The 453,559-nt window shown below is 71.3% G+C and carries 435 protein-coding genes, 5 tRNA genes, 1 other RNA gene and 3 pseudogenes (2 of these 444 only partly in view); 169 read left to right on the forward strand and 275 right to left on the reverse strand.

Features of this window, described 5'->3' with window-relative positions; all coding sequences use genetic code 11:
- A protein-coding gene (locus EI169_RS12380; RefSeq protein ID WP_125132609.1) for an RDD family protein crosses the window boundary here: on the forward strand, positions 1–234 show its 3' portion. Its footprint begins 579 nt before the window's first position; 234 of the gene's 813 nt are visible here — the last part of the coding sequence; its start codon lies off the left edge, out of view; the stop codon is at positions 232–234.
- A 30-nt stretch (positions 235–264) separates the two neighbouring features.
- Here the strand turns inward: EI169_RS12380 and EI169_RS12385 are convergent, their stop codons facing one another.
- Positions 265–471: a DUF3499 family protein gene (locus tag EI169_RS12385; protein WP_125132610.1), complete on the reverse strand. Its 207-nt coding sequence runs from the start codon at positions 469–471 to the stop codon at positions 265–267.
- Positions 472–582: 111 nt separating this feature from the next.
- On the opposite strand from EI169_RS12385, the gene EI169_RS12390 reads away from it, so the two are divergent.
- The gene (locus EI169_RS12390; RefSeq protein WP_240640739.1) at positions 583–1,017 is read left to right on the forward strand and encodes a hypothetical protein; all 435 of its coding nucleotides are present in this window, start codon (positions 583–585) and stop codon (positions 1,015–1,017) included.
- A gap of 9 nt (positions 1,018–1,026) precedes the next feature.
- Here EI169_RS12390 and EI169_RS12395 read toward each other — a convergent pair whose 3' ends face one another.
- The 4 genes from EI169_RS12395 to manA all read right to left on the reverse strand — a co-directional run bounded on the left by EI169_RS12395 (position 1,027) and on the right by manA (position 6,980).
- A complete protein-coding gene (locus EI169_RS12395) occupies positions 1,027–2,409 on the reverse strand; it encodes a DUF5719 family protein (RefSeq protein WP_125132611.1) in 1,383 nt (460 codons plus the stop codon).
- Entirely contained in the window at positions 2,406–5,270 is a 2,865-nt protein-coding gene (locus EI169_RS12400; RefSeq protein ID WP_125132612.1) for a glycosyltransferase, read from the reverse strand. Before EI169_RS12400 ends, EI169_RS12395 begins: the two co-directional genes overlap by 4 nt.
- Before the next feature lie 68 nt (positions 5,271–5,338).
- The gene (locus EI169_RS12405) at positions 5,339–5,665 is read right to left on the reverse strand and encodes a WhiB family transcriptional regulator (protein WP_125132613.1); all 327 of its coding nucleotides are present in this window, start codon (positions 5,663–5,665) and stop codon (positions 5,339–5,341) included.
- 142 nt (positions 5,666–5,807) lie between these two features.
- Complete coding sequence (manA, locus tag EI169_RS12410; RefSeq protein ID WP_125132614.1) at positions 5,808–6,980, reverse strand: mannose-6-phosphate isomerase, class I; 1,173 nt, start codon at positions 6,978–6,980, stop codon at positions 5,808–5,810.
- A gap of 40 nt (positions 6,981–7,020) precedes the next feature.
- Between manA and EI169_RS12415 the strand changes: the two genes are divergently transcribed.
- The 3 genes from EI169_RS12415 to EI169_RS12425 are packed head-to-tail and all read left to right on the forward strand — an operon-like array spanning position 7,021 to position 10,787.
- Complete coding sequence (locus tag EI169_RS12415) at positions 7,021–8,427, forward strand: O-antigen ligase family protein (protein WP_125132615.1); 1,407 nt, start codon at positions 7,021–7,023, stop codon at positions 8,425–8,427.
- Positions 8,424–9,776 carry an O-antigen ligase family protein gene (locus EI169_RS12420; RefSeq protein ID WP_125132616.1) on the forward strand — a complete coding sequence of 451 codons (1,353 nt, stop codon included), beginning with the start codon at positions 8,424–8,426 and terminating at the stop codon, positions 9,774–9,776. The genes EI169_RS12415 and EI169_RS12420 overlap by 4 nt, the downstream gene beginning before the upstream one ends.
- Positions 9,777–9,788: 12 nt before the next feature.
- On the forward strand, positions 9,789–10,787 hold the full coding sequence (locus EI169_RS12425; protein WP_125132617.1) for a glycosyltransferase family 2 protein: 999 nt from the start codon (positions 9,789–9,791) through the stop codon (positions 10,785–10,787).
- On the opposite strand, the gene EI169_RS12430 is transcribed toward EI169_RS12425, so the two are convergent.
- Positions 10,772–11,518 carry an ABC transporter ATP-binding protein gene (locus EI169_RS12430; protein WP_125132618.1) on the reverse strand — a complete coding sequence of 249 codons (747 nt, stop codon included), beginning with the start codon at positions 11,516–11,518 and terminating at the stop codon, positions 10,772–10,774. The genes EI169_RS12425 and EI169_RS12430 overlap by 16 nt on opposite strands.
- Complete coding sequence (locus EI169_RS12435; protein ID WP_125132619.1) at positions 11,518–12,309, reverse strand: ABC transporter permease; 792 nt, start codon at positions 12,307–12,309, stop codon at positions 11,518–11,520. The genes EI169_RS12430 and EI169_RS12435 overlap by 1 nt, the downstream gene beginning before the upstream one ends.
- Before the next feature lie 12 nt (positions 12,310–12,321).
- Here EI169_RS12435 and EI169_RS12440 point away from each other — a divergent pair, with 12 nt between their 5' ends.
- Together EI169_RS12440 and EI169_RS12445 are read left to right on the forward strand one after the other, a co-directional pair.
- The gene (locus EI169_RS12440; protein ID WP_125132620.1) at positions 12,322–13,476 is read left to right on the forward strand and encodes a glycosyltransferase family A protein; all 1,155 of its coding nucleotides are present in this window, start codon (positions 12,322–12,324) and stop codon (positions 13,474–13,476) included.
- A gap of 44 nt (positions 13,477–13,520) precedes the next feature.
- Positions 13,521–14,939, forward strand: coding sequence for a glycosyltransferase (locus EI169_RS12445; protein ID WP_240640436.1), 1,419 nt, complete (start codon positions 13,521–13,523; stop codon positions 14,937–14,939).
- Between the two features lie 13 nt (positions 14,940–14,952).
- Here EI169_RS12445 and EI169_RS12450 read toward each other — a convergent pair whose 3' ends face one another.
- The 8 genes from EI169_RS12450 to rfbA all read right to left on the reverse strand — a co-directional run bounded on the left by EI169_RS12450 (position 14,953) and on the right by rfbA (position 26,981).
- Positions 14,953–16,977 (reverse strand): DUF6541 family protein, encoded by a 2,025-nt coding sequence (locus tag EI169_RS12450; protein WP_125132621.1) that lies wholly within the window; start codon positions 16,975–16,977, stop codon positions 14,953–14,955.
- Positions 16,974–18,773, reverse strand: coding sequence for a glycosyltransferase (locus EI169_RS12455; RefSeq protein WP_164515496.1), 1,800 nt, complete (start codon positions 18,771–18,773; stop codon positions 16,974–16,976). The genes EI169_RS12450 and EI169_RS12455 overlap by 4 nt, the downstream gene beginning before the upstream one ends.
- 20 nt (positions 18,774–18,793) lie before the next feature.
- Positions 18,794–19,930, reverse strand: a complete 1,137-nt coding sequence (gene glf, locus EI169_RS12460) for a UDP-galactopyranose mutase (protein ID WP_125133464.1) — start codon at positions 19,928–19,930, stop codon at positions 18,794–18,796.
- Positions 19,931–19,980: 50 nt separating this feature from the next.
- A complete protein-coding gene (locus EI169_RS12465) occupies positions 19,981–21,186 on the reverse strand; it encodes an ABC transporter ATP-binding protein (protein WP_164515497.1) in 1,206 nt (401 codons plus the stop codon).
- Positions 21,186–21,965, reverse strand: a complete 780-nt coding sequence (locus tag EI169_RS12470) for an ABC transporter permease (RefSeq protein ID WP_240640437.1) — start codon at positions 21,963–21,965, stop codon at positions 21,186–21,188. Before EI169_RS12470 ends, EI169_RS12465 begins: the two co-directional genes overlap by 1 nt.
- Before the next feature lie 153 nt (positions 21,966–22,118).
- Complete coding sequence (locus tag EI169_RS12475; protein ID WP_125132625.1) at positions 22,119–24,089, reverse strand: rhamnan synthesis F family protein; 1,971 nt, start codon at positions 24,087–24,089, stop codon at positions 22,119–22,121.
- Positions 24,086–25,999 carry a rhamnan synthesis F family protein gene (locus tag EI169_RS12480; protein WP_125132626.1) on the reverse strand — a complete coding sequence of 638 codons (1,914 nt, stop codon included), beginning with the start codon at positions 25,997–25,999 and terminating at the stop codon, positions 24,086–24,088. Before EI169_RS12480 ends, EI169_RS12475 begins: the two co-directional genes overlap by 4 nt.
- Positions 26,000–26,111: 112 nt before the next feature.
- A complete protein-coding gene (gene rfbA, locus EI169_RS12485; RefSeq protein WP_125132627.1) occupies positions 26,112–26,981 on the reverse strand; it encodes a glucose-1-phosphate thymidylyltransferase RfbA in 870 nt (289 codons plus the stop codon).
- An 80-nt stretch (positions 26,982–27,061) separates the two neighbouring features.
- Here rfbA and rfbB point away from each other — a divergent pair, with 80 nt between their 5' ends.
- From rfbB to EI169_RS12500, 3 genes are read left to right on the forward strand one after another with little or no spacing between them, the layout of a single operon-like run.
- Positions 27,062–28,060 (forward strand): dTDP-glucose 4,6-dehydratase, encoded by a 999-nt coding sequence (gene rfbB / locus EI169_RS12490; RefSeq protein ID WP_125132628.1) that lies wholly within the window; start codon positions 27,062–27,064, stop codon positions 28,058–28,060.
- A 2-nt stretch (positions 28,061–28,062) separates the two neighbouring features.
- Positions 28,063–29,487 (forward strand): bifunctional dTDP-4-dehydrorhamnose 3,5-epimerase family protein/NAD(P)-dependent oxidoreductase, encoded by a 1,425-nt coding sequence (locus tag EI169_RS12495; RefSeq protein WP_164515498.1) that lies wholly within the window; start codon positions 28,063–28,065, stop codon positions 29,485–29,487.
- Between the two features lie 46 nt (positions 29,488–29,533).
- Entirely contained in the window at positions 29,534–29,932 is a 399-nt protein-coding gene (locus tag EI169_RS12500; protein WP_164515499.1) for a GtrA family protein, read from the forward strand.
- On the opposite strand, the gene EI169_RS12505 is transcribed toward EI169_RS12500, so the two are convergent.
- From EI169_RS12505 to EI169_RS12555, 11 genes are all read right to left on the reverse strand, one after another.
- Positions 29,905–30,324, reverse strand: a complete 420-nt coding sequence (locus EI169_RS12505) for a DUF2304 domain-containing protein (RefSeq protein ID WP_125132631.1) — start codon at positions 30,322–30,324, stop codon at positions 29,905–29,907. The genes EI169_RS12500 and EI169_RS12505 overlap by 28 nt on opposite strands.
- On the reverse strand, positions 30,321–31,058 hold the full coding sequence (locus EI169_RS12510) for a glycosyltransferase family 2 protein (RefSeq protein ID WP_125133465.1): 738 nt from the start codon (positions 31,056–31,058) through the stop codon (positions 30,321–30,323). The genes EI169_RS12505 and EI169_RS12510 overlap by 4 nt, the downstream gene beginning before the upstream one ends.
- 24 nt (positions 31,059–31,082) lie before the next feature.
- On the reverse strand, positions 31,083–33,086 hold the full coding sequence (locus EI169_RS12515; RefSeq protein ID WP_125132632.1) for a hypothetical protein: 2,004 nt from the start codon (positions 33,084–33,086) through the stop codon (positions 31,083–31,085).
- Between the two features lie 164 nt (positions 33,087–33,250).
- A complete protein-coding gene (locus tag EI169_RS12520) occupies positions 33,251–35,623 on the reverse strand; it encodes a hypothetical protein (RefSeq protein WP_125132633.1) in 2,373 nt (790 codons plus the stop codon).
- Positions 35,620–35,952: a hypothetical protein gene (locus EI169_RS12525; protein WP_125132634.1), complete on the reverse strand. Its 333-nt coding sequence runs from the start codon at positions 35,950–35,952 to the stop codon at positions 35,620–35,622. Before EI169_RS12525 ends, EI169_RS12520 begins: the two co-directional genes overlap by 4 nt.
- 292 nt (positions 35,953–36,244) lie before the next feature.
- The gene (locus EI169_RS12530) at positions 36,245–37,309 is read right to left on the reverse strand and encodes a glycosyltransferase (RefSeq protein WP_125132635.1); all 1,065 of its coding nucleotides are present in this window, start codon (positions 37,307–37,309) and stop codon (positions 36,245–36,247) included.
- Entirely contained in the window at positions 37,306–38,769 is a 1,464-nt protein-coding gene (locus EI169_RS12535; RefSeq protein ID WP_240640438.1) for an LCP family protein, read from the reverse strand. Before EI169_RS12535 ends, EI169_RS12530 begins: the two co-directional genes overlap by 4 nt.
- A complete protein-coding gene (gene purE / locus EI169_RS12540; RefSeq protein ID WP_125133467.1) occupies positions 38,766–39,233 on the reverse strand; it encodes a 5-(carboxyamino)imidazole ribonucleotide mutase in 468 nt (155 codons plus the stop codon). Before purE ends, EI169_RS12535 begins: the two co-directional genes overlap by 4 nt.
- Positions 39,234–39,329: 96 nt before the next feature.
- On the reverse strand, positions 39,330–40,466 hold the full coding sequence (locus EI169_RS12545) for a 5-(carboxyamino)imidazole ribonucleotide synthase (RefSeq protein ID WP_125132636.1): 1,137 nt from the start codon (positions 40,464–40,466) through the stop codon (positions 39,330–39,332).
- Positions 40,467–40,529: 63 nt separating this feature from the next.
- Entirely contained in the window at positions 40,530–41,084 is a 555-nt protein-coding gene (locus tag EI169_RS12550; protein WP_125132637.1) for a PH domain-containing protein, read from the reverse strand.
- 75 nt (positions 41,085–41,159) lie between these two features.
- Positions 41,160–41,951 carry a biotin--[acetyl-CoA-carboxylase] ligase gene (locus tag EI169_RS12555; protein WP_125132638.1) on the reverse strand — a complete coding sequence of 264 codons (792 nt, stop codon included), beginning with the start codon at positions 41,949–41,951 and terminating at the stop codon, positions 41,160–41,162.
- Positions 41,952–42,192: 241 nt separating this feature from the next.
- Between EI169_RS12555 and EI169_RS12560 the strand changes: the two genes are divergently transcribed.
- The 3 genes from EI169_RS12560 to EI169_RS12570 all read left to right on the forward strand — a co-directional run bounded on the left by EI169_RS12560 (position 42,193) and on the right by EI169_RS12570 (position 45,102).
- Positions 42,193–43,038: a DUF559 domain-containing protein gene (locus tag EI169_RS12560; protein WP_125132639.1), complete on the forward strand. Its 846-nt coding sequence runs from the start codon at positions 42,193–42,195 to the stop codon at positions 43,036–43,038.
- A gap of 202 nt (positions 43,039–43,240) precedes the next feature.
- Complete coding sequence (locus EI169_RS12565; protein WP_205783798.1) at positions 43,241–44,854, forward strand: acyl-CoA carboxylase subunit beta; 1,614 nt, start codon at positions 43,241–43,243, stop codon at positions 44,852–44,854.
- Positions 44,851–45,102, forward strand: coding sequence for an acyl-CoA carboxylase epsilon subunit (locus tag EI169_RS12570; RefSeq protein ID WP_240640440.1), 252 nt, complete (start codon positions 44,851–44,853; stop codon positions 45,100–45,102). Before EI169_RS12565 ends, EI169_RS12570 begins: the two co-directional genes overlap by 4 nt.
- A 285-nt stretch (positions 45,103–45,387) precedes the next feature.
- Here the strand turns inward: EI169_RS12570 and EI169_RS12575 are convergent, their stop codons facing one another.
- The 4 genes from EI169_RS12575 to EI169_RS12590 are packed head-to-tail and all read right to left on the reverse strand — an operon-like array spanning position 45,388 to position 49,630.
- Complete coding sequence (locus EI169_RS12575; RefSeq protein WP_240640442.1) at positions 45,388–46,440, reverse strand: hypothetical protein; 1,053 nt, start codon at positions 46,438–46,440, stop codon at positions 45,388–45,390.
- Positions 46,437–47,690 (reverse strand): ATP-binding protein, encoded by a 1,254-nt coding sequence (locus EI169_RS12580; RefSeq protein WP_205783801.1) that lies wholly within the window; start codon positions 47,688–47,690, stop codon positions 46,437–46,439. Before EI169_RS12580 ends, EI169_RS12575 begins: the two co-directional genes overlap by 4 nt.
- The gene (locus EI169_RS12585; protein WP_125132641.1) at positions 47,683–48,345 is read right to left on the reverse strand and encodes a response regulator transcription factor; all 663 of its coding nucleotides are present in this window, start codon (positions 48,343–48,345) and stop codon (positions 47,683–47,685) included. Before EI169_RS12585 ends, EI169_RS12580 begins: the two co-directional genes overlap by 8 nt.
- 19 nt (positions 48,346–48,364) lie before the next feature.
- Positions 48,365–49,630, reverse strand: coding sequence for a TRAM domain-containing protein (locus EI169_RS12590; protein ID WP_125132642.1), 1,266 nt, complete (start codon positions 49,628–49,630; stop codon positions 48,365–48,367).
- Between the two features lie 31 nt (positions 49,631–49,661).
- Here EI169_RS12590 and EI169_RS12595 point away from each other — a divergent pair, with 31 nt between their 5' ends.
- Both EI169_RS12595 and EI169_RS12600 read left to right on the forward strand, forming a co-directional pair.
- Positions 49,662–50,309 (forward strand): Maf family protein, encoded by a 648-nt coding sequence (locus EI169_RS12595; RefSeq protein ID WP_125132643.1) that lies wholly within the window; start codon positions 49,662–49,664, stop codon positions 50,307–50,309.
- A gap of 78 nt (positions 50,310–50,387) precedes the next feature.
- Positions 50,388–52,154: a biotin carboxylase N-terminal domain-containing protein gene (locus EI169_RS12600; RefSeq protein WP_125132644.1), complete on the forward strand. Its 1,767-nt coding sequence runs from the start codon at positions 50,388–50,390 to the stop codon at positions 52,152–52,154.
- Positions 52,155–52,285: 131 nt separating this feature from the next.
- On the opposite strand, the gene EI169_RS12605 is transcribed toward EI169_RS12600, so the two are convergent.
- Entirely contained in the window at positions 52,286–53,725 is a 1,440-nt protein-coding gene (locus tag EI169_RS12605; RefSeq protein ID WP_125132645.1) for an NAD(P)H-quinone dehydrogenase, read from the reverse strand.
- A gap of 74 nt (positions 53,726–53,799) precedes the next feature.
- Between EI169_RS12605 and EI169_RS12610 the strand changes: the two genes are divergently transcribed.
- From EI169_RS12610 to EI169_RS12625, 4 genes are all read left to right on the forward strand, one after another.
- Positions 53,800–54,633 (forward strand): purine-nucleoside phosphorylase, encoded by an 834-nt coding sequence (locus tag EI169_RS12610; RefSeq protein ID WP_125132646.1) that lies wholly within the window; start codon positions 53,800–53,802, stop codon positions 54,631–54,633.
- A complete protein-coding gene (locus EI169_RS12615) occupies positions 54,630–56,327 on the forward strand; it encodes a phospho-sugar mutase (protein WP_125132647.1) in 1,698 nt (565 codons plus the stop codon). The genes EI169_RS12610 and EI169_RS12615 overlap by 4 nt, the downstream gene beginning before the upstream one ends.
- Before the next feature lie 843 nt (positions 56,328–57,170).
- Positions 57,171–57,497 carry a hypothetical protein gene (locus tag EI169_RS12620; protein ID WP_125132648.1) on the forward strand — a complete coding sequence of 109 codons (327 nt, stop codon included), beginning with the start codon at positions 57,171–57,173 and terminating at the stop codon, positions 57,495–57,497.
- A gap of 122 nt (positions 57,498–57,619) precedes the next feature.
- On the forward strand, positions 57,620–58,213 hold the full coding sequence (locus EI169_RS12625; RefSeq protein ID WP_125132649.1) for a GNAT family protein: 594 nt from the start codon (positions 57,620–57,622) through the stop codon (positions 58,211–58,213).
- 17 nt (positions 58,214–58,230) lie between these two features.
- Here EI169_RS12625 and EI169_RS12630 read toward each other — a convergent pair whose 3' ends face one another.
- Positions 58,231–60,159 (reverse strand): PTS sugar transporter subunit IIA, encoded by a 1,929-nt coding sequence (locus EI169_RS12630; protein ID WP_125132650.1) that lies wholly within the window; start codon positions 60,157–60,159, stop codon positions 58,231–58,233.
- A 188-nt stretch (positions 60,160–60,347) separates the two neighbouring features.
- On the opposite strand from EI169_RS12630, the gene EI169_RS12635 reads away from it, so the two are divergent.
- The 7 genes from EI169_RS12635 to EI169_RS12665 all read left to right on the forward strand — a co-directional run bounded on the left by EI169_RS12635 (position 60,348) and on the right by EI169_RS12665 (position 66,702).
- Positions 60,348–60,671, forward strand: a complete 324-nt coding sequence (locus EI169_RS12635) for a PTS sugar transporter (protein WP_125132651.1) — start codon at positions 60,348–60,350, stop codon at positions 60,669–60,671.
- 17 nt (positions 60,672–60,688) lie between these two features.
- Positions 60,689–60,964, forward strand: coding sequence for an HPr family phosphocarrier protein (locus EI169_RS12640; protein WP_125132652.1), 276 nt, complete (start codon positions 60,689–60,691; stop codon positions 60,962–60,964).
- A 14-nt stretch (positions 60,965–60,978) separates the two neighbouring features.
- Positions 60,979–62,673, forward strand: a complete 1,695-nt coding sequence (gene ptsP, locus EI169_RS12645) for a phosphoenolpyruvate--protein phosphotransferase (protein ID WP_125132653.1) — start codon at positions 60,979–60,981, stop codon at positions 62,671–62,673.
- Positions 62,670–64,256: a PTS mannitol transporter subunit IICB gene (locus EI169_RS12650; protein WP_125132654.1), complete on the forward strand. Its 1,587-nt coding sequence runs from the start codon at positions 62,670–62,672 to the stop codon at positions 64,254–64,256. Before ptsP ends, EI169_RS12650 begins: the two co-directional genes overlap by 4 nt.
- Positions 64,257–64,365: 109 nt before the next feature.
- The gene (locus tag EI169_RS12655; protein WP_125132655.1) at positions 64,366–64,803 is read left to right on the forward strand and encodes a PTS sugar transporter subunit IIA; all 438 of its coding nucleotides are present in this window, start codon (positions 64,366–64,368) and stop codon (positions 64,801–64,803) included.
- A complete protein-coding gene (locus tag EI169_RS12660; protein WP_125132656.1) occupies positions 64,800–65,957 on the forward strand; it encodes a mannitol-1-phosphate 5-dehydrogenase in 1,158 nt (385 codons plus the stop codon). The genes EI169_RS12655 and EI169_RS12660 overlap by 4 nt, the downstream gene beginning before the upstream one ends.
- 40 nt (positions 65,958–65,997) lie before the next feature.
- Positions 65,998–66,702, forward strand: coding sequence for an alpha/beta hydrolase (locus EI169_RS12665; protein WP_125132657.1), 705 nt, complete (start codon positions 65,998–66,000; stop codon positions 66,700–66,702).
- Between the two features lie 105 nt (positions 66,703–66,807).
- On the opposite strand, the gene EI169_RS12670 is transcribed toward EI169_RS12665, so the two are convergent.
- From EI169_RS12670 to EI169_RS12705, 8 genes are all read right to left on the reverse strand, one after another.
- Positions 66,808–67,929, reverse strand: a complete 1,122-nt coding sequence (locus EI169_RS12670; RefSeq protein WP_125132658.1) for an adenosine deaminase — start codon at positions 67,927–67,929, stop codon at positions 66,808–66,810.
- Positions 67,930–67,957: 28 nt separating this feature from the next.
- A complete protein-coding gene (locus EI169_RS12675) occupies positions 67,958–69,274 on the reverse strand; it encodes a thymidine phosphorylase (RefSeq protein ID WP_125132659.1) in 1,317 nt (438 codons plus the stop codon).
- On the reverse strand, positions 69,271–69,672 hold the full coding sequence (locus EI169_RS12680; RefSeq protein ID WP_125132660.1) for a cytidine deaminase: 402 nt from the start codon (positions 69,670–69,672) through the stop codon (positions 69,271–69,273). The genes EI169_RS12675 and EI169_RS12680 overlap by 4 nt, the downstream gene beginning before the upstream one ends.
- 27 nt (positions 69,673–69,699) lie before the next feature.
- A complete protein-coding gene (locus tag EI169_RS12685) occupies positions 69,700–71,004 on the reverse strand; it encodes an ABC transporter permease (protein ID WP_125132661.1) in 1,305 nt (434 codons plus the stop codon).
- A complete protein-coding gene (locus EI169_RS12690; RefSeq protein WP_125132662.1) occupies positions 71,001–72,371 on the reverse strand; it encodes an ABC transporter permease in 1,371 nt (456 codons plus the stop codon). The genes EI169_RS12685 and EI169_RS12690 overlap by 4 nt, the downstream gene beginning before the upstream one ends.
- Entirely contained in the window at positions 72,368–73,888 is a 1,521-nt protein-coding gene (locus EI169_RS12695) for an ABC transporter ATP-binding protein (protein ID WP_125132663.1), read from the reverse strand. Before EI169_RS12695 ends, EI169_RS12690 begins: the two co-directional genes overlap by 4 nt.
- Before the next feature lie 99 nt (positions 73,889–73,987).
- The gene (locus EI169_RS12700; protein ID WP_240640443.1) at positions 73,988–75,088 is read right to left on the reverse strand and encodes a BMP family ABC transporter substrate-binding protein; all 1,101 of its coding nucleotides are present in this window, start codon (positions 75,086–75,088) and stop codon (positions 73,988–73,990) included.
- Between the two features lie 168 nt (positions 75,089–75,256).
- The gene (locus EI169_RS12705) at positions 75,257–76,372 is read right to left on the reverse strand and encodes a mannose-1-phosphate guanylyltransferase (RefSeq protein ID WP_125132664.1); all 1,116 of its coding nucleotides are present in this window, start codon (positions 76,370–76,372) and stop codon (positions 75,257–75,259) included.
- A 250-nt stretch (positions 76,373–76,622) separates the two neighbouring features.
- Here EI169_RS12705 and sdhC point away from each other — a divergent pair, with 250 nt between their 5' ends.
- The 8 genes from sdhC to trpS all read left to right on the forward strand — a co-directional run bounded on the left by sdhC (position 76,623) and on the right by trpS (position 84,617).
- Complete coding sequence (sdhC, locus tag EI169_RS12710; protein ID WP_125132665.1) at positions 76,623–77,057, forward strand: succinate dehydrogenase, cytochrome b556 subunit; 435 nt, start codon at positions 76,623–76,625, stop codon at positions 77,055–77,057.
- Positions 77,057–77,509, forward strand: a complete 453-nt coding sequence (locus tag EI169_RS12715) for a succinate dehydrogenase hydrophobic membrane anchor subunit (RefSeq protein ID WP_125132666.1) — start codon at positions 77,057–77,059, stop codon at positions 77,507–77,509. The genes sdhC and EI169_RS12715 overlap by 1 nt, the downstream gene beginning before the upstream one ends.
- A gap of 38 nt (positions 77,510–77,547) precedes the next feature.
- A complete protein-coding gene (gene sdhA / locus EI169_RS12720) occupies positions 77,548–79,377 on the forward strand; it encodes a succinate dehydrogenase flavoprotein subunit (protein WP_125132667.1) in 1,830 nt (609 codons plus the stop codon).
- Positions 79,377–80,159, forward strand: a complete 783-nt coding sequence (locus tag EI169_RS12725; protein WP_205783802.1) for a succinate dehydrogenase iron-sulfur subunit — start codon at positions 79,377–79,379, stop codon at positions 80,157–80,159. The genes sdhA and EI169_RS12725 overlap by 1 nt, the downstream gene beginning before the upstream one ends.
- A 61-nt stretch (positions 80,160–80,220) precedes the next feature.
- Positions 80,221–81,426 carry an MFS transporter gene (locus tag EI169_RS12730; RefSeq protein WP_240640445.1) on the forward strand — a complete coding sequence of 402 codons (1,206 nt, stop codon included), beginning with the start codon at positions 80,221–80,223 and terminating at the stop codon, positions 81,424–81,426.
- Between the two features lie 9 nt (positions 81,427–81,435).
- Complete coding sequence (locus tag EI169_RS12735; protein WP_125132668.1) at positions 81,436–82,623, forward strand: YihY/virulence factor BrkB family protein; 1,188 nt, start codon at positions 81,436–81,438, stop codon at positions 82,621–82,623.
- Positions 82,624–82,690: 67 nt separating this feature from the next.
- On the forward strand, positions 82,691–83,539 hold the full coding sequence (locus EI169_RS12740; RefSeq protein ID WP_125132669.1) for an exodeoxyribonuclease III: 849 nt from the start codon (positions 82,691–82,693) through the stop codon (positions 83,537–83,539).
- A 73-nt stretch (positions 83,540–83,612) separates the two neighbouring features.
- Positions 83,613–84,617 carry a tryptophan--tRNA ligase gene (trpS, locus tag EI169_RS12745; RefSeq protein ID WP_125132670.1) on the forward strand — a complete coding sequence of 335 codons (1,005 nt, stop codon included), beginning with the start codon at positions 83,613–83,615 and terminating at the stop codon, positions 84,615–84,617.
- Between the two features lie 308 nt (positions 84,618–84,925).
- On the opposite strand, the gene EI169_RS12750 is transcribed toward trpS, so the two are convergent.
- Positions 84,926–85,774: a hypothetical protein gene (locus EI169_RS12750; RefSeq protein ID WP_240640447.1), complete on the reverse strand. Its 849-nt coding sequence runs from the start codon at positions 85,772–85,774 to the stop codon at positions 84,926–84,928.
- A 254-nt stretch (positions 85,775–86,028) separates the two neighbouring features.
- Here EI169_RS12750 and EI169_RS12755 point away from each other — a divergent pair, with 254 nt between their 5' ends.
- The 6 genes from EI169_RS12755 to ribH all read left to right on the forward strand — a co-directional run bounded on the left by EI169_RS12755 (position 86,029) and on the right by ribH (position 91,165).
- Positions 86,029–86,592 carry a GNAT family N-acetyltransferase gene (locus tag EI169_RS12755; protein WP_125132671.1) on the forward strand — a complete coding sequence of 188 codons (564 nt, stop codon included), beginning with the start codon at positions 86,029–86,031 and terminating at the stop codon, positions 86,590–86,592.
- Positions 86,593–86,619: 27 nt separating this feature from the next.
- A complete protein-coding gene (locus tag EI169_RS12760; RefSeq protein WP_125132672.1) occupies positions 86,620–87,483 on the forward strand; it encodes a DNA-formamidopyrimidine glycosylase family protein in 864 nt (287 codons plus the stop codon).
- A 265-nt stretch (positions 87,484–87,748) separates the two neighbouring features.
- Positions 87,749–88,771 carry a bifunctional diaminohydroxyphosphoribosylaminopyrimidine deaminase/5-amino-6-(5-phosphoribosylamino)uracil reductase RibD gene (gene ribD / locus EI169_RS12765; RefSeq protein ID WP_125132673.1) on the forward strand — a complete coding sequence of 341 codons (1,023 nt, stop codon included), beginning with the start codon at positions 87,749–87,751 and terminating at the stop codon, positions 88,769–88,771.
- On the forward strand, positions 88,771–89,415 hold the full coding sequence (locus EI169_RS12770; RefSeq protein ID WP_125132674.1) for a riboflavin synthase: 645 nt from the start codon (positions 88,771–88,773) through the stop codon (positions 89,413–89,415). The genes ribD and EI169_RS12770 overlap by 1 nt, the downstream gene beginning before the upstream one ends.
- The gene (ribA, locus tag EI169_RS12775) at positions 89,412–90,692 is read left to right on the forward strand and encodes a GTP cyclohydrolase II (protein ID WP_125132675.1); all 1,281 of its coding nucleotides are present in this window, start codon (positions 89,412–89,414) and stop codon (positions 90,690–90,692) included. Before EI169_RS12770 ends, ribA begins: the two co-directional genes overlap by 4 nt.
- On the forward strand, positions 90,689–91,165 hold the full coding sequence (ribH, locus tag EI169_RS12780) for a 6,7-dimethyl-8-ribityllumazine synthase (RefSeq protein ID WP_125132676.1): 477 nt from the start codon (positions 90,689–90,691) through the stop codon (positions 91,163–91,165). Before ribA ends, ribH begins: the two co-directional genes overlap by 4 nt.
- 10 nt (positions 91,166–91,175) lie before the next feature.
- Here ribH and EI169_RS12785 read toward each other — a convergent pair whose 3' ends face one another.
- From EI169_RS12785 to EI169_RS12800, 4 genes are read right to left on the reverse strand one after another with little or no spacing between them, the layout of a single operon-like run.
- Entirely contained in the window at positions 91,176–91,847 is a 672-nt protein-coding gene (locus EI169_RS12785) for an ATP-binding cassette domain-containing protein (protein WP_125132677.1), read from the reverse strand.
- Positions 91,844–92,728, reverse strand: coding sequence for an ATP-binding cassette domain-containing protein (locus EI169_RS12790; protein WP_125132678.1), 885 nt, complete (start codon positions 92,726–92,728; stop codon positions 91,844–91,846). Before EI169_RS12790 ends, EI169_RS12785 begins: the two co-directional genes overlap by 4 nt.
- Positions 92,725–95,280: an FtsX-like permease family protein gene (locus tag EI169_RS12795; protein WP_125132679.1), complete on the reverse strand. Its 2,556-nt coding sequence runs from the start codon at positions 95,278–95,280 to the stop codon at positions 92,725–92,727. Before EI169_RS12795 ends, EI169_RS12790 begins: the two co-directional genes overlap by 4 nt.
- Positions 95,277–98,180 (reverse strand): FtsX-like permease family protein, encoded by a 2,904-nt coding sequence (locus EI169_RS12800; RefSeq protein ID WP_125132680.1) that lies wholly within the window; start codon positions 98,178–98,180, stop codon positions 95,277–95,279. Before EI169_RS12800 ends, EI169_RS12795 begins: the two co-directional genes overlap by 4 nt.
- Positions 98,181–98,299: 119 nt before the next feature.
- Between EI169_RS12800 and EI169_RS12805 the strand changes: the two genes are divergently transcribed.
- The 3 genes from EI169_RS12805 (at position 98,300) to EI169_RS12815 (ending at position 101,405) form a co-directional block, all read left to right on the forward strand.
- Positions 98,300–98,650, forward strand: coding sequence for a Fe-S protein (locus EI169_RS12805; protein WP_125132681.1), 351 nt, complete (start codon positions 98,300–98,302; stop codon positions 98,648–98,650).
- 155 nt (positions 98,651–98,805) lie between these two features.
- A complete protein-coding gene (locus EI169_RS12810) occupies positions 98,806–100,263 on the forward strand; it encodes an MFS transporter (protein WP_125132682.1) in 1,458 nt (485 codons plus the stop codon).
- 155 nt (positions 100,264–100,418) lie between these two features.
- The gene (locus EI169_RS12815) at positions 100,419–101,405 is read left to right on the forward strand and encodes an NADP-dependent oxidoreductase (protein ID WP_125132683.1); all 987 of its coding nucleotides are present in this window, start codon (positions 100,419–100,421) and stop codon (positions 101,403–101,405) included.
- A gap of 21 nt (positions 101,406–101,426) precedes the next feature.
- On the opposite strand, the gene EI169_RS12820 is transcribed toward EI169_RS12815, so the two are convergent.
- Genes EI169_RS12820 through EI169_RS12830 form a run of 3 tightly spaced genes read right to left on the reverse strand, consistent with a single transcriptional unit; the run spans position 101,427 to position 104,070 of the window.
- Positions 101,427–102,257, reverse strand: coding sequence for an ABC transporter permease (locus tag EI169_RS12820; RefSeq protein ID WP_125132684.1), 831 nt, complete (start codon positions 102,255–102,257; stop codon positions 101,427–101,429).
- Positions 102,254–103,132 (reverse strand): ABC transporter permease, encoded by an 879-nt coding sequence (locus tag EI169_RS12825; RefSeq protein ID WP_125132685.1) that lies wholly within the window; start codon positions 103,130–103,132, stop codon positions 102,254–102,256. Before EI169_RS12825 ends, EI169_RS12820 begins: the two co-directional genes overlap by 4 nt.
- Entirely contained in the window at positions 103,129–104,070 is a 942-nt protein-coding gene (locus EI169_RS12830) for an ABC transporter ATP-binding protein (RefSeq protein ID WP_125132686.1), read from the reverse strand. Before EI169_RS12830 ends, EI169_RS12825 begins: the two co-directional genes overlap by 4 nt.
- Before the next feature lie 439 nt (positions 104,071–104,509).
- Between EI169_RS12830 and EI169_RS12835 the strand changes: the two genes are divergently transcribed.
- Positions 104,510–105,847 carry an HNH endonuclease signature motif containing protein gene (locus EI169_RS12835; protein WP_125132687.1) on the forward strand — a complete coding sequence of 446 codons (1,338 nt, stop codon included), beginning with the start codon at positions 104,510–104,512 and terminating at the stop codon, positions 105,845–105,847.
- Positions 105,848–105,857: 10 nt separating this feature from the next.
- Complete coding sequence (locus EI169_RS12840) at positions 105,858–106,652, forward strand: family 16 glycosylhydrolase (protein WP_125132688.1); 795 nt, start codon at positions 105,858–105,860, stop codon at positions 106,650–106,652.
- Here the strand turns inward: EI169_RS12840 and EI169_RS12845 are convergent.
- A complete protein-coding gene (locus EI169_RS12845) occupies positions 106,634–107,890 on the reverse strand; it encodes an acetate kinase (RefSeq protein ID WP_125132689.1) in 1,257 nt (418 codons plus the stop codon). The two genes, EI169_RS12840 and EI169_RS12845, sit on opposite strands and share 19 nt — an antisense overlap.
- The gene (gene pta / locus EI169_RS12850) at positions 107,887–110,055 is read right to left on the reverse strand and encodes a phosphate acetyltransferase (protein WP_125132690.1); all 2,169 of its coding nucleotides are present in this window, start codon (positions 110,053–110,055) and stop codon (positions 107,887–107,889) included. Before pta ends, EI169_RS12845 begins: the two co-directional genes overlap by 4 nt.
- A 150-nt stretch (positions 110,056–110,205) precedes the next feature.
- Here pta and EI169_RS12855 point away from each other — a divergent pair, with 150 nt between their 5' ends.
- Both EI169_RS12855 and EI169_RS12860 read left to right on the forward strand, forming a co-directional pair.
- Positions 110,206–111,198, forward strand: coding sequence for a DUF1266 domain-containing protein (locus EI169_RS12855; protein ID WP_240640448.1), 993 nt, complete (start codon positions 110,206–110,208; stop codon positions 111,196–111,198).
- Entirely contained in the window at positions 111,195–111,872 is a 678-nt protein-coding gene (locus EI169_RS12860; RefSeq protein ID WP_125132692.1) for an NUDIX domain-containing protein, read from the forward strand. The genes EI169_RS12855 and EI169_RS12860 overlap by 4 nt, the downstream gene beginning before the upstream one ends.
- A 38-nt stretch (positions 111,873–111,910) precedes the next feature.
- Here the strand turns inward: EI169_RS12860 and ffs are convergent.
- An RNA gene (gene ffs, locus EI169_RS12865) (signal recognition particle sRNA small type) lies at positions 111,911–112,007 on the reverse strand.
- Between the two features lie 180 nt (positions 112,008–112,187).
- Between ffs and EI169_RS12870 the strand changes: the two genes are divergently transcribed.
- Genes EI169_RS12870 through EI169_RS12880 form a run of 3 tightly spaced genes read left to right on the forward strand, consistent with a single transcriptional unit; the run spans position 112,188 to position 116,704 of the window.
- Positions 112,188–113,150 carry an AAA family ATPase gene (locus EI169_RS12870; protein WP_125133475.1) on the forward strand — a complete coding sequence of 321 codons (963 nt, stop codon included), beginning with the start codon at positions 112,188–112,190 and terminating at the stop codon, positions 113,148–113,150.
- A gap of 7 nt (positions 113,151–113,157) precedes the next feature.
- Positions 113,158–114,399 carry a DUF58 domain-containing protein gene (locus EI169_RS12875; RefSeq protein ID WP_125132693.1) on the forward strand — a complete coding sequence of 414 codons (1,242 nt, stop codon included), beginning with the start codon at positions 113,158–113,160 and terminating at the stop codon, positions 114,397–114,399.
- Positions 114,389–116,704: a DUF3488 and transglutaminase-like domain-containing protein gene (locus tag EI169_RS12880; RefSeq protein WP_125132694.1), complete on the forward strand. Its 2,316-nt coding sequence runs from the start codon at positions 114,389–114,391 to the stop codon at positions 116,702–116,704. The genes EI169_RS12875 and EI169_RS12880 overlap by 11 nt, the downstream gene beginning before the upstream one ends.
- A gap of 48 nt (positions 116,705–116,752) precedes the next feature.
- Here the strand turns inward: EI169_RS12880 and EI169_RS12885 are convergent.
- A tRNA-Ser gene (locus tag EI169_RS12885) sits at positions 116,753–116,841 on the reverse strand.
- 78 nt (positions 116,842–116,919) lie between these two features.
- Here EI169_RS12885 and EI169_RS12890 point away from each other — a divergent pair.
- From EI169_RS12890 to EI169_RS12900, 3 genes are read left to right on the forward strand one after another with little or no spacing between them, the layout of a single operon-like run.
- Complete coding sequence (locus tag EI169_RS12890) at positions 116,920–117,636, forward strand: phosphatase PAP2 family protein (RefSeq protein WP_240640450.1); 717 nt, start codon at positions 116,920–116,922, stop codon at positions 117,634–117,636.
- A 10-nt stretch (positions 117,637–117,646) separates the two neighbouring features.
- On the forward strand, positions 117,647–118,447 hold the full coding sequence (locus EI169_RS12895) for a DUF1206 domain-containing protein (RefSeq protein ID WP_205783804.1): 801 nt from the start codon (positions 117,647–117,649) through the stop codon (positions 118,445–118,447).
- Positions 118,448–118,472: 25 nt separating this feature from the next.
- Complete coding sequence (locus EI169_RS12900; protein ID WP_125132697.1) at positions 118,473–119,180, forward strand: VIT family protein; 708 nt, start codon at positions 118,473–118,475, stop codon at positions 119,178–119,180.
- Positions 119,181–119,182: 2 nt separating this feature from the next.
- On the opposite strand, the gene EI169_RS12905 is transcribed toward EI169_RS12900, so the two are convergent.
- Complete coding sequence (locus tag EI169_RS12905; protein WP_125132698.1) at positions 119,183–119,527, reverse strand: hypothetical protein; 345 nt, start codon at positions 119,525–119,527, stop codon at positions 119,183–119,185.
- A 10-nt stretch (positions 119,528–119,537) separates the two neighbouring features.
- Positions 119,538–121,022 (reverse strand): serine/threonine-protein kinase, encoded by a 1,485-nt coding sequence (locus tag EI169_RS12910; RefSeq protein WP_125132699.1) that lies wholly within the window; start codon positions 121,020–121,022, stop codon positions 119,538–119,540.
- Positions 121,023–121,180: 158 nt separating this feature from the next.
- On the opposite strand from EI169_RS12910, the gene chrA reads away from it, so the two are divergent.
- Together chrA and EI169_RS12920 are read left to right on the forward strand one after the other, a co-directional pair.
- Positions 121,181–122,410 carry a chromate efflux transporter gene (gene chrA, locus EI169_RS12915; RefSeq protein WP_125132700.1) on the forward strand — a complete coding sequence of 410 codons (1,230 nt, stop codon included), beginning with the start codon at positions 121,181–121,183 and terminating at the stop codon, positions 122,408–122,410.
- A gap of 67 nt (positions 122,411–122,477) precedes the next feature.
- The gene (locus EI169_RS12920; RefSeq protein WP_125132701.1) at positions 122,478–122,807 is read left to right on the forward strand and encodes a hypothetical protein; all 330 of its coding nucleotides are present in this window, start codon (positions 122,478–122,480) and stop codon (positions 122,805–122,807) included.
- Between the two features lie 8 nt (positions 122,808–122,815).
- Here the strand turns inward: EI169_RS12920 and EI169_RS12925 are convergent, their stop codons facing one another.
- Positions 122,816–123,568 carry an MBL fold metallo-hydrolase gene (locus EI169_RS12925; RefSeq protein WP_125132702.1) on the reverse strand — a complete coding sequence of 251 codons (753 nt, stop codon included), beginning with the start codon at positions 123,566–123,568 and terminating at the stop codon, positions 122,816–122,818.
- Between the two features lie 98 nt (positions 123,569–123,666).
- Between EI169_RS12925 and EI169_RS12930 the strand changes: the two genes are divergently transcribed.
- Complete coding sequence (locus tag EI169_RS12930; RefSeq protein WP_125132703.1) at positions 123,667–124,539, forward strand: SDR family NAD(P)-dependent oxidoreductase; 873 nt, start codon at positions 123,667–123,669, stop codon at positions 124,537–124,539.
- A gap of 3 nt (positions 124,540–124,542) precedes the next feature.
- Here the strand turns inward: EI169_RS12930 and EI169_RS12935 are convergent, their stop codons facing one another.
- Together EI169_RS12935 and EI169_RS12940 are read right to left on the reverse strand one after the other, a co-directional pair.
- Positions 124,543–125,067: a DUF2231 domain-containing protein gene (locus tag EI169_RS12935; RefSeq protein ID WP_125132704.1), complete on the reverse strand. Its 525-nt coding sequence runs from the start codon at positions 125,065–125,067 to the stop codon at positions 124,543–124,545.
- Complete coding sequence (locus tag EI169_RS12940) at positions 125,064–125,945, reverse strand: manganese catalase family protein (protein ID WP_125132705.1); 882 nt, start codon at positions 125,943–125,945, stop codon at positions 125,064–125,066. The genes EI169_RS12935 and EI169_RS12940 overlap by 4 nt, the downstream gene beginning before the upstream one ends.
- A gap of 237 nt (positions 125,946–126,182) precedes the next feature.
- On the opposite strand from EI169_RS12940, the gene EI169_RS12945 reads away from it, so the two are divergent.
- The 3 genes from EI169_RS12945 to EI169_RS12955 are packed head-to-tail and all read left to right on the forward strand — an operon-like array spanning position 126,183 to position 128,445.
- On the forward strand, positions 126,183–127,229 hold the full coding sequence (locus EI169_RS12945; RefSeq protein ID WP_240640452.1) for an iron-containing redox enzyme family protein: 1,047 nt from the start codon (positions 126,183–126,185) through the stop codon (positions 127,227–127,229).
- The gene (locus EI169_RS12950; RefSeq protein WP_240640453.1) at positions 127,226–127,429 is read left to right on the forward strand and encodes a CDGSH iron-sulfur domain-containing protein; all 204 of its coding nucleotides are present in this window, start codon (positions 127,226–127,228) and stop codon (positions 127,427–127,429) included. The genes EI169_RS12945 and EI169_RS12950 overlap by 4 nt, the downstream gene beginning before the upstream one ends.
- Complete coding sequence (locus EI169_RS12955) at positions 127,426–128,445, forward strand: glycosyltransferase family 2 protein (protein WP_125132707.1); 1,020 nt, start codon at positions 127,426–127,428, stop codon at positions 128,443–128,445. The genes EI169_RS12950 and EI169_RS12955 overlap by 4 nt, the downstream gene beginning before the upstream one ends.
- Here the strand turns inward: EI169_RS12955 and EI169_RS12960 are convergent.
- From EI169_RS12960 to EI169_RS12970, 3 genes and pseudogenes are all read right to left on the reverse strand, one after another.
- Positions 128,376–128,528: pseudogene (locus EI169_RS12960) on the reverse strand (DUF6766 family protein); the annotation flags it as partial. The gene EI169_RS12955 and the pseudogene EI169_RS12960 overlap by 70 nt on opposite strands.
- A gap of 310 nt (positions 128,529–128,838) precedes the next feature.
- Positions 128,839–129,162, reverse strand: coding sequence for an ATP-dependent DNA ligase (locus EI169_RS12965; RefSeq protein WP_125132709.1), 324 nt, complete (start codon positions 129,160–129,162; stop codon positions 128,839–128,841).
- A 259-nt stretch (positions 129,163–129,421) separates the two neighbouring features.
- Positions 129,422–130,354 (reverse strand): AraC family transcriptional regulator, encoded by a 933-nt coding sequence (locus tag EI169_RS12970; protein WP_125133477.1) that lies wholly within the window; start codon positions 130,352–130,354, stop codon positions 129,422–129,424.
- 132 nt (positions 130,355–130,486) lie between these two features.
- Between EI169_RS12970 and EI169_RS12975 the strand changes: the two genes are divergently transcribed.
- From EI169_RS12975 to EI169_RS12985, 3 genes are all read left to right on the forward strand, one after another.
- The gene (locus EI169_RS12975) at positions 130,487–130,672 is read left to right on the forward strand and encodes a hypothetical protein (protein WP_125132710.1); all 186 of its coding nucleotides are present in this window, start codon (positions 130,487–130,489) and stop codon (positions 130,670–130,672) included.
- 66 nt (positions 130,673–130,738) lie between these two features.
- On the forward strand, positions 130,739–131,776 hold the full coding sequence (locus tag EI169_RS12980) for an LLM class flavin-dependent oxidoreductase (protein WP_125133478.1): 1,038 nt from the start codon (positions 130,739–130,741) through the stop codon (positions 131,774–131,776).
- A 386-nt stretch (positions 131,777–132,162) separates the two neighbouring features.
- Positions 132,163–133,377, forward strand: coding sequence for an HNH endonuclease signature motif containing protein (locus EI169_RS12985; protein WP_164515500.1), 1,215 nt, complete (start codon positions 132,163–132,165; stop codon positions 133,375–133,377).
- A 9-nt stretch (positions 133,378–133,386) separates the two neighbouring features.
- Here EI169_RS12985 and EI169_RS12990 read toward each other — a convergent pair whose 3' ends face one another.
- The 4 genes from EI169_RS12990 to EI169_RS13005 all read right to left on the reverse strand — a co-directional run bounded on the left by EI169_RS12990 (position 133,387) and on the right by EI169_RS13005 (position 136,085).
- The gene (locus EI169_RS12990) at positions 133,387–134,106 is read right to left on the reverse strand and encodes an SDR family NAD(P)-dependent oxidoreductase (protein WP_125132712.1); all 720 of its coding nucleotides are present in this window, start codon (positions 134,104–134,106) and stop codon (positions 133,387–133,389) included.
- A complete protein-coding gene (locus tag EI169_RS12995) occupies positions 134,103–134,618 on the reverse strand; it encodes a bifunctional nuclease family protein (RefSeq protein ID WP_125132713.1) in 516 nt (171 codons plus the stop codon). The genes EI169_RS12990 and EI169_RS12995 overlap by 4 nt, the downstream gene beginning before the upstream one ends.
- Before the next feature lie 87 nt (positions 134,619–134,705).
- Positions 134,706–135,776 carry a phosphogluconate dehydrogenase (NAD(+)-dependent, decarboxylating) gene (gnd, locus tag EI169_RS13000; RefSeq protein WP_125132714.1) on the reverse strand — a complete coding sequence of 357 codons (1,071 nt, stop codon included), beginning with the start codon at positions 135,774–135,776 and terminating at the stop codon, positions 134,706–134,708.
- A 93-nt stretch (positions 135,777–135,869) separates the two neighbouring features.
- Positions 135,870–136,085, reverse strand: coding sequence for a hypothetical protein (locus tag EI169_RS13005; protein WP_125132715.1), 216 nt, complete (start codon positions 136,083–136,085; stop codon positions 135,870–135,872).
- A 53-nt stretch (positions 136,086–136,138) separates the two neighbouring features.
- Here EI169_RS13005 and EI169_RS13010 point away from each other — a divergent pair, with 53 nt between their 5' ends.
- Together EI169_RS13010 and yidC are read left to right on the forward strand one after the other, a co-directional pair.
- On the forward strand, positions 136,139–136,417 hold the full coding sequence (locus EI169_RS13010) for a DUF6412 domain-containing protein (RefSeq protein ID WP_125132716.1): 279 nt from the start codon (positions 136,139–136,141) through the stop codon (positions 136,415–136,417).
- 93 nt (positions 136,418–136,510) lie between these two features.
- On the forward strand, positions 136,511–137,272 hold the full coding sequence (gene yidC / locus EI169_RS13015) for a membrane protein insertase YidC (protein ID WP_125132717.1): 762 nt from the start codon (positions 136,511–136,513) through the stop codon (positions 137,270–137,272).
- Here the strand turns inward: yidC and EI169_RS13020 are convergent.
- The 4 genes from EI169_RS13020 to EI169_RS13040 form a co-directional block, all read right to left on the reverse strand.
- A complete protein-coding gene (locus EI169_RS13020) occupies positions 137,250–139,754 on the reverse strand; it encodes a DEAD/DEAH box helicase (RefSeq protein WP_125132718.1) in 2,505 nt (834 codons plus the stop codon). The two genes, yidC and EI169_RS13020, sit on opposite strands and share 23 nt — an antisense overlap.
- A gap of 18 nt (positions 139,755–139,772) precedes the next feature.
- Positions 139,773–140,558 (reverse strand): hypothetical protein, encoded by a 786-nt coding sequence (locus EI169_RS13025; protein ID WP_164515501.1) that lies wholly within the window; start codon positions 140,556–140,558, stop codon positions 139,773–139,775.
- A 35-nt stretch (positions 140,559–140,593) separates the two neighbouring features.
- Positions 140,594–140,842, reverse strand: a complete 249-nt coding sequence (locus tag EI169_RS13035; protein WP_240640454.1) for a hypothetical protein — start codon at positions 140,840–140,842, stop codon at positions 140,594–140,596.
- A gap of 101 nt (positions 140,843–140,943) precedes the next feature.
- Positions 140,944–141,441 carry a MarR family transcriptional regulator gene (locus EI169_RS13040; protein WP_125132721.1) on the reverse strand — a complete coding sequence of 166 codons (498 nt, stop codon included), beginning with the start codon at positions 141,439–141,441 and terminating at the stop codon, positions 140,944–140,946.
- Positions 141,442–141,521: 80 nt separating this feature from the next.
- Between EI169_RS13040 and EI169_RS13045 the strand changes: the two genes are divergently transcribed.
- Entirely contained in the window at positions 141,522–141,803 is a 282-nt protein-coding gene (locus EI169_RS13045; protein ID WP_125132722.1) for a metal-sensitive transcriptional regulator, read from the forward strand.
- Between the two features lie 11 nt (positions 141,804–141,814).
- Positions 141,815–142,141: a heavy-metal-associated domain-containing protein gene (locus EI169_RS13050; protein WP_125132723.1), complete on the forward strand. Its 327-nt coding sequence runs from the start codon at positions 141,815–141,817 to the stop codon at positions 142,139–142,141.
- Here EI169_RS13050 and EI169_RS13055 read toward each other — a convergent pair.
- The 3 genes from EI169_RS13055 to moaA form a co-directional block, all read right to left on the reverse strand.
- Positions 142,117–142,362, reverse strand: a complete 246-nt coding sequence (locus EI169_RS13055; protein WP_125132724.1) for a hypothetical protein — start codon at positions 142,360–142,362, stop codon at positions 142,117–142,119. The genes EI169_RS13050 and EI169_RS13055 overlap by 25 nt on opposite strands.
- Positions 142,363–142,447: 85 nt before the next feature.
- The gene (locus EI169_RS13060; RefSeq protein ID WP_125132725.1) at positions 142,448–142,993 is read right to left on the reverse strand and encodes a helix-turn-helix transcriptional regulator; all 546 of its coding nucleotides are present in this window, start codon (positions 142,991–142,993) and stop codon (positions 142,448–142,450) included.
- A 47-nt stretch (positions 142,994–143,040) separates the two neighbouring features.
- The gene (gene moaA / locus EI169_RS13065) at positions 143,041–144,108 is read right to left on the reverse strand and encodes a GTP 3',8-cyclase MoaA (protein ID WP_125132726.1); all 1,068 of its coding nucleotides are present in this window, start codon (positions 144,106–144,108) and stop codon (positions 143,041–143,043) included.
- Between the two features lie 159 nt (positions 144,109–144,267).
- On the opposite strand from moaA, the gene EI169_RS13070 reads away from it, so the two are divergent.
- The 4 genes from EI169_RS13070 to cydC are packed head-to-tail and all read left to right on the forward strand — an operon-like array spanning position 144,268 to position 150,040.
- On the forward strand, positions 144,268–145,689 hold the full coding sequence (locus tag EI169_RS13070) for a cytochrome ubiquinol oxidase subunit I (RefSeq protein ID WP_125132727.1): 1,422 nt from the start codon (positions 144,268–144,270) through the stop codon (positions 145,687–145,689).
- A 9-nt stretch (positions 145,690–145,698) separates the two neighbouring features.
- A complete protein-coding gene (gene cydB, locus EI169_RS13075) occupies positions 145,699–146,712 on the forward strand; it encodes a cytochrome d ubiquinol oxidase subunit II (RefSeq protein WP_125132728.1) in 1,014 nt (337 codons plus the stop codon).
- Positions 146,712–148,349: a thiol reductant ABC exporter subunit CydD gene (cydD, locus tag EI169_RS13080; RefSeq protein ID WP_125132729.1), complete on the forward strand. Its 1,638-nt coding sequence runs from the start codon at positions 146,712–146,714 to the stop codon at positions 148,347–148,349. The genes cydB and cydD overlap by 1 nt, the downstream gene beginning before the upstream one ends.
- Positions 148,346–150,040 carry a thiol reductant ABC exporter subunit CydC gene (cydC, locus tag EI169_RS13085; protein WP_125132730.1) on the forward strand — a complete coding sequence of 565 codons (1,695 nt, stop codon included), beginning with the start codon at positions 148,346–148,348 and terminating at the stop codon, positions 150,038–150,040. The genes cydD and cydC overlap by 4 nt, the downstream gene beginning before the upstream one ends.
- Here the strand turns inward: cydC and EI169_RS13090 are convergent.
- The 5 genes from EI169_RS13090 to EI169_RS13110 are packed head-to-tail and all read right to left on the reverse strand — an operon-like array spanning position 150,021 to position 153,627.
- The gene (locus EI169_RS13090; RefSeq protein WP_205783806.1) at positions 150,021–150,629 is read right to left on the reverse strand and encodes a GNAT family N-acetyltransferase; all 609 of its coding nucleotides are present in this window, start codon (positions 150,627–150,629) and stop codon (positions 150,021–150,023) included. The genes cydC and EI169_RS13090 overlap by 20 nt on opposite strands.
- On the reverse strand, positions 150,626–151,690 hold the full coding sequence (locus EI169_RS13095; RefSeq protein ID WP_240640455.1) for an ABC transporter ATP-binding protein: 1,065 nt from the start codon (positions 151,688–151,690) through the stop codon (positions 150,626–150,628). The genes EI169_RS13090 and EI169_RS13095 overlap by 4 nt, the downstream gene beginning before the upstream one ends.
- The gene (gene modB, locus EI169_RS13100; protein ID WP_125132733.1) at positions 151,687–152,478 is read right to left on the reverse strand and encodes a molybdate ABC transporter permease subunit; all 792 of its coding nucleotides are present in this window, start codon (positions 152,476–152,478) and stop codon (positions 151,687–151,689) included. Before modB ends, EI169_RS13095 begins: the two co-directional genes overlap by 4 nt.
- A complete protein-coding gene (modA, locus tag EI169_RS13105; protein ID WP_125132734.1) occupies positions 152,475–153,230 on the reverse strand; it encodes a molybdate ABC transporter substrate-binding protein in 756 nt (251 codons plus the stop codon). Before modA ends, modB begins: the two co-directional genes overlap by 4 nt.
- Before the next feature lies 1 nt (position 153,231).
- Positions 153,232–153,627, reverse strand: a complete 396-nt coding sequence (locus EI169_RS13110; RefSeq protein ID WP_125132735.1) for a TOBE domain-containing protein — start codon at positions 153,625–153,627, stop codon at positions 153,232–153,234.
- An 84-nt stretch (positions 153,628–153,711) separates the two neighbouring features.
- Between EI169_RS13110 and EI169_RS13115 the strand changes: the two genes are divergently transcribed.
- From EI169_RS13115 to EI169_RS13130, 4 genes are read left to right on the forward strand one after another with little or no spacing between them, the layout of a single operon-like run.
- Positions 153,712–154,485, forward strand: coding sequence for a HesA/MoeB/ThiF family protein (locus EI169_RS13115; protein ID WP_125132736.1), 774 nt, complete (start codon positions 153,712–153,714; stop codon positions 154,483–154,485).
- The gene (gene glp, locus EI169_RS13120; RefSeq protein WP_125132737.1) at positions 154,482–155,711 is read left to right on the forward strand and encodes a gephyrin-like molybdotransferase Glp; all 1,230 of its coding nucleotides are present in this window, start codon (positions 154,482–154,484) and stop codon (positions 155,709–155,711) included. The genes EI169_RS13115 and glp overlap by 4 nt, the downstream gene beginning before the upstream one ends.
- Positions 155,708–156,190 carry a cyclic pyranopterin monophosphate synthase MoaC gene (gene moaC, locus EI169_RS13125; RefSeq protein ID WP_125132738.1) on the forward strand — a complete coding sequence of 161 codons (483 nt, stop codon included), beginning with the start codon at positions 155,708–155,710 and terminating at the stop codon, positions 156,188–156,190. The genes glp and moaC overlap by 4 nt, the downstream gene beginning before the upstream one ends.
- Positions 156,187–156,420, forward strand: coding sequence for a MoaD/ThiS family protein (locus EI169_RS13130; protein ID WP_125132739.1), 234 nt, complete (start codon positions 156,187–156,189; stop codon positions 156,418–156,420). Before moaC ends, EI169_RS13130 begins: the two co-directional genes overlap by 4 nt.
- Positions 156,421–156,448: 28 nt before the next feature.
- On the opposite strand, the gene EI169_RS13135 is transcribed toward EI169_RS13130, so the two are convergent.
- The 6 genes from EI169_RS13135 to EI169_RS13160 all read right to left on the reverse strand — a co-directional run bounded on the left by EI169_RS13135 (position 156,449) and on the right by EI169_RS13160 (position 162,777).
- Positions 156,449–156,877, reverse strand: coding sequence for a molybdenum cofactor biosynthesis protein MoaE (locus EI169_RS13135; RefSeq protein WP_125132740.1), 429 nt, complete (start codon positions 156,875–156,877; stop codon positions 156,449–156,451).
- A complete protein-coding gene (locus EI169_RS13140; protein WP_125132741.1) occupies positions 156,874–157,359 on the reverse strand; it encodes a MogA/MoaB family molybdenum cofactor biosynthesis protein in 486 nt (161 codons plus the stop codon). Before EI169_RS13140 ends, EI169_RS13135 begins: the two co-directional genes overlap by 4 nt.
- A 9-nt stretch (positions 157,360–157,368) precedes the next feature.
- The gene (locus EI169_RS13145) at positions 157,369–158,955 is read right to left on the reverse strand and encodes an SDR family oxidoreductase (RefSeq protein WP_125132742.1); all 1,587 of its coding nucleotides are present in this window, start codon (positions 158,953–158,955) and stop codon (positions 157,369–157,371) included.
- A 65-nt stretch (positions 158,956–159,020) separates the two neighbouring features.
- Positions 159,021–160,793, reverse strand: coding sequence for a helicase HerA-like domain-containing protein (locus EI169_RS13150; protein ID WP_125132743.1), 1,773 nt, complete (start codon positions 160,791–160,793; stop codon positions 159,021–159,023).
- Between the two features lie 10 nt (positions 160,794–160,803).
- On the reverse strand, positions 160,804–161,481 hold the full coding sequence (locus EI169_RS13155) for a phosphatase PAP2 family protein (protein ID WP_125132744.1): 678 nt from the start codon (positions 161,479–161,481) through the stop codon (positions 160,804–160,806).
- A 66-nt stretch (positions 161,482–161,547) separates the two neighbouring features.
- Positions 161,548–162,777, reverse strand: coding sequence for a multidrug effflux MFS transporter (locus tag EI169_RS13160; protein ID WP_125133480.1), 1,230 nt, complete (start codon positions 162,775–162,777; stop codon positions 161,548–161,550).
- A 356-nt stretch (positions 162,778–163,133) separates the two neighbouring features.
- Here EI169_RS13160 and EI169_RS13165 point away from each other — a divergent pair, with 356 nt between their 5' ends.
- Positions 163,134–163,841, forward strand: coding sequence for a DUF3105 domain-containing protein (locus EI169_RS13165; protein WP_125132745.1), 708 nt, complete (start codon positions 163,134–163,136; stop codon positions 163,839–163,841).
- A complete protein-coding gene (locus EI169_RS13170) occupies positions 163,838–164,491 on the forward strand; it encodes a DUF305 domain-containing protein (protein ID WP_125132746.1) in 654 nt (217 codons plus the stop codon). Before EI169_RS13165 ends, EI169_RS13170 begins: the two co-directional genes overlap by 4 nt.
- Before the next feature lie 39 nt (positions 164,492–164,530).
- Here EI169_RS13170 and EI169_RS13175 read toward each other — a convergent pair whose 3' ends face one another.
- From EI169_RS13175 to EI169_RS13185, 3 genes are all read right to left on the reverse strand, one after another.
- Positions 164,531–165,508, reverse strand: a complete 978-nt coding sequence (locus EI169_RS13175; RefSeq protein WP_125132747.1) for a carbohydrate ABC transporter permease — start codon at positions 165,506–165,508, stop codon at positions 164,531–164,533.
- Positions 165,505–166,701: a sugar ABC transporter permease gene (locus EI169_RS13180; RefSeq protein ID WP_125133481.1), complete on the reverse strand. Its 1,197-nt coding sequence runs from the start codon at positions 166,699–166,701 to the stop codon at positions 165,505–165,507. Before EI169_RS13180 ends, EI169_RS13175 begins: the two co-directional genes overlap by 4 nt.
- 295 nt (positions 166,702–166,996) lie before the next feature.
- Positions 166,997–168,328, reverse strand: a complete 1,332-nt coding sequence (locus EI169_RS13185; RefSeq protein ID WP_125132748.1) for an extracellular solute-binding protein — start codon at positions 168,326–168,328, stop codon at positions 166,997–166,999.
- Between the two features lie 258 nt (positions 168,329–168,586).
- Here EI169_RS13185 and EI169_RS13190 point away from each other — a divergent pair, with 258 nt between their 5' ends.
- Positions 168,587–169,633, forward strand: coding sequence for a LacI family DNA-binding transcriptional regulator (locus tag EI169_RS13190; RefSeq protein ID WP_125132749.1), 1,047 nt, complete (start codon positions 168,587–168,589; stop codon positions 169,631–169,633).
- A gap of 74 nt (positions 169,634–169,707) precedes the next feature.
- Here the strand turns inward: EI169_RS13190 and rplL are convergent, their stop codons facing one another.
- Both rplL and rplJ read right to left on the reverse strand, forming a co-directional pair.
- A complete protein-coding gene (gene rplL, locus EI169_RS13195) occupies positions 169,708–170,097 on the reverse strand; it encodes a 50S ribosomal protein L7/L12 (protein WP_125132750.1) in 390 nt (129 codons plus the stop codon).
- Between the two features lie 39 nt (positions 170,098–170,136).
- Complete coding sequence (gene rplJ, locus EI169_RS13200) at positions 170,137–170,652, reverse strand: 50S ribosomal protein L10 (RefSeq protein WP_125132751.1); 516 nt, start codon at positions 170,650–170,652, stop codon at positions 170,137–170,139.
- A 419-nt stretch (positions 170,653–171,071) separates the two neighbouring features.
- Here rplJ and EI169_RS13205 point away from each other — a divergent pair, with 419 nt between their 5' ends.
- Positions 171,072–172,340, forward strand: a complete 1,269-nt coding sequence (locus EI169_RS13205; RefSeq protein WP_125129915.1) for an IS256 family transposase — start codon at positions 171,072–171,074, stop codon at positions 172,338–172,340.
- A 101-nt stretch (positions 172,341–172,441) separates the two neighbouring features.
- Here the strand turns inward: EI169_RS13205 and EI169_RS13210 are convergent, their stop codons facing one another.
- On the reverse strand, positions 172,442–173,425 hold the full coding sequence (locus EI169_RS13210; protein WP_125132752.1) for a hypothetical protein: 984 nt from the start codon (positions 173,423–173,425) through the stop codon (positions 172,442–172,444).
- Positions 173,426–173,744: 319 nt separating this feature from the next.
- Here EI169_RS13210 and EI169_RS13215 point away from each other — a divergent pair, with 319 nt between their 5' ends.
- The 4 genes from EI169_RS13215 to EI169_RS13230 all read left to right on the forward strand — a co-directional run bounded on the left by EI169_RS13215 (position 173,745) and on the right by EI169_RS13230 (position 177,919).
- Positions 173,745–174,440: a YqaJ viral recombinase family protein gene (locus EI169_RS13215; protein ID WP_125133482.1), complete on the forward strand. Its 696-nt coding sequence runs from the start codon at positions 173,745–173,747 to the stop codon at positions 174,438–174,440.
- A gap of 97 nt (positions 174,441–174,537) precedes the next feature.
- Entirely contained in the window at positions 174,538–176,232 is a 1,695-nt protein-coding gene (locus EI169_RS13220; protein WP_125132753.1) for an MDR family MFS transporter, read from the forward strand.
- A gap of 1 nt (position 176,233) precedes the next feature.
- On the forward strand, positions 176,234–176,743 hold the full coding sequence (locus EI169_RS13225; protein ID WP_125132754.1) for a MarR family transcriptional regulator: 510 nt from the start codon (positions 176,234–176,236) through the stop codon (positions 176,741–176,743).
- Between the two features lie 141 nt (positions 176,744–176,884).
- Complete coding sequence (locus EI169_RS13230) at positions 176,885–177,919, forward strand: NADP-dependent oxidoreductase (protein ID WP_125132755.1); 1,035 nt, start codon at positions 176,885–176,887, stop codon at positions 177,917–177,919.
- Here EI169_RS13230 and EI169_RS13235 read toward each other — a convergent pair.
- Complete coding sequence (locus EI169_RS13235) at positions 177,906–178,796, reverse strand: LysR family transcriptional regulator ArgP (protein ID WP_125132756.1); 891 nt, start codon at positions 178,794–178,796, stop codon at positions 177,906–177,908. The genes EI169_RS13230 and EI169_RS13235 overlap by 14 nt on opposite strands.
- 70 nt (positions 178,797–178,866) lie before the next feature.
- Between EI169_RS13235 and EI169_RS13240 the strand changes: the two genes are divergently transcribed.
- On the forward strand, positions 178,867–179,511 hold the full coding sequence (locus EI169_RS13240) for a LysE/ArgO family amino acid transporter (RefSeq protein WP_125132757.1): 645 nt from the start codon (positions 178,867–178,869) through the stop codon (positions 179,509–179,511).
- Between the two features lie 28 nt (positions 179,512–179,539).
- On the forward strand, positions 179,540–179,815 hold the full coding sequence (locus tag EI169_RS13245) for an acylphosphatase (protein WP_205783808.1): 276 nt from the start codon (positions 179,540–179,542) through the stop codon (positions 179,813–179,815).
- 9 nt (positions 179,816–179,824) lie between these two features.
- On the opposite strand, the gene EI169_RS13250 is transcribed toward EI169_RS13245, so the two are convergent.
- The 15 genes from EI169_RS13250 to gabT all read right to left on the reverse strand — a co-directional run bounded on the left by EI169_RS13250 (position 179,825) and on the right by gabT (position 193,282).
- The gene (locus EI169_RS13250) at positions 179,825–180,595 is read right to left on the reverse strand and encodes an amino acid ABC transporter ATP-binding protein (protein ID WP_125132759.1); all 771 of its coding nucleotides are present in this window, start codon (positions 180,593–180,595) and stop codon (positions 179,825–179,827) included.
- The gene (locus tag EI169_RS13255; RefSeq protein WP_125132760.1) at positions 180,582–181,247 is read right to left on the reverse strand and encodes an amino acid ABC transporter permease; all 666 of its coding nucleotides are present in this window, start codon (positions 181,245–181,247) and stop codon (positions 180,582–180,584) included. Before EI169_RS13255 ends, EI169_RS13250 begins: the two co-directional genes overlap by 14 nt.
- A gap of 40 nt (positions 181,248–181,287) precedes the next feature.
- On the reverse strand, positions 181,288–182,094 hold the full coding sequence (locus EI169_RS13260; RefSeq protein ID WP_125132761.1) for an amino acid ABC transporter substrate-binding protein: 807 nt from the start codon (positions 182,092–182,094) through the stop codon (positions 181,288–181,290).
- Positions 182,095–182,255: 161 nt separating this feature from the next.
- Positions 182,256–182,948: a 50S ribosomal protein L1 gene (gene rplA, locus EI169_RS13265; protein ID WP_125132762.1), complete on the reverse strand. Its 693-nt coding sequence runs from the start codon at positions 182,946–182,948 to the stop codon at positions 182,256–182,258.
- Positions 182,949–182,962: 14 nt separating this feature from the next.
- Positions 182,963–183,394: a 50S ribosomal protein L11 gene (rplK, locus tag EI169_RS13270; protein ID WP_058595375.1), complete on the reverse strand. Its 432-nt coding sequence runs from the start codon at positions 183,392–183,394 to the stop codon at positions 182,963–182,965.
- Positions 183,395–183,555: 161 nt separating this feature from the next.
- Positions 183,556–184,758, reverse strand: coding sequence for a transcription termination/antitermination protein NusG (nusG, locus tag EI169_RS13275; RefSeq protein WP_125132763.1), 1,203 nt, complete (start codon positions 184,756–184,758; stop codon positions 183,556–183,558).
- A 62-nt stretch (positions 184,759–184,820) separates the two neighbouring features.
- Entirely contained in the window at positions 184,821–185,096 is a 276-nt protein-coding gene (gene secE, locus EI169_RS13280) for a preprotein translocase subunit SecE (RefSeq protein ID WP_125133483.1), read from the reverse strand.
- 45 nt (positions 185,097–185,141) lie between these two features.
- A tRNA-Trp gene (locus EI169_RS13285) sits at positions 185,142–185,214 on the reverse strand.
- A gap of 147 nt (positions 185,215–185,361) precedes the next feature.
- Entirely contained in the window at positions 185,362–185,808 is a 447-nt protein-coding gene (locus EI169_RS13290) for a hypothetical protein (protein ID WP_125132764.1), read from the reverse strand.
- Positions 185,805–186,698, reverse strand: coding sequence for a hypothetical protein (locus EI169_RS13295; protein ID WP_125132765.1), 894 nt, complete (start codon positions 186,696–186,698; stop codon positions 185,805–185,807). Before EI169_RS13295 ends, EI169_RS13290 begins: the two co-directional genes overlap by 4 nt.
- On the reverse strand, positions 186,698–188,059 hold the full coding sequence (locus tag EI169_RS13300; protein ID WP_125132766.1) for an NAD-dependent succinate-semialdehyde dehydrogenase: 1,362 nt from the start codon (positions 188,057–188,059) through the stop codon (positions 186,698–186,700). Before EI169_RS13300 ends, EI169_RS13295 begins: the two co-directional genes overlap by 1 nt.
- A gap of 14 nt (positions 188,060–188,073) precedes the next feature.
- Positions 188,074–189,660, reverse strand: a complete 1,587-nt coding sequence (locus EI169_RS13305; RefSeq protein ID WP_125132767.1) for an APC family permease — start codon at positions 189,658–189,660, stop codon at positions 188,074–188,076.
- Entirely contained in the window at positions 189,657–190,547 is an 891-nt protein-coding gene (locus tag EI169_RS13310; protein WP_125132768.1) for a universal stress protein, read from the reverse strand. Before EI169_RS13310 ends, EI169_RS13305 begins: the two co-directional genes overlap by 4 nt.
- Positions 190,544–191,902 (reverse strand): NAD(P)/FAD-dependent oxidoreductase, encoded by a 1,359-nt coding sequence (locus EI169_RS13315; RefSeq protein WP_125132769.1) that lies wholly within the window; start codon positions 191,900–191,902, stop codon positions 190,544–190,546. Before EI169_RS13315 ends, EI169_RS13310 begins: the two co-directional genes overlap by 4 nt.
- 27 nt (positions 191,903–191,929) lie before the next feature.
- Positions 191,930–193,282, reverse strand: coding sequence for a 4-aminobutyrate--2-oxoglutarate transaminase (gabT, locus tag EI169_RS13320; RefSeq protein WP_125132770.1), 1,353 nt, complete (start codon positions 193,280–193,282; stop codon positions 191,930–191,932).
- Positions 193,283–193,383: 101 nt separating this feature from the next.
- On the opposite strand from gabT, the gene EI169_RS13325 reads away from it, so the two are divergent.
- Both EI169_RS13325 and EI169_RS13330 read left to right on the forward strand, forming a co-directional pair.
- Positions 193,384–194,916, forward strand: coding sequence for a PucR family transcriptional regulator (locus tag EI169_RS13325; protein ID WP_125132771.1), 1,533 nt, complete (start codon positions 193,384–193,386; stop codon positions 194,914–194,916).
- A 19-nt stretch (positions 194,917–194,935) separates the two neighbouring features.
- Positions 194,936–195,268, forward strand: coding sequence for a DUF2834 domain-containing protein (locus EI169_RS13330; protein ID WP_125132772.1), 333 nt, complete (start codon positions 194,936–194,938; stop codon positions 195,266–195,268).
- Here the strand turns inward: EI169_RS13330 and EI169_RS13335 are convergent.
- The 3 genes from EI169_RS13335 to EI169_RS13345 form a co-directional block, all read right to left on the reverse strand.
- Complete coding sequence (locus EI169_RS13335) at positions 195,253–196,530, reverse strand: M18 family aminopeptidase (RefSeq protein ID WP_125132773.1); 1,278 nt, start codon at positions 196,528–196,530, stop codon at positions 195,253–195,255. The two genes, EI169_RS13330 and EI169_RS13335, sit on opposite strands and share 16 nt — an antisense overlap.
- Before the next feature lie 96 nt (positions 196,531–196,626).
- The gene (locus tag EI169_RS13340) at positions 196,627–196,878 is read right to left on the reverse strand and encodes a substrate-binding domain-containing protein (RefSeq protein WP_125132774.1); all 252 of its coding nucleotides are present in this window, start codon (positions 196,876–196,878) and stop codon (positions 196,627–196,629) included.
- Positions 196,879–196,959: 81 nt separating this feature from the next.
- Positions 196,960–198,438, reverse strand: coding sequence for a helix-turn-helix transcriptional regulator (locus tag EI169_RS13345; RefSeq protein WP_125132775.1), 1,479 nt, complete (start codon positions 198,436–198,438; stop codon positions 196,960–196,962).
- A 137-nt stretch (positions 198,439–198,575) separates the two neighbouring features.
- Between EI169_RS13345 and aceA the strand changes: the two genes are divergently transcribed.
- The 3 genes from aceA (at position 198,576) to EI169_RS13360 (ending at position 202,921) form a co-directional block, all read left to right on the forward strand.
- Positions 198,576–199,892 (forward strand): isocitrate lyase, encoded by a 1,317-nt coding sequence (aceA, locus tag EI169_RS13350; RefSeq protein WP_125132776.1) that lies wholly within the window; start codon positions 198,576–198,578, stop codon positions 199,890–199,892.
- Positions 199,893–199,926: 34 nt separating this feature from the next.
- Positions 199,927–201,573, forward strand: a complete 1,647-nt coding sequence (aceB, locus tag EI169_RS13355) for a malate synthase A (protein ID WP_125133484.1) — start codon at positions 199,927–199,929, stop codon at positions 201,571–201,573.
- 142 nt (positions 201,574–201,715) lie between these two features.
- A complete protein-coding gene (locus EI169_RS13360; protein ID WP_205783810.1) occupies positions 201,716–202,921 on the forward strand; it encodes a pyridoxal phosphate-dependent aminotransferase in 1,206 nt (401 codons plus the stop codon).
- Positions 202,922–202,992: 71 nt separating this feature from the next.
- Here EI169_RS13360 and EI169_RS13365 read toward each other — a convergent pair whose 3' ends face one another.
- Positions 202,993–204,378: a flotillin family protein gene (locus EI169_RS13365; protein WP_125132778.1), complete on the reverse strand. Its 1,386-nt coding sequence runs from the start codon at positions 204,376–204,378 to the stop codon at positions 202,993–202,995.
- A gap of 110 nt (positions 204,379–204,488) precedes the next feature.
- On the opposite strand from EI169_RS13365, the gene EI169_RS13370 reads away from it, so the two are divergent.
- Positions 204,489–205,001 carry a VOC family protein gene (locus EI169_RS13370; RefSeq protein WP_125132779.1) on the forward strand — a complete coding sequence of 171 codons (513 nt, stop codon included), beginning with the start codon at positions 204,489–204,491 and terminating at the stop codon, positions 204,999–205,001.
- 5 nt (positions 205,002–205,006) lie between these two features.
- On the opposite strand, the gene EI169_RS13375 is transcribed toward EI169_RS13370, so the two are convergent.
- From EI169_RS13375 to EI169_RS13395, 5 genes are read right to left on the reverse strand one after another with little or no spacing between them, the layout of a single operon-like run.
- Complete coding sequence (locus EI169_RS13375) at positions 205,007–206,143, reverse strand: UDP-N-acetylmuramate dehydrogenase (RefSeq protein WP_125132780.1); 1,137 nt, start codon at positions 206,141–206,143, stop codon at positions 205,007–205,009.
- A 1-nt stretch (position 206,144) separates the two neighbouring features.
- Positions 206,145–206,540, reverse strand: coding sequence for a MaoC/PaaZ C-terminal domain-containing protein (locus EI169_RS13380; protein ID WP_125132781.1), 396 nt, complete (start codon positions 206,538–206,540; stop codon positions 206,145–206,147).
- Positions 206,537–206,986 carry a MaoC family dehydratase N-terminal domain-containing protein gene (locus EI169_RS13385; RefSeq protein WP_125132782.1) on the reverse strand — a complete coding sequence of 150 codons (450 nt, stop codon included), beginning with the start codon at positions 206,984–206,986 and terminating at the stop codon, positions 206,537–206,539. Before EI169_RS13385 ends, EI169_RS13380 begins: the two co-directional genes overlap by 4 nt.
- A gap of 34 nt (positions 206,987–207,020) precedes the next feature.
- On the reverse strand, positions 207,021–207,818 hold the full coding sequence (locus EI169_RS13390) for a sulfite exporter TauE/SafE family protein (protein ID WP_125133485.1): 798 nt from the start codon (positions 207,816–207,818) through the stop codon (positions 207,021–207,023).
- Positions 207,815–208,627 (reverse strand): DUF2510 domain-containing protein, encoded by an 813-nt coding sequence (locus tag EI169_RS13395; RefSeq protein WP_125132783.1) that lies wholly within the window; start codon positions 208,625–208,627, stop codon positions 207,815–207,817. Before EI169_RS13395 ends, EI169_RS13390 begins: the two co-directional genes overlap by 4 nt.
- 104 nt (positions 208,628–208,731) lie before the next feature.
- On the opposite strand from EI169_RS13395, the gene EI169_RS13400 reads away from it, so the two are divergent.
- The 5 genes from EI169_RS13400 to EI169_RS13420 all read left to right on the forward strand — a co-directional run bounded on the left by EI169_RS13400 (position 208,732) and on the right by EI169_RS13420 (position 214,024).
- Entirely contained in the window at positions 208,732–209,367 is a 636-nt protein-coding gene (locus EI169_RS13400; protein ID WP_125132784.1) for an NADPH-dependent F420 reductase, read from the forward strand.
- Positions 209,368–209,611: 244 nt separating this feature from the next.
- Positions 209,612–210,898 carry a SufS family cysteine desulfurase gene (locus EI169_RS13405; protein ID WP_125132785.1) on the forward strand — a complete coding sequence of 429 codons (1,287 nt, stop codon included), beginning with the start codon at positions 209,612–209,614 and terminating at the stop codon, positions 210,896–210,898.
- On the forward strand, positions 210,895–211,329 hold the full coding sequence (gene sufU / locus EI169_RS13410) for a Fe-S cluster assembly sulfur transfer protein SufU (protein WP_125132786.1): 435 nt from the start codon (positions 210,895–210,897) through the stop codon (positions 211,327–211,329). The genes EI169_RS13405 and sufU overlap by 4 nt, the downstream gene beginning before the upstream one ends.
- A gap of 164 nt (positions 211,330–211,493) precedes the next feature.
- Positions 211,494–212,867 carry a cystathionine beta-synthase gene (locus tag EI169_RS13415; protein ID WP_125132787.1) on the forward strand — a complete coding sequence of 458 codons (1,374 nt, stop codon included), beginning with the start codon at positions 211,494–211,496 and terminating at the stop codon, positions 212,865–212,867.
- Positions 212,864–214,024, forward strand: a complete 1,161-nt coding sequence (locus EI169_RS13420; RefSeq protein WP_125132788.1) for a cystathionine gamma-synthase — start codon at positions 212,864–212,866, stop codon at positions 214,022–214,024. Before EI169_RS13415 ends, EI169_RS13420 begins: the two co-directional genes overlap by 4 nt.
- Before the next feature lie 141 nt (positions 214,025–214,165).
- Here EI169_RS13420 and EI169_RS13425 read toward each other — a convergent pair whose 3' ends face one another.
- The 4 genes from EI169_RS13425 to EI169_RS13440 form a co-directional block, all read right to left on the reverse strand.
- Positions 214,166–215,488 carry an LLM class flavin-dependent oxidoreductase gene (locus EI169_RS13425; RefSeq protein ID WP_125132789.1) on the reverse strand — a complete coding sequence of 441 codons (1,323 nt, stop codon included), beginning with the start codon at positions 215,486–215,488 and terminating at the stop codon, positions 214,166–214,168.
- Positions 215,485–216,861 carry an O-acetylhomoserine aminocarboxypropyltransferase/cysteine synthase family protein gene (locus EI169_RS13430; protein WP_125132790.1) on the reverse strand — a complete coding sequence of 459 codons (1,377 nt, stop codon included), beginning with the start codon at positions 216,859–216,861 and terminating at the stop codon, positions 215,485–215,487. The genes EI169_RS13425 and EI169_RS13430 overlap by 4 nt, the downstream gene beginning before the upstream one ends.
- A 237-nt stretch (positions 216,862–217,098) precedes the next feature.
- On the reverse strand, positions 217,099–217,989 hold the full coding sequence (locus EI169_RS13435) for an SDR family oxidoreductase (RefSeq protein ID WP_125132791.1): 891 nt from the start codon (positions 217,987–217,989) through the stop codon (positions 217,099–217,101).
- Positions 217,990–218,053: 64 nt separating this feature from the next.
- Positions 218,054–218,611 carry a DNA starvation/stationary phase protection protein gene (locus tag EI169_RS13440; protein ID WP_125132792.1) on the reverse strand — a complete coding sequence of 186 codons (558 nt, stop codon included), beginning with the start codon at positions 218,609–218,611 and terminating at the stop codon, positions 218,054–218,056.
- A gap of 156 nt (positions 218,612–218,767) precedes the next feature.
- Here EI169_RS13440 and EI169_RS13445 point away from each other — a divergent pair, with 156 nt between their 5' ends.
- The gene (locus tag EI169_RS13445) at positions 218,768–220,591 is read left to right on the forward strand and encodes a glycoside hydrolase family 15 protein (RefSeq protein ID WP_125132793.1); all 1,824 of its coding nucleotides are present in this window, start codon (positions 218,768–218,770) and stop codon (positions 220,589–220,591) included.
- A gap of 4 nt (positions 220,592–220,595) precedes the next feature.
- Complete coding sequence (locus EI169_RS13450; RefSeq protein WP_125132794.1) at positions 220,596–221,477, forward strand: SMP-30/gluconolactonase/LRE family protein; 882 nt, start codon at positions 220,596–220,598, stop codon at positions 221,475–221,477.
- A gap of 91 nt (positions 221,478–221,568) precedes the next feature.
- Here the strand turns inward: EI169_RS13450 and EI169_RS13455 are convergent, their stop codons facing one another.
- Both EI169_RS13455 and EI169_RS13460 read right to left on the reverse strand, forming a co-directional pair.
- Positions 221,569–222,069, reverse strand: a complete 501-nt coding sequence (locus EI169_RS13455; RefSeq protein WP_240640456.1) for a GNAT family N-acetyltransferase — start codon at positions 222,067–222,069, stop codon at positions 221,569–221,571.
- A gap of 183 nt (positions 222,070–222,252) precedes the next feature.
- Positions 222,253–222,711 (reverse strand): SRPBCC family protein, encoded by a 459-nt coding sequence (locus tag EI169_RS13460; protein WP_125132795.1) that lies wholly within the window; start codon positions 222,709–222,711, stop codon positions 222,253–222,255.
- A gap of 142 nt (positions 222,712–222,853) precedes the next feature.
- Here EI169_RS13460 and EI169_RS13465 point away from each other — a divergent pair, with 142 nt between their 5' ends.
- Positions 222,854–223,573, forward strand: a complete 720-nt coding sequence (locus tag EI169_RS13465) for a hypothetical protein (RefSeq protein WP_125132796.1) — start codon at positions 222,854–222,856, stop codon at positions 223,571–223,573.
- Positions 223,574–223,585: 12 nt separating this feature from the next.
- Here the strand turns inward: EI169_RS13465 and EI169_RS13470 are convergent, their stop codons facing one another.
- From EI169_RS13470 to EI169_RS13495, 7 genes are all read right to left on the reverse strand, one after another.
- Complete coding sequence (locus EI169_RS13470) at positions 223,586–225,379, reverse strand: gamma-glutamyltransferase (RefSeq protein ID WP_125132797.1); 1,794 nt, start codon at positions 225,377–225,379, stop codon at positions 223,586–223,588.
- A gap of 22 nt (positions 225,380–225,401) precedes the next feature.
- Positions 225,402–227,006 (reverse strand): molybdopterin-dependent oxidoreductase, encoded by a 1,605-nt coding sequence (locus EI169_RS13475; RefSeq protein WP_125132798.1) that lies wholly within the window; start codon positions 227,004–227,006, stop codon positions 225,402–225,404.
- Positions 227,007–227,089: 83 nt separating this feature from the next.
- Positions 227,090–227,758 carry a fasciclin domain-containing protein gene (locus tag EI169_RS13480; protein WP_125132799.1) on the reverse strand — a complete coding sequence of 223 codons (669 nt, stop codon included), beginning with the start codon at positions 227,756–227,758 and terminating at the stop codon, positions 227,090–227,092.
- Between the two features lie 129 nt (positions 227,759–227,887).
- Positions 227,888–228,031: a hypothetical protein gene (locus EI169_RS16635; protein ID WP_164515502.1), complete on the reverse strand. Its 144-nt coding sequence runs from the start codon at positions 228,029–228,031 to the stop codon at positions 227,888–227,890.
- Positions 228,032–228,097: 66 nt separating this feature from the next.
- On the reverse strand, positions 228,098–229,066 hold the full coding sequence (locus EI169_RS13485) for a cation diffusion facilitator family transporter (RefSeq protein WP_125132800.1): 969 nt from the start codon (positions 229,064–229,066) through the stop codon (positions 228,098–228,100).
- On the reverse strand, positions 229,063–229,533 hold the full coding sequence (locus EI169_RS13490; protein ID WP_125132801.1) for a transporter substrate-binding domain-containing protein: 471 nt from the start codon (positions 229,531–229,533) through the stop codon (positions 229,063–229,065). The genes EI169_RS13485 and EI169_RS13490 overlap by 4 nt, the downstream gene beginning before the upstream one ends.
- Positions 229,534–229,537: 4 nt before the next feature.
- Positions 229,538–229,909, reverse strand: coding sequence for a nuclear transport factor 2 family protein (locus tag EI169_RS13495; RefSeq protein ID WP_125132802.1), 372 nt, complete (start codon positions 229,907–229,909; stop codon positions 229,538–229,540).
- Between the two features lie 62 nt (positions 229,910–229,971).
- On the opposite strand from EI169_RS13495, the gene EI169_RS13500 reads away from it, so the two are divergent.
- The 5 genes from EI169_RS13500 (at position 229,972) to EI169_RS13520 (ending at position 234,124) form a co-directional block, all read left to right on the forward strand.
- Positions 229,972–230,859: an aminoglycoside phosphotransferase family protein gene (locus EI169_RS13500; protein WP_125132803.1), complete on the forward strand. Its 888-nt coding sequence runs from the start codon at positions 229,972–229,974 to the stop codon at positions 230,857–230,859.
- A 97-nt stretch (positions 230,860–230,956) separates the two neighbouring features.
- Positions 230,957–231,640, forward strand: coding sequence for a hypothetical protein (locus EI169_RS13505; protein WP_125132804.1), 684 nt, complete (start codon positions 230,957–230,959; stop codon positions 231,638–231,640).
- Positions 231,641–231,712: 72 nt separating this feature from the next.
- Positions 231,713–233,074, forward strand: a complete 1,362-nt coding sequence (locus tag EI169_RS13510) for a D-alanyl-D-alanine carboxypeptidase (protein WP_125132805.1) — start codon at positions 231,713–231,715, stop codon at positions 233,072–233,074.
- Positions 233,075–233,079: 5 nt separating this feature from the next.
- On the forward strand, positions 233,080–233,700 hold the full coding sequence (locus EI169_RS13515; protein WP_240640458.1) for a GyrI-like domain-containing protein: 621 nt from the start codon (positions 233,080–233,082) through the stop codon (positions 233,698–233,700).
- Positions 233,701–233,737: 37 nt separating this feature from the next.
- Entirely contained in the window at positions 233,738–234,124 is a 387-nt protein-coding gene (locus EI169_RS13520) for an ester cyclase (protein WP_125132807.1), read from the forward strand.
- Here EI169_RS13520 and EI169_RS13525 read toward each other — a convergent pair.
- Positions 234,121–235,068 (reverse strand): FAD-dependent monooxygenase, encoded by a 948-nt coding sequence (locus EI169_RS13525; protein ID WP_276312877.1) that lies wholly within the window; start codon positions 235,066–235,068, stop codon positions 234,121–234,123. The genes EI169_RS13520 and EI169_RS13525 overlap by 4 nt on opposite strands.
- Positions 235,069–235,210: 142 nt before the next feature.
- A pseudogene (locus EI169_RS16965) lies at positions 235,211–235,486 on the reverse strand (FAD-dependent monooxygenase); the annotation flags it as partial.
- A gap of 114 nt (positions 235,487–235,600) precedes the next feature.
- On the opposite strand from EI169_RS16965, the gene EI169_RS13530 reads away from it, so the two are divergent.
- Both EI169_RS13530 and EI169_RS13535 read left to right on the forward strand, forming a co-directional pair.
- The gene (locus tag EI169_RS13530; RefSeq protein WP_125132808.1) at positions 235,601–235,807 is read left to right on the forward strand and encodes a hypothetical protein; all 207 of its coding nucleotides are present in this window, start codon (positions 235,601–235,603) and stop codon (positions 235,805–235,807) included.
- The gene (locus EI169_RS13535) at positions 235,804–237,072 is read left to right on the forward strand and encodes an HNH endonuclease signature motif containing protein (RefSeq protein WP_125132809.1); all 1,269 of its coding nucleotides are present in this window, start codon (positions 235,804–235,806) and stop codon (positions 237,070–237,072) included. The genes EI169_RS13530 and EI169_RS13535 overlap by 4 nt, the downstream gene beginning before the upstream one ends.
- 41 nt (positions 237,073–237,113) lie before the next feature.
- Here the strand turns inward: EI169_RS13535 and EI169_RS13540 are convergent, their stop codons facing one another.
- The 7 genes from EI169_RS13540 to EI169_RS13570 are packed head-to-tail and all read right to left on the reverse strand — an operon-like array spanning position 237,114 to position 245,244.
- The gene (locus EI169_RS13540) at positions 237,114–238,751 is read right to left on the reverse strand and encodes a fucose isomerase (protein ID WP_125132810.1); all 1,638 of its coding nucleotides are present in this window, start codon (positions 238,749–238,751) and stop codon (positions 237,114–237,116) included.
- A complete protein-coding gene (locus EI169_RS13545) occupies positions 238,748–240,622 on the reverse strand; it encodes a beta-L-arabinofuranosidase domain-containing protein (protein ID WP_164515503.1) in 1,875 nt (624 codons plus the stop codon). Before EI169_RS13545 ends, EI169_RS13540 begins: the two co-directional genes overlap by 4 nt.
- 5 nt (positions 240,623–240,627) lie before the next feature.
- Positions 240,628–241,524, reverse strand: coding sequence for a carbohydrate ABC transporter permease (locus tag EI169_RS13550; protein ID WP_125132812.1), 897 nt, complete (start codon positions 241,522–241,524; stop codon positions 240,628–240,630).
- Positions 241,525–241,528: 4 nt separating this feature from the next.
- Positions 241,529–242,452 carry a sugar ABC transporter permease gene (locus EI169_RS13555; RefSeq protein WP_125132813.1) on the reverse strand — a complete coding sequence of 308 codons (924 nt, stop codon included), beginning with the start codon at positions 242,450–242,452 and terminating at the stop codon, positions 241,529–241,531.
- Positions 242,453–242,457: 5 nt separating this feature from the next.
- A complete protein-coding gene (locus EI169_RS13560; protein ID WP_125132814.1) occupies positions 242,458–243,729 on the reverse strand; it encodes a sugar ABC transporter substrate-binding protein in 1,272 nt (423 codons plus the stop codon).
- 45 nt (positions 243,730–243,774) lie between these two features.
- Positions 243,775–244,602: a dihydrodipicolinate synthase family protein gene (locus EI169_RS13565; RefSeq protein ID WP_125132815.1), complete on the reverse strand. Its 828-nt coding sequence runs from the start codon at positions 244,600–244,602 to the stop codon at positions 243,775–243,777.
- Between the two features lie 24 nt (positions 244,603–244,626).
- Positions 244,627–245,244 carry a GntR family transcriptional regulator gene (locus EI169_RS13570; protein WP_205783812.1) on the reverse strand — a complete coding sequence of 206 codons (618 nt, stop codon included), beginning with the start codon at positions 245,242–245,244 and terminating at the stop codon, positions 244,627–244,629.
- A 90-nt stretch (positions 245,245–245,334) separates the two neighbouring features.
- Here EI169_RS13570 and EI169_RS13575 point away from each other — a divergent pair, with 90 nt between their 5' ends.
- Positions 245,335–246,360: an exo-alpha-sialidase gene (locus EI169_RS13575; RefSeq protein WP_125132817.1), complete on the forward strand. Its 1,026-nt coding sequence runs from the start codon at positions 245,335–245,337 to the stop codon at positions 246,358–246,360.
- Between the two features lie 14 nt (positions 246,361–246,374).
- Here the strand turns inward: EI169_RS13575 and EI169_RS13580 are convergent.
- From EI169_RS13580 to EI169_RS13595, 4 genes are all read right to left on the reverse strand, one after another.
- A tRNA-Met gene (locus EI169_RS13580) sits at positions 246,375–246,448 on the reverse strand.
- A gap of 35 nt (positions 246,449–246,483) precedes the next feature.
- Positions 246,484–246,555 (reverse strand) — tRNA-Thr (locus EI169_RS13585).
- A gap of 66 nt (positions 246,556–246,621) precedes the next feature.
- Positions 246,622–247,842, reverse strand: coding sequence for a M23 family metallopeptidase (locus tag EI169_RS13590; protein WP_125132818.1), 1,221 nt, complete (start codon positions 247,840–247,842; stop codon positions 246,622–246,624).
- A 145-nt stretch (positions 247,843–247,987) separates the two neighbouring features.
- Positions 247,988–248,782, reverse strand: a complete 795-nt coding sequence (locus EI169_RS13595) for an inositol monophosphatase family protein (protein WP_125132819.1) — start codon at positions 248,780–248,782, stop codon at positions 247,988–247,990.
- Positions 248,783–248,821: 39 nt separating this feature from the next.
- Between EI169_RS13595 and EI169_RS13600 the strand changes: the two genes are divergently transcribed.
- The gene (locus EI169_RS13600; protein ID WP_125132820.1) at positions 248,822–250,408 is read left to right on the forward strand and encodes an NAD(P)/FAD-dependent oxidoreductase; all 1,587 of its coding nucleotides are present in this window, start codon (positions 248,822–248,824) and stop codon (positions 250,406–250,408) included.
- Between the two features lie 19 nt (positions 250,409–250,427).
- Here the strand turns inward: EI169_RS13600 and EI169_RS13605 are convergent, their stop codons facing one another.
- Both EI169_RS13605 and EI169_RS13610 read right to left on the reverse strand, forming a co-directional pair.
- The gene (locus EI169_RS13605; protein ID WP_125132821.1) at positions 250,428–251,384 is read right to left on the reverse strand and encodes a hypothetical protein; all 957 of its coding nucleotides are present in this window, start codon (positions 251,382–251,384) and stop codon (positions 250,428–250,430) included.
- 111 nt (positions 251,385–251,495) lie between these two features.
- Complete coding sequence (locus tag EI169_RS13610) at positions 251,496–254,948, reverse strand: bifunctional proline dehydrogenase/L-glutamate gamma-semialdehyde dehydrogenase (RefSeq protein WP_125132822.1); 3,453 nt, start codon at positions 254,946–254,948, stop codon at positions 251,496–251,498.
- 99 nt (positions 254,949–255,047) lie between these two features.
- Between EI169_RS13610 and EI169_RS13615 the strand changes: the two genes are divergently transcribed.
- Positions 255,048–255,941 (forward strand): LysR family transcriptional regulator, encoded by an 894-nt coding sequence (locus tag EI169_RS13615; RefSeq protein ID WP_125132823.1) that lies wholly within the window; start codon positions 255,048–255,050, stop codon positions 255,939–255,941.
- 22 nt (positions 255,942–255,963) lie between these two features.
- Entirely contained in the window at positions 255,964–256,602 is a 639-nt protein-coding gene (locus EI169_RS13620) for a TMEM175 family protein (protein WP_240640459.1), read from the forward strand.
- 85 nt (positions 256,603–256,687) lie between these two features.
- On the opposite strand, the gene EI169_RS13625 is transcribed toward EI169_RS13620, so the two are convergent.
- Positions 256,688–256,769 (reverse strand) — tRNA-Tyr (locus EI169_RS13625).
- Positions 256,770–256,876: 107 nt separating this feature from the next.
- Positions 256,877–257,365 (reverse strand): FBP domain-containing protein, encoded by a 489-nt coding sequence (locus EI169_RS13630; protein WP_125132824.1) that lies wholly within the window; start codon positions 257,363–257,365, stop codon positions 256,877–256,879.
- A gap of 65 nt (positions 257,366–257,430) precedes the next feature.
- Here EI169_RS13630 and EI169_RS13635 point away from each other — a divergent pair, with 65 nt between their 5' ends.
- A complete protein-coding gene (locus EI169_RS13635; protein ID WP_125132825.1) occupies positions 257,431–257,919 on the forward strand; it encodes a YajQ family cyclic di-GMP-binding protein in 489 nt (162 codons plus the stop codon).
- 235 nt (positions 257,920–258,154) lie between these two features.
- Here the strand turns inward: EI169_RS13635 and EI169_RS13640 are convergent, their stop codons facing one another.
- Positions 258,155–259,129, reverse strand: coding sequence for an alpha/beta hydrolase (locus tag EI169_RS13640; protein WP_125132826.1), 975 nt, complete (start codon positions 259,127–259,129; stop codon positions 258,155–258,157).
- A 429-nt stretch (positions 259,130–259,558) separates the two neighbouring features.
- Between EI169_RS13640 and EI169_RS13645 the strand changes: the two genes are divergently transcribed.
- Positions 259,559–260,383, forward strand: a complete 825-nt coding sequence (locus EI169_RS13645) for a DUF559 domain-containing protein (RefSeq protein ID WP_125132827.1) — start codon at positions 259,559–259,561, stop codon at positions 260,381–260,383.
- A 118-nt stretch (positions 260,384–260,501) separates the two neighbouring features.
- Here EI169_RS13645 and EI169_RS13650 read toward each other — a convergent pair whose 3' ends face one another.
- The 4 genes from EI169_RS13650 to EI169_RS13665 form a co-directional block, all read right to left on the reverse strand.
- Positions 260,502–261,875, reverse strand: a complete 1,374-nt coding sequence (locus EI169_RS13650; RefSeq protein WP_125132828.1) for an FAD-dependent oxidoreductase — start codon at positions 261,873–261,875, stop codon at positions 260,502–260,504.
- A gap of 46 nt (positions 261,876–261,921) precedes the next feature.
- Positions 261,922–262,950, reverse strand: coding sequence for a polyprenyl synthetase family protein (locus EI169_RS13655; protein WP_125133488.1), 1,029 nt, complete (start codon positions 262,948–262,950; stop codon positions 261,922–261,924).
- 66 nt (positions 262,951–263,016) lie between these two features.
- Positions 263,017–263,733 carry a class I SAM-dependent methyltransferase gene (locus tag EI169_RS13660; RefSeq protein ID WP_276312878.1) on the reverse strand — a complete coding sequence of 239 codons (717 nt, stop codon included), beginning with the start codon at positions 263,731–263,733 and terminating at the stop codon, positions 263,017–263,019.
- A 9-nt stretch (positions 263,734–263,742) separates the two neighbouring features.
- Positions 263,743–264,270 (reverse strand): hypothetical protein, encoded by a 528-nt coding sequence (locus EI169_RS13665; protein WP_125132829.1) that lies wholly within the window; start codon positions 264,268–264,270, stop codon positions 263,743–263,745.
- Between the two features lie 41 nt (positions 264,271–264,311).
- Between EI169_RS13665 and EI169_RS13670 the strand changes: the two genes are divergently transcribed.
- Entirely contained in the window at positions 264,312–265,583 is a 1,272-nt protein-coding gene (locus EI169_RS13670; protein WP_240640460.1) for an isochorismate synthase, read from the forward strand.
- Here the strand turns inward: EI169_RS13670 and EI169_RS13675 are convergent.
- From EI169_RS13675 to EI169_RS13690, 4 genes are read right to left on the reverse strand one after another with little or no spacing between them, the layout of a single operon-like run.
- Positions 265,564–267,234, reverse strand: coding sequence for a DUF885 domain-containing protein (locus EI169_RS13675; protein ID WP_125132830.1), 1,671 nt, complete (start codon positions 267,232–267,234; stop codon positions 265,564–265,566). The genes EI169_RS13670 and EI169_RS13675 overlap by 20 nt on opposite strands.
- Complete coding sequence (locus EI169_RS13680; RefSeq protein ID WP_205783814.1) at positions 267,231–268,088, reverse strand: polyphosphate kinase 2 family protein; 858 nt, start codon at positions 268,086–268,088, stop codon at positions 267,231–267,233. Before EI169_RS13680 ends, EI169_RS13675 begins: the two co-directional genes overlap by 4 nt.
- Before the next feature lie 31 nt (positions 268,089–268,119).
- The gene (menD, locus tag EI169_RS13685; protein WP_125132831.1) at positions 268,120–269,919 is read right to left on the reverse strand and encodes a 2-succinyl-5-enolpyruvyl-6-hydroxy-3-cyclohexene-1-carboxylic-acid synthase; all 1,800 of its coding nucleotides are present in this window, start codon (positions 269,917–269,919) and stop codon (positions 268,120–268,122) included.
- A 2-nt stretch (positions 269,920–269,921) separates the two neighbouring features.
- Positions 269,922–270,341 carry a PLD nuclease N-terminal domain-containing protein gene (locus EI169_RS13690; protein WP_125132832.1) on the reverse strand — a complete coding sequence of 140 codons (420 nt, stop codon included), beginning with the start codon at positions 270,339–270,341 and terminating at the stop codon, positions 269,922–269,924.
- 72 nt (positions 270,342–270,413) lie between these two features.
- On the opposite strand from EI169_RS13690, the gene EI169_RS13695 reads away from it, so the two are divergent.
- Positions 270,414–270,710: a DUF4229 domain-containing protein gene (locus EI169_RS13695; protein ID WP_125132833.1), complete on the forward strand. Its 297-nt coding sequence runs from the start codon at positions 270,414–270,416 to the stop codon at positions 270,708–270,710.
- Positions 270,711–270,728: 18 nt separating this feature from the next.
- Here EI169_RS13695 and EI169_RS13700 read toward each other — a convergent pair whose 3' ends face one another.
- Positions 270,729–271,688, reverse strand: a complete 960-nt coding sequence (locus EI169_RS13700; RefSeq protein ID WP_125132834.1) for a 1,4-dihydroxy-2-naphthoate polyprenyltransferase — start codon at positions 271,686–271,688, stop codon at positions 270,729–270,731.
- Positions 271,689–271,769: 81 nt separating this feature from the next.
- On the opposite strand from EI169_RS13700, the gene EI169_RS13705 reads away from it, so the two are divergent.
- The gene (locus EI169_RS13705; protein ID WP_125132835.1) at positions 271,770–272,153 is read left to right on the forward strand and encodes a VOC family protein; all 384 of its coding nucleotides are present in this window, start codon (positions 271,770–271,772) and stop codon (positions 272,151–272,153) included.
- A 10-nt stretch (positions 272,154–272,163) separates the two neighbouring features.
- Here the strand turns inward: EI169_RS13705 and EI169_RS13710 are convergent, their stop codons facing one another.
- The 3 genes from EI169_RS13710 to EI169_RS13720 all read right to left on the reverse strand — a co-directional run bounded on the left by EI169_RS13710 (position 272,164) and on the right by EI169_RS13720 (position 275,106).
- Positions 272,164–273,333: an AMP-binding protein gene (locus EI169_RS13710; RefSeq protein WP_125132836.1), complete on the reverse strand. Its 1,170-nt coding sequence runs from the start codon at positions 273,331–273,333 to the stop codon at positions 272,164–272,166.
- A 76-nt stretch (positions 273,334–273,409) separates the two neighbouring features.
- Positions 273,410–274,321, reverse strand: a complete 912-nt coding sequence (locus tag EI169_RS13715; protein ID WP_125132837.1) for a 1,4-dihydroxy-2-naphthoyl-CoA synthase — start codon at positions 274,319–274,321, stop codon at positions 273,410–273,412.
- Positions 274,321–275,106, reverse strand: coding sequence for an LLM class F420-dependent oxidoreductase (locus EI169_RS13720; protein WP_125132838.1), 786 nt, complete (start codon positions 275,104–275,106; stop codon positions 274,321–274,323). The genes EI169_RS13715 and EI169_RS13720 overlap by 1 nt, the downstream gene beginning before the upstream one ends.
- A gap of 59 nt (positions 275,107–275,165) precedes the next feature.
- Here EI169_RS13720 and EI169_RS13725 point away from each other — a divergent pair, with 59 nt between their 5' ends.
- Positions 275,166–276,164: an o-succinylbenzoate synthase gene (locus tag EI169_RS13725; protein ID WP_125132839.1), complete on the forward strand. Its 999-nt coding sequence runs from the start codon at positions 275,166–275,168 to the stop codon at positions 276,162–276,164.
- Here the strand turns inward: EI169_RS13725 and EI169_RS13730 are convergent.
- A complete protein-coding gene (locus EI169_RS13730) occupies positions 276,161–276,790 on the reverse strand; it encodes a TetR/AcrR family transcriptional regulator (RefSeq protein WP_125132840.1) in 630 nt (209 codons plus the stop codon). The genes EI169_RS13725 and EI169_RS13730 overlap by 4 nt on opposite strands.
- 116 nt (positions 276,791–276,906) lie before the next feature.
- Here EI169_RS13730 and EI169_RS13735 point away from each other — a divergent pair, with 116 nt between their 5' ends.
- Both EI169_RS13735 and EI169_RS13740 read left to right on the forward strand, forming a co-directional pair.
- Complete coding sequence (locus EI169_RS13735; RefSeq protein ID WP_125132841.1) at positions 276,907–279,741, forward strand: efflux RND transporter permease subunit; 2,835 nt, start codon at positions 276,907–276,909, stop codon at positions 279,739–279,741.
- Complete coding sequence (locus EI169_RS13740) at positions 279,738–281,828, forward strand: YhgE/Pip domain-containing protein (RefSeq protein ID WP_125132842.1); 2,091 nt, start codon at positions 279,738–279,740, stop codon at positions 281,826–281,828. The genes EI169_RS13735 and EI169_RS13740 overlap by 4 nt, the downstream gene beginning before the upstream one ends.
- Before the next feature lie 124 nt (positions 281,829–281,952).
- Here the strand turns inward: EI169_RS13740 and ccsB (EI169_RS13745) are convergent, their stop codons facing one another.
- From ccsB (EI169_RS13745) to EI169_RS13775, 7 genes are all read right to left on the reverse strand, one after another.
- Positions 281,953–283,023 carry a c-type cytochrome biogenesis protein CcsB gene (gene ccsB / locus EI169_RS13745; protein ID WP_125132843.1) on the reverse strand — a complete coding sequence of 357 codons (1,071 nt, stop codon included), beginning with the start codon at positions 283,021–283,023 and terminating at the stop codon, positions 281,953–281,955.
- 5 nt (positions 283,024–283,028) lie between these two features.
- Complete coding sequence (locus EI169_RS13750; RefSeq protein WP_125132844.1) at positions 283,029–284,741, reverse strand: cytochrome c biogenesis protein ResB; 1,713 nt, start codon at positions 284,739–284,741, stop codon at positions 283,029–283,031.
- Entirely contained in the window at positions 284,722–285,474 is a 753-nt protein-coding gene (locus EI169_RS13755) for a cytochrome c biogenesis protein CcdA (RefSeq protein ID WP_125132845.1), read from the reverse strand. Before EI169_RS13755 ends, EI169_RS13750 begins: the two co-directional genes overlap by 20 nt.
- On the reverse strand, positions 285,471–286,091 hold the full coding sequence (locus EI169_RS13760; protein ID WP_125132846.1) for a TlpA disulfide reductase family protein: 621 nt from the start codon (positions 286,089–286,091) through the stop codon (positions 285,471–285,473). The genes EI169_RS13755 and EI169_RS13760 overlap by 4 nt, the downstream gene beginning before the upstream one ends.
- Complete coding sequence (locus EI169_RS13765) at positions 286,091–286,720, reverse strand: histidine phosphatase family protein (RefSeq protein ID WP_125132847.1); 630 nt, start codon at positions 286,718–286,720, stop codon at positions 286,091–286,093. Before EI169_RS13765 ends, EI169_RS13760 begins: the two co-directional genes overlap by 1 nt.
- 59 nt (positions 286,721–286,779) lie before the next feature.
- Entirely contained in the window at positions 286,780–287,475 is a 696-nt protein-coding gene (locus tag EI169_RS13770) for a DedA family protein (RefSeq protein ID WP_125132848.1), read from the reverse strand.
- Positions 287,476–287,667: 192 nt separating this feature from the next.
- Positions 287,668–288,054, reverse strand: coding sequence for a DUF6264 family protein (locus EI169_RS13775; RefSeq protein WP_125132849.1), 387 nt, complete (start codon positions 288,052–288,054; stop codon positions 287,668–287,670).
- Between the two features lie 45 nt (positions 288,055–288,099).
- On the opposite strand from EI169_RS13775, the gene aspS reads away from it, so the two are divergent.
- The 6 genes from aspS to EI169_RS13805 all read left to right on the forward strand — a co-directional run bounded on the left by aspS (position 288,100) and on the right by EI169_RS13805 (position 294,787).
- Positions 288,100–289,440 carry an aspartate--tRNA(Asn) ligase gene (gene aspS, locus EI169_RS13780; protein WP_125132850.1) on the forward strand — a complete coding sequence of 447 codons (1,341 nt, stop codon included), beginning with the start codon at positions 288,100–288,102 and terminating at the stop codon, positions 289,438–289,440.
- Between the two features lie 109 nt (positions 289,441–289,549).
- Complete coding sequence (locus EI169_RS13785) at positions 289,550–290,683, forward strand: ABC transporter substrate-binding protein (protein ID WP_125132851.1); 1,134 nt, start codon at positions 289,550–289,552, stop codon at positions 290,681–290,683.
- A gap of 53 nt (positions 290,684–290,736) precedes the next feature.
- Positions 290,737–291,621: an ABC transporter permease subunit gene (locus tag EI169_RS13790; protein WP_205783970.1), complete on the forward strand. Its 885-nt coding sequence runs from the start codon at positions 290,737–290,739 to the stop codon at positions 291,619–291,621.
- Positions 291,618–292,469 carry an ABC transporter permease subunit gene (locus tag EI169_RS13795; protein ID WP_125133492.1) on the forward strand — a complete coding sequence of 284 codons (852 nt, stop codon included), beginning with the start codon at positions 291,618–291,620 and terminating at the stop codon, positions 292,467–292,469. The genes EI169_RS13790 and EI169_RS13795 overlap by 4 nt, the downstream gene beginning before the upstream one ends.
- Positions 292,466–293,575 carry an ABC transporter ATP-binding protein gene (locus EI169_RS13800; protein ID WP_125132853.1) on the forward strand — a complete coding sequence of 370 codons (1,110 nt, stop codon included), beginning with the start codon at positions 292,466–292,468 and terminating at the stop codon, positions 293,573–293,575. Before EI169_RS13795 ends, EI169_RS13800 begins: the two co-directional genes overlap by 4 nt.
- A gap of 39 nt (positions 293,576–293,614) precedes the next feature.
- On the forward strand, positions 293,615–294,787 hold the full coding sequence (locus EI169_RS13805; RefSeq protein WP_125132854.1) for a mechanosensitive ion channel family protein: 1,173 nt from the start codon (positions 293,615–293,617) through the stop codon (positions 294,785–294,787).
- A 2-nt stretch (positions 294,788–294,789) separates the two neighbouring features.
- Here the strand turns inward: EI169_RS13805 and EI169_RS13810 are convergent, their stop codons facing one another.
- From EI169_RS13810 to EI169_RS13835, 6 genes are all read right to left on the reverse strand, one after another.
- Positions 294,790–295,092, reverse strand: coding sequence for a Dabb family protein (locus tag EI169_RS13810; RefSeq protein WP_125132855.1), 303 nt, complete (start codon positions 295,090–295,092; stop codon positions 294,790–294,792).
- A complete protein-coding gene (locus tag EI169_RS13815; protein ID WP_125132856.1) occupies positions 295,089–295,397 on the reverse strand; it encodes a glutaredoxin family protein in 309 nt (102 codons plus the stop codon). The genes EI169_RS13810 and EI169_RS13815 overlap by 4 nt, the downstream gene beginning before the upstream one ends.
- Positions 295,398–295,434: 37 nt before the next feature.
- Positions 295,435–295,728, reverse strand: coding sequence for a rhodanese-like domain-containing protein (locus EI169_RS13820; protein WP_125132857.1), 294 nt, complete (start codon positions 295,726–295,728; stop codon positions 295,435–295,437).
- Between the two features lie 74 nt (positions 295,729–295,802).
- A complete protein-coding gene (locus EI169_RS13825; RefSeq protein ID WP_003792170.1) occupies positions 295,803–295,901 on the reverse strand; it encodes an AURKAIP1/COX24 domain-containing protein in 99 nt (32 codons plus the stop codon).
- A gap of 84 nt (positions 295,902–295,985) precedes the next feature.
- Positions 295,986–296,177, reverse strand: a complete 192-nt coding sequence (locus EI169_RS13830; protein WP_125132858.1) for a helix-turn-helix domain-containing protein — start codon at positions 296,175–296,177, stop codon at positions 295,986–295,988.
- A gap of 93 nt (positions 296,178–296,270) precedes the next feature.
- Positions 296,271–296,666, reverse strand: a complete 396-nt coding sequence (locus EI169_RS13835) for a metalloregulator ArsR/SmtB family transcription factor (RefSeq protein WP_125132859.1) — start codon at positions 296,664–296,666, stop codon at positions 296,271–296,273.
- Positions 296,667–296,764: 98 nt separating this feature from the next.
- On the opposite strand from EI169_RS13835, the gene EI169_RS13840 reads away from it, so the two are divergent.
- Complete coding sequence (locus EI169_RS13840) at positions 296,765–298,207, forward strand: potassium transporter TrkG (RefSeq protein ID WP_125132860.1); 1,443 nt, start codon at positions 296,765–296,767, stop codon at positions 298,205–298,207.
- Positions 298,200–298,871, forward strand: a complete 672-nt coding sequence (locus EI169_RS13845) for a TrkA family potassium uptake protein (RefSeq protein ID WP_125132861.1) — start codon at positions 298,200–298,202, stop codon at positions 298,869–298,871. The genes EI169_RS13840 and EI169_RS13845 overlap by 8 nt, the downstream gene beginning before the upstream one ends.
- A gap of 360 nt (positions 298,872–299,231) precedes the next feature.
- Here the strand turns inward: EI169_RS13845 and proC are convergent, their stop codons facing one another.
- Complete coding sequence (gene proC, locus EI169_RS13850) at positions 299,232–300,071, reverse strand: pyrroline-5-carboxylate reductase (RefSeq protein WP_125132862.1); 840 nt, start codon at positions 300,069–300,071, stop codon at positions 299,232–299,234.
- An 86-nt stretch (positions 300,072–300,157) separates the two neighbouring features.
- Between proC and EI169_RS13855 the strand changes: the two genes are divergently transcribed.
- Together EI169_RS13855 and EI169_RS13860 are read left to right on the forward strand one after the other, a co-directional pair.
- A complete protein-coding gene (locus EI169_RS13855; protein WP_125132863.1) occupies positions 300,158–301,270 on the forward strand; it encodes an alpha/beta fold hydrolase in 1,113 nt (370 codons plus the stop codon).
- 2 nt (positions 301,271–301,272) lie between these two features.
- A complete protein-coding gene (locus tag EI169_RS13860) occupies positions 301,273–302,199 on the forward strand; it encodes an LLM class F420-dependent oxidoreductase (protein ID WP_125132864.1) in 927 nt (308 codons plus the stop codon).
- Between the two features lie 127 nt (positions 302,200–302,326).
- Here the strand turns inward: EI169_RS13860 and tadA are convergent, their stop codons facing one another.
- Positions 302,327–302,758 (reverse strand): tRNA adenosine(34) deaminase TadA, encoded by a 432-nt coding sequence (tadA, locus tag EI169_RS13865; RefSeq protein WP_125133493.1) that lies wholly within the window; start codon positions 302,756–302,758, stop codon positions 302,327–302,329.
- Positions 302,759–302,826: 68 nt separating this feature from the next.
- Between tadA and upp the strand changes: the two genes are divergently transcribed.
- From upp to EI169_RS13880, 3 genes are all read left to right on the forward strand, one after another.
- On the forward strand, positions 302,827–303,459 hold the full coding sequence (upp, locus tag EI169_RS13870; RefSeq protein ID WP_125132865.1) for a uracil phosphoribosyltransferase: 633 nt from the start codon (positions 302,827–302,829) through the stop codon (positions 303,457–303,459).
- A 138-nt stretch (positions 303,460–303,597) separates the two neighbouring features.
- Positions 303,598–304,632 carry a glycoside hydrolase family 76 protein gene (locus tag EI169_RS13875; protein ID WP_164515504.1) on the forward strand — a complete coding sequence of 345 codons (1,035 nt, stop codon included), beginning with the start codon at positions 303,598–303,600 and terminating at the stop codon, positions 304,630–304,632.
- A 22-nt stretch (positions 304,633–304,654) separates the two neighbouring features.
- Positions 304,655–305,311: a histidine phosphatase family protein gene (locus EI169_RS13880; protein ID WP_240640462.1), complete on the forward strand. Its 657-nt coding sequence runs from the start codon at positions 304,655–304,657 to the stop codon at positions 305,309–305,311.
- A 123-nt stretch (positions 305,312–305,434) separates the two neighbouring features.
- Here EI169_RS13880 and EI169_RS13885 read toward each other — a convergent pair whose 3' ends face one another.
- The 4 genes from EI169_RS13885 to EI169_RS13900 all read right to left on the reverse strand — a co-directional run bounded on the left by EI169_RS13885 (position 305,435) and on the right by EI169_RS13900 (position 312,483).
- Positions 305,435–308,980, reverse strand: a complete 3,546-nt coding sequence (locus EI169_RS13885; RefSeq protein WP_125132867.1) for a TM0106 family RecB-like putative nuclease — start codon at positions 308,978–308,980, stop codon at positions 305,435–305,437.
- Positions 308,981–309,092: 112 nt separating this feature from the next.
- Positions 309,093–310,460, reverse strand: a complete 1,368-nt coding sequence (locus EI169_RS13890) for an extracellular solute-binding protein (RefSeq protein ID WP_125132868.1) — start codon at positions 310,458–310,460, stop codon at positions 309,093–309,095.
- A 143-nt stretch (positions 310,461–310,603) separates the two neighbouring features.
- Entirely contained in the window at positions 310,604–311,554 is a 951-nt protein-coding gene (locus EI169_RS13895) for a carbohydrate ABC transporter permease (RefSeq protein WP_125132869.1), read from the reverse strand.
- Complete coding sequence (locus EI169_RS13900) at positions 311,554–312,483, reverse strand: sugar ABC transporter permease (protein WP_125132870.1); 930 nt, start codon at positions 312,481–312,483, stop codon at positions 311,554–311,556. The genes EI169_RS13895 and EI169_RS13900 overlap by 1 nt, the downstream gene beginning before the upstream one ends.
- Positions 312,484–312,629: 146 nt before the next feature.
- Here EI169_RS13900 and EI169_RS13905 point away from each other — a divergent pair, with 146 nt between their 5' ends.
- Positions 312,630–314,681: an NAD(+) synthase gene (locus tag EI169_RS13905; protein WP_240640463.1), complete on the forward strand. Its 2,052-nt coding sequence runs from the start codon at positions 312,630–312,632 to the stop codon at positions 314,679–314,681.
- A gap of 160 nt (positions 314,682–314,841) precedes the next feature.
- Here the strand turns inward: EI169_RS13905 and EI169_RS13910 are convergent, their stop codons facing one another.
- Positions 314,842–315,390: a hypothetical protein gene (locus tag EI169_RS13910; RefSeq protein ID WP_125132872.1), complete on the reverse strand. Its 549-nt coding sequence runs from the start codon at positions 315,388–315,390 to the stop codon at positions 314,842–314,844.
- Between the two features lie 91 nt (positions 315,391–315,481).
- Here EI169_RS13910 and EI169_RS13915 point away from each other — a divergent pair, with 91 nt between their 5' ends.
- From EI169_RS13915 to EI169_RS13920, 3 genes are read left to right on the forward strand one after another with little or no spacing between them, the layout of a single operon-like run.
- Positions 315,482–315,667 (forward strand): hypothetical protein, encoded by a 186-nt coding sequence (locus tag EI169_RS13915; RefSeq protein ID WP_125132873.1) that lies wholly within the window; start codon positions 315,482–315,484, stop codon positions 315,665–315,667.
- Positions 315,668–315,674: 7 nt separating this feature from the next.
- Positions 315,675–315,800 (forward strand): hypothetical protein, encoded by a 126-nt coding sequence (locus EI169_RS16940; RefSeq protein WP_276312881.1) that lies wholly within the window; start codon positions 315,675–315,677, stop codon positions 315,798–315,800.
- A 50-nt stretch (positions 315,801–315,850) separates the two neighbouring features.
- Positions 315,851–316,408 carry a nucleosidase gene (locus EI169_RS13920; RefSeq protein ID WP_125132874.1) on the forward strand — a complete coding sequence of 186 codons (558 nt, stop codon included), beginning with the start codon at positions 315,851–315,853 and terminating at the stop codon, positions 316,406–316,408.
- Here EI169_RS13920 and EI169_RS13925 read toward each other — a convergent pair.
- From EI169_RS13925 to EI169_RS13935, 3 genes are read right to left on the reverse strand one after another with little or no spacing between them, the layout of a single operon-like run.
- A complete protein-coding gene (locus EI169_RS13925; protein ID WP_125132875.1) occupies positions 316,396–317,922 on the reverse strand; it encodes an MFS transporter in 1,527 nt (508 codons plus the stop codon). The two genes, EI169_RS13920 and EI169_RS13925, sit on opposite strands and share 13 nt — an antisense overlap.
- Before the next feature lie 11 nt (positions 317,923–317,933).
- Positions 317,934–320,966 (reverse strand): SMC family ATPase, encoded by a 3,033-nt coding sequence (locus tag EI169_RS13930; protein WP_125132876.1) that lies wholly within the window; start codon positions 320,964–320,966, stop codon positions 317,934–317,936.
- Positions 320,967–320,979: 13 nt separating this feature from the next.
- Positions 320,980–322,134: an exonuclease SbcCD subunit D gene (locus EI169_RS13935; protein ID WP_125132877.1), complete on the reverse strand. Its 1,155-nt coding sequence runs from the start codon at positions 322,132–322,134 to the stop codon at positions 320,980–320,982.
- A gap of 140 nt (positions 322,135–322,274) precedes the next feature.
- Between EI169_RS13935 and EI169_RS13940 the strand changes: the two genes are divergently transcribed.
- Positions 322,275–322,763 (forward strand): 8-oxo-dGTP diphosphatase, encoded by a 489-nt coding sequence (locus EI169_RS13940; RefSeq protein ID WP_125132878.1) that lies wholly within the window; start codon positions 322,275–322,277, stop codon positions 322,761–322,763.
- Here EI169_RS13940 and EI169_RS13945 read toward each other — a convergent pair.
- Positions 322,753–323,049 (reverse strand): DUF2277 domain-containing protein, encoded by a 297-nt coding sequence (locus EI169_RS13945; RefSeq protein WP_125132879.1) that lies wholly within the window; start codon positions 323,047–323,049, stop codon positions 322,753–322,755. The two genes, EI169_RS13940 and EI169_RS13945, sit on opposite strands and share 11 nt — an antisense overlap.
- A gap of 55 nt (positions 323,050–323,104) precedes the next feature.
- Here EI169_RS13945 and EI169_RS13950 point away from each other — a divergent pair, with 55 nt between their 5' ends.
- The gene (locus tag EI169_RS13950; protein WP_240640465.1) at positions 323,105–323,857 is read left to right on the forward strand and encodes an alpha/beta hydrolase; all 753 of its coding nucleotides are present in this window, start codon (positions 323,105–323,107) and stop codon (positions 323,855–323,857) included.
- A gap of 126 nt (positions 323,858–323,983) precedes the next feature.
- On the opposite strand, the gene EI169_RS13955 is transcribed toward EI169_RS13950, so the two are convergent.
- From EI169_RS13955 to EI169_RS14000, 10 genes are all read right to left on the reverse strand, one after another.
- The gene (locus EI169_RS13955) at positions 323,984–324,301 is read right to left on the reverse strand and encodes a hypothetical protein (RefSeq protein ID WP_125132880.1); all 318 of its coding nucleotides are present in this window, start codon (positions 324,299–324,301) and stop codon (positions 323,984–323,986) included.
- Position 324,302: 1 nt separating this feature from the next.
- Positions 324,303–324,542, reverse strand: coding sequence for a hypothetical protein (locus tag EI169_RS13960; protein ID WP_125132881.1), 240 nt, complete (start codon positions 324,540–324,542; stop codon positions 324,303–324,305).
- 78 nt (positions 324,543–324,620) lie between these two features.
- A complete protein-coding gene (locus EI169_RS13965; protein ID WP_205783971.1) occupies positions 324,621–325,022 on the reverse strand; it encodes a DUF1622 domain-containing protein in 402 nt (133 codons plus the stop codon).
- An 82-nt stretch (positions 325,023–325,104) separates the two neighbouring features.
- The gene (locus EI169_RS13970; RefSeq protein ID WP_125133496.1) at positions 325,105–325,422 is read right to left on the reverse strand and encodes a GNAT family N-acetyltransferase; all 318 of its coding nucleotides are present in this window, start codon (positions 325,420–325,422) and stop codon (positions 325,105–325,107) included.
- Between the two features lie 150 nt (positions 325,423–325,572).
- Positions 325,573–327,024, reverse strand: a complete 1,452-nt coding sequence (locus EI169_RS13975) for a family 1 glycosylhydrolase (protein ID WP_125132883.1) — start codon at positions 327,022–327,024, stop codon at positions 325,573–325,575.
- Positions 327,021–329,252: an alpha-xylosidase gene (gene yicI / locus EI169_RS13980; RefSeq protein ID WP_125132884.1), complete on the reverse strand. Its 2,232-nt coding sequence runs from the start codon at positions 329,250–329,252 to the stop codon at positions 327,021–327,023. Before yicI ends, EI169_RS13975 begins: the two co-directional genes overlap by 4 nt.
- Complete coding sequence (locus tag EI169_RS13985) at positions 329,252–330,160, reverse strand: carbohydrate ABC transporter permease (RefSeq protein ID WP_125132885.1); 909 nt, start codon at positions 330,158–330,160, stop codon at positions 329,252–329,254. Before EI169_RS13985 ends, yicI begins: the two co-directional genes overlap by 1 nt.
- Positions 330,160–331,137, reverse strand: a complete 978-nt coding sequence (locus tag EI169_RS13990) for a sugar ABC transporter permease (protein ID WP_125132886.1) — start codon at positions 331,135–331,137, stop codon at positions 330,160–330,162. The genes EI169_RS13985 and EI169_RS13990 overlap by 1 nt, the downstream gene beginning before the upstream one ends.
- Positions 331,138–331,211: 74 nt before the next feature.
- Positions 331,212–332,525, reverse strand: coding sequence for an extracellular solute-binding protein (locus EI169_RS13995; RefSeq protein WP_125132887.1), 1,314 nt, complete (start codon positions 332,523–332,525; stop codon positions 331,212–331,214).
- Positions 332,526–332,658: 133 nt separating this feature from the next.
- Positions 332,659–333,675 carry a LacI family DNA-binding transcriptional regulator gene (locus EI169_RS14000; protein ID WP_125132888.1) on the reverse strand — a complete coding sequence of 339 codons (1,017 nt, stop codon included), beginning with the start codon at positions 333,673–333,675 and terminating at the stop codon, positions 332,659–332,661.
- A 525-nt stretch (positions 333,676–334,200) separates the two neighbouring features.
- On the opposite strand from EI169_RS14000, the gene EI169_RS14005 reads away from it, so the two are divergent.
- The 3 genes from EI169_RS14005 to EI169_RS14015 all read left to right on the forward strand — a co-directional run bounded on the left by EI169_RS14005 (position 334,201) and on the right by EI169_RS14015 (position 336,222).
- Entirely contained in the window at positions 334,201–334,929 is a 729-nt protein-coding gene (locus EI169_RS14005) for a winged helix-turn-helix domain-containing protein (RefSeq protein WP_125132889.1), read from the forward strand.
- A gap of 89 nt (positions 334,930–335,018) precedes the next feature.
- The gene (locus tag EI169_RS14010) at positions 335,019–335,957 is read left to right on the forward strand and encodes a DNA-3-methyladenine glycosylase 2 family protein (RefSeq protein ID WP_125132890.1); all 939 of its coding nucleotides are present in this window, start codon (positions 335,019–335,021) and stop codon (positions 335,955–335,957) included.
- Positions 335,958–336,000: 43 nt separating this feature from the next.
- A complete protein-coding gene (locus EI169_RS14015) occupies positions 336,001–336,222 on the forward strand; it encodes a hypothetical protein (RefSeq protein WP_125132891.1) in 222 nt (73 codons plus the stop codon).
- A gap of 30 nt (positions 336,223–336,252) precedes the next feature.
- Here EI169_RS14015 and EI169_RS14020 read toward each other — a convergent pair whose 3' ends face one another.
- The 3 genes from EI169_RS14020 to EI169_RS14030 form a co-directional block, all read right to left on the reverse strand.
- Positions 336,253–337,086: an aldo/keto reductase gene (locus tag EI169_RS14020; RefSeq protein ID WP_125132892.1), complete on the reverse strand. Its 834-nt coding sequence runs from the start codon at positions 337,084–337,086 to the stop codon at positions 336,253–336,255.
- Positions 337,087–337,145: 59 nt separating this feature from the next.
- Positions 337,146–339,125: a S16 family serine protease gene (locus tag EI169_RS14025; protein ID WP_125132893.1), complete on the reverse strand. Its 1,980-nt coding sequence runs from the start codon at positions 339,123–339,125 to the stop codon at positions 337,146–337,148.
- A 149-nt stretch (positions 339,126–339,274) separates the two neighbouring features.
- Positions 339,275–340,456, reverse strand: a complete 1,182-nt coding sequence (locus tag EI169_RS14030) for a polysaccharide pyruvyl transferase family protein (protein ID WP_125132894.1) — start codon at positions 340,454–340,456, stop codon at positions 339,275–339,277.
- Positions 340,457–340,575: 119 nt separating this feature from the next.
- On the opposite strand from EI169_RS14030, the gene EI169_RS14035 reads away from it, so the two are divergent.
- Together EI169_RS14035 and EI169_RS14040 are read left to right on the forward strand one after the other, a co-directional pair.
- Positions 340,576–342,720 (forward strand): glycosyltransferase, encoded by a 2,145-nt coding sequence (locus EI169_RS14035; RefSeq protein WP_125132895.1) that lies wholly within the window; start codon positions 340,576–340,578, stop codon positions 342,718–342,720.
- Positions 342,717–344,012, forward strand: coding sequence for a glycosyltransferase (locus EI169_RS14040; RefSeq protein ID WP_125132896.1), 1,296 nt, complete (start codon positions 342,717–342,719; stop codon positions 344,010–344,012). The genes EI169_RS14035 and EI169_RS14040 overlap by 4 nt, the downstream gene beginning before the upstream one ends.
- Positions 344,013–344,127: 115 nt before the next feature.
- Here the strand turns inward: EI169_RS14040 and EI169_RS14045 are convergent, their stop codons facing one another.
- Entirely contained in the window at positions 344,128–344,817 is a 690-nt protein-coding gene (locus EI169_RS14045) for a hypothetical protein (RefSeq protein WP_125132897.1), read from the reverse strand.
- Positions 344,814–345,284, reverse strand: a complete 471-nt coding sequence (locus EI169_RS14050) for a GNAT family N-acetyltransferase (protein WP_125132898.1) — start codon at positions 345,282–345,284, stop codon at positions 344,814–344,816. The genes EI169_RS14045 and EI169_RS14050 overlap by 4 nt, the downstream gene beginning before the upstream one ends.
- Positions 345,285–345,343: 59 nt before the next feature.
- On the opposite strand from EI169_RS14050, the gene EI169_RS14055 reads away from it, so the two are divergent.
- Together EI169_RS14055 and EI169_RS14060 are read left to right on the forward strand one after the other, a co-directional pair.
- Positions 345,344–346,315, forward strand: a complete 972-nt coding sequence (locus EI169_RS14055; protein WP_125132899.1) for an alpha/beta hydrolase fold domain-containing protein — start codon at positions 345,344–345,346, stop codon at positions 346,313–346,315.
- A 247-nt stretch (positions 346,316–346,562) separates the two neighbouring features.
- Positions 346,563–346,985, forward strand: a complete 423-nt coding sequence (locus EI169_RS14060) for an SRPBCC family protein (RefSeq protein WP_240640741.1) — start codon at positions 346,563–346,565, stop codon at positions 346,983–346,985.
- Between the two features lie 7 nt (positions 346,986–346,992).
- On the opposite strand, the gene EI169_RS14065 is transcribed toward EI169_RS14060, so the two are convergent.
- Both EI169_RS14065 and EI169_RS14070 read right to left on the reverse strand, forming a co-directional pair.
- The gene (locus tag EI169_RS14065; RefSeq protein ID WP_125132901.1) at positions 346,993–347,598 is read right to left on the reverse strand and encodes a nucleoside deaminase; all 606 of its coding nucleotides are present in this window, start codon (positions 347,596–347,598) and stop codon (positions 346,993–346,995) included.
- 130 nt (positions 347,599–347,728) lie between these two features.
- Positions 347,729–349,438 (reverse strand): long-chain-fatty-acid--CoA ligase, encoded by a 1,710-nt coding sequence (locus tag EI169_RS14070; RefSeq protein WP_240640466.1) that lies wholly within the window; start codon positions 349,436–349,438, stop codon positions 347,729–347,731.
- Positions 349,439–349,538: 100 nt separating this feature from the next.
- Here EI169_RS14070 and EI169_RS14075 point away from each other — a divergent pair, with 100 nt between their 5' ends.
- The 5 genes from EI169_RS14075 (at position 349,539) to EI169_RS14095 (ending at position 358,042) form a co-directional block, all read left to right on the forward strand.
- Positions 349,539–350,291 carry a GNAT family N-acetyltransferase gene (locus EI169_RS14075; RefSeq protein WP_125132903.1) on the forward strand — a complete coding sequence of 251 codons (753 nt, stop codon included), beginning with the start codon at positions 349,539–349,541 and terminating at the stop codon, positions 350,289–350,291.
- Positions 350,292–350,496: 205 nt separating this feature from the next.
- The gene (locus EI169_RS14080; protein WP_125132904.1) at positions 350,497–354,792 is read left to right on the forward strand and encodes a hypothetical protein; all 4,296 of its coding nucleotides are present in this window, start codon (positions 350,497–350,499) and stop codon (positions 354,790–354,792) included.
- A gap of 118 nt (positions 354,793–354,910) precedes the next feature.
- Entirely contained in the window at positions 354,911–356,455 is a 1,545-nt protein-coding gene (locus tag EI169_RS14085; protein ID WP_125132905.1) for a SpaH/EbpB family LPXTG-anchored major pilin, read from the forward strand.
- Between the two features lie 14 nt (positions 356,456–356,469).
- Positions 356,470–357,396, forward strand: a complete 927-nt coding sequence (locus EI169_RS14090) for a class C sortase (protein ID WP_240640468.1) — start codon at positions 356,470–356,472, stop codon at positions 357,394–357,396.
- Positions 357,397–357,484: 88 nt separating this feature from the next.
- The gene (locus tag EI169_RS14095; protein WP_125132906.1) at positions 357,485–358,042 is read left to right on the forward strand and encodes a dihydrofolate reductase family protein; all 558 of its coding nucleotides are present in this window, start codon (positions 357,485–357,487) and stop codon (positions 358,040–358,042) included.
- A 567-nt stretch (positions 358,043–358,609) separates the two neighbouring features.
- Here EI169_RS14095 and EI169_RS14100 read toward each other — a convergent pair.
- From EI169_RS14100 to EI169_RS14155, 12 genes are all read right to left on the reverse strand, one after another.
- Positions 358,610–359,008: a tautomerase family protein gene (locus EI169_RS14100; RefSeq protein WP_125132907.1), complete on the reverse strand. Its 399-nt coding sequence runs from the start codon at positions 359,006–359,008 to the stop codon at positions 358,610–358,612.
- Positions 359,009–359,070: 62 nt separating this feature from the next.
- Entirely contained in the window at positions 359,071–359,580 is a 510-nt protein-coding gene (locus EI169_RS14105) for a heme-degrading domain-containing protein (RefSeq protein WP_125132908.1), read from the reverse strand.
- Complete coding sequence (locus tag EI169_RS14110) at positions 359,577–360,455, reverse strand: sugar phosphate isomerase/epimerase family protein (protein ID WP_125132909.1); 879 nt, start codon at positions 360,453–360,455, stop codon at positions 359,577–359,579. Before EI169_RS14110 ends, EI169_RS14105 begins: the two co-directional genes overlap by 4 nt.
- Before the next feature lie 43 nt (positions 360,456–360,498).
- Entirely contained in the window at positions 360,499–362,412 is a 1,914-nt protein-coding gene (gene iolD, locus EI169_RS14115) for a 3D-(3,5/4)-trihydroxycyclohexane-1,2-dione acylhydrolase (decyclizing) (protein ID WP_125132910.1), read from the reverse strand.
- Entirely contained in the window at positions 362,412–363,323 is a 912-nt protein-coding gene (iolB, locus tag EI169_RS14120; RefSeq protein ID WP_125132911.1) for a 5-deoxy-glucuronate isomerase, read from the reverse strand. The genes iolD and iolB overlap by 1 nt, the downstream gene beginning before the upstream one ends.
- A 109-nt stretch (positions 363,324–363,432) precedes the next feature.
- Entirely contained in the window at positions 363,433–364,989 is a 1,557-nt protein-coding gene (locus EI169_RS14125; RefSeq protein WP_125132912.1) for a CoA-acylating methylmalonate-semialdehyde dehydrogenase, read from the reverse strand.
- Between the two features lie 34 nt (positions 364,990–365,023).
- Positions 365,024–365,947: a deoxyribose-phosphate aldolase gene (locus EI169_RS14130; protein WP_205783816.1), complete on the reverse strand. Its 924-nt coding sequence runs from the start codon at positions 365,945–365,947 to the stop codon at positions 365,024–365,026.
- A complete protein-coding gene (gene iolC / locus EI169_RS14135) occupies positions 365,934–366,896 on the reverse strand; it encodes a 5-dehydro-2-deoxygluconokinase (protein ID WP_125132913.1) in 963 nt (320 codons plus the stop codon). The genes EI169_RS14130 and iolC overlap by 14 nt, the downstream gene beginning before the upstream one ends.
- Positions 366,897–366,963: 67 nt before the next feature.
- A complete protein-coding gene (locus tag EI169_RS14140) occupies positions 366,964–367,980 on the reverse strand; it encodes a Gfo/Idh/MocA family oxidoreductase (protein WP_125133499.1) in 1,017 nt (338 codons plus the stop codon).
- 7 nt (positions 367,981–367,987) lie between these two features.
- Positions 367,988–368,791, reverse strand: a complete 804-nt coding sequence (locus EI169_RS14145; RefSeq protein ID WP_125132914.1) for an ATP-binding cassette domain-containing protein — start codon at positions 368,789–368,791, stop codon at positions 367,988–367,990.
- On the reverse strand, positions 368,788–369,879 hold the full coding sequence (locus EI169_RS14150) for an ABC transporter permease (RefSeq protein WP_125132915.1): 1,092 nt from the start codon (positions 369,877–369,879) through the stop codon (positions 368,788–368,790). The genes EI169_RS14145 and EI169_RS14150 overlap by 4 nt, the downstream gene beginning before the upstream one ends.
- A gap of 76 nt (positions 369,880–369,955) precedes the next feature.
- Positions 369,956–371,023 carry a substrate-binding domain-containing protein gene (locus tag EI169_RS14155; protein WP_125132916.1) on the reverse strand — a complete coding sequence of 356 codons (1,068 nt, stop codon included), beginning with the start codon at positions 371,021–371,023 and terminating at the stop codon, positions 369,956–369,958.
- Between the two features lie 142 nt (positions 371,024–371,165).
- Between EI169_RS14155 and EI169_RS14160 the strand changes: the two genes are divergently transcribed.
- Positions 371,166–372,194 (forward strand): Gfo/Idh/MocA family oxidoreductase, encoded by a 1,029-nt coding sequence (locus EI169_RS14160; protein WP_125132917.1) that lies wholly within the window; start codon positions 371,166–371,168, stop codon positions 372,192–372,194.
- A 13-nt stretch (positions 372,195–372,207) separates the two neighbouring features.
- On the opposite strand, the gene EI169_RS14165 is transcribed toward EI169_RS14160, so the two are convergent.
- The gene (locus tag EI169_RS14165; RefSeq protein ID WP_125132918.1) at positions 372,208–373,194 is read right to left on the reverse strand and encodes a LacI family DNA-binding transcriptional regulator; all 987 of its coding nucleotides are present in this window, start codon (positions 373,192–373,194) and stop codon (positions 372,208–372,210) included.
- A gap of 144 nt (positions 373,195–373,338) precedes the next feature.
- Here EI169_RS14165 and EI169_RS14170 point away from each other — a divergent pair, with 144 nt between their 5' ends.
- From EI169_RS14170 to EI169_RS14180, 3 genes are read left to right on the forward strand one after another with little or no spacing between them, the layout of a single operon-like run.
- Positions 373,339–374,547 carry a Gfo/Idh/MocA family oxidoreductase gene (locus tag EI169_RS14170; RefSeq protein ID WP_276312884.1) on the forward strand — a complete coding sequence of 403 codons (1,209 nt, stop codon included), beginning with the start codon at positions 373,339–373,341 and terminating at the stop codon, positions 374,545–374,547.
- An 8-nt stretch (positions 374,548–374,555) separates the two neighbouring features.
- Complete coding sequence (locus EI169_RS14175; protein WP_125132919.1) at positions 374,556–375,566, forward strand: sugar phosphate isomerase/epimerase; 1,011 nt, start codon at positions 374,556–374,558, stop codon at positions 375,564–375,566.
- Positions 375,563–376,345, forward strand: a complete 783-nt coding sequence (locus EI169_RS14180; protein ID WP_125132920.1) for an SDR family oxidoreductase — start codon at positions 375,563–375,565, stop codon at positions 376,343–376,345. The genes EI169_RS14175 and EI169_RS14180 overlap by 4 nt, the downstream gene beginning before the upstream one ends.
- A gap of 75 nt (positions 376,346–376,420) precedes the next feature.
- Here the strand turns inward: EI169_RS14180 and EI169_RS14185 are convergent, their stop codons facing one another.
- Positions 376,421–376,828, reverse strand: a complete 408-nt coding sequence (locus tag EI169_RS14185) for a hotdog domain-containing protein (RefSeq protein ID WP_240640470.1) — start codon at positions 376,826–376,828, stop codon at positions 376,421–376,423.
- Positions 376,829–376,830: 2 nt separating this feature from the next.
- Positions 376,831–377,925, reverse strand: a complete 1,095-nt coding sequence (locus EI169_RS14190) for a transaldolase family protein (RefSeq protein ID WP_346427089.1) — start codon at positions 377,923–377,925, stop codon at positions 376,831–376,833.
- Between the two features lie 118 nt (positions 377,926–378,043).
- Between EI169_RS14190 and EI169_RS14195 the strand changes: the two genes are divergently transcribed.
- Positions 378,044–378,805, forward strand: a complete 762-nt coding sequence (locus EI169_RS14195; RefSeq protein WP_125133502.1) for a GntR family transcriptional regulator — start codon at positions 378,044–378,046, stop codon at positions 378,803–378,805.
- 101 nt (positions 378,806–378,906) lie between these two features.
- Positions 378,907–380,364 carry a sugar porter family MFS transporter gene (locus EI169_RS14200; RefSeq protein WP_125132922.1) on the forward strand — a complete coding sequence of 486 codons (1,458 nt, stop codon included), beginning with the start codon at positions 378,907–378,909 and terminating at the stop codon, positions 380,362–380,364.
- Here EI169_RS14200 and EI169_RS14205 read toward each other — a convergent pair.
- The 4 genes from EI169_RS14205 to EI169_RS14220 all read right to left on the reverse strand — a co-directional run bounded on the left by EI169_RS14205 (position 380,265) and on the right by EI169_RS14220 (position 382,051).
- A complete protein-coding gene (locus EI169_RS14205; RefSeq protein ID WP_125132923.1) occupies positions 380,265–380,645 on the reverse strand; it encodes a hypothetical protein in 381 nt (126 codons plus the stop codon). The genes EI169_RS14200 and EI169_RS14205 overlap by 100 nt on opposite strands.
- Before the next feature lie 273 nt (positions 380,646–380,918).
- On the reverse strand, positions 380,919–381,146 hold the full coding sequence (locus tag EI169_RS14210; RefSeq protein WP_164515505.1) for a hypothetical protein: 228 nt from the start codon (positions 381,144–381,146) through the stop codon (positions 380,919–380,921).
- 26 nt (positions 381,147–381,172) lie between these two features.
- The gene (locus tag EI169_RS14215) at positions 381,173–381,622 is read right to left on the reverse strand and encodes a UTRA domain-containing protein (protein WP_346427098.1); all 450 of its coding nucleotides are present in this window, start codon (positions 381,620–381,622) and stop codon (positions 381,173–381,175) included.
- A gap of 21 nt (positions 381,623–381,643) precedes the next feature.
- A complete protein-coding gene (locus tag EI169_RS14220; RefSeq protein ID WP_125132925.1) occupies positions 381,644–382,051 on the reverse strand; it encodes a gamma carbonic anhydrase family protein in 408 nt (135 codons plus the stop codon).
- Between the two features lie 256 nt (positions 382,052–382,307).
- Between EI169_RS14220 and EI169_RS14225 the strand changes: the two genes are divergently transcribed.
- Positions 382,308–382,451: a hypothetical protein gene (locus EI169_RS14225; protein ID WP_205783820.1), complete on the forward strand. Its 144-nt coding sequence runs from the start codon at positions 382,308–382,310 to the stop codon at positions 382,449–382,451.
- Between the two features lie 24 nt (positions 382,452–382,475).
- On the opposite strand, the gene EI169_RS14230 is transcribed toward EI169_RS14225, so the two are convergent.
- From EI169_RS14230 to EI169_RS14260, 7 genes are all read right to left on the reverse strand, one after another.
- Positions 382,476–383,315: an IclR family transcriptional regulator gene (locus EI169_RS14230; protein WP_125132926.1), complete on the reverse strand. Its 840-nt coding sequence runs from the start codon at positions 383,313–383,315 to the stop codon at positions 382,476–382,478.
- A gap of 53 nt (positions 383,316–383,368) precedes the next feature.
- Positions 383,369–384,655, reverse strand: coding sequence for a TRAP transporter large permease (locus EI169_RS14235; protein WP_125132927.1), 1,287 nt, complete (start codon positions 384,653–384,655; stop codon positions 383,369–383,371).
- A complete protein-coding gene (locus EI169_RS14240) occupies positions 384,655–385,200 on the reverse strand; it encodes a TRAP transporter small permease (protein WP_125132928.1) in 546 nt (181 codons plus the stop codon). Before EI169_RS14240 ends, EI169_RS14235 begins: the two co-directional genes overlap by 1 nt.
- A gap of 69 nt (positions 385,201–385,269) precedes the next feature.
- On the reverse strand, positions 385,270–386,295 hold the full coding sequence (locus EI169_RS14245; RefSeq protein ID WP_125132929.1) for a TRAP transporter substrate-binding protein: 1,026 nt from the start codon (positions 386,293–386,295) through the stop codon (positions 385,270–385,272).
- Positions 386,296–386,451: 156 nt separating this feature from the next.
- Positions 386,452–387,246 carry a sugar phosphate isomerase/epimerase gene (locus EI169_RS14250; RefSeq protein ID WP_164515506.1) on the reverse strand — a complete coding sequence of 265 codons (795 nt, stop codon included), beginning with the start codon at positions 387,244–387,246 and terminating at the stop codon, positions 386,452–386,454.
- Positions 387,243–387,686 (reverse strand): heme-binding protein, encoded by a 444-nt coding sequence (locus tag EI169_RS14255; protein WP_125132931.1) that lies wholly within the window; start codon positions 387,684–387,686, stop codon positions 387,243–387,245. The genes EI169_RS14250 and EI169_RS14255 overlap by 4 nt, the downstream gene beginning before the upstream one ends.
- A gap of 5 nt (positions 387,687–387,691) precedes the next feature.
- The gene (locus EI169_RS14260; protein WP_125132932.1) at positions 387,692–388,606 is read right to left on the reverse strand and encodes an NAD(P)-dependent oxidoreductase; all 915 of its coding nucleotides are present in this window, start codon (positions 388,604–388,606) and stop codon (positions 387,692–387,694) included.
- A 129-nt stretch (positions 388,607–388,735) separates the two neighbouring features.
- On the opposite strand from EI169_RS14260, the gene EI169_RS14265 reads away from it, so the two are divergent.
- The 4 genes from EI169_RS14265 to EI169_RS14280 are packed head-to-tail and all read left to right on the forward strand — an operon-like array spanning position 388,736 to position 395,420.
- Positions 388,736–390,655 carry a thiamine pyrophosphate-dependent enzyme gene (locus EI169_RS14265; RefSeq protein ID WP_205783822.1) on the forward strand — a complete coding sequence of 640 codons (1,920 nt, stop codon included), beginning with the start codon at positions 388,736–388,738 and terminating at the stop codon, positions 390,653–390,655.
- Between the two features lie 2 nt (positions 390,656–390,657).
- Positions 390,658–392,130, forward strand: a complete 1,473-nt coding sequence (locus EI169_RS14270) for an NAD-dependent succinate-semialdehyde dehydrogenase (protein WP_205783824.1) — start codon at positions 390,658–390,660, stop codon at positions 392,128–392,130.
- Complete coding sequence (locus EI169_RS14275) at positions 392,127–393,947, forward strand: dihydroxy-acid dehydratase (RefSeq protein WP_125132933.1); 1,821 nt, start codon at positions 392,127–392,129, stop codon at positions 393,945–393,947. The genes EI169_RS14270 and EI169_RS14275 overlap by 4 nt, the downstream gene beginning before the upstream one ends.
- Before the next feature lie 57 nt (positions 393,948–394,004).
- Entirely contained in the window at positions 394,005–395,420 is a 1,416-nt protein-coding gene (locus EI169_RS14280; protein ID WP_125132934.1) for an MFS transporter, read from the forward strand.
- A 199-nt stretch (positions 395,421–395,619) separates the two neighbouring features.
- On the opposite strand, the gene EI169_RS14285 is transcribed toward EI169_RS14280, so the two are convergent.
- Positions 395,620–396,024, reverse strand: coding sequence for a hypothetical protein (locus EI169_RS14285; RefSeq protein ID WP_125132935.1), 405 nt, complete (start codon positions 396,022–396,024; stop codon positions 395,620–395,622).
- A gap of 182 nt (positions 396,025–396,206) precedes the next feature.
- On the opposite strand from EI169_RS14285, the gene EI169_RS14290 reads away from it, so the two are divergent.
- On the forward strand, positions 396,207–397,475 hold the full coding sequence (locus EI169_RS14290) for an IS256 family transposase (RefSeq protein ID WP_125129915.1): 1,269 nt from the start codon (positions 396,207–396,209) through the stop codon (positions 397,473–397,475).
- Here the strand turns inward: EI169_RS14290 and EI169_RS14295 are convergent.
- The 5 genes from EI169_RS14295 to EI169_RS14315 form a co-directional block, all read right to left on the reverse strand.
- Positions 397,465–397,938 carry a hypothetical protein gene (locus EI169_RS14295; RefSeq protein WP_125132936.1) on the reverse strand — a complete coding sequence of 158 codons (474 nt, stop codon included), beginning with the start codon at positions 397,936–397,938 and terminating at the stop codon, positions 397,465–397,467. The two genes, EI169_RS14290 and EI169_RS14295, sit on opposite strands and share 11 nt — an antisense overlap.
- 178 nt (positions 397,939–398,116) lie before the next feature.
- The gene (locus EI169_RS14300) at positions 398,117–399,772 is read right to left on the reverse strand and encodes a hypothetical protein (RefSeq protein WP_164515507.1); all 1,656 of its coding nucleotides are present in this window, start codon (positions 399,770–399,772) and stop codon (positions 398,117–398,119) included.
- On the reverse strand, positions 399,769–400,785 hold the full coding sequence (locus EI169_RS14305; protein ID WP_164515508.1) for an ATP-binding protein: 1,017 nt from the start codon (positions 400,783–400,785) through the stop codon (positions 399,769–399,771). Before EI169_RS14305 ends, EI169_RS14300 begins: the two co-directional genes overlap by 4 nt.
- Positions 400,782–402,860 carry a DDE-type integrase/transposase/recombinase gene (locus EI169_RS14310; RefSeq protein ID WP_164515509.1) on the reverse strand — a complete coding sequence of 693 codons (2,079 nt, stop codon included), beginning with the start codon at positions 402,858–402,860 and terminating at the stop codon, positions 400,782–400,784. Before EI169_RS14310 ends, EI169_RS14305 begins: the two co-directional genes overlap by 4 nt.
- Positions 402,860–403,615, reverse strand: a complete 756-nt coding sequence (locus EI169_RS14315) for a TnsA-like heteromeric transposase endonuclease subunit (RefSeq protein WP_125132940.1) — start codon at positions 403,613–403,615, stop codon at positions 402,860–402,862. The genes EI169_RS14310 and EI169_RS14315 overlap by 1 nt, the downstream gene beginning before the upstream one ends.
- A gap of 397 nt (positions 403,616–404,012) precedes the next feature.
- Here EI169_RS14315 and EI169_RS14320 point away from each other — a divergent pair, with 397 nt between their 5' ends.
- Both EI169_RS14320 and EI169_RS14325 read left to right on the forward strand, forming a co-directional pair.
- Complete coding sequence (locus EI169_RS14320; RefSeq protein ID WP_125132941.1) at positions 404,013–405,347, forward strand: HNH endonuclease signature motif containing protein; 1,335 nt, start codon at positions 404,013–404,015, stop codon at positions 405,345–405,347.
- Positions 405,348–405,865: 518 nt separating this feature from the next.
- A complete protein-coding gene (locus EI169_RS14325; RefSeq protein WP_125132942.1) occupies positions 405,866–406,354 on the forward strand; it encodes an FCD domain-containing protein in 489 nt (162 codons plus the stop codon).
- A 609-nt stretch (positions 406,355–406,963) separates the two neighbouring features.
- Here the strand turns inward: EI169_RS14325 and EI169_RS14330 are convergent.
- The 8 genes from EI169_RS14330 to trxA all read right to left on the reverse strand — a co-directional run bounded on the left by EI169_RS14330 (position 406,964) and on the right by trxA (position 413,611).
- The gene (locus EI169_RS14330; protein ID WP_016463902.1) at positions 406,964–407,773 is read right to left on the reverse strand and encodes an AAA family ATPase; all 810 of its coding nucleotides are present in this window, start codon (positions 407,771–407,773) and stop codon (positions 406,964–406,966) included.
- A complete protein-coding gene (locus EI169_RS14335) occupies positions 407,773–409,155 on the reverse strand; it encodes a Mu transposase C-terminal domain-containing protein (protein ID WP_164515510.1) in 1,383 nt (460 codons plus the stop codon). Before EI169_RS14335 ends, EI169_RS14330 begins: the two co-directional genes overlap by 1 nt.
- A gap of 6 nt (positions 409,156–409,161) precedes the next feature.
- On the reverse strand, positions 409,162–409,758 hold the full coding sequence (locus tag EI169_RS16640; protein ID WP_036282733.1) for a recombinase family protein: 597 nt from the start codon (positions 409,756–409,758) through the stop codon (positions 409,162–409,164).
- 198 nt (positions 409,759–409,956) lie between these two features.
- Positions 409,957–410,328 (reverse strand): rhodanese-like domain-containing protein, encoded by a 372-nt coding sequence (locus EI169_RS14340; RefSeq protein ID WP_016463905.1) that lies wholly within the window; start codon positions 410,326–410,328, stop codon positions 409,957–409,959.
- A 23-nt stretch (positions 410,329–410,351) separates the two neighbouring features.
- A complete protein-coding gene (locus tag EI169_RS14345) occupies positions 410,352–410,873 on the reverse strand; it encodes a DUF4395 family protein (RefSeq protein WP_036282995.1) in 522 nt (173 codons plus the stop codon).
- A 17-nt stretch (positions 410,874–410,890) separates the two neighbouring features.
- Positions 410,891–411,643 carry a sulfite exporter TauE/SafE family protein gene (locus tag EI169_RS14350; protein WP_036282997.1) on the reverse strand — a complete coding sequence of 251 codons (753 nt, stop codon included), beginning with the start codon at positions 411,641–411,643 and terminating at the stop codon, positions 410,891–410,893.
- A gap of 41 nt (positions 411,644–411,684) precedes the next feature.
- Complete coding sequence (locus EI169_RS14355) at positions 411,685–413,100, reverse strand: MBL fold metallo-hydrolase (protein WP_016463908.1); 1,416 nt, start codon at positions 413,098–413,100, stop codon at positions 411,685–411,687.
- A 142-nt stretch (positions 413,101–413,242) separates the two neighbouring features.
- The gene (gene trxA, locus EI169_RS14360; protein WP_016463909.1) at positions 413,243–413,611 is read right to left on the reverse strand and encodes a thioredoxin; all 369 of its coding nucleotides are present in this window, start codon (positions 413,609–413,611) and stop codon (positions 413,243–413,245) included.
- A 296-nt stretch (positions 413,612–413,907) separates the two neighbouring features.
- Between trxA and EI169_RS14370 the strand changes: the two genes are divergently transcribed.
- The 5 genes from EI169_RS14370 (at position 413,908) to EI169_RS14390 (ending at position 416,387) form a co-directional block, all read left to right on the forward strand.
- Positions 413,908–414,201 carry a metal-sensitive transcriptional regulator gene (locus tag EI169_RS14370; RefSeq protein WP_016463910.1) on the forward strand — a complete coding sequence of 98 codons (294 nt, stop codon included), beginning with the start codon at positions 413,908–413,910 and terminating at the stop codon, positions 414,199–414,201.
- Positions 414,201–414,551: a hypothetical protein gene (locus tag EI169_RS14375; protein ID WP_016463911.1), complete on the forward strand. Its 351-nt coding sequence runs from the start codon at positions 414,201–414,203 to the stop codon at positions 414,549–414,551. The genes EI169_RS14370 and EI169_RS14375 overlap by 1 nt, the downstream gene beginning before the upstream one ends.
- A 329-nt stretch (positions 414,552–414,880) precedes the next feature.
- A complete protein-coding gene (locus EI169_RS14380) occupies positions 414,881–415,207 on the forward strand; it encodes a metalloregulator ArsR/SmtB family transcription factor (protein WP_125133506.1) in 327 nt (108 codons plus the stop codon).
- Positions 415,204–415,812: a cadmium resistance transporter gene (locus EI169_RS14385; RefSeq protein WP_125132944.1), complete on the forward strand. Its 609-nt coding sequence runs from the start codon at positions 415,204–415,206 to the stop codon at positions 415,810–415,812. The genes EI169_RS14380 and EI169_RS14385 overlap by 4 nt, the downstream gene beginning before the upstream one ends.
- On the forward strand, positions 415,809–416,387 hold the full coding sequence (locus EI169_RS14390) for a signal peptidase II (RefSeq protein WP_125132945.1): 579 nt from the start codon (positions 415,809–415,811) through the stop codon (positions 416,385–416,387). The genes EI169_RS14385 and EI169_RS14390 overlap by 4 nt, the downstream gene beginning before the upstream one ends.
- A 130-nt stretch (positions 416,388–416,517) precedes the next feature.
- On the opposite strand, the gene EI169_RS14400 is transcribed toward EI169_RS14390, so the two are convergent.
- The 8 genes from EI169_RS14400 to EI169_RS14435 all read right to left on the reverse strand — a co-directional run bounded on the left by EI169_RS14400 (position 416,518) and on the right by EI169_RS14435 (position 424,155).
- Positions 416,518–416,922: a four-helix bundle copper-binding protein gene (locus EI169_RS14400; RefSeq protein ID WP_125132946.1), complete on the reverse strand. Its 405-nt coding sequence runs from the start codon at positions 416,920–416,922 to the stop codon at positions 416,518–416,520.
- 38 nt (positions 416,923–416,960) lie between these two features.
- Complete coding sequence (locus tag EI169_RS16715; RefSeq protein WP_205783825.1) at positions 416,961–417,857, reverse strand: F510_1955 family glycosylhydrolase; 897 nt, start codon at positions 417,855–417,857, stop codon at positions 416,961–416,963.
- 62 nt (positions 417,858–417,919) lie between these two features.
- Positions 417,920–418,534, reverse strand: a complete 615-nt coding sequence (locus EI169_RS14410) for a DUF305 domain-containing protein (RefSeq protein ID WP_125132947.1) — start codon at positions 418,532–418,534, stop codon at positions 417,920–417,922.
- A gap of 96 nt (positions 418,535–418,630) precedes the next feature.
- On the reverse strand, positions 418,631–419,059 hold the full coding sequence (locus tag EI169_RS14415; protein ID WP_125132948.1) for a DUF6153 family protein: 429 nt from the start codon (positions 419,057–419,059) through the stop codon (positions 418,631–418,633).
- A gap of 35 nt (positions 419,060–419,094) precedes the next feature.
- Entirely contained in the window at positions 419,095–421,152 is a 2,058-nt protein-coding gene (locus EI169_RS14420; RefSeq protein ID WP_240640743.1) for a heavy metal translocating P-type ATPase, read from the reverse strand.
- A gap of 106 nt (positions 421,153–421,258) precedes the next feature.
- Positions 421,259–423,523 carry a heavy metal translocating P-type ATPase gene (locus EI169_RS14425; protein ID WP_125132949.1) on the reverse strand — a complete coding sequence of 755 codons (2,265 nt, stop codon included), beginning with the start codon at positions 423,521–423,523 and terminating at the stop codon, positions 421,259–421,261.
- Entirely contained in the window at positions 423,520–423,843 is a 324-nt protein-coding gene (locus EI169_RS14430) for a cation transporter (protein WP_125132950.1), read from the reverse strand. Before EI169_RS14430 ends, EI169_RS14425 begins: the two co-directional genes overlap by 4 nt.
- A 30-nt stretch (positions 423,844–423,873) precedes the next feature.
- Positions 423,874–424,155, reverse strand: a complete 282-nt coding sequence (locus tag EI169_RS14435) for a metal-sensitive transcriptional regulator (RefSeq protein WP_125132951.1) — start codon at positions 424,153–424,155, stop codon at positions 423,874–423,876.
- Between the two features lie 108 nt (positions 424,156–424,263).
- Between EI169_RS14435 and EI169_RS14440 the strand changes: the two genes are divergently transcribed.
- Together EI169_RS14440 and EI169_RS14445 are read left to right on the forward strand one after the other, a co-directional pair.
- Entirely contained in the window at positions 424,264–424,608 is a 345-nt protein-coding gene (locus EI169_RS14440) for a metalloregulator ArsR/SmtB family transcription factor (protein ID WP_125132952.1), read from the forward strand.
- Positions 424,605–425,294: a cation transporter gene (locus tag EI169_RS14445; protein ID WP_125132953.1), complete on the forward strand. Its 690-nt coding sequence runs from the start codon at positions 424,605–424,607 to the stop codon at positions 425,292–425,294. The genes EI169_RS14440 and EI169_RS14445 overlap by 4 nt, the downstream gene beginning before the upstream one ends.
- Before the next feature lie 253 nt (positions 425,295–425,547).
- Here the strand turns inward: EI169_RS14445 and EI169_RS14450 are convergent, their stop codons facing one another.
- From EI169_RS14450 to EI169_RS14590, 29 genes and pseudogenes are all read right to left on the reverse strand, one after another.
- Entirely contained in the window at positions 425,548–426,489 is a 942-nt protein-coding gene (locus EI169_RS14450; RefSeq protein ID WP_125132954.1) for a cation diffusion facilitator family transporter, read from the reverse strand.
- A complete protein-coding gene (locus tag EI169_RS14455) occupies positions 426,489–426,878 on the reverse strand; it encodes a metalloregulator ArsR/SmtB family transcription factor (RefSeq protein ID WP_125132955.1) in 390 nt (129 codons plus the stop codon). Before EI169_RS14455 ends, EI169_RS14450 begins: the two co-directional genes overlap by 1 nt.
- 61 nt (positions 426,879–426,939) lie before the next feature.
- Entirely contained in the window at positions 426,940–428,973 is a 2,034-nt protein-coding gene (locus EI169_RS14460) for a bifunctional copper resistance protein CopD/cytochrome c oxidase assembly protein (RefSeq protein WP_125132956.1), read from the reverse strand.
- Positions 428,974–429,004: 31 nt separating this feature from the next.
- On the reverse strand, positions 429,005–430,015 hold the full coding sequence (gene ccsB, locus EI169_RS14465) for a c-type cytochrome biogenesis protein CcsB (protein ID WP_125132957.1): 1,011 nt from the start codon (positions 430,013–430,015) through the stop codon (positions 429,005–429,007).
- Between the two features lie 80 nt (positions 430,016–430,095).
- Entirely contained in the window at positions 430,096–430,974 is an 879-nt protein-coding gene (locus tag EI169_RS14470; protein WP_240640382.1) for a M23 family metallopeptidase, read from the reverse strand.
- A 21-nt stretch (positions 430,975–430,995) separates the two neighbouring features.
- Complete coding sequence (locus EI169_RS14475) at positions 430,996–432,387, reverse strand: M23 family metallopeptidase (protein WP_125132028.1); 1,392 nt, start codon at positions 432,385–432,387, stop codon at positions 430,996–430,998.
- A complete protein-coding gene (gene lnt / locus EI169_RS14480) occupies positions 432,384–434,003 on the reverse strand; it encodes an apolipoprotein N-acyltransferase (RefSeq protein ID WP_125132027.1) in 1,620 nt (539 codons plus the stop codon). The genes EI169_RS14475 and lnt overlap by 4 nt, the downstream gene beginning before the upstream one ends.
- Positions 434,004–434,006: 3 nt before the next feature.
- A complete protein-coding gene (locus EI169_RS14485) occupies positions 434,007–434,948 on the reverse strand; it encodes a cytochrome c oxidase assembly protein (protein WP_125132026.1) in 942 nt (313 codons plus the stop codon).
- Entirely contained in the window at positions 434,945–436,633 is a 1,689-nt protein-coding gene (locus tag EI169_RS14490; RefSeq protein WP_125132025.1) for a cytochrome c biogenesis protein ResB, read from the reverse strand. Before EI169_RS14490 ends, EI169_RS14485 begins: the two co-directional genes overlap by 4 nt.
- On the reverse strand, positions 436,614–437,381 hold the full coding sequence (locus EI169_RS14495; RefSeq protein WP_125132024.1) for a cytochrome c biogenesis CcdA family protein: 768 nt from the start codon (positions 437,379–437,381) through the stop codon (positions 436,614–436,616). The genes EI169_RS14490 and EI169_RS14495 overlap by 20 nt, the downstream gene beginning before the upstream one ends.
- Positions 437,378–437,977: a TlpA disulfide reductase family protein gene (locus tag EI169_RS14500; RefSeq protein WP_125132023.1), complete on the reverse strand. Its 600-nt coding sequence runs from the start codon at positions 437,975–437,977 to the stop codon at positions 437,378–437,380. Before EI169_RS14500 ends, EI169_RS14495 begins: the two co-directional genes overlap by 4 nt.
- Entirely contained in the window at positions 437,974–438,309 is a 336-nt protein-coding gene (locus EI169_RS14505; protein ID WP_125132958.1) for a DUF6804 family protein, read from the reverse strand. Before EI169_RS14505 ends, EI169_RS14500 begins: the two co-directional genes overlap by 4 nt.
- Positions 438,306–438,857, reverse strand: a complete 552-nt coding sequence (locus tag EI169_RS14510; protein ID WP_125132959.1) for a signal peptidase II — start codon at positions 438,855–438,857, stop codon at positions 438,306–438,308. Before EI169_RS14510 ends, EI169_RS14505 begins: the two co-directional genes overlap by 4 nt.
- On the reverse strand, positions 438,847–439,482 hold the full coding sequence (locus tag EI169_RS14515; protein WP_164515512.1) for a copper resistance CopC family protein: 636 nt from the start codon (positions 439,480–439,482) through the stop codon (positions 438,847–438,849). The genes EI169_RS14510 and EI169_RS14515 overlap by 11 nt, the downstream gene beginning before the upstream one ends.
- 109 nt (positions 439,483–439,591) lie before the next feature.
- The gene (locus EI169_RS14520) at positions 439,592–440,584 is read right to left on the reverse strand and encodes an NAD(P)/FAD-dependent oxidoreductase (RefSeq protein WP_240640473.1); all 993 of its coding nucleotides are present in this window, start codon (positions 440,582–440,584) and stop codon (positions 439,592–439,594) included.
- A gap of 26 nt (positions 440,585–440,610) precedes the next feature.
- On the reverse strand, positions 440,611–441,273 hold the full coding sequence (locus EI169_RS14525; RefSeq protein ID WP_125132961.1) for a thioredoxin domain-containing protein: 663 nt from the start codon (positions 441,271–441,273) through the stop codon (positions 440,611–440,613).
- A gap of 89 nt (positions 441,274–441,362) precedes the next feature.
- The gene (locus tag EI169_RS14530; RefSeq protein ID WP_125132962.1) at positions 441,363–441,815 is read right to left on the reverse strand and encodes a hypothetical protein; all 453 of its coding nucleotides are present in this window, start codon (positions 441,813–441,815) and stop codon (positions 441,363–441,365) included.
- A 132-nt stretch (positions 441,816–441,947) separates the two neighbouring features.
- Positions 441,948–442,214, reverse strand: coding sequence for a hypothetical protein (locus EI169_RS14535; RefSeq protein ID WP_125132963.1), 267 nt, complete (start codon positions 442,212–442,214; stop codon positions 441,948–441,950).
- A gap of 97 nt (positions 442,215–442,311) precedes the next feature.
- Positions 442,312–442,614 (reverse strand): hypothetical protein, encoded by a 303-nt coding sequence (locus EI169_RS14540; RefSeq protein WP_125132964.1) that lies wholly within the window; start codon positions 442,612–442,614, stop codon positions 442,312–442,314.
- A gap of 240 nt (positions 442,615–442,854) precedes the next feature.
- Positions 442,855–443,229: a single-stranded DNA-binding protein gene (locus EI169_RS14545; protein WP_125132965.1), complete on the reverse strand. Its 375-nt coding sequence runs from the start codon at positions 443,227–443,229 to the stop codon at positions 442,855–442,857.
- Positions 443,230–443,252: 23 nt separating this feature from the next.
- Positions 443,253–443,486, reverse strand: a pseudogene (locus EI169_RS14550) (glutaredoxin domain-containing protein); the annotation flags it as partial.
- A 255-nt stretch (positions 443,487–443,741) separates the two neighbouring features.
- The gene (locus EI169_RS14555) at positions 443,742–444,878 is read right to left on the reverse strand and encodes a M23 family metallopeptidase (protein ID WP_125132966.1); all 1,137 of its coding nucleotides are present in this window, start codon (positions 444,876–444,878) and stop codon (positions 443,742–443,744) included.
- Positions 444,879–445,323: 445 nt separating this feature from the next.
- On the reverse strand, positions 445,324–445,908 hold the full coding sequence (locus EI169_RS14560) for a PIN domain-containing protein (protein WP_125132967.1): 585 nt from the start codon (positions 445,906–445,908) through the stop codon (positions 445,324–445,326).
- 25 nt (positions 445,909–445,933) lie between these two features.
- Complete coding sequence (locus EI169_RS16645) at positions 445,934–446,458, reverse strand: helix-turn-helix domain-containing protein (protein ID WP_053547126.1); 525 nt, start codon at positions 446,456–446,458, stop codon at positions 445,934–445,936.
- A gap of 113 nt (positions 446,459–446,571) precedes the next feature.
- Positions 446,572–447,693 (reverse strand): DUF3322 domain-containing protein, encoded by a 1,122-nt coding sequence (locus EI169_RS14570; RefSeq protein ID WP_125132968.1) that lies wholly within the window; start codon positions 447,691–447,693, stop codon positions 446,572–446,574.
- Entirely contained in the window at positions 447,690–451,043 is a 3,354-nt protein-coding gene (locus EI169_RS14575) for an SbcC/MukB-like Walker B domain-containing protein (protein ID WP_125132969.1), read from the reverse strand. Before EI169_RS14575 ends, EI169_RS14570 begins: the two co-directional genes overlap by 4 nt.
- The gene (locus EI169_RS14580; protein ID WP_053547123.1) at positions 451,040–451,699 is read right to left on the reverse strand and encodes a DUF4194 domain-containing protein; all 660 of its coding nucleotides are present in this window, start codon (positions 451,697–451,699) and stop codon (positions 451,040–451,042) included. Before EI169_RS14580 ends, EI169_RS14575 begins: the two co-directional genes overlap by 4 nt.
- Complete coding sequence (locus EI169_RS14585) at positions 451,696–453,147, reverse strand: DUF3375 domain-containing protein (RefSeq protein WP_053547122.1); 1,452 nt, start codon at positions 453,145–453,147, stop codon at positions 451,696–451,698. Before EI169_RS14585 ends, EI169_RS14580 begins: the two co-directional genes overlap by 4 nt.
- A gap of 65 nt (positions 453,148–453,212) precedes the next feature.
- Positions 453,213–453,559, reverse strand: the 3' portion of a protein-coding gene (locus tag EI169_RS14590; protein WP_053547121.1) for a DUF1877 family protein. Its footprint extends 175 nt past the window's final position; the window shows 347 of its 522 coding nt (coding positions 176–522); the start codon falls outside the window, past its right edge; it ends in the stop codon at positions 453,213–453,215.

A 453,559-nucleotide genomic window follows, 5' to 3' on the forward strand; every position in this document is an offset into this window, starting at 1 on the left:
CGCGTCGCCGCGCGGGTCGCGCAGTTCGTTCGCTCGGCGGGCGGGCTGGACCCGGCCGCACGGCAGCGGATCGCCACGACCCTCGCCGCCGAGGTGCGCCCTTTCGTCTCCCCCGTGCCCGCCGTCGACCCCGACACGCTCCTGCACGGCGTCGCCGCCGTGCGCCGCGACCGTGAGTACCGCGCTCTGCTGGAGGAGGACGCGCGGGCCGCTGCGCTCACGCCGCCGCTCTGACGCGCCGCATCCGCCGCCCCCTCGGAGGGGTCAGGCGCGGAGGGTCTCGTGGCGCACGACGACCCATCCGCGGGGGACGGACAGGCGGTCGGTGTGCGACGCGCACAGGTCGTGCGCGTGCGGGTCGCCGAACCGGCCGAGCGGTCCGATCGCGGCCATCTGGTCGCCGTAGTCGTACGTCAGCGTGGCCACGGCCTCGCGGGAGCAGCCGACCTTCGAACACAGTCTGTCGCGCACCGCGTCAGCCTAAGCTCCGCGACCGACATCGGCGCGGCGCCACCCCGGCCGTGGCCGCGTTCTCCCTTGCCCCGCACCGGCATCGAGCCCCGCACCTAGGATGAGAGCATGATGCGTCGTCGCCCTCGGGAGGCCCCTGCGCCGGCGCGACCCACCCGCCACGGACGGCACGGGCGCCAAGGCCGCAGCGCCGTCGTGCGCCCGCCGCTGCCGCCGCTGGACACGCGCGCCGAGAGGTTCGATCTCGCCGTCGGCACGGCCGCGGAGTTCCTGCGCTCGGCGTGGAGCGACCTGCGCGACGTGTCGTTCGAGATCGGCATCCTCCCTCCCCGCGCCGATGACGACGGCATCCCGCGCTGGCGCGTGCTGCGCGAGGAGAAGCGCATCATCCTCTATCGCGTGCCGATCGAGCGGCTCGGGCATCCCCACCGCGACGACGAGCTGCACCGGCGCATGATGATCGAGGGCGCGGTGTTCCGCGCCGCGGCGGAGTACCTCGACCGCGACCCGTGGGACCTCGGTCCGGAGCGGTTCCGCTACTTCTGAGCCGGATGCTCAGGGGTAGACGACCAGCGGCGGCGCCGCCGCATCCGCGCCCCACACCGGATAGGACGCGAGCGCGCCGTCGGCCGCGTACGCGACGGCCGCTGCGATCGCACCCTGCGGGGCGACCTCGTACACGCCCGGTTCGCCGACGGGCACCGCGGCCGCGCCGCCCGCAGGGACGGACAGCTCCTGGACGACGCCGGACGGTGCCGTGATCGAGACCGTCGCGTCGGTGTCGAACCCCGTCACGACCAGCTGCGCGCCCGCGCCGGGGGCCACGGCGACGCGCGTCGGGACGTCGATCGCCGGCGCCGCCGCGTACCACGCGAAGTCGGACCCGGCCGTTCCCGTCGTCGTGCTCCACGCACCCGCCACGACCGGCGCGTCGGCCTCCACCGTCACGGTGTAGACCCCGGTGGGCAGGCCCGTCAGCTCCAGCTCCGCGGGGCGACCGGCCGACAGCGGCAGGCTCGCCGGCGCCTGCACATCCTGGCCGTCCGCGCCGCGCACGGAGATCCGGACGACGGTGTCGACGTCGGCGCTGAGCGCGCGCACGATCGTCGTGGCGCCCTGGCTGGCATCGGCGGACGCGACGGTCACCCCCGGGATGACGAGACGTGTCGCGGGCGCGGCGAGCGGGCTGACCCGATCGACGCCGACCGCGGTGAGGACGCGCACGAGACTGGACTGCAGCGACGCGGTCACCGGCGCCCCCGTGCTCGTCACGCGCACGACCGGGCTCTGCTCGGTCGGGAGCAGGCCCGCCAGCGGCACGATCACCTGACGCCCCGCGGGCACGACGCGGTCGCTCGCGCCGGGCGCCACCTGGGCACCGGACGCGCCGTACGTCGTCAGCTGCACGGTCGCCGCCACGGTGCCGGGGTTCGAGAGCACGAGGAGGTCGTTGGTCCCCGTCACGGTGGATCCGCCCACGAGCCACGACTCCAGCAGCGGCTGGCGGCACGCGGATGCGGCGGCGCCACGGAGGTCCGCACTCTCGACGGCGCTCGATCCGGCGGCGGCGAAGGCCGCGGGCGACGATCCGCTCGGCGCCGCCGAGAACGTCGCGGGAGCGACATCGGTCGGACCGGCAAGGGTGCCCGCCGTCGCACCGACGTCGGCGGGGCCGGATACGACGCTCTGGTCGGCCGCGACCGACAGGGCTCCCGCCTGCTCGACGTCGCGGCCGAGCGCGAGGAGCGGGCCGTCGCACGCGAGCAGCGTGTCGGCCGGCGGCGGGGTGGCGGTGACGGCGACCGGACGCACGGTCGCGCTCGGCCACGCGAACGCGACGCCGACGCCGACCGCGACCACCGTGGCCGCGGCGACCGCTCCCCCCACGAGCAGGCGCGTGCTCGTCGTCGCCCAGCGCACGATCGGGTGCGGACTCATGACGCCTCCTCCCGCACCGGCTGCGGACGTCGAACGACGCGCGGACGCCGGAGGCCGACCACCCGCGGAAGACGCCGGGCGGTGCGACGGCTCGCCGCCGTCGGCGCGGCCAGCAGCAGGCAGATGCCGAGCAGAGCCAGTTGGACGAGGGCGATCAGGGCCGCGTATCGCTGCACGGCGGGCGCCGCATCCGCGCGCTCCTGCACGTCGGCGGTGACGCGCCACAGCGTGCCGCGGCCGGTGTCGCCGACGGGGTCGAGGTCGCTGCGCTGGTCGAGGGCGATCGCCGCACCGAGTCCACGGGCGGCGGCGGCCGAGGCGTCGCCGTCCGGCGAACTGGCGAGCAGGATGAAGGCGATCCCGCGCGCGCCGAGCTCGCCCACCGCATCGGGGTCGGTCGTGGCCACGAGGTCGGCGGTCAGGGCGGCCAGGTCGCGATCGCCGGAGTCCGGCACGGTGCGGGTGGCGCGCTCGGTGCTCTGCCCGTCGAGCGTCTCGCTCGCCCCCCAGACGACCCGGGCGAGGACGCCGTCGCCCTGCGGCGTGAGGACGAGTGTTCCGAGCCGGGCATCGCCGCGCCCCTCGGCCGCGACGTAGGCGGGGAGGGTGGACGTCGGTCCGTCGGTGAGGGCGGCGACGTCACGGGCCTGCGCCGTCAGCGCCGGCACGGCGGCGACGGCGAGCGGCAGCGCGAGCACCGCCGCGAGCGCGGGGCGCAGTGCTCGCGTGCGCTCGGGGATGCCCGCATCGAGGGTGGTGACGGCGCCGGCGAGCGCCGCGGCCCACACGAGGCTCAGGGCGGGCCCCGCCCACACCGGCGCCGCCTCGAGGTCGCGGATCGACACCGCGATCGAGACGGCGGCGAAGGCGGTCGCGAGACCCGTGAGGGCGAGGATCAGTGCCGCGACGCCGGCCGTCCACCGCGGCGTCAGCAGCGACAGCAGCGCGAGCGCCGCGAGCGGCGCGGCCACGAGCGGCACCCACCACGTCGGGATGCCGGGAGGCCAGGACGCCCAGCCGCCCAGGTCGGGCGCCGGGAAGCCGGCCGCGAGCAGGAGCCGGCCCGCCGCATCCGCCGTCACTCCTCCGCCCTGCACGAGCCCCGGGTCGGCGACGAGGCTCAGGAGCCGTCCGTCCCGCACGCGCTCCCACACGAGCGGGGCGAACAGGACGAGGCTGGGGACGACGAGCCACACCGTCTTGGGCACGTCGCGCCCGTGCCGCAGGAGCGCGGTCGCGAGGATCATGAACGTCCAGATCACGAGCGCCGCGGGAGCGAGCGACGGGGCGCACGCGAGGAGCACGGCCAGCAGCAGCGATGCAGTGCCCGCGGCCGCCCACGAGCGGTGAGCCGTCGCCCCCGCGTAGAGCACCCAGGGCAGCACGAGGTGGGCGAGCACCGCCGCGGGGCGCCCCGACACGAGCGCGTCGAGGAAGGTCGGTGCGAGCGCCCACACGACGGCCGCGACGATGCGCAGGCCCGAGCGCTCGGTCACCCGGGTCGCCGCGAACCAGCCGCCGAGGACCGCGAGCGGCAGCGCGAGCAGCCACAGGACGACGAGGGCGCGGGAGGGATCGACCGGCGACAGACTGCCGATCGCGGCGACGACGGCGGCGAACGGGTCGGCCGCGCCGACGTCGTCCAGCCCGATCGCGCGCTGACCGTATGCGGCGTGCGCCCACAGCTCGCCGAGCGTGGACGACAGCGGGAGCAGTCCGCCCCCGCCCAGCGACGACCATGCGAGCAGCTTGGGGAACGCGGCCACCGACACCGCGAGCGCGGCGAGGACCGTCCACGCGCCGCCTCCGGTGAAGAAGCGGAGGTCGGAGCGGATCGGCGCCTCGGGATCGGCGCCGTCGCCGTCGAGGCGCACCCGCAGCTGCTCGCGCGTCACGCGCAGGGGCGCGATGCGTGCCCAGCCGCTCCGCCGCGACGACCGCAGGCGTCGGCGGCTCCTTGCGACGGCACCGCCGCGCACGAGGGTCACGAGGGTCGCCGCCCACTCCGGCCACACCCGGCCCGGCTGCTTGCCCGCCAGATGAGTGACGGTGCGCCACACGGCCAGCGGCAGCAGCGAGAGCCAGTGCAGCGGCACGGCCGCGGCGGGCGCGTACGCGAGGCGGCGGTGCAGCTGCGCGCGCCGCGCGGCGTAATGCCGACGCGACGCCTTCTTGGCGGCCGGAAGCCCCGCGACGCCGTCTCCGGCGACCGCGACGACCGCGGCGGGCACGACCGTGACGCGCCCGCCGGCCAGCCGCGCGCGCACGCCGAGGTCGAGCCCCTCGTCGGCGCCGGCCAGGGCCGTGTCGAGTCCGCCGAGGTCGCGCCACGCGTCACGGCGCACGAGGATGCCGCGCACGTCCGCCCCGAGCACGTCCTCCGCGGCGTCGTGCTGACCCTGATCGAGCTCGCCGGCGGCGAGCTCGATGGCCGAGCCCCGACGGGTCATCGCGACCCCGAGCGAGACGATCTCGCTGCGGTCGTCCCACGCGACCAGCTTGGGCGCGACGAAGGCGACGGATGCGGCGAGCTCGAGCGCGCCCGCGAGACGCGCGAGCGCGTCGGGGGCGGGAGCGGTGTCCTGCGCGAGCAACCACACCGCGTCGCCGCTCAGGCGCGGGGTGGCGAGGACCGTCGCCGCGGCGAAGCCGGTGCCGTGCGCGGCCGTGATGACGCCCTCGGCGCCCGAGCGGGCGGCGAGCTCGCGCAGCTCCTCGTCGGGTCCGCACAGCACGATCGTCAGGGCGTCGGCCGGGCGCGTCTGCGCCGCGAGGGCGTCGAGGGTACGGCGCAGGTGGGCGGCGGCGGGGGTGCGCCCTTCCGGACGCACGACGAGGATCGCGTGTACTCGAGCGGGCATGGCCCCGTCAGCCTAGGCGCGGGATCCGCCGCATCCGCGTCGCACGCGCCGGGCGCGTCGGAACGGCGTCAGCCGGCGCGGCGCTTGAGCTTGCGACGCTCGCGCTCGCTCAGGCCGCCCCAGATGCCGAAGCGCTCGTCGTTCTGCAGCGCGTACTCGAGGCACTGGTCGCGCACGTCGCACGTCGTGCAGATGCGCTTCGCGTCGCGCGTCGACCCGCCCTTCTCGGGGAAGAACGCCTCCGGATCGGTCTGCGCGCACAGCGCGTCGCTCTGCCAGGCGAGCGGGTTGTCCTCGACGACATCGATGTCGCGACGGACGCCCGGCACTCCGAGCTGAATCGGATCGACGAACCAGTTCTCGGGTACACCGGAACGATACTGAGACCCAGCCATGTCGTTCTCCCGCCTACTGCCCCTGCACGCCGGCCGCGTGTACGCATAATTACACCGGTGTCATTCGCCCGGGTCAAGTCGCGGATACTAAACCCTCAATACACGGTTCACACTTGACCACGCGGACGGCGTGTCGCAGACGTTACGCGGACGCCGCCCCCGGCATCGCCACGAACGCGGTCCCCTCACCCGCCAGCGCGAGCGGGCTCTCCTCCGGCGTCGCGACGAGCGCCTGCCCCGGCTGGAGCGTGATGCGGTCCCCCGCGGCGCCCGTCACCTCCACGATCCCCTCGACGGCGACGGCGACCGCGACGCCCGCGAACGCAACGGCCCGGCTGCCGTCGTCGATCGTCGCCGAGACCACCGTGAAATCGGGCACGCCCGGGTCGAACACCCGCACCCCGGCGGACACCGTGCGCGGCTCGAGCACCGGCGGAGCGGACGGTCGCGTGTCCACGACGTGCAGCAGCTCGGCCACGTCGATGTGCTTCGGTGTGAGGCCACCCCGCAGCACGTTGTCGCTCGCGGCCATCACCTCGATCCCGAGGCCCGACACGTACGCGTGCAGCACGCCGGCCGGCACGAAGATCGCCTCCCCGCGGCGCAGCACGACGAGGTTCATCAGGAGCGCGACGACGACGCCGGGGTCGCCCGGGTACGCCGCCCCGAGCGACCGCGCGAGCGCGAGCTCTGCGGCGAACGCGGGCGCCTCGGCGCCGGCGAGCGAGCGGATGATCCCGTCCACGTCGTCGCTCGCCTCGGCGCTCAGCAGCCACCCGAGCGCCTCGCGCAGTACGCCGGCATCGTCCTCGCCCGCCAGACGGGCGGCGAGGGCGGCGACGCCGGGCGCGTCGCCGAGGGCCGCAACGAGCTCGCGTGTGCGTGAGAGCGGCCGAAGCCCCGCGAGCGCCTCGAAGGTCGCGCTGACGGCGACGATGAGCTCGGGCTTGTGATTGTCGTCGCGGTAGTTGCGCGTCGCTGCGTCCCGCGCGGGGCCCGCGGCCTCCTCGCGGGCGAAGCCCTCCTCCGCCTGCGCCTTGGACGGGTGCGCCTGGATCGACAGCGGCGCGCCCGCGGCCAGGAGCTTCACGAGGTACGGCAGCCGCGGCGCGACGCCGAGGCGGGCCGCGTGCGCGGGGAGCCACCGGTCGAGGGTCGTGTCGGCATCCGGCACACGCGCGGGAGAGCCGGGATGGTCGCCGAACCAGATCTCCGCCTCGGGCCGGCCCGACGGATCGCGCCCTTCGAGCTCCGCCAGCAGGGTCGTGGAGCCCCACGCGTAGTCGCGCGGCTCGTTCGAGATGCGGGTCAGCACGCCCTCAGCCTAGAGGCGCGCGGAGGGTAGCCTGAGAGGCGTGGCGGTCCACACCAAGCATCCGGCGTCGGCGCCGCCGGTCGCCCCGGTCCGGGAGAAGACCTCGCACCTCCTCCTGCGCGGCTGGTGCGTCTTCGTGCTGGTGCTGGCGCTCGGCGGGACGGCGTGGGTGCTCGCCGTCGGCGCGATCGCGGCCGGCGTCGTGACCGTCGCATCCGGCATCGTCTCCGCGGTCGTGTGGCTCGTGGTGCGGCCCCCCGTGCAGGGCCGGCGTATGCCGTGGTTCGCGCTGGGGTACGTCGCGTGGGCGGGACTGTCGATGCTGTGGAGCGCGTGGCTCGCGACCTCGGCGCTCACGTGGCTGCTCCTGGTCGTGACGACCTTCCAGGGACTGTTCGTCGCGGCGGTGCTGACGTGGCGCGACATCATCCGCGCGCTCGCGTCGGGGCTCAAGTGGATCATCGGCCTCTCGATCGTGTTCGAGCTGGCCGTCTCGTGGATCGTGCACGGACCGCTGCTGCCCGGATTCGCCGTGCCCGACCGCACATACGACCCGATCGTGTACTGGTCGCGCGACAACTTCTTCGATATCGACGGCCGCATCCAGGGGATCTTCGGCAACGCCAACCTCCTCGGCGGCGTCATGGTGCTCGCGCTCATCGTCTTCGGCGCGCGCTACGCCGCCCGCGCTCCCCGGCGGCCGCTGCTGATCGCGTGGATGGCCGTCGCGGCGTTCCTCCTCATCCGCGCGGGTTCGGCGACCTCCTTCGTCGCCCTGGCCGCCGTCGCCGTCGTGCTCGGCACCGTCCTGCTCATGCGCACGGCCCGGCGCCCCGGCGAGCGCACGCGCTGGTACCTCCTGTATGCCGCGGTCGCGGCGGTGGGCGTCGGCGTCGCGTGGTTCGGCCGCGACACGCTGTTCGGGCTGCTCGGCCGCTCGGCCGATCTCACCGGCCGCGAGGAGATCTGGGCGCGCGTGCTCGACCGCGTCGCGGAGCATCCCGTGATCGGGTGGGGCTTCGCCACCCCGTGGCTGCCGTGGGAGCCGCGGTTCGACCGGTGGATCGTCGACCACGGCCAAACGGTCATGCAGGCGCACAACATGTGGCTGGACGTCCTGCTGCAGGTCGGCGTCGTCGGCGTCGTGCTGCTCGCCCTCGCCTACCTCGCGTTCCTGTGGCGCGCGTGGTTCTTCGCGATCGACCGCCCGCGGTTCGACCTGCGCGCCGACCGTCCCTACTCGCCGCTCACCCTCGTGCCGACCCTCACCGGCGCTCTCCTGCTCGTGCAGGGCGTGTCCGAATCGGGGCCGCTCCTGGTGTGGGGCTGGCTGCTGTTCGTGCTGTTCGCCTTCAAGATCAAGCAGGCGCCGCTGGTCGGCGTCGGCCCGGCCGAGCAGAGCATGGCGATAGAGCGCGGCGAGCAGCCGCAGGCCACGGCGCCGTGACGCCGGGTCCGCCGCATCCGCTCTCGGGCCTGCGCGCCCTGCTCGCCTCCGCCGCGTTCGCCCGCGCCTACGCCCTCACCGCGCTGACCGCCGTCTTCGGAGCGCTCGCGATCGAGCGCATCGCGGGCATCGTCACGATCGCGACGATCATCTCCGGACTCGTCCTCATCGGCCTCGCGATGCTCGTGGCCCGGCGCGCGGAGTACTCCCTCGTGCGCCTGGCCCCCACCACGCTCGCCGTCTTCGTCGCGTGGCTGCTCGCGACCGTCGCGTGGACGGGCGACCCGACGAGCACGCTCGTCAGCTGGCTCAGCCTCGCCGGGATCGCCGTCATCGCCGTCGTCGTCGCGCTCGTGCGCGACACGATCCAGACGGTCCGGGCCCTCGGTGACGTCATGCGCTTCCTGCTGTCGCTGTCGCTCGGTCTCGAGATCCTCTCGGGCATCATCTTCGACACGCCGCTGGATTTCCTGGGCATCCAGGGACGCATCACCGATTTCGGGCCGATCCAGGGCCTGTTCGGCACACGCAACCTCCTCGGCTTCGTCACCGTGATCGCGCTCATCACGTTCCTGATCGAGTTCCGCACCCTGTCGGTGCACTCGAGCGTCGCGATCTACTCCGTCGTCCTCGGCGGGGTGACCGCGACGCTCACCGACTCCCCCACCGTCTTCGTCGTCGCCGTCGCCGTCGCCCTCGCCACCGCCGCGCTCGTGGTCGTCCGGAACGCGCCGCGTGAACGGCGATCGGCACTGCAGTGGGTGCTCGCCGTGGCCGTCATCGTCGGCGTCGTCGCCGGCTACGCGCTGCGCGGCCCGATCGTCCGGCTCCTCGGCGCCGGCACCGATTTCTCGCTGCGCACGGATCTGTGGGCCGCGCTCGTGCCGGTCGTCCGCTTCCGGCCCGTGCAGGGCTGGGGCTGGTTCGGGCCGTGGGTGCCCTCGGAATTCCCCTTCAACGCGATCAACTTCGCGCTCAAGCAGAACCACGCGTCGGCCCTCAACGCCTACCTCGACGTGCTGCTGCAGGCCGGCTGGGCGGGACTGCTGCTCTTCCTCGCGTTCACCGGGGTGGCGCTCGTGCGCGCGTGGCTCGATGCGAGCCAGCGCCGGTCGGTCGTGTACGCGTGGACGCCGCTCATCCTCGTCGCGCTCCTCGTCGACTCGCTCTTCGAGAGCTTCACCCTGTCGGGATTCGGCTGGTTCCTGCTCGTGCTGTGCGCCGTCCGCGCCGGTCAGTCGCGCTCGTGGCGCGAGCGCATGGACCCGCCGATGCCCCCCGGACGCTCGGGGCTGCCCTCGGGGGGCATCGCGCCGGGCGGTCAGGGTCCTGACGGGCCGGCCCGGTAGGATCGACGCGCCATGAGCGAGCCAGAACGCGCCCCGTCCGCAGCAGCGACCTTCGACCCGGCGTCTGCGACCATCGCGATCGTCACGTACAACCGATCGTCGCTCCTCACGCGCCTCCTCGAGAGCATCGTCCGGATGGACCCCAAGCCCGGGCACGTCGTCATCATCGACAACGCATCGGTCGACGACACCGGACCCGTCGTCGAGTCCTTCCGCGACCGCATCGGCACGGAGATCGTCTATCGCCGCCTCGACACGAACACCGGTGGCTCGGGTGGCTTCTCCGAGGGCATGCGCGTCGCCTACGAGCTCGGCTCCGAGTGGATCTGGCTCATGGACGACGACGTCGAGGTCATTCCCGACGGACTGGCCCGGATGGGGGCGTGGGCGCCGCGGTTCCGCAGCATCCAGGGCCGCCGGTACGACTTCGACGGCAGCGAGTTCTACTGGCAGTACCGCGTGGCCGAGGCGCTAGCCATCCCGATCCCCTTCGCCCCCGCGGGCTTCGACGAGTCGGGGTACAAGGAGATGAACTCGGGGTGCTTCGAGGGCATGTTCATCCATCGCGACATCGTCGCCAAGATCGGCCTCCCCGACCCGCGCTTCTTCATCTATTGGGACGACCAGCTCTACGGCTGGCTCGCGTCGCGCCACACCACGTCCGTGATCGTGGACGAGTTCGTCCTGCGACGCACGCGCGAGATCAAGCAGTGGGACATGGGCATCCGCCACATGAACGCGTCGAGCGACGCCTATCGGTACTACATCATGCGCAACCGCGCGATCATCCAGCAGTACTACCGGGCGCACGGCGTCTACCGCGCTGTTCCGTTCACGATGGGGACGGCGCTGACCTTCGCGAAGGAGCTGATCCGCCTCCTGGCGGTGGAACGAACGGTGCGCGGCACGAGCCACCTGTTCCGGGGCCTCCGCGACGGCCGGGCGATCGCGAAGGATGAGTCCTTCCGACCGATGCCCCCGCTCGAGGCGTCGACTCAGCCCGTCGCGTAGTCGGCGTTGTAGCGGTCGAGGACCTCGCCGATCGGGGCGTCCATCGCGAGAGTCCCCTTGTCGAGGTAGAGACCGCGCTCGCAGAAGCGGCGCAGGTCCTTCTCGTTGTGGCTGACGAAGAAGAGCGTCCGCCCCTCGGCGAGCAGCTCGTCGATGCGCGCGTAGCACTTCGCCCGGAACGCCTTGTCGCCGACGGCGAGCACTTCGTCGACAAGCAGGATGGGTTCATCGAGCTGCGACACGACGGAGAACGCCAGGCGCACCTTCATCCCGTTGGACAGGTGCTTGTACGGGGTGTCGACGAAGTCGCCGATCTCGGCGAAGTCGATGATGCCGTCGAACCTGCGATTGACCTCGGCGCGTGACATCCCGTGAAGGCCGGCGGTCAATCGCACGTTCTCCCGCACGGACAGATCGCCCACGAAACCGCCGGTGATCTCGATGAGCGGGGCGACGCCGCCGCGCACGTCGACCGAGCCCTCGTCGGGCAGGAGGACGCCGGCCACGAGCTTCAGCAGCGTCGACTTCCCCTGACCGTTCCGGCCGACGACGCCGATGGACTCGCCGGGGCGTACGTCGAAGGAGACGTCGCGCAGCGCCCAGAACTCCCCTGGGCGACTGCGGCGCGCGGAGCCCGCGAACAGATCCTTGACGGTGCGCCGCCCGCGCTTGTTGCGGCGGAAGCGGACGCCGAGATCGCGGACGGCGATGACGGGTTCGGATGCGGCCATCACAGCTCCTTCAGCACCGGCCGCTCCAGGCGCCGGAAGACGACGACGCCGAGGGCGAGGATGCCGATCGACATCGCCGCCGCGACCGCGATGGACAGCGTGTCCCACTGATCGGGGAAGAAGCCCATCCGGAACAGCGTGAAGATGCCCGAGAGCGGGTTGAACGCCGCGAGCTGCTCGAAGCCACCCGGAAGATCGACAACGCCGTAGATGATCGGCGACGCATAGAAGAGTGCGCGCAGCACGAGCCGGGTCGTGCGCTCGAGGTCGCCGAACAGCACGCACAGCGGGGCGACGATGAGCCCGAGGCCCACCAGCAGCACGCCCTGGAGCACGATGGCGACGGGGAAGAGGAGGAGGCCGGGGCCGACCGGCGCTCCCGCGACGACGGCGAAGAGCACGAGCACCGGGAGCGAGAAGAGGAACTCCATCCCCTTGCTCAGCACAATGCGATTGACCCAGATCGACCGCGGAATCGACGTGGAGCGAACGAGGCGCGCGTCTTTGTTGAAGGCACGGGTGAAGTCGGTGACCGCGGCGTTGAACCACACCCACGGGAGCAGTGCGGTGATGAGGAAGACGATGTAGGGCTGCTCCCCCACGGTCCGCTGGAAGACCTGGGTGAAGACGAACCAGTAGATGGCGCTCATGACGAGCGGATCCAGGACCGACCACACGTAGCCCAGCGCGCTGGTGGCGTACCGGACCCTCAGGTCGCGAGCCGACAGCAACCACAGCGAGTGCAAGTAGCGCCGGGGCGATCCGGGGGCGCCGACGGCGGCGGAGGTCACGCGAATAATCCTATGGGCGAGGGCGCAGAGGGCCCTATCCCCGCCGAACCGGGCGAACTCTTGCACGACCCTGCCGAACTTGCCGGAGCGGTTCGCGGTCCACCGTCAACCGACGTCCAGCGCGGATACGCTAGGCGGATGCAGAGTGCCGGCGCCGACCCTCTCGTTTCCGTCGTGGTCCGAACGCGGAACCGCCCGACGCTCCTGCGGGAGGCACTGCGCGACATCCAAGCCCAAGAGTTCCAAGATTTCGAGATCGTGCTGGTTGACGACGGTGACGACGCCGCGGATGTCGAGGCCGTCCTCGATGACCTCGAGGAGCTTCGTGGACGCGTCCAACTCATCGATCACACATCCGGTCCGCACGGTCGAGCGCGGGCGGCGAACGCCGGACTGCGCGAGGCTCGAGGCTCGTTCGTCGTCCTGCACGACGACGATGACAGCTGGTCCGCTGACTTCCTCGCGGTCACCACCGCATATCTGCTCGCCCACCCCGACGCCTGGGCCGTGGCCACGCACACCGAGGTCGTCGTGCATCGCACCGACGGCGAGAGCGGCGAAGAGCGCGAAGAGCGCGTCCTCCTCACTCCCGAGCTGCGGGCGATCACCATTCCCGACATGCTCAAGGCGAATCGCATCACGACGCATTCGTTCCTGTACCGCCGCGCAGTTCATGAGGAGATCGGCTTCCTGCGGGAGGACCTGCCCGCGCACGAGGATTGGGAGTTCTATCTCCGGTTCATCGCCCGGCATCCCATCGACCTGCTTCCGCTCCCGGCGCGAGCCTTCTGGCACCACCGACCCGAAGCTGTCGGCGATCAAGGCAACAGCGTCTTCGTCCTGGACGTCGACCACGAATCGACGCAGGCGCGCATCCGTGACGAAGAGATCCGCGCGGCGGCCGCGCGCACAGGCTGGGGACCCGCGCTGCACCTTTCGCATGTCGCCGCGTCGATGGAGAAGGCTCTCGACGCTCGAGCCGCGCAGCTCCGAGCCGATCACGACGACGTGCGCTCCCGGCTCGAGGCGATCGAGGCACGGCTCGATGACCTGCTGCGAGCGCTCGGCGAGGTGCATCGGCGGGTCGACGAGACATCGGAGCTCGTGATGCAGCGCACCAGTGTCGGAGGGATGCTCCGTCGGGTCCGCAGCGCCCTGCGACGGTGAGCGGGTCCGAGTGGACCGATCGCCGTTGGTAGTGTGTCCCGGTCATGATTCACGCCGACGAGACCCCTCGCACTGCGCGCACGCGCGTCCTGCTGATCACCGGAGATCCGATCCGCTCGCGGATGGCGGGCCCAGCGATCCGGGTCTGGAACATGGCGGAGCAGCTCGCGCCGTTCTGCGACGTTCGGATCGTGTCGTGGAAGCGCATCGAGCGCACCAGTGATCGGTTCGGTCTGCACCATGTTCCGGAGTACGACGACACCGCCATGGCAGCCCACGAGAAGTGGGCCGACGTCATCGTCGTCCAAGGCATGTCCTTCCGCATCTTTCCTGTCATCGCGCGCACGGAGAAGATCGTGGTCGCGGATCTGTACGACCCCTTCCAGCTCGAGCAGCTTGAGCAGAACAAGCATGAGGAGCGCCCGGTCTGGGAGGAGGAAGTATGGAAGGCCGTCTCCCTGCTGAACCAGCAGCTCGCGCGCGCGGACTTCTTCCTGTGCGCAACGGACCGCCAGCGTGATCTCTGGCTCGGCAACCTCTCGGCTCTCGGCCGTCTGAATCCTGCGACGTACGCGTCGGACCCGAACTTCGACAGGCTGCTCGCGATCGCGCCCTTCGGCCTGCCCGCCGAGCCTGCCGTGCGCACACGTGCGGCCATCAAGGGAGTGGTGCCGGGGATCGCCGCCGACGACAAGGTGCTCATCTGGGGCGGAGGAATCTACAACTGGTTCGATCCGGTCACACTGATCGAAGCGATGGCGATCCTGGCCCCCTCACGCCCGGACATCAAGCTCTTCTTCTTGAGCACCGCCCACTTCAATCCCGACGTCCCTGAGATGAAGGTCGCCACGGACGCGATCGCAAGGGCGCGCGAGCTCGGTGTGTACGGGACGAACGTGTTCTTCAACGATGGATGGGTGGAGTACGACGACCGCGTCAACTATCTGCTGGACGCCGATCTCGGGGTCAGCACCCATCCGATCCACGCGGAGACGCGGTTCTCCTTTCGCACCCGGATCCTGGACTATCTGTGGGCCGGGCTCCCTGTCGTGTCCTCAGACGGCGACGCCTTTGCCGACCTGGTGCGCAGCACCGGCTGTGGCCGGGTCGTCGCACCACAGGACGCCGCGGCACTCGCGGCGGCGGTGCGGGAGCTGCTCGACGATGCGGATTCGCTGGACGTCGCCCGTCGCGCGGTGGCCGAGATACGAGAACAGTTCCGCTGGGAACGCACTCTGGCTCCTCTGGTGGAGTTCTGCCGGAACCCTGCGGTCGCCCCCGATCGCGGCACGATGCGTCGGTCCCCGATCGCGGATCGCGGCGGATTCGAGCGGATTCTCGCGATGCCGCGCGGGCGACGGCGCGATCTCGCGCTGCTCGTGCACTATCTGAGACGCGGTGGTCTCGCGCTCGTTCGCGAGAAGCTCGCAGAGCGACGCGCTCGAGTGACATCGGACGACTGAGTCGACTGATCGATCAGTTCGCCGGGAGCGGTCCGCACTGATCGATCCGCAACAGCGACGAGTCCCCGTCGGTCGCCACTGTCGTGAAGAGTCCCGCCTGCACGGCCGCATGGATGGCGGCGAACTTGTTCCCCGAGGGATCGCCCCCACCGAACTCGTGCGGCGCGTAGACGACGAAGCGCACGCGTAGCGCATCGAGAGCCGCGCACACAGCCGGATCGTCGCCGATGCCGTCGAGACGCGTCGCCAAGATCGCGCGCTGGGCGTCCCACTGTCCGTTGACGTGCGGAAAGACCGGCTCACGACCGCCGTACACGAGCGAGAGCGCAGAACCGTCCCAGGGATCTCCGAGGACGCGCTGGTCAGGCGGGATCCACGATGCCGAAGCGCGGAGGAACTCGATCTGCGCGGCCGACACGACCTCGGTCGAGGCCGCCGTCGATGGTAGGCGGAACACGAAGGCGACGTCGCGCGGCAGACCACCCACCGCGAGTCCGAGGATGGCGGATGACGCGGTCGCCGCCGCGAGGACAAGCGGAAGGGTGCGCATCAGCCGACCGCGAACCCGCGCTGCCAGCGCGAGGATGCCGAAGGTCGCCAGTGTCACCCCCAGTACCGGCAGGACCGAGCTGAGGCGGTAGCGGTCCTTGTACCACAGGGCGGTGAGCAGCTTCGTCAGCACATCGTCAGACCCGGCTGCGAGCGCGAAGAGGATCGCGACGCTCGCGTAGGCCACGGCCATCCAACGGAACCCGCGACGGCGCCCAGCCGCGACGATGCCGATCAGCACGGCCACGGCCAGCACAGCCGCCGGGAGCGTCGGACCGACTGCCACGCCCGTCGGCCACGATTGGGCGAGGACTTGGAGGAGGCCCTGTGCGATGGACTGATCACCGCGCGCCTGGGGTCCGCTGAGGCGGTCTGTGAGCGGGCGCTCGAACAGACCGAGCCCGAACACGGCGTATGAGAAGACGGCCGCGGTCATCAGCAGCGCCGCGGCGAGAAAGCCCACCAGGAGCATCCGCGCGCGACGCGCCGTCACCCCGCCTCTCGCAAGGGCTGATCGATAGGCGGCGACGGCTGAGGAGATGACGAACGGCGCGATGATCAGCGCCCAGCTCGCCAGCACCCGCGGCTGCGCGAAGCACACCGCGACCAAACCGAGAGCCGCGGCGGTCGCAGCGGTCGAGCCCCCGAGGGCCGGCAACCGGCGCGATTCGCCCCGCCGCAGTCCTCGGATCGCGACCGGCGCCGCGATTGCGACGGGAAGCACGGCCGTCGCGAGGAAGGTGGGATACAACGAGCCCCACGTCAGAAGCGTGTACGGCATCGCAGCGAACGTCGCGGAAAGCAGAGTGGCGACACAGCTCACCAGAACGCGATCGAACTGCGGCAGGAGCACGACGGCGAGCCACGCACTCCCGGGCACCCATATCGCCACAGCGACGGCGAGCCACGTCGCGTTGACCGCGACCGGGACACCCGCTCCACTGAGCTGTGCGGTCAGGGCGACGATCGAGTGCCACCCCGACGGGTAGAACGCCCACGTCTTGTCGGTTTCGATCAAGGTCCGCAATGTCAGCGACGACGCGTCACCCGTCTCGAGGATGTGCGCGATCGCCGCAAGGTGGAAGACGTTGTCGTAGGTCTGGCTGATGCGACTCGGGTCCGGAACCTGGGAGAACGCGAGGAAGGCGATCGCGACCGCGGCAAGCCCCCAGGCGACGACGACCGAAGCCCGCGGCATGCGCGGCGGCGGCTCGTCGCGACCCCGCGGCGCAACCTTGCGCAGCAGCGTCCAGAGCGCCACGCCGACGACGGCGGCCGTGATGAGGACCGGAGCCGCCGTGAACGGTATCCGCACCAGCCCGGCGATCACTCCGGCAAGCCCGACGACCGCGATGCCCGACGCGCCACCGACCGCGATGCGAGCGTGAGCGGACAATCTCAGCGGCCACGTGGCCAACAGGCCGGGAACCATGATGACCGCCACTGCGACGAGCGCCGGAATGATCGCGCTCCCCCATGCCGAGCTCATGTGCCGAACACGTCCGCCCAGGATGCGGGCGACGTCAGTGTGGCGCGCTCGTTCCGGAACGCGCGGGACAGGGCCGGCCACCGCCACCACAACCGCGCGTGCAGTCGCAGACTGCGCTGTAGCGCGGTCCGCGAGGATGCACGTGATCGGCGATGGATCACGCGCCCGGAGCCGTCGGGGAGATCGACCACGGCGGAGTCGGCATCGGCGAACACCCACCACCCGAGACCGGCCGCGGTCGAATGGACCTCCGGTACGGCCGAGAATCGCTCGCGAACGAAGAACTGCCGCGCTACCGTGCGCAGGAGCAGCGCAAACGCCGATGGTGCGCTCTTCGGGCGTGCACGCGCGGGTGCGACGAGTACGGGCGCATCGACGGGTGTCGCCTCCGGGAAGCCGCCCCACAGCCTCCGGACCTGTGCAGCGCGGGTCGAGAGCCACTCCGGCAACGACTCAGGACCGGCGAGAACATCGGAAAGCGCCTGGGCGCGCAACCTCACGGCGGCGTAGTTCGCGCTCAAGAGGGGTTTCAGATCACCAAGGAACGATTGGAGGATGAGACCGTTCGCACGGCGGTATGGAGAGTGAAGGAGTTCGGTGATGACACGGTTGCGGTGGAGGAAGTAGGCCTCCCAGGTCCTGGTCGGCGATTTGCCGCCCCAGCCCATGTGCCACAGCGCGATGCCCGGCACGCTGACCGTGCGCACCCCCGCACGCCCCGCCCGCAAGCCGAACTCGACGTCATCGCCCTTCAAGAACAGCGGCATCGCGAGGCCGACCGACTCGAGCAGCGCACGGGGGATGAGGCACATCCACCAGCCGGCGAAGTCTGATCTTTGGGGCGAGTGGAACTGGGCGGCAGCGCGCATGCCCACCCGCGCGAAGTCGTGGTCGTACGCCCCGGGGCGGTTCAGGTCGATCCAACCGCGATGATGATCCCAGAGCTCTCCCTGCACATAAAGGCGAGCGCGGTCGTCGAGATGGAGCATCCCGCCGCCGACGACAAGAGGTTCGCGTGCAGCATCCGCGAACCGGACGACTCGGCCGATCGTTTCCGGTTCCGTCCTCGCGTCATCGTCGAGAAGCAGCACGAAGCCCTCGCGGGCGTCCCGCAGGACTTCCAGCATTCCTCGGCTGAACCCACCGGAGCCGCCGAGATTCGGCTGTCGGATGATCCGCAGCCGATCGCCGAGCAGGCCCGCAATCGCTTCGAACTCCGCGCGCGCGTCCACTCGGTCGGTGCCTTGGTCGACCACGATCACCCGCTCGACGACCTCCCACACGTGAGCGTCCTTGCCGAGGGCGCGCAGCTGCGCGAGGCAGTCGTCGGGGCGGTTGAACGTCGCCATCACGACGACCGCCCGCTCACTCAGAGTCCGCTCCAGCTCCCAGTGGGCTTCGACCAGGGTGAGCGGGGCGTCGGCGGCGGCCGCGAGGTCGATCCAGGCGTTGCCTCCGCCCGTGAAATCAGTCAGGGAGACGCGAAGCTCGGCATCCATCTCACCCACGACATCGAACGCCGCCGCCTGTCTCGATCGCGCTCCTCCGTCCGAGAACACGACACGGATCACGCCGCGTCCCTCGGCCCGCACGCGGAGCACCACCTCGGAAGCGTTCGTCTCCGCACGCCACACCGAGGCAGGAAACGCGTTGAAGTACGACCCCAGCGAGACCGACCCGCCCGGGCGGATGCGCAGACGACGACGTCCCTCCACGGCGGCGTCCGACGCGTCTCCGTCGATGTAGAGGGGGAGGATCTGTGCATCGTCGGCGCTCGGAAACACCACGCGCCACACCGGCGTGCTGTCCGCAGCACTCATGACAACGTGTTGTTCCACATCGACAGCGCCGACCCGATCGCCATGTGCATGTCGAGGTACTGATACGTGCCGAGGCGCCCACCGAAATGGACGCTCTTCTCCCCCTTCGCCAGCTCGCGATAGGCCAACAGGCCCGCGCGGTCGTCGGGGGTGTTCACCGGATAGTAAGGCTCGTCCGCGCGCTCGGCGAAGCGCGAGTACTCGCGGACGATGACCGTCTTGTCGGTCGGGTACCGATCCGACCGCTCGGGATGGAAGTGCTTGAACTCGTGGATGCGCGTATAGGGAACGTCGGCGTCGGCGTAGTTCATGACGCTCGTCCCCTGGAAGTCGGCGATCGGCAGCACTTCCTGCTCGAAGTCGAGGGTTCGCCACGACAACGCCCCTTCGGCGTAATCGAAGTACCGATCCACCGGACCCGTGTACACGACCGGGACCTGCCCGACCGTCGCCGCCTTGTGCAACGGCTGCGACGCGTCGAAGAAATCGGTCGACAGCTTCACTTCGATATTGGGGTGGTCGGCCATGCGCTCGAGCCACGCCGTGTAGCCGTCGACCGGGAGCCCCTCCCATGCGTCGTTGAAATACCGATTGTCGTACGTGTACCGCACAGGCAGGCGCGAGATGACCTCGGCGGGAAGGTTCTTGGGATCCGTCTGCCACTGCTTGGCGGTGTAGTCGCGGATGAACGCCTCGTACAACGGCCGGCCGATGAGGCCGATCGCACGCTCCTCGAGGTTCGACGCCTGCTTCGCGTCGAACTCCCCCGCCAGCTCGTGGACGAGTGCGCGTGCTTCGTCCGGCCCGTAGGCCGCCTGGAAGAACTGGTTGATCGTGCCGAGGTTGATGGGCAGGGGGTACACCACGCCTTTGTGGGTCGTGTAAACCCGGTGCACGTACGACGTGAACTGCGTGAAGCGGTTGACGTACTCCCACACCGACGGGTTCGACGTGTGGAAGAGGTGCGCCCCGTACCGGTGGACTTCGATGCCCGTCTCGGGTTCGTCTTCGCTGTATGCGTTGCCGCCGATGTGATGGCGGCGGTCGATGACGGTCACTTTGCGGCCGGATGCGGCGGCGCGTTCGGCGATCGTGAGACCGAAGAAACCCGAACCGACGACGAGCAGGTCCATCGCCATCCCTCCTTGTCATCACCCGGGTGAGCCGGGCGCCGAATCACGTGTCAGGCGAGAGCGACGTTCGCAGCGACCGAGCCGAGAGCGTTGGACGTGCCCGACACCGTGAACTCGACCGCGCCCATCAGAGCATGGGCGGTCGGATCGCTCACGCCGGAGAAGTTCGCATTGACGTAGTAGCTGCCGGGATTCAGCCGAGCGTCGCGCACGCGAAGATCGAACGACCTGTCGCTCGACAGCGGGGGGAGCTCGATCCCGAGAACATCGCTGTTGGATGCGAGCGCCATCTGACCGCTCGCCGTGTCGATGCTGAATCCGAGCAGCCAGCGTGCAACGGGCTGCCGAACCGCGAGATGGATTCGCACGGTGAAGTCATCACCGACGCCCATCTCGTTCAATGGCCTCCCCCGCGAGTCCAGGATCTCGACCCGCTCGACCTCGACCGACCGGGACGTCTGCTCCGGGCGCGCCTTACCCACCGCGTTCTGCTCGAGAAGCTCGCGGAACCGCTCGATCGCCGGTTCCGGCATGCCGTCGAACGCCATGCGGCCGCGATGCATGAGGATCACCCGATCGCACAGGGACTCGATCTGATCCAGCGCGTGACTGACGATGATGATCGTCCGACCCTGTTGCTGGAACTCCTCGATCTTGTCCAGGCACTTCCGCTGGAACTGCTCGTCACCGACGGCGAGCACCTCGTCGACGAGCAGGATGTCCGGGTCGGTGTGGACGGCGATCGCGAAGGCCAGCCGGACGTACATGCCCGACGAGTAGAACTTGACCTGCGTGTCAATGAAATCGCCGACGCCGGAGAACTCCAAGATGGACGCGAAGTTGGCCGCCGTCTCCTCTCGGCTCAAGCCGAGCACCGCCGCATTGAGGTACACGTTCTCGCGACCGGTCAGGTCGGGATGGAACCCGGCGCCGAGCTCGAGGAGAGCGGCGATCCGCCCGCGCTGCTCGACCGTGCCCGACGTCGGTTGGATAATGCCGCCGATGACCTTGAGCAGTGTGCTCTTGCCTGACCCATTGTGACCGATCAGACCGATCGTCGCTCCGGCCCGGATGTCCAGGTCGACATCGCTCAGGGCCCAGAAATCCTGACGATGCCGCCGACCCGCTCGCCCGAGCGTGATGATCCGCTCCTTGAGCGACGAATCCTTCCGCACGGTGAACCGCTTGGATACGCCGTGGAGTCGAATCACCTCTGGGTGACGCTGATCGGCGGCCGGCGAACTCGGTTCGGACATCACAGCTCCTGCGCGAAGTTGCCCTGCAGCCGCAGGAAGACACGGTGGGCGACGAACAGCAGGACGACGCCGACGACGAGGGCGATCAACAGGCGGAGCGCGAGGAGCGGCGGTGAAGGCAGAGCGTCGCCGGCAACCCAGAACGCACGTTGGAAGCCGAGGATCGCCAGCGTCAGCGGGTTGTTCGTGTACAACTCGAGTGCGACCTGATTCGTGATGATGCCCTGCACCATCTGCCACGAATACACCACGGGCGACATCCAGAAGAGCAGCATGGTTGCCACCTCGACGAGGTATTGGATGTCGCGAAGGTAGACGTTGATCGCCGCGAACAGGAGTGCGAAGGCGAGCCCGTAGACCAGCACCACGAGGAGAGCAGGGAAGACGTACAGGATGTCCGCGTGTAGCGGGGGGGCTCCGACCAGAATGGTCGCGACGAGCAAGACGACGATCTGAATCCCGAAGTTAAACAGCGCAGACCCCGTGCTCGCGAGAGGGAAGAGCTCGCGGGGCATGTACACCTTCTTCACAAGCCCCGCGTTCGCGAGTACCGACGCGGTGCCTCCGACGGCGATCTCCTGGAAGAGCCCCATGGCGGTGAGGCCGGTGAAGACGTACACCGCGAAGTCAGGGATGCCCCGCGCCGCGCCGAGGAAGTGGCCCAGAACCACGAAGTAGATCGCCAGCTGCACGAGTGGCCGCGCCAGCGCCCACAGGAATCCGAGCGCCGAGTCCTTATACCGGGCCTTGAGATCTCGCTTGACCAGCAGGTCAAGCATCTCTCGATGCGAGAAGATGTCGCGAGCGGATGCGAAGATGGCGCGGGGAGACATCCCGCCCACCGCTCCAACGGTCCGCATCGGAGTGACGGCGAGCCGATCGAAGCGGGCCTGCGCAACGGCAGGGTCAAATTCAGGCATGTCGAACCAATCTTATCGCTCGTCCTGCGGAAGCACCGGCGCGTCCGCGCGCGACCGACGCCGAGGCGGACGCGCAGCGAGGAAGCGGCGGCCGAGAGCGCGCACCCGAGCAGTCCGGTCGTAAACCCGCAGCATCCGCTGCTCCTGGTGCGGGCGATGCAGGCGGAAGAAGATCGACAAGAACTCCCGGAACGATCCGTCGACGATCGGCCCCAGCCGCTTCAGGAACTGGATCTGATGCATGGTGTTCTCAGGGAGTGTCTGCGCGAGCTGGTCGAGGTTGTATTCGAGTGCGGTGTGGCTCGCCGCGAGGTAAGACCTGTTCGCGATCGTCCGGGCATGGTATCCGCGCTCCCCCGCGGCGTACACGGGCAGACGCTCGAGTACGTGCGCGAGGCTGCCGTCGTCGTAGGCGCCGGCGAACTGCGCGTAACTCCACTCGTGCTCGACCAGAAGCCGCAGAGCCTCGGGCCGCGCGAAGAACATCGAGCCGAAGGGAGCGAGCGGACTGGTCTCATCGAGCGGGACGCGGATGTTCAGAAGTCGGCACAGCTCCTGCACGCCCGGCTTGTTCGCCCACCAAGCGTGCCCCATCGTCGGGTAACCCAGGTGGATCATCGGGGGGAACGCGAGCCCCAGGCCGCGCTCCTGCTGGAACAACGCCACGACATTTGCGGCGTACTCACGGGAGCGGAGGAGGTTCTCGAACTGCTGCCGCTGGAAGTGCGCGCCGACCGATCGACCGTCCTGCGGCGTCATCTTCGAGTGGATCTTGACGACCAGATCGTAGGCTCCGCTGAGCAGTTCATCTCGGCAGCCGATGAGGAAGGCGGACTGGTCGCGCCCGTCGTTGGAATCGACGACGCGCACCTCGCGCCGGCCGCGCGATCCTTCCCGTTCCTCGAGCATCCGCTCGATGACCTCAGCGCGCTCCAGGTCGGGTGTCGTGATGATGAGGTCGAACGAGCCCGGCAGGAGGTCGGCGCGAGAGAGGATGTCGCTCGTCATCTCGACGTAGTACACGTGCGCGACGACGAGCGTGCGAAGCGGCGCGCCGGCGTCGTACGTCGACGCGTCCTCACGGACGACCTCGAGCATGGCGGCATCTGTATTGAGGATCTTCGGGGCGACGTTCCTCGCGAGATCGGCATAGATGAGCTCCACCGGATATCCGTGCCGCTGTGCTGCCGACAGAGTCCACCGCCCCACCGACCCGAGCGCATCCATGAAAGGCGGCCATTGGAAGAACGGGCGTCGCTTCAGCGTCGGGCAGCCGACGTCCATCAACTGCTCTGCGTACAGGACCGAGTGGTTCTCGATCTTGTCCGTCAAGGTGGGGAACGCCACCTGTCCGCTGAAGCCGAGTCGGGTGAAGTGCTCGGTGAACACCCCTTCGTGCTTCACGACCGCATCGGAGTAGCTCGTCATCTCGGGCAGGTCTCGCCAGTACGCGATCCATTCCTCCGACTCCAGCATCGACCGACGCACGCCGAGCCAGTACGACTGCAGGTGGTAGGGAAGGTATCCGGTCTGGGTGAAGGGATGCGGCTCGACGCGGGTGTGGTCGGTCATCCCCCAGAAATGCAGCCGCGCGCGATCCATGCGATCGAAGACGGGGGCGAACGGTCGCACCGGACCGAACCAGGTGTCGTTGACGAGGAGTACCTCGTCGAACTCTCCGATCCGATCCGCCATGGCGTCCAGACCGGCTTTGTACCCCCAGATGTCGTACCCGCGATTCTCGCGCTCGAGAACTTGGTCGGCAACGGCGGCCAATCGATTCCTGCCGAGGTCGCTGAGTGGCCCGTTGGACACGGCGAGAATGTGCGTGCAGTGCGCGCGCAACGCGCGAAGCGCATACGGGATGTAGTCCTCGACGTCACCCCGGGGGTCGTAGACGACGTAGATGAGAAGGCGTTGCCCTCCTCGCGGAAACTCGTCGGCCGGCCGCGCCGGGCTCGCGATGAGTTCTGCGGTCTTCACGGACGGCTCCCCTTTCGCCCGCCGGTCAATCGGCCGATCATTCGGCGTCCCGCCGACGCGATCGCATACGAACGAAAGGCCACGCGGTACAGCGGCCGCAGCCGACCGACGACGCGCGGATGGTTGAGGCGGAGGTACATGCGCGCCAACGCGACCGGCCCGCCGTACCCGGTCGATCCAGCCCGGTGCAGGAGGCGGATCTGCTCCACAGGCCACCCTCGCGTGGTGGAGGACATCTCATCCGTCTTGTATTCCAGCGCGGTGTGGCTGATCGCCGCGTGCTCAGCGCTCAGCACCGTGCGGGCGTGGTACCCGAGCTGTCCCGCCGCCGCCACCAGAACACGTTCCTGCACATGCGCCAGTCGTCCGAACCGTCGGGAGGAGCCCGAGTTGTAATCGCCGTATGACCACGGGTGAGCAGCGAGGAGGCGCAGCGCCGCCGGACGCGCCACGAACATTCCCCCGTAGGGAGCGAGAGGTGAACCGACGTCGAGCGGCACGGAAATCCCGAGCATGCGACACAGCTCCTGCGCGCTCCCACGCAAGCCCGCCCAGCCATTCCCCATCGTCGCGTAGCCGATGTGCATCATCGGCGGAAAGACGATTCCGAGTCGGGGCTCGGACTGGAACAGGGCAAGAAGATTTCTCACATACGGCTCGTCCTCAAGGAGATTCTCCCACTGGTAGCGCCGGAAGTAGCGCCGGACGTTCACGGTCTTGCGACTCTTGCGGCGGCTGTGGACCTTGAGTACGAGGTCGAAGTCGTCGGACAGGAGGACGTCCCGGCAGGCGACGAAGAGGTCGCTCATGTCGCGACCGGGACTCGCTGGAGTGACGCGTAGTTCGCTATCGTGCCCTGTACGCGCCGTCCATGAGTCGAGGACGGGCTGCAGGCGCGCGGCGGTCAATCCGTCAAGAGAGGTCACGACAGCCGTCACCGTGCCGGGCACCACCGCGAGGCGTTCGAGCAGATCGCTCAGACCCTCGACATCGCTCACATGTATGACAGCGGCGACGCGGAACGGCCGTTCCGGGTCATACGACGGCGGAGCTCCGGTCAAGATCTCCAGCATCCCCCCGATCGCGTTGAGCGCCTTCGGAGGAACGGTGCGAGCGAGGTGCTGCCAGATGAGGTCGGCAGGATATCCGCCGGCCGCGGCCTCCTCAGCGGTCTCGCGTCCGATGGCACCGAATCGCTCGAGGTGTGGAGGGAAACTGGAAAGCGACTCCACGTCGATGATGGGGAAGCCGTCCTGGATCAGCGCTCGCGCGGCGAACAACGAAGCGTCATGGGAGCCATAGGCCGACCCCGGGTAGATTGCGCCGCACCTCAGTCCGGCTGACTCGAGACCGGCCAAGAGTTCGTGTGACGTGAGCGCGACCACGGCGCCTTCGAAGATGCCGCGGGCCACGGGCAGAGTATCCGCGCGAAGGGCCGTCCAGAGCCAGGAGTTTCGGACACACGGGAAGCCCTCGTCGGGGAATGCTTCGCGCTCGCCACGCGGACTCTCCACCGCTTCCCAGGCGTCCAGCCCGCGACGCTCCGCATCTGCGAAGAGGGGCTGGAGGTCGTGCACGGGGCCGAACCATGCGTCGCCCGTCAACACGACCTCGGCGACCTCGTACTCGGAGATCATCAAGTCGGCTTCGCGCAGATAGATGCGGTGAGTCGCATCGTCTTCGACGATGACACGATCCGCGACGGCAGTCAGCCGCTGAATCTCGCCTTCGGGGAGAGGCGGGATCGCCACCACGGTGATCGCGCGCGCGAACGGACGCAGCGACTCGAGCGCGTGGAAGACGTACTCGTCGACCTCCGACGTCGCGCGACACAGGATGTAGACGAAGCCCCTCCTCGACGGACGCGTGCCGACGCCTGCTTCTCTCACGGTCTCGGAGGTACCATCCATCGATCGTCGTCCTTCGGTGCGGATCAGGTGACGGGCGCACGACCCGTGCGCAAAGCCGTGAGTCTAACCTGCGGGGTTGCGGGCCCTTCTCAGATTCCGCGCGCCCGTGGCGTCACCGCCCTTGCTCGAGCGCGGACAACAGGTAGCGCCCGTAGCCGCTCTTGACCAGCGGTTCCGCGCGCGCCCGGAGCTCGTCATCGCTGAGGAATCCCATTCGCCACGCCACTTCCTCAGGGCAGCCGATCGACAGGCCCTGTCGCTTCTCCACGGTCCGGATGAAGTCGGTCGCCTCTGCCAAAGAGTCGAACGTTCCGGTGTCGAGCCAGGCGGTGCCACGCGGCAGCAGTTCGACGCGCAGGCGACCACGCTCCAGGTACGCCGAGTTGAGGTCGGTGATCTCCAGTTCTCCGCGGGCAGACGGACGCAGTGCTTTCGCCATGTCGACGACGTCGTTGTCGTAGAAGTAGAGCCCGGGCACTGCGTAATGACTTTTGGGCGCCGAGGGCTTCTCCTCCAGCGACACCACGCGTCCGGAGTCATCGAACTCGACGACGCCGTAAGCGGTCGGGTCATCCACCCAGTATCCGAAGACCACGCCGCCCTCTAGATCGCGATACTGCCGAAGACGTGAGCCCATCCCCTGCCCGTAGAAGATGTTGTCGCCGAGGATGAGCGCGGCGGACTCACCGCCGATGTGGTCTTCGCCCAGGATGAAGGCCTGCGCGAGACCGTCGGGTGAAGGCTGGATCTTGTACGAGAGGTTGATGCCGAACCTCGAGCCGTCGCCGAGAAGCCGCTGGAACTGGTCCGAGTCCTGGGGAGTCGTGATGATGAGGATGTCTCTGATGCCCGCGAGGATCAATGTCGCGAGCGGGTAATAGATCATCGGCTTGTCATACACCGGCACGAGCTGCTTCGACGTTCCCAAAGTGATGGGGTGAAGGCGCGAGCCTGTGCCGCCCGCAAGGATGATTCCACGCATGCCATCAGTCTGTCCGATGGTGCGAACCAGACCAAACGGCTGATTGGGACGCCGTGAAGCCGACGACTAGCCTTGTACCCATGCGTCGTCTTCTGGTCACGGGTGGTGCCGGGTTCATCGGTTCGAATTTCGTTCACCATGTCATCGAGCACACCGACGATTCCGTGGTCGTGTTGGACAAGCTCACCTACGCCGGTAACGAGGCGTCTCTGACCGGGTTGCCTGCGGATCGGGTGGAGCTGGTCGTCGGGGACATCGCGGACGCGGTGCTGGTGGATGAGTTGTTTGGTCGGGTGGATGCGGTGGTGCACTACGCGGCCGAGTCCCACAACGACAACTCGTTGAATGATCCGCGTCCGTTCCTGGATACGAACATCGTCGGCACGTACACGCTCCTCGAGGCCGCCCGGAAGCACGGGAGGCGGTTCCATCACATCTCCACCGACGAGGTGTACGGCGACCTCGAGCTGGATGATCCGGCGCGGTTCACCGAGCACACCCCGTACAACCCGTCCTCGCCGTATTCGTCGACGAAGGCGGGCAGTGATTTGTTGGTGCGGGCGTGGGTGCGGTCGTTCGGGGTGCAGGCCACGATCTCGAACTGCAGCAACAACTACGGGCCGTTTCAGCATGTGGAGAAGTTCATCCCCCGCCAGATCACGAACGTGATCCGCGGGATCCGCCCCAAGCTGTACGGGGCGGGACAGAACGTGCGGGACTGGATCCACGCCGACGATCATTCCTCCGCCGTGCTCACCATCTTGGACAAGGGGGTGATCGGGGAGACGTACCTGATCGGCGCGGACGGCGAGAAGGACAACAAGAGCGTCGTCGAGCTGATCCTGACGTTGATGGGGGAACCGGCGGACGCGTACGACCATGTCACCGACCGGGCAGGGCACGACCTGCGCTACGCGATCGACTCGACCAAGCTCCGCACCGAGCTCGGCTGGGCGCCGCGGTACCGGGACTTCGAAGCGGGGTTGGCCGCGACGATCGAGTGGTACCGGGCCAACGAGGCGTGGTGGGCGGGCGCGAAAGACGGCGTCGAAGCGTTCTACGCGTCCAAGGGCCAGTGACCATGACCGACGGCATCCAGTTCGGTAAACCCCTGCAGGTGACGACCACCCCGATCCCGGGGCTGATCGTGTTGGACCTGCCGGTGCACGGCGACGCCCGCGGCTGGTTCAAAGAGAACTGGCAGCGGGAGAAGATGACCGCGGCCGGCATCGCGCTGCCTGATTTCGGGCCGGTGCAGAACAACATCTCCTTCAACGACCAAGTGGGCACCACCCGGGGCATTCACGCGGAGCCGTGGGACAAGTACGTGTCCGTCGCGACCGGGCGGATCTTCGGCGCCTGGGTCGACCTGCGCCAAGGCCCCACGTTCGGTGCCGTCTACACGACCGAGTTGGACCCGTCGCGGGCGATCTTCGTGCCCCGCGGCGTCGGGAACTCCTACCAGACCCTCGCACCCGACACCGCGTACACGTACCTGGTGAACGACCACTGGTCCCCCACCGCGACCTACACCTTCCTCAACCTCGCCGACGAGACCGCCGCGATCAACTGGCCCATCCCCCTGGACACGGTCGAGATCAGTCAGAAAGACAAAACCCACCCGCGCCTGGGCGAGGTGACCCCGATGCCCCCGAAGCGGATCCTCGTGACCGGCGCGAACGGGCAACTCGGCAAGGCATTGCGCGACGAGTTCGGCGAGCACCCGCACATCGAATACGCCACCCGCGCCGACCTCGACCTCACCTCCCCGAACCTGGCCGACGCGCGCCGGTGGCGGGAGTACGGCACCATCATCAACGCCGCCGCCTACACCGCCGTCGACAAAGCCGAAACCCCCGAAGGCCGCGTCGCCGCGTGGGCGGCGAACGCGACCGCCGTCGGCACCCTCGCCCGCATCGCCACCGAGAACGGCATCACCCTCGTCCACATCTCCAGCGACTACGTGTTCGACGGCACCGCACCGGGCGAGTACACCGAAACCGACCCGGTCTCCCCCCTCGGCGTCTACGGGCAGACCAAAGCCGCCGGCGACACCCTCGCCGCCACCACCCCCCGCCACTACATCATCCGCACCAGCTGGGTCATCGGCGACGGCAACAACTTCGTCCGCACCATGGCCGCCCTCGCCCAACGCGGCGTCAACCCGAAAGTCGTCAACGACCAGCACGGGCGCCTCACCTTCACCCCCACCATCGCCCACGCCATCCGCCACCTCCTCGACACCCACGCCGACTACGGTACCTACAACGTCACGAACAGCGGTGAGCCCACCACCTGGTACGACATCGCCCGCCAGGTCTACCAGCTCACCGGACACGACCCCGACCGCGTCACACCCGTCACCACCACCGACTACTACGCCGGCGCCACCGACCCCATCGCCGTACGACCGGAGAACAGTGCGCTCGACCTGTCCAAGATCGAGTCGACAGGGTTCGAAGCGAGAAGCCATCTCGGGCGTCTGGGCGAGTACCTCATCGCGTGAGCGCAGCACTCACGTTCCCGAGGAGGAATCGCTCACGATGACATCCATGCGCCGATTCGTGGCCCGCGCGTGGCGCTCGAGCGCCGTGCGCTACGTCATCGTCGGGGGTTTGGCGTTCCTGGTCGACTTCGGGCTACTCGCCCTCCTGCATGATGCGCTCGGGGTGTCGTTGATCATCGCCACACCCACCGCGTTCTTGATCAGCTTCGCCTTCACGTTCGTCGTGCAACGCGCACTGACCTTCGGATCCGACGCGGATTGGCGAGTCAGCGCCGTGAAGTACACCCTTCTCGTCGCATTCAACACTGTGGCGACGACGGCCATCGTGGCAGGTGCGGCAGCCCTGTCGTGGCCTTGGGAGGCCGGGAAGATCATCGCCGTCGCCAGCACCACGATCTGGAACTACTTCGGGTACCGCTACTGGATCTTCCGCCCGCCACGCTGAGGAGCGCCCTGCTCGCCGTCCGTTGCGGATTCTTCCTCGAGCCGGCGAACAGCGCGTGCCAGATCGTCCATCTCCGTTCGCGTGATCGCTGCCTCTTCGCTGAGACGGCGGATACGCGCTTCGGCGCGGGTCAGCTCCCAAGACAAGTGCAGCGCGACGCCGACGAGAAGGACGATCGACAGCGCGAAGAGCAGATTGGAGGGGACCTCCACCCCCAGAACCGCAGCGGTGAAGGCGAGCAATTCCGGGAACGCGGACAGGACGAGAAGAGCGAGCCCGATCACGAGCCAGAGGGTCGCGTACTTCTCGCGGAGCTGCCTCCGCAAGAGAAGAACGATGATCAGCCCGAGAACGAGGAGCGCGAAGACGATGCCGGCGATGGTGAAGATCATGGATAGACCGTGCTCGAAGATGGACGACGGCGCATGAGCGCCAGGCTGAGGGCGAAGACGGCCCGCAGCAGGTAAACGGTCGAGCCAAAGGGATTTTGACTCGGCCGCCCCGATGCGCGCGGCCGCATGGCGACGGGAACCTGCGTCACCGTCAATCCAGCGTGGACAGCGGCGACGAGCGAGTCGACCGTATCGCCCAAGTATTCGGCTGGGTAGTACTCCACGTATTGCTGGATAGCGCGCACATTGGCCGCACGGAACCCACTCGTCACGTCCGTCAAGCGCGTGCGGGAGACGCGGGAAAGCACAGCCGCGAGCAACTTCATAGCCCAGCGACGCGGGCCTCGTGCGGAGTAATCCCCGACGTCGGCGAATCGCGCCCCGATCGAGATGTCGGCGCGCTCCAGGCCAGCGAGAACGGTCGAGATGTCCTGAGGATTGTGTTGACCGTCCGCATCGACTTGGATCGCGCGGTCGTAGCCATGGCGGTGCGCGTACAAGAAGCCCGTTCGCATGGCGCCGCCCACGCCCAGATTGAATGGCAGGGACAGCACGACAGCGCCAGCTTCCCTCGCCCGATCGGCAGTCGCGTCAGCCGAGCCGTCATCGATGACCACGATGTCGTAAGCCTCCGGAGCTGACCGAATCTCACGAACCGTGTTGCCGACATTCGCCGCCTCGTTCCAGGCGGGAACGATGACGAGCGTGCGTGGCAGAGGACTACTCATCGGCATCGAGCCTAGCAGCGACATGCGGGCTCACCCACTGCCGCCGGCGTCGCGCACCGCGTATATCCGCATATCCTCGGGCCCCTGCTGGATCTCCTGCGCCAGTTCGACGCAGGGTTGATCGAGCGGCACGGCGGAGAGGACCCAGGCCACGTGCTCCTGCGCGAACGGACTGCAGGAGTCGAACGTCATCTGGATCTGATCTGGCGCTGGGTTCCGGGGCGCAGGATCGCCCTCACCGGAAACCCACGACGTCGTCGCAAGGCGGTTCCACACCGTCTCATAGGACTTGGTCGGATCGATGTCCTCCCACATCTGCGACGAGGGAGCCCCTTGCACACCGTTGTAGGTCTTCACACCTGCCTCAACCAGCATCATCGTCGGGATCAACGACGAGTTGATCCCGATCCACGCTCCCTCGCGCTGCTCGTCGAACCGTTGGACGGCCTGGACGGTTGCGGTCTGACGGAGATCCAGCGCCCCGACGTAGAGCGGATTGACCACCGCGGATTGCGCCAGGCTGAGAACGAGCAATCCTCCGCTCGCAATTGCAACACGGTCGCCCGCGAAGAACCCGCAGACCGCGATGAAACCCAGAGCGAACAGGGTGCCGACCGCGAGGTCACGGCGGGCGATCAGCTCGAGCAGCGCGCCCGCACCCACCAGATCGACCGAGCGGGCGACGACGACCGCGACCATAGCCGTGGCACCGACGACGGCGGACGTCGGGACCCACCAGGGTATGCGCCCCAGGCCCCGATCGCGCGCTTCGGCGAATCGGGCGGCGAGAACGAGCGTCAGCACGAAGCTGAGTACTCCGAAGCCGATCCGGAGCCGCGAGTACGTCGTCCGATCGAGGAAAAGCGCGTGGGCGATCGCATCCCAGCCCGGCACGTACAAGAAGGCGAACATGACGACGCCCACCAGGATGAGCGCGACAGTGAGCCAGTCGACCGCCGCACCTGCCCGGCGGCGTCGGAACAGCAGCCACACCAACGCCGCGACGAGCGTCAAGCCCGGAAGGAAGAACGTCGATGCCTCCGAGGGATTCACGCTGAGCGGCACGCCGTTCGTCTTCCCCAGGGCGAACGAGATGACCCCGGAGAACAGCTGCGCCAACTCGCTCGGGCTGGCGCCTCCGACGCTCTGAAGGCGCTCCCCGGGATACACCGTCGAGGTGAAGGCCTCGATGGTGTGCCATCTGGTGAGCATCCACACCACCATCACCGCTCCTCCCGCAACGCCGGCGGCGAGAAGGGGCACGATGTCGCGCACGCGTTCGATGAACCGAGGTCGTCCCAGATCCCGAGACGCGATGGCACCCAGCCCGAACGCGGCCACGACGAGGGTGACCGGAACGATGAACGGTACGTAGATCCCCATGCCGAGCGAGACGGTCACGTATCCGGATAGTCCGGAGAGGATCCACACGCCTCTTCGCCGTCGCGATTTCAACGCCCAGAGGATGGCGGCCATCACGAGGCTCGCCCAGATCGCCGGATAGAGCGTGAGTGACAGGTACCACCATTGGAAGAACGGCGAGAAGAAGAACGCCGTGGCCAAGGCAGCGCTGGTGAGGGGACGGCGCGGCAGAAGCGTCACGGCGAGGAGATAGCCGGCCGCGATGACCCCCAAACCAGGGAGCCACCACTTGAACGCCATGGCCTGGTCGAAAGGCAGGAAGAAGAAGCCGAGGAGATGGGGGCGGAAGATCGTCGACCAATCGACGGACGGCAGGTCGTTCTGCACCGTCGCATCCATCCCGCCAGGAAATGTCTCGTTCCACACGGGCAGACCCTGTTCCACCTGGGAGATCACCCAGCTGGTCTGGACGAACCACTCATCGCTGCGTATGGCTCTCGGCTCGCCCGCGATAAGGGAATGGTCATCGCCCGAAGCCACCATGTCGTGGACGATCCCCGTCGAACTGCCCGTGATCCCGAAGGCGACGAGGACGACGAAGATACCGCCGAGCAGAGCGAGCGGCCAGGCGAGAACGCGCCGATTCGGGAGCCCGTCCGGACGCGGCTCCACGAAACGGTTCCAATGATCACGCGCTGCAGACCATCGCTCAGCACGCGTTCGTCGGGTCGCTTCGCCATTCGTTGCCGGCGTCTGTGGACTAGTCATTCGTATGCGATCCAGCCCGGAAGGAGATGAGGGCCTCGGGAAGGATACCCGATCGGCGCGCGCTTCACTCAGCCCACGACGACACTCTGGCAACCGAGGAGCCGATTCGCGCCGGGACCGACGTTGATCGCATACGTGCACACGGTATGCGAGCCCTTCGCAAGAGCGAAGCGCAGATCGATCCCGTGCGCCCCGCCCGCGGAGGGGTAGGCGCGGGCGACATCGGGACGCAGGACGTCGGCTCGAGCGATCGCCGTTCCGATGCCGTCCACGTACACATGGATCGTGAGCGCCTCGGTTGAGTCCGGATCGATCGTCCATCCCTGCAGACGGATGCCTGTCTGGTCTTCCGTGACACTGGTGCCACCGAACGGCGACGGATCGACGGCCGTCACTTGACGGCACCCCAGCAGGGCGTTCCCGCCCGGGCCGCGATTGATGCCGTACGCGCACACCTGGTGGACCCCGGGAGCGACCTCGAAAGAGGCATCGATACCGTGTCGAGGGCCGTACCCGGGATACACGTCGCCCACATCGGGACGATCGATGTCGGCTCGCCCCGCTGTGCCGACTCCGTCGATGTAGAAGTGCACATCGATAGAAGCCGTGGTATCAGGGTCGATGGCCCACCCCCGCACCCGGATCGTCGAGCCCGTCACCGCCGTGTCGATCCCCCCGAACGGATTGCCCGAAAGTATCTGCACGGAGCGGCATCCGAGCGTTGTGTTGACGCCCCACCCGACATTGATCCCGTAGGCGCAGACCGCGGCCGCACCCGCCGGAGCGTCCACGTGGGCGTCGAATCCGCTCGTAACGCTCGCGTTCGGATATTGCGCGAGGATGTCGTCCCGTCGCACCGTCGTCTGCACAGCCGTGCCGCTGGAGCCACGGTAGATGTGAACGTTGAGCGGATCAGACGTATTGGGGTCTACGGCCCATCCCCGGACTCGGAAACCTCCCGGCTCCGGGAAGATGTCTTCCATCTGGCCCACCGGGTCCGGTGATTGGCTCACCGTGATCGAACTGCAGCCGAGCAGCTTGTTCATACCACGGCCGACGTTTATCCCGTAGACACACACTTCGTGAGTCCCGATCGCGGCGGGGAGGGCGAGGTCTATGCCATGGTTGTCACCCATTCCCGGGAAGACGGCGCCGACGTCAGGGCGTGAGGCGTCTGCGGTGTAGGCCGACCCGATGCCATCGATGTAGACATGGACGGCGAGCGGCTCGGTCGTGTCGGTGTCCAGCGTCCAGCCGGTGATCTTCAACCCGCCGGCCAGTGCCTCGACTGTGGCGCCACCATACGGCGACGCTGTCTCCACACGCACGCTCTGGCACTCGAAGGTGGTGTCCGCGCCCGCTCCCACGTTCTTGACCGTGACGCACACCCGCGTGTCACCGCCCACCACCTCGAACGAGCGTCGGATTCCATGCCTGTCGCCGTAGCCGGGGTAGGCTGCGCCGACGTCCGGACGATTGTCGTCCGCCGCGAACTGCCCCAGCTGCTCACCGTTCGCGGTGACTGTGACGGTCAACGCCGTGGACGGCTCATTCGGGTCGAGCGCCCATCCGAGCACGGTGATGAGTCCTCGATCCACCTCGACGTTGAATCCGCCGAATGGGGAGTTCTGCGTGCTGGTCGTTCCGAACCAGTCCGTGAAGAGGCGCCAGAAGTTGCGGTTCCCGTATGACGAGCAACCATCGCCCGTGCCATAGAGGTTGGCCAGCGCGGCTGCGTTCGGCACATAGGGCGTGTAGATGTAGAGACCCGCAGTCGCCTGGTTCTCGATGTAGACGCGCTGGGTGCCGCAGTTGTTGTACGGGTGGTACAGGATGTTGTTCCACTTGCCCGCCTGATACCCGAACGACGCGGGGTTGAGGCGGTAGATCTCGTATTGGCGCGCCCCGTAGTAGAGCTGACGGAACAGTCCCGCGGTCGCGCTGTCACACGGCGCGGTGTCGGGGCAGCCTTGACCGAGCGCGTAGTTGTACTGGCGGGCCGACGGTGAAGGATCGGTGATGAGCGACTGTTCCTTCTCCAAAACGACCAGGAGAACTTTCTGGCTCACGCCGCACGATCGCGCGACCCGGTCGATGATCGTCGCCGCGCTCTCGTCCGGGGCGCCCACGTACCCGTTGCAGTATCGATCCGCGGCAATCGAAGCAGTGGGCTGGCGGTAGTCCTTGAGGCATGTGTATCCCGCACTGCACCGAGGGAGCCTCTGCTGCAAGAACGCCTGGATATCGGACGCGCTCATCGCGTTCGCGTCGTAGAACGTCGCGTCGTCGATGATGTTGCCAGGATTCCAGTCCGCGGCATTCGCCGCCTGGGCGGAGGGAGACGGCGCGACCGTGACGGAGACGCCGACCAGGAGCGCCGCCGCGCAGAGTGCGGTGGAGAAGACGGCGAGCCACGTGCGCGCGCGTGCGTACCTGATCACTGGCCCGACTCGACCGTCGACGGCGCCGACTGCGCACGTGTCGTCGAGGACGTGTAGACGACGCGGAACGTCACTGCGCCGTCCGCGGGCACCGCCACCGTCATCACGCCGCAGTATGTGACGCCGTTGCCCGCGATGCCCTCGACAGACGCCGTGGCGGAAACGCCTTCGATCGAGAGCGTGCACGTCCCGCCGTCCTCGGCGATGTTCGGCACCATGGCCGTGACGGCCACGTTCCCTCCCTCGCGCTCGGCGGTCACGATGAGCACCTCGCCGTTGTAGGGGAGGTCGGAGCCGGATGTCTCCGTCGGCCGCGGCGACGCCGTCACGACCGCCGTCGCGGTGGGCGTCGGGGTCGGCCCCGACGAAGACGAGGAGGACGGCGCGCTCGGTGTCGCTCCGGTCCCGGCAGACGAGGCGCACCCCGTGAATGCGAGCAGACCGACGCTGAGCGCACACAGCGCGCCCAAGCGGATGCGGGCCAAAGGAGAAACAGGGATGCGGCGCACGCTCACATTGTGCGGGCGCCTTTGCAATCGACCCCCATCCCACGCCGAGTTGTCACGCGGTTGTTATCGCCCGATGCAGAGATGCGGCAGTCGGATCGGGCTGAGGACGCGGTCACAGCTCGGCGTGGAGCGCCCACGTGCGCTCCGCGGCTTCGCGCCACGAGAACGAGCGCCCGCGGTCGGACGCGAGCACGCGCAGCCGGGTGGCCGCGGGCCCGCGCACGGCGGCGACAGCGCCGCGGAGGTCGCCCGTCGCGGACAGGACGGCCGCCTCGGCGAACACCTCGCGATGCGTCGGCGTGTCGACCGCGGCGACGGGGACGCCGGCGGCGAGCGCCTCGACGCCGCGCCACGGCCACCCGGCGACCCGGGAGGTCGCGACGAAGGCGTCCGCGACCGACAGCACGGCGGCCCGGTCATGACGATCGGCGGCCGGGACCGGGATGACGCGGTCGGCGGCGACGCCCGCGGCGGCGGCGACCGCGCGCGCCGTCTCCATGGCGTGTGCGTCCGCGACGAAGACCGCTGCCGTGGCATCCGCGGGAACCGCCCCGAAAGCCACCGGGTCGGGCGCGTCGAGAACGACCACGCGGCCCGGCAGACCCAGCGTGCGCAGGCGGCCTGCCGCATCCGTCGGCACGCGGAAGTCGGCCGGCGGCGCGCCGGCGATGACGCGCACGCGGGTCGCCGCCTTGGGCGCGATCTGCGCGAGGGTCTCGGCCATCGCGTGGGTGGGCACGACGATCGCGTCGGCGTGCTTCTGCGCCCGCTTGAGCATGGCTCGGTGCCAGAGCACCTCGGCGCGCGGGAGCGCGTCGGGCTCCTGCCACGGACGCAGATCCCAGAGCGTCACCACGATCTGGTGCGTCTCGTGCACGCGATCGTGCTTGACCAGCGGCGCCAGCAGGGTCGGCGCGTGGATGAGGCCGGGGCCGACCCCGGGCGCGACGCCGAGCGGCCACGACGCGGCGAGCTCGCGCCGCGGCAGCATGAGCGTCGTGACGTCGGCGAGCCCCGGCGGAGCGTCGAACTCCCCGCGCGGGACGATCGCGCCGACGTCGGCGCCGCGCGGGGCGGCGGCGACGAGAGCGCGGGTGAGCTCCCGCGAGGCTTCGGCCAGCTCCGTCGTCGTGGGCGCGACGAGCTGGTCGAGCACGACACGGAGCGTCGCGGTCACGAGCCGGGGTCGGGGGTCGGAGACGGCGGATGCAGCTGGTTCTGGACGATCTCGCGGATCTTGTCCCACTGCGGGTTGAACTCGTCGATGCCGCCCTCGGGCGTCAGCTCGATCGTGGCGACCTGCTGCTCCTTCGCCTTGAGCGCGAGGTCCATGAGCGTCGGCACGAGCGCCTGCGGGATGTCGGTCTTCACGAACTCGGTGCTCGCGGCGGCGACGTTCTGGAAGTTCGTCAGCACCGCCTGCGGCGACGCCTGGGCGAGCAGGGCCTCCTGCAGTTGGCGCTGGCGCTTCATGCGGTCGAAGTCGCTCGTCGTGTAGCGCGACCGGGCATACCACTGCGCGGTGTCGCCGTCCATGTGCTGGGGCCCTGCCTCGATCCAGCCGATCGCCCACCGGTCGGCCGGCTCGCCCGGGTACGTGGGCCCCCAGCCCTTGGGCAGGCGCTGCTCTACGGTGATGTCCACCCCGCCGAGGGCGTCGACGAGGGCGGCGAAGTTGTGCATGTCGATGAAGACGTAGTACGGGATCGTGATGCCGAGGATCCCCTCGGCCGCGTCCTTCGTCGCTTCGATACCCGGCTCGGATCCGTTCCCGACGGCATCCGGATACAGCTTGTTGCCGTCCTGGCAGACCTCGACCTCGGTGCGGAGTTGGTTGATGCCGCTCCCCCATCCGCACGTCGCGTTCGCATAGCCCTCATGCCCGTTGGGATACTTGTCGGCCATGGGGCCGGGCGCGAACGGGAAGTTCGGCATGTCGCGGGGGATGCCGGTGATGGTGACCGCGCCGGTCGTGGCGTTGACCGACACGACGGAGATGCTGTCGAAGCGCATGGAGTCGCGGCCCTCGCCGCTGTCGGCGCCGAGCAGCAGGATGTTGTAGTAGCCGTCCTGCGGCGGCACGACCGGCGCGCTGCTGCCGAAGATGGCGCCGAGCGTGTCGCGGACGGTGCCGGTGGTCTGCGCGGCCCATGCGGCGCCGCTGCCGGCGACGACGAGCAGCGCGATGCTGAGCCCCGCGATGCCGAAGCGTGCGAGGCTGCCCGTGCGGACGAGCCGCACCAGTCGCAGCGTGTCGATCGTGAGCACGATCCACAGCACCACGTAACCGACCAGCGCGACCTGCACGAGCGTCAGCGGCACCCACCGCAGGAGCGACAGCCACGGGGGGAGCCACGCGCCGAGCATGATGGCCGACAGCTGCGTGGGCGCGAGCACGAGGAACAGGGCGGCGATCACGAGCGCCGCCCACAGCGCGAGCGTTGCGCCGAGCCCGAAGCGCCCGAGGCGCCGGTTGCCGGCGAGCACCTGCGCCGAGCCGGGGATGAGGAAGTTCAGGACGACGAGCCACCAGCCGCGGCGGGTCATGACCTGGCGCGAGGCGGTGTCGGGGTTGCGGAGAGGCCGCGCCTCCACGACGGATGCGGCGCGCGGCCGCGCGGCGGCGGCGACGCTCACAGCGCCTCCTTGAGACGCCGGTTCTTCTCCTCGACCTGCGCCTCGAGGTCGCGTGCGTACTGCTCGATACGGTCGCCGAGGGCGGCGTCGGCGGTGCCGAGGATGCGTGCGGCGAGGAGCCCGGCGTTCTTGGCGCCGTTGATCGACACGGTCGCGACCGGGATGCCACCGGGCATCTGCACGATGCTCAGGAGCGAGTCCAGCCCGTCGAGCGTCGCGAGCTGCACGGGCACGCCGATGACCGGCAGCGCGGTGACGGAGGCGAGCATGCCCGGGAGGTGGGCTGCGCCGCCCGCACCGGCGATGATCGCCTTCAGGCCGCGTCCGCGGGCCTCGCGGCCGTAGCGCATGAGCTTGTCGGGCGTGCGATGCGCCGACACGACCTCGACCTCGTGCGGCACGCCGAGCTCGGTCAGCGCCTGCGAGGCGTCGCTCATGACGCGCCAGTCGGAATCGGAGCCCATGACGACCCCGACCAGGGGCGCGTCGGAGGAGTGCAGTGGCCGGGTCACCGGACCAGGCTAGGCCGCAGCCCTGCGAGAACGCCGCAACGGCGCACGTCAGTCGAGGAAGTGCGCCGCCGCGGCGCGCGCCTGGTACACCGCGTCGTCGAGGTCGTCGCCGACGACGTTGACGTGGCCGACCTTGCGGCCCGGGCGCGGCGCCTTCCCGTACGTGTGGATCTTGGCGGTCGGATGCGCCGCCATCGCCGGCGCGAACCGGTCGGTCATGGCGCCCTCGGCGGGGCCGCCCAGGATGTTGACCATGACCGACCACGGCGCCGCCGCATCCGTCGCCCCCAGGGGCAGATCGAGCACGGCCCGCACATGCTGCTCGAACTGGCTCGTGATCGCGCCGTCCTGCGTCCAGTGCCCGCTGTTGTGCGGCCGCATCGCGAGCTCGTTGACGAGGATCCGCTGGTCGGTGGTTTCGAAGAGCTCGACCGCGAGCATGCCGGTCACCCCGAGCCCCTCCGCGATCGCGACGCCGAGGTCGGCGGCGGCACGGACCAGGCGGGCATCGGCGCGGGGCGCCGGCGCGAAGACCTCCGCACACACGCCGTCGCGCTGGACCGTCTCGACGACGGGGTAGACCGCGATCTCGCCCGACGGCCGGCGCGCGACCTGCTGAGCGAGCTCCCGCGAGAAGTCGACGAGCTCCTCGACGAGGAGCTCGCCGCCACGGCCGTCTTCGGCGAGCGCCGCGAACCAGTCCGCCGCCTCCGTCGCGGCACCGACGACGCGCACGCCCTTGCCGTCGTATCCTCCGCGCGGAGTCTTCACGACGGCGCGACCGCCGTGGTCGTCGAGGAAGGCCTGCAGCGCCTCCTCGTCGGCGACCGCGGCCCAGTCCGGCTGCGGCGCCCCGAGCTCGGCCATGCGGCGGCGCAGCACGATCTTGTCCTGCGCGACGGCGAGCGCCTCGGGCCCCGGGTGCACGCGCACGCCCGCCTCGACGAGTGCGGCAAGCACGTCCTGCGGCACGTGCTCGTGGTCGAAGGTGACGACGTCGACGTCGCGCGCGAACGCGAGCACCGTGTCGGCGTCGCGGTTGTCGCCGATCGCCGTCGCCGCGAGGGACGCGGACATGCCCGGCGCCTCGGCGAGCACGCGCACCTCGATGCCGAGCTCGGTCGCCGGTGCGATCATCATCCGCGCGAGCTGTCCGCCCCCGATGATGCCCACTCGCAGTGCCATGCCGCTCCTCTCGTCCGTGTGCTCCCATCCTCTCGCGGATGAGGCGCCCGCGCAGGCGCGGGCTCAGGCGGGCGCGGTGTCGAGCGATGGCGGCTGCGCGTCACGGTGGGCGAGGATCTGGTTCACCTCGACCTGGTCGACGAGCACCTCGTGCACGAGCTGCACGTCGGGGATGTTCCGCAGTCGCAGGGGCGCATCGACGCCGTTGGAGAGGACGAGCGTGCCCGTGCCCCACAGCCGCTGCAGAGGTCCGCGGCGCATCTGCACGGTGTAGCCGCGGACGTGCCCGAGCTCGCTGCGTCGCGTCGCCAGCAGACCCGACCGCGCGATGACCCGGCGCGTCGTGATCGTGTACGACTGCGACCACCACACCGCCCACGGGATGACCACGAGCAGCAGCACGGCGGCGGCGGCCGCGGTCAGCAGCATCCAGTCCTCGAACGGAGGGCGGAGGTTGCCGTAGAAGTACCCGATGGCACCCGCCACAGCGATGAGGACGAGGGCCGACCAGAACAGCCGCCGCGCGTGCGGTCGGATGCGCGCCACCCGCAGCTCGGGCGTCGGCGCGCCCGGCGCGGGCATGCGCGGGCGTCCGCCGTACGTCGTGGGCTGGGTCACGCTCTCATTGTGACGCGCCCCGCCGACATGCGGGGTCGCACACGCGGCGCGGCGCCCTCCGCGCGGGCACGCGCGTCAGCGGACGTGGACGACGTCACCGGCCGAGACCGGGATCTCCTCGACGCCGGAAGCGACGACGAGACGGCCGTCCTCGTCGATGCGCTGGGCACGCCCCGCGAGGACGCGTCCGCCGGGGAGGGAGACCTCGACGTCCTTGCCGAGGGTCGCGCACAGGGCCTCGACCTCGGCTCGCACTCCCGCCGCGCCGGCGTCGCCGTTCGTGCGCAGGAGGGCGCCGAGCTGCTCGTCGAGCGCGGCGAGGTAGTCCGCGAGCAGCCGGTCGTCGTCGCTGTCGTGACCGATCGCGGCGAACGAAGTCGCCGTCGCGACCGGCAGGTCGACGCGCGACATGCGGGTGTTCACGCCCGCGCCGATGACCACCGCATCCGGATGCCCCGGCACGACCTCCGCGAGGATGCCGGAGATCTTCGCGCCGTCCACGAGCACGTCGTTGGGCCACTTCAGGCGCACGGTGTCGCCGCCGGGGAGCTGAGCGGCCACGGCGCGCGTCATCGCGGCGCCCGCGATGAGCGGGATCCACCCGCGCGCGTGCGGGGGAAGGTCATCGACGCGCACGAGCACCGACACCGCGAGCGCGGCGCCGGGCGGCGCGACCCACGTGCGGTCCAGGCGCCCGCGTCCCGCGCGCTGGTCGGTGGTCAGCAGCACGGACAGATGCGGCCACGCCTGCGGGTCGGCCGCGACGGCGGCGAGGACGTCGGCGTTCGTCGAGTCGGTGGTCTCGACCACCTGCAGCCGCGGGCTCACGGCCGCGGCGCGCGGGTATCCGCTCTCCGGAATCGGCATGCCCACACCCTACGACCGCCACCCGCCCCCTTCGCGGCCTTGACAGGCGGCGAGACACGGCCGGTTGCGGGCGAATCGGCCGGATGCAGGAGGAATCGCGCCGGATCGTACTGATCTCGGCCGATTCGCCTGTATCCGGCGCGCGCGGGAGCTCCCCTCCACAGTCGCGCGGACGTACGCACTCCGGGCGGAAGTCTGTGGATGCCGTTGACGGGCGCACGCGCGCCGCGACTCTCGAGGGGTGGCATCACCGCGAGTACTCCGCCCGTTCCTCGATCACCGCGGCATCCTGAACCGACGCACCGCCGAAGAGGCGGGGTGGCGACCGGACGCGCTACGCCGCGCGGTGCGGCGGGAGGGCCTCACCGCGCTGGGACGATCGTGGATCGTCGACGAACGCGCGACGCCCGAGGTGGCTTGGGCGGCCGAGCTCGGGGGGTGGGTGACCTGCTTGACCGCGGCCGCGATGCTCGGGTGGTGGCAGCCGCCGGCGGCGGACGACCGACCGCACATCGTCCTGCCTCGATCGGCACGGCGTAAACCCGAAGGCGTGCATGCGCACTGGTCGATCGGCCTGGTGCCCAGGTCATCTCGAAGCCTCCTCGACCCTGTCGAGAACGTCCTCTTCCTCGTCGCGTCGTGCGTCCCCTTCGACGACGCCCTCGCCGTCTGGGAGTCCGCGCTTCGCGTCGGGTCCGTCACGCGCGAGCATCTCGCGCTCGTCCCCTGGCGCGGAGAACAAGCCCGACGGCTCGCGGATGCGGCGACACACCTCTCCGACTCGGGGTTGGAGTCGCTGATGGCCGGCCGCCTGCGCCGTCGTGGCGTGCGGGTCGTGCAGCAGCCGGTCATCGGCGGCCGACCCGTGGACGGACTGGTCGGCGCGCGCCTGGTCTACCAGATCGACGGATTCGCGCATCACTCGGACCCGCGTCAGCGCCGGAGCGACATCGCCCATGACCGCCTGCTGCGCAGCCTCGGCTACACCGTGCTGCGCTTCGACTACCGCGAGATCGTCCACGAGTGGCCGCGCGTCGAAGCCGAGATCATCCGCGCGATGGTCCACGGCCTTCACCTTGCGCACTGAGCGGCTCGCCGCATCCAGCGTCGCCGTGGCGCGTCGCGGAATGCAGGCGAATCGGCCGAACGCAGGAGGAATCGCGCCGGATCGTACTGATTTCGGCCGATTCGCCTGCTCGGGGCGCGCGGGCCGGCGGGCGGGATCCTCGGATGCGGCGGGGCACAGCGGTCGGGCGGATGCGTTGTGGCGACCCTCCAACGTCGCCGCGATGCGCGCCGATAGGGTGGAATCCGTGACCGAGCAGCACGATCTCTCCACCACCGCCGGCAAGATCGCGGATCTGCGGGCCCGCTACCAGGAGGCCGTCCTCGACGCCGAGGAGGCCGCGCGCGCCAAGCAGCACGCGAAGGGCAAGCTGACCGCGCGGGAGCGGATCGAGATGCTCGTCGACCCCGGCTCCTTCGTCGAGCTCGACGAGTACGTGCGCCACCGCACGACGGCGTTCGGGATGGACAAGTCGCGCCCCTACGGCGATTCGGTGGTGACCGGCACCGGCACGATCCACGGCCGCACGGTCGCCGTCTACGCGCAGGACTTCTCCACTTTCGGCGGCTCGCTCGGCGAAGCGGCCGGCGACAAGATCATCAAGGTCATGGAATTCGCGCTGCGCAGCGGCATCCCGATCATCGGCATCCTCGACTCGGGCGGCGCGCGCATCCAGGAGGGCGTCGTCGCACTCGGCAAGTACGGCGAGATCTTCCGCCTGAACACCGCCGCCTCGGGCGTCATCCCGCAGATCTCGATCATCATGGGGCCGGCCGCCGGCGGCGCCGTCTACTCCCCCGCGCTCACCGACTTCGTGATCATGGTCGACAAGACGAGCCAGATGTTCGTCACCGGCCCCGACGTCATCAAGACCGTCACCGGCGAGGACGTCGGCATGGAGGAGCTCGGCGGCGCGTACACGCACAACACCCGGTCGGGTGTCGCGCACTACCTCGCCGAGGACGAGGACGACGCGATCGACTACGCCCGCTCGATGCTGAGCTTCCTCCCCGACAACAACCTCGACGAGATCCCGGTGTACGAGACGGCGTTCGAGTTCGAGACGACGGATGCGGACCGCTCGCTCAACCTCGTCATCCCCGACTCGCCGAACCAGCCCTACGACATCCACACGGTCATCGAGCACGTCGTCGACGACGGCGATTTCCTCGAGGTGCAGCCGCTGTTCGCGCCGAACATCGTCATCGGCTTCGGCCGCGTCGAGGGTCGCACGGTCGGCATCATCGCCAACCAGCCGTCGCAGATGGCCGGCACGCTCAACATCGACGCCGGTGAGAAGGCGAGCCGTTTCGTGCGGTTCTGCGACGCGTTCTCCATCCCGATCGTCACCCTCGTGGACGTGCCGGGTTACCTCCCCGGTACCGACCAGGAGTGGACCGGCGTCATCCGCCGCGGCGCGAAGCTCCTGTACGCGTACGCCGAGGCGACCGTGCCGCTGGTGACGGTGATCCTGCGCAAGGCCTACGGCGGCGCCTACATCGTCATGGGCTCGAAGCAGCTCGGCGCCGACATCAACCTCGCGTGGCCGACCGCCGAGATCGCCGTGATGGGCGGTCAGGGCGCGGTGAACATCCTCTACCGTGGCGAGATCAAGCGCGCCGAGGAAGCGGGCGAGGACGTCGCGGCGGTGCGCACGCGCCTGGCGAACGAGTACACCTACAACGTCGCCTCGCCGTTCCTCGCCGCCGAGCGCGGCGAGCTCGACGGGATCATCGAGCCGGCGCAGACGCGCGTCGCGATCGCGAAGGCGCTGCGGGCCCTGCGCGGCAAGCGCGCGAGCCAGCCCGCGAAGAAGCACGGGAACATCCCGCTGTGAGCGCGGATGCGACGACCGCTCAGGGGGACGCGCTCGACGCCGCGCGACCCCGCGTGGACGTGCGCCGTGGCAACCCCACGGACGAGGAGCTCGCCGCGGTGATCGCCGTCGTCGACGCGGCGTGGACGCAGGAGGCTGCGGCCGCCGTCGCCGCCGAGCCGGCGCGCCGCTCCCGCTGGCAGCTGTCGGCCCGCGGCCTGCGCACGCCGCTCCCCCGCGAGCAGGGGTGGAGCGGCTCCGTCGGCTGACCGGCGGGCGACTGAAGCATCTCGTCGCGGATGTCCCCCGAAATACCTACAGACGGACGGTCCAAAGCCCCGCCATACTGAAGGAGCTGGAACGCCTTGTGCGTTCGGCCGGACTGCTCTCCAGCCAGCTCCGGTCACGCGGACGGTTTTCGGGTAACCGTCCGCCGAGGCGAGGGGCGGGCGGCTTCGCCGCCCCTCGCCTCCATCTCTCGGCTCGCCGGTCCGGTCACCCCCCCAGCCCCGGACCGGTGGGCCGAGACGTGCGCCCGGGTCGGGCGCGGCGGGTCACGCGGACGGCTGCGCGGGACGGGCGATCTCCCGCCAGAGCTCGACGCTGTCTTCGTCCGACAGCCCGTCGCTCTCGCCCGACCGCCCGACGATCGTGACCGCGGTGTCGGAGTGCGGCGAGGTGCGGATGATGAGGCGCGTCGAGCTCGCACCCTGCAGGATCTCAGCCAGCTCGCGCCGGATCTCGACGAGCGAGGGCTCCGCGATGCCCTCGAGCCCGCCTTCGTCGAGCATCGTCACGGTGATGCCGCGCCGCCGCGCGTTCTCGAGCTCGGCGCGCACGACGTCGTCGAGAAGGCGCGGGCCGCGCAGCTCGTCTCGCAGTCGTCCCTCGGCCAGGCGCGCCTCCAGCCGCTCCGCGGCGCGCAGATTGCCGCCGGTCTCGATCGTGCGACCGAGGATGGGCCCGGCCGCCTGCAGCGCGCGCTGCACCTGCACGCGTCGTTCGCGCTGACGCCCGGCCTGCGACGCCTGCCACGCCGACGCCGCCTGCTGCAGCTCGGCGAGCTGGCGGGTGTCGCGCGCGGCGCGGTCGAGCGCCGCCATGAGCAGCTGCGCGGCGGCCACCCACACGACCGAGCCGACCAGCCCGAGGCTGAGGGCCGGGAGCAGCCCGATCCAGAGGATCGTCGACACTGCGACGGCCGCGAGGCCCACCCACGCGACGATCGGCCGGCGCCGCACCATCACGATCGTCATCAGCGCGCCGATGCCGCCGATCGTCCACGTCGCGAACGGCTGCGTGCGCGAGTCCGGATCGACCGCCCAGAAGACGGCGTTCGGAACGACGACGGCGACCCCGATCGCCAGGGCGCCGGCCCACACGGGAAGCGTGCGGTCGCGGCCGGGCACGGCGCGGGCCGGCGCGGCGCCCGAGCGCGGGCGTAGACCCCACAGCACCCACAGCCACGTCACCACCAGGTACAGCGGCAGCACCAGGAAGATCACCCACGGCTGGTCCACACGACCGCCCGACCACGCGAACCCGCGCGCGGCGAGGTACGCCGTGAAGGCGAGGGCGATGATGGAGACGATCGACCGGACGCTCACCAGCGGTCCCCGCTCTCCCACTCCATCGTCACCGTGGTCCCCGCCCCGCTCGAGTCGATCTCCGTGCGCCCGCCCACGGCGGTGACGCGCGCGAGGATCGATCCGCGGATGCCGAGGCGGTCTTCCGGGATCGCGGCGACGTCGAACCCTTCGCCGGTGTCGCGCACGCGCACGCGCACGCGGCCGGGAACCCCCGTGCCGTGCAGCTCCACGGCGAGTCCCTGCGCGTTCGCGTGCTGCACGGCGTTGGCGACGGCCTGGAGGGCTGCGAGCACGAGCGCGCGAGCGACACGACCGGGCACGCGGGGCGCGTCGGGCTCGATGCGGCGGTCGACGCGCAGCTGCACGCCCATCTCGGTCGCCGCCTTCTCCAGCTCGTCCGCAAGCTGGGCGGCGTCGACGGGCTCGTCGCTGCCCTCCCACGCGTCCTTCTCGGCGTTGGCCAGGCGCGTGAGCGCCTCGCGGGCCATGCTCACCGCGAGAGTCCGCTCGCGGGGCGTGGTGGCGCGCTCGGCGGCCAGCAGAGCGCCGAGCACGCTGTCGTGCATGAGGGCGGCGACGGCGACGCGCTCGCTCTCGGTCGCGTCGGCAGCCGCTGCATCCGCGTAGCTCGCGACGGCCCGCGCGCGCGTCTCGTCCACGTTGGCGGCCACCGAGCGGTAGGTCCACCCGAGCACGACCAGGACGCTCCCCAGGATCAGTGCGAACGACACGTCCAGTCCGACCGGGAGGAAGAAGTCGGGATCGAACCCGCCCTGGACGAGCCGCACCAAGCCGAAGAGGAGCGGTGTAACGATGAGGAACGCGACCTGCAGCGACATCGGGAAGGCCACGACCGTCGCCCCGGTGACGACATTGAGGAGGAAGAAGATCCATGGCTCCTCGGTCGGAACCGGGTTCGATCCCACCGTGACGAAAGGCCATGCCACGAGCGCCAGCACGTACACGACCGCGAAGATCCCCGAGAACACCCGCGCGAACGTCCCGAACACGCACGCGACGATCATCGCCAGGAGCGGGACGAAGACCGCGAGCACGAGCGGCACGTGCCAGCCGGGCCGCTCGTCGCCCGGGCCGAGCGCCGCGACGAACGCCTGGGCCCCGAGAACGAGGCAGATCGGGCCCGCGAGCAGCGTGATCAGCCGCTCGATGCGGGCGCGGGTGAAGGAACCGAGGTTCTCCGTGGTCTCCCGGGAATGAGGGATGCGGCCCCACGCGGCGTCCAGGACGGACCGGCCGCTGTCAGCCATCCCGGTCGCCTTCGGGCTGCTGCAGGATGCCGTCCTCCATCGCACGGCGCAGCAGATCCACCTTGGTCGGGGCGGGGCGACCCACCTCGACGTACTTCACGCGGACGCGCGTGATGTTCTCCTTCGCCGTGGAGTAGGCGACGCCGAGCCGCTCGGCGACCGCCTTCAGCGGCAGCCCCGCGGCGTACAGGCGCAGCACCTCGCGCTCGCGCGCCGACAGCTGCGCGTCGGCGAACTCGCGATCGGCTTCGACGGCACTGGCCCACTCGACGTTGTTGAGGGGCTCGCCGCTCGCGACCGTGCGGACGGCGGCGATCACCTCGTGGATGGGCGACGCCTTGCTGACGATGCCCGTCGCCCCGGCCGCCAGCGCCTCGCGCACCGCGGCGGGCCGGTCGGCGACGCTGTGGATGATCACGCTCGACCCGTCGGCGACGAGGCGCTGCACGTTCTCGGTCACGGTCGTGCCGTCGCCGAGCGTGAGGTCGAGCACGACGACGTCGGCGGGGGCCTCGCCCGTCGTCACCCGCCACGCCAGGTACTCCGACACGTTGCTGCCCGAGAAGACCACGGCGGTGTCCTGCTCGCGTGCGCACGCGGCCTCGAGTCCGAGGCGCACCGATTCGTGGTCGTCGATGAGGGCGACGCGCGTCATGACGGCCATCGTATCGGGGTCAGCGGCCGAGGACCGCGACCGCCTCGACGTGATGCGAGTGCGGGAAGAGATCGAGCGCGCGGACGGGGCGCAGCGCGCGGTAGCCGAGGCCCGCGAACGTGCCGAGGTCGCGCGCGAGGGCGACCGGGTCGCACGCGACGTAGACGACTGATCGCGGGCGGAGGGCCGCGATCCGCTCGACGACCTCGCCGCCGGCGCCGGCGCGGGGTGGGTCCAGGAGGACGGTGCCCGCCGACAGCCGCGCCCGCTCGCGCGCCGAGGCGTCGGCCTCGAGCTGCGCGAGGTAGCGGTCGACGCGCGCGGTCACCGCCCGGGCCCCCACCCACTCGGCGAGGTTCTCGCCCGCGTGCTCCGTCGCCCGCGGGCTGGACTCGACGCTCGTCACACGCGTCGCCGGGCCGCCGAGCTCTCCCAGCGCGGCGGCGAACAGACCCACTCCGCCGTACAGGTCGAGGTGCGCCGCATCCGGATCGACCGGGAGGTCGGGGAACGCCGCGCGCAGCTCCCCCGCGACGACGGACGTGAGCGTGTGCGCCGCGAGGCGGTGCACCTGCCAGAACCCGTCGACGTCGACGTGGAACTCGCGGCCGCCGACCCGCTCGCGGACGGTCTCGCCGGCCGTGCCGCCACGGGCGCCGTCCGGGCGGGAGAGCACGCGCACGCGACCGTCGGCGGGCTGCGCGAGGTCGACGCGGCCGGGCGCCTGGCGGCCGAGACGCGCCGCGGCCTGGGCGACGGCGCCGGTCGCGAGCGGCAGATCGGGCACCTCGATGACGCGGTGGCTGCGGGCCGCGTACGGACCGACGCGCCCCTCGTCGTCGACGTGCAGGCTCACGCGCGTGCGCCACCGTGTGCCGTCCTCCGTCTCGCGCTGCTCGCCGTCGGCGAGCGCCGGCTCGATGCCGGCCGCCGCCTCGACCCGCCCGATGCGGGCGAGGGCGTCGCGCAGCACCGCCAGCTTGAGCTCCCGCTGGCGCGCGAGGACGATGTGCCCGAACTCCGCGCCGCCGGGCCGGTCCTCCGGCGCCACGGCGACATCGGCCGCCGCCCACACGTGCGACTGCCGTTCGGGCGCGGCGTCGATCACGTCCACCGTCTCCGCGCGCCAGAAGGACTTCTTGCGGGTGTCGGTCAGGCGCGCACGCACGCGCTCGCCCGGCAGCGTGTCGGAGACGAACACGACCCGGCCGTCCAGACGCGCGACGAAGACGCCGCCGTGGGCGACGTCGACGATGTCGAGCTCGACGAGATCTCCCGCATCCATCCCTCCAGCCTCCCACGGCTACGGTGAAGGCATGCGCGTGTGCCTCGCCTCGACCTCCCCCGCGCGGCTGATGCTGCTCCGCCAGGCTGGCATCGAGCCGCTCGTCCGTCCTCCCGCCGTCGACGAGGAGGCCGTCATCGAGGCCACCGAGCGCGCGGAGGGGCGGCGCCTCCCCGCCGACGAGCACGTGCAGCTGCTCGCGCGGCTGAAGGCGGCCGACGTCGCCGACCCGCTCGCGGCGGAGGGCTTCGAGGGGTACGTCATCGGCGGCGACTCGATGTTCGAGCTCGACGGCGACATCCTCGGCAAGCCCTACACGTCGGCGGCGGCCACGGCGCGCTGGCACGGCATGCGGGGGCGCACCGGTGTGCTCCACTCCGGTCACAGCGTCGTGCTCGTCGAGGACGGCCGGATGCGGGAGGCCCACGCCGTCGCGCGCGCCTCTGTCACCTTCGCCTCCGACGTCGACGACGAGGAGATCGCCGCGTACGTCGCGACGGGCGAGCCGCTGCTGGTCGCCGGGGCGTTCACCGTGGACAGCCGCGGCGGCGCGTTCATCGAGCGCGTCGAGGGCGATCCCTCGACCGTCGTCGGGATGTCGCTGTCGACCCTCCGGCACCTGGTCCGCGAACTGGGAGGGGACTGGACGGGGCTGTGGAATCGGGAGCCGTCCTCGTAGGGTTCCGCGCATTCTTTCCGGCGTTTCTTGTGCAGGGTGCTCAAAAGACCGCCCTGCGCGGTCGCTAGGCTGGCATCCATGCCGGAAATCGCCAAGGTCCTCGTTGCCAACCGCGGCGAGATCGCCGTCCGTATCATCCGCGCCGCCCGCGACTCGGGGCGCGCGAGCGTGGCGGTGTACGCCGACCAGGACCGCGATGCGCTCCACGCTCGTCTCGCCGACGAGGCCTACGCGCTGGAGGGTGCCACGAGCGCCGACACGTACCTGTCGATCGAGAAGATCCTGTCGGTGGCCCGTCGGTCGGGCGCCGACGCGGTGCATCCGGGCTACGGATTCCTGGCCGAGAACGCCGACTTCGCGCGCGCCGTCATCGGCGCGGGGCTCGTGTGGGTCGGCCCGTCCCCCGAGGCCATCGAGGCGCTGGGCGACAAGGTGACCGCGCGTCACGTCGCCGAGAAGGTCGGCGCGCCCCTCGCTCCGGGAACGCCGGGCCCGGTCGCCGGAGCCGACGAGGTCGTCGCGTTCGCCGAGACCGTCGGTCTGCCGATCGCCATCAAGGCCGCGTACGGCGGCGGCGGACGCGGGCTCAAGGTCGCCCGCACGATCGAGGAGATCCCGGAGCTCTTCGATTCGGCCACGCGCGAGGCGGTCGCTGCGTTCGGGCGCGGCGAGTGCTTCGTCGAGAAGTACCTCGACAAGCCGCGCCACGTCGAGACGCAGTGCCTCGCGGATGCGGCGGGCAACGTCGTGATCGTCTCCACGCGCGACTGCTCGCTGCAGCGCCGCCACCAGAAGCTCGTCGAGGAGGCCCCCGCGCCGTTCCTCACCGACGCCCAGAACGAGACCCTGTACGCCGCGTCGAAGGCGATCCTGCGCGAGGTCGGATACGTCGGGGCCGGCACGTGCGAGTTCCTCATCGGCGCCGACGGCACGATCTCGTTCCTCGAGGTCAACACCCGCCTGCAGGTCGAGCACCCGGTCTCGGAGGAGGTCACCGGTCTCGACCTCGTGCGCGAGCAGTTCCGTCTCGCCGAGGGCGAGGAGCTCGGCTACGACGACCCCGCCCCGGCCGGCCACTCGATCGAGTTCCGCATCAACGGCGAGGACCCCGGCCGCAACTTCCTCCCCCAGCCCGGCCCCATCCACGTCTTCAAGACGTTCGGCGGCCCCGGCGTCCGACTCGACTCGGGCGTCACCGCCGGCGACAGCGTGTCGGGTGCGTTCGACTCCCTGCTGGCGAAGATCATCGTCAGCGGTCGCGACCGCACGGAGGCGCTCGAGCGGGCGCGCCGCGCGCTCGACGAGTTCGAGGTGGCGGGGCTGCCGACCGTGCTGCCCTTCCACCGCAAGGTCGTGCGCGACCCCGCCTTCACCGCTGAGGACGGCGTCTTCGGCGTCTACACGCGCTGGATCGAGACCGAGTTCGTCAACGACATCCCGCCGTGGGACGGCGAGCTGGAGACCCCGGCCGAGCCGGCCGGGCGTCACACCGTCGTCGTCGAGGTCGGCGGCAAGCGCCTGGAGGTGAGCCTCCCCGACCGCATCGCGAGCGCCCCGACCGCCATCGGCCGTCCTGCGGCCGCGCCGCCGTCCCGCCGCTCGCACGCCGCATCCCCCAACGCCGGAGCCTCGGGCGACGCCGTCAAGGCCCCGATGCAGGCGACCGTCGTCAAGGTCGCCGTCGCGGAGGGTCAGCCGGTGGTGAAGGGCGACCTCGTCGTCGTGCTCGAGGCGATGAAGATGGAGCAGCCGATCCAGGCGCACAAGGACGGCGTGATCGGCGCGATCGACGCGACGCCGGGCACGACCGTGTCGGCCGGCCACCAGCTCCTCACGATCGCCTGACGTCACGCTGAGCAGGCGAATCGGCCGAAGTCAGCACGAATCCGCGGATTTCCTCCTGATTTCGGCCGATTCGCCCGTTCTCGACGCGGCGCGCCCGCGGCGCGGCCGCGGCGCGAGGGGGCCCGAGTGGCTCAGTCGGCGCGGTCGACGATGTGCATCGCGCGCGTGGCGTCGGTGATGCTGCTCGACAGCGACGGGTAGACGGCGAACACGCGCGAGACCTGGTCGACGGTGAGGCGCCGCTCGACGGCGATCGCGACCGGGTAGATGAGCTCGGAGGCACGCGGGCCCACGATCACGCCGCCGATCACGGTGCCGCTTCCCTTGCGCGCGATGATCTTCACGAACCCGTCCTTGGTGCCCTGCATCTTCGCGCGCGGGTTCGACGACAGCGGCAGCTTGCGCACCACGCCGTCGATCGTGCCGTCGGCGATGTCGTGCTCCTGCCAGCCGACCGTGGCGATCTCGGGGGCGGTGAAGATGTTCGCGGCGATCCGACGGCGCTCCAGCGGGATCACCACGTCGCCGAGCGCGTGGAACACCGCCGTGCGGCCCTGCATCGATGCGACGGATGCCAGCGGCATGAACGTCGTGCAGTCGCCGGCGGCGTAGATGTTGGGCACCGACGTGCGCGCGACGCGGTTGACGCGGATGTGCCCGGACTCGGTCATCTGCACGCCCGCCTCCTCGAGACCGATCCCCGCCGTGTTGGGGATCGAGCCGACGGCCATGAGGCAGTGCGAGCCCTCGATCGTCTGACCGTCGGCGAGCGTCACGACGACGCCGTCGCCGGTGTTGACGACGCTCTGCGCGCGCGCCTTCGACAGCAGCGTCATGCCGCCGCGCTTGAACACCTTCTCCAGCACCGCCGCGGCATCCGAGTCCTCGCCCGGCAGCACCTGGTCGCGGCTGGAGACGAGCGTCACGTGCGCGCCGAGGTTCATGTACGCCGAGGCGAACTCCGCGCCCGTGACGCCCGACCCGACGACGATGAGGTGCTTGGGGAGCGCCTTCATGTCGTACAGCTGCGTCCACGTGAGGATCCGCTGCCCGTCGGGCTTCGCCGACGGCAGCTCGCGCGGTGACGCACCCACCGACACGACGAGCGTGTCGGCCTCGATGCGGTCGAAGTCGGTGCCGCCGGCCTCGGTCGAGACGATGACGGCCGCGTCGCCGTCGAGGCGGCCATGACCGGAGATGAGGCGCACGCCCGCCTCGACGAGCGACGCGCGCATGTCGTCGGACTGCTGGCGCGCGAGCGAGAGCACACGGGTGTTGACGGCGGCCATGTTGATGGCGACCTGGGGCTTGAGCGGCCGCCCGTCGCCGCTCTTGGCGAACAGCTCCACGCCGAGGTCGCTCGCGCGCGCGATCGCGACCGCCGCATCCGCCGTCGCGATGAGCGTCTTCGACGGCACGACGTCGGTGATGACGGCCGACCCGCCCACCCCCGCGCGCTCGACGAGGGTCACCTCGGCTCCGAGCTGCGCGGCGGCCAGCGCCGCCTCGTATCCGCCGGGACCGCCGCCGATGATGGCGACGCTCTGGGTGCGCTCGAAGCTCAAGGACATGCCTCCATTCTGGTGGTCCCGCGCCCGGCCCTCGCGCGTTGGCGCCGACCACGCCGGGTTCCTAGAGTGGAGGGATGCCGCAGACCCACGGGAATCCGCTCGACGAGCCCGCCGCCGACCCCTTCGAGATCGCCGCCGAGGCGGCCGCCGACATCGCCCGTCTCACCGGCGTCGACCGTCATGACATCGCCGTGACGCTCGGAAGCGGCTGGGGACGCGCGGCCGAGCTCATCGGCGAGACCGTCGCGACGATCCCCGCCCCCGACGTGACGGGGTTCAGCAAGCCCGCGCTCGAGGGGCACGTCGGCACGCTCCGCAGCGTCCGCACCGCGGCGGGGAAGCACGTGCTCGTCATCGGCGCGCGCACGCACTTCTACGAGAACCACGGCGTCCGACGGGTCGTGCACAGCGTGCGCACCGCCGCCGCGACCGGCGCCTCGACGATGATCCTCACGAACGGCGCCGGCGGCGTCCGCGAGACGTGGACGCCCGGTCAGCCCGTGCTCATCAGCGACCACATCAACCTCACGGCGGCGTCGCCGCTCGAAGGCGCCACCTTCATCGACCTCACCGACCTGTACTCGTCGCGTCTGCGCGACCTCGCGCGCTCGATCGACCCGTCGCTCGACGAGGGCGTGTACTGCCAGTTCCGCGGGCCGCACTACGAGACGCCCGCCGAAGTGCAGATGGCGAAGATCATCGGCGGCCACATCGTGGGCATGTCCACGGCGCTGGAGGCGATCGCCGCCCGCCAGGCGGGGATGGAGATCCTGGGCATGTCGCTCATCACGAACCTCGCGGCCGGCATTCAGACGACGCCCCTCAGCCACGAGGAGGTGCTCGAGGCCGGCCGCGCCGCCGAGCCCGTCATCTCCGCCCTCCTCGCACGCATCATCGAGGCCCTGTGAGCACCCCGGGGAGCGACGCGGCGTCGGGCGACGCGCTGCTCGACGACGCCCGCGCGTGGCTCGCGCAAGACCCCGACAAGACCACGCGCGCGGAGCTGCGCGCCCTCGTCGACGCCGCCGCATCCGGAGACGACGCCGCGCGCGCCGACCTCGCCGACCGCTTCTCGCAGCGGCTCGCGTTCGGCACCGCCGGCCTGCGCGGCGCCCTCGGCGCGGGCCCGAACCGCATGAACCGCGTGCTCGTCGCGCAGGCCGCCGCGGGCCTCGCCGCCTACCTCCGCGAGCGCGCCGGCGACGACGAGACCCCGCGCGTCGTGATCGGATACGACGGCCGGCGCAACTCCGACGTCTTCGCGCGCGACTCGGCGGAGATCTTCGCCGGCGGGGGCCTGCACGCGATCCTCCTGCCGCGGATGCTGCCGACGCCGGTGCTCGCGTTCGCCGTGCGCCATCTCGACGCCGCGGCCGGCGTCATGGTGACGGCGAGCCACAACCCGCCCGACGACAACGGGTACAAGGTCTACCTCGGCGGCGCCGACGAGGGCGCGCAGATCGTCTCCCCCGCCGACGCCGAGATCGCCGCGCACATCCAGGCGGTCGCCGATCGCGGCGACATCGCGCTCATCCCCCGGTCGGTCGGGTACGCCAACGCGACCGACGAGCTGGTCGACGCGTACGTCGCCGCGACGGCCGCCGTCGCGCCCGCCCCCGAGCGTGCGGAGCTGCACTGGGTGTACACCGCGATGCACGGCGTCGGGTGGGACACGCTGTCGCGGATCCTGGATGCGGCGGGGTACCCGCATCCGACCGTCGTGGCCGCGCAGATCGAGCCGGACGGGGCGTTCCCCACGGTGGCGTTCCCGAATCCCGAGGAGCCCGGCGCGATGGACCTCGCGTTCGAGACCGCCCGGCAGGAGGGCGCGGAGCTCATTCTCGCGAACGACCCCGACGCCGATCGGCTGGCCGTGGCGATCCCCGATCCCGACGCCGACGGCGGCTGGCGGCGGCTGAGCGGCAACGAGGTGGGGCTGCTGCTGGGCCGGCGCGCCGCGCGGGCGGCCGAGGGCACGCCCGGCGCGTCGCTCGCGTGCTCGCTCGTCTCCTCCCCGGGGCTGCAGGCGATCGCCGAGCGGTACGGCCTCGGCTTCCACGCGACGCTCACGGGCTTCAAGTGGATCTCGCGCGCGCCCGGCATCGTCTACGGGTTCGAGGAGGCGCTCGGCTATCTCGTGAACCCCGACACCGTCCGCGACAAGGACGGCATCTCCGCGGCCGTCGCGGTGCTCGGGCTCGCGGCCGAGGCCCGCGGGCGCGGGGCCGACCTCGCGACGCTGCTGCGCGAGCTGCGCGACGAGTTCGGCGCGTACGCGAGCGACCAGATCTCCGTCCGCGTGACCGAGGTGTCGGAGATCGCCGCGATCATGGCCGCCCTCCGCGCCGAGCCGCCCGCCCGCGTGGGCGAGGTCGAGGTCGAGCGCATCGACGACCTCCGCGACGGGTTCGAGGGGCTGCCGCCGGGCGACGTGCTGCGCATGTGGCTCGCCGACGGCTCGCGACTCATCGTGCGCCCGTCGGGCACCGAGCCCAAGCTCAAGATGTACCTCGACGTGCGCGGCGCGACGGAGAAGAAGGCGCGCAAGCGCCTCGCCGCCCTCGCCGACGGCGCGCGCGAGCTCCTCGCCCGCGTGCGCTGACCCCGCCGGGCTCATTCGCCGTCCCGTTCGGGGCGCGATTGCGGCGGCGGGGCGCGCATTCGACGCCCCGAGCGGCGCGGAGGCGCCCCAAACGCATGGCGCCGACGAGGCACCTCTCCTCCACACCCCGCCGACGACCGCATCCGCCTCGAGAAATCCGGTGACGCCGTGGTGGGGAGCGCGGCGGGCGGCAGGGTGTCCCCATGCGAATCGCCGGCCGCGTCATCCTCCTGCGGCGTCACGACCTGCTCTCCGACCTGGCTGCGCGCGAACTCCGGCGCGAACGGGAGGAGGGGCGCCTTTTCGTGGTGCGCCCGGGTGTGTTTGCCCGGCGGCCCGACGGCGATGCGCTCTCTTCGGAGGAGAAGATGCTCGTCCGCGCCGTCGCGTGGGATTGGGTGGCGGATGCGGCGCCCGTCATCTCGCACCTCTCCGCCGCCGCGGCGCACGGCCTCCCTGTATGGGGCCCAGAGGACTCGCGGGTGCACGTGATCGTGCCAGAAGAGCGTCCCGGTCGTGCCGCGCAGCTCGTCCGTCACCGCGGTGCGCTGGCGGACGACGACGTCGTCCTCCGCCACGGCATGCGCGTGACCTCCCTCGAGCGGACCGTCGCCGACGTGACGCGCACGGCGACCCACGACAGCGCCGTGGCCGTGGCCGACGCCGCGATGCGCGCCTGCGCCTTCCGCGCACCCGGCGACTACGACCAGCGCGCGGCGGAGGGCTTCCGTGCCCGGTGCCTGGAGATCGCCCGGCGCAGTGCGCACGGGGCCGGTCGGGCGGCGCGCGTGCTGCGGGTTCGCGGACGGCCGGTCGCAGCTCCCCGGCGAGAGTGTGAGCCGGGTGCGCCTGCACCAGCTCGGCTTCGCGCCGCCGGACCTCCAGGTGCCGGTGGCCGCACCGCGAGGTCGGTGGTTCTGGATCGACTTCGGACTGCGCGACGTCTCGGCGTCGGGCGAGTTCGATGGCACGGGCAAGTACCGCGACGCCCTGCTTCGCGCAGGGCTCACACCGGAGGAGGTTCTCGAGAAGGAGAAGGAGCGGGAGGACTGGATCAGGGGGACGACCGGCCGACCGCTCGTGCGCTGGCGCTCCGCGCACATCTCCACCCCTCAGGCGCTCGCGGCACGGCTGGCCGCCTTCGGGGTCGCGCCGCCTTCCTCCCGCTGAGCGGGGTTCGGGGCGCACGCGCGCCGGTCGGGGCGCGCCCGGTCCGCCCCGACGCTGCATCCGCGCCCCAAAACGGCATCGGCGAACGAGAGCGCCGCCGGGGCGGCCGTAGGCTCGGGCGCATGCTGCTGACCGACGCCGTCCTCCTCGCGAACGCGCACGTGCGGCTGGAGCCGCTCGCCGAACGCCACACGCCCGGCATCGCCGCCGCCGCGCGCGGGCTCGAGCACGCGTGGTTCACGTCGGTGCCCGATCCGGATGCGGCGGCCGCCGACGTCGCGCAGCGCCTCGCGTGGCGCGACGAGGGTCACATGAACCCGTGGGCGATCGTGCGCGACGGCGATGTCGTCGGCGGGGAGGTCGTCGGCGAGACGACCTTCTGCAACGTCGACCAGGCGAACCGCCACGTCGAGATCGGCCACACGTGGCTCACGCCGGCCGCGCAGCGGACGGCGGTGAACACCGCGGCCAAGCTCCTCCTCCTCGCCCACGCGTTCGAGCAGTGCGACGCGATCGCGGTGGAGTTCCGCACGCACTGGCACAACCGCGCGTCGCGTGCGGCGATCGAGCGCCTGGGCGCGAAGCGCGACGGCGTGCTGCGCAACCACCGCATCGGGCCGGACGGGATCCTCCGCGACACGGTCGTGTACTCGATCCTGCCCGGCGAGTGGCCGGCGGTGCGCCGCGGACTCGAGGCGCGGCTCGCGCGCGGCTGACGCGGGACGGCGCGACGTCAGCCGTCGATGACGGCGGCGAGCTCGTCGAGGAAGCCGGCGAAGTCCGTGCCACGGCGGACGATCCGCTGCACGCTGTCGCGCTCGCTGAAGACCTCGACGAACTGCTCGAACACGGTCTGGAACGCCTCGCGGTCGGCCTCGGAGAAGGCGACGAGCGCGACGACCTGCACGCGCCCCTCGCCCCACGGGATCGACGGATCCGCGATGCCGATCGCGATGCGCGTGCGGGTCGCGGTCATCCCCATCGCGTGCGGCACGGCGAGGGCGTCGGTGAACGCCGTCGACGACAGCCGCTCGCGCTCGATCGTGCGCTCGATGTAGTCGTCGTCGATCACGCCCTGCGCCACGAGCATCCGCCCGAGGCGGCGGATGACGCCCTCCTCGCCGTCGTCGGCGCCGAGGCCCCGCACGAACGCGGAGGCGTCGAGGTAGCGGCCGAGCTCGGTGCGCAGCCGCGCGAGGCGCCGCGCGCGGCGGATGCGGGCCGCCGCCGACTGCACGCGGTCGACGTCGGCGTCGGTGAGGAACGGCTGGATGCGGACGATCCGGTCGCCCGGCAGCGGAGCGTCGATCGTGGTCAGCACGAGGTCGGAGTCGATCGCGTCCCACTCGGGGTCGACGCGCGTCTCGACGCCGACGACCTCGATCGCCTGCCCGAGCGAGCGGGCGACGCTCGAGCGCAGCAGCTCGTGCAGCTCGTAGTATCCCGGGCACACGATCGTCGCGGTGAGCAGCTGATCGGCGCGACGGCTGCGCTCGAGGCGACCGCCGACGTGCATCGCGATGTAGGCGATCTCGTCGTCGAGGATGGGGATGCCGAGGCTCTGCTGCAGGCCGCTCGCGATGTAGACCGCGACGTCGAAGATCATCGGATACGTCGATTTGAGCGAGCGCGTGAGGGGGTTCCGCGACCACGCCTGCTCGCGTGCGCGGTGCCGCAGGTTCTGCACGTGCAGGGCGAGGCGCAGCACGAAGTCCTCGTGTGCGATGTCGACGAGGAACTCGGATGCGGCGCGCTCGACGACCGCCCGCACCGCCGCCTCGACCTCGGGGTCGAGGCGCGCACGGGCGTCGTCGGCCGCCGGCGACCCCGGCGCGACCACGCGCGTGAGCACGAGGGTCGCCAGGTGCTGGAGGTCGCCCGCGCCCAGCCGCACGCCGAAGTGGGTGTCGGCGAGCTGCTCGACGAGCGCGGCGACATCGCGGTGCGCGTCGGAGGACTCGCCGGCTGCGCCGCCCTCGAGCGCGCGACGGCTCGCGGTGCGGTCGGCGGCGATCGCGATGTGCATCACGACGTCGCCGATGCCGTACTCGTTGACGAAGTACCCGCGCGCACCGAGCTCGCGGGCGAGGTCGGCCTTGAACGGCCCGAGCGCGCGCGCCCCCACCGAGTCGGCACCGAGGGTGCGCCGCAGGCCCTCGAGGTCGAACGATCCGGCGTCCATCTCGTCGTGGGCGAGGCGGCTGAGCAGCCGCCGCTGGGCCATCTCGGTGCCGCGCAGCCGCGCGGTCGCCGCAGAGCGCTCGAGCGTGAGCTCGGTGCCGCCGAGGAGGCTCCGCACGCGCGCGAGGTCGGCTTCCAGGGTCGCGGGGCTCACGTGCAGCTCCTCGGCCGTCGTGAACACGTCGATGCCGTCCGCGCGGTCCAGGAGCGCCCGCACGAGCGTGTGCAGGCGATCGCGCGGCGTGCCGCTCTCCGCGGGGCCCGCCGCTCGCAGCGCGGCCGCCGCATCCGCCCCGGCGCGATAGCCGAGCGGTCCCGACTCGACGACGGCGCCGGAGGGCACACGCGCATTCAGCGCCGTGACGTAGGAGCGGATGCTGCGGGGCGTGACGCCGAGCAGGTCGGCGAGGGAGGCCGCTGTGGCCCACTCGCCGTCGCGCAGCAGCAGCGTGAGCAGCCGATCCTGACGCGCGCGGGTCACGGGCGCACCGGTCCGGATGCGGCGCAGGGGCGCCAGGGCGTGGTCACGAGAATCCTCCGCGGCCGATCGTCGGGCCGCCTCCCCATTCCACCATGCGCGGGCGGGCGCGGGCTTCCGGGGGGTGGGAAACGAACGTGGTTGTCGGCTCCCAGCGTTCTCACAAGAATGGCGAGGAAGGAGGCGGGTCGATGAGGATCCTCGTGGTCTGCGGCGCGGGTGCGTCGAGCACTTTCGTCGCACAGCGCGTACGTCGCGCGGCTCACGAACGCGGTCTCCCGTACGCCGCGGTCGCCGGAACGCTGTCGTCCCTCGAGGTCGACCTGGATTCGGCCGACCTGCTGCTGATCGGCCCCCACCTGGCCGGGCAGCGCGAGCGGATCGCACGGATCGCCGCGTCGCACGGGGTCGCGGTGACCGTCCTGCCCGAGGACGTCTTCAGCGACCTGAGCGGCGAGCGCACGCTCGCCCTCGTCACCTCCGCCCGCCAGCCCACGCCCGAGTTCGACGCGTAGCCCGAGAAAGCAGGATCATGCCCCCGCTCACCCGCACCGTGAGGATCGGCTCCTCCCACGGCCTCCACGCTCGGCCCGCGAAGCTGTTCGCGCAGGCGGCGAAGGAGTCCGGACTGCCCGTGACGATCGCCAAGGACGCCGGCGCGCCGGTGAACGCCGCGAGCATCCTCGCGGTGATCTCCCTCGCGATCGAGCAGGGCGACTACGTGACGCTCACCGCCGACGGCGACGGCGCCGAGGCGACGCTCGACACGCTCGCCGAGCTGCTGACGACCGACCACGACGCCGAGTGAAGGAGAACGGGCACATGACGGAACTGCGCGGAGTCGGCATCGGTCTGGGCGTGGCCCAGGGCCCGGTGGCCCGCATGGCGGAGCCGCTGCCCGCCCCGAGCGACGCCCCCAGCACGGCGACACCGGAGGAGGAGACCGCGCGCGTGCGCGAGGCGGTGGCCGCGGTCGCGCGCGAGCTCGAGGAGCGCGGCGCGCAGGCCGGCGGGGCCGCGCGCGACGTGCTGGAGGCGCAGGCGATGATGGCCGAGGACCCGACCCTCGAGGCCGAGGTCGACACGCGCCTGAAGGCCGGCAAGACCGGCGAGTGGGCCGTCTTCGACGCGTTCGCGTCGTTCCGCGATCAGCTCACGGCGCTCGGCGGCTACCTCGGCGAGCGCGCCGCCGACCTCGACGACGTCGCCCAGCGCGTGATCGCGCGACTGCGCGGGGTGCCCGCGCCGGGCGTCCCCGACCCCGGCCACCCGTTCGTGCTCGTGGCGAAGGATCTCGCGCCGGCCGACACCGCCCTGCTCGATCTCGATAAGGTGCTCGCGCTCGTCACGACCGAGGGCGGCCCCACGTCCCACACCGCGATCCTCGCGCGCGAGAAGTCGATCGTGGCGGTCGTCGGCGCCGCCGGCGCGAAGGGCCTGCGCGACGGCGACGCCGTCATCGTCGACGCGGCGGCGGGCGTCGTCACGATCGACCCGAGCGCCGACGAGCTCGAGCGCGCCGCGCGGCGCGCCGCCGACCGCGAGGCCGCCGCATCCGCTCCCCTCACCCCGGGTGCGCTGGCCGACGGCACGCCGGTGCCGCTTCTGGCGAACCTGGGCAAGCCCGAGGGCGCCGAAGAGGCCGTCGCGCTCGGCGCGGAGGGCGTCGGCCTGTTCCGCACCGAGTTCCTCTTCCTCAGCTCCCACTCCGCGCCGACGGTCGCCGAGCAGCGCGAGGCCTATACGAAGCTGCTCGCCGCCTTCCCCGGCAAGAAGGTCGTCGTGCGCGTGCTCGACGCCGGCGCCGACAAGCCGCTGCCGTTCCTCAACGACGCGCACGAGGAGAACCCGGCGCTGGGCCTGCGGGGCTTGCGCGCCCTGCGCGCGAGCGAGGACATCCTCCGCGAGCAGCTGACCGCGCTGGCGGAGGCGGATGCGGCGACGCGGGCGACGCCCGAGGGCCCCGCCGACCTGTGGGTCATGGCGCCGATGGTCTCCACCGTGGAGGAGACGGAGTACTTCGTCGCCCTCGCCAAGGAGTACGGCATCCGCACCGCGGGCGTCATGGTCGAGGTGCCCTCGTCCGCCCTGCTGGCCGACCGGATCCTCGCCCACGCCGACTTCGCCTCGATCGGCACGAACGACCTCACCCAGTACACGCTCGCGGCCGACCGCCTGCTCGGCTCCGTCGCGTCGTTCCAGGACCCGTGGCATCCGGCCGTGCTGCGCCTCGTGCGCGAGGTCGGCGCCGCCGGCGGCGCGCTGGGCAAGCCGGTCGGCATCTGCGGCGAGGCCGCCGCCGACCCGCTGCTCGCGGTCGTGCTCGTCGGCCTCGGCGCGACGAGCCTGTCGATGGCCCCCACGGCGCTCGCCGACGTGCGCGCCACCCTCCTCTCCCACACTCTCGACGATGCCCGACGCATCGCCGAGGCCGCCCTGGCCGCCGATGACGCGGCCTCCGCCCGCGAGGCGGCGACAGCCGCCGCGCTTGCCTCACAGAAAGTGACACAGCCATGACAACGATGTCCTCCGCCCCGGCGGGTACGCAGAGAGGGGCCCGCGTCGCCGTCCAGCGATTCGGCACGTTCCTCTCGGGCATGGTGATGCCCAACATCGCGGCCTTCATCGCCTGGGGTCTCATCACCGCCCTGTTCATCCCCACCGGATGGCTCGGCTCGGAGTCGCCCGTCGCCGCTTGGCGCTGGGCCGACTCTTACATCCTCGGCGGCGGCACGAGCCCCGATGGCACGGTGTATCCGGGCCTCGTCGGCCCGATCATCACGTACCTCCTGCCGATCCTCATCGCGTTCACGGGCGGCCGCATGGTCTTCGGCCACCGCGGCGGCGTCGTGGGAGCCGTGGCGGCGATGGGCGTCATCGTCGGCGCGAACGGCACGATCATGTTCCTCGGCGCGATGATCGCGGGCCCGCTCACGGCGCTGGCCCTGAAGTCGATCGAGCGGCTGTGGGCCGGCAAGATCAAGCCGGGCTTCGAGATGCTGGTCGACAACTTCTCGGCCGGTTTCGTGGCCTTCTTCGCAGCGCTCGCGGCCTTCTTCTTCCTCGCACCGATCATGAAGTTCGTGACCGATGTGCTCGGCGGGGCGGTCGGCTGGCTCGTCGACAACGGCCTGCTCCCGCTGGCGAGCATCATCGTCGAACCCGCGAAAGTGCTGTTCCTGAACAACGCGATCAACCACGGCGTGTTCACGCCGCTCGGAACTCAGCAGGTCGTGGAGCAGGGCCGCAGCCTCCTCTTCCTCGTCGAGGCCAACCCCGGCCCCGGCGCCGGCCTGCTGCTCGCGATCACGGTGTTCGGCGTGGGTGCTGCTCGTGCGACCGCGCCCGGCGCGTTCGTCATCCAGTTCCTCGGCGGCATCCACGAGGTGTACTTCCCGTATGTCCTGGCCAAGCCGATCCTGATCCTCGGCCTCATCGCCGGCGGCGCGACGGGCGTGCTGACCAACGTGATCTTCCAGTCGGGCCTCGTCGCGCCCGCCTCTCCGGGCTCGATCTTCGCGGTGCTCATCCAGACCGCGCCGGGAAGCTACATCGGCGTGATCCTGTCGGTCGTCCTCGCCGCGGCGGTGACGTTCCTCGTCACGATGCTGCTGCTGCTGGCCTCGCGCAAGCGCGACCTGCGCGCCGAGGAGGAGAACGGCGACCCGCTGGCCGCCGCGATCGCGCAGACCGAGCTCAACAAGGGCAAGAGCTCGTCGGCGCTGGCCGGCATGGCCGCCGCCGCCGGGGGCGCGACCGCGGCCTCCGCCGGTGCGCCCGCCGCTGCGGTGTCGACCGCCCAGAAGGAGATCCGCAACATCGTGTTCGCGTGCGACGCGGGCATGGGATCGTCGGCGATGGGCGCGAGCGTGCTGCGCAACAAGATCAAGAAGGCGGGCATCGAGGACGTCACGGTCGTCAACAAGGCGATCGCGAACCTCGACGACTCGGCCGATCTGGTCATCACGCAGAACCAGCTCACCGATCGTGCCCGCCGGCAGTCCCCCGACGCAGTGCACGTGTCGGTGGACAACTTCATGAACTCGCCGAAGTACGACGAGGTCGTGGAGATGGTCCGCGACCAGCACACGCAGAACTGACATCAACCGCCGCGGGGCCGGGCCGGCGTGATGCCCCCGGCCCCGCGGCCTTTCCGTCCGGCGGCGCGTTTGCCAGGCTGGACATGAGCTTCACGAGAAAGGCGAGAACATGGCACGCGAGGTCCTCAGCATCGATCAGGTGCGCATCCACCCCGGCGGCGCGACGCGCGAAGAGGCGATGAAGGAGGCCGCCGACATCCTCGCGGCCGCCGGCGCCGTCACGGGCGCGTACTTCGACGCCATGCAGCAGCGCGAGGAGACCGTGTCGACCTACATGGGCAACGAGCTCGCGATCCCGCATGGCACGAACGAGACCAAGGAGACCATCCTCGAGTCGGGGCTGTCGGTCGTGCGCTACGACGGCGGCGTGGATTGGGGCGGCGAGCCCGTGACGTTCGTGATCGGCATCGCCGGCAAGGGCGACGAGCACCTCGAGATCCTGTCGCAGATCGCGATCCTGTTCTCCGATGAGGACGAGGTCGCGCGCCTCAAGGCCGCGCAGAGCCCCGAGGAGCTGTACGCGGCGCTCTCCACGGTCAACTCGTGAGCACCGCCGTCCACTTCGGCGCCGGCAACATCGGCCGCGGCTTCGTCGGGCTGCTGCTGCACCAGGGCGGGTACGAGATCGTGTTCTCCGACGTGGCGGCGCCCCTCGTCGACGCGATCAACGCCGCCCGCGAATACACCGTCCACGAGGTCGGCGAGGGCGGCGTCGACACCGTCGTCACCGGCTTCCGCGCGATCAACAGCGCGACCGACCCCGACGAGCTGATCGCGGCCATCGCGACAGCCGACGTCGTGACGACCGCCGTCGGCCCGACCGTGCTGCGTTTCGTGGCGCCGCACATCGTGGCGGGCCTCGGCCTGCGCGACCCCGCCGCCGCCCCGCTGCAGGTGATGGCGTGCGAGAACGCGATCAACGCGACCGACCTCCTCCGCGACGAGATGGCCGCCGCCGCGGGCGACGGCTGGGACGCCGTCTCCGGACGCGCGGTGTTCGCCAACACCGCGGTCGACCGCATCGTTCCGGCGCAGGACGCGGGCGGCGGCATCGACGTGACCGTCGAGCCGTTCTTCGAGTGGGCGATCGAGCGCGGCCCCTTCGGCGACACCCCACCCACGATCCCCGGCGCGCACTTCGTCGACGATCTGACGCCGTACATCGAGCGCAAGCTCTTCACGGTCAACACCGGTCACGCCACGACCGCGTACTTCGGAGCGGAAGCGGGCATCGAGCGGATCTCCGACGCCCTCGCCGACGCCGAGATCCGTCGGCGGGTCGAGGCGGCCCTCGAGGAGACGTCAGAGCTGCTGATCGTCACGCACGAGCTCGACGCCGCCACGCAGCACGAGTACCGCCGGACGATCCTCCGCCGCTTCCGCAACCCGGCGCTCCCCGACACGGTGTGGCGCGTGGGCCGGCAGCCGCTGCGCAAGCTCTCCCGTCACGAGCGGTTCGTCGGACCCGCGGCCGAGGCGATCGAGCGCGGCCTCCCGGTCGACGCCCTCGTCGCGGCGATGGGCGCGGCGCTGCGCTTCGACGACCAGGAGGACGCGCAGGCGGTCGACCTCCAGCGGATGCTGCGCGAGCAGAGCGCGGCCGAGTTCACCGCCGCCGTGACCGGCCTCGAACCGGAGCACCCGCTGTTCGCGCGGGTCGAGCGGATCGTCGCCGAGCGCCAGGCCGAGCTGGCAGCGTGAGCGGGCGGCGGCGCCCCCGCCGCATCCGGCGCGCCCTCGCATGGGTGCTCGGGGGCTCGGCGCCCTCGTCGTCGCGGGTGTCGTGGGGATCGTGGTGTGGAGCCAGGTGGGCGTCATGAGCGCCGAGCCCGGCCCGTGGCAGGCGGTGCGCGACGACCCCGCGATCCGCGTGAGCGACGAGGGGTCGGGCATCGTGCTCGCACCGGCCGACGGCGGGTCGGGCGCGGGGCTCGTCTTCCTCCCGGGCGCGAAGGTCGAGGCGGCCGCCTACGCCGCGAAGCTCTCGGGCGCCGTGGCCGACGACGGGCTGACGGTCGTCATCGCCAAGCCGTGGCTGAACCTCGCGTTCTTCGACCCCCGTCCGCTCTCGACGTTCACCGACCTCGCGCCGGACGTCACGCGGTGGGCGGTCGGCGGCCACTCCCTCGGCGGGGTGCGCGCCTGCCAGCTGGCGACGGATGCCGACGCCCTCGTGCTGTTCGCGTCGTACTGCGCGAACGACGTGACCTCGAGCGGCGTGCCGGTCCTGAGCATCTCCGGGAGCGAGGACGGCCTCTCCACGCCGCAGAAGATCGCCGCCGCGAAGTCGGAGCTGCCGGCCGACGCCCGCTTCGTGGAGATCTCCGGCGCGTCCCACGCCTCGTTCGGCGACTACGGTCCGCAGGCCGGCGACGGCACGCCGACCATCTCCGACGCCGAGATGACCGCGGACCTCACCGCCGCCCTCGCCGACCTGTTCGGCTGACGTGCCCGCGACGCCCGCGTGGCAGCCGCTGACGCTTCCGGCGCGACGCAGCGGCACGAACCGCCCCGCGAACCGCGCTGCGCCCGCGTGCGGCGCGGGGCGGGGTCAGCGGCGGCGCGCGAAGCCGTCGGAGATGACGTCGATGAGCTCCTCGCGCTCCTCGACCGGGAGGAACGCGCCGGCCGCGGCGTTCAGCTGGAACGCCTCGAGGTCGTCGAGACCGTACTCGAACGTCTCGGCCAGCAGCGCGAGCTCGCGCGTGAGCGACGTGTGGCTCATCGTGCGGTTGTCGACGTTCACGGTGACCGAGAAGCCCAGCTGGTAGAGCAGATCGAACGGGTGATCCTCCATCGCGGTGCCCCATGCGGCGATCGCGCCGGTCTGCAGGTTCGACGACGGCGAGAGCTCGAGGGCGATCTCGCGGTCGCGCACCCACCTCGCGAGCGGGCCGAGGTGCACGCGCACCTCGTCGCCCTCGCGTGCCACGACCTCGAGATCCTCCGCGAGGCGCACGCCGTGGCCGAGGCGGAGCGCCCGCCCGTCCAGCACGGCCGAGCGGATGCTCTCGAGCCCCGCGGCCTCGCCCGCATGCACGGTCACGGGGAGGAACTCGCCCGCGAGGTAGTCGAACGCCTCGCGGTGCCGGGCGGGCAGGAAGCCGTCCTCGGGGCCCGCGATGTCGAAGCCGACCACGCCGCGGTCGCGCCACGCGACCGCGAGACGCGCGATCTCGAGCGAACGGTCGGCGTGGCGGAGCGCCGTCACGAGCTGGCCGACGCGGATGTCGCGCCCGGCGTCCTGCGCGGCGTCCTCGCCCTCCTCGATTCCGTCCTGGACGGCTTCCACAACTTCGTCGAGGCTCAAGCCGCCCCGCTGGTGCTGCTCGGGGGCCCAGCGCACCTCGCCGTACACGACGCCGTCGGCGGCGAGGTCCTCGACGAACTCGCGCGCGACCCGCGTGAGCGCCTCACGCGTCTGCAGCACCGACACACCCAGCTCGAACGTCTTGAGGTAGTCCACGAGCGAGCCGGAGTCGGCGTTCTCGGCGTACCAGTCGGCGAGCGCGTCGGCGTCGTCCTCGGGCGCGTCGACGCCGAACTCGTCGGCGAGGTCGAGCACGGTCTCGGGGCGCAGGCCCCCGTCGAGGTGGTCGTGCAGCGACACCTTCGGGAGGGAGCGCAGCGAGCGGCCCTGGATGCGGACGTCGCCGTCGGAGTCGATGGCCATGCGTTCTCCCGTTCGGGTGGGGTGGTGGTCAGGCGGTGATGCGCTCGCGCACGAGCGGGGCGGATGCCGGCGCCTCGGCGCCGATCTCCCACGCACCCTCGATCGCGTCCAGAGCGCGGGGGAACCGCGCTCCATCGTCGGCCAGCAGGGTGAACAGCGGCTGACCGGCCGCGACGCGGTCGCCGGGCTTGACGTGCAGGTCGATGCCCGCGGCATGCACGACGGCGTCCTCGGCGCGCGCGCGACCGGCGCCCAGACGCCACGCGGCGATGCCGAAGGGGAGCGCGTCGATGCGCATCACGACGCCGTCGCGGTCTGCCGTGACCGTCTCGGTCTCGCGCGGCTGCGGGAGCGCCGCATCCGGGTCGCCGTCCTGTGCGCGGATCATGCGGCGCCACACGTCCATCGCGCGCCCGTCGGCGAGCGCGGCCTCGACGTCGGCGTCGGGCCGACCGGCGAGGGTCAGCATCTCGCGGGCGAGCGCGACGGTGAGCTCCACGACGTCGGCGGGGCCGCCGCCGGCGAGCACCTCGACCGACTCGCGCACCTCGTTGGCGTTGCCGATCGCCAGGCCCAGGGGCGTGTTCATGTCGGTGAGGAGAGCGGTGGTCGCCACGCCCGAGTCGGTGCCGAGCGCGACCATCGTCTCGGCGAGCTCCCGGGCGCGGTCGATGTCCTGCATGAACGCGCCCGAGCCGAACTTCACGTCCAGCACGAGCGAGTCGGTGCCCTCGGCGATCTTCTTGGACATGATGCTCGAGGCGATGAGCGGGATGGCCTCGACGGTGCCGGTCACGTCCCGCAGCGCGTAGAGCTTCTTGTCGGCCGGCGCGAGGCCCGAGCCCGCCGCGCAGATGACGGCGCCCACCTCGGCGAGCTGCGCGAGCATCTCGTCGTTGGAGAGGGCGGCGCGCCACCCGGGAATCGACTCGAGCTTGTCGAGCGTTCCGCCGGTGTGCCCGAGACCGCGGCCCGACAGCTGCGGCACCGCGACGCCGAAGGCGGCGACGAGGGGCGCGAGCGGCAGCGTGATCTTGTCGCCCACTCCCCCGGTCGAGTGCTTGTCGACCGTCGGCTTGCCGAGGGCGGAGAAGTCCATACGCTCGCCCGACGCGATCATCGCGTCGGTGAGGGTGCGGATGCTGCCGCGGTCGAGACCGTTCAGGAGGACCGCCATCGTGAACGCCGACATCTGGGCGTCGGCGACGTAGCCGCGCGTGTAGGCGTCCACGAGCCATCGCAGCTCCGCCTCGCCGACCGGGCGTCGGTCGCGGACGGCGCGGATGAGGTCGACGGCGTCGTACGGCTCGACGTCCACCCGTCCCTGAGCCTGTCGAAGGGTCATCGGCCGGCATCCTCGAGGTCGCGCGGGCCGAACGCGTCGGGGAGCACCTCGTCGATCGTGCGGATGCCCGACACCGTCTCGAGCAGCATCCCGGGGATCGCGTGCTCGAACAGCAGCTGGCGGCACCGGCCGCACGGCATGAGCGTGCGGCCGGTGCCGTCCACGCACACGAAGGCGACGAGCTGCCCGCCGCCGGACATGTGCAGCTCCGACACGAGCCCGCACTCGGCGCACAGCGTCACGCCGTACGAGGCGTTCTCGACGTTGCAGCCGGCGACGATCCTGCCGTCGCTCACGAGCGCGGCCGCGCCCACCTTGAACCGCGAGTACGGCGCGTACGCGCGGTGCATGGCGTCGGTGGCGGTGGAACGCAGCAGGTCCCAGTCGATGTCGGTCAACTCACTCCTTCGGTGCGGATGCGGGGGTCAGCCCTTGATGTACGGCTTGCCCGCCGCGGCCGGGCCGCGGGAGACGCCCACGAGACCGGCGACGGCGAAGATCGTCACGACGTACGGCAGCATGAGCAGGAACTCGCTCGGAATGGGCGAGCCGATCGCGCCCAGCGTGTTGCGCAGGTTCGACGTGAAGCCGAACAGCAGCGCCGCGAGCGTCGCACGGATCGGGTCCCAGCCGCCGAAGATCACGGCCGCGAGCGCGATGTATCCGGCCCCCGCCGTCATGTCCTGGTTGAACGCGCCCACCGAGCCCACCGTGAAGAACGACCCGCCGAGGCCGGCGATCGCGCCGCCGAGGGAGACGTTCCAGAAGCGGGTGCGCGGGATGTTGATGCCGACCGTGTCGGCGGCCTCCGGATGCTCGCCGACCGCGCGCAGGCGCAGCCCCCATCGCGTGTGGAACAGGCCGATGTAGACCGCCGCGACGACCACGTAGACGAGGTAGACCACGATGGTCTGACGGAAGAGCATCGGCCCGATGAGCGGGATCTCGCTGAGCCCCGGGATCGGCAGCACATCCAGGCGCGGCGGCGAGTTGAGGGCCGCCTTGTTGGGTGCCAGCAGCTGCGAGAACAGGAAGCTCGTGAGCCCGACGACGAGGACGTTCAGCACCACCCCGACGATCACCTGGTCGACGAGGTACTTGATGGCGAAGGCGGCGAGCACGAAGGAGACGAGCACACCCGCCACGGCGGCCGCGAGCATCCCGACGATCGGCTGACCCGTGATCGTGGCGACGACGGCGGCGGTGAAGGCGCCGGCGAGGAGCTGGCCCTCGATCGCGATGTTCACGACGCCGACGCGCTCGCTGATGACGCCGGCCATCGCGCCGTAGATGAGCGGCACGGCGAGACTGAAGCCGCCCGCGACGAGACCGAACAGCGGGATCGCGTTGCTCGTCGTGCCGCCGGCGGCGGCCCAGCCGAGGAACCCGACGACGAACACGATCGCGAAGACCACGGTCAGCCACAGCGGAACGCGCCGCCGGGCGCGCACCAGCAGGGCGGCGACGACGGTCGCGGCCGCCAGCAGCACGACCGAGACGACGCCGCCGACGAAGCCGTTGAACGCGAGCTCGGGCACCTGGATGGCGCTGTCGGGCGTCGAGATGCGGAAGACCGCCTCGGCATGGTTGCCGGCGACGATGAAGAGGACGATCGCGAGGAGGGTGACGACCGCGTAGACGATCGGCACCTTCCAGCTGACCACGACGGTCGTGGCCGGCGCGTCGGGCGCCGTGGTCACGGCCGTGGACTGCGGCGACGGGGCGGTCATGATGCGGCCACCTCCTCCGTGCGGACGCGACGGGCTCTGCGCGGGCGGCTCCCGGGGGCCGGCAGCCGGAACACGGCGCGCACGAGCGGCGGCGCCGCGATGAACAGCACGATGAGCGACTGCACGACGAGGACGATGTCCACCGGCACGCCCTCGGCGGCCTGCATCGAGAACCCGCCGGCCTTGAAGGCGCCGAAGAGGATGCCGGCGATCAGGACGCCGACCGGCGTCGATCGGCCGAGGAGCGCCACCGTGATCGCGTCGAAGCCGATGCCCGCATCGATGCCGCTGGAGAACCCGGTCGTGACGGTGCCGAGCACTTGGTCGACGCCGGCGAGCCCCACGAGCGCGCCGGACAGGAGCATCGCGTAGACGTACATCGCCTTGACGTTGATGCCCGCGACCCGGGCCGCATGCGGATTGATGCCGACCGCGCGGAAGCGGTATCCGAGCGCGGAGCGCTCGAGGATCCACCACACCACGACGACGCCGATGAGCGAGAGCACGAAGCCGAAGTGGAGGCTGTAGCCCGGGCCGAACAGGTCGGGGAAGACCGCCGTGGGCTTCATCGCCGGGGTGGTGGGGTTGTTGGACCCCGGCGCCTGCAGCAGCCCCGGCGTCTTCAGCATCCACGTCACCAGGTACAGCGCGACGTAGTTGAGCATGATCGTGACGATCACCTCGTGCGCGCCGGTGCGGGCCTTCAGCACGCCCGCGATCCCCGCCCATGCGGCGCCGGCGACCATGCCGGCGAGGACGGCGACGATCATGTGCAGCCCCCACGGCAGGTCGACGCCGAAGCCCACCCAGCCCGCGGCGGCGGCCGCGACGAGCATCTGGCCGCGACCGCCGATGTTGAACAGGCCGACGCGGAACGCGAGGGCGACGCCCAGGCCCGCCGCGATGAGCGGCGTGGCGAAGGTCAGGGTCTCGGTGAGGGGTCGGATGCCGGTGAGGAACTCCGGGCGGCGGAAGTTGTAGATCGCGCCCTGGAAGAGCGCCGCATAGGCGCCCGACACCGACTGCCAGATGGCGGCGAACGTGTCGCCGGGCCGCGCGAAGAAGTAGCCGGCAGCGGTCTGCACGCGCGCGTCGGTCGCGGCGATCATGATCGCGCCGATCACGAGCGCGATGACGACGGCGAGCACGGAGATGATCGCGTTGCCGGTGGCGATCTCGCGCAGCGCACGCTGCCAGCGCCCCTCGGCCGGAGCCTCGGGCGCGGGCAGCACGCGCGCGCCGGCAGCCGGGTCGACCGGCGCCGGCTGCTCGAGCGCGACGTCGACGTCGGTCGCCGCCTGCAGGCGTGCGGCCTCGTCGGCGTGCGCGGATGCGGGGTCGTGGGGGCTGTAGCGGTCGTCGCTCATGCCGCGGCTCCTCGGGTCTCCGGCGTCTCGCCGGCCATCATGAGGCCGAGCACATCGCGCGACGTGTCGCCCGGCACGATGCCGACGACGCGCCCGCGGTACATGACCATGATGCGATCGGCGAGCGCGGTCACCTCGTCGAGCTCCGTGGAGACGACGATGACCGGCACGCCGGCGTCGCGCGTCTCGATGACGCGCTTGTGGATGAATTCGATCGACCCGACGTCGACGCCGCGGGTGGGCTGGGCGGCGACGAACAGGCGCAGGTCGCGGCTGAGCTCGCGCGCGAGCACGACCTTCTGCTGGTTGCCGCCGGAGAGCCGCCCGACCTTCGTCTCGATCGAGGGCGTGCGCACGTCGTACTCGGCGACCTTCGCGCGCGCGAAGTCCGCGAGCGTCTGCAGCTGCAGCGCCCCGCCCTTGACGAAGGGCGCCGAGTCGGAGCGGTCGAGCATGAGGTTCTCGGCGATCGTGAACTCGCCGACCAGGCCGTCCTCCTTGCGGTCCTCCGGCACGAAGCCGACCCCCGCGTCGAGGATGCGCTTGACGCTCGCTCCCTGCAGCTCGACGCCGTCGAGGACGATCGAGCCGGTCACGCGCTCCTGCAGACCCAGGAGCGCCTCGGTGAGCTCGGTCTGGCCATTGCCCTGCACGCCGGCGATGGCGAGCACCTCGCCGCGGCGCACGTCGAACGACACGTCGTCGACGACGACGTGACCGACCGCGTCGACGACGCGCAGCCGGTCGACCTCGAGCGCGACGTCGCCGAGGGTGGGCGGCTCCTTCTGCACCGTCAGCTCGACCGCGCGCCCGACCATGAGCGACGCGAGCTCGGCGTTGGAGGCCGTGGGCGAGGCCTCGCCGACGACCTTGCCGAGCCGGATGACCGTGATGCGGTCGGCGACCTCGCGCACCTCGCGCAGCTTGTGGGTGATGAACACGATCGAGGTGCCCGACTCCTTGAGCTGGCGCATGATCGCCATGAGCTCGTCGGTCTCCTGCGGCGTGAGCACGGCGGTCGGCTCGTCGAACACGAGCACGCGGGCGTCGCGCGAGAGCGCCTTGATGATCTCGACGCGCTGCTGCACGCCGACGGGCAGGTCTTCCACGACCGCATCCGGGTCGACGTCGAAGCCGAAGCGGTCGGAGATCTCCTTGACGGTGGCTCGCGCGGCCTGCAGGTTCAGGCGGCCGCCGAAGGTCGTCGGCTCGTGGCCGAGCATGACGTTCTCGGCCACGGTGAAGACGGGGATGAGCATGAAGTGCTGGTGCACCATGCCGATGCCGGCACGCATGGCGTCGCCGGGTCCGGAGAAGTGCTGGACGACGTCGTCGAGCAGGATCTCACCGCCGTCGGCCTGGTACAGGCCGTAGAGGACGTTCATGAGGGTGGACTTACCGGCGCCGTTCTCACCCAGCAGACAGTGGATCTCACCGGCCTCGACAGTGAGGTCGATGTGGTCGTTCGCCACCAGAGAGCCGAACGTCTTCGTGATCCCGCGAAGTTCGAGCTTCATGGTTCTCGATCCTATGTTTCGCACGGGTCGACCGGAGGGGCCGATCGACATGGGAAGGGGAGGCCGGCACACGCCGGCCTCCCCTGGAGCTCACCAGCCTCAGCCGGCGAGGTAGGACTCCACCGTGATGTCGCCGCTGATGATCGAGGCCTTGATCTCGTCCAGCTTGCTCGACAGCTCGGCCGGCACGCGGTCGGCCCAGTCGTGGAACGGCGCGATGCCCACGCCCTCGTTCTCGAGCGTGCCGACGAACGGGGTGTTGTCGAAGTTGCCCTCGCCCGCCTCGGTGATCGCCTCGCGCGTCGCGACGTCGATGCCCTTGCGCACCGAGGTCAGCAGCAGGTCGGCCACGTCGGGGTCGGTCTGGTAGACGTCGGCGTCGACGCCGATGAGCGCGATCTCACGGCCCGAGTCGCGGATGGCCGCGGCGGCGGACTGGTAGATCGGGCCGCCGACGGGCAGCAGCACGTCGACGTTCTGGTCGATCAGGCCCTGCGCGGTCTGGCGCGCGACGTCGTTGGCCTCGAAGCCGCCGGTGAAGGAGCCGCTCTTGGTGTCGCGGTTCCAGCCGACGACCTTCACGGAGGCGCCGTTCTGCTCGTTGTAGTAGTCGACGCCCTGCGCGAAGCCGTCCATGAAGACGGTCACGGTCGGGAAGTCCTGGCCGCCGAAGGTGCCGACGACGCCGGTCTTGCTGACGCCCGCCGACAGGTAGCCGGCGAGGAAGGCCGCCTGCGACGTGTCGAAGATGAGCGGCTTGATGTTGTCGGCGTCGGTCGTGCCGTCGAAGTCCTGGTCCACCGGGTCGTCGATCGAGACGTACTCGAGGTCGGGGTTGGCCTGCGCCGACTCGAGCGCGGCGGGGGCCAGCGCGAAGCCGACGGTGACGATGGTCTTGCAGCCCTGGTCGACGAGGTTCTGCAGGTTCGACGCGTAGTCGGTCTCGGCCTTGGACTCGACCTCGATGGTCTCGACGCCGAGCTCCTTCGCGGCCGCGTCGAGGCCCTCCTTGCCGAGCTGGTTGAACGAGCGGTCGTCGAAACCGCCGAAGTCGGACACCATGCAGGGCAGGTAGTCGCTGGCGGCCTCGCCGCCCCCGCTCGCGCCGCTCTCGGTCGGGGCCGAGCCGCAGCCGGCCAGCAGCGCCGCCGTGCCGAGCATCGCGAGGCCGCCGAGCACGGCCTTCTTCGTCGTCTTCACTGAGGTCCTCCAAGACGCAGTTCTCCCCCACGGGATTCGGGGGTGTGATGTCGTCACGTTACAGAGTGCGACGCCGCCCGTGCGAGGCGCGGGAGCGGCAGGAGGGCAATGGTTACAAAGACGCAACAGAGGCGACACCGGATGCCGCGACCGGCGGCATCCGGTGTCTCACAGCACGTCGCCGCGACCGGTGAGCTTGAGCGCGTCGACGACGCCCTTGACCCGCTGCGCGTGCTCGCTGGTCGTGACCAGGAGCGCGTCGGGGGTGTCGACCACGACGATGTCCTGCACCCCGATGAGGCTGATGACCCGCTCGGTCTGCGACACGACGATCCCGCTCGAGGCGTCGGCCAGCACGCGCGCGGTGCTGCCGAGGATCGCCAGCTCGTTCTTGCCGCCGTGGCTGTTGAGCTTGGCGAGGCTCGCGAAGTCGCCCACGTCATCCCAGTCGAAGTGGCCCGGGATGACGGCGAGGCGCCCCTTGTCGGCGGCCGGCTCGGCGACGGAGTAGTCGATCGCGATCTTCTTCAGCGTCGGCCACACGCGGTCGACCACGGGCCCGCGCCGGTCGCGGTCGTCCCACGCCTCGGCGAGCTCGAGCAGGCCCGCGTGCAGCTCCGGTTCGTTCGCGGCGAGCTCCTCGAGAAGCACGTCGGCGCGCGTGATGAACATGCCCGCGTTCCACAGGTAGGCGCGGTCGGCGTAGTAGGCGCGCGCGGTCTCGAGGTCGGGCTTCTCGACGAACCGCTCGACGAGGGCCGCCTCGGGCGCGCCGTCGACGTCGAGCTCGCCGTCCTTGCGGATGTAGCCGAAGCCGACCGACGGCTCGGTGGGCTGGATGCCGATCGTGCAGATGTACCCGGCGCGGGCGACGGCGACCGCCTGCTGCACCGCGAACTCGAACGTGCGCGTGCCGCGGATGACGTGGTCGGCGGCGAAGGAGCCGATGATGACGTCGGGGTCGCGGCGGTGCAGGATCGCGGCGGCGAGCCCGATCGCCGCCGAGGAGTCGCGCGGCTCGGACTCGAGGAACACGTTGTGGTCGGGGATGCCCGGCAGCTCGCGCTCGACGGCGGCGCGGTGGGCGCGGCCGGTGACCACGGCGATGCGGTCGCGGCCCGCGAGCGGCTCCAGCCGGTTCCACGTGTCGCGCAGCAGGGTCTGCCCCGAGCCGGTGAGGTCGTGGAGGAACTTCGGCGCCTCGGCACGCGACAGCGGCCACAGGCGGCTGCCGATGCCCCCGGCGGGGATGACGGCGTAGAAGTCGGCGAGAGGCTCGGACATGCGCCCAGGCTATCGGGGGCGGTCGCGGCGGAGATGTCGCGCGCGTGTCGGGCGGGTGTCGACGGACACGGCCGGCGCGCGGCGAGACGCCCGCTGCATTATCTCGACATCGAGACAGTCAGGTCACCCTCATCCCCGGAATTCCGCGCCCGGTCGTACGATGGGGCGGCAGCCGTGTGACGCCGCGACCCCCGGTCCGGCAGAGGCGACGGATGCCTCGTACAGCCGTGTTCGATCAGGGAGGACGATCGTGTCTGCACCAGCGCGGGTCACACCGACGATCACCGAGACCACATCCCGCGTGCCGCGCGGCACCCTCTACCGCGGCCGCGAAGGCATGTGGTCGTGGGTGCTGCACCGGATCACCGGCGTCGCGATCTTCTTCTTCCTGCTCGTCCACATCCTCGACACGGCGCTCATCCGCGTCTCCCCCGAGGCCTACGACGCCGTCATCGGCACGTACAAGAACCCGATCATGGGGCTGGGCGAGGTCGCCCTCGTCGGCGCCATCGCCTACCACGCCTACAACGGCCTGCGCATCATCGCGGTCGACATGTGGTCGTGGGCGACGCGCCACCAGCGTCAGCTGTGGTGGGGCGTGCTCGGCCTGTGGGTCGTCACGATGCTCGGGTTCACCCCGCGCCACCTGATCAATGTGTTCTCCGCGATCGGAGGGGGTCAGTGATGTCCGTCGCCCAGCAGGCCGCGACCATCCCGGCCCCGCGCACGCGCAACCGCGGCTCCAACCTCGAGAAGTGGGGCTGGATCTACATGCGCGCCTCCGGCGTGCTCCTGATCGTCCTGATCTTCGGCCACCTGTTCGTGAACCTCATGGTCGGCGAGGGCATCCAACAGATCGACTTCGCGTTCGTCGCCGGCAAGTACGCGTCGCCGTTCTGGCAGTGGTGGGACGTCCTGATGCTGTGGCTCGCGCTCATCCACGGCGCCAACGGCATGCGCACGATCGTGAACGACTACGTCGGCAACGCCACCGCCCGCCGCGTGCTGGTGTGGACGCTCGGCCTGTCGGCCGCCTTCCTCATCCTGCTCGGCACGCTCGTGGTCTTCACCTTCGACCCGTGCCTCGGCTTCTCCGCCGAGACCAGCTCGGACTTCCTGCAGTCCATCTGCCAGTAAGCCGCAGCCTCCGAGCCCCTGAACGAAAGATCCCACCTGTGCGCACTCAGACCACTGCGGACCACGTCGTCAAGGACGGCGTGCACTACCACCAGTTCGACGTCGTGATCGTGGGCGCCGGCGGCGCCGGCATGCGGGCCGCGATCGAGGCGGGGCCCGGCGCCAAGACCGCGGTCATCTCGAAGCTCTACCCGACGCGCTCGCACACGGGGGCGGCGCAGGGCGGCATGGCGGCAGCGCTCGCGAACGTCGAAGAGGACTCGTGGGAGTGGCACACCTTCGACACGATCAAGGGCGGCGACTACCTCGTCGACCAGGACGCGGCGGAGATCCTCGCGAAGGAGGCCATCGACGCGGTCATCGACCTCGAGAACATGGGCCTGCCCTTCAACCGCACGCCCGAGGGCAAGATCGACCAGCGCCGCTTCGGCGGTCACACCGCCGACCACGGCAAGACCCCCGTGCGCCGCGCGTGCTACGCCGCCGACCGCACCGGCCACATGATCCTGCAGACGCTGTTCCAGAACTGCGTCAAGCTCGGCATCAACTTCTTCAACGAGTTCTACGTGCTCGACCTCATCACGGTGAAGGATGCGGCGGGCAAGACCCAGGTCGCGGGCGTCGTCGCGTACGAGCTGGCCACGGGCGACCTGCACGTCTTCCAGTCCAAGGCGGTCATCTTCGCCACGGGCGGCTTCGGGAAGATCTTCAAGACCACCTCCAACGCGCACACGCTCACCGGCGACGGCGTGGGAATCGTGTGGCGCAAGGGCCTGCCGCTCGAGGACATGGAGTTCTTCCAGTTCCACCCGACCGGCCTCGCCGGGCTCGGCATCCTCCTGACCGAGGGCGCGCGCGGTGAGGGCGCGATCCTGCGCAACGCCAGCGGCGAGCGCTTCATGGAGCGCTACGCCCCCACGATCAAAGACCTCGCGCCGCGCGACATCGTCGCGCGCTGCATGGTGCAGGAGGTCGCGGAGGGACGCGGCGCCGGCCCCCACCGCGACTACGTGCTGCTGGACTGCACGCACCTGGGCGCCGAGGTGCTCGAGACCAAGCTCCCCGACATCACCGAGTTCGCCCGCACGTACCTGGGCGTCGACCCGGTCGTCGAGCCGGTGCCGGTCATGCCGACCGCGCACTACGCGATGGGCGGCATCCCGACCAACATCAAGGCCGAGGTGCTCTCCGACAACGACACCGTCGTGCCCGGCCTGTACGCCGCCGGCGAGTGCGCGTGCGTGTCGGTGCACGGCTCCAACCGCCTGGGCACCAACTCGCTCCTGGACATCAACGTCTTCGGCAAGCGCGCCGGCCGCAACGCGGTCGAGTACGTCAAGACCGCCGACTTCGTGCCGCTGCCCGAGGACCCCGCCAAGGAGGTCCGCGAGATGATCGAGGGCCTGCGCGCCAACAGCGGCACCGAGCGCATCGCGGTGCTTCGCAAGACGCTGCAGGACGAGATGGACAAGGGCGCGCAGGTGTTCCGCACGCACGACTCCCTCGCCCACGTCATGGACGTGATCGCCGACCTGCGCGAGCGCTACAAGAACGTGCACGTCGACGACAAGGGCAAGCGCTTCAACACCGACCTCCTGGAGGCCGTCGAGCTGGGCTTCCTGCTCGACCTCGCCGAGGTCGTCGTCTACTCCGCGCAGAACCGGGAGGAGAGCCGCGGCGGTCACATGCGCGACGACTTCCCCACGCGCGACGACGAGAACTACATGAAGCACACCATGGCCTACCTCACGGGCGACCCCCACTCGTCGCATCCGGCCGACCACATCGAGCTCGGCTGGAAGCCCGTGGTGTTCACCACGAACGAAGAAGGCGAATTGCGCTACCCGCCGCTGGAGAGGAAGTACTGATGGCCACCGCGCTCGAGACGACCACCGAGGCCCCGCAGGACGTCGAGCAGTCGCCCGCGGACACCGGCATCCAGTCGTACCTGGTGACCTTCAACATCCGCCGCTTCGACCCCGAGGTCGATGACGAGCCGCGCTGGGTCGACTACGACGTCGAGATGTACTCGACCGACCGCGTGCTCGACGCGCTGCACAAGATCAAGTGGGAGGTCGACGGCTCGCTGTCGTTCCGCCGCTCGTGCGCGCACGGCATCTGCGGCTCCGACGCCATGCGCATCAACGGGCGCAACCGCCTCGCGTGCAAGACGCTCATCAAGGACCTCGACATCTCGCAGCCGATCTACGTCGAGGCCATCAAGGGCCTGCCGCTGGAGAAGGACCTCATCGTCGACATGGAGCCCTTCTTCGCGTCCTACCGCGAAGTGCAGCCGTTCCTGGTCGCCAACTCCGCGCCCGAGCCGGGCAAGGAGCGCATCCAGTCGATCGTCGACCGCGAGATCTTCGACGACACCACCAAGTGCATCCTGTGCGCGGCGTGCACGTCGTCGTGCCCGGTGTTCTGGACGGACGGCCAGTACTTCGGTCCCGCCGCGATCGTCAACGCGCACCGGTTCATCTTCGACTCGCGCGACGACAACGCCGACGTGCGCCTCGACATCCTCAACGACAAGGAGGGCGTGTGGCGCTGCCGCACGACCTTCAACTGCACCGAAGCGTGCCCGCGCGGCATCGAGGTCACCAAGGCCATCGCCGAGGTCAAGCAGGCGGTGCTGCGGGGCCGCTGACTCCCGGCCGGTCGATATCGGCCTCTCCCGCTCGACGCGCCCCCGGCGCTAGCCTCGTCCCGTGGAGGGGCGGATGCTGCGCCGGGGGCGCGCGGCTGTTCTGGGGGCGTACACGGCGCAGGGGCTCGGGTACGCCGTCGTCGTGACGTCGCTGCCCGCGCTCAAGGAGCGGCAGGGTGTCGATGACACGACCGTGTCGCTCATCGTGCTGGGCGTGTGCGTGTTCGCCGCGGGCGGGTCGTTCCTCGCCGACGCGATCGCCCGTCGCGCCGGCAGCCGCGGCGCGCTCGTCTCGGGCCTCGCCCTGCAGGCGCTCGCCCTGCCCCTCATCGCGCTGCCCTCCCCCGCGCCGGTGTTCCTCGGCGCGTTCGCCCTGTACGGCCTCGGGCTCGGGGCCGTCGACGCCTCCTCCGCGATGCAGGGCGTGCTGCTCCAGCGCGCGCACGGCTCGCCGCTGCTGGGCGGGTTCTTCGCCGGCTACACCGGTGCGGCGATCCTCGGCGCGCTGCTCGTGGCCGCCGCATCCGCCCTCGCGGCGCGAGTGCCGGCGCTCGGCGCGGCGATCGCGCTGCTCGCGGCCGGCCTGTGGGCCGCCGCCGTGGCCGTGTCGGGCACGCGCCGGTTCGCACCGGAGGATGCTCCGGCGGCCGGCCAGTCGCACGCTTCTCGCGGGCCGCTCCCCCGTCGCGGCATCTGGATCTTCGGCGCCGTGATCCTCGCCGTCTTCGTGCTCGACTCCGCCGTCAGCACGTGGAGCACGGTGTACCTGCAGGACGACCTCGGCGTGGTCGCGTGGGTCGCCCCCCTCGGGTACGGCGCCTATCAGGTGGCAGTCCTCGCCACACGTCTCGCGACCGACCGCCTCCTGCGGCGGGTGGGCGCGCGCCGCCTGGTCGCCGGCGCCGTGGTCATCGCGGCGGTCGGCTGCGCCGCGGTCGCGGCACTGCCCGTCGCCGCCGCTGCGATCGCGGGCTTCGCGCTGGCGGGCGCGGCCACCGGCGCGCTCGTGCCCGCCGCGTTCGGCAGCGCCGGAGAGCTCGACACGGCGCGCAGCGACGAGATCATCGCGCGCGTGAACGTCTTCAACTACGTCGGCGCCGTCGTCGGGGCCGTCGCGGTCGGGCTGCTCGCGGACGGGCCCGGACTGGCGCCCGCCTTCCTCATCCCCGCCGTCGCGGTCGCCGCCGTGCTGCTGCTGGTCCGGGCGTTCCCGGCCCGCGCCGTGCGGCTCGCGCCCGGCGATCGGGTCGAGAATCCCGCTGGCTAGTCTGGAGCGGTGACCGACCCCGACAGCGCGCACGACCCCGCGCCGCTGCCCGGCCGTGAGAGCGCGCTGCGCCGGCGCTTCGACGAGCCGCTCGAGCGGGCCACGCTCCTCACCCGCCGCACCCTCGCGTCCTTCCCGATCCGGGTGTGGCGGCACTTCCTGCAGCACAACGGCTTCCTCCTGGCCGCGGGCATCTCGTATCAGGCGCTGTTCGCGATCCTCGGCGCCCTCTACCTCGCCTTCGCGGCCGTCGGAGTCTGGCTCGGCGGCAGCCCCGCGGCCATCCGGGCGCTCATCGCCACCGTCAACCGGTACATCCCCGAGCTCATCAGCGACACCGGGCTCGTCAAGCCCGAGCAGGTCGAGGCGGTCGCGTCGGATGCCGGGCGCCTCCTCACCGTGACGGGCCTCGTCGCGGCCGCGGTCGTCGTGTGGACGGCGACGGGATTCGTCACCTACACGCGCCGCGCCGTGCGGGACACCTTCGGGCTGCCCTTCGACCGCCGGAACTACCTCATGCTCAAGGCGCGCGACCTGCTGGCCGCCGTGCTGTTCGGCGTCGCGCTGCTCGTGGGCGCGACCCTCGGCACCATCACGACCGGCGCGGTCGACCTCGTCCTGACCGCCGTCGGGATCGAGCGCCACTCGGTGTGGACCGACCTCGTCGCGCGGCTGAGCTCGCCGGTCGTGGCGTTCGGCATCAACACCCTCGCGCTCGCGGGTCTGGTGCGCTTCCTCACCGGCACATCGCTGCGGTGGCGGCGCATCTGGCCGGGCGCGCTGCTCGGTGCCGCCGCGATGGTCGTGCTGCAGGTGGCGGCGGGCTTCCTCTTCGTCTACACCCCGACGAACCCGCTGCTGGCGACCTTCGCGATCTTCATCGGTTTCCTGCTGTGGTTCCGCCTGAACGGCATCGTCATCCTCGTGTCGGCCGCGTGGATCGCGGTCGCCGCGGGCGATCGCGACGTGGAGCTCGTCTCGGCGGCCGAGCAGCGGGCGACGGAGCTGTCTGCCGTGGCCCTCGCCGCCCGCGTCGAACTGCGCGAGGCGCGCGCGGCCGCCGCGCACGCGCCGTGGTGGCGCCGATGGTCTGCCCGCCGGCGCGTGCGCGCCGCGGAGGAGGCCGCGCGCACGGCGCAGACCGCCGCGCGGGAGGCCGCCGCATCCGCAGCACGGCACGCGCACCGCTTCGACTGAGCGGGCGCCTGCGGGCGCTGCCCCGCCGCGCGCGCTCGGTGTCGGCGGCGGCGGTTAGGCTCTCGGGGTGCCTCGCCGCGTCCGCATCGTCTCCATCAACGTCAACGGCATCCGCGCCGCCGTCCGCAAGGGCATGAGCGCGTGGCTCGACCAGGCCGACGCCGACATCGTCGCCATCCAGGAGGTGCGCGCGACCGGCGACGAGCTGCGTGCCGCTCTCCCGGGGTGGGAGATCGTGCACGACGAGGCGCTCGCGAAGGGCCGCGCCGGCGTCGCCGTGGCGAGCCGCCTCCCGAGCGTCGGCCTGCGCACGGTGCTGGGGCCCGAGCCGCTGGACTCCGCGGGCCGGTGGATCGAGGCCGACTTCGACATCGACGGCGAGAGCGTCGCGGTCGTCAGCGCCTACGTGCCCACGGGCGAGGCCGAGACGCCAAGGCAGGACGCCAAGTGGGCCTTCCTCGACGCGATGGAGCGGCGCCTCCCCGAGCTCGCGGCGGAGCACCCGCTCGCCCTCGTCATGGGCGACCTCAACGTCGGGCACCGCGAGCTGGACATCCGCAACTGGAAGGGCAATCGCAAGAAGGCCGGCTTCCTGCCGCGCGAGCGCGCGTACTTCGACCGCTTCCTCGGCGACGCGGGCGCCGAGGTGACCGGCGTGGACGGCTCGGTCGGGCCGGGCCTGGGCTGGGTGGACATCGGCCGCCGGGCCGCCGGCGAGGTCGACGGTCCGTACACGTGGTGGTCGATGATGGGCCGCGCGTTCGACAATGACAGCGGGTGGCGCATCGACTACCACCTCGCCACGCCCGCGCTGGCCGCGCGCGCGTCGGGCTACCGCGTCGACCGCGCCCCCTCGTGGGACACACGCTGGAGCGACCACGCACCCGTCATCGTCGACTACGCGCTCGGGCGGTGACGGGGGCCGGGGCGGTCGCGCCTGCGGGGCGGGCGGCGGCGGCGGCCGCATCCGGCGCCCGTAGAATCGGACGGTGACCAAGCCCCGCCTCTACTCCGGCATGCAGCCCTCGGCCGACTCCCTCCAGATCGGCAACTACATCGGGGCGCTCATGCAGTGGCGGGACCTGCAGGAGTCGTACGACGCGTTCTTCTCCGTCGTCGACCTGCACGCGCTGACCCAGCCGAACGACCCGTCGGAGCTGCGGGAGAAGACGCGGCGGACGGCCGCGCAGTACATCGCGGCGGGCATCGAGCCGTCGCGCTCCACTCTCTATGTCCAGTCGCACGTGCCGGCGCACGCCGAGCTCGCGTGGGTGCTGTCGACGCTCACGGGCTTCGGCGAGGCCGGGCGCATGACCCAGTTCAAGGACAAGTCCGCCCGGTACGGCACCGACGCGACGAACGTGGGTCTGTTCACGTACCCCGTGCTCATGGCCGCCGACATCCTGCTCTACCAGACCGACGTCGTGCCCGTCGGCGACGACCAGAAGCAGCACATCGAGCTCACGCGTGACCTCGCCGAGCGCTTCAACGCCCGCTACGGCGAGACGTTCGTCGTGCCGACGCCGGTCATCCAGCGCGACACGGCCCGCATCTACGACCTGCAGAACCCGACGGCGAAGATGTCGAAGTCGGCCGAGTCGGATGCGGGCACCCTGTGGCTGCTGGACGAGCCGAGCGTGACCGCGAAGAAGATCATGCGCGCCGTCACCGACAGCGAGGGCAGCGTGCGCTTCGACCGCGAGGCGAAGCCGGGCGTGTCGAACCTGCTCGTGATCTACGCCGCGCTGACCGGGAAGCAGATCCCCGCGATCGAGGACGAGTACGCCGGCCGCGGCTACGGGGACTTCAAGAAGGGGCTCGCCGAGGTCGTCGTGAACGAGTTCGGGCCCGTGCGCGAGCGCGCCCTCGCGATGCTCGACGACCCCGCCGAGCTCGACCGCGTGCTGGGCGTCAACGCCGACCGCGCCGCATCCGTCGCCGAGCGCACTCTCTCCGACGTGTACGACCGCGTCGGCCTCCTCCGCCGCAGCTGACCCCCGCCGGACTCACGCTCGCCGGCAGGCGCACGAACTCAGGCTGCGCGGGCGCCGTCGCCGACCGCGCGCCCGAGATTGCGGGGATTGGACACTCCGGCGCCCTCGCTCAGCCTGAATACGTGCAAGCCGTCGTGGGCGCGGGTCGCGGACGGGCGGTCAGGAAGATGCGGGTTCGGGGAGAGGCGGGGCGCCGCGCCAACTCAGGCAGGCACGGGCCCGCGAGCTGCAGCTGCGGCGCAACGACAGCTCCGTCGCCGGCTCAGGGGGAGGCGGAGCCTGAGTTCGTGTGCCCCGAGGCATCGAAGTCAGCCGGCAGCGCGGGCCGCGAGAAGCCCTCGGACAGCCTCGAGAACGAGGTGTGGTTCATCGAAGACCATCCGCGCCGTCGGTCGGATCGTCGTATACCCGGCCGCCGCGAGCAGCAGGTCGCGGCGGCGGTCCCGCTCCTGCTCCTCCCAGCCGCCATGGAACTCCCGGCTGTCGCACTCGACAACGAGCCAGCCGTCGATCAGCAGGTCGACGCGTCCGACCCCGACGATCTGCACTTGGATGCGCACGTCGTCCGAGACCGCCCGCAGCAGGAGCCGCACGATCGTCTCGGAACCGGCTTCCGCGCGTCCATCGACCAGTCGGCGCAAGGTCGCGAAACGCGGCGGTAGACGTCGGAAGATCTCCGCAAGATCCGCCTCGACGATGACTCCGAGGTGCATTGCGCTGTCAAGAGTCGCGATGGCGGCGCGGGGCGGCTGGCACAGCACCGACTGTGCGAGCGCGTCGAGGACGGACACGGTTGCGCTCTGGCCCGGGGCGTCCGTCAGAGGATGCCAATGGAGGCGAACATCCCTGCTCGCCCGCGGGCCGAGTCGTCGAAAACGGTCGTGCGGCGCGCGCATCCGGCTCGCGTTATGGGGAAGGTGCACATGAAGGGGTTGGCGGTGCAGCACGAACACCCCGAGCAACGCGAGGAGCGACGTGCACGCCAGCCTGCCGCCTACGCGTACCGCACGGACGATGGACTCGGGTGCACCGCCGACCACGTAGTGATCGCGTCTTGCGCGAATGATTGCGCCGGTTGCGACGGCCGACGCGATAGCGGTGTTGCTCATCCCCTGACCGCGCAACTGTGAACGGTGGCGGAACTCGAAGGACGTCATGCGAAGACGATCCGCTCGCGGGCTCACATCGAAGCGCGGCAGGCGCGCGGGTGGGGGCAACTGGTTGTATCCCCGACCCTGGGGAGGAGCAGCTTCCCTGCACGTATTCAGGCACGCGATCCGCACCGACGGCGCCCACGCCCGACATTCGGCGGGGCCGGTCGCTCCTCGACCGCCGCCAGCCTGAGTTCGTGTCGAGGTGGCGGCGGCACGTGCCGCCTGAACGGGGACGGCGGGCGCTCTAGGGTGGGCGGATGGAGCCGATCGAGCTGCGCACGGCCCGGACCGTGCTGTCCGTTCCGACCGCGGCCGACGTGCCGGCGATCTTCGTCGCGTGCCAGGACGCCGACATCCAGCGCTTCACGACCGTGCCGTCACCGTATCTCCGCGAGCACGCCGAGGGGTTCGTCGCGCAGGCGCGGCAGCGGTGGGCCGACGACGTCGAGGCGACGTGGGCGATCCGCGACGGCGACACGCTCGCGGGCATGATCGGCCTGCACCGCCTCATCGGCGGCTCGCCGGAGCTCGGCTACTGGATGGCCCGCGGGTCGCGCCGGCGGGGGCTGCTCACGGAGGCCGCCCGCGCCGTCATCGACTGGGGTTTCGCGCCGGACGGCGTGCACGCCGCACGCATCGAGTGGCGCGCGGTCGTCGGCAACCGCGCTTCGGCGCGCGTCGCGCAGGCGCTCGGCTTCCGGTACGAGGGGATGCTGCGCCAGGCCCTGGCGAACTCCCTCGGTCGCGACGACGGCTGGATCGCGGGCCTCCTGGCCACCGACGAGCGCACGCCGCAGCACTGGCCGGTGCCCGGAGCCTGAGTCCGGGATCCGTGGCAGGATGACGGCATGCCCGAGATGCCCGAGGTGCAGGGGCTCGTCGACTTCCTCCGCGGCCGCGTCGTCGGGCTGCAGATCACGCGCGCGACGGTCGCCGCGATCGCCGCGCTGAAGACGTACGACCCGCCGGTCACGGCGCTGCAGGGCACGACCGTCACGGCGGTCGACCGCCACGGCAAGTTCCTCGACGTGTCGACGGATGCGGGCACCCACCTGGTGTTCCATCTCGCCAAGGCGGGCTGGCTGCGGTGGTACGACGCGCTGCCGTCCACGGTCCTGCGTCCGGGGAAGACGCCGATCGCACTGCGCGTGGGCTTCTCCGACGGCTCGGGCTTCGACCTCACCGAGGCGGGCACGAAGAAGTCGCTCGCGGTGTACGTCGTGCGTGCACCCGACGAAGTGCCGGGGATCGCGCGGCTCGGACCCGATCCGCTCGACCCGGACTTCTCCCGCGACACGCTCGCGGGACTGCTGAGCGGCCGCCGCACCCAGATCAAAGGCGTCCTGCGCGACCAGTCGATCCTCGCGGGCGTCGGCAACGCGTACTCCGACGAGATCCTCCACGCCGCGAAGATGTCGCCGTACGCGCTCGCCTCGAGCCTCGACGACGCCGAGATCGACCGGCTGTACGACGCGATGACCGCGACGCTCGCCGAAGCGCTGGCCGCCGCATCCGGCAAGCCCCCCGCCGACCTCAAGGACGCGAAGCGGCGCGGGATGAGGGTGCACGGCCGCCGCGGCGAGGCCTGCCCGGTGTGCGGCGAGGAGGTGCGCAGCGTCTTCTTCGCCGACAACTCGCTCGAATACTGCCCGACGTGCCAGACGGGCGGCAAGATCCTCGCCGACCGTCGTCTGTCCCGCCTGCTCAAGTGACGGCGTGCGACGCCGGGAATGAATCGGCGTCGGGAGCGTTCGTTAGTATCGAGAACATCAACGTGCTCCGGGGTCGGTGAGAATCCGAACCGGCGGTGACAGTCCGCGAGCCCCCTCCGCTTCGGTGGAGACGGGTCGACCCGGTGGAACTCCGGGACCGACGGTGATGCGACGGTCCGCCGTCGCGAGTCCGGATGGGAGGCAGCACGGACGACCGCTGTGCCGTCCTGCGTGGCCGCGACCCCGGATCTGACCGGAGGAACGCATGGCCCAGGACGCGGAACGCGACGCGATGCGCGACGCCCTGCAGCTCGCGCGCCGGGGCCCGCGCGGAGTGAACCCGCAGGTCGGCGCGCTCATCCTCGCCCCCGACGGCACGGTGCTCGCCGAGGGCTGGCACCGCGGTGCCGGCACACCGCACGCCGAGGTGGATGCGCTGTCGAAGCTCGCCCCGGGCGCCGCCCGCGGCGCGACCGCGGTCGTGACGCTCGAGCCCTGCAATCACACCGGGCGCACAGGGCCGTGCGCCGTGGCGCTCCTGGAGGCCGGCGTCGGGCGCGTCGTCTTCGCCCTGGACGACCCCACGCCGCTCGCGGGCGGCGGCGCCGAGCGTCTGCGCGACGGCGGCGTGTCGGTCGAGGGCGGCGTGCTCGCCGACGAGGCGCGCGACCTCCTCGCCGACTGGCTGACGGTGCAGCGCCTGGGTCGCCCCCACGTCACCGTCAAGTGGGCGCAGACCCTCGACGGGCGCGCGGCCGCCGCCGACGGCACCAGTCAGTGGATCACCGGGCCCGCCGCCCGCGCCGACGTGCACCGCCGCCGCGCGGGCGCCGACGCGATCATCGCGGGCACCGGCACGGTGCTCGCCGACGACCCCGCGCTGACCGCGCGCCGCGACGACGGCGCGCTCTTCGACGCGCAGCCGATCCCCGTCGTGATCGGCGCGACCGCGGTGCCGGCGGATGCGGCGGTCCGCCGCCACCCGCGCGAGCTCCTCACGTACGACACGCACGAGCTCACCGCCGTGCTCGACGACCTCCGCCGCCGGGGCGTGCAGCGGGTGTTCGTCGAGGGCGGTCCGACGCTTGCGAGCGCGTTCGTCGCGGCGGGGCTCGCCGACGAGCTCCTGGTCTACATCGCCCCCGCCCTGCTCGGCGGCCCGCGCCTCGCCCTCGGCGACATCGGCGTCGCCTCCATCGATCACGCGCGACGGCTGCGGATCGCCGCGCTCGACACGCTCGGCGACGACCTGCTGATCGTCGCCCGTCCCGCGGAAGGAACCCCCTGATGTTCACCGGAATCGTCGAGGAGATCGGCACGCTCACGGAGGTCGCCGACTCGGGCGACGGCGTGCGACTGACGGTGCACGCGCCGCTCGTCGTCACCGACGCCGGGCACGGCGACTCCATCGCGGTGAGCGGTGTGTGCCTCACGGTCGTCGACCAGGGGCCGGACTGGTTCACCGCCGATGTCATGAAGCAGACGCTCGACATGTCGACCCTCGCGGAGGCGGCGGCGGGCCGGCCGGTCAACCTCGAGCGTGCGACCGCCGCGCACGGGCGCCTGGGCGGCCACATCGTGCAGGGTCACATCGACGGCACCGGCACGGTCGTCGAGGTGCGCCCCGGCGACCGCTGGCAGGTGGTGCGCGTGGCACTGCCCCCGGCGCTCGCGCCGCTCGTCGTCGACAAGGGATCGATCGCCGTCGACGGCGTCTCCCTCACCGTCAGCGCGGTCAGCCCCGCCGCCGAGCCGGCGCCGTGGTTCGAGGTCTCGCTCATCCCCGAGACGCTCGCTGCGACGACCCTCGGCTCGCTCTCGCCCGGCGAACCGGTGAACCTCGAGACCGACATCCTCGCCCGCCACGTGCAGCGTCTGCTCGCGTTCGGCGGCTCCTCCCCCGCATCCGATGACGAAGGAGGCTCGCGATGAGCCTTTCCACCATCCCCCAGGCGCTGGAGTCGCTGCGCCGCGGCCGCCCCGTGCTCGTCGCCGACGACGAGGACCGCGAGAACGAGGGCGACGTCATCCTGTCAGCGCAGCTGGCGACGCCGGAGTGGCTCGCGTGGACCGTGCGCTGGTCGAGCGGGTTCCTGTGCGCCCCGATGCCCGCCGAATGGGCCGACCGTCTCGACCTGCCGCCGATGGTGGCGGTCAACGAGGACGCGCGCGGCACCGCCTACACCGTGAGCGTCGATGCTGCCGAGGGAGTCACGACCGGGATCAGTGCGGCCGACCGCGCGCACACCCTGACCGTGCTCGCCGATCCCGAGGCGACGCCGTCGAGCCTCATCCGCCCGGGCCACGTGCTGCCGCTGCGCGCCGTCGACGGCGGCGTACGAGAGCGCAGCGGCCACACCGAGGCCGCCGTGGAGCTCATGAAGCTCGCCGGCCTCGCGCCGGTCGGGGCGATCGCCGAGGTCGTCGCGGAGGACGGGAGCATGATGCGGATGCCGGGACTCATGGAGCTCGGCGAGCGCAACGACATCCCGGTCATCACGATCGAGCAGCTCATCGCCTACCTCGACGAGGTCGACCCGCGCGCGGCGGCGCCGCGCGCCGAGCGGCCGACCCGCCGCGTGAGCCTGCGCGCCGAGGCCACCGTGCCCACCTCGCACGGGGTCTTCCGCTTCCGCGCGTACAAGGACCGCGTCACCGGCACCGACCATCTCGCGGTCGTGTCGGGCGAGCTGACGGGTGACACCGCGCTCGTCCGCGTCCATTCGGAGTGCCTCACCGGCGAGGCGTTCGGCTCGCTCAAGTGCGAGTGCGGCCCGCAGCTGGACGCGGCGCTCGATGCGATCGAGCAGGAGGGCGGCGTCGTCATCTACATGCGCGGGCACGAGGGGCGCGGCATCGGCCTCATCAACAAGCTCCGCGCGTACAGCCTGCAGGAACAGGGTCTGGACACCGTCGATGCGAACCTGGCGCTGGGCCTGCCCGCCGACGCGCGCGACTACGCGGCGGCTGCGGGCATCCTCGCCGATCTCGGCATCGGGCGCGTGCGCCTGCTCACCAACAACGCCGACAAGGTCGCGCAGCTGCGCGCGCTCGGGCTCGACGTGGTCGAGCAGGTTCCGCTGCTCGTGGGCGTCGGCCCGAACAACCATCAGTACCTCGAGACCAAGCGCGATCGGATGGGGCACCTCATCGCCGAGCAGGATCTCGCGGACGCCCTGCAGCAGATGAAGGAAGGAACGCACGGATGAGCGTCAAGGGAGCACCGCAGGTCCAGGGGACCCCGTCGGCCGAAGGACTGCGCGTGGTCGTCGTGGCCGGCACGTGGCACGACGAGATCACCGACGGGCTCATCGCGGGCGCGGAGCGCGTGCTCGAGTCGGCGGGCGCCGACTGGCGTCTCGTGCGCGTGCCGGGCTCGTTCGAGCTGCCCGTGGTCGCGAAGGCGGCCCTGGAGGCGGGGGCCGACGCCGCGGTCGCGCTCGGGGTGATCATCCGAGGCGGCACGCCGCACTTCGAGTACGTCTCGTCAGCCGCGACCGACGGGCTGACGCGCGTGGCGCTCGACACCGGCAAGCCCGTCGGCTTCGGCGTCCTCACCCTCGACGACGAGCAGCAGGGCCTCGATCGCGCCGGCCTGCCCGACTCCAAGGAGGACAAGGGCGCCGAGGCGGCGGATGCGGCGATCCGCACCGCGCTCGTGCTGCGGAGCCTCCGCGGCTGAACTCCGCCGTTCAGCTCGCCCGACCGTCCGCGAGGGTCACGACGCGCGTCGCGCGTGCGATCACGTCGGGGTCGTGCGTGGCCACGACGACCGCGGCGCCCGCGACCGCACGGGCGGCGAGCAGATCCATGACCCTCGTCGCGGTCGCACTGTCCAGCTGCGCGGTCGGCTCGTCCGCGAGCACGAGCTCCGGCTCGTGCACGAGGGCGCGGGCGAGGGCGACCCGCTGCTGCTGGCCGCCGGAGAGCCGGTCGGGACGCTGTCCGGCGTGAGGCGAGAGATCGACGGCGGCCAGCGCATCCGTCACGCGCGCGTCGCGCTCTCGGGCGGGCACGCCGGCCCAGCGCAGCGGCAGCTCCACGTTCTCGCGCGCGCTCAGCAGCGGCGCCAGGGCGAACTCCTGCGGCACGAATCCGAGCACGCCCGTGCGCAGCTGAGCAGCCTCCGCGTCGGATGCGGCGGCGAGGTCGAGCTCGCCGATCCGCACGCGGCCCGCGTCGGGTCGGTCGAGGCCGGCGAGCAGCGTGAGCAGAGTCGTCTTGCCCGACCCCGACGGCCCGCGGACCACGAGGAGCTCGCCCGCCGCGACCTCGATCGAGACGTCGTCGAGCGCGGTGCGACGTGCCGTGCCCGCGCCGAAGGCGCGCGTGAGGTGCTCGCCGCGGAGCCGAACGGCACTCATCGCTCCAGCCCCTCGTCGTCGGGGCGGATCTCCAGATGGCGCTCCTCGATCCCCAGTCGCACGCGGTCGCGCATGCCGAGGCGCTCGATCTCGGCACGCGGCAGCTGCAGCCGTCCCACCCGATCGAGCACCGCGTACTCCTGCGCGATCCGGCGGTGCGTGCCGTCGGCGTCGACCTCGGTCGTGCGGAACACCTCGGTGGATGTGCGACCGTCCCGGATCTGCACCGTGCGACGCACGAACTGCTGCACGTCGGGGTCGTGGGTGACCAGCAGCACGGTGACGCCGCGCTCGCTGTTGACCAGAGCCATGGCCTCGAGCACCTCCGTCGAGCTGCGCTCGTCGAGGTCGCCCGTGGGCTCGTCGGCGAAGAGCACGCGGGGGTCGTTCACGAGGGCGAGGGCGATGGCGGCGCGCTGACGCTCCGACCCCGTGACGTCGCCCGGTCGGCGGTCGGTCAGCTCGGTGATCGACAGCAGTCCGACGACGTCGCGCACGCGCTGCGTCCGGGCCCGGCGCGACCCGGGGAGGAGCGACGCGGCGAGATCGATGTTGTCGCCGATCGTGAGGTCGGCGAGGAAGTTGCGCCCGGTCTGCTGCCACACGAATCCGGCGGTCTCGCGACGATAGCGGGCCCGTTCCCGGGCCGACATCGCGAGCAGGTCGTGGCCTGCGACGACGGCGCGGCCGGCGCTGGCCACGTCGAGCGCGGACAGGATAGCGAGCAGGGTCGACTTGCCCGACCCGGATGCGCCGACGATCGCGGTGAGCTCGCCGGCGGCGACGGTCAGGTTGAGGCCCTGCAGCGCCTGGACCTCGATGTCGCCGGTGCGGTAGATGCGGACGAGGTCGACGCAGTCGATCATCGGTGGCGTGGTCATGGTGCTCCGTTCCGGACGAGGAGGGCGAGGCGGGGCGGACGCGAAACCGCGTCCGCGACGAGTGCGGTGGCCGACAGGACGATCGCGATCGCCGGCACCGCGAGCCACGCCGCCGCGGGCACACGGGTGTCCACGGGGAGCCCCCCGGTCGCCGCGGCGATATCCGTGGCACCGTGGATGACCGCGGCGAGCCCCACGCCGAGGCCGACGCCGACGGATGCGGCGACGACCGCGACCGGACCGACCTGCCAGACCGCCAGGAGCCCGCGCCCCCACGCGCGGGCACCGGTGAGCCGCGCCACGCCCCACAGCGAATGCCGCTCGCGGCTCGACGACACCACCGCCGCCATGACCGAGACCAGGGCCAGCAGGCTGGGAAGGATGACGCCGGCGACGAGCACCGCGCGGACGACGGCGACCGTCGGATCTCCGTCGCGCTCGGCGCGCGCGGCCGCCACCGTGTGCAGGGACGCCGAGCCCGCCGTCGGAGACGCGCCGATGCGCTGGGCGATCGTCCTCGCCGCAACGGCCGTGTCGCCCGCCCGCACGAGCGTCCAGCGGGCTGCGAGCGACAGCGCGTCGGACGTGATCGTGTCGCGATCCAGGAGCAGCCATCGCCCGTCCCGGACCGGGAGGTCGGCCGAGGAGCGCACGATATCCACTTTGCCCACCCCGCCGATCTCGACACCGCGCGCGCTTCCGGTCTCGCCGAGCGCGTCCGCGAGATCGGGCGGGGCCAGCGCCGCGCCGCGCTCGAGGACGGGCAGGTCGGGCCGCACCGCGTGCAGCGCGGTCGTGTCGGCCACCAGCACCGTCACCGCGCGCAGACGCCCGCCGTCGGTGACGGTGGCGGGAACGAGCGTGTCGACCTGCACGGCGGCGGCCACGCCGTCCAGGCCCGCCAAGACGCCCGGCGGCGGGACGTCGCCGCCCGCGTCGAGGCGGATGTCGGCGCCGACCGCGCTGCGCGCCGCCGACTCCAGACCCGCGTCGAGCGTCTGGCCGATCAGGAGCGCGCTCGTCGCCGACGTCACCGCCAGGAGGACGGCGAGCACGGGCGCGACACCGGCGCCGCGCCGCGCCGCCCAGCGCGCGCCCAGCCACGCGCGCGTGTGCGCGCCGCGCGAGACGACCCGCGCGAGCACCGCCAGGACCGCCGGCAGGACTGCGGCGACCATAACGGCGGCGGCGCCCGTCGCGGTCGCGGGGACGGCGGCGAGGAAGAGGTCGAGGTCGTCCTCGGTGTAGCCGCGCGCGGCCAGCGTCAGCACACCCGCGACGCCCACCACGACGACGAGGACACCCGCGGCGATCGCCAGCGGGCGCGCCCGTGTCGGGGCGGGGACCACCGCGGCGGCGCCCAGCAGCGCGCTGCCGGCCACAGCCAGCGCGATCGCGGCGGCGACGGGAGCCGCTTCCCCGTCCGGCGCGGCGATGACGGCCGCCCCGGCACCGCACGCGGCGCCGACCACGGCGACCAGCGCGAGATCCACAGCGCCGTCGCGCAGCATCCGTCCCGTGGTCGCCCCGCGCGCCCGCAGCAGCGCACGATCGCCCTCCCGGGCGCGTGCGGCGCCGAAGGCCGTGGCGACGACGGCGGCCACCAGCGCGGCGATCGCGCCCGCGGACAGGAGCCAGACGAGGGCGTGCGCGGTCGCCTCGGCGCGCCCGGCACGCTCCAGGAGCGTGGGAAGCCGGGAGCTCAGCTGCAGCGGTTGGCCGTCGCGCAGGTACGCGCCCGCCGACGACGACGCCCGCAACGCGGACGCGAGCGCATCGCGATCCGCCACCGACACGCGTGCGGGGTCGATCGCGAGCCATCCGGTGACCTGCACGCCGGTCAGCTGCGGGCCGAGGGCGGCGAGCGCAGCGGGCGGAATCCAGGCGCCGACCGTCAGGAGCGTCGTGCCGTCGCGCAGACTCTCGGAGGTCACGCGGTCCAGGGTGGCTCGATGGTCGACGCCCGGCGCGTCGGCGTCCACGTCGAACACGGCGGCCACCCGCACCGGCACCGGGCCCGCCTCGAACACCTGCCCGACGCCGAGCGCGAGCCGGTCGGCCACGGTCCGCGACACGGCGATCGGGAGCGTCCCGGCGCCGTCCCACGTGTCCGGAAGTGCGCCGTCGACCGGGCCGGAGACGGGGATGCGCGTGGCCGCGCCCAGGATGAGCGAGATGCCGTCGGCGTCGCCCGGCGGTGTCAGCCCGGAGACCCCGAGCGGCTCGAGCTGGGCGATCCACCCCCGCTCGCGGATCGCCGCGCGGAAGGGGTCGCGGGCGCGGGCCGCGGTGTCGTCGACCGCGGCGGACATCTGGGCGGCGAGGTCGGCGGGCTCGCCGAGGTATTGCACACCCAGCGCGAGCTCGGCGGCCGCGGCGTGGTCGTCGGAGAGGACTCCCGCGAAGCGCGCCTCGTCGGCCGCTCCGACGGCTCGCGGGAGCACGACGGCCGCGGCCGTCAGCGCCGCGATCAGGAGCGCGTAGAGCGTCAGCACGCCGAGGTGGCGCCGCGACTGCGCCGCACGCGCCCGCCACGGCGACAGCAGGCTCACGTCGCCCTCCGCTCGCGTGCGCCACGGGCGGCGGCCAGCGCCGCGGCCGCGGCGAGCACCGCGGCGGCGAGCGCGATGAGCACGGTCGTGGCCGGATCGACGGCGGCCGGGACGGACAGGACACTCGTCGCCGCGCCCGCGGCGAGGGCGGACGCGAGGACCAGCACGACGACCACACCGGCGGCCACCCCCACGGCGGCCCCGGCCGCGAGGAGGACGAAGACCTCGGCGGCGGCCGCGGCACGGACGGTGCGCGCGGGCGCTCCCGCCACCCGCAGCGCCGCGCGCTCGTCGGTGAGACGACGTCGGCGCGCCACGACGACGCCGGCGACGCCGATGATCGCGAGCACGGCCGAGGCGACCGCCCCCTGCGCGACGATCGCGGGGGCGCCGGCGAGGAGCGCGCGTGCGGAGCCGACGCCGGCGCCGTCGACGACCGCGGTCGTGGGCAGCAGCGCGGGCAGCGTCGCCGCCACGCCCGCCGCGTCGTCCGCACCCACCCACAGCGACGACGGACGCGGCGGCCCCTGACCCGACGCCAGGGACATCACCGTCAGCGCGCGACCGTCGACGAGGGCAGCGGCGTCCGCGTCGGCCCCCGGGACCGAGTCGACGATCGCGCTGATCACGAGCGGCGTATCGCGACCGTCGCCCAGCGCGACACTCACGAGGTCGCCCGGACGGGTGCCGGATGCGGCCGCGAAGCCGCCGGACGCGACGGCCGGCAGCGGCGAGGCGACCGGCGCCACGATGCGGACGCGCTGCGTGCCGACGACGATCGCCATGGTGTCGGACGTGCCGGCCGTGGTACCGAACGCGTCGGGGTCGACGACCGACCACGTCGCGAGCGGCACGTCGTTCGCCCCGACGGCGACACGCGCGGTGAACACCGCCGCATCGTCGGTCAGCGGAGCGCCCGCGTCGAGGTCGACGGCGACGACGCGGGGCGCGGCACCGGGCCCGCAGCCGGCCGGCGCCGTCGCGGCCGCGGCGCCGTCGACCATGGCCGCGTCGACGGACGCGAGGCAGCCGTAGTCATCGAGGAACCACACGCGTGCTGTCACGAGTCGGGCCGCGCCCTCGCCCGTCGCCGTGACGCGGACGCGGCCGTCGGCGGGGGTGCCGGGCGGCTCGGCGGGCGCCATGGCCGCCGCCAGCCGAGTGCGTGCGGCCGCGTCGACGGCGGCGAGCCGCTCGACCGCCGGCGCGGCGATCTGCAGCACCGTCGCCGAGCCCGATGCCACCGAGACGCTGCGGGTACGCGCGGGAGCGGTCGCCGTGACGCCGGGAAGGGCGAGGATCTCGGGGAGCGTCGCGTCGGGGATCCCGGTGCCGTCGCTCACGCGCAGTTCCGCGCCGCCGTGCGCGGCGGCGTCCGCAGCGGCGACGCGATCCCACGTCGCCGCGTACCCGGCGGCGAACACGCCGTGCGCGACGGCGACCGCGGCCAGGAGCAGCGGCACGAGCGACAGCGCACCCCGTCCGAAAATCCCCCGCGCGACGAGAAGGGGCGAGGGTCGGTCAGCGGCGGCCGCCGCCCGGTCGAGCGGGCGGCCTGCCGCCGCGAGCAGTGCGGCGGCGGTCGCTGCGGTCGCGACGAGGGCGAGCGCAGGCGCCGCGGCGACGACGGCGTCGACCCCCGCGCGCCCGCCGTCGGCGCCCAGGGATCCGTACTGCAGCAGCTGCGCGCTCGAGATGCCGGCGAGGACGATCACGACCGCGAGCACCGCCACCACGACGACGCGTCGCCACCCAGGTCGGTCCGCGCGGTGCTCGCGCCGTCGCGCATCGAGCAGCGCGACGAGCGCGGTGACCGCGATCAGGATGAGCGGCGCGAGGGCCGCCGCCGCCAGGGACGCGCTGGGCGGCGTACGCGTGAGCACGAGCACCCCCGCCGCCACGGCGGCTCCTCCGGCCGTTCCGGCGACCGCGGGGAAGACGAGCTCGCCCGCCGCGTCTGCCGTGAGCCGACGCGCGCCGGCTCCGCGAGCCCACAGGAGTGCGCGGCGCTCCTCCCGGGCGGCGACCAGCAGCTGCGCGAAGACGAGAGCGGCGACGATGCCGACGGCGCCCGCGACACCCAGCGACACCGGCGCGGTGGCGGCGAGCGCGTCAGCGCGCGCGACGGCCGAGCGCGCCGTCGGGACGAGGGCGCCCGACAGCTCGGCGTCGCCGACTCCGGCCGCCACGAGCGCCGGGCCGGTGCGCCGCCATGCGGACGGGAGCGCTGCGAGCGCCCTCGGGGCCGCCTGCGCCGCATCGGGCACCACGCTCCACCGCGACCACGCGTCGGGTGCCAGTCGCGCGAGCTCGGCATCGGCGACCACGACGGCGCCGACGGGATCCTCGCCGCCGTCAGGGGGCGGGACGCGCAGCCACGGCGGCGCGGTGGCCCCGGCCACCGTCGTGCCCACGATCACGAAGCCGCCGCCGCGCGCCTGGATGCGGTCGCCGACCCGGATGCCGGATGCGGCGGCCAGTTCCGCCGCGACGACCGCCTCGCCGGCGCGCGCCGGCCACGCGCCCTCGGCGAGTGCGGAGCCCGGGTCGAGTGCGTCGGCGCCGACGAGCACGGTCCGGATGCCGTCGGCGAGGACGATCGGCGCGGTCGTCAGCGAGCGGCGGACGTCGGCGGCCACGCCCGCGCCGCGCTCGCCCACGGTGTCGGTCAGCACGCCGCGCACCGTCGCATCCGTGCTGTCGGTGACATCGCGCACGCGCACGCTCACCCGGAGGACGGCGTTCTCGCCGCGCGCGTCGGCGAGCGTCCCGGCCGCGACCGCGGTGGTGGCGGCGTCCAGCCGCGCAGGCACGATGACGACGAGCGCTACGACCACGGCGACGAGCAGCGCGCTCGCCACGCGCAGAGCGGTGCGACCGCTACCCCGGGAGCGGGCCACGGATCTCCTCGTCGACGATGGACGAACCGACCCTAGCCCGGCGCGACCCGCCGCACGAGTCTCCACGCGCACGGAGCGGCGCGTCGCGCGGGAGCGTTCCCACGCCATACCGTGAGGGCATGGAAATCCTGCGTCACGTCGTCGTCCTCGTCCACCTCGTCGGGTTCGCTCTCCTCTTCGGATCCTGGGCGGTCGAAGCCGTCGCCCGACGCGTCCGATTCACGCGGCTCATGAGCTGGGGGCTTCTCGTCGCCGGCGTCGCGGGGCTGGTCCTCGCCGCCCCGTTCGGGACCGACGGGCCGCTGAACTACACCAAGCTCGCCGTCAAGCTCGTCGTCCTGCTCGTGATCGGCGCGCTTCTGGGAATCGGCGGCGCGCGCCAGCGCCGCGGCGAGACGCTGCCGCCGGTGCTGTTCTGGCTCGTGGGCGTCCTGGCGCTCGGCAACGCCGCGATCGCCGTCCTGTGGTGAGCCGGGCCCGGTAGACTCGGCAGGTCGTGCGCGCGATCCGCGCGCACCTCGGTGATCAGCGTCGAGCCCCGGGCGCACCACCCCGCGCCCGCACGGCCGGCCCACCGCATCCGCGTCGCAGAACGACCGGCACCTCGCGTTCTCCGAAAGCCGTCATGTCCTCCGCTTCCCCCGCCACCGCCTCCCCCGCCGCAGCTCCTGCGAACCCGCGCTCGCGCGTCATCACCGCGAGCCTCGTGGGCACCACGATCGAGTTCTACGACTTCTACGCGTACGCGACGGCGGCCGTGCTGGTCTTCCCGCTGCTGTTCTTCCCGACCGGCAACGAGACCACGTCGCTGCTGCTGTCCTTCAGCGTCTTCGGCGCCGCCATGGTCGCGCGCCCCCTCGGCGCGATCGTCTTCGGGCACTTCGGCGACCGCTTCGGCCGCAAGGCCACGCTCGTCGCGTCGCTGCTCACGATGGGTGTCGCCACCTTCCTCATCGGCTGCCTGCCCACCGTCAACGAGATCGGCGTGTGGGCCGCTGTGCTCCTCCTCGTGCTGCGTCTCGCGCAGGGCTTCGCGCTCGGCGGCGAGTGGTCGGGCGCCGCGCTCGTGGCCACCGAGAACGCGCCGCAGGGCAAGCGCGCGTGGTACGGCACGTTCCCGCAGCTGGGCGCCCCGATCGGTTTCATCATCGCCAACACGGTGTTCCTCGTGATCAACTTCGCGCTGCCCCACCCGGATGGCACGGCGCAGCGCTCCGCGGAGTTCCTGGCGTGGGGGTGGCGCGTGCCGTTCCTGTTCTCCGCGGTCATGGTGATCGTCGGCCTGTGGGTGCGTCTGCGCCTTGTCGAGTCCGATTCGTTCACGCGCGCCGAGAAGCAGGGGGCGATCCGCCGCTTCCCGCTGGGCGCCGCGATCCGCAGCAACTGGCGTCAGCTGATCCTCGGCACGTTCATCATGCTCGCCACCTACGTGCTCTTCTACCTCATGACGAGCTTCACGCTGTCGTTCGGCACGAAGCCGACGACCGAGGCCGCGCAGGCCGCGGCCGAGGCGGCCGGCCAGCCGTTCGACGCGGCGGCGTACGTGCCGGGCCTCGGCTTCGGCTACACCGACTTCGTCATCATGCAGATCATCGGCGTGGTGTTCTTCGGCGTCTTCACGCTCCTGTCGGGCCCGGTCGCCGACGCGGTGGGCCGGAAGAAGCTGCTCATCTGGGTGACGGCGGCGATCATCGTCTTCGGCCTCACGTTCGTGGTCTTCCTCTCCCCGATGGCCGACCCGAAGTTCACCGGCGCCCTCGTGCAGGCGTTCCTCATCTTCGGATTCGTCCTCATGGGAACGACGTTCGGGCCGATGGGCGCGGTGCTCCCGGAGCTGTTCCCGACGAACGTGCGCTACACCGGCTCAGCCGTGTCGTACAACGTGTCGTCGATCCTGGGCGCCGCGCTCGCGCCGCTCGTGGCCGTCGCCCTGTGGGCTGCGGCCGACGGCAGCCCGTGGCTGGTCGGCCTGTACCTGTCGGCGATGGGCGTGCTCACCCTCATCGCGCTCGTGCTCGCGCCCGAGACGAAGGACGTCGACTACGACGAGAACATCGGCGCGGGAGCCACCGGCTCCCTCTGAACGAAGCCCTTCGCGGATGCCGCGGATCCTCTCGGGTCCGCGACATCCGCGTCTCCGCCACCGCCGCGCGCACCACGGCGCGTCGGCGTCGTCAAGCCCTCCCCCGCGCACGACATCCGATCTACCGTCGGATCAGCGCGAAGGAGGAGCACGCCATGAAGAAGATCACCGAGACCTCGGTCGTCGAGTACGACGAACCCGGGGGCCCTGACGTCCTGCACCTCGTGACGCGTCCGCTTCCCGCTCCCGGCGAGGGCGAGGTGACGGTCGAGGTCGTCACCACGGGCCTGAACCACATCGAGACGTTCGTGCGCGCCGGCACCGAGACCGAGTGGCATGAGGACTACCCGCGCCGGTCGGGCAGCTGCTTCGCGGGCACCGTGGTCGCCGTCGGACCGGGGGTCACCGCGTACAAGATCGGCTCGGACGTCGTCGGTCACGTCCGCTCGGGCGCCCAGGCGACGTACCTCACCGTCGGCGTCGATCACCTCGTGCCGAAGCCCCGCACTGTCACCTTCGAGACGGCCGGCGGGCTGTACCTCGCCGGCACGACCGCGCTGGACACGCTGGACGAGCTGAAGATCGGGCCCGATGACACGGTCGTGATCTCCGCTGCAGCCGGCGGCGTCGGCAGCATCGAGGCGCAGATCGCCAAGCACCGTGGCGCGCGCGTCATCGGCACGTGCGGCGACCGCAACTTCGACTACCTGCGACAGCTCGGCATCATCCCGGTGCGCTACGGCGAAGGCATCGCCGACCGCATCCGCGAGAAGGCGCCGGACGGCGTCACCGCCTTCATCGACAATTTCGGTCAGGACGGACGCGAGCTCGCCCACGAGCTCGGCGTCGCCGACGCACGGTTCCGCTCGAGCGCCGACCGGCGCGAGCGCGAACTCGCGCTGCTGTCGGATGAGCCCGACGCTGTCGCGCACGGCACCGAGCAGTTGAAGAAGGTCGTCGACCTCGCCGAGCGCCGCGCATTCACGGTGCTCGTGTCGGGCTTCTACCCGCTCGAGGACGTCGCGGAGGCGTACGACGACCTGCAGAAGCTGCACTCGCGCGGCAAGGTCGTGCTCGCGACGCATCCGGTGACGACCCGGCGCATCGTCAAGGCCCGTGAGGTCATGGAGTCGCGCGGCTGACGGATCGGCCGGCGCCGCGCCTCAGTCGAGGAACAGCGCGCGCAGGCGCTTCGTCGTGAAGACGAGGCCCACGGCGATCATCACGACGAAGTAGAGCACGTGCCACAGCAGCACGGGTGAGAGCGAGCCCGTCGTGAGTCCGCGGATGAGCTCGACGCCGTGCCACAGCGGGAACGCCTGCACGACGAGCTGGATGGCCGCGGGGTACTGCGTGATCGGGAAGAACGTCGCCGAGAACAGGAACATCGGCAGCATGATGAGGTTGATCCAGTCCATCTGCTGGAACGTCTTCATGTAGCTCGTGATCGCCATGCCCAGGCTCGCGAAGCCGAACGCGATGAGCAGCACCGAGGGCAGCGCGAGGATCGCCGTGGGTGCGAGGTTCAGCCCGAAGAGCTGCATGATCACCATGAAGCCGCACGCGTACAGCAGGCCCCGCAGCAGGGCGTAGAGGATCTCGCCGAGTGCGACATCGAGCGGACCGAGCGAGGTCGAGAGCATCCCCTCGTACTGCTTGCCGTAGTTGAGCTTGAAGAAGACGTTCCACGTCGAGTCGTACACGGCGCCGTTCATGGCCGAGACGGCCAGGAGCGCGGGCGCGATGTAGGCGGCGTAGGGCACGACGAGCCCGGTGGACGTCGCCACGTCGCCGACGAGCGCCCCGAGCCCGATGCCCATCGACGCGAGGTACAGCACCGGCTCGAAGAAGCCCGAGACCACGACGATCCAGTTCGACGACCGGGCGGCGAGGAACCCGCGCTGGAGCACGGCCTGCGGGTTGCCCGCCCACAGCGCCCGCACGCCGCCGCGCCGGCGCGCAGCCGGCCGGGTCGCGATTCCCGTGGCGGTCATCTCGCGAGCCTCCGTTCGAAGATGCGGCGCGCGGCGAGGTAACCGCCGGCGGCGAGCACGAGCAGGTACGCGAGATGACCGAGCGCGGGGAGTGCGTCGATCGGGCCGTACGTCAGCATCCGCCCGAGCTCGGTGGCATGCCACAGGGGCGAGACCCACCCGATGGGCTGAAGGAACCACGGCAGCGTCGACAGCGGGTAGAACGTGCCGGAGAAGAGGAACATCGGCACGAAGATGAATCGCTGCACGAGCGCGAACTGACCCTTGTCGTCTTCGATCGACGCGGCGTACGCCATGAGCGGTGCACCGAAGCTGACGCCCGCGAGAAGCCCGACGAAGATGGAGAGCCATCCGGTCGCGGGGTTCGGCACGGCGCCGAAGACCCAGATGAACAGGTAGTAGGCGGCGACGCCGACGAACATGCGCGCGCACGCGCCGAGCACCACGCCGTTCGCGATCTGCGGCGACGACAGCGGCGACGCGTTGAAGCCGTAGAAGTAGCGCCGCCACTTGAAGCCCGACATCACGGGGTAGGTGAACTCCTCCGACGCGACGCCGATCGCGGCCGTGGCGAGAAGGGCGGGCGCGATGAACACGAGGTACGACACGGCGCGACCGCCGTCGTCGATGTCACCCTGGATGAGGGCGGCGAGGCCCAGCCCGAGGCCGAGGAGGTACAGGATCGGCTGGCCGAGCGCGCCGATGACGATCGTCCAGCCGTACGCGCGCATCGTGCGCACCATGTGCTCCGTGACGTACCACGAGCCGCGCCGCCGCGGCTTGCGCGCCCACTTCAATGCCTCGGCGCGCAGCTCGTCGAGCGAGGGGTGCACAACGGCCGCGGGCGCGGCATCCGGATTCGACGGCGCGGTCATTCGATCAGCGACCTTCCCGTGAGACGCAGGAAGACGTCCTCGAGGCTCGAGCGGCGCACGAGCGAGGTGAGCGGCGTGTGCCCGGCAGCGGTGACCCGTTCGAGGGCGGCCTCGCCGTCGTGGGCGTAGATGAGTATGCGGTCGGGCAGCACCTCGAGTCGATCGCCGATGCCCTGCAGGTGCACCGCGGCCTGCTCGTTGCGGTCGGAGCCGAAGCGCACCTCGAGCACCTCGCGGCTGGAGTGGTCGCGGATGAGCGAGGCGGGCGTCCCCTCGGCCATGATGCGTCCCTTGTCCACGACGATGAGCCGGTCGCACAGCTGCTCGGCCTCGTCCATGTAGTGCGTCGTGAGCACGAGCGTCGTGCCCCGCTCCTTGAGGCGGAACAGGCGGTCCCACAGCACGTGTCGCGCCTGCGGGTCGAGGCCCGTCGTCGGCTCGTCCAGCAGCAGGATGCGGGGGTTGTTGATGAGGCCGCGCGCGATCGTGAGGCGTCGCTTCATGCCGCCCGAGAGCTGCTCGACCTTGTTCGTCGCCTTGTCCTCCAGCTGCGCGAAGGCGAGCAGCTCGTCGGCCTTCTGCGCGCACACCTTGCCGGGCAGACCGAAGTACCGCCCGTAGATGTAGAGGTTCTCGCGCGCGTTGAGCTCGGCGTCGAGGTTGTCCTGCTGCGGCACGACGCCCAGGCGCGAGCGGATCTCGGGGCCGTACCGGTCAGGGTCGAGGCCCAGGATGCTGAGGTCGCCGCCGGTGCGGGTCGACACCGCGCCGATCATCTTCATCGTCGTGGACTTGCCGGCGCCGTTGGGCCCGAGGAGGCCGAACGACTCGCCCGGCGCCACCTCGAACGACAGCCCGTCGACGGCGACGAAGTCGGGCTTGCCCTTCGCGCTGTAACGCTTGACGAGGTCTCGGGCGGCGATCACGGGCTCAGGCACCGGACCACCCTAGCCGCCGCGACGGACACCGCCCGACGCCCGGTCCGGCTCGTGGTGCGCTGCGCTCGCTCAGCGTCCGTAGCGGCTGCCCCGGGCCGTCCGCGGCAGGTGGGGCGCTTCGTCTCGCTCGGCTCGCCCTGGGTCCGGGATCGGCTCCCGGACCCTGAGCGAGGGAGAGCAGCGACCGAGACGAAGGGCACCGCGCGGACAACGGTGGCCGGTCCCTGGGCCTGTCGAAGGCCGGTCCCTGAGCCTGTCGAAGGGCGGTCCCTGAGCCCGTCGAAGGGTCTGCCTGCGGGCGCGTTGTGCGGTTCGTGTCGCTGCGCTCGCTCAGCGTCCGGTAGCGGCTGCCGGACCCTGAGCGAGGGAGCGCAGCGGCCGGGACGAAGGGCGGGAACAGCGCCCGAGCGATGTCGGAGGTTGGTGGCAGAGTCAGGACATGAACACCTCCGCGAGCATCGCTCATCCCGACCAGGATGACGTCGCGCTCGCGGACATCGTCGACCGGCTCGTCGCGGCCGACGAGGCGATCGCGGAGATCGAAGCCGACAAGATCGTCCAGCTGGCCGCGGCTCTCCGCATCGCGAAGAAGCGCGCCGCCACGCAGTCTGTCGAGACCCGGATGCGGGAGCTCGAGGAACGTTCGATCGCGTCGGAGATCGGCACGGCGCTCCGGGTGCATGACAGAGCGATCCAGAACCGGATGCATGCCGCCCTCGAACTGGTCGAGGGCTACCCGGCGACGCTCGACGCCCTGGCGGAGAGCCGCATCTCGGCGCGTCACGCGATGGTCATCGTCGAAGAAGGCCGCGACCTCACCGCCCCGGACACCCGAGCGCTGTACGAGCGCACCGTGCTGGAGCGGGCGTACCTGGTCACGGCGCCGGCGACCCGCACCTTCGCGATGCAGGTGGCGCAGGAGCTGCACCCGCGGTCGATCACGGAACGGCACGCGACCGCGGTGCAGAAGCGGAGAGTGTGGGTGCAGGACCTCGGCGACGGCATGGCCGAGCTCGGCATCATCGCCTCCGCTGTGCTGGTGCACGGGACGATGGACCGGCTCACCCAGTGCGCCAACCAGATCAAAGCCGTCGCGGTGGAGGAACCCGCCGACGTCGAGGTGGACGAGGACGACGCGGTCTACGACCAGCGCAACATCGACCAGATCCGCGCCGATCTCGCCACCGACATCCTCCTCACCGGCGGCCCAAGCGTCGACCCGACCACCGGCGCCATCACCGGCGCACTCGGCGGGCTCGCCGCCATCCACGCCCGCGCGTCGATCGTCATCCCCGCGCTCACCGCCGCCGGGCTCGCCGACCGCGGCGCGAGCGTCGACGGCGCCATCCCGGTCGATGCCGACACCGCCCGATGCCTGCTCGCGGGGGCGCCGTCGTGGGAGCGGATCCTCACCCATCCCATCCACGGGCACGTGCTCGCGACCGACACCTACCGGCGACCCGCGAACCTCGACCGCTACCTCGCCGCCCGCGACATCCACTGCCGGTTCCCCGGCTGCCGCAGACCCGCGCGCCAGTGCGACCGCGACCACAACCAGGACTGGGCGCTCGGCGGCACCACCGAAGCGTGCAACCTCGCGTGCTTGTGCAAGAGGCACCACACCCTCAAGACCGAGAAACCCTGGAAACCGGTGCAGCTCCGGGACGGCAGCATCCGCTGGACCAGCCCCCTCGGCAGGGTCTCCACCGACCCACCCGAGCGATACGTCATCTTCCGCGACGAACCCGACCCCCCACCCGGCGACCCACCCTTCTGACCGACACGCGATGAACGACACCGCACTCTTCCCGGCAGCCCCGCTGCGCTCGCCCGACCTGCACGATGACTTCGCGCGCGGACTCGACCGCTCCCGCTGGGTCGCGCACTACCTCCCGCACTGGACGACGCCCGACCGCTCCGCCGCGCGTGTGCGCGCGGTGCCCGGCGGACTCGAACTGCGGATCGAGGCCGACCAGCCCGACTGGCGGCCCGAAGACGCGCCGCTGCGCGTCTCCAACCTCCAGACGGGCGTCTTCTCCGGCCCGCGCGGCTCGGCGCGCGGCACGCACCGCCACCGCGACGACGTGACCGTGCGCAGCGAGACCGGCCAGCGGCTGCTGTTCGCGCCGTCCGCGGGGCGGGTCGACCTCACGGTGTCCGCGAGCCGCGATCCCGGATGCATGACGGCCGCGTGGCTCGTCGGCACCGAGCATCTGTCACCCGACGACGCCGGGGAGATCTGCGTGTTCGAGATCGACGCGGACGCGATCGGCGCGACCACGACCGCCCGCAGCGGCATCAAGGCGCACGGCGACGCCCGGCTCGTCGACGACATGCGCGAAGTCGTCGCGCCGCTGGATGCGAGCCGTCCGCACACGTGGAGCGTCGTCTGGGGCGATGGGGAGACGGTGATCGGATGCGACGGGCGCGTCGTCCGCCGCATCCGGCAGTCACCCGACTACCCGCTCCTCCTGCTCGTCGACCTGTTCGAGGTCGCGCCTCCCGGCGGCACCTACCCGAAGACCGCCGTCCTGCACGAGGTGACGGGCTGGGCGGACGAGCCTCAGCCGCGCGCGACCTGAAGCGCCTGCCGCGCGATCTCGAGCTCCTCGTTGGTCGGGACCACGAGCACCGTCACCGGCGACGCGTCCGTCGAGATGACGCGGATGCCGCGCCGGCGCGCCGCGTTGCGCTCCGGATCGATCTCGACCCCCGCGAAGCCGAGTGTCGCGAGCGCCTCCGCCCGCACCTCGGGCACGTTCTCGCCGACCCCCGCGGTGAACACGACGACATCCGCCCCGCCCAGCTGCGCCAGGTACGCGCCGGCGTAGGCGCGGAGGCGATGGATGTAGACGTCCCACGCGAGCGTCGCGGCGGCATCGCCCGCAGCGACGCCGGCACGGATGTCGCGCATGTCGCCCACCCCCGCGAGGCCCTTGAGGCCGGAGCGCTTGTTGAGGAGATCGTCGAGCTCGGCGATCGACAGATCGGCACGGCGCGCGAGGTGCAGGAGCACCGCAGGGTCGAGGTCGCCCGAGCGCGTCCCCATCACGAGACCCTCGAGCGGCGTCAGCCCCATCGACGTCTCGACCGAGCGACCGCCCGCCACGGCCGTCACGGACGCGCCGTTGCCGAGGTGGAAGACGATCTGCCGCAGCTCCGCGAGCGGACGGCCGAGGAAGGCCGCGGCGGCCTCCGACACGAACTTGTGACTCGTCCCGTGGAACCCGTAGCGGCGGATGCGGTGCGCTTCGGCGAGCTCGGCGTCGATGGCATACGTGTACGCGGCGGGCGCGAGCGTCTGGTGGAACGCCGTATCGAACACGGCGACGTGCGGCACGTCGGGGAACGCCGTCTTCGCCGCGCGGATGCCCGCGAGGTTGGCCGGGTTGTGCAGCGGAGCGAGCACCGACAGCTCGTCGATGTTGATCTCGACGAGCGACGTGATGAGCGTCGGGGCGAAGAAGCGGGCGCCGCCGTGCACGACGCGATGCCCCACCGCGACCGGCGGATCGTCCTCGAGCGACGGACCGTGCGCCGCGAACGCATCGAGCATGACCTGGAACCCGGCGGTGTGGTCGGGGATGACGCGCCGGATCTCGCTCGTGACGTCGGCGACGGTGTGGGCGGCGCCGTCGGCCGCGACCCCGAGGCCCGCGGCGGTGACGGTGTGCGTCGCGACGCCCGTCGCCTCCGGGTCGGCGGAGGTCTCCCCGATCCGCTCCACGAGCCCCGACGCGAGGACGCGCTCGCTCTCGGCGTCGAGCAGCTGGTATTTGAACGACGACGAGCCCGAGTTGACGACGAGGATACGGCTCATGCGGCGTCCTCCGCATCCGTTGCGGCGCTCTCGCCCTGAGCCTGGATCGCGGTGATCGCGATGGTGTTGACGATGTCGTCGACGAGCGCCCCGCGCGAGAGGTCGTTGATGGGTTTGTTCAGCCCCTGCAGGATCGGGCCGATCGCGACAGCGCCGGCCGAGCGCTGTACCGCCTTGTACGTGTTGTTGCCGGTGTTGAGGTCGGGGAAGACGAAGACCGTCGCCCGGCCCGCGACATCCGACCCGGGCATCTTCGCGGCCGCCACGGCGGCGTCGGCGGCGGCGTCGTACTGGATAGGCCCCTCGACCAGCAGCTGCGGCGCGCGCTCGCGCACGAGGGCCGTCGCCGCGCGCACCTTCTCGACGTCGGCACCCGAGCCGGACTCGCCGGTCGAGTACGACAGCATCGCCACGCGCGGGTCGATGCCGAACTGCGCGGCGGTCGCCGCCGACGACACCGCGATGTCGGCGAGCTGCTCGACGGTGGGATCGGGGACGACCGCGCAGTCGCCGTAGACGAGCACGCGGTCGGCGAGCGCCATGAGGAACACGCTCGAGACGACCGAGACGCCCGTCCGGGTCTTGATGATCTCGAACGCGGGCCGGATGGTGTGCGCGGTCGTATGCGCGGCGCCGGATACCATGCCGTCGGCCAGCCCCATGTGCACCATCATCGTGCCGAAGTACGAGATGTCGGTCACGGTGTCGGCGGCGCGGGCGTACGTGATGCCCTTGTGCGCGCGCAGCCGCGCGTACTCATCGGCGAACTTGTGCACGAGCACGGCGTCGAACGGACTGACGACCTGCGCCGCGCGCAGGTCGATGCCGAGCTCGATCGCGCGGTTGCGCACCTCGATCTCCTCGCCGAGGATCGTGAGGTCGGCGATGCCCCGGGAGAGCACGGTCGCCGCGGCACGCAGCACGCGGTCGTCATCGCCCTCCGGCAGCACGATGTGACGCCGACCCGAACGCGCCCGCTCGACGAGCCCGTACTCGAACATGAGCGGCGTCACGACGGTCGGCTTGGCGACGCCGAGCAGCCGCGTGAGCTCGGCGGTGTCGACGTGGCGCTCGAACATCGCCAGCGCGGTGTCGTAGCGGCGCTGGGAGTCCGCGGCCAGCCGGCCGCGCGTGTTCATGATCCGCACGGCCGTCTCGTACGTGCCGAGGTCGCTCGTGATGATCGGGAGGGTCGAGCCGAGCCCCTCCATGAGGCGCAGGATCGACTCCGGAAGCTCGAAGCCGCCGTTGAGCACGATGCCCGCGAGGGAGGGGAAGGTGCCCGATGCGTGCGCGAGGAGAGCGGCGAGCAGCACCTCGGTGCGGTCGGCGGGGATCACGACGATCGCCGACTCCTGGAGCCGCGGCAGCACATTGACCATCGACATGCCCGCCACGACGACGCCGAGCACCTCGCGGGTGAGCAGCGCCGGGTCGCCCTCGACGAGCTCGCCGCCCACCGAGCGCATCACGCCGCGCACCGACGGCGCGATGAGGAAGCGGTCTTCCGGCAGCGCCCACACCGGGACGGATGCGGCGGGTCCGCCCGCGCGCGTCCGGTCGGCCTCCGCCGCGCCGCGCGCCGCGGCGACGACGTCGTCGAGGCGCTCCGGGTCGGCGCGGTTGACGACGATGGCGAGGAGCTCGGCGCGCTCGTGCGCGAGCTCCTGCAGCGCCACGGCCACCGCCTGGCCGACCTCGTCGGGCGTACGGGCGGTGCTGATGCCGAGCTGCTCGCTCTGTCCCTGCTGGGCGCGCCCGCCGACGACCAGCAGCACGGGGGCGCCGAGGTTCGCGGCGATGCGCGCGTTGTACGCGAGCTCGGCGGGGCTCGAGACGTCCGTGTAGTCGCTGCCGATCACGACGACGGCGTCGCAGCGCGCCTCGACGGCCTTGTAGCGCTCGACGATGCGGCCGAGCGCGGCGTCGGGGTCGGCGCGCACGTCGTCGTACGTGACGCCCAGGCAGTCGTCGTAGTCGAGGTCGACGCTGTCGTGGTCGAGCAGCATCTCCAGCACGTAGTCGCGCTCGACGGTGGAGCGCGCGATCGGGCGGAACACCCCCACACGCGGCGTCGCGTGACTGAGCGCCTCGAGGGCGCCGAGCGCGATCGTGGACTTGCCCGAGTGCCCCTCGGCCGACGAGATGTAGATGCTCTTCGCCACGCCTCCAGGGTAGGCGGATGCTGCGGCGCCCACACGGGCTTGCCTCACCGTCGAGACATCGCCCACTAGCGTGGAGGGCGCGACAGCGGAGGGGCGCGCATGAGCTTGCAGAACCACGTCGGGGATCCCGAGTACACTGCTCGATCGCGCATGCGGTACGCCCGCGCGATCGAGCAGTGGCGGCGCACCCGACCGCGCGAGAACGCGCGGCGGGCGCTCGCGCTGGCGGGCATCGTCGCCGTCGGAGTCGCGATCGGGTTCGGCGTCGCGTTCTCGCTCTCGCCGACGGGCACCGAGCTCGAGAATCCGTTTTTCGGCGGGTTCGCCGGCTTCATCGTGGCCGTGCTGTCGGGGTCGATCGGCTTGGCCCGGTGGGATGCCGGAGCCCCGCGTCGCGCGCAGCTCGCCTACCGGTCGGGGTCGGGACTGCCCGAGCTGACCGAGCGCCAGCAGCAGGTCCTCGCGCTCGACGCGGCGAGCGACTTCTCCTTCGGCGGCTGGAACTCCTCGCTCGCCTTCGCGTGGACGTGGGTCGAGATGCCGGCGGACGTGCGTCGGCGCTATGCCGACGGCGCGCGCGGCACGTCGCCCTGGCCGTGGCTCGCGATCACGCCGCTGTCGCAGCTGCGCTCCGAGCTCGACCGGCAGTACCGCATCGCCTCGGCGACCGACGTGGAGGTGCTCGTCGCCGACGTCGTCGCAGAGGGTCCCCTCTCGCAGCGGTTCCGGGAGGTGCTCGCCTCCCCCGAGGCGGAGACGATGACGTCGCGAGTGGCCGCCGTCGCGAGCACGACGGTCTTCGACGTGCTCGAGCTCGGCGAGGCACGCGACGGGCGCCCGGCCGAGCTGCTGCTGGCCGGCGACGTGGAGCGCGCCATCGGCGGTGTCCGCTACGCCTACATGGCCGGGCACGTCGACGCCGAGCGCGCATGGGAGCTGCTGGACACGCTCGCCGCGCTCGCGTTCGCGCACTACCGGTCGTACGAGGAGTACTGGGCGCGTGTGGCGATCGCGACCGCGTTCCGCACCGATTCTCTCGAGGCCGTCGAGAAGCAGCGGGCGAACCTCTTCGGCCTGCGCGAGCGCGGCTGGCCCTCGGCATCCGTCCCGTTCCCCTCGACCGTCTCGGAGGCGCGCGCATGACCCCCACCCCCGCCGGAACCCCGGGAGCCGATGTCCCCGACGCCCGCGGCCGCACGGGACTGGACCGCACCGGCGCGGATCTCACCCGCAACCCGCGTGTCCGGGTGCGCGACGTCGAGCTCATCGCGTCCGCCTGGCACGTGCTGCGCGCGACGATTTTCGACTACCTCGGTGACGACGGGACGTGGAGCACGCAGCGGCGCGAGACGTACGACCGCGGCAACGGTGCGACGATCCTCCTCTACGACGCCGCCGCCCGCACCGTCCTGCTGACGCGGCAGTTCCGCTGGCCGGTCTACGTGAACGACCACCCCGACGGCATGCTCGTGGAGACCGCAGCCGGACTCCTGGACGACGACGACCCCGAGTCGGCGGTGCGCCGGGAAGCGGAGGAGGAGACCGGGGTGTCGGTCGGCGAGATCGAGCACGTCTTCGACGTGTACATGAGTCCCGGGTCGGTCACCGAGCGGCTGCACTTCTACGCGGCGCCCTACGACTCCGCCACGCGCTCGGGCGATCGCGGCGGCCTCGAAGAGGAGGGCGAGGAGATCGAGATCGTCGAGGTCGGCATCGACGAGGCAATGGAGATGATCCGCGACGGGCGCATCCAGGACGCGAAGACCATCATGCTGCTGCAGTGGGCGGTGCTGGACGGCCCGTTCGCGCGACGCTGAGGCGCTCGGCGACGCGGGCTCCCGCAGCCTTCCGGGCAAAAAAGGACTCTCCGCGCACCCAGCAGAGCCTGGTTACCCTTGCTACGTTTCCGTCCTGGGGGAGTTGGCCTGGATGCCGCCACGCGGAGAGCCGACCTCCATCTTATCGGGTCCGGCACGGCGGTGCGATCCGCAGGGATCTCACGGCCCCGGCCCTCATCCCGCGGGTTACGATCGGGTAACGCCGGGCGCCGATGCCGGAATGCCCCCGACCCGAGGGATCTCATGCACGAGACCGAGACGTCCGCTCCGCCGCTTCCGCCCGGCCCGAACGAGATGGACGCGGACGTCTTCGAGCAGGTCGCGGGTCGGATCCTCGCGTCGATGTCCCGCGTCATCGACGGCAAGCCGGAGGCCGTGCGGGCCGCGCTCGTCGTGCTGCTGGCCGAGGGGCATCTGCTGATCGAAGACGTCCCCGGTGTGGGCAAGACGATGCTCGCGCGGGCGCTGGCCGCGAGCATCGACGCGAGCGTGCGCCGCATCCAGTTCACGCCCGACCTGCTGCCCGGAGACGTCACCGGCGTGTCGGTGTTCAACCCGGTGTCACGGGAGTTCGAGTTCACCGCGGGCGCGGTGTTCGCGAACGTCGTGATCGCCGACGAGATCAACCGCTCCTCCCCCAAGACGCAGTCGGCGCTCCTGGAGGCGATGGAGGAGCACCAGGTCACGGTCGACGGCCGCACGCACAGCCTCCCCGACCCGTTCCTCGTCGTCGCGACGCAGAACCCGCTCGAGATGGAGGGCACGTACGCCCTCCCCGAGGCTCAGCGGGACCGCTTCATGATGCGCGTCTCGATGGGATACCCCGATGCGCGCAGCGAAGCGCTCATGCTGCGCCAGCGCGAAACGGTCAACCCGCTCGAGGCCCTGCGCCCGGTCGTGACGGCCGCGCAGGTGACCGCCCTCATCGGCTGGGCGCGCCGCGTGCACGTCGCACCGGCCATCGAGGACTACGCCGTCGCCCTCGCGCACGCCACGCGCGAGCACGCCGACCTGCGCCTGGGCGCGAGCCCGCGCGCGACGCTCCAACTCGTCCGCGCCGCGAAGGTGTGGGCCGCGCTCGACGGTCGCGGCTTCGTCATCCCCGACGACGTCACTGCGCTGCTCGGACCGGTGTTCGCCCACCGCCTCATCCCGAGCCGCGCCGCCGCCGGCGGCCGCACGGCCGCCGACGTCGTCGACGCGGCGCTCGAGCGCATCGCCGGCTCGGTGCGCGTGCCGCTCGCGGCGCGTGCGTGAGCGCACCATGAGACGCGCACGACCGCTCACGGCGCGGGGAGCGGGCGCGCTCGTCGCCGCGATCGCCTCGTTCGTCGTCGCCCATCAGGCGGGGATCGTCGAGCTCGTCTACTTCGGCGTGCTCCTGCTCGCGCTCCTCGCGGTGAGCGTCGTGTCGCTGTTCGTCGCGCGCCACACCGAGGCGGTCACCCGGTCGCTCTCCCCCGACGTGGTCGCGGTCGGGCGCGACAGCCTCGTGCGCGTGCGCGTGGGGCTGCGATCGGCGCTGCCGACGGCCCCCGGACGCTGGGACGACACGCTCTCGGACGGGCTCGCCGGCCGCGCCGGCGGCCTCTTCCCGGCCATCGGCTCGGGCCTGCGCAGCGAGAGCACCGTCGAGGTGTCGTACACGGTGACGGGCCGCCGCCGCGGCATCCACTCCCTCGGGCCGCTCACGGTCACCGCGACCGACCCGTTCGGGCTGGTGCGCCGCCGCTTCCGCCTCGGCACGCGCACCCGCGTGACGGTCGCCCCCGCCATCGTCGACCTGTCGGCCCTGCCGCGGGCGGCGGGCGAGGCGGGCGGGATGCTGCAGACTGCCACCGCCCAGCTCGGACAGGGAACCGACAACCTCGTCGCCCGCCCCTACACGCCCGGCGACTCCATGCGCCGCATCCACTGGCGTGCGACCGCCCACCGCGACACCCTCATGGTGCGGCAGGAGGAGCAGGAGGCGAGCCCGCGCGCGACGGTCGTGCTGGACCGTGGAGCGCTTCGATGGGGATCGGAGGCGCTGCTGACCCCCGGTGTCGATCCGGCCTTCGAGACCGCCGTGTCGACCGCGGTGTCGGCGACGATGCGACTCGTGCGCGAGGGGTACACGGTCGAACTCGTCGACTCCGACGGCACCGCGCTGTGGGATCCGGTGACCGGCGGCGAGACCTCCGACGTCGAGGCGCTCGCGGCGCACCTGGCGACCCTGACCACCCGCAAGGGCGACGATCTCGGACGCGTCGCCGTGATGTTCGCCGGCGTCCTGACCGGCCCCGTGGTCGTCGTCACCGGGCGCCTCGCCGCCGAGGACGCCGTCGCCCTCGCCCCGGCCGCACATCATTCGTCCCTGCCGATCCTCCTCGGGGTCGGGAGCGCGGCCGCCGCGGTGGAGCACGCCCGCGGCTTCGGATGGCACGCGGCGACCGTCCCGCCGGAGAGCGACCCCGCCCGCGCGTGGGGCGTCGCGATCGACCGCGGGGTGACCCATGTCCGCTGATCCGTGGATCGCCCGGCGCGCGACCGCGGAGCCGGGCCGGCGACGCACCGACGCGCTCCTGGCGGCCGGCTCGTTCGTCGCGGTGATCGCCGCGACGATGCCGATCCTCCGCGTCATCGACAACGGGCCGTGGTTCGCCGGCGCCGTCGCGATGGCGGCCGCGGTGCTCGGCGCGGGCTACGGCGCTCGCTGGCTGCGGCTGCCGGGCGTCGCGGTCGCCCTGGTCGAGCTCGCGGTGTGGGTGCTCGCCCTCACGGCGGTGTTCGGTCGCACGACGGCGCTGCTGTGGGTGGTGCCGACGCCCGACACGTTCGCGCTCGTGCCGGTGCTCGTCTCCGGCGGCGCCGACGAGATCATGCTCGGCGCGGCGCCGCTCACCGCGGGGCCGCCGCTGACGTTCGTGCTCGTCGCGGCGGTCGGACTCCTCGCGGTCGCGATCGACCACGTCGTCCTGACGGCACGCATGCCACTCCTCGGCGCGATCGGCCTGGTCGCGGTCTCGCTCATCCCGTCGATCGCCGTGCCGGGCGACGTCGACGTGCTCGCCTTCGTGCTGCTCGCGATCGCGATCCTCTTCCTCCTGCGCGTGGACACGCGGGCGCGCCAGCGGCCCGGGGTCGTCGCCGCGCAGGCGGCGGCCGACGCCCCGATGCGCACGAGCGGCGCGACCGCCACGGCCATCGGCATCGGCACGGTCGCCGTGCTCGTCGCCGTCATCGCCGCGCCGCTCCTGCCGGCGCCCGTCGCCCGGGCGGGCTCGGGCGGCGTGGGCACCGGCACGACGATCGACCCGACGCTGCAGCTCGGCGACGACCTGCGCCAGCCGCGAGAGACCGAGGTGCTCTCGGTGCGCTCGGATGCGCCGACCCCGCCGTATCTGCGCGCGGTCACCCTCTCGCGGTTCGACGGGGCGGTGTGGGAGCCCGACGAGGGGCGTACCGTGCCGCTGGGCGACGGCGGGGAGCTCCCCGGCCTCCCGCCGCGCGACGCCGACATCGCCGCATCCGAGTATCGGACGAGCATCGAGATCACCGACCTCGATTCGCCGTGGCTCCCGCTCCCGTATCCCGCGACGCTCGTCGCGGGTCTCGGCGACGGCTGGCGGACGCTCCCCGACAACCGCACGATCGTCAGCCGCGGCGACTCGACGCAGGGCCTGTCGTACGACGTCGTCTCGTCCGTCGCCCGCCCCACGCTGGAGCAGATCCGCGCGCGCGAGGCCGGCGGCGAGGTCGACGCGGAGGCGTACGCGCTCCCGGACGGGCTGCCGCCGATCATCGCCGACACCGCGCGCGAGGTGACCGCGGGCGCGGGCAACGACTACGACGCACTGACGGACATGCAGGCGTGGTTCCGCAGCTCGGAGTTCTCGTACTCGCTCGAGGCGCCCGTGGAGGAAGGGTTCGACGGGAGCGGCGCCGACGCGGTCGCGCGGTTCCTCGAGCAGCGCGAGGGCTACTGCGTGCACTACGCGTCGGCGTTCGCGCTCATGGCCCGCACGCTCGGGATGCCCACGCGCATCGTCGTCGGGTACCTGCCGGGCACCACCACGAACACCGCCGAGGACGGCCAGACGGTGTACGCCGTGTCGAGCAGCCAGCTGCACGCCTGGCCCGAGGTGCACTTCGCCGGCATCGGCTGGGTGCCCTTCGAGCCGACGAACAGCCTCGGGGTGCCCACGAGCTTCACGTCGGCGCTCACACCCGGGACGGGGACGCCCGCCGACCGCGCGCCGGAGAATCCGGCGGCGCCCTCGGCCGCGCCGAGTGCGACTCCGACCACGGGGCCGCGGCTGCCCGACGAGGCCGCGACGGGCGGGGCGGGCGGCGGCGCGACCACGACCGATCCGTGGCCGGGCATCGGCATCAGCGCGCTCGTGCTCGCGGCGCTCGTCGCCCCGGGGCTCCTGGGAGCGCTGCGGCACCGCCGCCGACTCGCGGCCGCCACGGAAGGCGACGCCCTCGCGGCATGGACCGATCTCCAGGAGGTCGCGATCGACCTGGGCATCCCGGTTCCCGCCACGGAGACGCCGCGCATGTTCGGCCGCCGCCTGGTCGCTGCCCACGGCGCCTCGCCGTCCGATGTCGACGCGCTCGTCGCCGCGATCGAGCGCGCGAGCTATGCCGACGACGGGCGGGGTGCCGGGGGCGCCGACCTGTCCGGCGCCGTCCGATCGGCGCGGGACAGTCTCCGCGCCTATGCGCCGCGCGCCCGGCGCCTTCTCGGTCAGCTCGTCCCGCGCTCGCTCGTGGTGCGCCCGGGGTCGGCGTACGCGCATCCGCCGGAGCCGGCCGCCGCACGCTGAGCCAAGAACGGACGGAGCCCCGCACACGAGGTGCGGGGCTCCGGTGAGCGGAAGCGACAGGATTTGAACCTGCGAGGCGAGTTACCCCGCCTACATGGATTCCAGCCATGCTCCTTAGGCCGCTCGGACACGCTTCCAACGGACGACTTTATCACGCGGCCTCCGGCCTCCCCGGCGGCGGGGGGCATGCGCGGAGTCGGGGCTACACTCGCGCCGTGACGGATGCAGCGGAGAGGGAGCCGGCGCCTCTCGAAGAGCCCGACGCGCGCCGGCGCGCGGCCGTCGTCGTCGCGCTCGCCGCGGCGCTGGCGTTCGTGACACTGCGCTTCGTCGTCGTGGGGTCCGGTCGCGCGCCGCTGCCGGTGGACCGCTGGTGGGACGCGCTCATGATGTCGGTCCTGACCCCCGTCGGCGTGGTCGCCGCGTGGGTGCCCGCCATCGTGGGCGGGACGATCGGAATGATCGTCCTGAGCGTCATCGGGGTCACGAGCCTCCTCTTCGCACGGCGGCGGTGGGACGCCGCCGCACTGGGTCTCGCCATCGCCGTGGTCGTGGCCGTCGGCGCCCCCATGGCCGCCGTCATCGCGCGCCTGCGCCCGTCCGAGTCGCTCGCCGAGAGCGTGCCGACCTCGTTCCCCTCGGGGCACACGGCCGTGGCGACGGCCACGGCCGTCGCCCTCGCCCTCATCTTCCGGCGCGCGTGGATCTGGGCGCTGGGTGCGCTCTGGGTCGTCGTCATGGGCGTCAGCCGCACCTACCTCCACGCGCACTGGCTCACGGATGTCGTCGCCGGCGTGCTCGAAGGCATCGCCGTGGCGACGCTGGTGTGGTGCCTCGTCGAGACGGCGCGCGAGCGCCGCGCGCTGCAGCGGGCCGGCGCGGGTGCAGCCGCCCTCGCGCAACCCCTGTCCGCTGCCGATCGCGACCGGTAGCGTTCGGCACGTGTCGACCACGAAAGCCGCCGCGCGGCGGGCGCAGGATTCCGCTCCGTTCGAGATCGCCGCCCGCGCGGGCTACGTCGTCCTCGGGGTGCTCCACATCGTCCTGGGAGGCATCGCGATCGCCATCGCGACCGGCGGAGGCGGGCAGGCCGATCAGGGCGGCGCGGTGGAGCAGATCCGCCAGACGCCGTGGGGTCCGGCCCTGCTGTGGGCGACGGTGATCGGCCTGGCGGCGCTGACCGTGTGGCAGGTCGCCGAGGCGCTCCTCGCTGGGCAGGGCGACGCCAAGAGGCGCTGGGGACATCGCGCGAAAGACCTCGGCACGGCCGCCGCCTACGCCGCGATCGGCGCGACCGCCCTCACGGCGGCGCTCGGCGGGCGGTCGGACTCCGAGGGATCCACGCGCTCGTTCAGCGCCGAGCTGCTCGCCAGCCCCGGAGGAGTGGTCCTGCTCGTGGCCATCGGCCTCGTCATCGCGGCCGTGGGCGTGGCCTTCGTGTACCGCGGCGTCACGCGCGCCTTCGCGCGCAAGCTCGCGCTGCCGTCCGGTCCCGTCCGAGGCGCCGTCGTGGCCTTCGGCGTGGTCGGCTACCTTGCGAAGGGCATCGCCGTCGCCGTCACGGGCGTGCTGTTCGTCGTCGCATCCGTCACGCACGACGCGTCGCAGGCCGGCGGCCTGGATGCCGGTCTCCACGCGCTCGCGGCGCTGCCGGCGGGTGCGCTCCTCCTGTGGCTGGTGGGCGCGGGCCTGGTGGTCTACGGCCTCTTCTGCTTCACGCGGGCCCGCTACGCGCGCATGTGAGCGGACGAGGATCTACCGTGAGGGCATGACCCTCCACGAGTCCGAACCGCACAATGCGGGCATCGCCGGCCGCCTCAACTGGCTGCGGGCCGGGGTGCTCGGGGCGAACGACGGCATCGTGTCGGTCGCCGCGATCGCGGTCGGCGTCGCCGCCGCGACGACCGACACCGCCGCGATCGTCCCGGCGACCCTCGCCGCGCTCGTCGGCGGTGCGATCTCGATGGCGCTCGGCGAGTACGTCTCTGTCAGCAGCCAGAGCGACAGTGAGCGCGCCCTCATCCGGAAGGAGGAGGACGAGCTGCGGCGCATGCCGGCGGAGGAGCTCGACGAGCTCACCGCGCTGTACCGGGCGCGGGGGCTCAGCGATGCGACGGCGCGGCAGGTCGCCGTCGAGCTCACCGAGCGCGACGCGCTGCGCGCCCACCTGTCCGCCGAGCTGAACATCGACCCTGACGACATCGTGAGTCCGTGGCGCGCCGCCGCCGCGTCGGCGGCGGCGTTCCTGGCCGGCGGCATCCTGCCGATGCTGACGATCCTCCTTCCGGCGGCCGTCCGCGTGCCGATCACGTTCGCGGTCGTGCTCGCCGCCCTCGCCGCGACGGGAGCGATCGGCGCCCGCATCGGCGGCAGCCCCGTCGCACGCGGCACCGCCCGGGTGGTCGTCGGCGGCGCGATCGCCCTCGCGGCGACCTTCGCGATCGGCGCACTGCTGGATACGACCGGGGTCGTCTGACCTCAGTCGTCGTGCGTGAGCGCGCCGTCGTACGCGCGCGACTTCTGCTCGAAGTGCCGGCAGAGCGCCGCGGCCAGCCGCAGCTCCCGGCCGAGGGCGTCGACGCCGTCGGCGTCGGAGACCAGGTCGTCGTGCCGCGCCTCGAACACGACCTCCCAGCGCGGGTCGCCGCGTCCGACGGGCTGCAGGAAGACCCCCGTCGTCGCGTAGCGGAGGCGCAGGATGACGAGGCCCGTATCGCTGCCGTCACTGCCGTCCTGCAGCGCGACGTGACCGCGCAGCTCGTCGCCATAGCCCGGGAAGTCCCGCAGCCACTCCTCGAGGACTTCTTGCGTGCGATAGGGCATGGCGCTAACCCTACGGCCCCGGCGTCGGCTTGTTCCCCGACCCGGGGCCGGTTCCCTTGCCCTCGGCCGCGCGCTCCGCGTCGCGCGCCGCCTTCGCCGCCTCCTGCTCGGCGCGCTTGTCGACGCCGTCGGTCGCAGCGGGACCGGCGGGCGCGGCGGGGGTGTCGACGACCGCCGAGCCCGGTGCGGGCGCATCGACGGTCTGCGTCGCGGGCGCCTGTCCGGACGAGCCGCCCTGCGTGGGAGCGTCGACGACCTGCGTCGAAGGCTCTTCCTCCTGCGTGGGAGCGTCGACGGTGTCGGTCCCGCCCGGGATGATGGCGTCGGGCTCGGTGACGGCCGCCGGCGTGGAAGAGGGGGCGACGCTCGGCTCGTCGGCGACCGGCGCACGGGGCACGCCGACGCCGCCCGCCGCGGTGAGCGCCCATGCCCCGAGCGACACGAGCAGCACGAGACACACGACGGCGCCGCCCACGAGCAGCCGGCGACGCAGGCGCCGTTGCGGCGCCCGCCGGTGGGCGACGTGTGCGGCGGCCGGTGTCGCGGCGGGGACGTCGCGGGCGGCCACGTCGCGGACGGGCAGCGTCGCGGCCGCCGGGAACGGCTGGGTCGCGTCGGCCGCCGCAGCGATCGGCGCCGGCCGCACGATCGGCCGCACGTCGGCCGGCAGCGTCTCGGCGATGCGGGCGACGTCCGCGGCATCCGGGCGCGCGTCGGGGTCGTCGGAGGTCATGCGCGACAGCAGCGTCGTCCACCGGCGGCCGAGGCCGTCGGGGATCGATGGCGGGCTCGCGAGTCGGGCGAGCACCGCTCCGATGCCCGTCGCGTGCGGATACGCGCGCGTGCCTGTCAGTGCCTCGATGGCCATGAGACCGAGCGCGTAGATGTCGGCGGCCGGCGTGAGCTGCTCGCCGCGCACCTGCTCGGGCGCGAGATACGCACCCGTGCCGATCACGATGCCCGGCGTCGTGTGCCGCGCACCGTCGACGAGATACGCGACGCCGAAGTCGGCGAGCTTCGCCCGGACCCGCTGCGGTGGGGCGCCGAAGGGGGCGAGAAGGACGTTGGAGGGCTTGATGTCGCGGTGCACGACGCCCGACGCGTGCACGAGCTGGAGCGCATCGGCGAGCTCGGCGAGGATGAGGGCGAGATCGCCCGCCGGAACCGGGCCCCGCTGGAGACGATCCGCGAGGCTCGGCCCCTCGACGCACTCCATGACGAGGTAGTTCGCGCGCCCCGGCCCGATGTCGGCGTCGTACAGCGTCACGAGCGACGGATGGTTCAGCCCGGCCAGCACCGTCATCTCGGTGCGGGCGCGCTCGGGGGTCGCCGCATCCGAACCGTCGCGGAGGATCTTCACCGCGACGGTGCGCTCGAGCAGCGTGTCGTGCGCCCGGTACACCGTCGACATGCCGCCGCGGCCGATCACTTCACCGAGGCGGTAACGTCCTGCCAGGAGGGCCTCGGTAGGCTCCGGCTCGGGGGGCTCGGACACGGCTTCCTCTTCTTTCCGCTCGTGCGGAGTGTTCGGGTCGAGGGAAACGTATCGCCGGGCCGCGGGCGATTCTTCACGCTTGACGCGGGCGTCCGGTTCTGCAAGCGCCGATCCTGTCCGTTCACCTGCGGGTCGCCCGGCGGTGGGACACTCGTGCCATGCCCGACAGCCCGCCGCACTCGCCGCCGTCGCCCACGATCGCCCGGGGCTCTGTGGGCGAGGTGCTGGGCGCGTTCGCGAAGCTCGGGGTGACGTCGTTCGGCGGGCCGATCGCACATCTCGGGTACTTCCGCGCCGAGTTCGTCGAACGCCGTCGGTGGCTGACCGACGCGCAGTACGGCGACCTCGTCGCGCTCGGTCAGTTCCTCCCCGGCCCAGCGTCCAGCCAGGTCGGGTTCGCGATCGGGATGCTGCGGGCAGGTCTGCCCGGAGCCCTCGCGGCGTTCGTGGCCTTCACCGCGCCCTCGGTCGTCGTCATGATCGCCGTCGCCGCGGGCGCCGACCTGGCGGGCGGTCCCCTCGCGCAGGGCGTCATCGCCGGGCTGCAGGTGGTCGCCGTGGCTGTCGTCGCGCAGGCAGTCTGGACGATGGCGCGCACACTCGCACCCGACGCGCGCCGGGCGGGCATCGCCGTCGCGGCCGCGATCCTGGTGCTGTTCGCCGGCGGCACGCTCGGCCAGATCGCGGCGATCGCGGTCGGCGTCGTGGCGGGGCTGCTGTGGTGTCGCGGCGTCGCCGACGACGAGCGCGCCATCCCCCTCCGCTTTCCCGTGTCGCGCGCGGCCGGCATCGCGTGCCTCGTGGCGCTCGCGGCCCTCCTCGCGCTCTCCCCGGTCGCCGCGGCGGCATGGGGCGGCGCGGCGTCCCTGATCGACGCGTTCTCGCGCGCGGGCGCGCTCGTGTTCGGCGGCGGGCACGTGGTGCTGCCCCTCCTGCAGGCGGCCACCGTTCCGCCGGGGTGGGTGAGCGCCGACCAGTTCCTCACCGGCTACGGCGCCGCGCAGGCCGTCCCCGGCCCGCTCTTCACCTTCGCGGCCTACCTCGGCGCGGTATCCGACATCGGCCCCGGCGGCATCGGCGGCGCGCTGCTGGCGACGGCCGCGATCTTCCTCCCAGGCTTCCTCGTGCTCGTCGGCGTCATGCCGTTCTGGAACCGGATGCGGCGGCTGCCGTGGGCGACGGCAGCGCTGCGCGGCGCCAACGCGGCGGTGGTCGGCATCCTCGCCGCCGCGCTCTACTCGCCGGTGTTCGTGACCGCGATCGTCGACGTGCGCACCTTCGCCCTGGGCCTGGTCTGCTTCGTGCTGCTCACGGCGTGGCGACGGCCGCCGTGGCTCGTCGTGCTCGTGGGCGCCGCGGGAGGCGCCGTGCTCGCCCTCCTCGCGTGAGGCGAGTGCGCCGCGAGGTCGTGTCAACCCATTAGGCGGGCGTGCGATCTGGCAAGATGCTCCCGGCATGCGACAGCTCACGTACGGCGCGACGACGATGTACGTCTCCGATGCCGTGTCCGAGGCGGTCATGCAGTTCGCGCAGGCCGCGTGCGACGCGGGCCACGGGGGCACGGTGTCGATCCACGCGCTGACGCCGACCGGACATCCCATGCGGGTGACGATGCTCCTGACGCCGGCGAGCTCGATCGTCAGCGAGACGACGGAATCGCACTTCGACGTTCCCGCCGACACGGACGGCGTCCGAGAGATCCGGGAACGGGCGGCGGGCCTGCGCTCTCCCGTCGCGCAGCCGCTCGACGACGACGAGTGGGAAGTGCCGGGCGAGGCGTTCTGACCGGTCCTCTACGCGACGGGCGTGCGTCGTGCCGCCGCCGCGGCGGCCTCCGCGCCCTCCTCGAAGGGGCGGCCATGGCCGGGGAGCACGAGGCGGGCGCGGGTGGCCGCGAGGGCATCGAGCGCGCGCAGCGCGGTCGATGCATCCGCGGTGGCGGCGCGCGCGACGACGCGCGGGCCCGCGGCCGCCGTGTAGGGGTCGAAGGTGACGAGCGCATCGCCAGAGAAGAGCACGCCCTGCTCGGGCCAGAAGAAGGCGCAGTGCCCGCGGGTGTGCCCGGGTGTCGCGATCGGCACGAGACCGCCGAGGAGCCGCGCGCCCGGGCGGACGTCGCCGTGCGCGTCGACCCCGTGGACGCTCAACGCGCCCGCGGCCGTCATGCGGGCGAGGGCCGGGATCGCCGCCGGGAAGCGGATCGGGTAGCGCCAGCGCGGCCGCTCGTGCGCATAGCGGTAGGGATGCCGGACGAGGGCGACGTCGTCGTCGTGCACGTGCAGCGGCACGTGATGCTCGCGCACGAGCCGATCGCACATGCCCACGTGGTCGAAGTGCCCGTGCGTGAGGTACACCGACACGAGGTCGTCCGGACTCAGTCCTACGGTCTCGAGCGCGCGGACGAGCAGGGGCCAGGCCCGCGGCAGGCCGGCGTCGATGAGCACCGGGCCGTCCGCGGTGTCGAGCAGGTAGCAGTTGGTCGCTGCTCTGGTGATGCGCAGGACGGCGGGCCCGACCGGGTGCACGCCGTCGTCATTCGTGGTCATCGGGCCACCGTGCGGGTCTGGCGCCCGTATCCTCGACGGGGTTGACACGTGTCAACCCCGTCGGAGAGCGTCCCCACCGCGCCCTACCGTCGGCGCCCATGAGCCGTCATCCCGTCGTCGTCATCGTCGGAGCGTCCCGCGGCATCGGCCGCGCCGCGGCCCTCCGCTTCGCGCGCCGCGGCGCTCGCCTCGTGCTGAGCGCGCGCGACGCGGCGGCGCTGGAGAGGACGGCGGCAGCGTGCCGGGCACGAGGCGCCGACGTCGACACGGTCGTCGCCGACGTCCGGCGCGACGACGACAACGCCCGCATCGTCTTGGCGGCGCTCGCGCGCCACGGCCGCATCGACACGTGGGTGGGGGTGGCCGGCGTCGCCGCGTACGGCGCGGTCTCGGAGGTGCCCACCGACGTCTACCGCCGCGTGCTTGAGACGAACCTCCTCGGCCACATCGACGGTGTCCGCGCGGTGCTCCCGACCCTGCGCGCGCAGCAGCACGGGCGGATCGTCCTCATCGGCTCGCTGTACTCGAAGGTGACGTCGCCGTGGATGTCGGCGTACGTCACGAGCAAGTTCGCGCTGCTCGGGTTCTCGCGCTCCCTGCGGCAGGAGCTGCGCGGCACCGGCGTCGACGTGCGCGTGGTCCTGCCGGCGACGATCGACACGCCCATCTACCAGCGCGCGGTGAACTTCACCGGCCGCGCGGTGCATCCGCTCCCGCCGGTCGCCTCCCCGAGGCGTGTCGCCCGGACGATCGCGCGCGCGGCGGCGGGGAAGGGCCGACGGGAGCAGACGGTCGGTCGCCTGCAGTCGGCGACCATCCCGCTCGCGGCGGCGGCACCGGCCGTCTACGACGCGGTCATCACAGCGCTCATGCGCACACTCGGCCTGCGCGGACGGGGCGTCGTGCCGTCCCTCGGCGCACTCGATGACGCCGAGGTCGGCCCCGACGCCGCGGCCGGGGGATGGCGCTGACGCTCAGCCCCCCGCGAACCCCTCGCGCTGCACCGACTCGTCGGCGACCCGCACACCCCAGCGGTACGAGAGCTTGCCGCCGAGCCATCCCGAGACCCCGAGCACGGCGAGCGTCACGATCGACAGGACGAAGCCGAACGCCGAGAAGTCGTCGCCGGCGGCGAATCGCACGATCGCGTTCACCGCGAACAGCGCGATGGCCCCACCGTTGAGGACGCCGTGCGTGACCGCTGTGCGACGCGCCGGCGTCCGCGCGGGGATGCGGCTGAGATCCAAGAGCCCCAGGACCGCCGCCACGATCGCGCCGACGAGGCCGACGAGGATCAGGGCGCGGGCTCCCACGACCCACGGCTCGCTGTCGTCGGCGATCAGGGCGATGACGTCGAACACGAGGCTCGCCGTCCACGCCCCGATCGGGATCGTCACGGCGATCGGATGGAACGGGTGGCCGTAGGGCCCGGCGAGCGCAGTGCGCGGGAGCTTCGCGCTGCGCATCGCCGGGCCGGTCGTACCGTCGGTCGCACTCATTCCTTGTGCAGCGCGTCCTGGGCGCGCCCGGCGAGCTTCTCCACGGTGTTGGGCAGCTCGGTCGTCCCGTAGAACCGCGCGTCCGGGTGCGTGGGCGGCGGCATCGGGACGCCCGCCTGCGGCTCGGGGACGTACGTGAACTCGCCCTTGCCATCGGGGGTGGGGCCGGACGCCCACGAGCCTTCGGCGGCAGCCTGGCCGTCGGAGAAGTTGATGTACTGGTACGCCACGTCACGGTCCTCCTTGCCCAGCGGGAAGTTGCTCGGCACGGGCAGGTCCTCGATGCCCTCCTCCCGCAGCTCGGCCGCGGCGGCGAGCCACTGGTTCTGGTGCATCGTGTCGCGCGCGAGGAGGAAGGCGAGCAGATCGCGAACGCCGTGGTCGTCGGTCATGTGGTAGAGGCGAGCCACCTGCACGCGCCCCTGCATCTCCGCGTTGGCGTTGGCCTGGAAGTCGGCAAGGAGGTTGCCGCTCGCGGTGACGAAGCTCCCCATCCAGGGGTTGCCCATGCTGTCGACCGGGCGCGCGCCCGCCCCGGCCACGATTCCGTGCTGGATGTCGGTGCCGCCGACGACCGCGGCCACGGTGGGGTCGTTCTGGACGGCTTCCTCGGTGATGCCCAGCGGCGCCTTCTCGAGCAGCTGTGCGATCATGACCGCGAGCATCTCGACGTGCCCCATCTCCTCGGCGCCGATGCCGAACACGAGATCGCGGTATTTGCCGGGGATGTGCATGTTCCACGCCTGGAACTGGTACTGGAGCGCGACGGTGATCTCGCCGTACTGACCGCCGAGCACCTCCTGCAGCTTGCGGGCGTAGACCGCGTCGGGCTTGTCGGGCGTCGCCGCGTGCTGCAGCTCCTGCCGGTGGAAGAACATGACACTCCTCTGCGCCGTCGGGGGAATGGCCGGTCGGCCGGGGGGCGCGGGCCCAGACAAGGGCAGCACCCGCGTGCGCGGCACGGGGGTTGCGGGCACGCCGGACGCGCGGCACAATCGCGCGCTCGACCTCTGCCGACGGGCGAGCCGGTCCGCACGCCGGTGTCAACGCCCTCGGCGTTCTGCCCGCGGGCGCGCGACAGTGGGGCGCCCTGCCCGGAGTCGATCGGAGACCGCGTGACCGTGCTCGACGTCCATCCGTCCGGAACGCGTGCGCCGTTCGCGCCGCGCGGCGACCTGGGTGCGGCGGTGCTCGCCCGGCTGACCGGCGGAGCCGACGGCGCGGGACTGCCGGATGCGGCACTCGCGGCGCTCGCCCGGACGACGGACCCGTCGCGCGACGACGACGTGCAGCTCGCCCTGTTCGCCCTCTACGCGTCGGCCTACGGCTCCATCGACGCCTTCGACCCCGACCTCGAGTGGGATCCCGAGCTGGTGCGCACCCGCCGCATCCTGGAGACCGCGTTCGAGGCGGCGCTGCGCGAGGCCGTCACGGTGGCCGATGTCCCGCCCCCGTCGGCGGACGCGGTCGCCCGGCGCCTGTTCGCGCTGACCGCGGCCGACACCGGCCCCAGCCTGTCGCGCCACGTCGCGAAGCGGGCTACGCCGGCGCAGCTGCGGGAGTTCCTGATCCAGCGGTCGGTCTACACCCTGCGCGAAGCCGACCCCCATTCGTGGGCGATACCGCGGCTGGCGGGACGCCCGAAGGCGGCGCTCGTGGAGATCCAGTCGGACGAGTACGGCGGCGGACGGCCCGACCGCGTGCACGCGGCCCTGTTCGCCCGGGCGATGCGCGGTGCCGGGCTCGACGACTCGTACGGCGCGTACGTCGACGACGTGCCCGCCGTCACGCTGGCGTCGCTCAATGCGATGTCGATGTTCGGACTGAACCGACGGCTGGTGGGTGCGATCGTCGGGCACCTCGCGGCGTTCGAGATGACCTCCTCGATCCCCAATCGCTTCTACGCCGAGGGTCTCCGCCGGGCGGGCTACGGACCGGATGTCACCGAGTACTTCGACGAGCACGTCGAAGCCGACGCGGTGCACGAGCAGATCGCGGGACGCGACCTCGCGGGAGCCCTCGCCGAGGACCGGCCCGAGCTCGTCGCCGACATCGTGTTCGGCGCAGCGGTGTGCCTGGAGGTCGACGGCCGTGTCGGCGCCCACATCCTCGACGCATGGGCGGACGGTCGGTCGTCGCTGCGGGAGAGGACGGCGGCGTGAGCGGTGCACCGGCGCGGATCACCGCGTACCCCGACGGCCCGCTCGTCGTGCGCGGCGAGGTCGAACTCGTCGACGCCGACGGGAAGCCGCTGCCGCGGCGACGACGCACGGTGGCCCTGTGCCGGTGCGGGCTGTCCTCGATCAAGCCGTACTGCGACGGCACGCACAAGGCGGCGGGCTTCCGCACCGACGACCGATGAGGATGGACGCCGAGTACGTCGTCCCGCTGCGATGGCCGGATGCCGCGGGGGCGGGCGAACTCGGTGACTACCTCGCGGGCATCGCTGAGGCGGCCGAGGTCACGGTCGTCGACGGATCGGAGGACGGGGTGTTCGCGGCGGTCGACGCCGCGCTCCCGCCCCGGGTGCGGCACGTGCGGCCCGCGGGGCCACCGACGCTCAACGGCAAGGTGCAGGGGGTGCTGACCGGCGTGCGTGCGGCTCGTCACGTGCGGGTCGTGATCGCCGACGACGACGTCCGCTACCGCGACGACCAGCTGCGGCAGGTGGTCGCCGCGCTCGCGCACGCCGACCTCGTCAAGCCGCAGAACCACTTCGTCCCGCTTCCGTGGCACGCGCGGTGGGACACCGCCCGGACGCTGCTCAATCGCGCCGGCGGCGCCGACTTCCCGGGTACGTACGGCGTGCGCGCCGACGTGCTCGATGCGACCGGCGGATACCGCGGCGACATCCTCTTCGAGAATCTCGAGCTCGAGCGGACCGTCCGCGCCGCCGGCGGTCGCGTCGCGACCCGGCTCGACCTCCTCGTCGCGCGTCGCCCGCCCCGCGCGCGCCACTTCCTCTCCCAGCGCGTCCGCCAGGCCTACGACAGCTGGGCGCAGCCGGTGCGCTTCGTCGCCGAATTGGCGCTGCTGCCTGCGCTCCTGGCGGGGCGCCGGCATCCGCTCGTCCTCGCCGCCGGAGCGGCGCTCGCCGTCGCGGCGGCCGAATACGGCCGGCGACGCGCGGGGGGCGCGGCGGTGTGGCCGCCGTCGAGTGCGCTGTGGGCGCCGCTGTGGCTGTTCGAGCGTGCCGTCACGTCCTGGGCGGCGCTGCTGCTGCGGCCGGCCGGCGGGGTTCGCTATGCCGGCTCGCGTCTGCGCCGCGCGGCGACTCCCCCACGAGTGCTGCAGCGACGGCACGGCCGTCAGTCGGACTCGACGGCGCTCTCAGCGTCGGGGGCGCCCAGGGGCTTGGACTCGCTCGACCCGCGTTGACGCAGGAAGATCGAGAACGCGATCATCGTGCCGACCGCGAGGAATTCCGACTGCCAGTTCCGCAGCGTCCGGTTCCAGAAGTCGTGGCTGGCTCTGCCGGTTCTCGGCGACACGACGAGGAAGTCCGACGACAGCAGGAACTCGCCGGATCCCGGCACCGTCGCGCCGTGCGCGCTCTGCCGCTGGTCGTCGGCGTACCCGGCGACGGCCTGCCCGGCGAGCGCGAGGAGAAGAGCGCGCCGAACAGCAGGCTGAGCCCGCGGTCACGGATTCGGGAGCACGCCTCGATCCCGTGCCGTGCCGCCGGAGCTGCCCGGGTCGGGCCGCACGGGGAGATTGCACGCACGGAGCGCGCGCGGCGACGGGCTCGACACCCGCCTCGAGCGGGCCTGCTCAGCCGTACTCAGGGACCGCGGCCGAGGACTGCGGCTCGGGGACGAGGTAGAGCCCGGTCGGCGAGTTCGCCGTGAACATGAGCGCGTCGAGCCACTCGCGATTGAGCGAGGGCGACCGGCCGCCGTGGAACTTGCAGACGAACGAGGCCCCCGGATGGATCCAGACGGACGTGCGACCGCCGCCGAGGCTGAGGTCGTCTTTCCAGGTGAAGTAGAAGGGCTCGCCGCGCTTGAGCTTGTTTCCGATGACGACCTGGATGTGCGCCAGGATCCGGTCATCGAAGTCGACGCGGACGTGGTCTTCGTACAAGAACTTTCCCATGACACCTCCGGAAAGCTCGGGGGGAGTTCCCCTCCAGCCTGCGCCCGCGTCGCCGCCGCCGCATCCATACGGATCGGTGCACGCAACCGTGCGCCCCCGGGCGCAACTCAGGCGATGGTGCGCGTAGACGCGCCTGCGCCGCGGCGCCTGCTCGCGGATTCGCGTGTTCGCCTGCACGAGGAGCGGCATGTCGTCTTCGCGCCACGGCCGAAAGGTCACGACGGTCATGCGGCCAGCATTCCGGCGGCCGGCGACATCGCTAGATCTCGCGCGCCGTCTGCACCGGCGTGCGGCCGTACCGCACCCGGTAGTGCGCCGCGAAGCGCGAGGGGCTTCCGAAGCCCCACCGGCGTGCGACATCGCGGACGACCGCGGCATCCACCCGCCGCAGCTCCTCATGCGCACCGACCAGACGCAGGTCGCGGAGATACTCGGTGGGCGACACGCCCAGAGCCCGCCGGAACGCGTACTGCAGGCCGCGCGTGGAGATCCGCGCGGCCTGGGCGACGTCGTCCACCGTGATCGGCTCGGCCGCATGATCCTGCATGTAGGCGACGGCACGCCGTACGGTGGCCGGCGCGGCACGCCGCTGCGCCGAGCGCTCGGCCGCCTCCTGGAACGAGGTGGGAAACGCGGTGAGCGTGGCCATCAGCGCGTGGCGCTCGAGCTCGGCCTCGAGCAGCGGCAGTTCCACATCCGAGTCGGCGATGCTGACGAGGGAGTCCAGCACGTAGCGGTACGCGCGCTCCCACTGGCGTCCGGCCGACGCCGAGAGCGGCGATGCCTCGAGGACGCGCAGACCGAGGCGGTCGTCACCGGAGATCTGCCGGGCCGCGCGCTCGGCCGCTGCCGTGTCGAAGACGAGGGCCCGGACGCGGGCGCGCCCTTCCCACCGCGACTGGACGCCCGTCTCCGAGGCGAGCCACGGCAGCCCCGCGTCCAGATCGCCCTCCTCAGCACCCACCCACGCGTTGTCCGACACCATGCGGCACGCGATGAGCTGACCTTCCGGACGATTTCCCGCCTTGACCGACGCGGCCAGGTCGTAGTGCAGCACGCTCATGCCGGCGACCTGCAGGGAGGTCCAGTCGAACGCCACCGAAGCGCGCCCCGGCTCCAGCCGCGCCGACGGCACGAACCGGCTCCATGTCTCGGCCACGTCGGCGGCGCCGCGCGATCGAACCCGGAACATCTCGACCACGGATGGCTCTCCCTCAGCGCGTCGCGCCGCCCACCGACACGTTCAATCCGTCGAGTCGAACGGGAGGCGGGAGGCGGATCAAGGGGGTTGCCATTCGGTGCAGGTGTTTGGTAACCCGGCGGCATGTCTTCTGATGCTTCTGAGTCGTCCGCCGATCTGCGGCGCGACGCCGGCGACCCCAACCGCGACCGCGCCGACCTCGCCGACCTGCCACCCACGCAGGTGGATGACGACGTCGTGCAGGAGCACCTCGCCGAGGAAGAGGGCTCCGACGACACGGACCACGACGACCTCGACGCCGCGCGGTAGGCCCTATCCGGCACATCTCGCTGCATTCAGCGGAATACAGCTGGCGACCGCGGGGTTGTGCCCGATATGCAGCGTTTCGGGACACTCTCGTTCGGACACTACGGTCCGCTCGGCGCGGGCCGCGAACTCACCGCCGCCGACTCGATGAAGCAGGCGACCGAGCTCGCCGAGGGGCTCGACGAGATCGGCGTGAACGGCGTCGCCTTCCGCGTGCATCATTTCGCGCGTCAGCAGTCCGCGCCGCTTCCGCTCATGGCCGCGATCGCGGCACGCACCCGCCGGATCGAGATCGGCACGGGTGTCATCAACATGCGGTACGAGAACCCGCTCTACCTCGCGGAGGAGGCCGCCGCAGTCGATCTGCTGAGCAACGGGCGCCTCGCGCTCGGCGTGAGCCGCGGGTCACCCGAGACCGTCGTGCGGGGGTACGAAGCGTTCGGCTACACCGGGTCGACGGATCCGCGCGGCGCCGACATCGCTCGAGAGCACTTCGACCTGTTCCTCCGGGCCATCGACGGTGAGGGTCTCGCGGAGCGCGATCCGCACAGCCCGTTCGGCGGCGGACACGGTCTGCAGCGGATCGAGCCGCACTCGCCGGGCCTGCGCTCGCGGGTGTGGTGGGGCGCGGGCAACCGCGACAGTGCCGAATGGGCCGGTCGAGTGGGGGTCAACCTCATGTCCTCGACCCTGCTCACCTCCGCCGACGGTCGCCCCTTCGATGTGCTCCAGGCCGAGCAGATCGAGGCGTTCCGCACGGCCTGGCGCGAGGCCGGCCACCCCGGCGAGCCGCGGGTCTCGGTGAGCCGCAGCATCATCCCGATCACGACCGCCGAGGAGGACCTCTACTTCGGCGGCCGGCAGGACGGCGACCAGATCGGTGTCATCGACGGCATCCGCTCGACCTTCGGCAAGACCTACGCCGCGACGCCCGACGTGCTCGTCGAGCAGCTCCTCGCCGATGAGGCCGTGCGCAGTGCAGACACCCTCATGATCACGATCCCGAGCCAGCTCGGTGCCGAGTTCAACCTCCGCATCATGAAGTCCTTCGCCGACTACGTCGCCCCCGCGCTCGGGTGGCAGAGCACGCTCACCCCGGCAGCCTGAGCGCGCGCGGGTCTGACGCGCACGGACGTCCGATCCTTGAGCTTGTCGAAGGGTGGTCCCTGAGCCTGTCGAAGGGTGGTCCCTGAGCCTGTCGAAGGGTGGTCCCTGAGCCTGTCGAAGGGTGCTCCCTGAGCCTGTCGAAGGGTGGTCCCTGAGCCCGTCGAAGGGTGGTCCCTGAGCCTGTCGAAGGGTGGTCCCTGAGCCTGTCGAAGGGCCAGCTCACGGGTCGGGCGATGTCGGAGGTTGGTGCGAGAGTAAGCGCATGGAAAGCTCCGCGAGTCTCGGTCATCGTGACGACGATGATGCGGCTCTCGCGTGCCTGATCGACGAGATCGTCGACATCCATGCGGCGATCGCATCGCTCGAAGCCGAGCTCGCCAACGCGCATGGCGGCCACCCAGCAGATCGCGAACCAGCGCACCGCATCTCAGCCCCTCCCCTCCCAGATGCGGGAGCTCGAGGAACGCTCGATCGCCGCGGAGATCGGCCTGGCGACCCGGGTGAACGACCGGGCGGTGCAGAACCGGATGCACGCCGCGCTCGAGCTCGTGCAGGACTACCCCGCCACCCACCAGGCGCTCGCCGAGGGGCGCATCAGCGTGCGCCACGCGACGGTCATCGTCGAGGAGGGTCGGGCCCTCGGCGACCCCGATACCCGTGCGCTGTACGAGCTGACGGTGCTGGAGCGGGCGCTGCGCGATACCGCGCCGCGGACGAGGGCGTTCGCCGAGCAGGTCGTGGAAGAGCTGCATTCCTGCTCGATCACGGAACGCCACCGGGACGCGGTGAAGACGCGGAAGGTGTGGCGGCAGCGCCTGGGCAACGGGATGTCCGAACTGGGCATCATCGGCTCCGACGTGCTGGTGGACGGAGCCTGGGACCGGCTCACCCAGCAGGCCAACGCGTCGAAGAAGACCCAGGTCACCGCACCCGAGGATGATGCCGATGCCGACCCGGACGCGATCTACGACGAACGCACCCTCGACCAGCTCCGCGCGGACATCGCCATCGACCTGCTCCTGACCGGCGGACCCACCATCGACCCCACCACCGGCACCATCACCGGCGCGAAGGGCGGGCTCGCCGCCATCCAGGCCCGCGCGTCGATCGTCATCCCCGCGCTGACCGCCGCCGGGCTCGCCGACCGCGGCGCGACCCTCGACGGCGCCATCCCGATCGACGCCGACACCGCCCGATGCCTGCTCGCGCAGGCGCCGTCGTGGGAGCGCATCTTCACCCACCCCATCCACGGACACGTCCTCGCCACCGACACCTACCGGCGACCCGCGAACCTCGACCGCTACCTCGCCGCGAGAGACGTGCACTGCCGGTTCCCCGGCTGCCGCAGGCCCGCGAGAGTGTGCGACCGCGACCACAACTTCGACTGGGCCCTCGGCGGCACCACCGACGCCTGCAACCTCGCCTGCCTCTGCAAACGCCACCACACGCTGAAAACCGAGAAACCCTGGAAACCCGTTCAACAGAGGGACGGCAGCATCCACTGGACCAGCCCCCTCGGACGCAGCAGCACCGACCCACCCGAGCGATACGTCATCTTCCGCGACGAACCCGACCCACCACCCGGCGACCCACCGTTCTGACCGGGCGGTTCAGCTCGCGCCCCGGCCGCCGTCGGCCTCCACGACTGTGCCGGTGATGAATGACGCCGCCGGCGAGGCCAGCCACGCGACTGCGGCCGCGATCTCCCCCGCCGTGCCCAGTCGTCCCAGAGGCACGGCTCGGCCGACCTGCCGCTTCGTCTCATCCGATTGCTGGGCCAATCCGCCGGAATCGATCGGCCCCGGCGCAACGGCGTTCACACGGATGCCACGCTCCGCGTAGTCCATCGCGGCCGACCTCGTAAGGCCGACCACGCCGTGCTTCGCCGCGGCGTACGCCGCCATGCCGCGCACGCCTCGCACGCCTGCCGTCGACGCGACGTTGACGATCGCGCCCCCCGCGTTCATCGCCGCGAGCTCGAAGCGCATCGCCGCGAGCACACCGCCGAGAGTCACGTGCAGCACCCGACCCGCCTCGGCGAGATCCATCTCGCCCAGCGGAACTGGGCGGTGGGAGATGCCGACGTTGTTGACGGCGACATCCAAGCCCCCGGATGCGGCGACCGCCACCGCCCGGCCGACCGACTCGTCGTCCGTCACATCCGTGACGACGGCGTCCGCGGTGATGTCCTGCGCGCGCAGATCCATCACGAGCGTGTCGAGCGCAGCGCCGTCGCGCGCGGCAACGACGACGTGAGCACCTGCCTGCCCGAGCGCCGCGGCGATGGCGTTGCCCAGGCGCCCGTTGGCGCCGAGCACCAGCGCATTCACTTCTCGAAGTCCTCCGGTTCGACGTCGTCGAGGAACCGCCGGAACTCCGACATGCGCTCGTCGTCGTTGGAGTCGGCGTCGGAGTCGTCCTCCTCGGCGACCATGTCGTCGGGCACGCCGGCCTCGGCGAGCACCGCCTCGGCCACCCAGATCGGGGCGTCCAAGCGAGAGGCCAGCGCGATCGCATCGGAGGGGCGCGCATCGATGACCCGCAAGCCGTGTGGCGTGAACAGCGTCACCTCGGCGAAGAACGTCCCGTCCTCGACCTTCGTCACCTCGACCCGCTCGACCGCGCCGTCCAGCGCCTCGACCAGCCGCACCATCAGGTCGTGTGCGAGCGGCCGCGGCGGCGTCACCCCCTCGACGGCGACGAGGATCGACGTGGCCTCCTGCGCGCCGATCCACACCGGCAGAACGGTGTGGGCGAAGACGCTCGGACCGACGGGCCGCAGCAGGATGACATGCTGCTGAGCGGCGTCGAGCGCGACGCCCGCGACACGCACCTGGACCATGGCGACTTCCTCCCCGAGCGGATGCGGCACAGCCTACGACCGCGACACGTCCGGCGACACGGGGGTCGACAGGCGGACGGAGATCTCTCAGCCGTGCTTCTGCCCGGAGCTGTCGGCCTTCGCGCCGCCCGCCTCCAGGACGTCGCCGGCCGGAAGCTCCTGGTGGCCGCCGAACTGCAGCCGCATGGCGGAAAGCACCTGGTTGGCGAAGTGGTCCTCGCCGCGCGAGGCGAAACGCTCGAACAGGGAAGCGGCGAGCACGGGCACGGGCACGCCCACATCCACCGCCGCCTTGACCGTCCAGCGACCCTCGCCCGAATCCGACACGCGACCCGCGAGCCCCTCGAGCGTCGGGTTGGCCTCGAGCGCGGCGGCCGTGAGATCGAGCAGCCACGACGAGATCACCGAGCCGCGGCGCCACAGCTCCGCGACCTTGGGCGTGTCGATGTCGAACTGATAGAACTCGGGCTCCTCGAGCGGGGCGACCTCGGCAGAGTGCGACGCGTCGCGCAGACCCGCGTCGGCATTGTGGAGGATGTTGAGACCCTCGGCGAGCGCGGCCATGATGCCGTACTCGATGCCGTTGTGCACCATCTTCACGAAGTGGCCGGCACCCGACGGACCGCAGTGCAGATAGCCACGCTCCTCGGGCGCGTAGTCGCCGTCGCGCCCCGGCGTGCGGGGCACATCGCCCGGGCCCGGCGCGATCGTCTTCAGGACGGGCTCGATCGTCTCGAACGCCTCGCGCGGACCGCCCACCATGAGGCAGTAGCCGCGCTCGAGCCCGAACACGCCGCCGCTCGTGCCCACGTCGACGTAGTGGATGCCGCGATCCTTCAGCGCAGCCGCGCGGCGCACGTCGTCGCGGTAGTTCGAGTTGCCGCCGTCGATGATGATGTCGCCCGGCTCGAGCACCGCAGCCACCTGCTCGACGACCTGCCCGGTGAGGCCGGCGGGGATCATCAGCCACACCGCGCGCGGAGCGGACATCTTGGCGACCAGATCCGAGAAGTCGGTGGCGCCGACGGCGCCCTCGCCTTCGAGCGTCGCGACCGCCTGCGGGTTGACGTCGTACACGAACGTCTCGTGCCCGTCGCGCATGAGACGACGCACGATGTTCGCGCCCATCCGTCCGAGACCCACCATCGCCAGCTGCATGCGTGCTCCTTCTGCGGTTCGTCCGGAGCCGGAGGGCTCCCCCGCGAGTCTAGATCCGCGACGGAGGGCGGCGGCGGGGGTTGCGGCCGCCCATCAGACGAGGAACCCCGCGATGCCGGCGATCAGCGAGATCACACCCAGCAGCAGGGCGATGCCGATCAGCACGGCGTGCACGATGAGGAACCGCGTCGGCCGGCCCGCGGCATCCCGCGCCCGCGCGTCCTTGGCGATGCGGCCGTAGAAGCGCGGCCAGACGACGATGTTGAAGACGGCGTTGCTGATCAGCAGGATCGCCAGGAAGGTCTGCACCGTCCGAGCCTAAGCGCGCTGGTACCGTGAGGACCCCGGGAGAGGAGCGCGCCATGATCGACGGCATCGTGGGTGTGCTGCATCTGCTCCTCGCCGTGGTCGGAGCGCTCACCGCCGCCGACGGCAGCGGCGTGGCGTGGGCGCTCGTCACGATGGCGGCGATGCTCGCGATCGCCGCTCTTCTGCACGCGGCCGGCTCCGGTGACGCCGTCGCGTCGGGCGCGCATCCGTGGCGCGCGATCGGCGCCTCCACCCCGCTCGCGCAGAGCGATCCGGATGCGGCGGGTCACTCCCGCCCGCGTGCTCCGGGGCCCGCGGCTCCGGCCGCGTAACCACCGCCGCCCGCCCGCCCCTCCCGGGCGCTGAGCGGCGTCCCGTCCGCGGCCGGTCGACCCTCCCTCGATCGCTTCCGCAGAACGGATCCCATGAACGTCTTCGACCTCCCTCCCCTGGCCGCGCTCCTCGACCTCGCCTTCCGGGGCCTCATGGCGCTGAGCGCCGCCCTCACGCCTCTGGCCGGGTCGGCGGCGGCTGCGCTCGCCGTCGTGCTCGTGACCCTGCTCGTGCGCATCCTGCTCATCCCGGTCGGCGTCTCGCAGGCGCGCGCCGAGCAGACCCGCGCGAGGCTCGCTCCGAAGCTGCGCGAGCTCCAGCGCCGCCACGGGCGGGACCGGGAGCGCCTGCAGCGCGAGACGATGCAGCTGTACCGCGACGAGAAGACCTCACCGTTCGCCGGGTGTCTGCCGCTGCTGGCGCAGGCGCCGGTCGTGGGGCTGGTGTACGCCGTGTTCCTGCATCCGATGATCGCCGGCCACGCCAACACGCTGCTCGGCGAGACGCTGCTCGGCGTGCCGCTGGGAGCGGGGTTGTGGTCGGGCGTGATCAGCGGGTCGCTCGATGCCGCGACCGCAGGCGTGATCGGCGTGCTCGTCGTTCTGATCGCGGCGCTCGGCGAGGCGACCCGACGCCTGTTCCGGCCCGCGCCCGTGCCCGAAGGCGCGCCCGCCATGCCGGCGGCGGCGCTCGGCGCGCTGCAGTTCGCCACGGCGGTCGTGGCGCTGTTCGTGCCGCTGGCCGCCGGTCTGTACCTCTTCACGACCTCGGCGTGGACACTCGGTCAGCGTCTCGTGCTGCGCCGGCTCATTCCGCCGGCCGCACCATCGCTCAGAGCCGCACGACCTCGATGACCCGGACGACCGCGGTGCCCGCCTCCTCGGATGCAGCGAGGTCGACGACGGCCCGGATGCGCCAGTCGTGGTCGCCGGCCGGATCGTCGATCGTCTGCTCGACCCGCCAGACGCCGGCGGCCGCGGCGTCGTCGTCGATCGACACGAGGGCCGCCGCGCGGGCGGGACCGCCGGTGAGGACCTCGTCGTGCTCGGCGTAGTACGCGTCCAGCGCGGCGGGCCAGTCCACATCGGGGTCGAGCTCCTCCAGCTCGTCGTCGCGTTGCAGGGCGGCGAGCTGCACGCGGCGGAACAGCTCGTTGCGCACGAGCACGGTGAACGCCCGGCGGTTCGCGAGCACCGACGGCGGCGCGGGCGGCACGACCGGCTCGTCCTCCGGCCCCGTCGGGGTGATCAGCGCCTCCCACTCGTCGACGAGGCTCGAGTCGACCTGGCGCACGACCTCGCCCAGCCACGCGATGAGATCGACGAGATCCGGCGTCTGCGCCTCCGTCGGCACCGTCTGGCGGACCGCCCGGTACGCGTCGCTCAGGTAGCGCAGCACGAGCCCTTCGCTCCGGGCGAGCTGGTACAGCGACACGAACTCGCCGAACGACAGCGCACGCTCGAACATGTCGCGCACGACTGACTTGGGCGACAGCTCGAAGTCGCGCACCCACGGCTGGCTCGTGGCGAACACCTCGAAGGCCTGCGTCAGCAGCTCCTCGAGCGGCTTCGGCCACGTGATCTCCTCCAGCGCCGCCATGCGCTCGTCGTAGTCCAGGCCGTCGGCCTTCATCGCCCCCACCGCCTCGCCGCGTGCCCGGAACTGCTGCTGCGCGAGGATCGCCCGCGGGTCGTCCAGCGTCGCCTCGATGACGCTCACGACATCGAGCGCGTAGTGGCCGGTGCCGGCACCACCCGCCGCATCCGACGGGTCCAGCAGCTCGATCGCGGCGAGCGCGAACGGCGACAGCGGCTGGTTCAGCGCGAAGTTGGGCTGCAGGTCGACGGTCAGGCGGATGCCGTCCTCCCCCGTCGTGACGATCCCCGCCTGCACGAGCGTGCGGAAGATCGCGAGGGCACGGCGGGCGAGCTCGTAGCGTCGCGCGCGCGGCTCGTGGTTGTCGAACACGAGCGAGCGTACGTCGCCGAGCACGTCGCCGCCGCGGGCGATGACGTTGATGAGCATGGCCGCCGTCAGCTGCATGTGCGGCACGAGCGGCTCGGGCTCGGCGGCGACCAGGCGCTCGAACGACCCCTCGCCCCAGTTGACGGCGCCCTGCGGCGCCTTCTTCCGCACGATCTTCTTGCGCTTCGCGGCGTCGTCGCCGGCCTTCGCCAGCGCGACGGCATTCTCGATCTCCCACTCCGGCGCCATCACGATGACGGTGCCCGACGTGTCGTACCCGGCGCGGCCGGCCCGCCCCGCGATCTGGTGGAACTCGCGCGCGCTCAGCTGCCGCATCCGCTGCCCGTCGAACTTCGCCAGGGCCGTCACGAGCACCGTCCGGATCGGCACGTTGATGCCGACGCCGAGCGTGTCGGTGCCGCAGATCACCCGCAGCAGCCCGCGTTGGGCGAGCGTCTCCACGAGCCGCCGGTAACGCGGCAGCATGCCGGCGTGGTGGACGCCGATGCCCGCGCGCACGAGCCGCGACAGGGTCTTCCCGAATCCCGTCGTGAACCGGAAGCCGCCGATCGCCGCGGCGATCTCGTCCCGCTGCGCGCGCGTCGTCAGCGCGACGCTCGAGAGGGCCTGCGCCCGCTCGAGCGCGGCCGCCTGCGAGAAATGCACGATGTAGACCGGCGTCTCACGCTCTTCGAGGAGGCGCTGCACGATGTCCTGCGCGGGCGTGCGCGCATAGGAGTAGTGCAGCGGCACCGGGCGCTCGACGCCCGTCACCCGCGCGGTCCCGCGCCCGGTGCGACGCGTCAGATCCTCGGCGATCGCGGTGACATCGCCCAGGGTGGCCGACATCAGGAGGAACTGCGCACGCGGGAGCTGCAGCAACGGCACCTGCCACGCCCACCCGCGCTCAGGGTCGCCGTAGTAATGGAACTCGTCCATGACCACCTGGTCGACGGCGGCGTCCGGGCCCTGCCGCAGCGCGAGGTTCGCGAGGATCTCCGCTGTGCAGCAGATGATCGGCGCATCCGGGTTCACCGACGAGTCGCCCGTGACCATACCGACGCGCTCCGCGCCGAAGATCTCCACGAGGGCGAAGAACTTCTCGCTCACGAGCGCCTTGATCGGGGCGGTGTAATACGTGCGGCCGCCCCGTGCGAGGGATGCCGCATGCGCGGCGACGGCCACGAGGGACTTCCCCGTGCCGGTCGGCGTCGACAGGATCACGTTCGCGCCCGACACCAGCTCGATGACCGCCTCGTCCTGCGCGGGGTACAGCCGCAGCCCCCGGTCCTCCGCCCAGGCGACGAACCCGGTGTAGACGGTGTCGTCGTCCGCGCCCACGGGCACGAGGTCCAGGAGCGAAGCGGGCACACTCCACCCTCTCACCCGTCAGGCGCCGGCCGCCTCCTGGCCGGTGGGAGACACCCCGGCGAACACGACGACGCGATCGCCCTCGAGGAGGAACTGCAACGCCGTGCCGTCGCTGAAGCGCTCGCGCAGCGCGGCCGGGGAACGGCTGCTCACGACGAACTGGACGGTGGCGGCGAAGGTGCCGGCACCGCATCCGGTGAAGATGGCATCGCCCTGATATCCGTTGTCGCCCGACGCGGCCTGTGACGACTCCACGACGACGAGGCATGGGCCCTGGCCGGGGCCGAACCAGTCGCCACCGGCGGTGAAGGGGCGCATGCCGTAGAAGTCGGCGAAGGCGGCTGAGTCCTCCGGCGCCGTTCCGAAGAAGGGCGGCCAGTCCGCCGCGGGGTCGACGGCGAGCACCGCCACCTGCTCGGCTCCGGCCGCGCGCGAGGCGACGCGCATGGATCCCCACGACACGGCCGCGCCCACGACGAGCGCCATCACGAGCGACACCGCCCACACGATCGCGAGGCGCCGACGCGACCGCCGGGGCCGGAGCGCCCGCCGCGTCGCCGGCGGGGCCTCGGGGTCGGTCGCCGGCGACGCGGATGCGGCGGGCGGCGCCGCCACCGCGACGGCCGGCGCGGGTGCGGGTTCGGCGACGGACGGCGCGGGTGCCGGTGCGGCGGCGTCGACGACGCGACGGGCGGCGTCCTCGAGCTGGGCGAGGCGCGCGAGGGCGACGGGGTCGTCGTGGATGTCGCCGTCGGGCGCGTAGGCGCGGCGGCGCAGTTCCCGCAGCTCCGCGTCGTGCCCCATCGCGACCTCCCCCGTCGCTTCGAGCCTAAAGCCGTTCACCACCCGTGGGCGTTGAACCAGTCTCGACGCCGGTCGGCGTCCTCGCGCGTGGCGTCGCCGCGCCACGTGTCGTGCGGCGCGAGCCGGCCGTCCTCGAGCGGCACGAAGGCCCAGCACACCGGGCACAGGGCGCGGCCGTCGGGGAAGCCGTCGGGGAGCGTCGCAGCGGGGGCGGCCGGCGTGCGGGCACCCGGGCAGCGCGGGTCGTCCGCATCCCGCTCGCTCCACATCAAGCCCGTGCCCACGCGGTGATGCAGGCCGGCGTGCCCGGCGGGGCGCGTGCAGATCTCCCCGTTCCGGCGGCTCAGGCACAGGCGACGAGCAGCTCCCGGCGCGAGGGGTCCGCTCACTCGGGCTCGACGAGGCGGCGGAGGATCCGGGCGAGCGCGGCCTGGTCGGCGGGGCTGAGGCGCCGCAGCTCCTCCGCCTCGCGCCGCACGAGCTCGGTCATGGCGGCGTCGACGCGGTCTGCTCCTTCGCTGGTCAGGCGGACGAGGATGCTCCGGCGGTCGTACTCGTTCGGGCGTCGCTCGATGAAGCCGCGCCCGTGCAGCTTCTCGAGGCGGTTGGTCATGGCGGCGGAGCCGATCATCGTCGCCTCGATGAGCTGCGCGGGGTTCATCTCGTGCGGCGCCTCGGCGCGTCGCAGCGCCGCGAGCACATCGAACTCCCATGCCGCCAGGCCCGCGCCGGCGAACGCGGCCGCGCGCAGCTTCGCGAGCCGCAGGGACGCGCGCCGCAGCCGCGACATGACATCCAGCGGCGTGAGGTCGACGTCGGGAAGCCGACTCGACCAGGCGTCGATGAGGAGGTCGACCTCGTCGTCGCGCTCTGTCGGGGCCATGAGGGAACCGTACCCGGTCGTGCACGCGGCGCGGCGACGGCGCGCGGCCGTCGCATACCCTCGGGGGGTATGATCGGGTCATGAACGGTGACGACGCGGACAAGGACGACCTGCTCAAGCGCCTTCGCCGCGCCGAAGGCCAGGTGCGCGGCATCGCGCGCATGGTCGAAGACGACACGTACTGCATCGACATCCTGACCCAGGTGTCGGCGGCGACGAAGGCGCTCGAGAACGTCGCGCTGTCGCTGCTGCGCGATCACCTCACCCACTGCGTCGCCGAGGCGACGGCACAGGGCGGTCCGGTTGCCGAGGAGAAGATCCGCGAGGCGAACGAGGCGATAGCGCGCCTCGTTCGCTCGTGAGAGGAGACATCATGACCGAGCAGCGACTGAACCTGGGACTCGTGCCCCCCGCCTCCGGATGCAGCGGCGACGCGTGTGCGTGCGGCACCGCGGCGACCGAGGCCCCCGCGGCCGTCGACGTCGTGGCGCGCGTGGATGTGACCGGCATGACGTGCGGCCACTGTGTGCGCGCCGTGACCGAGGAGGTCTCGGCACTGTACGGCGTGGCCGGTGTCGACGTCGACCTCGTGGCCGACGGCGTCTCGCACGTGACGGTGCGCGGCGACCGCCCGGTGGACGAGTCGGCCCTACGCGAGGCGATCGCCGAGGCGGGCTACGCGGTCGTCGCGCGCGCCTGACGCAGCGCCTCGACCGCGTCGGGGAAGGTCAGGGCCTGCCTGACCTCTTCGGCGCGGTCGTAGCGGTCGCCCGCGAGGGCGACGAAGACGTGCCCGACGACCTCGACATAGCCGGCGACCGTGCCCTCCCACGCGATCTCGTACAGGTCGAGGTCGATGCGCGTCCACGGCTGCGGTGCGGCGAGGGGGGTCGACACCACGTGGCGGGCTTCCATCACCATGGGCGACTCCTTCGGTACTCGTCACCCCACTGTGACGCCCCGCCGTCGTGGCCCGCGCGGGGCTTGACGGATGGGGCGCGCGGGGCTACCCCGTCGCCGAGCGCGCCGGCCGGCCGCGCTTGGGCCGCTCCGCGGCGAGGGCGAAGGCGCCGTCCGCGGCCAGCTCCGGCACGCTCTCGAGCCACGCGAGCTCCGCATCGAGGCGCGCGAGCTCGGCGGCGCGGACGATGCGGGCCGCCGCATCGTCCGGCGCGTGCGCGGCGAGCCGGTCGCGCCGCGCGCGCGCACCGCGCACCTCGGCGTCCACGAGGCGCGCGACGTCGACCCCGGGGAGGGTGGCGGCGAGCGCGACCTTGGCCGCGCGCTCGTCGCGGGAGGGCAGCGGGTCGGCGGCCGTGAACCACGTGCGCACCTCCGCGCGTCCGGCCGCCGTCAGCGCCCACCGCGTGTGTCCGCGGTCGTCGACGCCGCGCTTCTCGGCGAGGCCGTCGCGCTCGAGGCGGTCGAGGGTCGTGTAGATCTGCCCCACGTTCAGGGTCGTCCCGGTCCGGCGCGCGTATTCGGAGCGCAGCTGCGATCCGTAGCATTCGCCCTGATCCAGGAGCGCGAGCAGACCGAGCCGCACCGACATGGCGCTCCCTTCCGGACAGGAAATACCCTACCGAGTATAGGGCGCGGTCATCCGCCGATCGCGTTCATGCCGCGCGGCGGCTGCAGGAAGGAAGGGTCGTTGATCGCGTGCCCGGGGAGCTTTCCCCACACGCACGCGCGCAGCCGCTCCTCGATCGCCGTCGCCCGCGGGCCCGTGCCGGAGCGGAGCGCCGGAACGAGGTCGTACTCGGCGATCGAGAACAGGCAGTTGCGCAGCTGCCCGTCCGCCGTCAGGCGCAGCCGGTCGCACGCACCGCAGAACGGCGCCGTGACCGACGCGATGACCCCGACCCGGCGCGGGCCGCCGTCCAGCAGCCACGTCTCGGCGGGCGCACCGCCGCGTCCGGGCACGGGGGTGAGCTCCCACCGACGCGACAGGGCCGCCAGGATCTCCTCCCGGGGCACCATGGTCGCGCGATCCCACGTGTGGCCGGCGTCCAGCGGCATCTGCTCGATGAAGCGCATCTCGGCGCCGGCCTCGACGGCGAACGCGACGAGGTCGACGAGCTCGTCGTCGTTGACGTCCCGCAGGGCGACGGCGTTGAGCTTGAGGGGTCGCAGGCCCGATGCGGCGGCCGCCGCGATGCCCGCGAGCACGTCGTCGAGGCGGTCGCGGCGGGTGAGCGCGGCGAATCGGTCGCGCCGGATGGTGTCGATGCTGATGTTGAGGCGGCGGAGTCCTGCGGCCACGAGGTCGGGCAGCAGCTCCGGGAGGCGGATGCCGTTCGTCGTCATGGCGATCTCGACGGGGCCGTCGGGGCCGCGGAGCGCCGCGAGGCGCGCGACGATCTCCGCGATGTCGGTGCGCAGGAGGGGCTCGCCGCCGGTGAGGCGGAAGGTCGTGATGCCGAGCGATGCGGCGACCTCGGCGACCTCGACGATCTCGTCGACCGACAGGATGCTCGATCGGGCGAGCCACTCGTTGCCTTGCTCGGGCATGCAGTACGTGCACCGCAGCGAGCAGCGATCGGTGAGCGAGATCCGCAGATCGCGGTGCACGCGTCCGTGCGTGTCCACGAGCGGTCCGTCGACGGGCATTGCCGCGGCCGCGCGAGCGGGTGCCGCCGAGCGCAGCACGACCGGAACGGCGGTCATGCGCGGGCCTTCCCATCCATCCTCCGAGGCTACGGCCTCGCGACCGGCGGGGGCTCCGAACGGCGGTATTTCGATGCCGAGAGACCGGCCTCGCGGCCTCCGGGCGGCGGTGTTAGCGTGTGGTCAGACCACACGGATGGCCCCGCATCGGAGGCGAACATGGAGTTCCTCGACCCGCTCCTTCTGGCCCGGTGGCAGTTCGGTCTCACGACCCTCTACCACTACCTCTTCGTGCCCCTGACGCTCGGCATGTCCCTCGTCGTGGCGATCTTCCAGACCGTCTGGTACCGCACCGCGGACGTGAAGTGGCTGCACCTCACGCGCTTCTTCGGGAAGATCTTCCTCATCAACTTCGCGATGGGCGTGGTCACCGGCATCGTGCAGGAGTTCCAGTTCGGCATGAACTGGTCGGCGTACTCGCGCTTCGTCGGCGACGTGTTCGGCGCCCCGCTCGCGTTCGAGGGTCTCCTGGCGTTCTTCCTCGAGGCCACCTTCATCGGGCTGTGGATCTTCGGGTGGGATCGCCTGCCGCGCCTCGCCCACCTCGCGACGATCTGGATGGTCGTGATCGGCTCGACCCTGTCGGCCTACTTCATCCTCGCCGCGAACGCGTTCATGCAGAACCCCGTCGGCTTCCAGATGTCCGCCGACGGCACGCGCGCCGAGCTGGTGGACTTCTGGGCGCTGCTGACCAACCGGGTGGCCCTCGCGGCCTTCCCGCACACGATCACGTCGGCGTGGATGTTCGCGGCGGCCGTCGTCATCGCCGTCGCGGCGTGGCACCTGGCGCGCGGCCGCAACACCGAGACGATGCGCCCGGCGCTGCGCTTCGGCATGTGGTTCATGATCGTGTCGTTCGTGGGCGTCGCGCTCTCGGGCGATCAGCTCGGCCTGCAGATGGTCGCGACGCAGCCCATGAAGATGGCCGCGGCCGAGGCGATGTACAACACGTCGTGCGGTGCGGACGCGTCGTTCTCGCTCTTCTCCATCGGCACACCCGACGGCTCGCAGGAGATCTGGTCGCTGCGGGTGCCGTACCTGCTGTCGTTCCTCTCCACGCACAGCTTCGACGGCTGCGTCGAGGGCATCAACGATCTTCAGACCCTGTACACCCAGCAGTTCGGCCCCGGCGACTACACGCCGATCATCTGGGTCACCTACTGGGCGTTCCGCTGGATGATGGCGCTCGGCGGCGCCGCGGCGGCGCTCTCGGTCGCGGGTCTGTGGATCACACGCAAGAACTCGCGCATCGCGATGCGTCCGTGGATGTGGCGCGTGCTGGTGTGGTCGGCGCCGCTGCCGCTCCTCGGCAGCCTCGTGGGGTGGGTCTTCACGGAGATGGGCCGCCAGCCGTGGATGGTCTTCGGCCTCATGCTCACCGCGGACGGCGTCTCGCCGAGCGTCCCGGCGTGGAACGTGCTGCTCTCCCTCGTCGCCTTCACCGCGATCTACGCGACCCTCGCGATCGTCGAGGTGGGCCTGCTCATCCGCTACGCGCAGAAGGGTCCCGATCCCCTCCCCGACCCGGATGCGGCGGCGGAGCCCGACTCCGTCGAGAACACCCCGACGACCGTCTACTAGGAGCCGATCATGGATCTCGCATATCTCTGGTTCTGGATCGTCGGAGCGCTGTTCATCGGGTACTTCGTGCTCGACGGGTTCGACTTCGGCGTCGGCATGTCGCTGCCCTTCCTCGGCCGCGACGACATCTCGCGACGGCAGATCATCAACACCATCGGTCCCGTGTGGGACCTCAACGAGACGTGGGTGATCGTCGCGGGGGCGTGCCTGTTCGCCGCGTTCCCGGAGTGGTACGCGACGCTCTTCAGCGGCTTCTACCTGCCGCTGCTGCTGATTCTGCTCGCCCTCATCGCGCGAGGGGTGTCCTTCGAGTACCGGCACCAGCGCGACTCCGCGCAGTGGAAGCGCCGCATCGACGCCATGATCGTCGTCGGCTCCGCGGTGCCGGCCTTCCTGTGGGGCGTCGCGTTCGCCAACGTCGTCCAGGGCGTGCCGCTGGACGCCGGGCACGAGTTCACCGGCACGCTCCTGACCCTGCTCAACCCCTACGCGCTCCTGGGCGGCGCGACGACGCTCCTGCTGTTCTTCGTGCACGGCGTCACCTTCGTCGCGCTGAAGACCGACGGCCCGGTGCACACGGCCGCCCGTCGCCTCGCGACACGCGCGGGCGTCGTCACGATCGCCGTCGCCGCGCTGTTCGTCGCGTGGACGGTGCTCGCGCACTTCACCCTGCCCGTCCTCGCCCTCGGCGCGGCCGCGGCGGTGCTCCTCATCGCGTCGGTCGCCGCGAACGCGCGCGACCGCGAGGGATGGGCGTTCGGGTTCGGAGCGTTCACGATCCTCGCCGCCGTCCTCATGCTGTGGTTCGCGCTCTTCCCGAACGTGATGCCCTCGACGGGCGACCCGGCCGGCACGCTCACGATCGAGAACGCGTCGAGCACCGACTACACCCTCACGATCATGAGCTGGGCAGCGGTGGTCTTCCTGCCGCTCGTGCTGGCGTACCAGGGCTGGACCTACTGGGTGTTCCGCAAGCGCGTCACGCGCGCCCGCATCGAGAAGGCCGCGGCGCTCGCGCACTGATGAGACCCGTCGACCCCCGCCTGCTCCGCTACGCGCGCGCGTCGCGCGGCTTCCTCGCCGCGACGACGGCGATCGCGCTCGCGCAGGCCGGGGTCGTCGTCGGCATCGCGTGGGGGCTCACGACGGCCCTCGTGGGGGCGATCGGCGGCGCACCCGTCGCGTCGCTCGCCCGGCCGCTGCTCGTGGCGGCGGCGCTCGTGCTCGTGCGCGCCGTGCTCGCGGTGGCCGCCGAATACGCCGCCGCGCGGGGCGGCGCCGCCGCAGCGCGCGAGCTGCGCGACGCCCTCGTCGGCGCGGTCCGCCGCCGCGGGCCGGCGTGGCTGTCCGCGCGGAACGCGGCCGCCCTGTCGGTCACGGCCGGGCACGGTCTCGACGCCCTCGAGGGGTACTTCTCGCGCTACCTGCCGCAGTTGGTCGCCACGGTCGTGCTCACCCCGATCCTCCTCGGCGCGATCGCCCTCGCCGATCCGCTGTCGGCGCTCATCGTCGTCCTGACACTGCCCCTCATCCCCGTCTTCATGGTGCTCATCGGCCTGGCCACGCGCGCCGTGCAGAAGCGGCAGTACGACACGCTGACGGGCCTGGCCGCGCGCTTCGCCGACACCGTCGAGGGGCTCGGCACCCTGAAGGCCTACGGCCGCGACCGCCGCGCCGCCGACGGCATCGGCGCCGTCACGCGCCGCTACGCGCGCGAGACGATGGCGGTGCTGCGCGTGTCGTTCCTCTCGGGCTTCGCCCTGGAGTTCCTCGCGGCGATCTCGGTCGCGATCGTCGCCGTCACGATCGGCTTCCGCCTCCTCGCGGGCGAGATGGAGCTGCTGCCGGGCCTGTTCGTCCTGCTGCTCGCACCCGACACGTTCCTGCCGCTGCGGCAGGTGGGTGTGCAGTTCCACGCCGCCGCCGAAGGGGTCGCGGCGACGGAGGACGTCTTCGCGGTACTCGACGCCGACCGCGCCGACGCGCTCGCCGTGCCGGATGCGGCGGTCGCGGCACCGCGCGGCACCACGCTCACCGCATCGGCTCTGCGCGTGCGACGGGGCGCGCAGACACTTCCGCCCGTCGATCTCGTCGTGCGCCCGGGGCGGGTGACGTGGCTGCGCGGCCCGAGCGGCGCGGGCAAGTCGAGCGTCGTCGCCGCTCTCCTCGGCTTCGCCGTCGTCGCCGACGGCGCGATCCGCGTCGACGGCCGCGCCGTGCCCGACATTCGGGCGTCGGCCGCGTGGGCGGGGCAGACGCCGGGGCTCGTCGCCGGCACGGTCGCCGAGAACGTCGCTCTGGGCGCGGCGGAGCCCGACGCCGCTCTGGTGGCGCGGTGCCTCGCGGATGCGGCGGCCGACGAGCTCGACCCCGAGCTCGCGCTGGGGCCGCGCGGCACGGGGCTCTCGGGCGGTCAGGCGCAGCGCGTCGCGGTCGCCCGGGCGCTCTACCGGCTGCGCGAGCGCGCGCTGCCCTTCCTCGTGCTGGACGAACCGACCAGCGCGCTGGACCCCGGTACCGAGGACACGCTGTGGCGCCGCATCCGGCGCGCCGCCGACGACGGCGCCGGCGTGCTGCTCGTCTCGCACCGCGAGAGCGCCGCCGCGATCGCCGACGACGTCGTCAGCCTCGCGGCACAGCCCGTGGGGGGTGCCGCGTGAACCCGCGCACCCGGGCGGTCCTTCGTGCAGCCCAGCCGGGCGCGCGCACCTTCGCGCCGGCGGTCCTGGCCGGGGTCGGCACGGCCGGCAGCGCCATCGCGCTCCTCGCGGCGAGCGCGTGGCTCATCGCGCGGGCCGCCGAGCAGCCGGCTCTGCTGTACCTGTCCGCGGCGGTCGTCGCCGTCCGCGCCTTCGCGCTCGGCCGCGGCGTGTTCCGCTACCTCGAACGCCTCGCGGGGCACCGCGCGGCGCTCGCGCGGCTCGCCGACGTGCGCTCGGATCTCGTGCGCACGCTCGTCCCGCTCGCGCCCGACGGGCTCGGCGGTGCGCGCCGGGGCGACCTCCTGGCCCGGCTCGTCGACGACGTCGACGACCTGCAGCATCTGCCGCTGCGCGTCGTGCAGCCGCTCGCGGTCGCCGTGCTCGCCGCCGCCGGCAGCGTCGTCTTCGCGGCGCTCGTGTCGCCGGCCGCGGCCGCCGTGCTGGCGGCGTGCCTCGTGGCGGCGTTCGCGTGCGCGGTGGGGGTTGGCTGGGCGCTCGGGGCGCGCGCCGAGCGCGGCATCGCGCCGCTGCGCGCGCGGCTGGCCGACGCCGTTTCGGACCTCATGACGAATCTCGACGTGCTCACCGCCTTCGATGCGGCGGATGCGGCGCAGCAGCGCGTGCGCGAGGCCGATGCGCACCTGCGACGCGCGGTGGTGCGTCGCGGCGTCGCGCAGGGCGCGACATCGGCCGTCGTGACCCTCGCCGCCGGCACCGCATCGCTGCTCACCCTCGTGGCGGCCGCGCCGGCCGTGGCCGACGGCACGCTGTCAGGTCCGGCCCTGGCCGTGGTCGTGCTGCTGCCGCTCGCGGTGTTCGAGGTGTTCGGCCCCGTGCCGCTCGCGCTCGCGTCGTGGCGTCAGGTGCGCGCCGCCGCCGAGCGCATCGCCGAGACCGTGCCCGCGACGGCGCCCTCCGGCGTGCCGGCGCACGAGCCGACGGCGCGCGGCATCACGCCCGCGCTCCGCGCCGGCATCGCACTCCGCGGCCTCGGTGCGCGGTGGCCGGGCGGCGAGGACGGCGCTGCCGACACCGGCGCGCTCCGCGACCTCGACCTGGAGATCGCGCCGGGCGAACGGGTGCTCGTGACCGGCCCGAGCGGGGCCGGCAAGACCACGCTCGCCCACGCGCTGGTGCGCTTCCTCGACTACACCGGCTCGTACACGATCGGCGGCGTCGAGGCCCGCGACCTCGCCGGCGACGACATCCGCCTCCTTGTCGGCCTGTGCGAGCAGCAGCCCTACCTGTTCGACGAGACCGTGCGCCAGAACCTGCTCTTCGCGCGCGACACGGCCACGGATGCCGACCTCTGGCGCGTGCTCGAGCGCGTCGGCCTCGCGGCGTGGGTGCGGCAGCGCGGCGGGCTCGACACCCCCGTCGGCGATCGTGGCGCGCTCGTCTCCGGGGGGCAGGCGCAGCGTCTCTCGCTCGCGCGGGCGCTCCTGCGCGACTTCCCCGTGCTCGTCCTCGACGAGCCGACGGCCGGCGTCGACCCCGCCGCATCCGACGCACTGCTGCGCGATCTGCTCAGCGCGTCGGGCTCCGGGCGCACCGTCGTGCTCATCTCGCACGTCGCGGTGCCCGACGGCCTCGTCGACCGCGTCGTGCGCCTGCGCGAGGGGCGACAGGTCAGTCCGGCGGCCGAGTGAGATCGATCGCGAAGGCCCGCACGTCGGGCGGGCCCGGCAGGGGCGTGAAGCCGAGCCGCGTGTAGAACGCCGCGGCACCGGCGTTCTCGGCCGAGGCCACGAGGTGCAGGCCCGTCACGCCGCGTGCCCGCAGCGTGTCGAGCAGCCGGGCGACGAGCGCGCGCCCCCACCCCTGCCCCTGCGCCGCGGGGAGCAGGTCGATGTGCAGGTGCGCGGGGTACTGACGCGCGTACTGCTCGAGCCCGGGCCCGCGCGCGTCGGCGTAGGCGAGGAGGCGCCCCTGCCGCGGACCGGCCGTGACCCGCGCCCGCTCGGCGCGGACCGTCGGCCACCACTCGTCGCGGAACCACTCCTCGAACGCGTCGGTGTCGTCGGTCGCCACGACGTAGCCGATGACCCCGCCGTCGTCCCCCGCCACGACGAAGGCGAGATCGGGATGCCGCGTGACGTAGGGGAGGGCGAACACGAGAGCCCACAGCCCGTCGTCCTCGAGCAGGCCCGTCGCATCCGCGCCGGCGTCGGCGGTGCGCAGGCACACCGCCGCGACGCCGTCCTCGTCGCCGGGGCGGAAGGGGCGGAGGGCGATCACGACACGAGCGTAGCGACGAACCGCACGCACTCCGGCGGCACCGTCAGGCTCACCCCGTCCCCCGGGTGCAGGCCCGCGGCCGACGCGGCCTCGAGGTCGACGGCGCATCCGCCCGCCCACACACGCACGCCGGCGGGCGTCGGCTCGAGGCGCGAGACGGTCGTGCGCCACGCGCCGTCGGCTCCGCCGACGCGCACGTCGGCGGGGCGGAACACCGCCGCGATCCCGGCGCCCTCGGGCACGGCGAGCGCGCGCGAGGCCGGATCGGCGCTCGCGAGCGTCAGCCCGGCAGCGTCGCCGATGCCGTGGAAGAGTCCGCCGGCGGCTCGGCCGAGGAGGCGGTTCAGGCCCGCGATCGCCGCCACGAACGCGGTGGCGGGTGCGGCGAACACCTCGCGCACGGCGCCCTGCTGCGTGATGGCGCCGGCTTCGAGGACGACCAGCCGGTCGGCGAGCGCCGCGGCATCGACGGCGTCGTGAGTCACTGCGATCGTGGTCGTGCCGGCCAGCTGCTCGCGCAGCATCGTGCGGATGCCCGCGGCCGTGGCGGGATCGAGCGCGACGAGCGGCTCGTCGAGCAGCACCGCGCGCGGCGCGGCGGCGAGCGCCCGGGCGACGGCGACGCGCTGCTGCTCGCCGCCGGAGAGCTCGCGCGGGCGGCGGGCGGACGTGCCCGGGAGGCCGACGCGCTCGAGCCATTCGGCCGCCAGCGCACGGGCCTGCGCGCGCGACGCGCCCGATGCGCGTGGGCCGAACGCGACGTTCTCGCCCGCGCTCAGGTGCGGGAACAGCCGTGCATCCTGACCGAGCAGCACGACGCCCCGCCGCATGGCCGGCACATGCCGGCGGACGCCGTCGCCGGCGCGCTCGACCACGCGGTCGCCGATCGCGATCTCGCCGCGGTCGATCGGGACGAAGCCGGCGATCGCTCCGACGAGCGTCGACTTCCCCGCACCGCTGGGCCCCATGACAGCGACCGTCTCCCCCGGCGCCGCATGGATCGCGACGTCGACGGCGAAGTGGGCGCGCTGGACGGCGACGTGCGCGCGGACGCCGCTCACGCGGCCGCCCCCGGCCGCCATCCGCGCACGAGGAGAAGCACGGCCACGGCGGTGACGAGGAGGAGCAGCGACAGTGCGACGGCGGTTCCCTGCGTCACGCCGGCGCCGTTGAACGCGGTGTAGATCGCCAGCGGCATCGTGCGCGTCGTGCCCGGCGCATTCCCCGCGAACAGCGCGGTCGCCCCGAACTCGCCGATCGCCCGCGCGAAGCACAGCACGACGCCCGCGACGATGCCGGGGGCGGCCAGCGGCAGCGTGATGCGGCGCAGGATCGTGCCGCGACCGGCGCCGAGGGCGGCCGCCGAGCGCTCGTGGTCGACGCCCGCCGCCCGGACGGCTCCCTCGACGGCGAGCACGAGGAAGGGGAGCGCGACGAAGCTCTGCGCGACGACCACGGCCGCCGTCGTGAACGGCAGCCCCGAGGCGCCCAGCCATCCGGTGCGTCCGAACAGGTAGAGCAGGGCGACGCCGCCCACCATCGGGGGCAGCACGAGCGGCACCGTGACGACCGCCCGCAGGAAGGCGGCTGTCCGCGGCCCCGACCGGGCGATCACGAGGGCGAGCGGCACGCCCAGCACGATGCACACGCCGGTCGCCGCGATCCCCGTCCGCAGCGACAGCGCGAGCGCGCCGAGGGCCGCGGGCGAGGTGACATCGGCGACGAAGGTCGCCCACGACACCCGCGCGACGAGAGCGACGAGCGGCACGACGAGGAACGCCACCGCGAGGACGGCCGGGATCGCGAGCCATCGGGGCGCGTAGCCCGCCCGCCGCCGGTGCGCGCTCACGGCGCGCCGAAACCCGCGGCGTCCAGCACCGTCCGCCCGACGTCGGAGCGGACGAACGCGACGAACGCCGCCGCTGCGGCGGGGTTGGCCGCCTCCCGGAGGGCGGCGATCGGGTAGCGGTTGACGACGTCGGCGGCACCGGCCGGCACGATCGCCTCGACATCGGCGTTCGCCTTCGTGTCGGTCGCGTACACCAGGCCCGCGTCCGCCTCGCCGGCCGCCACCTTCGCGAGCACGGCGGTGACGTTCTGCTCCTCGCTGACCGGGGTCACCTTGACGCCCGCGGCCGACAGCAGGCGCTGGGACGCCGCGCCGCACGGCACCTGCGGCGCGCACAGCACGACGCGGCGGCCGGGCAGGTCGGCGAGCGACCGGATGCCGGCGGGGTCTGCCGCGGGGACGGCGATCACGAGCGTGTTGGTGGCGAAGACGACGGGATCCTCCACGGCGTCGGCGACCTCGGTCATCGTCGCCTCGTCCGCCGACGCGAAGACGTCCGCCGGCGCGCCCGCGGCGATCTGCGTCGCAAGGGTTGCCGAGCCGTCGTACACCGGCACGACCTCGGCCCCCGGGTGCGCAGCCTCGAACTCCTCCGCGATCGAGTCGAACGCCCGCTGAAGCGACGCCGCGGCGTACACCCGCAGCGTGCCGGAGATGCCGTCCGACGCAGCGGGCGTCGGTGCCGCCGACGTGCAGCCGGCCAGGGCCAGCGCGGCGGCGAGCAGGCCGCCCAGGATCCGGGCCCGCCGCATGTCAGGCGCCCGCCGTCTCGACGACGACGTGCGTCGCCTTCACGGATGCCACCGCGAGCGCTCCGATCTCGAGTCCGAGCTCCCGGACGGCCTCGGCGCTCAGCAGCGACACGACGCGGTGGGGCCCGCTCTGCAGGTCCACCTGCGCCATGACGCCGTCGACCTGCACGCGCGTGACGATCCCGACGAAGCGGTTGCGGGCGCTCGAGTGCACCCCCGTCGGATCAGCGTCCGCAGCGTCGTCGGCGAGGCGCACCGCGAGCGCGGCGAGGGCGTCGCCCGGGATCTCGGCGGGCGACCCCGCCGCCGGGAGCTGGCCCGCATCGATCCAGCGGCGCACGGTGTCGTCGCTGACCCCGAGCAGACGGGCGGCGTGGGCGATGCGATATGAGGTCATGGCGCGAAAATACCGCATTCACGGCGGCTTTCGTGATTTCCTCTCCGCATCCGCGGATCCGACAGCGACGCCTACGCTGAGGGGATGCAGCCTCTCGTCGCGCCCGTGGCGGCGCTCGCCCCCGAAGAGCTCGTGCGCACCGCGCGCCACGCCGTCCTCGCGGGGATCGGCGAGGAGGGGCAGCGTCGCCTCGCCGCGGCGCGGGTCGCCGTCGTGGGGGCGGGTGGGCTCGGTTCCCCCGCGCTCCTCGCCCTCGCCGCGGCCGGCGTCGGCGAGCTCGTGGTCATCGACGACGACGTCGTCGAGCTGACCAACCTGCAGCGCCAGATCGCGCACCGCGTGCAGGACGTCGGCACGCCCAAGGCCGACTCCGCCGCGCGCGCCGTGCACGACCTCGCCCCGCATACGCGCGTGCGCACGATCGCCGAGCACCTCGACGAGGGCAATGCCGACCGGCTGCTGTCGGGCGTCGACATCGTCGTGGACGGCAGCGACACGTTCGCGACGCGCCGCGCCGTGGCCGCCGCGACCGAGCACGCGGGCGTGCCGCTCGTGTGGGGCGCGGTGCAGGAATGGCACGGGCAGGTGACCGTGTTCTGGTCGCGGCCGCCGTCGGCACGGGACGCGGTCGTGCTCGGCGACCTGTTCCCCGACGGCACGGAGGGCGACCCGCCCACGTGCGCGATGGTCGGAGTGCTCGGGGCCCTGTGCATCCAGGTCGGCGGCATGCTGGCGACCGAGGTCGTCAAGCTCGTCACCGGCGCGGGCGACCCGCTTCTCGGGCGCATCGCGGTCGTCGACGCCCTGCGCGCGCGCGTGGACGACGTGCCGCTGCGCCCGCGCGAGGCCGTCGCGTGAGCGCGCTGCGCTCCGTCGAGGAGCAGCAGGCCCGCGTACGCGCCGCCGTGCGGGCGGTGGGGACGGAGAGCGTGCCGCTCGCGGGCGCCGCCGGCCGCGTCCTCGCCGAACCCGTGCGCGCCGCCGCCGACCTGCCGCCCTTCGACAACTCCGCGATGGACGGCTTCGCGGTGCGGGCGGCCGACGTGGCCGCCGCATCCGCCGCCTCCCCCGCCGTCGTGCGCGTCGTCGCCGACCTCCCCGCCGGCACCGCCGACGACCCCTCGCTCGCGCCGGGCGAGGCGGCGCGGATCATGACCGGCGCTCCGACGCCCTCCGACGCGGACGCGGTCGTGCCCTTCGAAGACACCGCGGGCGGCCTCGCGGACTCGCTCGAGACCGCGCATGTCCTCCGCGCGCCCGCGCCCGGGGCCGCGATACGTCGTCGGGGCAGCGACGTGCGCGCGGGCGAGATCGTCGTGCCCGCGGGAACGGTGCTCGGCGCGTACCAGCTGGCCGCGGTCGCCGCCGCCGGCCACCACACGGTGGTGGTCGCACGGCGACCCCGGGTGGCCGTCGTCTCGACCGGCAGCGAGCTCGTCGCTCCCGGAGAGCCGATCGGACGCGGACAGATCCCCGACAGCAACGGCACGCTGCTCGCGGCGCTCGTGACGGACGCCGGCGGCGAGCTCGTGCTCGTCGAGCGGGTCGCCGACACCGCCGACGCGGTGGCGGCGGTCGTCGCTCGCGCCCTCGACGCACGCGCCGACGTGCTCGTCTTCAGCGGCGGCGTGAGCGCCGGCGCGTACGAGCCCGTGCGTGCCGCGTTCGAGGGGGGCGGCGACATCGAGTTCGCCAAGGTCGCGATGCAGCCGGGGAAGCCGCAGGCGTTCGGCACGCTCCCCTCGGGGGCGCTCGTGTTCGGCCTGCCGGGAAACCCGGTGAGCGTCGCGGTGTCGTTCGAGGTGTTCGTGCGCCCGGCGCTGGCGGCGATGCAGGGCCGCGATCCGCAGCGGGCGCTCGTGCCGCTGCGCGCGGCGACCGGATGGCGCACGCCCCCCGGGCGTCGGCAGTACCTTCCCGCTGTCGTCGACCTGGCCGCCGGGACGGTGGCCCCGGCCACCGCGGGCGGCTCCGGCTCGCATCTCGCGGGCTCGCTGGCCCGCGCGACCGCGTGGGCCATCGTCCCCGCCGAGGTCGAGGCCGTCGCCGCGGGCGATGTCGTGGATGTCATGCTGGGGGCATGAGCTTCCCGCACCTCGACGCCGCCGGCCGCGCGCACATGGTGGACGTCACCGCCAAGCAGCCGACCGTCCGCACCGCGACCGCCCGCGGGTTCGTCCGCTGCTCCCCCCAGGTGATCGCCGCCCTCGTGGACGGCACCGCAACGAAAGGCGACGTGCTCGCCGTCGCCCGCGTCGCCGGGATCCAGGGCGCCAAGCAGGCGGCGTCGCTCCTGCCGCTCGCCCACATCATCGGCGTGCACCGCGCCGCGGTCGAGCTCGAGGTGCAGGCCGAGGGCGTCGCGATCGAGGCGACCGTCGGCACCGCCGACCGCACCGGCGTCGAGATGGAGGCGCTGACCGCCGTCTCGGTGGCGGCGCTCACGATCGTCGACATGATCAAGGGCATGGACCGCGGCACGGTCATCGAGGATCTGCGGATCGTGGCGAAATCCGGCGGGCGCTCGGGCGACTGGGTGCGCCCCGGCGAGGACGGCCGATGATCCGCGTCCGCTACTTCGCCGCCGCCGCGGAACGCGCCGGCGCCGACGCCGAGGAGCGCCCGGAAGACACGCTCGCGAGCCTGCGTGCGGCGCTCGTGGCGGCGCATCCGGCCCTCGGCGAGATCCTCCCGCGCTGCGCCGTGCTCGTCGACGGCGAGCGCGCCGACGCGGACCGGCCGCTGCCGGCGGGCGCCGTCGTCGACGTGCTGCCGCCGTTCGCCGGCGGCTGACCGGCCATCGCACGGCGGTACACGGGCGTCAGCCGCCGAGGCCTTTCCACACCGCGGCGCCGTCGGCTTCGTGCTGACGCTTCCACACCGGCAGTTCGCGCTTGATGTCCTCGATGACCGTGCGGCACACGGTGAAGGCCTCGTCGCGGTGACCGGATGCGACGGCGATCACGACGGCCGCATCGCCCACCCCGAGGCGGCCGATGCGGTGACTCACCGCGACGATCGCGTCGGTGCCGGCGGCGGCGCGCTCGGCGAGCTCGGCGAGGATCCGCTCCGCGTCCGGATGCGCGGTGTACTCGAGCGCGACGACGTCCCCCGCCGCGTCGGGGTCGTTGTCGCGCACGCGTCCGATGAAGCTCGTGGCGGCGCCGTGGGCGGGGTCGTCGACGGCGGCGAGGTGCGCGGCGACGTCGAGGGGCGCGGCGGAGATCGCGGCGATGCGGACGGCGCTCACGCGTGGTCTCCGCCCGCGAGCTGATCGAGCACGTGCGCCGCGACGGAGAGGACGACCGGCATCCCCTCCTCGACCGCGCGCGGGGAGCCGGGCAGGTTCACCACGAGCGCGCCGGCCCCGTCGACGACGCCCGCGAGACCGCGGGAGAGCATGCCCGCGGGCTTCGCGGCCGCGCCCCGACGCCGCAGCTCCTCGGCGATCCCGGGCACCTCGCGCGTGAGCACGCGGCGCGTCCCCTCGGGCGTGAGATCGCGGGGACCGACACCGGTGCCGCCCGTCGTCACGACGAGCGACACACCGCCGGCCACCGCATCGCGCAGCGCCTGCTCGACGCTGTCGACGCCGTCGGGCACGATCATCGCGTCGGGGCACGCGAAGCCGGCCGCCTGCAGGGCGGCGACGGCGACGGGTCCCGCCGCATCCGCCCGTTCGCCGGCGGCCGACCGGTCGGACACCGTGATGACCCGGGCGGTGCGCTGCATACCGCCAGCCTAGGCCGACGTGCCCGCCGCGAGCTCGTCGGCGGGAGCGACGGTGGGCGGCGGGGGCGGGTCGGCCGATTCCGCCGCGGCCGTGATGCGCGCGGCCATGCCGGGGAAGATGAGGCCGTGGAAGGGCAGCACGCCCAGCCAGTACAGCCGCCCGAAGAGCCCCTTCGGGAAGAACACCGCCCGCTGTTCGTAGCGGGCGCCCGTGCCCTCCGGGACGACGCGCATCTCGAGCCACGCCAGCCCGGGCACCTTCATCTCCGCGCGCAGCCGCAGCAGGCGTCCGGGCTCCACCGCCTCCACGCGCCAGAAGTCCAGCGCGTCGCCGACCGTCACCACGGCGCGGCTGCGGCGGCCGCGCGCGAGTCCGACCCCGCCGACGACGCGGTCCATCCACCCGCGCACGGCCCACAGCAGCGGCGACGAGTACCACCCGTTCTCGCCGCCGATGCCGGCGATGACCGCCCACAGCCGCTCGGGGGAGGCGGTCGTCTCCTTCGAGCGCGCGTCGACGAAGACCGTGCGCCCCGCCCAGTCGGGATCGCTCGGCAGCGGGTCGCTCGGCACGCCGCTCACCTCGGCGTCCTGCCAGCTCGTCTCCACGGCGTCGCTCTCCACCCGCCCGAGCGCGAGCTGCACGGCGCGGCGATACGGGATGAGACCCTCGTCGGGGCGCGGGATGAGCGCGTCGACGTCGTGGTCCTTCATGACGCACTCGTTCTGCAGCGACTCCACGAGCGGGCGCGCGATCGCCCGGGGGATGGGGGTGACGAGGTTCACCCAGTGCGACGCGAGGCGGGGCGTCAGCACCGGGAGGGCCGCGATCGCGCGCTGGCGCAGGCCCGCCTCAACGGCGTAGCCGTTCATCATCTGCCCGTACCGCAGCACGTCCGGGCCGCCGATGTCGACCGCGCGGTTCACGTCGGACGACACCCGCGCGGCCCCCAGCAGGTAGTGGAGCACGTCGCGCACCGCGATCGGCTGGATGCGGTTGCGCACCCACCGCGGGGCGGGCATGTACGGCAGCACCTCGGTGAGGTGACGCACCATCTCGAACGACGCCGAGCCCGACCCGATGACGACGCCCGCCTGCAGCACGAGCGTGGGTACGCCGCTGGCCAGCAGGATCTCCCCCACCTCCACGCGCGAGCGCAGGTGGGGCGAGAGGGGCACGCCTTCCGGATGCAGTCCGCCGAGGTACACGATGCGACGCACGCCGGCCGCGGCGGCCGCGTCGGCCACGGTGTTCGCGGCCGCGCGATCGGCGTCCTCGAACCCGGCGCCCGCGGCCATCGAGTGGACGAGGTAGTACAGCACGTCGACGTCGTCGACGGCGGCCCGCACGGCGTCGACGTCGGTCGCGTCGCCCTCGACGATCTCGACGGCGTCGCCCCACGAGAAGGAGCGCGCGCGTTCGGGGCTGCGGGCGAGGATGCGCACGCGGTAGCCGGCGGACACCAGGCGCGGCACGAGACGCCCGCCGAGGTAGCCGGTGGCGCCGAAGACGAGCGCGCGGGGCGCGGAGCCGTCGAGGCGCGGCTGGGCGCGCAGGGCCTCCTCGCGGCCGGTGGGGGCACTGAGCTCGGTCATACCGCCACGCTAGGCGCGCTCACGCCGTGACGCGGGGGCTTGACGCCGCACCGCCGGCGACCGTGTCAGCGACGGCGGCGTCCGGTGCCGAAGATGCCCCGGATCACGCCGCTGAGGATCGTCCGGGTCGCGGGCGAGTCGAGGATCTGCTCCACGGGCGATTTCGGCACCCGCCGGCTCGTCGTGCTCGTGCGCGTGCGTCCGCCGGTGCTGCGCTGCAGGCGCTCGTACTCCCGCTGCGCCTCCTTCTCGGCTTCGGCGTGCGCCTTCGCGCGCTCCTTCTCCGCCTCCTCCGCCGCCGCGGCCTCGGCGGCGGCGTTCATCCGGGCGGTCAGCACTTCGCGCGCCGACTCGCGATCGACCGCCTGACCGTAGGCCGCCAGGAGGGGCGACGCGGCGACCGCGGCGGCGACCGCATCCGCGGGAGTGGGAGACATGAGGCCCTGCGGCGCGCGCAGTCGCGTCCACGCGACGGGCGTCGGCGCGCCCTTCTCGCTCATCACCGTGACGACCGCCTCGCCGGTGCCGAGCTCCTGCAGCACGCGTTCGAGGTCGTAGCCCGACGTGGGGTAGGTGCGCACGCTCGCACGCAGCGCATCGGCGTCCTCGGGCGTGAAGGCGCGCAACGCGTGCTGGATGCGCGAGCCGAGCTGCCCGAGCACTTCGCCCGGCACGTCCTTGGGCGTCTGCGTCACGAAGAACACGCCGACGCCCTTCGACCGGATGAGGCGCACGGTCTGCACGATCGCCGCGGTGAAGTCCTTCGACGCGTCGCGGAAGAGGAGGTGGGCCTCGTCGAAGAAGAACACGAGCTTCGGCTTGTCGAGGTCTCCCACCTCGGGGAGGATCTCGAACAGCTCCGCCAGCAGGTACATCAGGAACGTCGAGAACAGCGCGGGCTTGTCGGCGACGCCCGGCACCTCGAGCAGGCTGATGATCCCCTGTCCGTCGCCCGCGGTGCGCAGGAACTCGCGCACGTCGAACTCCGGCTCGCCGAAGAAGACGTCCGCGCCCGCGTCGGCGAACGTGATGAGCTCGCGGAGGATCACACCGGCTGTGGCCGCCGACAGCCCGCCGAGCGCCTTCAGCTCGTCCTTGCCGTCGTCGCTCGTGAGATAGGTGAGGACGGCGCGCAGGTCGGAGAGATCGACGAGGGCGAGACCGTGGGCGTCGGCGTAATGGAACACGAGGCCGAGGCTCGACTCCTGCGTCGCGTTCAGCCCCAGCACCTTGCTGAGGAGCAGGGGCCCGAACCCCGACACGGTGGCGCGCACCGGGATGCCGGCGCCGACGCCGCCGAGCGCGTAGTACTCGGTCGCGAACCCGCGCGGCGTCCAGTCCTGGCCGATGGCGCGCGTGCGGGCGAGGAGCTTGTCGCTCGACTGCCCGGGCGTCGCGACGCCCGACAGATCGCCTTTGATGTCGGCTGCGAACACCGCGACACCGTTCGCTGCGAGCTGCTCGGCGAGGCCCTGGAGCGTGCGCGTCTTGCCGGTGCCCGTGGCACCGGCGACCAGGCCGTGGCGGTTCGTCATCGCGAGCGGGATCCGCACCGGGACGTCGGGCCGCGGCTCGCCGTTGACGAGTGCACCCAGTTCGAGCGCAGGGCCCTCGAAGGCGTAGCCGGCGCGGATGGCGTCGACGTGCGCGGCATCCAGTGGGCCGGTGGCGGGCGCGGATGCGGGCGCGTCGGGAGCAGGGGCGGGGGCCTCGGCAGCGGCCTTGGCCGCCGCGAGCCGCGCCTCGGCAGCCTGGGCCTCCGCCCGTGCGGCCGCGGCCTGTGCTTCCAGACGGGCCAGTTCGGCGGCGGCGACATCGACGTCAGCGGGCTCGCTCATGGCGGTCAGCCTAGCTCGGCGGCGAAACCACCGACACGGGCGCATCGTCGGGCGTCGGCGTCGCCGGGTCCTGCCGGATGACGACGGAGAAGGCCGCTGCGATGGCGAACGCGGTCCCCGCGCCGATCAGCGCGCCGCCGGCGGTGTCGCTCAGCCAGTGGGCGTGGAGGACCGTGCGGCTGAATGCCATGAGCACGGTCCACGCGATTCCCACCACGAGCACCCACACGCGCGGGAACAGCAGCACCGCGACCACCGCGATCGTCCCGGCATTGGCCGTGTGGCCCGAGGGGAACGAGCCGAAGTCGGCACGCACGAGGATGTCCTCCGGCCGCGCCCGGCCGAACAGGTGCTTGAGCGCCTGCACGCCGCCGGCGCTGACGACGGACGCGGTGAGGAAGTACGCCGCGGGCCACGGCTTCCGCGCGATCACGAGCGCGAGCGCGCCGCCCAGCGGCACGACGTAGACGCCGATCCACGTGCCGCCCGCGGCGTTCATGAACGTCGCGAAGGCGATCAGCACCGGCTCGCGCGACGAGCCGGCGAGCACGGCGTCCCACCACGCGTCGACGGTGAACGGCGTGTCGCCGCGGGCGAGCACCCACGCGCCCAGCGCGCACGAGAGGGCGATCAGCGCGACGCCCACGATGAGCTGCCATCGCCACGAGCGCACGACGTCGAAGGTCATCGCCCCAGTGTGCCGTCCTGCGCCATGCTCGCCGAGGAGGTTGCGCGGCCGGGCTGCGGCGTGCTGCTAGGGCGCGAGCAGACCGACGGTGCGCGGCCGCACGAGCAGCCACAGCGCAAGGACGCCCACCACGGCGCATCCGACCATGACCGACGCCATCGTCGTCGCCGTGATGCCGGCGCTGCCGGCGACCCAGCCGACGACCGGCGAGATCACGCCGGCCACACCGAAGTTCGTGGCGCCGATCACCGACTGCGCGGTGCCGGCGGCCTTGCCGTGACGGTCGAGGGCGAGCACCTGCACGCACGGGAACGTGAAGCCGCACGACGTGATGAACAGGAACAGCGGCACGACGGTGCCCCACATGCCGAGACCGAGCTGGTCGGTCACGATGATCGCGGCGCCCGAGACGAGCAGGCCCGCCGTCGAGAACGCCATCACCCACTGCGGCCCGAAGCGCGCTGCGAGCCGCGAGGCGGCCTGGACCCCGAGCACGATGCCGAGGGAGTTCACCGCGAACAGCACGCCGTACTGCTGCGCGTCCAGTCCGTACGACCCCTGGAAGAGGAACGACGAGGACGACAGGTACGAGAACAGGCCGCTGAAGGTCATGCCGCCGATCACGAGCACGCCGACGAAGACGCGGTCGCGGAAGACGCTCCCGTAGCGCTGCCAGATCGTCGTCGAGCCGTGCTCGGCCCGACGCTCGCGAGGGAGGGTCTCGGGCACGAGGAAGAGCGCCGAGACGAGCATGACGGCGCCATACAGCGCGAGCACGACGAAGATGCCGCGCCACGGCACGACGAGCAGCAGCGCCGATCCCGCCAGCGGCGCCAGGACGGGGGCGACCCCCGAGACCAGCGCGAGGCGCGACAGCATCACGACCAGGCGGCGTCCGCCGAACAGGTCACGCACGATCGCGGCGGCGACGACACCGCCGGCGGCGGCGCCGGCCCCCATGAGCACGCGCGCGAGCGACAGCAACTCGAGGTTCGGCGCGAGTGCCGCCCCGGCGCTCGCGACGACGTGGAGCGCGGTCACGGCCAGGAGCGGAACGCGTCGGCCCACCTTGTCGCTGAGCGGGCCGACGACGAGCTGGCCGAGCGCGAAGCCGACCATCGTGCCGGTGAGCGTGAGCTGGATCGCCGCGGCGGTGGTCTGGAAGTCGCTCTCGAGCACCGGGAATGCCGGCAGGTACAGATCGATCGTGAACGGCCCGAGCGCGGTGAGTGCCCCTAGCAGGATGATGTAGACGATCCGACGGGCGGCGGGGATCGAGTCCCCCGGATGCAGCATGATCGGCGCCGTCGCCGGGTTGCTCCCGAGCGTGCGGATGGCGCCCGTCGTGCCCGACACGCGGACGGTGTCGGTGGCGGCGGGGACGATCGGGTGTTCTGCGGTGTCGAGCACGAGGCCTTCGTTCGAGGGGCGAGGAGCGGCCCGGATCCGGGTCGGCGAGGGGGGAAGACGAAGCCCCGAATCGATTCGGGGCTCGTGACAGCATACCGGTGCCGGACAGCCGCGTACAGCCGGCGGGACGCCCGTTCCTCGGCCCCTTCCCAGCGTCGGTCCCATGCATCCGCATAGGCTGGAGGTGTCGGCTCCGCGCCGACGTGTCCAGAGCTCCCGCACCGAAACCGAACACGCCGCGCATGACCGACAAGCCCCGCCGCACGAGCGGCAATCCCGCCACGCAGGCCCGCATCGAGCAGACCGTGAAGCAGCAGCGCGAGCAGAAGCGCCAGGAGAAGCTCGCCGAGTATCAGCGCCAGCTCGCCCGCCGCCGACGCGGCAAGGTGGTGTGGTGGGTCGTCGGGTCGATCGCCACGCTCGCGGTCGTCGCAGTGGTCGTCGCGTCCTTCGTCTTCGCCCCGCGTCCGACCACGGCCACGTACGAGGCGGCCAACAGCACCGGACGCGAGATCGACGGCGTCGAGACGTTCCAGAACACGACGCAGCACACCGACGAGCCGGTCACCTATCCGCAGACGCCACCGGCCGGTGGCCCGCACAACCCGGTCTGGCTGAACTGCGGCGTGTACACCGAGCCGCAGGAGAACGAGCGCGCGGTGCACTCGATGGAGCACGGCGCGGTGTGGGTGACGTACGACCCTGCGCGCATCTCGGGCGACGCGCTCGACACCCTGAAGCAGTGGCTGCCCTCCAGCTACGCGCTCCTCTCCCCGTACGAGGGCATGGACACGCCCATCGCCGTGAGCGTGTGGAACGCGCAGCTGAAGGTCGACGACCCCGCCGACGAGCGCATCGGCGAGTTCTTCACCGAGTACTGGCGCAGTCAGAACGCCCCCGAGCCCGGCGCCGCCTGCTCGGGCGCGCTCGACGGGCCCGGCAAGCAGTGACCGAGGCGCACCGCTCGCGCGCGACGTGGCTCGTAACCGCCGCGGCCGTGCTCGCGGTCGGTGCGCTCGCCTTCGGGATCGGCCGCTTCACGGCGTTCGGGGCGAGCGCGGCGCCGCAGCATCCGGCGACCGACTCGGCCGACGCCGGCTTCGCGCGCGACATGCAGGTGCATCACGCGCAGGCGGTCGAGATGGCGATGGAGATCTACGCCAAGACCTCCGACGACGAGCTGCGCGCGCTGTCGTACGACATCGCCACCGCGCAGTCCGCTCAGCGCGGCGAGATGTACGGCTGGCTCGTGACGTGGGGCCTGCCGCAGGCGGGCGGCCCGCTCATGGGGTGGATGGGCTCCGGCTCGTCGCACGAGCACGGCGAGGACGCCGCATCCGAGGCCGACCTGCGCGCGCAGATGGGCATGGCGACCGACGCGGAGCTCGCCGAGCTGCGCGCGGACACCGGGACGGCCGCCGACTGCCTGTTCCTCGCCCTCATGGTGCGCCACCACGAAGGCGCCATCCCGATGGCCGAAGCGGTCATCGATGAGGGGTCGGACGCCCGCGTGCGCGCCGTCGCGACGAGCATGGTGCAGACGCAGTCCGCCGAGATCGATGCGATGACCGGCATGCAGCAGCGCCTGGCCTGCGGCTGACGCACGCAGACCAGGCGCTGTGGCTCGCGCCCTGTGGCCTCAGCCCTTCGTCGCGCCCGCGAGCAGACCGCGGACGAAGAAGCGCTGCAACGCGAAGAACACGATCAGCGGCACGAGGATCGAGATGAACGTGCCTGCCGACTGCAGGAACCACTGGTCGCCCCATGTGCCCGACAGCGAGTTCAGCGACTGCGTCAGCGGCAGCGAGGAACTCGGCGCGAAGATCGTGGCCACCAGCAGGTCGTTCCACACCCAGATGAACTCGAGCACCGCGAACGACGCGAGGGCGGGAGCGGCCAGCGGCAGGATGAGGCGGAAGAAGATCTGCCCGTGTCCGGCGCCGTCCACGCGCGCGGCCTCGATGACTTCGTGCGGGATCTCGGCGATGAAGTTGTGCAGCAGGAAGATCGCCAGCGGCATCGCGAAGATGACGTGCGCGATCCACACCGTCGCGAAGCTGTGCTCGATGCCGCGCAGCTCCAGCCCCGGGAAGATCGTCACGTCGTTGATCGTGAGACCCCGCGAGAACAGGCTCAGCAGCGGCACCAGCGCCATCTGCAGCGGCACGATCTGCAGCGCGAAGATGAAGATGAAGAAGAAGTTCCGGCCCTTGAAGTCGATCCACGCGAACGCGTAGGCGATCAGGGAGGCGACCGCGAGCGCGAACACCACCACGGGGATGGTGATCGCGAGCGAGTTGAGGAACGACGCGCCCAGCGTCAGGGCCGTGCCGCCCGACGTCAGCGCCTGCCGGTAGTTGTCCAGCGTGAAGGCCGGGTCGACGAAGACCGTCCACCAGCCGCTGGACTGCGTGTCGGAGCCCGGGCGGAACGACGTGATGAACAGGCCGAACGTCGGGATGGTCCAGAAGAACGCGATCACGATGGCCGCGATCGTCGCGCCCTTCGACGTCAGGCGCTTGCGCGCCATCGCCTCGTGCCGGCGGGTGTCGCGCGCGACCTGGCGGGCCGAGCGCGAGTCCACGACGGGCTCGACGACTTCGGTGCTGATGGTCATCGGATCTCCCTCTGCTTCCGGATCTGGCGGACGTTGAAGATGATCAACGGCAGCACGAAGATGAACAGCACGACCGCCAGGGCCGCGGAGTGGCCGTAGCTCTGGAATCGCTGCTGCTGGTTGACCATCTCGAACGCGAGGACGGTCGTGTCGTTGCGACCGCCGGTCATGACCGCGACGATGTCGTAGATCTTCAGGGCGCCGATGGCGATCGTGGTGACCACGACGATGAGGGACGAGCGGATGCCGGGCACCGTGACGTTGCGGAACCTCTCCCACGCGTTCGCGCCGTCGAGCTCGGCCGCCTCCATCTGCTCCGGCGGCACCGCCTTGATGGCAGCCGACAGGATGACCATCGCGAGTCCCGTCTGGCTCCAGATGAACACGACCACGAGAAGCAGCGTGTTCACGAGCGGCTGCGCGGCCAGCCACGTCACCGGCTGTCCGCCGAACGCCGTCACGATGCCGTTGAGCAGGCCGATCTGGTCGCCCTGGCGGAAGTCGTAGATGAACTTCCAGATGATGCCCGCGCCGACGAACGAGATCGCGAACGGCATGAAGATGAGGATCTTCAGCACGCGCTCGCCCTTGGCGCGGTCGATGAACACCGCGTAGGCCAGGCCGATCGCGGTCGCGAACGTCGGGGCCAGCAGCACCCAGATGAGCGTGTTGATGACCGACCAGAACCCCTCGGGGTTCGTGAACGTCCAGATGTAGTTGTCCAGCCCCACGAAGTTGTCGCCGGTCTTGTCGAAGAACGACTGCACGAGCGTGGAGATCGCGGGGTAGATGAGGCCCACCAGCAGCAGGATCGTGGCGGGCGCCGCGAACAGGATGAGCTGGAACAGATACCCCGCGCCCTGGCGCGAGCGGTAGTCGGCCCAGAAGAGCACGGCGCCGAGGATGACCGCGATGCCGAGCACGTAGATGACGGCGTTCTGATACGGCCGCAGCAGCATGAAGGCGAGCACCGGCAGCAGGAAGCACGCGGCCAGGCGCAGCCAGAAGTACCCGCGCCCGGGGCGCGGCGCGTACTCGATGAGCAGGAGGATGAGCCCGACAACGGCGCCGAAGACGACGACGATGATCGGGATCTGGACGATGGGGTTCAGGCCGCCCAGCCAGCGGAAGAAGCTGTTCAGCGAGAACCCGAGCGTCGTCGGCCGGGTCTCGACGGGGGCGCGCGTGACCATGAAGACGAACAGCGCCGCCGCCACGATGAGCGCGGCGACGACGACGAGGACGGTGACGCGATGGCGACGGGCCGCGGTGACCAGACGGCCCTCCGCGGGCTTCTCGCCGGGCGGGGGCGCGACGGCCGTGCCGGGCGCCTCGGTGGTGTGGGTCATCTCTCCCCTTCTGAGCACATCTGCGGGCTCACGGACGGATGTCGGGGCGCGGGCACGGGTCGCCCGCTCCTCGGGTGGGGGTGGGGCGACCCCGGTGAGCGTCGCGAGGACGTCTCACCGGGGTCGCCGGGCATCCGGGTCAGTTGTTGTAACCGGCCTGGATGTCGCTGAGCACCTCGTCGGTGGGCTTGCCGTCGATCCAGCTGACCATGCCCTTCCAGAAGGAGCCCGAACCCACCGTGGCGGGCATGAGGTCGGACGCGTCGAAGCGGAGCGTCGTGTTCGGGTCCTGCAGGACCTTCATCGCCTCGGTCAGGAACTCGCTCGAGGCCAGCGACGGGTCGGCGCCCTTGTTGGCCGAGATCACGCCGCCGAGCTTGACGCGGGCGTCCGCGAACTCGGGGGTCGACATGTACTCGACGACCTTCTGGACGGCCTCGTCGTCGGAGAACGCCGCGACGAACTCGCCGCCGCCCTCGACCGAGAGCTCACCCTCCGAGACACGGGGCAGGATGAACGCGTAGACGTCGCCGTCGGGGGCGACGGTCGGCGTCTGGCCGGCCGCGTTCTTCACGGTGAGGAAGTTCGCCGACAGGAACGACGCCTGGTGCGTCATCGGGCAGGTGCCGTCGGCGACCTTGGCCGCGACATCCGCGAAGGCCACCGAGTTGATGCTGCGCACGTCGCCGAAGCCCGCGTTGACGTAGTCGGGGTTGAGCAGGATCTCGCCCACCGCGTCGAACGCCTCCTTGATCGGCTGGTCGGTGAACTTCACGTCGCCCGCGACCCACTGGTCGTAGACGTCGGGGCCGGACTGGCGCAGGACGAGGTCCTCGATCCAGTCGGTGCCGGGCCAGCCGGACGCGGCCTCGGAGGCGAAGCCCGCGCACCACGGCGCCGCGCCGGTCTTGTCGCGGATCGTCTGCGTCAGGGTGAGCAGCTCGTCGTACGTCTTGGGGATCTCGACACCCCACTCCTTGAACTTCGCCGGCGAATACCAGACGTAGCCCTTGAGGTTGGCGAGCATCGGGGCGGCGTAGAACGTGTCGTCGAACGTGCCGTACGACTTCCAGTCCTCGCCCCAGTACTCGTCGACGTTGCTGCTGACGGCGTCGGACGCCTTCTGCACCTCGCCGGTGTCGACGAGCGTCTTGAGCAGACCCGGCTGCGGGACGATCGCGATGTCGGGGGCGTCGCCACCGGTCACCTTGGTGACGATGTTGCCCTCGAAGCCCTTGTCACCGGTGTACTCGACCTTGATGCCGGTGTCCTTGGTGAACTGCTCGAACGACTGGTTGAGCGCATCGGCCTCCGTGCCGGTGATACCGCCCGAGATGCGGACGGTGGCGCCTTCGGTGCCTCCGTCGCCCGATCCGCTCGAGTCGCCTTCGGCGCAGCCCGCGAGGGCGAGTGCCCCGACCGCGAGCAATCCGACGGGCGCCAGCAGGCGACGCCGCTGTGACATGCCCATGTGGTTCCTCCTCCTTGAGTTCTCTGTGGTGCGCGGCTCCCATGAGGAACCGATTCCAGCACACGCTATTGGAGAACCGCGCAACGCACAACATCGATTGATCACGAGTACGTAACCACGGCTTGGGAGCGCTCTCAAGCCCCAATTGGACGCACTCGGCGGTTCGTTATCGGATCGCAACCGGTTCCACTTTGTCGGGAGGACCGGCTAATCTGGCTGCGGCGCCCGCGACGCAGCGGCGCAGATCCAGGAGGCGACATGGGCGGAATCGCCGACGTGGCACGCCTCGCAGGGGTATCGAAGTCCACGGCGAGCCGGGCCCTCACCGGCAGCGGGTACGTGTCGGAGGACACCCGGCGGCGCGTGGCGGATGCCGCGACCTCGATCGGCTACGTGCCGTCGACCAGCGCCGTGAGCCTCGCGACCGGCCGGCTCGGCAGCATCGGGGTCGTCATGCCGACCGTCTCGCGGTGGTTCTTCGCCGAGGTCCTCGAGGGCGTGCAGTCGGCGCTGCTCGAGCACGATCTCGACCTCACGCTGTACACGGCGAGCCCCGGATCCCCCGACCGGCGCCGCATCCTGGAGCAGTACCTCCCCCGCCGCCGGTTCGACGGCCTCATCGCGGTCGGCCTCGAGCCTTCCGACGAGGAGCGCGAGCGCCTCAAACAGCTCGGACGTCCCGTCGTGAGCATCGTGGGAGAACCCGGTACGGAGGGCGTCGTCGCGATCGACGACGTGCACGCGGCCCGGCGGGCGACCGAGCACCTCATCGCGCTCGGGCACCGGTCGATCGCGTTCCTCGGCGGCGACGCGGACGGGTACTGGGAGCACGTCGACCGCCTGCGCCTGCGCGGCTACCGCGAGGCGATGGCCGACGCCGGACTGTCGGGATACGACCGTCACGTGCGCAGCGAGATCACGATGCCGGCGGGATACGCGGCGGCCGTCGACCTGCTGGGCGAGACGCGTCGCCGCCCCACCGCGATCGTGGCGGCGTGCGACGAGGTCGCGATCGGCGCGATCATCGCGGCGCGGCGGCTCGCGATCGCCGTGCCGGCCGAGCTCAGCGTCGTCGGCATCGACGACCACGAGTTCGCGGAGATGTTCGCGCTGACCACCCTCGAGCAGGTCCCGCGCGAGCAGGGGCGCATCGCGGTCGACATGCTCGTGCAGGCCATCGAGGACCCCGAGCGACGGCCGCAGGACGTGCGGCTGCAGTCCCGGCTCATCGTGCGCAACACGACCGCGCCGCTGAATCCGGCCACCGCGGTCACCGTCTCCGACACGGGCCTCGCCCGCGACTGAGCATGGCCTCGCGCGCGAGGCACAACGACGAAGGGCCCCGGATGCCGCAGCATCCGGGGCCCTCCGAAAGCGTCTTACTTGAGGCCCACCGTGGCGCCGGCCTCTTCGAGAGCGGCCTTCGCCTTGTCGGCGGTCTCCTTGTTCGCACCCTCGAGGACGGGCTTCGGGGCGCCGTCGACGAGAGCCTTCGCGTCGCCGAGGCCGAGCGAGGTGAGCTCGCGGACGACCTTGATGACCTGGATCTTCTTGTCGCCGACCGACTCGAGGATGACGTCGAACGAGTCCTTCTCCTCGGCCTCCTCGGCGGGGGCGCCACCGGCGGGCGCGCCCGCAGCGGCGACCGCGACGGGCGCGGCGGCGGTAACGTCGAAGGTCTCCTCGAAGGCCTTCACGAACTCGCTGAGCTCGATGAGCGTGAGCTCCTTGAACGCGTCGAGCAGCTCCTCAGTGCTGAGCTTTGCCATGATTTTCTCCTTGTTCGGGGTTGTTCTGCCGAAGCCTTATCAGGCCGCGGACTCCTGCTTCTCGCGCAGCGCGTCGACCGTGCGGACGGCCTTCGACGGGAGCGCGGTGAAGACGAATGCCGCCTTGGTCATCGTCGCCTTCATCGCACCGGCGAGCTTCGCCAGCAGGACTTCACGGCTTTCGAGATCGGCGAGCTTGTTGACCTCGTCCGCGGTCAGGGGGGCACCGTCGAAGTACCCGCCCTTGATCACGAGCAGAGGGTTAGCCTTGGCGAAGGCACGCAGGCCCTTGGCCACGGCGACCGGGTCACCGTGGACGAAGGCGATGGCGGACGGGCCCTTGAGCTCGTCGTCCAGACCCGTGACCCCCGCGTTGTTCGCGGCGATCTTGGTCAGCGTGTTCTTCACCACGGCGTATTCCGCGTCCTGACGGATCGTGGTGCGCAGCTCCTTGAGCTGGGCGACCGTCAGACCGCGGTACTCGGTCAGCATGACGGCGTTCGAGTTCTCGAAGTTCTTCGTGAGCTCGGCGACCGATGCATCCTTCTGCGCCATGGCCACTCCTTGTGTGTACGAGACGCACCGCGGCAGCGGGCGCCGAGCCGCAGCATCCGGCGCCCGGGAAGCAGAAGAGCTCCGGCGCAAGCGCACGGAGCTCGGTTCCCGTTCGGGATTCGTTTCGTACACCTGCGCGGGCCCCTGCATTCGCAGAGCTTCGATCGTCGTGCGCTCGCGCGCACACCGATGACCGGCGGTCTTTGGCTTGTGTTCGAGCGTACCGCACCTGGTCCCGCCCTCCAAATCCCTCGCGAGGGTACGACCTTCCGCCCAGTGCACGATCTTCCGCCGCGTCGAGCGGGCTGAGTCCCTTAGCGTGGTGTCACTTCCCGCGGGGTTCTCGTCGTCGTAGGCGATGAAGGGCCACCGTGGGATGACCAGTTGTTTCCGCCAAGAAGCAAAGAAGAGATCCCACGATGACCCACCACCAGTCTGCCTTGACGACTCTGATCGGCGAAGTCCTTGCCGACCCCGACCTGGCTCACTCGGACGTGTTCCGTCGGATGCTGCAGGCGGGCCTGCAGGACCTGATCAACGCGGAAGCGACCGTGAAGATCGGCGCGGCCCCGCATGAGCGCACCCCTGAGCGCACCACACGCCGCAACGGCACCCGACCCAAGACGCTGGCGACCCCGGCCGGGGAGGTGGACCTGCAGATCCCGAAGCTGCGGGAGGGGTCGTTCTTCCCGAGCCTGCTGCACCCGCGTCGCCGGGTCGATAAGGCCCTCTACGCCGTGATCTGCCAGGCATGGATCGACGGGGTCTCCACCCGCAAGGTCGACCAGCTGATCCGCGCGCTGGGCAACGACACCGGCATCTCCCGGTCGACGGTCTCTCGGATCTGCTCAGAGATCGACGAAACCGTGCACGAGTTCCTGCACCGCCGACTCGATCACACCTGGTTCCCGTACCTGTTCCTCGACGCCACCTACCTCGACGTCCGCCACCGCGGCCGCGTCGTCTCCCAAGCCCTCGTGGTCGCCACCGGCGTCAGCGGCGACGGGCGCCGCGAGATCCTCGGCATGAGCCTCGGGGATGCGGAGACCACCGACTTCTGGACCGAGTTCCTCCGCAGCCTGCGCGACCGGGGACTGAAGGTCGCCACCGACGCCGATCCGCTCGGCGTCGCCCTGGTCACCTCCGATGCCCACGCCGGCCTGAAAGCCGCGATCAAGGCGATCCTGCCCGGATCCGGGTGGCAGAGATGCCGAGTCCATTTCGCCCGCAACGTCACCCAGAAGCTCGGCTCGGCCCGCTCCAAGCCCGTCAACGCGCTGATCTCGACGATCTTCGCGCAGACCACCTCCGAGGCGGTGCTTGCCCAATACAAAGCCGTCGCGGACAGCCTGCGCAGCTCCTTCCCGGAGGTCGCCGAGATGCTCGAGGCCGCCGAACCCGACCTCACCGCGTTCGCACCACTACCCCGCGAGCACTGGCAGAAAGTCTGGTCCAACAACCCCATCGAACGCCTCAACCGCGAGATCAAACGCCGCGCCGACGTCGTCCAGATCTTCCCCGACCAAGGCTCCGTGACCCGCCTGATCGGCGCCGTCATCCAAGAGCAGCACGAGGAATGGTCCTACGGCGAACGCCGCTACTTCTCCGACATCTCCATGCGCAAACTCGTCCACACCCTCCACGACCACGCAGAGCCGGCACGCCCCGAGCTCTACCTCACCGCCTGACCACCACCCACCACAGGGAACAACTGGAGTGACACCACGCAAAGGGACTTGACCGTCGAGCTCGTGCAATCGGCGACACCTCGTGCGCTCGCGAGCGGCGGTCAGCGGGGCGGGCGGATCCCGAACGCCCCCAGGCGCGCCGCGAGCGCGCGGGGGCTCGCGATGTGCGCGTCACCCCAGCGCGCGACCGAACGCCCCGTGGTCCCTCGGATCCAGTCTTCACGCTGCTTCTCGGCGAGAAGCACCGCCTCGAGCGACCGGCCCGAGCGCAGCGCCTCGTCGAGATACTTGCTCTCGCCGTCGAACTCCGCCCACGCCGCGACCTCCTCCAGCCCGAGATCCACGAAGTACCAGCCGCCCGCCGGCGCCCGGACCGGCACCTGCAGCGCAATCGAGCGGAAGCCCAGCCGGATGAGCTGCAGCCGGCTGACGCTCTCGCCCGGCAGCTGTGCGCGACCATCCATGAGCTCGGCGATCCATCTGGCCTGACGGATGCCCCGCGCCCCCGACGCCCGCAGGAGGCGCGCGTCGATCTCGCTGCGCCACTGCTGCGCCGCCGATTCGTCGTACTCCCGGCCCACCAGGGCGACGGATCGCATCGCCGCGTCGGCCGCCGCGAGCGCCGCTTCCGCAGGCAGGACTCGGATGAGGTCGAACACCGTCCGCGCCAGGGTCGTGCATCGCAGCCCGCCGACGCTCATGACATCTTCGTCGGGGAGTCGATGAGCATGACGGAAGACGTCGTCACCGCTCGAGATACGCGACGCACGCGGCATGGTCAGCTGCACCCGACTCGGCGACGACCGATACAGCGGCAAGCCGTGGATGGCGGCGGCCGAGTGGTGCGATGCGGCGGCGCGCTCGCCGGCCGCGTCGCGCAGCACGGCGACCGTGTGAAGCAGGTGACGCGACTCCGGCCACAGCTCCGCCCACACCGCCCCCGACACCCACCACCCGCGACGCACCTTGTGCAGGCGCCCCTCCTGCTGCGCGGACTCGATCCCCCGCTCGGACAGGCCTCCCCGCAACAGGTCGATGCGCGACCGCAGGATGAGGTGTGCTTCGTCGAGGGTGATGTGCCGCATCCGGTCACTTCACCTCCTCCGCGCACGGCCGCCGCGCGTCGCCCGCCATCCTGTTCACTGTCGCGCTCCCGCATGCGCTCGGGAGGAGAAGCCACCCCGCTCGCGAAAGCACGGGATCTCGCCGATCGCACGACCTGTCCGCGCCGAAAAGCCGTCCGTTCGACGACAAGTCGTCCACTCGCGAGCCAGCAGCGGGCGGCGAACACACAGGCTCGGCGGGTCGGGGCGGAGGCGGTCGGAGGGCGGGGTTAGGGTCGGAGGCATGGTTCTCGAGATGCGGCCCGCGGGCGAGGCGCTCGAGGACACCGCCGAGCCGGGGATGCTCCGTGCCCAGCCCTACCGCGCCGACCTCGCGCGCCGCGCGGCGGAGCGCCGCGCCGAGCTCGACGCCCGGATCGTCGCCGACTCGCGCGACCGCGTCGCGTGGATCCGCGCGCGCTCGCGCGGCATCACGGCGACCGACGTCGCGACGCTCACGAGCACCAACGCCATCGCGCGCGCGGCCGACGCGAAGCTGCAGGGGTCGAACTTCTCGGGCAACGCCTACACCGCGCACGGGCGCCGCCGCGAGCCGGAGATCGCCGCGTGGGTCGCCGCGACGCACGCGATCATGCCCTCGTCCGCGCTGTACCGCGCGGTGATCGAGCCGCGTCACCTCGCCACCCCCGACGGCCTCGCGGTGGATGCGGCGGGCCGGGTCACGCTCGCGGAGATCAAGACGACGAACAAGTCGTGGCGCAGCATCCCCCGCTCGTACCTGCGGCAGGTGTGGTGGCAGCAGCACGTGCTCGGCGCCGAGCGCACGCTCGTGGCGTGGGAGCTGCACGACGACTTCGTGCCCGTCGACGACGAGCCGCGCTGCCAGTGGGTCGATCGCGACGAGCGCGAGATCGCCGCGCTCGTGAAGCTCGCCACGTCCCTCATCGACGAGCTCCACCGCCGTACGATGCGCGGGCGCACCCCACCGCCCGCGCCGCCGAAGGACAGGTTCCGGGCACTCGCCCTCGCGGACTGAGATAGTTGACGCAGGTCAACCATTCGACGTATAGTTGATGTAAGTCAACTATCGCGCCGATGCTGTCGCGTCCCCCCTCGATCCGCGAAAGGCCCCTATGGCCACCGATACCGCCGCGCCCGCCGTCGGCACCGCCGCACCGCGACGCGTCCTCCCCGCCCTCATCGGGCTGCTCCTGGGCATGTTCGTGTCGATGCTCGCCTCGACGGTCGTCTCGACGTCGCTGCCCGTGATCATCCACGACCTGCAGGGCAGCCAGAACGACTACACGTGGGTCGTCACCGCGACCCTCCTCACGACCGCCATCTCGACGCCGATCTGGGGCAAGCTCGCCGACCTGTTCGACCGCAAGCTCCTCATCCAGCTCGCGATCGCCCTGTTCGTGCTCGCGACCGCGGCGGCGGGCTTCTCGCAGAGCCCCGGGATGCTGATCACCTTCCGCGCCGTGCAGGGCCTCGGCGCGGGCGGCCTCGCCGCCCTCAGCCAGGTGATCATGGCCGACATCATCAGCCCGCGCGAGCGCGGCCGCTACATGGGTCTGTTCGGCGCCGTCATGGCCGTCGCGACCGTCGGCGGCCCGCTGCTGGGCGGCGTCATCACCGACGGCTTCGGCTGGCGCTGGAACTTCTTCGTCGCCCTTCCCTTCGCCGTCGCGGCGCTCGTCATCATGCAGCGCACGCTCCACCTGCCCCACCGCCCCGCGCAGCGCGCGCGCATCGACTACCTCGGGATCGTGCTGCTGGCGACGGCGGTGTCGCTCCTGCTCATCTGGATCACCAACGCCGGCCACTCCTTCGACTGGGCCTCGGCGCAGACCGCCCTCATGGTCGGCGGCGCGGCGCTGGCCGCCGTGCTCTTCGTGATCGTCGAGCTGCGCGTGTCCGACCCGCTCGTGCCGCTGCACCTCTTCCGCAGCGCGACCTTCACGCTCGCCGTCATCGCCTCGATCTCGACGGGCCTGGCGATGTTCGGCACGTCCGTGTACCTGAGCCAGTACATGCAGCTCGCGCGCGGCGCCACTCCCACCGAGGCGGGGCTGCTGACGATCCCGATGATCGCGGGGCTCCTCCTGGCGTCCATCACCGTGGGTGCGCTCATCACGCGCTTCGGCCGGTGGAAGTCCTTCCTCGTGCTCGGCGGGGTCCTCCTCATCGCCGGGTCGGCGCTGTTGTCCACGATCCACTACGACACCCCGTTCGCGATCGTCGCGGTCTACATGTTCCTGCTCGGCGCCGGCGTCGGCATGACCATGCAGAACCTCGTGCTCGTGGTGCAGAACTCCGCCGAGCCGTCGGTCATGGGCGTGTCGAGCTCGGGAGTGACGTTCTTCCGCAGCTTGGGCGGCACAGTGGGGGTGTCGGTCATGGGCGCGGTCGTCGCCTCGACGGTGCCGAACCTCATCGCCGACCGCACGGCCGACCTCACGGCTGCGATCGCCTCGCTCGGCCCCGCGGGGGCGGATGTCGCGGCCCAGCTGCAGTCGGGCACCCTCCCGCAGGTCGCCCAGCTGCCGGAGGCGGTGCGCGTGATCCTCGAGGACGTGTACGCGACCGGCATCGCGCACTCCTTCCTCATCGCGGTGCCGCTGGCGATCCTGAGCCTCATCGCCATCGCGTTCCTGCCGAACCGTCCGCTCACCCGCATGACGACATCCGAGCGCATCGCCGCCGCCGAGGCGGATCTGGCGACCGTCAGCACGGCGGAGGGCATGTCGTCGCTGGCGGCGACGGGCACCGTGCCGGTGGCATCGTCCCGGCGTGCGCGGCGGGGCGATGTCGGCGAGGATGGCTGACATGAGCCCGTCCGCATCGTCCGCCGCTGCGCTCGACCCGGAGACGGGCGAGCGCGGCGGCGAGGAGCGCACCCAGGCCATCCGGAGCCTGGAGAGCTCGTTCGCCGAGCTCATCGGCGTGTTCCGGCGCATCATGGCGCAGGCCGCCGAGACGGCGAGCCCGGGCATGCTGCCCGGCACGTACAAAGTGCTCTCCGTCCTCGGCCGCACCGGTCCGGCGACTCTGTCGTCGCTGTCCGAGCGGATGGAAGCCGACAAGGGGCTCATCAGCCGCAGCGTCAGCGAGCTCGAGGCCCTCGGCTTCGTCGAGCGCACCGCCGACCCCGAGGATCGCCGGTCGCGGGTCATCGCGCTCACGCCTCTCGGCGCCGAGCGGCTGGAGGCCGCCCGCCAGCCGCATGCCGGCCGGCTCGAGGAGGCGCTCGTCGATTGGGAGATCGACGACATCCGGCACGCCGCGACGCTCCTGCACGCGCTCGCCAGCGGCACGGCGCCCGCAGCGCGCGACTGAGGCGACGGCGGAGGGCCCGCCTCGGGCAAGCGACTCCGCGTGGTGACGCCGACGTAACACCGGCGAGACAATCCCCCGGTTGACTGGGGAGCGTCCCTCAGGCACGTGCTGCCGACGCCGCTCGCACGGAAGGAGCGACGGATGAGATTCCGCCCGCTGCGTCCCGAATCCGCCTCGACGCTGGCGGCGCCCTCCGCGCCGGTGGCACCGCCGGAGGTCATGCGGGGGGTCGTGATGGACTCCCCCGGCGATCCGGCCGTCCTGCGGGTCGCCGAGCTCGCCGTGCCGGAGCCGGTGCTGAGCGAGGTGCTCGTGAGGGTGGTCGCCGCCGGGGTGAACCCGATCGACGCCAAGACCCGCTCCGGGGCCGGGGTCGCCGCCGCCCTTCCCGCCGCGCCGGCGGCGCTGGGCTTCGACTTCAGCGGCGTCGTCGTCCAGGCGCCGTTCGAGAGTCACCCGTTTCCGGTCGGCACCGAGGTGTTCGGAATGGCGGCCTTCCCGCGCACCGGCGGCTCGTACGCCGAATACGTCCTGGCGCCCTCGCTCTCCCTCGCCCGCAAGCCGGCGTCGCTGTCCCACGTCGAAGCGGCCGGTGTTCCGCTCGCGGCGCTGACGGCGTGGGGGCTCGTCGTGGAGACCGCGCTCGCGCACGAGGGCCAGCGCATGCTCATCCACGCCGGCAGCGGCGGCGTCGGCCACTTCGCGGTGCAGTTCGCCGCCTACTTCGGTGCGCACGTCATCGTCACGGGGTCCGCGCGCAATCGCGACTGGCTCCGCGACCTCGGCGCCGCGGAGGTGATCGACCACGAGTGCGACCGCTTCGAGGAGGCCGTGGCGCCCGTCGACGTCGTCATCGATCTCGTCGGCGAGGCGGCGGGCGATACCGGCAGTCGCTCGCTGCGGGTGCTGCGCCGCGGCGGCCTGCTCATCGAGGTGCCGCGCGGAGCGTGGCCGGGTATGGCGGATGCGGCGGCCGAGGCGGGCGTGCGCGCGACCGGGTACGCCGTGGTGCCCGACGGCGCGACCCTCGCGACGATCGGCCGCCTGCTGGACTCACGGGCGGTGCAGGTGTATGTGGACGCGGTCCTCGACCTCGACGACGCGGCCGCCGCCCACACACGCCTCGAGGAGGGGCACACGCGCGGCAAGATCGTCCTGCGCGTCAGCGACGACTGAGCGGGGCGAGCTCGGCCCGCGCAGCGGCGAGCACCTCGGCGGCCACGAGATCGAGAAGCTCCGACGCGAGGTTCCACTGCTGCCAGTACAGCGGAACATCGACGGGGGGTCCGCCGAGCGGCACGAGCGCCCCCGAGCGCAGGCCGTCAGCCGATTGGAAGCGCGGCAGCAGTCCCCAGCCGAGCCCCAGCCGGATCGCGTGCGCGAAGTCCGCCGAGGCGGGCACGAGATGCCGCGGCGGATCGGAATCGACGCCGCGCAGCGCGAGCCACCGCGTCTGCAGGTCGTCCCGTCGATCGAAATCCACGACGGGCGCCGCAGCGAGCGCTTCCGCACCGACGCCGTCGGGGAACCACCGCGCGGCGAACCCGGCAGCAGCGACCGCCTCGTAGCGCAGCACGCCGAGCGGCGCGACGCGGCAGCCGGCCACCGGTTCGGCGCGCGAGGTCACCGCCGCCATGACGGTGCCGCTCTCGAGGAGCCCCGCGGTGAAGTCCTGATCGTCGCGGTGCAGCGCGAAGCGGACTCGTCGCTCCGCCGCCACGCGCGCGAGCGGGGGCAGGAACCACGTCGCGAGCGAGTCCGCGTTGACTGCGAGGGGCAGCGCCGGCCACTCCTCCTCCTGCCCGACGGCGGCGCGCAGGTCGTGCTCGAGCACGTCGAGCTGCCGAGCGAGGCGCACGACCGCGGCCCCGGCGTCGGTCGGCCGCGCCGGACGCGTGCGAACGAGGAGGACGCGGCCGAGCTGCGCCTCGAGGCTCCGCACGCGCTGGCTGACGGCCGACGGGGTCACGTGGAGCCGTCGCGCCGCCGCCTCGAGGCTCCCCTCGTCGACGATCACCGCGAGGGTGCGCGCGAGTTCGAGCGCGATAGACATGAAGGCAGGCTAATGCATCTGAAGAACCGTGAGCTGGGCTTCATCGCTGTCACGCCGTAGCGTCGGAGACGTGCTCCCCTCATTCGTCGCCGGCCTGGGCCTCGGCGCCTCCCTCATCGTCGCCATCGGCGCGCAGAACCTGTTCGTGCTGCGGCAGGGGATCCGGCGCCAGCACGTCGCCATCGTCGCCGTGGTGTGCGCCGCATCCGATGCGATCCTCATCGCCCTGGGCGTCTCGGGCGTCGGGCTCGTGCTGGCCGCCGCGCCGTGGCTCCTCGTCGTCGTGCGCTGGGCGGGCGCACTGTTCCTCGCGGCGTACGCGCTGATCGCGGCCCGCCGTGCGTGGCGGCCGGGCGGCGAGGTGCTCGTCGCGGCGGGAGACCCGCCCCACGGATCGGCGGGCACGGCGCTCGCCACCCGCACGCGGGCGCTCCCCGTCGTCGCGACCTGTCTCGCGCTGACGTGGCTGAACCCCCACGTGTACCTCGACACCGTGTTCCTCCTCGGATCGGTGTCGGCCACGCACGGCGACGACCGCTGGGGCTTCGCGGCCGGCGCGATGCTCGCCAGCGTGCTGTGGTTCTTCGGCCTCGCCTTCGGAGCGCGGCTGCTCTCGCGCTGGCTCGCGACGCCACGCGCGTGGCGGATCCTCGACGGCGTGATCGCCGTCGTCATGCTCGTGCTGGCTGTGTCCCTCGTGCTCCCGACCGACTGAGGGCGCCGCATCCGGCACCATGGGTGCCATGCCTCGTCTTCGCCTCCGCATCCACGGCCGCGTCCAAGGCGTCGGGTTCCGCTACGGGATGCAGCGCGCCGCCCTCGACGCCGGCGTCGGCGGCTGGGTGCGCAACCGCCGAGACGGCACCGTCGAGGCGGAGCTGGAGGGGGACGCGGAGGGACTCGAGCGCGTGCGTGCGTGGGCGGCATCGGGCACGCGCGCAGCGCACGTGACCCGCGTCGAGGTGACGGAGATCCCGCCGACCGGGGAGTCGGGGTTCCGCACGCGCGAGTCGGAGTGACCGGGCCGGTCAGTCCAGCGGCCGCAGGATGCGCTGCACGAAGCGCCGCGTGCGCTCGTGGGTCGGCGCGGTGAACAGCGCCTCGGGGGCGCCGCGCTCGACGATCCGGCCCTCGTCGAAGAAGAGCACCTCATCGGCGACCTCTCGGGCGAACTGCAGCTCGTGGGTCACGATGACCATCGTCCACCCCTCACCGGCGAGCTCGCGGAGCACCGTCAGCACCTCCCCCACCAGCTCGGGATCGAGCGCGCTCGTGGGCTCGTCGAACAGGAGGAGGGCAGGACGCAGTGCCAGCGCGCGCACGATGCCGACCCGCTGCTGCTGACCACCGGACAGCTGGAACGGGTATGCGCCGCGCTTCGCGGCGAGCCCGAAGCGCTCCAGCAGGGCGTCCGCCCGCGCGATCGCCGCGGCCTTCGGCTCGCCGTGCGCGTGGATGGGCCCCTCGATGACGTTCTGCAGCACGGTGCGATGCGGAAAGAGGTTGTGGTGCTGGAACACCATGGCCGAGCGGTCGCGCAGGGCCGCGCGGTCGGTCTTCGACACCTTCGCCGCGAAGTCGATGCGGGGCGACGGGTCGAACGCGACGATGCCGGCCTCGGGCGTCTCGAGGCCGTTGAGGCACCGCAGCGCCGTCGTCTTGCCCGATCCGCTCGGTCCGATCAGGACGAGCACGTCGCCTCGGCGCACGTCGAGGTCGATGCCGTCGAGGACGCGGTTCGCGCCGAAGCTCTTGGTCAGCCCTTCGACGTGCAGGAGCGGGCCGTCAGTGAGCGACATACCGGTCGAGCCTCCTCTCGAGGGCGCTCTGGCCGAACGAGAGCACGAGGCAGAACAGCCAGTAGATGAGCGCGGCCTCGAGGTAGATGAGCATGAACTCGTACGTGAACGCCGCGATGTTCTGCGCCTGACGGAACAGCTCGGTGACCAGGATGAGCGACGTGAGCGACGTGTCCTTCACGAGTGAGATGAACGTGTTCGACAGCGGCGGCACCGACACCCGCGCGGCCTGCGGGAGGATGATGCGCGTCAGCGTCTTGGCGGGCGAGAGTCCGACGGTGTGCGCCGCCTCCCACTGCCCGCGCGGCACCGACAGGATCGCGGCGCGGATCACCTCGGCGGCGTAGCCGCCGACGTTCAGCGAGAGAGCGATGACCGCGGCCGGCCACGGGTCGATGACGACGCCGATCGAGGGCAGCCCGTAGAACACCACGAACAGCTGCACGAGGAGCGGCGTGCCGCGGATCACCGAGACGTAGAACCGCGCGACCGCCGACAGCACGACGTTGCGCGAGAGTCGCAGCAGCGCCACAGCGAGGGCCAGTACGAGTCCGATCGCGAACGACGCGAGGGCCAGCGGGATGGTCCCCACCAGCCCCGCGCGCAGCAGCGGCCAGAAGGAGTCGACGAACAGCGACCACGTGTCGTTCACGTCGGCGATCCTCCCTCGTCAGTGGCGCACGGCGCCAGGGTCACTGCGTGACGTCGTCCCCGAAGTACTTGTCGCTGATCTCGGCGAGCGTGCCGTCGGCGCGCAGCTCCTCGAGCGCCCCGTCGACCGCGTCGACGAGGGCCTGCTTGTCCTTCGTGAAGGCGAACGCGCTGGAGGACGTGTCATCCGTCTCGGCGGCCACCTTCAGGCCCGTGGGGCTGTTGGTCTTCTCGTAGTCGAGGAAGGTCAGCTCGTCGTTGATGGTCGCGTCGACGCGGCCCTGCTGCAGGAGGGCGACCGCCTGGGCCCATCCCTCGACGGCCTCCACCTGCGCGCCGCTCTGCGTGGCCAGCTCGTACCAGTTGCTCGTGAGCGACTGCGCGGTCGTCTTGCCGTTGAGGTCGGCGAAGCTCGAGATCGAGTCGTCGTCCTCGGTGGTCACCACCACGCCGCGCGAGACCGTGTATGGCGCGCTGAAGAGGTATTTCTCCTCGCGTTCGGGGTTGATCGTGACCTGGTTCGCGATGACATCGAAGCGACCGGCGTCCAGGCCCGCGAAGATCGCGTCCCACTGCGTCTCCTGGAAGCGCACCTTCAGACCGAGCTTCTCGGCGACCGCCGTGGCGATCTCGACGTCGAAGCCGGTCAGCTCACCGGAGGCGTCGTGGAACGAGAAGGGACGGTAGGTGCCCTCGGTCGCGACCGTGAGGGTGCCAGGGGTCACCAGGCCCTCCTGCTCGGGCGCAGCCGACCCGGACGATGCGGCGGACCCGCCGCTGCACGCGGTGAGGGCGAGAGCGGAGATGCCGAGGGCGGCGGTGAGCAGGGCGGTACGGCGACGGAGCATGGATCGTTTCCTGTGAGGGTCGGAGGGGCTGGGCGCGAAGCGCGCACCCCCAGGGGAACACGGGGCGGGGGCGGAACCTTCCCGTATGACGGCGGATGACGGCATCCGGTCCACGACGAAGGCCCCGACGCGCAGGGCGACGGGGCCTTCGGACGCGAGCGTCAGACGAGGGCGTTGACGTCCAGCGGAATGCCGGGGCCGAACGTGGTCGACACGGCGCCCTTCTGGATGTAGCGACCCTTCGAGCTCGAGGGCTTGAGGCGCACGATCTCCTCCAGAGCGGCCTTGAGGTTCTCGTCGAGCTGCTCGGCGGTGAACGACGCCTTGCCCACGACGAAGTGCACGTTGGCGTGCTTGTCGACGCGGAACTCGATCTTGCCGCCCTTGATGTCCTCGACGGCCTTGGCCGGGTTGGGCGTCACGGTGCCGGTCTTCGGGTTGGGCATGAGGCCGCGGGGGCCGAGCACCTTGCCCAGTCGACCGACCTGGCCCATGAGCTCGGGCGTGGCGACGGCCGCGTCGAACGCGGTCCAGCCGCCGGCGACCTTCTCGATGAGCTCGGTGCCGCCGACCTCATCCGCACCGGCCGCGATGGCCGCCTCGGCCGCGGGGCCGGTGGCGAACACGATGACGCGCGCGGTCTTGCCCGTGCCGTGCGGCAGGATGACGGTGCCGCGCACCATCTGGTCGGCCTTGCGCGGGTCCACCGAGAGCTTCAGCGCGACCTCGACGGTCGAGTCGAACTTCTTCGAGCCGGTCTCCTTGGCGAGGGCGACGGCCTCGGAAGGTGTGTAGAACGTGTCGGCCGCGATCTTCTCGGCAGCGGCGCGGTAAGCCTTGGACTTCGTAGTCATGTCGGTGTCCCCCCTCAGTCCTCGACCGTGATGCCCATGGAGCGGGCGGTGCCGGCGATGATCTTCGAGGCGGCCTCGATGTCGTTCGCGTTCAGGTCGGGCTGCTTCGTCTCGGCGATCTGACGCACCTGCTCCTTGGTGAGCTTGCCCACCTTGGTGGTGTGCGGGGTCGCGGAGCCCTTCTGGAGGCCGGCGGCCTTCTTGATGAGCTCGGCGGCCGGCGGCGTCTTCAGGATGAACGTGAAGCTGCGGTCCTCGTAGACGGTGATCTCCACGGGGATGACGTTGCCGCGCTGCGACTCCGTCGCGGCGTTGTACGCCTTGCAGAACTCCATGATGTTCACGCCGTGCTGACCGAGCGCGGGGCCGATCGGCGGGGCCGGGTTGGCGGCGCCGGCGTTGATCTGGAGCTTGATCAGGCCGGTCACCTTCTTCTTCGGTGCCATGCGTTGTCCTTTCCTCGAGCGGGATGCCTCGTGCATCCGCTCTCCCGCGGTCCCGGCGCATCCGGAACGCGGTGCTGTCCACGCGCGCGACGAGCGCACGCGCAAACCACACGAGTCTACCTCACCTCGGCGGGGGCGGGATAAACGCGATCTGCGCGGCGTCAGAGCATCTTGGTGACCTGGTCGAACGACAGCTCGACCGGGGTCTCGCGCTCGAACAGCGACACGAGCACCGTGAGCTTGCCGCTCTCGGGCTTGATCTCGCTGATCGTGCCGGGCAGGCCCGCGAACGAGCCCTCCTTGATCGTGATGGTCTCGCCGATCTCGAAGTCGACCTCGGCGGGAATGCTGCGGGCCACCGCGGGGCCGCCCTTGGCGGCGCCGGCCTTGGCCGGGGCGACGTCCTTGACCTCGACGAGGCTCTTGAGCATGTTGAACGCCTCTTCGAAGCGCAGCGGCGTCGGGTTGTGGGCGTTGCCGACGAATCCCGTGACGCCGGGCGTGTGACGCACGACCGACCACGTGTCCTCGTTGAGCTCCATGCGCACGAGCACGTAGCCCGGGATGCGCACGCGCGTGACCATCTTGCGCTGGCCGTTCTTGATCTCGACGACGTCCTCCATGGGGACCTCGACCTGGTAGATGTCGTCCTCGACCTCGAGCGTCGACTTGCGCTGCTCGATGTTGGCCTTCACCTTGCGCTCGAAGCCGGCGTACGAGTGGATGACGTACCACTTGCCCGGCAGCATCCGCAGGTCGGCGCGGAACGCCTCGTACGGGTCCTGGTCGTCGTCGACGTCGGCCTCGTCGGTCGCGTCGTCGCCGGATGCGGCGCCCTGAGCGACCGCGACGGTCTCGGCGTCGGCGGCATCCAGGTCCTGCGAGACCTCGGCGGCGTCGGCGGGCGACACCTCGGACTCGACCTCATCGACGACGCCCTCGGCGGAGCGCACCTCGTCGAGGAAGTCCTCGTCGAGCACGGGCTCGTCGGGATCGCCGTTGACGTCCGGGCCGTCGTAGGGCGTGACGTCGACGTCGCGGGCGTCACGCTCGGCGGCCTCGTCGGCGAGCGACTCGGACAGGGCCTCGGCCGCGGCCTCGACCTCGGCGGCCTCGTCGATGGTCAGCGCGTCGTTGACGATCGCGTCGGCCTCGGGGTCGTCGACCTCGATGTCCTCGTCGGCGAACGTGTCGACGTCGCCGTCGTCGTCGTCCTCGTCCACGACGTGGATGGCGACCTGCTCGGCCGCGTCGACCGAACGCTCCTCGGCGGCGAGCTGGTTGCCCTCCTGCGCCTCGTCGTCCTCGCTGGACTGCTCGGCAGCCGTCGCCCAGTCGGCGTCGTCGGTATATCTTTCAGCCACTTGTGATCTCTTCCGTTGATGGCGCCGGCGTCAGTGACGGCCGGCAGGCGCGCTCGCGGCGGTCAGGGGGTGGTTCCGCCCGGGACACCGAAGACAGCGGTGGTGATCCACACGAACAGCAGGTCGAGGCCGTAGACGAGCGCCATCATGACGACGACGAAGCCCAGCACGACCGCCGTGAACTTCACGAGTTCGGAGCGGGTCGGCGTGACGACCTTGCGCAGTTCGGCGAAGACCTGCCGGATGAAGGTCGCGATGCGCACGAAGACGTTGGGCTTCTTCTCGCGGGGTGCGTCGCGCTTGACGACGACCTCGCCGTTCGGCTCGTCCTGGACCATCGACTCCACCTGGTTGCCTTCCGTGTGCCAGCATCCGCCGGCGCGCAGGGCGGACAGGAATCGAACCTGCAACCTGCGGTTTTGGAGACCGCTGCTCTGCCAATTGAGCTACCGCCCTAAGAGCCCTGGGGCTCCGGGATGCCGCACTCCACCGCCGTGACCTGACCGAAGGGGTTCTGCCCGACCGGCGGGCACGGCGAAAGAATGCAGACTTCTACTGCGACACGAGTCTACGTCATGGGCTGGTGCCTGGCGAACCGGGGGCTCACGACCGGCAGGGCGTGAACACCGCCGCCACCACGAGCGGGTCGGTCGCGGTGACCGTCACGACGACGCCGTCCTGCGACGCCCAGGCCCGCTGGCCCGTCGACCCCGCGCTCGGACCGATCTCGTCCCACACGTCGGGGTCGAGCCCCGCCACCGCCGCGTCGGCGGCCGCCTCCACCGCGCCCTCGTCGGCGGCGACCGGCATCGTCGCCGTCGCCACGAGGGCGGTCTGCGTGCCGGCGCCGCCCTCGCCGCACGGCTGCTCGGCCGGCTCGGAGACGACGACGGTCCGCGCAGCCGCCGCATCCAGTGCCGACAGCTCGGCCACGATGCCGTCGAACACGCGCTGCGCGCCCTCGCGGACGAGCGCCGGGTCGTGCGCGGGCGCGCAGCCCGCGAGCGCGACGGCGAGCACGAGGCTCGCGGCGGCGGCGATCCGCCTCACGGCCGCGTCACCGCCTCGACCTCGTACGCCTCGGGATCGGGCGCGGCGACGGGGATGCCGAGGCCGGCGAGCTGCGCGGGGAGCCAGCCGTCGCTCCAGTCCGCGACGTCGCACGGCGCCGTCGACGCGTCGTACGCCGACGCCGGCACGCCGTGCTGAGAGACGGCGCGGCAGCTGGCATCCGACTCGATCTGCGCGCGGTACGCGTCGGGACCGAAACCCGACGCGGTGGCGGCGGCGAACAGCGTCGCGTAGCGGTCCCACTGGTACCAGTGCATCGCCTCGTGCACGAAGATGGGCCACACGTCCGCGCGGGTCGCGCCGCGATCCCACGCGAGGAACACGCTGTTGCGGAAGTCGCTGTCGTAGCAGCCGCCGAGGGCGCGGGAGTATGCCTGGCTCGCCGCGGCGAACCCGCAGTTCTGCGGCCCGCCGTCGTACACGATGCGCACCGCGCCGCCGCCGATGCCGTCCAGGAGAGCGCGGGCATCGGCCTCGCCGCCGGGGAAAGAGTCGCCGCCGGGGTTCGGCGCCGACACCGCCGGCACGGTGTCCTCGGCATGGAAGGACGCCGACGACGCCTCCGCGCGCTGCCACAGGTCCGCGGCATCCCGGTACGCGGTGCGCTGCTCCTGGATGCGCGCGGCGAGGTCGGCGGACGCGGCCACCGCCGCATCGACGGCCGACTGCTCGGCGTCCGTCACGGCCCGCGCGTCGAGCAGCTGCTGCCGGTAGTCGGCCGCCAGGTGCGCCACGCCCACCCCCGCCGCTGCGCTGGCGGCGAGGTAGAGGACGATCGCGGCCAGAATCCACGGCGCCCGGCGCCGACGCCGCGGCGGCCGCCCCGGAGCGGGGGCGTCGGCGTCGTCGGCGTCGGCGTCGGCGGTCATCACGCGATGCGGATGAGCTTCTTGTTCACGAACTCGTCCGCGCCCAGCAGCCCCAGCTCGCGGCCGGTGCCGCTGCGCTTGACGCCGCCGAAGGGCAGTTCCGGCGAGTCGGCGAGCACGACGTTGACGTAGACCATGCCCGCCTCGATGCGGTCGGCGACGCGTTCGGCCTGGGCGGGGTCGGTCGTGAACACGTACGAGCCGAGGCCGAAGCCGGTGTCGTTGGCGATGTGCACCGCCTCGTCCTCACCCGACACGCGGTAGACGACGCCCACGGGGCCGAAGAACTCCTCGCGGTACGCATCCATGTCGCTCGTGACGCCCGTGAGGACCGTGGGGGCGAAGTACGCGCCGTCGCGCGTGCCGCCCGCGACGAGCCGGGCGCCCTGGGCGACGGCCCGCTCGACCTGCTCGGCGAGGCGCTCGGCCGCCGTCAGCGAGGAGAGCGGGCCGAGCACGGTGTCCTCGGCGAGCGGGTCGCCGACGGTCGCCGCGGTCATGGCGGCGGTGAACTTCTCCAGGAACGCGTCGTACAGGTCGTCGGCCACGAGGAAGCGCTTCGCGGCGTTGCACGACTGACCGGTGTTGTCCAGGCGCGCGTCGACGGCGGCCTGCACCGCGCCGTCGAGGTCGTCGGTGGACAGCAGGATGAACGGGTCGGAGCCGCCGAGCTCCAGCGCGACCTTCTTGAGGTGGCGCCCGGCGAGCTCGGCGACGGCGGCGCCGGCGCGTTCGGAGCCGGTGACCGAGACACCCTGCACGCGCCGGTCGGCGATGACCGTCGCGGCCTGGTCGTTCGTGAGCCGGACGTTGACGTACGCGCCCTCGGGGAGCCCCGCGTCACGGTAGATCAGCTGCAGCGCCTCGGCCGACTCCGGGCACTGCGGCGCGTGCTTGAGGAGGATCGTGTTGCCGAGGGCGAGGTTCGGCGCCGCGAAGCGGGCGACCTGGTAGTACGGGAAGTTCCACGGCATGATGCCCAGCAGCACGCCCAGCGGGGAGCGCCGGATGACCGCGCTCCCCTCGCCGAGGATGTCCAGCGGCTGGTCGGCGGTGATGCGTTCGATGTTGTCGGCGTAGAACTCGGTGATGTCGGCGGCGAAGTCGACCTCGCCGAGCGCGGCCTCGCGCACCTTACCCATCTCGCGCACGATGATGTCGGCCAGCAGGTCGCGGCGCTCGCGGTGCAGCTCGGCGACCCGGCGGAGCCGCGCGGCGCGCTGGGCGACGTCGGTGCGCGCCCACACCGGGAAGGCGGCGGCAGCAGCGGCGATCGCGCCGTCGACGCCCGCGTCGGTCAGGGTGTCGTAGTCGGCGAGGCGCTCCCCCGTGGCGGGGTTCACGACGGCGTATTCACTCATGCGGTTCCTCTCCTTCACTTTCCTACACTGTCGTGCCGGCGCACACTGCCGCCACGGCGACGTGCGCTGGCCGGTGCATCCATCGCGAGTGTCTCGCCCCGGAAGAAGGCGGGCCGGCGGACCGCCTGCCAGATCATGATGACCACGCCGAGCAGGATGATGACGACGCCCAGCACGAAGACGAGTCCGACGCCGAAGACCTGCGAGCCGCTGCCGTAGTCGGGGTTCATGCTGTCGATGAGCGTCGTGACGAACAGCACGGCGAGGATCACGCCGCCCACGAGCGGGAACAGCAGCGTGAAGAAGATGTTGCGCACCGAGTCGAACCACTGCCGGCGGAAGTACCACACGCATGCGAACGCCGTCAGGCCGTAGTAGAAGCAGATCATCATGCCGAGCGTGAGGATCGTGTCGGTCAGCACGCTCACCGAGACGAATCGCATGACGGCGTAGAACGCGGATGCCACGACGGCGGCGACGACCGTCGCGTAGCCCGGCGTGAAGAACCGCGGGCTCACGCGGGCGAACGCCGGCGGCAGCGCGCCGTAGTGGCCCATCGCGAGGAGCGTGCGCGCCGGGGAGACGAACGTGGACTGCAGCGACGCGGCCGAGCTCGTGAGCACCGCGAGGGAGACGAGGAACGCGAAGGGGCCGAGGATCGGGCCGGACAGGTGGAAGAACACGTTGTCGGAGATGTCCTCGTTGCCCAGACCCAGCTCCCCCGTGCCGACGCCGGCGAACATGACGAGGCCGATCGACAGCAGCAGGTACAGCACGACGATCGTGATGACGGTGATCGTCGCCGCGCGCCCCGGCGTGCGATCGGGGTCCTTCGTCTCCTCGTTCATCGTCAGGGTGACGTCCCACCCCCAGAAGATGAAGATCGACAGCGACAGCCCCGCCGCGAACGCGCTGAACGACGAGACGGCGAACGGGTCGAACCACGACCACTCGATCGGCGTCGCATCGAAGGCGTTGCCGGCGGCGACATGGACGATCGCCGCGATGGCGAACACCACGAGCACGACGACCTGGAAACCCACCAGCACGTACTGCAGCTTCTGCGTGGTCTGCATGTCGCGGTAGGAGACGAACGTCGCCCCCGCCACGAACAGCAGGCACACCACGACGTTGACGACCGGGTTCGCGGCGAGGTCGGCGATGGCGGCGTTGCCGGTGATCTGCGCGATGAGGAGGAACAGGAAGTCCACCGCGATCCCGGCGAGGTTCGAGAGCACGATGACGGTCGCCGCGATGAGGCCCCATCCGGCCATCCACCCGATCCATGGACCGAACGCGCGCGCCGCCCACGTGAACGACGTGCCCGAGTCGGGCATGCGGTTGTTCAGCTCCCGGTAGCCGAAGGCGACGAGCAGCATCGGGATGAAGCCGATGAGGATGATCGCGGGCACCTGCACGCCGACCACCGAGGCGGTCGGGCCCAGGGCCGCGGTGAGCGTGTACGCCGGGGCGATGCACGAGATGCCGATGACGACGGCGCCGATGAGTCCGACCGTGCCGGCCGACAGGCCCTTCTTCGACAGGCCGCCGGCTTCCTCGCCGGCGACGGGCGCGAGCGGCGCGCCTTCGGGAGCGCTCATGCGCGGGGTCCTTCCTCGTCGTTCCCGCGCGTGCGCGGGACCACCATCAGCGGCACGGGCAGCACGTGCAGCATCTTCGCCGCGGTCGAGCCCAGGAACAGGCGTCGCGGCTGAGCGAGCCTGCTCGACCCGACGACCGCGATCTCGCCGGGGCGCCAGGTCAGATGCTCGACGGCGTCCTCGATGTCTTCGCCGGCGCCGACCACGGCCTCGACGGACGCGTCGGCGGGGAGCGCCGCGCGCGCCTGGTCGAGCACGCGGCGCGCGGCCTCGCCGCCGACGGTGCGGATCGCGCCGGTGTCCAGACCCGCGGGCAGGTCGATCGTCTCGAGCGAGAGCAGACGCAGCGGGACGGATGCGGCGGTGGCGAGGGCGACCGCCTCCTCGAGGAGCACATCGGCCCCGGGCCGGGTGCCGATCGCCGCGGTGACCCGCTCGATGCCGACGCCGGGATCGATGAGGCGCGCACCCTCGGGCGCGAGCACCACGGAGACGTCGGCGGAGTGCAGCAGCTCGGAGGCCACCGAGCCGAGCTGGTGCCGGCCGCGCAGGCCGCCCCGCCCGGCCCCGACGACGATGACACCGGCACCCGTCTCGTGGGCGGCGTCGATGAGTCCTTCGGCGAACGAGTCGGCCGAGCGGATGCTGCGGCGGTGGTCGAGTCCGTCCAGGCGCGCCGTGGCGTCGGCGAGCCAGCGCTCGGCCTGGTCGTGCACGAGACGGCCGTACCCGGCGTCGGGGGGCGTGATGACGGTGCGGGAGTCGCCCGGCAGGACGATCACGAGCTCGAGCCGCTCCCCGGTGGCGCGGGCGAGCCGGGCCCCCACGGCGAGGGCATCCTCGCCGGCGTCGGTCGCGGTGTATCCGACGACGACCGGGCCGGTCACGACCGCGTCCGCTCGAGGATCTCGGCCGCGGCACGGCGGCCCTGACGGATCGCGCCGTCGACATGCTGGTACCCCGCCCCCGCCATGTCGCTGCACGCGAGGTGGATCGGGCCGACCGGGGTGCGCAGGTCGGCGCCGTAGCGGTGGAGGCCGCCGAGGTCGAAGCTCGCCGCGTAGGCGCCGCGGGTCCACTCCTCGGTGCCCCAATCGCTCTCGTAGTAGACGACGGGATCCTTCGCGGCCTCGCCGTAGTAGTGCGACAGCGACTCGAGGATGCGCGCGCGTCGCTCGTCGGCGCTCAGGCGGAACAGATCGTCGGCGGTGCGGTCGGAGACGAACCCGACGAGCGTGCCGCGCTCGTCGCCGTGGTTGGTGTTGTCGTACGCCTCGTGGCACAGCTCGTACGGGCTGAACGCCGTGCCCGACAGACCCTGCTCGCGCCAGAACGGCCGGTCGAACACGGCGTGCACCTTGATGACGAAGCCCATCGAGATGTGCTGGTGCATCTGGTGCTGCAGGCGCGGCAGCGGCGGCACGAAGGAGATGCGGGGGTAGAGCACCGGCGCGAGGGCGAGGATCGCGAAGCGGGCACGCACCGTCACGGCGTCGGCCTCGGCGAGGACGCCCTCGTGGGACCACGCGAGCGTGCGCACCGGCTGGTTCAGCAGCACGTCGTCGCCCAGGCGCTCCGCGAGGAGTACGGGGACCTGCTGCAGGCCGCCGACGACGCGCTTGTCGAGGATGAAGTCGGCGTCGACGAGGTGGGAGTAGGAACCGGCCGACGCCGCCATGAGGAGCGACTGCAGGAGCGAGAAGGCGTGCGTGGGCTTGGTCAGCATCGCCGAGCCGGTCGCGAACGCGAGGTTGCGCACCGCTTCGTCGTCGTCGGTCTGGGCGCGCAGCCACGCGTCCCACGAGATCGTGTCCCACTCGACGGCGCGAGGATGCTCCCACGGCCGGTCGGGGTCGATCTCCGCGATCATCGCGTCGAGGCGCTCCGTGATCTCGGCGATCGTGCGCTCGGTCTCGGGCGAGACGGGGAACATCTCCCCCGTGAAGCGCTGCGTGACGCCGTCCGGGCCGATGTAGACGCTGTCGCCGTCGCGATAGCGGCTGAAGGTCTCGAGCCCCAGCTCGGCCACGGTGTCGATCAGCGCGTGCTGGTCGGGCGAGACCCACTGGCCACCCAGTTCGAGCATCGCGCCGTCGATCTCGTCGGTCCACAAGCGCCCGCCGACGCGGTCACGTGCTTCCAGCACGGCGACCGACAGCCCGGCCTTGCGCAGCTCGTTGGCGGCGGTGAGGCCCGCGGCCCCGGCGCCGATGACGACGACGTCCTTCGTCAGTTCCGTCATGGTGGGCCTTTCTCGTGAGGGGAGGGCTCAGGCGCGGGCCAGGACGCCCGCGAGCACGTCGAGTCCTTCGGACAGGAGGTCGTCGCCGATCGAGAGCGGCGGGAGGAACCGGATGACGTTGCCGTACGTGCCGCACGTGAGGACGATGACGCCCTCCGCGATGCAGCCCTTCGCGACGGCGGCGGTGAGCGCCGCGTCCGGGGCGCCCGTCGCGGGGTCGACGAACTCGGCGGCGACCATCGCGCCGCGGCCGCGCACGTCGCCGATGCGCGGATCGGCGGCCTGCAGCGCCCCGAGGCGCTCGAGCAGCACGTCGCCGATCGCACGGGCTCGCGCGGGCAGATCGTCGTTCTCGAATGCGTCGATCGCCGCGAGCGCCGCCGCGCACGCGAGCGGGTTGCCGCCGTACGTGCCGCCGAGGCCGCCGGTGTGGGCGGCGTCCATGATCTCGGCGCGACCGGTGACGGCGGCCAGAGGCATGCCGCCGGCGATGCCCTTGGCGGTCGTGATCAGGTCGGGGACGATGCCGAACAGCTCGCTCGCGAACATCGCGCCGGTGCGCGCGAAACCGGTCTGCACCTCGTCGGCGATGAAGACGACGCCGTTCTCGCGGCACCAGTCGGCGAGCGCGGGGAGGAAGCCGTCGGCGGGGACGATGAACCCACCCTCGCCTTGGATCGGCTCGATGATGACGGCCGCGAGGTTCTCGGCGCCGATCTGCTTCTCGATGAGCGACAAGGCCTTGGCCGCCGCATCCGCGCCCGACAGCCCGTCGCGGAACGGGTACGACATCGGCGCGCGGTAGACCTCCGAGGCGAACGGGCCGAACCCGCTCTTGTACGGCATGCTCTTGGCCGTCAGCGCCATCGTGAGGTTCGTGCGGCCGTGGTAGGCGTGGTCGAACGCGACGACGGCCTGGCGCCCCGTCGCCTTGCGCGCGATCTTGACGGCGTTCTCCACCGCTTCGGCTCCGCTGTTGAACAGTGCGCTCTTCTTCGCGTGGCCGCCGGGGGTGAGACGGTTCAGCGCCTCGGCGACGGCGACGTACTGCTCGTACGGCGAGATCATGAAGCACGTGTGCGTGAAGCGCGCGGCCTGCTCCTGCACCGCGGCCACGACGCCCGGGTGGGCGTTGCCCACCGTGGTCACCGCGATCCCCGAGCCGAGGTCGATGAGCGAGTTGCCGTCGACGTCGACGACGACCCCGCCGCCGGCGGCGACCGCGGCGATCGGGACGCTGTGCCCGACGCCGGCGGCGACGGCGGCGGCTTTGCGGTCGATGATCTCCTGCGAGCGGGGTCCGGGCAGGGACGTGACGAGGTGGCGGCGCTGCGGCAGCGCGGGGCCGCCGGTGGTCGGGAGCGTGACGGTCGAGCTCATGCTGGCGATGCTAGGGAGGCGCCGACGCGGGCTGCACTCGCCCTGATGTACATTCGACGACGACCCGTGTACACCGCGTCCACGGACTGCGAGGAGGCGCCGTGCCCGATCCCGTCGTCGCCGGTCCGACCCTGGGCGCGCTGCTCGGCCGCAGCGATCTGCGGCTGCGCCTGGCCTCGGAGACGGATGCCCTCCCGCCCGACGCGCTCGACCGCGCGGTCCGGTGGGTGCACAGCAGCGACCTGCTCGACCCCACCCCCTTCCTGTCGGAGGGCCTCGTGCTGCTCACGACCGGCACGCAGTTCGCGCTCGACGACGACGCGGACGTGTTCGCCGCGTACGTGCGGCGCCTCGCCGAGCGCGGCGTCGTGGCCCTGGGCTTCGGCACGGAGGTCGTCCGCGACGGCATCCCCCCGCTCCTGGCCGCCGCGTGCGCGGCCGTCGGCATGCCGCTGTTCGAAGTGCCCTACCGCACACCCTTCATCGCCGTGGCCCGGGCGAACGCCGAGGCGATCGCGGCGGAGTCGTTCGCGCGCCGCACGTGGGCGCTCGCGGCGCAGCGCGCCGTGTCGCTCGCGGCGCTGCGCCCGGACGGGCTCACCGCGACCCTCGCCGAGCTCGCGCGGCAGCTCGGCTCGTGGGTGGGGCTCTACGACGCGGCCGGCACGCTGCGGCGCGAGCATCCGGCCGGAGCGCTGGATGCGGCGACGCGCGGCGAGCTCGACGCCGAGGTGGGGGTCGTGCTGCGCCGCGGCGCTCGCGCCGGCTCGTCGCTGCGCATCGGGCCGACGCCCCTCACGCTGCAGACCCTCGGCCGCGGCGGGCGCCTGCGGGGCGTGCTCGCGATCGCGTCGGGGGACCTCGACCAGGAGAGCCGCGCCCTCGTGACCTCGGTGATCGCGATGGCGGGGCTCGCCCTCGAGCAGACCGAGGACGTGCAGCGCGCGCACGGGCTGCTGCGCGCCGGAGCCGTCCACGCCCTCCTCAGCGGCGATGCCGCGCTCGCGCGACGACTCGTCCGAGAGCTCGGCGGGGCACTGGGCACGGCCGGCATCGCCGTGGTCGTCGTCGAGGGCGCCCCCGGCGACCTCGACATCGTGGCGGAGTGGCTCGCGGGGCGGCCCGCCGAGGCCGCACCGCGGCTGTTCGGACGCGGACCGTCGGGCCTCGTCGTCGCGATCGACCCAGGGGCGACGCTGCCCGACGAGGTCGTCGCGGTCGCCCCGGTGCGAGCCGGCGTGTCGTCTCCCGCGACATGGGCCGACTTCGCGCGGGCCCACGACGAGGCACGCGCCGCCCTCGCGCGCCGGCGCGAGCCCGTCGCGCGCTTCGACACGGCCGCGGCGCCGGGCGTGCTCGCCGCCCTCGACGGCGACCTCGCGCGCGTGCTCGCCGCCGCCGCCCTCGCGCCGCTCACGGATCACGACGCGGCGAACGGCACGGCCCTCGTGGACGCCGTGCGCGCGTGGCTCGAGAACGACGCGCGCATCGACGCCGCCGCATCCGCCCTCGGCGTGCACCGGCACACCGTCCGCACCCGCATCGCGCTGGCCGAGCGCGTGCTCGGCACCGACCTGTCGGCGTTCCCCGCGCGCGCGGAGCTGTGGGCGGCGCTGCAGGTCGCGCGGCCGTGAGTGGGGCAGACTCGGCGGCATGACCCGCCGCTGGCCGCCGCTCGCGATCGCCTATCTCGTCCTCGCCCTCGCCGGGCTCGTCGGCACGTTCGTGCTCAACGTGTGGTCGGTCGTGCTGATGCGCGACTACCTCGGCGACCTGTTCGGGTCGGGTCCGGCGGTCGGCTCGATCGGCGTCGACCTGCTCGTCGTGGCGATCGCCGGCTCGGTCTTCATCGTCGTCGAGGCGCGGCGGCTCGGGATGCGGCGGGCGTGGCTGTACATCGTGCTGTCCGCGGTGACCGCATTCGCGTTCTCGTTCCCGCTGTTCCTCGCGATGCGGGAGCGCCGCCTGGCTCAGCCGGCGAAGTAGGCGGCGGCGACGCGCGCGAGCGCGTGCAGGTCGTCGACGCCGGCGAGCTCGCGCGCCGAGTGCATCGAGAGGATCGGGATGCCGACGTCGACGGTGCGGATCCCCAGCCGCGTCGCGGTGAGCGGCCCGATCGTCGACCCGCACGGCACCGCGTTGTTCGAGACGAACTCCTGCGACCGGACCCCCGCGTCGGCGCACCACGCGTGCCACGCCGCGGTCCCCACGCCGTCGGTCGCGTAGCGCTGGTTCGCGTTGATCTTGAGGATCGGTCCGCTGCCCAACCGCGGCTTCACGACGGGATCGTGCTTCTCGGGGTAGTTCGGATGCACCGCGTGGCCGACGTCGCTCGAGACGCACCAGCTGTCGGCGAGCGCGCGCAGGTGCGCGTCGCGGTCGGCGCCGAGCGCGAGCGCGACGCGCTCGAGCACGTCGGCGAGGAACGGGCCGGACGCGCCCGAACGGGTGGCCGAGCCGACCTCCTCGTGGTCGAAGACGGCGAGCATCGCGACGTGGTCGGTCGGATGCGGCGCCTCGGCGAGCGCGACGACGCCGGCGTGCACCGAGGCGAGGTCGTCGAGCCGACCGGAGGCGAAGAACACGTCGTCGCGGCCGAACACGGCGCCGCGCGCCGCATCCGCGGTCGCGAGGTCGTAGCCCCGGACGCGGGCCGGGTCGACACCCGAGGACGCGGCGACGGCGGCGAGGATGTCGGCCGAGTCCGCCTCGCCGAGCCCCCACACCGGCTGCGTGTGCGCCTGCCGGTCGAGCGTGAGCCCCTCGTTGGCCGAGCGGTCGAGGTGGATCGCGAGCTGCGGCAGGCGCAGGAGCGGCCCGGAGTCGGCGAGCACGGTCGAGCCGTCGTCGAGGACGAGGCGGCCCGCCAGGCGCAGCTCCCGATCGAGCCACGAGTTCAGCAGTGGGCCGCCGTAGATCTCGACGCCCGCCTGCAGCCATCCGAAGCGCCCCGTCGTGGGGCGCGGCTTGAGCACGAAGCCAGGCGAGTCGCTGTGCGCGCCGAACACGCGCACGGGCGTCGCCGGCGTCGCCCCCTCCGGCACGCGCCACGCGATGGCGGCGCCGTCGCGCACGACGACGAAGCGGCCGCCGGGCTGCGCGGGCCAGGGTGCATCCTCCGCGAGCGTCGAGAATCCGGCGGCGACGAGGCGGCGCGCGACCTCGGCGGCGGCGTGGAAGCTCGAGGGCGACGCGGCGACGAAGTCGGCCAGGTCGTCGGCGTGGGCCAGGGCGGCGGGTGCGGGCACGGGCGGACCTCCGGGGCGGGATGCCCTCCGATCGTAGTTCGCGGCGCGATCGCGGCCCGCCCGTCGGCTCCCCGCGCGGGCGGCCCGCGATCGTCGTCAGGGGCTAGCGGCAGCCGCAGCTGCGACGCACCTCGAGGCGCGGCGCGAACACGATGTCGAACGGCGCCCCGTCGGCGGGGGCGACGGCACCGGCGAGGATGCGGCGGCGGCACGGCCCATCGCCTCCATCGGCTGTCGGACGGTCGTGAGCGCGGGCTCGGACAGGCGCGCACCCGACGTGCCGTCGAAGCCCGTCACGAGGACGTCGTCGGGGACGCGCACACTTTCCGCGGAGAGCGCGTCGAGCACCGCGAACGCGTTCGCCGCGGATCGTCGCGTCGATCGGGTCGGGGCGCGCCGACAGCCCGCGCGCCTGCGCGTCGCAACCCGTCAGCGTGGGGCGTGGCTCTCGAGGAACTCGTAGACGTCGGTCGTGTCGACGCCCGGGAAGGCGCCGGTGGGGAGCGTCGCGAGAAGGGTCCTGGGCGTCCGGACGTTCGGCCACGCGTTCTCGCGCCAGCGCCCTTCGAGCTCCGCGGGTGCGCGACGGCAGCAGACCTCCACGGAGTGACGGGACACCCCGCGATGGGGCGTGTCACGTCCCAGGAACCACTTCGTGTCGTCGAAGCGCACCCCCACGCTCACCGAGTGCGCACCTTCGCTCGAGTTCTCCACGCGCGCGGTGCACCAGTACGTGCCGTTGCCCGTGTCGGTGTACTGGTAGTACGGATTGAAGCGGTCGTCGATGTCGAACACCGTGCGGCTCGTCCATCGGCGGCAGCACATCTGGCCCTCGATCGAGCCGATGCGATCGGTCGGGAAGTTGACGTCGTCGTTCTCGTACGCCTTCGTGATGACGCCCGACTCGTGCACTTTCAGGAAGTGCACCGGGATGCCCAGGTGCACCGTCGCAAGGTTCGTGAAGCGGTGCGCCGCCGTCTCGTACGACACCGAATAGGCGTCGCGCAGGTCTTCGATGCTCACGGCACGCGCGGCCTTGGCGTCGCTGAGGAACCTCACCGCCGACTCCTCGGGGATGAGCAGCGCGCCGGTGAGGTAGTTGGTCTCGACGCGCTGACGGAGGAAGTCGGCGTAACTGCGCGGCTCGGAGTGGCCGAGGATGCGGCTGGACAGCGCCTGCAGCACCGACGTGCGCGGGTCGCCCTTGGCTGTCACGCGGCTGGAGAGGTACAGCCGGCCGTGACGCAGGTCGGCGACGCTGCGCGTGGTCTGCGGCAGATCCGGCACGTAGTGGAGGGTGAATCCCAGATGCCCGGCGATGTCGCTCGCGGTGCGCTGGGTGAGCGGCCCGCCCGGGTGGTCGACCGCGGCGAGGATCTCGCGGGCGCGCCGCTCCAGGTCGGGGAAGTAGTTGTCCTGCGTACGCATGAGGCGCCGGAGGGCCACGTTCGCCCGGCGCGCCTCCTCGGGCGTCGCGGAGCGCTCGTCGTGGAGCCGGTCGATCTCGCCCTGGAGCGCCAGCATCGTGCGCAGCACCTCGTCGGGCACCCCCTTGCCGATGCGGAAGGGCGCGATGCCGAGCGACTGGAACGTCGACCCGCGCATCGCGCGCTCGAGCGCGATCTCCATGGCTGCCCGCTGGTCGAGCGGCTCGGTCGACAGCAAGGCGTCCAACGTCGTGCCGAGCGCCCGCGCGATCGCCTGGAGCAGGCTCAGCTTGGCCTCCCGTCGACCGTTCTCGATCATCGACAGCTGGCTGGGCGCGCGGCCGACCGCCGCGGCGAGAGCCTCGAGCGTGAGTCCGCGCTCGAGGCGGAGATGCCGGATGCGTCGGCCGATGGTCAGCGGATCCACCTCCCCATCGTCGGGAAGATCCGCCCCTTCGATCGCGCTCGTCGCGGTGCTCATGCGGCGATTCTGTCACGGCAGCAGAAATTTCCACGAACTTCACACCGACATCTGACTCGGTCGGCCGTGACCTTCACACATCGTGGAGGACACACGACCCCGCGGCGCCCCGCCGCATCCGATCGAGGAGGACCGACATGACGATCCAGGCCACCCCGGGCACGGGCCCACTGCGTGCCGGCGACCAGACGCAGACCGCCGCCGAGCTGCAGGAGCAGTGGGACACCGACCCCCGCTGGGACGGTATCGAGCGCACCTACACGGCCGAGGACGTCGTCCGCCTGCGCGGCACCGTCGGCGAGGAGCACACCCTCGCCCGTCGCGGGGCCGAGAACTTCTGGAACCTCCTGCACACCGAGGACTACGTCCGCGCGCTCGGCGCCTACACCGGCGGACAGGCCGTGCAGCAGGTGCGCGCGGGACTGAAGGCCATCTACCTCTCCGGCTGGCAGGTCGCCGCCGACGGCAACCTCGCCGGCCAGACCTACCCCGACCAGAGCCTGTACCCCGCCAACTCGGTGCCGGCCGTGGTGCGGCGCATCAACAACGCGCTCCTGCGCCAGGACCAGCTCGAGCGCGCCGAGGGCGACGTGACCCGCGACTGGCTCGCCCCGATCGTCGCCGACGCCGAGGCCGGCTTCGGCGGACCGCTCAACGCGTACGAACTCGCGGGCGCCCTGATCGCGGCCGGCGCCGCCGCCATCCACTGGGAGGACCAGCTGGCCAGCGAGAAGAAGTGCGGCCACCTCGGCGGCAAGGTGCTCGTGCCCACGCAGCAGCACATCCGCACGCTCAACGCCGCGCGCCTGGCCGCCGACGTCGCCGGCATCCCGACCGTCATGATCGCGCGCACCGACGCGCTGGCCGCCGACCTGCTCACGAGCGACATCGACGAGCGCGACCGCGCCTTCGTCACCGGCGAGCGCACGAGCGAGGGCTTCTACCGCGTGCGGCCGGGGCTCGACGCGGTCATCAGCCGCGGGCTCGCGTTCGCGCCGTACGCCGACCTGCTGTGGGTCGAGACGGGCGAGCCCGACATCACCCTCGCCCGCGCCTTCGCCCAGGCGATCCACGAGCGCTTCCCCGGCAAGAAGCTCGCGTACAACTGCTCGCCGAGCTTCAACTGGAAGCGCCACCTCGACGACGACCAGATCGCGACGTTCCAGGCGGAGCTGGCCGACCTCGGCTACGCGTTCCAGTTCATCACGCTCGCCGGCTTCCACGCCCTGAACCACTCGATGTTCGATCTCGCCTCCGGGTACGCCGAGCGCGCCATGAGCGCGTACGTCGACCTGCAGGAGGCCGAGTTCGCCGCCGAGGCATCCGGCTACACCGCCACGCGCCACCAGCGCGAAGCGGGCACCGGGTACTTCGACGTCGTCTCCACGGCGCTCAACCCCGACAGCGCCACCCTCGCCCTCGCCGGCTCCACCGAGACCGCGCAGTTCCACTGACCCGCTCCGAACGGATAGGACACCGATCATGACCATGACCCTGGCGGATGCCCCGCCGCAGCCCACGACCGCGACGCCGCCCCCGGCGCCCTCCTCGATCCGCGTGACCGCGCCGGTCCCCGGCCGGTTCGCCGAGATCCTCACGCCCGGCGCCCTCGCCTTCCTCGACGAGCTGCACCGCCGCTTCGGCGGCCGGCGTCACGATCGCCTCGCCGACCGCGAGCGCCGTCGCTTCGAGATCGGCAACGGCCACGACCCCCACTTCCGCGACGACACCCGGCACATCCGCGAGGACGCGTCGTGGCGCGTCGCTGGCGCGGGCCCGGGGCTGGAGGACCGGCGCGTCGAGATCACCGGCCCGACCGACCCCAAGATGACGATCAACGCGCTGAACTCGGGCGCGAAGGTGTGGCTCGCCGACCAGGAGGACGCCACCTCGCCCACGTGGGCGAACGTCATCGGCGGGCAGCTGTCGCTGCGCGACGCGATCCGCGGCCAGCTGTCGTACACGAGCCCCGAGGGCAAGACCTACGAGGTCACGGCTGCCGAGACCCCGACGATCGTCATGCGTCCGCGGGGCTGGCACCTGCCCGAGAAGCACATCGAGGTGACCGACCGCGCGGGCCGGCGGCTCGCCGCATCCGGATCGCTCGTCGATTTCGGGCTGTACGCGTTCCACAACGCGCGCGAGCTCATCGCCCGCGGACGCGGCCCGTACTTCTATCTCGCGAAGCTGGAGTCCGCCGAGGAGGCCCGCCTGTGGGACGACGTCTTCACCTTCACGGAGGCGCACCTGGACATCCCGCACGGCACGATCCGCGCGACCGTGCTCATCGAGACGCTGCCGGCGGCGTTCGAGATGGAGGAGATCCTCTACGAGCTGCGGGACCACTGCGCCGGGTTGAACGCGGGCCGCTGGGACTACATCTTCTCGATCATCAAGAACTACCGCGGCCGCGGGGCGCGCTTCGTCCTGCCCGACCGCAGCGACGTCACGATGACGGTGCCGTTCATGCGCGCGTACACCGAGCTGCTCGTGAAGACGTGCCACGCGCGCGGCGCGTACGCGATCGGCGGCATGAGCGCGTTCATCCCGAACCGGCGTGATCCGGAGGTGACCGCGCGCGCGTTCGAGAAGGTCGCCGCCGACAAGAAGCGCGAGGCCGGCGACGGCTTCGACGGCACGTGGGTGGCCCACCCCGACCTCATCCCGATCGCCCGGGCCGAGTTCGACGCCGTGCTCGGCGAGCGTCCGAACCAGCTCGACCGGCAGCGCGACGACGTGCACGTCTCACCGGCGGATCTCCTCGACGTGCGGATCGGGCGCCCGATCACGGCCGCCGGCGTGCACGGCAACGTGTCGGTCGCGCTCCGCTACATCGAGGCGTGGCTGCGGGGACTCGGGGCCGTCGCGATCGACAACCTCATGGAGGATGCCGCCACCGCCGAGATCAGCCGGTCGCAGATCTGGCAGTGGATCCACCAGGATCAGGCGACCGCCGAGGGTGAACCCATCACGCGCGAGTACGTCGAGCGCGTGGTGGAGCGGGTGCTGGGCGAGGTCGAGCGCACCGCAGGCGACCGCTTCGACGACGCCGCCGAGGTGTTCCGCGAGGTGGCGCTGCGCCCCGAGTTCCCCACGTTCCTGACGACCCCCGCGTACGCGCGCTACTTCGACTGACCGCGCCACGCCGACCGCGAGAACCCATCCGCGCGTCGAGAACACCGCCGTCCGCGGTGCTCTCGCGCCGCGGGTGGGTTCTCGCGGTTCGTCGGCGGGCGCGTGCGTCGGCGGGATGCAGCGGGCGCACTACGCTCGGAGCGTGACATCCCGCGCTCCCCTCTCCCGCAAGCTGTCCGCCATCGCCGAGTCCGCGACGCTCAAGGTCGATGCGAAGGCCAAGGCGCTGCAGGCCGCCGGCCGTCCGGTCGTCTCCTACGCCGCCGGCGAGCCCGACTTCGCGACGCCGTCGTTCATCGTGGAGGCGGCGGCCGAGGCGCTGCGCGACCCCGCCAACTTCCGCTACACGCCGGCGGCGGGACTGCCCGTGCTGCGCGAGGCGATCGCGGCCAAGACGCACCGCGACTCGGGGCTCGACGTCGCCCCGACGCAGATCATCGTCACCAACGGCGGCAAGCAGGCCGTGTACCAGGCGTTCCAGACCGTCGTGAACCCCGGCGACGAGGTGCTGCTGCCCGCGCCCTACTGGACGACGTACCCCGAGGCGATCGCGCTGGCCGACGGCGTGCCCGTCGAGGTCTTCGCCGGTGCCGACCAGGACTACAAGGTCACCGTCGCCCAGCTCGAGGCCGCCCGCACCGACAAGACGACGGTGCTCGTGTTCGTGTCGCCGTCGAACCCCACCGGCGCGGTGTACACCCCCGAGGAGACCGCGGCGATCGGCGAGTGGGCACTCGAGCACGGCATCTGGGTGATCACCGACGAGATCTACCAGAACCTCGTCTACGAGGGCGCCCGCGCCGTGTCGATCGTCGAGGCCGTGCCGGCCCTGGCCGACCAGACGATCCTCGTCAACGGCGTCGCCAAGACGTACGCGATGACCGGATGGCGCGTGGGCTGGATGATCGGACCCGCGGACGCGATGAAGCTCGCCGGCAACCTGCAGTCGCACCTGTCGAGCAACGTCAACAACATCGCCCAGCGCGCCGCCGTGGCAGCCCTCACCGGCCCGCAGAGCGAGGCCGAGCAGTTCCGCGCGGCCTTCGACCGCCGCCGGCGGCTCATCGTGTCGGAGCTCGCGAAGATCCCGGGCGTGACGGTGCCGAACCCGCTCGGCGCGTTCTACGTCTACCCCGACGTCACGGGCCTGCTCGGTCGCGAATGGGCCGGGACGACCCCCACGACGACCCTGGAACTCGCCGACCTCATTCTCGACCAGGCCGAGGTCGCCGTGGTGCCGGGCGAGGCGTTCGGCCCGAGCGGCTACCTGCGCCTGTCGTACGCGCTCGGCGACGAGCAGCTCCTCGAGGGCGTGCAGCGCCTGCAGCGCCTGTTCGGCGCCGCGTAGCCGCCTCCGCCCTCGCGCCCGTCCGCGTGGGTCGCTTCGCTCCTCGCTCAGCGAGACGAAGCGCTCGCGGATCAGGCCTCGGGCGCCGATGCGGCGGGAGCGGACGGGGCGGTGCCGTCGCGGTGCGCCGCATCCGCCAATGCTTCGCCCACGGCGCGGCCCTGGATGATCGCGGTCAGGTCGATGCCGGTCGCGGCGCGCACGGCGTCGAACGAGGCGCGCAGCCCCGTCGCGGACTCCGCGGCGAGGTGCCCGCTCGCGCCCTCGCCGCCGAGGACGGTGACAGAGCCGACCTTGTCGTAGCCCTTCGCGAACTCGGCCATCATCGGCACGAGCGCCTCGAGCGCGCGCTGGGCGAGCAGCGCCTCCTGGTTCTGGGCGAGGGCCTCCGCCTCGGCGCGGATGGCGGCGGCCCGCGCCTCACCGGCGACCCGGATGGCGTCGGCGTCGGCCTCGGCGCGCAGGCGCTTGGCCGTCGCCTCCTGCGCGGCGATCTGCGCCTGCGCCTCGGCCGCCTTGATGAGGGCGTACGCGTCGGCGTCGGCGTCCTTCTGGCGCTGGTACAGGTCGGCGTCGGCGACGCGATTGACCTCGGACTCCAGCCGCGCCTGCGTGTTCTGCGCCTCCTGCACGAGCACCGCCTGCTGGCGCTCGGCCCGCGCGAGCGCCTCGGCCTGCTCGGCCTCCGCGTTGGCGCGCCCGACCTCGGCCTTTGCGGCGGCGGTGTTCTTGTCCAGCTGCGTCTGCTCGATGAGGTTCGCCTCGTCGGTGGCGATCTGGCGTGCGCGGATCTCGCGCTCGGCGTTGATGCGCGCGACCTCGGCCTCGCGCTTGACGCGCTCGACCTCGGTGGCGCCGAGGGCGGAGATGTAGCCGTTCGAGTCGGTGATGCCCTGGATCTGGAACGAGTCGAGGATGAGGCCCTGGGACGACAGGTCGCTCTTGATGCCCTCGGCGATCTGGTCCGACAGGCGCTGCCGGTCGCGCATGAGCTCCTCGACCGTGAGGGTCGCCACGACGCCGCGCAGCGCACCCTCGAGCTGCTCGGTCGTGAACTGCTCGATCGCCTTGTCCTGCGACGCGAAGCGCTCGGCGGCACGGCGGACCGACTCGGGGTCGGAGCCGATCTTCACGAGCGCGACGCCGCTGACGTTGACGGTGACGCCGTTGGAGGACTGCGCGGTCGGCTCCATCTTGATCTGGCGGGCGCGCAGCGAGATCATCTCGGCGCGCTGCGTGAGCGGGTTGACGATGGCGCCGCCGCCGGTGATCACCGTGATGCGGGAGTCGCCGGTGGCGCCCTTCTGACGCTTCCCGACGATCACGAGGGCCTCGTCGGCCTTGGCCACGCGGTACCACGCGCGGATGAGGATGAGCACGATCACGAGGAGGACGACGAGAACGCCCACCCCGATCGCCACGAGCAGTCCGACGGCTCCGAGCGCGGCCAGTTCCATGGGGGCGTCTCCTCCTGCGTCATCCGACGCGGTCGCGGGCAGTCCTCCCACCGTATCGGGACTGTCCGTCCCATCGCGCGGGTGTCGGCGGCCCGGAGGACGATGAAGAGATGTCCATCGGAACGACACCCCTCCCCTCGGGTCACAACACCGTCAATCCGTTCGTGATCACCGCCGACGCCCGCGGCTTCATCCGCTTCGTCCAAGCCGTCTTCGGCGGCGCCGAAGTCGAACAGGTGCGGACGCCCGATCGGGATGGCTCGATCATCCACGCCGAGGTGGTCGTCGGGAATGCGACGATCATGCTCAGCGACACGAAGGAGGGCTGGCCGTTCACGCCGGCGTTCCTCCAGATCTACGTCGCCGACGCGCGCGAGTGCATCGACAGAGCCCAGGCGCTCGGCGCGACGCTCATCACGCCGATCTCCGACTTCTACGGCGGGTTCCGGCTGGCCCGTGTCCAGGATCCGTGGCGCAACATCTGGTGGCTGTACGAACCGGACACCGGCACACGCGGGCAGGGCGCTCGTGAGAGCGACACCGACTGGCACGACCGCGATCCGAGCGTCGTCTATGCGACGCTGCTGGACGCCATGGCCGAACTCGGCCGCGTGTCACGCTGAGCGGATCAGAGCTCCACGTTCACGAGGACCGGCTCGGGCTGGAGGATGAGCCCGAACTCCGACTGCACGCGCTGCTGCACGAAGCGCGCGAGTTCGGCGATCTCCTCGGCCGTTGCTCCGCCGCGGTTGGTGAGGGCGAGCGTGTGCTTGGTGGACAGGCCCGCGCGCGACCGCGGGAAGCGGAAGCCCTTGTGCACGCCCGCGTGCTCGATGAGCCACGCCGCGCTGACCTTCACCTGCGCGGGCGCCACGACCGGCGGCGGCACGACGCCGTCGAACGCGGCGAGGGGGATCACGAGCACGGGCGCGAGCTCGGGTGCGAGCGGCCAGCGCGGGCATTCCGGCGGCAGCGTCCGGGCGAACGCCTCCGACACGATCGCATTCTGGAAGAACGATCCGGCGCTCCAGGTGTCGGGGTCGTCCTCGTCGAGCACCATGCCCTTGCGCCGACGTGTGGCGAGCACGTGATCGCGGATCCACGCGAGCGACACGGATGCACCGGGCTCGAGGCCGAGCGCGGAGCGCAGCTGCTGGCCCGCGACCTCGCGCGGCTCGCCGCCGACCTCCTCGAGCTCGAGCGTCACCGACACGATCACCCCGACGCGCTGCGGCACCGATCCGTAGTGGTGCTTGAGCACGGACGTGCGGAAGCCGAGCCCGAGGTCCGCCGCCGGCACGGTCGACAGCTCGCCCGTCGCCTCGTCCAGCAGCTCGACCTCGACGAGGGTCTGCACGATCTCCTGCCCGTAGGCGCCCACGTTCTGCACCGGCGCTGCGCCGACGGTGCCGGGGATGCCCGACATCGCCTCGATGCCGGCGAGCCCCTCCGCGACTGTCGTCGCGACGAGGTCGTCCCAGTCGTGCCCCGCCTGCACGCGCACGCGCACGGTGCCGGGCCGCGAGCCGGGCCGCCGCTCGATGCCGCGCGAGCGCACGAGCACGACGGTGCCCTCGAACGGCTCGTCGCCCGCGAACAGGTTCGACCCGCCGCCCACGACGAGCCACGGCTCGCCGCTCGCCCACGTGTCGCGGAGCGTGTCGACGAGCTCGTCGGCCGTCTCCGCCACGACCAGGCGCGCGGGCTCGGCGCCGGTGCGCAGCGTCGTGAGGCGCGAGAGCGGGAGCGGATCGATCGCGGGCATGTCACGCGCGGACGCGCACCTGCGCCTTGCCGAGCACGGTCGTGCCCGCGTGGGTCACCGTGAGGTCGACGCGCACGACGTCGCCGTCGATGGCCCCGACCTTCGCCGCGACGTCGACGTCGGCGCCCTCGCGCGGATCGACCACGACCGGCCGCGTGAACCGCACGCCGTACTCGAGGATGCGTCCGGGGTCGCCCAGCCACTCGGCCAGGGCGCCCACCGCGAGCCCCATCGTCAACATGCCGTGGGCGAGCACGCCCGGAAGGCCCACCTCGGCCGCGACGTCGTCGCGGTAGTGGATGGGGTTGAAGTCTCCGGATGCCCCGGCGTAGCGCACGAGCGACGCGCGGTCGAGGTGCACGCGGCGTTCGCCGACGACGTCTCCGACCGCGGTCATGCCGGCGCCTCCCCCACGAGCAGCACCGAGGTCGCGGTGACGACGTGGGCGCCGTCGGCGTCGACGATCTCGGCGTCGCTCGTGACCATGGCGTTCCCGCCCATCGTGCGGATGCCCGTGACCGACAGCGTCGCGGTCAGCTCATCGCCGGCGACGATCGGCCGGGTGTAGCGGAAGCGCTGCTCGGCGTGGATGGTGCGCGCGAGCTCGATCCCCGCGTCGGGGTCGCCGAGCAGCTGCTGGAGCGTCAGATCCTGCACGACCATCGCGAAGGTCGGCGGCGCGACGACGTCGGCGTACCCGGCGGCGCGTGCCGCATCCGGGTCGTGGTGAACGGAGGCGTCGGCGAACACGGCGCGCGCGAACTCGCGCACCTTCTCCCGCCCGACGAGGTACGGCGCGGTCGGCGCGAAGGCGCGGCCGACCAGCTCGGGGTTCACTGGCACCGGCCCATCCTATCGGCGGCCGCCTCCCGCGCCGTCAGCGCTGACGACGGCCGCGGATCGCGCGGACCGCCATCTGCGATGCGATGAAGACGAGGAACGCCGCGAACAGGACGTTGCCGACGAACGGGTCGATGTGCGTGGCGATGAGAGCGCCGAGCGCCGTCGTCGTGCACGCGGCGAGGCCCACGAGCGCCGCCGCGACGAGGTCGACGTTGCGGCGGCGGAGATTGCCGACCGTGCCCGAGATCGCGGTCGGGATCATCATGAGCAGCGACGTGCCCTTGGCGACGAGGTCGCTCGTGCCGAACAGCAGCAGGAGCGCGGGCACGACGATGATGCCGCCCCCGACACCGAGGAGGCCCGCGAGCACGCCCGTGACGATGCCGAGCACCGCGAGCCCGGGGCCGGTCACCCACGTGAGCTCCAGCTCGGCGTCGCGCGAGGGGATGATGAGGAACAGGCTCACGATCACCGCGACGAGGAACGCCACGAACGCCCACCGCAGCGCCGTCTGCGGCACGCGCGGCAGCAGCCATGTGCCGACCTGCGCGCCGATCACCGCGCCGGCGGCGAGGATCAGGGCGGGGATCCACGCGACCGACCCCGTCACCGCGTAGGAGATCACGCCGACGGTGGCGGTGGGCACGATAGCCGCGAGCGAGGTGCCCGCCGCGCGGCGCTGGTCGAAGCCGAGCAGGAGCACGAGCAGCGGCACGATCACGGTGCCGCCGCCGACGCCGAACAGGCCCGACATGAGCCCCGCGAGCAGGCCCACCCCGATGCACGTCAGGACGAAGCGCACGCCCCGGCGCGTGGTGACGCCTTCCGTCATTGCGAGACGTCGAGCGAGTCGATCGCCCACCCTCCGTCGGCCGGCACGAGCGTGTACGTGAGCGTGTCGGTCACCTGCTCGGGCTCGTCGAGGGGGTTCCCCTCCTCGTCGTACAAGGACAGGTAGTTCTCGACCGTGTCGACTTCGATCGTGTCGGAGGAGATCGTCCGCACCTCGACGACCTTCAGGTCGTAGTCGTCGGTGGCGTCCTGGAACTGCTCGGACTGGCTCTCGAACGACGCGCAGTCGGTGTAGCCGAAGCTGTCGCGGTACTCCTGGGTCGTCGACTGCTCGAACTCGTCGCAGTCGGCGCTGTCGTACGCGTCGTCGTACACCTCGACCGCCTGGACGGCGGCGCGCTCGTCGTCGGTCGATCCGCTCGCGCCGCTCGTGGACGCGGCCGTGAACCAGCCGATCAGGAGCGGGATGAGGATCGCAGCGAGCACGACGAACAGGAGCACGACGCCGCCGAGCACGACCCACAGGATCCACAGCTTCGACTTCGGCGCGGGCGCGGGCGGCGCCGCGGGCGGGTAGCCGGATGCATCGGGCCCGGCCGGCGACGTGGCCGCCCCCGGGTAGCCGGGGTATCCCGCGGCCGGTGCCGCGCCCGGGTAGCCGGGCGCCGGTGGGGCGTCGTGGTGCTCGGCCGCCGCATCCGGTGTGGGCCCGGTGACCGCGGCGGCGGGCTCGGACGGCGCCGCCGCAGGCGCATCGGGTGTGTGGACGTGCTCGGTCCACTGCGCGCCATCCCACCAGCGCAGGGCACCACGCCCGTCGTCGTACCATCCGGGGGGCGTCGTGGTCATGAGCGGCTCGTCTCGGCTCGGGGCATCGGCCAGCCCACCCTATCGTCGCCGCGGACGCCGCCGGGAGCGGGGAATTCCCCGGCCGACGCGGCGTTGCACCCGGCATGACCACTGTGGGAATCATCGGAGCAGGAAACATCGGTTCGGCCCTCGCACGCGGGTTCGCCGCGCGCGGCTACTCGGTCGTGATCGCCAACTCGCGCGGGCCCGAGACCCTCGCCGACCTCGTCGACGGAATCGACGGCGACGTCACCGCCGGCACGGCGGAGCAGGCCGCCGAGGCGGGCGAGTTCGTCGTCGTCACCGTTCCTCTCAAGGCCTACCGCGACATCCCCGTCGCGCCGCTGGCGGGCAAGATCGTGCTGGACACCAACAACTACTACTGGGAGCGCGACGGCCACATCGCCGCGCTCGACGACAAGCAGACGACGACCTCGCAGATGCTGCAGGAGCACCTCCCGCAGTCGACGGTCGTGAAGGCGTTCAACCACATCGGCGCCGCCGAGATCCTCAGCGACGGCACGCCCGCCGGGACGCCGAACCGCCGTGCGCTGGCGACGGCGAGCGACTCTTCCGAGGCGGTCGAGCTCGTCACGCGGATCTACGACGAGTTCGGCTTCGACACCGTGAACATCGGCCCTCTCGCCGACAGCTGGCGCGTCGAGCGCGACCGTCCCGCGTACGGCATCCGGCAGAACCGCGAGGAGCTCGCTGCCAACCTCGCGCGCGCCGAGCGCTGAGAAGACGACGGCCCCCGGAGGCGCAAGCCCTGCGCGCCGGGGGCCGTCCACCCCGCGCCGCAGGCGGATGCGGTGACCCGAACACCGGTCCGCGGCGGATGAGTCGCGAGGGTCGTACACGAGCGAAGCTAGCCCCCGGGCGGTCGCGGCATCCCGCCGTTGACGGGGCCATCAGGCTCTGATACGCGCCGCCGGCCCCGGCGATCGGGGAGGATGGAGGAGGCCCGTCGGGCCGGGAGGATCCATGTCCACGTCGAATCACCACACCGCCGCGCCCGCGCGTGTCACCCGCGGCACCGTCGCCCCGCGGGACGACTTCCCCGTCTTCTCGCACCGGCCCGGGCAGGTCCTGCTCGATTCGGCGGCCACCTCGCAGCCGCCGGCCGTCGTGCTGGACGCGCAGCGCACCTTCACCGAGGATGCGTACGCCGCCGTGCACCGCGGCTCGAGCGCCGCCACCGGGTCGGCGACGGCCGCGTTCGAGCGCGCCCGGTCGCGCGTCGCCTCCTTCATCGGCGCGGGCGAGGACGAGCTGGTGTGGACCGCGAACGCGACCGACGCCCTGAATCTGCTCGCGTGGTCGTTCACGGAGGCGGCGCTGGAGGGAACCGGCCGCCTCGCGCTGCGAACGGGCGACGAGATCGTCGTCACCGAGGCCGAGCACCACGCCAACCTCGTGCCGTGGCAGCGGCTCGCCGCGCGCACGGGCGCCGTGCTGCGCGTCGTGCCCGTGGCCGACGACGGCACGTGGACGATCGACGCGATGCGCCAGGTCGTGGGCGCGCGCACGCGCCTCATCGCGTTCGCGCACGTCTCGAACGTCACGGGATTCATCGCCCCCGTCGCCGATGTCGTCGAGCTCGCCGCCGCCGTGGGCGCGGCGACGATCCTCGACGCGTGCCAGTCGGTGCCCCACCGCCCGGTCGACGTGCGAGCGCTCGGCGTCGACTTCGCGGCATTCTCGGCGCACAAGATGCTCGGGCCGACCGGCATCGGCGGCCTCTACGGGCGCTCCGAGCTGCTCGCCTCCCTCCCCCCGGGCCGCACCGGCGGATCGGCCATCACGACGGTGACGCTCGAGCGCGCCGAGTTCCTCCCGCCGCCGCACCGCTTCGAGCCGGGCACCCAGCCGGTCGTCCAGGCCGTGGGCTTCGCCGCGGCCGCCGACTACCTGGACGGCATCGGCATGGACGTCGTCGCGGCGCACGAGGACGAGCTCGCCGCCCTCCTGTACGACACCGTGGCCGCGATCCCGGGCGTCCACGTCGTCGGCCCGGCAGCCGGAGCGCCGCGCGCGGGGCTCGTGAGCTTCGTCGTCGACGGCGTCCACGCGCACGATGTCGGCCAGTTCCTCGACGACCGCGGCGTGGTCGTGCGCACGGGGCACCACTGCGCGCAGCCGCTGCACCGGCGCCTGGGCGTGCACGCCACGACGCGCGCGAGCGCCTACGTCTACACCGACGCCGACGACGTCGCCGCGCTCGGCGACGCGCTCGCCGGAGTGCGCGCGTACTTCGGAGCCGACCGATGAGCGGACTCGACGACCTGTACCGCGAAGTCATCCTCGACCACAGCCGGCGCCCGGTCGGCCGGGGCGACGTCTCGGCCGCGGCCGTCACGCACCACGAGCTGAACCCCACGTGCGGCGACGAGGTCACGGTGGGCGTCACGCTCTCCGCCGACGACCGCATCACGACGCTCGTGTGGGACGGGCACGGATGCAGCATCTCGACGGCGTCCGCGTCGATGCTGACGGAGCTGGCCACCGGCCTTCCGCGGACCGAGGCGCAGCAGCTCATCGACGACTTCCGCGCCATGCTCCGCGGCGCCGGCGAGGTCGAGCCGGCCGAGAGCCTCGGCGATGCGGCCGCGTTCGCGGGCGTCGCGCGCCTGGTGACCCGAGTGAAGTGCGCGATGCTGCCGTGGGTCGCGCTGGAGGCGTGCCTGCGCACGGCGCCGTAGCGCCGCATCCGGGACCCCGCCCGTCACACGGCTTGCGGCGCGCAGTCGCGCGGATATGCTGGGGGCGTGCAGACCTGTCGTTGTTGTCGCTGAGCGCCTCGCGCTCGCCCCGACGACCCCGTCCGCACCGCCGCGCGCCGCGCGGAGACCGAAGGAATGCATCCGTGCGCTACGCCTCGAGCGTGACCGACCTCATCGGCAACACCCCCCTCGTCCGCCTGAACCGCGTGACCGACGGCATCGCCGCCACGGTCCTCGCCAAGATCGAGTTCGTCAATCCGGGCGGCTCGTCGAAGGACCGCATCGCCGCGAACATCGTCGACGCCGCTGAGGCGTCGGGCGACCTGAAGCCCGGCGGCACGATCGTCGAGCCGACCAGCGGCAACACCGGCGTCGGACTCGCCCTCGTCGCGCAGCAGCGCGGCTACCGCTGCGTGTTCGTCGTGCCCGACAAGGTGGCCGAGGACAAACGGGCCGTGCTGCGCGCGTACGGTGCGGAGGTCGTGGTGGCGCCGACCGCCGTCGCCCCCGACGACCCGCGCTCGTACTACAGCGTGTCGCGGCGGATCGTCGCCGAGACCCCCGGCGCATACATGCCGAACCAGTACGACAACCCGAACGGGCCGCGCAGCCACTACGAGTCCACGGGGCCCGAGATCTGGCGCGACACCGACGGCGGCCTCACGCACTTCGTCGCCGGGGTCGGCACGGGCGGCACGATCAGCGGCACCGGCCGCTACCTCAAGGAGGTCTCCGGCGGTGCGGTGCGCATCGTCGGGGCCGACCCCGAGGGCTCGATCTACTCCGGCGGCACGGGACGCCCGTACTTCGTCGAGGGCGTCGGCGAGGACTTCTGGCCCGGCGCCTACGACGGCAGCGTCGTCGACGAGATCATCCCCGTGACCGACGCCGAGGCGTTCGCGATGACCCGCCGGCTCGCCCGCGAGGAGGGCCTCCTCGTCGGGGGCTCGAGCGGCATGGCGGTCGTCGCCGCGCTCCGCGCCGCCCGCGACCTGCCCGCCGACGCCGTCGTCGTCGTGCTCCTGCCCGACTCCGGGCGCGGATACCTCGCGAAGGTGTTCGACGACGGCTGGATGCGGCGCCGCGGCTTCGCGACCGACGACGCCGCGGACGGCGCGCCGCTCGCGTCCCTCGCCGACGCGGCGACGATCCCCGTCCTGTCCCCCGGTCTCGCCGCCGCCGACGCGATCGACGCGCTGCGCGGCGCCGGGGTCGCGATCGGCGTCGTGTCGGCGCATCCCGAGCCCGTGCTCGGCGAGATCGCGGGTGCCGTGACGCTCGACACGCTCGGCGCCGCCGACCCCGCCGCATCCGTGGGCGACCTCGCCGGCGCGCCGCTTCCGGTCGTCGGCGTCGGCAGCCCGCTCGACGAGGCGCGCGCCGCGCTCGACGAGCGCGGCGCCGTCGTCGTCGCCCGCGAGGGACGCCCCGTCGCCGTGCTGACGCGCGACGCCCTCGACGCCGCATCCGCCCGTCCGTCCTCCGCCGCATCCGAATCCGCAGGAGCCCTCTCGTGACCGTCGACCCGTCCGCCCTCTCGTTCGACAGCCTCGCCGTGCACGCCGGGCAGGCCGCCGACGCCACGACCGGCGCCGTGATCCCGCCCGTGCACTTCTCCACGACGTTCGTGCAGGACGGCATCGGGGGCCTGCGCGGAGGGTGGGAGTACGGCCGCAGCGGCAACCCCACCCGCACCGCGCTGCAGGAGCAGCTCGCCGCGCTCGAAGGTGGGCGGCACGCGCTGTCGTTCGCGTCGGGCCTGGCGGCCGAGGACGCGCTGCTGCGTGCGGCGCTGAAGCCCGGCGACGACGTGCTCCTCGGCAACGACGTCTACGGCGGCACGTACCGCCTGCTCGCACGCGTGCTCGGACCGTGGGGCGTGGGGCTGCGGATCGTCGACATGAGCGACCTCGATCACGTGCGCGCGGCCGTCGCTGAGAAGGCGCCGACCATCCTGTGGGTCGAGACGCCGAGCAACCCGCTCCTGCGCGTCACCGACATCGCGGGGCTCGCGCAGCTCGGTCACGACGCGGGCTCCCTCGTCGTGGTGGACAACACGTTCGCCTCGCCGGCGCTGCAGCGTCCGCTCGCGCACGGCGCCGATGTCGTCGTGCACTCGACGACGAAGTACCTCGGCGGGCACTCCGACGTCGTCGGCGGGGCGCTCGTGCTCGACGACGACGCCCTGGCCGAGAAGACCACGTTCCTGCAGTTCGCCGCCGGCGCCGTGTCGGGCCCCATGGACGCGTGGCTGACCACGCGCGGCATCAAGACGCTCGCGCTGCGGATGCAGCGGCACAGTGAGAACGGACTCGCCCTCGCCGAGTTCCTCGACGCCGACGACCGCGTCGCGCACGTGTACTACCCCGGTCTTCCCGCCCACCCCGGGCACGACATCGCGCGGCGCCAGATGACGGGCTTCGGCGGGATCGTCTCGGTCGCGCTCGAGGACGCCGAATCCGCCCGCCGCTTCGCGGAGTCGCTGCGGGTGTTCCAGCTCGCCGAGTCGCTCGGCGGCGTCGAGTCGCTCGTGAACTACCCCGACGCCATGACGCACGCCTCCGTGCGCGGCACGGAGCTCGCGGTGCCCGCCGAGGTCGTGCGCCTGTCGGTCGGCATCGAAGACGTCGACGACCTGCGCGCCGACCTCGACCAGGCGCTCTCCGCCCTCTGACCCTCCGCCGGGCGGCCACCGCGCGCCGCGAGATCAGGCGAATCGGTCGAGATCAGCACGAATTCCGTCGAAAAGTACTGCATCCGGCCGATTTGCCTGATCCGGCCGGCGCTCGGGCAGCGGTCGCCTCCGCCGCGCAGGTCAGAACGCGTCGAGGTTGGCGGCGAGACCGCCTGCGACGTAGTCGTCGCGCAGGATGCCGCGGCGCCGCAGGATCGGCACGAGCTCGTCGAGGGCGCGGTGCACCGTCACCGGATGCAGGTCGCCGGAGAAGATGAGGCCGTCGTTATCGGCCTCCTCCCCCAGCTCCTCGATGAGGTCGGCGAGCTCGCCCGCCGTCCCCACCGTGCCGCTGATGCCGTCGCCGATGCGCCCGAGTCGCGCCTTGCCCGCGAGGATCTCGCGGAACGGCACGTCGGCGAACGAGTCGAACCGGCCCCGGAGCCCCTTGATCGTGCCCTGCGACACGTGCTCGCCGAAGATGCCCTCGTCCAGCGGCCGGTCGAGGTCGAGCACCGTGAGGTCGGTCTCGAGGTCGCTCGACCACGCCTCGGCGACCGCGCGCAGCGCCGCGTCGTCGGGATCGGCGGAGGCGGCGACGATCCGGTCGGCCTCCTCGACCGAGGCCGCGACGATCGGCTTGAACACGAAGAGCGTCTTGATCGCATCGGCGTCGCGTCCGGCGGCGACCGTCGCCGCGCGCACGCGCTCGCGGTACGCGCGGATCGCGGTGACGTCGAGGTTCGACAGCGCGAGCTGGATGTGCGAGTTCGCGGCGGCGAACCCGATGCCCCGCGGCGAGCCTCCCGGCGACGCGATGACCGGCTCGTGCACGAGCGGCTCGGCGTTGAGCGGTCCGTCGAAGCTCCAGTACGCGCCGCGGTGCTCGACCGCGCGGATCTTCGTGCCGTCGGCGTAGATCTCGGTCTCGGTGTCGAGGATGAGCGCGTCGTCGTCCCAGCTGCGCCACAGCAGCCGCAGCGCGTCGAGCCACTCCTGGGCCCGGTCGTACGCGGCGTCGTGGGGCAGGCGCTCCTGCCCGAAGTGGTGCGCGGAGCCGACGTCGGTCACGACGTTGAGCCCGACGCGGTCGCCGCTCAGATGCTGGAGCGACGCGAACTGCCGCGCCGCGGTGTACGGATGCCACGCCGCCGGGTTCGCCGTCGGGATGACCCCGAGGTGGCGCGTGGCGGCGAACAGGTACGGCGCCAGGGTCCAGGGATCGTGCTTGGGCCCGCCGTATGCCTTCCGCACCCGCAGGTCGAGCGTCGCGGGGCTGATCCCCACCGACAGCGCGTCCTCGATGAGGAGGAAGTCGAAGCCCGCCTGCTCGAGCTCGCGCGCGGACTGCTGGTACAGGTCCGGCCGCTTCCAGTCGTGGTTCCACTGCCAGTACGGACGCGCCCACCCGTGCGGACCGAATCCGCGCGAGAGGAACCAGCCGAAGTGCTGCGGCTTCGTCATCGCGCACCCGCCTCGACGACGCGGGCGGATGCGGCCGCGGCGGTCTCCGGTGCGGCGGGGGTCGCCGCATCGGATGTCGCGGCGCGCGCGGCGACGAGCGCCTGCGCGAGGTCACGGATGAGGTCGTCGGGGTCTTCGACGCCGATCGACAGGCGCACGAGCCCCGGGTCGATGCCCGATGCGACGCGCTCCTCCTCGGTGCGGCCGACGTGCGTGGTCGAGCCGGGGTGCAGGACGAGCGAGCGCACGTCGCCCAGGTGCGACATCCGCGTGAACAGCGTCACGGCGTCGATGAACGCGCGGGCGGCCGCGAGACCGCCGCGGAGCGTCACGCCGAACACCGACCCCTGCCCGCGCGGCAGGTACGTGCGCGCGAGGTCGCGCGACGGGCTCGAGTCCAGTCCGCTGTAGTCCACGGCCGCGACCTCGGGCTGTCGCTCGAGCCAGCGGGCGACGGCGAGCGCGGAGTCGGACTGCCGCTGCACCCGCAGTGAGAGCGTCTCGATGCCCTGGAGCACGAGGAACGAGTTCAGCGGCGACGCGGCCGGGCCGAACCGCATCGCAAGGGTGCGCGCGAAGTCGAGGTACGCCAACTCGCCCGCCCGTTCGATCCGAGTGCGCCCGTCGGGGCCGCGCTCGAGTGAGAACTGCGGGAAGCGGTCATCGGCGGCCCAGTCGAACCGGCCCGCGTCGACCACGACGCCGCCGAGGACCGTGCCGTGGCCGGAGAGGAACTTGCTCGCCGAATGCACGACGATGTCGGCGCCGTGCTCGATCGGACGCAGCAGGTACGGGCTCGCGAGGGTGTTGTCCACGACGAGCGGGATGTGCGCGTCGTGCGCGACCTGGGCGACGGCGGCGATGTCGAGCAGGTCGTTCTTGGGGTTCGGGATCGACTCGGCGAACAGCGCGCGCGTGCGCGGTGTGATCGCGCGGCGCCACTGCGCCGCATCCGCGTTGTCCGCGACGAACGTCACGGCGATGCCGAAGCGCGCCAGCGTCTCGCGGAGGAACTCGCGCGACCCCTCGTACAGGCTCGATGACGCCACGATGTGGTCGCCGGATGCGGCGAGCGCGAGCAGGGCCGTCGAGGTCGCCGCCTGTCCGCTCCCCACGAACAGCGCGCCGGCGCCGCCTTCGAGTGCGGCGATGCGCCGCTCGAGGGCGGCGTGCGTGGGGTTGGACACGCGCGTGTAGGCGTGCCCGTCTTCGGAGCCGTCGAACCGGCCCGACGCCTGCGCGAAGTCGTCGAACACGAACCCGGCGCTGAGGTAGATCGGGGTCGCCCGCGGACGGTGCCCCGCGTGATGCTCGGTGCCGGCGTGCACCTGGCGCGTCGCGAAGTTCCATCCCTCGATGTCGACCGTGCTCATGCGTCCCCCGGGCTCGCAGCGTGCACCGGACCGTCCGGTGCCCTCCCGCGACGGTAGGCGCCAACCGCCGCCCGCGCCCACCGGCCCGTCACACGCCGTCACACCCGCGGACCGCCCGCGCGCCGCGGCGCCGCCGCGCCGCACAGAATTCAGGCCGAGACGACATCTCCGGGACCGCACGGCCCGAATGGGCCGGATTCTCCTGAGTTCTGCGCAGCGCGGGTACGTCGCGGGGCGTCAGTGGACGGGCATGCCGCCGGTCACGGCGATCGTCTCGCCGACGACGTAGCTCGCCTCCTGCGACGCGAGGAAGACGAACGCCGGCGCGAGCTCGACCGGCTGCCCCGCGCGGCCGATCGGCGTCTGCGAGCCGAACTCCTCGATCTTCTCGTTCGGCACGAAGGCGGGCTGCAGCGGCGTCCAGACCGGCCCCGGCGCGACGCCGTTGACCCGGATGCCGCGCTCGATGAGCTGCTGCGCCATCGCGCGCGTCCAGTTGGCGATGCCGGCCTTCGACACGGCGTACTCCGCGAGCGACGGCGAGGGCTGGAAGCCCTGCACGCTCGAGGTCGTGATGATCGCCGCGCCCGGCTGCAGGTGCGGCGATGCGGCCTTGGTCATCCAGAACAGCGGGTAGATGTTCGCGCCGAGCACGTGCTCGAGGGTCTTCGTCTCGAAGTCGTCGATGCTGTCGACCGTCGGCATCGTGCCGGCGTTCAGGACCAGGATGTCCAGGCCCCCGAGCTCAGCGACGGCCTTCTCGACCACCTCGGTGCTCGTGGCCTCCTCCTGCAGGTCACCCGGAAGGAGGACCGCGGTGCGCCCTTCGGCGCGGACGAGCTCGGCGACCTCCTCGGCCTGTCGCTGCTCGGTGGGGAGGAAGCTCAGCGCGACGTCGGCGCCCTCACGGGCGTACGCGATCGCGACGGCGCGGCCGATGCCGGAGTCGGCTCCCGTGACGAGCGCCTTCCGGCCGGGCAGGCGCCCCTTGCCGATGTACGTCGCCTCGCCGTGGTCGGGAGCGGGGTCCATCTCGTGGATGTCGCCGGGCCCCTCCTGCTGCTGCGGCGGGAACGGCGGCCGCGGGTACTGCGTGGTGGGGTCCTGGGCGGTGTACATGTCAGCCATGCGCGCCACGGTATGCCGCGGCCGCGGCCCGCCGCGCAGGGGTTGCGGCGGGCCGCCCGGGGCTCTATCGCGTGGCGGGCGTGCGGTTCTCGGCGCTCACCATCCACGACAGCTGCTCGAGCCGCTCGAGGATCGCGTGCAGGATGTCGGCGCTCGTGGGGTCTTCCTCGTCGACCTCGTCGTGCACGCCGCGCACCGTGCCGGTGGCCGCATCGATGCGCTCGGTGATGAGGTCGATGACCTCGGCCGTGTCGATCTCGCCCTGCGGGAACTCCGGCAGCGTCGTCGTCTCGGCCATCGTGTCGCTGCGGCCGTCGGGCAGCGCGTGCAGCGCCCGCATCCGCTCGGCGACGGTGTCGCTGAACTCGCGCGCCGCGTCGATCACCTCGTCGAGCTGCAGATGCGTGTCGCGGAAGTTCTTGCCGACGACGTTCCAGTGGGCCTGCTTGCCCTGGATCGACAGCTCGATGAGGTCGACGAGCACCTTCTGGAGGTTCTCGCTGAGCTGCTGCGACGCGGTGAAGCCGCGCTCGGCGTTCTCCTCCTTCGTCAGGCCGGCACCCGCGCCGCCGCGCGCGGGGCGACGACGGTTCTTGGTCGATGACTGCTGAGTGGGGGACATGCACGTTCCTTTCCATCGCGGTCCTTCGACGCTAGATCGGGCCCCCTCCGACGGGGGCGGGGTTGTGCGATCGCGCGGCCGCGGCTAGCGCTACCGCGTCCGCGCCCCCGCGACAAGCCCGCGCCGCCCGCCCGGGGCTGTTCGTAGCGTGAGGGCATGCCGCCGGCATCAGACACGCCCCCCTCGACCGACGCGCCCGACCTCCGCGAGTACGCCGCGATCGGCGACGGCCGCACCGTCGCGCTCATCGGCCGCCGCGGCCAGGTGGACTGGCTGCCCGTGCCGAACCTCGACTCGATGCCGGTGTTCGCGCGTCTCGTCGACGACGACACCGGCGGATGCATCGAGCTCGAGCCGGACGAGGAGTACACCGTGCGCCGGCGTTACGTGCCGCGGACGAACGTGCTCGAGACGACGTATCGCACTCGCAACGGGCGCGCGCGCGTGACCGACGCGCTCGTCACGGGGGTGGCGGGCCGCCTGCCGTGGGCCGAGCTCGCCCGCCGCGTGGAGGGCCTGCGCGGCAGCATCCGGTTCCGTTGGCGCGTGCAGCCGGGGACGCGCCTGCAGACGGCGGCGCCGTGGGTGGAGCGGCAGGACGGCGTGTCGATCCTGCGCGTGGGTGACGTGTCGCTCGCGGTCGTGGGCGACGGCCACGGCGAGCCCGAGCCCGCCGCCGACGACCCCGCCGCCCCGTCGGTTCACGGCGGGTTCGCCACCGCGGAGGGCTCCCGGCACGTGCTCATCGTCGTCGCGACCGACGGCGAGCCGCTGCACCTCCCCGACCCCGGCAACGTGCAGCGCGGCATCGACCGCACGATCGAGGGCTGGCGGGCCTGGTCGCGCGAGTTCTCGTACGACGGACCGTGGCAGGAGCAGGTGCAGCGCAGCGCCCTGGCGCTGAAGCTCCTCGTGTACGCGCCGAGCGGGGCGATCGCGGCCGCCGCGACGACCTCGCTGCCGGAGAACCCGCGGGGCGGGAAGAACTGGGACTACCGGTTCGCGTGGGTGCGCGACCTCGCCTACACCGCGCACGCGCTCGTCGAGTTCGGGCTGCGTGAGGAGACGCACGCGGCGATCTCGTGGATGCTGCGCACCATCCGCGCCGGCGGATCGGAGCCCGAGGTCTTCTACACGCTCGACGGCCGGATCGCCGACGGCGTGCGCACCCACGACGTCGGCGGCTGGCACGGCATCGGTCCGGTCGTCACCGGGAACCCCGCCCACGGCCAGCTGCAGCTCGGCGTGTACGGCGACCTGTTCGCCATCTGCCGCACGTACGTCGCGGCGGGGAACATCCTCGACGTTGCGACGGGGCGCTCGCTGGCGGCCCTCGCCGACCGCACGTGCGACCTATGGCGCCGTCCCGACTCCGGCATGTGGGAGCTGCCGGAGATCCGCCACTACACGTCGTCGAAGATGGGCTGCTGGCAGGCGCTGAATGACGCCGTGGCGCTCGCGGAGGCGGGCCAGATCCCCGGCAGCCCCGATCGGTGGCGCTCCGAGCGCGACCGCATCCGGGAGTGGGTGGCCGAGCACGGCTGGTCGGACGAGGCCGGCAGCTACGTCATGTACCCGGGCACGACCGACCTCGACACGTCGGTGCTGCTGCACGCCGAGAGCGGGTTCGACCGCGGCGACCGCATGGCCGCGACGATCGACGCGATCACGCGCGACCTGTCGGCCGGTGCGCTGCTGTACCGCTACACCGGCGTCGAGTCCGAGGAGCACACGTTCGTCGCGTCCGCGTTCTGGCGGGCGTCGGCGCTCGCGTGCACCGGCCGGCACGCGGACGCGGTCGCCGCTATGGACGACCTCGTCGAGCGCAGCAACGACGTGGGCCTGTTCGCCGAGATGATCTCCGAGCACGACGGGAGGTTCTGGGGCAATCTCCCCCAGGCCCTCAGCCACCTCGCGGTCGTCAACGCGGCGCTGCGGATCCGGGAACTCGTGCCCGAGAGGATGCTGAGGGGGCGATGACACCGTGACGCATGAGCGGTCGCCACGCGTGTTCCGGCGGTTGCGCTCGATCCTCGTCGAGAGCATCTTCTGGGACGCCCGCACCGACGAGCTGTGCTGGGTCGACATCACCGAGGGCACGTTCCACCGCGCCCGGCTCGACGGCGCCGAGGACGGGTCGGATGACCGCGTCGTGTCGCTGCCGCCGCCGTGCAGCGCGGTGCAGCCCGCCGCCGGCGACGGGTACGTCGCCGCGCTGAAGGATGCGACCGTGCTGCTCGACGCCGACGGGCGGATCGTGCGCGAACTCGCACGCGTGACGCATTCCCACGGCGGCATCCGCTTCAACGAGGGCAAGGCCGACCCGTTCGGGCGCTTCATCGTCGGCGCGATGGACGTCACGTCGGATGAGCCGGATGCGGCGGTCTACGCGTTCACCGCCGACGGCGCCGTCGAGGTGCTCCGCGGCGGCTTCGCGATCACGAACGGCATGGAGTGGTCGGACGACGGTCGGCTGATGTGGATCACCGACACCGGCACGAAGACGATCTACCGCGCGCCGTACGGTCCGGGCGCGCAGCCGCTGGGCGACCTCGCGCCGTTCGTGCGGGGCCGCATGTCGGACGGGCTCGTGCGCGATGCGGCGGGCGGCTTCTGGAACGCCGTCTACGGCGACGGCGAGGTCGTGCACTGGTCGGCCGACGGCGGGTTCGCCGCATCCGTGCCGGTGCCGGCGCCGAACGTGACGTCGGTCGCCTTCGGCGGCCCGGAGCTCTCGACGCTGTTCATCGGCACGGCGCGGGAGAACCTCGACGAGCGCGCGCTCGAAGACGCGCCGCTCAGCGGCTCGATCTTCGCGGCCGACGTCGGCGCGCGCGGACTGCCGGTGCACGTCTTCGGCGCCTGACGCGCGAGAGTGCACGGTGGCGGCGAAAGTGCACCCGCGAGCGAGCGGATTCGTCGCGACGGTGCACTTTCGCGGTGGCGCCGCGCGGAGGTCAGCCGAGAGGCTTGCGCAGGTAGACCTCGTCGCCGCCGGTCTTGCCGCCGGCGCGCTCGGACTCGCGGTAGCCCTCGCGCTCGTAGAGCCGGATGTTCGCCTCGCTGAGGCGGCCGGTGAACAGCTCGGCCTCGCGCGCGCCGGCGTCGCGGCCGCGTTCCTCCACGGCACCGAGGATGAGGGAGCCGAGTCCTTCGCCCTGCAGGTCGGGGGCGACGGCGATACGGCCGATCAGCAGCAGGTCGCCGTCCCGGCGCGCCCGTGCGGCGGCGAGCATGCGACCGTCTCGGACGGCGACGCATCCGAGGTTCTCGGTGAGCTCGGCGCGCAGCTCCTCGAGGGTCTGCGTGAGCGGCGGCATGTCGGGGTCGCCGTAGATGAGGGCCTCCGACGCGAACGCGGCGCGCTGCAGGGTCAGCACCTCCCCGGCGTCATCGGGCGTGATCGCGCGGACCACGACGTCGCCGGCAGACCCGTCAGAGGGCGCTGACGATGCCACGGTCGGCCAGCTCCGCGCGCAGCTCGTCTTCGAACACGTCGGCGTCGTCGCGCAGATCGGGGGATTCGTCCAGGGTGTTCATGCGGACCTCCGGGGGCAGGGAAAAGACATACCCAGTGAACACGCCAACGCGCCCCGGTCGTCGAGCGTTGACAACCGGGGCGCGCGGCGTTACCGCCGGGGTCAGTCGCGCGGCACGTCGCCTCGCCACTCGCCGGTCTCAGCGCCGCGGCTCTCGATGAACTCCTTGAAGTTCTTCAGGTCCTTCTTCACGGCGTGCTGACCGGCGCCGAGCAGCGACCCGGCCTTCTCGAGCAGCCCCTCGGGCTCCCAGTCGATCTGCACGGTGACGCGCGTCTGCGCGTCCGACAGCTTGTGGAAAGTCACCGCGCCGGCGTGCTCGGTGTCGCCGCCGATGCTGCGCCACGCGACGCGCTCGTCGGGGTGCTGCTCGGTCACCTGCGCGTCGAACTCGCGCTCGGCACCGGCGACCTTGACCTTCCAGTGCAGGTCGGTGTCGTCGCGCTGGGTGATCGAGACGACCTCGTCCATGAAGGACGGGAAGCTCTCGAACTGCGTCCACTGGTTGTACGCCGTGCTCACGGGCACGTCGACGTCGATGGTTTCGATGATCTGGACCATGTCGCTCCTCGTTGTGTGGACCCCCACCCCATCGCACCGACACGTCATCGGAGCGGGGATTGACAACCCGGCGGGGAGTGTCAAGGCCCTGCGGACCCGCGACGCGCGACACCTAGCGTGAGCCGTCACGAGAGGAGTGCGCATGAGCGACGACATCCCCGTCACGCGGCGGCGGCAGGCCGAGGCCGCGGATGCGGCGGCCGAGGTGCCCGCGGGCGGTCGGGGCGCCGACACCGGCGCGGTCGACAGCACGCGCATCGGCGACGGCGACGTCGCGCCGCTGCAGAACGTCTCGAGCCAGAACGACATCCCCGGCGTCGGCACGCGTCGCGGCGACGGCGGGATCGAGTCGGGCCTGGAGCGCCGCCGCGCGCGCCGCAACGGCGCCGACGGCTCCGGCGACGACGCGGCGGAGGCCGACGCGCCGGACGGCGCGACGACGCCGGCATCCGACTCGCTCGCCCAGCGCTACGAGCCGGGCGTCGACGCCGCGCACGCGCGCGACAGCCGCGCCGCCGGGCCCGCCGCGAGCGACGGCGACCCCGGGTCCGCACAGGAGCGACCGGACGGCCGCGGCGGGGCGCTCGCGGATCGCGCGGGCTCCCGGTGGGCGGTGCTTCCCGCGGCGATCGTGGGGGTCGTCGCGGTGGTGCTGTTCGCCTTCGCCGTGCCGGTCGCCCCCGCTCTCGCGTGGATCGCGATCGCGCTCGAGGTCGCCCTGTTCGCGGTGCTCGTCGCGAGCGCCGCGGGGCTGCGCGCCGGACGCTGCCGGCGCCTGTCGATCCTCGTGCCGACGGTCGGCATGATCGCCGTCGCGCTCGTGTTCGCGGTCATCCTGCTCGTGATCGCGGTGAGCCGCTGACGCGCGCCGGCGTCAGCGGCCCGCGGCGTAGCCGGAGCCGCCGCGCGGGTTGGCGGCGGCCGACAGCGTGCCGTCCGACGGGTCGCGCGACACGGCCGACAGGCGCCCGAGCGACCAGCCGCCCGAGACCGTGACGACGTGACCGCGGGCGCGGAGGTCGGCGATCACGTCTTCCCCGAGGCGGTCTTCGACGACGACGCCGCGGGGCTCCCACGCCCGCGGCCAGAACGAGCTCGGCAGGTGCGTCGTGTGGAGCGTCGGCGCGTCGATCGCCTGCTGCGGGCTGTAGCCGCCGACGATGCGGCGCACCAGATACGGCACCTGCCACTGGTCCTGCTGGTCTCCGCCCGGCGTGCCGAGGGCCTCGATGACCACCCCGCCGCCGGCCAGCAGCGTCGGCGACAGCGTCGTGCGGGGGCGGGCGCCGGGGCGCAGGGCCGCGGGCGCGCTCTCGTCGAGCCACGCCATCTGCAGCCGGGTGCCCGCCGCGATGCCGAGCGACGGCACCGCGGGCGAGGACTGCAGCCAGCCGCCCGACGGGGTGAGGCTCGCCATGTTGCCGGCGGCGTCGACGACGTCGATGTGGCACGTGTCGCCCCGGGTCTCGCCGTTCGCGCGCACCGTCGGCTCGCCCGTGCTGCCGCCCGCGGCAGCGGATGCCTCGAACAGCGGCGGCACGAAGGCCTCGAGCCCCGGCACCGCACCGGGGCGCCAGTCGTCGCTCGCCTCCTCGCCGATGAGGGTCGCGCGCTCGCGGGCGTAATCGTCGGAGAGGAGCACCGCCAGCGCCTCCCGCGCGTCCTCGCCGTAGTACGCATCACGGTCGGCCAGCGCGAGCTTGAGCGCCTCGACGACGAGGTGCGCGCCGCGCGCGGTCGACGGGTCGAGCTCGATGTCGGGGAAGGTCGCGAGGATCGCGAGGGTCTGCAGCAGCACGGGGCCCGATCCCCACGCCGCGGCCTTGACCACGTCGACACCGCGGAACCGGTACGACACCGGCTCCTCCCACGACGCGTCGTGGCCGCGGACGTCGTCCAGGCTCAGCACGCCGGCGTAGTCGCCGCCGTCGGAGTGGCGGTGCGGGCGCGCGAGGAACGCCGTGAGCTCGCGCGCCACGAACCCCTCGCGCCACTGCGCGAGCACCGCGTCGAGTCGGTCGTCGCGGGTCGACCCGACGCCGGAGGCGACGACGAGCCGCCGCAGCGCATCGGCCCACGCGGGGTTGCGGAACGTCTCGCCCGCGTGCGGCGGGCGACCCGCGGGCATCCACAGCGCCGCGGAGGTCGGCCACGCGTCGCGGAACAGCCCCTCCACCGATCGCACCGTGCGCGCCCACGCCGGCGACACCGGCACGCCGTTCTCGGCGTAGTGCACGGCGTATGCGGCGACGTCGGCGAACTCCCACGTGCCGTGCGTGCGCAGCAACAGCACGAGCGCGGGGAACGCCCCCGGAATGGCGGCGGCCAGTCCGCCCGCCCCCGGCACGGCGTCGAGCCCGAGGCCACGGTAGTGCGCGATCGTCGCGCCGGCCGGCGCCGGCCCCTGCCCCGACAGCACGCGCGGGGAGGCGGCGCGAGGCGCGACGAGCCCGACGAGGTCGCCGGCGGGTCCGTTGAGGTGGGGCTCGGCGAGGTGGAGCACGAGGCTCCCGGCCACCGCCGCGTCGAACGCGTTGCCGCCGCGCTCGAGCACGCTCTGCGCCGTGCCGGTCGCGAGCCAGTGGGTCGAGGCGGCCATGCCGAACGAGCCGCTGAGGTCGGGCCGCGTCGTGAACGCGGGAGGCGAGGCCCAGGGGGAGGAGCTCATCGGGCCATTCTCCCCCGCCGCGTCACGTGACCGACACGAGCGTCCGCTGCCATCCGCTCGATCCGTTGGGGGCGATCGGCGCCGCTTCCTGGATCTGGACGTTGCCCGCCTTGTCCACCGCCCGCACGGTGATGTAGTGCGTGCCGGGCGTCGCCTGCCACGGCAGGGTCCACTGCACCCACGTGTCGTCGTTGACCGGATTCGACAGCGTCGCCTGCTGCCACTCGCCGTCGTCGATGCTCAGCTCGACGCGCGCGACGCCCACGCCCTGCGCCCACGCCATCCCCGCGATCGGCACGAGACCGGCCGGGACCGGCGATCCGATCTTCGGCGTATCCACGCGGCTGGACATCTTGATCGGCGCCTGGGCACTGTATCCGCGCGGGGTCCAGTACGCCTCGTCCTGCGCGAAGGTCGTGACCTTCAGCTCCGTCAGCCACTTCGTGGCCGAGACGTAGCCGTACAGACCCGGCACGACCATGCGCACGGGGAACCCGTGCTCGAGCGGCAGCGGCTCGCCGTTCATCGCCACGGCGAGGATCGCGTCGATCGACGGGTCGGTGAGGGCGCTGAGCGGGGTCGACGCGGTGTAGCCGTCGACGCTGCGCGAGAGCACCATGTCGGCGTCGGCGCCCGGGGCCGCCATCGCGAGCACGTCGCGCACCGGCACGCCGAGCCAGCGCGCGTTGCCGACGAGATCGCCGCCGATCTCGTTCGACACGCACGTGAGAGTGATGACGTACTCGTCCAGGCCCATGCCGATGAGGTCGTCGAACGACAGCTCGACGCGCTGTCCGACCATGCCGTCTACGACCAGGCGCCACGTCGTCGGGTCGATCTGCGGCACGGTGAGGGCCGTGTCGACGCGGTAGAAGTCCGCGTTCGACGTGAACAGCGGCGTGATACCCGGCACGTCGAGCTCGGCACCCGCGGGAACGGCCACCGTGGCGCGGGGTGCGGGCAGGCGCAGCGCGTCGCGGGCCGCGGCGATCGAGGCGGATGCGGCGTTCACGACGCGGGCGCCGACGCCCACGACGACCGCGGCCGCAGCGGTGATCGCGGAGAAGAGGAGGAACGATCGGCGGTCGACGCGCGCTCCGGTCGACGTCGCGTCGGCTCCGTCTCCGGATGCCGCGTCGGCCTCGGCGGGTTCCGCGGCGACAGCGGCGGCCGCCGACGTCCAGCGGCGCAGGCGCTCGCTCATCATGACGAGGAGCCCCACCCCCACGACCGTGCCGAGCACGGGCGGCAGCCACGACAGGAAGCCCGCGCCGGAGCGGGTGGCCACTGCCGCGGTCGCGGCGGCGCCGCCGAGCGCGAGGAGGATCGCCCCGAACGGCGGCCGCCGGTACTGCAGCAGGCCGGCGAGGGCCGCGCCGATCGCGGCGGCGATGCCGAGGCCCACGAGCAGCGCGACCTTGTCGAGCGACCCGAAGGCCGTGATCGCGAACTCCTTGAGCGGCCGTGGGACGACGTCGACGACGAACGAGCCGACCGCCAGGAGCGGGCTGGCGTCCCGGGCGAGGACGGCGGCGAAGGCCTCGCTCGCGGCCAGGAGCGCCGCCGCGGCGACGACTCCGACGAGGGCCGACCACGCCAGGGCGCGCGGCGCGCGGGGTGCGGACATCGAGAACTCCTCTGCTCATGGCAGCGGGGCCGCGGATGCCGGAAGCATCCGCGGCCCCGCTGAGATCCGGTGGCTGATTCCTATCAGTTGGCCGGCGGCATGAGAACGGTGTCGATGAGGTACACCGTCGCGTTGGCCGTCTGCACGCCACCGCAGATGACGTTGGCGTCGTTGACCTTGAGCGAGTCGCCGCTGCCGGAGACGGTCAGGTCCTGACCCTCGACGGTCGCGAGCGTGCCGACGACGTCCTCGGGCGAGAGCTGGCCCTGCACGACGTGGTACGTGAGGATCTTGGTCAGCAGCGCCGAGTCGGTCTTGAGGGTCTCGATGGTGGCGGGGTCGATCTTGCCGAACGCGTCGTCGACGGGAGCGAAGACCGTGAACTCGCCGCCGTTGAGCGTGTCGACGAGGTTGACCTGCGGGTTCAGCTGGCCGCTGACCGCCTGCACGAGCGTCTTCAGCAGCGGGTTGTTCGAGGCGGCCGTGGCCACGGGGTCCTGCGACATGCCCTCGACCGAACCGGCGCCCGACGGCACCTGCGCGGCGTAGTCGGCGCAGCCGGGGCCGACGAGGTTGGCGGCCGGGTCCATCATGTCGCTCGACGCGGACGCCGACGGCGTGGACATGGGCGCCGAGCTCTCCTCGGTCGTCCCACCCGACGATGCGCTGCCACCCGAACATGCGGCGAGCGCGAAGGTCGACGCGAGGACCAGGCCGAGGGCCGCGGTCAGGTGCTTCTTCTTCGTGAGCATGACTTCCTCCGAATCCGTGAGCCGATGCGGCTCGATGTGCTGTGCCGCCGGATGGCGGTTGGCCGGTCGCCCGGCCGCACACTCTGTTCGGGGTCGCCCGCGAATCGGATGGGAGGAGTTTTCGCGGCCTCAGTCCGCGTGGTCGGGATGGCCGTCCGAGACGGCGTCGCCGGTGACCTCGTGCTCGCGCTCGATGTCCCGGATGGCGTCGGTCTTCAGGTCGTCGGCGGGGTTGCCGTCGTCGGGCGAGACAGGGGGGATCGGGGTGCTCATGGTTTCTCCTTCCGAGGGGGACAGGCTAGATCCCGGGCGCCGGCGCGCCGCGGGGGTTGCGCCCGCTCACGTGGGGCGGCTCGCGGTCGCGGGGAACTCCGCGACGGGCACGATCTCGACGTCGTGGAGCTTCCAGTTCAGACGCCGGGCGCCCGCGCGGGCCCGCGCGAGGGTGCGCAGCGACGGCGTCCGGCCGCGTCGGGGCCGCACGAAGGCCTCGACGTGCAGGAACATGCCGTGGTCGCGCGTGCGCGTGCGCACCTCCTCGACCCACCGCAGCTGCGAGAGGTAGTCGTGCAGGCGCGCCACGTCGGGGTGCGTCTCCTCGTCGTCGAAGGTGGTCGCGCGCGTGTCCATGAGGTCGGTGATCGCGGCGCGGGTGTTCTTCACGCCGTCCCACACGATGCTCCCGGCGATGAAGATCGCCGCCGCCGCATCCATCCACCACAGCCCGATCCCGATGCCGAGCACGCCGACGATCGAGCCGACCGCGGTCTGCCAGTCGGCCTTGTTCATGTCGGCGTCGGCGTACAGCACCTTGTCGTGCAGCTCGCGGGCGAGCTTCATCTTCACGCGGCCGAACCAGATGGGCAGCGGGATCGTGAGCGCCATCACGGCGATCATGAGCCAGCCGAGCCACACGCTCTCGCCGAACAGCACGACCGACCCGATCGGCGGCCGCTGGCCGCGGAGGAGGGTCGAGAGCGACTCCACGACGAGGAACGCGCCCATCGCGAACAGGGCGACACCGGCCACGAGGTGCCCGACGCCGACCGAGCGGGAGAAGCCGTACGGGTAGCGCGGGGTGGCCGGGCGCCGCATGACGCGCACCGACACGAGGAACGCCAGCGGCGGGGCGAGCGAGAGGAGGTCTTCGATCCATGCCGCACGCATCGCCTGCGAATTGCCGACCACGAGGCCGACGAGCGTGATCGTCACGACGAGGAAGACGATCGTCGCCCACTCGAGGCGGATCGCGCGGCGCAGCGTCGCCTGCAGCTCGGGCGGCAGCTGCGTGAGGGCGTCGGTGCTCATGATCCGCCGTTCTCCCGCAGGTAGGTCTCGAGGTCGACGAGCAGACGGTTCTCCCCCATGCGGGTGAGGACGACGTGCTTCTCGGTGACGTCGTCGTCCGTCCGCGTCTCGCGGTACACCGCGGAGACCGCCGCCTTGTCGGTCCACGGCGTGTCGTCGGTGAAGCCGCCGATGGCGACGTCGATGCGCCCGCTGTCGAGGGCGTCTGCGAGCACCCCTTCACTCCCCTCGACCCAGGTCACCTCCGCGCCCGCCGCCTCGGCGAAGCCCTCGAGGAGCGTCACCTCGCTGCCCCGCGGAGATGTCCCGCTCGTGTCGACCCACGGCGGATTGTGGGTCACCCCCACGCGCAACTCGCCGCCGTCGATGCGCTCGGTGGTGCCCTCGGTGTCGCGCGGCAGTCCGCACGCGGCGAGCGCGACCAGGAGCGCCGCCGCCATCGGGATCGCGACGAGCCGTCGGGTCACGCCGTCACTCCTCGCCCTCACGCACGGGCCCCGGCTCCATGAACCACTCGACCATGGAGCGGGCGCGCCCGTCGGCGGCGAGCTCGACGACCCACAGGTTCGCGTAGTCGCGTCCGCTCGTGTAGTGCGTGCGGCCCTCGATGACCCCGACGTCGCCGGTCATCGCGATCGGTCGGCCGTCGAAGGTCCACTCGCCCGGCTCGTCGCGGTGCGCGAGCCATTCCCGCACGATCGCGTCCTGCCCGATCCACGGGTGCGGGTCGTACGGACCGCCCGCGTACGTCCCGTCGTCGGTGAAGAGCGCGCGGATGTCGTCGGGCTCGTTCGACGCCCACGCCCGGAGGTAGGCGTCGAGCCACTGCTGGAGTCGTTCCATGATCCACCCCTACCGAGGAGGCGCGGCGCGGTCAACGGGGTGGCGCCGCGTACACTCGGGCGGTGCCGATCATCCCCGCCGCCGAGGTCGAGGTCACCGCGGAGCTCGTCCGCGGCCTCCTCTCGGCCCAGGCCCCCGCGCTCCTGGGCGGCCGCGAACGGATGCGGCGGGCCGCCGCCGGCTGGGACAGCGAGATGTGGCGCCTGGGCGACGACCTCGTCGTGCGCCTGCCGCGACGCGCGGCGGCGGCACCGCTGATCCGGCACGAGCAGCAGGCGCTTCCCGCGATCGCGCAGCGCCTCGCGGCGACGGGCGTCGCCGTGCCGGCACCCGTCTTCGCGGGCACGCCCTCCGAGCAGTTCCCGTGGCCCTGGTCGGTCGCGCCGTGGTTCGAGGGCGACGCGGTCACCGGCACCCCGCGGTCCGCGCGCACGGCGTGGGCCGCGACGCTCGCGCGCGCGCTCGTCGCGCTGCACGCGGATGCGCCGCCCACCGCGCCGCGGAACCCGGTGCGGGGCGTGCCCCTGGCCGAGCGCGACGAGGGCGTCCGCGCGCGGATGTCCGCCGCATCCGCCGACCTGCGCGCCGTAGCCGTGCGGCGGTGGGAGGCGGCCCTGGCGGCGCCGCCGTGGACCTCGGCGCCCGTGTGGATCCACGGCGACCTGCACCCCGGGAACCTCGTCGCCCGAGACGGCGCGCTGCGCGCGATCGTCGACTTCGGCGACGTCACCTCCGGCGACCCCGCGTACGACCTCGCCGTCGGGTGGCTCGCGTTCGATCGCGCCGGGCGCGAGCGCTTCGCCGCCGCGACCGGCGAGCGCTACGACGCCGCGACGTGGACCCGCGCCGCGGGGTGGGCGGCGGCGATCGCGCTGCTGCTCCTCGCTCACGGCGACGAGGATCCCGCCTTCGCCGCCGAGGGGCGCACGGCGCTGCGCGAGCTCGCCTGAGCCGCCGCGCCTGAGCCGCCGCGCGGAGCGTACCGGCTCCGGCCGCAGCGCGGACAGGGGCATCGGGGCGGGCACGCCCGCGCGGCATGTTTGCGGGATGCCCGCCGCCGTCTCCGCCGCCGTCGGCGCGGCGCTGCGCGGGGTGTTCGCGGCGATCCTCCTCGTCCGGCGCCCCCGCCCCATCCACGCGCACGGCGTCGTGCTGGAGGGGATGCTGGTCCCCTCCCCCCGCGTGAGCTCGAGTGGCATCGCGTGGTTCGACGACGCCGCCGCGCCGATCCGCGTCGTCGCCCGGCTGTCGCGCTCGGTCGGGCTGCCGGCAGCGCTCCCCGACGTGTGGGGGCTCGCCGTCCGCGGCGACGCCGAAGGGCACGCTGCGGACCTCGAGCTCGCGACCACCGGCATCGGCGTCCCCGGCCGCTTCGCGCTCGTGCCGCGCCGGTCGCCCGGCGGCGCGGCGTACACGGCGCTCCTGCCGTCGCGAGGCGACGCCGGACCGCTGCTCCTCGCCGCCCTCGCCGATCGGGCGACGCCGCTGCCGAGCCGGCTCGCCGACCTGCGCGCGGCCCTCGCGGATGCGCCGTGGCGGCTCCGGGTGTGCGTGGCCCGGCCGGTCGGGCGATGGCATCCGGTGGGCGAGCTCGTCCTCTCTGCCGCCGCCGACCAGGACGATCGGGCGCTCCGCTTCGACGCGGTGGAGAACGCACCGCCGGGGATCGGCGCGTACGGATGGGTGCGCCGCATCCGCCAGCCGTCGTACCGGCGCGCGCGGCGGACGTGATCCCGGCCCCCTTTGGATGCGAAGTCCACGCTTCTCGGGCAGGATGAGCGGAGGACTGACCGGAGGGGCCGCATGACGACGCAGCAGGACGCGCCCGACGCGACCGAGGAGCTCGCCGGCTGGCTGCGCGACGGCGCCGATGCGCGGGCCGCGGCCGACGACCCCGTCCGCCGCGCACGCCGGCGCCGCTCGCGGCTCATCGCGGGCGTCGTCGTCCTCGCGCTGCTCGTGCTGTCCGTCGGCGGAGCCGGCGGATACGCCGTGTGGGCGCTCAACGCACCGCTTCCGGAGCCGGTCGTCTCTCTCCAGACCCCGCAGCCGCCCCGCACGCCGGTCGCCGCCGTCCCGATGCCCGGCGACGGCGCCGCCGTCGTGGCCGTCGCGGGGGCCGACGCGTATCTCGGACCCGACGCATCCGCGGCGTGGCTGCGGTCGGGTGACGACTCCCCGCGGCCGATCGCGAGCCTGACCAAGCTCATCACCACGCTCGTGATCCTCGACGCGCACCCGCTCCCGGGCCCCGACGACCCCGGGCCGACCCTGACGTTCGACAAGGCCGATCACGACCTCTATGACGCGTACTACGTGCTGGGCGCGACCGTCGCGCCCATGCCGACGGGCACCCGCATGTCGCTGCGCGACGCGCTCGCCACGATGCTGCTGCCCTCCGCCAGCAACTACGCCGACGCGACGGCGTCGTGGGCGTTCGGCTCGACGGGGGCCTTCGCCGGCGCCGCGCGCCGCTGGCTCGACGCGCACGGCCTCGCGAGCACGCGCATCGTCGAGCCCACCGGCATCGACCGCCGCAACACCAGCACGCCGGGCGACCTGCTCGCCCTGGCGAAGATCGCCGCCGCCGACCCGGTCGTGGCGGGGCTGGCGGGACGCAGCTCGATGCGGGTGCCCGGCGCGGGCGACCTCTACAACACCAATGGGCTGCTGGGCGTCGACGGCATCACCGGCCTGAAGACCGGGAATCTCGGCGAGGGCACGTTCAACCTCGTCTACACCGCCACCGCCGACGTGGGCTCCGGGACGCCGCTCGCCGTGACGGGCGTCATGCTCGGCGGTCCGAGCCGAGACGCGGTCGAGCGGGCCACGCGTGAGGTGCTCGCGGGCCTCCGCGCCGGCTTCCACCGGGTGCCGCTCGCACAGCCCGGCGACCGGATCGGGTCGGTCACGGCACGGTGGGGCGCCGAGGCCGACATCGTCATCGGCGCATCCGCCGACGTCCTCACGTGGTCGGACACGGCGATCGCGGTGACGCTCGACACGCGGAAGCCCACGACCTATGCCGACGGCGAGGAGATCGGCGCGATCTCATGGACCGCCGGGCCAGACGCGGCGAGGGCGCCCGTCGTGATCGCCGGCGGCATCGAACCGCCGGACGCGTGGTGGCGCCTCACGCACCCCGACCTGCTCGGCGGGGACTGACGCCGGTGGCCGCCGCCCCCGACCTCACCGCCGCGCTCCCCGGCTATCGCGCCCGGCGCGGCCGCATCGACGTCGTGGAACTCCCGCCCGCGCGGTACCTCATGGTGGACGGGCAGGGTGACCCCAACACCGCGGCGCGCTATGCCGACGCGCTCGCGACGCTGTACCCGGTCGCCTACCGGCTGAAGTTCTTCAGCAAGCGGGAGCTCGGACGCGACCATCGCGTGCTGCCGCTGGAAGCCCTGTGGTGGGCGGACGACCTGGCCTCGTTCACCACCGCGCGCGACAAGGACCGGTGGCGGTGGACGGCGATGATCCGCACGCCGGACTGGATCACTCGCGAGGACGTCGACACGGTCGTCGCCGCCGTCGCGGCCGCCGGCGCGCCGTCGCTCCTGTCCGACCTGCGCTGGGACACGCTCGAGGAGGGGCTCGTCGCGCAGACCCTCCACGTCGGCCCGTACGACGCGGAGGCGCCGGCGCTCGCGCGCCTGCACGACGAGGTCCTCCCCGCGCAGGGGCTCCGCCCGACCGGCCACCACCACGAGATCTACCTCACCGACGCCCGCCGCACCGCGCCGGAGCGGCTGCGCACGATCCTCCGGCAGCCGGTCGCGCGCGTCTGAGCGACCGGCGGCCAGGCGATCCTGCGAGGATGGCCGGATGGAGTCGTGGCAGCTGCACGAGTGGTTCGCCGAGTACCTCGACGCGTACAACCGGCACGATCCCGAGGCGCTGCGGGCGTTCGTCGACCCCCACGTGCGACGCGCGCACCTGCCGGGCGGGGTCGACGCGTTCCTCTCGGATGCGGCGGACCTGTGGCACGCGTTCCCGGATTGGCGGTGGCGCAGCATCCAGGTGATCGCCGAGGACGACCGCATCGCGGCGCACGTGCGCGGCAGCGGCACACACACCGGGGTGTACGCCGGCATCGAGCCGACGCGGCGGCGGGTGAACGTGGCGGAATTCGTGATGTACCGCATCGTCAACGGGCGCATCGGCGCCGCCACCGGCTCCGGCGACGCCGAGCTGCGCGCGCAGCTGCTCTAGTGCGCGCGGCGCGCCCATGCCGGCGCACGTTCGGGGCGGGGTCCGATCCCGATGACCGCCGCGGGGAGCGCCGACAGCGCCGGCACCGCGCGCAGCAGCCGGACGACGAGCGCGGGCGCCTGCAGGTCGTGCGCGAGCGCCGGCATGATCACGAACCGGTGGAGGAGCCGTTGGACGCTCTGGATGACGACCGTCGGCAGCATGCGCCGCCGCTGCACGCGGGCGAGGACGCGAGCCCCCTCGCGCGTCCGCATCCCGCCCTCGCGCAGCGGCGCGGCGAGGATGCGCGCGGCGGCCACGGCGTCCTGCACCGCGAGGTTGATGCCGACGCCGCCGACGGGCGACATCGCGTGGGCGGCGTCGCCGATGCACAGCACGCCGTTCGCGTACCAGCGGCGGAGGCGGTCGAGCCGCACATCGAGATGCTTGACGTCGACCATCGACGCGACCGAGCCGGCATCGCCCGCGAGCTCGGGGAACAGGTCCGCCGCGTCGGCGCGGAACGCCTCGATGCCGCGGGCGCGCACCTGCGCGTCGGTGCCCTCGGGTCCGAGACCCGCGACCTGCACGTACCCCTCCCGCGGGATCCCGATCGCGACGTGACCGCCCTTCAGGCGCGGCAGGAGGTTCTCCTCGAGGTGCAGGTCGGACGTGATGCGGTACCACCACACGTCGAACCCGACCGGGAACTCCCGCTTCGGGAAGCCGACGCTCTGCCGCACGCGCGACCAGCGGCCGTCGCACGCCACGACGAGATCCGCCTCGAGCGCCCCGGGGCCGTCCGGGCCGACGTACCGCACGCCCGTCGCCCGGCCGTTCGCCCGCGTGACCGCCGTCACCTCGTGGCGCCGCAGCAGCGTGAACGTCGGCTCGGCGGCCGCCGCATCCGCCAGCAGGTCGAGCAGATCCCACTGCGGCACCATCGCGATGTAGGGGTGGCGCACCGGCAGGCGGCCGAAATCCGCGAGGACGGGCGTCGTCGCCGCCGCCGGGAAGGCGCACGCGGCGGATCGTGGAATGCCGGATCGCGTCGAAGCGCTCGAACAGGCCGAGATCGTCGAGGAGGGCGAGGGTCGTCGGATGCACCGTGTCGCCGCGGAAGTCGCGGAGGAAGTCGGCGTGCTTCTCGAGCACCGTCACCGCGACGCCCGCCCGGGCGAGGAGGAGGCCGAGCACCAGCCCCGCGGGGCCGCCGCCGACGATCGCGCACGTCGTGCGCCGGCTGGCTGACCCGTCCGCGCTCATGCCGCCATCATGGCGTGCGTGCGGACTGGGCGTCGAGCACCTCAGAGAGTCACGAACAACTGCGCGCGCAGCACGTCCGCTCGCCGCCACGAGTTCGCCGTGCACCCCCGGCCGCATGAGGCACGCGGCCGCTCCTCCGGCGATGTCGGTGGCCCCTCGTAGTGTGAGGGTTGTCAGCGAGAGAAGTGCCCACTCTCCCGAGGTTCGGATGGTGGTGCGCGCGTGTCTTTCGTGAACGATGAACACGGCCGGATGCGGCACGAGATCGACGCCGCTGTCGCCGAGCCCTCCGTGCACATCGACCGGCGAACCCGGCTGAACGCGCTTTCCGCGACGCGCGACCCGATGTCGGTGGCCCCTCGTATGGTGGGGGTTGTCAGCGAGAGAAGTGCCCACTCTCCCGAGGTTCGGATGGTGGTGCACGCGTGTCTTTCGTGAACGATGAACACGGCCGGATGCGACACGAGGTCGACGCCGCGGTCGCGGAGCGTGTGGTGCTCGCCGGTGCGCAGGCACGCCTGATCCGGCACCACGCCCGGCTCGCGGAGCTCGCGTACGCGGAGACCGCGCAGGTTGTGTCACGCTCGTCGCGGGAACGCGACATGCCGATGCGGTCGGTGGCCGCGGAACTCGGTGCCGCGGCGCATCAGCACGACATGACCGTGCAGAAGGAACTCTCCGACGCGTTCGACCTGGTAAGCCGCTTCGGGGCGAGCGTGGACGCGCTCGAAGCAGGAACGATCTCGCTACGGCACGTGGGGGTCATCCGTGACGCCGGGATGCGGCTGCCCGACGAGGTGCGGGGCGCGTGGGAAACGGTCGTGCTCGACTACGCCGCCACCACCACCCCCGGCCGCACGAAAGCGTACGCGTTGCAGCTGGCGGAGAGACTCGACCCGGTCGGGATGACCGAACGCTTCGAGGCCGCGAACGGGGAGCGGGAGGTGTCGGTCGTGGATCTCGCCGACGGGATGGCGCTGCTGCAGATGCTGCTCCCCGCGACCCTCGCCCACGGCGCCAAAGACCGCCTCCGCCGCATGGCCACAGAAACGAAGAACGCCGCGGTCACGTCCGCGGACGGCGGCGTCCAGGACCGGCGGACAATCCGGCAGATCGAAGCGGACATCGCCGCCGACCTCCTCCTCACCGGCACCCCCACCATCGACCCCACCACCGACCGATCCCCCGGCGGGCTCGGCGCCATCCGCGCCGTCGTCCAGGTCGTCGTGCCCGTCACCACCCTGGCCGGAACCACGGACGCCGGCGCGATGCTGAACGGGCAGGTGCCCATCGACCCCGCCACCGCCCGCCGACTCGCCGGCGACGCACCCGGCTGGGACCGGATCCTGTGCCACCCCGTCACCGGCACCGTGCTCGCCACCGACCGCTACACCCCCACCGCCGAACAGATCCGGTTCCTCCGCGCCCGCGACCAGCACTGCCGCATGCCCGGCTGCCGACAACCCGCCACCCGCTGCCACATCGACCACAACCACGAGAGACAGCACGGCGGCAGAACCGACATCGGCAACCTCTGCCACCTCTGCGTCAGACACCACACCCTGAAAACCGAAACCGAATGGACCGTCACCCAGCGCGCGGACGGGGTCCTCGAATTCACCAGCCCCCACGGCCGCACCTACCGAGAACCCCCACCCCCGAGGGTCATCTTCGTCCCCGACACCGACCCACCACCCTTCTGATGCAGGGTGCGGCCGACTCAGTCCGTCCGCACTCCGAGCCGTCAGAGCGCCTCGACGTCGCCGGCGAGATTCACGCGGATACCCATGCGATCGAGCATCGCCGCCTTGGCGACGAGCGCGCGATCGGCGGTTTCGGCGTCGGGCGCGTAGACGAGCTGGGCGTGATTGGCTCGATGCCGGGCCATGAACTGGTCACGCGTGATGCCGTGCAGCACCACGTGCGCGATCGGCCATTCCGGGTTCGTGGCCTGCTTACGCCGCAGGGTCTCCTCGGGCGGCAGTGACACCACACTGCCGCGCATCAGATCCGCCTGCAGCACGCCGTCGGCGATGAACACGCGCGAGATCACCACCTCCCCCGGTCGGGAGACGCCGTTGATCGTGGCACCACCCGCGGGGAAGAACACGGGACCCTGACGCCATCCCTCCGCGTGGTCCCAGCCGCCCAGGTGAGAGGCGGGGACGGCTCCGGAGATCTCGTAGACCCACACGAATCGACCGTCGAACTCCTCACCCCATCGCACATCGTGCAGCGTGTTGTCCGGCACCATGCCCATCGCGCGCCACACGCGATCGGTGACGAGCGCGTCGACGGCCACACCCTCGTCGGCTTCGTTGAAGTGCGGCAGAGCCACGCCCGCGTACAGCTCGCGAGCGCCGTCGCGCGAGCGCACCGGTGGCCGGTCGGTGGAGTTCAGGATGCCTTCGGCGAGATCCGATGCCGGGACGAGGTCTTTCAGCCCCTGCTGGTACTGGATGCCCACGGCATCCAGTCCGAAGTCGTCGGCGATGCGCAGTGCCGCGATGTACATCTTCAGCTGCCACTGCACCTGATCGCGGGTCAGCTCCGTCGCCGCGTCCGACCCGAAACGGAAGCGCATCCCACGCTCGGCCAGCCACGCGAACACCTCATCCGCTTCCCGATCGTCGACGCGAAGCATCTCGGCGTACAGCGCCGACTGCGACAAGCGCTCCTTGTAGATGCCTGTCGGATTCAGTAGTTCGTCGTCGAAGATCGCGTTGTACATCCCCATGCAGCCCTCGTCGAAGACGCCGATGAGGGCTTTGGATCGCGTCATCTCTTCGCCCAGGGCGCGGCCGAGGGCCACCTCCGCCGTCTCGGGGAGCGTCGGCAGCGAGCGGACGTGCGACGTGTCATGCACGATGCGTCCCGTGCCGACCCAGGCGCGCACGCCGTCGACGAACCAGTCATCGGTGAAATCCACCGACCAGAGGGTGGAGTACGGCACGCCCATCTTCGTCAGGCCCGCGTTCAGCCCCAGCAGACCGACGAGCCCGGGCCAATCGCCGGCGAAGTTCGCCACGGTCAGGATCGGGCCACGGTGCGATCGCAGCCCGGCCAGGACGTGGTGCGAATACTGCCAGACCGCCTCCGCGACGATCAGCGGTGCCTCGGGCGGAATACGCGCGAAGACATCGAGGCCCATGCGTTGGCTCGAGATGAAGCCGTGTCCGGTCTCGGGATCGACGTCGTGGGCGCGGATCACGCGCCAGCCGACCGCGTCGAAGACCTCGCCGACAGCCTTCTCCAGGGCCGCTTGGGTCGGCCAGCCGGCGACGTTCGCCGACTCCCGCAGATCGCCGCTCGCCACGAGATAGGCAGTTCTCGGCGGCGCGGCGATCGGCTCGGGAGATGCCGGGAATCGGTAGTCGCTCACAGTTCTCCTCCGTGATCGACTCGCCCGGCCGCGGGCATCCAGACGCGCATCGTGGTGGGTTCGTGCGCCGCCCACTGCGCCCACGGGATCATCGTCACGCCTCGTGTCGTCGCACGTACGGGCAACGGCTCGTCCCACAACACCGAGACATCCGTATCCGCTGCGGCGATGACGACCTCGGCGCGCAGGCGCGGCAGCTCCGACGCCGGATCGTCCGGCTCGACGGCCAACGATGAGGGATCGAGCACGACATCGAGGATGTCGCCCGGATGGGCGAGAGCCGTGCCCTCGACGGCATAGACCGCGTCGGCGAAGACGACCGCCACCTGCGACTTGACGGCGTCGAGGCGGGGATGCGGGTGAACGAGAACCGGCCCCGGGCTCCACGTGTGCACGACAGTGCCATCGTCGGCCCGCACCCGTCGCGCCGGCCGCAGCATCGATCGACTGACGTCGACCTCGCCGGCGATGGCCTCGATCGTCAACGTCCCGCCCGCCGGATCGGACGCGGGGATGCGGACGGCAGCCCGCGTCCCGGTCGACAGCACCGTGTCGACCTCGCCCTCCACCGGGAGCGTGACGATGACGCGGCCGTCGCGCTCGTAGGCGAGGAGATCGGGCAGCGTCGCGAAGAAGCGCATCAGATTGGGCGGGCAGCAGGCCGTGTTGTACCAGCTCGCGCGCGTGCCGATGTCGATGCGTTCCTCGAGGAGCGCATCGACGGGCGGGGCGGGTTCGATGGTGCGCTGCATCAGCGGATTTCGGTAGAAGAAGTGGCGGCCGTCATCCGAGACACCCGCGGCGATCGCGTTGATCGTGGTGCGTTGGAGGTGCTCGGCGTGCACGTCGTCGCCCGTCGCCAGGAGAAGGCGGTGACTCCACCAGGCCATCGCGATGGAGGCGCACGTCTCCTGGTACGCCCGGTCGGGGGGCAGCTCGTAGTCGGCGCCGAGCGCCTCGTGGAAATGACGCGACCCGACACCGCCCGTGAGATAGGCCTTGCGCTCGACCGTGTTGTGCCACAGCATCCGGCTGCGCTCGAGCAGTTCCGCGTCACCGGTTTCCATGGCGATGTCGGTCGCCCCGATCGCGAGGTAGACGGCCCGCACCGCGTGGCCGGTGAGCTCGGAGCGCTGCCGGAACGGCACTTCGTCCTGACAGTAGAAGAGTCCGAAATGGCCGGGCCCGAGCGATCCGTGCCCTCGGCGATCGAGCATGACGCGAGCCAGGTCGAGGTATTTCTCATCTCCGGTCTCGCGGAACAGTTCGACGAGCGCGATCTCGATCTCCGGATGGCCGTCGATGCGGGCCTCACCCTTCGGTCCGAAGCGACGCCACAGGAGATCCGCGAAGCGGGTTCCGATCGCGAGAAGACGTTCGCCGCCACGGGCGCGATGGTCGGCGACACCGGCCTGGATGAGGTGGCCGCCGAGATACATCTCGTGACCGAACGGGAAGTCCGACCAGCGCTCTGCGGGTGCCTCGACCTGGTAGTACGAATTCAGATACCCGTCGGGCTCCTGCGCCCGCTCGAGCAGGTCGACGGTCTCGTCGAGGAAACGGTCGGCGTCGTCCGTGCCGCCCCGGTCCCACGCGATCGCCTCGAGCAGCTTGTAGAGATCCGAGTCCATCCAGTGCATCCCCTGGAAGCCCCCGGTGCGCCGAGCCGCGGCGCGTTCGAGATTGGCGAGGTAGTGCCCCCGCTGCATCCATTCGATGCCGTGCGGAATCGATTGCAGACTGTTGCGTCGCCGCCACTGCGCAACCGCTCCCCCGTCGACGCGGAAGGGTGCAGCAAGCGGGCGTCCCACGAGAAGGGAGGTGTTCACCGGGGCGAAGAATCCCCGCGCTCCGGCGGTGGACGATTGCATCCGCGTCATCCTTTCAGTGCCCCGTTGACGAGGCCGTTGACGTAGTACTTCTGCAACAGCACGAACAGCACGATGCACGGCAGCGTGCTGACCGTGATTCCCGCCTGCAGGGCGCCGTAGTCCACCGCGCCGAGTGACCCCACGCTGATGGATTGCAGCGCGATCGGCAGCGTGAACTGCCGGTCGTCGGTGAGGAAGATCAGCGGTGCGAGGAACTCGTTCCACGCAGCCAGGAAGGCGAACAGCGCCACGGTCACCACACCGGGCACGGCGATCGGCATGAGCACCCGAAGGAGCGTGCGCACCGGCCCGCACCCGTCGAGGGCTGCGCTCTCCTCGATCTCCTTCGGAATCGCCTCGAACGTGTTGCGCATCATGTACACGCCGAAGGGCAGCTGGAACGTGGCGTAGATGAGCGCGAGCGTGACGATCGAGTTCGTGAGACCGAACGTGGCGAGGATCGTGTACAGCGGAATGAGCAGTGTCGAGTGCGGGACCATGATCACCGCGAGGATGCCGAAGAACACGATCGTCTTGCCCGGGAACCGGAACCGTGCGAAGCCGTATCCGGCGAGGACGGATGCGACGACCGAGAACACGACCGTGAGCACCGAGATCAGAACCGTGTTGCCGAGGTAGGTCCAGATGCCTGCGCCGTACCCGGCGAGCCGCTCGTAGTTGCCGAGCCCCCACTGCTCCGGGAGGACCGACGACTGTCCCGCCGGCGACTCGCCGAACGAGGACAGGATCGACCAGCCGAACGGGAACAGCAGCAGCGCGCTGACGATCACGCCGAAGACGAGGACGGGCGGCGCCGTCCGCTGCCGAGACGAATCCGCCCGCGACGGACGCGCAGCGCGCACCACGGGCTTCTTCTCGGCGGTGAGGGTGGAGGAGACCATGGGTTCAGTCCTTGGTTCGCAGGAATCGCAGCTGCACGATGTTGACGAGCAGCAGCACCACCATCAGCACGACGCCGATCGCGGCGGCGTATCCGAGGTGGAACTGGGTGAAGGCCGCGCGGTAGATGGCGTACACCATCGTGATCGTCGATCGATCGGGCCCGCCGGCGGTGAGCACGAAGAACTGGTCGAACGACAGCAGCGCTCCCGAGACTCCGAGAACGAGCAGCAGCGCGAAAGTCGGGCGCATCAGCGGCAGGGTGATCAGACGCGTGCGCTGCCACCAGGATGCGCCGTCGACACGTGCCGCTTCGTAGAGCTCGACGGGGATCGACTGCAGGCCGACGAGCATCACGAGCGTGTTCAGGCCGAGGCTCTTCCACACCACCATGACGATGACCGCCCACAGCGACGACGTCTGGGTCTGGAAGAAGAGCACCGGCCCGTCGGCGAGCCCCAGCGCCTGCAGGAATCCCGAGAACACGCCGATCTGCGCGTTGTAGAGGAAGCCCCAGAGCAGTCCGGCCAGGCCGAACCCGATCGCCGACGGGATGAAGATCGCGGTGCGGAAGAATCCGACCGCGCGACCGCCCTTCTGCACGAGCAGCGCGAGGAAGAACGACACGACGAACGTCAGGACCGTCACGAGCACCGTGTAGTAGAGCGTGAAGCCGATGCTCTGCATGGCGATGTCGTCATCGAGGATGGCCGCGTAGTTGTCCAGCCCGACCGGGGTGCGCTGACCGAACAGCGGCCAGTCGAAGAAGGACATGACGATCGAGAGGCTCAGCGGCGCGCCGAAGAAGACGACGAGGAGCAGGGCCGCGGGGAGCACGAACGCCGCGCCCGTCGCCGCCGACCGACGGCTCAGGGCCGTCGGTCGGCGGCGCTCAGGGCGTCGCGCGGATGTCACAGGAGCGAGGGCCATCGGGCTCAGCCCTCCTGGAGCTTGTCGATCTGCTCCTGACCGGTCTTCAGCGCCTGCTCTGCGTCGGTGCCGTTGAACACGGCGTCGCGGAACGTCGCCAGCCACGGACCGGTCGGATCGTTGAAGATCTGGCCGCTGTACGGCGTCCGCGGGGTCTTGCCGACGGCGATGAGGTCATTGACCTTCTTCACCCGGAGATCGGCGGCGGTGTACTGGTTGTCGGTCAGATCGGTGCGCACGGTCAGCCAGCCCTTGGCGGCGTACTGATCGACCTGCTGCTTCTCATCCAGCGCCCAGGAGATGAACTCCCACGCGGCATCCACGCTCTGTGCGTCCTTCGACACCGAGAAGGTGTCGCCGCCGATGAAGGAGGACTCGTCCCCGTCGGGCCCGGGGATTCCCGCGACATCCCAGTCGAACGGCACGTTCGCGGCTTTCAGGGAGGACAGCAGGGAGGAGCCGTTGAACTGGATGCCGATGTTGCCGGGCGCGAACACATTCGCCCAGTTGGCGCCGGTGTCGGCCGGGGCGTCCGAAGGGATCGTGCCCGCCTCCCACAGCGCGCGGTAGAAGCTCAGCGCATCGGCCATCTCCGGGGTGTCGACGGTGACCTTGCCGTCGGAATCGACGATGTCGCCACCGCCGGCCCACACGATCGGATCGGTCGTGAAGGCGAGGCAGCCACCGCAGCTGCCCGCGGCGTAGAAACCGTAGGAGTCCTCGCCGAGCGCCCGCACCGCCTTCGCCGCCGCCTCGACGTCGTCGAGGGAGGTCGGCATCTGGGTGATACCGGCCTGCGCGAGCAGCGTCGTGTTGACGTACATCAGCGACGGGTCCACATCGGCCGGCACCGCGTACCGGGCATCGCCGTCGGTGCCTTGCGCGATGGCAGACGGCGAGAGGGCGTCGGCGTAGTCCAGGCTGTCGATCTTGCTGCCGATGTCCTGCAGCACGCCCTGCTTGATGAGCGAGGGCAGGTTTCCGATGTCGGAGATGACGATGTCGGGCATCTGACCCGCGCCCGCGGCGGCGCCGAGCTTGGCCGGGAGTTCGGAGCTCGGGACGAGGGTGAGCTGGACCTGCATGTCGTGCGAGGCGTTCCACGCGTCGACGAGCGGCGAGAACAGTCCCTCTCCGATGGCATTCCCACGCGCCCACACGGTCAGCGCGCTGACCTGTTCGGGCTCGGCGTCTCCCGACGTGCCGGCGCAGCCGGTGAGGGCGAGCCCTGCGACCAGCCCCGTCGCCAAGATGGCCTTCTTCATGCGTCCTCGCATGGTGTTTCCTTTCTCGGTGATTGCAGGTCGGCCGATAGGCCGTGGTCAGGCGACGCCCGCGGGATGCGCGGGCGTCGTGCGGCGAGCCGGCGTGGAGTTGCCGACCCGCATCCACGGGCGGCCGATCCCTTCGGCGGCGATGAGCTCCTTGATGCGCGGAATGCTTCCGCCGATACGATCGACCGCCGCGGTCAAGGTCGACTGGTCGGCGAAGCGACCGGCGACGATCGGGGCATACGCGGCGGGGATGGCGCTCGCGGTCCCCGAGACGACGCCGACGCCACCCGCGGCCAGGACGGCCGAGGGCTGCCGATCCTCGCCGGAGAGCACGCGCAGACCCATTTCCGCGAAAGCGGCGACGTGGGCCGTCGATCGCCCCGACACCTTGATCCCGTCCACGATCCCGCGCAGCCGCTCTGCAGCAGGCAGACTCAGCGCGTTCTGGGAGATCTCCGGGAAGTCGTACGCGAACAGCATTCCGGGTGTGACCCGACGGAGCGAGCGGAAGTGCTCGACGATGGCGTCGTCGTCCACCGGGAAGATCATGGGGGTGATCGCCGCGAGATGGCGCGCTCCGACCGCGACCGCCGACGCCGCGAGGTCGAGTGCGCCCCACGTCGTGACATCGCCCACGTGCACCACGACGCGATCGGCGCCGAGCTCATCGACGAAGAGCTCCGACAGCTGAGCACGTTCGGCGAAGGTGAGCGCGGGAAACTCGGCGTTCGTCCCGCAGACGAAGATGCCGGATACGTGGGGTGAAACCGACTGCGCGAGCTGACGCGCCGCGACGACGTCGATCTCGAGGTCGTCGCCGAACATCGTCGGGAGGGCGGCGATCACCATCGCACCGGGAACATCGTCGAACCGCATGCCCCCATCGTGAACTGTTAACAGTTAATTGTCAACGCTTACTTGACCCAACATGCGGTCCCGTGAACCGCGAAGGTGCTCCTCGAGGTGGACGAGGACGTCATCGAGTCGTCCCGCGCGCACGTCCCCGAGCATGACTTCGTGGGACCGCGCGGACGGATGCAGGTCTGCATCCCGTGCCGTCGTGAGCTGGATCATGACGCGGAAGGTCGGCTGATACAGCTCCCACACCGCGCGCAGCCGATCACTGCCGCTGGCGCGATAGAACAGATCGTGGAATTGCAGATCGGCTTCGGCGTACTCCCCCCACGATCCCGCATCCGCGGCACGGATCATCTCCGCGACGAGCCGCTCGGCTTCCTGCCAGTCGGTCGCCGCTCCCCGCTCGGCGGCCAGTGTCATCGCGAGCGGCTCGATCGCCATGCGCAACGCGTACAACTCGGCCACCTCTTCGGGCCCGACATGTCGCACGTACGCCTTTCCGCGGCGCAATCGCACGAGTTGCTCAGCTGCGAGCTGTCGGATCGCGTCGCGCACCGGTCCGCGACTGACGTCATACTCCTCGGCGAGCGACTCCTCCACCAGCCTGGAGCCGTCGGGCAACTCGCCCCGCACGATCCGCGCCCGCAGATCATCGGCCACTCGATCCCCGAGCGACCCCGGATTCCGCACCTCCGGCACACGACCTCCCGCGTCTCTGGATTCTGCTAACTGTTAACGGTTAAATCGAGTATGGCCCATCGCCTCTCGATCGCAGCGGATCGGCGCATCCTGCGCGATTCCGTCTCCCCCCACTCTGGCGTCCACGCGTCGTCGGTCTCAACGTCGGCGCGCGGGGAGGTGGCGGTCGCGTGGTTCAGTGGCCGGAGCGAGGGCGCAGCGGGCACGAAGATCCTCGTCGCACACGGACACGACGACGCTGGGTTCTCCGTCGAGGAGGTGAGCGGCCCCGGATCCGTGGCTCAGTGGAATCCCGTGGTGTTCTGGGAGGGGGACGATCTGCAGGTCTTCTCGCAGGTGGGCGAATCGCCGTCGACATGGCGCACGGTGCGCTCGCGGCGCACGCCCGACGGGTGGTCGCACGAGCCGTGCGTCGGGCCGGATGGCTCGTCTCGCGGCCCGGTGCGCAATCACGTGGTCGCATGCGGCGGCATCCTGTTCGCCGGCGCGTCGGTCGAAGACCGCCGCCCCTGGGCGAGCGCAGTCGACTCGCTCGCCCCGGATGCGACGTTCTGGCAGCGATCGTGGATTCCGGGCGCGGACGACGTCGACCTCATCCAGCCTGCTCTTGCAGTGATCGACGGCGTCCTCGTCGCGCTGCTGCGCAGTAGCGGCGGACGCGGCTATCTGTCGCGCCGACGCGCCGACGGAACGTGGTCCGCGGCCGTACCGACCGATCTCCCCAACAACAACAGCGGCCTCGACGTCGCAACGACGCCCGCAGGTGCTCTCCTCGCCGTCGGCAACGCCTCCACCATCGACTGGGGTCCGCGATGCCCGCTGCTGCTCTTCCACTCGCGGGATGCGCTCACGTGGAGGCCGGTGGCGATCATCGACGACGGACGATGGGCGCCCGGTGACGATCACCTCCCCCCGCCGCATCCGGGCGAGCGGTTCGACGGATCACTGGACGGACGCGGCGAGTACTCCTACCCGTCGATCGACGTGTCCGGAGACCGCGTGCTCGTGTCGTACACCTGGCAGCGGCGCGCGATCGCCCTGGCGCACCTGAGCCTCACCGCGATCGGCGTCGCCTGATGCTCTACTTCCGGTAGCAGGAGCGGGGCTTGAACCCGCGACCTCACGATTATGAGTCGTGCGCTCTCACCAACTGAGCTACCCTGCCGCGATGCATCCGCACGGCGAGATGCGGATGCTTCGAGCCCCGAGTCAGGATTGAACTGACGACCCCTTCCTTACCATGGAAGTGCTCTGCCACTGAGCTATCGGGGCGTGCCCGGACGCGTCCGGACAACTCAACGAGGATACCAGAGCGCCGGCCCCCGCTTCACACGTGCGTCAACCGCCGGCGTGCTCCCGCAGCCACGGCAGCGGGTCGATCGGGGTCGTGCCGTTCATGAGGATCTCGAAGTGCGTGTGCGCACCGAACGAGCGGCCCGTGTTGCCGGTGCGGCCGATGAACGTGCCGACCGTGACCTTCTGACCGACCTTCACCTGGAGCGACCCGTACTGCATGTGTGCGTAGCGGCTCGAGACCAGCTGGCCGTCGATCTCGTGATCGATGACGACGGTCACGCCGTAGGCGCCGCCCGACTCGGTGGCGATGCGGACGGTGCCGTCGGCGATCGCCTGGACGGGAGACCCGGCACCCGGCACAAGGTCGAGCCCCTCGTGCATGCGCCCCGAGCGCATGCCGAAGCCGTAGGTGATCGGCACACCGACCGCGAAGGGCCACTGGATCGGCGCATTCGGATCGTTCGTGAAGAAGTTGGAGAAGTTCGAGATGCCCGACTCGGCCGCGACCTGCGCGAGGGAGGCCGTTTTGTAGTCCTCGCTCCGCTCGATTGCCTGATTCTGCACCTGCGCGGGAGCCACGTACGCCTGGATGTCGCCCTCGCCCGACTCGACGTCACCAGCCGGCGCGAGCGCACTGACCGCGGCGGTGCCGTTCCCCTGCAGCGCGGCGACCGCCTCGGGAGGAGTGGTCATGCCGACCGTGAGCAGCCCCACGACGCCGACGACGCCGATCGAGAACGATGCGGTGGCCACGCGCCGGAACGATGCACCACGGCGGCGCGGCTCGGCGGCCTCGGTCTCCTCCTGCTCCGCAATCGCGGCAGCGGCGACCTGCACCGGCGTCTCGCCCGTGAAGGAGAAGAGGCGGGCGGCGGCCTCGAAGGGGTCGAGGGCGTCGTCCGCCTCTGCGGGACGGGAGTCGTCGGATGCGACGCGGTGCACATCGCTCGCGAGGGCAGCCGGGTCGAGATCGGGAAGCGCGTCGATCGAGACGACGCCGTCGAGGGCCACGGGCGACGAGGTCTCGGGCGCGGCGGTCGACGTCGATTCGGCACGGGAAGTACGGGCGCGACGGCGGGTGAGGGGAGCCTCGACGGATGCGGCCGCCTCGCGCTGCGCACGTCGGCGGAGCTCGGCGCGCGTGAGGGCGGGGGCGGCGGGCTGAGCCGCCGGGGCGGATGCCGAGGAGTCGCCGCTGACCGCAGGGAGGGTCCGGCTGGAGCGCCGCAAGAGGGCGGGCTCAGCCTGGCGGGAGTCGGTCAAGACGCAGGGAACTTCCGGGTCGTGTCGTAAGAGAACGACAGGGCTTCAACACGGTCACAGCACTTCCGCCGTTCGGGCGGCGAAAGTAACGATCGGATAACCACACTAACCGACGTCCCCTGGGAATGCCATTCGAGGCCTCGGGTCAGAAGTCGAGGACCTCGACGAGGCGGTCGTAGATGCCGGGCGACGCGGCGATCGTCATGGCCTTGCCCGGGCGGTCGCCCGGCGCACCGGACACGATCCCGCCCGCCTCGGCCACGAGGAGCGCGCCGGCCGCGTGGTCCCACGGGTTCAGCCCCCGCTCGTAGTACGCATCGTGGCGACCGGCCGCGACCGCCGCGAGGTCGAGCGATGCGGCCCCCGCTCGCCGGATGTCGCGCGCGATAGGCATCACCCGCGCGAGCTGGTCGAGCGCCGCGGCGTGGGTCGCGGGGTCATAGCCGAACCCGGTCGCGATGAGGCCGCCCGCCGGCCCGACCTCCGCGTTGGTCCGGATGCGGCGTTCCCCGAGCCACGCGCCGCCCTCGCGGCTGGCCGCGAAGACATCGCCGGTCGCCGGGCAGTACACGACGCCGGCGAGCGCCTCCCACTCGGCCGGGTCGGCCGAGCCCGCGACGGCGGCGATGCTGACGGCCCATTCGGGGAGCCCGTAGGCGTAGTTGACGGTGCCGTCGATGGGGTCGACCACCCACGTGATGTCGGCCTCACGTCCGTCCGCTCCCGACTCCTCGCCGAGGAACGCGTCGCCGGGCCGCGCGGCGTCCAGGCGCGCGCGGATAAGCGCCTCGACCTCGCGGTCGGCCTCCGTCACGATGTCGGCGAGGGCCGACTTCGTCGCGGCGACGGTCACGCCCTCCTCGCGACGGCGCCGCGCCAGCTCCCCCGCCTCGAGGGCGATGTCGCGGGCGAGGGCGAGCAGCTCATCGGGCGAAGTCATGCCTCCACGCTACCCGCGGGCCGCCGATAGCGTGGGGGCATGACCGCCAGCTCCCCGGGCCACACGCACGACGTCGTCATCGTGGGCGGCGGGCACAACGCTCTCGTCGCGGCGGCATACCTCGCCCGCGCCGGCGCGAAGGTCGTCGTCTTCGAACGGCTCGATCACGTGGGCGGCGCGGCGGTGTCGGAGCGGCCGTGGCGCGGCATCGACGCACGTCTGTCGCGCTACTCGTACCTCGTGAGCCTGCTGCCGCGTGCGATCATGCGCGACCTCGGCGTGCACGTGGACCTGCGCCGTCGCCGCTTCTCGTCCTACACGCCAGACCCGGCCGACCCGTCGCGCGGGCTGCTCGTCGACACGGCGGATGCGGCGGCCACCGCGGCATCCTTCGAGCGCACCCTCGGCGACCCCGCCGAGGCTGAGCGGTTCGCCGCTTTCGGCCGGCGCCTCGGCCCGCTCGCGGCGGCCGTGTTCCCGTCCATGACGGAGCCGCTCGCGACGGCGTCGGAGATGCGCGCGCGGGTCGGCGACGACGCTCTGTGGAGCGACGTGGTCGAGCGACCGCTCGGGTCGATGCTGCGTGCGTCGCTCCAGTCGGATCTCGCACGTGGTGTCGCCCTGACCGATGGCCTCATCGGCACGTTCGCCGCCTCCGACGAGCCGTCGCTGCGCCAGAACCGGTGCTTCCTGTACCACGTGATCGGCGGCGGCACCGGCGACTGGGACGTGCCCGTGGGCGGCATGGGCCGGGTGAGCGCGGAGCTCGAGCGCGCCGCGCGGGAAGCCGGCGCCGAGATCCGCCTGGACTCCCTCGTGACCTCCGTGACGCCGGACGGCGAGGTGCACGTGTACTCGCGCATCGGGGAGAAGGTGCGCGGGCGGCTCGTACTCAGCGGCGTCGGCGACGACGTGCTCTCGCACCTCCTGCGCGAGGGCGGCACCGCCTCGCCCGAGGAGCCGTCCGCCGAAGGCGCACAGGTGAAGGTGAACATGCTCCTGCGCCGACTCCCCCGGCTGCACGACACGGCGGTGCGCCCCGAGCACGCGTTCGCGGGCACCTTCCACGTGAACGAGACGATGACCCAGCTGGATGCGGCGCACGCCAGCGCGACGGCGGGCTCCGTGCCCGACCCGCTGCCGGCGGAGATCTACTGCCACTCGCTCACCGACCCGTCGATCCTCGGCGAGGACCTGCGGGCGGCGGGAGCGCAGACGCTGACCCTCTTCGGGCTGCAGGTGCCGCACCGGCTCGTCGCCGGACGGGACCGCGTCGCGGCGCGCGGCGAGCTGCTGGCCGCCGCGCAGCGCAGCCTCGACAGCGTGCTCGCCGAGCCGATCGCCGAGGTCGTGTGGGAGGCGCCCGACGGCAGCCCGTGCATCGAGGCGCGCACGACCGCCGATCTCGAGGACTCCCTCGGCATGGCCGCGGGCGACATCTTCCACGGCCCGCTGTCGTGGCCGTGGCTCGACGAGCCCGCCACGACGCCGGCGGAGCGCTGGGGCGTCGCGACGGAGCATCCGCGGATCCTCGTGTGCGGATCCAGCGCGCGCCGAGGCGGCGCCGTCAGCGGCATCGGCGGGCACAACGCCGCGCACGCCGCGATGGAGCTCCTCGGGCTCTGAGGCCGCTCGGGGACACCCCTTACTGAGGCGGCGTCGGCGGCAGCGGCGGGGCCGGCGGATACGCCGTCGGCGGGCTCTGCGGCGGAGCCTGCGTCTGCGGCTGGCGCGGCTGCTGCGGGGGCGCCGGCGGCGCGGCGGGCGGGACCGGTACGACGGGCAGGGCGGGAGCGACCGACTGAGGCGCAGCAGGCGGGGCGGCTTGGTGCGGCTGCTGCGGGTAGGTGGGATAGCCCGTGTAGTACGCGTTCCAGTCCGGCGAGCCGTCCGGCATGACCGGCAGCGGCGTGACGCCGTCGACGAACGTGGGCCACGCGACCGGGGCGGCGGCCTTCGGCGCCTTGGGGGCGAACAGCGCGTTGATGAGCGGGATGAGGGCGGTGCCGACGGCGGCGAGGATCGTGATCGCCACGACGATGCGCCAGTACAGGTCGCCGAAGTCGATGAACTCGGAGAACGTCAGCGCGATGACGAGCATGAGGGCCAGGATCGCGACGAGCGCGACGGTCGCGATGTAGATGCCACGCGTGAACCCGGTCGCGTACCGCGCGAACGCCTTGGTGTACAGCCGCACGTGCAGGACGCCGGCCTGGAGGATCAGCACGATGAGGAGGAACGACACGAAGCGTCCGAAGCCGGAGCCGTAGTACGACTCCGGCATCCAGATGAGGAACGCGCCGAGCAGGAGCGTGACGACCCACACGACCATGCTCGTGAGCGCGAACCACGCCGGCCGGCGCGGCGCCAGCTGCGCGTCGAGGATCGCGACGCCCGCGAACCCCGCCAGGAGCAGGATCGTCAGGAAGGCCCGGCCGATGAGGCCGTTGTCGGGTCCGACGAGCACCCACACGACGCACACGAGCGCCGCGGCGATGAGCGCGCCGATCGCGACCCACAGCGCGACGCGCAGCAGCGCGCGGCTCCGGTCGGTGGACAGCGCGGCGTCAGGCGCCGGCGGGGCGTTCGGGGGCACGGTCATGGTCACGTCCTCTCGTGTACCCGCCCATCCTGGCACGCGCGTCTCATCCGGCCGCGCTGGTTCCGCTCGCCTGGGGAGGAGTGCTCCTGCTCCCCAGGCACCGGGATCGAGTCAGCCGCGCGCCGCAGGCACGTCGTAGCGGCGCGGCGTGCCGAAGCGGTGCGCCGTGAGCGAGACCGCCTGCTCGCGCACGAACGGCAGCATCTCCACGCGCCCCGCCGAGACCACGTCGCCGGCGTACAGCGCGACGGCGGGCGACCCGTCCGTCGCGCGCGCGAACTCCGCGGCCGAGCCGCCGAGCAGCCGCACCCGGCCGCCCGAGGCGGCGAGCGCCGCGGCACGCTGGCGCCATTGCGCGTCGTCCTCGATGCGCGCGGTGACGCCGACGCCCTCGAGCCACGCCCGCACCGCCGGTCCCGGGTCCGCGGCCGCGCTCACGGTCACCGGCGCGCCGGCCCGCACCCCGGCCGCGACGACGCGCACGAGCCGCGACGCCGGCGCCCCCTCCGCGCGGACCGTCACGGGCACCGGCGCGTAGCGGAACACGTTCTGCTCGACGTCGAGCCCGGTCACGTCGCGGGCGACGCCGAACTCGTCGCGCCACGCCGCGGCGTCGCTCGCGAGCGCCCCCGCGAGCCACGGCCGCTCGTCGTCGGGCACGGCGGCGAGCGCCGCAGCGGCGAGGTGGTCGCCGCGGCGGTCGGGCGCCCCCGTGACCGCCGCATCCGTCCACGACCCGAAGGCGAGCAGGTAGTTCGGTCCGCCGGCCTTCGCGCCCGGGCCGACGGCCGAGCGCTTCCATCCGCCGAACGGCTGACGCTGCACGATCGCGCCGGTCGTGCCGCGGTTGACGTACGCGTTGCCCGCTTCGATGCGCTCGAGCCAGGTCGCGATCTCCGACGGATCGAGGGCGTGAAGGCCCGACGTGAGGCCGTAGTCGACGTCGTTGACGAGGTCGATCGCCTCGTCGAGGGTCGCGGCGGTCATGATGCCGAGCACCGGACCGAAGTACTCGGTGCGGTGGAACTCGCTCCCACGCTCCACCCCCTCGCGGATGCCTGGCCGCCACAGTCGGCCGTCGTCGTCGAGGCGTCGCGGCTCGAGCAGCCAGCGCTGACCCGGCTCGAGGGTCGTGAGGGCGCGCAGGAGCTTGCCCTCGGCGGGGGCGATGAGCGGGCCGACGCGGCTGGCCGGCTCCCACGGCAGGCCCACCTCGAGGGAGGTGACGGCGTCGACGAGCTGCCGGCGGAAGCGCTCCGACGTCGCGACCGACCCGACGAGCACCACGAGCGAGGCGGCGGAGCACTTCTGCCCCGCGTGCCCGAAGGCCGAGAGCGCGACGTCCCGTGCGGCCAGGTCGAGGTCGGCGCTGGGCGTCACGATCACGGCGTTCTTGCCGCTCGTCTCCGCCAGGAGGGGCAGGTCGGGCCGGAACGAGCGGAACAGCTCCGCGGTCTCGTACGAGCCGGTCAGCACGACACGCTCGACGTCGGGGTGCGACACGAGCCGGCGCCCGAGGTCGTCCTCGGCGACCTGCACGCAGCGCAGCACGTCGCGGGGCACGCCCGCCTCCCACAGCGCCTCGACCATCGCGGCGCCCGAGCGGCGCGCCTGCGGCGCGGGCTTGATCACGACCGAGCTCCCCGCGGCCAGCGCGGCGAGGGTCGAGCCGGCGGGGATCGCGACCGGGAAGTTCCACGGCGGCGTCACGACCGTGAGCCGCGCGGGGTGGAAGCGCGCGCCGTCGACGCGGTCGAGATCGCGGCCGCGCTCGGCGTAGTAGTGCGCGAAGTCGACGGCCTCCGAGACCTCGGGGTCGCTCTGCTCCACGACCTTGCCGCACTCGGCTCCCATGACCTCGATGAGCTCCGCACGGCGCCGCTCGAGCGCGTCTCCCGCGCGGTGGAGGATCTCCGCGCGCGCGTCGGCGCCGAGCTCTCGCCAGGCCTGACCGGCCGCGACCGTGTCGGCGACGAGCGCATCCAGCGCCGCCGCATCCGAGATCTCCCCGGCGTCGGCGGTGTCCGCGCCCACGCGCGAGGCCGGCATGCGGTCCTGGATGGCAGCGGCCCACGCGCGGTTCGCGGCGATCGCGGGGTCGGAGTCGGGCGCGTTGCGGAACCCGCAGCGCGGTGCCGCCACCGCGGGGGCGGAGCGGTCCTGGACGCGGCGCGGCGCCGGGACGGAGGTCGGCATGTCGGCGAGGGCGGCGAGGAAGCGGTCGCGCTCGCGCGCGAACAGCGCGGCGTCGTCGAGGTCGAAGACCGCCGACATGAAGTTCTCCGCCGACGCGCCCTCCTCGAGGCGACGGATGAGGTACGCGATCGCGACGTCGAACTCGGCGGGATGGACGACGGGGGTGTACAGCAGGATCCCGCCGACCGTGCGACGCACCGCGGCGGCCTGCGCGGTCGCCATGCCGAGGAGCATCTCGATCTCGATCCCGGGCCGCACGGCGCCGGAGCCGGTCACGCCGCGGCGCTCGGCGAGCAGCCACGCCAGCGCGATGTCGAAGAGGTTGTGGCCCGCCACGCCGATGCGCACGTTCGCGGTGCGCTCGGGACGCAGCGCGTAGTCGAGCACCGCCTTGTACGACGCATCCGTGGCCTGCTTGGACTCCCACGTCGCCAGCGGCCAGTCGTGGATCTCGGCGTCGACGCGCTCCATCGGCAGGTTCGCGCCCTTGACGACGCGCACCTTGATGGGCGCGCCGCCCCCCGCCACACGCGCGGCCGCCCACTCCTGCAGGCGCATCATCGCCGCGAGCGCGTCGGGCAGGTACGCCTGAAGCACGATCCCGGCCTCCAGCGTGTGGAACTCCGGCTCGTCGAGGATCGTCGTGAACACCGCGAGGGTGAGGTCGAGGTCCTTGTACTCCTCCATGTCGAGGTTGAGGAACGTGCCGCCGCGCGCGGCCGTGCGGTACAGCGGACGCAGCGCCGCCACCGCATCGGCGACGGCCGCGTCGAACGCCCACGGCGTGTGGGGCGCGACGGTGGAGGACACCTTGATCGAGACGTAGTCGACGTCGTGGCGCTCGAGCAGCCGGCGGGTGCCCGCGAGGCGGCGCTCGGCCTCGGCCTTGCCGAGGATCGCCTCGCCGAGGAGGTTGACGTTCAGGCGCGTGCCCTCGGCGCGGTCGCGGATGCGGCGGATCGCCGCACCGAGCCGCCGGTCGGACGCATCCACGATGAGGTGGCGGACCATCGTGCGCAGCACGCGCCGGGCGATCGGCACGACGACGGCGGGCGCGACGGGGGCGGCGAGCGCGCCGATGCGGATGGCCGTCCGCAAATGCCACGGCAGGAACGCCGGCACGAGCGGCGTGAGCGCGCGGAGGTTGCGGGCGGCGACGCGGAGGTCTTCGGGGCGGACGACGCCGTCGACGAAGCCGACCGTGAAGTCGAGGCCCTTCGGGTCGCGGAGCACGCCGGCGAGGCGCTGGGCGGCGGCGTCCACGGGCTCCGCGCGGGCGGCGTCGAGCCACGTGCGCACGAGCACGACCGCCTCGTCGGCGAGGTCGGCGGGCGAGATCACATCGGTGTGCGGGGGCGCGATGGTCATGACTGTCCTCTCGTCGTCGCCTCATTGTGCGACCGCAACACCCTTCGGCAACAGCGACCGTTTACGATGGATACCGTTCGTCATTGCCGAAGGGTCGCCGTGTTCGATCTGCGCCGCCTGCGTCTTCTGCACGAGCTGTCGACGCGCGGGACGCTGACGGCGGTGGCCGAGGCGCTCTCCTACAGCCCGTCGACGGTGTCGCAGCAGCTGTCGCAGCTCGAACGCGAAGCGGGCGTACCGCTGCTCCGGCCCGACGGTCGACGCGTCCGCCTGACGGCGCAGGGCGAGGCACTCGCGGCGCACGCGGCGCGGATGCTCGCCGCCGACGAGCGCGCCCGCGCAGAGCTCGAGCGGATGCGGCCCTCCCTCTCGCCGGTGCGGATCGCCGTCATGCAGTCGGCCGCGCACGGCATCATCCCCGGCGCACTGTCCCTCCTCGCCGCCCGCGAGCCCGACCTCCGGCTCGAGGTCGTCGAGCTCGCGCCCGAGGAAGGGCTCTTCGAGCTCGCGGCGTACGGCTTCGACCTCGTCGTCGCCGAGCAGTACCCGGGGCACACGCGCGAGCACCGCCCGGGGCTCGTCCGCCGCATCCTGGGGCACGACGCGATCCGCCTCGCCCTGCCGCACGGCGACACGGCGAGGGAGCTCGGCCAGCTGGACGACCGCGCGTGGGTCATGGAGCCGCCCGGCACCGCCGCGCGCGAGTGGGCGACGCAGCAGTGCCGGGCGGCCGGCTTCGAGCCGGACGTGCGCTTCGAGCTGACCGATCTCACGGCGCACGCGCGCCTCGTTGCCGCCGGCCACGCGGTGGGGATGATCCCCGACCTCGTGCACGGCGGCGAGCCCGCGGGGCTCCGCCTGGCGGAGCTGCCGGGTCGTCCTCGCCGCGACGTGTTCACGGCGGTGCGCAGCGGCTCCGCGGAGCGACCGGCGCTGACCGTCGTGCAGCAAGCCCTGCGCGACGCGTTCGACGCTGCCTCGCCGTCCGCGTGAGCGTCGCGTCTACGCTGTGGCCGTGACGATCGACGACGGACGCGGCGCGACCATCATGTCCGCCGAGCGCGCGAAGGCCTTCATCGACGCCGTGGTCGCGATCGCGATGACGCTGCTGATCCTGCCGCTCATGGAGAGCGTGGGTGAGGCGGCGGCCGGCGGTCTGACCGCGATCGAATGGTTCGGCGAGCACTCCGACCAGCTGCTCAGCTTCGCCCTGAGCTTCGCGATCATCGCGATGTTCTGGATCAACCACCACCGCCTGTTCGCGAAGGTGGAGAACGTGTCGTCGGGGCTGCTGTGGCTGACGATGGCGTGGCTGCTGTCCATCGTCTGGCTCCCGATCGCCACGGCGCTGTCGGGTCAGCTGTCTGCGGAAGACCTCAGCGTGCGCGTCGTCTACATCGGCAGCATGATCGTCACGAGCGTCCTGCTGCTGCTCATCCGGCTCTTCCTGCGGGCCCATCCGCAGCTGCTCAACGGCCCGGCGAGCGACCTCGACCGCGGACTGGCGGTGGAGGCGGCCATGGTGAGCCTGTTCGCGATCGCGCTCGCCGTGTCGCTCGCGATCCCCGCGCTCACGTACTACCCGCTGTTCCTGCTGGCGCTCACGGGCCCGCTCGGCGGACTCCTCCACCGCGTGACCCACCGCGCCCGGTAAACGCGTCGTGGGCTCAACCGAGGTTCGAATCCCCACGTGCCCGATGAACGAGTGAAGCCCCCATGCGGGGGCTTTACTCGTTCGGTGGCGAGTGAGGGATTCGAACCCCCGAAGGCTATGCCGGCTGATTTACAGTCAGATCCCTTTGGCCGCTTGGGTAACTCGCCAGGTGCGCACCCGCCCGGCTTATGCAGTCGACCGGAGGCGCGATCAACAATGCTACCCCGACGCGGCGGGTTCGCCGAACCACGGCGGCGGCGCCGCATCCGCCCGGTCAGGCGTCTTCGAGGACGCGCTCGACGAAGGCCTCGGTGCGCCGGCGCGTGCCGTCGATCTTCATGTCGACGCTCGCGCGGATCTCGCTCGGCGCGAGCGGGAGGGCGAGGCGCACGTTCTCGTGGCACGACAGATCGGCGCACATGTACGTGCCGACGCTGCCGCCCACGTCGCCCGCCGACCCGGCCTTGCGCGCCGTGAACAGCGCGACCTGGTCGGCCGGCTGCATCGTGTGGCAGATGTTGCACATCGCCGACCTCGCCCGCGACGTGCCCTCGGCCGCGCGCAGCACGACACCGGTCGGCTCGCCATGACGCTCGGTGATGACGTAACCGCGTCCGCGGGTGCGCGGATCGCGCCACGCGAAGAAGTCGAGGTGGTCCCAGTCGGTAAGAAGGAAGTCGACGGGCATCGCCACGATGCGCTTCTCGTCGGGCGCGGCGTTGATGAACGAGTTGCGGATCTCGTCCTCGGTCAGTGCTCGCATGACCTCCAGTCTACGAACGCCGAATCCACCGGCGGCATCCGAATCCTGCTCGGTAGAATCGCCGAATGGCCGACAGCTCTTTCGACATCGTCTCCAAGATCGACCGGCAGGAAGCCGACAACGCCCTGAACCAGGCGCGCAAGGAGGTCGAGCAGCGCTACGACTTCAAAGGCACCGACGCCTCGATCGAGTGGAGCGGCGAGTCGATCCTCATCAAGGCGAACACCGAGGAGCGCGCCAAGGCCGTGCTGGACGTGTTCCAGTCGAAGCTCATCAAGCGTGGCATCTCGCTCAAGAGCCTCGAGTCGGGCGAGCCGACCGCGAGTGGCAAGGAGTACCGGATCGTCTCCACCCTCAAGGAGGGGATCTCGCAGGAGAACGCGAAGAAGATCGGCAAGATCATCCGCGACGAGGGGCCGAAATCGGTGAAGTCGCAGATCCAGGGCGACGAGCTGCGGGTGCAGTCGAAATCGCGGGACGACCTGCAGGAGGTCCAGCGACTCCTGAAGGCCGCCGACCTCGACGTCGACCTCCAGTTCGTCAACTACCGCTGACGCTTCCCCACCTCGCCGGTCCCCCCGAGTGAGGGGTTTTCCCTGCTGCGGATGAGATCCTTCTCACATCCGGACTCCGCGTCCGATGTGACCGGTAACGTCGCTCGTGCTGGCTGTTCCAGTTGGGGGCTGGAGGATCACGCCGGCGCGGTGCTGGGGAAACGACACCGCGTCCGACGGGTTCCGCGCCACACCGCGCCCCCGGGTAGCGGAGGCGCTGCCCGGGGGCCACGCTTCATCCGCGAGGAAGGCCGTCCGCCCATCGCGCCATGACGGCGTACGCGTCGTGCCGGGCGGCGTCGGCCGAGAGGAACACGTCGTGCAGCGCGCCGTCGATGCGCGCGAGCGTCACGAGCGCACCGATCCGGGTGGCTGCGCGGGCGATGTCGTCGACGACGAGCACCGAGTCGGTGCGGGTCATGTCGGGCAGCCAGCGCGTGGGCGGCGTCGACCGCGACGAGAGCAGCACGAGCGCCGGGCAGCCGACGTCCACCCCGTCGGCGATGCGCCGATGCCCGTCGATCACCGCGGCGAGCCAGCGCGGATGCGTCGCGAACCCGCGCTCGGGTCGCCAGCCCTCCGGCGCATCCGGAAGCGATCCGACCTCGCGCTGCGCGCGCGTGTAGAAACCGAGATCGACGACCGGGTGCGGGCCGAGCGGGTCGATGCGGGCGCGCGCGTTGATCAGCGGCGTGAGTGCCTGGCGGCCGACGGGCCCCAGCTGGAACTCCAGCCACGGGCTGTTGAGGATGAGGGCGGCGGCGCGTCCGGGATGGCGAGCGGCCCACAGGGTGAGCGTGAGGCCACCCGTCGAATGCCCGAGAAGTACGAGGCGCCGCGGCGACGGGAGCCCCTCCGCAATGGCGGCGAGCGCGGCGGCGATGTCGAGGTCGTAGTCGTCGAGGCTGTGCACGTCGCCGGGGCGCTGGTCGGCCCGCAGGCTGCGCCCGTACCGGCGGAGGTCGAGCGCGAAGAACCGCGCGCCGCGGTCGGTCCAGAACTCCGCGAGCTCGGTCTGGAAGAAGTAGTCCGACCAGCCGTGCACGTACAGCACGTCGACATCCCGCCACGACCCGGTGAGACGAGCGAAGGCGGTCGGCAGGTGCCGCACCAGGGTCGCGACCACCGGCTCGCCGTCGTCCCGGCCCAGGTCGAGGGTGCGCTGCGCGAACCCGGGCCCGAGGATGTCCTCCCGCCACGGCTCGCGCATGGCGTCACTCTACGGCCCGGGCACCGTCGGGCCGCAGCGCCCCCGGCGCGAAGCCCGGGAGGAGAGCCGCGCGGAGTCCCCACCATCCGTCGCCGCATCCCCTCCCGGACGACCGCTCCCCCGGGCGCCTTTGAGCTTCGCGATCGGGGCGGCCTCGCGGCGCCGCGGAACCCGCGGATGGGGAGGCCCGCCGCATCCGCGCCCCTGGGGAGGGCGGGTCGTCAGCGCGGTGCTGCGGGGCCGGGCTGCTCGGTTCGGGAGGAGATCCGGCCTCGGGAGGGCGGATACGCGGGATACGCCCTCCCCACGCCGGATTTCCTCCCCAGGCGGCCGGCGGAGCTTCCCTCCCCACACCCGGGTCCGCCGGTCTCCTCCCCCGCCCGCCCGCCGCGACAGGGCCTCGCCTCACGGACGGCGCAGGGTGAGGGGATGCCCGACGTCATCAGCCTCGTCCGCGCCCTCGACGGTGTGGCGCGCACCGCGACCCTCCGCGAGCGCGGCCTGAGTGACCACCGGATCGCCGACGCCGTGCGGCGCGGCGCGCTCTCGCGCGTGCGTCGCGGGTGGGTCGCGCTGCCGTCCGCCGACACCGAACTGGTCGAAGCAGCCCGCGCGGGCGTCGTGCTGACGTGTGTCACGCAGGCTCGGCGGCTCGGTCTGTGGGTGCTGGCGGAGCCGCGCCCGCACGTCGCCGCGCCCGGCCATGCCGGCCACGTCGCCTCGGCGGTCGGACACGTGCACTGGGCGGCGCCCGTCGTGCCGCGGCATCCGGATGCGCTCGTCGACCCGGTCGAGAACGTGCTGGCGGTCGCGGCGTCGTGCCTGCCGCACGAGGAGGCGCTCGCGGTGTGGGAGTCGGCGCTGCGGCAGGGGATGGTCGACATCCGGGAGATGCGTCGCCTCGACCTGGGCCCGGCCGCGCGCGCCCTGTGCGACGAGGCGGATCCCTACGCCGACTCCGGCCTGGAGTCCTTCGCGGTACCGCGTCTGCGGTGGCTCGGGCTGCCGCTGCGCCGCCAGGTGTGGATCGCCGGTCACCGCGTCGATCTGCTGATCGGCGAACGGCTCGCGTTCCAGATCGACGGCGGCCACCACGTCGGCGCGCAGCGCGAGGAGGACATCGCCCACGATGTCGCGCTCGGCCTGCTCGGCTATCGCGTGATCCGCGTCGGCTACCGCACGATCGTCGACGACTGGGCGAGCGTGCAGGAGCGGATCATGCGCGCGATCGCCCAGGGATGGCACCGCGCGTGATGCCGGAGCCTCGCCGCCAGCTCGCGCTTCGGGAGGAGATCGAGCCTCGGGAGGACGGATACGCGGTACACGTCCTCCCTACGCCGGATCTCCTCCCGAGGCGAGGGGCGCCGCGGGGCTAATCGCCGCGGGAGATCGCGACCATCTCGTCGCGCGGCACGACCTTGATACGGGCGCGCTCGTGCGGCGCCCCGAGCGCCATCTCGTGCTCGTCGAGGCGGTGCCAGCCCTCGAGGTCGGTCCAGGCGACACCGCGCTCGGCCAGCAGCGCGGGGATCGCGTCCTCCGCCGGGTCCTCCGGCTGCCACCACGAGCCCTGGTCGTTGATGAGGTGGCGCACCGTCTCCATCGCGTCCGACTTCGTGTGGCCGATGAGCCCGACCGGTCCGCGCTTGATCCAGCCGGTGGCGTAGACGCCGGGCACGCGCTCGTTGGAGTCCTTGCGGATGACCTGGCCCTCGTGGTTCGGGATGACGCCGTGGCGCTTGTCGAAGGGCACGCCCGGGAGGGGCGACCCGAAGTATCCGACCGCGCGGTACAGCGCCTGGATCGCGACCTCGCGCAGCTCGCCCGTACCGACGACGCCACCCTGCCCGTCGGGGCGCGTGCGCTCGTAGACGAAGGACGACACCCGGCCGTCGGCATCCGTCTTCACCTCGACGGGCTTCGCCCAGAAGTGCAGGTGCAGGCGCCGCGACGCCTCACCGCCCGCGTTGTTCACGCTCGGGCGCTTGCGCCACGACTGCAGCACGCGATCGATGACCATGACCTGCTTGTTGCTTGCGATCGCGGCCTTCGAGGCCTCGTCGTAGTCGAAGTCCTCGTCGTACACGACCATGTCGACATCGCGCAGCTCGCCGAGCTCGCGCAGCTCCAGCGGCGTGAACTTCACCTGCGCGGGGCCGCGACGGCCGAAGACGTGCACGTCGGTGACCGGCGAGGCCTTCAGGCCCTCGTACACGTTCGCGGGGATCTCGGTGGGGAGGAGGTCGTCGGCGTGCTTGGCCAGCATGCGCGAGATGTCGAGGGCCACGTTGCCGTTGCCGATGACGGCGACCGACTCGGCCTCGAGCGGCCACGTGCGCGGCACGTCGGGGTGGCCGTCGAACCACGACACGAAGTCGGCGGCGCCGTACGAGCCCTTCGCATCGATGCCCGGGATGTCCAGCTTCGTGTCGCGGATGGCCCCGGTGGCGAAGATCACGGCGTTGTAGTGACGCTTGAGATCATCGAGGGTGATGTCCTCGCCGAAGCGGACGTTCCCGAAGATGCGGATGTCGCCGCGGTCGAGCACCTCGCGCAGCGCCGTGATGATGCCCTTGATGCGCGGGTGGTCGGGCGCGACGCCGTAGCGCACGAGGCCGTAGGGGGCGGGGAGCTGTTCGAACAGGTCGATCGACACGTCGAACTTCCGCTCGGCCTTCAGCAGGATGTCCGCCGCGTAGATGCCGGCGGGTCCTGCGCCGACGATGGCCAGCCGGAGCTTGGTCATGGGTGTCCTCTCGGAAACGGATGCGGCGGTCCCGCCGCGATCGGAGTCAGCTGGAGCGGTCGGCGACGGCCTGCGCGAAGCGCGTGAGCGCCTCCCGCACGGCGCCGTCGGGCACCGGCCCCAGCGCGTCGATGGCCTCGTTCGACCACTGGTGGGCGAGATCGAGGGTCGCGTCGGTGGCCTCGTGCGCCCGCAGCAGGGCGAGCGGCTCGTCGAGGATCTCGGGGTCGGCGCCGTCGGCGATGGCCTCGACGCCCTGCTCGATGCGCGCGTGCAGGTCGACCGACGCTGCATCCGTGCGCTGACCGAGCAGCAGGTAGGGCATCGTCGGCACCCCCGCGCGCAGGTCGGTGCCGGGCACCTTGCCGGTCTCGTCGGGGTCGGCCGACAGGTCGATGACGTCGTCGAGCAGCTGAAAGGCGACGCCCGCCTTCTCGCCGAAGACGCGCATGGGCGTCTCGTACTCCTGCGGGCCGCGCGAGAAGATGACGCCCGCCTCGGCGGCCGTCGCGATGAGGGAGCCGGTCTTGTCGGAGAGCACGTGCAGGTAGAACGCGACCGGGTCGTCGCCGGGCTGCGGGCCGACGGTCTCGTGCATCTGGCCGAGCACGAGCCGCTCGAACGTGTCGGCCTGGAGGCGGATGGCGCGCTCGCCGTGGCGCGCCATGATCTGGCTCGCACGAGAGAACAGCAGGTCGCCGGTGAGGATCGCGACGTTGTTGCCCCACACGGTCTGAGCGCTCGGCACGCCGCGACGCACGTCGGCGCCGTCCATGACGTCGTCGTGGTAGAGCGACCCCAGGTGGGTCATCTCCAGCGCGGTCGCCGCATCCACGACGTCGTCGCCGATGCCTTCGCCGAGCTGCGCCGTGAGCATCGCGAGCATCGGGCGCACGCGCTTGCCGCCGGCCTCGTACAGATAGCGGCTCGTGGCGTCGGCGAGCGCGTCGGCCGAGCGCAGCTCGCGCGCGAGGCTCTCCTCGACGCGGTCCAGGCCCGCCTCGACGGTGGCCAGCAGCTTGCGCGAGCGGACCCCCGCGAACACGCGGTCGGAAAGTCCCAGCTTGCCCGCCATCTGCGAGCCCGCAGCGGAAGGTCTCGGGGTCACCCTCCAACCCTATCGCGCGTGGGGAGTTCGGCCTCAGGCCCTGGCGTAGCCGCGGTGCAGCGCTACGATGCCGAGCGACAGGTTGCGGTACGCGACATCGGCCCAGCCGGCCTCGCGCATCCACTGCGAGAGCGTCCGCTGGTCGGGCCAGTCGCGGATCGACTCGTTGAGGTAGTCGTACGCCTCCGCGTTGGAGCTCACCGCGCGCGCGACGACGGGAAGCACGCGCCCGTTGTAGAAGCGGTAGAGGCCGCCGAAGAGCTTCGACGGCGGGTGGGAGAACTCGCACACGACGATGCGGCCGCCGGGCTTGGTGACCCGGCGCAGCTCGCGCAGCGCCGTCTTCGGCTCGTTGACGTTGCGCAGGCCGAACGACATCGTGACGGCGTCGAACTCGGCGTCGCCGAAGGGCAGCGCGGTCGCGTCGGCCTCGACGAACGTGAGGTTCGGGATGTCGCCGTACCGGCGGCGGCCCTCGCGGATCATGCCGGGCGAGAAGTCGGCCGCGACGACCTCCGCGCCGCTGCGCGCGAGCGAGACCGAGCTCGCCCCCGTGCCGGCGGCGAGGTCGAGGATGCGCTGCCCGCGCCGCGGCGCCACGGCGCGGGTCGTGGCGATGCGCCAGAAGCGGTCGTTCCCGAGGCTCAGCACGGCGTTGGTGCGGTCGTACGCCGCGGCGACCTGGTCGAACATGCCGCTCACGCGTGCCGGGTCCTTGCCGAGGTCGGCGCGGTTGGGCTCGGAGGTCACCGTCCGAGTCTACGCACCGAGGTCGGCGAGAACGGCGAGCCAGCGGGCGATCGTGCGGTCGTCGAACGGCGCTTCGCGGGCCGTGACGCGGCGTTCGAGGTCGACGGCGACGTCCTCGAGCCGCGCGACGATGTCGAGCGGGTAGCCGTACTGCACACGGTGCTCGTCCCACTCGTCGCGGTCGTCGATCCAGATGCCGTGGCGCGCGTCATCGACGACGTCGAGATCCATGTCGACGCCCGCGGCCTCGCCGGCGTCGTCGAAGCGCACGTCCCACGCGAGATCGATGTACACGCGGACCGGATGCGGCGCCGCGTTGGCCGTGAACGCCCATTCGCCCGACGGCGGCACGAGCGTCACGTTGGGCTGCGGCGCCCGCACCTCGCGACCCGGGCGGGCGCTGCGGGCGCCCGCGACCTGGCCGACCCAATCGCCGTGCTCGTCCGAGCCGAGGAACACGCACTCGTGCTCCCAGTGCGGCGACCCGTCCCACTTGCGCCAGCGGAAGAGCAGTCGCGTACCGGGAGGAGGACTCACGCTCGCAGTCTAGGGATGCGGCGCCGAACTAGGCTGGAGGCGTGGACACCCCCGCTCCGGCGGCGCTGCCTCGCTTGCGCGTCGTGACGCGCGAGATCGAGCCGCTCGACGATCTCCTCCCCTTCACGACGACGCACGACCCGCTGTTCTGGAGCCGTCGCGGCGACACGATGGCCGCCTTCGGCACGGTCCACACCCTCCGCGCGACCGGCGCGCAGCCGGCCGCTGAGCTCTCGGCGCAGTGGCGAGCGCTCGTGGCGGCCGCCGAGGTCGACGATGCGGTCGGCGTGGCCGGCACGGGCCTCATCGCGTTCGGCTCGCTCGCGTTCGACGCCGCGTCCCCGCGCGGGAACGCGCTGATCGTGCCCGACCTCGTCGTGGGGCGCCGGGGCGGACGCACGTTCGCGACGCGCGTCGCGCTCGCGGATGCGGCGGCCCCGCCCGAGCCGGAACTGCCGCCGCGCTCGCCCTTCGGCCCCCACTGGGCGGCATCGCTCGGACCCGGTCGGATGACGGCGGAGACCTACCAGGAGGCGGTGCGCACCGCGGTCGCGGCGATCCGGGCGCAGCGCCTGGACAAGGTCGTGCTCGCGCGCGACGTGGAGGGCCGGGTGCCCGCGACCGCCGACCTCCGCCGCCTCGTACGGGCGCTGCTGACGGGCTACCCCGACTGCTGGGTGTTCGCCGTCGACGGTCTCATCGGCGCGAGCCCCGAGACGCTCGTGACCGTGTCGGGCGGCACGCTCACGGCGCGGGTACTCGCCGGCACGAGCGCCCGCGGCGCCGACGAGGACGCGGATGCGGCGGCCGCGCTCGCCCTCGCCGACAGCGCGAAGGACCAGCACGAGCACCGATTCGCCGTCCGCAGCGTCCTGGCGTCGCTCCGCCCGCACACGAGCGCTCTCGCCGCCGGCGAGCAGCCGTTCACGCTGCGCCTTCCCAACGTGTGGCACCTCGCGACCGACATCGAGGGGGTGCTGGCCGACCGCTCGTCGTCGCTCGATCTCGTCGCGGCGCTGCATCCCACCGCCGCGGTCGCCGGGACGCCCACGGCCGAGGCGCTGGAGTGGATCCGGCGGCTCGAGCCGTTCGACCGCGGGCGCTACGCCGGGGCGGTCGGCTGGATCGACGCCGACGGCGACGGCGAGTGGGCGATCGCGCTGCGCTGCGCGCAGTTCGGCCCGGCGACCGACGACGACCAGCGCGCGCTGACGGCCTACGCGGGGGCGGGGATCGTGGCCGACAGCGACCCCGAGGCGGAGCTGCTGGAGACGCGCGTGAAGTTCCGCCCCATCATCGACGCCCTCGCGTGACGAGCGCCGCGAGCGGATCGAGCCCCATCGGACCGAGCGCGAGCGCGTCACGGTGGAACGCCCGCAGCGAGAACGCCGCGCCGTCCTGCTCCTCGCGCCGCCGGCGGGCCTGACGCCACAGCCGCGCACCCACGCCGAACGCGAGCGCCTGACCGGGCCACGCGAGGTAGCGGTCGACCTCGAAACCGGCGAGGGCGGGATCGACGTGCGCGAGCTCGACGAGCGCGTCGCGCGCGCGATCGACCGACCACTCCCCCGGCGCGAGCGCGACGCCGTCGGGGATCGGGCGCCCGGTGTGGAGGCCGATGTCGGCGACGATCCGCACCGCGCGCCACAGCCGGCCGAGCACGATGCCGAGCCGCTCCGCGTCGTCGCGGATGAGCCCGAGCTCGTCGGCGAGCTGCTCGGCGTAGTGCGCCCAGCCCTCGGCGTAGCCGTGCACGTGGCACACGTGGCGCTGCCACGGGTGCAGACCCTCGTGCGCCGACGTGATCGCGAACTGCAGGTGATGCCCGGGCACGCCCTCGTGATGCACGCTCGTGATCTCGTGCCACGTCGCGACGTCGGCCTCGCCGTCCGGCAGGGTCCACACGACGCGCGGCGGCGCCGAACCGTCCGGCGCTCCGGGCGTGTAGAAGACCACGCCCGACGCCGCCTCCGACACGACGCACACGACGTCGCCGACCCCGACCGGCAGGTCGAATGCGTCCGCCACGCCGTCGATCGACGCCGCGACGCGGTCGGCGAGCCACCGCTGGATCTGCGGCACGCCCCGGATGCGCCGCACGGGATCGCGATCGAGGCGCCCGGCCGCGTTGTGGACGGGGTCGGCCCCCGTGCCGCCCAGGCGCGCGGCGAGTCGGCGGGCCTCGGCGCTCAGCCGCTCCAGCTCCGCCCAGCCGAACGCGTACGTCTCGGCGACGTCGACGCGGGCGCCGAGCATCGTCGCGGCGATGCGGGCGTACTCGTCCTCGCCGACCCCGTCGACGCTCGGTGCCCGCTTGCGGAGGTCGCCGCGCAGGGTGTCGCGGAGCGCGGCGAGGGCGGCGTTCGCGCGCTCGCGCCCCCGCGCGACGTGCGCACGCGTCTCGGGCCCGACGGACGCCGCGATCGGCACGGCGGCGAAGGAGTCGCCCGCGAGCCAGCCGTCGATCTGCGCCGCGAGCGCATCGAGCTGGCGGCGCGGGGCCACCGCCGTGCCCGAGAAGCGCTCCGGATGCTCCGCCGCCCAGCGCAGCGCGCGCTCGTACCCGCGGATCGCCCCGGCCGCCGCGTCGAGCCGGCGCACGAGACGGTCGCCCGCCGCATCCGGGGTCACCTCGAGTCCGTCGAACGCGCCGCGGACGAGGTGGACGGGGGTCGCGAGGGGCGCGACGAGGCGTGCCGTGAAGCCCGTGGCCAGCAGCACCCGCTCGCTCGCGAGGCGCTCGCGCAGCGCCGCGCGCAGCACGGGGTCGCCGCCCTCGGCGGCGTCGAGCGCCGCGATCGTGTCGGCGGCGAGCGCGTCGCGGCGCAGCAGCGCCTCGGGCGTCGTGTCGGTCAGGGCCGGACCGTCGGCGCCGATCGCGGCGGCGGCGTCGGCATCGTCGGCGGCGAGGGACGCGACGTAGGTGTCGGCGATCGCCCGGACGGGATCGACGGCGCCGGTCATGACGCGGCGAGGCGCGCGCGCTCCGCGGCGACGTCGTAGTCGGCCGGCGGCCACTGCGGGTCGAGCCCGGCGAGGGCGTCGACGAGCAGCTGCGCGACCGCGAGGCGCGCGTACCACTTGCGGTCGGCCGGCACGACGAACCACGGGGCGTCGGCGGTCGACGTGCGCTGGATCGCGACCTCGTACGCCGTCATGTACTCGTCCCACAGCGCGCGCTCGTCGAGATCGCCGGGGGCGAACTTCCAGTGCTTGTCGGGGCGGTCGAGGCGCTCGGCCAGCCGCGCCTTCTGCTCGTCCTTCGAGATGTGCAGCATGACCTTCACGATCCGGATGCCGCGGTCCGCCGCCTCGCGCTCGAATCCGAGGATCGCGCCGTACCGGCGCTCGATCTCCTCGGGCGGCGCGAGTGCGCGGACGCGGCCGATGAGCACGTCCTCGTAGTGTGAGCGGTCGAACACGCCGATGCGGCCGGCGGCGGGGAGGCGCCGCCGGATGCGCCACAGGAAGTCGTGCGCGAGCTCGTCCGGTGTGGGCTTCTTGAAGGCGGCGAGCTCGACGCCCTGCGGGTCGACGGAGCCGACGACGTGCCGCACGATGCCGCCCTTACCGGCGGTGTCCATGGCCTGCAGGACGAGCAGGACCGAGCCCGTGCCGGGCGACGCCGTCGACTCGGCGAACAGGCGCTCCTGCAGCTCGCCGAGGCGCGCCGTCGTCGCGGCGAGGTCGGCCTCGGCGCTCTTCTTGTCGCCGTGGTAGCCGGGCGTGGATCGCGGGTCGACCTGCGCGAGCCGGAAGCCGTCAGCGGCGCGGAGCGCCTCCGCGGGGGCCGTGGACCACGTCTGCGTGTGCGCCATGATCCCATCCTGCCCCGAGCGAGCCGCCGCGTCAGCGTTCCAGCGGCACCTCGATGAGCTGGCGTCCGCCGACGGGCGCGGTGAGCACCTGGTCGAGGGCGCTCCGGGTCGTGACGCGGTGGTACTCCCAGCCGTACGCGAGCGCGAGCTGCTCGAGCCGTACCGCGTGCGGCGTGTACAGCACGCGCCGCATCGCGTCGGCGCCGGCGACCGCGGCGACCTCGAGGCCGTCGAAGATCGTGCCGCCGCCGTCGTTGCCCACGACGACCTGCAGGCGCGGCTCGTCCTCGCCGGGCGGGATGAGCAGCGCGCCGACGTCGTGGAGCGTCGCGAGGTCGCCGAGCAGCACGCGCGTGACGCCCCGAGCGCCGGCCGCCTGGGCGGCGAGCGCGACGCCGACGGCAGTGGCGATCGTGCCGTCGATGCCGGCGAGGCCGCGGTTGGCGTGGACGGGCACCTTCTTGCCGCCGAGCACGGTGTCGGCCACCCGCACCAGACGCGACGACCCGAACACGAGGCGGTCGTGCGGCCACGTGGCGCGCCATACGGCGTCGACGAGGGCGGCGCGGTCGACGGGGGCGCGCAGCACGGCCATCTCGGCGGCGATCGCACCGAGCCGCTCGTGCGGCACGGCCGACGCCAGGCCCGCCGCATCCGGCGCCCGGGGCGCGAGGTCGACGGCGGCGTCGTGCGACGCGCGCATCCACGTGCCGAGCCAGTCGCGGTCGACGCCCTCGGGCGCGACGGCGACCGCATCGACGGTGCGCGTCGCGCCGTTGAGGTTGAGCGGCTCTCCCGGGCCGCCCACCGCCACGACGTCGACGTCGGCTCGCGAGACCAGGGCCGTCACCTCGCGGCTGAGGGTCGGGTGCCCGAAGACGACGGCCCGCTCGACGGCGCCGCCGAGATCGTCCCGCCGCAGCAGCGCGCGGTACCCGTGCACGACGTGGCGGCCGAAGCGGGCGCCGCTGACGATCTCCGCGATGAGCGGCCAGCCGCCCACGTGCGCGAGCGCCTCGGCCGCAGGGCCCGCATCGGCGCCGGCGATCACGACGGTGCGGGGGCCGCGCGGCAGCACGAGGGGTGCCGACTCGGGCTCGGGCTGATCGGCGTCGCCGATCCCGCCGCCGCCCTGGTACAGCGCCCCGGACGCGTCTTCGCCCTCCCGCGCGTCGGCATCGGGGTCCGGGGCGTCGTCGGCCGCGGATGCGGCGTCCGCGGCGAGCCAGGGCGGAAGCTCGCCCGCGAGCGGCTCGCGGTACGGCAGGTTCACGTGCACGGGCCCGGCGGGCCGCCCGCCGCCCCCGAGCGCCGCGTCGAGCGCCTCGCCGGCGAGGGTGCGCAGCGCCGACGTCTGCGCGGCCGTGCCGTGGTCGTCGACCTCGTCGGGGGTGGCGACGTCGGCGTCGAACCGCACGTTCGGCGCGAACAGCCCCGGCTGGCGCGTGGTCTGGTTGGCGCCGACGCCGCGCAGCTCGGGCGGACGGTCGGCGGTGAGGAGGATCAGCGGGACGCCGGAGTGATGGGCCTCGAGCACGGCGGGGAGGAGGTTCGCCACCGCCGTGCCCGACGTGCACACGACGGCCGCCGGCATCCGGGACTCCCGGCCGATGCCGAGCGCGGTGAAGCCGGCGACGCGCTCGTCGATGCGCACGTGCAGGCGGATGCGACCCTGCCGCTCCAGATCGGCCGCGACCAGCGCGAGCGCCTGCGAGCGGGAGCCGGGGCTGAGCACGACGTGGGAGACACCCCGCTCGACGAGCGCGAGCAGGAGCGCCGCCGCCGCATCCGTCGCCGGCGACGCCGCGGTGCGCGGGACGTCGGGGGTCACGCTCAGCCGACCGCGCCGCGCTGACCGCGCGCGTCGTCGTCGCCGTCCGTCTTGGGCGGCGTGGCGCTGTCGGCGTCACGCTGAGCGCGGAAGCGCGCGTCGTCCGACTCCGCGTCGAGCTGGGCGAGCTCCTCCTCCAGACGGCGGATGCGCTCGTCGTGGTCGGAGGTCACCGCGATACGGCCGAGGAACTCGGGGTCGTCGTCGGGCGCGCGCCGCGCGACGGCCGCCGCCGAGCGGCGCACCCGACCCACGAGGAACCACAGCGCACCGCCGAGCACGGGGATGAGGACGACGATCGCGAGCCACGCCGGCTTGCCGACGCCGCGATGACGGGAGGCGGGCTGCAGCGCGCAGTCGACGATCGCGTAGACCCAGAAGACCGTGCCCACGAGCGCCAGAACCAGCAACAGCCTCGCCACGCGACTATTTTAGGCGCCCTGCCTGGACGAAGGCCGGGGAACGGCGTCCCTGGCCGACATAGGATGGACGGCGTGATCGCGCGCTCCGTCCTGCTCTACACGGTGCTGCGCCTGCTCGCCTTCCTCGTGCCGTTCGGCCTGCTCATGCTGCTGCCGATCTTCCAGCAGCTCCCGTGGCTCGCCGCGATCTTCGCCGCGCTCATCGGCCTCAGCCTGTCGCTGCTGTTCCTGCGCCGGCCGCTCACGACCGTCACGAGCGAGCTCGCCGAGCGTCGTGCCCGCGAGGGCGCCGAGCGTCGTTCGGGCGCGCAGCGCGACGCCGACGTCGAGGACGCCGCGGCCGACGCTTCCGGCACCGAGCGCCCCTGACCGCGACGGGCCGGGCGCTCAGGCGACGAACGCCCAGAAGAGGAACGCGGCGTACGCGAGCGAGGTCAGCGACGTCAGCGCGAGCGCGATGACGAGCTCGCGCGGCACCCGGTAGGTCCACACGATGAGGATCGCCGGAAGCGCCGCGAGCAGCGCCATGAGCGTCAGCCACGCGATGGGGTACACGAGCGCCAGGAACGCGCCGATGAGGAAGGGCGCGAGGACGAGCACCGTGAACAGCACCTGGGTCGCTCGTCGCCCGATGCGCACCGACAGCGTGCGCTTGCCCGCGAGCCGGTCCTGGTCGATGTCGCGGAGATTGTTCGCGAGCAGCACGGCGACCGCGAGGAACCCCACCGCGACCGCGCCGAACCACGCCTCCTGCGGGAGCAGGAGCGCCTGCACCCACGTCGTGCCGAGCGTCGCGACCAGGCCGAAGAACACGAACACGACGACCTCGCCGAGCCCCGCGTAGCCGTAGGGCCGCTTGCCGCCGGTGTAGAACCACGCCGCGACGATCGCGACCGCGCCCACGAGCAGCAGCCACCACTGCTGCGTCCGCACGACGATCGCGAGCCCCGCGAACGCGGCGAGCGCGAAGAACACCAGCGCGACGACGAGCACCGTGCGCGGCTTCGCCCTGCGGCCACCCGTGAGACGCGCCGGCCCCACCCGCACGTCGTCGGTGCCGCGGATGCCGTCGCTGTAGTCGTTGGCGTAGTTCACGCCGATCTGCAGGCACACCGCCACCGCGAGGCACGCGAGCGCGATCACCCAGTGCAGCGGCTCGCCGCCGAGGGTCGCCGCGCCCGTTCCGACCAGCACGGGGCTGACCGCGAGCGGCAGCGTGCGCAGGCGCGCGGCGCCGATCCAGTCGCGGGCCGTCGCCCGTGCGGGGGCGGCAGTCGGACGCTTCTGCGGGTTGCCGGGGCGCCGCGCCGGGGCGGGACGCTTCTTGCTGCGGGATCGGTTCGCCACGAAGGGCAATCCTAGGCTGCGCCGCGGGCGGCACCCGCGGACGGGGTCGCGCGCGCGGTCGCGCGGGTGGACACTGGCGGGATGCTGAGCGTGGGCACGACCGTTCTGACCGTGGAAGACCTCCCCCGCGCGCGGGCGTTCTGGCGTGCGGCGCTCGGGTACGTCGACCGCCACCCCGCGAGCGAGGACTGGGTGATCCTCGATCCGCCGGGCAAGGACACGTGGGATGCAGCGGGCGCGAGCATCGCGCTGTCGGTGACGGGATACCCGCAGCACTATCCGCCGCGCATCCACCTCGACCTGTACGCCGACGATCAGGCGGCCGAGATCGCTCGACTGCGCGGGCTCGGGGCGCGCGACGTCGACTGGGACGGGTACCCCGACGACGCCGACTGGGTCGTCATGGAGGACACCGAGGGCAACCGCTTCTGCGTCATCGACGTCGGCCCGCGCACCGCGGCCTGAGCGGCCGCGCTCAGGCGAGGCTCGCGACGAGCCGGCGGACGGCTTCGCGGTCGGGCTTGCCGGAGGCCAGCGTCGCGATCTCGTCGACGACGACGAGGCGCGAAGGCCGCGCCGGCGCACCGATCTCGGCCGCGACGGCCGCCCGCGCGCGCTCGAGCTGCTCGGCCTCGCTGGGGCGCGCGGCCCGAGCGCCCACGAGGTCACCACGGGAGGCCACGATGACGGACGCCTCGCCCCACGTCGCGTCCGCCACCCCCACGACGACCGCCGACTCCAGGCCCGGGATGCTGCGGACCACGCGTTCGACGCGGTCGAGCGAGATGTTGATGCCGCCCGAGACGATGACGTTGTCGATGCGGCCGTGGATGCGCAGCACCCCGTCGTCGAGGAGACCCGCGTCGCCGGTGCGGTACCAGCGGCGACCGCCGGCGTCGCGCGGGAAGGCCGCCGCGGTGCGCCCGGGATCGCCGAGGTAGCCGTCGGCCAGCATTGGGCCGGCGATCCGCAGCTCGCCGTCGACGATCGCGAGCTCGACGCCGTCGAGGGGCACGCCGTCGTAGACGCAGCCGCCGCACGTCTCGGTCGACCCGTACGTACGCACGATGCGCGCCCCGGCGTCGACCGCACGCTCGCGCAGCGCGTCGGGGAGGGACTGGCCGCCCACGAGGATCGCCTCGAACGAGCGCAGCGCGCCGGCGACCTCGGCGTCGTCCGCCGCATCCAGCAGTCGCTGCAGCTGCACGGGCACGAGCGACGTGTACGTCGGCACACGCGCGCCGCCCTCGCTCGAGGCCATGCCGCGCGCGGCCGCGGCGAAGGCGGCCGGCGAGAACGACCCGGAGAGGATCGCGGGCTCGCGTCCCGCCACGAGCGAGCGCACGAGCACCTGCACCCCCGCGACGTACGCCGCCGGCAGCGCCAGGAGCCACGCGCCCGCGCCGATGCGCGCCGCCGTCGCGAGGGCGCTCGCGGTGAGCGCGTTGCGGCTGAGCGCGACGGTCTTGGGCACACCGGTCGAGCCGCTCGTGGTGAGCGCGACCGCCGTGCCGGCCGGCACGTCGTCCGGAAGCGGCAGCGCGGTCGAGCCGAGCCCGACGGCGGGGCCGGCGCCGAGCACGGCCGCCCGCAGGGCGCGCAGCACGTCGCGTGGATCGTCGCCGTCGATCGCCTCGAGCCTCACCGCATCCGCTCCGCCATGCTGCGTGAATCGGCGGCTCTCCGGGCCCGCGTGGGCACCGATTCCGGCACGTCGCGGGTCAGTAGTGCCACGGGAATCCGGTCCAGTCGGGGTCGCGCTTCTCGAGGAACGCATCGCGGCCCTCGACCGCCTCGTCGGTTCCGTACGCCAGTCGCGTCGCCTCGCCCGCGAACACCTGCTGACCGACGAGCCCGTCGTCGACGGCGTTGAACGCGAACTTCAGCATGCGGATCGCCGTGGGCGATTTGCCCAGGATCGTACGGGCCATCGCGATCGCCTCGCGCTCGAGCTCGGCGTGCGGCACGACGCGGTTGACCGCACCGATCTCGTACGCGCGCTGCGCGGAGTACTCCTCGGCGAGGAAGAACACCTCCCGCGCCCGCTTCTGCCCGATCTGCCGCGCGAAGTAGGCCGAGCCGTACCCGGCGTCGAAGGAGCCCACGTCGGCGTCGGTCTGCTTGAAGCGGCCGTGCTCCGCCGAGGCGATCGACAGGTCGCACACGACGTTGAGCGAGTGCCCGCCGCCGGCGGCCCAGCCCGGGACGACCGCGATGACGACCTTCGGCATGAAGCGGATGAGCCGCTGCACCTCGAGGATGTGCAGCCGCCCTGTTCTCGCTGCATCCGCACCGGCCCCTGAGCCTGTCGAAGGGTCGGCCGCGTACGTGTAGCCGTCGCGGCCGCGGATGCGCTGGTCGCCGCCGGAGCAGAACGCCCACCCGCCGTCCTTCGGGCTCGGGCCGTTGCCGGTGAGCAGCACGACGCCGATCTTCGGCTCCTGCCGCGCCGTGTCGAGCGCGTGGTACAGCTCGTCGACGGTGTGCGGGCGGAACGCGTTGCGCACCTCGGGCCGGTCGAACGCGATGCGCGCGATCCGCCCGTCGGGCGAGACGTGCGCCGTGATGTCGGTGTAGCGCTCGTCGGCGGCGGTGGGCACCCACGCCGCCGGATCGAACAGCTCCGAGACCATCAGGCGCCGTTCTTCCCGTCGCGCCAGCGCAGCCACGCCGCGACCGCGTCGAAGTCGGGCTCGCCAGGCGCCCAGCCGAGCGTGAACAGGCGCACGCCGGCGTCGAAGAGCGCGTCGGCGTCGGACTCGTCGCGGCGAGCGAGCTCGTTGGAGACGATCAGCCCCGACACGTCCCGCTCCTCGGTCTCGGCCCACTTCTCGATGACCGACACCTTGTGGCCGAGCTCGTCGGGCGTGACGAAGCTGTGCCAGATGTCGGCGTGACGGGCGACCAGGCGGAGAGTCTTCTGCTCGCCCTTGCCGCCGATCATGACGGGGATGTGGCGGGTGGGCGCGGGGTTGAGCTTGCCCCAGCGCGCGACGATGCGGTCCAGGCCGTCGGCGAGGTCGTTCAGACGCGAGCCGGCGGTGCCGAACTCGTAGCCGTACTCGGTGTAGTCGCGCTCGAACCAGCCCGAGCCGGTGCCGAAGATGAACCGGCCGCCGCTGATGTGGTCGATCGTGCGGGCCATGTCGGCCTGCAGGTCGGGGTTGCGGTAGCTGTTGCAGTTCACCAGCGCGCCGAACTCCACCCGCTCGGTCTGCTCGGCCCACGCCGCGAGCATCGTCCAGCCCTCGAAGTGCGCCCCGTCGGGGTCGCCGAACAGCGGGAAGAAGTGGTCCCAGTTGAAGAGGATGTCCACGCCCATGTCTTCCAGGCGCGTGACCGCGTCACGGATCTGGGCATACGTGGCGTGCTGGGGCTGGATCTGCACGCCGAGGCGCACGGGAGTGTCGAGAAGCATGGCGCCAGCCTATTCCCGGCGTCCCCGCCGACCGGCGCGATCCGGGGCAGGATGGGGGGATGCTGCTGCCCGCCGTGGACGAGATCCTGGAGACCGCGCGCGTGGTGGCGCTGCCGCTGTCGACGCGCTTCCGCGGCGTGGACGTGCGCGAGGCGGTCGTGTTCGAGGGACCGGAGGGGTGGACGGAGTTCTCCCCGTTCGTGGAGTACGACGACGCCGAGGCCGCGGTGTGGCTCGCCGGCGCGATCGACTTCGGCTGGATGCCGCGCCCTCGGCGCCATCGCGACAGTGTGCCGGTGAACGCGACGGTGCCCGCGGTGGCGGCCGACGCCGTCGGCGCGGTGCTCGCGCGCTTCGACGGCTGCCGCACCGCGAAGGTGAAGGTGGCCGAGCGCGGTCAGCAGCTGGCCGACGACGTCGCGCGCGTGCGCGCGGTGCGCGAGCTGCTGGGTCCGGAGGGCCGGATCCGGGTGGACGCGAACGGCGCGTGGAACCTCGACGAAGCCGAGCATGCCGTCCACGCGCTCGCGGAGTTCGACCTCGAGTACGTCGAGCAGCCGTGCGGCAGCGTCGAGGAGCTCGCGGAGCTGCGCCGCCGCATCCGGTACCTCGGCATCCCGGTCGCCGCGGACGAGAGCGTGCGCAAGGTCGACGACCCGCTGCACGTGGCGCGAGCCGGCGCCGCCGACCTGCTCGTGATCAAGGCGCAGCCGCTCGGCGGCGTGCGCCGCGCGCTCGTGATCGTCGAGGCGGCGGGGCTCCCCGTCGTGGTCTCGAGCGCCCTGGACACCTCGGTCGGCCTGTCCATGGGGGTCGCGCTGGCCGCGGCGCTCCCCGACCTCCCCTTCGACTGCGGGCTCGGCACCGCGTCGCTGTTCACCGGCGACGTCGCGGCGCCCCCGCTGGTGCCGCACGGCGGCGAGCTGCCCACCGGTCCGGTGGTGCCGGATGCGGCGGCGCTCGACGCGCTCGCCGCCCCGGCCGAGCGCCGCGCGTGGTGGCTCGAGCGGCTCGCCCGTTGCCACGCGCTGCTCGAGCGCAGCGGGCGGAACGGCTAGGACACCAGCAGCGGCACGAGCGCCCCGATCGCGCCTGTCACGCGGCGGCGCGCGGCCTCGCGGTCGTCGCCGGCCATGACGGCGCGCGTCGTCGCCGACTCCCACACGGCCAGCAGCAGCCGGGCCGCGTCGTCGGCGGGCACCGCGAGGCGCACCCGCAGGCGCTCGGCGATGTCGGTGATGAGCTGGACGATGGCCGCCTCGAGCTCGGCGTCCTGCGCGAGGAACGCGCGCGCGAGCTCGGGGTCGCGGAGCGCGTGGATGCGGATCTCGCTGAACAGCAGCACGTCGAGCCGGTCGTCGCCGGGCAGGGTCAGCACGTGCTCGGCGACGGCGAGCAGATCCGGCATCGGCGCGCCCGCCTCCGTCGCCGCGGCGAGTTCGACCACGCGCTCCTCGACGTCGCCGACGCGCGCGGCCGACACGCGCTTGGCGAGCTCGAGGAAGAGCTCCTCCTTCGTGGCGAAGTTGGAGTAGAACGCTCCGCGGGTGAAGCCCGCGCGCTCGCACACGGCTTCGACGGAGGCCGCATCGAGGCCGACCTCGGCGAACACCTCGGCCGCCGCATCCAGGAGTCGCTGCCGCGTCGCCTCGCGACGCGGAGTCGCGGCCGTCGCCTGACTCATGTCGACCCCCCGTTTCACACCGGTCGCTCAGCCAGACGATGCCTGGCGGGGTCTACGATACATCTGTGTATCGGATACAGCGCTGTATCGATCTCCTCTGACAGATCGGAGCATCCGTGTCCACACTCCTCGCCTCGCTCGGGCGCTGGTCGTTCCGTCACGGCTGGCGCGTCCTCGTCGCGTGGGTGCTCGTGCTCGTCGCCGCCGGCGGCGGCGCGCTGCTGTTCAGCCAGGGCACCGACAACGCCTTCTCCATCCCCGGCACCGAGTCCGAAGAGGGCCTCGAGCAGCTCTCGCGCACCTTCCCGCAGGTCAGCGGCACGAGCGCGCAGATCGTCGTGGTCGCCGCCGACGGGCAGAAGATCACCGACGACCCGTACCGGTCGGAGATCGGATCGTTCCTCACCGAGCTCGACGGCATCGACGGCGTCCTGGCCGTCACCGACCCCTTCGACGAGAACGTGTCGGGGCTCGTGAACGACGACGACGACGCCGCGATCATCCGGCTGCAGTTCGACGGCCAGGCCACGAGCGTGTCACCGGAGTCGAAGCAGGAGCTGCGCGACGCGACCGACGCGTTCGCCGCCGAGCTCCCCTCCGGCGCCCAGGCCGCCCTCGGCGGCGACCTGTTCGCCAACTCCGTGCCGGGTGTCACGATCACCGAGGCAGTGGGCCTCGTGATCGCCCTCATCGTCCTCATGGTGACCTTCCGGTCGTTCGTCATGGCGGGGCTGCCGCTCGTGACGGCCATCATCGGCGTCGGCCTGTCGATGTCGCTCATCCTGCTGGCGACCGTCGTGACCTCGATCTCCTCGACGACGCCGCTCCTCGCGCTCATGCTCGGCCTCGCGGTCGGCATCGACTACGCCCTGTTCATCGCCGCACGACATCAGGATCAGGTGCGCGAGGGCATGGACCCCGAGGAATCCGCCGCGCGGGCGACCGGCACGGCCGGCTCGGCCGTGATGTTCGCGGGCGTCACCGTGCTCATCGCCCTCATCGGCCTCGGCTTTGCGAACATCCCGTTCCTCACCACGATGGGGATCGCCGCGTCCGTCGCGGTCGCCCTCGCCGTCGTCGTGTCGGTGACCCTGACGCCCGCGCTCCTCGGCGTGGTCGGACGCCGCGCGGCGGGCCGCGTGCGCCGCCGCCCCGCATCCGTTCCGGCATCCGTTCCGGCGGCCGAGAACGGCGACGACGCGGCGGATGCGGCGACCGCGGCGCCGCCCGCCGCAGCGGCGCCCGCGGCGGCGCCCAAGCGCGTCAACCGCTGGGTCGCGCTCGTGACGCGGCATCCCCTTGTCACCGCCGTCGCGATCGTCGTCGGCCTGGGCACGGTCGCGGTGCCGGCGGGGAGCCTCGCGCTCGCCCTGCCCAACGCCGGCATGCTGCCCGAGTCGAATTCGGCCCGGCAGAGCTACGACCTCGCCGCGGAGTACTTCGGCCCGGGGTTCAACGGACCGCTCATCCTCACCGGCACGATCGTCACCTCGACCGACCCGCTCGGGCTCATGAAGGACCTCGGCGACGCCGTGGCCGAGATCCCCGGCGTGAAGGAGGTCGCCCTCGCGACCCCGAACGAGACCGCCGACACCGGCATCGTGCAGATCATCCCCGAGACCGCGCCCGAGGACCCGGCGACCGCCGAGCTCGTCCGCGACCTGCGCGCCCACCACGACGACTGGCTCGACGAGTTCGGCATCGACGTCAAGGTCACCGGCTTCACCGCCGTCGCGATAGACATCTCCGACCGCCTCGGCGCCGCGCTCCTGCCCTTCGGCATCTTCGTCGTCGGCCTGTCCTTCCTGCTGCTCATGGTCGTGTTCCGCTCGATCGCGGTGCCGCTGACCGCCGCGCTCGGCTACCTGCTGTCGGTCGCGGCCGCGTTCGGTGTCGTCGCCGCGGTGTTCGAGTGGGGCTGGTTCGCCGACGTCATCCATGTGACGCGCGTCGGGCCGGTCATCAGCTTCATGCCGATCGTGCTCATGGGCGTGCTGTTCGGACTCGCGATGGACTACCAGGTGTTCCTCGTCACGCGCATGCGCGAGGACTACGTCCACGCCCGGGCACGCGCCGGCGCGGCCGGCGACCGGCGCGCCATCGCGGTCGAGGCGGTGCGCACCGGCTTCTCCGCCACCGCGCGCGTGGTCACCGCCGCGGCGCTCATCATGTTCGCGGTGTTCGCCGCGTTCGTGCCGGAGGGCGACACGTCGATCAAGCCGATCGCGCTCGGCCTGGCGGCCGGCATCGCGATCGACGCCTTCCTCGTGCGCATGACGCTGATCCCCGCCCTCATGGCGCTCCTCGGCGACAAGGCGTGGTGGATGCCGCGGTGGCTCGAGCGGATGCTGCCGCATCTCGACGTCGAAGGCGAGGCCGTCGAGCGCGAGGAGAGCCTGCGCGACTGGCCCGGCCCCGAGTCGACGGCGATCCTGACGGCCGAGGACGTCGGCCTGGAGGTGCGCGACGTGCGCGTGTTCGCCGGCCTGTCCTTCGCGCTCGAGCCCGGCGACGCCGTGGTGCTCGCGGGGGCCGACCCCCGGCGCTCGCGGGCGGCGCTGCTGGCCCTCACGGGCCGCGCGTCGCCGGTGTCGGGGCGCCTGCGCGTCGCCGGTCACCTGCTCCCCGGCCGCGAGGCGTGGGTGCGCGGGCACGTCGGCATCGCCGAGCTCGGCGGCGCCGACGATCCGCTCGTGGAGCTGCGCACCGCCCTGTCCGGCACGCCCGGCGTCGCCGGCGTCGCCGACCTCGACGCCGTGGCGCACGGCGCCGCGCGCGACCAGGCCGCCGCGACCCTCCGCGACGCGCGCGGCTGGACGCTCATCGCGACCGCCGCCGACCCCGAAGCCGCCACCCGCCTCCTCGCCGAGGCCGGCCGGCAGAACGTCTCCGTCGTGCGGGTGCACGCCGCATCCGCCCCGTCCCCCGACCTCACCGAGGTGAACGCATGACCGCCCTGCTCGAGCGCGCCGCCAGCCGGCGCCCCATCACGTGGACCACGATCGTCGGCGCGATCCTGCTGCCCGTGCTCATCGGCGGCCTGCTCGTCGCGGCGCTCTACAACCCCGTCGAGCGGCTCGACAACGTGCACGCCGCGGTCGTGAACGACGACGAGCCCGTGCAGGTGAACGGGCAGACGGTGCCGCTCGGCCGCCAACTCACGGCCGGCCTCGTCGAAGGGTCGGACGACCTGCCGAGCAACCTGTCGTGGACCATCACGAACGACGAGGACGCGGAGGCGGGCCTGGCCGACGGCACCTACTCGGCCGTCATCACGATCCCGAAGAACTTCTCCGCCGCCGCGACGAGCACGGCGCCCGGCAAGACGCCCGAGCAGGCGACGATCGAGGTCACGACCTCGCCCGACGCGCTCGTGGTCGACGACGCCATCTCCGCGCAGGTGACGCAGGCCGCCGCATCTCTCCTCGGCCAGTCGCTGTCGAAGGTGTACCTCGAGAACGTGTTCCTCGGTTTCACGACGCTCGGCGACCAGCTCGGCACGGCCGCCGACGGCGCCACGCAGCTCGCCGACGGCGCGCGTCAGGCTGCGGACGGTGCGACCTCGCTCGCGGACGGAGTCGCGCAGCTGGGCACGGGCGCCGGTCAGCTGTCGTCAGGCGCGACGCAGCTCTCCGGCGGGGCGCGTCAGCTCGCGTCCGGTGCTGGGCAGCTGTCGTCCGGTGCCGCTCAGGCGGCCGACGGGCTCGACCAGTGGGCGGTGGGCGCGCAGACCCTCGCCGGGCAGGGTCGGCAGCTCGCTGCGGGCCTCGGCACGATCGCGGGCCAGCTCGACCAGTCGCAGTTCCCCACGATCTCGGACGACGTCGTCACCGCCGCGCAGCAGCTGCAGGCGCGCTCGGGCGAGGTCAACGCGGGGCTCTCGCAGGCCGCCGACGCCCTCGCGCAGGCGGCGGCCTCGTGCGCCTCGTCGGGGCTGCCCGCCGAGACGTGCGCCGACATCGCGAAGGCGTCGACGGCCGTGAACGACAACCTCGCCGGCGCGCAGAACCTCGTCTCGAACGCCGGCACCGTCGCGACGGGGCTGCAGCAGCTCCCGCAGCTCGGCCCGGGCCTGCAGACGATCGCCGACAACCTCACGAAGTTCTCCGGCGGCGTCGACCAGCTCGCCAACGGCGCCACCACCGCTGCCGGCGGCGTGCGCCAGCTCTCGACAGGTGCGGCCGGGCTCGCCACCGGCGCGAACCAGCTCGCGTCCGGTGCATCCGGTCTCGCGTCCGGTGCGTCGCAGCTCGCGACCGGCGCCGACCAGGCCTCGGCCGGCGCGTCGTCGCTCGCGGGCGGCGTCGGCCAGGTCGCCGACGGCACCGACTCGCTCGCATCGGGACTGCAGCAGGCCGTCGACCAGCTGCCGTCGTACACCGACCAGCAGGCGCAGAGCCTCGCGTCGGTCGTCGCCGACCCGGTCGCCGCGAAGGGCCTCGACACGAACCTCTTCGGCGCGTCGGCGGTGCCGCTGCTGGCCGCCGTCGCGCTGTGGTTCGGCGGCCTCGGCACATTCGTCGTGCTGCGGGCCGTGACCGCACGGGCGCTCTCGTCGCGACGGCCGTCGGTGCTGCTGGCGCTCCGCGGCTTCGCGCCGGCCGCAGCCATCGGGGCCGTGCAGGGCATCCTCGTCGCCGGCGTCGTGCAGCTCGCCGCGGACTACGACTGGGCCGACTGGTCGCTGTTCGCGGTCGTCGCGATGGTCGCCGGCGTCGCGTTCGCCGCGGTGAACCAGGCGCTCGTCGCCCTTTTCGGCGGCGCGGGGCGCTGGGTCTCGGCGATCATCGGGGTCCTGGCCGTGGCGACCGGCGTGGTCTCGACCGTGCCGGGCGTGATCTCCGCGGTCGCCGGCCTCATGCCGACATCGCCCGCGTACACGGGCATGCTCGCCGCGCTCACGACCGCCGGCGGCTACGGCGCTGCGATCGCGGGACTCGTGGTGTGGGCGCTCCTGGCGCTCATCGTGACGACGATCGCCGTGGCGCGCCGTCGCTCGGCGTCCGCGCGCGAGCTGCTGGCGCCCTCCCCCGCCTGACACCCCGACCTCGCTGCGCGCCTGGGGTGGCAGCTCGTGCCGCATCCGCCGGCGCGAAGCGGCACGACCTGACACCCGAACCCCAGCCCGCGAACCGCACCCCGCGCTCGCGGGGCGGTTCGCGTCAGGAGGTCAGGCCGGAGTAGGCGTGCAGGCCCTTGAAGAAGACGTTGACGATCGTGAAGTTGAACAGCACCGCGGTGAAGCCGATGATCGACAGCCACGCCGACCGCGTGCCGCGCCAGCCGCGCGTCGCGCGCGCGTGGATGTAGCCCGCGTAGAGCACCCAGATGACGAAGGTCCACACTTCCTTCGTGTCGAAGCCCCAGTAGCGCCCCCACGCGTCGTTGGCCCAGATGGAGCCGGCGATGAGCGTGAAGGTCCAGAAGATGAAGCCGACGATCGCGAAGCGGTACGCGAGCGACTCGAGCGCGTCGGCATCCGGCAGCGTCCGCAGGAACGATGCGCCGCGGCGCGGCGCCTCGCCGTCGGCGGATGCGGCGACTGCCCGCCGCTCGCGACGGGACTGCAGCAGCTGCATGACCGAGAGTCCGAACGCGAGCGCGAACAGGGCGGTCGCGAGCGACGCGACGAACACGTGGATGACGAGCCACACGGACTTCAGCGGGTCGGCGAGCGGCACGACCTCGACATAGAAGGCGAGCGTCGCCCCGCCCAGCAGCACGACCGCGAGGCCCGTGATGAACGCGCCGAGGAAGCGCAGGTCGTAGCGGAACAGCACGACGAGGTACACCGCGACGATGAGCATCGTGCCGGTGAGGGCGAACTCGTACATGTTCGACCACGGGACGCGCCCCGCCGCGACGCCGCGCGTGACGTCGCCGGCGACGTGGAACAGCCAGCCGAGCACCGTGAGCGACGTGCCGATGCGGGCCCACACGAAGCGCGGCTTGTCCGAGCGCGGCCGCGTGCGCCCCGACGGCGCGTCGTCGTCGAAGGTCACGACGCCGTCGGGCGTCTCGACCGACATCGCCGTGCCGGATGCGGCGGCCGCGACGAGCTCGCGCTCGCGGGCGGTCTCGCGTGCGGCGGCGTCCTGCGCCTTGAGGGCGATGTCGCTGCGGCGCGCGAGGTCGATCGCGTACGCGATGAACGCGAGCGCGTAGATGGCGATCGCGGTCCACACGAGCAGGAGCGAGATGGCGTCGAGCGACAGCGTTCCGGTGCCGGGCATGGGGGTCATTGTAGATGCGCCTTCTTTCGCCAGCCCCGGAGGGCTTCGTCGTGACGGGCGGCGGTCTGCTCGACCGCCGCGGCCAGGGTGGGGTCCTCGCCGCGCGCGAGCCCCGCGTATTCGATCACCACCGTGCGTCCGCGCGGTGTGGCCTTGACCCACACGCGACGGCGGGGCACGAACAGCGCCGCGAGCAGTCCGGCCGTCGCGAGGATCGCGAACGCGAGCACCCACGGGGCGGCGATGTCGCGGTGGATCGACAGCGACGCGAAGCGCTTGACCGACCCGTCGTAGCCCTGCGCGCCGGGAGGGGACTCGTTCTCGAACGTGACCGAGCCGAGGCCGTCGGGGAGCGTCGCGGTCTGGCCGGGCGCGAGCTCGACGGCACCGACGCCGGTGCCGGGCCCCGCGATCTGCTCCATGTCGGACGTGTCGAGCGTGTACACCGAACGGGGTGTGCCGCCGTCGATGCCGAGGTCGCCGACGTACACGCTGAAGGTGACGACCGGGTTGATGAGGGCGGGGTAGCCGGACGAGAAGGCCCCGGATGCCAGCGCCACCTGCGTCGGGTAGAAGAAGCCCACGAGCCCCATCTGCTCCGGCATGCCGTCGGGGATCTTCACGACGCCGAGCGAGGTCATGTTCGTGTCCTGCGGCAGGAACGGCACGGAGTCGCTGAACACGACGTCGCCGGCGGCGTTGCGCACGGTGATGGTCGGCGCGTAGCCGTTGCCGAGCAGGTAGACCCGGTCGCCGGCGACGTCGAGCGGATGGTTCACGCGCACCTCGCCCTCGCCGGTGTCGTCGCCGACCTGCGTCGTCACGTGCGCGGCGAAGTCGCCCGCCTGCCCCGCGCCCTGCTCGCCCGAGGGCACGTACGACACGTCGAAGCGGTCGAGCGTGAGCGAGTAGGGCGTGAGGGCGTCGGTGCTGACGAAGCGTCCGGGGTTGAACGAGGAGTAGTCCAGCAGCGAGTTGACGAAGGTCGTCCCCTCCACGAGCACCCGCTGTCCGGTGTAGGTGAACCCGCCGCCCACGCCCACGGCGATGAGCACCCCGACCAGGGCGCCGTGGAAGACGAGGTTGCCCGTCTCGCGGAGGTACCCGCGCTCGGCCGACACCGAGAACGATCCGCGCCCGTCGTAGCGCTCGACGCGGTAGCCCGCCTTCCGCAGCTGCGTCGTGGCGAGCTCGACCGCCTCGGCGGCGAGCTCGTCGGCGTCTTCGCCCTCCCCCAGCTCGATCACGCTCTCGCGCGTGTCGTCCAGGCGCGACAGCCGCGCCGGCGTGCGCGGCGGGCGCGAGCGCAGCGCCTTCCAGTGGTGTCGCGTGCGCGGGATGACGCAGCCGATCAGCGAGATGAACAGCAGGATGTAGATCGCCGAGAACCACGGCGACGTGTACACGTCGAACAGCTTGAGGTTGTCGAGGATCGGTGCGAGGTCGGGGTTGTCGGTGAAGTACTGCGACACGCCGTTCGGGTCGGCGCTGCGCTGCGGCACGATCGATCCGGGCACCGCGGCGATCGCGAGCAGCAGCAGCAGCACGAGGGCCGTGCGCATCGAGGTGAGCTGCCGCCATCCCCATCGCAGCCATCCGAGCGGACCGAGCGCGGGCGAGGTGATGTCGTCGCCGGATGCGGCGGCGTCGCGGCTGTCCGCGTGGTCGGCGGGGCGGAGTGTCCCCTCCGCGGGGGCGTCAGAGCGGGAGCGGGACACTGCGGAACACCCCCTGCAGCTGCGACATCCAGGAACCCCAGACGCCGGTGACCATCGCCAGGCCGAGCACGATCAGCAGCACGCCGCCGATGATGTTGACGGCGCGGATGTGGCGGCGCACGAACGCCACCGAGCGCGTCGCCCAGCCGAAGCCGAGCGCGAGCAGCAGGAACGGGATGCCGAGGCCCAGCGAGTACGCCAAGCCCAGCAGTGCCGCCCGCCCCGGGTCGCCGAGGTTGTACGAGACGGAGAAGATCGCGGTGAGCGTCGGGCCGATGCACGGCGTCCACCCGATGCCGAGCGCGATCCCCAGCAGCGGCGCCCCGATGAGCCCGACGCTCGAGCGCGCCTGCGGGCGCATCGTGCGCTGGGCGATGCCGAAGAGCCCGATGAAGACGAGTCCCATGAGGATGACGACGACGCCCATGATGCGCGTGATGGTGTCGGCGTACCGCACGAAGAACAGGCCGATGACCCCGCCGAGCACGTTCACCGTCATGAACACGAGCGTGAACCCGGCGATGAACAGCAGCACACCCGTGAGCAGCCGTCCGCGCCCCGGCTGCGCCGAGCCCGAGCCGCGTCGCGGGGCGACCGCGCCGCCGATGAAGCCGAGGTAGCCGGGCACGAGCGGGAGCACGCACGGGGAGAGGAACGACACGAGGCCGGCGGCGAGCGCGATCGGCAGCGCGAGCCACAGGGCGCCGTCGGCGACGGCGGCGCCGGGGTTCACTGACCCTCCTCGAGCACGGTCTTCACGATCGCCTGAAGGATCGAGGCCTCCGGCAGCTCGCCGATGATGCGCGCGGCCACGCGTCCCTGCCGGTCGAGGACGAGCGTCGTGGGCGTGGCGCTCAGCGGCGCCTTGTCGGCGAACGCGAGCTTGACGGCGCCGTCGTTGACGGCGATGACGCTCGGGTAGCTCACGCCGTGGTCCTTCGCGAAGGAGATCGCGGTGGCCGGCTGGTCGTACGTGTTGACGCCGAGGAACGCGACGTCCTGACCCTGGAAGCTCTGGTAGGCCTGCTCGAGCCGCGGCGCCTCCACGATGCACGGGCCGCACGCGGCGTACCAGAAGTTCACGACGAGCGCCGTGCCGGCGTAGTCGTCGCTCGTGACGGTCTCGCCGTTCTCGGTGACGCCGGTGAAGCGCACCGGCTCGCCGCGCTCGTCGGGCGGGATCTCGGCCGTCTGGAACCCGTTCGCGGCGATGTAGCCCTTGTTGTCGCCGGCCCGGTACTGCTCGGCGAGCGGATCGCTCGTGCACGCGGCGAGCGACAGCGCGACGGCGGCGGACAGCGCCGCGGCGGCCAGCCGCGTGGTGCGCCGGCGGGCGGATGCGGCGGCCATCACACCGCCCCCACGTCGACGGCACCGTCGGTCGAGGCCGGCTCGGCGTACGCGACCTCGCGCCAGCGGCCGTCGCGGCGCTCGAAGCTCGTCACGCTCGAGAGCGCGCAGCGACGGCGGCGCGGGTCGTGACGCAGCGGGAGCTCGGCCATCGCGAGGTGCGTGATCCAGATCGGCAGCTGGTGGGACACGACCACGACGTCGCCGCCGTCCGCACGATCCCACGCCGCATCCATCGCCTCCGTCATGCGGGCGACGACCTGCAGGTAGGGCTCGCCCCAGCTCGGCAGCGACGGCTGGGCGAGGTGACGCCAGTTCATCGGGTTGTAGAAGACCCGCTGCATCCGCCGCCCCTCGAAGACGTTCGTGGGCTCGATGACGCGGTCGTCGATGTACGGCTCGATGCCGAAAATCGCCTCGAACGGCTCGGCCGACTCGCGCGTGCGCTGCAGCGGCGAGACGACGAGCGCCGAGACCGGCCGCTCGAGCGAGCGCACGTACTCGGCCGCCTGCCGCGCCATCCGGCGGCCGTCGGCGCTCAGGCCGAAGCCGGGCAGGCGTCCGTACAGCACGCGCCCGGGGTTGTGGACCTCGCCATGGCGCACGAGATGGAGGCGGTCGGCGGGCACCCGTCGATTCTACGGCGCGCGGTTCTGTGCGCCGCCCGAGCCGTTCGACGTCGACCGAGTCAGTCGCCGGGCTCCTGCCACTGCTTCGTGCGCACGGCCGCCCGCACGCGCACGACCACGAACCACACCACGACGGCGGCGACCACGCCGATCACGATCCACTGCAGGATGCCGGCGTACTGCTCCACGATGTGCCACTTCTCGCCGAGGAAGAACCCGGCGAGCACGAAGATCGTGTTCCAGATCGCGCTGCCGGCCGCCGTCAGCAGCGTGAAGCGCCACACCGGCATCTTCGAGACGCCCGCGGGGATCGAGATGAGGCTGCGGAAGATCGGCAGCATCCGCCCCAAGAACACCGCCTTGCCGCCGTGCTTCTCGAACCACGCGATCGTCTTGTCGACGTCCTCGACCTTCACGAGCGGAATCCAGTGCGCGGCCTTGCGCAGCCGGTCGGCGCCGAGGAGACGCCCGAGGCCGTACAGCAGCAGCGCACCCACGACCGAGCCGGCGATCGTCCACACGAGCGCCTCGACGAGCGTGAACGACCCGCGCGCGGCCGTGAGGCCCGCGACGGGCAGGATGATCTCGCTCGGGATCGGCGGGAAGATGTTCTCCAGCGCGATGCCGATGCCCGCGCCCACCGGGCCGATGACGTCCATGAGCGACACGGTCCAGTCGATGAGGCCGGTCAGCCACGAGCCGCCCGCGCCGCCTCCCGAGCCGGAGGAGGACGCGGCGAGGATCAGGTCGGTCATCGGGGGCCTTCGCTCTCGGTGATCGGCGACGGTGCGCGCCTACCGACACACCCTACGAGGCGCGCCTGGCGCTTGGCTGGGGGTTGCACAGCCCACCGCGCGCCCGCGCTTCAGGAGGAGATCGCGCTTCCGGAGGGCGGATGCGGCGTATCACCCCTCCCGAAGCCGGATCCCCTCCCGAAGCGGACCCGGTCAGCGGACGGCGGCGCCGACGATCGCGACGCCGATGAAGAAGCACGCCACGATGAGCGCGGCGGCGGTCAGCGGCACCCAGAACGCCAGGCGGCGGAGGACGAGCAGCACGATGCCGGTGACGAACGCCAGCACGAGCAGCACCCACGGCGAGAGCACCGCGAACCAGAAGCCGAGGTTCAGCAGGCCGGTGTCGCACGTGCCGCCGCCGCATCCGTCCGACGCGAACGCCAGGAAGACCGCGAAGTACGACGCGAGCGCGGCGAAGGCCGCGAGCACGAGCAGCAGCACGATCGTCAGCACGAGATCCCACACGCGGATGCGGCGCGCCGGCCGCCTCTCGGGCTGCAGGGTCCGGTAGGACTCGGGCGGCATCGCGTAGGTCACCGGCTCATCCTAGGGAGCGCGGGGCCGCACGTAGACTGGCTCCTCGTGAGCGAACGCGTCCTCGTCAAGCAGCTGCAGGCCTCCCCCGACGGCCCGGTCACGGTGTCGGGCTGGGTGGAGACCGTCCGCGACCAGAAGAAGGTGCAGTTCGTCATCCTGCGTGACGAGTCCGGCGCCGTGCAGCTCGTGAACCCGGCCACGCGCCCGACCGAGGAGCCGTCCGAGCAGGATGCCGCGGCGCTCGCGCTCACCGAGACGATCTCGAACCTGTCGACCGGCACGTTCCTCACCGTGCGGGGCGAGCTCAAGCACGACGAGCGCGTGAAGCTCGGCGGCGTGGAGATCAAGGTCGGCGAGCTCCAGATCGCCGCCGAGGCGCTGCCAGAGACCCCGATCGCCGCAGACAGCGGCCTGGACAAGCGCATGGACTGGCGCTTCCTCGATCTGCGCCAGGCCCGCAACAACCTCATCTTCCGCGTGCAGACGACCCTCGAGCACGCGATGCGCACGTACTGGGTGGAGCGCGACTACATCGAGATCCACTCGCCGAAGCTCATGTCGAGCCCGTCGGAGTCCAACGCCGAGCTGTTCAGCATGGAGTACTTCGAGGACAAGACCGCGTACCTCGCGCAGAGCCCGCAGCACTTCAAGCAGATGGCGCAGTCGGCCGGGTTCGGCAAGATCTTCGAGATCGGCGACGTGTTCCGCGCCGACCCGTCGTTCACGTCGCGCCACGCGACGGAGTTCACGTCCGTCGACGCCGAGATCAGCTGGATCGACTCGCACGAGGACGTCGCGCGGATGCAGGAGGAGCTCCTCCAGACCGCCATCCAGGCCGTCAAGGACAGGCACGGCGACGAGATCCGCGACCTGTTCGGCGTCGAGGTCGAAGTGCCGACCCTGCCGTTCCCCCGCATCCCGCTCGCTGAGGCGCGCGGGATCGTGAAGAAGCGCGGATACGACATCCCCCGCACCGACGGCGACCTCGACCCCGAGGGCGAGCGGCAGATCGCCGCCCACGTCGCGGAGGAGTTCGGGCACCAGTTCGTGTTCGTCACCGACTACCACCCCGAGATCCGGCCGTTCTACCACATGCGCGATCCCGAGACCGGGCTCACGAAGTCGTACGACCTGCTGTTCAACGGCGTCGAGATCACCACGGGCGCCCAGCGCGAGCACCGCGTGCGCGTGCTGGAGGAGCAGGCGGTCGAGAAGGGGCTCGATTTGGCCGGGCTCGAGCACTACCTCGACTTCTTCCGCTACGGCACGCCCCCGCACGGCGGCTTCGGCATGGGCCTGGCCCGCGTCCTGATGCTCCTCCTCGGCGAGTCCAGCATCCGCGAGGTCACCTTCCTCTTCCGCGGCCCCACGCGCCTGGCACCCTGACGTCTCGCGAGAACGCGCGCACGCACGGTCGCGGACCTTCCGCAGCGTGCATACGCGTGTTCTCGCGGGCGTCACTGGGGGTTCACCGGACCGACTTAGCGTCGCGGGCATGTCACTCCACGCCCGCCGCGGCCGCGTCGTCGCCGGCCTCGCCCTGACCACTGTCGCCGCCCTCGCCCTCGCCGGATGCGCCGGCGGCGCCGCCGACGCATCCGCCTCGAACACGGACGCCGCCACCGCCACGAGCCTCGCCGACTTCGGCACGCTCGCCGACCTCGAAGCCGCGGCGAAGGCCGAGGGCCAGCTCAACGTCATCGCCCTCCCCCGCACGTGGGCGAACTACGGCGAGGTGCTCGACCTGTTCGCCGAGCGCTACCCCGAGATCACGATCAACGAGCAGTCGCCCGACGCGTCCAGCGCCGAGGAGATCCAGGCCGCCGAGACCAACAAGGGCCTCGACACGGCACCGGATGTCTTCGACCTCGGCCTCGCCGTCGCGCTGCAGAACACCGACAGCTTCGCGCCGTACAAGGTCGAGACCTTCGACGAGATCCCCGACGCCCTCAAGGAGCCCTCGGGCCTGTTCGTCGGCGACTACGGCGGGTACATGTCGATCGGCTACGACTCCTCGCGCTTCGACGCGCCCACGTCGCTCGACGACCTCCTCGACCCGCAGTACAAGGGCGCCGTCGCGATCAACGGCGACCCGACGCAGGCCGGGTCGGCGTTCGCCGCCGTGGGCCTCGCAACCGTCGAGCAGGGCGGCACGCTCGACGACTTCACGCCGGGGATCGACTTCTTCGGCGAGCTCGCCAAGGCGGGAAACTTCCTCAAGGTGGACCCCACCGACGCCACCATCGCGAGCGGCGAGACGCCTGTCGTCTTCGACTGGGACTACCTCAACGCCGCGCAGGCCAAGGCCGTCCCCACGTGGAAGACGGTCGTGCTCCCGGGTACCGGGTACGCCGGCTACTACAACCAGGCCATCAACAAGGATGCGCCGCATCCGGCCGCCGCCCGTCTGTGGCAGGAGTTCCTCTACAGCGATGACGTGCAGAACCTGTGGCTGAAGGGCGGCGCCCGCCCCGCACGGATGGACGCCATGACCGAGGCCGGCACGATCGACGCCGACCTCGCCGCAGCCCTGCCCGAGGCCCCGTCGGACACCGTGGTGCCGACCGAGGAGCAGTCCTCGAAGGCCGGCGAGCTGCTCGGACAGATGTGGGCGACGGCCGTCCAGTGACCACCGCCGACGTCCTCCCCGGTCCTCCCCTGGACCGGGCGACGAACCCCGCGCTGCCCGAGGCGACCCCTCGGGCAGCGCGGGGCGGCGCGCGTGCCGGCTGGTCGTGGCTCGGCCTCACGCCGTTCGCGCTCTACGTCGTGCTGTTCCTCGCCCTCCCGACACTGCTGGCGATCGGGTCGGGCTTCTTCGACCGCTCCGGCACCTTCACGCTCGCGAACCTCGCCGCGCTCGGCGACCCGCTCATCCTCACGACGTTCTGGAACTCGTCGTGGGTGTCGCTCGTCACCGCCGCCGTCGGGGCCGTCGTCGGCGCACTCGTGTGCTGGGCGATGCTGGGGCTCCCCGAGACGGGGGTCGTCCGCACCGTCGTCGACGCCGCATCCGGCGTGCTCGCCCAGTTCGGCGGCGTCATGCTCGCGTTCGTGCTCATCGCCGCGATCGGCACACAGGGCGTCGTGACGTCGCTGCTGCGCTCGGCGGCCGGGGTCGACCTGTACGCCGACGGCGTGTGGCTGTACGAGCTGCCCGGCGTCGCCCTCGCCTACCTCGTCTTCCAGGTGCCGCTCATGGTCATCACGTTCATGCCCGCCCTCTCGGCGCTGAAGCCGCAGTGGGCCGAGGCGCACCTCACCCTCGGCGGCACACGGGCGAGCTTCTGGGCGCACGTCGGCATGCCCGTCCTCGCCCCGTCGTTCCTCGCAAGCCTGCTGCTGCTGTTCGCCAACGCCTTCTCGTCGTATGCCACGGCGGCGGCCCTCGCGAGCCAGGGCTCGCAGATCGTGCCGCTGCAGATCCGCACCGCGCTCACGAGCGAGACCGTGCTCGGCCGGGAGAACCTCGCCGGCACGCTCGCCCTCGGCATGGTCGTCGTCGTCGCGGTCGTGATGTGGGCGTACTCGCTCGTCCAGCGACGCGCCGCCCGGTGGCAGGCATGAACCCGCTCGCGCCGCCCCGCGTCGTCCGCTGGATCATCGGCATCGTCGTCGGCGTCGTTTTCGTCGTGCCCTTCGCGGCCACCCTCCTGTTCACGTTCACGCCCCTTCCCGGGGCCGAAGGACTCTCGGCCGCGCGGTGGGCGGCGCTGTTCGACCCGGCGAACGCCGCGAAGCACCGTCCGCTGTGGACGGGCCTCGGCAATTCGCTGTCGCTCGCGGCCGTCACCGTCGCGATCGTGCTCGTGCTGTTCACGCCGACGATGGTGCTCGTGGCCCTGAAGTACCCGCGGCTGCGGCGCGTGTTCGAGTTCGTCGCGCTGCTGCCGATCTCGATCCCGGCGATCGTGCTCGTCGTCGGCCTCACTCCCCTCTACCTGCAGATCGGCCGGACGCTCGGCACCGGCGCGTGGACGCTCGCCTTCGCCTACGGGATCGTCGTCCTGCCCTTCGCGTACCGCTCGATCCAGGCGTCGATCGACGCGATCGACGTCCGCACGCTCGCCGAGGCGGCGCGCACGCTCGGGTCGGGATGGCTCACCGTGCTCGTCCGCGTCATCGTGCCGAACCTGCGCGCGGGCCTGCTCGCCGCCGCGCTCATCACCGTCGCCGTCGTGCTGGGCGAGTTCACGATCGCGTCGCTGCTCAACCGGCAGGTGCTGCAGACCGCGCTCGTCCTCATCAACAAGCAGGACGGCTACGTCGCGGCGATGTTCACGCTCCTCGCGCTCGCGTTCGCGTTCGCGCTGCTGCTCGTGATCGGCCGGGTCGGCCGCGTCGGGTCGGCCGCCCCCACGCGGAGCCGCCGCATCCGCCGCGCCTCCGCTCCCCGGAAAGAGAGAACCGCATGACCACCGCCGACAGCCCGCCGCGCGCCCTCCCCGACACCGCCGACAACACGCTCCTGGCCGACCCGACGTCGGGCACGGCCGTGCGCTTCGACGGCATCGTCAAGGACTACGGCCCCACGCGCGTCCTGCACGGCGTCGACCTCGACATCGCGCCGGGAGAGTTCGTGTCGCTCCTCGGGCCTTCCGGATGCGGCAAGACGACGGCTCTCCGCGTGCTCGCAGGCCTCGAGCGGGCCTCCGGCGGGCGCGTGCTCCTCGGCGGCCGCGACGTGTCGGACGTGCCCACGAACAAGCGCGACATCGGCATGGTGTTCCAGTCGTACTCGCTCTTCCCGCACCTGCGCGTCGCCGACAACGCCGCGTTCGGGCTGCGACGCCGCGGCGTCGCGCGCGCCGAGGCCGCCCGGCGCGCCGCCGATGCGCTCGAGCTCGTCGGGCTCGGCCACCTGGCCGACCGCTTCCCGCACCAGCTGTCCGGTGGTCAGCAGCAGCGCGTCGCGCTCGCCCGCGCGCTCGTCACCGAGCCGCGCGTGCTCCTGCTCGACGAGCCGCTGTCGGCCCTGGACGCGAAGGTGCGCGTGCAGCTGCGCGACGAGATCCGCCGCATCCAGCTGCGCTTGGGCATCACGACCGTGTTCGTGACGCACGACCAGGAGGAGGCCCTCGCCGTCTCCGACCGCATCGCGGTGATGGATGCGGGGCGCATCTCGCAGATCGGCACCCCCGAGGACCTGTACCTCCGCCCCGCGACGGCCGAGGTCGCCGCGTTCGTCGGGGTGTCGAGCCTCGTGCCGGGCATCGTCTCGGGGCGCACCGTCGAGGTGTGGGGCCGCGCCCTGCCGCTGCAGGGCGACGCGCCCGACGGCCACAGCGAGGTCTTCGTGCGCCCCGAGAACGTGCTCCTGCTCGCCCCCGACGACGCCGAGGGCATCGCGGCCACGGTGCAGGAGAGCACGTTCCTCGGGAGCTTCCGCCGCACGCTCGTGCGCACCGCCGACGGCACGCTCGTGCGCGTGCAGCACGCCGCGGGCGATCGCGTCGAGTACGGCGACGCGGTGCGCATCACGGTCGCTCCGGTGCCGGTGCTCGCCCGGCCGCGGACCTGAGCCGGGGAGCGGCCAGGTCGCCCTCCTAGAGTGGGCGGCATGGTCGACAACCCCTGGCTCGCCTTCGCCCTGACCCTCGCGATCTCCGTCGTCGCAGCGCTCGTGTTCACGGCGCTCGTGGCCCTGACCGTGCGGCTGTTCGCCCGGCGGCGGCAGTGGCCCGAGCGGCTCATCCTGCGCGCGCGGCGGCCGTTCCGCGTCGTCGTGCTGCTCGTGGGCATCTGGATCTCGCTCACCGCGTGGCCGGATGCCGCGTGGCTGGACGCGATCAACCAGCTCCTCACGATCGCGGTCATCGTGGCGTCGGCGTGGCTGCTCGGCGCGCTCGTGGCCTTCACGACCGACATGACCCTCGGTCGCCACCGCATCGACGTGCCCGACAACCGCGTGGCCCGCCGCATCCGCACGCAGACCCTCGTCGTCCGCCGCCTCGCGCTCGTCCTCATCGTCATCATCGCGATCGGCGCGATCCTGCTGACCTTCCCGGCCGTGCGCGCGGTCGGCGCGAGCGTGCTCGCCTCGGCCGGCATCGCCTCGATCGTCGCGGGCCTCGCGGCCCAGTCGGTGCTCGCCAACATCTTCGCGGGGCTCCAGCTCGTCTTCAGCGAGGCGCTGCGCGTCGACGACGTCGTGGTCGTCGAGGGCGAGTGGGGGCGCGTGGGCGACATCACCCTCAGCTACGTCGTGCTGAACCTGTGGGACGAGCGCCGTCTCGTGCTGCCGTGCACGTACTTCACGACGCAGCCCTTCCAGAACTGGACGCGCCAGGGGAGCGAGCTGCTCGGCGCCGTCGAGCTCGACGTCGACTGGCGCGTGTCGCCCTCCCGCATGCGCGAGCACCTCGACGAGGTCATCCACCGCACCGACATGTGGGACGGGCGCACCGCCGTGCTGCAGGTGACGGAGGCCACCGGCGGTCTCGTGCGCGTGCGCATCCTCGTCACGGCGAGCGACGCGCCCACGCTGTTCGACCTGCGGTGCTACGTCCGCGAGGCGATGGTGACGTGGCTGCAGCACGAGATGCCCGACGCCCTTCCGGTGCAGCGGGTACTGCTCACCGAGCCCGAGCCCGCGGGCGCTCCGCATGCGCCGCATCCGGCCGCCGAGCCCGGCGAGGGCCTGTTCACCGGCAGCGTCGAGGCGCAGGAGCGGGCGTCGGCTTTCACGAACGCCATCCCCGTCGTCGACACCGACGAGCGCCGGAACGGCTGAGGTCAGAGCGGGAGGTCGACCGCGACCCGGTCGGACACGACGGAGCGGACGAAGGCCGCCGCCTCCTCGTGCGCGGGGTGCACCTGATACCGCTCGAGGGCCTCGACGTCGGCGAAGTCGGCGACGAGCGCGAGATCCCAGTTCTTGCCCGGGTACGCGATGTTCGGGCCGACCTGCATGCGCTCGATCTCGTCGACCACGCCCACGAGCGACAGCAGGCGCTCGGCGGCCTGCTCGGCGTGGAGCGCCCGGGTGTCGGCGTCTTCGGCGGCGAGCTTCCACAGCACGATGTGACGGATGCTCATGCGCCGGCCCCGTCCGCCGCGACACGGCCCGCCTCGGCGTCGCGATCGTGCGCCTCGAGGATCGCGGCGCGCAGCCGGTCGCCCGACACGCGCCAGTGCGCGTGCAGCGCGCCGTCGATGAGCACGACGGGGATCTTCTCCCACCACTGCTCGTACAGGGAGGCGTCCTCGAGGATCGACGCGCGCTCGATGACGACGTCGTCGGCGACGGCGTCCGGCAGGTCGGCGACGACCGACTCGACGATCTCGTCGGCGACATCGCACAGGTGGCACTCGGACTTGCCGATGAGCGTGAGGGTGGTCACGCATCGATCCTATGCAGGGCGCGCGGCGCCCCGGCGCTCAGCGCTCGAGGTCGTAGCCGGCCTCGGCCCACGCCCCCGTGCCGCCGTCGACGTTCGTCGCGTCGTGGCCGCGGGCGGTGAGCGCCTCGACCACGCGGGCGGAGCGTCCGCCCAGCTGGCAGATGACGTCGAACGGGCCCTCGGGCAGCTCGTCGAGGTGCTCGCCGATGGTCGACATCGGGAGGTTCACGGCGCCGGGCACGTGCCCCGCGGCGAACTCGTCGGCCTCGCGCACGTCGATGAGCGGAACGCCCTCGCGCTCGCGCAGCTGCTGGACGGAGATGGACTTCATGGCGGCTCCCGGAGACGGATGCGGCGAACACGAAGCGCCCGTCACGACGGACAGGCGCTTGGTGTGATGGCCGCTTACTTCTTGTTGCGGCGCTGGTGGCGAGTCTTGCGAAGCAGCTTGCGGTGCTTCTTCTTCGCCATGCGCTTACGGCGCTTCTTGATGACAGAACCCACGGAAAACCTCACTATGTCAGGGGTCTGGGTGCCGGACGTCGGCTCCCGGGATCAGGCATCCACGGAAAAATGCCTCGGATCAGTCTAGCCGACGTCGGACACAGGCCGCTGCACGGCCTCGACGACGGCCGATTCGGGCACGCGATAGCTCCGGCCGAAACGCACCGCGGGGAGCTCGCCCGAGTGCACGAGACGGTAGACCGTCATCTTCGACACACGCATGACCTCCGCCACCTCGGCGACCGTGAGGAAGCGCACATCCGGCAACTGCGCCATGGCGTTCCTCCCCGTCCCCCCAGTGTGCTGACGACACTCTAGAGGCTGGCCGCGACGCGTGTAAACCTGTGTGACTGCTGTGGCTCGGTGTGTTCAGCGGCCGGGAAGCTTGCGCAGCGCCGAGGCGACGACGTGCTTCGCGGATGCAGCGGCCCGACCGACCGCCTCGGCGGCGTGGACGGCGGGCTCGGGCAGAGCGATCGGCACCGGCTCGTCCATCGGGAAGAATCCCATGAGCCAGTCGTCGACCTCGTCGAGGGGCGACGACTGGAGGCTGTAGTAGCGGTGCTGACCCTCTTCGCGCACGGAGACGAGTCCCGCGTCGCGCAGCACTTTGAGGTGCTTGGACACGGTGGGCTGGCTGACGCCGAGGGACTGCACGATGTGCGAGACACTCGTGCCCTTCGCGGTGCTGCGGGAGCGCTCGAGGAGGAGCTGGAGGATGTCGCGACGCGTGCGGTCCGCGATCACGTCGAAGATGTCCGCCATGCGTTCAGATTAGTCGCGCGTGCACCGGAGTACCATGAGCGGGTCCGCCGCGCCGCCGCGCCGACGGGCGCGCGAGGCGAGACGAAAGGGGCGTCGCGATGGCAGCGTCGCCGGCGCGCCGGGATCTCCGCCGGCGGGTGCTCTCGGCCCTCGACACCGCGTGGGACGAGCTCCGCGAACTCACCACCTCCTCGCCCGCCCGCTTCGCGGTGATCGTCTTCGTGGCGCTCATCCTGCTGTTCACGGCGCTGTTCTCGCTGCCCATCGCCGCAGCCGACGGCCAGCGCGCCCCGTTCGCCGACGCGCTGTTCACGGCTGTCTCGGTCATCTGCGTGACAGGCCTGTCGACGGTCGACATGTACTCGTACTGGTCACCGCTCGGGCACGTCATCACCTACATCGGCGTGAACGTCGGCGCGCTGGGCGTCCTCACCCTCGCGAGCATCCTCGGCCTCGTCATCTCCAAGCGACTGGGCCTGCGCGCCAAGCTGATCGCCGCCGGTGACTCCAATCCGCTCCGCGTGCACGGCGGGCCCGTCAACGAGGGCCAGACCGTGCGCCTCGGCGAAGTCGGTCAGCTGCTGTCCACCGTCGCGCTGTCGACCCTCGTCATCGAGGCCGGCCTCACGGTACTGCTGTACCCGTCCCTGGTCATGGCCGGCGTCGACCCGATCGCGGCCCTGTGGGAGGCGCCGTACTACGCCGCGATGGCGTTCACGAACACCGGCTTCGTTCCCAACTCCGACGGCCTCGTGCCCTTCGCGGACGACTACTTCCTCCTCGGCGTGCTGATGGCGGGAGTTTTCCTCGGATCGATCGGATTCCCGGTCATCTTCACGCTGTGGAAGCACTACTGGCACTTCCGGCGCTGGTCGCTGCACGCGAAGCTCACCGTCATCACGACGGTGATCCTCTTCTTCGCCGGCGCCGGGGTCATCCTCCTGCTCGAGCACAGCAACCCGCGCACGTTCGGGAGCATGGACGCGTGGGACACGACGTTCCAGGCGTTCTTCGTCTCGGCGATGACTCGCTCGGGCGGATTCTCCGTCGTGCCGATGGGAGACCAGTACGGTTCGACGCTCGTGGTGGAGTCGATGCTGATGTTCGTCGGCGGCGGCTCGGCGTCGACGGCCGGCGGCATCAAGGTCACGACCCTCGCGGTCCTCGCCCTCGCCGTGTGGTCGGAGGCGAAGGGCCGCCCGTCGGTCGAGGCCTTCGGCCGCCGCATTCCGAGCGACGTGCAGCGCGTCGCGCTCTCGGTCGTCGCGTGGGGGGCGACGATCGTCGCGGTCTCGACGGTCACGATCGGCCAGATCACGCAGGCGCCGATCGAGAAGGTGCTCTTCGACGTCATCTCCGGCTTCGCGACCGTGGGCCTGTCGACGGGCCTGACCGCCGAGCTCCCCGACCCGGCGGTCTACGTCCTGGCCCTCACGATGTTCATGGGCCGCATTGGTACAGTGACTCTCGCCGCGGCGGTGGCCGCGACCAGCCGATCGCAGCTGTACGCGCTGCCCGTGGAAAGGCCCATCGTTGGTTGACCGCATCCGGAGCGACGCCCCCGTCCTGGTGATCGGACTCGGCCGTTTCGGCGCCGCGTGCGCGGGCGAGCTCGACCGGCTCGACCGCGAGGTGCTCGCGATCGACGAGAGCCTCGACCTCGTGCAGAAGTGGTCGGAGCGCGTCACCCACGCGGTGCAGGCCGATGCGCGCAACATCGACGCGCTCAAGCAGATCGGCGCGCAGGACTTCCAGGTCGCCGTCGTCGCGGTCGGATCGCTCATCGAGGCGTCGGTGCTCATCACCGCGAACCTCGTCGACCTCAAGGTGCCGCAGATCTGGGCGAAGGCGGTCTCGCAGTCGCACGGCAAGATCCTCGCCCGCGTCGGCGCGAACCACGTCATCTACCCCGAGCGCGAGGCCGGCGAGCGCGTCGCCCACCTCGTGAGCGGGCGCATGCTCGACTTCATCCGCTTCGACGACGACTTCGTGCTGGCCAAGATGTACCCGCCGAAGTTCATCCGGGGCGTGGGCCTGAACGAATCGGGCGTGCGGACGAAGTTCAACGTCACGGTCGTGGGCGTGAAGAGCCCGGGCAAGCCGTTCCGCTACGCCGAGGCCAACACGGTCGTCACCAACCACGATCTCATCATCGTGTCGGGCACCAACTCCGACATCGAACGCTTCGCGGCCCTCGACCGCTGACCCGGCTCAGGCACCGGCGGCGCCGCGGCAGCGGCAGCGGCCACGGCCGCGGGCCGGCACGTATTCAGGCCGGCCGCCGTCCGGAGCCCCGCGGGCCGGCACATATTCAGGCCGGCGGCCGTCCGGAACCCCGCGGGCCGGCGGAAACGCGCAGACCGAGGCCGCGCCGCGGTCGGCGCAGCCTGAATACGTGCGCTTACGCCAGCGAGCACCGCAGCAGAGGACGCCGGGCCGGCGCACGCCGTCTCCACGCACGAATTCAGGCTGAGCCCGAGGCCCCGAGTCCTTGGGCGGCGGAATCCCGCGGGCGCCACCCGATGCCCGCGGCGCGCAGCCTGAATACGTGCGGCATGGGGCGTGTCAGGCGCCGGCGGCGAGTTCGCGCGCGCGGGCGAGCGCCGCATCCGTCGCACGCCCGAACAGCTCGTCGAGGTGCGCGTCCTGCAGCACCGCGACCGCGCGCTCGGTCGTGCCCTTGGGGCTCGTGACGCGGCGCCGCAACTCGGCGGGGTCCTCGCGAGTCGCGTCGAGCAGGGCGGCCGCGCCGATGAAGGTCTGCTCGGCGAGCACGCGCGCCTCGTCGGGCGCGAACCCCTTCGCCTCCGCCGCGCGCGTGAGTCCCTCGATGAAGAGGAAGACGTACGCCGGCCCCGACCCCGAGATCGTCGAGAGGGCGTCGATCTGGGCCTCGGGGAGCTCCACGACGACCCCGACCGTCTCGAACAGACGTCGGACGACGGCGACGTCGTCGGCGGATGCGGCGGCCGAGGCCGCGAGGCCCGTGACCGCCTTCCCCACGACGGCGGGCGTGTTGGGCATCGAGCGCAGCGCCACGGCGTCTGCGCCGAGGATCTCCGCGAAGGTCGCGAGCGTCACGCCCGCCGCGAGGCTCACGACGACAGTGCCGGGCCGCAGGTGCGGCGCGATCTCGCGCAGCAGGTCCGGCACCATCGCGGGCTTGACCCCGACGAGCACGATGTCGGCGGATGCGGCGGCACGCGCGTTCGCGTCGGGTTCGTCGGCGAGCGCCACGCTCTCCACGCCCGCGAGGTCCGCGAGGGCGGCGGCCTTCTCGGCCGTGCGGTTGGTGACGACGACGCGCGGCGCCTGGCCGGAGGCGACGAGTCCCTGCAGGATCGCGCCGCCCATCGAGCCCGCGCCGAGGATCGCGATCGGGGGGAGGAGGGCTGCATCCGTCATGCTGCGATCCTACGAGCCGGAGCGCGCGCGTTAGAGTCGGAGGGCAGGGCGCCGGAGCCTCGCGCACGCGACATGAAGGACGTTCCATGACTCTCTTCGACGGCATCACCTCCCGCATCGTGGAGACGGATCGGCTCAGCGTCCACGTCCTGCTTCGCGAAAGCGACGACACCGCGACACCGCCCGAGCGCACCGTCGTCTTCCTCCACGGCGTGCTCGGCTCGTCGCTGCTGTGGCAGGAGAACCTGCAGGACCTGCCGAGCGACATCCGCGCCGTCGCGGTCGACCTCCGCGGCTACGGGCGCACCGAGAACGCGCCCGTCGACGCGTCGCGCGGCGTGCGCGACTTCAGCGACGACCTCGCCGCGACGCTGACGGCGCTCGACATCCCCACCGCGCACCTCGTCGGCTGGTCGCTCGGCGGCGCCGTCGCGCTGCAGTACGCGCTGGAGCATCCGGTGCTCTCGCTCACACTGCAGGCGCCGATCTCGCCGTTCGGGCTCGGCGGCACGCGGCGCGACGGCTCGCGCCTGCACGACGACGACGCCGGCACCGGCGGCGGCACGGCGAACGCCGCGTTCGTGCAGCGCCTCATCGCGCGCGACCGGTCGGCGGATGCGGAGAGCTCGCCGCGGCGCGTCTTCCGTGCCGAGTTCGTCGCCCCCGGGTACACGAGCGAGCACGAGGACGTGTGGGTCGACGCGCTGCTGTCGACCTCGACCGCGGCCGGCAATTACCCCGGCGACTCCCGACCGAGCCCGACGTGGCCCGGATACGCGCCGGGGACGACGGGCGTGCTCAACGCGCTGGCGCCGGGCAACCTCGACCTGTCGGGCATCGTCGATGTCGATCCCCAGCCGCCCGTGCTGTGGGTGCACGGCGAGCTCGACGCGCTCATCTCCGACCGGTCGCTCGCCGACCCCAACGCGCTCGGCGAGCTCGGCGTGCTGCCCGACTGGCCCGGTGCCGACGAGGCGCCGCCGCAGCCCATGGTCGCGCAGACCTTCGACGTGCTGAGCGCGTACGCGGCGAAAGGGGGCGACGTGACCGAGCTCACGCTCCCCGGCGTCGCGCACAGCCCGCACCTCGAGCGGCCGGCGGCGTTCCGCGCGGCGCTGCTCACGCGCATCGGGTACGTCGGCGCACCGGCCGACCCCGCTCCCCCGACTGAGACCATCATCCTGCGGTCGGCGGACTGACTGTGGAGTACTGCATCTTCACCGAGCCGCACCTGGGCGCCTCGTACGACGATCAGCTCGCATTCGCCCAGGCCGCCGAGCGTCACGGGTTCACAGGCTTCTTCCGCTCCGACCACTACCTGTACGAGGGCGGGCCGGGTCTTCCGGGACCGACGGATGCCTGGACGACGCTCGCCGCACTCGCGCGCGAGACCCGCCGCATCCGCCTCGGCACGCTCGTGTCGCCCGTGACGTTCCGCCACCCCGGCATCCTCGCCATCCAGGTCGCCCAGGTCGACGCGATGTCGCACGGACGCGTCGAGCTGGGTCTCGGCGCCGGCTGGTTCGGGCGCGAGCACGAGGCGTACGGCATCCCGTTCCCGCCGCGGCGCTTCGACCTGCTCGAGGAGCAGCTCGCGATCGTCCAGGGGCTGTGGGCGACCCCCGTGGGCGAGCGGTTCTCATTCCACGGCGCGCACTACGCGCTGACGGATGCACCGGCCCTCCCCAAGCCCGTGCAGGACCCGGTGCCGCTCATCATCGGCGGCGGCGGGCCGCGGCGCACACCCGACCTCGTCGCGCGGCACGCGACCGAGTACAACCTCGGCTTTCCCACCGACGCCGAGATCGTCGAGCGCATCGGCAACCTGCACGCCGCGTGCGAGCGCGCCGGGCGCGACCCCGGCAGCGTCAAGCTCTCGATCGCGATGTCGACCATCGCCGGACCTGACGAGGCGACGATCGCCCGGCGGGCGGGGCGCATCGGCCGCACCGTGGAGCAGGTGCGCGACGGCGTCAACATCGTCGGCGACGCTGCGGAGATCGCCGAGCGCATCGACGTATACCGCTCGCACGGCATCGAGCGCGTGTACTTCCAGCTGCTCGACAACCAGGACGTCGAGCACGTGGACTACCTCGGCGAGGCCGTCCTTCCCGCCCTCCCCCGCTGACACCGGGCGGCAGCTCGCGCCGCTGCGCTTCAGGTGGCAGCTCGCGCCGCTGCGCCTCGAGTGGCAGCTCGCGCCGCTTGTGGGCGCCGCATCCGACCACCCTGCCACCTCAACGGGCCCGGCGAGCTCAGCGCCGGTCGGTGAAGAAGCGACGCAGGAGGGCGGTCGCCGCATCCGCCTCGACGCCGGCGACGACCTCCACGCGGTGCGGCAGGCGCCGGTCGCGGACGACGTCGTACACCGACCCGGCGGCGCCGGCCTTCTCGTCCCACGCGCCGAAGACCAGGCGCGGTACGCGCGCCTGGAGCACCGCGCCCGCGCACATGACGCACGGCTCGAGCGTCACCACGAGCGTGCAGCCCGCGAGGTGCCACGAGCCGACGGATGCGGCGGCGCGGCGGAGCGCGACGACCTCGGCGTGGGCGGTCGGATCGTGCGTCGGCTCGCGGAGGTTGCGGCCCTCGCCGATGACGGCGCCCGACCCGTCGACGACGACCGCACCCACGGGCACGTCGCCCGCCTCGCCCGCCTCCGCCGCGAGCTCGAGCGCGCGGCGCATCGCGGCGAGGTCGGCGGCGGTCACGGCGGCTCCGGTGGCGGAAGGGACGAACGGATAGCCTTGAGCCTATGCGCGTGCACGTGGCCGACCACCCCCTCATCACCCACAAGCTCACGGTGCTGCGCGACGAGCGCACGCCGTCGCCGGTGTTCCGTCAGCTGACGGAGGAGCTCGTGACGCTGCTCGCCTACGAGGCCACCCGCGCGGTACGCGTCGAGCCGCACGAGATCCGCACGCCCGTGACGACGACGATCGGCGTGCGGATCGGCGAGCCGCGTCCGCTCGTGGTGCCGATCCTCCGCGCGGGCCTCGGCATGCTCGACGGCATGGTCAAGCTCCTCCCCACGGCCGAGGTCGGCTTCCTCGGCATGGTGCGCAACGAGGAGACCCTCGAGCCGACGACCTACGCCGAGCGCCTCCCCGACGACCTCAGCGACCGCCAGTGCTTCGTGCTCGACCCGATGCTGGCGACCGGCGGGTCGCTCGGCGCTGCCATCGAGTTCCTCTTCCGCCGAGGGGCGCAGGACGTCACGGCGATCTGCCTGCTCGGTGCCCCCGAGGGCGTCGCCGCGATCGAGAAGCAGGTCGACGGTCGCGACGTCACGCTCGTGCTCGGCGCGCTGGACGAGCGCCTGAACGAGAAGGGCTACATCGTGCCCGGGCTCGGCGACGCCGGCGACCGCCTCTACGGCACCGTCTGATCCTCTCCCCGCCCCGCCCAGCGCAGCCCAGATCAGGCGAATCGGCCGAGATCAGTGCGATATCCGCTGGAAGGTGCTGATTCCGGCCGATTTGCCTGCGGGACGGAGCGAGCACGTGCGGCGATCGCGGAAGCGGCCGTGCACGCGCGGTACGTGCGCGCGCTGCCGGGCGTCGCGTGGGCGCAATCGGCGTGGCCTTCGCGGGCGGCGTGGGCGCCGCGGTCCGGGGGCGCGGCGGAGGCCGGCGGGAGCGCGGCGTGGCACTACTGGTGGAGCGCCTTCCTCCTGGATGCGGCGGTGTCGGCCGCGCGCGATCGCGCGTCGGCGCGACGGCGGCGCTTCGTGGGCGCGGTGGTGCGCGGCATCCGGATCCGCAACGGCGGGCTCACGCGGCGGACCTTCTGGGACGATCTCGCGTGGCTGGGCCTCGCCGCCGAGCGCGCCGGCCGCGCGCGCGTCGCGGAGCAGATCGCGGTGCGGCTGGCGGCGGCCGTCGATCCCGGGCTCGGCCTCGTCCCGTGGCACGTGGGGAGCGCCCTGTTCAACGCGCCCGCGAACGCCCCCGCGGCGCTGCTGCTCCTCCGGACGGGGCGGATCGACGCCGCCGTCGCGGTGCGCGACGCGATGCACGCGGCGCTGCACGACCCGGCGAGCGGGCTGCTCCACGACGGCGCGGCGCGCGACGGCCCCGGGCCGCGGATCGTGCGCGACCTCTACACGTACAGCCAGGGCGTCGCGATCGCTCTCGACGCCGAGCTCGCCCGGCTCACGGCCGACGCGCGCTTCGCACGGCGCGGAGCAGAGCTGCTCGCCGCGACGGCGACGTGGGCGGGCGGCGACGCCGTGCTCCCCGGCCGTGGCGGCGGCGACGGCGGGCTGTTCGCCGGCATCGCGGTGCGGTTCATCGCCGACGCGGCGACGGCGTTCGCGGATGCGGCGGCCGCCGGCACCGCTCCGGCCGCCGCGCGCGAGGCCGCCGCATCCGCCCGCCGGCTCGTCACGAGCAATGCCGAGGCCGTGTGGGCGACCCGTGCCACGGCCCTCGGCGCACCGCTGTTCTCCGCCGACGCGCGGCGATCGGCGGACCCTGCGCCCGGCGCACCGGAGCGCGACCTGTCGGTGCAGCTCGGCGCGTGGCTGACGCTCGAGGCGGCGGCCGGCCTCGCGCAGTGAGCACCGGGGGTACGGTGGCGATGTGTCCACCGTCGATCCGCTCCCCGATCGCCCCGCTCCCGACAACCCGCCCGGAAAGCTCGTGCTGCTGCGCCACGGCGAGACCGAGTGGTCGAAGCAGGGGAAGCACACCGGGCTGACCGACATCCCCCTCACCGCCCGCGGCGAGGAGCTGGCGCGCGCGGCCGGCGAACTCGTCCGCGGATACGCCTTCTCCCTCGTGCTGTCGTCGCCGCTGCAGCGCGCGCGGCGCACCGCCGAGCTGGCCGGGCTGCACGCCGAGGTGGACCCGCTGCTCGTGGAGTGGGACTACGGCGGCTACGAGGGCCGCACGACGCGCGAGATCCGCGAGGAGCTCGGCTACAACTGGAGCGCCTTCACTCACGGCGTCGTCCGGGGACGGACGCCCGGCGAGACCGTCGAGGAGGTCGCTGCCCGCGCCTCGCGCGTGCTGACCCGCGTGCTGCCGGCGATGGCGCACGGCGACGTCGCGCTCGTCGCGCACGGACACCTGCTGCGGATCCTCACCGCCGTCTTCCTCCGAGAGGCGCCGCGGTTCGGCGCACAGATCACCCTCGATGCGGGCTCGGTCTCGGTGCTCGCCTTCTACCGCGAGGCACCCGCGATCCTGTCGTGGAACTACGGCCCGCGGCTGCCGCTCGTCCCCTCCGAGTCCTGACGGCGGGCACTCGAGGCCTCGGAGCACGGACCAGGGCGGTCGCCGGCGCATCCGCCGCATCCGGGCGGGGATTTCGCACCCGGATGCGGCGATCGCACCCGCGATCGGACGGTATGGGCCGCGTCAGCCGACGAGGACGGGCGCGGGAACCTCGGAGCCCACGAGCCGCGCGAACGCGCTGAGGCGCGCGACCCCCTCGGGCGTGCGCGGCAGGTCGTCGAGCAGACCGGGCGAGAAGACGAGGTACGCCGCCTGCATCGCGCGCGAAAGGGCCACGTTGAGGCGGTTCTGCAGCAGCAGGAACTCCGGCCCGCGGGGGGCGTCGCGGCCGGACGACGCCGCGAGCGACACGATCGCGACGACCGCCTCCTGACCCTGGAACCGGTCGACGGTGCCGACGCGGACCGCCGGGAAGCCGGCAGCGGCGAGCGCCTCCTCCACCTCGACCTGCTGGGCGTTGTACGGCGTCACGACGATCACGTCCTCCGGCGCGAGCGGGCGCGGCGGCAGCATCCGCACCTCGCCGGTCTCGTCGTCGACCGACGTGTCGGTCCAGCCGCGTCCGACGACGTCGGCGACGAGCCGCACGACCTCGGCCGCCTCCTCGGGCGAGCACGTCGCGTTGCCGGTGTGGCGGAGCGGCACGGGGTGGACCCCCGGCTCGACACCCTCCAGGCGACGCAGGGCGGTGCCCGGATGCGACGCCAGCCGTCCCTCGTACGCGAGCCGCGACACCGGCCCGGCGACCCGCGGATGCATGCGCCACGTGCGGGAGAGGAAGTATCCGAGCTCGGGCGGCACGACCTCGGCGCCGTCCATCACCCAGCCGAGCGCCGACGTGTCCACCGGCGCGGGATGCGTGCCCTGGCTCACCTGCGGCAGCTGCTGCGGATCGCCCAGGAGCAGCAGGCGCGGCGATGCCACGCTCACCGCGATCGTCGCGGCGAGCGAGAACTGGCCGGCCTCGTCGATCACGAGCAGGTCGAGGCCGCCGCGGGGGATGCGGCCCTCGTGGCTGAAGTCCCACGCCGTGCCGCCGACGACGAACCCGCCCGACGGATGCTCCGCCACGAACGCGCCCAGACCGTTTCGCGGCAGCGCCGTGAAGGCCGTGTCGGCCTGCGGGTCTTTCGGCGTCTTCGCGACGAGCGCGGCGGGAACGCCGGCCGCGACGATCCGATCCAGCATGTTCTCCACGACCGCGTGCGACTGGGCCACGACCCCGACGCGGAATCCGCGCTCGGCGACGAGCCGGGCGATGACGTGCGACCCGACGTAGGTCTTGCCCGTGCCCGGAGGACCCTGGACGGCGATGTATCCGCGGTCGAGCGCCGCGACGCTGCGCACGATCGCCGCGACATCGTCGCCCGTGGCGGGCGTCAGCCCGCCCGGGATCCGCGGCGCGCGTCGCAGGAGCACGTCGGTCGCGGGGTCGTCGGGGAGCGCGGGCGATGTCGCGAGCACCGCATCAGCCCACCCGTCGATCGCGGACTGCTGACGGCCCGCGCTGGGCGGAGCGGCGGGCGTCAGGGCGAGCGGGAGCTCCTGCCACGTGAAGCCCTCGACGGCGGTCTCCTCGACGATCGCGCCGTCGTCGAGCACCTCGACGACGCGCACCCACTTGGCCGTGTGGATCCAGCGCGGCCGCGGCTGCGTCGGGAACGGCGCGGGCAGCTCGTACACCGCGAAGGGCTCGCCGCCCGCGCTCAGGCGCGTTCCCGGCGCGACGTCGCCGCGCAGCTCGACGACCCGGCGCTCTCCGCCACGCCCGGACTCGGGGATGTGCCAGTCCTCGACGACGCGCGAGCGCTCGGGATCGACGACGACGACGTCGCGCGCGTCCTCCCACACGGACACCGGTTCGCGCAGTCGCAGGAAGTGCGTCGCCCAGAACGACTTCGCCTCGCGCGGGTAGTAGTCGATCGCCGCGGCCGCGAGCTTGAGCGCCTCGGCCTCCGCCTCGGGCGCATCGGCCGCCCACCGCAGGAGGGCCGCGGCGCGGTCGGACTCGGTGTAGGCCACCTCATCGGGCTCGAGACCGCGCGCGGGCACGAGGCCCGCCTCGCGGGCGCGGTCGACGAGCCAGTCGCGCAGGCGCCGGGTCGACACGCAGTCGTACCGGTTGTAGTCGGCGAGGTCGGCGAGGATCGCCTCGGCGCCGGCGGTGTCGCCGTCGTCGGCGAGCGCGCGCGCCTCGACGTACTTGACGATCGAGTCGTCGCCGCGCTGCACGTCGGACGTGCGCACCTCGTCGCCCATGTACAGCGGCTCGAGCTTCTTGATCGAGTACGACCGCGAGCCCACGCGCAGCGCGCGGCGCACGATCGGGTACAGGTCGACGAACACGCCCTCGCGCAGCAGCCGGTCGACCTCCGCCTCGCGCACGCCGTAGCGCGCCGCCATCGTGAGGAGGTGCGCCGGCTCGTACGGCGCGTAGTGGTAGATGTGCATGTCGGGGTACCGGCCGCGGCGCAGCGCCACGAGGTCGAGGAAGCGCTCGAGCGCTTCCTTCTCATGCGCGAAGTCGTGCGCCCACAGCGCCGTGTAGGTCTCGTCCATGTCGACGAGGCCGAACAGGTAATCCAGTCCCCACTGGGTCGCGGCGCCCTCGGTGTAGAGCGGGTCGCCCTCGAAGTCGAAGAACAGGTCGCCCCGGTCGGGCCGCGGCAGGGCGCCGAGAGCCTTCGGCGCGACGACCTCGTAGACCGGCACGACCGGGGCTTCCGTATCCACGGGTTCGGGCGTGCGCAGCTGCAGTCGCGCCTGCGTGCGCAGCGACGCGAACGTGTCGGCGTTCATGCCGGCGACCGGGGTGGATGCTGCGGCGAGCGCGTCGATCGTGTCGATTCCCGCCGCTCGCAGCCGCGTGCGCTGCACGGGCCGCATGCCCGCGACCAGCAGCAGGTCGCGGTGCGCGAGCACCTCCAGCTCGCACGTCGCGCAGCGACCGCACGCGACGACGCCGAGGTCTCCGCGCGGGTCGCCCCACGCGATCGGATCGCCGGCGGCCCCGAGGTCGACCCGGCGGTCGGCGATCAGCGCACGCAGCCGCGCACGGCGCAGCTCGAAGACCGGAAGGATGTCGTCGACGCGGTGGCTGCTCACCGTGCCGTCGCCGAGCAGCAGCTCCACGGTGTCGGCGCGCGGCACACCCAGCCGGTCGAGCTGGTCGACGTAGGCGGCGAGCTGCATGAGCGCGGTCACGCGGGCGTGACGCGCGAGCTTCGTGTCCTGCACGAGCCACGCGCGAGGCCCTTCGACGGGTCCTTCGGCGGGCTCGGCGAGCGGGGCGCGGACGAGGAAGTCGGCGAAGCCGACGAAGTCGTCCGTCGCGAAGGCGGCCTGGTAGACGACGTCGGCCGACGAGTCCAACGCCGCGCGCGTGAGCTGGACCGCCGCGCCCAGCGCGTCGGCATCGGACGAGCGGGTCTCGGGGATCTCCACGACGCCGTCGCCGAACCGCGCGACGTAGTCGGCGAGCACGCGCCGCTCGTGCGCCGTTCCGAGCCGACCCGCGCGCTCGAGCGTCGCGTCTTCGGGCTCCTCGACGGCCGGCACGCGCCCGAGCTTCGCGTCGATGGCGCGGAGCCACGCGAACTCGCACTCGGCCGCCGCCTTCAGGTCGCTCGCGCTCCAGACGATCCGGCCTTCGTCTTCGATGTACCGCATGTTCCCCTCTCGTCTTCGACCCTAACCGGGGTCTCCGACACCGCCGCAGGCGCGGCGGGCGAAGGGAAGGGCGGGCGGACGCCGCGCGTCCGCCCGCCCTGGGAGTGGCGGGTCAGCCCGCCGTCGCGCTGTCGTACGCGCGCTGCGCCGCGGCCTGTGCGTCGGCGAGGGCCTCCTCCGGCTCCTTGTCGCCGAGAAGCGCCGCGGTGATCGCGTTGTTCAGCTCGGTCTGGATCTCCTGACCCGCCGGCGAGGAACCGAACGAGGCGCCGTAGCCGACGACGTCGTAGTACGTCGCGATGACCTGGTCGAACCCGGCGCTGCCGGTGGGCACGACGTACTGGTCGCGGATCGCCTGGTCGGCCTCGGGCGAACCCGTGAACAGGCCGGTGTTGATGCCGCCGTTGCTCTTGAGCGTGTCGGCGCGGGCGGCGCCGGCGGCCATCCACGCGTCGGTCGAGGTGAGCTGCGTCATCCACGCGCACGCGGCGGCCGGGTTCTTCGCGCCGGCGGGGATGACGAACGCGGTGCCGGATGCGACGGAGAAGGGCTGCCCGTCCGCGTTGCGGAAGGGCACGGCCTGGATGTCGATCTGGTCCTTGTACGGCGAGAGCACGTTGGGGTACCACTGCGCGTTCACCTGCGCGGCGACCTGGTCGGCGACGAACTGGTTGTTGTCGCCGAACGTGTCGAACGAGTCGGAGAAGCTCTTGACCGCCGCGAAGCCGCCCTGAGCATCGGTGATGCGCTTGAGCGCCTCGATGCCGGCGACGTTGCTCGGGTCGTCGAGGGTCGGCGCACCGTCGTCGTCGGTGAGCCGCCCGCCCATGCCGAGGATCCACAGGCCCCCCTGGCCGGTGGCGACCGGGTCGAACCCGAGGCGCGTGGGCACGCCGCCGCTCTCCTGATAGAGCGCGCCGATCGCGGTGAGCAGGCCGTCCATGTCGGACGTGTCGAACTGCTCGGGGCTCACGCCCGCCGCGTTCAGCGCGCGCATGTTCAGCAGGATCGCCGGCGGCTGGTAGAACTGCGGCACCGCCCACACCTTGTCGTCGTAGGTGACGTCGTCGACGACGTTCTGGTACCAGCGCTCGCTCGGCGTGACGTCCTGCGCCTCGAAGCACGCGTCCAGCGGAAGGATCAGGCCCTGCGCGGCGTAGGTCGTGACGTAACGCCGGTCCATCTGCACGACGTCCGGCACGTCGCCCGAGGCGATGCGGGTCGTGAGCTTCTGCGCGTCGAACGCCGTCGCATCCAGCGTGATGTCGACGTCGCCGAGCTGTTCGGCGGCGAAGTCCAGGCGCGACTGGCCGACGTCGTCGGCGTTCTCGAAGCCCCACGCCTTCAGTTCGCCGCTGGGGGTGGCGGAGTAGTCGACGTCGTCGCTGGAGGTGTTCGAGCCCCCGCCGCCGCAGGCGGTGAGGACGGCGAGCGCCGAGACGGCCCCCGCGACGGCGAGGAGCGAGCGCGTGCGATTCATGTGTGTTCCCTTCTCGGCGCCGACGGCAGCCTCACCGCCGGCGAGCGCCGGCCGAGAAGTGGCCACAGCCGACGCCCGAGTGAACCCTCCCCGGATGCGGTTCACCGAGACGGTTGACAATGCGACGTCCTCCGTGGGTGAGGTCAGCCCTTCCGGCCCTGCGTCGCGACGCCCTCGATGAAGTACCGCTGCCCGAACGCGAACAGGATGAGCATCGGGAGCGTCACGAGGAGCGAGGCGACCATGACGTACTGGTAGTCGCCCTGGCCGCCCGCGGTGGGGCTGTACTTCGTCATCGCGTAGGCGATGCCCAGCGGCGCCGTGAAGTCCTCGACCGAGCCGGCGTTGAGGTAGATCAGCGCCGCCTGCAGGTTGTTCCAGCTGGCCTGGAACTCGAACAGGAACACGATGACGAACGACGGGATCGACAGCGGCATCGCGATGCGCCAGAACAGCCCCCACGCGTTGGCGCCGTCGAGGCGCGCCGCCTCGAACAGCTCGCGCGGCAGGCCGAGGTAGAACTGGCGCTGCAGGAAGATGTAGAAGGCCGAGCCGAAGAGATTCATGCCCCACAGCGGCACCCACGTGCCGAGGAAGCCGGTCTCCTTCCAGATGAGGTAGATCGGGATCATCGTGACGGCGCCGGGCAGCATCATGGTCGCGAGCACGAGCCCGAACATCAGCGAGCGCCCCGGGAAGCGGAAGTACGCGAAGCCGAACGCGACGATCGAGCTCGAGATCGCCACCGTCCCGGCGGCCAGGAGCGCGATCGCGACGCTGTTGAACATCCAGCTGAGCAGCGGCAGCTGATTCCACACCTCGACGTAGTTGCCGGGCATCCACGTCTCGGGGATCAGCCGGTTGTCGAACACCTGCCCGCGGGGCTTGAGGCTCGCCGCCAGCAGCCACACGAACGGGTAGAGGAACAGCAGCGCGAATCCGACGAGGATGACGGTCAGCACGACGCGGCCGGCGAGGGTCTTCGGCTGCCCGAGCGCGCGGCGCCAGCGCGATCGGCGCGGCGGCGCGACAGCGGGGGCGGCGATCTCGGGAGCGGCCTGGGCGACCCCGGGGGTCTCGAGCGACGTGGCCATCAGCGGTCTCCCTCGTAGTAGACGAATCGGTTGCCGAACTTCACCTGGATGAGGGTGACGATGAGGATGAGGACGAACAGCAGCCACGCCATCGCGGCGGCGAATCCGAAGTCGAACTGACGGAACGCCTGCTGGAAGAGGTAGATCGCGTAGAACAGCGAGGCCTCCGGCGACGCGTTGCTCTGGTCGCGCCAGAACAGCACGTACGCCTGGTCGAAGATCTGGAACGCCGCGATCGAGAGCACGATCACGTTGAAGAACATGGCGCCGGAGATCATCGGCAGGGTGATCGAGAAGAACTTCCGGATCGGCCCGGCGCCGTCGATCGAGGCCACCTCGTAGAGCTCGACGGGCACGTTCTTCAGCGCGGCGAGGAAGATCACCATCGTGCCGGCCACCGTCCACAGCGCCATGATCACGATGCTCGGCTTCACCCACGCCGGATCGACGAGCCACTGCGGGCCGGGAAGTCCCACCGCGCGCAGCGCCTGGTTGACCGCGCCGCTGTTGCCGTTGAGGAGGAGGAAGAAGACGGATGCCGTCGCCACCGCCGGCGTCATCTTCGGCAGGTAGTACAGCGTGCGGAAGACCCCGGCGCCCCGGCCGACGCGGTTCAGGAGCATCGCCAGCACGAGGGCGAAGATGATCTCCAGCGGCACCGCCATGACGACGTAGAAGAGGGTGTTGCTCAGCGACACCGCCACACGTGGGTCCTCGAACAGGCGCGCGTAGTTGTCCACGCCGACCGGCCGCGCGGAGTTGGTGGCGAGGTTGTAGTCGCTGAAGGAGATGAAGAGGCTGTAGGCCATGGCGCCGGCCGTGAAAATGAGGAATCCAATGATCCACGGGGAGATGAACAGGTACCCGGCGAGCGCCTCGCGCCTGTTGTAGCGATCGCGCCGATGCACGGGTCGAACAGTGTCCGTCATGGCGCCGGACGGTAGAAGCGCTTCTCGGGACCACCAAGGCCCTTGTGGAACCACCCCCTTCCGTGCTTCGGTGACCGATTGCCCGCTTCTCCGAGCCGGTCGAGGCGCCCGGGCGCGGGGCCCGCACGCCTGACAGGATGGGGATCGTGAACTCGTCACCGACGTTCGAGAGCGTCTACCGCCACGGCTTCGCGCGCGTGGCCGCCTGCACCGTGCCGGTGGCCGTCGCCGACCCCGCAACCAACGCCGACGCGATCCTCGCCACGGCGCACCGGCTCGACCAGGACGGCGTCGCCGTCGCCGTGTTCCCCGAGCTCGCCCTGTCCGGCTACGCGATCGACGACCTCGTGCTGCAGGACGCGGTGCTCGACGCCGTCGAGGCGGCGGTCGTCGCCATCGCCGCCGCATCCGCAGACCTGCGTCCGGTGCTCGTGTTCGGCGCGCCGCTGCGCCACCGCAACCGCCTCTACAACTGCGCCGTCGTCGTGCACGGCGGGCGCGTGCTGGGGGTGGCGCCGAAGTCGTATCTGCCCACGTACCGCGAGTTCTACGAGCGCCGGTGGTACGCGCCCGGCGACGACCAGCGCGGGCAGTCGCTGCGGCTGAGCGGGGTCGACGTGCCGTTCGGCCCCGACTTGCTGTTCGCGGCGACGGATGTCCCGGGCCTCGTCGTGCACGCCGAGGTGTGCGAGGACATGTGGGTGCCCGTGCCCCCGTCCTCGCACGCGGCGCTGGCCGGGGCCACCGTGCTGCTGAACCTGTCGGGCAGCCCCATCACGATCGGGCGCGCCGACGACCGCACCCTCCTCGCCCAGTCGCAGTCGCTGCGCTGCCTCGCCGCCTACGCGTACGCCGCGGCGGGGCAGGGCGAGTCGACGAACGACCTGTCGTGGGACGGGCAGACGATGATCTACGAGGGCGGTCAGCTGCTCGCCACGACCGATCGCTTCCCCGACGGCCCGCGCGAGAGCGTCGCCGACGTCGACCTCGACCAGCTGCGTCAGGATCGCCTGCGCCAGGGCACGTTCGACGACAACCGCCGCACCGGCACGCCCGACTTCCGCACCGTCGCGTTCGAGCTGCAGCCCCCGACGAGCGACATCGGACTGCGCCGGCACCTCGATCGCTTCCCGTTCGTCCCCGACGACCCCGCGCGCCTCGCGCAGGACTGCTACGAGGCGTTCAACATCCAGGTCTCGGGCCTCGAGCAGCGCCTCACCGCCATCGGCGGCCCGAAGCCCGTCATCGGGGTCAGCGGCGGCATCGACTCCACGCACGCGCTGCTCGTGATCGCGCGCGCGATGGACCGGATGGGCCGGCCGCGCAGCGACATCCTCGCCTACACGATGCCCGGGTTCGCCACCGGCGAGACGACCAAGCGCAACGCGATCGCCCTCGCGGAGGCTCTCGGCGCGCGCATCGAGGAGATCGACATCCGCCCGGCGGCGCTCGAGCTGCTCGCGAAGATCGGCCACCCGTTCGCCGCGGGCGAGCCCGTGCACGACGTGACGTTCGAGAATGTGCAGGCAGGACTGCGCACGGACTACCTCTTCCGCCTCGCGAACCATCACGGCGGCCTCGTGATCGGCACGTCCGACATGTCCGAGCTGGCGCTCGGCTGGGCGACCTACGGCGTCGGCGACCACATGAGCCACTACGCCGTCAACGTCGGGCTCCCCAAGACCCTCATCCAGCACGTCATCCGGTGGGTGATCGCCGCGGGCGAGGTCGACGAGGCCAAGGACGTGCTGCAGGCGGTCCTCGACACCGAGATCAGCCCCGAGCTCGTGCCGGCCGACGCGTCGGGCCGGATGCAGTCGACCGAGGACCGCATCGGCCCCTACGCGCTGCACGACTTCACGCTGCACCACGTGCTGCGCTTCGGCTTCCGGCCCTCGAAGATCGCGTTCCTCGCGCACCACGCGTGGCGCGACGCCGACGCGGGCGACTGGCCCGCGGGCTTCCCCGCCGACGCGCGGGAGGCCTACGACCTGCCGACGATCGCGCGGTGGCTCGAGGTGTTCCTGCAGCGCTACTTCGCGTTCGCGCAGTTCAAGCGCTCCGCCATCCCCAATGGGCCGAAGGTGTCGCCCTCTGGCTCGCTGTCGCCGCGCGGCGACTGGCGCGCCCCGTCGGACGGCAACGCGCGGGCGTGGCTCGCGGAGCTCCACGCCGCGCTCCCCGACGTCTTCCGCTGAGCGGGTCCGCGGCGCAGCGGATCATGCTCCGGCGTGCGTCCCCCGGCCGCCTGCGGCGGCCTCCCGCCAGTCCCGAAGCCCGCACGCTCTCCGCATGATCCGCTGCGCCGCTGACGCGTACGTCTGCACGCCGGACTCCCGCGACGCTCCTCCTTGAGGACTAGTCGTGGAGGCCGACGCGGTCGGGGATGTCGAACGGGAGCCCCGGGAGCCACGTCGCCGGCTCCGGCCACGGCCGCGACGTCGGCAGGGCGCGCAGCAGCTGCCGCAGCGCCTGATCGCGCGGCGACGACGGCGCCGAGGCGGGCAGCACGCGCCGGGGCGCACGGGCCCCGAGCGCGCCGCACCACCAGTGCCGCCACGTCGTGTCCGCCGCATCCGGGTCCAGCACGATGTAGTAGTCGGGCATGATCGCCCGCCCCTCGGCGAAGTCGGCGAGCGCCGACTCCACCTCGATCTCGAGCGTGCCGAGGGTCGCGCGCTCCTCGTACAGCTCGACCCACGCGGCCGCCACGTGCACGAGCGGGTCGGCGTCGTGCACGACCCAGGGGGCGGATGCGGCGGCGATGCGCCGCGCGGCGATCGCCGGTTCGCTGTCGGTCAGGCGCAGGGTGTCGACCCCGCGCAGCCCCTCGAGGGTGTCCAGGGCGTCGTCGGATCCGCCGCCGACGATCGCCACGATCGTTCCGCTTCGCGATGTGTGCGCCATGCTCCACGGTACGACGCGTGCTGCGAGGTTGTCAGCATCGGCACGGTCCGAGCAGCGCGGGGCGATGCTTTGGACCCGCTATCCTGAGCGCATGGAGCACGACGCCGCCCGCCGCCCGATCCTCGGCGCCGTCATCGGCTTCGTGCTGGGCGCGGTGTTCCTCGCGCTCGCGGGCATCGCGTTCTTCCTCGGCGGCGGGCCGTTCGTCGCGGCCATCGCGCTCGTGGGCGGTCTCGCGACCATCGCCGCCGGCATCGTCGTGCTCGTGCGACGATGAAGACATCATGATCCCCGAGAACGATCCGAAGAAGCCGTCCCCCGCCCGCGTCGGGATCTGGATCGTCGTGGGCGCGATCGGGGCGTACATGGTCGTCTCGGGCGTCATCGGAGCCCTGACCGCCGGCGGCTGAGCCCGTCACGACCGCACGCCGCGTGCGCTCTGGTCGGCGAGAATGAACGGGTGAGACTCCTCGTCGCCGCCCATGCCGCCGAACTCGGCGCGTTCGAGAACGACATCCCCGGCTTCGACCGGCTCCTCACCGGCGTCGGAAAGCTCCGCGCCGCGTACGAGCTCACCCGGGCCCTGGATGCGGCGAGCTACGACGAGATCGTCGTCGTCGGGACGGCGGGTGCCGTGGACGACGACCTGCCGGCGGGCATCTACGAGATCGACGGCGCCGTGCAGCACGACGTGAAGGACCTCGACGGCGTGCTCGGGCAGCACTTCTCCCTCCCCACCCGCGTGGACGTGCAGCCGGAGGGCGTGACGATCGCCACGGGCGACCACTTCGTCGACGACGCGGCCGCGGTCGCGGTCATCCGCGGGCTCGGCGCCCGCCTCGTCGACATGGAGTCGTACGCGTACGCGTGGGTGGCCTCGCAGTTCGGCGTGCCGATCCGCATCCTCAAGGCGGTGTCCGACCGCGCGCAGGACGGTGCGACGCAGCTGTGGGACGACGTCGTGGCGGAGTGCTCGCGGCAGCTGCGCGAGCGCCTCCGCGCCGATTACGGCGTCTGATTCGCGCTGGCCGGCGTCACCGGCTCGCCGTGGCGCTTGCGCACCGCGAGGTCGACGACGCCCGCGATGAGCGCGAGCCCGAGGAAGATGCCGACGGCGATCATGCCGAACGCGTACGCGTCGTGGAAGACGGCCAGGTCGGCCTTCGCTCCCTGCTCGCGATACACCGTCGCGTAGAACAGCGCGAGCGCGACGGCGGTGCCGACGGCCGTCCCGACGCGCTGGCCGAGCTGGCCGATGGATCCGGCGACACCGCCCTGGCGCACGGGGATCTCCGCGAGGGTGAGCGTCTGGTTCGGCGACACGACGAGCCCGCCGGCGAATCCGCCGAGCAGCATGACGCCCGCGATCGCCCACGGCGTCCACGCCTCCGGCGTGAACAGCACGACGAGCACCAGCGCACCGACCGTCGCGAGCATCCCGACGATGCCCCCCACCACGAGCGGCCGGCCGAGACGGTTCACGAGATTGCCGCCGATCCACGACGACCACGCCGACACCACGGCGAATCCGATCGTCACCATGCCGGCGAATACCGGCTGCAGGCCGAGGCCGCCCTGCAGATAGAGCGTCCCGAGGAGGAACATCGCGGGCGTGCCGGCGAAGTACGCCGAGGAGAGCAGGATGCCGTCGCGGTAGGACGTGTGGCGGAAGATCGCGAACGGGATGAGGGGCATCCGTCCGCGCGCGGCGTAGCGGTTCTCCCACCCGACGAACATCGCGATGAACACGACGCACGCGACGAGCGTCCACCACCGGTTCGGGTCGTCGGTGGGAGCGCCCGTCGTGAACAGGAACGGCCACATGAGCGAGACGATCGCGAGCCCGAACAGCACGACGCCGACGGGGTCGAGGTCGAGCTTGCGGTGCGAGCGCGTGCGCGTGTCGGGGAGGAAGAACGCGGCCAGGACGATGACGGCGACGGTCAGCGGCACGTTGATCCAGAAGATGAGCCGCCAGCCGTCGGTGTCGCCGCCGAGCGCGATGAGCAGGCCGCCGAGAGTGGGGCCGAAGGCGGTGGCGATGCCGATCGTCGCGCCGAACAGGCCGAACGCGCGACCGCGCTCCTTCCCCGAGAACAGCTGCTGCACGAGGCCGAGCACCTGCGGCATCTGGATGCCCGCAGCCACGCCCTGCAGGAGCCGGAAGATCAGCAGCAGCGTGCCGTTGGGCGCGAGCGCGCACGCGAGGCTCGCCACGAGGAACAGCGACAGGCCGACCACGAACAGCAGGCGGCGCGACCGCAGGTCGCCGAGGCGCCCGGCGGGCACGAGCACGAGGCCGAACGTCAGCACATACCCCGACACGATCAGCTGCAGCTCGGTCGGGCCGGCGTTCAGAGCCGTCTCGATCGAGGGCAGCGCGACGTTGACCTTCGTCAGGTCGAGGATCGTGATGGCCGCGACGGCGACGGCGATCCAGTAGGCCCGCCACCGATGGGTGGGCGTGAGCTCGATGTCGCGCGTGACGGGATGCGCATCGCGCGGGGCCGGGGAGGAGGGAACGTCGGGCATCGTCGTTCAGGTTACCGGCGCGCGAGGGCCCCCTGGCGGATGACGCTGGGTCCGTGGTCGCCGGCGGTGACGACCAGCTGCGCGGGAATCTGCTCCTTCATCGCGGCGACATGGCTGATGACCCCGACCGTCCGGCCGCCCGCGCGCAGCTCGTCGAGCGCGCGCATCGCGAGATCGAGGGTCTCCTCGTCGAGGGAGCCGAAGCCCTCGTCGATGAACAGCGTGTCGAGCCGGATGCCCCCAGCGCGGGCCGTCACGACCTCCGCGAGGCCCAGCGCCAGGGCGAGGGAGGCGAGGAAGGTCTCGCCGCCCGAGAGCGACTGCGGTGGCCGGGCCTGGCCGGTGAAGGCGTCGACGACCTCGAGACCGAGACCGGATGCGGCGCCCCGCGCTGCGAGGGCGTCGGAGTGCCGCAGGCGGTACCGGCCGGTGGACATCTCATCGAGGCGCACGTTCGCGGCGGCCACGATCTCTTCGAGCTCGGCGGCGAGGACGAACGTCTCGAGGGTCATGCGATGCGTGTTCGGCGCGCGTCCGGCGACGGTGTTCGCGAGCCGCGCGACGACCTCGGCCCGCTCGGTCGCCGCGGCGATCGCACGGTGGACGGCGTCGGTGCGCTCGGCGAGGTCGCGCAGACGGGAGACCGCCGCCTCGGCGCGCGTGCGGTCGGCGGCCGCGGCGGTGACCGCGTCGCGCGCGGCACGCACGGCCTCGCGGACGGGCTCGAGGTCGATCGGCTCGTCGGCGACGTCGGCGAGGGCGAGCTCCAGCTCGAGCAGCTGCTCGCGGCACGCGCGCAGCGCGGCGTCGTGCGCCGAGACCCGCTCCTCATCCGCGCGCCGCAGCTCCGGCGCCCGCCACGCCGCACGCACCGCGGCGGCGTCGGCGAAGGGCGAGGCCGCCAGCCGGGCGTCGCGCTCGGCGGCCGCGTCGGCGGCGAGCTGGTCGCGGACGGCCGCGTCGGCGACGGCGTCGCGGAGTGCGGCCAGGAGCCCGCGCCGGCGCCGCGCGTCGTCGTCGCGATCGCGGATGCTCGCGGCCTCGCCGCGCGCCGTCGCGACGCGGGCGCGCAGGGCGTCGGCGCGCTGCGCGGCGAGCGCGGCGTCCTGGCGGTGCGCGGCCGCTTCCGCCACGAGGGCGTCGCGCCCCGCGGCCGCGAGGGCGTCCGCCTCGGCGAGGGCCGCACGCTCGGCACGGAGCTGATCGACCTGCGCGGCGGCGGTCTCGGCGGCGCGGACCGCCGCGTCGGCGTCCTGGACGGCGACCGCGGCCGCGTCGGGCTCGGCGCCGTGGGCGCGCGCCGCGGCAGCCGCGTGGTCGGCCCGCGCGCGCGAGAGGGCCTCCGCGGCGGAGCGGTCGGCCTCCCACGCGGCGTCCTTGGCCTCGGCCGCTGCATCCAGGTCGCGGTCGGTCACCGACTCGCCCGACGGCGCGGCGGGACGGGGGTGCTCGACACTGCCGCACACCGGGCACGCCTCGCCGTCGGCGAGGTGGCCGGCGAGGTCGGCGGCGGCGGCGGAGAGCCGACGCTGGAGCAGGCGCGTGTGGGCAGCGCTCGCCTCCGACAGGGCGACGGATGCGGCGAGGGCGTCGTGCTCGCGCGCTGCGACGTCGACCGCCAGTCGCTCCGCTTCGACGGCGGCGTCGCGGCGCGTCCGCGCATCGACCAGGCGCTCGCGCGCCGCGTCGAGGCGCGCCGCCGCCGCAGCGGCGTCCGCCAGCCGCGCGTCGAGGGCGGCGAGGGCGTCGGGAACCGCGGCGCGCTGCGCGTCGAGCGCCGCCACGGCGTCTTCGGCGTCGGCCGCCGCGGCGAGAGCCGCCGCCGCGTCGCGTTCGGCGTCGGCGAGCTCGCGCTCGGCGGCGAGGCCGTCGGCGCACGCGGCCCGGACCGCCGCGAGATCCTCGTCGCGCGCGGCGAGCGCCTCCGCGGTCGCGGCCGTCTCGCCCGCCGCGCGCCACGCCGCACGCGCCGTCTCTGCCGCCTCGCCGGCCTGCGCCGCGGCCTCCGCGGCGCGCTCGGCGGCGTCGACCAGGTCGCGCACCTCGGCGGCCTCGCGGGCGGCGTCGAGCAGCACGCGCAGCGCGGCGATGTCGTCGGCCTCGGCCTCGAGGGCCGCGAGCTTCTCGCGCAGCGCGGTGCGCGCGGCCTGCGCCTCGGCCCGCGCCGTCGCCTCGCGCTCGGCCGCCAGCGCCGCGTCCAGCGCCGATTCCGCGCGGCCGAGAGCCTCGGCCGCGGTGTCCGCGCGGTAGGCGGCGCGCTCGGCCGCCCGCACGACGGCCTCCAGGCGCGCGGCGGTGCCGGGCGCCGCGCCGTCGCCCGGCGACCCGGCACCGGGCGATGCGTCGGGGAGCACGCCGTCGGCCGCGAGGCCGTGCTCGGCGACCACTCGCTCGGCGTCGTCGTGCAGCATCCGCACCCGCTCGAGATCGCTCTCCACCCCGCGGGCAGCCTCCTTGCGCATGTCGTCGAGGATCTCGGCGTACTGCTCGTACGTGCGCGTGCCGAAGAGGGTGCGCAGCAGGCCCTGCCGCTCGTCGTTGGTGGCGAGGAGGAAACGCGCGAAGCGGTTCTGGGCGAGCAGGATCACCTGCAGGAACTGCTGCTGCGAGAGCCCCAGCACCTCGTCGAGCTTCTCGCCCACGTCGCGCGGCCGGGCGGCGACGCCGGCCCACCTGTCGCCCTCGCGCACCTCGAGGAGCGCCTGGGGCGCCTGGGGCGTGAGCCCCGAGCCGTTCTTCTTCGGCCGGTCGTACTGCGGGGAGCGCGTCACGCGCCAGCGACGGCCGGCGGTGGAGAACTCCAGCACGACCTCGGTGGGGTCCTCGGGTGCGCAGTGGTCGCTGCGCAGCCGCTTGTCGGGCGTCTCGTAGCGCGGCACCCCGCCGTACAGGGCGAAGCACACGCCGTCGAGGATGCTCGACTTGCCGGCGCCGGTGCGTCCGGCGATGAGGAAGATGCCGTCGTCGGCGAAAGCGTCGAAGTCGACCGTCTGCCGCTCGCGGAACGGGCCGAACCCTTCGAGCTCGAGACGGTGGAGCTTCATCGGGCGCGCTCCGTCACCGCGCCGCCTCGGTGAGCGTGCGGACGTCGACGAGGTCGCGGATGAGCGACCGCTCGGCCTCGGTCGCGCCCTCGCCGGCGCGCACGTGCGCGAGGAACGCGTCGATGAGCTCGGCGTCGTCACGGGCCGCGCGCACGCGGGTCGCATACGTGCCCTCGCTGGCCGTGTCGGTGCGCTCGGGAGCGTGCACGACCGTCGCGCAGAACGGGAAACGCTGCTGCAGCCGGCGCATCGGGTCGGGCTGCGGCGTCGCGTCGGTGTAGTGCACGCACACCCATGCGTCTTCGGCGTGGGCGTGGCGGGGGTCGGCGAGGATCTCCTCGAGCGGACCGCGGAGCGTGACCAGGCGACGCGGGACGGGCAGCTCGAGCCACTCGACCGACGCCAGCCCGCCGGCGTCGAGCTCGACGAGCCACGACCCGCGCGGCTTGTCGCCCTCCCCGAAGCTGTAGTGCAGCGGCGCTCCCGCGTACCGGACGCGCTCGGAGAGCTGCGCACGCCCGTGGATGTGGCCGAGCGCGACGTAGTCGGGGCCGCCGAACACCGGCAGCGGCACGACGTCGAGCCCGCCCTGGCGGATCTCGCGCTCGACACCGGGCGTCGCGTCGACCCCGGCGGCGAAGCAGTGCGCGATCGCGATCGAGCGGCCGCCGCGCTCGCCGAGGTCGGCCCGCACCAGGTCCATCGCGTGTGCCATCGTCTGCGCCTGGCTGCGCAGCTCGACGCCCTCCCACGCGTGGCGGACCACGGCCGGCTCGAGGTACGGGATGCCGTACACGTGCACGGGTCCGTCGACATCCGCCACCGTGACCGGCGTGCCGACGGCGAGCGGGTCGGTGAGGACGGTGATGCCCTCGCGGAGGAGCGCCGCCTGGAACCCCAGCCGCGCGGCGGAGTCGTGGTTGCCGCTCGTCACGATCACCCGCGCGCCCGCGTCGGAGAGCGCGACGAGGGTGTCGGTGAGCAGCGCGTAGCACGCGGGGGCGGGGGCGGCGGAGTCGAAGACGTCGCCCGCCAGCAGGACGAGGTCGACGTCGTGCGCGCGCACCTGGGCGACGAGCGCGTCGAGCACCTCGCGCAGCGCATCGAGCGTGCCGTGTCCGTGGAAGGACCGCCCGATGTGCCAGTCGGAGGTGTGCAGGATGCGCATGCAGATCACGGTACGGCGGGCCCCCGACATCGCCGCGGAGGCACTCGGGAGGTTCGCCGACGGCGAGCACGCGGGCATGCGCCCGGGCCCGCATCCCGGCGCGCCACGCGCCCGAAACACGGGCGGGTTAGCCTCGGAGCATGTCCCTGCCCGACGTGTGCGTCGTCTACCTGCTGCGCGATCGCGCCGACGGCGGGCTCGATGTGCTGCTCGGGTACAAGCGCACCGGGCTCGGCCTCGGCAAGGTCGTGGGCATCGGTGGCAAGGTCGAGCCGGGCGAGACGGTACGGCACGGCGCCGTGCGCGAGATCCACGAGGAGACCGGCCTCGAGGTCGATCCCGACGATCTGCGCCCGGCCGGAACCCTCGACTACCTCTTCCCGACGCGCCCGGCGTGGTCGCAGCGCTCGCACGTCTTCACGTGCCGGCGCTGGCGCGGCGAGCCGGTCGAGACCGACGAGATCGTGCCCGCCTGGTTCCGCGCCGAGGAGATCCCCTTCGGGCGCATGTGGGACGATGCGGCGCGCTGGCTGCCGGGCGTCCTGGCCGGCGGCACGGTCGACCACGTCTACACGTTCGGCGACGACCTCGCGACCGTGGTCGACGAGGCGCCGCGCCTCACGCTGTGACGGCGCCCGGGCGCGGCGCGTAGCGGCCGGACCTCTCGGCGCGTGCCCGCGCCTTCGCCGCCTCCTCGTCGCGGTTCTTCGGCGGCGCGGCGGCCACGAGGTCGGCGAGGAGGTGCCCGGTGGCGTGCGCGATCTCGGCGACCGCTCTGTCGAACGCCTCCTGGTTCGCCTTCGACGGCTTCGTCGTGCCGGCGATCTTGCGCACGTACTGCAGCGCGGCGGCGTGCACCTCGGCGTCGGTCGCGGCCGGCTCGAAGTTGTGGAGCGTGTGGATGTTGCGGCACATGCCCGCCACGGTACGCCCGGCGGCCCGCCGCATCCAGACCCGCTACGGTCGGACCGTGGAGCCCGAACTGTCCGACCGCGCGCAGGTGGGCTCGTTCTCCGCCGCCGGCAGCACGCTCGTGGCCGAGTCGGCCGGGCACGGCGACACGGTGTTCGTGCTCGTGCACGGCATCGGCATGGGACGCAGCGTGTTCGCCGACGCCGCCCATCACCTCCGCCGCCACGGCCGCGTCGTGGCCGTCGACCTCCCCGGGTACGGCGAGGCGCCCGAGCCGCCACGCACGCCCGCGATCGAGCGCATGGCCGATCTCGTCGCGGCGTTCCTCGTCGCCCGCGTCTCCGGTCGCATCGTGCTCGTCGGGCATTCGATGGGCTCGCAGGTCGCGCTCGAAGTCGCGGCGCGGCATCCGGGGGTCGCGTCGTGCCTCGTGCTCGCGGCGCCCACCGTCGATCGCTCGGCCCGGCGGCCGTTCGTGCAGATCCTCCGGCTCGCGCGCGGCCTCGTGCACGAGCATCCGAAGGTCATCGCCGCCGGTGCGCGCGAGTACGTGCGCGCGGGCCCCCACCTGCGCCGGAAGTTCCGCGCCATGATGGCGCACCGCCCCGAGCACGCGTGGGCGCGCGTCGGCGTCCCGACGCTCGTGCTGCGCGGCGCCGACGACCCCGTGTGCCCCGAGCCGTGGTGCCGTGAGGTCGCTGCGGGCATCCCCGACGCGCGCCTCGAGCACGTACCCGACCGCGGCCACGAGACGATGATCCGGGATGCGGCGCCCGTGGCCGCCCGCATCCTCGCCTTCCTCGCCGGCTGAGCCCGGTCGCTCGGGCTCGACAAGCGCGCAGAATTCAGGCTGTTCCGCCACCTGGGGCGCTCGCGGCGGCCTCAGACCCCGGCACAGCCTGAATTCCGCCGCGCCGGCGGGTCAGCGTCGGCGGGGTCAGCGGGCGACGATCTCCGCCGCGAGCGCGCGGACGCGGTCGTCGTCGACGTCGAGGCCGATGTCGCGGAAGCGCTGGCGCAGCACGTCGGCCACGCGCTCCTCCGAGGCGTCGCCGACGTCGGCGCGGGTCTGCGCGACGATGCCGGCGATGCGGTCCTCGTCGGTGGCGTCGTGCATGTCCATCGCGGGCGCGTCCTGCGTGCCGGGCGATGCCGCGGGGGCGTGCGCGTCGTGCGCGACGGCTCCGCCCTGCACGATCTCGGGCGGCTCGCCGTGCTGCACGGTGCTGTCGTCGGGGACGTTCGGGTCGGACATGTCAGCTCTCCTCATCCGTCGACAGGTCGGGGTCGATGCCGCGGGTGGGCACATCGCTCTCGACGGTGCCGTCCTCGTCGGTCGCCGGCTCGTCGGCCGACGATCCCGCGTCGCTCAGCTCGGGCGAGCCCGCGGCGTCCGCCGAGCGCTCGGCCGTCTCGTCGTCGGCGCTCGCGCCGCTCTCCCAGCCCCCGGGCGGGTCGGCGTTGATGACGCCTTCGGGCAGATCGCGTTCGGCCATGGCGGCTCCTTCCGTCCTTTCCAGCCTCGCCCCTCGCGGCTCCGTACGCCGCGGGCTTGACGCCCGCGGTCGGCAGGACTATCCGCGCCCGGCCGCCCGGTCGCGGGCCACCTGCCCCGCGACGACCTGCGCGCCGCTGGTGACGAGCGCGCGCCGCCACGGCAGCACGCCGTCGATCTCGATCTGGATGCTGAGGGAGAGCACGGTGCGGATGAGCACCACGATCGCGAGGATCACAGCGTCCTCGATCGACGGGTTCGAGGTGATCGTGCGGATGAGGTCGGCGGCCACGAGCACTTCGAGACCCAGGAGGATCGCGCCGCCGAGCGTCGTGCGCAGGGTCGTGAATGCCGCGGCGCCGCCCTCCCGCCGGGCGAGGGCGCGGATGCTGAGCACCACCGCGAGCACGAAGCCCGCGGCCATCGCGACGGCACCGAGGGTCTCGAAGGCGACCGCGACGGTCGTGAAGGCGTCTTCCATCCGCACGCGCTCAGCCTAGGGCCGCGCGTGCGCGTCGTCGCCGGCGAAGGGCGACGCCGCGCGGCGACCGGAGCGCAGGGCGTCAGGCGGTGCGGGCGCGGAGGATGCCGGCGCGCTCGGGGTGCTGGTCGAACCACTCCGCGACGTACCAGCACACCGGGATGACCTCGCGGTCGCCGGCGGCCTCGAGGTGCGCGACGGCGCGCTCGACGAGCTCGCCCGCGCAGCCGTGGCCGCGGTAGGTGGGAATCGTGAAGGCGCGCGTCATCGCGACGCTGCGGCCGTCGTCGTTGTAGTCCAGGACGCTGACGAGGGCGTCACCGCGGTGCAGCGTGTAGCGCGACGCGTCCTTCTCGTCGGTGAAGCGCAGGTCGCCGCCCGCGCCGGAGTCCCCGCGCATGCTCATCGCTCCAGCGTACGCCCGCTCGGAGACGCGGGATCCGCGCCCCGCCCGCGCGGGGAGAGCATCACGAGCCACGCGTCGGCCTCAGGCCCGAGCTCCCGTTGTCCTCGACGACCCCGTCGTCCGGGCGCGCCGCGGCGAAGCGGGTCAGGCGGGCAGCACGCCGGTGCGGGCGAGCTCGGCGTACCAGCGACCGCTGTCCTTCACCGTGCGCTCGAGCGTGTCGAAGTCCACGCGCACGATGCCGAAGCGCTTGGCGTAGCCGTAGCCCCACTCGAAGTTGTCGAGCAGCGACCACACGAAGTACCCGCGCAGGTCGACGCCCCGCTGCATCGCGCGGTGCGCGGCGGTGAAGTGGCGGCGGAGGTAGTCGAGGCGCTCAGGGTCGGGCACCGATCCGTCGGCGGCCACGACGTCGTCGAAGGCCGCGCCGTTCTCCGTCACCATGAGCGGCTGGTCCGGGAACTGGTCGCGCAGCGACAGCAGGAGCTCCTCGAGCCCGTCGGGGGCGATGTTCCACCCCATCGCCGTGTACGGGCCCGGCTGCTCGAGGAACTCCAGCACATCGGCGCTCCCCGGCCACGCCGTGCCGCCATCCGACGCCTTGTGCCCGTCGTCCGCCTGCTTCGGCGACTGCCCGTCCCACATCTGCACGGTCACGGTCGAGTAGTAGTTCACGCCGAGCACGTCGATCGGCTGGTGGATGGCGGCGAGGTCGCCGTCCTGCACGAAGCCCCAGTCGGTGACGGATGCGGTGTCCTCGAGCAGGTCGGCGGGGTACTCGCCGCGCAGCATCGGTCCCGTGAACGCGCGGTTGGCGAGCGCGTCGACACGGCGCACGGCCTCGGCGCCCCGGTCGCCGCGACCGCGGGCGACATGGAAGTTGAGCGTCACGGAGTACTGCGGATCGCCCGTCGAGGTGGCGCGCAGCGCTCGGATGGCGCGGCCGTGCGCGAGGTTCAGGTGGTGCACGGCCGCGAGGGCGGCCGCCGGCTCGTGCCGGCCGGGCGCGTGGCCGCCCTGGCCGTAGCCGAGGTAGGCGGAGCACCACGGCTCGTTGAGGGTCGTCCACGTGTGGATGCGGTCGCCGAGCGCGCCGCCGACGACCTCCGCGTAGCGCTCGAAGGCGTCCGCCGTGGCGCGCGCCGGCCACCCGCCGGCATCTTCGAGGGGCTGCGGCAGGTCCCAGTGGTACAGCGTCGCGACGGGCCGGATGCCGCGGGCGAGGAGCCCGTCGACCAATCGCGAGTAGAAGTCGATGCCCGCCTGGTTGGCCGCCCCGGTGCCGGTGGGGATGATGCGCGGCCACGCGATCGAGAACCGGTAGGCGCCGAGGCCCAGCTCGGCCATGAGGTCGAGGTCGCTCTCCCACCGGTGGTAGTGGTCGCACGCGACGTCGCCGGTGTCGCCGTTCCACACCTTCCCGGGCGTCTTGCTGAACGTGTCCCAGATGGAGGGGAGGCGTCCGTCCTCGGCCGCGGCGCCCTCCACCTGGTAGGACGCGGTGGCCGAGCCGAACGTGAAGCCGCCGGGGAAGACGAGGCCCCTCCCCCGGTAGTCGGCGCCGTCGCGGTCGTCGGGGCGGGCGGTGTCGGTCATCGGGTGACCTCCGAGAGATTCGCGGTGAGCACGGTCGACCGGCCGTCCGGTGTCGTGACAATGACCTCGCGCGTTCCCTCGCCGCCGGGGAAGACCCGCAGCGACAGCCCGTCGAGGTAGTCGTAGTCCGGACGATCGGAGCGCGCCCCCCACGGGAGGACAGCGCCGGGTCGAACATACAGCGGCAGACTGTCGAAGCCGTGACGCTCGCGTCGCCAGCCGCCCCCCGTGACGGTCTCCCCGGTGAGCAGGTGCGTCCACTCCCCCGCCGGCACGTAGAACTCCACGTCGCCCTCCGCGGAGAAGACGGGCGCGACGAGCAGCTCGGGGCCGAGCATGTACTGCCGGTCGAGGTGCGCGGCCGCCGGGTCGTCGGGGAACTCCAGCGCCATCGGGCGCATCACCGGCACCCCGGATGCGGCGGCCTCGAGCCCGCGCTGGAAGAGGTAGGGCATGAGGCGCATCTTCAGCTGCGTGAAGCGGCGCGTCACCTCGACGGCCTCGTCGTCGAACTGCCACGGCACACGGTAGGACTCCGAGCCGTGGAAGCGGCTGTGCGTGCCGAGCAGGCCGAAGGCGGTCCAGCGCTTGAACACCGCCGCATCCGGCGTGCCCTCGAAGCCGCCGATGTCGTGGCTCCAGTGCGCGAAGCCGCTCATCGCGAGCGACAGGCCGCCGCGGAGGGTCTCGGCCATCGACACGAACGTCGACGTGGAGTCGCCGCCCCAGTGCACGGGCATGCTCTGGCCGCCCGCGGTCGCCGACCGGGCGAACAGCACGGCCTCGCCCTCGCCGCGCTCGGCGACGAGCACGTCGTACACGGCGCGGTTGTACAGCTCGGTGTAGAGGTTGTGCATGCGGTCGGGTGCGCTGCCGTCGGCGTAGACGACGTCGAGGGGGATCCGCTCGCCGAAGTCGGTCTTGAAGCAGTCGACGCCCTGGCGCACGAGGCGGCGGAGGTGGTCCTGGTACCACCGCGTCGCGTCGGGGTTCGTGAAGTCGACGAGGCCCATGCCCGCCTGCCACAGGTCCCACTGCCATACCGAGCCGTCGGCGCGCCGGACGAGATAGCCGCGCTCGGCCGCCTCGGCGAACAGCGGCGACGCCTGCCCGATGTACGGGTTGATCCACACCGATACGCGCAGGTCGCGCGCGTGCAGGCGCTCGAGCATGCCGTCGGGGTCGGGGAAGACGCGCGCGTCCCATTCGAAGTCGCACCACTGGAACTCGCGCATCCAGAAGCAGTCGAAGTGGAACACCGACACCGGCAGCTCGCGGCGCGCCATCTCGTCGATGAACGACGTGACGGTGGCCTCGTCGTAGTCGGTCGTGAAGCTCGTCGAGAGCCACAGCCCGTACGACCACGCCGGCACCACGGGCGGGCGCCCGGTGAGCGCGGTGTAGCGCGCGAGCACGTCCTTGGGCGTGGGTCCGTCGATCACGAAGTACTCCAGCGCCTCGCCGGGCACCGAGAACTGCACGCGCTCGACCGCCTCCGAGCCGATCTCGAACGACACGTGGCCGGGGTCGTTCACGAGCACGCCGTAGCCGCGGTTGGACAGGTAGAGCGGCACGTTCTTGTACGCCTGCTCGCTGGAGGTGCCGCCGTCGGCGTTCCAGATGTCGACGGTCTGGCCGTTCTTCACGAACGGTCCGAACCGCTCGCCCAGGCCGTAGACGAGCTCGCCGACCCCGAGCTCGAGCTGCTCGTGGACGAACGCCCGCGGACGCCCGACGGGGCTCCCCGTGCGCGCGTTGCCGACGATGCCCGGATCGACCTGCGCGTCGGGCGCGAGCGTGATGTAGCCCTGCGCCTTGGGCCCGCTGGCCGTGAGCGGGCGGCCGCCGGAGGAGAACGCCAGGCTCCAGGGCGCCCCTCGGCGCACGCGGGCTTCGAGCGCGCCCGTGCACAGCGCCCCGGCTTCGTCGTCGACCGCGACGGTCGCCGCCGCATCCGTGGCACCGGGGAGGGCGAACGTGAGCCCGCGACCACCGCCGGTGTGGTGCTCGATGCGCACGCGCACGACGCCCTCGAGCGGCGAGGACAGCGTCACGGTGAGCACGGGTCGGTTGAGGGTGTCGCCGCGGCGCTCGATCGTCTTGGTGGGGGCGAGCACGCGGATGCCGGCGCCGTCGGCGGTCTCGACCTCGCGGACGTCGAACGCCTCCTGCCCGTACAGCGCGGTGACGCCGGGGCGCAGCTGCCAGAACCCATCGGTGAACTTCATTACTTGACTGCTCCTGCGGTGATGCCGCGCGTGAGGGTGCGCTGGAAGATGAGGAAGAAGAGGAGGGTCGGGATGATGCCCAGGAGCGCGGAGGCGCTCGTGGTCGTCACATCCATGAGGCGGTCGCCCTGCAGCACGCTGATCGCGACGGGCACGGTCTGGTTCTCGTTCGAGACGAGGAAGGTCAGCGGAATGAGGAACTCGTTCCACGTCCAGATGAAGAAGAAGATGAGCAGCACCGACAGTGTCGGGCGGCTGATCGGGAAGACCACGCGCCACAGGATCGTCCAGCGGCCGGCGCCGTCCATCGCCGCGGCCTCGAGCACCTCCTTGGGAAAGGTGCCGTACACGGACGCCAGCAGGTAGGTGCCGAAGGCGGCCTGGATGACCGTGAAGATGATGATTACCGACCACACGTTGTTGTACAGGCCGACCGCTTTGGCCATGTAGTACAGCGGGTACAGCAGAGCCTCCTGCGGCAGCAGGTTCGCCAGGAGGAACAGCAGCACGATCCACGAGCGGCCGCGCACGCGGCCGATGCCGATCGCGAACGCGTTGAGCATCGACACGAGCACCGCGAGCACCGCGACCATGCCGGCGATGAAGAACGAGTTCCCTACCTTCTGCGGGAAGTCCACGCGCTCCCAGAACGCCGCGACGCCGTCGAACGACAGCCCCGTGGGCAGGGCCAGCGGCCCGCCGTTGGAGTAGTCGGCCGGCGACTTGAAGGAGTTCAGGAGGATCAGCAGGAAGGGAGCGACCACGAGCAGCGCGCCGACGGCGACGAGCGCGAGGACGAGCCAGTCGATCGCGCGCGGGTGCGCCATGCCGCGGCGGCGGCGCGCGGGGGTCGGCGACGTCGCGGGCGCGCCGGGGCGTCCGGTGGTCAGGGTCGCGGTGGCGGCCATCACAGTCCCGCCCTTTCCTTGCGCTCGGCCGCGTTCTGCGCGCGGATGAAGATGACGGCGATCACGCCGATGACGACGGTCAGCGCGGTCGCGATCGTCGCGCCGTACCCGACCTGCTGCGATTGGAAGAATTCGCTGTACGCGTAGTAGGCGGGCACGATCGTGGAGGTGCCGGGGCCGCCGCGGGTCAGCACGTACACCGGCCCGAAGACCTTCAGCGCCGCGATCGTCGTCGTGAGGGTCACGACGTAGACCTCGGGGCGGATGATGCTCACCGTGATCGAGCGGAACCGCTGGAACCAGTTGGCGCCGTCGAGCTCGGCGGCCTCGTACAGCTCGGGGTCCACGCGCTGGAGCGCGGCCATGAAGATGACGACCGGATAGCCGATCTGCACCCAGATGAGGACGACCATGATCGCCGGGAGGGCCGTGTCGGGGCTGCCGAGCCAGTTGTGGGCGAGGAAGCCGAGACCCACGCTCTGGAGGATCGAGTTCAGGGCGCCGTCCTGGGGGCGGAGGATCCAGCCGATCACGATGCCGGCGACGGCGACGGGCAGGATCTGCGGCAGGTAGAACGTGGCGCGCAGGAAACTCGCGGTGCGTCCGCCGAATTTGCGGCCGACGAGGTCGAAGAGCACGGCGGCGAGGAGGAGGCCGAGGACGGTCGGCACGATCACCATCGCGACGATCATCCAGATGCTGTTGACGAACGAGGTCCAGAACTTCGCGTCCTGGAAGAGATCGATCCAGTTCTGCAGGCCGATCCACTCCGGCGGGCGGATGCCGCGCCACTCCGTGAAGGTGAGGTACACGTTCCACACGAGCGGGATCACCACGACCACCGCGAGCAGCACGAGGCCCGGGAGCAGGTACAGCCAGTAGCCGGCCGAGCCGCCGCGCCCGCGCTGCGGGATGAGCGGTTCGTCGGGCGGGAGCCGTCGCGGCCGGGCGGGCCGGACGAAGGGGACTGCGGTCATGGGGGGTCCTTCTGCCGTCGCGGGAGGGAACGGGGCGGGGTGGGGCGGCGTACGGCCGCCCCACCCCGCGGGTGTCAACGCAGGGACGAGACGTACGACTCGTACTCGTCGCCGAGCGCCGAGTCGACGTCGGCCGGCGACGTGCCGTTGAGCAGGTTCTGCAGCTGGGCGTTGAGGGTGTCGTAGAACGTCGGCGTCGGCCAGTCCGGGTAGAAGGCCAGGCCGTCGGCGTCGGTCACGGCGTTGAACGCGCTGATGAGCTCCTGGCTCTTCGGGTCGGTGATGTCGGCCGGCTCGGCGGCGACGGGCACGCCGCCGTTGTTGCCGATGATCGCCTGGATCTCGGGGCGCATCGTGATGTCGATGAACTTGTACGCGAGCTCCTTGTTCTTCGCGTTCTCCGGCACGACCCACAGGTTGCCCGAGGAGCCGAGGGAGAAGTCGGCGCCCGGGAAGGGGAAGATGCCCCACTCGGCGTTGGTCATCTCCGCGATGAATCGCCCGTACCACCAGCTGCCCGACACGAACATCGGGTATGTGCCGTTGATGAAGGCGGTGCCCGCATCCTCGGCCTTCATGCCGGTGGCGTCCTTCGAGATGTACCCGGCATCGACGTACTTCTTGAGCGTCTCGCTCGCGTAGCTGATCTCGCTGCCCTGCCAGTCGACGGGGCCGGCGTACAGCTGGTAGTCGTCGATCCACGAGCGATCGGCCTTCGTGAGGGCGAGCTGGTACCACAGCTGGCCGAGCGGGTACTCGGCGCCGGCTTCCGCCAGCGGCGTGATGCCCTTGGCGACGAACGCGTCCATGACGTCCACGAACTCGTCGTACGTCGTGGGGACCTGCAGTCCCGCCTGGGCGAACATGTCCTCGTTGTAGTAGACGGTGACGAACTCGCCGTAGTTGGGGACGCCGTACCACGCGTCGCCGCCCATGACGCCGTCCTCGTCGTACTTCGCCGTCGTCTGCAGCGACGGGGCGAGCTTGTCGGCCCAGCCGTACTCGTCGACCGCGTCGCTGATGTCGGTGAGCAGGCCCTGGCTCGCGAGCAGGCCCGCGGTCGCGTTGCCCTTGTTGTACTCCATGAGGTCGGGCGCCTCGTCGGAGTTGAGCACCTGGCTGGCGGTCGATCGAATCTGCTCGAAGCCCTTCTCTTCTAAGTTCACCGTGACGTCGGGGTTCTCCTCCTGGAAGACCTTGATCGCCTCGTTCCAGGCCTTGCCCATCGCGCTCGTCTCGGATTCGTAGTGCCACAGGGTGAGGCTGTCGCCGCTCTCCTCCCCGCTCGAGCCGGAGCCGGAGCATCCGGCCAGCGCCAGGGCGGCGACCGTCGCCGTCCCGACGACCGCGGCGATGCGGCGCTGGTTCCTCGTGGTGTTGCGTGCCATCGTCGGCACTCCTTTCGTGGTGGTCGCGGCGGCCGGCAGGACGCCACAGGGGTCGTGCGAGCCGAAGATCGAAGCGCTTCGACTCTGGTCGTGCGTATGCAGTTGTGAAGGGGTGCGCAGGAGAGGTGGGTGGTCAGCGACGCGGCGGCGGGGCCACCGTGCCGTGGGACAGATAGGTCGGCGGGATGAGATGCACGGCCGGGTCGAGCCGGCGATCCTCCACGGCCTTCACGGCGAGCTCGATCGCGAGGTCGCACGAGGCCTGCGGGATGAGAGGGATCGTGTCGACGGCGACCGCCTGCGCCGCGGTGTCGAAGGAGGCGCCGACGGCGACCACCGACACGTCACCGGGGATGTCGTGCCCGCCGCGGGCGACCTCCTCGAGCACCGCCTCGTGGGCGTCGGCGGCGCAGTGCAGGACGAGCGCGGTGGCACCGTCGGCGAGCAGCTCGCGCACGGCGCGCCGCGCGGCTGCCAGCTCGGTGAGCGTCACGCCGGTCGTGCGGAACGCCCACTCGACGTCGCGCTCGGCGGCGCGCTCGCCCACGGCGGCCCGCACGCGCGGCGGGAAGTTCGACTTCTCGTACGCGATGTCGGTCTGGCCGACGAGCCCGATGCGACGGTGCCCGACGTCGACGAGTGCGTCGACCGCCATGCGTGCGGCGGCCTCGAAGTCGAGGTCCACGCACGTCAGGCCTTCGTGGTCGTCGGGGATGCCGATGAACACCGTGGGCGTCGCGATCGCCCGCGCGAGCGGCACGCGGTCGTCGTCGGGCGCGACGTCGAGCACGACGATGCCGTCGACGAGGCCCGTCGCGGCGACGCGGCTCATCCCCTCGCGCGCCTGCTCCTCGGTCAGTAGGAGCACGTCGTACTCGTGGCGCCGCGCGGCGATCGCGGTCGCGAGCACGAAGGCCATGTGCGTCGGGGCGTGCGTATCGCTGCGCAGCGGCTCGGTGAGGGCGAAGATGTGGGTGCGGCTGCCGGCGAGCATCCGCGCCCCCGCGTTCGGGCTGTAGCCGAGCTCGTGCACCGCCCGCTCGACGCGCTCGCGCGTGCGCTGGGAGACCGGCCGCTTGCCGCTGAGCGCGTAGGACACCGTGCTGATCGAGACGCCGGCGGCCTCGGCCACCTCGTTGATCTTCACCATGTCGGACTCCGTCGTCGTGTCTGCCGCCGTGAGCGGCGGGAATATCGAAGCGCTTCGCGAAACGCTTCGACGGATACGGTAGGCGACGCGGGGCGGCAGGCGCAAGTGTTTTCGCGAAGTCGGCAACAAACCGATCCGCCGTACCGTCCCGACTGAGCAGAACGTCATATTCCGTTATCTGGCGCGTCTCGCGACGTAGCGATTTGACGCGTGGAGACGCATTCGGTCATAATCGCGACATGACCGACAACGCGCGTTCTCTGTCCGCCTGGGAGGCGAACTGGACTGCCGGGATGATGATGCCCGGCCGCGTCGTGCTGTGTCGAATGTGTCGCTGACACGGTGACCCCCGCCGGACGCCGCTCGCGCTTCTGAACGCCGAGCACGGTCGTCCCCGAGCGCATCGGACTACGCGTCGATCAGGCGTAGCCGTGTGCCTCGTCTCCCGGGCCCCGCAGCGGCCCTCGCGCACATCTCCCGGATCCGCGCACTGCGCGCATCCCTTCCGCAAGGACACCCATCATCATGTCGACCGCCGCCCTCCTCGACCGTCCCGCCCGCATCCGCCACCTCCGCGCCGTCCCCGACACCACGTCCGCTCCGGCTTCCGCTCCGGCCGCTCCCGCCCCCGCGCGCAGCCTCCCCGCCGGGACTGCTCCGCGCGGCTTCGCCCTGTACGTCGGCATCGACGAGGACAAGGCCGCCGCCGACGGCGTCTCGCTCCCCCAGCTCGTCGAGGCCCTGCGCCGCACGCTCGCCGAGCTCGCGCCCAGCGCGCAGACCCACGCGACCGTCGCGCTGGCTCCCGTCGGCGCCGGCGGCCGCGACGTCGATGTCGTGCGCCTCGCCCTCCACGAGCCCTCCGCCGTCGCGCGCACCAAGCCCGAGCCCGAGGAGGATGAGGATCGCGCTCCCGGGGGCGTCGTCGTCGACATCTCCCGTAAGCGCGTGCTGCTGGACGGCCAGTCGGCCGCCTTCACGTTCAAGGAGTTCGAGCTGCTGCAGTACCTCGTCCTGCGCGAGGGACGCACGATCGACCGCAGCGAGCTCGTCGCGTCGCTGTGGCAGGGCGCCGGCGAGGACGAGGCCCCGGGCGAGCGCACGATCGACGTTCACGTGCGCCGGCTGCGCGCGAAGCTCGGCGCGTACGAGGACATCGTGCGCACCGTCCGCGGCGTCGGCTATCGCTTCGACCGTCACGCCGACGTCGTCATCCGCTACGGCCACGGCACGCCCTCGCCCGACCGCTTCTGATCACCGCCCGTCGGCGTTCCGGCTCGCCGCGCCCTACGCGTGCGCGACTGCGGGCGCGCGGTGTCGGCGAACGGACGTAGAGTGCCGGGGTGAGCCCGATCGTCGCCCCGCCGCGTCCGGTCGAGACGACGTACCGGCCGCGGCATGCCGTCGACGTCGCCCGGGCGGTGCTCGCGCAGCGGCACGGCGCCAACGACCCCGCGCTCACCGTGGCCAACGGCGTCGTGTGGCGCGCGAGCCGCACGCCCGACGGCGTCGCGACGCTCGCGCTGCGCCCCACGGCCGACGGCTCGGTCCGGGTGGCCGCGTGGGGGCCCGGCGCGCGCTGGGCGCTCGGCCAGCTGCCGCGGCTGTGCGGCGCCGACGACGACCCCACGGGCTTCGACGCGTCGCTGCATCCGCTCGTCGCCGAGGCCCACCACCGCCATCCCGGGCTGCGGATCGGACGCACCGACCTCGTCTTCGAGGCGGTCGCGAGCGCGATCATGGAGCAGAAGGTGACGGGGCTGCAGGCGTTCTCCGCGTGGCGGCGCCTGCTCACGTGGTTCGGCGAGCGCGCCCCCGGACCCACGCCGCGACCGATGTTCGCCCCGCCCGACATCGACGGCTGGCGCCGCATCCCGTCGTGGTCGTGGCATCGCGCGGGACTCGAGCCGCCGCAGTCGCGCACGATCGTCGAGGCCGCGCGACGGGGCGCGTCGCTCGTCGCGGCTGCCGAGGCCGCGGTCGACGGCGACGCGCGCGATCGCGTCTTCACGAGCATCCGCGGCATCGGCGTGTGGACGAGCGCCGAAGCGCGCATCCGCGCGTTCGGCGACCCCGACGCGGTGAGTGTCGGCGACTACCACCTCGCCCACCAGGTCGGATACGCGCTCACCGGCTCGCGGGTCGACGACGACGGCATGCTCGAGCTCCTGGAGCCGTGGCTCGGGCACCGGCAGCGCGCCATCCGGTACATCCTCGCCGCGGGCGTGTTCGAACCGCGTCGCGGTCCGCGCGTGCACCCCGAGGATCACCGCGACCGTTGACGTTCCGTCGGACGCCGGGGGCGCCGCCGTCTAGGGTGGGAACATGGCAGAGCGTCGCACCGGATGGCCCCGCGGCCGCATGCCGTGGCTCCTGGGGACCGTCGTGCTCCTCGGACTCGGCGTGCTGTTCGGCCTCGTCTTCGGCAGCGTCTGGCTCGGCATCGTGCTCGCCGCCGCCGTCTCGATCGGCTGGCTCATCGCCTACGAGTCGTGGCGCGGCCGCAACAGCGGCGTGAACGACGAGGACCGCGGCATCCAGCTCTGACGCCCGCCGTGCGGACCGGATGCGGCGGGCTCACATCTCCTCGTGCGTGTCGGGGTCGCCGCCCCACAGCCGGCCGCGGCGCAGGCCCGACAGGGCCGCCATCTCGTCGTCGGTGAGAGCGAAGCCGAACACGTCGGCGTTCTCGCGCTGCCGGTCCGGGTCGGCCGACTTCGGGATCGGGGTGGAGCCGAGCTGCACGTGCCAGCGGAGGACCGCGCGGGTGGGAGTCACCCCGTGGGCCGCCGCGATGTCGGCGACGACCGGCTCTGCCAGCAGCTCGCTCCGCCGGGCGAGCGGGCTCCAGCTCTCGGTGCGGATGCCGAGCTCGGCGTGGACCGCGCGCAGCTCGTCCTGCGGGTAGTACGGATGCAGCTCCACCTGGTTCACGACGGGCACCACGCCGGTCGCTTCGGCGAGTCGGCGCAGCATCGGCTCGGTGAAGTTCGACACGCCGATCGACCGCGCGACGCCCCGGCGCTGCAGCTCGATCATCGCGCGCCACGTGTCGAGCCACTTGCCCACGCTCGGGTTCGGCCAGTGGATCAGGTACAGGTCGATGCGGTCGAGCCCGAGCGCCTCGAGCGATCGCGACGCGCTCGCCAGGGTCTCGTCGTACCCGTGGTCGCGCCCGGGGATCTTCGTCGTGACGAGGATCTCGTCGCGGTCGATGCCGCTGCGGCGCACCGCTTCGCCGACCTCGCCCTCATTCTCGTAGTTCACGGCCGAATCCAGCAGCCGGTAGCCCGACTCGAGCGCCGCGACGATCGCGGCCACGCCGTCGTCGCCGCGCAGCTTGTACGTGCCGAGGCCGAGCTCGGGGAAGGCGACGCCGTCGGCGAGGGTCACGGTGGGAATGTTGGTCATACCGTCATCCTCGCCGACGTGCGGGCGCGGCGCGCCGTTGCGCGACACGCCCGCCGGAGCTAGGCCCCACGTCCGAGATCTCCGCCGCGCGACGACGCACCCTCGTAGCCGTCGCGCTCGAAGCCGCCCGCGAAAGCGAGGATGCGCCCCATCACGAACGCTCCGGCGTACTGCGCCATCGCCTGGAACTTGTCGGACACATCGCCCTCGCGCGCGACACCGGACTGCTCGTACGCACCGGTCGTCACGATCGCGTCGGTGGCGTTGTCGGCGAGGACACCCAGCGCGCGGGCCGTCTGCTCGCGCCCCAGATCGAGGGCTCGGGTGAGCACCGTCTCGGACGAGACCCCCACGAGGTTCAGGTTCTCGTCCAGGACGCCGTTGTTGTAGTACTTCTCGATGAGCACGGCGTTGCGCGCGTAGTTCGCGTAGCCGTAGCCCATGGCGGCGTAGGCGGCGTTCGCGCCGGTGCCGACGTACTGCTCGATCGTCGGCAGCGACTGCTGGGCGGTCCACGACAGCGCGACGTCGAGGTCGATGCCACTCAGCCGGCTCCGGAACACGTCCGTCGACACGCCGCGGGCCTCCGCCGCGGGCTGCAGCACGCCGGTCTCGAAAGCCGCCCAGTCGGCGTCGGCGGCGCGACGGAAGAACGAGGCGATCGTCTCGAGCTCGGCCCCCTCCGCGATCGCCGCGCCCTCGTTGTCGCGCCCGATCGTGAACACCGACTCGGCGAACGCGAGCTGCCCGCGCGAGAAGTCGTAGTAGATCAACGGGAGCAGCACGTCCGTGAGGAGCTGTTCGATCGAGGTGTAGCCGGCGGATGCGATCGTGTCGGCGATGTTCTGCAGGGCGCCCACCGCGTACTGCTGGAGGGAGTACGCATCGAAGGCGTTGCCGTACGCCGAGATAAGCGCCTCGGCGTCGGCGAGGGTCTGGGGCGTGTACGTTCCGAGCGAGTCGAGGAAGGCCACGAACTCGGTCTCGGCGGTCTGAGCTGCCTGCAGCTGAGCGTCGATCGCGGTGCCGCCCGTGGTCAGCAGCGACTGCATCGTCTGGAACGCGCTCGTCGTCGCCTGCATGAGCAGCGCCGCTTGGGAGGCCTCGAAGAACGCGCCGCCCTGCAGGCCCTGCGTCTGCAGGCTCCGCGCACGGTCGGCGGATGCCGCGGCGTCGGCGGGAAGCGTGCCGGCCGAGGCCTGCAGCGCGGGATCCAGCGCCGTGAACTCCGCCGCCGCGCGGTCGTAGGTCGCGAGCATGGTGTCGGCCTCGCTGCGGAACTTCGCGTAGCCCGTCTCGCTCGCCTTCGGCGTGTCGGGCTGGGCGGGGCGCGGCAGCTCGCTGCCGGTGAGGAGCGGATAGGCCTCGTACAGATCGGCCACCTCGACGACCTCGACGCCGCCCGACGCACCGAGCTGCACGACGTCGACGAGCTCGCCCTGCGCGTTCGGCGAGTTGCGCTGCCCGGCGGGGATCAGGACGGTGTCGAGCTCGCCCGCGTCGATGACGCCCTGAACCTTCTCGGGGATGCCGCCGACCGTGCCGACCGTGCCCATCGGGTTGATCGTGCCGGTCATCGTGGCGTCGGGCGAGATGTCGTCGCCGTAGTACAGCGACAGCAGGCCCACCGTGGTGAGCGCGCCCGCGCTCGGCCCGTCGATTCTGCCGTCAAATGCGAACCGGTAGGCGACGTCGAGAGGCGCGCCGGTGAGCAGCGTCGCGACCGAGACGGCGTTCCACGAAGCGGCCTGGGTCATCGCGCCGACGCCGCTCACCTCGTCTTCGGAGATGTCGATGCTCAATTCGCCGTCGTCCGACGGGCGCACGGAGACCCGCTGCTGCGCGACGCCGCCGGTGTCGCCGGCTGCGTACAGCACGTTGAGCGTGGCCTCGCTCGAACGGAATCCGGTCGATTCCTCGCCGGCGGACTCGCCGAACGACACAGGGAACGGGAAGACGGAGCAGCCGGTGACGGCGAGTGCGGTCGCGACGGCGAGCACGGGGAGGGCGGCGGCGCGGTGAAGAGCAGGACGGGGCATACGCGTTTTCCGGAGCGGAGGAGCCGGTGGACGCGGCAGGTGGCGGCGTCGACCCGGATGTGTGACGGGGGTGGTTCCAGCATCGCTGAACCGGTTGAGGCCGCCGCGCTTACTCACACCCCAGTTGTGGGGGGATCGTGCCCGCGCGGTCAGGCCAGGGCGGCGGCCACCGCGTCCCACCACGTCGACGCGGCCGATCGATGGCCGGCGAGCCGCGCCGCCGCCTCGCGCGCGATCCGAGGGGCGGATGCGGCGGCCGCATCGAGGCGCGCCGGCGCGTCCGCCAGCTCATCGAGGTCGAGTACCGCGTCCTGTCCCCAGTGGCCGAGCGCGCCGCCGAGCTTGATGCGCGTGTACGCGTCCGCGGCGAGCGAAAGGATCGGGACGCCCGCCGGCGCGGCGAAGACCGCCGGGTGGTAGCGGCTGGTCACGAGCACGCGCGCGGTGCGCGCCAGCGCCGCTGCGGTGCGCGAGTCGCCGCTGGGCACGACCTCGCTCGGCCGCCGCATCCGCGACCGCACGCGCTCGTGCAGCGCGGCGTCGCCGGCCGGGACGGCGCCGGCCGTCTCGGGGCCGAAGTGGGCGTGGAAGACGACGGGCCCGACCGTGTCGGCTGCGCGGTCGAGGAGGGCGGCGATGCCGCGCTCGACCTCGTCGGCCGGGCGCCCGGCGAACCACCCCGACAGGCTCACGAGGACGGGGCCGGATGCGGCGGGGCCGTTCGTCGCGCGCGGACCGCCGCCGAGGAACGACGCATCGTCGACGCCCGCGTGCACCGCCGCGCCCCACGAGCGCGCGAGCTGGGCCGAGGCGTGCTCGCGCACCCCCGTGCGCGCCGCGGCGCGCACCATGCCGGCCACCCGGTCGGCGTCGGCGGGCTCCAGGTCGGGACCGAACGTCTGCCCCGACACGACGACGGGCAGCCCGCGCGCCCGCGCCATCGCGGCGAGGGTCGTCCGCTCGAAGACGTGCACCGGCCACCGGGACGCGAGGTTGCCGCCGCCGGCGATCAGCACACCCGAGGCGTCGCCGAGCGCCGCGAGCGCGGCGGCGGCGGGGTCGCCGGACTCGAGCGTCGCGCGGCCCCCAGCGGCGGCGACGAGGCGCTCGGCGCGCCGCGCCGCGGCATCGCGATCCAGCCCCACGAAGCCGAGCCGCGGCACGCACGGCACGCCGTACCGGGCGGAGGATTCCTCCGGCGCGGAGGACACGCCCACGATGTCGACGCCGCGCGCGCCCAGCTCGTCGCGTGCCGCCTCGAACATGGCCTCGTCGCCGATGTGGATCATCCCCGACACCACGCCGATGTCGCCGATCGTCAGAACGCCCACGCGTCTCCCTCGCAGAAATGCGGAGCCGAACTTCGGCGCCCCGTCAACCGTAGGCTCTGTTCGGATTGTCCCAGTACGATTCCCGACGGCGCCCGCTCGGCGCCGGCTCGGAGGGCAACATGGGCATTCAGACGGCGATGGACCGCATCACCGAGGCACCCTCGATCGTGGAGGCGATGCGCGCCGCAGACGACCTCGCGTTCGAGGCCGGTCGCGATCCCGGCGTCCGCACGCTGCGCGTGCTGTCGGCGGCGCTCGCCGGCGACGACGACCTCGCGGCGATCGCCGCGGTGCACGCCCTCGCGGAGATGAACGACGAGGAGGCCGCGCGGCTGCTGTCGAGCCTGCTCTCCTCCCGCCGGCCGTACATCGTCGAGCACGCCGCAGCGGCGCTCGGCCGACGCCCCGCCCGGCCCGACGCGGTCGGGCGCCTCATCCGGCTCGTCGCCGACGGGGGCTTCACCGGCATGATCGCGCAGCACACGCTCGAGAAGTGGTCGACGGGAGCCGGCGAGCTGCTCGCGGTCGCGCTGGAGACGGCGAGCACCGGCACCCTTCCCTACGACGCGCGAGCGCGCCTCGTCGAGACGATGGGCCTCGTGCGCCACCCGCTCGCCGTGCGACCGCTGCGCGCGTGGGCGACGGACGCCACAGCCCCCGCCGCCGTCCGCGAGGCGGCGGTGGCCGCACTGGGCCAGCGTCGCGAGCACGCCGCCCTCGCGACGCTCGAGGACCTCGTGGTCGAGGGCGGCGTCCTCGGCGACCTTGCGCGGCTCGCGCTCATCGACGCCGAGCCGGCCCCCGTCGTCCGCGACGCCGGGGGCGGACTCACGATCGCGCAACTGTTCCTCCACGCCGACGTCGACCCATCGCTCTCCGCCGCAGGCGCGGGCGACAACGGCGGCATCGCGACCCTGCTCGTGCGCCTGGGCGACGCCCTCATCGCGGCCGACGGCGACGTCCGGCGCGTCCTGACCCTCTCGCGCGGCACCGCGGCCCAGGCCGGGCCCGACCTCCTGCAGGTCGCGGGCGGCGAGGCGGGGCACGTGTACGGCCACGTCCCGCTCAGCCCGCCCCCGGTCGCGTCGGCCGCGGCCTGGCCCCTGCGCGTGAGCGTGCGCCGCGGCATCCGGCGCCTGCTGCGCGCCGCCGGCCGCGTCGACGTGCTCCACCTCCGCATGGCCGACGTCGGGAGCCTCGCCGCCGCCGACGTCGCGCGCGAGCTGGGCATCCCGACGGTCTTCACCGTCGCGCCCGACCCGCACAGTGTGATCGCGTCGCTCGAGCGGTCGGGCACGCTCACGCGCGAGGACTTCGGCCCCGCCGACCTCGCCGAGCACTTCTGGTTCCGCACGCACCTCGTCCAGAGCCTCGCCGCCTCCGCCGCGCACTCGGTGTTCTTCCCCCGGCCCGAGCTCGAGCGCGACATGCGCGCGCTCGTCGGCATCGACCTCTCCTCGCACCCCGAGCGTCACACCGTCGTCGCGGAAGGCGTCGACCTCGAGGTCGTCGATCGTGCGGTGGCACGGGCTCGCGCCGTCGCCGAGGGCGCGGCGCCCCAGGGCGCCCTCGCCGAGCTCGCGGGCCTCCTCGACGCACTCCCCGAGGAGCGCCGCCGCCTTCCGCTCCTCGTGACGGCCGGGCGGATGCACCGCATCAAGGGCATGGCGACCCTCGTCCAGGCGTGGGCGGACGGGCCGCTCGCCGACGCCGCGAACCTGCTCGTGATCGGGGGCGACCTCGAGAACCCGTCGGCCGACGAGCGCGAGCAGCTCGACCGCATCCGCGTCGCCGTGCCGCCGGCCGAGCGCGCCGCGCGCGGGCTGCTGCTCACGGGCCACCGCTCGAACGACGTCGCGGCGGACTGGCTCGCGGCCGCGCGCTTCGGTCTCCCCGGCCGGGCCGCCGCGGGCGGGGTGTATGTATGCGCGAGCCTCAAGGAGGAGTTCGGCCTCGCGATCCTCGAGGCCATGGCGACGGGCCTCCTCGTCGTCGCGCCCGACAGCGGCGGACCGGCCACCTACGTCGAGGACGGCCTTACGGGCTTCCTCACCGAGACGGCCGACCCGGGGAAGCTCGTCGCCGCGGTCGGTCAGGCTCTCGAGCGGGCGGCGGCGGGCGACGACGGCGCGGCGCGTCAGGCGCGCGACCTCGTCGCGGCGCGCTTCACGATCCAGGGCATGGCCGCGATGCTCGCGCCGGTGTACCGGTCGGTCGCGCAGGGCGAGGCCGAGCTGCAGCGTGCGGCGGGCCTGCTCGCATGACGCTGCTGATCATCAGCCCCGACTACGCCTCCCACCTCCTCCCGCTCGCAGCGCTCGGCACCGCGTGGCGCGACGCGGGCGATGACGTCGTCGTCGCGACCGGCCCCGCCACCGCGCCGATCGTCGCGGAGTTCGGCTACCGCCGCGTCGACCTCCCGCTCGGACGCGGCGCGAACGCGGGCGTCATCCGCAGCTCCGAGCAGCAGGCGGAGGAGGCGGCCTCCCTCGAGGGCTTCTTCGCCGCGACGCGCGAGGGGATGGTTCCCACGCTCGCCTACCAGGCCCGCGAGCGGCTGACCGACCTCATGTGGCAGCCGGTCGACCGGGCCCGCGCGACGCTCCGTGTGATCGACGAGGTGCGCCCCGACGCGATCCTCGTCGACCACCTGGCGTACAGCGCGCGCCTCGCTCTGCACACGCGCGGCATCGCGTACGGCGACGTCGTGCTCGGCCACCCGAGCGCCCTGCCGGTCGCCGGCGAGGTCTACGGCTATCCGCCCGCGTGGCCCGCCGCCTTCTCCCCCGACCCGGCCGACCTCGCCGACCTGCGCCGCGTGTGCGACGAGGTGGCGCGGCGGTTCACCGCGCAATGGAACGAGGCCGCGTCCGTTCTCGATCCGGATGCGGCGCCCGTCGCCGACGCGTTCGCGCTGCACGGCGACACGGTGCTGTACAACTACCCCGCCGAGCTCGCCGCCGGCGACGGCCGCGCGCTTCCGCCGCACCGGTTCCTCGGGTCGACGCCGCGCGCCGAGGCCGCCGCATCCGGGGTCGAGGGGTGGATCGCCGAGGGCGGGCCGTTCGTGTACGTGAGCTTCGGCAGCTTCCTCTCGGTGCGCGGCGACGTGCTCGCGCGCGTGGCGGCGGCGCTGCGGCAGGCGGGCCTGCGCGCGGCCATCGCGACCGGCACGACGGATGCCGCCGACCTCGGTCCGATCCCGGGCCACTGGCTCGTCGCGGAGTACCTGCCGCAGGTGCGTCTGCTCGCCTCGGCGGCCGCGGCGGTGACGCACGGGGGCAACAACTCCGTGACCGAGGCGGTCGGCCACGGCGTGCCGCTGCTCGTGCTGCCCTTCTCCACCGACCAGTTCGCCGGGGCCGCGGCGATCGAGCGCACCGGCTTCGGCCGAACGCTCGATCCGAACGCCGCGTCCGTCGACGAGCTCGCCGCCGCCCTGCGCGACATCGCCGAGCCCTCGTTCGCGGGCCGCGCGGCGCTGGCCGCCGCGGCCGCGGCGCAGCGCGCGCAGCCCGGCCCGCGCATCGCGCGCGCGACCGTGGGCGGCGCGTAGCCGGCCGGCGGGTCGGCTTCGGGAGGAGATTCCGCTTCGGGAGGACGGATGCGGCGGATCGGCCCTCCGCACGCCGGATCTCCTCCCGGGGGGCACGGTGGGGGCACGGCGCAGGTCAGGCGCGGGGTGCGGCCACGAGTCCTATCAGGGCCGCCATCTCAGCCGGGTTGCCGGCCGCCGCACGGTACTGCTCCATGCGCGCCGCGCTGGCGTCGTAGTGCGCGCCCGCACGCACCTCGCCGACGTGGTGCAGCGCGTAGACCCGGCCGTGATGGCGCTGGGGCGGGGAGCCCAGCAGGGTCGTGTGCGCGAGGTTCCATGCCGCATCCTCGAAGCCCCACCCACGGAAGCGCTCGTCCTGACCGCCGTGACGCGCCCACACGCGAGGGGTCGCGACGTAGACCCCCGAGCACGCTCCGTCGACGAACTGCTCGACGGTGCATTCGGGCAGCGGCACGCCCGCGGCGTAGTCGGCCGACCCGCTGCGTCCGAGCCACCGGTACTCGTCGTACGGCAGCTGGACGAGGCTGCTCGTGGCGGCCGTGAGGATCGCCTCGATCAGCGGCTCGCGCTCCGGAATCGTGTCGGCGTCGCCCACGACGACGACCTCGTCGGCGTCGGCTTCGCGCATCGCCCGGTTGCGGCACGCCGCGAGCACGAACGGATCGTCGTCGGTGTCGACGGTCTGCACGGGCACACCGGGAAGCGCCGCGCGGTACCACGCAACGACACGCTCGAACGCGTCGAGACGCGACGGGGCGGGGCGCCACGGGATGACGACACGCGTGGGCGGCAGCGCGGTCACTCGGCGCCCTCCGCGACAGCCGGCTCAGCGGGCCGACGCATCGGGATGTGCGGGATGGCGTCCTCCTCGTACGGGTCGCCGACGCGCACGAAGCCGAACCGGCCGTACCAGTCCTCGAGCTGCATCTGCGCGTCGAGGTCGATGGGCAGGTCGGGCGCGAGGTGCGCACAGCGCTCGAGGGCGGCCCGCATGAGATCGGCCGCGAGCCCGCGTCCGCGCGCCGGCACGGCGGTCGCGACACGGCCGATGCGCAGCGCCTCATCGCCGCACAGGATGCGCAGCGTCGCGAGGATCTCGCCGTCCTCGACCGCCCACATGAGCTCGGCGCCCGGCTCGAGGTCTCGGCCGTCGATCTCGGGATACGCCGCCTGCTGCTCGACGACGAAAACCGTCACGCGCAGCCACAGGATGCGGTACAGGGCGACGGGGTCGATGTCGGCGACGTTCGCCCGGTGGATCTCTCTCACTCCTTCACGCTAGTCGCGCCGCAGCGGGGCCCGCGCCGCCGGAGGGTAGCGTCGGGTGGGTGACGGACGCGACGACGACGCCGACCGGCCGCTGGGCACCCGAATACGCCGAACGCGTGCGACGCCTGTGGGACGTTCCCGGCGATCCCACCGACCCCGCCGCCGACGGCGTCGACGCGTGGGCCGAGATCGCGGCGCCCTTCGGGCCGCCGGAGGCGGGCGAGCTGCAGGTCGTGGATCGGCTCATCCCCGGCCCGCACGGTGACGTTCCCGTGCGCGTCTACGCACGGCCGGGCTCCCTGCCGGCGACGGCCGTGCAGTGGATGCACGGCGGAGCGTTCATCGGCGGCGACCTCGACATGCCGGAGGCGGATGCCGTGGCCCGCGGCCTGGCGCTGCGCACGGGCGCGCGCGTGGTGTCGGTGGACTACCGGCTCGCGGTCGACGGCGTGCACCATCCGGTTCCGGGCGACGACTGCGACGCCGTCTACGCGTGGCTGCGCGGTCAGGGGTACGCGCGCGTCGTGGTGGGCGGGGCGAGCGCCGGCGGCAACCTCGCCGCCGGCGTCGCCCGGCGCGCCGCGCTCGCGGGCGCCGCCCCCGACCTCGCGCTGCTGCTGTACCCCGTGCTGCACGCCGCGCTGCCGCCCGCGGACGCCGAGCTCGAGGCGTGTGTCGCGCAGGTGCCCGAGGCGTTCCGCTTCCGCCCCGAGGCCACCGCCGAGCTGAACGCCAACTACCTCGGCGGCGCCTCCGCCACTGCCGACGCGTTCCCCGGGCTCGCCGACGACCTGTCCGCGTTCCCGCCGACGTACCTCGAGACGGACGAGTTCGACGACCTGCGCTCGTCGGGTGCCGCGTTCGCCGCGCAGCTGCGCGACGCCGGCGTCGACGTCGAGGAGGTCGTGGCCGCCGGCGTCCCGCACGGTCACCTGAACGCGGTCGGATCGCCCTACGCCGCCGCGAGCATGGACCGCATGGGCCGCCGCATCCGCACCCTGGACTGCGGTTCGACTGGGGAGATCCGATGAGCGGCTTAAGAATCACGAAAAGGTAACGGGAAACTCTTCCGCGCCGTTACCTCGCCGTTATACAATCTTCGCACGGTGATCGTTTTGCTGTGGCGATCACCGGCATGTGATTGCAGGACACTCTTGGTGCAAGGGACAAGGGCCGGTCGGAAGCCTCTCCGACCGGCCCTTACTGCGTCCGCCCGGACCCGCACGCGCGGAGGCGTGGGAGGCTGGACACCCCGCCGAGAGGAGCGCCGTGTTCACGATGGTCGAGCGTGTCGAGATCGCCCGCGACGCCGCATCCGTCTTCGCATTCCTCACCGATCCGGCGCGTCGCGCCGAGTGGGACCGCTCGGTCGTCTCGGAGGAGCTGCTGACGCCCCCGCCGGTGAAGATCGGCAGCGCGATCCGCACGCGCATGACGGTCATGGGCCGCGAGATCGAGTTCGACTGGCGGGTGACCGCGTTCGACCCGCCGACGACGATGGCCGCCACGAGCACGTCGGGCACGATGCCGACGAGGCTGCGGTTCGACGTCGCCGACACGGATGCCGGATGCCGCGTCACCGCCACGATCGAGGCGTCGCCGAGCGGGATGCTGCGGATCGTCGAGCCGATCGTCGCGGAGTCGGCGCGCTCGACCCTGGCCGCCGGCCTCGCCCGCGCGAAGGCCCTGCTCGAGGGCTGAGGGCGGCTCAGTCGGCCGCGCGGGCGTTGTAGACGAGCGAGCCGCCGACGTCGACCGACTCGCGGTAGGCGCGGAAGACGGCGAGAGCCTCATCGCGCAGCACGCCGTCGACGACGTCGATGCCGCGGGCCCGGAACTGGTCGGCCCAGTCCTCGCGCATCGGGCCCTCGTCGAAGGTCGTGATCTCCTCGAGCTCCGGACCCGACCCCGCCACGACGAGCGTGCGCACGCCCGACCACATCGTCGCGCCGTAGCACTGCACGCACGGCCGCCAGTTGACGACGAGCTCGTGCTCGGGAAGCCCCGCGCCGCCCAGATCCCACGAGCCGACCGCCCGCTGCGCGGTGCCCAGCGCCATCACCTCGGCGTGCCCGGACGACACGCCGCTGCCGAGGACGACGTTGACGCCGACCGACACGATGCGCCCGGTCGCGGACTCGGCGACGAGTGCCGCGAACGGACCGCCGTTGCCCTCGCGCCAGTTGCGGTCGGCGAGCGCGTGCACCAGCCGCATCCGCTCCTCCCGCGTGGGCAGCACGTCGGGGACGTCGGCGAGGGCATCGCCGATCCAGGACGGCAGGGCGAGGGTGTACGAGTCGGCGGACAGCTGCATGCGGTTCTTTCCTTCGGTGCTCGGCGCCGCCGCGCGGCGCCCGCGTCCAGCATGCGCCGCGCGTGTTGACGCGGAGTTTCCCGTTGTGTCCGACGTGTAACGCCGCCGGCGCGGACCGGCCCGGCCCGGCTCAGTCGCTCAGCAGGCGCTCGCGCACGGCGCGGCGCTGCACCTTGCCGATGAGCGAGCGCGGGAGGTCGTCGACGGCGACGATGCGCTTGGGCACCTTGTAGGCGGCGAGTTGGCCGCGGCAGAACTCGCGGAGAGCGCTCGCGTCGAACGCGGCGCCCTCGCGGAGCACGACGGCGGCGACGACCTCCTCGCCGCCGGCGGACCGCGGCAGCCCGACGACGGCGGCGGCGGAGACATCCGGATGCTGCGCCAGCACCGACTCGACCTCGCTCGGGCTGACGTTGAACCCGCCCGTGATGATGAGCTCCTTCACGCGGTCGACGACGCTCACGAAGCCATCATCCGAGACCGTCACGATGTCGCCCGTGCGCAGCCACCCGTCGGCGAGCAGCACGGCGGCCGTCTCGTCGGGGCGCCCCCAGTACCCCTGGAACACCTGGGGGCCGCGGACCAGCAGCTCCCCCGCCTCACCCGGCGCGCGGTCGACGCTCGGGTCGTCGGGGTCGACGACGCGGATCTCGGTGCTCGGGAACGGCACCCCAACCGTGCCCGGCCGCCGCGTGGGTCCGATCGGATTGCCGAGGGCCACCGGTGAGGTCTCCGTCATCCCGTACCCCTCGACCAGCAGGCCGCCGGTGGCCTCCTCCCAGCGCGCGACAGTGGCGACCGGCAGGCTCATCGCCCCCGAGATCGCGAAGCGGATGCTGGAGAGGTCGACGCCCTTGCGCGTCGTCGCGCGGGCGAGCGCGTCGTACATCGGCGGGACGCCGGGGAGGAACGTCGGCGGGCTCTTGCGCGCCGCCGACACGACGAGGTCGACGTCGAACCGCGGGAAGAGCACGATCCGGGCACCGATCGAGATCGCGAACGTGAGGCACAGCGTGAGGCCGTAGGCGTGGAACATCGGCAGCACGGCGTAGAAGGTCTCCTCGCCCTCGTGCAGCCCCGGCACCCACGCGCGCCCCTGCGCGGCGTTGGAGCGGAGGTTGCGGTGCGTGAGGATCGCCGCCTTCGGGGTGCCGGTGGTGCCGCTCGTCAGCTGCAGCAGCGCGATGTCGTCGAGTGCGGGCGCGGGATGCCGCCGGGGCAGGCGCCGGCCGCCGACGAAGCGCGACCACTCGATCACGCCCTTCGCGGTCGGGGTCGCGGTGAGGGCGGCGCGCGACTCGCGTGCGCGGGGCACAGGCAGCCGCAGTGCGGCGCGCGTCGTCCACGGCATGGCCTCCGTCAGGTCGACCGCGACGATCGCCGCGGGCGCGATGTCGGCCGGGAAGTCGGCGACGACGTCGGCGACCTTGTCCCACACGATCGCCACGACGGCCTCGTGCACCTCGAACTGGTGGCGCAGCTCGCGCGGCGTGTAGAGGGGGTTGTGCTCGACGACGATCGCACCCAGGCGCAGCGCCGCGTAGAACGCGACGACGTGCTGCGGGCAGTTCGGCAGCACGAGCGCGACCCGGTCGCCCGCTTCGACCCCGAGACGGCGCAGCGCGTTCGCCGCGCGCGAGACCCGGTCGCCGAGCTCCGCGTAGGTCGTCTGCGCACCGAAGAACTCCAGCGCGACGTCGCGGCCGTAGCGGGCGACGGATGCGTCGAGCATGTCCACGAGAGTCTCCTCGACGGGCGCGATCTCGGGCGGCACGCCCTCGGCGTAGGCCGAGAGCCACGGACGGTCGGACAGCGGGCGGGGCGCACTCTCGGAGGTCACCTCCCACACAGTACGGCGCGGCGCCGAGCGTCGCCTGGCAGTGCGGGTCTGCCGCGGGGGGGGTGGTGCGCCGAGCGCGACCGGACGAGGATGGGGCGCCATGTGGATCGAGTGCTTCGCGCAGGACGAGCGGGTCGACGGCGACGACATCGACGCCCTCATCGACGACATGCTGCGGCACGTGCGCTCGGCGCACGACGTGCCGTACCACGACGACGAGGTGCGCGCATGGGCGCGCAACTTCGCCGAGGCATCGAGACGGCAGACCGGGCCGACCGAGCGGCTCGACGCGATCGGGCCGATCGAGGTGCATCCGGTGACGCCCGACCGCATCGACGACTGGCTGCAGTTCTTCGACCACGAGGCGTTCGCGGACAATCCCGACTGGGCGTCGTGCTACTGCCTGAGCCCGCACACCGGCGAGGACGCCGAGCGGCCGTGGCGCGACATCCGGGCCGACATGATCGAGCGCCTGCGGGCGGGCGCGACCCTCGGCTACCTCGCGTACGTGGACGGGCACGTCGCGGGGTGGGTGAACGCGTCGCCGCGCGCGACCTATCGCAAGTACGCCGACGTCGACCCCGGCGGCCCCGACCCCGCCCGCGTCGCCGGCGTCTCGTGCTTCGTCGTCGCGCCGCCCTACCGCCGCCACGGCGTCTCGTCCGCGCTGCTGGACCGCGTGGTCGCGGATGCGGCGGCGCGGGGCCTCACGCACGTCGAGGGGTATCCCGTCGACGCGGAGGGCTCCTCGGACGCGGCGCAGTTCCGCGGGCCGCGCGGGCTGTTCGCGGCGCGCGACTTCCGCCCCGTCGAGGAGAAGGAGCGCTACACCGTCGTGCGCCGCGACGTGTGAGCGCGAGCGCGCCGCGCGGACCGGGAAATCTTCACCGAATGTTCGAATCCTCCGATTGACGCAGAGGGATTTCCTTTCCTACGGTTTAGACAAGAGTCCAACTTCGGGCGTCACATCCCCCTCGACGCTCCGCAAGTCCGTCCCCCGGATCCCGCCGTCCCCCCGGCGATGTTCGGCGACCTTCGGCCTGCCGAAAGAGAGATCCGTGCTTTCCCGCTCCCCCCATGCCCGTTCGTCGCGCGCACGACGCCGAGCCGACCGCATCGCGCGTGTCGCGACGGCGGTCGCGCTCGTCGCCGGGGCGCTCATGGCACCCGGAGGCGTCGCGGCAGCGGCCACGGCACCGAGCGCACCGCAGAGCGCGGAGCCGAGCGCGGAGCCGACGAGCGCGCCCTCGGCCACCCCGACGGATGCGCCGTCCCCCGGGACCGAGGCGGCGCCCGCGCCGGCATCCCCCGCGGCCGAGTCGGACGCCGGCGCATCGCCGGATGTCCCCGAGGCGTCCAAGCCGTCGGAGCCCACCGCGCCGACCTCTGCGACCGGGCCTGCCGACCCCGGCGGCGACGCGCCGAGATCGAGCTCTGCGGACGCGACGCCCGAGACCACGGCGCTTCCCTTCGCCCCGCGCGCCGCCATCGGAGTTCTCGCCGCCGGAGTCCCCGAGCAGCCCGGTCAGGTGTGGGTCGAGACGTTCGAACAGGGGCTGAGCACCACGACGCCGACGGGCATCTCCACGTACGCGTCCGGCCGTTACACCGCCTCCACCGGGTGGGCCAACGGCACCGCCTGCACGGGCGTCCTGGTCAACTACACCGCGACGTACCCCAACACGGCCTTCTGCCCGTCGCAATCGCTCGGCGTCAGCACGCTCGCCGCCCGCGAAACCCGCCGCCTCGCCGACGTCCTCGGTCAGGTGGCGGCAGGGGTCGCCGGCGGGTCGGCGGCGAACGCGCCGGTGACCGGCTCGACCGCCTCCACCCGGAGCAATCACGCACTCGTCGCGTTCCCCTACGGGACCGTGACCGGGGGCAGCATCGTCGCGCAGACCACATCGGGCATCGGCGTGTTCGCCGGCGCATCCCGGTATTACACGCTGCAGTTCGACGCCGCGGGCGCACAGTGCGGCACGAACAACGCGTCCCTCTCGCTCGCCCTCGTCAGTGGCGCGACCGTTCTCCTGAATGCGTTCCCGAGCGGCGTCGTGCCGTGCGCGGCGACCGGCAGCGTCTTCTACGCCTCCTCCCCCGCACTGCCGGCGCAGGGCGGTGCTCTCGATCCCGCCCTCTCGGCCTCCGCGCGGGCGGCGACCTTCACGGGATCGGCCGCGGCCCTGCTCACTCCGGCGCAGATCGCGGCTGCGCAAGTGCGCCTGACGAATGCCACCACGGGAGCCGGCAGCGCCTTCGGCGTCGACGGCATCCGCGTGCTCGACGCGACCCCGAGCCTGGACTGGGCCTTCGCCCCCGCGACCGTCGCGGCGGGCACCCGCTCCACGCTGACATACACCATCACCAACACGAGCGAACTCGCCGCCAAAGCGGACTGGTCGTTCACCAACACGCTCCCGTCGGGACTCGTCGTCGCTCCCACACCCAACATCGCGGGCACGTGCACGCAGGCGACGGGCACGGCGTTCGCCGTGTCAGCCGCGGCCGGCGCCACCACGATCGGCGCGACCGGCGGCGATCTGCCGGCGGGCACGGCGAGCTGCACGGTGACCGTCGACGTCGTCGCCGCCGAGGCCGGCACCTACGCGAACACCCCGGCCTCGGTGGCGACGGTGCTGGCGGCTCCTGAGACCGCGAGCCTCACCGTGACGCCGGCGACACGCATCACGGTCCGCAAGAACCTCCCCGCGCGCACCGCATCCACCGACCAGGTCACCCTCTCGCTGCGCAGCGGAGGGACGGTGCTCGCGTCGGCGACCACCACGGGCACGGCGACCGGCATCCAGGCCGAGCAGATCACCCGGTTCATCGTCAGCCCCAACACCGCCTACACGATCCACGAGACGCCGACCTCCGGCGCGGCGCTCGGCTATGCGAGCAGCTACGAGTGCACACGCGACGGCACCGTGGTGGCGACGGGCGCGTCGCGCTCCGGCACCATCACGACTCCTCCCGATGCCGGCGCGGAACTCGTGTGCACCTTCTCCAACACGCTTCAGCAGGTCAAGCTCGCGTGCGACTCGGGGCTGTTCTACTCCGTCACGGGCACCGGCGCGCTCGTGCAGGCCGACATCGTCAACGGAGCGCAGACGACGGTCGGCACATGGCCGAATGCGACCGGCGCGAACTCCCTCGGGGTGGGCGCCGGCGGCTCCGTGGCGTACGCGGTCAACCGTTCGGCCTCCGACGGGGCCGGCGTGGTGTCCATGCTGAAGTGGTCGACGACGGGCGGCTTCCAAACACTGGCCGACACCGCGTACACGACGGTGACGGGGACCGGCGCAGCGGTCCCCGGCAGCATCGTCGCCGGGGCCGTCGACCTGACCGGTGGACGCTACATCTTCGGAAAGTTCAACGCGGGCCTGTTCCACCTGTGGAGCTTCACCGAGACCAATCCGGGCGCCAGCCGCTTCGCATATCTGGGCTCGTTCAGCACCGGCACGGCGCCGAACGGCAACGGCGACATGGCCTTCGATGCGCGCGGCAACCTCTACGTGCTGGGCGCCGCCACGGTGAACAACGCCAGCAGCGCCGCGATCTTCACGATCACGGCCGACGCGCTGTCGGCCGCCAACGGCGGGACGCTGCCGGTGAACACCTCCCTGACCCGCGCCCTCGTGGGACTGGACGCCTCCCCGGCCTTCGGCAGCGTGAACGGTCTGGCGTTCTCCCCGCGCGGCACCGTGTACCTCTCGAGCAGCACGAGCGTGTACGAGTTCGATCCGAACACGTGGACCCGCGTCAGCGGTTCGCCGCGCATCGACCTGGCCTCGACCGACCTGGGCAGCTGCACCGGCCCGGGCACCGTCTCGGTGCTGAAGAACGTCGTCGGTCGCGCCGCGCCTTCCGACCAGTTCCAGGTGACCCTGTCCGGCAGTGCCGGCGCGATCGCCTCCTTCACGACCGCCGGATCGACCACCGGCCGCCAGACCCCGCAGATCGGCCCCTACCCGGCGGCGGTGGGGACGGCCCTGTCGATCTCGGAGGCGATGGCGACCGGGTCGGCCTCCGTGATCGGCGCCTATACGATCCGCGCCGAGTGCTGGAGCGACGGTGTGCGCGTCGCGAACGGCACGAGCGCGACCCTGGCCTTCACGATGCCGGCCACCTTCGGGGCGAACGTGGTGTGCACGTTCTTCAACTCGCCCTCGCCGGTGGCCACGGTCACCGTCACCAAGCGGGTGCTCGACCCGGCGACGACGCAGTCGGCGCCCGCGGCGGGCTGGACACTGGGCACCGCGGCCACCGCGACGACCGGCACCGCGACCGTCCTGCCGAGCGAAGCCCCGCGGCAGGTGACGGATGCGGCGGGCACCGCGACGTGGACGGTGCTGTTCGGCGCGGCATCCTCGCGCGCGACCCTGACCATCTCGGAGGTGCAGCAGCCCCGCTTCACCTTCGTGAGCGCCTCCTGCACCGTCAACGGCACCGCCGTCCCGGTGACGTTCACGTCCAGCGGCGGGGTGGTCAGCGGCGCCCTGACGAACATCGCCCCCTCCGCGAGCATCGCGTGCACGCTCGTCAACCAACCGCTCACGACGATGAGCCTGGTGAAGAAGGTCTCCTTCGGCGCCGCGTCGCCGGCCGCGTGGACGCTCACGGCCACGGCGCCCGCGGGTGCACTTCCCGGGCCGACGGGTGTCTCCGGCAGCGCCGGTGCGACCGGCGTCGCCGTGAGTCCCGGCCGCACGTACCGCCTCGCGGAGTCCACGACACAGGGAGCCTACGTCCAGGTCGGGGCGTGGAGTTGCGTGGACGCGACCGGGGCGGTCGTGCCCGTGTCGGACGTCGGTGACGTCACACCCGCCACCGGGTCCGCGCTGACGTGCACAGTCACGAATGCGACCGCCGCCATCGTGCTGCTCGCGCAGGTGGTCACCCCCCGGCCGGGATTCCAACCGCCGCAGTGGACGATCACCGCCGCCCCGGCGAGCCTTCCCGGCGTCTCGCTGCCGGTGCAGAGTCGCGTGGGCGCCGACTACGACGCGGCCAACGGCAACCCGGCCAACACGATCGAAGTGCGCCCCGGCCATGCCTACACGCTGTCGGAGGCGGTGACCACGCCCTCGCGGCTGGCGTACCAGCAGCTGCGCCTCGAGCGGCTGGAAGGCACCACGTGGATTCCCGTCACGGGGTCGACGATCACCGCGCCCGCCGCCGGCCAGACCGTCGCGTACCGGTTCGTCAACGCCGCGGTGCCGCCGCTGACGCTGCCGCTCACCGGCGGGATCGGTGCGGACGCCTTCCTCTTCGCCGGTGCCGCCGTGCTCGCGCTCGTCCTGACCACCGCCGCCGTGCGCTCGTGGCGCCGCGGAAGGAGGCGGTGGTCGTGATCCTTTTCGCCGCGCGGCCTCGCGCCCCGGTGCGCGCCCTCGGTCCGCCGCGCCCCCATAGACCTGTTCCATCCACCACCATCACCGCTCCACCGACCTGATCAGGGGAAAACACATCATGTCCACGTCCTTCAGAAAGCGGGCGGGCGCCGTTCTCGGCGTCTTGACGCTCGGCGCGATCGCCGCCTTCGGCGCGGCCGCACCAGCATCCGCGGTCACCTTGCCGGGCAACATCGACACCACGGTGACCCGCACGCTCACCATCCACAAGCACGCGCTCGGCCCGTCGACGCCGAACAACCCCATCTCCGACGGGCAGCAGCTGGCCACGCCGCCGGCAGACCCCCTGGCCGGCGCACAGTTCACGGCGACCCTCGTCTCGGGAGTCGACCTGTCGACGTCCGCCGGGTGGACGCAGGCGGCTCAGCTGACGCCGGCGCAGGCGGCCCAACGGCCGAATACGGTGAGTTTCACCTCGTCGCTGTCCAACGCCTCGGGCGTAGCGACGTTCTCGCCCGACGCCGCGCAGTACCCCAACGGACTGCCGATCGGCCTGTACCTCATCACGGAGACGGTGACGCCGCCGACGGCGACCAACCCGGCCGCCCCGTTCCTGCTGACCCTGCCGCTGCCCACCGGCCCGCAGGCGACGGCCAACGCGAACCAGTGGATCTACGACGTGCACGTGTACCCGAAGAACGCGGTCACGCAGCTGACGAAGACCCGCATCCCCGCCCCCGCGGGCTCGGTCGAGGCGCGTAACCCCGACCTCATCCGGTGGGCCGTGGCCTCGTCGATCCCGACGCTCGCGGCGGGTGACGCGATCGACGTCTTCACCCTGCAGGACCAGCTGCCGGCCGAGCTGACCTACCTCACCGGGCCCAGCACGCCGACCGGAGTGGCACCGTCGAGCGTGACCGTCACCAACGCCGCCGGCGTGGCGCAGACCTTCACGGAGGGCACCGATTACACCGTCACCGCAGCGGCGAGCACGGCGACACCGCCCGGAACGAACGTGACGCTCACCTTCACGGGCCCCGGCCTCACTCGCCTGACCGCGCTGCAGGGCGGCACCGTGACGCTGAACGTGCTCACGCGAGCGAACGCGATCCCCGCGAGCGGCGTCATCGTCAACACCGCGTCCGCGAACATCAACGGCGCGACCGAGACCGTCACCGGCAGCACCCCGATCGGCCAGCTGACGGTCGCCGCCTACGCGACGTCGAACGGAGCCCGGCAGAACCTGGCCGGCGCGGTCTACCAGGTCTTCCTGACCGAGCAGGACGCGATCAACGGCGGGAACCCGATCCAGATCAACGGAGAGACGAACTGGACGACGGGAGCGGACGGTCAGGTCGTCATCCCCATCATCACGCCCGGCAACTACTGGGTGCGGGAGATCACGCCGCCCACGGGTTACCAGCTGCCCTCGCCGGATCGCGTGCTGACGGCCGTCGTGCCGGGTGCGAGCTCGACGACCACGCCGGTGCGCAACTACGTCGAATTCGCCCACAACCAGGTGCCCGCTTTCGCACTGCCCATCACGGGTGGTGACGGCGGCCTGTGGTTCGGCGTCGGCGGCACCGCGCTCGTGACGGTCATGATCGGAGCGGCGTTCGTCGTCGCCCGCCGTCGGGCCCAGGTCGCGCGCGTCAGCGCCTGACCGAGTACGCAGCGATGACCGAGGGGGCGGCGGGGCCGGCGACACCGGCTCCGCCGCCTCCGCTCGCGTCGCATCGTGCCGCGCGGCGACGCCGGTGGCGGCTGCCCGTCGTGCCGCTGCTGCTCGCCGTCGGCGCTCTGGTGGGCGTCGGGCTGCTCATGTATCCGACCGTCGCCGCGTGGTTCGCCCAGTACGCGCAGTCCCAGACGATCGGCACCTACAGCGACCAAGTGCAGGACCTCGGGGCCCAGACGCTCCGGGACGAGCTCGACCGCGCACGTCGCTACAACGACCGTCTCGTCGACGGCGGCGCCGAGATCGGCGCCAACGAACGGCTCCCGCTCGCCAACGAGCCCGATCAGCCGGGCGATTACCGGGACCAGCTCGCCGCCGACCCGAACGGACTGATGGCTCGCCTGCGCATCCCCGCCATCGCCGTGGACCTTCCCGTCTATCACGGCACGAGCGAAGAGGTGCTCTACAAGGGCGTCGGTCATCTCGAGGGCACGGCCCTGCCCATCGGCGGCACCTCCACGCACGCCGTCCTCACGGCCCACCGCGGGCTGGCCACGGCGGAGCTCTTCACGTATCTGGACCGCGTGGCGGTCGACGACACGTTCACGATCGAGGTCTTCGGCGAGGTCCTCGCCTACCGCGTCGTCGATACGCGCGTCGTCGAGCCGAGCGACACGGAGTCGCTCGCACCGGTGATCGGCGAAGACCTCGTGACGCTCGTCACATGCACGCCCTTGGGCGTCAACAGCCACCGGATCCTCGTGACCGGCCAACGCATCATCCCCACACCGCAGAAAGACCTGGACGATGCCGGCAAGCGTCCCGACATCCCGACGTTCCCGTGGTGGACCCTCGTCGCCGGCGGCGCGATGCTGACCGCGGGCGTGTACGTGTGGTTGTCTGGCCGGGTCACGACCGGCGGATGACGTGTGCGCCGTCCGGGACGCCTCGCGCGCGACGCCCCGTCACAGCGGCGACGCCGCAGCCCGGCACCCTCCGGAGGGGAAGACCCACATGAGAACGCTCCGCTACTCCATCAACGTCACGCTCGACGGCTGCGTGCACCACGAAGCCGGGCTCGGCCCGGACGCGGAGTCGATGCGGTACTGGACCGCGCAGATGGAGCGCGCCGACGCCCTCCTGTTCGGCCGGTCGACGTACGAGATGATGGCGGCCGCGTGGCGACGGCCCGCATCGGGCGCCTGGCCGGAGTGGATGGCCGAGAACGAGGTCCCCTTCGCCGAGGCGATCGACGCGGCGCGCAAGCACGTCGTCTCGAGCACACTCGAACAGGTCGACTGGAACGCCGAGCTGGTGCGCGGCGATGTCGTCGACGCCGTCCGTCGGCTGAAGGACGAGCCGGGCGATGCGCTGTGGGTGGGCGGCGTGACGCTGCCGCGAGCCCTGGCCGACGCGGGGCTCATCGACGAATACGAGTTCGTCGTGCACCCCGTCGTGGCCGGCCGCGGACCGCACCTGCTCGCAGGCCTTCGCCGGCCACTGAAGCTCCAGCTCGTCGAACGCCGCGAGTTCGGCTCGGGTGCGGCCCTCATGCGATACCGGCCGGCGTGACACCGGCTGAGCCCTGTGCGCCGGTTCATTGTTCGATTCCAGAACAGGTGACCAATCGTGGCCGCGCTGATCTGGGATTCCTTCATCACTCTGAGCCGACACGAATGAGGCTGCTGTCAACAAACGTGGCCACGGTCGGACGACGACTCTGCCGAGGGAGCCGCAGACCCCGGCCGCGATGGGCCTGTAGCGACATCGCCGGCTGACATTCGTCGCCCCAGGGTGACTGCGACAAGGAGCAGAAGGAGCACTCCGATGACCCGCCTCGTCCATGTGTCCGATGCGATCGCCAGGAAGACGGAGCCGACGACGAGCCCCTCCACGACGGCAGGGATCAACGGCAGAACGGTTCTAAGTGGTGCATCTCGTCGATGAAGCCAGAGTGTGCGAACGCGTCACCCACGATCGCCGGATCAGCAGGGCGCGGGTGGATTCCTTCGCGGGTATGACCGCAGCGATCAAGGCGATCGCCAGTGTGCTCGCACCTGGGAGCGCTGCCTTCGCAGACTCCGACGATCACCGCCGCGACCGCGGACTCAGATCGGGCACACGGCAGCCCCGGCGCTCTTACGCACCGCGTCCTGGCACCGCGAGCTCTCCGGTGAGGTACTGGGCGCGTCCGTATCCGAACGACCAGTCTTCGGGGCCGTTCTCGACGTAGCCGATGAACACGTCTGCTCCGGCGACGCCGACCTTCTCGAGCCGGCTGGCGATCTCCGCGTATAGTCTCTGCTTCTGCTCGGCGGTGCGGCCGCGCTGCGTGAAGATTTGCACGATCACCGGGTCGGTGCGCTCGAACCCGAGGCCGGCGTCCTCGGCGATGATCGTGGCCGCCGGGCGGGGCGCGTGAATCTGGAACCGGTCGCGTTCGGGGATGCCGTAGACGGCGACGATCGCGTCGTGCACCGCCGCGCCCAACTGCGCGGCGTCACGGTGTTCGCTGTAGTCGATGCGGACGAGAGGCATGATCCTCCTGGAATGCGTGATGGGCGGTGAGGCGGCTCAGCGTTGGAGAGCGTTCCTGGTCATCACCGGTCGCCGTGGTGGGAGCGGAGAGCCTCGACCACGAGGGCGTGGTCTTCGTGCATCTCGAGCCCGCTGACGCCGACCGCGCCCACGAGGGCGCCGCGGACGCGGATCGGCACAGCACCGCCCGCGGCGGCGTACAGTTGCGGGTCCAGGTGCGCGTCGGTCTCGAAGCTCTCCCCGGCGGCGAGATACTGCGCGTGCACGGTGAGGCTGGAGTGCCCGTAATGGCGCACGACCCGGAACTTGCGGTCGAGCCACGCGTCGTTGAGAGCGGCGGCACCTGTCGTGCCGACGTGGAACGCACGTTGTTCGCCCAGGACGATGCCGATCCCGATCCCGAGAGCGCGTTCGACGGCGACGGTGCGCAGCGAGACGCCGAGCGCCCACGCATCGTCGAGGCTGAACCGGTCGAAGTCGAGCTCTCGTTCTTCGGCGAGGAGCACCTCGACAAGCCCTGCCGCATCGACGGAGCGGTAGCGCGCAGCCGCGCCGACGTGCGGGGTGCTCATGCGGTGTGCATCGCGACGAGCTCGCGCAGGCGGGTGAGCTGGTGGCGGGCGGAGTCCTCCCACCGCTCATCCTCGGCGAAGACGTTCGAGACGATGATCGCGTCCTCGCGGTCGAGGAACCCGGTCGCTCCGAGCGTCGCGAACAGCGTCTCCCAGTCCACGTCGCCGGCGCCGAGGTCGAGGTGCTGGTGCACGCGGGCGGCGTTGCCGGGCGGGTTGCTGATGTAGCGCAGACCATGCGAGCGATGGTGGTCGAAGGTGTCGGCCGCGTACACGGCGCCCAGCCGGAGGCCGATCTCCGGCAGCAGCGTGGCGGCGCGGTCGCCGTAGTGGAACGTGTGCGACCCGACGTACACGAACCCGACGTGCGGGTTGTTGAGTCCGCGGATCACTCGCCATGCTTCCAGCCCGTCTTCGACGAAGTCGTCGGGGTGCGGGTCGATATTGAGCGTGATGCCCTCTCGCTCCAGGTCGGGCAGCAGCTCTTCCATCGACTGGTAGAACGCCGCCTCGCTGTCCTCTGCCCGCTCCGGGCGTCCGCTGAACTCGGTGTTGATCACGGTGACCTCGAGCTCGGCGGCGAGCTGGATCACGCGACGGAAGTTCCGCACCGCGGCGGCGCGCTGTGCCTCGTCGGGCCAGCTGATCCGCTGCACCGGCAGCAGCGACGTGATCGTCACGCCGGCGTCCGCCACGCGCTTGCGCAGCGCGGCGACCAGCTGGTCGTCCGCCTTGGGGTGGCGGAAGAACGGCGAGAAGTCGGCGTGCGGGGTGAGCTGGAAGTGCTCGAACCCAAGCCGGGCGACGACGTCGGGGAACTCCAGCAGCGGGAACTCGTGATGCAGTGGGGTCGGGTCGTAGGCGATCTTCACCATGTCGGTCTCCTGTCGGGTCGCGGATCGGGTTGAGCGGCGGTGCTCAACCCAGCAGCGGGCGCTGGGCCTTCTGCTGTTCGAGGTACTCGGTGCGGGCACGCTGGGTGGACTCCAGCGTCGAGACCTCGGGAACGGGCACGTCCCACCAGCCGGCGCCGTCGGGCGCGTAGATCAGCGGGTCGCTGTTGATGTGGATGAACGTGGATCGGTCGGACGCCTTCGCACGCGCGACCGCGGCCTTCAGGTCGTCGATCGCAGACGCCCCGGGGGCGACCTCGATGACGTCGAGGCCGTAGCTGCGGGCGTTCATGGCGAGGTCGACGGGCAGGATCTTCTCGCCCTGGAAGTTGCGCGCCTCGCCGTCGTACTCGCGATACCAGGTGCCGAACCGCTCGGAGCCGACCGTCTCGGACAGGTGCCCGATCGACGCGTATCCGTGGTTCTGGATCAGCACGACGATCACCTTGATGCCCTCGGCGACCGCGGTGACGAGCTCGGTGTTGAGCATCAGGTACGACCCGTCGCCGACCATGACGATCACGTCCCGATCGTCCCCTGCCGCGACGAGGCCGCGCTTGACTCCGATGCCGCCGGCGATCTCGTACCCCATGCACGAGAACGCGTACTCGACGTGATAGCCGAGCGCGTCGCGCACGCGCCACAGCTTGTGCAGGTCGCCAGGAAGGGAGCCGGCCGCCTGGACGACGACGTCCTCCGGTGCGCTGGCCTGCTGCACCGCGCCGATGATCTCGGGCTGGCCGGGCAGCGCCAGGCCGGACGGCGCGAACGCCGCGTCGACCGTGGCGTCCCACTCGGCCTTCTCCCGGGCGATGCGCCCCGCGTACCCGGCGTCGACGCGCAGCCCGGCGAGTGCCTCAGTGAGCTCGACGATCGCCTCGCGGGCGTCGGCCACGACGGGCAGCTGGGTGCCGTGCTTGTACGCGTCGAACGGCGCGACGTTGATGTTCACGAAGGTGACGTCGGGGTTCTGGAACGCGGTGCGGCTGGCAGTGGTGAAGTCGCTGTACCGGGTGCCGATGCCGATGATCACGTCGGCCTCGGCGGCGAGCCGGTTCGCGGCAAGGGCGCCGGTGGCGCCGACGCCGCCGAGGTACTGCGGGTGGTCCCAGGTCAGCACGCCGCCGCCGGCCTGCGAGGTGCCCACGGGGATTCCGGTCGCCTCGACGAGCGCACGCAGCTCGTTCTCGGCGTCGGAGTACAGCACACCGCCGCCGGCGACGATGAACGGGCGCTTTCCGGCGCGGATCGCCGCTGCGGCACGAGCGATCGCGTCGCGGTCGGGACGGGGGCGGCGGATGTGCCACTCGCGGGGCTGGAGGAACTCCACGGGCACGTCGAGCGCCTCGGCCTGGACGTCCTCTGGCAGCGCGATCGTGACCGCGCCGGTCTCGACCGGGTCGGTCAGCACCCGCAGCGCGGCGAGGGCGATGGAGTACAGCTGCTCGGGGCGCTGCACGCGGTCGAAGAACCGCGACACGGGACGGAACGCGTCGGTGACCTGGACGCCCAGGTCGTGCGGGTGCTCGATCTGCTGCAGCACCGGATCGGCGACGCGGGTGGCGAAGGTGTCGCTGGGCAGCAGCAGCGCCGGCAGCCGGTTCGAGGTCGCCACCGCGGCGCCGGTGAGCATGTTCGCCGCGCCCGGGCCGACCGAGGCGGCCGAAGCGTACGTGCCGCGGCGGCGGTGGATGCGAGCGTAGCCGACGGACTGATGAACCATCGCCTGCTCATTGCGGGCCTGGTAGTACGGCATCAGGTCGGGGCTCTCGACGTTGAGCTGCTTGAGCGCCTGCCCGATGCCGGCGACGTTGCCGTGCCCGAAGATGCCGAACACGCCGGGGATCGTCCGCTCCCGGACGATCCCGTCGACCGTCCACTGGTTGGCCAGGAACTCGATGAGCGCCTGGCTCACGGTCATGCGCTTCGTCGAGCCCATCAACGCAGTCCTTCCTCGTCGGTGTAAGGCAGTCGGTGATCCAGTTCCTGCCCGCTCCAGGTGTCGCGCACCCATGCGTGCGCGGGGTCGTCGGTGATGAGCCAGTCCCGCTCAGGATCGGGCCCGGCCATCACGTTGAGGTAGTAGAGGTCGTAGCCGGGGGCCGCCACCGCCGGCCCGTGATACCCATACGGGACCAGGGCGATGTCGCCGGTGCGGACCTGCGCGTTGATGTCGATCTGCCCGGCCGGCGACGAGTAGGTGCTGAACATCCCGAACGCCGATTCGCGCGCGGCACCGGAGCCGCGCACCGGGGCGGACTCGAAGTAGTAGATCTCCTCCAGGCGGGTCTCATGACCCGGGACGCGCTCGTCGTGCTTGTGCGGCGGGTAGGACGACCAGTTCTCGGCGGGAGTGATGACCTCGCACACGATCAGCCGCGCCGCATCCAGCGCCTGTGGGGTGCCGAAGTTGTGCACCTGCCGGCTGGAGCGCCCCGCGCCGCGCAACTCGACCGGCACATCCTGCACGGGCACGTAACGGCTGGGGCGAACGGCCTGTGTCGGGGAGGTCGCGACGGCGACCCGCCCAGCGCCGGTGAGCTCGGCGGTCGCGGCGGCGGACAGGTACAGCACGTCGGTCGGGCCGTCGAACACCGACGCACGCCCCGTCAGCCGGGTCGTCTGAGTGCGGGCGTCCTCGGAGTACGCGACCGTGAACGAGCCCGCCAGGGGCACGATGATCCGCTCGACGCCGGTCTGCGCGAGATCAAGTCTCTGTCCGCCCGTCACCTCGGCGACGCGGATGCCGGTGTGCGCCCAGCCGGGCGTGGTCTCGTCGACGACGCTCTCCCACCCGTCTTGGGCGAGATCTCCCTTGCGGTGGAACCAGCGCTGGTCGGTGGTGCTCATGCGTCTCTCTCGGATTCGGTGGCGGAGGTGGCGGGCGCGGCGCCGCGGCCCGGCCGCATCATGGTCCTGATGCGATCATGCCGGGCCGCGGCACAAGGGTGAGGGCGGCTCAGTCGTTCTGGGGGAAGCCCAGGTTGATGCCGCCGTGCGTGGCGGGGTCGAGCCAGCGGCTGGTGACCGCCTTCTCGCGGGTGAAGAAGTCGAAGCCGTGCACGCCGTACGCCTTCGCGTCGCCGAACAGCGACTGCTTCCATCCGCCGAACGAGTGGTACGCCACCGGCACCGGGATGGGCACGTTGATGCCGATCATGCCGACCTGGATCTCGTTCTGGAACCGGCGGGCGGCTCCCCCGTCGTTCGTGAAGATCGCCGTGCCGTTGCCGAACTGGCCGGAGTTGATCAGGTCCACGCCCTCGGCGAAGGTCTTCACGCGCACGACCGACAGCACCGGTCCGAAGATCTCCTCGGTGTAGGCGCGGGAGGTCAGCGGCACCTCGTCCAGCAGCGTCGGGCCGAAGAAGAACCCGTCCTCGTGCCCGGGCACGGTCAGGCCGCGGCCGTCGACGACGACCTTCGCACCGTCTGCCTCGGCGATATCGACGTAGCCCGACACCTTCTCCCTGTGCTGGGCGGAGATCAGCGGTCCCAGGTCGGGCTCGACGCCGTCCTGGCCGGCGCCGTTGCCGACACGGAGCTTCGCGATCCGCTCCTGGATCTTCTCGATCAGCTCGTCGGCGGCCGGCTCGACCGCGAGGACGACCGAGATGGCCATGCATCGCTCGCCCGCGGCGCCGTAGCCGGCGTTGACGGCCTGGTCGGCGACGAGGTCGAGGTCTGCGTCGGGCAGGACCAGCATGTGGTTCTTCGCGCCGCCGAGCGCCTGCACGCGCTTGCCGTGCTTGGACGCCGTCTCGTAGATGTACTGCGCGATCGGGGTGGAGCCGACGAAGGAGATCGACTGCACGCGGGGGTCGGTGAGCAGCCCGTCCACGGCGAGCTTGTCGCCCTGCAGCACGGTGAACACGCCGTCGGGGAGACCGGCTTCCTTCCACAGCGCGGCGAGCCACAGCGCCGCGGAGGGGTCCTTCTCCGACGGCTTGACGACGACGGCGTTGCCGGCGGCGATCGCGACGGGGAAGAACCACATCGGCACCATCGCGGGGAAGTTGAACGGAGAGATGATGCCCACCACCCCGAGCGGCTGCTTCAGCGAGTACACGTCGATCCCGGTCGACGCGTTCTCCGAGAACGCACCCTTGATCAGGTGCGGGAACCCCGTCGCGAGCTCCACGACCTCCTGGCCACGCAGGATCTCACCCATCGCATCCGACACCACCTTGCCGTGCTCCGCGGTGATGATCTCCGCCAGCTCGCGCTTGCGCGCGTTCAGCAGCTCGCGGAACGCGAACAGCACGGTCTGGCGCTTGGCGATCGAGAACCGCGACCACATCTCGAAGCCGCGCTGCGCCGAGGCGATCGCCGCCTCGACCTCGGCCTCATCGGCGAGGGCCACATCAGCGGTCACGACGCCGGTGGCGGGGTTGTACACGGGGGCGGTGCGTCCGCTGGTCGAGGGGGCCTCGGCGCCGTCGATCCAGTGCGAGATGACGCGCGGCGAGAGGCGGGCAGCCTCGGTGTCGGGCAGTTCGGTGGTGTTGGTGCTCATGGTGAGGTTCCTTCGGATCGTTGCGGATCGGCGGTCAGAGAGCCGGGTGGACGAGCGACGCGGCCACGTCGACGGCGGCAGCGACGTCGTCGTCCGGCGGGTAGAGGAGCGTGCGGCCGACGACGAGGCCGCGCACGCCGGGCAGCGCGAGCGCGGCCTGCCAGGAGGCGTAGGTCTCGTCGGGGCTGGTGTCGGCGTCGCCACCGAGCAACAGGGTGGGCAGAGTGGTCGCGTCGAGCACCCGCTCCATCTCGGCCACGACGGGCAGCTTCAGCCACGTGTAGGACGAGTCCACGCCGAGGCCGGATGCGATCGCCACCGACCGGATCACCCCGTCGGTGGACAGATCGTTCACGATGCGCCCATCGACCCACTCGGACAGGAACGGCTCGAGCATCAGCGGCACCTTGGCCCGCGCCGCGGCGGTGACGGCGTTCGCCGTCGCCTCGAGGGTGCGCGCAGTGGCGGCATCGGCGAGGTTGACGCGGACGAGGAGCTTGGCCATGTCCAGGCCCGCCTCGACCGTGCGGGCGATGTCGTGGCCGGTGAAGCGGTCGTCCATCTCGAACACGGCGCCGCGCAGGCCGCCACGATTGAGGGAGGACACGGCGATCTTGCCGTCGAGGACACCCAGCACCGCCAGGTCGTCGAGGATGTCCGGGGTCCCCAGCACACCGTCCACGCCCGGCCGCGACAGGGCAAGGGTGAGGCGGCGCAACAGGTCGGTGCGGCTGGCCATCGCCATCGCATCCTGCCGCACGCCGAGAGCGCCGCGAGCGGGGTGATCGGCGGCGACGATGAACATGCGGCCGTCGCCGCCGAGCAGGTCGCGGCGCGTGCGTGCCCGGTAGGCGTCGGCGATCGCGCCCGGCCGTTCGGCCCGCAGCTGCCGCACGCGGGCGATCTCGGCGTCCGTGGCGACCAACGCGGGACGGTGGACGGTGTCAGCCTGCGACATGGACGGCCCTTTCCATGAGCTGCTCGACCTCCGCGGTGGTGGGCATCGCGGTGGAGCACTCCCGGCGACTGGCGACGACCGCACCGGCGATGTTCGCGAAGCGCAGGATGCGCTCCAGCGGCCATTCCTGCAGCAGCCCATAGCACAGCGCGCCGCCGAAGCCGTCCCCGGCGCCGAGGCCGTTGACGACGTCGACCGGGTACGGAGGCACCTCCACCGTCTCGTCTTTCGTCTTGGCGAGAACCCCGCGGGGACCCTGCTTCACGATCGCGAGTTCGAGGCCCCGCTCCAGCAGAGCGTCGGCGGCGCGGTGAGGATCGGTCTCGCCGACGGCGATCTCGCACTCCTCCCTGTTGCCGACCGCGACGGTCACCTTCTCCAATGCGCGCGCGACCTGGGCGGTCGCGGCTTCCTGCGTCGACCAGAACATCGGCCGATAGTCGAGGTCGAGGATCGTGCGCGGCGCGCGTCCGCGGGCCTCCCACGCGGTGTGGTGGGCGGTGCGGCTCGGGTCCTGCGACAGGCCCGTGACCGTCGACCAATACACGCGGGCACGGGATATCGCGCCGATGTCGAGGTGCTGGTTGTTGAGCACCAGGTCGGGGGCGATCGGGTCGCGGTAGAAGTACAGCGGGAAGTCGTCCGGCGGGAAGATCTCGCAGAACGTCACCGGCGTCTTCAGGCGGTCCACCGTCGCCACGTACCGGTCGTCGACGCCCAAGCGCTGCAGCTCGAGGTGCGCGAAGCGCCCGAACGGGTCGTCCCCGGTGGCGGTGATCACCGCAGAGTGCAGTCCGTGACGGGCCGCGGCGATCGAGACGTTCGTGGCACTGCCGCCGAGGAACTTCCCGAACGTCTCCACGTCCTCCAGGCCCACCCCGTCCTGCAGGGGGTAGATATCGACACCGATCCGCCCGATCGTCAGTACGTCGTAAGGGGTACTGCTCATGACGTCCCTCCTTTCCCGGCCACGTTGACGCGACTCACACTTTGTCCTATCAACCTAACATAAATCATCATGTCCGGTAGAACGCGGGGCGGTCAGGGGACGCCACCGCGATCCGGTCGCCTTGCTCGAGCGCAATGACGCCGGCCTCGCAGGCGAGCGCGACGAGGTATCCGTCCCAGGCGCTCGGGCCGTCCACGAGAACTCCTGCACGTACGGCGTCGACCCAGCGTTGCAGCTGGGTGTCGTAGGCATCAGCGAACCGCGTTGCGAAGCTCGTATGGTCGGCGACCCGGAATGAACCGTCGCGCCACTGCTGCAATCCGCGAGGTTCGCCGATGCGGGCGAGACCGTTCTCGAAGACCGCCTGCGTGGCGACCTGGTAGCCGAACCCGACGCTGACGTTCATCTCCACGTCGACCAGTACGTCATTCTCCAGCTCGAACAGCACGAGGATCGGCTCACGCAGGTGTCGCGGGGATCGACCGTTCCTGCGCGGATGCCTGACCTCGACACTGCGGACGGCGGCGCCCGCGAGCCACGGTGCCACGTCGAACTCGTGCACCACGGAGTCGTTGATGAGCATCTGCTGCGTGTACGAGTCGGGCACAGAGGGGTTGCGGTGAACGCAGCGCAGCATAAGCAGCTCGCCGGCGTCCTTGGACGCGATGAGCTCGCGCAACTCCGCGTACTCGCGGTCGAACCGGCGCATGAACCCGACCTGGATGTGCGGACGGTCCAGCTGCTGTTCGCGTTCGAGGATCCGAAGCGCTGATGCGGAGTCCGGGGTGAGCGGCTTCTCGCACAGCACCGGGAGCCCCGCGTCGAGCGCCGGGAGCAGGACCTGCTCGTGGAAGCGTCCGGGCGTGGCCACGAGCACCGCGTCGACCAGCCCCGCGTCAAGGGCATCCTCGACGCGGGGAAAGACGCGGGCGCCCGTTTCAGCCGCGACGGCGGATCCACGCTCCGTGTCGGGCTCGACGATGGCGGTCACCTCGGCGCCGACGATCCGGTGGGTGATGCGGGAGACGTGATCCGCCCCCATAAGGCCGGCGCCGACGACGCCGATCCGAACCTGATGCGTCATCGCTCGGTCACTTCCGCAGCGTGATCGTGCCGGTGAGGCGGGCGAGGTCGGCTTCCAGCTCGGCCATCGCCTCGCCACCGGCCATGAGGTCCGTGATCTGCTCGCGCGTGCGCTCACCTTTACGGAACCCGTCGGCCCTGCGGCCGTGGATGAGCACGGCGAACTGGTCTCCGACCGCCATGGCGTGGGTCACGTTATGCGTCACGAAGATCACGGCGATGCCCTGAGCGCGCGCCTGCATGATGAGGCGGAGGACGTGCGTAGCCTGCTTCACTCCGAGCGCGGACGTCGGCTCGTCGAGGATGAGGACCTTCGCACCGAAGTAGACGGCGCGGGCGATGGCGAGCGACTGCCGCTCACCGCCGGACAGCGCTCCGGCCAGGCGGGTGCCGTCGGTGACGCGGGTGATTCCGAGCTTCTGCATCTCGCGGACGGTGATCTCACCGGCCTTCTTCTGGTCGAAGAACCGGAAGGGCCAGAACCCTTTCGTCGGTTCCTTCCCGACGAAGAAGTTGCGCGCGACGGACATCAGCGGGAACGTGCCGCCGTACTGGTGTACGGTCGCGATGCCGACGTCGCCGGCGTCCTTGGGACTGTCGAACACAACCGGCTCGCCGTTGACACTCAACGTGCCGGAGCTGGGCTTGTGCACGCCGGAGAGCACCTTGATGAGTGTCGACTTGCCGGCGCCGTTGTCGCCGAGCAGGCACAGCACCTCGCCGGCGTTCACCTCGAGGGAGATGTCACTGAGGGCAATGTTCCCGGCGAACGACTTGGAGACGCCGCGGAGGGTGAGCAATGGATTCGTCATGATCTGTTTCCCAACTTCGCGGTCTTGACCTTGCCGCCGCTGAGCGCGAGGCGACGGAAGGTGTTGTTCATGAGGACGGCGGCCAGCAACAGGATGCCGAGGATCAGGGAGGCCCAGTCCGAGTTCCAGCCGGTGTAGTAGATGCCCTGGTTCACGATCGCAAAGGTCAGGCAGCCGAGCATGACGCCGACGACGGATCCGTATCCGCCGGTCAGCAGCACACCGCCAACGACGACCGCGATGATCGAGTTGAACACGAACGACTGCCCGGTGCCGGTCTGGGCTCCGTTGTAGAGCAACGTCTGGATGATGCCGACGAGCGACGCGCCGACGCTGGTGGAGACGAACAGGGCGATCTTCGTGCCGGCGACGGGGATTCCCGAGGCGCGCGCGCTGACCGCGTCGCCGCCGATCGCGAAGATCCAGTTGCCGTACTTCGTCATCTGCAGGATCCAGGCCACGACGACGGCGATGCCGACAGCCCAGAAGATCGCGACTTCGAACTGGCCGTTGATCAACGTGCCGAACAGAACCTTGAAGAACGGGTCGGCGGGGATCGGGATGCTCGTGCTGCCGGTCAGCACGCGAGCCAGACCCAGGGTGAGACCTGCGAGAGCGAACTGCATCGCGAGCGTCACGATGAAGGAGGGGACGTTCGTACGGGACACCATGAGGCCGTTCACCAGGCCGGTGAGCACGCCGAGGGCGAGGGCAGCGAGGACCCCGACGATCATCGGCAGCCCCCAGGTGCCGGAGACGACCGCGAGGATGACGGAGCTGCTCGCAACCACAGACCCGACGGACAGGTCGAACTCGCCGGCGATCATCAGCAGGGCGACCGGCAGCGCGATGATCGCGAGCTCCGCGGCGATGTTGAGCCAGCTTGCGACGCCGCCGGAAGAGAGGAACTGCTGTCCGCCGAAGATCGCGAAGAACACGAACACCAGCAGAGTGCCCACCAGCGCGCCGGTCTCGGGCCGGCGGAAGAAGTCGCCGGGGGTGCGCTGGCGAAGGAAGATCGTGGATGTCGTCGGGTTCGCGGAGTCGGAGGACGTTCCGCTTCCGCGCGAAGGGGCTTGCGTGGTCATGGCTCTGCTTTCTCAGGGATGATGAAGGTCGACGGCTCCGGGGGCGGCAGATCGGCTCGCTGCCCCCGGAGACCGGTCAGCGGACGCCGAGGTCAGCGCCGGAGATGGCCGTGTCGACGTTCGAGGCGTCGATGAGCGCCGGCCCGGTCAGCAGCGGGTTCTGCGGAAGCTGAATCCCGTACGCGGCGAACTGGAACGCGGCCGAGACCGCGTAGTAGCCCTGCGCATAACCCTGCTGGTCGATCGCGAACAGCTGCGTGCCGGCGGAGATGCGGTCGAGGGATTCGGCGTCGAAGTTCTGACCGCCGAGCTGCACCGTACCGGTGAGACCCGCCTGGTCGATGCCGCTCGCGGCCGCGTTCGTGTCCGCCTGTCCGGGGGTGAAGATGGCGTCGATCGTGGTGTCCTGCAGCAGCGCGCCCTTGATCGCCTGGGCTACGGCGGTCGGGTCGCCGAACTGCGAGGTCGGCAGGGCCAGCTCGGTATACTTCGCCCCGCCAGGCTCTGCTCCTTCCTTCACCCCACGGCAGCGGGCGTCGGCGTTGGTCGTGCCGGGCAGGGTGTTGACGCACACCGCATGCTGGGCCCCGGCTGCGGCGAAGGTCTCACCGGCGAGCTTGCCCGACTCGTAGTCGTCGGAGCCGATGTACGCCTCGGCGCCGACCGTCTCGACCTCGTCGATGCCGGTGTTGTAAAGGAAGACAGGGATGCCCTTGTCGGTGATCCTCTTGATGGCGTCGTTCTGCGCTTCGGGCGCCCAGTCGGGGATGATGGCCGCGCTCGGGTTCAGCGCGTCGATGTTGGAGACGAGTTTCGCGGCGTCTGCGTTGAAGTTGTCGTAATTGGGCATGGCGAGGAATGTCACCGAACCGCCGGCGGCTTCCACGGCCTCCGCCGCGGCCTCGCCGCCGCGCTTGACGGTCGACCAGAACGGGTCGTCGGTCGCTCCGCCCATCACGACGATGGAGATGCCGTCCCCACCGCCGGTCGTGGCGGTGTCATCGGTCTGCGCGGGCGCAGCGTCGCCAGAGCATCCGGCGAGCAGGAGCCCGGCGGCGGCGGCCCCCGCGGCGAGGACCATCCGGGTCCGCGAGCGAGTGGGCCGGTCTTTGGGCAGGTGTTCATCGAGCGAGGTGGTGTCCATCCCGCGCTCCCTTCATTGGGTGCTGCCGCATTCCGCGGCGATCTGCGTTGATCTGGCCGCTATAGTTCCATATGTCCGCACATATGGACAACAGTTTTATTTCGGCGATGCCGAACTGTGACCGACTCGACGGGGAGATGGCATGAACGTCCGCATCGGATTGATCGGCTACGGCGTCGGGGGCCGCCTGTTCCACGCTCCCTACATCACCGCGGCTCGCGACTGCGAGTTCGCAGGGATCGTGACGCGTTCGCCCGACCGGGTCGCGCAGGCCCGGGCCGATCATCCCGGCGTCCCCGTGTACGGATCGCTCGGCGAGATGACGGCCGCCGGGCTGGATGCGGTGACGGTGTCCACTCCCCCGCGCACCCGGCGCGAGCTGGTGCTCGAGGCGGTCGGGCTCGGCCTGGCTGTGCTCGCGGACAAGCCGTTCGCGCCGTCCGCACAGGCGGGGCGCGAGCTCGTCGAAGCCGCCGAGGCGGCCGGGGTGCTGCTGAACGTGTTCCACAACCGCCGCTGGGACGCCGACATCGTCACGGCGCGGAAAGTCCTCGACTCCGGCGCTCTGGGGGCGGTGACGCGCCTGGATCTGCGGTGCGACCAGGACGATCCGTCGACGCTCGAGGCGGGCCCGGACGGCGGACTGCTGCGCGACCTGGGCAGTCATGTCGTCGATCAGGCCCTGCACCTGCTCGGGCCCGCCCGGCAGGTGTTCGCCCAGCTGGATGAGAGCGTCCTGGCGTCGGGGAAGACCGACGTCGGGTTCACGATCACGATCGTCCACGACGGCGGGACGCATTCCCACGTGTCGGCCAGCAAGGTCAACGGTCTCGAATCACGGGAGCTGCGGCTGCTGGGCGAGCAGGGCTCCTACGTGTCCGACTATCGCGACGTGCAGGTCGATGCGATCCGGACGGGACAGTTCCCCGCGCAGGCGCGGGACACGTGGGGGTATGAGCAGGAGGTCCGGTGGGGTGTCCTCGCTGCCGGTGGGAAGCGGCGGCCGGTGCCGTCTGAGCAGGGCGACTACACCGCACTGTACGAGGCGTTCGCGCAGGCCGTCCGATCCGGTAGCGGTGGCCCCGTTCCCGCCCTCGAGGGCGTCGCCGTGCTGGAGGTGCTGGACGCGGCTCGCCGCAGCGCGCAGACCGGGCAGGTCGTCTCGATCTGACCGGGATCTGGGATCAGGGCGCTGCGGCGGTGGTCCCGCGCACGACCAGCACGGGGTCGAGGGCAAGCCGGACGACGTCCCCGTTCCCGCCGGCCATGCGCGCCCGGAGCAGCTGCCCGGCCTCCCGGCCCACGCCGAAGCTGTCGTCGTCGACGGTGGTCAGGTCGATCAGGCGGGTGCGGGCGAGCGAGGTGTTGTCGTAACCGACGATGGACAGCCGCCCCGGCACGTCGATGCCCCGCTGGCGGGCCGCCCCGAGCGCACCGAGGGCCATGACGTCGTTCACGGCGAAGATCGCGGTGACCTCGGGATGTTCAGCCAGGACCCTGACGGTGCTGTCGAACCCGGCGTGCTCGGTCGCGGGCCCTCCGTAGTCGGTGGCGACGACCCTGCCGCCGGCAGCGCGTATGACCTCCTCGAATCCGCGTCGACGCGCGGCTGCCGCTCCTCCCCCGGCCGACAAGTGCGCCACGATCCGGTGGCCGAGGGCGAGCAGGTACTCCGCGGCGAGGCGCGCACCGGCGGTGTCGTCGTTGGCGACCGCATCGACGCCCGCCGGGATCCGGTCGCGTGTCCCTGCGACCACCAGGGGCGGCGCGGCGGTCGCGAGCAGCTGCTCCGGGACATCACGGGCGACGACGATCCCGTCGACCCGGGCCGACAGCATCCCCTCGACGGGATCCTCGGCGGCGGGCATCGTCGCGGTGTCGACCACGGTGAGGCGATACCCCTCGGGACCGAGCACATGACCGATGCCGCGGGCGAGGTCGACGAACCACGGGTTGGCGTAGTCGTCGATCAGCACCCCGACCAGCATCGTCCGCCCGGCCGCGAGCTCCGCCGCGGCGCGGCTGGGGCGGTATCCGAGCGAGTCGACAGCGGCTTCGACGGCGGCGCGGGAGGCGTCGCTGACGCGCCCGGAGCCCTGCAGCACCAGTGAGACGAGCGACTTCGACACCCCTGCTTCGCGGGCCACGTCGTAGATGGTCGGCCGTCGCATTGCGGGCCTCCTCCATTCTGACAGAACGGTTATTGACAGGACATATGAACAAGACTAGCGTTCTCGGTTGGAGCGCTCCATTCGGGAGTCTCTCACCGCACCGGCGCCGTGAGGACCGGTCCCGTTCGCATTAGGAGGACTCTGGTGTCCACGTCTCCCATCGGCGTCGCCGTCATCGGCGCCGGCATGGCCGGTAAGGCCCACGCCGCGGCCTACCGCAACGCCCCCAGCCTGTACGAGAGCATCCTGCCGGAGGTGCGCCTGGTCTCCATCGCCGACGCGTACGCGCCGGCGGGCGAGGCGGCGGCGAAGCGCTTCGGATACTCGCGCTTCGACACCTCGTGGCAGGCGATCGCCGAGGCCGACGACGTCGACGTCGTCAGCGTAGTGGTCGCCAACCACCTGCACCGCGAGATCGTCGAGGGACTGCTGGCGGCCGGCAAGCACGTGCTGTGCGAGAAGCCGCTGTCGGACACCCTCGAGGACGCCCGCGCGATGGCGGCCGCGGCCGACAACGCGTCGACCATCGCGCGCATCGGCCTCACCTTCCGCCGCTCCCCCGGCATCGCGTACATCCGCGACCTTGTCCAGTCAGGCCGCCTCGGCAAGGTGCTGCACGTGAGCATCCGCTACTGGACCGACTACGCGTCGGACCCGACGGCGGCGATCAGCTGGCGTTACAAGGGACCGGCCGGATCCGGCGCCCTCGCCGATGTCGGCAGTCACGCCAGCTACCTCGCCGAGTTCCTCGCCGGTCCCGCCGTCGAGGTCAGCGGCGGCCGCTTCAGCACGGTCATCCCGCAGCGCCCGAAGCCGCTGGGCGTGGTGTCGGGGCATGGCCACGCCGCGGTGTCGAACGACTACGAGGCCGTCGAGAACGACGACTACGCGACCTTCTCGCTCGGCTTCGCCAGTGGGGCGGCGGGCACGATCGAGGTCTCGCGCGTCGCCGCGGGGCACCCCAACGATCTGCAGATCGAGGTGTTCTGCGAGAACGGCGCCGCCACCTTCGACCAGTCCAGGCCCTCAGAGATCAGCCTGCACCTCTCCGACGGCCCGGAAGCAGAACGCGGCTACCGCCGCGTTCTGCTCGGCAACCCCCACCCCTACATCGCCGGCGGCATGCCCATCGATGTCTCCGGCGTCGGCTTCGGACAGAACGAGGGCTTCCTGTTCCAGGCGCGCGCCTTCCTGGAGGAGGTCGCGGGGCTCGACGAGTCGGTGTCACTGCCCCGCAACGCCGGCTTCGACGAGGGCGTGCACAACATGGAACTGCTCGCAGCGGTCGCCGAGTCGGCGAGCAACCGCGGCGCGGCCGTGACGATCCCCGCCTCCGCTCTCGCGATCCACTGAGGAACACCATGCGACTGGGACTGTACAACGCCATCCTGCACGACCGCTCCCTCTCCGAGGCCATCGCGGTCGTCGCGGATCTCGGTCTGACCGGGCTGGAGATCAACACCGGTGGGTTCCTGCCCGCCGTGCACGTGCCCACCTTCGACGACATCCTCGTCAGCGACGCCGCGCGCGACGACTTCCTCGGGATCTTCGAGGGCACGGGCGTCGAGATCGCGGGGCTGAACTGCAACGGAAACCCGCTGCACCCAAATCGTCTGATCGGCGACAAGCACGCCGAGGACGTGCGCAGGGCGATCCGACTCGCCGAGCGCCTCGGTCAGCACCGCGTCGTGACCATGTCGGGCCTTCCCGGCGGCGAGCCGGGAGCGACGCGACCGAACTGGATCGTGAACGCCTGGAACTCGGCCGCCCTCGATGTCCTGGACTACCAGTGGGGCATCGCGGCCGATTTCTGGCGAGAGACGGACCGCCTCGCCCGCGACCACGACGTCAAGGTCGCGCTCGAGCTGCATCCGCAGAACCTCGTGTTCAACTCGGCCGACGTGCACAAGCTCATCGACCTCACCGGTGCCTCCCACGTCGGCGTCGAGCTGGACGCGTCTCACCTGTTCTGGCAGCAGATGGACCCGGTCGCCGTGGTGCGCCACCTGGGCGAACTGGTGTTCCACGCCGCAGCCAAGGACGTGCGCATCAACCCAGAGCACGCTGCGCTCAACGGCGTGCTGGACAACAGCTTCCGCCGGCTCTCGCCGGAGGAGCCGCGCACCAACCTGGGTGGGGACGAGTGGGCCAACGAATGGCCGAAGCAGTCCGCGTGGGACTTCGTCGCGCTCGGCAAGGGCCACGACGTGGCGTACTGGACGGAGTTCCTGCGGGCACTCCATGAGGTCGACCCGGAGATCATGGTCAACATCGAGCACGAGGACGTCGAGCTGGGCCGGATCGAGGGCGTCCAGGTCGCCGCGGAGGTGCTCAAGGCCGCCGACGCCGCCCTGCAGGAGTCGCTGGCGTGACGATCGCCTGGGCCTCCTACCCGTATGACGGGAAGGTGGTTCTCGTCACCGGCGCCGGCAGCGGCATCGGGCGTGCCATCGCCCGCGCCTTCCTCGAGCAGGGCGCGTCCGTCGCGGTCGTCGGCCGCGGCGAGGCCGCCCTGCGGGAGAGCGTCGACGGGCACGACGACCGCGTGCTAGCGATTGCGGAGGACCTGACCTTCCCCGGCGCGGCCGAGCGCGTCGCGGATGCGGTGGTCGACCGGTTCGGGCGCCTCGACGTCGTGGTCGCGAACGCGGGCACGAGCGAGCCCAGCGACATCGACACGTTCGATGATGCCGTCTGGGAGCGTCAGCGGGCGATCAACCTGGACGCCGTCATCCGGCTCGCCCACGCGGTTGTCCCGCATCTGCGGTGCACTCGGGGGAGCCTCGTGGCGATCTCGTCGATCGCGGGGCTGCGCGGCGACTGGGGCATGTTCGCGTACAACGCCACCAAGGGCGCGGTGAACGCGCTCGTGCAGAGCCTCGCGCTGGACCTCGGCGCCGACGGCGTGCGGGTCAACGCGATCGCCCCGGCGTTCACGCACTCGCGCCTGACAGAGGAGCGCCTGGACGACCCGGAGTTTCTGGGGCGTCTGCTCGACCGGGTAGCCCTCGGGCGGGTGGCCGAGCCGGAGGACATCGCGCGTGTGGCGCTGTTCCTCGCCAGCCCTGACGCCGGGTACATCACCGGGGCGATCATCCCGGTCGACGGCGGCACCACCGCCTCCACCGGGACGCCTCGTCCCCTCGGCTGAGGACCGCAACGACGATCGCCTCCCCGCGCGAGCCCTGCTCGGCGGGGAGGCGATCTGCTGTGGTTGTGGTGCGGATCAGCCGGCCGGGAGGCGGTCCCGGTCGTAGGTGATGTCGGTGTGGCCGTGCGGCACTGGGTGACCCTGTTCGTCGACGCTCACGAACACGATCTTGTCGATCGCGATGATCCGCTCGCGGGTGACCATGTTCCGAGCCTCGGCACGCATCGTCAGCGAGGTGCGGCCGAACGCGGTCGCCCGCAGTCCGATCTCGATCAGGTCTCCCTGTCGGGCGGAGCTGGCGAAGTCGATCTCGGACATGTATTTCGTCACGGCTCGGGGGTTGCCGAGCTGGAGGATCGCGTAGATCGCCGCCTCCTCGTCGATCCAGCGCAGCAGGCTGCCGCCGAACAGGGTGCCGTGCGCGTTGAGATCCTCCGGCCGCACCCACCGGCGCGAACGGAACGTGATGTCCCCGTCGGTCACGCTCATACCGGCGGCAGCAGGATGTCCCGCACGATCCGGTCCAACTGCTCATCGGCCTCCAGGAACTGCCGCAGCGTCCGCACGGTCGCCCCGAACGTGTCGAACTCCTCCGGCGCGAGCCCGTCGACCTCGTAAGCGCGGCGGAACTCCGGCACCCGCGCCTGCAGCGTGTCGAGGATGTCCTCGTCCACGGGCACGTCGATGCGGTCCTCTGCGGGGATGCTGTTCTCGTTGATGCGCAGCTGCCAGTCGAACGGCGGGGACACCACCAGATCGCCGCCCTGCAGCTCGGACCACTGGAAGTGGTTGCGGAACGCCGCCGACAGCACCCGGGACCGGTACCCGCGCTCGGCGAACACGCGATGTGCGCGCTTGAGCGCGGCCACCCCCGCCCACTCGAGCACGCCCGGGTCCACCAGGATGCGGTTTTTCTGCACGTACGCCTTCAGCCAGTCATCCAGCCGCCCGCCCATGAGCGTGACGACTGAGCCGAACTCCCGCTCGGGCAGTCCGTCGGCCGCACGGCGGTCCAGGCCCCGCTCGATCGCCGCGGCGGCGGCCACAGCCTGAGCGACGGTGAACGACACGGTGACGTTGACGCTCACACCACGGTAGGTCGCCTCCTCGATCGCCCGCAGCCCCACCGAGGTCGCGGGGATCTTCACGATGATGTTCTCCGCCAGGCCGCTGAAGCGGACCGCCTGCGCGACGAGCGCGTCCGCGTCGCGGTGCAACCGGGGGTCGGTCTGGACCGACAGGCGCCCGTCTCGTCCGCCGCTGGCACGGAAGGCCGGCTCGAGCAGCCGCGCGGCCTCGATGGACAGCTCCTCCACGACCCGCCAGCCGATCTCCGACTCCGACGCGGCCGGGTTCTCCGCGGCGAGCTGTGCGATGCGCGGCGCCCACACATCCAGGTGCGCGTTGATCGCAGCGAGAGCGATGACAGGGTTGCAGGTGGCGCCGACCGCGCCGAACTCGATCGAGCGGGCGAGCTCGTCGAGATCGGCGGAGTCATTCCACAGCGCGGTCGGGAAACGGTCCGCGGCCTGGCGCAGCGGCAGCACATCCCCGCTCGTGACGGGCGTGATGGTGGTCAACGGACTCTCCTCGTCGAGTTTGTCAGGACATACGAATGTCTGCCTACCATACGGCAAGACTGTGTCGGAGCGATACCTCGATGTAACGTTGTTCGGACAACGAGACGTGGAGGCGATGTTGGCTCAGAGCGAGACCGTGCTGCCGGCGGACTTCTTCCTGGATCTGGACCGGGCAAGCCCGGTCCCGCTCTATTACCAGATCGCCAACCGGCTCGAGCGGGCCATCCGCGAGGAGCAGCTGCCCGCCGGAAGCCGCCTGGAGAACGAGATCTCCATCGGGCACCGCTTCGGCCTCTCCCGCCCCACCGTGCGCCGGGCCATCCAGGAACTGGTCGACAAGGGCCTGCTGGTGCGCCGCCGCGGGATCGGCACGCAGGTCGTGCACGGCCAGGTCACCCGCGGGGTCGACCTCACGAGCCTGTACGAGGACCTCAGCCAGACCGGTCAATCCCCCACCACACAGGTCATCCGCCACGAGGCCGGCACCGCCGACGAGACCGCCGCGGACGCCCTGGGCGTCGAGGCGGGTACACCCGTGGTGCGCATCACACGCCTGCGCCTGGCGGACGGGGTGCCGATCGCGGTGCTCGACAACACCCTGCCCGAGGCGTTCTCCGACATCACCCGTGATGACCTCGAGCAGCGCGGCCTGTACCAGCTCCTGCGCGCCCGCGGCGTGACGATCCGCGTCGCCAAGCAGCGCATCGGCGCCCGCGCCGCCACCCACGCCGAGAGCCAGCTGCTCTCCCTCCCACGCAACGCCGCCGTCCTGTCGATGAGCCGCACCGCATTCGACAGCTCCGGCCGCGCCGTCGAGTTCGGCAACCACTGCTACTCACCCGACCTCTACTCCTTCGAGATGACACTCGTCGAAAAGTAGCTTCACCGCCCGCTCCGATCCATGTCCTGACATTGTGATGTATGGTCTTTCAGGGGCTTCGGCTCCCGACCACGACGAAGACGTACGGAGGCGCACGAGCGATGGAGCACAGCCAGACCAGCGACAAGACCGAGTCACAGGAGACCGGAGACGGCGGAAAGAACGCCCCCAGGACGCCACGCCTCGGACTCATCACCTTCATCGCCACTCTCGGCGGACTGCTGTTCGGCTACGACACCGGCGTGATCAGCGGCGCGCTGCCGTTCATGACCCTCTCCCCCGACGAGGGCGGCCTGAACCTCACCCCCGCACAGGAGGGCATGGTCGCGTCCTCGCTCGTGCTCGGCGCCGCCTTCGGCGCATTCTTCGGCGGAAGGGTCTCCGACCGGCGCGGCCGTAAGGCGACCATCATGATCCTCGCGATCGTGTTCTTCGCCGGGGCGCTCGCGTGCGCGTTCGCGCCGACCACCGAGTTCATGATCGTCGCCCGGTTCCTGCTCGGTTTGGCCGTCGGCGGCGCCTCCGCCACCGTCCCGGTGTTCCTCTCCGAGCTCGCCCCCGCCGCCCGGCGCGGCCAGATCGTCAGCGTCAACGAACTGATGATCGTCTCCGGTCAGCTACTCGCCTACACCTCCAACGCCCTCATCGCGTCGTTCTTACCCACCGAAGGCGCCTGGCGATGGATGCTCGCCCTGGCCTCCATTCCCGCCGTCGCCCTGTGGCTGGGGATGATCTTCGTCCCGGAGTCCGCCCGCTGGTTCCTGTCCCAGGGACGAGAGGATGATGCCCGCCGCAGCCTCGCCCGCACCCGCGCCGCCGCGGACATCGAGACCGAACTGGCCGAGATGACCGCGAACGCCGAACGCGACGCCCGCGCCGGCAAGGGCTCGCTGCGCGACCTGCGCACACCGTGGATCCGCCGGCTCGTGTTCCTCGGCATCGGCATCGCCGTGCTCTCTCAGCTGACCGGCGTGAACAGCATCATGTACTTCGCCCCGACCGTGCTCATCCAGACCGGCCTCAGCACCCAGGCGTCGCTCTTCGCCACGATCGCCAACGGTGTCGTCTCCGTCGTCGCCGTCAGCATCGGCATCTGGCTGCTCTCTCGCGGCGTCGGCCGCCGCCCCATCCTCATCGCCGGACAGGCGGGCCTGACCACCGCTCTCGTGCTGCTGGGCGTGTTCTTCCTGCTGCCCGAGTCGCTGCTGCGCTCCTACCTGGTCCTCGGCGGCATGCTCATGTTCCTCTTCTTCATGCAGTCCTGCATCGGGCCCATCTTCTGGCTGCTGCTCGCCGAGATCTTCCCCCTGCGCATGCGCGGCATCGCCACCGGCCTCGCGATCTCCTTCGTCTGGATCGCGAACACCGTCGTCTCCCTCGTGTTCCCCATCCTCATCGACGCGATCGAGGGCTACACCTTCTTCCTGTTCGCCCTCATCAACATCGGCACCTTCATCTTCTACGTCATTGCCGCCCCCGAGACGAAGGACCGCTCACTCGAGACCGTCGAAGCCGAGATGGAGGAGCGGTTCACCGGGACGATCAAGACGCTGAGCTGAGCCAAGCCGCGCTCAGAGTTGCCGGGTCTCGCCGTCGACATCCGCGGCAGTCGCCTTCTGCTGAGCGTGTCGTCGCACAGCGTCCACGTCCACAGTCGGATCGTGTACTGCTTGGCCGGGTTGCCGCATTCCTCGCAGGTCTCGATGCTCGCCCACGACGCGGCGAGGATCGCCTCGTGGAACACCTGCAGGTGCAGCGATCCGTCGGATGAGAGGTACGCATAGTAGTCGAAGGATCCGACCTTGGACTTGATCTGATGCACCAGGTAGTCCAGCGCCATCTCGGCAGGTGCGTGTCGAGGCGAGCCAGCAGCGGGAACCGGCCGGACCCGACGTCGATCCACGCAGGCCAACCCGGAGCGAACCGAGCGAGGATCGACTGGAGCTCGGGTGGGAAGTCGTCAGTCATGCGCTCCCCTCGAGTCGTGCCACGTCAGGCGCCGACTGGCCGATTGTGCGTCCAATGGATCAAGCGGCAGAAGTTCACGGGCGCATCAGCTCGTCGACCACTGAGGACAGCGGAACCCGTTGCCAAAGCGATAACGGCACAGCTCCTACGCAATCCCCCGAAGCCGCTGCGCCTCGACCACGCGCCGGACGCCGATCCGGACGGCTGCCTCGCGCATCGTGATGGCATCCCGCTCCGCTTCGACGACCACGACGTCCCAAGCATCGCGCATCCCGTCGCGGAGCACCTCCGCCACGACCTGGCGCGTCCATCGACGCCGCGCGCGGGCCTGCACCCATTCGAAGTCGGGCCGGTCACCGCATCGCTCCAGCACTACCGGCGGTTTCGCGTGGTCTGGCCTCAGCGGTCGACAAGCGTGAGTTCGAAGGAGTACAGGTCAGGCCGGTAGCAGTGCTGGCCGAATTCGACGGCGTTGCCTGATGCGTCGAAGGCGGTGCGCTCCATCGTCTGTACAGCGCCGCCGCGGCGGATGCCGAGCGACTCGGGCTCGGCGGCTGTGGCCGCGCGCGCACCGATGCGCTGCTTGGCGACGCGCATGGCCACCTCGCGCGCACGCAGCAGCTGGTAAAGGCCACGGCTCTCGAGCTCCTGGGGCGTGACGTCCGTGAACTGGGGCGGCAGAACATCATCGAGCACCGCGATCGGGACGTCCTCGGGGAACCGCAGCCGCCGCACATGCAGAACCGGATCTCCGACGGCGATGCCGAGCGCATCGGCGAAAGATTGGTCGGCCTCTCCGTTCTCCAGAGAGGACCTGTGTGCGCGGATGCTGCCCCGTCTGCTCCAGATCCTCGTACATGCTCGTGAGCTCTACACCCCGGGTGATCCGCCCCTGGAAGGTGTCCCCAGCCTCACCGCGGGGCCTTTCCGGCTCCATAGGAGGCGCATAGAGACGGCGCCGTTCATCATCACCGTCTCGCTCATCCCGATGAGGCACGCGTCCTTGACGACACAGCCGTGTAGGACAGCGGTGTGGCCGACGCTCACGTCCCCGCCGACGACCGCGGGGTATCCGGGATCCGCGTGCACGACGACGTTGTCCTGCAGGTTCGAACCGGCACCGATCACGATCAGGTCGCCGTCGCCGCGCACCACAGCGGCCCAGAACACACACGCGAAGGCGTGCACCTCGACCCGGCCGATCAGCGTGGCGGTCGCCGCGATCCACGCGCCCTCGGACACCTGGCGAAACTTGCGCTCGAACGGGACGACCAGCATCCCTCCACGCCAGAGCGGCGGTCACGCCGCTGCGTCGTCCGCGCCCTCCGCAAGGCGGATCGACCCATCCGCGTTGTGGGCCGTGGCCGTGGTTGGCCGTGGCCGTGGTTGGCCGTGGCCGTGGCCGTGGCCGTATGCGACGGTTCGCGTCTGCCGAACAGTGCCTGCATTCCCAGGCCAAATAACCCCGCGGGCTCCGCGGCGGCGATCTGAGGCCGGTCGGTCGCTCGTCGACTCGGATGATCCGCCGCTGCGGATGTTCCTCGGGACGTCGCCGCTCACGACGATCGTCGCGGACTACAGCGGGCGGCTCGACGGCCGGGCGCGCTGGCAGCACGTTGCCGAGCCTGCGCAAGGCCGGCCTGGGGAGGTGTTCATCAGTGCGATCAAGGCGCCATGACGCGCACTCACCACATCCCGCCGACTACCGGAGGTCGATCTCTGCAGTGGTGCTGGCCTCCAGGAGCGGGCTCTGCAGCTGCGACAGCCGCTCAACGGGACCGCCGAGCGCACGGGTGGCCAGGGTCGCGGCTTCGAGCACGCGATCAGCGATGGCGATGACCTGGTTGACGCCGATGCGCTGGGTCGGACCGGAAACGCCGATGCTCCCGAAGATGTCGCCGTTGATATCGAATACAGGAGCGGCGATGCACCTGACATCGGGGTTCAGTTCTTCGTCATCGACGGCGAAGCCTCGTTGCCGAACGGTCGAGAGGTCCCGGGTCAGGTCGTCGAGGGTGCCGTGGGTGCGAGAGGTGTAGCGGGTCAGCGGTTCGGACACGAGGCTGCGTACGCGGTCTTCGGGCAGGAAGGCGAGGACCGCTTTGCCCGTGGCTGTCGCGTGGAGCGGCGCGCGATCTCCGACATCTGTATTGACGCTCACCCGGTGCGGGCCACGGCGCTGCAGCACGTACACGATGCCGTCGCTGGTGACCTGCGCGGCGTGCACCGACTCCCCGGTGGCCGCGACCAAGCTGTCGCATGCCTGTTGCGCGGCGGTGCGGAGGTCGAGGTCGCGCAGAATCGCCCCTGCGACTCCGATCAGGTGCGCCGTGGGGCGGTAGCGCTTTGACTCCGCGTCCTGGGCGATGTACCCGCGGGCCTTCAGCACTTTCAGCAGCCGGTGCGTGTTGCCACGATCGAGGGAAAGCCGCCCTGCGATCTCGCTGACGCCGAGAGCGGTGCCGGCGCCAGCCAGCAGTTCGATGACGTCGAGCCCTGTCTCGAGCGTGCCCGCCCTGTTGCCCGTTGCCCCCTCTGTCATGGCATCACCGTACAACACCGTTGTCTGCTTCTGGCTGAGCGAAGCGCATCAGCTCAGTCGAGGAGAAGGCGCGGCAGGAAGAGCGCCACGTCAGGCAGGAGTGCGAGCAGAATCATTCCGATGATGTAGACGAGCACGTAGGGCAAGACGGAGACCGAGGTCCGTTCGATGCTCGTCTTGGCGATCTTCGAGGTCACGAAGAGCACTACGCCGACGGGAGGAGTGATGACGCCGAGCGACAGTGCCAGGACCGCGATCAGCGACAGGTGCAGAGGTTCGATTCCCGCCGCCGTGCCGACGGCCATCACCACGCCGGAGGTCAGTGCCATCGCCGCGAGTGACTCCATGAACAGTCCGAGGACCACGAAGAGCGCGATCATCAGCAGCAGGAGGAGCACGCCGTCGCCGACGCCGCCGAGGAGCCCTTCCGCGATTCGGGTGGGCACCTGCTCTCGGGTGAGCATCCACGCGAACACGCCCGAGCAGGCGATGACGAACATCACCGACGCGGTGGTCTTACCCGCTCGCACCAGCATCTCCACAAGATCGCGCCAGGTCGCACCGTACAGGGTGACGGCGAGAAGCACCGTGACCACGGCGCCGATCGACGCGGCCTCTGTCGGTGTGGCCAGCCCTGCGAGGATCGTTCCGATGATGCTGACCGGCACGACGATCGACGGAAGGGCGTGGAGCAGGGCCCTGCCCATCTCCGACGCGGACGCACGGGGCGACCTGGGCACACCACTGCGGGCAGCCTGCCAGCGCAGCACCAGGATGAACCCGAGAATGAAGATCGCGGCGGGCACGTAGCCCGCCATGAACAGTCCCCCGATGGACACGCCGGTCATGCCGCCCCAGACCACCATCGCGATGCTCGGGGGGATGACCGCGCCGAGGCTGCTGCTGGAGGCCTCGATCGCGGAGGCCTGTGCTCGGGAGTAGCCGGAGCGGATCATCGCGGGGATCGTCACGACGCCCGTGCCTGCGGCATTCGCCACGGGCGAGCCGGAGAACATGGACACGCCGGCGCTGGAGACGAGCGAGACCATACCCACGCCGCCCTTGGCGTGCCCGACGAGGGCCTTGGCCAGATCCACGAGCCTCGTCGACATCCCGCTGGCGTTCATCACCTCGCCGATCAGGATGAAGGCAGGGATCGCGGTGAAGACGAACGACGCTGTGGAGCCGATCATGCGCTGCGGGATCACCTCGATCGGCACCGTCCCGCCCGAGGAGAAGAAGATGTAGATCGCCGAGGTGAGCAGCAGCACGTATCCGATCGGGATTCGTGAGAGCAGCAGGATGAAGAAGAGCGCGATCACCGCTCCGAATGACAGCATCAGATCTCCTCGATCACGGTCTTGTCCGGGGCGCCGCCTCGCAGAGCACGGGTGATCGCGCGTGCGATCCGCATCGCCGCGTAGAGCGCGCACAGAGCAGCCCCCGTGGGAACCGCCAGTTGGAGGACTGCGGGATTGAGCCCGAGGCCCGGTGTGACCCGCGAGCCGCTGAGGCTGTCGGCGACGTAGCCGACGCTGGCCCAGATCAGGAAGGCCGACAGCGCGAACACGGTGATCTCGACCAGGACCACGACCCAGTTGTGGAACCGGTCTGGAAGCTTGTCGATCAGGAAGGTGACCGCCAGGTGCCCTCCCTCCCGGTGCACGAGCGCCATGCCGAGGAAGATCACCCAGATGAACAGCAGGTTCGCGAACTCGTCGGATCCGAGAACCGGGACTCCCAGCTTCCTGAGTGCCGTGGTGATCGCGATGTAGGCAACCATGGTGCCGGCCAGGGCGGCGGTGATCAGCTCCAGGCCCCGAGTCGGCCAGAGGGCTCTGAGAGGACCGTGTTGCGAGTTCTCGTTCGCCGTGTCGTCGGCCATTCCTGCTCCTTGCGTTTGTGAACATGCGTTGCGGGCGACGACGCGCGCCGCCGCCCGCAACGGGTGCTGCTAACCGAACAGTGCTTCGAACTCGGCCAGGTCAAGATCGCGCGCGTCGAAGTAGTCCTGGACGATCCCCGTGGTGAGTTCCTTGAACGGGGCGAGGTCTGGCTCGACGATGGTCATGCCGAGGCCTTTCAGTTCTTCGACCGCATCGTCGTTCGCAGTGATCTGCGCGTGCGACTGCTCTGCGCCCGCTTCGTCTACGGCACGCCGGATGATCTCCTGATCCGCTTCGGACAGCGACGAGAAGAACGACTCGCTCATGGTCACGTTCTGGTTCTGCGCCATGTGCGCGGTCAAGTTGAGGTGGCTCTGGACCTCGAAGAGCGAGGCCTGGATCGGCTTGGAGGCTGGATTCTCCTGACCGTCGATGGCGCCCGTCTCCAGCGCGCTGTAGACGGGCGCCATCGACACGATCTGTGCGCCGAATGCCGCCAGCGCGGCCGTGTGCAGCTCGGCCGCCGGCGTCCTGATGGTCAGGCCGCGGAAGTCCTCGGGAGTTTCGATCGCGCGGTTCGATGTGGTGTGACGATTCCCGTACCACCACGAGTTGTCGATCACGCGCAGGTCGGACTCCGCGGCGCACTGGTCCAGGAGCTCGCGGTTGAAATCGGAGTCGGTCGCGCGGCGAAGATTGTCGTACTGCTCCGCCTCCCCTTCGCCCGGCAGCACGTAGGGGAGGCTGTACACACCCACGGCCGGGCAGAAGTCGGCGACCTCCGCGCCTCCGACCATGGTGACGTGGACGGTGCCGAGGGAGAGGCCTTCGAGGGCATCCATCGCACCGCCGAGCTGCGAATCCGGGAACACCTCCGCGGTGATCCGGCCGTCAGAGTACTCCTCGACGAGCTCCGCGAACTTCACGGCCCCGGCGTGCACGGGCTCCGACGTCACGCCGGCATGCGCGATCACCAGAGAGTACGTGTCACCGGAGGATGGACCGCTGGCTGCCGACTCCGGCGAGGTGCAGGCGGCCAGGGCCAGGGCGAGGGCGGCCGTCGAGACGACGGCTCCAGAGCGATGCAACTTCATTGTTCGATCACCTTTGATATGTCCCCCAGGGCAGGAGGAGTGGACGCTATCGACGACGGTCCGTCACGGCAGTCACGGCGCTCTCATGCCTGGTCGACGCCATCGTCGTGTAGCCGATACTACAATCGGGTTGTTTCTACGGCAATAGATTGGTTGTCAGTGCTCGTCTTCGAGGAGCGCGTCGAGGAATTCCTTGCTCTCGCGCAGCACCTGCTCGTGGGGGCGAGTGTCACCTGCGAACGCATGCGCCTCGTGCTCCACGGAGACGACGCCGTCGAATCCGGTGGTGCGCAGAGCGTGAATCATGCGGGCGAAGGGGATGTCGCCCTCGCCGAGCGGCGGGAAGGACCATGCGCCAGGCCGGCCGCTCGCGTCCTTGAGCGCCGCGTGCACCGAATGGGGGCCGAGCGCGGTCGCCGCGGCGACGATATCCCCGTCCATGATCTGCAGGTGGGACGGGTCGAAGTTGATGGCGAGGCCCGGCACGTCCTCGAGCGCCTGCAGTGCCTGCGCGCTGGTGCCGATGATCTGCTCGACGATCGGCTCGAGGGCGACCTTCACTCCCAGCCGGGAGCCACGCTCGACGACGCGCTGGAGCGAGTCGATCAGCGGGTCCATCGCCGCGTTCGCGCCCGGGATCACATGTGCGACCGGGCAGTCGAGGTCGACGGCGAGTTCCAGAAGGCCCATGGTCCACTCGGTCGATTGCCGTCGCCGGGCGTCGTCCGGGTGTCCGAGGTCCTCGTGGTGGGCGCTGATGGCGGAGTACTCGGCTGCGCGCCGGAGCGCGGCGCGCTCCTCGCGGGTGGTCTCGGGCGTGACGTGCGGGCCCTGCCAGGGCAGGGTCTCCGCGTTCAGCTCGACATAGTCGTAGCCGTGGCTTCGCACGAGGGCGACGGCCTCAAGGACAGGGAGGTCCGTGAGGAATCCGGTGTGGAACGACGTCTTCACTCGGTTCCCTCCGCTTCGAGCGAGCGGAGGGCGGCGGAGGTGATCTCCGTGTCCCCGGTCCAGTGCGCGCCACTGGACCCGATTCCACCGACGACCGTTCCGCCGATGACGATCGGCTGACCGCCGCCGAAGGTGATGAGGCGCTCGACGCCGACCGCTGCGCCGTAGCGCAGCGGAAGGTCCTCTTCGACCGTCTTCTGCCATTGGTGGGTGGCGATGCGGGTGACTGCCGCGGTGTACGCCTTGTCGATCGCGATCTGGACGGAGGAGGGATTGGCCTCGTCGTCGCGGCCGAACGCGATGAGGAAGCCGCCGTCATCGACGACGGCGATCGAGACATGTTTGCCGAGCTCGCGTGCGTGATCGAGGGCGGTGTCCACGAGCCGCCGAGCCGCCGCGCGGGTGATGACGGCTTTGGGTCGGGTCAGGTCGTCAGCCATTGCGCTCAGGCCTCCACGAGGGTGGACAGCGCGGCCATCCGCTCCTTGACGGACGGAGCGAGCACTGCGCTGCCCACGGCGGTCAGCGGCAGCTCGATGTCGAGCTCGCGGCCGAGTGCCACGGCGTTGAACAGGTCCTTGTCGAACATGCGGAACAGGTCCGCAGAACCCGCGAGACGATGCTCGCGCATGAGACGGTCGTAGTTTCCCCAGGTGCGGATGACCCAGGAGTCACTGGTCGCGTCGGTGGCGAGGTCCGCGAGAGCGGACTCCTCGATTCCGAGAGCGCGCGCGAGGCGCATCGCCTCCATCGCGGCGATCCAATTGCCGAAGGTCATCATCTGCACGGCGATCTTCGCGCCGGCGCCGGAGCCGAGCGCGCCCATGTGGACAGCTCGTCGTCCCATGGCGTCGAAGTACGGCTGGCAGCGTGCCACGTCGGCTTCTTCTCCCCCGACCATGACGGCGAGGTCGCCCTCGCGCGCACGCAGGTCGCCGCCGCTGATCTGTGCGTCCACGACGCGGATCCCCTTCGACTGCGCGGCTTCCGCGACGGCGTGGACGCTCTTGGGCAGCACGGTCGAGTGGATGATGAGCGTTGTGCCGGCGGGGACGGAGTCGATCAGCCCCGTGTCCGGCGTGAGCGCGAGGTCGAGCAGCTGCGCGTCGTTCACGACGGCGATGCCGATCAGGTTGCAGTCGGCCAGCTCGGTGTTCTGATCTGCGAACCGCGCACCCGCGGCAGTGCATTCGGCAGCCGCCTCCCGCCGGACGTCGCGCACCGTGACATCGAATCCACCTCGGATCAGCGATAGCGCGATGGGAGTTCCGATGTTGCCAAGGCCGATGAAGCCGACCTTCACTCCGGCGGTCTGTGCAGACGCAGTCATAACAAGCTCCTTTGATTGCTGATTTGACAACAGTGTGGCCGCTGCCCGTCGCGACAGTCCCGAGTTGTCCCCTATTTGACACCCGCTCCGGAGCTGTCCCGTCAACCTTTCTACAACACTATTGACGTCATAACAACAACTGCGCTTAGACTCGGGATCATGAACGTCGATGATGAAGGTTCAGCAGTCATGGATACCGCCCGTCTCGAGCGCGCGCAGGCGATCGTCGCAGCGGGCGGTGTGCAGGAGGCTCTCCGCCGCGGCTCGCTGCCGCGCAGGGCGAGGATCTCCACGGCGGAGGCCGTGGTCATCGGACTGCTGATTCAGGATGTCCGCACGTACGTGGCGATCTTCGGGCACGGGTCCACGGACCTCGCCGAAGTGCTGCGCGTCTACGAGGAGGCGGGCGCATTGCGTACGCATGCCGTGCGAAACGAGGTCGAGGCGGCCCATATCGCCACTGCTCTGAGGTGGGCGACCGGCGAGAAGGCCGCGGTTGTGACCTCGATCGGTCCGGGCGCCCTGCAGGCCATGGCCGGCAGCCTCGCTGCGGCGAGCGACGGGATCGGTGTGTGGCACATCTACGCCGACGAGACGACGGAGGCCGAGGGGCCGAACATGCAGCAGCTGGCCGTCGCCGGCCAGGAGCAGTTCCTGAAGCTCACCTCGCAGATGGGTCCGGCCTTCACGCTGCACACCCCGTGGGCGCTCCCGGAGGCGCTGCGTCGCGGGCTCGACACGGTCGATCACCCGCATCGGGGGCAGCCGTTCTATCTGCTGCTTCCGATCAATGTGCAGCCGCAGCTGGAGGACTTCAATCTTGCGGCCTTCCCGTATGTCGCCCCGCCGCCGCTGGGCGAAGCCGTCGACGACGGACGCTATGACAAGGCTGCGGAGGCGCTGCTGACCGCGGAGCGTGTCGTCATCAAGGCCGGCGGGGGCTCGGTGGGCGCGGGCGATGAGATCGTCCGTCTGGCGGAGCTGGTGGACGGGTTCGTCGTCACGTCCCCGATCTCCACGGGCGTCGTTCCTTCCGGGCATCCCCGCAACGTCGGCATCGGCGGCTCCAAGGGATCCATCAGCGGCAATCATGCGATGGAGCACGCGGATCTCCTTCTCGCGATCGGGACTCGTGGCGTCTGTCAGGCGGATATGTCCCGGACGGGCTACCCGTGCGTCACGCGCGTCGTGAACATCAACACCGATGTTGCCGATGTCGGTCATTACAACCACACGATTCCACTGCTCGGCGCAGCTGTGCCGACGCTTCGGCGACTCATCACGGCCGTCGAACGACAGCTCTCACGTTCGACCGGCGCTGACGCTCCACGGGGCGTCGACTCTGAGTGGGCTCGTGAGTGTCTGGCGGCGAAGGACGCCTGGGCCTTGCACAAGTCCGAGCGCTTCAGCACGCCTGTCCTCCACGACGAGGTCTGGGATCGGCCTGTGCTCACCCAGCCGGCCGCCATCGAGACGATCACGCGCTTCGCACGAACCCAGGGGTATGTCAGCTTCTTCGACGCCGGCGATGTCCAGGCCAATGGCTTCCAGATCGTCGAGGACGACCGGCCGGGCCAGACGATCACCGAGACCGGCGCGAGCTATATGGGGTTCGCCACCAGCGCGATCGTCGCCACCGGCATCGCTCGCACCCCGTTCCGCGGCATCGCGCTCACGGGTGACGGGTCGTTCACGATGAACCCGCAGGCGCTGATCGACGGTGTCCAGCACGGCGCGCAGGGAATCATCGTGCTGCTCGACAACCGCCGCCAGGGAGCGATCTCCTCGCTGCAGCGTTCCCAGTACGGCGTGGACTACGCCACCAACGACGCCGTCGCGGTGGACTACCGCGCCTGGGCGGCCTCGGTCACCGGCGTCACCGCGCTGTTCGGCGGCTACACGGTCGACGAACTCGAGGCGGCCCTCGAGAATGCGGCCGATGCCGGCGGGCTCTCGCTGATCCACGTCCCGGTGTACTTCGGCGATGACGAACTGGGCGGGATGGGATCCTTCGGCCGCTGGAACGTCGGCAGCTGGGTGGACACCACCACCACCCTCCGACACGAGATGGAGATCTGACGATGACATTCTCAGCAACCGCCCCCGCGGGCATGACGATCACCGAGGGGCGCCTGTTCCTCGGCGGCGAGTGGGTCAACGCCTCCGACGGCGCCCGCAGCGACGTCATCGACCCGGCGACCGAGGAGGTCTACGGCACGATCGCGCGCGCCACGGACGCCGATATCGACACCGCGCTGCGCTCCGCCGCGGACGGTCTGCTCGTGTGGCGTGCCACCGATGCCTGGACGCGCAGCTCACGGCTGCGCCGGGTCGCCGAATTGCTGCGCGAATGGGCCGAAGACGCCGCGCATGTGATGACGAGCGAGCAGGGCAAGCCCCTCGCCGAGGCACGGGCCGAGTGGGCGGCCACCGCCGACCAGTTCGACTGGTACGCCGACGAAGCCCGGCGCATCTACGGCCGCACCGTCGACGGCCACACCACCGATGTGCGCATCACCGTGCGCCGCGAGCCTGTCGGCGTCGTCGCGGCGTTCGCGGCGTGGAACTTCCCCGCGCTGCTCCCCGCGCGCAAGATGGCACCGGCCCTCGCCGCCGGCTGCGCCGTGATCGTCAAGCCCGCCGAAGAGGCGCCGTTCTCCACGCTGCTGCTCGCCGAGGCGTGCCGCCAGGCCGGGATCCCCGGCGGCGTCGTGACGATGCTCACCGGCAGCTCCTCCAAGATCTCCGAGCGGCTCATCACATCGATGACCGTACGGAAGGTGAGCCTCACCGGTTCCGTTCCCGTGGGGAGGATCCTGCTCGGCCTCGCGGCCGAGAACATCACCGAGGTGTCGATGGAGCTCGGCGGGCATGCTCCCGTGCTGGTCTTCCCGGACGCCGACATCGCCGCCGCCGCACGCCTGTGCGTGGCCGGCAAGTACCGCAACGCCGGACAGGTGTGCGCGTCCCCGAGCCGGTTCATCGTCCACGAGGCCGCCCAGGAGGAGTTCACCCGAGAGTTCGTCGCCGCCGCTTCCCGGCTGGTCGTCGGCGACGGCCGCGCCCCCGACACGCAGGTCGGCCCGCTCACGAACAAGCGCCGCCTCGAGGCCGCCGAGGGCCTGGTCCTCGACGCGGTCTCAGGAGGGGCGACCGTCCGCGCCGGCGGTGGCCGGGACGACCGCTTCGACCGTGGCTTCTTCTTCACGCCCACCGTGCTCACCGACGTCCCGGAAGACAGCGAGATCATGCGCGAGGAGCCCTTCGCCCCGATCGCACCGATCACGCCGTTCCGCGACCTCGATCAGGCACTCAGGATCGCGAACTCCGTCGACTACGGCCTCGCCAGCTACGTCTTCACGCGCGACCTGAGCACTGCATTCCTCGCCAGCGAAGGCATCGAAGCCGGCATGGTCGGGGTGAACAACATCGCTCTCGCCACCGCGGAGGCGCCGTTCGGCGGAGTCAAGCTGTCGGGCTACGGACGCGAAGGCGGATCCGAAGGCGTGCTCGACTACACGCACGCCAAGTACGTGAACATGAAGATCGCATGAGCGCACAGAACCTGGGATCCACGGGCCTGCCCACGCCGAACGACTGGACAACCGACACCGGAGAGGACGGCGCGACCGGCCTCTACCGGGGCCTGACGAACTACGGCGACCGCGAGTTCGCGCGCTACCTGAGACGGACGTTCGCGCACTCCACCGGTCGCTCCGCCGAGCTTCTCGAGCGCCCGGTCGTCGGCATCGCCACCTCCACCAGCGACTTCAACAACTGCCACCGGCAGCAGCCGGAACTCGTCGAGGCCGTCAAACGCGGTGTTCTCGCCGCAGGCGGGATGCCGATGGAATTCCCGACGATCTCCCTCGGCGAGGGATTCCTCTCCCCCACCTCCATGGTTTACCGCAACCTGATGGCCATGGACGTGGAGGAGATGGTCCGGGCGCAGCCCATGGACGCCGTCGTCCTCGTGGGAGGGTGCGACAAGACCGTCCCCGCGCAGCTCATGGGAGCGTTCGCGACGGACCGTCCGGCGATCCAGCTCGTCGTCGGACCGATGATGACCGGCCGGTTCGAAGGCGAACGCCTGGGCGCCTGCACCGACTGCCGCCGGTTCTGGGGCCAGTACCGCGGTGGTGCGATCGACGCACCGACGATCGCGACCGTCGAGCGCAACCTCGCCACCACCGCCGGAACGTGCGCGGTGATGGGAACGGCGAGCACCATGGCCTGCCTGACCGAAGCGCTCGGCATGGCACTGCCCGGCAGTGCCACGGCCCCCGCCGTGCACGCCGACCGGCTCCGGTTCGGCGAAGCCAGCGGTCGCATCGCCACGCAGCTCGCCGCGAACCGCCTCACCCCCTCGTCGATCGTCACACCCGCATCCATCCGGAACGCGCTGCGAGTGCTGCTGGCCATCGGCGGGTCCACCAACGCGCTCATCCACCTGACGGCGATGGCGGGCAGGCTCGGCATCCCCCTCGACCCGGAGGAGCTCAACGCCCTTTCGGATGAGACTCCGGTGCTTGTCGATCTGAAGCCCACCGGCGCGCACTACATGGAAGACCTCCACGCCGCCGGCGGCGTCCCGGCGATCATGCGCGAACTGCGGCACCTGCTCGAGCTCGACGCGCTGACCATCACCGGGCAGACCATCCGCGAGATCCTCGACGAGGCCGACCCGTGGGTCGATCACACCGTCATCCGGCCCTTCGAAGACCCGATCCGCCCGGAAGGCGGGCTGAAGTGGCTGACCGGATCGCTCGCGCCCACCGGTGCGCTGATCAAGCGTTCTGCGGCGAACCCCGACCTGTTCGAGCGCACCGGACGCGCCGTCGTGTTCACCTCCCTCGAGGACCTCGCGGCACGCATCGACGACCCCGACCTGGACGTCGAGGAAGACGACTTCCTCGTGCTGCAGAATGCCGGACCGGTCGGAGCGGGCATGCCCGAGGCGGGATACCTGCCGATTCCCGGCAAGCTCGCCCAGCGTGGCGTCCGCGACATGGTCCGCCTGTCCGACGCGCGTATGAGCGGCACGGCGTACGGCACCATCGTGCTGCACATCGCACCCGAAGCCGCCGTCGGAGGCCCACTCGCCTACGTGCGCAACGGCGACCTCATCCGCCTCTCCGTCGCCCACGGGACGCTCGACCTCCTCGTCGACGACGACGAGCTCGCGGCTCGTCGCGAGGAACTGACGACCGCACCGCGCAGCACCGGCCCCGTCGCCACGGGTTACCGTCGGATCTTCCAGGAGCACGTCCTGCAGGCCGACGGCGGATGCGACCTGGACTTCGCACGCCGCGCCCCGGGGACAGGCCCCACGGGCGAGCCTCAGCTCGGAGGGCGCGCTCTGACGGCTTGAACGAACGGGGCCAGCCCTCGATCACTGCACCGCACGACCAACTCAAAGAGGAGCCACATGTCTCTGCCTGCACGGCCCACCCCGGATGTCTCGTCCGTCCCGGCCGCCTCGCCCACTGACCTCCTGCCGACGATCCCCCCGGAAGACGACGTCGCATACGATCCGCGGAACCTGCGCAAGGCGGCCGCGTCGACGTTGATCGGCACGATCCTCGAGCAGTACGACATGATCCTGTTCGGCAGCGCCGTCGCCGTGATCTTCAACGTGATGTTCTTCCCCAGCGAAGGGCCAGCGGCAGGGCTCATCGCGGCGTTCGCCTCCTACGGCGTCGGCTTCCTCGCGCGACCGCTCGGCGGCCTGTTCTTCTCCCACTTCGGAGAGAAGCACGGACGCAAGTGGATCCTCGTGGCCACCCTGTTCCTGATGGGAACCGCCACGTTCCTGATCGGCATCCTGCCGACGTACGCCGCGGTCGGCGTCATCTCCCCGATCCTGCTGGTCATCCTCCGCCTCGCGCAGGGATTCGGCGCGGGAGCGGAGCAGACCGGCGGCATGACCCTGCTCGCCGAGACGTCGCGACGTTCCCGACGCGGACGCAACGCCGCCCTCGTCGCCGTCGGCTCAGGCGTCGGCATCATCCTCGGCGGCGGCGTCTGGTCACTCGTCCAGCAGCTGATGACACCCGAGGCGTTCCTCGAATGGGGATGGCGCCTGACGTTCCTCAGCAGCGTGCTGGTCACCATCACCGCATACATCGTGCGCCGCACCCTCAACGAGTCTCCCGTCTACATGGAGGCGAAAGCACAGCGAAAGGTCGAGAAGGCGCCGATCATCGAGGTATGGCGCAGCGGCAAACGGCCCCTGTTCACCGTGTTCGGGATGGCCTTCGGCACCATGGCCAACGGCTACGTGTTCCTCACGTTCATGGCCGCCTACCTCATCAACTACCAGGGCATCTCGGCCGCCGTCGTCGCCAACATCGTCGTCGCCGGCGCCGTCGCCACCTCCATCTCCCCGTACGTGTTCGGATGGCTCACCGACCACTTCGGACGCCGACGGGTCAACCTCGTGCTCGCTTCGATCCTCGTCGTCTACCCGCCGTTCGCGTTCATGCTCGCCTCCAGCGGCGACCTCACGCTCGTCTACATCGGCGTCGTCGGCGGGTTCGCCCTCGTCGTCACCGGCATGAACGGGTCCTACGGGGCGTACTTCCCAGAGCTGTTCGGTTCCGGGTTCCGGGTCACCGGCGTCACACTGGGTCGCGAACTCGCGTCGATGATCGCGGGAGGATTCACTCCCCTCATCGCGACAGCGCTCATCGCCGCCTCCGGCGGATCCTGGATTCCGATCGCGGTGCTGATGTGCGGCACAGCCATCGTCACGCTCGTCTCGACAGCTCTCGCCCCCGAGACCCGCGGGCGCGACCTCGTCACCGACGAAGACGCCTTCGCAGAGCGGCAACGCACGCGCTGAGTGAGCCGGGTGGGGTCACAGCGCGCCCCTGACCCCACCCGGGATGAAGCCGCGTGACAAGGCGTTCAAGTCACGCTGGGCCTCCAGTCTCGACGCCTACGGCGCGATCTGGACGCCGTAGGCGTCGGCGATGTCGGTGAGGACCTGGTTGAGTGCGAGGTATCCCTGACCGCGCATCCACGCCTCGAAGTCGACGTCGTTACCGGCTTCTCAGGTCCCCGGACACGTCGACTCCAGCGGCGGTCGCCTTCTCTCGAGCGTGTTCTTCACACAGCGTCCACGTCCACAGTCGGATCGTGTACTGCTTGGCCGGTTTGCCGCATTCCTCGCAGGTCTCGATGCTCACCCACGACGCCGCGAGGATCGCCTCGTCGAACGCTGGCAGGTGCGCAGAGCCGTCGGCGGATGGGTAGGCGTAGTAGTCGAGGGACCCGAACTTCGACTTGACCTGGTGCAGCACGTAACCCGGCGCGATCTCCGCCAGCTGCGCATCGAGTCGGGCCAGCAGCGGGAACCAGCCCGGGCCGACGTCGATCCACGTTGGCCAACCCGGCGCGAAACGGGCGAGGAGCGGCTGAAGTCCCGGCGGGGAGTGGTCAGTCATGCGGTCCTCCCGTGTCCGCGCTCGGGGCCGATTGTGGTGCGGACGGACTGTCGCTGTCGGGATTGTGGCTGAGTCCCTTAGCGTGGTGTCACTTCCCGCGGGGTTCTCGTCGTCGTAGGCGATGAAGGGCCACCGTGGGATGACCAGTTGTTTCCGCCAAGAAGCAAAGAAGAGATCCCACGATGACCCACCACCAGTCTGCCTTGACGACTCTGATCGGCGAAGTCCTTGCCGACCCCGACCTGGCTCACTCGGACGTGTTCCGTCGGATGCTGCAGGCGGGCCTGCAGGACCTGATCAACGCGGAAGCGACCGTGAAGATCGGCGCGGCCCCGCATGAGCGCACCCCTGAGCGCACCACACGCCGCAACGGCACCCGACCCAAGACGCTGGCGACCCCGGCCGGGGAGGTGGACCTGCAGATCCCGAAGCTGCGGGAGGGGTCGTTCTTCCCGAGCCTGCTGCACCCGCGTCGCCGGGTCGATAAGGCCCTCTACGCCGTGATCTGCCAGGCATGGATCGACGGGGTCTCCACCCGCAAGGTCGACCAGCTGATCCGCGCGCTGGGCAACGACACCGGCATCTCCCGGTCGACGGTCTCTCGGATCTGCTCAGAGATCGACGAAACCGTGCACGAGTTCCTGCACCGCCGACTCGATCACACCTGGTTCCCGTACCTGTTCCTCGACGCCACCTACCTCGACGTCCGCCACCGCGGCCGCGTCGTCTCCCAAGCCCTCGTGGTCGCCACCGGCGTCAGCGGCGACGGGCGCCGCGAGATCCTCGGCATGAGCCTCGGGGATGCGGAGACCACCGACTTCTGGACCGAGTTCCTCCGCAGCCTGCGCGACCGGGGACTGAAGGTCGCCACCGACGCCGATCCGCTCGGCGTCGCCCTGGTCACCTCCGATGCCCACGCCGGCCTGAAAGCCGCGATCAAGGCGATCCTGCCCGGATCCGGGTGGCAGAGATGCCGAGTCCATTTCGCCCGCAACGTCACCCAGAAGCTCGGCTCGGCCCGCTCCAAGCCCGTCAACGCGCTGATCTCGACGATCTTCGCGCAGACCACCTCCGAGGCGGTGCTTGCCCAATACAAAGCCGTCGCGGACAGCCTGCGCAGCTCCTTCCCGGAGGTCGCCGAGATGCTCGAGGCCGCCGAACCCGACCTCACCGCGTTCGCACCACTACCCCGCGAGCACTGGCAGAAAGTCTGGTCCAACAACCCCATCGAACGCCTCAACCGCGAGATCAAACGCCGCGCCGACGTCGTCCAGATCTTCCCCGACCAAGGCTCCGTGACCCGCCTGATCGGCGCCGTCATCCAAGAGCAGCACGAGGAATGGTCCTACGGCGAACGCCGCTACTTCTCCGACATCTCCATGCGCAAACTCGTCCACACCCTCCACGACCACGCAGAGCCGGCACGCCCCGAGCTCTACCTCACCGCCTGACCACCACCCACCACAGGGAACAACTGGAGTGACACCACGCAAAGGGACTTGACCGGGATTGTTCTCGGAACCGGCGGCCCACGCGCAGGCTGCGGGGGACATCCTTGTCCCAGCTGATCATGCCCCGCCGCCGCCATTCGATCGTCACATGCCCGCGAAACCCCGTTACCGCACGGCGACGTTCGAAGAAGCTCAGATCCGTCGGGAACGACGAGGGCAGGCCCTTCGTGTCGGGCAGGAGGTGCGCGAACAGCTCCGAGAACGTCGGGCCGAGAGAGGTGCGGCGCCGGGTCTGCGCGATGAAGATCGCCGCCGCGAGGGCCCACTCTTCAGCAGTGTCCTCGCCGGTGAACTCCTCGAACAGATAGACCCATGGCGCCGGCGGCGGGCTCGGAACCCCGCGCCACCAGATCGGATACGGGTCAGGCACCACGGCCACCATCACATTCACGGTCGCACGCACGGGCCGACCCCGTGAGGCGACCAGAGATCATCGGGATCGGCAGCACACGTGCAGAGAACAGCGGACAGATCCGAGGAGTCGATGATTGTTTCGTATGGCCTCAGGAAGTATCCCATACGGCAATCGGCCATACGAACGAGTCGCTGTTCCAGATGGAGAGGCAAGGGCCAGGCGAGATCTACGCGAAGCGCACCTGCTCCGCGTGGGCTGCACGGGGCGGCCTTGATGGGCTGAGCAGCCTTTCTATCCGCTCGACGACGGCTCCGGTGAGACCGACGTCTTTGTCGGTTCTCACGAGTCGCATGCGCTGACCGGTGCCATCGACGAACCGAGCCTCGGCGTCGTAGGGCGCGCGGCCGTCGGCCCAGACCACGGCTTCTGCGTGCGTGCCAACCGCGTAGGAGATCAGGCTGCGCATGCGCCACCCGGGCTTGGGCCAGTCCTGCCAGGGGATGTGCTCCCCACCGAGCCTCCCTCCGAGCGGATGCTGGATGAACCACTCGAGCTGATCGCGGGGCCAGGAGGTCAGCCAGGCGACGTGGACGCCGGTGCGGTGCACGATGCGGTCGAGCTCGCGGATCAGCCCGGTGTCGATGTCGAGCCACGAGCGCCAGTCGTCTGCGTCGGGCTCCTGCCCGGAGCGGATGCGAGCGATCGTGCCGTCGACGTTGAGCACGAGGAGTCTTCGTGCTCGCGACACCGTTCCCGCTCTCACGTCGAGCTCGCTGCCGATGCCAGCATGTTCGAGGATCGCGTCGAGGTCGTCGGGCAGCAGCCGGGCTCGGTTCAGCACCCGGGTGGGTGGAGCCGCCCAGCCGAGCGGGACGTCCCAGTTCGCGGGGATCCGGACGGCGTCCAGGTGCCGCAACAGGCATGCCCGGTGGGTGCGGGCTGACGCGTAGAGCGCCTTGTCGAGCCGGCAACGGATCGTCTTGACATTGCGGGACTTGCGGGCACCGTACGCGGCGAGCACCGCTTGCCGGGAGTGCTCGATCACGTTCTCGGCGGTGCGTCGCAACCCTCGGCCACCGGGAGCGTGCGCGAGGCGGGCGATGACACCCTCGATGATCTCGACCTGGGGCCTCGGGTCATAACGCGGGCTAAGAAGGTACCGGAGGAACTCGGGCTGGATCAGCGTGCCCGTCAAAGCGACGATCTCCGGGTACGCGCACAGCAGGAAGTCCGCGTCGGAGGAGAACGGATCCACGCCGAGGGTCTGCCCGCGGCTCATCGCCGGGCTGATGCGGGTGTCTTCGGCGGCGATGCGCAGCAGGCGTGCGGCGAGCTGCAGCTCGCCGGTGTGGAGGCCGATGCCGCGCAGCCAGAGCTTCCCGGACAGCCAGCGTTCGGCCCTGCCATACTCCGGGAAGCGTCTGATGTCGATGTCGCGGCCGTCGAGGTGCCAGCGGCCATGGTGCAGGCAAACCGCACCGCCGCGGGAGATGACCGTGGTCGACTGGCCGTGGGAGCAGCGCAGGCAGGCGGTGCGCGGTGGTTGCGGGGATCCGCAGCCTCGTGTGCAGTAGTCGATCTTCCAGTCGTTGTGGCTGCAGCGCACGGGCATCTCGTGGCGTCGGGCCTGGGCGGCGAAGTGCCCGCGGCGCAGCCCGGCGAGGTGTTCGATCACCCGGTGACCGAGCTCGAGATCGGGCCGGTTCGAGGACAGCCCAGCGAGATCGCGCACGTGCAGGCGCAGGTCAGCGAACGGCATCTCGTTCGCGGATGCGAGGCGATGAGCGAACCCAGTGACCGTCTCTCCCGGGATCGGCGCGAGCGGCACAGGGAGCGGTTCCGCAGTCGGCGCGCCAAACTCTCGCTGCCGGGACGTGGTCACTCCGCCTCTCCCGTGGAGGTTCTCCGCTCTGCGGCGAGCTCCCTGGCCAGCGCAGTGAAGTCGAGTCGTTCCTCGCCGGTCTCCATCGCCCGGACGGCTTCGATCTGGATGCGGCCGGCGACCTCCCCGACGCGGCCGTTGCTCGCCTCATGGAGGACGTCTGCGAAGCGGAGGATGTCGCCGGGTTCCTGGTCGACCAGCCGCGCGTTCGCCTCCAGATCCTCCAGCAGTGCCGACCAGTAGTCCCGGCCCTCCTGACGGGTCATCGTGCTGGGCACGAGCGGCATGGTCTTGAACCGGGTCACGACCTGGTCAGCCCAGTCACCGCCGAGGAGCCCGGAGTCGGCGACGTTCGCCCCGACATACAGGAACGTGGCACCGCACTTCTCGGACAGCTGCTTGAGATAGTTCGTCGCGTCGGACGCGCCCTGCCGGTCCTGGCGGAGATTGTGGATCTCGTCGATGATGATCAGCTCCGTGCGGCACTTCGCGACCGTATCGGCGATCGCCCGCAGCAGTTCGCCGCTGGTGGTGCGGGGCCGCACGGGGCGCCCGATGAACCCGGCGAACTCCATCAGCAGGCTCTTCGGTGTGCAGTCCGCCGGGACGGAGACGTACATCACCGGGATCGCGTCGCGGCCGATGCCTCCGAACCGGCGGCGGCGCAGCTCAAACTCCTTCGCCAGCCAGGTCGCCGCGGTCGACTTGCCGGCGTTGGGCACCCCGTCCACGATGACCCCCAGCGCGCCGCCGCGTTTGCGGCTGTTCACGATCATCCGCGCCCGCATCTCGTCGCGGATGGCGCGCAGCTCCGGGGTGAAGGAGATGCGGCCGTTGCAGATGAAGTCCATGCGCTGCTGCCCATAGGCGACTCGATCTCGCTCAGGCAGGGCGTCGAGCTCCTTGCGGGTCAGCAGCGGCGGCTCGGAGAGATGCTCCTCGACGAACGCCGCCCATCCGGATCTCGTCTGCCAGTTCGGTCTCGGAACCGAATCGATGTCCAGCTCGATCATTCCAGCCTCCCTCTCAACTCCGGGTTCTCCACGGAGAACCCGCCCGCCTCGCGCCATGCCGCGTCGTCCGGATCTGGGCTCTCCAGGAATCCGTGCCCACCCGTGCGGCGGAATCGCGCCTGCCCGGTGGCCGTGTCGTCCACGGTCTCGGGGATGTCCACCTCGTCGGCGGTGATCTGATGGGAGAGCACCATGTCGTCGTCGCGTGCCGCCTCGGCCTGAGCAACCTGCCGGTCGGGCCTCGGGTCCCCGTAGCGTCCTTTCCGCAGCCCCTGCAGGAGCGCCTTCTTCGCCCGTTCCCGACCGTCTTCGGTCCGGGGCTGACTGTCGGCGATGCGTTGGGCAAGCAGCCGGTCGCGTTCGAACGGGGTCCGCGCGGCGGACCCGTGCGTCCACTGCATCGGGATGAACCGATCGCCCAGATCGAGCCAGATCGTGTGGAAGTCATGCGGATCGAACCGGATCGTCCACTTCTTCTTCCGCGATGTACTGCGCATCACCGCGCGTGCTTCCTTCGACGAGTAGACGCGTCGTCCCCGGTTGATGCCGTAACTCTGCGGTATCCGGTTCTCCGCGGGCAGCAAGCTCACGTACTCCTCCGGCCCGAACGGCACCGGCAGCTCCGGCGCTTGTTCCCGCAGCATGTTCGCCATCTCCAGCGGCGTCCACATCCGCGACGGGCGTATCGGATCCCGAAGCCCCGGGTGCGGCCGGTTCACCCACACCACAGCGATCCAGTCCTCCAACAACTCCTGCACCTGAGTGAGCGTCGGCGCCAGATGCTCGGCCGTATCACTGCCCCGGTGCTCGACGCTGCGACCGACGTGGCTGCGCAGGTACTGCGCGAACTGCTCGTTGAACGAGTCGAACTTCTGCTCCACGTGCGGCTTGCCCGTCGGCGTGTACGGCGGGGCCAGGATGAGCGAGATCCCCAGCCGCTCACAGGCGGCACGGAAGTCCTTCGACGTGTAGATCTTGCCGTTGTCGGTAGTGATCACCTCCGGGAACACGTACGGGACCGCCGTCCGGTACGCGTCCAGCTCCTCCTGGCTGATGCCGAACGGATCCGCCCAAGCCTCCGACACCAGCTCCCGGGTGCGCCGATTGCTTGCCGGCCGCAGCCCATATGGGGTCAGCGCCCGCGCCAGTAGCGCGACGAGGTCCACCGACTTCGTCCCGTACGGGCGCACGAGCGCCGCCAACGGCAACCGTGCGTCGACCGCGTACAGGATGGTCAGCTCCGGGCGGGCCACTCCCCCGCGTGCAGTGATCTTCCCGTTCGGCAGCAGCACCTCGGCGTCAAGCCGCGTCGTGTCGATCTGCACGTGCTCCCCCAGCCGCACCGCCCCGTGAGAGGAGAACAACCGGTCGGGGACTTTCGCCGTCGTGGCACGCAGCTTTGCGGTGCTCTTCAGGTGTGCGGCCAAGGGGAACGTGTCGATGATCCGTCGCAGCGTCGACTCGCTCGGCATCGGAAACGGCGGGCTATCGCCGTAGCGGTCTTCGACCGCCCACCGGATATCGGTCATCAGCCGGATGATCGTGGCTGTTGACTCGCGCACCGCGATGCCGATCTGCTCCTCCACGATCTCCAGCAGGCAGGGGTCCCATCGCGATGTCTTCACCGCCGTCGCCCGTCCGTCGATCGCCCCGGGCAGCCCGCGCTCCTTGTACGCGGCGGCTCGGCGGCGCAGCGTCCGATCACTTACCGCCGCGTCCGGAAGCTGTGCGCGCACACCGGCGAGGATCTCCTCGATCCCGCGCCGGGTGTCCTCCGGGGTCCTGCCGACGACGTTCAGCAGGTCGAAGTAGCGACGTACCGCGTCCTCCCACACCAGAGCCGCCGCCTGCGATGACTCTCCCAATCCGTGCAGCACCGCATCGTTACGGACCGCAATCCGCTTCGACGCTCCTCGGTTCCAATCGACGCTCGGATCGTGGATCAGCTCACTGATCAGCGCCACCCTGGTGAACCCGCCGTGGACGGAGCGGAGCCTGGCCTCGCGAGCGTCGAAAGCGATGAGCTCGAACTCGGTGTCCTCCCACATCAGCCGGTCACCGAGCTTGAGCCTCATTACCATCCCCTCCCCGCGGACGCCGCGAGCGTGTTCCGTTCGATCGGCGCATCCAGATCCACCTCGAGCGACCCGTGCCACAGCGCTGCGTACAGCACACCGCGCGCGGGGATGTCCGTTTCCCCGATCAGCTCGATCCACTCCCCCAGCGGCAGCAGCTCGCCTGCCCGTGCGGCAAGCAGCCCCCGCACATCCGCAGGGCAGGACCACCGCGGATACCGGTACCCGGCGAGGAAGCGCAAGTTCGTCGCCTCCTGCTCGGACAGGTCGCACACGATCCCGTAGTCGACCTCCGCCGCCGCGCACAACGCCGCGGTGCGCGCGAACGCCCGCTCGTGACGCTCACGGATCCGCTCTCGCGGCTTGACGTCCACCAGCAGCGACCGTTCGTCCGTCCGGTCGAGCAGCACATCCGGGAAGCGACCTCCCTTGGTGTCCGCCCACGTGACCTTCATCGGCTGCGTCGCGATGCCCACCACCGACGGATCCCGGTCGAACGACATCAGCGCGCGCATCTCGTACAGCGACTCGAACCAGTGATGCCGTCCCGTCGTCGCCGCCCAGTACCTTCCCGCATAGCTCTGCTTATCCGGGTAGGACTCCGACTCGCGCACCTCCGACAGCGGCGCCGTCCGCAACTCGCCCATCGACAGCCCGTCGAACTGGCGGTTCGCCCCGTCCCACTTCACCAAGAGCGTCGCCTGCTCCACCGCGCTGGGATCCAGCACCGTGGGGATCGCTCTCGTGAGCCGCATCAGCCACCTCGCGCTTCCGACCCGCCGGCGCGAGCCTGACACCGCCAGTGTGAGAGCGTCCAGCCGCACCCAGCCGCGACACGCCGCGCCGTGGCCAACTAACCTGCGACCATGGCCACCTCCGTGACGCCGTGGCCATCAATCCTGGAACTTTGGCCACCTCTCGTGAAAACGAACATTCATGAGCGGAACATCACGAAAACATAACAAGAAGGTCTTCCCTTCCGTTACCTCACCGTTATAGAGTCATCGCACGGTAGTCGTTTTGCTGTGGCGGCTACCGGCATGTGATTGCAGGACAACTCTTGGTGCAGGGACAAGGGCCGGCCGGAAGCCTCTCCGACCGGCCCTTTTCTCTGCTCGGCGTCATGTCGGAGGTTGGTGCGACAGTAAGCACATGATCGACACTGCGAGCATCGCTCATCCTGACGAGGATGACGCCGCGCTCGCGGGCATCGTGGACCGGCTCGTCGCGGCCGACGAAGCGCTCGCCGAGATCGAGGCGGCGAAAATCTGCGACCTCGCCGCCGCTCTGCGGATCGCGAACAAGCGTGCCGCTCACCAGTCGGCCGAGACGCGGATGCGCGAACTCGAAGAACGATCGATCGCCGCTGAGATCGGACTCGCGACCCGGGTCAACGACCGGGCGGTGCAGAACCGGATGCACGCGGCCCTGGAGCTGGTGGACGGCTACCCGGCGACCCTCGACGCGCTGGCCCAGAGTCGCATCTCGGCACGGCACGCGATGGTCATCGTCGAGACCGGACGGGCGCTGACCGACCCCGACACCCGCGCGCTGTACGAGGCGACGGTGCTGGAGCGGGCGCTGCGGGATACCGCGCCGCGGACGAGGGCGTTCGCCGAACAGGTCGTCGAAGAACTGCACCCCTGCTCGATCACGGAACGGCACCGGGAGGCGGTGAAGGGGCGGACGGTGTGGATGCAGCGCCGGGGCGAGGGCATGTCCGAACTGGGCATGATCGCGCCCACCGTCCTCGCCGAAGGCATCTGGGACCGGCTCACCCAGCAAGCCCACGAGATCAAAGCCGCGCAGGTCGCCGCGCCCGAGGGTGACACCGAGGATGACGACGCGGTCTACGACCAGCGGAACCTGGACCAGATCCGCGCGGACATCGCCATCGACCTGCTCCTGACCGGCGGACCCACCATCGACCCCACCACCGGCGCCATCACCGGCGCACTCGGCGGGCTCGCCGCCATCCAGGCCCGCGCGTCGATCGTCATCCCCGCGCTGACCGCCGCCGGGCTCGCCGACCGCGGCGCCACCCTCGACGGCGCCATTCCGATCGACGCCGACACCGCACGGTGCCTGCTGGCGGGAGCGGCGTCGTGGGAGCGGATCTTCACCCACCCCATCCACGGACACGTGCTCGCCACCGACACCTACCGGCGACCCGCGAACCTCGACCGCTACCTCGCCGCCCGCGACATCCACTGCCGCTTCCCCGGATGCCGACGCCCCGCCCGACACTGCGACCGCGACCACAACCGCGACTGGGCGCTCGGCGGCACGACCGACGCGTGCAACCTCGCCTGCCTCTGCAAACGCCACCACGCGCTGAAAACCGAGAAACCCTGGAAACCCGTCCAACAACGCGACGGCAGCATCCACTGGACCAGCCCCCTCGGACGATCGTCGACCGACCCACCCGAGCGATACGTCATCTTCCGCGACGAACCCGACCCCCCACCCGGCGACCCACCCTTCTGAACGCCCGTCGCCGTCTCGATGCGCGGCCACGGCTTGCCCCCTCCGGCGGCATACGGCGTGATTGACCTGCCGATGCTTCGCGAGAGCCCGTACGACGAGACCCACGCGAGCAGCTCGTCCTGCGAGAACACCGAGGGCATGTCGCCGTCGCAGTCCGTCCACGAGCGGAGCTTCTCCACGATCCACGCGGCGGTCTGTCCCGGACCTCGTCGGGACGCGGCGGCTCCCGCCGTCGCGCCGACGGACCGAGCCGAGGAGATCGACTGCACTTCCACAAAGCACGACCCGTCCAAGGCCGCCGGGCCTAGCGGAATAAGCTGCAGACCGGACAGGGTTCCAGCCTCATCAAGGCTGATTCGGAGGCCCTGCGCTATCTGGACGGCTGGTCACACCATCGCAACTGGGGTTCGAGCGACAAGCTCATCGACAATCGGGCCACCATCAACGACCGGCTCGCCGGCAAGCAGGTCTTCAACTCCGAGTGGGAGTTTCTGACGGGCGGTACGAATGAGACACGCATGGTCGAGACGGCACAGTCGATCATGAACTGGATGACCTTCATGGACGCCCCCACGTGGTACTGGCTGCACGCTCTCACGCCGACGTACAACTCGGAGTCGGAGGGGTATGGACTGGGACTGTGGCGCCCGAGCGACGATCCGATCGAGGCGGGCGATCCGTACGCCGACATCGCTCCCCAGCATTGGCGCCCGATCAAGACGAACTGGCACGGTGTCGCGCCCTTCGTCCAGCACCTGCCTTGGGACTCGACACGTCTGCAGGTAGACGAGAAGACGCTGCGTAAGAGTCAGCGGATCATGGCCTGGGAATCGCCGGACGGAAGCGCGGGGCTCGCGCTGACCAATCGATCGGGCCAGCCCCGCAGTCTCAGCGAACACCGTCAGATCGTCGACGCCATCGCGTCTCAAGATGCCCCTCGCGCCCGCGCGCTTACCGAGTCGCATCTCCGTAACGCCTACGCGGCACTCAGCCGCGCGAAGCGCTGACAGCGGGCGCCGAGAGTCACGACTGCCCCTCCGACGGGAAGGATCCACCGTCGCCCGCGACGCAGGCAGATCGCGACCACAACACGGTGATATGCCGTGCCGCGCCCGAGCGCGATACGCTCGTCGTCGGGGCCGATGTGGGTGGCGTCGACGACGCGACGGTAGACCCTCCCCCATCCGTTCCCTGGTCGCCGCGGTACTCGGCGGTGTTCTCGAGGACGGTGAACTTGGTGATCGACACGCGACCCGCTTGCTGGACTTCCGGGTCTGCGGCCAGGTTCCCGGTGATGAATCGAACGTACATGGCTGTACCTGCTTTCTTCTAGCGATTGGTGACTGGCGGAGAGGCCATTTTGCGGGCTGCGTTATTCGTCAAGAACGCAGTCAGCCGCTCGGGTCCCTTGAGCGAAGTCAAGGCCGCCCACCACGCCAGAGCGACAGCTCGTTCACATGATCTCGGCGACGCCCGCCGAAACCTCTGGAACCGGTTCTGCACTCGTTCGGGTTTCAATAGGGGTTTTGAGCACCCGAGCTTCCACCAAACTCGGGAGGCGAGCTGTGGAGTTGCTCGCTTGATGGCGGTGTTCTGTGATCGTTCGGTGGCGCCGGTCAGCTCCCGATGACGAGTACGCTGGCGGCGGCTTCGACGACGTCGTCGGTGATTGTCTCGAGTTCGTTGATCTTGAGGATGCGGTTGATCTGGGGGAACAAGCGCTCGAGGAGGCGGAAGTTTCCGCGGGTGATGCGTTCGATGGCGGCGACGGCTTGGGCGTCGGTGAAGTCGTCTGGGTTGAGGGTGCGTCCGAGGCGTGTCCAGTGTCGGTCGAGGACGAAGAGGAGTTCGTCTCGGCCAAGGGCGCGGTAGCGGTGGGAGAACCCGAGGCGGCTGTAGAGCTGGGGGTAGTGGCGGAAGCGTTGGTCGATGCCGGGCATGCCGATCAAGATGATCGCGAGATGGGTACGGTCGTGTTCGTCGCGAAGCAGCTCGAGCGCGGTGGGCGTGAGGCGCTCGGCTTCGTCGACGATGAGCAGTTCGACCCACCGTGTGGTGTCGGCGGTGTTCACTCCGGTGACTTTCCCGATGGTGCGGAGGTGCTCGTCGATACAGATGCCGACTTTGACACGCCATCTGCTGATGTCTCCCATGAGGTCTCTGGGTCGCGGGAGGACCTCGGGTGTGTAGAACACGGTGCGGGAGCGATGCGCGAGCGCGTAGTGTTTCGCGTCGTCCTCGCTCCTCGGGCCCCACGCGGTGATGAAAGGCTGGAGGGTGTCCCAGTTGGCGTAGCGGCGGGCGGAGTTGGTCTTTCCGACTCCAGCGTCACCGTGGCAGATGCCGATGGTGCGTTCCTTCTTCACCGCGTTCGCGAACTCGGTGAAGCGGCGGTGTTCCTTCGTGACGATGAAGCTCTGGGTCATCACTCCTCCTCGTAGGTGCGGAGTCGTTTCTTGGGCGGGGTCGAGTCCGCGAGGTGGGGTTCTTCGCGGTGGGCGATGGTGGGGATGCGGTCGTTGATGGTGCGGCGGAGTTCGTGGCGGCGGGCGCGGCGGGCGGCTTCGATGTCTCGGAGGCTGAGGCGGGTGTTGGGGTGGGCTTCGTCGACGGCGACGCAGATGAAGGTGCCGTGGTCGTAGACGCGGATCTCGGAGAGGTCGCGGGGGTCGTAGCGGATGGTGACTGCGTGTCCGACGAACGGTGCGAGGGTGGTCGCGAGATAGCGCTGGCCTTGGAAGTGGATGCCGTCTCGTTGCACGGTCCGATGCGTGGGCACGGTGAGCAGCAGGCCGTCGAGCTCGTTGAGGGTGTCGGGCATGCGGGGTATCCAGCCGTCCGCGACCCATGCGTCGCGTGGGGAGATGCCGAGCGCCTGATGGGTGCGCTGGTTGTAGGTCGCGATGAAGGCGCCGATCGCTCGGTCCAGGCCCGGGAGGTCGAGCACGGGCTGCGGGTTGCGGTTCCCGGGGCCGAGGTGGCCGGGGAGGGTTGGGAGGACTTCGGTGTTGATGGTGCCGAAGAATCGCTCGATTTTGCCGCGCCCCTGGGGCCTGCCGACGGTCGAGAAGATGAGCCGTAGGTGCAGCTCGATGGCGGTGCGTTCGAGGTGGTGGCTGGTGAAGTCGGAGCCGTGGTCGACGTGCAGCACATCGGGGATTCCGCACATCGCCCACGCGGGGTCGGTCTTTCGCCAGATCGCCTGCCGCAACGCGAGCGCGGTGTTCAGTGACGAGGGCGCTCCGGTGAAGACCATGTATCCGCAGATCGCGCGGGAGTGATCATCCATGACGGTTGTCAGCCAGGGCCGGTCGGGCTTCCCGTTCGCGCCGATGATGAGGATGTCGAGTTCGGTATGGTCGGCCTGCCAGATCTGGTTCGGCCGTTGTGCGCGACGGCGGAACACCAGCTCGTGACGATCGCGGTAGGACGCGGGACCCTCCAACGCGAGGGTGACGAGTGCGGGGTCGAGGGCCTGCACGATTTCTCGGACGGTCGCGTAGCTCGGCGCCGGCCTACTCTCGCGTAGGCACTCTTCGACGATGAGTCGATGCAGCGTCGCGATTGACGGACGAGGCCGGGTCAGGGCGAGCCGCTCGATGGCGGCGACGGTTGCGGGGTCAGTGCGTCGGCTGCCCTTGTCTCTTCGTGCGGTGTCGTCGAGTCCTGCGAGCCCGTGTTTCTCGTAGAGCTGATGCCAGCGTTGGAGCGTCCGCGTGCCGATGCCGCTCTCGCGGGCGAGGGCCGCGAGGGGGATCTGATCTTCGACGTGAAGTCGGAGGATCCGCCACCGCTCGAGGCCGTCCATGAGCCGCTACATCGCTGCGCTCTCGCGGGCCGCATGGACCTGCTGATGGCGGTAGAGCGTCGCGCGACTCCACCCGACGAGACGAGCGGCGTCCTCGGCGGTGCGGCCGCGCGCTCGCGCATCCGCGGCAATCGCGAGCTTGTCCGCGATCACGACCGGGTCCGACAGAGGCCGGCCAAACCGGGTCCCGTTCGCTCGGGCGGCTGCGATGCCGGCGTTGACCCGTTCGACGATGAGCTCCCGCTCGTACTCCGCGAGCGTGGCCAACATGTTCAACATCAGCCGGCCCGTCGACGTCGACGGATCGATGCCATCCGAGATCGACCGCACCTGCACGCCGCGCTCGCGCAGCAGATTCACGGTGTTCAGCACGTCGATCAGGGAGCGGCCGAGGCGGTCGACTCGCCAGACGACGACGGTGTCGCCGTCTTCGGCGTACTCGAGGAGCTTCTTCATCCCGGTCCGCTCGATCGCGGTCTTGCTCCCCGAGGTGACATCCGCGAAGACGTCGCGCTTTTGCACCCCGGCAGCAACGAGCGCGTCGAGCTGCAGCTGCGCGTCCTGACTCGACGTACTCACGCGCGTGTATCCGAGAAGCCTCACGAGCCCATTCTGACTCGGAAACACCCTTTATGACCCCTGCTGAGACGAATTATGGCGAGACGCCTTTCTGAGACGACGCGCATCCCGAGATTTCGGGCAAAGGGGCGCTGTCGAGGGCCACTTGGTCCGGCGTCTCAGAAAGCTACTGGTTTTTGAGGCGCGCGCCGATCCTCCGCTGTTGGAGCGTGGGTGAAGGGTTCAATCGGTCTGAACGACCGGTAGCCCCGTCGCGGCTGCGGCGTCTGCGAGCGAGCCGAGGTTGCGTACTTGGGTGAAGCCTGCGTCCTCCATGAGGTCGACGGCGGCTGCGGCGCGTTGACCTGAACGGCAGTAGACGACGTAGTCGGCGTGGGGGTCCAGGTCAGGGATTGCCGTTTGCAGCTCGCCGGCGGTGACGTCGAGCAGGAGTGCCCCATCGAGATGCCCTTCGGCGTGTTCGGCGGGTGTGCGGACGTCGATGACGATCGCATCCGAGCTAACCGCAGGTTGGGCGGTGGTCGGCGCGGTGCAACTCGTGAGCGCGAAGGCGGCGACGAGTGCGGTGACTGTAACGAGGGCGAAGCGACGCATGGGGTCCTTTCGGGGGTTTGGGGTTAGAGGTTGCAGGAGCGGTCGGCGCAGTGATGTGTGGGGTGTCGGCTGAGACGGCGGTGGAGGTGGCAGCCCGCGCACCAGCCGAAGATCGCTTCCAGGGCTAGGAGGATGAAGCAGACACCGCACAGGGCGAGTACCCCCTGGAGGGGGATAGCGCCGGAGCCCAGCGCGACGCATGAGACTGTGGCGATGCCGACGGCTAGCCACCACGCGAAGGCCTTCTGCGGGGCGCCGACCCAGCGCGGGAAGTGGGAGCGGCTCGCGAGTCGTCCCAACGCCAGGGTGATCGACAACCGATCACTGACGAGGAGACGGGTCAGCATGTCGAGCAGGAAGAACATTCCGAACATCTGCAGCGGGCGAGTCGTCCCGAACGCGAGTGCGGCGGTGGCGGCGAGAAGTCCGAGCGTCAGCAGGAGACCGGCCGCGATCCGGACCGCACGTTCATCGATGACAGGCCCCTGGTAGCCCTCGATGAGGGCACCAACGCGCGGGAGGACGACAGCGGGGGTGACGGACATGAGCGATTCCCGGAGGGTCATAGAAGAGGTGCGAGGCGCAGGATCGTCGCTGTGAGCATGATGATGCCCACGCCCAGGACGAAGAAGCCGAAGCTTTTGCGGAGCGTGGGGGCGGACAACTTTCTGGCGAGCAGCATCCCGGCGACGGAGCCGACAACGGCGAAGGCGGTGAAAGGAAGAACGGTTTCCCATGGGATCGCGGTGGCGAACACCTGTGCGGCGAGTCCTGCGGTGGAGTTCAGTGCGATGACGAGGAGTGATGTGCTGGTGGCCGCGGCGATGGGCAGACCGAAGATCAGCAGCGCGGGGACGATGAGGAAACCACCTCCCGCCCCGAGCAGCCCCGTGAGGAACCCCACAGACACCCCCATGATCACGACGCGCAGGACATGAGAGCTGCGCGCGCGAGGTCGCTCGGGTGGGGCGGGTGTGCGACGGCCGCGGATCATCGCGAGTGCCGTGGCGATCATGATGCCGCTGAAGAGAATGGCGAGGAGGGAGTCGGGCACGAACCGCCCCAGAGATGCACCGCCGAGCCCGCCGAGCATCCCTGTCGCCCCGAACGCGACACCGACCCCCCATTTCACGGTCCCCGTTCGCGCGCGTATCAGGACGGCGATGGCGCTGGTCACTGCGACCACGAAGAGCGAAGACGCGATCGCCTCTCGCGTTCCCATGCCCAATATCAGGGTGAGGACGGGGACGGCGAGGATTGAGCCGCCTCCGCCGAGGAGCCCGAGCGCGACGCCGACCACGGTCGCGAGGATCATCGCGGTGATGATGGGCAAGGTCAGTCGGGCTCCTCGAGGGGTCAGGCGGCGTTCGCGGCGGGCTGCGCCGTTGCGGCGAGCCAGGCGCGGTAGCTGCCGTCGATCTCGATGACGTCGTGACCGGCTCGACGCAGGGCGCTGGCGACGACGCTGTTGCGGACGCCGCTCTGGCAGTAAGTGAGGATGACGCCCGAGCTGGGGAGCTCATCGGTGTGCCAGAGAGCGCGACCGCCGGAGAGTTGGGCGGCACCGGGGATGTGTCCCGCGTTGTATTCGGTGCGGTTGCGCACATCGAGCAGGAGGGCGTGCTCCACCTGGTCGATGTCCGTGGGGGCGATGGTCTTCGGCTGAACGAGCCGCAGTCCGTCGAGGGTGTCGGTGAAGCCGTGGACAGCGTCGATCCCCACCCGCAGCAGGTGGTCGCGGAACCGCCCGGCCGCGTCAGTCGAGTCGGCCAGAATGACGAGGGGGCGTGTTTCCGTCTCAGGGTCGTAGACCCAGGCGGCGTAGCTGGCGGCTTTCGCTTCGCCGGGGACGTTGAGCGCGCCGGGCACGGTGCCCTGGTGTACCTGCGCGTGGTGGCGGGTGTCGATGAGGATGACGCTGTCTTCCTCCAGCGCAGCGGACAGGTCGGAGGCGTCGATTTGCGGCAGCGGTGCGAGCTTGCCCAGCAGAGCGGGCCCGGTGCGGTTCTGCCGCTTCATCCGGGCGAAGTAGGCGTGCGCATCAGGTTGATCATCGAGGAGGGAGTTGATGAAGCCCTGCTCGTCGCCGGCGGCCAGGTACGGTGCCCACCAGGCAAAGCGTCGCTCGTATCCGACCGTGGAGGTGGGGACAGCGCCGAGGGCCTTGCCGCAGGCCGAGCCGGACCCGTGTGCGGGGAGCACCTGGACGTAGTCCGGGAGGGTGAGGAAACGGTCGCGAAGGCTGGCGAACAGATCGCGCGCGCCCTGGAAGCGGGTGTCGATACCGCCGGCGGCTTCATCCAGCAGGTCGGGGCGGCCGATGTCGCCGACGAAGACGAAGTCGCCGCTGAGGAAGTAGCCCGGGTCGGAGGTGGCGGCTCCATCGGTGACGAGGAAGGAAAGGTGCTCGGGGGTGTGGCCGGGGGTGTGCACTGCTTCGAGGGCGATGTTGCCGAGGGTGATGCGCTGACCGTGCACCATCCGGGTGGCGTCATCGAATCCGGAACCGTACTGCCAGTCGGGCCCGCCCTCGGCGGAGACGTACATCGTCGCTCCCGTGCGGGCAGCGAGTTCGCGGGTGCCGGAGAGGTAGTCGGCGTGGATGTGAGTCTCGGTGACGGCAGTGATGGTCATGCCATGCTTCGCGGCGAGGTCGAGATAGACCTGCACGTCGCGGCGGGGATCGACCACAATCGCTTCACCGTTCCGCTGGCAACCGATCAGGTAGCTGGCGTGCGCGAGGTCGTCGTCATACAAGCGTTCGAGGAGCACGGGGATCTGCTTTCGCGGGGTCAGTGCGCGCAGGTGCAGCGCTGGTCTTCGGGAACGTCGGCGAGGGCGTCGTCGATGTGTTGGCCGCAGCCGGCCCACGTGGGCTTGCCGCAGGAGGGGCAGGTGATTTGAGCGCACACGGTCAGGCAGCCGTCTCGGCAGCCGCGATCTGGCGGCGGACATCATCCATGTCCAGCTCGCGGGCTTTGGTGATCAGTTGCTCGAGCTGCGGGGCAGGCAGAGCACCGGGCTGCTTGTACACCAGCACGCCATCGCGGATCACCATCAGCGTCGGGATCGAGGTGATGCGGTGAGCCGAGGACAACTCAGCTTCCGCTTCGGTGTCCACTTTCGCGAACACGATGTCGGGGTGCTTCTCCGACGCCGCCTCGAATACCGGAGCGAACGAGCGGCACGGGCCGCACCAGGCCGCCCAGAAGTCGATGAGGACGATCCCGTCTGCCTGGACGGCCGGGCCGAAGGTCTCGTTCGTGAGCTCAGTGGTGGCCATCGTCGGTCACCGCCCGAACAGGCGCGAGAAGAACCCGCCCTGCTTCGACTGTGCAGCCTGCACCTCACCGCGCGTGTGGTTGCCATTGCACCACTGCGACGCGGGCACCGACGCGCGTACCGAAGACACGTGCTGGCCGCAGCCCGCCCACGTCGTCTTCCCACAGGTCCGGCACTTCGTAGCTCGACACATGTTCTCTCCCTTTCCGGCGATACCCCAGGGGGTATATCTGAACCTGGACGCCCAGGATACTCCGGGGGGTATAGTTGTTGTCAACTCGACGGAAGGAACCGCTCATGGGCAGTGACCCGCAAGGCCCTGACTCGCTGCTGCACGATCAGGAGGCGAAGCGAAAGGTGCTCAACCGTCTGAAGCGTGCGCAAGGACAGCTCGCCGCGGTGATCGGCGCCGTTGAAAACGACGCACACTGCCGCGACGTCGTTCAGCAGCTCTCCGCCGTCTCTAAAGCTCTGGATCGGGCCGGCTTCCTCGTCATCTCCACCGCTCTTCGCGACTGCATGACCACGCCGGAGGCGGATAACGTCACCAACCCCGACGAGCTGGAAAAGCTCTTCCTCTCCCTCGCCTGATGACCACGCGAAACACGCTCGTCATCCACGTCTTCGCCGAGGACGCCGCGGTTCTCACCGCCGCGCTGCGCGTTGCCCGAAACGCCGTTGACGATCTCAGTCCCGACGGCATCGTGCAGCTCGTCGTCCAGGGCGGCGCGGTGCGGGGCCTGGTCGCGGACGGTGCCTATCGAGACGATCTCGTCGCAACGATCCGCAGTGCGGGCGTACAGGTGCTGGCGTGTCAGAACAGCATGAGCCGAGAAGACGTGGACGCTGATTCTTTGCTCGAGGGGGTGTCAACCGTTGCCGCGGCCGTGGGCTACCTCGCTCAACAACAATGGGCAGGCGCCGCCTACGTACGACTGTGATGCATCCAGCACCTGTCACGCCATCCGCACGCACCGGTATCGCAGCTGTGACCTCTTCTGCGTGATGGCAACTAGTCCGAGAGCGACATTTCTGCGCAAAACTCTGAAGTCCCACCGACGAGCATCCCTCCAGCAAGGCGGCCCAGCCCCGACCTGAGCCCTGCGAGAACCGAGCTGCTGTAGACACGTCACGTAGCGAAGTCAGAACGCCGCCACGGAGCGCTGTTATTCACAGGAGGCGAGCTGCGTGGCCGCGGCGCTGTTCAGAATCGATCGTTTTCGGACGGTCACTTCGCATCGGTGAGGCCCGATATGATCGGTCTGTGCCGATGACAACCGATCTGACCGCTGCTGTATCGCTCTTCCACTCGCTTGCCGACCACAGCCGCTTATCAATACTGCGGCGACTGTCGATGGGCGAGGCTCGGGTGAGGGACCTCACCGACGAGCTTGGGCTAGCGCAATCCACCGTGTCGGAGCACGTCGGGTGCCTCCGCGAATGCGGACTTGTTGTCGCCCGCGGCGAAGGCCGACAGAACTTTTACTCCGTCTCCACTCCGGAAGTCATTGACGTCCTGGAAACCGCCGAGCGGCTTCTCGCCACGACCGGCTACAAAGTTGATCTGTGCGAGACCTATGGGCGTGATGGCCGATGATCGGGACCATCGCCGCTGCCATCGGCCTGTTCGCAGCCACGAACATCGACGACATCGTCGTCCTCACGGTGCTGTTTCTCGCATCGACGCGCGGGGCTCTTCCAGGATGGAAGGTAGTTGCAGGACAGTACCTCGGGTTCATCGCCCTAGTGGCGATCAGCGTCATCGCCGCCGCTGGCCTCACCATCGTCCCCGACGAATGGGTCGGGTTCTTGGGCCTGATTCCACTTGCAATTGGTATCTATGGACTGATCCGAACCCTCCGGCACCGCGGTGACGATGACGATGACGAAAGCGCGATCAGCGCGGGGGGCTTGCTAGGAGTCGCGGGCATCACGATTGCCAACGGCGCCGACAACATTTCGCTCTATACGCCGGTTTTCCGCACCAACCCCGTTCCGGACACCATCGTCACACTCATCGTGTTCTTGGTGCTCGTCGCTGTGTGGTGCGTCGTCGCACGCTTCGTCGGCACGAACAAGGCGGTCACCGAGGCTCTTGAAAAGATCGAGCACTGGCTCGTGCCCGCCGTCTTCATCGGGCTTGGCCTGTACATCCTGATCGAGTCTGGCGTGGTCCTCCGCCTCATCGACGTTCTGTCATGACCACGGTGGCCCGCCTCGCTGTCGCTGCAGTCACTGTTGCTGCCGCCTTCGCGGTCGACCAATTCACGAAGGCCTGGGCGCTGTCCTCTCTCGGCAATGGCCAGAAGATCGAGCTCGGCCTTGGGGTAACCCTTCGTCTCGTATTCAACCCCGGCGTCGCCTTCGGGCTCGGGGGTGACGTGGGAGCACCGCTCGTCATCGGCATCATGGCGCTCACCAGCGGACTTCTCGCGTGGATAGTCATCCGAGTTGTCCGAGGGCGCAACATGGGCGCCACCGCCTTCCTGGCCGTCGCGGCCGGCGGTGCGATCGGCAACCTGTGGGACCGCACCACGCGCGCTCAAACCGGACCACTTAGCGGAGAGGTCGTCGACTTCATCGGCGTCGACTGGTTTGCCATCTTCAATATGGCTGACGTGTTCACTACGCTGGGCCTTCTCGGGTGGGCCGTTCTGCTCCTGGTGCAACGCGACGACACTCACACCCCTGCCTCCTCCGAAAACGCGTCCTCCTGTTCGCCGGCGGGGTCGCCCTTGACCGCAGTCAAATCACCGTCGACGACACCGCCTGGATGAACGCGATGATCCCCCACCACTCCCTCGCCATCACCCGGGTCGTAGTGGTCGTTCGAGGTGATGACGTCTCCTGTTCGGATGGGAGCGGATGCGGGTCGTGTTCACAGGGCGACTGCGAACCTGGGCCGACTTAGAGAGCAGCAAGAAGGTCGGTGCATGCCTGCTCGCAGCGGCGGCAGGATTCGGCGCACACGCGGCAGTGCTCGTGCATGTCTGCGTGCTGTTCGCACTCGGCGGCACAGGACGCGCAGGCGGTGCGGCAGGCTTCGAGCAAGGCGCGAACTGTCGCGACATCCGGCGCGGTTTGGCGGGAAAGCACTGCACCGGTGACGGCGCAGATATCTGCGCAGTCCGAGTTCTTCCGAATGCACGCAACGAGCTCCGCGACCATGTCTTCTCCGAGGCATGCATCTGCGCAGGCGGTACATGCCTGGGCGCATTCGACGCACGCCTCGATGCAGCGCAGAAGGGCGTCCTGTGCTGCGGCGAAACCGACTTTCGGGTGGGTGGCGAGCATTTGATCTGCAACAGTCATGGCGGCTTTCCTTTCTTCGGGGTCTTCCCCCGGTGCGGTCACGCTAGAGCGAGGTCGAGGATCGACGGAGGGGCTTGTGGTCTTTCGATGAGTGGTTGGTAGGCGGAGGGCAGCAGGCTGAGTCCGCTGTCGTCGACGATGAGGATGTCGCCAGCGTCGGTAATGGCGATTGCCTGCGCGGAGCCGTGCGCCGTGGCGATGTTTCGCCACGATGGATCGCGTGTCGTGCTCCTCCACAAGCTGCCTTTGCTTCCCACGCCGATCAGTTGCTGGCCGTCCGGGGACACAGCGATGAGGGACATGATCGGGCGGTCTGGCAGCGGTCCGAACGTCGCCCCTTGGTCGGTACTGACCTGAGGCCCGTCGGGCGTCGCGGCGATGATGCGTCCGGTGGCGTCGACGACCAGTGCGAAGGACAGCAGGGTTGCGCCCGTGGAAGACCACGTGGCGCCGCGGTCCGTGCTTGCCAGCATCTGGGCGCTACCGGTTTCTTGTCCGTACAGGGTGCCGTCCGGTGCGGCGGTGAGGACGTGAAAGTCTTTCTCGCCGGTGAACGCCACCGGCTCCCATGTCGTGCCGCCGTCGCTGCTGCGGATGATGCCGAGGTTCCCTTCCCCAAGCTCCCCGGGGGTGCCTCGGCCGGGATGGCCGGAGGCGATGAGAGTGTCGTCGACAGCGGTGAGGCCCATCGCGTCGAAGCCGTAGCTGCCGACGCGGGAGCCGAGTTGCCCGTCAGCGGTGGCGGCGTAGAGGCCCTCGTGGGTGCCGAGAAGGAAGCCGTCATCGTCTGGCGCGGGCACGATCGCGTGAACGTGAGACAGCGCCGTGTCGGTGTGGTCGCTGCCGGTCGATGGCGGTTCGGCTGCGGCGCAGCCGGTGAGCAGCAAGCTGGTGAGCGCGACGAAGCTCGCCGTCGCGCGCAGGTGGATGCGCATTCGCACCCTTTCGATTCCAGGGTGAGGACGCCCTACCGGGGCGTCCTCACCGGTGGGGTGCGTTAGAGCTGCGCGAGCAGTTCCTGCATCTTGGCAATTTCGGCGGTCTGCGTGTCGACGATGGTCTGCGCCATCGCGACCGCGTCAGCGTTCTGGCCGTTGTCGACTTCGTCCTGGGCCATCTGGATCGCGCCTTCATGGTGCATCGTCATCTGCTCGAGGAACAGCCGGGACGCCTCGGCGCCGGTGGCGGCTTCCAGCGCGGCCATGTCGTCCTCGCTCATCATGCCGCCGCCGTGGTCCATGCCTTCCATGCTGTCCATATCGGGCATGTCGGCGCCCCACTCGGTCAGCCAGGACTGCAGCTGGTCGATCTCGGGCTGCTGGGCGGCCTTGATGTCCGAGGCCAGGGTCAGCACACCCGGGTCGATGCCCTCCTTGTCCAGGATCATGTCAGCCATCTCGACGGCCTGCTGATGGTGGGGGATCATCATCTGCGCGAACATCACATCCGCGTCGTTGAAGTCCGCCGTTACCGTGGACGATGAGGACGGGGACGAGCTGCTGCCGTGGTCCATGCCAGGCATGGACTCCGAGCCGGAGCCGTCGGCGCAGCCGGCGAGGGTGAGGGCGGCGGCGAGGGTGAGCGCAGCGGTCGCTGCGGTACGAATCTTCATCAGGGTTCTCCAAATACAGGGGTAGGTGAACGAACACCGGTCGCATCGACAGGTGCGTAAAGGCGGAGCCGGCAGGAGTGCGCCGGCTCGGCCGCATCACCTACGACTGATGCAGAGAGCTGTGAGAGAAGGCGGCCGCGGCCTCGGCCTGCCGGGAAGCGCGGCACTGAGTGGCCGCGGGCGCGGCAGGACCGACAACCACACCTGGCTCGGGCGGAGTCGGGCCAGCAGCACGCTAGCCAGCAGTGCCAGCACACACGCCATGGCCAACATGTCGGCGTGGCCTGAGCCACAATCCGCACACCCTTCGTCCGTCACGGTGGCACCGGAATGGTGATCATCCGCGGTGGCGCTGGCGGTGGCGACGGTGGCTTGGTGGCCGGTGTTGGCGGCGGTGTGGGTGTTGAGGGAGTGCATGGCCAGCAGGCCGACGATGACCGCGCCGGTCAACGCGATAAGCAGCAGCAGCGTGCGGGCCATGGATCGACTGGCGTGGAGCCGGTCTGTCAGTGTGATCAGCGACATGTCACCTCCCTCCCTTCCACGGTACGTCACTCCTGTCAGCGATCGGCAACTGCGTCCGGGCTGAGGTCCAGGCGTCGCAGCAGTTGAGCATTGAGGGCCACGACGATGGTGGACAGCGACATCAGAATGGCGCCGACAGACATCGGCAGCACAAACCCGACGGGGGCGAGCACCCCGGCGGCCAGGGGGACGGAGATGAGGTTGTACCCGGCGGCCCACCACAGGTTCTGCTTCATCTTGCGGTAGCTGGCGCGAGACAACTCGATCACCGACAGCACGGAGCGGGGATCGTCACTGGCAAGAATGACACCGGCGGACGCTATCGCCACATCAGTGCCCGCACCGATGGCGATACCGACGTCGGCTTGCGCGAGAGCCGGTGCATCGTTGACCCCGTCACCGACCATGGCGACCTTGCGGCCTTCGCTTTGAAGCTCCTTGACCTTGGACGCCTTGTCCTCCGGCCGGACCCCGGCGAAGAACCGGTCGATACCGAGGTCGGCGGCGACGGAGGCGGCGACCGCTTCGGCGTCTCCGGTGATCATGACGACCTGTACACCCCGCTGATGTAGCGCGTCGACGGCCGCGCGGGATTCGGGACGGATCTCGTCCGCCAGGCGCAATGCCCCTGCGACCTGCCCGTCGACGAGAACGTGCAGGATGATCGCGCCCTCCTTGCGCCACTCATCCGCGACCGGCAGCTCGGCCGCGCCCTCCTGCTTCAGCATGTACGGGCCGCCGACCTGGACGGTGCGACCGGTCACCCGCGCACGGACACCGACGGCCGGTGAGGACTGAAAGTCGACGGCAGCGGGAACGGTGAACTGCTTCTCCTGCGCGGCGTTCACGATCGCCCGAGCCAGAGGGTGTTCCGAGTCTGCTTCGGCGGCGGCGGCCCACGTGAGCAGCTCGTCTGCATCGATACCAGCGGCCGGGTCGATCGCGGTGACGGCGGGGGTGCCCTTGGTGAGGGTGCCGGTCTTGTCGAACAGGACCGTGTCGACGGTGCGCATGCTCTCCAGCGCGAGGCGGTCTTTCACGAGCACACCGCCGCGGGCGGCGCGCTCGGTCGCGATGGACACCACCAGCGGGATGGCAAGGCCCAGGGCATGCGGGCAGGCGATGACGAGGACGGTGATGGTGCGGATCACGGCTTGGTCGGGGAGCCCGACCAAGGTCCAGACCGTGGCTGTGATCGCGGCCGCCCCGAGAGCGAACCAGAACAGCCACCCGGCGGCACGGTCCGCGAGGCGTTGCGCGTGAGAGGAGGAGTTCTGCGCTTCGGTGACGAGTTTCTGGATGCCGGCCAGCGCGGTGTCCTCCCCGACCGCAGTGATTTCGACCCTCACCCCGGAGTCGGTGGCGACGGTGCCTGCGATGACCTGGTCGCCGTCGCTGCGGCGAACCGGGCGGGATTCGCCAGTGATCATCGACTCGTCCATGCTGGCCGACCCCTGCACGATCCGACCATCCGCGGGGACCCGCCCGCCGGGGCGGACAACGACGACGTCACCAACTTGCAGATCGGCGGGGGCGACGGTGACAGTGCTGTCGCCCTCGACCTTTTCGGCCTCGTCGGGTAGGAGCGCGGCGAGGGAGTCCAGGGCGGAGGTGGTCTGGGCGAGGGAACGCATCTCGATCCAATGCCCGAGGAGCATGATGACGATCAGCAGCGCCAGCTCCCACCAGAAGTCCAGCTCGTGGTGCAGCAGCCCTATGCTGGCCCCCCACGAGGCGAGGAATGCGACGGTGATCGCGAGGGCGATGAGGAGCATCATGCCGGGCTTGCGGGCACGGAGCTCGCTGACGGCACCGGTGAGGAACGGGGCACCACCCCACACATACATGACGGTGCCGAGGATGGGGGACACCCATTCCACCCATGCGGCGTCGGGCAGCGGGTATCCAATCAGCATCGAGAACATCGTGGAGAACCCCACGACCGGCACAGCGAGAATCAGCATGATCCAGAACAGGCGCCGGAACCGGGCAACGTGATCGCCGTGTCCGGCGTGCCCGCCGTGGTCGGCGTGGCCGTGTCCGGACTGTCCGGCGGCGGGTGCCCGCTCGTCTTCGCTCTGCGGGTGACTCATCGCCGCGTGGTCGTGTTCGGCGGTGGCCGCCGGGGCGTGGTGGTTGTGGTGGTCGTGCTGGCTCATCGGAGCCTCCTTCTCTGGGTGCGCCGGTGCGGCGGCACGTTCAGGCCGGTTGGGGCACGGGAACAAGGGTCGCACGGGCGGGTGCCGGGTCGGGTCGGAACCGGCGCAGCCGAAGGCTGTTGGTCACCACGAACACCGATGACAACGCCATCGCCGCCGCAGCGACGAGAGGATTGAGCAGGCCGGCCATGGCTATCGGAATGGCGGCGACGTTGTACGCGAACGCCCAGAACAGGTTTCCCTTGATGGTGCCGAGAGTGCGGCGGGCGAGGCGGATCGCGTCCACGACGACGGTCAGGTCGCCGGAGACGATGGTGATGTCGCTGGCTGCGATCGCGGCGTCCGTGCCTCCACCCATGGCCAGGCCGAGGTCGGCGGCGGCGAGGGCGGCGGCGTCGTTGACGCCGTCACCGACCATCGCGACAACGTGCCCGTCGTCCTGGAGCTGGCGGATCACGTCGAGCTTTCCGGCGGGAGTGACCTCGGCGTGCACGTCGGAGATACCTACCTCGGCGGCGATCCGCGCGGCGGTGGTGGCGTTGTCGCCGGTCAGCAGCACCGGGCGCAACCCGAGCGCCTGGAAGCGGGTGATCGCGGCGGCGCTGGTCGGCTTCACGGTGTCGGCCACCCCGATTGCGCCGAGGTACTCTCCGTCGCGACCGACCGCGATTGCGGTACCACTCTGCGCGAGAGCGCGCAGCTCAGCGGCGGCTTCGACCGGCGGGTGGATGCCCCACTGATCGGCCAGCCAGGACGCTCGGCCGGCGACGATCGCCGCCCCGTCCACGATGCCCTGGACGCCGAACCCGGCGTGCGACGCGAAGCTGTCCGCGTAACCGCTCGCGGGTGCAGCAGTGACGACGGCGCGGGCGACCGGATGCTCAGATCCCGACTCGACCGCCCCAGCAACGCGCAGCAGTTCGTCCGGGGTGACGTCGTGGGCGGGGCGAATGTCGGTGACGGTCATCTGACCGGTGGTGACGGTGCCGGTCTTGTCCAGCACGATCGTGTCGATCGTGCGGGTCTGCTCCAGCACCTGCGGTCCGCGGATCAGAATTCCCAGCTGGGAACCGCGGCCGGTCCCGACCAGCAACGCGGTGGGGGTGGCGAGCCCGAGCGCGCACGGGCAGGCGATGATCAGGGTGGCAACGGCCGCGGTGAAGGCCAGCTCGAGCGAGGCGCCGGCGATTGTCCAGCCGAGGAACGCGGCCACGGCCAGTCCGATGACGATGGGGACGAAGACGGCAGAGACGCGGTCAGCGATGCGCTGCACCTTGGCCTTGCCGGTCTGGGCTTCCTCCATCAGCCGGCGCATGCGGGCAAGCTCTGTGTCCACGCCGACCCGGGTGATTTCGACGATGAGGCGACCGCCGACGTTCACCGTGGCGCCGACCACACGGGAACCGGGGGTGACCTCGACGGGCACTGATTCTCCGGTGAGCATGCTGGCGTCGATCGCGGAGGAACCATCGATCACCAGACCGTCAGAGGGAATCTTCTCCCCCGGTCGAACCAGTACGGTGTCTCCGACCGCGAGCTGCGCGACCGGCACTGTCCGTTCGACGCCGTCGACGAGTTTTGTGGCGTGCTTCGCGCCCATCTCCAGCAGCGCCCGCAGCGCCTCCGACGATGATTTTTTCGCGCGCGCTTCGGCGTACCGTCCGGCGAGGATGAATACGGTGACCAGCGCCGCGACTTCCAGGTAGATCTCGTGGCCGCCCGCCTGCGGGGCGCCGACGAGGGTAAAGGTCATCGTCATCCCGGGCATGCCTGCCCCGCCGAAGAACAGTGCGTACAGGGACCACCCGAACGCGGCGATCACGCCGACGCTGATGAGGGTGTCCATGGTCGCCGCGCCGTGACGGGCGTTGACCGCCGCGGCCCGGTGGAACGGCCACGCCCCCCATACCGCGACCGGCGCGGTGAGCGTGAGGGCCAGCCACTGCCAGTACTCGAACTGCAACGCGGGGACCATCGACAGCACCGCCACCGGCAACGACAGTGCGGTACTGATCAGCAGGCGCCGCCGCAGCGTCCCGACCTCGCCGTCCTCTCGGTCCGGGGTGTTCTCATCGATGTCATCGCTCGTCGGCGGTGCGGGAAGGGCTGCCTGGTATCCGGCGGATTCGACGGCGGCGATGAGGGTGGCGGGGTCGACGTCGTGCCCGCGAACACGCGCTTTTTCGGTGGCGTAATTCACCGACGCTTCCACACCGGGAAGCTTGTTCAGCTTGCGTTCGATCCGGGTCGCGCACGACGCGCACGTCATCCCGGAGATATCGAGCTCGACGTCGACCGTGCTCATGCGGGGCTACCTGCCACGGTGTAGCCGGCCTCCTCGACCGCGGCTTTCACGGCGTCAGAGTCGATCGGCGCGGCGCTGTGAATGGTGACCCGTGACATACCGCCGGCGTTCAGGTCCACCGTGACGTTCTCCACACCGTCGATCGCGGTCAGCTCCTCCGTGACGCTCGCCACGCAATGCGAGCACGTCATACCGGCCACGAAGACGTCTTCAGTGACCGCAGTTGAGGTCGCTGCGGGAGCCTCGGTGGACGCAGATGTGGCGCAGCAGGCGCAGCCAGCGTTGGTGTCTTTCAGACCGAGGTCGATGCGGTCAGTCATGATGTGCTCCTTCAAGCGGATTCGGTGTGATCAAGAACGGACGAGTCGGGCGATGGCGTCGTTGGCCTCACGGATCTTCTCCGCAGCTACCTGGCCACCTTCGGCGCTCGCTTCCGCGACGCAGTGGCTCAGGTGGTCGCCCAGCAGGGACAGCGCCACTGTTTCCAGGGCCTTCGTCGCGGCAGACACCTGCGTGAGGATGTCGATGCAGTACTTGTCTTCGTCGATCATCCGGGCGATCGCGCGCACCTGACCCTCGACCCGACGCAGTCGCTTCTGCAGGTCGTCTTTGTTGCCGTCGTATCCGTTCACAGATATACCATACCCCCCTAGGGTATTGATAGCAACAGGACGGGGTAATCACCTCGCACCCGGCGTACAGCGTTCTGTTTATTCAGCGTTCTCTGTATTTTCGGTGTCATGTCCACCGCGACCGCTACCGCCACCGTGACGCACACTGCTGCACTTGCCCGCCTGGGCCACGCACTCTCTGACCCGACGCGCGCGGGCGTCCTCCTGGCGCTGCGCGAAGCACCCGCCTACCCCTCGGACCTGGCCGACGCCCTTGCCGTCTCTCGTCAGGTCATGTCGAACCAGCTCGCGTGCCTGCGCGGCTGTGGCCTCGTCGAGGCTGTGCCCGATGGTCGACGGACCTGGTATCGACTCGCCGACGCACACCTGGCCCCCGCCCTCGACGAGCTGCTGCGCGTCGTCCTCTACGTCGAGCCCGGCTGCTGCGCCGGAGAGAGCTGCACCTGCGCATGACCACCACCGCTTCCCGCATCGCTGACGACCGCCGACAGGTGCTGCAACGCCGCATCCGGTGGATTGTCACGGCGACGATCGCCTACAACCTGATCGAGGCCGTGGTCGCGATCGCCGCCGGCACGGTGGCAACCTCGGCCGCGCTGATCGGGTTCGGTCTGGACTCGACGATCGAGGTTCTGTCGGCGGCCGCGGTCGCCTGGCAGTTCACCCGTCGCGACCCCGAGCGGTGGGAGAAAGGCACGCTCCGCGTGATCGCAGTCGCGTTCTTCGCCCTCGCCGCGTACGTGACGGTCACGTCCGTCCTCGCACTCGTCGGCCAGGTCGACGTCGAGCACTCCACACTCGGCATCGTCATCACCGCCCTCAGCGTCGTCATCATGCCGTTCCTCTCCCTCGCGGAGCGTCGAGCCGGCCGCGAACTGGGATCGGCCACGGCCGTCGCAGACTCAAAGCAGACCCTCATCTGCACCTACCTCTCCGCAGCCGTACTGGTGGGCCTTGTCGTCAATAGCTTGTTCGGTTGGTGGTGGGCCGACGCGATCGCCGGCCTCGTCATCGCCGCGTTCGCGATCCGCGAGGGCATCGAGGCATGGCGCGGCGACGCCTGCGCCACCTCAGTCGGGATGCTCTTGGAAGACGAGCACGACCATGACGACGAAGACGACGACGCACACCACCACTAGGCCGCGGTGCATCGCGAATCACACCGGACGTCCGCTCTTGCGGCATGACGGTGGCGGTCAGTGGTGACCCTGGTGGAGTTCTCGGACTTGGGGGCCTGTGGGCGTGTGATGACAGTCGTTGAAGCGAGGCTACGCGAGAGCTGCTTGACGAGATCCGCCTACGTCGTCCGATGCGGACTTCATCTCTAGGTGCAGTCCGCGGCCGACCTCTCCGGGTTGTTGATCACGAGGTTTTCCTCGGCTGCTGCGGGCATTACGCGTGGGTGACGGAGGTCGACTCCTCCTCCTGGATGTGAGCTGTTTCGATTTGGAAGGTGGAATGAAGCACGGAGACCTCGAAGTGGTCGGCGACACATTCCTTCACTTCCTCCAGCACGTTTGCGGCGTGGCCGTCGGAGAAGCACTGGTCTTCAACCACCACGTGAGCGCTGATAGTGGGCAACCCAGTCGCAACAGTCGAAGCGTGGAGGTCATGGACGTCTTTGACGTGCTCGAGCTTGAGAATGTGCGCACGAACTTGGTCGAGGTCCAACCCGGGAGGCGTGAATTCCATGAGGACGCTGGTGGTCTCCCGCAGGAGTTTGAAGGCCCGCGGCACGATGAGCGCGGCGATCAGCAAGCCAGCGATCGCGTCAGCCTGCATGAAGCCTGTGGTTGCGATCACGATCGCTGCCACGATGACACCCAGCGATCCGAGAGCATCGTTCAGGACTTCGAGGAACGCAGCGCGCATGTTGAAGTTCGCCCCGCGAGCTGAGGACAGAAGGACTATTGCGACGATGTTGGCTGTGAGGCCGATGATGCCGAACACCAGGAGCTCGGTTCCCGGCACCTCGGGCGGTTCGAACAAGCGGCGAATGCCCTCGATGGCGGTGTAGGCGCCGACGAGGAGGAGCAGGGTCGCTTGTCCCATCGCGGCGATGACCTCGATGCGACGGAAGCCCCAGGTGCGTTTGGCGTTGGCCGGGCGCAACATGAGGGTTGCAGCGATCAGGGCGACTAGGAGGCCAGAAGCGTCCGTTATGGCATGTGCAGTGTCGGTGAGTAGCGCGAGGCTACCAGTGACAATGGATCCGATTGCTTGGGCGGCGACAATGGTCGCGGTTAGACCCAAAGCGATCCAGAGCCTCTTTCGGTGGTCGCGCGGCTCGCCCGCGGCGCCTGGCGGGGAGCCGTGATTGTGCCCTGCGCCCATTAGCGGATCTCCGTTCTCTCGGTGCGAGCAAGGTGGGGCTCACGAAGGTGGGTTTGCAGCTGGGCGTGGGTTCCGGTGGCGCTAAGGAGCGATTGAGCCGCGTTGATGAGGGCGGCGGTTGCGTTGGGGTCGGTCAGGGAGTACCACGAGGAGCGACCCTCCGGCCGGACCGTAATCAGACGACACTCGAGCAGGAAGCTCAGGTGTTTACTCACGGTGGATTGCGCGAGACCAATGTGTTCGACCAGATCTCGCACGCGATGTTCGCCGGAAGCGAGGTGCTGCAACACGGCCAGTCGAGTCGGGTCGCCGAGGGCATCGAACAGATGCGCATAGACCTCGGTGGCGCTCCTATCGAGTGCGGTGACCTGCAGCGGTTCCATCGCCATAAGACGATGATATCGTCGATAATGGATCCGTCAACATTCGTCCGGGTTAGGAGCGAAGTTCTCACCCACCGTCGCGGGCGTCGCTCGCGGCAAGCTTCTGGAGGCGGGCGTTATACGCCTCCAGCTCTGCCTCGCCGGTGCGGTCGGCGTGTCGGTCCCGGCGTTTGGTTTCGCGGTCGTCGCTGCGGCTCCACTGGATCGCCACAGTGATCGCGAGGATGAGGGTGGGAATCTCGCCAATCGACCAGGCAATACCACCACCGGCGTACTGGTCTTCTAGCGGTGTCGCGCCCCAGGTTCGACCCATGGCGCCGAACCACTCGGGGATCATGAGGCCTTCCTGCATCATGATCGCAATGCCGAAGAAGGCGTGCATCGCCATGATGCCGACGAGCAGCAGCAGCCTCCCCGGGTACGGCAGGCGGTACGGCACCGGATCAACGCCGATGAGCGAGAGTACGAACAGGTAGCCGGTAATGAGGAAGTGCGTGATCATCCACTGGTGTCCGAGGTGGTCGTAGAGCGACCACCGGAACAGGTCGGTGTAGTAGAAAACCCACAGTGACCCGATGAACAGCCCGGCCGCGACGAACGGGTTGGTCAGTATCCGGGCGACCGGGGAATGCACGGCCCACAGGATCCATTCCCGTCCCCCACGGGTACCGTCCTCGCGCTTGCGGATCGCCCGGGCCGCGAGCGTGACCGGGGCGCCGGCGACTAGGAGGACGGGGATTGCCATGGTGAGCAGCATGTGCCCCACCATGTGCATGCTGAACAGGTAGTCCTGGTAGACGTTGACGACACCGCCGGTCACCCACACCAACAGGACCATCCCCAAGACCCACATGATCGTGCGGTATGCGGGCCACGTGTCGCCACGGCGGCGTAGGCGCCACACACCGCCGAGGTAAAAGAAGACCGCGAATGCGGCCACGACGGCCCACAGCAGGTCGATGTTCCACGCGGTGAACCATCGGTCAATGGTGAGCTCGGGGGGCAGCGGTGCGCCGGTGAGGCGTTCCGCAGGGGACGGGGTTTCGGGAAGCGGTGTCGGGTTCGGTGGGGGTGTGCGTGCCAGCGCGGCGGCTGCGCCGCTGGCCAGGCCCATGACCGCCAGCTCGAAGAAGACGAGCATCCAAAAAGACCGGCCGATGCGGTCGGAATCCCGCATCGTGCCGATCAGGCGGGCGCGATACCAGGCCCCCAAGAAGCCCAGCGCGATCAGCGCCAGCACCTTCACGGCGAGGATCGTTCCGTACGGGGAGAGCAACGCCGTCCAGTCCTGCAGGCCGTTTGCGGCACGCACCGTGCCGGACACGGCAACGAGCATGAACGCGGCCAGCGCGATGCTTGAGTAGCGGGCGACGACGTCAGCGAGGCGGTCCCGCGACAGAAGTGGTCGAACGACGACGAGCAGCAAGAGTCCGCCGACCCATACGGCGGCGCCGATGATATGCAGGATGAGCGCCATCATCGCCTCGTGGTGGAACGCGTCGTCGCCGGAGTGCCCTTGCGTACCCATCGGCACCAGGGCGGCAACGGCGGCGGCTGTCACGAAAAGCGTGGCCGGCCAGGACCGGACCGCGAAGGTCAGGACCGTGAGCATCGCACCCGCGACGGTGGTGATGAGCCAGGTGCGACCGACCTCGGTCTCGACGAGGAACCGGCCGAGCTGCTGCCCGAATACCGGCCCCGCGTCCAGCGCCGGGTTGAGCACGCTAACGAAGGTGAAGAATCCCGTCGCCCCGGCGGCCACGGTGAACACCGCCGCGGAGATCGAGGCGGTATCCAGGGCGACGTCGAACTCCCGCTCACCCGCTCGCAGGGTAAAGAGCGCCGTCACGAGCACGCCGACCATGCCCGCCGCGGCCAGGTTCAGGATCAGCTTCGCGGTCGGGAGGCCCCACCGCACGATGGGGCCAGCGTCGCCGAGTTGCAGGCCTGCTGCGCCCCCACCGAACGCCAGGCCCGCGACAAGGGCGACAAGCGCGGTTACAACGAGGATTGCGGGACCCACCGTGCGGAGGATGCGCGGAGTGAGTAGCGGACCGGTTACGCCCTGCGCGGAAGGGGGACGGGTAGCGGTAGGGGGCATTGGTGGGCTTTCCGTGAGCGCGGTGTGGGGGTCAACTGAGACCGGAGTAGGCGTGGAGACCCTTGAAGAACATGTTGACGATCGTGAAGTTGAATAGCACCGTGACGAAACCGATGATGCATAGCCAGGCGGAGCGGGTGCCGCGCCACCCTCTGGTCGCGCGGGCGTGGATGTACCCGGCGTAGAGCACCCAGATCACGAAGGTCCACACTTCCTTGGTGTCGAATCCCCAATAGCGTCCCCAGGAGTCGTTGGCCCAGATCGCGCCGGCGATCAGGGTGAAAGTCCAGAACACGAACCCGACGATCACGAACCGGTACGCGAGGGCTTCGAGCGCGTCCGCGGTAGGCAGCGTCGCCAGGAACCGCGGGCCGCCGGCACGAGCCGAGGTTGTGTCGGCGCGCCGTTCCCGACGTGTTTGCATGAGCTGGGTGACCGCGAGCCCGCAGGCGATCGCGAACAGGGCGGTGGCGAGCGAGGCGACGAAGACGTGGATGACCAGCCAGACACTCTTGAGCGGGTCCATCAGCGGAACGACCTCGACGTAGAACGTGATGGTCGCCCCGCCCAGTAGCAGCACGATCATGCCGATCAGGAACGAGCCCAGGAAGCGGAGGTCGTAGCGGCGCAGCACCAGCAGGTATACGGCGACGATCAGGACGGTGCCGGTCAGCGCAAACTCGTACATGTTCGCCCACGGCACCCGCCCGGCCGCGATCCCGCGCAGGATGGTCCCGGCCAGGTGGAACAGGAACGCAAGGACAGTCAGCGACGTCCCGATCCGCGCCCACAGCAGCCGTTGACGCTGCGCGGGCGGCGTGCGAACACTGTCCACCGACGCTCTCTGGGCGTTTTCCGTTTGCTGGCCCGCCCGGGCGGTGGCGCCGGCCAGGGCAGGCTCCCGCTGCGGGACGCTGCCGGGGACGGAGCGCACGGCCAGGTCGATCGTGTACGCGATGAACGCGAGCAAGTAGGTGGCGATCGCCGTCCACACCAACAGCAGTGAGATGCCGTCCAGGGAGAGCGCGTCAGTTCCGGTCATGGCAGGGTCGTCCTCTTCGTCGTTTCGGTCAGGGGGTGCCCGCGAGCGGGGTGGCGCGGTAGATCCGTGCGGCACATGGGTCAGCCCGCGTTCGCTTCCAGCCAAGCCAGCGAGTCCACGGCGGTTCCGTCGAGGTAGACCTCGAAGTGCAGATGGTTCGCGGTGGAACGTCCCGTGCTGCCGACGAGTCCGACCAGCTGCCCGGCCGTGACGGTCTGCCCGGCAGCGACCTGCCGGCTACCGGTCTGCATGTGCGGGTACACCGTGCTCACCTGTTGCCCGTTCAGCACGGATTCCACCACGACGGCGACCCCGTATCCGCCGTAGCTGTCCTGTGAGATCCGCACGACGCCGTCGACGGACGCGTAGACGGGGGTTCCGCCGGCAGCGACCATGTCGGTGCCCATATGCGCGCCGCCTCGAGCACCGAAGCGGTCGGTCACGGTGAACGGACCGCCCACCGGCCACCGCACGGCTCCGCTGCCTTGCGGCACGATGCTGTAGTCGAAGGGCACCGAGGCGACCTGTGCGGAGGCCCGCGCACGCTCTGCGGCTGCTTCTGCCGCCTTCTTCTGGTCGATCTCCGCCTGGGTGGTGGCCGAGTAGCTCTCCCGTGTGAGCTGCGTCCCGGCCGCGTCGGAGGCGACGATCAAGGATTGCACGTCCTCGGACGCGACTTGCTGCAGTGTCGGGATCTCGAGGTCCGCCGGCTTCCAGGCGGCATACGCGGGGAGAGCGAAGGTCGCGATCAGGCCGGTGACCACCATCAGGACCGCCAGGGAGCGCACTGGACGCAGCGCGACTACCCGACCACGGGCGGACCTCTCTGCGGGCGGGCGCCGTGGCGGGCGGGTGATGATGCTGGTGGCTGGTGGCGTGGCGGAGCGGCGGAGGCTGCGGCGCGTGGGGGGCGTCTGGGGCTGGTCGCCGCCGCCTGGTGGGGTGGTCTGGTCAGTCATGATGTCCTGGTTCGTTTCGGGTCAGATGGACACGCCGCAGTCGGCGAGGAAGGTGATGGGGTTGACCGGGGAGCCGTTCACGTAGGCCTCGAAGTGCAGGTTGCATCCGAACGCGTTGCCGGTGTTGCCTTCGCTGCCGATCAGGTCGCCGGCGTTCACGCGTTGGCCGTATCCGACGTAGAAGCCGCCGGGGCGGATGTGGGCGTATCCGGTGCCGATCCCGCCGCCGTGGTCGATCTTGATGTAGTTGCCGTAGCCGGCGTAGACGACGGTGCCCGCCGCGGCGGCGTAGATCCCCGCGCCGCACCCGCCGCTGAGGTCGACGCCGTAGTGGTAGCTGGTCGAGCAGTACCCGTTGCCGCACTGGGAGCTGCGCGGCCCGAACCCCGAGGTGCGGTGCCCGGATGTCGGTCGCGCCCACCCGGAGCTGACCACACCCCCGCCGCCGCCCGAGGCGGCGAGTCGTTCCGCTTCGGCGCGCTCCGCCGCTCGCCGCTGCTCCTCGGCGAGGCGAGCAGCCTCCACCCCGGCCTGATAGTCGGCGATAGTCTTCGCGGTGGTGTCCTCGAGGGCGGCGAGCTGGGCCTGAAGTTCGCCGAGGTAGAGGGTCTGCGCGTCCAGCGCGGCCTGCGCGGCATCGGCGGCCTGCTGCGACTCGAGCATCTTCTGCTCGGCGACCTGCTGTAGCCGGTCGCGCTCATCCCGGGCCACCACCGCCTGATCGGTCAGGCTCTGCGCGGCATCGCGGGCGGTCAGCGCCGCAGCGTAGACGGCCTGGTTGCGTTCCAGCAGCTTGTCCATCACGCCCAGCCGGGACAGGAGATCGTCCGCGGTCGCGGCCGACCCCGAGAAGAACAGCTCGAGGGAGGTGGTGTCGCCCCCGTCGCGGCACAGCTGCGCGGCGATGCGGCCGGCCTTGTTCGCCGCATCGGGCGCGTTCTGCGCCTCCACGTCGGCTTGGGACTGCAACGTGTCGGCGCGAATGGATGCGTCGAAGTACTCCTGCTGGGCGGTGTAGAACGCACCAGCGGCCTGCTCGGCGGCGGTGCGGGTGCGCGCCACGTCACCGGTCAGGCTTTGGATGAGGCCCTGGATCCGCTGCACCTCAGCAGCTTTGGTCGCCTCGTTCGTTTTCGCGGCCTGCACCTCCTCCCAGGACGGATAGGTCGCCGCGAACGCTGCCGGCAGCAGCGGACCGGCGACCAGCACGGCGACCACACTCGCCGTCCCCGCGGTCAGCAGAGTGCGCCGGCTCACACCAGCCCGGAATGCGCGGCTCTCCGCGGGCGTGGGCGCGCACCCGCACTCCTCCGCCGTCAGGGCACCAGGAAGGGTGAGAACGCTGCCCGTCGCCAGCGTTCGCAGCGACCCGGCAAGTCGACCTCCGGCAGGCCTCACCCGTGGCGTGTTCATGGCTGACTCCCCGGGCCAGTCGGACGATCTGCGCCGTCCGCACGCGTGCGAGCGCGGTGGAAGAATCCCGCCGCCATGAAAGCACCGGCGGCGGCGAGGACGACAAGAGCGGTGAGCCAGGGCCCGAGGATCACCGCCGGGGTGAGTCCGGTGCGCAACGGGACAGTGCTGATCGACGCGCCAGCGGTGTCGACACCGATGCTGTCGACGGTGGCGCCGTCCGGGGCGATGACCTGGCTAGTGCCGACTGTGGAGACGTTGACGACCGCGCGGCCGGTTTCGATGGCGCGCATCCGGGCGAACGCGAGCTGTTGCAGGTTCTCGTCGGTGCCACGGAAGTCAGCGTTGTTGGTCTGGAAGACGTACACCTCCGCGCCCGCACGTGCGCCATCCCAGATCACGGTGTCGTAGATCACGTCGAAGCAGATCGCCAGCCCCACCCCGACATCTCCGACCTGCACGATCGGCGGGTTGGTGCCGGGGGTGTATTCGCGTTGGATCAGTCCCACCAGGTCGGGGACGATCAGCTCGTAGAACCACCGGTCGGGCACGTACTCCCCGAACGGGACCGGGTTGACCTTGTCGTGCCACTGCCGGCCCGTGGGATCCGCAGTCCACAGCAGGGACGTGTTGAAGACATCGTCGCCGCGGGTGGTGGCGGCGTTCATCAGTAGCGGGGCCTCGGCCGAGCGCACGACCCGGTCCAACGCCTCGGCGGCGGCGGGATCACTGAGCGGGTCGGCGTCGACGCCGCCCTCGGGCCAGGCCAGCAGATCCATCGGCTGCCCGTACAGCGGCACAGTGGCGGCGGTCTGCGCGGCCAGCACGTCGCCGGGCACCTTGTCGTCGAAGTACCCGGTGGGGCCGTTGCCCTGCACCCATCCCACGCGGAACTCCCCGGCCGACGCGGTGGGGAACTGCGGTGTCACGACCAGGAGAACAGCGACGCTCACGGCGGGGTGCAGCCCGAGCATGAACCGGATGCCGCCGGCGCGGATCCACTGCACCACAGAGGCGCACACCATGACGATCAGCAGGGACAGGCCCGTCACGCCCGTCCACGACGCGGCCTCCGCGAGCGGCCCGCCCACCTGGGTCATTCCGAGCCGCGCCCACGGGAACCCGGAGTACGGCCACGCACCCATCACCACCTCACGGGCCGTCCACAGAGCCGCGATCAGCGGCGGTACCACGAGCAGCTTCACGAGGCCGCGGGCCGGATAGCGGGCGGTCCACCGGTAGGCGAGCGCGATCGGCACCGCGCCCGCGCCGAAGAGGACCGCTTCCAGCCCGGCGAGGGCAAGCCACGGCACCGGGCCGAGGAACTCCCCCACCCACACCAGATGAGTCGTGTAAAACACAGCGCCGAAGACAGTGCCGACCAGCAACGCCCCGCCGAAGCTGCGACCGATCAGTGCCACCAGCGCGACAGTGACACTCACGAACGTCAAGGGCCACCACCCCACCGGTGCGGAGGCGAGATCCAGCAGGAGGCCGGCTGCCGCGGATGCCAGCACCGCCGCCCACACCGGCAGCGACCATGCCGCAACGGTGCGGCGCGGCGTCTCCTGCTCCTGCGCGGCGGCGGAGGCGGGTGTCGGCAGAGTGGCACGCATGGGTCAGGTGTCTTTCTGGTGGAGGCGGGTGAGGTAGTCGTTGTAGGCGTCGAGCTCGGGATCTCCGTGGGCGTCGGCGCGGCGGTCGGCGGCGACGGCCTGGGCGGTGTCGTCACGGAACCAGCGGTGCATCACGTAGATGAGCATCAGCAGGGTGGGAGCCTCGCCGTACGACCAGGCCAGCCCACCGGCCAGACGCTGGTCTTCGATCGGGTCGATGCCCAGCGCGCTCGTCGGGCCGGCGAACCCGTCGATGAGGGTGGTGGTGGCCATCATCAGGAAGACGCCGAAGAAGGCGTGCAGGGCGGCTTCGGCGAACACGTCCAGGGCGCGGCCGCCGTGGCTCATCCGCACCGGCAGCGGGTCAGAGGACAGGATCGGGATGGTGAACAGCATCCCAGCGACCAGGAACCCGACCTCGAGAAGGGTATGCCCGGTGACGGTGGACAGGATCGGGTCGGCGAAGTTCGCCAGGTACAGACCATAGAACGCGGCCAGGTAGAGGGGCACCGCCAGCCACGGGCTGAGCAACCACCGCGCGGTGCGACTGCGCAGCCCAGCATGCGCGGCACGCAGCACCAGGAGACCCGGGCCGTGGTGCGGGGTGGCACGCAACAGCAGGGTGCCGGGAGAGCCGAGGACCAGCAGCGGCGGGATCGCCATCATCAGGGTGAGCTGCTGGAACATGAACACCGAGAACAAGGCGTACCCGTAGTTCTCCACCGCCAGCCCGGTTACCGCGGCAAGGGCGACGCAGCCGAGCAGGAAGCTGACCGTCCGCCACACCGGCCAGCCGCGGCTGCGCACCCACATGCGGATCGCGCCAGCAAGATAGACGACCGCGAGGAGTCCCGCGAGAATCGGCAGTACCGGAGCCGGAAGCGGGGCCGGCGTGAGAAACCCGCCCAGGGTCGGCGGGGCATCCGGGATCCACACGGTCGTCACAGCGTGTCCTTCGCCGGCTGGTCTACGCCAAGGGTCTGCGCGTGGCGGGCCGCAAGCTCGTCGACCGCGCGCGGCAAAGCGGGGTCCTCGCCTCGGGCCAGTCCCGCGTACTCGACGCGCACACCATCCGGGGTGGTGCGGGCTTTCACCCAGAGCCGCCGGCGGGGCACGAACAGTCCGGCGAACAAGCCGAGGGTGGCGAGCACGGAGAACCCGAGCACCCAGGCGCTGCTGGGATCGCGTTGGATCTGCAGCGACGCGAACCGCTTCACCGGCTCCTCCGCCGTGACTTCCTCCCAGGTGATGGTGCCCCACCCGTTCGGCAAGTCGACAGTGGCGCCGGGGGTGAGCTCAAGGGAGTCGGCGGCGGTGTCGCCACCGGTGTGCTGGGTAAGCCCGTCGACCTCGAGGGTATACACCGATCGGGGGGTGCCGTCGTCGATGCCGAGATCCCCGCTGAACACGTTGAGAGTGATCACCGGGTTGATCACGTCCGGATAAACGGAGGTGAACGCGCCGGAGGGCAACACCCCCTGGGTGGGGTAGAAGAACCCGACCAGCCCGACCTGCTCAGGCAACCCGTCCGGGACCTTGATGATCCCCAGCGACGTCATGTTCGAGTCCTGCGGCAGGAACGGCTGCGACTCGCTGTACACGACCTCGCCAGCGGCGTCGCGAATGGTGAGGGTGGGGGCGTACCCATTGCCGAGTAAGTAGATGCGGTCGCCTCCGACGGTGATCGGGTAGTTCACGATCACGCTCTGCGCCCGGTCGTCCTGCCCGGGCTGGCGGATGGTGACGTCGGCGGAGAAGTCGCCGGCCTGGCCGGCGCCGGGCGTGCCGGGCAGGCGATAGGAGACCTGGAAGTCATCGAGGGTGAGCGAGTAGGGGGCAAGCCCGGTGCCGTCGACGAACCGGCCGGGGTTGAACGAGGAGTAGTCGCTGAGGGCGTTCACGAACGTGGTGCCCTCCACCACCACCCGCTGCCCCGTGTACGCAAACGACCCCCCGATCGCCACGGAGACGAGCACGCCCACGAGGGCGACGTGGAAGATCAGGTTGCCGGTCTCGCGCAGGTAGCCGCGCTCGGCCGACACCGACGCCGCGCCGCGGGCGTCGTAGCGCTCCACCCGGTATCCGGCTCTCCGCAGCTGCGCTGCCGCGACGTCGATCGCGTGGGAGGCCGGGTCGGTCTGCCCCTCCCCTATCGGCAAGGTCAACTCCCGATACTCCGACAGCCGCGATAGGCGTGCCGGGGTGCGCGGCGGGCGAGAGCGCAGCGCCTTGTAGTGGTGCTTGGCGCGCGGGATCACGCAACCGATCAGGGAGGTGAACAGCAGCAGATAGATCGCGGAGAACCACGGCGACAGGTACACGTCGAACAGGCCCACCGCATCCGCCAGCGGGAACACGTCGGGGTTGTTTCGCTCCCACTGGGTGACGCCGTTGGGGTCGGCGCTGCGCTGCGGGAACAGCGATCCAGGCACGGCGGCGATGGCGAGAAACAGCAGCAGCACCAGCGCGGTGCGCATGCTGGTCAGCTGCCGCCACGCCCACCGCAGCCAGCCCGTGATGCCCAGCGCCGGCTGGGTGATCTCGGTCGCGGATTCGCTGTCGGCGTGGTCGCCGGGGCGCAGCGGGTCGGCGGTGACGTCGGTGCCGGTGTCAGAGCGGGAGGGGGACATTGATCACCACCTGTTGCAGCTGCGACATCAGCGCCGTCCACAGCCCCGTCACCATCAGCAGGCCGAGGGCGATGAGCATGGCCCCGCCGATGATGTTCAGCGCGCGAATGTGTCTCCGCAGGAACGCCACCGATCGGGACGCCCACCCCCACCCGGCCGCGAGGATCAGGAACGGGATGCCTAAGCCCAGCGAATACGCCAGACCGAGCAGGCCTGCGCGGGCGGGGTCGCCGAGGTTCCACGACATCGAGATGATCGCCGCGAGCGTCGGGCCGATGCACGGCGTCCAGCCGACACCGAGCGCGAACCCCAGAAGCGGCGCCCCGATCAACCCCGCCCTGCCCTGCGCGCGGGGCCGGAAGGTGCGCTGCGCGATCCCGAAGAACCCAAGGAACACCAGCCCCAGGGCGATGATGACGACCCCGAACACACGAGTGAGGATGCCCGCGTACTGCAGCAGCAGGAACCCGAAGGCGCCGCCGAGGATCGTGACGGCGACGAACACCACCGTGAACCCGGCGATGAACAAGCCCACGCCCAGCAGCAGCCGGGCACGCTCCGCCCTCACGATGCCTCTACCGTTCACCGCGGGGGCCACGGATGTCGTGGTGGTGCTGCCGAGGTAGCCGAGGTAACCGGGCACCAGCGGCAGCACGCACGGGGACACGAACGAGACCAGGCCGGCGAGGATCGCGACCGGGACAGCGACCCACAGGGCGCCGTCGACGACCATCTGTCCCGGGTTCACGAGGCGTCCTCGGCGAGCGTGTCCGCGACCAGGGTGGACAGGATCGACGCACCGGCCAGCTGCCCGATGATCCGCGCCGCGACCCGCCCCTCCTGGTCGATGACGAGGGTCGTCGGGGTGGCCTGGATCGGGGTTGCCTGCGCGAACGCGAGCTTCACCCGTCCGTCGTTCACGTCGATCACGCTCGGGTAGGTGACGTTGTTGTCACGGGCGAACGACTGAGCGGTGGCGGGCTGGTCGTAGGTGTTCACCCCAAGGAACGCGACACCCCGATCCTGGTAGTCCTGCCAGACCTCCTCGAGCATGGGCGCTTCGACGATGCACGGCCCGCACGCCGCATACCAGAAGTTCACCACCAACACCTTGCCTCGGTAGTCGTCACTGGACACCGTCTCGCCGGTCTCGGTGACGCCCTCGAACACCACCGGCGCGCCGCGGTCCCCCGCTGGGATCTCGACGACCTGGAAGTCGCCGGCGATGTAGCCTTTCTCGTTTCCGTTCCGGTACTGCTGCGCGAGCGAGTCGCTGGACGTGCACCCGGCCAGCAGCAGCGCCGCGACCAGCGTCACGGCGGCAACGACTCGGCGGCGGATCATGCGCGCTTGACCTTGATCAGGGCACCGGCGACCAGGAACACGACCGCCGCGACTGGCTGCGCGGCCGTCCACACCGGGCCGGTGAACGGGAACGGAAACACCGGGTTCCAGATCACCGCGATCACGACGAACACCGGCACCCACCCCCACTGCCGCGCCTGGACCGCGAACCACCCCACGATGACCGCGAGGATCGCCGCGACGAACAGCACCACCGTGAACCAGTCCCCACCCATCAGCACCGGCGCGAGGAACAACACCGCCGCCGCGAGCAGCCCCGGCGCGAACGCGTTGCGCTGATACACGGACGGGGTCCGCTGCTTCGCCATCATGACCCGCTCACCGCCGATCCCGCCGCCGGCGACGATCCACCGGCCACCCCGGCATCCGCTGTGTTCGTGCGGGTGCGCCGGTGTCGGATCCAGATGTTCAGGCCGAGCACGATCACGCCAGCGCCGAGGGCGACATCGGCGAGGTTTCCGATGAACAGGGTTCCGTAGGCGAGGAAGTCGGTGACGTGCCCGACCCCGAAGCCCGGCGGGGAGAACAGCCGGTCGATCACGTTTCCGACCGCGCCGCCCAGGATCAGCCCGATCCCCACCGCCCACCATCCCGTCCGTGCCCGCGCCGCGGCGACGATCAGCAGTATCACGGCGCCGACGCCGAGGAGAGTGAGTAGCCCTGTGAACCCGGAGCCAAGAGAGAGGATTGCGCCCGGGTTGAACGCGAGCTGCAGCCCGAGCAGATCTCCCAGCAGCGGGATGCGCTCGTCCTGGCTCAATCCGCTGAGTGCGGCCGCTTTCGTCGCCTGGTCAACCAGGACCACCACGCCAGCGGCCAGACAGGCGATCGCGAATCGTTGGGACTGCTCACGACTCATCGGCAGGCTCATCCTTCCCTGTGGCGGTGTTCTTGCCGGACTCGGCGGCGACTTCCCGGTCGCGGCGTCGGCGCTCTCGGGCCACCATGAGCACGATGATCAGGCCACCACCGAGCACGACCACAACGCCCAGAACGGCGAGCCCGGGGAAGATCTCCCCTCCCCCGGAGGGGCCGTTGTGAACATCGCCAGCGGGAGTGGCCGTGGCCGTGGCCGTGGGAGAAGGTCTGGGCGTCGGTTCCTCGGTGACGTCGGGGGTGGGGGTACTGGGGGGCACCGCCACGGCTTCGACGGTGTACTGGTACTCGTTGCTGATCGGGTGCCCGTCGCTGGAGACGACCCGCCACCGCACCGTGAACACTCCAACCTGGCCCGGCTGGACAGCCTGGGTGACGGTTGTTCCGTCGACGGTCGGGTCTCCGGTGGCGATGTTCTGCCCGTCCGCAGCGATGACCTCAACGATCACTGCGCTGAAGTCGGCGAAGATCTCGCCGCTGAACGTCAATGAGATCTGCTCCGGGACCTCACTGACCGTGCCCCCGGCTTCTGGGGAGGACGAGACGATCTGATCATGCGCCGCCGCGGGCGGTGCGGCAGCGAACAGCCCACCGACGGCGATCAGCACCCCCGTTACAGCGGAGAGCAACCGGAGCCGCCGACGATTGCCAGACATGCGCGGCGTGCGCAAGGATGCACGAGAGGTTGTGGGCTCTGTGGTCATAGGGACGGTCCTTTCAGGGCCGGTTGATGATGTGCTGGGCAATCGTCGTTGCGTCTCTCCAGACCCCCGCGACGGTGTCGGAGCCACGGCCGCCGTACTGCGGCATCCCCGCCACGAACAATCCGGGAAGACCGGTCATGGTGCGTCGAGGCCGCGCAGAGCCGTTGGGTTGCGGCAGCCAACGGTCGCCGGGGTCGTAGCCGGTGGCGAGGATCACCGACCGGGGAGACACCTGTGTGCCATCGGCGAAGGTCACCACGGCGCCGTTCGCGGCCTCGACTGCGGGGGCGATTGTGACGCCCCGGCGGCGCAGATGCTCGTAGCTGTCGCCGAAGATGGGCTCGGGTCGCCGCGTACGGGAGAACAGCGGCACGCTTTCGCCTGCCATGGCGGGGTAGCTCATCGCGGGCCGAGGCTGGCGCGGAGTGCGGGTGGACAGAGTGACGGTGTGTGAGGCAGACAGTTCGCGGGCCAGTTGCACGCCGCTGTTCCCGCCGCCGACGATCAGCACGTCGCCGGTGGGAATCTGCTTCGGATACAAGTACTCGCTGCTATGGATCACTACCCCCGGCGCCGTCAGCCCGTCCGCCCAGTCCGGGACCCGGGGGTGAGTGTGCGCACCTGTCGCGCAGACCACGTTGCGGGTTTGCACCTCGCCCACTGTCGTCGACAGCAACAGCGTCGAGCCGTTGCCCCGATGCTCCACTCCGGTAGCCCGGACATTCCAGACGGTCTCCACACCCAGGCCGGCTTCGACAAAGGTGAGGTAGTCAGCCATCTCATCCGCTCGAGGATGCCGGCGTTGATCACCCAGCAGCTGGCGCGGAGGCAGTGCGCTGTGCCGGGCGTCGCTGAGCAGCTCCATCGAATGCCACCGCGACGTCCAGGAACGCTGCCCCGCCGCGGCCGCGTCCATCACCACGAACTCGTGCTGTGGTCGCAGACCCTCCGCGATCAACGCCGCGGCGACCGCGAGTCCCGCCTGCCCGGCGCCGACGATGATCACCCGGCGATGCGACAACCCCGCCCGCATCACCGGCCACCGTTCACCGCGGCCTGAATGGCGTTCTCGAGGTCATCCCATTCCTGCAGCTCGGCGATCTCACCATCCACAAAGAACGTCGGAGTGCTGCTCACCCCGAGAGCACGCCCCTCCTGGAAGTCCGACTCCACCCGCTCCGCCGTCGACGGGTCAGCCACAGCGGCATCGTAGGCAGCCATGTCCAGCCCGAGCTCTTCCGCGAAACCGCGGAACAGGTCAGCGCGCGACTCCTGCGCCTCACCCCACTCCGCCTGGGTCTCAAACAACCGGTGGTACATGTCCTCGAACCGGTCCTGCTGCGCCGCCGCCTCGGCGGCCAGGGCCGCGTTCTTCGAGTTGAAGTGACCTGGGAGCGGGAAGTACCGGACGACGTAGGTGATCTCCCCCGCGAACTGCTCCCGCAGATCCTCCACGATGGGGTAGAAAGCGCCACACGCCTCACACTCGAAGTCCAAGAACTCCACCACGGTGACGGCACCCTCGCCTCCGTCATCGAGAACATGCGAACTTTCTCGCAACACCTGCGGCGGCGAGGATCCTTCCCCAGAGGCAGGGGTTTGACTGCGGTCGATAAGGACGTAGATCAGCGCGGCCACAACCAGCACGGCTACGACGGCAGCGGTGACGAGGGTCACCTTTAGAGGGGTTTTCACGGGTACTCCAAACCAAGACACGGCACAGGGAAGATCCCGGGCACGTAGCCCGGGACGAAGCACCACCCCGGGGGGCGGCGTGCCAGATTTCAGGTTCGAGAAAGACCCAACTGCGTCAACGACAACACCACCGGATGCGCGCGCAGGGCCGGCACAGCAAGCAGCGAAGGCACCCGCGACACCTCACTGAGAACGGGCGATATCCGTCGGTGCCACAGCGTTCGCAAGGCCACCATGAACGCCAGGCCACACAGAACACCGAACACACACAACGCCGCACCGGCCAGCGCGTTCGATCCGGACCATGCGCCGCTGGCGGCTTCCTCGTGCTCTGCGGGGGCGTCGGCCACCGGTTCCACGTGCGGGTCCATCAGCCCGGATACCATGAGCGGAGTAGACGCCGCCTCGCTCGATTCCGCATGCGCCGTTGCAGCCAGACCGAGCATCAGTAGCAACGCCAGACCGATGCTGGTAATGAGCCTCATTATCAACCACTGCTCGTTCAGCGTCGCGGAACGCGGAATCCGGGCCGAAGAGACCATCCCCCACAGTCTACCGCGCACACCAAAGAGCACTCAGATGCCGCCACACCTCTGCTGGCGAGCGGGCGTCGGAGCCCCTTCCCCGTCCTCTTCGGCCCGAGCTACTGCGGCCCCGGTCTACAGCTGTAAGGGTCACCTTCGGCTCGCCCGCCGGAACCGGCGCGTGAGCACCGCCGCGACGATCGCGAAAGTCGTGGCGGCTAGGCCGGCGGGCACGAGCAGATAGGGCACGACGACGAGCATCGAGCGGCCCAGGACGCCCTCAACGGGGATGAGGCTGGCGAGGGTGCAGATCAGGCTTAGTAGCGCCAGTACGGTCCATTGGCGACCGCTGTAGCGGAGAACACGCACGCCGACGCCATCGTGCCACCACAGCCGTAAGGGCTCGGGGATCTTCACGGCGCTCTCCTGTCGCTCGGTGGCTCTATTGTCGCGTACAGCAATGCCCCCGGCCGGGAGAGAGTGCGGTCGGGGGCATTGCTGCGCATGAGACTGGCTATTCCTCGATCGGCGGCGGTTCGGTACCGAAGGTGCCGTTCCGCAGGTCGCCAAAGTAGGTCGGTCCATGCGAATCCTCGGTGACCCGGCCGACAACGGGCGTCACGATGACCAGGTGATCGAGGACAGGTTGATCCCACACCATGCAGTCGCGGTAGACGTGGCCGCGGTATGCCCCGTCCACGCCGTCGACGATGCGAGGCAGCTCGGTGGCGTGGATCGGGAGCAGAAGCGAGTTCTCGGGCGTCAGGGTGATGCTGTGCTCGGCTTTCGGCTCAGCGGACTGAGCCGCGTCGAGCATGGCGTCGACGAGCTGCTGCTCATGGTCTGTGGGCCGCTCCTTCGTCGAACCAGCGCACCACGCCGTTCGCGGAATGCGCAGTTCGGAGGGCTTCGGACGCGGCGCCGAGCGCGGCGGCGGCCCCGTGGGAGCTAGGCGGTGACGGTCCCTGTCGCCCCATCTCGTCGGTTGTCCTCGCCGGCCGGTGCCGACCAGCTCGCCGAGAAGCGTGTAGGAATCGAACGGCGCCGCGGGTCACCATCAGCCGGAACACCCGCGACGACCAGCAGTAGCCACCCCCGACAGGGCCGCGGTCGCGCGAGCGAGATCCGCTCCGATGCTGTCGGCGTCGATGACGCGCCCGTACTGCTTGTTGGCGTCCTCGCCCCAGCTAGAGGTGTGCTCGCGTCCGGTGACGATCACGGCGTCGCCCTTGCGCAGGGATGCGGCAGCGTTCTCGCCCAGCTCGAACCGGGCCTCGATGAAGTGGATCGTGGGGGTGTCGTGGGGCTGCCATTTGCCCTGTCGGTACTCTCCCGTGTTCTCAATCACGCGGAGCTTGGTGATCTCGATGCTGCCGGCCTGCACGACCTCCGGGTCGGCGGCCAGGTATCCGGTGATGGTGCGGACGGACATGACTCTCTCCTATCGGTTTTGATGAGACGGTCGATCTGGTCGGGGCGGAACCCGCTCCAGTGGTCCTCGTCGGAGACGACCACGACGGGCGCTTCGGTGTAGCCGAGATCCAGGGCCACGTAGTCACGAGCTGCGCCGTTCTCTCGAATGTCGACCTCGGTGAAGGGCACACCCTTCTGCTCGAGCACGCGCTTGGTCATGGTGCAACGGATGCATGCCGGTCCTGTCGTGTAGACCACAACTCCTTGCTCGCTCATCTGCTCCATCCCTTCCCTGAACAACCGTTCTTCTTTGCCTTCCGGCAGACAGAGATGAAACAGAGGCGAAGGGCGCAGTGCTCACAATCTCGGGCGAAACAAGCCCGCCAGGGCGCGTCCGTGATTGCGAGAACGGAGTCGCGGGAGCCGACGTATTCTCGACAGCCGGAAAGGTCAAAGGAACAGTGCTTCTGCCGCGCCGTGTCAACGGCTCCTCCACACGGCGCAGCCGTGGCTCTGTGGATCTTCACGCTGTCACCGGATCGGTAGCTCGGTGCCGTCGATGGGGGGACGTCGACATTCGCCAGCTCCGCCACACAATTCCATGCCGTACAGGGCGTAGAAGGCTTCCGGGTTCACGAAGTCCCAGTACAGCGGCGGGGCGCCTTCGTCCTGTGAGAGGACAAGGGTGTCCAGTTGCGGGTTCGTGTTGCCCGCGACGTTGATTCGCAGGTCCAGGTGGCAGCCTCCCGAAGGGCCCGAGTTGCCGACCGCACCGATCGGCTCGCCGGCGGTGAGCTCGTCTCCGACGCTCACGATGACGTCCTCCGGCCACATGTGCAGGTAGTTGATGTCGTAGCCGTCCGGGTGCTTGATGGTGACCTGGAAAGAGCCGGTGAAGGTGACCCGGCCCTCCTGGATCGCGTAGACCGGGTCGTCGCAGTTGTTGGGCCAGTGCTGTAGGTCGCTGGCGGCGTGCCAGCTGGAGGCGCCTGTGACGGTCACCCGACGCGGCCCGTAGTCGGAGGTCATGTTGAAGCCGTCAGCGAGCGGGTAGACGAGTTCCCCGGTCGCGCACGTCCCCACCGCTCCGGAGAGCGCGGTCACGATCTGCTCGGCTGCGGTGCCGTACTTCTCGTAGTGGTACGGGTCGGCGTTGCGCTGAACTTTGTGAATCGCCAGGGTCGGCTCCATCGCCTCCCACCCCTCGACCAGGATCAGCCGGTCATAGAACCGGGTCGCCGCCGTCGTGGGGTCCATCCGCTCCTGAGGCGTGCCCCAGCTGTCCTGCTGCTGAAAGAGGCCGATCGAGGTCGTGGGCGATCCATCGGAGTTGCGTACGCCGTTGATCTCCCAGTCGCCGTAGTCGATGTTGACCAGGCTGGACTCCCCCATCGCCGTCATCACCCCCAACACCTGGGCGTTGCGGTCAAGTCCGAGATCGATAGCCGCGTTCATGATGTACGCCGCGTTCATGAGCTGCTCGCCTTCGTAGCCGGCGACGGCCTCGGTCGGCATCGCGTCGGTGTTCACCCGCGTCCAGGTTCCGGCCCCGCAGGCGTTGGCGGGTGCCAGCACGAACAGGATGATGCCAAGCAGAATCGCGACGACCAGCAGCGGGGCGCCGATGGCGAGAGCGACGCCGTAGCCGGGCTTGTTGTCGTCCGCCATGTCACTGCCCTGCCGGTCGAATCCGCTCGGCGAGCCAGGGTTCTGCCGTGGATCCGTGGACGGGGGAGGCGACGTCGGTCGACGCGTCGAGAACGACAGGGGGCTCCGGTCACCCCCGTGACCGGGATGTTCGAGGGAAGGGTCGCTCGTGAGCCGCGGCGACCTTTCCCAAAATCTTCCCAGATGCCCGATCCGGCGGGCGGAGGATCTAGCGATCCCAGTGTTTGCAAGGGATCAGCGCATAAATCTCGTGGCGGAGACGGAGGGATTTGAAATCGCGCCGATGGCAAGTGAACTCAGCTGAAACCGCGCAATTCCGCGGATTGTGACGTCGATGACGTCGTCCTCGATCAGGTCGGCCGGATTCGATTCGTGGCAAGAACGTGGCGGGGTATCGGGCGCTCATCAGGCGGCCGCGCTCGCGCGCCAGGCGTGCGATCTGAGGCTACGCGGACGCAGCTTCGACCATCATCTCGACGGCTTCGATCATGCCGTACCGGTCCCGCAAGGTGTCGAGGATCTCCTCGACGGTGAGTACTGCACCGTGGCGGCCGGAACGGCTGGCGATCTCCTGCACCGCGGCGAGCGCGCGCCTTGGGTTGAGTGCGACGGTGTTCTTCGCAAACTCGCGCGCACTGAGCACTTGAATCGTCGGCGGAATCTTGTCCGCGGGGAAGTCCTTGAGGTTCTCAGTGACGATCGCGCCGGCTCCTGCAATGACGGCCGCGGCGACCACGTGCTCGTCGTCCTGATCGGGAAGACCGAACGTGCCCTCCAGCGGTTCCCACCCTTCGACCTCCGCATCGGCGAACTCGCGCCGCATCGCTGCAATGAGGATCGCTGCGCGGCCTGCAGCCTCCGCTACGGGGATTCCCCGTTTCACGAGCTTGGCTTCCTCGTGATACTCGAGCTCTTCCAGGATCGCCGAGCTCCAGGTCGGTCGATACGCGCCCTCGACCGCGAGGGAAAGGAGGAAGTCACGTTGCAGGCTCGGCCACAGCACGCTGGTGTCGAGGGTCGCCGTGAACACGACCCCATCCTGTCAGGCTGCGGAGCTAGAGGCGGGCAGCCCGCCTCGACGCGACCGCCTTCCTCGCCGCTTTGAGGTCCTCGAGCGTCTGTTCGACGTTGTCTTCGTCGACAGCGTCACGCGTGGCAGCGAGCATGTCGTACTGACGCTCACGACGGCGCTCCCGATACTCGAGCAGATCTGCAAGGAGAACACGGCGATGCGTTCCGGCCCTCTCGAAGGGGATCTCGCCCTCGTCGAGGAGCTTTACAACGGTCGGGCGGCTTACGTTTAGGAGATCCGCTGCTTGCTGAGTGGTCAGCCGCGTCGTCTGCGGTACAACCGAGACGGCTAGCCCGCTTTGCATCGCATCAACAATCTTGCGGAGTGCAAGGTAGACCTCTTCCGGGAGTTCTACCTGATCGCCTGGACGCGCTCCCGCAAGGAAGTACCTTGGCTCGGGAAGAGCTCTGCCCGCAGCCTCATGGGCGGTGAGGAAGTCCAGAACAGGGGCAAGCTCGTAGCCCTTGCTGGGAAGGTACGTCTCTTCAACGACTGCAGCGCGAGACACGGGAATCACCTCAATACAGGTAAACGCAGGGGATTGCGTTTGTTGCGATTACGGTAGCACGTATCCCCGACAGATCGATAGGAGGATGCTGGGCTAGCAGCTCGACTGCCCGGTCAAGACACTCCGAGTCGCGCGAGCGCGTAACTCCACGGGAGGCGCTCCTGCTCGAGGCGTATGTTGCCCTCCGCGCTCAGCGACTGAAGAGTCGCGCGCTCATCAGGCGTGAGCAGCTCGAACACGCCGACGTTCGGATCCGGATCGGTCCCCCACAGATCACGGTGAGCGAACAGAGTATCCATATCCATCAACGCCGACGTTGCGTCCACACCCCTGGCTCGAAGTCGGTTGAGTATGGCGAATCCGTGCGAATCGAGGTCGCCCCAGTAGGTGACCGTCTGCGCCCACGGGAGCCGGGCGACGAGATCGACGCGGTGACCACCACCGTGCACTGCTACAGCTCGGGGCACATCCGGCATCGCGAGCAGGGTGGCGAGGTTCTCGAACACGAACACGCGCTCGGGTCGGATCGTGCTTGCCGCAAGGTCGTCGACGGGCGCCGACACATCGGTGAGCCCCTGGAACGAGAGCGACGGATCGAGAGCACGGATCCGTATGAGCGGTGACGGCTCGCGAAGGCCCAGTCCGGGCGCTCCGGTTCCCGCCCGATGCAACGCCTCGACGAGTCCGCGGCGAGATTCGATCCATTTGGTGTGGATGCCGCGGATCGGCAGTTCCCGCACCAGGTGGCCCGATTCCGGGTTCTCGCGCAACCAGGCCAGCACATGGACGAGCCTGTCGAAATCGGCGCCATCGAGATCGCTGATCGCGCGGCCATGGGCGCGGAGCACACCGCTGGCATCGGAACCGGCCAGGCTCCTCAACTCGTCAAGTCGCGCCATCAGACGTCGCCAACCCTCCGCCTCGCCCGCCGCTCGAGCGATCGAATCCGAACCGCGCAGCACCGCGCGAACGGGGACTTCCTGCGACCCGATCCGTGACCAATGGCGGACGACCCACTCGAGCTCGATACCCGAGTCCTCGCTCACACCGCGCCAGGCGTCGACCCACCGTCGAACCAGATTGAGATCGTCCAGCGCCTCCCGCTCCGTTGGGGGGCGTAGCGGAACGTCGAGCACGACATCGGTCTGCTGCTCGGCGGCCCAGGTGCGTGCATCGCGGTCGAAGAGCTTCTTCGCCCGCGCGCGCAGGTCAGACGGTGTGACAAGCGTGGTCACGCGCGCGACTCCGCGTGCGGCGGGGTGGCGACCTCAGGTTCACCGACCGAGAACACCACGTTCGCCAGCCGTGAGGCGTCGCGGTCGGGGTTCGATACCGACGTGATCGCACCCACGTACGGCTCGAGCGTCTGCAGCAGCTTCTGCGGTGTCGCGAGGATCATGTGGAATCCGAACTCGCGGAACACCTCCATCGCGTTGCGCGTGTATCGGCTGTCAGCCTTGTCGAACGCCTCATCGAGCACGATCGACCCGAACCTCGGAACCTCGTCCTCTTCTTCAGTCAGCTGGTACCGCAGCGCTGCCGCGAGGCAGAAGATGACGAGCTTCTGCCGCTGACCACCCGACAAGCCCTCTGCGGAGTCATACACCCGCACAACGCGGCCGGCGACGTCCTTCTCCCGCGCGAGGAAGCTCACGTGAAGCCTCGTGTCGAGCACCCGGTTGCGCCAATCGATGTCGACGCGGTCCTTGGATCCGAGTCGACCGATTACGCGCTGCAGCACGGCGAATCGTTGCTCGGCACCGGCGGCCGACTCGTCGGCCCAGTTGCCTTCAACGATGCGACGGAGGTCGGTGAGGAACTCGTCGACCTCCGGGGTCCGCGTCGTCTTCACATCGATCTCGAGGAAGCGGTCCGCTCCCTCGAACGGGGACCGCCCCAGGGATGCGTTGACGGGGAGGATTCGCTCACGGATGAGACCCGGGGCGTCGCGGAGGTCGCTGAGCAAGTGTGCGACGACGTCCTGCGATCGTTCCCGCAACAGCTTGCGGAACTCGGACTCCTTCTCGGGCAGGCCGCGGGCGATGATGCCTTCGCGCAGTTCCCGGTAGCCGTAGCGGTCGCGGATGTCAGCAGTCAGCTCTGCGGATGCAGCGGGCCACCCGAGCCGAAACTCGGCGGCGCGCCCGGCGAAGCTGGCCTCAGCATCCGCTGCGCGGCTGGCCGAGGCGTCCTTCTCCTTCGAGAGTGCCGACTGCATCTTTCGCGCGACTTCGTCCACCGTCTCCAGGCTCACGGAGCGTCGCTCGGCTCGGAACCGGCTTTCGAGGGCGTCGGCGATCCGCTCCTCGACCGGTGCATATGGGGTGGCCTCGAGTTCGGCGACGTGTGCCGCGATGCTTTCGACGTGATTGCGGGCGACAGCGTGGGCTCCGAGCGCCCGTGCGTGCTTCGCGTTCGTTTCGTCCAGCCGCTGGGTCGCTCGCTCCGCGGCCTCCTGTGCTTCGCGGAGAGTCCCCGACTCGCTGGTGAGCACCCGGAGATCGTCGCGCTGGGCCGCGGTGACCGCCATCGCAGTTGCGAGGTCCACTTGGCCCCAGCTGAACGTCGATACGCGTGTGAAGACGTCGCGCCGACTGACCGCGTCCTGACGAAACGAGTCGGCCTCGGCGTCGCGGGCGGATGCTTCCTCCATCGCCGCCATCGCGTCCCGCCGACGCTCAAGCAATGCCTCGAGCCGCGCGCGGGTGTCGCCGCCCAGCACCCATCGAGTGGCATCACCGACCTCGTGACGGTCGTCCTTCTCATACCTGCGTGAGTTGCGCTTGACCAGGCCGCCGATCGTGACGCCACGCTCGACGTCATCAAGCTCGTCGGGGTGCGAAACGCAGGCGTAGTCGAACTCGGAGGCCATGCGCTTGCGGACGTAGGACGCGAAGGGCCCATCGCTCACCGCGAGGCGATGAACGAGCGAGCGGACATCCTTGGGGCGACGCGGCTCGTCGACGGCGTGCGGGACCGCTTCGATGACGAGCCGGACACCGAGTGTCCGCGAGTCGGCTGCCCGACGCGCGGCGACAAGATGTTCGTCCCGCACGAGGAGCGTCGACGCAAACGGAGCGAGCACTCGCTCTGCCGCGCCGCGCCAGGCGGAGTGCTGCTCGGCGACCGAGATCAGCTCGCCCGCAAAGGGGAATGTCGATGCCGGCACACCAACAGCGTCCGCGAGGAATCGTCGTGCGCTCAGAAGCTTCTCGTCGAGGTTGCTCCGGTGATCTCTCAGCGCCTGAATCTGCCTGGTGACTTCGTCCAGCGCCTTACGCGCCTGACTCGCGGCGTCACGCACCTCATGCGACACAGCGGGGATGTCGCGCGCAACCTCGGTGACGGCCGCGGCAAGGAGCTCCGCAAACTGCCCGGGGTCTTCGGGCATTGGTGCGCCGATGCGCATCAGCTCTGCGGTCAACTGAGCTCGATATTGCCTAGTGACGTCCTCGGCACGCTGCGCACTGTCGATCCGCTCCTGCAGAAGCTCGACGCGCGCGCCGCCCTCGTCCCGGACCCGCGCCTTCGCGGTTTCCAGCGCCTCTGCCGCCAACCGCTGCTCTCGCGCGGCGTCGCTCAGGTCGCTCTCGGCGCGCGCCAGCGCGGCGCGTGCGGGGCCCGCGGCTTCCTTCGCGAGCCGCAACTTGAGTCCCGCTGTGAAGGGCTCGACCCCGTCGTGCAGATCGGAGATCGCCGCCATCTCAGCGCCGGCCAAGTCGAACGCGGTGATCGCCTCGTCGACCTTGCGGAGCGCATCAGCCTGCTTCCTCAGGTCGACCACGTGCTTGTGCGCGGCATCGAGCTCCGTGAACTGCTCAACGGCGGTCTCGGACCGCGCGAAGGTCCCCGGCTGGTCGAGCATGAACCCGCGGAACAACGCGTCGAGGGTGCCGAGGTTCTTCGCTGATTGTGTCTTGTGGAGAAGCTGAAGCGTCGCATCTCCGCGGAAGCCGAACTGACGGATGATCCGCTCGTGAAAGCGTCCGTGTCTCCCGCCGGTGGTGATCAGCGCGTCGGGGAAGGCCTTCGACATGCGACGCGCGTCAATTCCGCCTTCGACGTGCGGCTTCACGTCGAGAAGCTTCACGTGACCGCGGGTAAAGATCCGTGCGTCCTTCAACGCGGTCGGTTCGGTGCGCGTGCCCGGTGCGTGGAACACCCGCAGCAGGACGACCGGTTCATCGCGGAGATTCTCGTAGCGCAGCAGGATGCCGCTCCAGGTTGCCTTCGAGCGCAGGTAGGTCGTGGTGGCCCGATCGGCAGTCTCGTCAGCTTCCTTGCTCCAGGCGCCACGCACATAGCTCATCAGCGTCCGATCGCTCTGCCGGGAAGCGCCATCCTGAGCCGCCGCGTTGAGGCGCAGCCACCTGTCGGGGGTGAGGACGGCGGCAATCGCGTCGAGTAGCGACGACTTGCCCGATCCGGATGCGCCGGTGAACAGGTGGCCGGCGCGCGCGACATCCACGGAGACGTGGCCGGCGAACGTGCCCCAGTTGACGAGTTCGATTTGGGCGAGTCGCCACTGGCCGGGCCTGGTCGGATCGACCTCCGGCTCGTCGGTGGGGAAGCTCAGCATCGTCATTCTGTGTCATCCTCGGCATCCGTCGACGGGGCAGCGGATTCTCCTCCGCCCTCTCGGGCGATCCGGTGGTACTCCGATGTGATCGCGCGGATCTGGTCGGCATCGACGAGCAGTCGGAGCACGGGCGAAATCTCGGCACGGTCATCGCCAACGGCGTGCAACACGCGGAGCTTGTTCTGCATCTTGTTCCACGACGAGTTGACGCGGCTCGCGAAGTCCTTCTCATCACGGTCCGGGGTGCGGAACACGGCGAGCTGCTCGAACACCTCCGCCTGCCCGACGATCACCCGACCGCGACCCTCCTCGCTCAGCAGCGTCTGGCGCAAGACAAGCAGCATTGCGGTGTCGAGGAACGTCAACGCCTCAGACCGCACTGCCTTCGGGGCGTCCTCGGACGGAGCGTTGCGGACGAAGGCGAACTCGTTGTCCCGATCGATGACCAATTCGAGGAACAAATCGGCGAGCCGGGAGCGGAGGACAGCCTCGTCGGTGAGCAGCACCGCCCACAGCTGCGCCTCGCGCGCTCCGGAAAGATACGGGCCACGCACCAGACGCAGCAAGACGCGCCTCGTGCGATCAGGGAGTTCCCCGGCGTCGCCACGCCAGAGGCCTCCGTGCTCGTCGGGGGCGACATCCGCCGTGGTCGACTCGGTCATGCCACCGCTCCTGTGAATCGGTGCGCGGCCACAATCGCCGCACGCGGAACTCCGTCGGCGCCCTGCCAAGCGAGTACCTCGGGCTCATCGTCAACGGTGCCCTGCTCGGCGGCGATCGAGAGAAGTCCGATCACGCTGCCGACCCCCTGCGTCGCGGGGTATCGAGCAAGGACATCTGCGACGGTGCACGAGGGCACCTCGGCGAGCAGGTCGTTGACGTTCCGGGTGAGTTCGTCGAAGTCGATCTCGGTTTCGCGAGCGATCGCCCGCAGCTCCTCGAGGCTCGCGAGGGATGTCGCCTGCGTGACGATCTCTTCGGTGGCGGCGAATTCGGCGGGGTCGTGAAGGTCGATCGCCCCGACGCTCGACAGCGCAACGGCCGAGAGATCCAGCGTGAGAGACGTCGGATGCCACGGACGCGTGTGTGCGGCGGCTTCCACCCCCGCGTGCTGAGCCTCCCGCAGAAGAGTCCGCAGGACCCGGTCGCGCTGGTAGTCCTGCGACTGCACGTAGCGGCGGAGCGCCCGGGCGAACAATGTGATGACATCGTGGATCTCCGCGCTTCGTCCCTTGAGCGTTGCGAGGAAGGCGCGCAGTGCCCGGCGCTCATCCGAGGTGAGATCACGAGCGAATCTGCGGTCGAGGATGCGACGGATGTCGGCCTCGAATGCGGCACCGAGTGCAGGGTCGAGCACGAGCTGGGAGAAGGCAGCGAAACTGCGGCCTGCATCCGAGTCGGAGATGTGGTCGATTCCGCGGAAGACTTCGTCGACGACTGACGCCTGAGAAACATCGGACTCGACGATCTTCGCCCTCAGCGACGCATTCAGCGTCTCGAACTCGGCACGCACCCGAGCAAAGTCGTCCGGCACGTCCGCCGCCTGCGCCAGCACGTCGCGAACGCGCTCGAGCGCCCGGTCTTCATCGATCGCGGACTCGTCACCGGAACGCAGGCTCTCGATCCGCCGCTCAATCGACTCGATCTCTTCCTCGAGTAGCGCGATGCGCGCTGACACGTCAGGATCGGTGTCGATCGCGAGGCGACGGACCTGCGCCGCAAGACTCGCAAGCCGAGACTCGGTCACACTCGAACGCGGGGCGGCACGCCCCTGTAAGAAGCGGATCCCGGCGATCGCATCCGGGGAAAGCTCGAGCGTCTCACCCCGAGCTTCCGATGACGGCCGACGCACCAGGAAGCCGGCCGATCGCCACTCCCCGCAGTACCCCTTCGCAGTCAGCGGCAAGATCAGCCCCTGCGCACGGAGCCGCTCGAGGTCGGCATCGATCCGCTCGTACAGCTCCTCAGCGTCGACTCGGCGCTCGTCTCCGCCCAGGTGGGTGCCGAGAAGACCGGCGACCACGGGTGCACTGTCGGCTCGAAGCAGCTTCCACGCCGCATCGCGCTCCGCAAGCTGGGCGAGCTCGAGAACCTGGGCGACGGCGGGCACGCGTCCATTCTGAAGGAACACACCGACATCCGTTGACGCGGCGGCGGCGGATAGTTCGGGCTGAGTCACCCGATGAGGTAGACCATCCCGCGACCGTCTGTCGCGAGCGCCTCGACGAATTCCTGTGCCCGCGTGAGGTAGTCGAGGACGTAGCGGAGCTCGTCGTCATCGTCGACTCCGTGCCGGCTTCGCCAAGTGCGCGCCCATGTTCGCGCCTGGTCCTCGTCGATCGCACAGAGGTCGTCCCGAATCGCTGGCACCTCCTCCGGGAGGATCGTCCTCACCCACGGGTCCCAGCCCATGTCGTGCATCGTCACGTTCCCCTCGAACATCCGGTAGCACGAGCCGGCGGCGGGACTTCCGGGCCCCGAGCGCGTGAGGGACTGCAAAGCGGACCATGCCTTGTCGAGAT

Origin of the sequence: Microbacterium sp. 10M-3C3 (assembly GCF_003931875.1) — a bacterium.
Lineage (GTDB): Bacteria > Actinomycetota > Actinomycetes > Actinomycetales > Microbacteriaceae > Microbacterium.

Excerpts from the sequence above, each read along its gene's own strand:
- EI169_RS14090 (WP_240640468.1), top strand. The coding sequence starts at position 356,470 with ATGACCGAGGGGGCGGCGGGGCCGGCGACACCGGCTCCGCCGCCTCCG.
- EI169_RS13940 (WP_125132878.1), top strand. The coding sequence starts at position 322,275 with ATGTCCCTGCCCGACGTGTGCGTCGTCTACCTGCTGCGCGATCGCGCC.
- rplA (WP_125132762.1), bottom strand. The coding sequence starts at position 182,948 with ATGACTACGAAGTCCAAGGCTTACCGCGCCGCTGCCGAGAAGATCGCG.
- EI169_RS12445 (WP_240640436.1), top strand. The coding sequence starts at position 13,521 with ATGATTCACGCCGACGAGACCCCTCGCACTGCGCGCACGCGCGTCCTG.
- EI169_RS12875 (WP_125132693.1), top strand. The coding sequence starts at position 113,158 with ATGAGACGCGCACGACCGCTCACGGCGCGGGGAGCGGGCGCGCTCGTC.
- aceB (WP_125133484.1), top strand. The coding sequence starts at position 199,927 with ATGACCCTGGCGGATGCCCCGCCGCAGCCCACGACCGCGACGCCGCCC.
- EI169_RS12750 (WP_240640447.1), bottom strand. The coding sequence starts at position 85,774 with ATGACGTCCTTCGAGTTCCGCCACCGTTCACAGTTGCGCGGTCAGGGG.
- EI169_RS14270 (WP_205783824.1), top strand. The coding sequence starts at position 390,658 with ATGACATTCTCAGCAACCGCCCCCGCGGGCATGACGATCACCGAGGGG.
- EI169_RS13725 (WP_125132839.1), top strand. The coding sequence starts at position 275,166 with ATGCTGCTGCCCGCCGTGGACGAGATCCTGGAGACCGCGCGCGTGGTG.
- EI169_RS12405 (WP_125132613.1), bottom strand. The coding sequence starts at position 5,665 with ATGGCTGGGTCTCAGTATCGTTCCGGTGTACCCGAGAACTGGTTCGTC.
- EI169_RS13180 (WP_125133481.1), bottom strand. The coding sequence starts at position 166,701 with ATGGTCACGCGCGCCCCCGTCGAGACCCGGCCGACGACGCTCGGGTTC.
- EI169_RS14455 (WP_125132955.1), bottom strand. The coding sequence starts at position 426,878 with ATGGCGATGGAACCGCTGCAGGTCACCGCACTCGATAGGAGCGCCACC.
- EI169_RS14105 (WP_125132908.1), bottom strand. The coding sequence starts at position 359,580 with ATGAGCACCCCGCACGTCGGCGCGGCTGCGCGCTACCGCTCCGTCGAT.
- EI169_RS12725 (WP_205783802.1), top strand. The coding sequence starts at position 79,377 with ATGGCCACCGCGCTCGAGACGACCACCGAGGCCCCGCAGGACGTCGAG.
- EI169_RS12670 (WP_125132658.1), bottom strand. The coding sequence starts at position 67,929 with ATGGCCATCGACTCCGACGGCGACGTCCGCATCCAGGGCCGCTCGCTG.
- EI169_RS12900 (WP_125132697.1), top strand. The coding sequence starts at position 118,473 with ATGACCCTCCACGAGTCCGAACCGCACAATGCGGGCATCGCCGGCCGC.
- EI169_RS12760 (WP_125132672.1), top strand. The coding sequence starts at position 86,620 with ATGCCCGAGATGCCCGAGGTGCAGGGGCTCGTCGACTTCCTCCGCGGC.
- EI169_RS13425 (WP_125132789.1), bottom strand. The coding sequence starts at position 215,488 with ATGACGAAGCCGCAGCACTTCGGCTGGTTCCTCTCGCGCGGATTCGGT.
- EI169_RS13440 (WP_125132792.1), bottom strand. The coding sequence starts at position 218,611 with ATGTCCCCCACTCAGCAGTCATCGACCAAGAACCGTCGTCGCCCCGCG.
- EI169_RS12995 (WP_125132713.1), bottom strand. The coding sequence starts at position 134,618 with ATGGTCCAGGTGCGTGTCGCGGGCGTCGCGCTCGACGCCGCTCAGCAG.
- EI169_RS13930 (WP_125132876.1), bottom strand. The coding sequence starts at position 320,966 with ATGAAGCTCCACCGTCTCGAGCTCGAAGGGTTCGGCCCGTTCCGCGAG.
- moaC (WP_125132738.1), top strand. The coding sequence starts at position 155,708 with ATGAGCTTCCCGCACCTCGACGCCGCCGGCCGCGCGCACATGGTGGAC.
- EI169_RS12510 (WP_125133465.1), bottom strand. The coding sequence starts at position 31,058 with ATGCCGATGAGTAGTCCTCTGCCACGCACGCTCGTCATCGTTCCCGCC.
- EI169_RS13675 (WP_125132830.1), bottom strand. The coding sequence starts at position 267,234 with ATGACCGGCGCCGTCGATCCCGTCCGGGCGATCGCCGACACCTACGTC.
- EI169_RS13975 (WP_125132883.1), bottom strand. The coding sequence starts at position 327,024 with ATGACCGACACCGCCCGCCCCGACGACCGCGACGGCGCCGACTACCGG.
- EI169_RS13890 (WP_125132868.1), bottom strand. The coding sequence starts at position 310,460 with ATGAATCGCACGCGCTCGCTCCTCGCCGTCGCGGGGGCCGTCTCGGCG.
- EI169_RS13305 (WP_125132767.1), bottom strand. The coding sequence starts at position 189,660 with ATGAGCGCTCCCGAAGGCGCGCCGCTCGCGCCCGTCGCCGGCGAGGAA.
- EI169_RS12470 (WP_240640437.1), bottom strand. The coding sequence starts at position 21,965 with ATGCTTGACCTGCTGGTCAAGCGAGATCTCAAGGCCCGGTATAAGGAC.
- EI169_RS14540 (WP_125132964.1), bottom strand. The coding sequence starts at position 442,614 with ATGCTCGACGCGGCTCAGTCCGCTGAGCCGAAAGCCGAGCACAGCATC.
- EI169_RS13260 (WP_125132761.1), bottom strand. The coding sequence starts at position 182,094 with ATGCTCCGTCGCCGTACCGCCCTGCTCACCGCCGCCCTCGGCATCTCC.
- EI169_RS13715 (WP_125132837.1), bottom strand. The coding sequence starts at position 274,321 with ATGGTCTCGGAGCTGTTCGATCCGGCGGCGTGGGTGCCCACCGCCGCC.
- EI169_RS14100 (WP_125132907.1), bottom strand. The coding sequence starts at position 359,008 with ATGCCTCTCGTCCGCATCGACTACAGCGAACACCGTGACGCCGCGCAG.
- rplJ (WP_125132751.1), bottom strand. The coding sequence starts at position 170,652 with ATGGCGCAGAAGGATGCATCGGTCGCCGAGCTCACGAAGAACTTCGAG.
- EI169_RS13300 (WP_125132766.1), bottom strand. The coding sequence starts at position 188,059 with ATGAGTGAATACGCCGTCGTGAACCCCGCCACGGGGGAGCGCCTCGCC.
- EI169_RS13935 (WP_125132877.1), bottom strand. The coding sequence starts at position 322,134 with ATGCGCATCCTGCACACCTCCGACTGGCACATCGGGCGGTCCTTCCAC.
- EI169_RS14165 (WP_125132918.1), bottom strand. The coding sequence starts at position 373,194 with ATGCGACGGCCGACCATCTACGACGTGGCCCGCGAAGCAGGGGTGTCG.
- EI169_RS13155 (WP_125132744.1), bottom strand. The coding sequence starts at position 161,481 with ATGACCTTCGACGTCGTGCGCTCGTGGCGATGGCAGCTCATCGTGGGC.
- EI169_RS12425 (WP_125132617.1), top strand. The coding sequence starts at position 9,789 with ATGAGCGAGCCAGAACGCGCCCCGTCCGCAGCAGCGACCTTCGACCCG.
- modA (WP_125132734.1), bottom strand. The coding sequence starts at position 153,230 with ATGCGGCGGGCCCGGATCCTGGGCGGCCTGCTCGCCGCCGCGCTGGCC.
- EI169_RS14065 (WP_125132901.1), bottom strand. The coding sequence starts at position 347,598 with ATGCAGCTGTCCGCCGACTCGTACACCCTCGCCCTGCCGTCCTGGATC.
- EI169_RS13130 (WP_125132739.1), top strand. The coding sequence starts at position 156,187 with ATGATCCGCGTCCGCTACTTCGCCGCCGCCGCGGAACGCGCCGGCGCC.
- EI169_RS12390 (WP_240640739.1), top strand. The coding sequence starts at position 583 with ATGCGTCGTCGCCCTCGGGAGGCCCCTGCGCCGGCGCGACCCACCCGC.
- EI169_RS12810 (WP_125132682.1), top strand. The coding sequence starts at position 98,806 with ATGTCCTCCGCTTCCCCCGCCACCGCCTCCCCCGCCGCAGCTCCTGCG.
- EI169_RS13110 (WP_125132735.1), bottom strand. The coding sequence starts at position 153,627 with ATGACCTCATATCGCATCGCCCACGCCGCCCGTCTGCTCGGGGTCAGC.
- EI169_RS14145 (WP_125132914.1), bottom strand. The coding sequence starts at position 368,791 with ATGACGAATCCATTGCTCACCCTCCGCGGCGTCTCCAAGTCGTTCGCC.
- EI169_RS12400 (WP_125132612.1), bottom strand. The coding sequence starts at position 5,270 with ATGCCCGCTCGAGTACACGCGATCCTCGTCGTGCGTCCGGAAGGGCGC.
- EI169_RS13730 (WP_125132840.1), bottom strand. The coding sequence starts at position 276,790 with ATGAGTCAGGCGACGGCCGCGACTCCGCGTCGCGAGGCGACGCGGCAG.
- EI169_RS13140 (WP_125132741.1), bottom strand. The coding sequence starts at position 157,359 with ATGCAGCGCACCGCCCGGGTCATCACGGTGTCCGACCGGTCGGCCGCC.
- gabT (WP_125132770.1), bottom strand. The coding sequence starts at position 193,282 with ATGAGCTCGACCGTCACGCTCCCGACCACCGGCGGCCCCGCGCTGCCG.
- EI169_RS12855 (WP_240640448.1), top strand. The coding sequence starts at position 110,206 with ATGCGGTACGCCCGCGCGATCGAGCAGTGGCGGCGCACCCGACCGCGC.
- EI169_RS13995 (WP_125132887.1), bottom strand. The coding sequence starts at position 332,525 with ATGGCACGCAACACCACGAGGAACCAGCGCCGCATCGCCGCGGTCGTC.
- EI169_RS13495 (WP_125132802.1), bottom strand. The coding sequence starts at position 229,909 with ATGGAACGACTCCAGCAGTGGCTCGACGCCTACCTCCGGGCGTGGGCG.
- EI169_RS13830 (WP_125132858.1), bottom strand. The coding sequence starts at position 296,177 with ATGGCGCAGTTGCCGGATGTGCGCTTCCTCACGGTCGCCGAGGTGGCG.
- EI169_RS14035 (WP_125132895.1), top strand. The coding sequence starts at position 340,576 with ATGGGCATTCAGACGGCGATGGACCGCATCACCGAGGCACCCTCGATC.
- upp (WP_125132865.1), top strand. The coding sequence starts at position 302,827 with ATGCGCGTGCACGTGGCCGACCACCCCCTCATCACCCACAAGCTCACG.
- EI169_RS13185 (WP_125132748.1), bottom strand. The coding sequence starts at position 168,328 with ATGGGCATGTCACAGCGGCGTCGCCTGCTGGCGCCCGTCGGATTGCTC.
- EI169_RS13245 (WP_205783808.1), top strand. The coding sequence starts at position 179,540 with ATGCCTCGTCTTCGCCTCCGCATCCACGGCCGCGTCCAAGGCGTCGGG.
- EI169_RS13205 (WP_125129915.1), top strand. The coding sequence starts at position 171,072 with ATGACCCACCACCAGTCTGCCTTGACGACTCTGATCGGCGAAGTCCTT.
- EI169_RS13560 (WP_125132814.1), bottom strand. The coding sequence starts at position 243,729 with ATGCGAGGACGCATGAAGAAGGCCATCTTGGCGACGGGGCTGGTCGCA.
- EI169_RS13445 (WP_125132793.1), top strand. The coding sequence starts at position 218,768 with ATGCCGCCGGCATCAGACACGCCCCCCTCGACCGACGCGCCCGACCTC.
- EI169_RS14095 (WP_125132906.1), top strand. The coding sequence starts at position 357,485 with ATGAGAACGCTCCGCTACTCCATCAACGTCACGCTCGACGGCTGCGTG.
- EI169_RS13190 (WP_125132749.1), top strand. The coding sequence starts at position 168,587 with ATGGGCGGAATCGCCGACGTGGCACGCCTCGCAGGGGTATCGAAGTCC.
- EI169_RS12785 (WP_125132677.1), bottom strand. The coding sequence starts at position 91,847 with ATGAGTGCCGTTCGGCTCCGCGGCGAGCACCTCACGCGCGCCTTCGGC.
- EI169_RS13595 (WP_125132819.1), bottom strand. The coding sequence starts at position 248,782 with ATGACTTCGCCCGATGAGCTGCTCGCCCTCGCCCGCGACATCGCCCTC.
- EI169_RS13990 (WP_125132886.1), bottom strand. The coding sequence starts at position 331,137 with ATGACCGCAGTCCCCTTCGTCCGGCCCGCCCGGCCGCGACGGCTCCCG.
- EI169_RS13795 (WP_125133492.1), top strand. The coding sequence starts at position 291,618 with ATGAACCCGCTCGCGCCGCCCCGCGTCGTCCGCTGGATCATCGGCATC.
- EI169_RS13545 (WP_164515503.1), bottom strand. The coding sequence starts at position 240,622 with ATGCAATCGTCCACCGCCGGAGCGCGGGGATTCTTCGCCCCGGTGAAC.
- EI169_RS12820 (WP_125132684.1), bottom strand. The coding sequence starts at position 102,257 with ATGACCGCCACGGGAATCGCGACCCGGCCGGCTGCGCGCCGGCGCGGC.
- EI169_RS14005 (WP_125132889.1), top strand. The coding sequence starts at position 334,201 with ATGTCGACCGCCGCCCTCCTCGACCGTCCCGCCCGCATCCGCCACCTC.
- EI169_RS12430 (WP_125132618.1), bottom strand. The coding sequence starts at position 11,518 with ATGGCCGCATCCGAACCCGTCATCGCCGTCCGCGATCTCGGCGTCCGC.
- EI169_RS12970 (WP_125133477.1), bottom strand. The coding sequence starts at position 130,354 with ATGTTCCGGGTTCGATCGCGCGGCGCCGCCGACGTGGCCGAGACATGG.
- EI169_RS12675 (WP_125132659.1), bottom strand. The coding sequence starts at position 69,274 with ATGACCCTTCGACAGGCTCAGGGACGGGTGGACGTCGAGCCGTACGAC.
- EI169_RS13160 (WP_125133480.1), bottom strand. The coding sequence starts at position 162,777 with ATGCTGCATCCGGGGGACTCGATCCCCGCCGCCCGTCGGATCGTCTAC.
- EI169_RS13785 (WP_125132851.1), top strand. The coding sequence starts at position 289,550 with ATGTCACTCCACGCCCGCCGCGGCCGCGTCGTCGCCGGCCTCGCCCTG.
- EI169_RS12695 (WP_125132663.1), bottom strand. The coding sequence starts at position 73,888 with ATGAAGCTCGAACTTCGCGGGATCACGAAGACGTTCGGCTCTCTGGTG.
- EI169_RS14155 (WP_125132916.1), bottom strand. The coding sequence starts at position 371,023 with ATGGACACCACCTCGCTCGATGAACACCTGCCCAAAGACCGGCCCACT.
- EI169_RS13055 (WP_125132724.1), bottom strand. The coding sequence starts at position 142,362 with ATGGTGATGGAAGCCCGCCACGTGGTGTCGACCCCCCTCGCCGCACCG.
- ribD (WP_125132673.1), top strand. The coding sequence starts at position 87,749 with ATGGCCCAGGACGCGGAACGCGACGCGATGCGCGACGCCCTGCAGCTC.
- EI169_RS14235 (WP_125132927.1), bottom strand. The coding sequence starts at position 384,655 with ATGCTGTCATTCGGAGCGGTGATCGCGCTCTTCTTCATCCTGCTGCTC.
- EI169_RS14335 (WP_164515510.1), bottom strand. The coding sequence starts at position 409,155 with ATGGACGGCCTCGAGCGGTGGCGGATCCTCCGACTTCACGTCGAAGAT.
- iolB (WP_125132911.1), bottom strand. The coding sequence starts at position 363,323 with ATGAGCACCACCGACCAGCGCTGGTTCCACCGCAAGGGAGATCTCGCC.
- EI169_RS13235 (WP_125132756.1), bottom strand. The coding sequence starts at position 178,796 with ATGTCTATCGCGCTCGAACTCGCGCGCACCCTCGCGGTGATCGTCGAC.
- EI169_RS13175 (WP_125132747.1), bottom strand. The coding sequence starts at position 165,508 with ATGACCATCAGCACCGAAGTCGTCGAGCCCGTCGTGGACTCGCGCTCG.
- EI169_RS12595 (WP_125132643.1), top strand. The coding sequence starts at position 49,662 with ATGCGCGTGTGCCTCGCCTCGACCTCCCCCGCGCGGCTGATGCTGCTC.
- proC (WP_125132862.1), bottom strand. The coding sequence starts at position 300,071 with ATGACGGATGCAGCCCTCCTCCCCCCGATCGCGATCCTCGGCGCGGGC.
- EI169_RS13390 (WP_125133485.1), bottom strand. The coding sequence starts at position 207,818 with ATGACGGAAGGCGTCACCACGCGCCGGGGCGTGCGCTTCGTCCTGACG.
- EI169_RS12860 (WP_125132692.1), top strand. The coding sequence starts at position 111,195 with ATGACCCCCACCCCCGCCGGAACCCCGGGAGCCGATGTCCCCGACGCC.
- EI169_RS12395 (WP_125132611.1), bottom strand. The coding sequence starts at position 2,409 with ATGAGTCCGCACCCGATCGTGCGCTGGGCGACGACGAGCACGCGCCTG.
- EI169_RS12965 (WP_125132709.1), bottom strand. The coding sequence starts at position 129,162 with ATGGGAAAGTTCTTGTACGAAGACCACGTCCGCGTCGACTTCGATGAC.
- EI169_RS14255 (WP_125132931.1), bottom strand. The coding sequence starts at position 387,686 with ATGGCTGACGACCTGACCCGACCCAAAGCCGTCATCACCCGCGCGGCG.
- EI169_RS14110 (WP_125132909.1), bottom strand. The coding sequence starts at position 360,455 with ATGGTGAAGATCGCCTACGACCCGACCCCACTGCATCACGAGTTCCCG.
- EI169_RS12545 (WP_125132636.1), bottom strand. The coding sequence starts at position 40,466 with ATGGCACTGCGAGTGGGCATCATCGGGGGCGGACAGCTCGCGCGGATG.
- EI169_RS13045 (WP_125132722.1), top strand. The coding sequence starts at position 141,522 with ATGAACGGTGACGACGCGGACAAGGACGACCTGCTCAAGCGCCTTCGC.
- EI169_RS12790 (WP_125132678.1), bottom strand. The coding sequence starts at position 92,728 with ATGACCACGCCACCGATGATCGACTGCGTCGACCTCGTCCGCATCTAC.
- EI169_RS14350 (WP_036282997.1), bottom strand. The coding sequence starts at position 411,643 with ATGATCCTCGCGACCGTGGTCGGCGTCGCGCTCGGGCTCCTCGGCGGA.
- EI169_RS12870 (WP_125133475.1), top strand. The coding sequence starts at position 112,188 with ATGGACGCGGACGTCTTCGAGCAGGTCGCGGGTCGGATCCTCGCGTCG.
- EI169_RS13955 (WP_125132880.1), bottom strand. The coding sequence starts at position 324,301 with ATGTCCGACCCGAACGTCCCCGACGACAGCACCGTGCAGCACGGCGAG.
- EI169_RS13960 (WP_125132881.1), bottom strand. The coding sequence starts at position 324,542 with ATGGCCGAACGCGATCTGCCCGAAGGCGTCATCAACGCCGACCCGCCC.
- EI169_RS14545 (WP_125132965.1), bottom strand. The coding sequence starts at position 443,229 with ATGTCCGTCCGCACCATCACCGGATACCTGGCCGCCGACCCGGAGGTC.
- EI169_RS12655 (WP_125132655.1), top strand. The coding sequence starts at position 64,366 with ATGGCACGCGAGGTCCTCAGCATCGATCAGGTGCGCATCCACCCCGGC.
- EI169_RS14140 (WP_125133499.1), bottom strand. The coding sequence starts at position 367,980 with ATGACGCATCAGGTTCGGATCGGCGTCGTCGGCGCCGGCCTTATGGGG.
- tadA (WP_125133493.1), bottom strand. The coding sequence starts at position 302,758 with ATGCGCCGCGCGCTCGAGCTCGCGGCGGAGGCGGGCGAGGCGGGCGAC.
- EI169_RS12440 (WP_125132620.1), top strand. The coding sequence starts at position 12,322 with ATGGGCGAGGGCGCAGAGGGCCCTATCCCCGCCGAACCGGGCGAACTC.
- EI169_RS13550 (WP_125132812.1), bottom strand. The coding sequence starts at position 241,524 with ATGGTCTCCTCCACCCTCACCGCCGAGAAGAAGCCCGTGGTGCGCGCT.
- EI169_RS13645 (WP_125132827.1), top strand. The coding sequence starts at position 259,559 with ATGCCCGACGTCATCAGCCTCGTCCGCGCCCTCGACGGTGTGGCGCGC.
- EI169_RS13885 (WP_125132867.1), bottom strand. The coding sequence starts at position 308,980 with ATGCGGTACATCGAAGACGAAGGCCGGATCGTCTGGAGCGCGAGCGAC.
- EI169_RS13985 (WP_125132885.1), bottom strand. The coding sequence starts at position 330,160 with ATGGCCGCCACCGCGACCCTGACCACCGGACGCCCCGGCGCGCCCGCG.
- EI169_RS12975 (WP_125132710.1), top strand. The coding sequence starts at position 130,487 with ATGTCTTCTGATGCTTCTGAGTCGTCCGCCGATCTGCGGCGCGACGCC.
- EI169_RS13230 (WP_125132755.1), top strand. The coding sequence starts at position 176,885 with ATGAGATTCCGCCCGCTGCGTCCCGAATCCGCCTCGACGCTGGCGGCG.
- EI169_RS16940 (WP_276312881.1), top strand. The coding sequence starts at position 315,675 with ATGATCCCCGAGAACGATCCGAAGAAGCCGTCCCCCGCCCGCGTCGGG.
- EI169_RS14290 (WP_125129915.1), top strand. The coding sequence starts at position 396,207 with ATGACCCACCACCAGTCTGCCTTGACGACTCTGATCGGCGAAGTCCTT.
- cydD (WP_125132729.1), top strand. The coding sequence starts at position 146,712 with ATGAGACCCGTCGACCCCCGCCTGCTCCGCTACGCGCGCGCGTCGCGC.
- EI169_RS13810 (WP_125132855.1), bottom strand. The coding sequence starts at position 295,092 with ATGAGCATCCGTCACATCGTGCTGTGGAAGCTCGCCGCCGAAGACGCC.
- EI169_RS13380 (WP_125132781.1), bottom strand. The coding sequence starts at position 206,540 with ATGACCGCGGTCGGAGACGTCGTCGGCGAACGCCGCGTGCACCTCGAC.
- EI169_RS13370 (WP_125132779.1), top strand. The coding sequence starts at position 204,489 with ATGTCCATCGGAACGACACCCCTCCCCTCGGGTCACAACACCGTCAAT.
- EI169_RS14530 (WP_125132962.1), bottom strand. The coding sequence starts at position 441,815 with ATGGTCTCTTCGGCCCGGATTCCGCGTTCCGCGACGCTGAACGAGCAG.
- yidC (WP_125132717.1), top strand. The coding sequence starts at position 136,511 with ATGAACGTCTTCGACCTCCCTCCCCTGGCCGCGCTCCTCGACCTCGCC.
- EI169_RS14450 (WP_125132954.1), bottom strand. The coding sequence starts at position 426,489 with ATGGGCGCAGGGCACAATCACGGCTCCCCGCCAGGCGCCGCGGGCGAG.
- EI169_RS12835 (WP_125132687.1), top strand. The coding sequence starts at position 104,510 with ATGAACACCTCCGCGAGCATCGCTCATCCCGACCAGGATGACGTCGCG.
- EI169_RS13480 (WP_125132799.1), bottom strand. The coding sequence starts at position 227,758 with ATGCTCACGAAGAAGAAGCACCTGACCGCGGCCCTCGGCCTGGTCCTC.
- EI169_RS12980 (WP_125133478.1), top strand. The coding sequence starts at position 130,739 with ATGCAGCGTTTCGGGACACTCTCGTTCGGACACTACGGTCCGCTCGGC.
- EI169_RS14265 (WP_205783822.1), top strand. The coding sequence starts at position 388,736 with ATGAACGTCGATGATGAAGGTTCAGCAGTCATGGATACCGCCCGTCTC.
- EI169_RS13465 (WP_125132796.1), top strand. The coding sequence starts at position 222,854 with ATGAGCGACGACATCCCCGTCACGCGGCGGCGGCAGGCCGAGGCCGCG.
- EI169_RS14085 (WP_125132905.1), top strand. The coding sequence starts at position 354,911 with ATGTCCACGTCCTTCAGAAAGCGGGCGGGCGCCGTTCTCGGCGTCTTG.
- EI169_RS13365 (WP_125132778.1), bottom strand. The coding sequence starts at position 204,378 with ATGGAACTGGCCGCGCTCGGAGCCGTCGGACTGCTCGTGGCGATCGGG.
- cydB (WP_125132728.1), top strand. The coding sequence starts at position 145,699 with ATGGATCTCGCATATCTCTGGTTCTGGATCGTCGGAGCGCTGTTCATC.
- EI169_RS14500 (WP_125132023.1), bottom strand. The coding sequence starts at position 437,977 with ATGATCCGCCGCCGAGTCGTTGCCGCCGTGACGCTGGTCGCGGCGCTG.
- EI169_RS14575 (WP_125132969.1), bottom strand. The coding sequence starts at position 451,043 with ATGACGATGCTGAGCTTCCCCACCGACGAGCCGGAGGTCGATCCGACC.
- ribH (WP_125132676.1), top strand. The coding sequence starts at position 90,689 with ATGAGCGTCAAGGGAGCACCGCAGGTCCAGGGGACCCCGTCGGCCGAA.
- EI169_RS13510 (WP_125132805.1), top strand. The coding sequence starts at position 231,713 with ATGACGACGCAGCAGGACGCGCCCGACGCGACCGAGGAGCTCGCCGGC.
- EI169_RS14420 (WP_240640743.1), bottom strand. The coding sequence starts at position 421,152 with ATGAGTCACCCGCAGAGCGAAGACGAGCGGGCACCCGCCGCCGGACAG.
- EI169_RS14310 (WP_164515509.1), bottom strand. The coding sequence starts at position 402,860 with ATGAGGCTCAAGCTCGGTGACCGGCTGATGTGGGAGGACACCGAGTTC.
- EI169_RS14440 (WP_125132952.1), top strand. The coding sequence starts at position 424,264 with ATGTCCACCGCGACCGCTACCGCCACCGTGACGCACACTGCTGCACTT.
- EI169_RS14380 (WP_125133506.1), top strand. The coding sequence starts at position 414,881 with ATGACAACCGATCTGACCGCTGCTGTATCGCTCTTCCACTCGCTTGCC.
- EI169_RS12920 (WP_125132701.1), top strand. The coding sequence starts at position 122,478 with ATGCGACAGCTCACGTACGGCGCGACGACGATGTACGTCTCCGATGCC.
- EI169_RS14580 (WP_053547123.1), bottom strand. The coding sequence starts at position 451,699 with ATGACCGAGTCGACCACGGCGGATGTCGCCCCCGACGAGCACGGAGGC.
- EI169_RS12715 (WP_125132666.1), top strand. The coding sequence starts at position 77,057 with ATGTCCGTCGCCCAGCAGGCCGCGACCATCCCGGCCCCGCGCACGCGC.
- EI169_RS13460 (WP_125132795.1), bottom strand. The coding sequence starts at position 222,711 with ATGGTCCAGATCATCGAAACCATCGACGTCGACGTGCCCGTGAGCACG.
- EI169_RS12640 (WP_125132652.1), top strand. The coding sequence starts at position 60,689 with ATGCCCCCGCTCACCCGCACCGTGAGGATCGGCTCCTCCCACGGCCTC.
- EI169_RS13555 (WP_125132813.1), bottom strand. The coding sequence starts at position 242,452 with ATGGCCCTCGCTCCTGTGACATCCGCGCGACGCCCTGAGCGCCGCCGA.
- EI169_RS12555 (WP_125132638.1), bottom strand. The coding sequence starts at position 41,951 with ATGCCGATTCCGGAGAGCGGATACCCGCGCGCCGCGGCCGTGAGCCCG.
- EI169_RS13910 (WP_125132872.1), bottom strand. The coding sequence starts at position 315,390 with ATGGCGCACACATCGCGAAGCGGAACGATCGTGGCGATCGTCGGCGGC.
- EI169_RS14220 (WP_125132925.1), bottom strand. The coding sequence starts at position 382,051 with ATGCTGGTCGTCCCGTTCGAGCGCAAGTTTCGCCAGGTGTCCGAGGGC.
- EI169_RS12930 (WP_125132703.1), top strand. The coding sequence starts at position 123,667 with ATGAGCCGTCATCCCGTCGTCGTCATCGTCGGAGCGTCCCGCGGCATC.
- EI169_RS13720 (WP_125132838.1), bottom strand. The coding sequence starts at position 275,106 with ATGCTTCTCGACACTCCCGTGCGCCTCGGCGTGCAGATCCAGCCCCAG.
- EI169_RS14245 (WP_125132929.1), bottom strand. The coding sequence starts at position 386,295 with ATGAAGTTGCATCGCTCTGGAGCCGTCGTCTCGACGGCCGCCCTCGCC.
- EI169_RS12705 (WP_125132664.1), bottom strand. The coding sequence starts at position 76,372 with ATGTCCGAGCCTCTCGCCGACTTCTACGCCGTCATCCCCGCCGGGGGC.
- yicI (WP_125132884.1), bottom strand. The coding sequence starts at position 329,252 with ATGAAGTTCACCGATGGGTTCTGGCAGCTGCGCCCCGGCGTCACCGCG.
- EI169_RS13565 (WP_125132815.1), bottom strand. The coding sequence starts at position 244,602 with ATGCGGTTCGACGATGTTCCCGGTGCGATGGTGATCGCCGCCCTCCCG.
- EI169_RS13835 (WP_125132859.1), bottom strand. The coding sequence starts at position 296,666 with ATGGCGGACATCTTCGACGTGATCGCGGACCGCACGCGTCGCGACATC.
- EI169_RS14460 (WP_125132956.1), bottom strand. The coding sequence starts at position 428,973 with ATGCCCCCTACCGCTACCCGTCCCCCTTCCGCGCAGGGCGTAACCGGT.
- EI169_RS13855 (WP_125132863.1), top strand. The coding sequence starts at position 300,158 with ATGACTCTCTTCGACGGCATCACCTCCCGCATCGTGGAGACGGATCGG.
- rfbB (WP_125132628.1), top strand. The coding sequence starts at position 27,062 with ATGCGTCGTCTTCTGGTCACGGGTGGTGCCGGGTTCATCGGTTCGAAT.
- EI169_RS13405 (WP_125132785.1), top strand. The coding sequence starts at position 209,612 with ATGTCCACGTCGAATCACCACACCGCCGCGCCCGCGCGTGTCACCCGC.
- EI169_RS13610 (WP_125132822.1), bottom strand. The coding sequence starts at position 254,948 with ATGACCATCGCGCCCCCGCACACCGATGTGATCTCGCCCGCCGACCTC.
- EI169_RS14555 (WP_125132966.1), bottom strand. The coding sequence starts at position 444,878 with ATGGCGGACGACAACAAGCCCGGCTACGGCGTCGCTCTCGCCATCGGC.
- EI169_RS14025 (WP_125132893.1), bottom strand. The coding sequence starts at position 339,125 with ATGCCCCGTCCTGCTCTTCACCGCGCCGCCGCCCTCCCCGTGCTCGCC.
- EI169_RS13630 (WP_125132824.1), bottom strand. The coding sequence starts at position 257,365 with ATGCGAGCACTGACCGAGGACGAGATCCGCAACTCGTTCATCAACGCC.
- EI169_RS12635 (WP_125132651.1), top strand. The coding sequence starts at position 60,348 with ATGAGGATCCTCGTGGTCTGCGGCGCGGGTGCGTCGAGCACTTTCGTC.
- EI169_RS12880 (WP_125132694.1), top strand. The coding sequence starts at position 114,389 with ATGTCCGCTGATCCGTGGATCGCCCGGCGCGCGACCGCGGAGCCGGGC.
- EI169_RS13010 (WP_125132716.1), top strand. The coding sequence starts at position 136,139 with ATGATCGACGGCATCGTGGGTGTGCTGCATCTGCTCCTCGCCGTGGTC.
- EI169_RS14160 (WP_125132917.1), top strand. The coding sequence starts at position 371,166 with ATGAACGTCCGCATCGGATTGATCGGCTACGGCGTCGGGGGCCGCCTG.
- EI169_RS12600 (WP_125132644.1), top strand. The coding sequence starts at position 50,388 with ATGCCGGAAATCGCCAAGGTCCTCGTTGCCAACCGCGGCGAGATCGCC.
- EI169_RS13250 (WP_125132759.1), bottom strand. The coding sequence starts at position 180,595 with ATGTCGCTCACTGACGGCCCGCTCCTGCACGTCGAAGGGCTGACCAAG.
- EI169_RS12450 (WP_125132621.1), bottom strand. The coding sequence starts at position 16,977 with ATGAGCTCGGCATGGGGGAGCGCGATCATTCCGGCGCTCGTCGCAGTG.
- EI169_RS14240 (WP_125132928.1), bottom strand. The coding sequence starts at position 385,200 with ATGGCCGACGACACGGCGAACGAGAACTCGCAACACGGTCCTCTCAGA.
- EI169_RS12585 (WP_125132641.1), bottom strand. The coding sequence starts at position 48,345 with ATGACGCGCGTCGCCCTCATCGACGACCACGAATCGGTGCGCCTCGGA.
- EI169_RS13895 (WP_125132869.1), bottom strand. The coding sequence starts at position 311,554 with ATGGCCACGTCGCTCGAGACCCCCGGGGTCGCCCAGGCCGCTCCCGAG.
- EI169_RS13225 (WP_125132754.1), top strand. The coding sequence starts at position 176,234 with ATGAGCCCGTCCGCATCGTCCGCCGCTGCGCTCGACCCGGAGACGGGC.
- ccsB (WP_125132843.1), bottom strand. The coding sequence starts at position 283,023 with ATGCCCGGCACCGGAACGCTGTCGCTCGACGCCATCTCGCTCCTGCTC.
- EI169_RS14125 (WP_125132912.1), bottom strand. The coding sequence starts at position 364,989 with ATGAGCACCAACACCACCGAACTGCCCGACACCGAGGCTGCCCGCCTC.
- EI169_RS13520 (WP_125132807.1), top strand. The coding sequence starts at position 233,738 with ATGGAGTCGTGGCAGCTGCACGAGTGGTTCGCCGAGTACCTCGACGCG.
- EI169_RS14325 (WP_125132942.1), top strand. The coding sequence starts at position 405,866 with ATGGTCGAGACGGCACAGTCGATCATGAACTGGATGACCTTCATGGAC.
- EI169_RS12665 (WP_125132657.1), top strand. The coding sequence starts at position 65,998 with ATGGGTGCTCGGGGGCTCGGCGCCCTCGTCGTCGCGGGTGTCGTGGGG.
- EI169_RS12465 (WP_164515497.1), bottom strand. The coding sequence starts at position 21,186 with ATGTCCGAACCGAGTTCGCCGGCCGCCGATCAGCGTCACCCAGAGGTG.
- EI169_RS13760 (WP_125132846.1), bottom strand. The coding sequence starts at position 286,091 with ATGGCCGCCGCATCCGCCCGCCGGCGCACCACGCGGCTGGCCGCCGCG.
- EI169_RS14130 (WP_205783816.1), bottom strand. The coding sequence starts at position 365,947 with ATGTCGCAGGCTGACACCGTCCACCGTCCCGCGTTGGTCGCCACGGAC.
- EI169_RS13915 (WP_125132873.1), top strand. The coding sequence starts at position 315,482 with ATGGAGCACGACGCCGCCCGCCGCCCGATCCTCGGCGCCGTCATCGGC.
- rfbA (WP_125132627.1), bottom strand. The coding sequence starts at position 26,981 with ATGCGTGGAATCATCCTTGCGGGCGGCACAGGCTCGCGCCTTCACCCC.
- EI169_RS14225 (WP_205783820.1), top strand. The coding sequence starts at position 382,308 with ATGTTCCTCGGGACGTCGCCGCTCACGACGATCGTCGCGGACTACAGC.
- EI169_RS13295 (WP_125132765.1), bottom strand. The coding sequence starts at position 186,698 with ATGACCGCCGACGCCGACGCCGACGACGCCGACGCCCCCGCTCCGGGG.
- EI169_RS12495 (WP_164515498.1), top strand. The coding sequence starts at position 28,063 with ATGACCGACGGCATCCAGTTCGGTAAACCCCTGCAGGTGACGACCACC.
- EI169_RS14345 (WP_036282995.1), bottom strand. The coding sequence starts at position 410,873 with ATGTCCGTCACCCCCGCTGTCGTCCTCCCGCGCGTTGGTGCCCTCATC.
- EI169_RS13220 (WP_125132753.1), top strand. The coding sequence starts at position 174,538 with ATGGCCACCGATACCGCCGCGCCCGCCGTCGGCACCGCCGCACCGCGA.
- EI169_RS12650 (WP_125132654.1), top strand. The coding sequence starts at position 62,670 with ATGACAACGATGTCCTCCGCCCCGGCGGGTACGCAGAGAGGGGCCCGC.
- EI169_RS13840 (WP_125132860.1), top strand. The coding sequence starts at position 296,765 with ATGGCAGCGTCGCCGGCGCGCCGGGATCTCCGCCGGCGGGTGCTCTCG.
- EI169_RS12925 (WP_125132702.1), bottom strand. The coding sequence starts at position 123,568 with ATGACCACGAATGACGACGGCGTGCACCCGGTCGGGCCCGCCGTCCTG.
- EI169_RS13505 (WP_125132804.1), top strand. The coding sequence starts at position 230,957 with ATGCCCGCCGCCGTCTCCGCCGCCGTCGGCGCGGCGCTGCGCGGGGTG.
- EI169_RS14400 (WP_125132946.1), bottom strand. The coding sequence starts at position 416,922 with ATGACTGTTGCAGATCAAATGCTCGCCACCCACCCGAAAGTCGGTTTC.
- EI169_RS14305 (WP_164515508.1), bottom strand. The coding sequence starts at position 400,785 with ATGATCGAGCTGGACATCGATTCGGTTCCGAGACCGAACTGGCAGACG.
- EI169_RS14320 (WP_125132941.1), top strand. The coding sequence starts at position 404,013 with ATGATCGACACTGCGAGCATCGCTCATCCTGACGAGGATGACGCCGCG.
- EI169_RS13470 (WP_125132797.1), bottom strand. The coding sequence starts at position 225,379 with ATGAGCTCCTCCCCCTGGGCCTCGCCTCCCGCGTTCACGACGCGGCCC.
- EI169_RS12505 (WP_125132631.1), bottom strand. The coding sequence starts at position 30,324 with ATGATCTTCACCATCGCCGGCATCGTCTTCGCGCTCCTCGTTCTCGGG.
- EI169_RS13330 (WP_125132772.1), top strand. The coding sequence starts at position 194,936 with ATGACCCGCCGCTGGCCGCCGCTCGCGATCGCCTATCTCGTCCTCGCC.
- iolD (WP_125132910.1), bottom strand. The coding sequence starts at position 362,412 with ATGGGCTCGACGAAGCGCATGACCGTGAGCCAGGCGCTCATCGAGTTC.
- EI169_RS12590 (WP_125132642.1), bottom strand. The coding sequence starts at position 49,630 with ATGGATGCGGGAGATCTCGTCGAGCTCGACATCGTCGACGTCGCCCAC.
- EI169_RS14020 (WP_125132892.1), bottom strand. The coding sequence starts at position 337,086 with ATGACCAACATTCCCACCGTGACCCTCGCCGACGGCGTCGCCTTCCCC.
- chrA (WP_125132700.1), top strand. The coding sequence starts at position 121,181 with ATGCCCGACAGCCCGCCGCACTCGCCGCCGTCGCCCACGATCGCCCGG.
- EI169_RS12905 (WP_125132698.1), bottom strand. The coding sequence starts at position 119,527 with ATGCCCTATCGCACGCAAGAAGTCCTCGAGGAGTGGCTGCGGGACTTC.
- EI169_RS13575 (WP_125132817.1), top strand. The coding sequence starts at position 245,335 with ATGGCCCATCGCCTCTCGATCGCAGCGGATCGGCGCATCCTGCGCGAT.
- EI169_RS13900 (WP_125132870.1), bottom strand. The coding sequence starts at position 312,483 with ATGACGGACACTGTTCGACCCGTGCATCGGCGCGATCGCTACAACAGG.
- EI169_RS14230 (WP_125132926.1), bottom strand. The coding sequence starts at position 383,315 with ATGACAGAGGGGGCAACGGGCAACAGGGCGGGCACGCTCGAGACAGGG.
- EI169_RS12605 (WP_125132645.1), bottom strand. The coding sequence starts at position 53,725 with ATGTCCTTGAGCTTCGAGCGCACCCAGAGCGTCGCCATCATCGGCGGC.
- glf (WP_125133464.1), bottom strand. The coding sequence starts at position 19,930 with ATGGACCTGCTCGTCGTCGGTTCGGGTTTCTTCGGTCTCACGATCGCC.
- EI169_RS14285 (WP_125132935.1), bottom strand. The coding sequence starts at position 396,024 with ATGACTGACCACTCCCCGCCGGGACTTCAGCCGCTCCTCGCCCGTTTC.
- EI169_RS14330 (WP_016463902.1), bottom strand. The coding sequence starts at position 407,773 with ATGACCCAGAGCTTCATCGTCACGAAGGAACACCGCCGCTTCACCGAG.
- EI169_RS13945 (WP_125132879.1), bottom strand. The coding sequence starts at position 323,049 with ATGTGCCGCAACATCCACACGCTCCACAACTTCGAGCCGGCCGCGACC.
- EI169_RS12825 (WP_125132685.1), bottom strand. The coding sequence starts at position 103,132 with ATGACCGCGCCGTCGAATCCGGATGCCGCGCCCGCGGCCGTTGTGCAC.
- EI169_RS13605 (WP_125132821.1), bottom strand. The coding sequence starts at position 251,384 with ATGACCGTGCCCCCGAACGCCCCGCCGGCGCCTGACGCCGCGCTGTCC.
- EI169_RS14445 (WP_125132953.1), top strand. The coding sequence starts at position 424,605 with ATGACCACCACCGCTTCCCGCATCGCTGACGACCGCCGACAGGTGCTG.
- EI169_RS13060 (WP_125132725.1), bottom strand. The coding sequence starts at position 142,993 with ATGTCGGTGCGGCTCGGTCTGCTCGCGCTCCTGGATCAGGGCGAATGC.
- EI169_RS13400 (WP_125132784.1), top strand. The coding sequence starts at position 208,732 with ATGACCACTGTGGGAATCATCGGAGCAGGAAACATCGGTTCGGCCCTC.
- EI169_RS13820 (WP_125132857.1), bottom strand. The coding sequence starts at position 295,728 with ATGAAGTCCATCTCCGTCCAGCAGCTGCGCGAGCGCGAGGGCGTTCCG.
- EI169_RS13070 (WP_125132727.1), top strand. The coding sequence starts at position 144,268 with ATGGAGTTCCTCGACCCGCTCCTTCTGGCCCGGTGGCAGTTCGGTCTC.
- EI169_RS14280 (WP_125132934.1), top strand. The coding sequence starts at position 394,005 with ATGTCTCTGCCTGCACGGCCCACCCCGGATGTCTCGTCCGTCCCGGCC.
- EI169_RS13485 (WP_125132800.1), bottom strand. The coding sequence starts at position 229,066 with ATGAGCACCGACGCCCTCACGCAGCTGCCGCCCGAGCTGCAGGCGACG.
- EI169_RS12845 (WP_125132689.1), bottom strand. The coding sequence starts at position 107,890 with ATGAGCCGTATCCTCGTCGTCAACTCGGGCTCGTCGTCGTTCAAATAC.
- EI169_RS14315 (WP_125132940.1), bottom strand. The coding sequence starts at position 403,615 with ATGCGGCTCACGAGAGCGATCCCCACGGTGCTGGATCCCAGCGCGGTG.
- EI169_RS14490 (WP_125132025.1), bottom strand. The coding sequence starts at position 436,633 with ATGTCCCCCTCCCGCTCTGACACCGGCACCGACGTCACCGCCGACCCG.
- EI169_RS14000 (WP_125132888.1), bottom strand. The coding sequence starts at position 333,675 with ATGGTGAAGATCAACGAGGTGGCCGAGGCCGCCGGCGTCTCGATCAGC.
- ptsP (WP_125132653.1), top strand. The coding sequence starts at position 60,979 with ATGACGGAACTGCGCGGAGTCGGCATCGGTCTGGGCGTGGCCCAGGGC.
- EI169_RS13210 (WP_125132752.1), bottom strand. The coding sequence starts at position 173,425 with ATGCGGCACATCACCCTCGACGAAGCACACCTCATCCTGCGGTCGCGC.
- EI169_RS12815 (WP_125132683.1), top strand. The coding sequence starts at position 100,419 with ATGAAGAAGATCACCGAGACCTCGGTCGTCGAGTACGACGAACCCGGG.
- EI169_RS13680 (WP_205783814.1), bottom strand. The coding sequence starts at position 268,088 with ATGGCGCACACGCAGACGTGGTCCACGGCCCCCGCGGAGGCGCTCCGC.
- EI169_RS13165 (WP_125132745.1), top strand. The coding sequence starts at position 163,134 with ATGACCGACAAGCCCCGCCGCACGAGCGGCAATCCCGCCACGCAGGCC.
- EI169_RS12580 (WP_205783801.1), bottom strand. The coding sequence starts at position 47,690 with ATGGCTGACAGCGGCCGGTCCGTCCTGGACGCCGCGTGGGGCCGCATC.
- EI169_RS13770 (WP_125132848.1), bottom strand. The coding sequence starts at position 287,475 with ATGACCGACCTGATCCTCGCCGCGTCCTCCTCCGGCTCGGGAGGCGGC.
- EI169_RS14430 (WP_125132950.1), bottom strand. The coding sequence starts at position 423,843 with ATGACTGACCGCATCGACCTCGGTCTGAAAGACACCAACGCTGGCTGC.
- EI169_RS14150 (WP_125132915.1), bottom strand. The coding sequence starts at position 369,879 with ATGACCACGCAAGCCCCTTCGCGCGGAAGCGGAACGTCCTCCGACTCC.
- lnt (WP_125132027.1), bottom strand. The coding sequence starts at position 434,003 with ATGCGTGCCACTCTGCCGACACCCGCCTCCGCCGCCGCGCAGGAGCAG.
- EI169_RS12840 (WP_125132688.1), top strand. The coding sequence starts at position 105,858 with ATGAACGACACCGCACTCTTCCCGGCAGCCCCGCTGCGCTCGCCCGAC.
- secE (WP_125133483.1), bottom strand. The coding sequence starts at position 185,096 with ATGGTCCAGGACGAGCCGAACGGCGAGGTCGTCGTCAAGCGCGACGCA.
- EI169_RS13650 (WP_125132828.1), bottom strand. The coding sequence starts at position 261,875 with ATGACCAAGCTCCGGCTGGCCATCGTCGGCGCAGGACCCGCCGGCATC.
- ribA (WP_125132675.1), top strand. The coding sequence starts at position 89,412 with ATGAGCCTTTCCACCATCCCCCAGGCGCTGGAGTCGCTGCGCCGCGGC.
- EI169_RS13655 (WP_125133488.1), bottom strand. The coding sequence starts at position 262,950 with ATGGCGGGCAAGCTGGGACTTTCCGACCGCGTGTTCGCGGGGGTCCGC.
- EI169_RS14040 (WP_125132896.1), top strand. The coding sequence starts at position 342,717 with ATGACGCTGCTGATCATCAGCCCCGACTACGCCTCCCACCTCCTCCCG.
- EI169_RS14390 (WP_125132945.1), top strand. The coding sequence starts at position 415,809 with ATGACCACGGTGGCCCGCCTCGCTGTCGCTGCAGTCACTGTTGCTGCC.
- EI169_RS12565 (WP_205783798.1), top strand. The coding sequence starts at position 43,241 with ATGCGCGCCGATAGGGTGGAATCCGTGACCGAGCAGCACGATCTCTCC.
- rplK (WP_058595375.1), bottom strand. The coding sequence starts at position 183,394 with ATGGCACCGAAGAAGAAGGTGACCGGCCTGATCAAGCTCCAGATCAAC.
- EI169_RS12685 (WP_125132661.1), bottom strand. The coding sequence starts at position 71,004 with ATGACCGCCCCGTCGCCGCAGTCCACGGCCGTGACCACGGCGCCCGAC.
- EI169_RS13805 (WP_125132854.1), top strand. The coding sequence starts at position 293,615 with ATGGTCGACAACCCCTGGCTCGCCTTCGCCCTGACCCTCGCGATCTCC.
- EI169_RS14205 (WP_125132923.1), bottom strand. The coding sequence starts at position 380,645 with ATGGCGCTGGACTACCTGGTGCATCAGATCAAGTCCAAGGTCGGATCC.
- EI169_RS12690 (WP_125132662.1), bottom strand. The coding sequence starts at position 72,371 with ATGAGCGACGACCGCTACAGCCCCCACGACCCCGCATCCGCGCACGCC.
- EI169_RS12500 (WP_164515499.1), top strand. The coding sequence starts at position 29,534 with ATGCGCCGATTCGTGGCCCGCGCGTGGCGCTCGAGCGCCGTGCGCTAC.
- EI169_RS13145 (WP_125132742.1), bottom strand. The coding sequence starts at position 158,955 with ATGACCGAGCTCAGTGCCCCCACCGGCCGCGAGGAGGCCCTGCGCGCC.
- EI169_RS14410 (WP_125132947.1), bottom strand. The coding sequence starts at position 418,534 with ATGAAGATTCGTACCGCAGCGACCGCTGCGCTCACCCTCGCCGCCGCC.
- sufU (WP_125132786.1), top strand. The coding sequence starts at position 210,895 with ATGAGCGGACTCGACGACCTGTACCGCGAAGTCATCCTCGACCACAGC.
- EI169_RS13965 (WP_205783971.1), bottom strand. The coding sequence starts at position 325,022 with ATGGAAGACGCCTTCACGACCGTCGCGGTCGCCTTCGAGACCCTCGGT.
- EI169_RS13150 (WP_125132743.1), bottom strand. The coding sequence starts at position 160,793 with ATGAGCGAGCCCGCTGACGTCGATGTCGCCGCCGCCGAACTGGCCCGT.
- EI169_RS14075 (WP_125132903.1), top strand. The coding sequence starts at position 349,539 with ATGTGGATCGAGTGCTTCGCGCAGGACGAGCGGGTCGACGGCGACGAC.
- EI169_RS14375 (WP_016463911.1), top strand. The coding sequence starts at position 414,201 with ATGACCACGCGAAACACGCTCGTCATCCACGTCTTCGCCGAGGACGCC.
- EI169_RS13215 (WP_125133482.1), top strand. The coding sequence starts at position 173,745 with ATGCTCCGTGCCCAGCCCTACCGCGCCGACCTCGCGCGCCGCGCGGCG.
- EI169_RS14510 (WP_125132959.1), bottom strand. The coding sequence starts at position 438,857 with ATGAGTCGTGAGCAGTCCCAACGATTCGCGATCGCCTGTCTGGCCGCT.
- EI169_RS12985 (WP_164515500.1), top strand. The coding sequence starts at position 132,163 with ATGGCGGCCACCCAGCAGATCGCGAACCAGCGCACCGCATCTCAGCCC.
- EI169_RS13705 (WP_125132835.1), top strand. The coding sequence starts at position 271,770 with ATGCTGAGCGTGGGCACGACCGTTCTGACCGTGGAAGACCTCCCCCGC.
- iolC (WP_125132913.1), bottom strand. The coding sequence starts at position 366,896 with ATGAGCAGTACCCCTTACGACGTACTGACGATCGGGCGGATCGGTGTC.
- EI169_RS13475 (WP_125132798.1), bottom strand. The coding sequence starts at position 227,006 with ATGTCCGCACCCCGCGCGCCGCGCGCCCTGGCGTGGTCGGCCCTCGTC.
- EI169_RS12755 (WP_125132671.1), top strand. The coding sequence starts at position 86,029 with ATGGAGCCGATCGAGCTGCGCACGGCCCGGACCGTGCTGTCCGTTCCG.
- EI169_RS13395 (WP_125132783.1), bottom strand. The coding sequence starts at position 208,627 with ATGACCACGACGCCCCCCGGATGGTACGACGACGGGCGTGGTGCCCTG.
- ccsB (WP_125132957.1), bottom strand. The coding sequence starts at position 430,015 with ATGACCGGAACTGACGCGCTCTCCCTGGACGGCATCTCACTGCTGTTG.
- EI169_RS14425 (WP_125132949.1), bottom strand. The coding sequence starts at position 423,523 with ATGAGCACGGTCGACGTCGAGCTCGATATCTCCGGGATGACGTGCGCG.
- EI169_RS14385 (WP_125132944.1), top strand. The coding sequence starts at position 415,204 with ATGATCGGGACCATCGCCGCTGCCATCGGCCTGTTCGCAGCCACGAAC.
- gnd (WP_125132714.1), bottom strand. The coding sequence starts at position 135,776 with ATGCAGCTGGCGATGGTGGGTCTCGGACGGATGGGCGCGAACATCGTG.
- EI169_RS13925 (WP_125132875.1), bottom strand. The coding sequence starts at position 317,922 with ATGCCCGACGTTCCCTCCTCCCCGGCCCCGCGCGATGCGCATCCCGTC.
- EI169_RS13800 (WP_125132853.1), top strand. The coding sequence starts at position 292,466 with ATGACCACCGCCGACAGCCCGCCGCGCGCCCTCCCCGACACCGCCGAC.
- EI169_RS13635 (WP_125132825.1), top strand. The coding sequence starts at position 257,431 with ATGGCCGACAGCTCTTTCGACATCGTCTCCAAGATCGACCGGCAGGAA.
- EI169_RS12480 (WP_125132626.1), bottom strand. The coding sequence starts at position 25,999 with ATGGATGGTACCTCCGAGACCGTGAGAGAAGCAGGCGTCGGCACGCGT.
- EI169_RS14200 (WP_125132922.1), top strand. The coding sequence starts at position 378,907 with ATGGAGCACAGCCAGACCAGCGACAAGACCGAGTCACAGGAGACCGGA.
- EI169_RS14015 (WP_125132891.1), top strand. The coding sequence starts at position 336,001 with ATGGCAGAGCGTCGCACCGGATGGCCCCGCGGCCGCATGCCGTGGCTC.
- EI169_RS13050 (WP_125132723.1), top strand. The coding sequence starts at position 141,815 with ATGACCGAGCAGCGACTGAACCTGGGACTCGTGCCCCCCGCCTCCGGA.
- EI169_RS12625 (WP_125132649.1), top strand. The coding sequence starts at position 57,620 with ATGCTGCTGACCGACGCCGTCCTCCTCGCGAACGCGCACGTGCGGCTG.
- EI169_RS16635 (WP_164515502.1), bottom strand. The coding sequence starts at position 228,031 with ATGAGCACCCCGATCCCCCCTGTCTCGCCCGACGACGGCAACCCCGCC.
- EI169_RS14470 (WP_240640382.1), bottom strand. The coding sequence starts at position 430,974 with ATGACTGACCAGACCACCCCACCAGGCGGCGGCGACCAGCCCCAGACG.
- EI169_RS13640 (WP_125132826.1), bottom strand. The coding sequence starts at position 259,129 with ATGCGCGAGCCGTGGCGGGAGGACATCCTCGGGCCCGGGTTCGCGCAG.
- EI169_RS13115 (WP_125132736.1), top strand. The coding sequence starts at position 153,712 with ATGCAGCCTCTCGTCGCGCCCGTGGCGGCGCTCGCCCCCGAAGAGCTC.
- purE (WP_125133467.1), bottom strand. The coding sequence starts at position 39,233 with ATGGGCTCCGATTCCGACTGGCGCGTCATGAGCGACGCCTCGCAGGCG.
- EI169_RS13600 (WP_125132820.1), top strand. The coding sequence starts at position 248,822 with ATGACCGCCAGCTCCCCGGGCCACACGCACGACGTCGTCATCGTGGGC.
- EI169_RS13345 (WP_125132775.1), bottom strand. The coding sequence starts at position 198,438 with ATGAGCACCGCGACGAGCGCGATCGAAGGGGCGGATCTTCCCGACGAT.
- EI169_RS14060 (WP_240640741.1), top strand. The coding sequence starts at position 346,563 with ATGGTCGAGCGTGTCGAGATCGCCCGCGACGCCGCATCCGTCTTCGCA.
- EI169_RS13435 (WP_125132791.1), bottom strand. The coding sequence starts at position 217,989 with ATGGCTGACATGTACACCGCCCAGGACCCCACCACGCAGTACCCGCGG.
- EI169_RS14175 (WP_125132919.1), top strand. The coding sequence starts at position 374,556 with ATGCGACTGGGACTGTACAACGCCATCCTGCACGACCGCTCCCTCTCC.
- rplL (WP_125132750.1), bottom strand. The coding sequence starts at position 170,097 with ATGGCAAAGCTCAGCACTGAGGAGCTGCTCGACGCGTTCAAGGAGCTC.
- EI169_RS12935 (WP_125132704.1), bottom strand. The coding sequence starts at position 125,067 with ATGAGTGCGACCGACGGTACGACCGGCCCGGCGATGCGCAGCGCGAAG.
- EI169_RS13970 (WP_125133496.1), bottom strand. The coding sequence starts at position 325,422 with ATGCGCGGGGACTCCGGCGCGGGCGGCGACCTGCGCTTCACCGACGAG.
- aceA (WP_125132776.1), top strand. The coding sequence starts at position 198,576 with ATGACGATCCAGGCCACCCCGGGCACGGGCCCACTGCGTGCCGGCGAC.
- EI169_RS16715 (WP_205783825.1), bottom strand. The coding sequence starts at position 417,857 with ATGCGCATCCACCTGCGCGCGACGGCGAGCTTCGTCGCGCTCACCAGC.
- moaA (WP_125132726.1), bottom strand. The coding sequence starts at position 144,108 with ATGACCGCCGTTCCGGTCGTGCTGCGCTCGGCGGCACCCGCTCGCGCG.
- EI169_RS13375 (WP_125132780.1), bottom strand. The coding sequence starts at position 206,143 with ATGCCCGCGATCGATCCGCTCCCGCTCTCGCGCCTCACGACGCTGCGC.
- EI169_RS14275 (WP_125132933.1), top strand. The coding sequence starts at position 392,127 with ATGAGCGCACAGAACCTGGGATCCACGGGCCTGCCCACGCCGAACGAC.
- EI169_RS12770 (WP_125132674.1), top strand. The coding sequence starts at position 88,771 with ATGTTCACCGGAATCGTCGAGGAGATCGGCACGCTCACGGAGGTCGCC.
- EI169_RS12610 (WP_125132646.1), top strand. The coding sequence starts at position 53,800 with ATGCCGCAGACCCACGGGAATCCGCTCGACGAGCCCGCCGCCGACCCC.
- EI169_RS13315 (WP_125132769.1), bottom strand. The coding sequence starts at position 191,902 with ATGACGGAACTGACGAAGGACGTCGTCGTCATCGGCGCCGGGGCCGCG.
- EI169_RS12940 (WP_125132705.1), bottom strand. The coding sequence starts at position 125,945 with ATGTTCTTCCACCGGCAGGAGCTGCAGCACGCGGCGACGCCCGACAAG.
- EI169_RS14340 (WP_016463905.1), bottom strand. The coding sequence starts at position 410,328 with ATGCGTCGCTTCGCCCTCGTTACAGTCACCGCACTCGTCGCCGCCTTC.
- EI169_RS14415 (WP_125132948.1), bottom strand. The coding sequence starts at position 419,059 with ATGTCGCTGATCACACTGACAGACCGGCTCCACGCCAGTCGATCCATG.
- EI169_RS14370 (WP_016463910.1), top strand. The coding sequence starts at position 413,908 with ATGGGCAGTGACCCGCAAGGCCCTGACTCGCTGCTGCACGATCAGGAG.
- EI169_RS13025 (WP_164515501.1), bottom strand. The coding sequence starts at position 140,558 with ATGGGGCACGACGCGGAGCTGCGGGAACTGCGCCGCCGCGCCTACGCG.
- EI169_RS13430 (WP_125132790.1), bottom strand. The coding sequence starts at position 216,861 with ATGAGCACGGTCGACATCGAGGGATGGAACTTCGCGACGCGCCAGGTG.
- EI169_RS14475 (WP_125132028.1), bottom strand. The coding sequence starts at position 432,387 with ATGAACACGCCACGGGTGAGGCCTGCCGGAGGTCGACTTGCCGGGTCG.
- EI169_RS14505 (WP_125132958.1), bottom strand. The coding sequence starts at position 438,309 with ATGATGGCGAAGCAGCGGACCCCGTCCGTGTATCAGCGCAACGCGTTC.
- EI169_RS12805 (WP_125132681.1), top strand. The coding sequence starts at position 98,300 with ATGGAAATCCTGCGTCACGTCGTCGTCCTCGTCCACCTCGTCGGGTTC.
- EI169_RS13040 (WP_125132721.1), bottom strand. The coding sequence starts at position 141,441 with ATGGCCCCGACAGAGCGCGACGACGAGGTCGACCTCCTCATCGACGCC.
- EI169_RS13740 (WP_125132842.1), top strand. The coding sequence starts at position 279,738 with ATGACCGCCCTGCTCGAGCGCGCCGCCAGCCGGCGCCCCATCACGTGG.
- trxA (WP_016463909.1), bottom strand. The coding sequence starts at position 413,611 with ATGGCCACCACTGAGCTCACGAACGAGACCTTCGGCCCGGCCGTCCAG.
- EI169_RS12955 (WP_125132707.1), top strand. The coding sequence starts at position 127,426 with ATGAGGATGGACGCCGAGTACGTCGTCCCGCTGCGATGGCCGGATGCC.